Source organism: Bordetella genomosp. 13 (assembly GCF_002119665.1).
Classification (GTDB): Bacteria; Pseudomonadota; Gammaproteobacteria; order Burkholderiales; family Burkholderiaceae_B; genus Bordetella.
This window is the reverse complement of sequence record NZ_CP021111.1, coordinates 733,249-1,187,828: the sequence shown is the minus strand read 5'-3', so window position 1 is coordinate 1,187,828 and position 454,580 is coordinate 733,249. Positions and strand designations below refer to the sequence as shown.

The following is a 454,580-nucleotide window of genomic DNA, read 5'->3' as shown; positions in this document are numbered from 1 at the left end:
TGACCGCGGCGATCCGCGGGCTCGGCCTCTCTGCCTCGGCACAGCTGGCGGCCGTGTATGTCGTTCTGCAGATCGTGTCGGACCTGTCCGTGAGGCTGCTGAATGGTCCCATCATCCGCCACGTCGAACGCACCGCGCCCCCGTCGGTGGAAGAAGTGCTGGGCAAGCCGCAATACCTGAACGACCACGCGCTGGACGAACCGGAAAGCGCCCTGCTGCTGGTGGATCTCGAGCAGCAACGCCTGTTGGCGACGCTGCCCGGCTACCTGGATACGCTGCGTGCAGACGTACAGCAGCCCGGCCCGGCGCCGACGGTGCGCCATGCCGCCGAACGCGAAGTGCTGAAGCAGTGCGAGCACTTCATCACCGAGCTGGCCGACCGCAACCGATCGCGCACCGTGCTGGACCGCACCATCGTGCTGCGCGACCGCACCGAACTGCTGCTGGCCATGCAGGAGACGCTGGCCGAACTCAACACCGCGGTGGCGGGCGGCGGCAGCGAGGCCGGCGAGGTCAACCGGCTGACCGGCAATCTGGTCGAGGGTTTGCACATGATGCTGCAAACCCTTGCCGACGCCGCCGCGTCCGCCCATCCGGACGACCTGGCGCTGCTGCGCGCGCTGACGCACGACCGGTCCGAACTGATGGACGGCATCCGGCGCCGCCTGTTGCGCGACAACGCCGACCTGTCGCCGCAAGCGCAGCAGGCGGCGTTCGCCGCCACGGCGCTGTTCGAACGCGCGGTATGGCTGATGCGCCGCTACGTGCTGCTGCTGGACGCCGCCGACACCGCGGCCAGCGACGTGCATCCCTGACCGGCGGGCGCGGCGGCGGCGTGTGTGCTATGGTCTGGCCGCGCCGCTCCCGCGGCAGCGGTTTTCGCCATGGCTCTCGTTCTCGCCCGTTTCCTGTTCGGTTTCCTGCTGTCGCTGGCATGCGTGTCGCTGCTGGCCGTCGCCACCTGGATCAGCACCAGGGCGATAGCGCTGGCCATACGACGCTTTCCCACGCAGCGCTCGCAGGACGTGGCCGGCGGTCTGGGCGTTTCCGCGGTGGTCATCCTGACGATCGCCGCCATGTATGCCTGCGGCCACCTGCTGTATCGAACCCTGGGCGATTCGCCGCTGGCGGGATCCGCGCCGCATTGGCTCGCGGGCTCCGACAACCTGTCGGCCGCCGCGATACTGGGCGTGCTGGCGGGCCTTGGCGGCCTGGCGTATGCGCCGGCACTGTGGCGGCGCCTGCGCACCCCGCGCGCCGAACGCGCCGCCGAAGCGTCCGCCAAGGCCGGGCCAGCGGCCAGGTCGGAGAAGGCGGCGGTCAAGCCGGCCGCCAAACCGGCGGGCCGGTCCGACGCCAAGGCCCGGGCCAAGACGCCCCCTCCGCCCAAAGGGCCGCGCATTCCGCAACTGGGTTGGGCCGCCCTCTTTCTATTGGCGATCGGCGCGGCGCTGCTGGCTTTCGCGTTCATCATCGCGCCGCCTGCGGGCACGGCGGCCAATGCCCTGGCCCATGCCGCGCGCGCCCGGCCGGTCTATCTGGCGGCGGGCGGGCTGCTGGCCGCCGGCGCGCTGTGCCTGTTGACGTGGCTGCTGTGGCGGCGTCCCGCGCCCGAACCGCCGGCGCGCAAGTCGACCCGTGCCAGCGGCTGACGTCCATCCTCCATACGCGGTATGTACCGGCGTCCATCAGCAGTCCATGCGAAAATGCCGCCATCGACACTGATCGGCGCAGCACCGGGCGGCATCCTGCGCCGCGCGGTTGCCACATGCCACATTTCAGTACAGTGTCAGTTGCCCGCATCTGGCATGGTCTGTGCAAAAATTCCGGCTGATTAATTTCTTGCTTGCTTTCCTGCCTGAGGCTCCCTGACGTGTCCGTTTCCACCGCTGGCCGCTACCTGCGCCAACCGCTGCTGGGCTGTACGCTCGCCCTGACCACGCTACTGAACTGCGCCGCCGCCGCCGAAACCCCCGCGGGGTCCGCGCCGCCCGCACAGGCCCCCGCCGCGGCGGGCGGTGACAACGCGGCGGCGAAGGAGGCGACCCCGCCCGCGAAGGACGCTCCGGCCAAGGCGCCCGCCAAGGATCCAGCCGCCGCGAAGGAAGCTGCTGCCAAGGAAGCTGCTGCCAAAGAGGCCGCTGCCAAGAGCGCCGCCGCCAAGGAAGCCGCCGCCAAGGATGCCGCTGCCAAGGATGCCGCTGCCAAGGAAGCCGCTGCCAAGGATGCAGCCGCCAAGGATGCAGCTGCCAAGGATGCAGCCGCCAAGGATGCAGCCGCCAAGGATGCAGCCGCCAAGGACGCAGCCGCCAAGGACGCAGCCGCCAAGGACGCAGCCGCCAAGGAAGCCGCCGCCAAGCCCGCCGCTCCTCCGCCGCAGCCGTTCAGCTTCGCCGAGGTCGTGAAGCAGGCCCGCGAACTGGCCGGCCAGGGTTACCGCCCGCCCGTCTCCAACCTGCCCGACGAACTGCAGGAACTGAAATACGCCGGCTACCAGAACGTGCGCCTGCGAGACGACCGCCTGCACTGGCGCGACGCGGGTACGCCGTTCCGCCTGGGTTTCTATCACCAGGGCATGCACTTCAACACGCCCGTGCGCATCAACGAAGTCGACGACAAGGGCAACGTCCAGGAAGTGCCCTTTAATTCCGAAGAGTTCGACTACGGCCAGCTGGCGGTCAATCCCGACCTCGTCAAGGGCCTGGGCTTCGCCGGCTTCAAGCTCTTGTACCCGGTCAACACGCCGCTCAAGCCCAATGACGAACTCGCCTCGTTCCTGGGCGCCAGCTACTTCCGCGTGATCGGCCGTGGCCAGGCCTACGGCCTGTCCGCGCGCGGCCTGGCGATCGACACCGCGCTGCCGTCAGGCGAGGAATTCCCCGCTTTCCGCAAGTTCTGGATCGAACGCCCCACCGCATCCAGCGACCGCGTCGTGCTGTACGCGCTGCTGGATTCGCCGCGCGCCACCGGCGCCTACCGCTTCATCATCCGCCCGCAGACCGACACCATCGTCGACGTGAAGGCCAGCATCTTCCTGCGCGACAAGGTCGGCCGCCTGGGCCTGGCGCCGCTGACCAGCATGTTCCTGTACGGCTCCAACCAGCCGCCGGCGGTGCCCAACTACCGCCCCGAGATGCATGATTCCGACGGCCTGGCCATCCACAACGCCAACGGCGAATGGCTGTGGCGTCCGCTGAACAACCCGCGCCGCCTGGCGGTCAGCGCCTTCAGCGCCGAGAACCCGCGCGGCTTCGGACTGCTGCAGCGCGCCCGCGACTTCAGCCGCTACGAAGACCTGGACGACCGCTACGAGAAGCGGCCCAGCCTGTGGATCGAACCGGTGGGCAACTGGGGCAAGGGCAGTGTGCAGCTGGTCGAGATTCCCACGCCGGACGAGACCAACGACAACATCGTCGCCTTCTGGGTCCCCGAGAAACTGCCGGCGATCGGCACGCCGCTCGAGATCGAATACCGCATGACCTGGACGCTGGACGATCCGCGCCTGCACAACACGCCGCTCGCATGGGTCGAGCAGACGCGCCGTTCGCGTGAAGAGGTCAAGGGCCCCGACCTGATCCGCCGCGGCGACGGCAGCCATGCGCTGGTGGTCGACTTCGTCGGCCCCGCGCTTCAGAACCTGCCCGCCGACACCGTCATCACCGCCGACGCGTCGACCGACGGCAACGGCCAGATCGTGGAGAACACCGTGCGACCCAATCCGGTCACCGGCGGCCGCCGCCTGATGCTGCGCGTCAACATCAAGGACCCGGCCAAGCCCGTGGAGCTGCGCGCCAACCTCACCAACGGAAAGGTACCGCTGTCGGAGACCTGGTCCTATCAATTGCCTGCAAATGCTCCCGACGCCAAGTGATTCCGACAGCCTGGTCCACGACTATCTGCAACGGCTGCCGCTGCCTGAAATCCAGCGGCTGACGCTGGAACGCGAGGTCGCGGCGGCTGTCGCGCAAGGCGAGGATTCGTGGACCGCCCTGCACGAGACGCTGGGACAGCACGACGCCATCCGCGAGCCGTCCATGGCCTCGGAAGGCCAGCGCCTGGTGCTGGGCTATGGCGCCGACGCCACGGTGGCCGGCGTGATGCGCAGCGACGCCAGCGGCGCGGAACTGTCGGCCATGCCGCCGCACCAGCGCCGCTCGATGGCGCCCAAGCCCTGGCTGACCAATCCCTTCGTGCGCGCCTGGCGCCGCCTGAAAGCCGAAAAGCCGCAAGATCCGCCCGACACGCATGCCTCCCGCCAGGCCAACAGCGGCGAAGGCTGGCGCCTGGCCGGCAGCCGCCGGCGGCTGGCCCTGCTGGTGGGCGTCGGCGTGCAGACCACGGTGGCTACGTGGTACATGCGCGGGGTGTTGCCCTACCAGGGCGGCAATCCGCTCGAGATCGCCATCCTGGTGCTGTTCGCCCTGCTGTTCTGCTGGGTGTCGGCGGGCTTCTGGACGGCCATGATGGGCTTTCTGCAGCTGATGATCGGACGCGACCGCTACAGCGTGTCGGCGCGCGGACTCGGCGACCAGCCGCTGCCGTCCGACGCGCGCTGCGCGCTGGTCATGCCGATCTGCAACGAGGACGTACCCCGGGTGTTCGCGGGCCTGCGCGCCACCTACGAATCGCTGGCGCGCACCGATGCGCTGCAGCAGTTCGACATCTACATCCTCAGCGACAGCTACCAGGCCGACATCTGCGTGGCCGAGCAGCAGGCCTGGCTCGACCTGTGCAAGACGGTGAACGGCTTCGGCCGCATCTTCTATCGGCGCCGCCGCCGGCGCGTGAAGCGCAAGAGCGGCAACATCGACGACTTCTGCCGCCGCTGGGGCGCCAACTACCGCTACATGGTGGTGCTGGACGCCGACAGCGTGATGACCGGCACCTGCCTGAAGTCGCTGGTGCAGTTGATGGAGGCGCATCCCGAGGCCGGGATCATCCAGAGCGCTCCGCAGGCCAGCGGCATGCAGACGCTGTACGCGCGCATCCAGCAGTACGCCACCAGTGTCTATGGGCCGCTGTTCACCGCGGGCATGCACTTCTGGCAGCTGGGCGAATCGCACTACTGGGGGCACAACGCCATCATCCGGCTCGAGCCCTTCATGAAGCACTGCATCCTGGCGCCGCTGCCGGGCAAGGGCGCCTTCGCCGGCGCGATCCTGTCGCACGATTTCGTCGAGGCCGCGCTGATGCGCCGCGCCGGCTGGGGCGTGTGGATCGCCTACGACGTGCCGGGCAGCTATGAAGAGCTGCCGCCCAACCTGCTCGACGAACTCCAGCGCGACCAGCGCTGGTGCCACGGCAACCTGATGAACTTCAGGCTGTTCTTCATCGAGGGCTTCCACCCGGTGCACCGCGCGGTGTTCCTCACGGGCGTGATGTCCTATCTGTCGGCGCCGCTGTGGTTCCTGTTCCTGGCGCTGTCCACGGGCCTGCTGGCCGTGCACACGCTGACCGAACCGCAGTACTTCGTCGAGCCGCGGCAGCTGTTTCCGATCTGGCCGCAGTGGCACCCGGACAAGGCCATCGCGCTGTTCTCCACCACGTTCGTGCTGCTGTTCCTGCCCAAGGTGCTGGGCGTGCTGCGCGTGTGCGCGCGCTACCCGCGCGAGTACGGCGGGCGCGTGAAGGCGCTGTACAGCATGCTGCTGGAAGTGCTGTTCTCGATGCTGCTGGCGCCCGTGCGCATGATCTTCCACACCCGCTTCGTGGTGGCCGCGTTCCTGGGGCTGAAGGCCAAGTGGATCTCGCCGCAGCGCGACAACAACGACACGCCCTGGAGCGAAGCGCTGCGCCGCCACGGATCGCAGACGTTGCTGGGGCTGGCCTGGGCCGCCCTGGTGGCCTGGCTCAATCCGGTGTTCCTGTGGTGGATGCTGCCGATTCTGGCCGCGTGGCTGCTCATCGTGCCGATGTCCGTCTATTCCAGCCGCACCGAACTGGGCGTGCAGGCGGCGGCCGACGGACTGTTCCGCATCCCCGAGGAAACGCATCCGTCGCGCGAATTGACCGACACCCGCGCCTACACCGACGCGACCCGTGCGCTGCCCAAAGGCGCGCCGACGTTCCAGGATGCCATCGTCGATCCGATGGTCAACGCACTGGCCTGCGCCATGGGCACGGCGCGTCACCGGCCGGTGCCGGCCAACCTGGCGGCGCGTCAGGCGCTGGTCGACCTGGCCCTTGATGAAGACGCGCGCCTGACCGAACCGCAGCGCATCAAGCTGCTGGACGACCCAGTGGCCATGGCGCAGCTGCACCAGGGCGTGTGGACCGGGCGGACGGCCAGGCCGCCCGTCGCCGAAGAGCCGGCCGCCATGGCCGCTTGAGCTTCGCCGCCGCGCAAGCACATTTCGCGCGGCGGCGCCCCCGGGACATCCCTCATCCGCGGCTGTGGACATACAGCCGCAACATACTTCAAGATACCCTATTGTTTCAGACTGTATCCTGCGATATAAACGCACGGATGCGGTGAACGCTCACAGTCGGTCACGCCACCGGCCTGAGTACCCCTCCGGGCAACATTTGAGCGAGGACAACGCAATGGGGACACAAGGCGAAACACTGGACGGCGCGCCGGTTGAAAGCGCATTCGCCTTCGCACCCGAAGCGGAAGACTCCCTTGCCGAAGCACCCGCGCAAGCCCGGCCGCAGGCGCCCACCATCCTCACGGTCGACGACGACGAAGCCTTCCAGCGCTCGATCAAGCTGGCGCTGGCTTCGTTCCAGTACCAGGGCAAGCCGGTGCGGATCCTTTCCGCCAACTCTTCCACCGAAGCCGCCAAGATCCTGGCCAGCACGCCCGACGTGGCCGTCATCGTGCTGGACGTCGTCATGGAAACCGACGATGCCGGCCTGCGGCTGGTGCGCAGCGTGCGCGAGGTGCTCGGCAACGCCGAAGTGCGCATCGTGCTGGTCACCGGCCAGCCCGGCATGGCGCCGATGGCGGCCAGCCTGGGTACGCTCGACATCAGCGACTACTGGCTCAAGACCGATCTCAGCTTCGAACGCCTGCACGGCGTGCTTACCAGCAACCTGCGCACGTGGCAGCAGATCCGCGCGCTGGAACAGGCGCGCAAGGGATTGCAGGCCATCGTCGAGGCCAGCAACGGCCTGACCCGCGCGCGCAGCCTGCCCGACTTCTCGCAACGCACCATCCTCGAACTGTCGCGCCTGCTGGGCGTCGAGGCCGAGGGCCTGGTGTGCGTCCAGGAAGACCCGGAGGCGCCCGAGCCGCTGTCCGCGCGCATCGTGGGCGCCGCGGGCAGGCTCTCCCAGTCGGTCAATCGCGAACTGCGCTGCCTGGGCGAGAGTCCCATCCGCGACGTGCTGCAGCAGGCCCTCAGGAACCGCGCCAACGTCGAGAGCGACCACAGCCAGGTCCTGTTCTTTCCGGGCGCCGAGCACTGCCCGCATGCCGCCACCTATATCGCCACCGATCGGTCCCTGGACGAGACCGAGCGGGAGCTGCTGCGCGTATTCGCCACTCACATCAACTCGGGGCTGATCAACGTATCCCTGACCAGCCGCCTGGACCGCCTCGCCTACGAGGACAGCCTGCTAAGCATGCCCAATGCCAACGCGCTGCTGCGCAGCCTTACCGCCGTACTCGAATTGCCCGGTCCCCGCGATCGCAGCATGCTGCTGATCGAGCTGGACCAGTATTCCTCGACCTGCCTGTCGCTGGGCGTGGAACAGGGCGACATCATGCTGCAGCAGATGGCCCGCCGCCTGCGCGCCATCTTTCCCGCCCCCACCCTGGTGGCGCGCCTGCACGACGACACCTTCGCCATCCTGGGCCATACCTCGCTGCTGCAGCAGGACCGCATCGACGAACTGCAGTCGGTCGACATCTACGATCCCGATCATCCTTCCTTCATACGCGTGCGCTCCGCCCGCGTCGACCTCGACCACTATTCGGGCACGGCGCGCGGCGCGATGGCGATGGGCACGCTGCTGCTGCGCCGTGCCCAGTCGCGCGGCGCCACCGAAATCGTCGACTACCAGCCCGGCCTGGAACGCGAGATGCAGGAGCGCTTCACGCTGTCGCGCGAGCTGTACCGCGCCCTGCGCAGCGGCGAGATCAGCATCGAACTGCAGCCGCAGATCGACCTGCGCACCGGCCGCATCACCGGCGCCGAGGCGCTGGCGCGCTGGACGCGGCGCGACGGCACGCGCGTGCCGCCTTCCGAGTTCATCCCCGTGGCCGAGGCCAACGGCCTGATCGTGCCCATGGGCAAGCACGTGCTGGAGCTGGCCTGCCAGGCGCTGGCGCAACTGCGCGATGCCGGCTACCCCGACATCTCGGTATCGGTGAACGTCTCGCCGCTGCAGCTCGGGCGGCGCGACTTCATGCAGGAACTGATCGACATGACGCAGCAGTACGGCGTGCCGCCCGAGCGGCTCGAGATCGAGATCACGGAAACCGCGGCCATCGAAGACTACGAAGCCAACGGCCAGCTGCTGCGCGGGCTGCGCAACGCGGGCTTTCCCATCGCCATCGACGACTTCGGCACGGGCTATTCGTCGCTGGCGCACTTGAGCTCCATGCCCGCCACCACGCTCAAGGTCGATCGCCACTTCGTCAACGAGATCGACACCGCGCCCGGCCGGCACACCATCGCCGACATGATCATCGGCCTGGGCCGGCGGCTGAACATGCAGGTGCTGGCCGAAGGCGTCGAATCCGAGACGCAGGCCGACTGGCTGGTCGACCATGCCTGCTCGCGCGCCCAGGGCTTCTACTACGCCCGGCCCGAGCCGCTGTCGGCCTTCATGCAGCGCCTGGCGCAGCACTGAGGGCCGGCATGGCCTCGATCGCCGTCAGGCGCCATGCGCGACGGTTCGCCGCACTGCCCGCGACGGTGCGGCGGCGCTTCCTGGTCATGGTCACGCCGTGGCTGCTGGCGTGCCTCATCGGTTTCCCGGTGTTGTGGATGGAGATCGCCTCGCTCACGCAGGCGCCGCAGTGGCGCGCGCGCGAAGGCTTGCTGGAAGACTCCGCCGAGATCGTGCGCCGCACGCTCGACGGCCTGCTGCGCGACGTGGCCTTCCTCAGCGACCTGGCGGCCCAGGTGCCGCATGATGACGTCAGCCCCGACTCGCCGTTCGCCCGGCTGTTCCTCAGCTTCGCCAAGAGCTCGGGCGCCTTCGAGCAGGTGCGCTGGCTGGACCTGGACGGCAACGAGAGGCTGCGCGTCAGCATGCACCAGGGCATGCCCGAGGTCGTGCCGCCGGTGAACCTGCAGAACAATCGATCGCGGCCCTACTTCCGCGAAACCGTGGCGTTGTCGCCCGGGTCGGTGTACGTGTCGGAGTTCGAGCTGAACACCGAGTATGGCTATGTCGAACGCCCGCTCGAGCCGATCCTGTACGTGGCCACGCCGCTGTACGAGAACGGGCGGCCGCTCGGCATCGTCGCGATCGGCTATCGCGCTTCCCGCCTGCTGGACCGGCTCGCGGCGCTGGGGCATCGGCAGGGCATGGACATCCACCTGGTCAACGACGCGGGTTATTGGCTCGAGGGGCCGACGCCGCGCGAAAGCTGGGCTTGGCAGCTGGACCGGCCCGAGATGGCGCTGCCGCACACGAATCCCGGGCTGTGGCAGGCCTTGCAGGACGCCAGCGCCGGGCGCCACAGCGATGCCTCCGCCCATTGGGTGTTCCGGCGGCTGCAGTTCGACAGCACCGTGGTCGCGGACCAGGCCAGCACCATCAACCTGGTCAGCCGGGTCGGCGTGAGCGTGGTCGTGCACAGCAGCCGCGCCCAGGCCGAGGCGGCCGACTGGCGCTGGCAATTGACCCTGGGCGGCCTGATGCTGCTGGCGCTGCTGCTGGCCGGGCGCTATGGCTGGCAGATGGTGGACACGCTGGCCGACGAAGACCTCCAGACGCGCGAACTGCAGGCGGCCAACCGCGCGCTGGTCGAGGCCAACACCAACCTGCGCAACATGCAGGCGGAGCTGGAGCGCGCCGAACGGTTGTCCTCGCTGGGGCTGATGGTCGCGGGCGTGGCGCATGAACTGAATACGCCGCTGGGCAGCGCGTCGCTGTCGATGAGCACTATGCAGCAGTCCCTGGCCACCCTGCAGGAGCGCCTGGCCAGCGGCCTGAAGCGCTCGGACCTGGACAACTTCCTGCAGGACACGCAGGCCGCGCTGGACCTGGCCCGCACCGCCATACAGCGCGCGGCCGGCCTGCTGCAGCGCTTCAAGCAGGTGGCCGTGGACCGCAGCACCATGGAGCGCCGCCACTTCGATCTGGCCGAGGCCGTGCTCGACTCGCATCCCCACCTGCGCAGATGGGACTCGTCCAAGGGCATCGGGCTGCGCCTGGATCTGGCGCCCGGGCTGATGCTGGACAGCTACCCCGGCCCGCTGGAGCAGGTCGTTTCCAACCTCGTCAACAATGCGCTGATCCACGCCTTCCGCGGCCGCGAGGGCGGCAACATCACCATCCGCACGGCGTCCAGCGGCGCTTCGCATGTCGTGGTCCACGTGGCCGACGACGGCGTGGGCGTGGACAGCCGCAACCTCAAGCGCATCTTCGATCCCTTCTACACCACCAACCGTCACGGCGGCGGCACCGGACTGGGTCTGCACATCTGCAGCCAGATGGTGACCGAAGTGCTGGGCGGCACCCTGCGCGCGCAGAACCTGGCCACCTCGGGCTCGGGCATGGTTTTCACGCTGCGCCTGCCGCGCGTCGCCCCGCGTAAACCTTAGCAATGCGACGGCACATGGGCTGCGGCGCCGCGCGCCGCAGCCCATGTGCCGCGTGGCTTTCGCGGCACGCATGCGATGGTATTGGGTGATATACAATTAATTTGTATATCATCTAATTCGAGCCACCATCATGACCGATGCCACGCGAGCCGGGTTCGGCTCATTGCTGTCCCAGACCACGCGCTCATGGCGGCGCGCCGTCAATCGCCGCCTGCAGCCCTATGGTCTTACCGAGGCGACCTGGTTGCCCCTGCTGCACGTGTCGCGCGCCAGCGCTCCCATGCGGCAGAAGGACCTGGCCGCATCGCTGGGGCTGGACGGGTCTTCGGTGGTGCGCGTGCTGGATGCGCTGCAGGCCGCGGGGCTCGTCACGCGCCGCGAGGAAGACGCCGACCGCCGCGCCAAGGCCATTGTTCTCACTCCCTTGGGCCAGTCCACCGTCCAGCAGGTCGAGCAAGTGGCGATACAGGTGCGCGAGGCCGCCCTGGCGGGCATCGCCGACCGCGAGTTGCAGCGCGCCGTGCGCCTGCTGCAGGACATCTGCCAGCGCCTGGACGCCGAAGCGAACCCGGATACCGGGGAAGCGCCATGAACGACGCGACGGCGGCACACCCCGTCTCATCGGACGAACGCCCCGCGGCATCCGCGCAGCTGCCGCACGTGCCGCTGTGGCTGCTGGCGCTGTTCACGTTCAGCGGCACGCTGGCCATGCACATCTTCGTGCCCTCGCTGGGCATGGCGGGACGGGACCTGCAGGCCAGCACCAGCGCCATGCAGATGACGGTCAGTCTGTACATCCTCGGACTGGCCGCCGGTCAGCTGGTCTATGGGCCGTTGTCCGACCGATATGGCCGGCGCCCCGTCCTGATGGTCGGGCTCGGCCTGTACACCATCGCGGGACTGGGGGCCGCGCTCGCGCCGGATGCCTATGCGCTGATCGCGGCGCGGCTGTTCCAGGCGCTGGGGGGCTGCGCGGGCCTGGTGCTGGGCCGGGCCATCGTGCGCGACACGGCTTCGGCCGCGAACGCCGCGAAGCGCCTGGCGCTGATGAATCTGATGGTCACCGTCGCGCCCGCGCTGGCTCCCATCGCAGGCGGCGCGCTGGCAGGCGTGCTGGGCTGGCGCGCGGTATTGGGCAGCCTGTGCGTGCTGGGGCTGGCCAACCTGGTGCTGGCCTGGCGCCTGCTGCCCGAGACGGGCCCCGTCGCCGCCCAGGTCTCGGCAAGATCGCTGGCGCGCGACTACGTGCAGCTGCTCGGATCGCGGCGATTCCTGGGGCTGGCCATCGGCGGGGGCTGCGCCACCACGTCCATGTTCGCCTTCATCGCCAGCGCCCCCTTCATCTTCGTCGATCAGTTGCACCGCCCGCCGAGCGAGGTCGGCGTCTATCTGGCCGTGCTCGTGTCGGGAGTGTGGCTGGGCAGCGCCATCGCCACGCGCATCATCGGCCGCCTGCCCATCGATCGCGTGATGGTGGGCGGCAATCTGCTCAGCGTGATCAGCACGTTCGTCATGCTGGCGCTGGTGCTGGCCGGATGGGCCAGCGTGCCCGGCCTGGTGGGCCCGATGTTCCTGTTCACGCTGGGTGCGGGCATCGCCTCGCCGGCCGCGCTGACGCTCGCGGTCAGCGTCAACCCCAAGGTGATCGGGTCCGCCTCCGGCCTGTACGGCTGCGCCCAGATGGCGATGGGCGCGCTGTGCACCGCGCTGGCCGGCCTGGGCAGTTCGCCCACGGTGTCGGCGGCCGTGGTGATGGCCTCGGCCGGCGCGGTGTCGCAGCTGGCATTCTGGGTGGCGCTGCGCGACCGGCCACGCACCGCCGATCCGGCCTGAGGCCGGAAGCGCCCGCAAGCGCTACAGCAGCTTGTACATCAGCGTGGTGGCGTCGTAGCGCGCCGCGCCCGACGGGTCCCGCGCATAACCAGGGATCATGCCCGCCACCTGATATCCCAACCCCGCATACAACCTCTGAGCCGGATCGCCGGTGCGCGTGTCGAGCGTGAGCAGCGTGCGGCCGGCCTCGCGGGCCAGGCGCTCGACCTCCGTCATTAACGCGCGCGCCAGGCCGAGCCGGCGATGGTCCGGATGCACCAGCAGCTTGCACACGTCGGCCCGATGCGTCTGGTTGGGCATGGTGGCGCAGTCCAGTTGCACCGTGCCCGCGATGGCGTCGCCACGCCGCGCCACCAGCAACGTCAGACCGCCGTCGCGCAGGCCGGGCAGGACCCTGTCGCGCCAGTATGACTGCGCGTCGGCCAGCGAATACGGCAGCACGAATCCCACGCTGGCGCCGCCGTGTACGCAGGCATGCAGCACCGCGCCGAGTTCGGCGAGATGGCGCTCGGCCTGTTCGGTCGTCAGACTGGATATCGAGATAGATGCGGACATGTCGGCGGCCTCACACGAGAAACAGCAGATAACGGGCGCCGGTGCGCGGCGCGGCGATGAATTCGGTGGCGCCGTGCAGCTGGTAGCGCAGGCAGTCGCCGGGCGAGAGTTCGTACGCCTGCTGTTCGACCGTCAGGCGCAGGCCGCCCTCGAGCAGCACCAGGTGATGCTCCAGTCCCGGCCGGGGCGCCGCGTCGTAGGCGATGCGGGCGCCGGGCGCCAACTTGCACTCCAGTACTTCTCCCGACAACGAGTGCGCCGGCGGCGACACGGAACGCCGCTCGAAACCGGCTTGCGCGTCGGTCCACAAGGGCTGCTCGGCCCGGCGCATCAGCGGCGCGTGATCGTCCTCGATCATGCGCATCAGCCGCGACAGGGTAAGCCCATAGGCGGTGCACAGCCGGCCCAGCACGCTGGCGGTGGGGCTGACGTCGGCGTTTTCCAGACGGGACAGGGTCGACCGGCTGACCTGGCTGCGAGCGGCCAGGTCGTCCAGCGACCAGCCGCGGTCCGCTCGCAAGGCCTTCAGGCGGTGCGCGATCTGGCGGTCCACGTCTTGGAAGTCGATGGGAGTGTTTTCCATATCAGGGACTTTATCCCGAATACGAGAATTTCCGCACGACCCTTTTTCAGGGTCCCGCGCAAATGCCGGGGGTTTCGATCAATCGGCCCGGCCGACCATCCGGGCCATGCCGATCTCGTCGTAGTAGCGTTGCCCCACCCTCAAGGCCCTGGGCTCGCGCGCGTACTCGACGAAGCCCGCCGCGACGTACAGTCTGCGCGCGGCCTCGTTGTCCGCGGTGACCGTCAGGCGCAGCTCTTCCACATGGCCCGACGCCATGCGCAGCAATTCATCCAGCAGCGCGCGCGCCACGCCCGAGCCGCGCGCCTGGGGCCGCACATACATGCCCCACAGCACGCCCTTGTGGCGCTGTTTCGCCGCAGCCGGCACGTACATCCCCACCGCGCCGGCCAGCGCCCCGTCGGCAGCGCAGGCGCCCAGCACCAGCCCCTCTTCGAGGCGCGCCGCGAACCAGGGCGCGTCATGCGCCTGTTCTTCCTCCCACGACGCGCCGAACGCTTCGGGATGATGTTGCAGGCCTTCCAGCCGCAACGCGCGATAGGCGGCGGCGTCGCCGGCGTCCAGCCGGCGCACGACATAGGCATTGGTGTAGGGGTCGGGAGTGCGCATGTTATTTCGACGCCGTGGCGCCGCGGGCTTGGGCCACCTGTTCCATGACGCGTTCGAGGTCGCGCATGTCATAGGGCTTCAGCAGGTGGATGGCGTCGGCCAGCACGTCGCGGTCCTTGCCGGTGGGCAGCACGTCCATGCCCGAGGCGAACACCAGGTGCAGATCGGGCTGGATGCGGCGGGCCTGTGCCGCCAGGTCGACGCCAGAGACGCCGGGCAGGCCCACGTCGGTAATGAGCACCTGCGGGCGGCGCATGCGCAGCGCCGCCAGGGCCTCGTCCGCATTGGCCGCCTGGGTCACCGAGTGGCCCAGGCCGTCCAGCATGTCCGCCGTGTTGCCTCGGATCAGGTCGTCGTCCTCGACCAACAGCACATCCATCGCGACGGCGGGCGTGGCCGGACGGTCGGCCGGCTGCGCCGGCGGCGCCTCGGCGGCCTGCCGCGCGGCGTTGTGCTGCTGCTGGTTGCGCAGCACGTGGCGTATTTTGCGCGCCAGCGCCTCGCGCGTGTAGGGCTTGCTCAGCAGCTCGATGCCCTCGTCCAGTCGGCCGCCATGCACGATGGCATTGTCGGTATAGCCCGACGTGAACAGCACCGCGACGTTGGGCAGGCGCTCGCGCGCCTTGCGCGCCAGTTCGGGGCTGCGCAACGGGCCCGGCATGACCACGTCGGTGAACAGCAGGTCCACCGGCATGCCGCTCTCGATGATGGCCAGCGCGCTCTGCGCGTCGCGCGCGCGCAGCACGCGATAGCCCAGTTCGGAAAGCAGCTCCACCACCGTGGCGCGCACGTCTTCGTCGTCCTCTACCGCCAGGATGGTCTCGGTGCCGCCCGCGATGGGGCCTGCATCGATCTCGGTCTCGAGATCTTCCTCCTGCCGCACGCGGGGCAGGTACAGGCGCACCGTGGTGCCCTGGCCCGGCTCGCTGTATATCTTGACGTGCCCGCCGGACTGGCGCACGAAGCCATACACCATGCTCAGGCCCAGGCCGGTGCCCTGCCCTTCCGGCTTGGTGGTGAAGAAGGGCTCGAACACATGCTCCAGCACCTCGGCCGTGATGCCGGAACCGGTGTCAGTCACCGCCACCATCACGTACTGCCCGGGCGTCACGTCGACATGGCGCACGGCGTAGGCGTCGTCCAGCAGGGCATTGCCCGCTTCGATGGTCAGCCTGCCATGCCCCTGCATGGCATCGCGCGCGTTGATCGCCAGGTTGAGCAGCGCATTCTCCACCTGGTACGGGTCGACCAGGGTGTTCCACAGTCCGCCCGAGATCACCGTCTCGATCTCCACGCCGTCGCCCAGCGCGCGGCGCAGCATGTCATCCATGCCGCGGATGAAGCGGCCGAGGTTCACCACCTTGGGCGCCAGCGGCTGGCGGCGGCCGAAGGCCAGCAGCTGCGAAGCCAGCTGCGCGCCGCGCGCCACGCCGCCAAGGGCGTTGCGCACGCGCTGTTCGGCCTTGCCGCTGCCCGCCACGTCCTTGGCCAGCAGCTGCAGATTGCCGCCGATGACCTGCAGCAGGTTGTTGAAGTCGTGCGCCACGCCGCCCGTCAGCTTGCCGACCGCTTCCATCTTCTGCGCCATGCGCAGGGCGTCCTCGGCCTGGCGCAGCGCCTGGGCGGCGTCCAGGTCGGCGGTGACGTCGCGGCCGACGCCATGCAGCCACGGGCTGCCGGGGTCGGCATACAGCGCCCATGCGATGGTGCGCCAGCCGCCGTCGGCGGTGCGCACGCGGTTCTGGCATCGCACCGGACGGCCGGCGGTGCGCAATGTCTCGAGCTGTTCGAGCAGCGCGGGCAGGTCGTCGGGATGGATCAGATCGCCATATGGCTGGACCAGCAGGGTTTCGCGGGAGTGGCCCAGCACGCGGGTCCAGGCGGGGCTGAAGCGCAGCAGCCTGCCGGTGTAGTCGGCCACCACCAGCAGGTCCTCGCTCAGTTCCCACAGCCGATCGCGCTCGGCCAGCACCTCGGTCACGCGGCTTTCGAGCCCTTCGTTCAGCTGCGCCAGCGCGGTCTGCGCCTTGGTGCGCTCGGCGATCTCGACCTGCGCGGCCTGGTAGAGATGGGCGTTGTCGATGGCCACTGCCGCCTGCGCGGCGATGCCGATCAGCACGCGCTCGGAACGTTCGGTGAAGACGCCCGGCTGGTCATGTCCGAAGAACAGTCCGCCCAGCACCTTGCCCGTGCGAGACACCACGGGCGCGGCCAGGTAGCTGCGCACCGGCAGGTGGCCCGCCGGCATGCCCTTGTGGGGATGATTGCGGCCGTAGCGCGGATCCTGCGTGATGTCGTCGGAACGGACGATGCCCTCGCCGCGGAAGGTCGGGCCGAACACCGCGGTGTTGCGCGGCATGGGAAAGCCGTTGAAGGCGTCTTTCGATACGCCCGACAGCGTATACAGCATGTAGGACTCGCCGTCTTCGTCCAGCATGTTGTAGAAGAACGAGCCGAACGCCGCGCCGGTCAGTTCGGTGGCGGCGTCGGTCACGATCTGCACCGCCCGGCCGATGTCGAGTTCGGCGGCCACCGCCATGCCCACCTGGTTCAGCAGTTCCAGCATGCGCGTCTCTTCGCGCAGCCGCAGGGCCGTCTCCTGGCGCACGCGCGCCAGCTGCAGGTTGCTGGCCACGCGGGCCAGCAGTTCGCGGGCCGAGAACGGCTTGGTCAGGTAGTCGTCGGCGCCGGCATCCAACCCTTCGACGCGCGCCTCTTCGCCGGCCCGGGCCGACAGCAGCAGCACCGGAATGCCGCGCAATTCGGTATCGCCCCGCAGGGCCGCCAGCAGTCCGAAGCCGTCGAGGCGGGGCATCATCACGTCGGACAGCACCAGGTCGGGCGGCTCGGCGCGCACCTGGTCCAGCGCCGCCTCGCCGTCTACCGCCGTATCGACGCGATATCCGGCCGCGCGCAGGATGCGGCTCATGTAGTCGCGCAGGTCGGCATTGTCGTCCACCACCAGCACGCGCGGCGGCAGGCTGGCGCCAGCCGCGGTCTCCACGGACAGGGGCAGCGGCTCGTCGGGCGCCGCGCCGTCATCATCCGGCAGCCAGCGCAGCGTCGCGTCGACGTACGCGCGGGCATTCATACTGGTTGGACTGGAAGCGGCGCCGCCATGCGCCGGCAGTGCGTCCGCCTGCGGGCCGCCCCAGGGCAGCTCGATGGTGAACATCGTGCCCACCTGCGGTTCGCTGTCGACGCGTATGCTGCCGCCCTGCAGGCGCACCAGCTCCTGCACCAGCGCCAGGCCGATGCCGCTGCCCTCGATGCTGCGGCCCGTGGCGCCGGCAACGCGGTGGAAGCGGTCGAACACGCGCGGCAGTTCCTGCGGGGGAATGCCGATGCCGGTATCGCGTACCTCCACCCGCACCGCGCCGCCGTCGGGGCTGGGCCCGACCCGTATCGCCACCGAGCCTTCCATGGTGAACTTGAAGGCGTTGGACAGCAGGTTGAGAACGATCTTCTCCCACATCTCGCGGTCGATGTAGACGGGATGCGGCAGCGGCGGACAGTCGACGATGAGCTGCAGCCCGGCCTTGTCCATGGCCGAACGGAACAGCGAGGCCAGTTCGGCCGTCATCGCCGACAGGTCGGTGGGCTGGTAATTGATCTGCAGGCGCCGCGCCTCGATGCGCGAGAAATCCAGCAGCGTGTTCACCAGCGTCAGCAGGCGCAGGCCGTTGCGGTGCGTCACCTCGATCAGTTCGCGCGGACTGTCGGCGCCGTCCGGCAGGCGCGCCATCACCTCTTCGAGCGGACCGAGCATCAGGGTCAGCGGCGTGCGGAACTCATGGCTGATGTTCGAGAAGAACGTCGTCTTGGCGCGGTCCAGCTCGGCCAGCGCCTCGGCGCGCCGCCGTTCCTGCTCGTACGCATGGGCGGCGCCCACGGCCGCGCCGATCTGCGCCGCCGTCATGTTCAGAAAGTCGCGATAGCCCTCGTCGACCAGCCGGTAAGGATTCAGGCCGACGATGAGCAGCCCGGCCGGTCCGCTTTCGCCGGCGGACGGTATGGGAACGAGCGCCGCCTGGTCCGGCGGCTGCCGCCACGGCCCCGCGGGCAATGCGCCGCCATAGCGCTGACGCAGTCCGGAAACCAGCTGCGGGCCGCCCGCGCCGGCCAGGCCGTTCACGGGCCATGGGCCCGCGCCGCCGAGATCCAGCGTCTCGGGCGCGGCCGGATGTCCGGGCTCGATGCCGCAAGACCCGGCCAGCAATGCCTGCTCGCCTTGCGGCTCGATCAGGTACAGCAGCCCGAACGGCATGTCCTGGGGATTGACGGCCAACGCGCGGGCGCTAAGTTCGCATGCTTCGCGCCAGCTGCGCGCATTGGCCGTGCAGACGCCCAGTTCGCGCAGCAGGCTCAGCTGCCGCTCGCCCACCACGCGGCGGGTGTCGTCGCTGTTGGCGCAGATGATCCCGGCGGGACGGCCCGCGTCGTCCGGAATGGGGCTGTAAGAAAAGGTGTAGTAGGTTTCCTCGGGATACCCGTTGCGCTCCATCAGGAGGAATTTCTCCTCCACGTAGGTGCCCTCGGTGCCCTGCATGGCGGTATGCAGCAGCGGCCCGATGTCGTCCCAGATTTCCTGCCACACCACGTCCGTGGGGCGCCCGAGCGCGGTCGGGTGCTTGCCGCCGATGATGGACTTGTACGCGTCGTTGTAGAAGAAGATCAGCCTGGGACCCCAGCCGATCCATATCGGCTGCCGCGAGGTCAGCATGATGCGCACGGCGGTCTTCAGGCTTTGCGGCCAGTCCCGCGGCGGGCCCAGCTCGGTGGCCTCCCAGTCGTGGACGCGCATCAGCGCGCCCATCTCTCCGCCGCCGGCCAGAAAATACAGCGACGCGTTGGACTCGCCTGCGGCGTCGTCGAATTGATCCGCTGGTCTCACTTTTGCTCCTGGCAGTGGACGCTTGGAGCACACCCGCCAGGGCATGCGTGGGGAGATCGAAATCGTCGTGCGCGAAAAATATAGCATCCGACCCCGACATGCCCGCTTACGGGTATGCCTGCCCACCGCCGGCGTCGCGCAGCACCGGCAAGCTATCATGCCGGATCGGATGGTTTTCAAGACACTCTACGCACGCGCTGACACATGCCCGACGCCGGTCTTCCACCCACCAACCAGAAACACCTCATGCCCAGCGACCTGCCGTTCCCGGTGGTGGGCATAGGGGCGTCCGCGGGCGGGCTGGAAGCCCTGAAGGCCTTCTTCGAGAACGTGCCCCCGAATCCGGACATGGCGTTCGTGGTGGTGCTGCATCTGTCCCCCGACCACGACAGCGTGGCCCATCACATCCTGCAGCGCGTCACCGACCTGCCCGTCGTGCAGGTCACGCGCAGCATGCCGGTGCAGAAGAACCACGTCTACGTCATCCCGCCCGCCGCCAGCCTGTCCATGAACGACGGCTACCTGCGCCTGACCGCGCACGAGCGGCCGCCCGGCCAGCCCATCGCCATCGACGTCTTCTTCCGGGCGCTGGCCGACGTGCACAAGAGCCGCTCCATCGGCATCGTGCTCACCGGCGGCGGATCGGACGGGTCGGTGGGCCTGGCGCGCATCAAGGAACAGGGCGGCATCACCCTGGCCCAGCAGCCCGAGGACGCGCCGCACGAATCCATGCCGCGCGCGGCCATCTCCACCGGCATGGTCGACATCGTCCTGCCCGTGGCGCAGATGCCCGGCCGGCTGAAAGACCTGGTGCGGAACATGGCGCGCATCCACATGCCCGCGCCCGTCGGCGACCCGCTGGATCCCGACGGTCCCGAGAACGCCTCCGAGGAAAGCGCGGCCGACCGCACGGCGCTGCGCGACATCCTGACCGTGCTGCGCACCCGCACCGGCCACGATTTCCGGCACTACAAAAAGGCCACCGTGCTGCGCCGCATCGAGCGTCGCATGCAGGTCAACGGCGTGCCGGACATGCAGACATACGCCGCCATGCTGCACCAGACGCCCGAAGAGACGCCGAAGCTGCTGGGCGACATGCTGATCGGCGTGACGCAGTTCTTTCGCGACAAGGATGCCTACGAGGCGCTCGAGCGCCACGTGATCGCGCCGCTGTTCAATGGCGGCGAGGGGCCGCCGACCGTGGTTCGCGCGTGGACGGCGGGCTGCGCCACCGGCGAGGAAGCCTACTCCATGGCCATGGTGCTGAGCAGCTATGCCGACAAGCTGCCCTCTGCTCCGCGGGTGCAGGTGTTCGCCACCGACATCGACGAACCGTCGCTGTCCACGGCGCGGGCGGGCCTGTACTCGGCCGCCATCGAGACCGACGTGTCGGTGGCCATGCTGCACGGCTATTTCACCAGGGACGATGCCGGCTACCGCATCAAGAAGGAAATCCGCGAACGGGTGCTGTTCGCGCCGCACAACGTGCTGCGCGATCCGCCGTTCTCCAAGCTCGACCTGGTCACCTGCCGCAATCTGCTGATCTACCTGGATCGCGACGCGCAGATGGACGTGCTGCGCATGTTCCATTTCGCGCTCAAGCCCGGGGGCTACCTGTTCCTGGGCAGTTCCGAATCGGCCGATGCCTGCGGACACCTGTTCACCGTCGTAGACAAACGCCACCGGCTATACCAGGCCAGAGGTGCTGCCCACGCGCATCGCTCCATGCCCATGCCGGCCCCCGCCAGCTCCGACAAAACGGTGAGATCCATGCCGCCCCAAACCGCTGCGGGACGCGGCAAGACCGCCTACGCGGAAATCCATCAGCGCGCGCTCGAACAGTACGCGCCTCCCAGCGTGATCGTCGATCACGAGGCAAACATCGTCCACATGTCCGACCGCGCCGGCCGCTTCCTGCGGCACAGCGGCGGCGAGCCCTCGCGCAGCCTGCCCGCGCTGGTGCAGCGCGAGCTGCGCATGGAACTGCGCACCGCCATGTTCCAGGCCCTGCACTCGCGCAAGAGCGTCGAGGCGCGCCGGGTCGAGATGAACGTGAACGACCGGCGCGTGTACGTGAACATGGTGGTGCGCCCGTTCCGACACGAGGAAAGCGGCAGCGACTTCATGCTGGTCATCTTCGACGAAGTGGAGGCCGTGCTGAACGGAGACCGCGAGATCGAGCCGGCCAAAGCGGCCAACAGCGTGCTGGCGCAGCTCGAGGCGGAACTGCAGCAGGCCAAGGACCGGCTGCAGCTGACCGTCGAACAGTCGGAGACCTCCACCGAGGAACTGAAGGCCTCCAATGAAGAGCTGCAGGCCATCAACGAGGAACTGCGATCGGCCACCGAGGAACTGGAGACCGGCAAGGAAGAACTGCAATCGGTGAACGAGGAACTGATCACGGTCAATTCCGAGCTGAAGTCCAAGGTGGAGGAAACCGCCAAGATCAACGACGACCTGCAGAACCTCATCGCCTCCACCGACATCGCCACGGTGTTCGTCGACCGCGGCATGCGCATCAAGTGGTTCACGCCGCGCGCCACCGACATCTTCAGCGTCATCGCCAGCGACGCCGGCCGCTCGCTGCTGGACATCACGCATCGCCTCAACTATGCCGACCTGGCGCGCGATGCGGCCGGGGTGTTCGAGTCGCTGCGCACGGTCGAGCGCGAGGTCAGCAGCACCGATGACCGCTGGTACCTGGCGCGGCTGCTGCCCTACCGCAGCGCCGAACATCGGATCGAAGGCGCGGTGCTCACCTTCATCGACATCACCGACCGGCGCAAGGCCGAGGAACGCGTGCGCCGCGGCGAGGCCCACATGCGGCTGATGGCCCAGAGCACCAAAGACTTCGCCATCATCACCATCGACCAGAACGGCCTCATCGCCACCTGGAACTCGGGGGCGCACATCATCTTCGGCTACAGCGAGGCGGAAGCCGTCGGCAAGCCGCTGGACATCATCTTCACGCGCGAAGACGTGGAGGCCGGCGAACCGCGCAAGGAGATGGAGCGCGCACGCGCGCAAGGCTACTCCGCGGACGAGCGCTGGCTGCGCCGCAAGGACGGCACGCGCATCTTCTGCACCGGCAGCATCAACCCCATGCGCGACGAGGTGTTCGACGGCTATGCCAAGATCGCGCGCGACGTCACCGAACAGCGCCGCAAGGAAACCGAGCAGGAAAGCCGGCTGGAACTGACCCGCGCCGACAGCCACCTGAAGGACGAGTTCTTCGCGATCATGTCGCACGAGCTCAAGCACCCGCTGAACCTCATCCAGCTCAATGCCGACCTGCTGGCGCGCACGCCGGCGGTCAGCGGCTCGCCCAGCACCGCGCGCGCGGCCGAGACCATCCAGCACTCGGTGCGCAGCCAGGCCCGCATCATCGAAGACCTGCTGGACATGGCGCGCGTGCAGACCGGCAAGCTCAAGCTCAAGCTCGGCGTCGTCAGCCTGACCGACACCGTCGAGAGCATCCTCAGCGTGCTCAAGCACACCGCCGCGGCCGCCGGCGTGGACCTGCGCCACGACTACGACTCGGCCGACGCGCTGCACGTCGACGCCGATTCGGTGCGCGTCGAACAGATCATCTGGAACCTGCTGAACAACGGCATCAAGTTCACGCCCGACGGAGGGTCGGTCACCGTGGCGCTGCGACGCGACGGCGACATGGCGCGCCTGGACGTGATCGACACCGGCGAAGGCATCGAGCCCGCCTTCCTGGCCAAGGTATTCGAGATGTTCAGCCAGGCCGACATGCGCCATCGGGGCATCAACCGCGACGGGCTGGGCATCGGCCTGGCGGTCGTCAGCCAGCTGGTGCAGGCGCACGGCGGACGCGTCGAAGTCGATTCCGAGGGCAAGGGCCGCGGAGCGCGCTTCTCGGTATGGCTGCCGCTGGCCCGGCAGGCGCTCGGCGCCAGCGCACCCGCGGCGCCCGCCGACGACGGCCGGCTGTCCGGCCTGCGCATATTGGTGGTGGACGATTCGGAAGAGATACTCGATACCTTCCAGGCGCTGCTCGAACTGGAAGGCGCCCAGGTCACGGCCGCCGACGGCGGGGCTGCCGCCCTGCAACAGCTCGAGACGTCCGCCGACTACGATCTGATCATCTCCGACATCGGCATGCCGAACATGGACGGCTATGAATTCATGCGCCAGGTGCGCACGCGCTTCCCCGACCTGGACATCCCCGCCATCGCGCTGACCGGCTACGGCACCAAGGACCACGTCGACAAGGCCGCGCAGGCGGGCTTCACCACCCACCTGAACAAACCCATTTCCCTGGATGCGCTCATCGAGGCCGTCTCGCGCACCCTGGGACGATCCTGAAGGCGGGACGGCCCCCGGCCACGCGCCGCGCCCGCAGCAACACGGAGGAATCCATGCCTGACTTGCCCAGGAATGCGGAATCGGATCAGATCGTGCAGGACGCCGCGGTCATCCAGCAGGAGCTCGCGAGCGAGCTGAAATACCGCCTGGCCAAGGTGCCCGAACGCGCCACCGAAGACGACTGGCTGGTGGCGATATGCATGGTGGTGAGGCGCCGCATGGTGACCGCGCTGCTGGCCACCCAGCAGCGCCAGCGCGCCCAACCCGCCAAGAAGGTCTACTACCTGTCCATGGAGTTCCTGGTGGGCAGGTCGCTGGTCAGCAACCTGCTGTCGCTGGGCATGCTGGACGCCGCCCGCATGGCCATGAGCAACATGGGGCTGGACCTGGAACGCATCGCCGACCGCGAGCACGACGCCGCGCTGGGCAACGGCGGCCTGGGCCGCCTGGCCGCGTGCTTCGTCGAGTCGCTGTCCACGCTGGGGCTGCCCGGCATGGGATGCGGCATCAAGTACGACTACGGCCTGTTCCGGCAGGAGTTCGACGGCGCGTCGCAGGTCGAGCGCGCCGATTTCTGGGACGGCGACCACAGCCCCTGGGTGATCGAACGCGCCGACGAAAGCTGCATCGTGAACCTGTACGGACACGTCGAGGAACACCATGCGCTGGACGGCGCCTACCGGCCCACCTGGGTGCCGGGCGCCACACTGCTGGGCATCCCCAACGACATGCCCATCATCGGCTTCGGCGGCCGCACCGCGAACCTGCTGCGGCTGTACTCCGCGCGCGCCTCCGAAGTGCTGGACATGGGCGTCTTCAACGCCGGCGACTACGTGCGGGCCGTGCAGCACCAGATCAGCACCGAAACGATCTCGAAAGTGCTGTACCCCTCCGACGAGCCTTCGCAGGGCCGCGAGCTGCGCCTGATCCAGGAGTACTTCCTGACCGCCTGCGCCCTGCATGACATCCTGCGCGAGTTCTCGGACAGCGGCCTGCCCATCGAAGACCTGCCCAAGCGCGCGGCCATCCAGCTCAACGACACGCACCCCACCCTCGTGATCGCCGAGCTGATGCGGCTGCTGGTCGATCATTACCACCTGTTGTGGGACGTAGCCTGGTCGGTCACGCAGGCCACCTGCAGCTACACCAACCACACGCTCCTGCCCGAGGCGCTGGAGCGCTGGCCCGTGGAATTGCTGACCCGCGTGCTGCCTCGCCACATGCAGATCATCTACGAGATCAACTCGCGCATGCTCGAGGTGGCGCGCCAGCGATGGGGAGACGACGATGCGCGCGTCGCGGCCGTCTCGCTGATCGAGGAAGGCCCCACGCGCCACGTGCGCATGGCGCACCTGGCCATCGTCGGCAGCCACTCGATCAACGGCGTGGCGCAGCTGCATACCGAGCTGATCAAGCAGTCGCTGGTGCCCCACTTCTACGAGCTGATGCCCGAGCGCTTCAACAACAAGACCAACGGGATCACGCCGCGCCGCTGGCTGGCCCAGGCCAATCCCGAGCTGAGCGCCCTGTTCGACGAGACGCTGGGGCCGGAATGGGTCGTGGATCTGGAGCGCCTGCGCGGCCTGGCACGCCACGTGGACGACAGCGCGCTGGTGCAGCGCCTGGCGCGCATCAAGCGCGCCAACAAGGAGCGGCTGGCGCGCTACGTGCACGGCACCATGGGCCTGGTGATCGATCCCGCGTCGCTGTACGACGTCCAGATCAAGCGCATCCACGAGTACAAGCGGCAGCTGCTGCACATCCTGCACGTCATCCACCTGTACCTGCGCCTGGTCGACCACGGCCATGACATCGCGCCGCGCACGCACCTGTTCGCCGGCAAGGCCGCTCCGGGCTACGCGGCCGCCAAGCGCATCATCCACCTGATCCGCAGCGTGGCGCGCACCATCAACTCCGACCCGCGCTGCCGCGGCCGGCTGTCGGTGGTGTTCCTGCCCGACTACAAGGTGACGCTGGCCGAGCGCATCATCCCCGCCGCCGACGTGTCCGAGCAGATTTCCACTGCCGGCACCGAGGCCTCTGGCACCGGCAACATGAAGCTGGCGCTGAACGGCGCGCTGACGGTAGGCACGCTGGACGGCGCCAACATCGAGATCCGCGACTGCGTGGGCCCCGAGAACTTCTATGCCTTCGGCCTGCTGGCCGAGCAGGTGGGCGCCATGCGGCGCGACGGCAGCTACCGCCCGTCCGACTGCGTGGCGGCCAGCCCCGCGCTGCGCGAAGTGCTCGCCACGCTGGTGGACGGCCGCTTCGAATCCGATCGCGGCATGTACGTGCCGCTGCGCGACGAACTGCTGCATCGCGACCACTACTTCCATCTCGCCGACTTCGACGCCTACGCGGACGTGCATGGCGCCATCGCGGACGACTTCAAGGACGAGCGGACCTGGCACCGCAAGGCCCTGCACTGCATGACGCACCTGGGCCATTTCTCCAGCGACCGCACGGTACGCGAGTACGCGCGCGACATCTGGAAGCTGGCGCACGCCTGAGGCCCCCGCGCCCGCGCGGCGCCCGCCCTCAGGCGTCGCGCAGCAGGTCGTGCGAATTGAGCAGGGCGTAGGCGATGTCGGGGTTGCGTTCGAAGCAGCGGCGGATGGCGGCGGGAACCGCCTGGCGGGTCTTGCTGCACAGGCCCGGCCGCTCTTCGAGCCGGATGACGAAGCCTCGCATGGTGCGCACTTCGTTCTCGCTGGGCGCGATGGTGAGCGTGACGCCCAGCAGCTCGTGCATGCGGGCCTCCATGCGCCGCAGGTCTTCCAGGCTGGCCATGTTCTCGAGGCGATCGACCAGCTTCTTCTCTTCGGCCTTGGTCAGCCGCAGGATGCGCTTGTCCGCGTCGGGCGCTTCGCGCAGGGCATCGTGCCCACAGTCGCAGGCTCCGGGGGGACAGGGCTGGCGCAGCGGCGGAAAATCATTCATAGGTGGGGCATGGGGCGGGCCGCGGCACCGGCGGCGCCGGCCGCGAGAGATTCAACACGGAACGCAAACGCTATTTATACAGCGTCCCGCCGCCGCGGCGCAGCGCGGCGCTCCACGCGCTCGCCCAGCAGCGCGGACAACGCCTCGACTTCCATGGGGCGCGCGATGAAGAATCCCTGCACCTCGTCGCAGCCCCATTGCCGGGACAGGTCGCGTAGATGCTCCGTCTCGACGCCCTCGGCCACCACGCGGTGTCCCAGCTGCTTGGCCAGTCCGACGATGGCCTGCACGATGATGGCCGCCCGCTGGTTGGCCGTGACCGAGCGCACCAGCGCGTTGTCCAGCTTCAGCACGTGATAGCGCAGCTTGCTCAGTTGCGACAGGTTGCTGTATCCCGCGCCGAAATCGTCCACCGCGATCTCGATGCCGCAGCGCTCCAGGCCTTCCAGCATCTCGAGCGTGGCGGCGTCGGCCCGCACCAGCGAGCCTTCCGTCAATTCGAGCTCGAGGCAGCCGCTGCCGATCGCATGGGCCTGCATCGCCCGGCGCAGCGACGGACTGAAGTCCGGGCGCTTCAGATCGGACGCCGAGATATTGATCGACATCTTCAGCGTGGGCAGCGTCTCGCGCCAGATGCTCAATTGCCGAAGCGCGTTGTCCAGCACCCAGTCCGTCAGCAGCGGCATCAGCGTGGTGCCCTCGAGCAGCGGCACGAACTCGGCCGGCGAGATGTCGCCCAGCAGCGGATGCCGCCAGCGCACCAGGGCCTCCACCGACGTCCATACGCCGTCCGACAGGCGCTCGCGCGGCTGGTAGACCAGGCGCAGCTGTTCGAGCGCATTCACCGCGCCGCGGATGGAATTGATGATGAGCACGTGCCGGCGCTGGCGCTGCACCAGCTGCAGGTCGAACACGCCCACCGGCACGCCGCGCTCACGTGCCGACTCGGACACCGCGAACAGCGCGCTGATCAGTTGCGGCAGCTGGTCGCGCCGCACGGGCAGGACGCCCGCGTGCGCCGCCAGGTTCAGCGGCAGGTCGTCGTCCACCGTGATCGGGCTTTCGAACCGCGCGACGCAGCCGGCCGCCAGCCTGCGCACGTCTTCCTGCCCGCCCTCGCACACGAAGCCGAACCGAGCCAGGCCCAGCCGGTACGCCTTGCAATGCGGCGGCAGGGCCGCCATCACGCGCACGGCCATGCGCTCGATCGCCCGCTCCACCTGCGCCAGCCCCACGGCCACCACCAGGCGCGTGATGTTCTCCAGCGGGAACACGTCTATCATCGCCGCCCACAGTTCGGCGCCGGGCTCGCGCGGCCGCTCCAGCGCGATCCCGGCGTCGCGCACGAACTGGCCGCGGTTGCCCAGGCCCGTGAGGCGGTCCCGGTAATGAAAGTCGCGCAGGATCTCCATGCGATCGACGAGGTGCGCCGCGAGGTGCGCTAGCCGCATTTCATCGGACGGATCCAGAGCGCCGCGGTGCACCGCGTCGAACAGCATCAGGGCGCCCATCACGACGCCGTCCCTGTCCGTCAACGCGCGGCCCGCGAAGGCGCGCATCGGGGCGTCGTCGGCGTCGACGGGCAGACCTGCGAGCGGGGGCTGGTCCGCGGCGCGGACCAGCAGGCCGTGCTCGTCGATCCGGTAACCGGAGGCGGAGTAATGGCACGCGCCACCGTCCGTGTGCACGCCAGCGGGAATGGCGCGCGTCGATTCGTACGGGGTCGCCTCGGTGACGTGCGCCGCGATATGGATGACGGCGCAGGGAACGCGGAACAGCGCCGCGGCGAGCATGGCCGCCGACTCGTAATAGCCGCCCGCGGCGAAGTCGATCGGATGCGCGGAATCCGGGTCAATGAGGGTCGTCACGCTGTCATCCACTCGCAAGGCAGCACCAATAGCGGGCTGCCGGTAGCCGCCGTGGCAGGATGATAATCGCGGCCTTGGGGCCAAAGAGGCTGAGCAGCGGACAAGTGCGGGGCCATATCAGGGAAATGGGGCCACGCATGCGCCGGGCTCGCCGCGAGGCTAGGCGTCCCGCCGGTCGGCCGGCGCCGGCAGCCCCGTCGTGCGGCGCAACGCCTGCGGCAGGAACGCGCGCATGGTCTCGATGAACCGCCGCAGCCGCGCGGGATAGAACCGCGCCGGCGGATAGATCAGGTGCACGGGCAGCGCCTCGGCTTCCCACTGCGGCGCCAGATGCACGAGGTTTCCGGCGGCCAGATCCTCGGCCAGCAGCCATTCCGATCCGATGCCCGCCCCCAGTCCCTGCAGCGCGGCCGCGCGCACGGCGTGCAGGCTGTCGGTGGACAGGCGCGGCCGGATGCCGATCGTCCGGGCTTCCCCCGTGACCACGTGGGTCAGCGCCACTTCGGTGCGGTAGAACATGCGCAGCGCGATCCAGGGCAGCCGCGCCAGCTCTTCGGGTTCCTGGGGCACGCGGCCGCCGTCCAGTACGGACGGCGCGGCCACCGCGATCCGCGGCACGTCGCCCAGCCGCACCGCGATCATCGAGGGATCCAGCAGCGGACCGACGTCGATGGCGCAATCGATACCGCTGGCGATGAAGTCGGGCGGCCGGTCGAACAGCAGCCACTCCACCGTCATGCGCGGGTACTTCTTCAGGTAATTCACCAGCGGCTCGATGAACTGCTGCTGCCCGAACGCGTGGGGCGCCACCACGCGCAACGTGCCGGTGGGCTCGTCGCCGGCGCCGCGCATGTCGCTTTCGAAGGCCTGCCACTGCATGATCAGTTCCTTCGCACGCTCGTAGCAGCGCACGCCGTCTTCCGTCAGCTTCATGGCGTGGGTGGAACGCTGCAGCAGGCGCACGCCCAGCGCGCGCTCCAGCGCCTGCAGCCGGCGGCTGATGGTGGGCTGCGTGCCGCCCATCTGCTGGGCCGCGGCCGACAGGCTGCCGGCCTCGACGATGCGCACGAAGGTTTCCATCAACAGCAGGCGGTCGGCGCCGCCCGGCATCAGGGGTATGGGATTGTTCATGCGCCAGACGTATAGCAGATGTACCCGCCATGCGTCTACCACTGCCGCCTCCCCTGCAGGAGAATGCCTGCCTACGCCCCGGTCCGGGCCCTTCCGAGATTCTTTATTCCCATGACGCATACCAACCTGACGACCGACCCCGACGGCCTGTCCCGTCCGCTGTTGCTGCTGCTGTCGGCCAGCACCGGCCTGGCAGTGGCCTCCATCTATTACAGCCAGCCCATGCTGGGCATCCTGGGGGCCGAGCTGCAGGCCAGCGGCAGCGCGGTCGGCTGGATTCCCACGCTTACCCAGCTGGGGTACGCGCTGGGCATCCTGCTGCTCGCCCCGCTGGGCGACCGCTACGATCGCAAGCGCATCATCCTGCTCAAGGCGGCGGCGCTGTGCCTGGCCCTGCTGGCCAGCGCGCTGGCGCCGTCGATCTGGGTGCTGCTGGCCGCCAGCCTGGTCGTGGGCCTGACCGCCACCGTGGCGCAGGACATCGTGCCCGCCGCCGCCACACTGGCCAATCCCGCGCATCGCGGCAAGGTCGTCGGCACGGTCATGACAGGCCTGCTGCTGGGCATCCTGCTGTCGCGCGTGGTCAGCGGCTTCATCGCCGAACACTACGGCTGGCGCGCAATGTTCGTGGCGGCGTCGCTCAGCGTCGTCGCGCTGGGCGCCGCGCTGTGGCGCGGGCTGCCGTCCTTCCGGCCTTCGACGACGCTGCCCTACGGCGCGCTGTTGGGTTCGCTGGCCACGCTGTGGCGCGAACACGGCCTGCTGCGCCGCGCCGCGCTGGCGCAGGGCCTGCTGGCCGTGGGCTTCAGCGCCTTCTGGTCCACCCTGGCCGTGATGCTGCACGACGCGCCCTTTCACCTGGGCGCGGCGGCAGCGGGCGCGTTCGGCCTGGCCGGCGCCGCGGGCGCGCTGGCCGCGCCCCTGGCCGGCCGAGTGGCGGACAGCCGCGGCCCCGCGGTGGTCAGCCGCATCGGCGCGGGACTGACCGCCGCCTCGTTCGCCGTCATGGCGTTCTCGCAATGGCTGTCGCCGCAGGCGGCGCTGTGGCTGATCGCCGCCAGCGCCATCGGCTTCGACCTGGGCATCCAGGTGGCGCTGATCTCGCACCAGTCCATCGTCTATGGCATCGACCCCGCGGCACGCAGCCGGCTCAATGCCGTACTGATGACCAGCGTGTTCATCGGCATGTCGGTCGGCGGCGCGCTGGGCAGCTATGCCCTGGCGGCCTGGGGCTGGCAGGGCGTCACGGCGGTGGGCACGCTGGCGGCGCTGGGCGCCCTGGTGCTGCGGACGCTGCCGACAGGCGGGGCTGTGACTCAACAGCAGCGCCATCGCCCTGCGCCGCCCGCCCCGTAACCGTCCATGCGCGCCGCCCGGCGCGCATGGACGCATGGCATCAGGCCACCCAGCGGCTCCACGCGCCGTAGCGCCCGACGATCCTGCCGCGCGGCAGGGCCGCCACGATCAGCACCAATCCGGCCACCACGTTGGCGCCTATCTGCAGCGCGCCTTCTCCATAGATGGGCGTGGCCACCAGCAGGCCGCCGGCCAGCGGCACCAGCAGAAAACGCGCCAGCCGCGCCACTTCGGCCGCGGAGACGGCCACCACGGTCAGCACCAGGGCGCCTACCAGGTGATCGATGTCGGCCATTCCGCCGCTGGTGCCCAGCGTCAGGCGCGTGCACATCAGCCACGCGCCGACCGCCGCGGCCAGCCACAGGCCGGCCGACATGGACACGCCTCCCTTCACGATGTCGCGGATCACCGCTGCGGGCCGGCGGTCGAACTCGTCGCGCACGACGGAAGCGCCATCCGGGCCGCGCGAGGCGGCCGGGGCGTCGCTATGCGCATCGCTGCTCACGTCACTACGCACGTCGTCATCCGTATCGCCGAACAGGAAGACCCGCAGCAGGCTCTTGCCCGCCTTGTGGCGGCGCCGCAGAAACTGGCATGAGGCCAGCAGCTCGTCCAGCGAATACGGAATCTGCACCAGCATCGCCACCGCGCCGATCAACGCCAGCGTGCTCCACGTGCCGATGACGATGGGCTGGATGATCACGAAAGTGATGGACACGATGCCCAGCGGCGCGATCATCAGCCCGAACAGGATCACCAGCCACGGCATGGTGCGCCAGCGCGCGCGCGAACCCACCACGCCCGTCAGTATCTCCAGCATGTACGTGTAGGCGCCCACGGCCGCGTCCGGCACGGGCCAGGCCTGCGATACGCTGGACGTGATGATCTCTTCGGTGCCGTTGCGCGGGTCGCTGCGGTCGCCCTGGAAGAACGGTTCCCACACGTGGTCGATCTGCTCCATCTGGTAGGCCGCCAGATAGCGCGACACGTAAAGGCCCACCAGGGCCAGCACGATGATGGGCAGGCGCTGTGTCCACTCCGACGGGTTGTAGCTCCAACCCGGCGGCGTCTGGGGTCCCGTCAGCCGCGCCACTGGCGACGGGCCGGGCTCGGGCTTCAGGCCCACCGCCAGCCCGAACGCCAATCCGCCCACCAGCGTGTCGGAAAGATAGGCGGCCGCATTGGTGGTCCAGAACATGAACGGCGCGGCCATCACCAGCGCGCCGATGGCCGCGCAGCACCAGCGCGCGAAGGGCATGCGCCAGCTCAGCGACAGGAAGGCGAACACGATCAGCAGCGCGCCCAGCCCGATCTCGGCGCCGCGCAGCAGCGGCTCCTGCACGCCGACCAGCGGCGGCTGGAACACCAGCCACGTGCCCAGTCCGATGTTCACGAAGTGCGGCCAGCGGTTCTCGGCGTGCGCGGCGCGATAGGCCTGGACGTGCCGCTGGCGGAAGTCTTCGGTGTCGCGCGTGTGCTCGGCGCTGTCGCGCAGGCTTTGCGGCGGCGTCATGCCATGGGCCCGGTACCACCCCAGCGGATCGCGCTTGAGGCCTTCGATGATGGCGGGCAGGCTGCGCCGCAGCCGGTGGCGCGGCCGCCAGCCCAGCAATTGTTCGGCGCGCGCCGTGTCCAGCGCATAGTGCGCGTCGGACATGGCGATCATGTACGGCTTGATGAAGGGCTTCTCGCCCTGGTCCAACGCATCGGGCACCAGCGGCTCCAGCGTCGCGCGCACCCAAGTGCCGGCCTTGGCCACGGGCTTGGGCACGCGCAGCGTGGGCCAGTCCTGCACGCCATGGATCAGCTTGCCGATCTCGTCCTGCAGGGCGTCGTAGCCGGGCGCCTCGGTCTCGCCGATCAGCAGCTCGACCTCGGGCGGCAGTTCATTGCGCCGCTGCAGCGTCAGGCGCACGGCCTCGTGCAGGTCTTCCCGGTGCAGCATCGACTGCCCGACCTGGTTCGACGCCGAGTAGAAGTAGCTCTCGAAGTCGCGCTCGTAGATGCGCGAGATCTGCTGCGCCAGCGTAGGCACCACCGTCTGCTCGTCATACACGCCCGCCAGGCGCAGGATGGCATAGGGCATGGCGCCATGCTCGCGCCGGATGGCCTCTTCCGCCTCGAGCTTGGACTGCGGATAGACGTATTGCGGCCCGAACGGCTGCGTCTCGTCTATGAGGTCGCCCGGCTTGCCCGGCGCATGGACCAGCATCGTGCTGGCGTACACGAAGCGGTCCACGTGGAATCCGCTCTGCAGCGTCTTCAACAGCCGCACCGTGCCGTCCACGTTGACGCTGCGATACAGCGGACTGTCCTTGCCCGTGGCGTCGAAGTAGGCGACCAGGTGGATGACGGCGGCCAGGCTGCCGCCGTGCTCGCGCCGCACCTGCGCAAGCGCGGCGGCCACCGACTCGTCCGACGACAGGTCGATCTCGTACAGCGGGAAGTCCAGGTCCTTGCTGCCCTTGCGATCCAGGCCCACGATACGGTACTGATCCGAAAGGGACTGCGCCAGGCCGCGGCCCAGGTTGCCCGCGGCGCCCGTGATCAACACCAGCGGCAGATTCATCGACGTAGACGGCATGTCAGTGCAGCTTCTGCGTCGCCAGCTCCAGGCTGGTCACGTTGTCGGGCACGCCCTGCACTTGCATGCGGTCCAGTACCTCGAAAACGCCTTCCACCGCCATCACGGCATCGACCAGGCCGGGATGCTCCGACGCCGGCACACGGCCGCCCAGGCACACCGAGCCGTCGGTCACGGTCACCTCGATGGCGCCCGGCCGGCTGACCAGGCGGCCCAGGCGCGTGCGCACCCGTCCTTCGAGCTGCTGGTCGCTTTCGGGCTGCGGACTGCCCTTGATCTGAGCCGCCGCCCCGCGCAGGTGGTTGGCCAGATGGCGGCGCTGGGCGCGCACGTAGCGGCCCGCGTTGTGGTAATTGGCGCTGGTCTTGTCGCGCACCAGCGCCCTGCGGCGGCGCCCCATGTCCGGATCCAGGAAGTACATGGCGGCGGCCCCGGCCGCCAATGCCGCAACGCAATTCAGTAAGGCTTTCACGGGATGGATCTCCTCAGAGCTCATGAACAGGCCGGCAGTGCCGGGCCGGTGTGCGTGCAGCACGATCCGTACCTGCACGCGGCCCTTGGCGCACGCCCGGACGCGACACGACGGCATCAGGGTTTATCCCGATATTTACGTTGCGGCGCAATATACTGCCGCCCTCTTCCGCCTCGCCGGCTGCGCAGCAGTCCGCCCATCATCATGAGTTCCACGCCGTCTCCCACCCCGCTCAGCCGCGCAGGGCTGTTCCTGCTGCTGGCCGGACAGCTGCTGCCGCTGATCGACTTTTCCATCGTCAACGTGGCGCTCGAGGCCATGGCGCGCTCGCTGCACGCCAGCGAGGTCGACCTGGAACTGATCGTGGCGGTGTACGGCGTGGCCTTCGCGGTATGCCTGGCCATGGGCGGCCGCCTGGGCGACAACTACGGACGGCGCCGGCTTTTCTTCTGGGGCATCCTGCTGTTCACCGTCGCGTCGCTGCTGTGCGGCCTGGCCTGGTCGGTGTGGGTGCTGCTGCTGGCGCGCGCGCTGCAGGGCGCCGCGGCGGCGCTGGCGGTGCCGCAGATACTGGCCACCATCCACGTCACGCTGCGCGACCGCCAGCACTCGCGCGCGCTCAGCCTGTACGGCGCGATAGGCGGACTGGCCTTCGTGATGGGACAGGTGCTGGGTGGCCTGCTGGTGTCGGCGGACATCGCCGGCCTGGGCTGGCGGCTGGTGTTCCTCATCAACCTGCCCATCGGCATCGTGGTGCTGGCATACGCCCGCAAGAATATCCCCGAGACCCGCTCGCCCCATCCGGCCAGCGTCGACGCGCCGGGCACCGTGCTGCTGGCGCTGGTGATCCTGTGCCTGCTGCTGCCGCTCTCATTGGGCCCGGTGCAGCACTGGCCCTGGCCCTACCAGGCCATGCTGGCGGCGCTGCCCGTCCTGCTTTATGCGCTGTGGCGCACCGAGATCGTGCAGGAACGCCGCAACGCGCATCCCTTGTTGCCTCCCAGCCTGCTGCGGCTGTCCAGCATCCGCTTCGGCCTGTTGATCGCGGTGCTGTTCTTCGCGTGCTGGAGCGGCTTCATGTTCGCGATGGCATTGACGCTGCAGGCCGGCGCCGGCCTGACGGCCCTGCAATGCGGCAACAGCTTCGTCGCCATGGGGACGGCGTACTTCGTGGGGGCCATTCTCACGAATCGCGCAGCGGCGCGTTTTCGCAAGACCTCGATACTGGCGTTCGGCTGCGTGGTGCAGATGGCGGGCGTGGCGGGGTTGATCTACACCCTGCACCAGGTGTGGCCGCAGCCCAGCGTTGTGTCGCTGATCGCGGCCACCATTCCCATCGGGTTCGGGCAGGCATTCATCGTCGCCAGCTTCTTCCGCATAGGCCTGTCCGAGGTGCCGAGGGAGCAGGCCGGCGCAGGAAGCGCCACGCTGTCCACGGTGCAGCAGGCGTCGTTGGGCTTGGGGCCGGCGCTCGCGGGGGCCGTGCTGACGCATTTCCTGGGGCGGACCGATCGGGACTATCTCAGCGCGGCCACGGCAGTGCTGGTAGGCGAGATCGGGCTGGTGCTGGTGTTGACCTGCGTGGCGATCGTCGTGGGGCGGAGGGAGCTGCGGGCGTTGCGGGAGAAGGGGCGGGTCTGTACTCAGGGGAGTTGAGGCGTAGGCGCGGCGGGTCCAGGGCATGCGGTCTCAGCGTTGTCGCGTTGTCGCGTTCTGGCGGTGGGCTGCTGGGGTCGATGGGGCTTCTGGGTTCTTGAGGCGCCTGGGACATGACTGCGGATTCTCGTCCTCGCGCCGTGGGCGCTGCGGGCGCGAACCCTCCGCCATGTCCCAGGCTCAAGACAGCTCGATGCCTTGGTCGATTCTCGGGAGCGCGTGCGACATGTCGCAAGCGCCGTCCTCATCCCGGTCGAAGGCGGCGCTAGCGTTGCGGCGGGTCCTGGGTGTCGACGGCGAGGCCCGCGGTCAGGCCCAGCCCGGCTCCTGCGCCGGCCATGCCGGCGCCGCCTCCGCGGCCTGCCCGGCCGCCGCCTTCGCGGGCGCCGTCGGTCCTGACGCGCGCGGCGGATGAGGGGCGGGCGGGGCCCTGGCTGGGGATGTGGACGTTGGCCGGCACGGCCTCGAGGTTGAGGACGCCGCGGATGAAGTTGCGCAGCGAGACGACCAGTTCGGCGGTGTGGATGGGGCGGCCCGCGACCATGTCGGTGGCGGCGCGCGCCGCCAGGCGCACTTGCTCTTCGGTGCCCAGCAGGATGATGTCGGACAGCGCGGCTTCTACGGCGTCGCGCACGCGGCGGCGACGTTCGGAGGCGGGTAGGTCATCGGATTCCGAGCGGGACGCAGAGGTTTCGGGCAGGCCTTCCGATGCGCCCGGAACATCGGCGATGGACAGCGCGTCCTCGGCCGGCGGCGCATCCGGGTCGCGTGGAGCCTCGACGGGCATGCCCGCGCGGCGCAGGTCGCGCAGGTGCCGCGGGTCGACTTCCAGGTTGCCGGTGAACGAGCCTCCCAGGGTCTTGTAGGCCGCGATCAGGGTGCGCAGCCGTTCGTTGATCTGCCGGTTCTCGCGTTCGCGGCGCTGCTGCAGGGTCTGCATCACCACCAGCCGTATGCCGACGCCGATCAGCGTGATCAGGGCCAGGCCCAGCAGCGTCGACAACAGGCCTTGCCAGGAAGAAAAGTCCAGGTTTCGCATGCGGCCTCCCATGCCAGAGGCTTCATCTTGCCAGAAGTCGCGCGGGATCCGCCCGGGCGGTGCGGCGCCGTGTCGCGCATGGTCAGGCCTTCCCCCCGCCCTGCGTGTAAACTGCTGGGCTTTTGACCCTGGCGGCATGGAGCAGACGGCAAGGCGCGCAGGTTCCGGGGGCCCGGCATTCGTACGCCTGTTGGCCCGCCTGACCGACGCCACCCTACCCGATTCCGGACAATCCCTGTCGGACCGGCTAAGCCTATGGCTGGCCTGGACCGACGCCATTGCATTGTCCGCCGTGATCGAGGGCCAGCCGGTCGTGACGGCGGGCGGGGCTTCGGATGCCGCCGCGGCCGCGCGCGACTGCGCCCGGTTGCGCGCCGATCTCACCGGCGCCATCGTGCACGATGCCGTATTCTCGCCCCCCAAGGCGGCAGCGGGGCCGCGGCACGCCCGCGCCGCGGCGCCGGTGGAAGCCGACCCGGCCTACGGCACCTACCGCCAGCGCTATCTCGCCTTGCAGCAGACGATGGAAACGGGCATCGGCAATCTGCGCAGCCGGCTGCGCGGCATGCTGGCCGCCCGCACGCCGGGCCTGGGTCGGCTGGCCTTGATGGACGCCGTCATGGAGCGGTCGCTGGGCGCGCGCGAGCGCAGCCTGCTGGCGGCCGTGCCGCGGCTGATGGAAAGACACTTCGAACAACTGCGCCAGGCCGGCGAGGCCGATGCGGACCCTGCCACCGCCCCCCTCGCCACGCCGCCCTGGCTACACACGTTTCGCACGCACATGCAACACGTATTGCTCGCCGAACTGGATGTTCGCCTACAACCGGTCGAAGGGCTGCTGGCCGCCCTGCAAGACCGCTGACCGGTAAGCCATGACCCGATACCTCGCTCCCTTCGCCATCTTCCTGGCCGGGCTTGCGGCCGTGTGCTGGATCGCCGCCGGCTATGTCGGCACGAATCCGCTGGCCCTGTCCGTCACGCTGCTGATCGCCCTGGTCTACGTGGCAGGCGCCCTTGAACTGAGCCACTATCGCCGGGCCACGCGCACGCTGGAGCTGGCGGCGTCAGAGTCCGCCGAACCTGGTGCCGCCGCCAGCAGCTCCGGCCTGGATGGATGGCTGGCGCGCCTGCACCCCAGTCTGCGCAATCCGGTGCGCCTGCGCGTCGAGGGCGTGCGGGTGGGCCTGCCCTCTCCGTCGCTCACGCCCTACCTGGTGGGCCTGCTGGTGCTGCTGGGCATGCTGGGCACCTTCCTGGGCATGGTCGCCACCCTGCGCGGGACCGGCGCGGCACTGGAAAGCGCGACCGACCTGCAGGCCATGCGCGCCTCGCTGGCCGCACCCGTGCAGGGCCTGGGCTTCGCGTTCGGCACGTCGGTGGCCGGCGTGGCCGCCTCCGCCATGCTGGGACTGCTGGCCGCGCTGTGCCGGCGCGAACGCATCCGCGCCTCGCAGGCCCTGGACGCCCGCATCGCCACGGGCCTGCGCGCCTATTCTCCGGCGCATCAGCGCGAACAAGTGCTGGCTCTGCTGCAGCGGCAGGCGGGCGCGATGCCCACGATGATCGAACTGCTGCAGCGCCAGGCCGAGGCGATGCCTACGGTGGTCGGGCTGTTGCAGCGCCAGGCCGAGACCATGCCGGCCATGGTGGACCTGCTCCAGCGCCAGACCGCGGCAATGCCACAGATGGTGGACCTGCTCCAGCGCCAGACCGAGGCAATGCCCCAGATGGTCGGCCTGATGCAGCGCCAGACGGACGCCGTGCCCGCCATGATCGAGCGGCTTCAGGCCCTGGCCGCGGACATGGGCCAGCAGAACCGCAGCCTTCAGGAAGGCATCGCGGCGGGCCAGGAGAACGCCCAGGCCCGCGCCGACGCGGCCCACGAGCGCCTGGTGCAGGCCGTCGAACGCAGCTTGCAGGACAACACCGCCTCGGGCGAGCGGCTGGTGCAGACCATGGACCGCGCCCTGCAGCAGAACACCGCCGCCGGCGGCCAGTTGATCCAGGCGATGGACAAGGCCCTCCAGGAGAACGTCGCGGCCGGACACCAACTGGTGCAGACGATGGACCGCGCGCTGCAGGAGCACGCCGCCGCGGGGGCCCGCCTGGCCCAGTCGATGGACCAGGCCCTGCAGGACAACACCGCGGCGGGCGGCCGGCTCGCCCAGGCGCTCGAACAATCGCTGCAGGAGAACGTGGCCGCGGGCCAGCGGTTGGCCGCGACCATGGACCAGACCCTGCAGGCGCATGCGCAGGCGGGAGCACGCCTGGCGCAGGCCATGGAACAGGCCATGCAGGACAACGCCGCCGCCGCCGCGCGCGCCGCGGGCGAGGCCATCGCGCCCGCCGTCGAGCGCACGCTGGCCGGACTGGCGCGCGAGGCCGTAACGCTGCAAGAGACGGTGGGCCAGGCGGCGCAGCGCCAGGTGGAAGGCTTCGGCATGCGCCTGGACGGCGCCGCCGCCTTGATGGCCGACAAGTGGAACGACGCCCTGGCGCGCCATCAGCAGGCGGGCGATGCCCTGGCCGGCGGCCTGCGCGCCGCGCTGGACGGCTTCTCGGGCAGTTTCGAGGAACGCATGGCCAGCCTGCTGCGCGAGGTGAACCAGTCGCATGCCGCGCTGCAGTCCACCCTGGCCGAGCAGGACCAGCAGCGGCTGCAGGCCTGGCACGACAAGCTGGGCGCCATCGCGAACGACCTTCGCCAGGATTGGGAAACGGCCGGCCAGCGGGCCGAGCAGCAACACCAGAGCCTGGGCGAATCCCTGGCGCAGACCGCGCGCGAACTGGCCGAGCAGACGCAGGCGCACGCCCGCGACACCGTCGCCGAGGTCACCCGTCTGGTGGAAGCCGCCGCGCAGGCGCCCAAGGCGGCTGCGGAAGCCATCGACGAATTGCGCCGCAGCCTCACGCTGGCGACGGCGCGCGACAACGAAATGCTCGAGGAACGCAACCGCCTGCTCGAGACGCTGGACGCGCTGCTGGGCAATCTTACCCAGGCCGGCAACGAGCAGCGCGCGGCGGTCGATGCCCTGGTCGCACGCGCTGGCGAGATGCTGGAGCGCACCAGTTCACAGGTGGCCGGCCAGGTCGAGACCGAGTCGGGCAGGCTCTCCGACGCTGCCGCGCAGGTCACGGGCAGCGCCATCGAGATCGCGAGCCTGGGCGATGCCTTCGGCGCGGCCGTGCAGCTGTTCGGCCAGGCCAGCGAGCAGCTGGCCGAGCGCCTGCAGCGCATCGAGACCGCGCTGGACAAGTCCATGGCCCGCAGCGACGAACAGCTGGCCTATTACGTGGCGCAGGCGCGTGAGGTCGTCGATCTCAGCGTGCTGTCGCAGAAACAGATCATCGAAGACCTGCAGCAGCTTGCCGCCGGGCAGGCGGACGCGGGCGCCACGCCGCAATGAGAGACGACCTCGACGCCGACCTCGAGTCCTCGGCTCCGGCATGGGCCGTGTTCGGCGACCTGATGTCGGTGCTGCTGGGCGCCTTCGTGCTGATCCTGGTCGGCGTGGTGGGCATGCAGCTCGACCTCGCCACCCGCCTGGAAGAGGCGGTCAAGCAGGGACAGGCCGAGACCCAGCGCCGGCAGGCGCTGGAGCAGGCGCTGGCCGGACCGGTGGCCTCGGGCCGCGTCACGCTGGTCAACGGCCGCATCGGCATCAACGGCAACGTGCTGTTCGCGCTCAATTCGGACCGGCTGCAGCCCGACGGCCGCGAACTGATCAAGAGCCTGGCCGCGCCGCTTGCCGCGTATCTGCGCGACCGTGACGAGATGCTGATGGTCAGCGGCTTCACCGACGACCGGCCCGTGCGCGACACCAACCGGCGCTTCGCCGACAACTGGGAACTGTCCGCGCAGCGTGCCCTGACGGTGACGCGCGTGCTGATCGAGGAAGGCGTGCCTTCGTCGTCGGTCTTCTCGGCCGCCTTCGGGTCCGAGCAGCCGGCCGCGTCGAACGCCGACGAGGAAGGCCGGGCGAGGAACCGGCGCGTGGAGATCGCGCCCGTCCAGAAACCCCAGGCGCCCGCCGCCGCCGATGCGGCCACGTCCCATGGATGATCCGCGCGCCGCGCTGCGGGCATGGCAGGCGGCCGGCCACGACCGCCTGGATCCGGTGCGTTTCCGCTTCCTGGAATCGCTGGCGCGGCGTACCGAAGCGCTGGACGGCGCCGCTCGCAGGCGGGTGGATGCGCGGCTGGCCGACCTGGCGCAGGCCTATGCGCGCATGGTCGAGCAGGCCGCGCCCGGCGAGGTGGCGCAGGTGTCGGCGCCCTCGCCTCGCGTGGCGTCCGCCGCCCGCGCGGACGCGTCCTCGCCCCCGCAAAGCCTGGCCGGCCTGGCCGCCTATCTGGCTCAGCGGCCACGCGGCAGTGTGCGCAACGACGGCACGGTCCCGCCGCGCGACGTCTATCCCGAACTTGCAGCGCTGGATGAGTTCCGGGCGTTGTGGACCCGGCTCGGCGCCGACAAGCAGATGCAGCAGTCGCTGGAAAAGGTGCCCGAGAATGCCGGCCCGCTGAATTCGAACCACCTGGTGCACCGCTCGCTGTCGATGATGCGCTCGCTGTCGCCCGGGTACCTGCACCAGTTCCTGTCGTATGTGGACGCGCTGTCGGCGCTGGAACAGCTGTGCAATGTCAGCGATCCGGCGGGTCAGCTGCTGGCGCGCCTGGATGGCGCCAGGAAAAGCGGCCGCGGCAAGGCGCGCTAGGCGCGCGGGCCGCCGCGCATGCCTACGAGGCGCACTTGCCCGAGCTGTCGCGCCGGGCGGTGCCGCCCGGTTCGCAGGCCTTTTCCGTGGGCTGCGCCAGCCACTGGTCGGCGCCCGTCAGCGTATGGCGCAAATACAGCACCTGCCCGCTGTTGACCAGGCTCTCGAGCGTATCGTACAGATGGGCCGGCTGCGCGCCGGGCTCGTTCTTCGCGGCCACGGCGTGCGCCGCCCCGCATGGCGCGGCCTGCGCCGCTTCGGAAAACCCCGCGGCGCGCACGTCGCTCCACTCGGTATGGTCCGCCGTGCCCGCCTGCGCCAGGCATGCCACGCTGGCCATCATGGCCCCCACTATCGACACCGTCATCGTTCGCATTCATCACCTCCGGAAATAGCGAGCGCGTGGCCCGGCGAGCTTGCCCCGATTCTGGCGCATGCCCGGCCGAATAGCCAGCCGGACGTGATACCAGGTACGACTCGGTACAGCGCCATCGCATCCAGTCGCACGCCCCTTGCGCGAACTATTTCGCCTTCCGCGTCTCTACAACTCTCCAAGGGCATGGACCGCGCATTCGACGCCAGGACAACCCTGCCGCCATAAATGGGGATCAACACTTTGCCGCGCGACAATCTCAACGACCTGCTTGCCTTCATCGCGGTCGCCCGCGAACGCAGCTTCACACGCGCCGCGGCGCAAGTCGGCGTCTCGCAGTCGGCGCTCAGCCATACGATCAAGGGGCTGGAGGCCCGCCTGGGCGTGCGGCTGCTGACGCGCACTACCCGCAGCGTATCACCGACCGAGGCGGGAGAACGCCTGCTCGAGCGCATCAGTCCGCAGTTCGAACAGATCGAGGCCGAACTGCAGGAGCTCAGCCAGTTCCGCGAACATCCCGCGGGCAGCCTGCGCATCAGCGCCACCGACTACACCATCCAGACGGTGCTGTGGCCACGGCTCGTGCCCTTCCTGCGCCGCTATCCCGACATCCGTGTCGAACTGATCAATGACTACGGCCTGGCCGACATCGTCGCGCAGCGCTGCGACGCCGGCGTGCGCCTGGGCGAACAACTGGCGCGCGACATGATCGCGGTGCGCATCAGTCCCGACCTGCGCTTTGCGCTGGTCGGATCGAAAAGCTATTTCGCGAGGCGTCCGCCGCCGCAAGCGCCGCACGAACTGGTCGACCACCGGTGCATCAACCTGCGCCTGCCGACCAGCGGCGGCCTGTACGCGTGGGAGTTCGGCAAGGACGGGCAGGACATGCGTGTGCGCGTGGACGGGCAATTGGTATTCAACGACGTCTACCAGATCCTGCGCGCGGCCGTCGACGGCTTCGGCCTGGCGTACATCCCCGAAGGCATGGTGCAAGCCCATCTGGACGATGGCAGGCTGGTGCGCGTGCTGGAGGATTGGAGCCCGATGTGGACGGGCTATCACCTCTACTACCCCAACCGGCGGCAGCCGTCTCCCGCCATGCGGCTGCTGGTCGACGCGCTGCGTTATCCGCCGGATGGTGGGCCGGCAGCCGACCGACCCGCCTGCGTGAGGCACGCCGGCCTCGACACCGAGCCGGCCATAGCCGCGTCCTGAATCGCGGTCTCTTCCACGGACGGCCGCCGAGCGTCGCTAACCGCGCCTATTATCAACCGGCCGTAACCAAAGCCGTCAGACCGCAACCACGCCACGGCCGGCTGCCTCGCGCAGCCTCGCACCACACGCCTTGCGAAGCCGGCCATGCCGGTGCGGCGGCCGGCCATTGATGAACCGTTTCGATAACGGCATGCAACAAGACGGGCTTATTCACCGCCGGCGCCGCTCTTATCATCGAAGAGCGCCGCGCGGCCTGCTGCTGCCCTCATCGGCCCGCTCCCGCCGGTGAACCACGCCGGCGTCGCGGACGTGCCTGCATACGCGCAGCCGCTACGCGTGCTTCCCCACTATGTATGCCAAGACCAGGAGCCCTCATGGAATCCCCTCTTGATGCCAATCTGTCGCGCCGCGCGCTGCTCAAGGCCGGCGCGGCGTCGGCCGGCGCGATGGCGGTGCCCCTCGCCACCGCCGAGACGCTCAACGGCGGCTCGACCGCGCAGACGCTGACCACCACCATCACCATCGAAATCAATGGCCAACCGCGCAAGCTGGCCATCGACCCGCGCACCACGTTGCTGGACGCGCTGCGCGAGCACCTGCAGCTCACGGGCACCAAGAAGGGCTGCGACCATGGCCAGTGCGGCGCCTGTACGGTGCTGCTGGACGGCCGTCGCATCAACTCGTGCCTGACGCTGGCCGTGCTGCACGAAGGCGCGCGCGTGACCACCATCGAAGGACTGGGCACGCCCGAGGCCATGCATCCCTTGCAGGCCGCCTTCGTCAAGCACGACGGGTATCAATGCGGCTACTGCACGCCGGGACAGATATGCTCCGCCGTCGCCATGCTGGAAGAGGTTCGCCAAGGGCTGCCCAGCCACGTCAGCGCCAGCGTCACCGAACAACCCATGCTGTCCGCCGAAGAGATCCGCGAACGCATGAGCGGCAACATCTGCCGCTGCGGCGCCTACGCCAACATCGCCGACGCCATCGCGGAATATGCCCAGGAGCGCGCATGAAACCATTCACTTACGAGCGCGCGCGCGACCCGGCGCAGGCGGCCGCGGCGGTACAGGGTGTGCGCGGAGCCAAGTTCATCGCCGGCGGCACCAATCTGGTGGACCTGATGAAGCTCGAGGTCGAGGCGCCGACCCATCTGGTGGACGTCAACGGGCTCGGCCTGGACCAGATCGAAGCAACGCCCGAAGGCGGCCTGCGCATCGGGGCGCTGGTCCGCAACACGGACCTGGCCGCCGACCCGCGCGTGCGGCGCGACTACGCGGTGGTGGCGCGGGCCATCCTGGCTGGCGCTTCGGGGCAGATCCGCAATCGCGCCACCACGGCCGGCAATCTGCTGCAGCGCACGCGCTGCCCCTACTTTTACGACCCCAACCAGCCCTGCAACAAGCGCGTGCCGGGCAGCGGCTGCTCGGCCGTCCAGGGCTTCAGCCGCCAGCATGCCGTGCTGGGCACGTCGGAGCACTGCATCGCGGTGCATCCCAGCGACATGGCGGTGGCCATGCGCGCGCTGGACGCCACAATCGAGACCGTCCGTCCCGACGGCGCGCGCCGCGCCATTCCCATCGCGGACTTCTATCGCTTGCCCGGCACCACGCCGGAGGTCGAGACGGTGCTGGCCTCGGGCGAACTCATCACCGCGGTGACGCTGCCGCCGCCCGTGGGCGGCACGCACATCTACCGCAAGGTGCGCGACCGGGCGTCGTTCGCGTTCGCGCTGGTGTCCGTCTGCGCAGTGGTGCAGCGCGACGGCAGCGGCCGCGTGGCGCTGGGCGGCGTCGCGCCCATGCCCTGGCGCGTGCCGGCCGCGGACGCGGCATTGAGCCAAGGCGCCGGGCCCGCCGCGCAAGCCCTGCTGGCAGGGGCCCGGCCCACCCACGAGAACGAGTTCAAGGTGACGCTGGCGCAGCGCACCCTCGACGCCGTCCTGACCCAGGCAAGGAGCGCCGCATGAAATTCGACACCCCTGCCACCCAGAATCCCATCGACCGCCAGAAGTTCGTGGGCCAGGCCCTCGACCGCGTCGACGGCCCGCTGAAGGTTTGCGGCCTTGCGCCGTACGCCTATGAACAGCACGAGCCGCAGCGTCCGGCCTACGGCTATCCCGTCGCATCGGCCATCGGCAAGGGCCGCATCGTGTCGATGGACCTGCGGGCCGCGCGCCAGGCGCCCGGCGTCTTGGCCGTGCTTACCGCGCAGGACGCGGGCAAGCTCGGCCAGAGCGACCGCAATACCGCGCGGCTGCTTGGCGGTCCCGAGATCCAGCACTATCACCAGGCCATCGCCCTGGTGGTGGCCGAAACCTTCGAACAGGCGCGCGCGGCCGCCCGCCTGGTACGCGTGCAGTACGACACCGCGCGGGGCGCCTATCACCTCGAGTCGGCGCGCGGCGCGGCCAAGCCGCTCGAAGGTGAAAGGAACCGCAGCAGCACGGGCGACTTCGCGTCCGCCTACGCCGCCGCGCCGGTGCAACTGGACGCCACCTACACTACGCCGGACCAGGCTCACACCATGATGGAGCCGCACGCCACCATCGCGGCGTGGCAAGGCGACAGCGTGACGCTGTGGACCTCCAACCAGATGATCGACTGGGGCCGCACCGATCTGGCCGCCACGCTGGGCATCCCCAAGGAAAAGGTGCGCCTGATCTCGCCCTACGTGGGCGGCGGCTTCGGCGGCAAGCTCTTCCTGCGCGCCGATGCGCTGCTGGCGGCGCTGGGCGCGCGCGCCGTCGACCGGCCGGTCAAGGTCGCGCTGCCGCGGCCGATGATCTTCAACAACACCACCCACCGCCCCGCCACCATCCAGCGCATCCGCCTCGGCGCCACGCCCGACGGCACGCTGACCGCCATCGGCCACGAAAGCTGGTCCGGCGATCTGCCGGGCGGCGGCCCGGAGGACGCCACGCAGCAGACGCGCTACCTGTATGCCGGTCCCAACCGCCTGACCGCGCTGTACCTGGCGCAGCTGGACCTGCCCGAAGGCAACGCCATGCGCGCGCCCGGCGAAGCGCCCGGCCTGATGGCCCTGGAAATCGCCATGGACGAGATGGCGCAGAAGCTGGGCATGGACCCCGTGGAGTTCCGCATCCGCAACGACACGCAGGTGGACCCGGGCAACCCGCAGCGCAAGTTCTCCAGCCGCCGGCTGGTGGAATGCCTGCGCCAGGGCGCCGAGCAGTTCGGCTGGAAGGACCGTCCCGGCAGCCCGGGCGCGCGGCGCGACGGACGCTGGTGGATCGGCATGGGCGTCGCTTCGGGGTTTCGCAACAACCTGGTGATGACCTCCGCCGCGCGCGTGCGGCTGGACCGCGCGGGCAAGATCGTGGTCGAGACCGACATGACCGACATCGGTACCGGCAGCTACACGATCATCGCGCAGACCGCGGCCGAGATGCTGGGCGTGCCCATCGGCGACGTGCAGGTGCGGCTGGGGGACTCGTCCTTTCCGGTGTCGGCCGGCTCGGGCGGGCAATGGGGCGCCAACAGTTCCACCGCCGGCGTCTATGCCGCATGCGTGAAGCTGCGCGAGGCGATCGCGCAGCGTGCCGAGCTGGATGCCGCCACGGCGGAGTTCGTCGACGGCGGCGTGCGGCAGGGCGGCCGCCGCATCGCGCTGGCCGAGATCGCGGCACAGGGCGAGCTGTCGGCCGAGGACGTCATCGAGTTCGGCGACCTGCACAAGCGCTACCAGCAGTCCACCTTCGCCGCGCACTTCGTCGAGGTGGGCGTCGACCCGTACACCGGCGAGACGCGCGTGCGGCGCATGCTGGCCGTGTGCTCCGCGGGCCGCATCCTCAATCCCAAGACGGCGCGCAGCCAGGTGATCGGCGCGATGACCATGGGAGTGGGCGCGGCGCTGATGGAGGCGCTGGAGGTGGATCCGCGCGTGGGCTTCTTCGTCAACCACGACATGGCGAGCTACGAAGTACCGGTGCACGCCGACATCCCGCGGCAGGACGTCGTGTTCCTGGAAGAGACCGACCCCATGTCCTCGCCCATGAAGGCCAAGGGCGTGGGCGAACTCGGCCTGTGCGGCGTGGGCGCCGCCATCGCCAACGCCATCCACAACGCTACCGGCGTGCGCGTGCGCGACTACCCGGTCACGCTGGACAAGCTGCTGCCGCAGTTGCCGGCCTGACGCGGCGCGGCGCACCGGCCATCGCCTGCCCCGTAGGGCGGGCGGCGGCCGGCACGCGCCGCATGCGTCACAGCTGTTCGAACGCGGCCCGCACCAGGCGCTCGACCACGGGCGTCACGCGGGCCGCCTCGCCGTCGCGCCAGGCATAAGGATGGCGCTCTTCCATGTAGGTGGACTGGCACATCTCGAGCTGGATGGCGTGCACGTTCCGCTGCGGCGCGCCGTAATGCCGCGTGATGTACCCGCCCTTGAAGCGGCCGTTGACCGCCCAGGTGTAGTCGCAGGCTTCCAGCTCGCGGCGCACCGCGGCCTCCATGGCCGGGGCGCAGCTGGCGCCGCTGGACGTGCCGATGTTCAGGTCGGGCAGCTTGCCCTCGAACAGGCGCGGGATGAGGCTGGCGATCGAATGCGCCTCCCACAGCAGCACCTTGCCGTGGATGGCGCGCAGGCGCTCGATCTCGTCGCGCAGCTGGGCGTGATAGGGATCCCAGTAGGCCGCGCGGCGAGCATCGCGCTCGGCGTCGGGTATATGGTCCCGGCCATCGGCGTACAGCGGCTGGCCATCGAAAGTATGCGTGGGGCACAGCCCCGTCTTGGCCTGGCCGGGATACAGGCTTTCGTCGTTGGGCGGCCGGTTCAGGTCGACCACATAGCGCGAATAGCGCGCCCACAGGAAAGAGGCGCCCAGCTTCTCGGCAAAGGCATACAGCCGGTCCAGGTGCCAGTCGGTGTCGCCGGAACGCAGGCCGACTTCGGTCATCGACGGGCGCAGCTCATCGGGGACGATGCTGCCCAGGTGGGGGATGGAGATCAGCAGCGGCGCGCTGCCCGGTACGAAGTGAAAGATGTCGCTCATGGAATTCTGCAAAGCCGGGGCACCGCGCCCCCCCGGTATCTTCGCATGCGTGGCGCGTTGCAATTCCGCCACGTGGGGATCAGGTGGACCCCCACAGTGTTGACAGATCTGCGGAACAATCGGCAATAATAACAATTCGTATTAGCAAGAATACTTTTATATCCCGTTACACACCTCCGGCTGGTGCGCTGACGGGCTGTAGCAGAAGGCTTGAAACTTGACGACGCCGGCATCTACCTCCGCCCCCCTCCAAAGGCATACCCGCCTCCGCGGCGACCGGATCATCGATCCGGCACGCGCCCATTCCGGTCACGGCCGCGCAATCGCCTGCACCAGCAATCGCGTCTGTAGGCACGGCCGCATAAGCGGCCGCCACCAGACCGGGTGAGCCGCCCGCGGTCGACCTCCGCTTTTCCGCATCATCTCATCCGGCAGGCTCCGCACGCCGCCATGCCCCTGAAACAGGCGCGCGGAGTACATCTCGGACGACCTTCACGCTTAGCCATTCCACTCCAATAAAGGCCAGACCATGAATCACCTTCGGGCGCAGAAGCGCCAATCCCTACGCAACCTGCAGCGCGCGGCATCGGCCCGCCTGGCCGGCCGCGCAGCCATCAGCGCCCTGGCCGCCGCACCCAGCATCGCGCTGCCGCTGTCGGCCCACGCGGCCGAACCGAGCACCACGCAGCTGGCCCCGGTGGTCGTGACCGGCACGGCCGTGGAAGGCGAACTGCCCGCTCCGATGGCCGGCGGCCAGGCCGCGCGGGGCGGCGGCCTGGGCGTGCTGGGTACCTCGGACGTGATGGACACGCCGTTCAGCACGGTCAACTACACCTCGCAGTTGCTCGAAGACCAGCAGGCCCGTACGCTGGCCGACGTCGTCGTCAACGATTCGTCGGTACGCACGCTGACTTCCACCAACGCGTTCAGCGACGAATTCCAGATCCGTGGCTTCGGCGTGACCAGCAACGACGTGGGTCTCAACGGCCTGTACGGCCTCGCCTCGGGCAACCGCATGCCCGCCGCCGTCATGGAACGTGTCGAGGTGCTGAAGGGTCCGGGCACGCTGATGTACGGCATCAGCCCCAGTGGCGGCATCGGCGGCAGCATCAACATCGTCACGAAACGCGCGACCGACGATCCCCTGACGCGCGTGACTGCCACGTACGAAAGCAAGTCGCAGCTCGGCACTCAGCTGGACGTGGGCCGCCGCTTCGGCACCGACAATGCATGGGGCATCCGCTTCAACGGCGTGTACAAGAACGGCCAGACCAACCTGGACAGTGGGTACAGCAAGTTCGGCTTCGGCGCCCTGGCCCTGGACTACCGCTCGCCCAAGCTGCGCTGGTCGCTGGATACCTATGCGCAACGCGAGGACACGGACGGCTTCCGCTCGCAGTTCGGCTTCCGCCCCACCAATACCGGCATTCCGAAGGCTCCCGATGGCCACCGCATCGCCTATCCCGATGCTGCGCTGATGATCCGCGACTCCACCGTCGCCACGCGCCTGGAATACGACATTTCCGATCACGTGATGGTGTACGCCGCGGGCGGCTATCGCTACGGGCTGACCGAGCAGGACTTCCCGGCGGCACGCGGCGCGAACGCCCCCGACATGGACGGCAATTTCCGCGTCACCAATGCCTGGTACGACGCATACTCGCGCAACAAGAGCGGCGAGATCGGAACGCGCCTGAAATTCAACACCTTCGGCGTCAAGCACATGGTCACGGTGTCGGGCACGCGCCTAGACAGGGAAGAAGGCAACTTCTACCTGTCGGCCCCGGCCAGCGAGTCGGTTGCGTCCAACATCTACAACCCCGTGGCGCTGAACCCGATGAGCGGCGACCGTCATGGCCCACGCAAGGCCTCGGAGACCGAGCTGTCCAGCTTCGCCGTCACCGACACGGTCTCGTTCCTGAATGACCGCATCTTCCTGACCGGCGGCCTGCGTCACCAGAATGTGTCCGTGGACAACTTTAATACGGCCGGCGATGTCACCGGTTCGTATGACGAGAGCGCCAATTCGCCGGTGGCTGGCATCGTGGTCAAGCCGCTGCAGAACGTGTCGGTATACGGCAACTACACCGCCGGCCTGACCCGCGGCAATACCGCTCCGGCCACGGCCGCCAACGCCGGCGAAGTCTTCGCGCCCTACAAATCCAAGCAATACGAAGCAGGCGTGAAGGTCGACTGGAACCGCTCGCTGATGACGAGCATCGCGGTCTTCCAGATCGAACGTCCGAACGCGGTGACCGATCCGGTCAGCAACATCTACAGCATGAACGGCGAGCAGCGCAACCGCGGCCTGGAGCTGACAGCCATCGGAGAAGTGACGCGAGGCCTGCGCCTGATGGCCAGCGCCACCTTCTACGATGCCACGCTGCATGGCACCGCAGGCGGCTTGAACGACGGCAACGACGCCAACGGCGTGCCCAAGCGCGCCTTCAGCGCCGGCGTGGATTGGGACCTGCCGTGGGTGCCCGGCCTGGGCCTGAACGCCCGGGTCATCCACACCGCAGCCACGCCCTTCAACCCCGAGAACACACTGGAACTGCCGTCGTGGACCCGCTTCGACGTGGGCGCCCGCTACCGCACCGAAGTGCTGGGTCGCTCGGTCGTGTTCCGCGCCAACATCGAGAACGTGACCGGCCGCGACTACTGGCTGGCCAGCGGCACCTTCGCCCAGGCCGCCGCTCCCCGCACCGTCCTGCTGTCCGCCCAGATCGACTTCTAACATCCCGCACGGCCAACGGCCGCCCCGCTGCGCGATGCGCGGCCGGGCGGCCGCTTTCATTTGCGCCCTGCGCTCACCGCCCATTAGGCAGCAGCTAACGCCGCCTTTCCGCATTTCGAATACCGTCGTCCGCATCCAACCCCTACGCTACAGGCAGGCCCCAATGCAGGGCCGGCCACACCACGACATAGCGGAGACAAGATGCAACCCCTACGCAGCCTGGCTGCGCGCGCCGTCGGCGCGCTCGCAGCCTGTTCAGCCCTCGCCCTGGCGAGCCCCATAGCGCAAGCCGCCGATACGCCCGCCGCCTCCACCAACTGGCCGCAGAAGCCCGTCAGCCTGTACATCGGCTTTCCTCCGGGCACCTCCACCGACATGGTGGCCCGGCTGCTGGCCGAGCAGTTCAGCAAACGCTGGGGGCAGCCCGTCATCGTGGAGAACAAGCCCGGCGTGGGCGGCAGCCTGGGCGCGGCGGCCGCCTCGCGCATGCCGCCCGACGGCCACACGCTGCTGTTGAGCGCCTCGGGGCCCATGAGCATCAATCCCCACATGTACGCCGACGTGGGTTACGACAGCGCGCGCAGCTTCGCGCCCATCACGCAGACTACCTGGCTGCCGTACGCGCTGGTGGTTCGGCCCGACTTCAAGGCCCGGACGCTGCAGGAACTGATCGCGCAAGCCAAGGCCGAGCCCGGCAAGCTGACCTACGCCAGCACCGGCGTCGGCACCAACAGCCATCTCATCATGGCCATGCTGCAGGCCAAGACCGGCATGAAGCTGACGCACGTACCCTACAAGGGCAGTTCGCAGAGCCAGGCCGACGTGGTGGGCGGCAATGTCGACATGACGTTCGACACGCTCGCGTCGCAGCTGACCATGCTTCAGAGCCAGCGTCTGCGCGCGCTGGCGGTCAGCAAAGGACAGCGCACCGACCTGGCGCCCGACGTGCCCACGGTGGCCGAGCAGGGCTTCCCGGGCTTTGAGGTCGGGGCCTGGCTGGGCCTGTTCGCGCCCGCCGGCACGCCCGAGCCCGTCGTGCGCAAGGTGTTCGACACGACGCAGGCCGTGATGAACGACCCGCAGGTGCGCCAGAAAATGATCGCGCTGGGATCGGAAGTGCGCCTCAGCCAGAGCCCGGCCGCGTTCGCGACTATGATGAAAGACGACTACGCCATGTGGGGCCGGCTGGTCAAAGACTCCGGAGCGAAATCACAATGAACCAACCACATCCGCTGCCCGAACGCCCGCTGGGCATTCCCGATTCGGAATGGCAGCTGCGCGTCGACCTGGCCGCGTGCTACCGCCTGGTGGCGGCCTACGGCATGAGCGACCTGATCTACAACCACATCACGGCGCGCATCCCAAACACCGACGACGAACTGCTGATCAACCCGTACGGCATGCTGTACGAAGAGATCACCGCATCCAGCCTGGTGCGCATCGACATCGAAGGAAACGTGCTGCACAACCCGAATCCCGAATTCGGCATCAACCAGGCGGGCTACGTGATCCACAGCGCCGTGCACGGCGCGCGCCACGACGTGGGCTGTGTCATCCACACGCACACGCGCGCGGGCATGGCGGTGTCGGCCATGGAATGCGGCCTGCTACCGCTGACGCAGACCTCGATGCGCTTCGCCGACATCGCCTATCACGACTACGAGAGTGTCGCGATCGACCTGGACGAGCGCAGCCGGCTGGTGCGCGACCTGGGCGACAAGGAAGCGATGATCCTGCGCAACCACGGGCTGCTGGTGGCCTGCCCGACCATCGCGCAGGCGTTCAATAGCCTTTACTGGCTGGAGATGGCCTGCAAGGCGCAGGTCGACGCCATGGCCGGCGGAACGAAGTTGGTCACGCCGCCGCAGGCGGTCATCGACAAGACCTGCCACCTGTACAAGCCGACCACGCGCCGGCCCTTCGGCGAGATGGAGTGGCCGGCGATGCTGCGCTTCCTGGACCGCCGCGATCCCAGCTATCGCAGCTAGGCGTAGGCACAGGCGCGGGCGGCTCGCGTGCCGCCGCCCGCGGCGCAATCATCCGCGCGCGGGCGCGCCGGTATCCGGCTGCGCAGATGACGCCCCTTCGTCACGCGAGCGCTCCAACCACCCCTTGGCCCGTTCCACCAGCGGCTGGTCGATCATGCGGCCGTCCACCACCACCACGCCCTTGCCTTCCTGGCGCCCCGCCTGGGCGGCGGCGACTACCCGGGCCGCCCACTCCAGTTCCTCGGGCGTGGGCGCGAAGCCGCGATTGATCACGGGCACCTGGCGCGGATGAATGGCCACGCTGCCGCTGAACCCCAGGTTGCGCGCCTCGCGCACCGAGGCTTCGAAACGCGCCATGTCCGTCAGGTTGGCGATGCTGTCGGCCAGGCCCCAGCCGGCCAGCCCGAAGGCGCGCGCGTTGATGGCGACGTACTGCGCCGCCGTGCGCAGGTTGGCGGGCTCGGGCGTCACCGACATCGCGGCCGCATAGTCCTCGGCGCCGAAGCCCAGCGCGTACAGCCGCCGCGAGCTCTGCGCGATCTCGGTGGCGCGCACCACGCCCAGCGGCGACTCGATCAGCGCCGCGATGCGCACAGTCGCCTGCACGTCCTGCTGCCGCTCCAGCGCGGCCAGCGCATCGGCCAGTTCGATCACCTGCGCGGGCGCCTCGACTTTCGGCAGCATGATGGCCTGCACGCAGCGCAGGTCGACCTCCTTCAGGTCGGCTCGCCACGCCGCGGGGTCCGCGTTCACGCGCAGCAGCACCGGCAGGCCGCGTCCGGACAGCAGGCGCACCGCCTCGGCGGCCTGTCGTCGGGCCGCCTCTTTCTGCTCGGGCAGCACCGAATCCTCCAGGTCGACGATCACCGCATCCGCGCCGCGCTCGTGCGCGCGCTCGATGAAGGCCTGCGCCGTGGCAGGCAGGAACAGCAGGGATCGCAGGTCGCTCATCGGCATCGGATATGTCCTTGTTCGTGCAGGTCCTGTATCTCGGCCTGGCTCAGGCCCAGGTCCGTCAGGATGTCGCGGGTATGTTCGGCGTGTGCCGGCGCGCGACGGCGCAGCGTGCCCGGCGTCTCGCTGAACCGCGGCACCACTGCGTGCATGGCCACTGCCCGTTCATCATGTAGATCGTCGCTGGCCGCCACATAGACGCCGCGACCGCGCACGTGCGCATCGCGGTACACGCCGGCCGCGTCATAGACCGGGCCCACCGTGACGCCATGCCCGCGGAAATGCGCCAGGCAGGCGTCCAGATCCATCCGGCCGATGAAGGCCTGCACCATGGCGTCTATCTCTTCGTCGTGGGCCAGGCGGGCAGCGTTGCTGCGATACCGCTCGTCTTCGTACAGCCCAGCCTTGCCGATGGCCTGGAACACCTTGCGCGCCATGGCGTCGGTGGATCCGGACATGGCCACCCACTGCCCGTCCGCGCAACGGTACACGCCCCGTGGCGAGGCGATCTTCACCCCCGGCCGCGTGGTCACGCCGGTGTGCGCATAGTTCGTCACGTCGGGGCCCATGACGGCCAGCATGGGCTCGAGCAGCGACAGGTCTATCACCTGTCCGCGGCCCTTGTTCACTTCCACCTCGCGCAGCGCCGTCATCACCGCGAAGGCGCCCGTCATGCCCGCCACCATGTCCGCCAGCGCGATGCCCGGCAGCACCGGCCTGCCATCGCCGTCGCTGCCTTTCAAGGCATAGCCCGAGAAGCCTTCGATCAGGCTGCCGAAACCGGGATAGTCTTTGTACGGCCCCGTCTGGCCCCAGCCCGACAGCCGCACGATGATCAGATGGGCATTCTCGCCAAGCAGCTGCTGCGGATCCAGCCCCATGGCCTCGAGCGTGCCGGGGCGGAAACTCTCCACCAGCACGTCCGCCGTGGCGCACAGCCTGCGCAGCAGCGCGATGGCATCCGGGCTGCGCAGGTTCAGCGCGAGGCTGCGCTTGTTGCGCGCATACACCTGCCACCAGCCGTCGAAGCCGTCGGGATGGTCGGGGTGCGGCTGGCCCCACTGTCGCAGCGTGTCGCCCTCGGCAGCCGGCTCGACCTTGATGACGTCGGCGCCGAAGTCCGCCAACTGCAGCGTCAACATGTTGCCGGCCACCAGCCGGCTCAGGTCCAGCACCCGCACGCCGTCCAGCACGCCGCGCCCACGCGCGTCGAACGCCACGCGCGCCAGGCCTTCCAACGCGGACGTCATTGGCGCGACTCGGGTTCCAGCTGCGCGGCGGCGGCCACCCAGCGCGGTTCTTCCTTGGCCATCAGGGCCGCGAAGTCCTGCCGGGACACGTTCAGCGGTTCCGTTTCCAGCGTGGCGAAGCGTTGACGCACCTCGGGGTTGCGCATGACCGTCGCCATGGCCTCGGCCATGCCGTCGATGGCCGGCTGCGTCGCGTCCCTGGGCGCGAACAGGCCGCCGATCACCGCAATGCGCAGGCCGGCAAAGCCGGACTCTTCGAGCGTGGGCACGTCGGGCAGCGACTTCTCGCGCCGGGGCCCCGTCACCGCCAGCGGGCGCAGGCGGCCGCCCTTGATCAACGGCATGGAAGCAGTCAACGAGTCGGTGGAGAAGGACACCTGCTGGCCGATCAGGTCGTTCAGCGAGGCGCCGCTGCCCTTGTACGGCACGTGGGTGGCCTTCACGCCGGCGCTCTGCAGCAGCATCTGGCTGGCCAGGTGGGTCATGGTGCCGTAGCCCGCCGACGAATACGCCTGGGGCTTGGCCCGCAGGCTGGCGATCAGTTCCTTCAACGTCTTCGGCGCGGTTTCGGTATTGGGCACCAGCACGACGAACGGCGCCTGCATGACCGAGGCCACCGGCACGAAGTCCGCGTAGCGGTACACGGCCGCCTTGTTCAGCGCCGGCACCACGAACAGAGGCGCGGTCGAACTGAAGACGAAGGTGTGATTGTCGTGGCCGCGCAGCACGGCCTCGTGGCCGATCACGCCCCCGCCGCCCACCTTGTTCTCTACCACAACAGGCTGGCCCAATATCTGGCCCAGATACTGGCCCACCAGGCGCGCCAGCACGTCGCTGCCCGAACCGGGCCCTTGCGGGACAACGATCTTGACGGGCTGCGTCGGCCAGCCGGGCTGGGCACAGGCGGCGCGCATCGCCGCCGCTGCGGGCAGCGCCATCATGGCGGCCAGCATCCGCCGGCGCGTCCGGCCCTCTCTGTTCACTTGCATCCGCGTCTCCGGTATCGGTGTAATAGTGGCGGCATACTAAAACATAATTGGTTGCTATCGCAACAGTTGAAATCGAGATGACATGCAGAAACGAATCTCCGTAGAAGAGCTCATCACCTTCAAGACTTCGGTGCTCGCGCAGCTGCTGGGTCGCATGGTGGACGCCTCGGTCAGCAACGACCTGGGCCTGAGCAGCCGCCAATGGCGCACGATGATCACCGTGCACCGGCTCGGCCACTGCACCGCCTCGGACATCGCCCGCTTCTCGCATCTGGACAAGAGCCAGGTCAGCCGCGCCGTCTTCGAGACGGAGCAGCTCGGCCTGCTGACGCAGTCCACCGACGAGGCCGACCGCCGGCGCTCCATCGTGTCGCTGACCTCCGCGGGGATGAAGGTGATGGAGCGAGGACTGCGCGGCACGCAGCACCGGCAGAGGGCGCTGGAGGGTTGCCTGTCTCCCGACGATCGCGTGGCGCTGCACCGCATCCTGGACACCCTGACCGCCCAGGCACGGCACATGCTGGAGCAGGCCAAGGCGACCAAGGACCGTCCCAGCCCTCCATGACCTCTGTTGCAGTTTCAGCGGCCGCCGCCCGGCGCGCCACGCTCCCCACCATGGCGCAGTTCTTCATGAATGGCGCCACCTTCGCCACCTGGGGTGTACAGATCCCCGCCCTCAAGGCCGCCTTCGGCGCCACCGACGCCATGATGTCCGTGGCAATGCTGTGCGTGGCGGGCGGAGCCGTGATGGCGATGAAGCACGTCGGCCGCTGGGTGTCCCGGGTCGGCAGCGCCCGCGCCATGACGCTCGGCAGCCTCGTCTATGCCGCCACGCTGCTGGCCATTCCCTTTCCCGGCCGCTTCGCGGCCCTGCTTGCCGTGCTGATCGCCTTCGGCATGGCGATGGCGGCCTTCGACGTGGCCATGAACGTGCAGGCCGCGCACGTCGAAGCGCACGGCGAACGACCCATCATGTCGACCATGCATGGCGTCTTCAGCGTGGGAGGCATGGTGGGCGCGGCGTTGGGCGGCGCGGTGCTGTCGATGGGCTGGACACTGCAGGCCCACGCCGCCCTCGTGGCGGGGCTGCTGGCCGCCACCGCGATGGCGGCCTCGCCTCGCCTGGTTGCCGATCCCCCTGCCCCGCCGCGGCCCGAGGGCCACGCCGCATCCCGCCGCATACCGCGGGCCCTTTGGATACTGGGCGGCATCGCCTTCCTGGGGCTGGTGTGCGAAGGAGCGATGTACGACTGGGCCGCCATCTACATGCGCGACGTGGCCGGGGTGTCGCTGGAAGCCAGCGGCTACGGCTACGCCGCGTTCTCGGGCGGCATGGCGGCCGGCCGCTTCAGCGCCGACTTCCTGCGCCGCCGGCTGTCCGAGCACACGCTGCTGTCGGCCGGAGCATGGCTGGGTTTCGCTGGGATCGTGCTGGCCCTGGCAAGTCCCGCGCCCGCCACCAGCCTGCTGGGCTTCGCGCTGATGGGACTGGGCGTGGCGAACTTCATGCCGTTCTTCTTTCTTGCCGGGTCCAGGCTGCCCGGCATGAGCGCTGCCGCAGGGGTGGCGGGCGTGGCGCAGTTCGCCTACGCGGGCATGCTGTTCGGGCCGCCGGCCATCGGTGCGCTGACGCATGTGTCCACCCTGCAGGGCGGCCTGGCCTTCGTGGCGGCCATCATGGGCGGCATCGCGCTGTTCGGCATACGGCGGATCTACCGCGTGGCGGGCGGTAGATAGTGGCGCCGCGACCGCCAGCCACTACACTCGGGCCATCGGTCCGGTCTCATCAAAGGGGCTTTTCATGGCGAGCTTCTCCGTTCGGCATCAGATACTGGGCATGATCACCTGGCTGGCCATCAGCTTCCTGGCCTCGGTCATCGGAGCCGTGGCATCCGTCGACGCCAGCGAGTTCTACGCCGGGCTGGCACAGCCCGAATGGGCGCCCCCCGCGTCCGCCTTCGGCCCCGTCTGGACCGCCCTGTACGCGTTGATGGGCGTGGCCGCCTGGCTGGTGTGGCGCGAGGGCGGGTTCCGCGCGCACCGCGGCGTGCTGATCCTGTTCCTGGTGCAGTTGGCGGTGAACGCGCTGTGGAGCTGGCTCTTCTTCGTATGGCGCCTGGGCTTCTGGTCACTGGTCGACATCGTGGTGCTGTGGTTGCTGATCGCGGCCACGCTGGTGGGCTTCTGGCGAGTCAGGCCGCTGGCGGGCGTGCTGCTGCTGCCCTACCTCGCCTGGGTCAGCTTCGCCGCCGTGCTGTGCCATGCCATGTGGCGGCTCAACCCGGCGGTGCTGGGATAGCCCGCGCCCTCCGCTAGGCCCGGCGGCGCGCGCGCCACGCCACCGAGGCCAACGCGATGCCCAGGCCGAATGCGCCATATGCCAGCGCCATCGCGCCGCGCGACAGCCGGTGTTCGAAGCCGGGCGTGAAGCGCCGCGGCGTCAACTGATAGTCGGCCACACAGGCCACCAGCGCAGTTGCCATGCCCGCCAGGGCGAGCGGACCGGCGTCGCGCGGCGAAGACCATCCCGCGGTAGCGCGCGCATGCATCGTGGCCCAGAACACCGCCGCCGCATGGTGGATCAGGTAGCCATTGGCCGTGTGGCGCCACGACACTTCATCGGCCCGCAGCGCCGGATCGCCCCAGATCCAATGGCTGGTGGCATTGGTCGGCGCCACCGCGCTGCGCGCCTCGGCGCGGCCCATGCGCATCAGCACCAGCGTGGACAGCACGCTGGCGGCGGCGCCGCTGACCAGGCCTTCGCGGATGGCATCGCTCCAGCGTCCGGAAGCGGCCGGCTTGCGTGCGACATGACTTGCAGTATGGCGGATGGACATGATGTCGATTCCTCGATGGAACTGCGGTGGGACTGCATACGGGCGTACGTGCATTCAGACGCCCTGGCGGACCGCATGCCGGGCGCACCGTCACAGGCACGTGGCTTGCGGCACGACCGCCGCCGCCCTGGACCCTGGCGGGAGACCATGACTTGAAGATCCTCATCACCGGTGCAAGCGGTTTCATCGGCAGCAGAATCGCCGCCGCGCTGCTGGCGCAAGGCCACGATCTGGTCTGTCCGCTGCGCCCTGGCAGCCGGGGCGTGCTCCATCCCTGTGCAAGCGTCGTGCCCGTCGATTTCGCGAGCGCGCTGCGCGACGACGACTGGATGCCCAGCCTGGCTGGCGTCGACGTCGTCATCAACACCGTGGGCATCTTCCGCGAGCGTGAAACGCCGGGACAGGACTTCGCCACGGTACACGTGCGCGCGCCGGCGGCCCTGTTCCGCGCGGCTCGCATGGCGGGCGTGCGCGGCATCATCCAGTTCTCCGCGCTGGGCGCGGACGCGCGCGCCGCCACCGCCTATCACCGCAGCAAGCGCGAGGCGGACGACGCGTTGCGCGCTCTGGCCCTGCCGGCCGCCATCGTGCAGCCCTCGCTGGTCTACGGCCCGGGCGGGACCAGCGCGCGGCTGTTCAACGGCCTGGCGGCGTTGCCGCTGCTGGCGCTGCCGGGCGGCGGCACGCAGATGATCCAGCCCGTGCACGTGGACGACGTGGTCGAGGGCGTGGCGGCGCTGGTGCAGCGGCTGACGCAGGCTCCGCCGCCACAGGCGGTGACCATCGCATTCTGCGGGCCCGACGCGATCAGCCTCAAGGCTTACCTGGCCGCCCTGCGGGCGGGACTGGGCCTGGCTGGGGCCCAGTTCGTGCTGCCGCTGCCCCGGGGCGCCGCGAAGGCGGCGGCCACGGTCGCGGGCATGTTGCCCGGCAGCCTGCTGGACCCGGACAGCCTGGCCATGCTCGAGCGCGGCAACACCGCCGACCCCGGGCCTTTCACCGACCTGCTGGGGCACGCGCCGCGTCCCGCCGCACAGTTCATTCCCTCCACGGATGCGGCGGCTGCGCGCGCCCAGGTCACGCTGGGCATGACGCTGCCCCTGCTGCGCGGCGCCGTGGCGTTCGTCTGGCTATGGACGGCGGCGGTGTCCCTGGGCCTGTACCCCATCTCGAACAGCCTGGACCTGTTGCGGCGCACGGGCATGCCCGAGGCCCTGGCGCTGCCCGCACTATATGGCGCCGCCCTGCTCGACCTGTGCTTCGGCGTACTGACGCTGGCCTGGCGCGGGACGCGGCGCCGCTGGCTGTGGCTGGCGCAGATGGCCTTGATACTGGGCTACACGCTGATCATCACCGTGCGCCTGCCGGAATTCTGGCTCCACCCATACGGTCCGCTGTCCAAGAACGTGCCCATGCTGGCCGTGCTGGTGCTGCTGTACCTGTGCGAACCCTCAGGGAAAAAGGAACGGTAATGGAATACCTGGTGTTCAAGCTGCTGCACATCCTGAGCTCGACGCTGCTGTTCGGCACGGGCATCGGCTCGGCGTTCTATCTGCTGTGCGTGGCGCTGCGCCGCGACGCGCACGTGGTGGCCGCGGTGGCGCGCGTGGTGGTCATCGCCGATTGGCTGTTCACCGCCACGACAGCGGTGGTGCAGCCCCTCACGGGCCTGTATCTGGTCCACCTGATGCAATTGCCGATGTCCACCGGATGGATCGCATGGTCGCTGGGGCTGTATGCCGTGGCCATCGCATGCTGGCTGCCCGTGGTGCGGCTGCAGATACTGATGCGCGACAGCGCCGCGGCCGCTGCGGCGGCAGGCGCGCCGCTGCCGCCGCGCTTCTGGCGCCTGTTCAAGCTGTGGGTGGTGCTGGGCGTTCCCGCGCTGTTCGCCTTCCTGGCCATCTTCTACCTGATGGTGTTCAAACCGGCCTGAAGCGAATAAGGGTTTCCCCTAGTCAAGGACGTGTCGATTTCAACGACGCCCGGTCGTCGCAGCAGTACATCCACTCCTACTGAAAGGTGAACCACCATGGCTACTGGAACCGTCCGTCTTCATCGCGTACTGCGTGCCGCTCCCGAGCGCGTCTATCGCGCCTTCATCGACGCCGATGCGATGGCGAAGTGGCTGCCTCCCCACGGCTTCACGTGCAAGGTCGACCACCTCGAGCCCAAGGTGGGCGGCACGTTCAAGATGTCGTTCCGCAACTTCGGCTCGGGCAAGAGCCATTCCTTCGGCGGCGAGTACCTGGAGTTGGTGCCGCACGAGAAGATCCGCTACACGGACCGCTTCGACGATCCGAACCTGCCCGGCGAACTGAAGGTCACCATCACGCTGCGACAGGTGTCGTGCGGCACCGAGCTCGACGTGACCCAGGAAGGCATACCGGAAGTGATTCCGGTGGAGATGTGCTATCTCGGCTGGCAGGAATCGCTGCTGCAGCTGGCCGCGCTGGTCAAGCCGCAGATTCCGGACTGATCCCCGCGCCCGGCCGCGCTACGGCGTCCAGCCCGGCAGATGCGCAGCCTGCCGGATCCAGCTGGCGAGCAGGTCTTCGTCGATGGGGTCGTTCTCGCGGATGTCCAGGTAGCGCACCTCGGGGCTCTTGGACGCTCCGGGCGGCAGCGGCTGCAGCGAGGCGCCGCGAAAGAACGCCACCTTGATGTACTTGTTGAAGCAATGGAAGCTGAGGAACCATCCCTGGCCCTCGACGCCGAAGAACGGCGAGTTCCATTTCACGGCCTTGCGCACCCCAGGCACGGTGCGCACGATGAGCGCATCCAGGCGTTCGCCCGCCTGACGCTTCCATCCCGGCATGGCGGCGATGTAGGCCTGCACAGGCCCATCGCCGTCACCCTTTGCGATCTGCGGATTGCCGCCGGACAGCAGCCGGGGCTGGCCCGCGCTGCCGCCTTCTTCAGACTTCTTCGTCGACAGGGCCATTCCTACGCTCCGCGGCGTTGCCGTACAGAAGACCGAAAATACAGGCTATCGCCGCATCCCGGCGGCCGCGGGCCGACGCCCGCGGCGCGTGCATGGGCAATCAGCGGTTGCCGCCCATTCCCTTCAAGGCCTCCAGCAGGGCCTGGTGAAATCGCTGCGGGTCCTGGATCTGCGGCGAATGGCCCAGCTCCGGGAACGTGACCAGCTTGGCGTTCGGGATCGCCTTGGCCGTCCTGGGCCCCAGTTCGGCATAGTTGCCCAGGCGCTTGGCCACCTCGGGCGGCGCGGCGTCCTTGCCGGGCGCCGTGTTGTCCTCCTCGCCGATCAGCAGCGTGGTCGGGACCTCGATGTCGCCGAATTCGTGCACCACCGGCTGCGTGTAGATCATGTCGTAGGTCAGCGCCTGGTTCCATGCCACGCGCTCGCGTCCCTCGCCCTGCAGCATGCCCGCGGCCATCAGCACCCACTTGTCGTAGTCGGGGCGCCATTGGCCGGCGTAGTAAGTGCCCTGCTGGTACTTCTTCATGCCTTCGAAATTCGCCTTCAGTTCGCCCGCATACCACTGGTCGATGCTGCGATAGGGCACGCCTTCCTGTTTCCAGTCCTCCAGCCCGATGGGGTTGACCATCACCAGCCCATCGGTGTGCGCCGCGTGCATCAGCGCATAGCGCGAGGCCAGCATGCCGCCCATCGAATGGCCCACCACGGCGGCGCGTTCGATGCCCAGGTGCTTCAGCAGCGCATGGGTATTGAAGGCCAGTTGATGGAACGAAAACTGATAGGCCGCCGGCTTGTCCGACTTGCAGAAGCCGATCTGGTCGGGCACCACCACGCGATAGCCCTGCTCATTGAGCGCCTTGATCGTGCCCTCCCAGGTGGCTCCGCAGAAGTTCTTGCCGTGCATCAACACCACGGTCCTGCCATTGGGCTTGGCGGGCGCCACGTCCATATAGGCCATGCTCAGCTTCTGGCCCTGGCTGTCCAGGGCGAAGCGCTTCACTTCATGCGGATACTCGAACCGCTCGAGGCTGGGGCCATAGTCGGGCACCTCGGTGGCGGCGATGGCGCCGGCGGCTGCTACACACGTGCCCGCGCCCAGCACGGCCTGTCGAATTCGAAGGGGGATCGTCATGCATGCGACTCCTGTTGTGGCGCCAGCCCGCTGCTGGCGCTGCCCTATACCGACAGCGCCATCGTGCGCAGGTTCCGAAGCCTGGATGCGCTATCGTTCCGGGCATTCCATATCGCGAGACCCCGCATGCTGAACTACCGGCACCTGTACTACTTCTGGATGGTCGCCAAGGAAGGCGGCTTCGCCCGCGCCGCGGCCCGCCTGGACGTGGCGATCCAGACCATCAGCGCCCAGGTGCGCGAACTCGAACGCAACCTGGGCCACCAACTGCTCAAGCCCGCCGGGCGCGGCGTGGCGCTGACCGAGGCGGGCGAGGCCGCCTTCGCCCGCGCCGAGGAAATCTTCCAGATCGGCCAGGTGCTGCCGCAGGAAGTCCACACCGCGGCCACGCGCCCCAGCCAGCGGCTGGCCATCGGTCTGTGCGACGGCATATCCAAGCTGGCGGCCCATGCCCTGCTCGATCCCGTGCTCGATACGCCCAACCTGAACCTGGTGTGCCACGAAGGCGAGCTGGACCAGCTGCTGGGCGAACTGGCGCTGCATCAGCTGGACCTGGTGCTGGCAAGCCAGAGCGTGCCGCCCAACCCCAACCTCAGGCTCAGCAGCGACCGCCTGGTGTCGGCGCCGGTCGACTGGTACGGCCCCACGCGCATGGTCACGCGCGCCCGCGCCCAGGCCTTTCCCCGCTCGCTCGAAGAGCTGCCCGTCCTGCTGCCGACCGCCCACAGCGTCCTGCGCCACACGCTGGATCGCTGGTTCGCCGAGCAGGACATCCGGCCCAACGTCGTCGGCGAGTTCGAGGACAACGCGCTGATGTGCGTGTTCGCCGCCCGGGGGCTGGGCGTGTTCCCCATCAGCCGCCTGGGCGCCACCGACGTGGGCATGCTGCGCGGCCTGCGGCTGCTGGCCCGCGGCGACGGCGTCCGCGAGGACATCCATGCCATACGCAGCCGGCGCGGCCTGCATCATCCCTTGGTGAAACAGATCCTGGCCCAGGCAAAGACTTCGGATTTCTCGTAGCTGACGTCTTCGTAATGCTTGTTTTTCGGAAGCCAGAAAAGGCGTATCGTGGGACCTCCGCTTTTTTTTTCAGGATTCACCCTCGACATGAAGACGCTCATCTGGCTGGTTTTTGCCGTGTTGTCCGCCATCTGGACCGGCCTGGTCGTGCTGACACTGCAACTCTCGGACTGGCTGCTCGCCACCGTCGCCTCGTCGCAGGTACCCGGCACCTATGCCAATCCCGTACCCTGGACGCCGCCCGCGTGGGCCGAGCCTTGGGCGGACACGGCCATGCTCGAGTCGCTGCAGTCCACCGTGGCGTGGCTGACGCAACTGATCAACCAGGTTCTGCCCGCATTCGGCGGCCTCGGCACCGTGGTCTCGGTGGTGGGTTGGGTCATCTGGGGCATGGTCATGGCCGCCATGCTGGCCGTGGCGCTGGCGCTGCATTGGGCGGCCAGCCGCCGCAATGCGCGCGCATCCGCGCAGGGTCGGCTCGTCGAGTGATCGGCGGCGTCGCGTGCGCGGCGGCAGGCAGCCGGCCAGCCGCGCACGCGATGACTGAACACGGTGCGCTAGGGCCCGCTTCCCGCGCCGCGAGCCACGCCCAAACCGATCGGCACCACACCGCCCTGCACGCAGGCCGCCACCGCATCGCCCTGCTCGACGCCTACTTCGTAGCCGCCGGTGAATTCGGAAAATGCCGGCAGCACGGTCATCCCCTGGCGCAGCCAGAACACCGGCCAAGCCCGCGGCACGCCGGGCAAGTGCGTCTTGGGATGCACGTGGCCCGCGATCACATGGCGGCCCTGCGGGTCGGGGTGCGGCAGGTGCCGGAACAGGAACGGCCCGTCATCGCGGGCCTCTCCCAATTGCCGCATCCCCATCGATTCTCCATCCAGCGCGCGATCGTGATTGCCCACCAGCACGGCAACCTCCAGTGCGGCATGCTGCCGCCGCCACCGCGTCCACGCGTCGCGCCAGGCCGCCCGCGCCGCGGGCCCGTGCAGCACGTCGCCCACGATCCACAGCTCATGGGCGTCCGTCCGCGCCACCAGCCTCGTCAGCCGATCCAGGTCGTCCTGCGTGGCGCCGCTGGGGATGGCGATGCCAGCCTGGCGGAACACGTGGCTCTTGCCCAGGTGCAGGTCCGCGATGACCAGCCGGCGCCGCGCGGGCCACCACAACGCCCGGTCCGCCAGCAATTGCACGGGCTCGCCGGCCAGCTCCACGGACAGGGCGTCATCCGGTGATGCGGGCATAGCGTTTCTCCAGTTGCTCCGCGGCGCGCTTCACCCGCGCCTGCCAGGTTTCGGTGCTGAGCTGACCGCGCAGGCTCTCGGTCCACAACGGAAACGACAGCGGCGTCAGCGCATGCGGCTGGCGCAGCGCCAGCGTGCGCTCCGCGCAATCCTGCAGCGCCGCCTGCAGCCGCGGCGCTTCCAGCTGCAGTTCGAAGACTTCGCGTTCGGCCTGCGCCAGCAGCAAGTGATCGGGATCGTAGCGGCGCAGCACATCGTAGAGCAGCCCGCTGGACGCCTGCACCTGCCGCAGCGAACGCACCTCGCGGCCGGGCAGCGACGGCGTCAGCAGGCCCGCCACGCGCGCGATCTCGCGGAACTGCCTGCGCGCGAGCTCGCCCAGGTTCACGCCATCGCGCAGGTCCTCCGTCATGGCATCGGGCGCCAGCAGCCGGCGCAGCAGGATCTCGTCCAGCTCGACGGGTTCGGCCAGCGTCAGCATCAGGCCATAGTCGTTCACCGTGTACGAAAAGGTATTGGCATGCAGCCGCCCCCAGCGCAGCGCCATCATCGCGGCCATGCCCTCGTGGACGGCGCGGCCCGAGAACGGAAACAGGAACAGGTGCATGCCGCGCCGCGTGGCGATGCGCTCGGCCACCAGCCGCCCCGGCCCGGGCAGCGCGCTGGCCTGCTCCTGGATGCGCATCAGCGGCTCGACCGCGCGCATCTCGGGATGGGCGCCGGGTTGCGAATACAGGCTTTCCACTTCGCGTCCAAGCTGCGTGGACAGCGGCATGCGCCCGCCCAGCCATGTCGCCACCGGGCCATCGCCGCCCTTGGCGCGCCGCACATAGGCCGTCATGCCTTCCAGCCGCACCAGCTGCAGCGTGCGGCCGGCGAACTGGAACCGGTCGCCGGGCCGCAGGCGCGCCAGGAACCCTTCCTCCACCGAGCCCAGTCCGCCGCCCCGCAGATACTTCACCGACACGGCGCCATCTGAAGTGATGGTGCCGATGGACAGGCGGTGGCGCAGCGCGATGCGGCGGTCGTGCACGCGATAGCGGCCATCTTCGTCGCGCTCGACGCGGCGGAACTCGGGATAGTTGGAAAGGGCGCGGCCGCCCTGCACGATGAAGTCCAGCACCGCCTGCCAGGTGGCGGCGTCCAGCGCGGCATACGCATGGGTGCCCCGCACCTCTTCGTACAACTCGGCGGCCTCGAAGCCGCCGCCCAGCGCCAGCGTCACGGCATGCTGGGCCAGCACGTCCAGGCTGCCGCGCGGCGGCGGACGCGACTCGATCTCGCCGCGCGCGATGGCCTGGCGCGCTGCGGCGTACTCGATCAACTCCAGGGCCTGCGCCGGCACGCAAACGACGTGGCCGGACTCGCCGGGCCGGTGCTTCGCCCGGCCCGCGCGTTGCAGCAGGCGCGCCACGCCCTTGGGGCTGCCGATCTGCAGCACCTGGTCCACCGCGGGGAAATCCACGCCCAGATCCAGGCTGGACGTGGCCACCACGCAGCGCACGCTGCCGTCGCGCAGGCCCTGCTCCACCGTCGCGCGCAGCTTCGGATCCAGCGACCCATGATGCAGCGCCAGCGTGCCGGGGTCTTCGGGCCAGATCGATTCCAGCGCGCGATGCCACAGCTCGGCCTGCGCGCGCGTGTTGGTGAACAGCAGCGTGGCGCGCACGTCGAACAGGCGCCCGAACACGTTGGCCAGTTGCGACAGGCCCAGATAACCTGCCCACGGCAGGCCCCTGCCCCGCTCGGGCATCAGCGTCGACACCGTCACCTTGCGCGGCGGCGCGCCCGATACCAGCGCGCTGTCCGGCGCATGCGGCAGCAACACAGCACGCGCTTCGTCCAGATTGCCCAGCGTGGCGGACAGGCCCCAGGTGCGCAGTTCCGGCGACAGTCGCCGCAGCCTGGCCAGGCACAGCTGCAGCAGTACGCCGCGCTTGTTGCCCAGCAGTTCGTGCCACTCGTCCACCACCACGCAGCGCAGCGCGCGAAAGCGGGACGAGGCATCCGCGTACGACAACAACAGGGCCAGCGACTCGGGCGTGATCACCAGCACGTCGGCCTTGCCCTGGCGCGCCAGGCGCTTGTCGCGCGCGCTGGCGTCGCCCGTGCGCAGCGCCACGGTCCAGCTCAGCCTCAGGTCCTGGGTGGTCTGCGACAGCGCCCGGGCCGTATCGGCGGCCAGCGCGCGCAGCGGCGTGACCCACAGCACGCGCGGCCCGTCGCCCGACGCCGCGCGCGCCATCGCGGGATCGGCGAGCGCCTGCAGCAGAGGTCCGCCGAAGGCCGCCAGCGTCTTGCCGCTGCCGGTCGGGGTATGCAGCAGCCCGGACTCGCCATCCAGATACCGGCGCCAGGTCTCGCGCTGGAACGGCGCGGGCTTCCAGCCGCGCGCCGCGAACCATGCGGACAGCGGCGCATCCCGGCCGCGCGGGCGGCTCATTGGGCCAGGGCCTTCAGCGCATCCAGCTGGTCCGCCTCTGCGGCCGGCTTGTCGCGCCGCCAGCGCAGGATGCGCGGAAAGCGCACCGCCACGCCCGACTTGTGGCGCTTGGACAGGTTCACGGCCTCGAAGCCCAGCTCGAAGACCTGTACCGGATCGACGGACCGCACCGGCCCGAAGCGCTCGCGCGTATGGGCGCGCAGCCAGCGGTCCAGTTCCAGGATTTCCTTGTCGTCCAGGCCCGAATACGCCTTGGCGATGGGCACCAGCGCATCGCCCTGCCACAGTCCGAAGGTGTAGTCGGTGTACAGCGTGCTGCGCCGCCCGTGGCCCGCCTGCGCGTACAGCAGCACGGCGTCGATGGTCAGCGGGTCGATCTTCCACTTCCACCAGTCGCCGCGGCGCCGCCCGCTTTGATAAGGCGCGCTGGCGCGCTTGAGCATGAAGCCTTCCACGCCGCGTTCGCGGGACTCGTCGCGCAGCGCGGCGGCCGCTTCCCAGTCGGCGGCCTGCACCAGCGGCGACAGGCTGAGGTTCGCGTGCGGATGCTGCTGCAACAGCCCCTCCAGCCGCCGCCGCCGTTCGGACTGCGGAAGTTCGCGCAGGTCGGCGCCGTTCATTTCGAGCAGATCGTAGGCCAGCATCTTCACCGGGGCCTCGGCCAGCCATTTGGGACCGGGCTTGAGCCGCTGTATGCGCGTCTGCAGGGCAGCGAAGGGCATGGGTCCGGCAGCGCCGTCCTGCCACGCCAGCAACTCGCCGTCCAGCACGCAATCCACGCCCAGCGCCGCGGCGGCGGCCTCCACCTCGGGAAACCGGCCGTCCAGGCGCTCTTCGCCGCGCGACCACAATGCCACTTCGCCATGCCGCCGGATCAACTGCGCGCGTATGCCGTCCCACTTCCACTCCACCTGCCAATCCGAGACAGGGCCCAGGCTGGCGGGCTCGGCCTCGAGCGGCGAGGCCAGGAAGAACGGATAGGGCTGCTGGCGATCGCCCGGCAAGTCCTCGGCGCTGAGCAGGTCGCGCAGGAACGAGGGGCTCGGCGCCCACGCGCCCAGCATGCGCTGCGCGATGCGCGCGATCGGCACGCCCGACATCTCGGCCAGGGCCTGCTGCACCATGCGCTGCGACACGCCCACGCGCAACGCGCCGGTCAGCAGTTTGTTGAACACCAGCCGCTCGTCGAAGGGCAGGCCCAGCCAGGCCGACACGATGACCTCGCGGCGCTGCGCTTCGTCGCGGTTGGCCACGGGCACCAGCACTTCCTCGATCCAGTCGGCCAGGCCGCGTTCCGGCGCGGGACGCTGCGGATCCGGCACCAGCAGCGCCAGCGTCTCGGCCAGGTCGCCCACCTGGTCATAGCTGGCGTCGACCAGCCACGGCGGCGTGTCCGATGCGGCCGCGGCCCAGGCGCGCAACTCGCCCACGCCGGCGATCTTGCGCCGCGCGCTGGTGATCTTTCCGCCGGCCAGCAGGTACAGCGCCCACACGGCGTCGCGCGGCGGCGCCTCGCGGAAATACGCGACCAGCGCGGCGCGCTTGTCCAGAATGGCCGTGGAGCGGTCCAGCTCCTGGTACAACGCCGCGAATCGCTTCATGCCGAAGTCGTCTCCCGTTATTCTTCGTCGCCGTACTGCGTGGCCAGCGTCTCGGCGGTCACGCCGGCCTCGTTCAAGGTGCGCACCAGCGCCACCGTGTCGCCATGCGTGGCGATCACGCGGCTTGCGCCCGTCTCGCGTATCGTGCGCAGCAAGGCCGGCCAGTCGGCGTGGTCCGACACGACGAAGCCGCGGTCCATGTTGCGGCGGCGCCGGTTGCCGCGCAGGCGCATCCATCCCGACGCGAAGCCATGCTGAGCCTTGCGAAAGCGCCGCAGCCAGGGGCTGCCGGCGGCCGAGGGCGGGGCCATCACCAGTTCGCCGGCGAAGCCCGTGCCGGCGGCGCGGGCCTTGCCGTTCGCCTCTATCACCGGCAGGGTATCCGCCAACGCGACGCCCGCCTGCCGGTACACGTCCACGCCCGCGGCGATCGCGCCGTGCAGGTACACCGGGCGGTCGACGAACGGCTTCAGCTCTGCGAGCACCCGCTGCGCCTTGCCCAGCGCGTAGCAGTACAGAATGGCCGCCTCGCCCCTCGCCGCGCAATGGTCGCGCCACTGCACGATGTCGCGCGCCACGTCCGCGGCGCTGGGCCAGCGGTAGATCGGCAGGCCGAAGGTGGCCTCGGTGATGAAGGTATCGCAGGGCACCACCTCGAACGGCGTGCACGTGGGATCGGGCTGACGCTTGTAGTCGCCCGACACCACCCATACCTCTCCTTCCGCCTCGATGCGCACTTGCGCCGAGCCCAGCACGTGTCCCGCGGGATGCAGCGACACCCGGGCGCCTCCCAGCGTGAACGCCTCGCCGTAATCGTGCACGTGATACTGCTGCTGGCCCAGCCGCCATTCCAGGATGGGGAGACCCTCGGCGCTGGTGTGATAGCGGCCCATGCCCGGACGCGCATGATCGCCATGGCCGTGCGTCAACACCGCGACGTCCACGGGACGCCACGGATCGATGTAGAAGCGCCCGGCGGGGCAGTAGAGACCCTCAGGACGCAGTTGCACGATGTCGGCGATGACGGGCTCCTGGAAGAGTCGGCGCAAGGGCAGGTCGTCCTGTCGTGCCGCCTGCCGCCGTCTGCGATGCGGCAAAGCAAGGACGACAGCCGAGCAGCCCGGCCCTGCAGCAAGCGGCATGCCCGCATCCTGGCGCATATGTCCCGGGCCGCGCGTGCACGCCCCGGCACGAATCTTGCGCAGCGCCATCCGCTCTCTCCCACGCTCGCTACGCGATACGAGGATATCTTCCATGGACATGATCACAGACCTGTTTTCCCTTCAGTCCGGGCCCGCCGAAATGTTCCTGCGGGGCACGACGATCTACTGGACTTTGCTGATCCTGCTGCGCATCGCGGGCCGGCGCGACCTGGGCTCGATGGGGGCTGCCGACATCCTGGTGCTCGTGCTGGTGGCGGACGCCGCTGGCACCGCCATGTCCGGAGATTCGGACTCGCTGGGTGACGGCATGATCGTCGTGACCACCATAGTGGGATGGAGCTTCGTGCTCGATCGGGTGGCCTACTACGTCCCCTTCGTGCGCAAGCTCATGGAGCCCAGCCGCGTATGCCTGATCCGCGAAGGCCGCATCGACACGGCCGGCCTGCGGCGCGAACACCTGACGCGGCAGGAGCTGATGGAGCAGCTGCGGCTGAAAGGCGTGGCCACGCTGGACGAGGTTCGCCGCGCCTACATGGAATCCACGGGCGAATTCAGCGTGATCCGCTATCCCGACGCCAAGGGCGATGGCGAATCGACGCTCGGCGAGTCCTGACGCAGGCTTCACCGGCATGCCGCTTGCTCATCCCACCGGCCTCTCATCCGATCAAAGGAGCCACCATGCAGAACCTGCCCGTCCCCACCTCCGCCCCCTATCGCGTGCAAGAGCCGCAGTCGCTGGTCGGCCGCCTGAAGGAGATCGACGCCAAGCGCCCCGATTTCCCCGGCGAACATCTCATCGTGCTGGGCCTGGGCACGATGTTGATGATGCGGGGCATGCGCAACGGCAGCCTGCTGCGCCGCATGCTGCTCACGGCAGCGGGAACGGCGCTGGTCGGCCGGGCCGCCAGCGGCACCGGCGGCGTCGCCCGACTGGCCCGGATGGTCAAGCGGTTCGGCTAGGGCCTGTTAACAGGCCCTAGGCGGCCGCCGCGGACTTGCCGAGGCGTAGGGCGCTTACGCCCACACCCGCGACAGAAAGTCCCTCACCAGGCGCTGTGCCTGCTCGAAGTGCGTTTCGAGCAGCCAGTGCCCGGCGTCATGAAGCACATGCAGTTCGGCATCCGGCAGGTCCCTCAGATAGGCGCTGGCCGAAGGCTCGGGCATGTAGCCATCCTGCGGGCCCCACACGATCAATGTGGGCGGCGTGTGCTCCCGCAGGTACGCCTGATAGCGCGGAAACCACTGCAGGTTCGACTCGAGCTTCTCCATCAGGCCGACCGACACCGCCTTGCGGACAGGCGTGTCCATCAACGGCCAGTGCAGCTTCCAGAGATCCGGGGGAACCCGGGCGGCAACCTCGGGCGACACCTCGCCGACAAACTCGCTGCGGAAGCCTTCCTCGCTGACCGCCTCTTCCAGCGGACGATGATTCGCGGGCGACTTGTCCGCCCACCATGCCTGGATGGTCTCGTACTTCGGACCCAGCACGTCCTCGTAGATGTCGCCGTTCTGAATGACGAGCGCCGCGATCCTTTCGGGATGGGCAATGGCATGCCGCAGGCCGATCTGTGAACCGTAATCGTGCAGCCACAGTGCGTAGCGCCGCAGAACTAGGGCGTCGGCAAGCCGCGCCAGCACCTCGGCATAACCGTCGAAGTCGTAGATGAACTCCGCGGGATCCGGCGTGTCGCTGTAGCCGAACCCCGGCCAGTCGAACGCGACGGTGCGCCAGCGGTCGGCCAGCGCGGGCATGAGCCGGCGGAACTGGAAGGATGAGCAAGGGTAACCGTGGGGAAGCAGCAGCACCGGCGCTTCCGGCGGCCCGGCCTCGCGCACGAAGATGCGGCGGCCGTCGACCTCGACGTAGTGGTGTCGCGTGGCGTGCTCAGGCATGTCAGCTCCAACACGTGGATATCAGCCGACTATAGTTGTCCTGGGCCAGCCCGCTGCAACGCTTTGTACCAGGCGTTTTCCGTACAGGCAGACGCGCCGCGCCGGGCAGCGGTCTGCCGCGCCGCCCTCAGCCTTGCGCCATCAGCCAGTCGGCGAGCACATCCACCGCCAGCATGAAGTCGTCGATGTCCATGGCCTCGTGCGGATTGTGGCTGCCGTTGCGGTTGCGCACGAACAGCAACCCCATCGGCACCCCGGCCTCGTGGAAGACGGCCGCATCGTGCGAGGCGGGACTGGCGAGCGGCACGCACGGGATGCCGCGCGCCCGCGCCAGTTCGGCCAGGGTGGCCTGGATGTCGGGCGCGGCGGTCGCCACCGGCGCGTGCGTGCGGCGTCCCAGCTCGAACCGCACGCCGCACTCCTCCTGCAAGGCGGACACGATGGCGAGAACGTCGTCGTGAAGAGCAGTCACATCGCCCGCGTCATAGGCTCGCACGTCGAGACTGAACCGGGCCTCGCCCGCCACCTTCGTCATCGCGTCGTTCGCCGCGTCCGTGTGCAGCCGCCCCACGGTGAACGCCATGCTTCTGCCCTCATCCTCCCAGCGCTGCCAGAGCGCATCCATCCGCGCAACGAAGCGGGCGGCCGCCACCAGCGCGTCGCGGCGAAAACGGCGCGGCAGGCCCACATGTGCCGTGTCGCCGACGACCGTGATCTCGGGATAGCGGAAGTTGCCGGGAATGCCCGTGCCGATGCCCAGCGGCACCCCTGCCTCGACCAGGCTGGGGGCCTGCTCGATGTGTACTTCCATGAAGGCCCGGATGCGCGCCGGGTCTAGGAAAGGCGGGCCGGCCAGCAGCGCGTCCGGGTCGCCGCCCTGCTGGCGCATGTGGTCGGCCAGGCTGGTTCGCGTATCGACGCGCCGGCACTGCAGCGCCTCGGGCGCCAGCCGGCCCAGCGCCGCCCGGCTGCCGATGTAAGAAGTCTGGAACCAGGCGCTTTCCTCGGCGCGCACTCCCATCACGGTGACGTCGCCACGCAGCGCCACTCGTTGCCGCTGCAGCATGAACAGCGCGGCCAGGCCGGCCACCACGCCGGCGGCGCCGTCGAAATTGCCGCCCTGGGACACCGAATCCAGATGCGACCCGATCATGATCGCCGGCGCGTGCAAATCGCGGCCGGGCAGGCTCATGTAGCTGTTCAGCGCGGCATCCTGGGCAATGCCCAGGCCCAGCGCAGCCGCCTCCGCGCGCAGGAAGTCATGGGCGAACTGCTCGCCCGGTCCGTAAGAGGCGCGCGTGATGCCGGCAACGGGATCGGCGGTGCCACGCGCCAGCACGTCGAACCAGCGGACGACCAGGTCCCTGGCGGCCGCTCGCGTGGACGGGTCGATGGCGTGCCGCCGATCACTGCACATCGACGCCGGCCTCCTTGATGACCTTGCCCCACTTCGCGGTTTCCTTCACCGCATAGTCGGCCATGGCCTGCGGCGGTCCGCCGATCACCTCGTCCATGCCCATCTTCAGCAACTGGTCGCGGATGGCCGGGTCTTCGAGCAGGTCATTGAACATCTTCGTCAAGGTCTGCACGATCTCGGGCGGCGTGCCCGGCGGCGCGACCACCCCGCCCCATGCCACGCCCTCGAAGCCGGGCAGCTTGCTCTCGGCCACGGTGGGCAGGTCGGGGAAGCTGGGCGAGCGCTTCAGGCTCGTGACGGCCAGCGCACGCAGCTTGCCCGAACGGATGTGCGGGCTGATGCTGGTGGTGTTGTCGAACAGGGCATCCACCATTCCCGCCATGACGTCGTTGGTGGCCTGCGGGCTGCCGCGGTAAGGCACGTGCAGCAGCTTCACGCCCGAGCTGCTGGCCAGCAGTTCGCCGGTCAGATGGCCCGAGGTCCCCTGGCCGGGCGAGGCGAACGTGACCTTGCCGGGGTTCTCCCTGGCGTACGCCAGGAACTCGTCCAGGGTCTTCACCGGCAAGGAGGGATTCACCGCCAGCACGTTGGCGACCTTCATCACGTAGGCCACCGGCACCAGCGCCTGCGGGTCGTAGGGCAGTTCCTTGAAGGCGGTGCGATTGATGGCCAGCGTGACGTTGTTGGCATAACCCAGGGTATAGCCGTCGGGGTTCGCGCGATAGACCGCGTTGATGCCCGGAATGCCGGAGGCGCCCGGCCGGTTCTCGACGACGAAGGTCTGCTTGTAGCGTTCCTGGGCCTTCTGCGCCAGGAAGCGCATCAGCGTATCGGGCGTGCCGCCCGCGGCGGACGGTACGACGATCGTGATGGGCCGCTCGGGGAAGGCGGCCTGCGCCGATAGCGGAGCCAGCGCCAGCACGGCGCCGCAGACGGCGATACGGTGCAACATGCGTTGCAGGGTGGGATGAACCATGGCATTTCCCTTGAATGGTTGTTGTGTCTGTCCGGCCGACGTGCCACCGCGGGCATCAAGAATCAACCGGTTCGTTTTAAGATATCACACAACACTTGTTTCGGACCAAGACACCGCCATGACATTCGCACCGCCGCCTCAGCCCCCCCGCGTGGCCTTCGCCGCCTTCAACACCGAATCCGTCAGCTTCCTGCCGGTGCCCTGCACCCTGCAGGATTTCGAGAACGTTGCCCTGCGCGGGCAGGCCATCGTCGACCAACTGCGCGGCACGAACACGGTGGCGGGCGGCATCATCGAGGTCTGCGAATCGCGCGCGGTCCGGTTGGTGCCCATCGTGCACACCCTGCTGGGTGCGCTGGGCCCGGCCACCGACGAGGCCGTGGAGTTCTACACCGAAGAGATCTGCGCCGCGCTCGCTGCCCAGGCCGGCGAACTCGACGGCGTGCTGCTCTACCTGCACGGCGCATGCGCGGCGCCGTCCTATCCCGACGTCGAGCGCCACATCATCGAGCGCGCTCGCCAGGCCGTCGGGCCCGGCTTGCCCATCGTGGTGACGCTGGACTACCACGGCAACGTCGACGCGGGCACCCTGGCCCACGCCACGGCGGCATTCGCGTACCACAAGTCGCCGCACATCGACATGGGCGACACCGGCCGGCGCGCCGCGCTGTGCCTGTGCCGCACCATCGCCGGCGAGATCCGACCCCGCATGGCGGTGGCCAAGCCCGGCGTGCTGGTGCCCAGTATCTTCAGCGCCACCAGCCTGGAACCGCTGGCCGGCCTGATCGCACAGGCGCGGGAGCGCGAAGCCGCCCACCAGCGCTATCTGGACATCTCGATCATGGCGGGCTTCTCGTACGCCGACGCTCACAATACGGGCTTCGCCGTGCTCTGCGTGCTGGACGGCCCCATCGACGAGGCCAGCGAAATCGCGCAGCAGGTGGCCGACGGCATCCGCGCGCGACGCCGCGCGCTGTATCGCCCCATCCAGGTGTTGTCCGTGCAGCAGGCGATGGACCGGGTGGCTTCCGGCCCGCCCGCCGCATCGCGACCGTATGTGCTGCTGGAACACGCGGACCGCATGAACGACTCGACCTACGTGTTGGCCGCCGTGCTGGAACGCAGGATGCAGAAGGTCGCCGTGCCCTTCCTGCTGGACCCGGCGGCCGCACAGGCGGCCTTCGAAGCCGGCGAAGGCTCGACAGTGACCCTGCGCCTGGGCGCGCACAGCTCGCCGCAGGCCGGCCCGCCGCTCACCGTCACGGCGCAGGTGGAACGCGCCGGCCCCATTTCCTACCGCGTCACCGGCAACTACCAGCGCGGCATGCCGGTCGACCTGGGGATGACGGCACTGCTGCGCATCGACGGCGTGTGGATCAGCGTGGTCAGCCGCTTCGCCTTTGCGGTGGACGGCGACCCGTTCTACCTGTTCGGCCAGCGTCCCGAGGACTTCGACGTGATCGTGCTGCGGTCCAAGACGCACTTCCGCGACTTCTATGAGCCCATCGCCCGCGAGATCTTCATCGTGGACACGCCGGACCACGGGCCGGCCGACCTGACGCTGCTGGACTATCGGCGTCTCGACCGGCGCGGGGTGTACCCGTTCGAGGACACCGACCCGGCCTGACCGCCATGGCGGCCGTCCCTAGCGGCGCCGCGCGGTGACGTAAGCCCCCATGCGATGAAGCTGGCCTTCGGCAGCCTCCAGGGCCTTGACGGCGCCCTTGCCTTCGCGGGCCAGCAGCTGCTCGACCAGCGCCTCGGCCGCCGCGACGCCAGCGGTGATCGAAGGGAAGAACGACGGGCTCTCCACCGAGAACAGCACCGTGCAGTCGGCCTGAAGCGCAAGAGGCGACACCGAACTGTCGGTCAGCGCCACCACGCGGCAGCCGGCAGCGCCGGCGGCCTCGACCACCCGCAGCACCTCTTGCGAATAGGGCGCGAAGCTGATGACCAGCACGGCATCCTGCCGCTCGAAGGCGCGCAGCTCCATCTCGAGAGCGCCCGCGTCGGCGCGCACCAGATGCACAGACTTGCGGAACAGCCGATACAGATAGTGAAACGTGCACGCCACCGGAAAGCATGCCCGGAAGCCGGCCACATGTACGCTCTGCGCCTGGCCCAGCAATTCCGCAGCACTGGCCAGCCCGGCCTGGGCCTGGGCGCGCATGGCCTCCAGGTTCTGGTGCTGCGCCTGCACGATGTCGTCGAGCAGGCGCGACGATCCCCCTTTGCGCACGACTTTTCTGGCTCGCGATGCGTACGGCTGGTGCGAGCCCCGGAAGTCCTCCACGAACAGCGCTCGCAGCGACTGCCAGCCGTCGAAGCCCAGGTGCTGGGCCAGCCTGACCAGCGTGGCCGGCTGTACGCCGGCGCGGCCGGCTATCGCGCGCATCGACGAAATCGGCACCTCGTCCGGGTGATCCATGAGATAGCGCACGCCCTGCTGGTACTGCGTGCTGAGCTCGCCGAAATGCGAGCGGCAATACTCCTGGAATTGGGCCAGCGTACGGGGTGCGGCAGAGGAAGTGGCGGACATGGACGGAGGACTGAATCAATGGCGCAACGATTGTTGCACACCTCGAGGAAAGCCCGCAGCCTCGATCGTTTCATAAAAACATCATAAGAATCATTTGTTGCATAGACCGCCCCATTTACCTATACTTTTTCCACCGAGCGCCCTTGCTCTCTCTCCTTCCGGTAATCGACCATGTCACGCATCGTCCATCGCAACCCTCGCCAGCGCCCGCCCGTCGCCGTGGGCGGGCAAGGCATCGAGCTCATCGACAGCACAGGCAAGCGATACCTCGATGCGTCGGGCGGTGCGGCGGTGTCGTGCCTGGGCCATGGCCATCCGCGCGTGGTGGCGGCCATCCAGCAACAGGCCGCCACGCTGGCCTACGCGCATACGTCCTTCTTCACGACCGAGCCCGCCGAGTCGCTCGCCGACTTCCTCACCGATGCGGCGCCGGGCGATCTGAATCATGTGTACTTCGTGTCCGGGGGTTCCGAGGCGGTCGAGGCCGCGCTCAAGCTGGCGCGGCAATATTTCGTCGAGGTGGGGCAGCCGCAGCGGCGCCACTACATCGCGCGCCGCCAGAGCTACCACGGCAATACGCTGGGCGCATTGGCCATCGGCGGCAACGCCTGGCGTCGCGAGCCCTTCCTGCCCCTGCTGGTGCAGGCGCACCACGTCTCGCCGTGCTATGCCTACCGCGACCGGCTCGACGGCGAGTCCGACGCGCAGTACGCGCAACGCCTGGCCGACGAACTCGAGGCAAGAATCGTCTCTCTGGGTCCCGACACGGTCGCGGCCTTCGTCGCCGAGACGGTGGTGGGCGCCACGGCCGGCGCACTGCCTCCGGTGGGCGATTACCTCAAGCGCATCCGCGCCGTCTGCGACAAGTACGGCGTGCTGCTGATCCTGGACGAAGTCATGTCGGGCATGGGCCGCACCGGCTATCTGTACGCCTGCGAAGAGGACGACGTCGTTCCGGACATCATCACCATTGCGAAGGGACTGGGCGGGGGATACCAGCCCATCGGCGCCATGCTGACCACCGACCGCATCAACGCCGCCATCGAGGGCGGCAGCGGCTTCTTCCAGCACGGCCATACCTACATCGGCCATGCCACCGCCTGCGCGGCTGCGCTGGCGGTGCAGCACACGATCCGCGACGACAATCTGCTGGCCAACGTACGGGCGCGCGGCCTGCAGCTTCGCGAGCGGCTGCATGCGGCGCTCGGGGAACACCCCAACGTGGGCGACATCCGCGGACGCGGATTGTTCGTGGGCGTGGAGTTCGTGGCGGAAAGGGACAGCAAGGCGCCGCTCGATCCGGCCCGCCGCGTGCACGCGCAACTGAAGGCCGCCGCCATGCAGCGCGGACTGATGATCTACCCGTCCGGCGGCACCATAGACGGGGTGCGCGGCGACCACGCCTTGCTGGCCCCGCCGTTCATCTGCAACGCGGCCGACATCGACGCTATCGTCGAACGTTTCGCGGCGGCCGTGCGCGACGTGACGCCGGCGCGGCAGCCTCAGGCGGCCTGAAGCCTCGCCCGCGCGTAAAGCGCTTTCACCCCGGCGGCACCTGCCTTACTATGCCGATAGGCGCGCACCCATCCGCATACGCCCACGGCACGGCCACCGGAGGTGAGAATGACAACAGACAGCCTGCGCGATCGGCGCATACTGATCGTCGAGGACGAATACCTCATCGCTGAATACCTGCAGTCCGAACTCGAAGACGCGGGGGCCGTCGTGGCCGGCATGGCCGCCAACATCGACGACGCTCTCAGGCTGCTCGAAAACAACCCGACGCTGGATGCCGCCATACTCGATGTGAACCTGGGCGGCGAGATGGTCTTTCCGCTTGCCGACCAGTTGCTGGAACGCGGTGTGCCCTTCATCTTCACCACCGGTTACGACGCCTCGTCGATACCGGCCAGGTACGCGACGGCAGTTCGCTGCGAGAAGCCCTATAACACCGAGGCCATGCTGAACGCGATACGCCGCGTCATCGCGCGCCGGGCCTGAAGCCTGGCGCGGCCGCGCTCAGCCCGCATCCAGTGCGGTGGCCGAGACCGGCAGCGATATCTGGCAATGCACACCGTCGGACGTCAGGGCATACGAAGTCCGGGCGCTGAGCTGATACGGCAGCGCCCGCTCGATCAATTCCCGACCCTGCCCCGTGCCGCGCGGCGCCGCGTCCGGCGGCGGCATCTCCACGCCGGTCTCGCGCCAGTCGATGTGCAGCCACGGCTGTCCCTTCTCCCCTTCCGGCTCGAATGACCAGCCCACGACCAGCCGTCCCGAGGCCTGGCCCAGCGCACCGTACTTCACGGCGTTGGTCGCCAGTTCGTGCAGCGCCATCGCCAGCATCTGCACGGTGGACGACCGCAGCCGCACGCCGCGCGGGCCTTTGATCTGCACGCGGTCGGCCGTGCCGTTCACGGCCGCAATCTCGGCGCCGATCAATTCGTCGAAGGTCACGCGGTCGTGCTCGTTCAGCCGCGACAGCAGGCCCTGCACGCGCGCCAGCGCGTCCAGGCGATCGCGGAAACGGTGGCGGAAATCAACCAGGTTGGCGCTGGAACGCATGGTCTTGTCGGCGATGGACCGGACCACGCCCATCAGGTTGCGCGTACGGTGCTGCAGCTCCGCCACCAGCACACGCTGGCGGTCTTCCCACAGCCGCCGATCGGTGGTCTCGACCATCGCGCCTATCATGCGGACCGGCCGCAAGGCGGTGTCGTAGAAGAAACGGCCGCGTCCGTACAGCCAATGGACCGATCCGTCGGGATGGACGACGCGGAATTCCTGCACGTACTCGCGGCGGTCGTCCATGGCCTTGCGCAGGGCCACCTCGGTCGGCTCGCGATCCTCGGGATGGATGCGCGCAGCCCAGGCCTCGTAGCTGGGCCGCACCTCTCCGACCTCATAGCCTTCCATGCGGAAGTGCTGGTCGGACCAATGAATCTCGCCCGTCCTGATGTTCCAGTCCCACAAGCCCAGCCGCCCCACTTCGACCGCGCTGCGCAAGCGCTCTTCGCTCTCGCGCAATGCCACCTCGGCGCGCGCTCTTTCCACCGCGGCCCAGGTCCGTTCCGCCACGTCCTCGACCAACGCCACGTCCCCGGCGCTCCATTGGCGGGCGGCGCACTGATGCACGCCCAGGAACGCCACCAGCCTGCCGTCCTTGACGAGCGGCACCTTGACCAGCGCCGCGATGCCGAAGCCGGCGTACGCGCGAGTCTGCTCGGGGGTGAGCAATCTCCAGGCCGGCACGTCGTGGATCACCAGCGTGCCTCCCGCCCGCAACGCGTTGCCGGGCGCGGTGCCGAACTCGTCCAGGCGGAAGCGGCTCGGCACGGAATCCGTCTGCTCGCTGCGATACTCGGCGACGATCGTCACCATGCTGTGCGAGTCGACCTCGGCATAGAACGCCCGGTCCGCGCCCAGGTGAGCGCCCAACTGCCGCGCGGCCTCCTGCTGCACTGCCTGTGGCGCCGCCAGCGGGCGCAGCGCATCGGCCAGCTTGAGCAGGAACGCCTGCCGCTCCTCCCGCTCGCGCAACGCCTGCTGCAGGCGCTTCTGCTCGGTAACGTCGAGGTGCGCGCCGATCAGGCGCACCGGCCTGCCGTCGGCGTCGCGCTCGACGTCGGCGCGCGCGTGTATCCAGCGCACGGCCCCATCCGACGGACGCACGATGCGATATTCGCTGTCGTAGGACCTGCCCTGTCCGTACAGGGCGGCGAGCAGCGTGCTTTCCGCGCGCGCCCGGTCGTCCGGATGCACGCGGGCCACCCATTGTTGGTGCGTTTCCTCGCCCGCATCCTGCGGCAGGCCATGAAGCCGCCGGTACTCCGGCGAGCGCCAGCTTCGCATGCCCCCCGCCACGTCGATATTCAGCCCTCCGACTTCGCCGATGCGCTGCACCCGCGCCAGGTCGGCCTCCCGTTCGCGCAGCCGCGTCTCGACTTCCTTGCGCTCGCCGATATCGATGTTCATGCCCAGCCATTTCGCCACCGAGCCATCGTCGCGGCGTATCGGCACCGCGCGGGCGTTCGTCCAACGGTGCGTGCCGCTGGCGGCATGCCAAAGCCGGAACTCCACGTCGAGCTGGGTGCCGCCCGCCAGCGCCTCGCGCCATTGCCGTTCGACATCCGGGCGGTCCTCGGGGTGGATCGCCTCCAGCCAGCCGTTGCCCAGCCACTCCTCCAGGCGCTGCCCCGTATACGTGCGCCAGCTCAGGCTGTCCGTCACCGCCATCCCGGCGCCATCGATCTCCCACGTGGCCTGGGCGATCCCGTCGATAAGCCCGCTCACGCGAGCCTCGCGATCCAGGCGCCCGGCATGTCCTTCCTCGATCTCCTGCAACGCGCGCAGCAGCTGCTGGCTCGCCGAGCTCGCCGTGGGCGCGCCAGTTTCCAGCAGGATCTCGGCCAGATCGGGATGCCGCACCATGTAGGCGACCATGTCGGGCTCGTAATCGAGCTCGGGATGCATCTCCGCCCAATAGTGCGCGGTGCGCACGAAGGCGAGGAACCCGACGATGAGTTCGAAGCGCCGCTTGCCCAGGGCCTTGCGCACGGCTTCGCGCGCGCGTGCCGATCGCGCCGGCGCGACGAACATCAACGCCAGGGCGTCGAACAGCGCCCTCTCCTCGTCGGTATCGGGCAGCGGCAGTTCGTACGGGTCGTCGGACCTGGCCAGGCTCAGCAGCGCACGATCCAGCGCCGCGGCATCGGGTATGGGGCGCCGCAGCAGCTGCATCACCTGTGCCAGGTCCACGGGCTGCGCCGGCGCATCGCCGACCAGACGCCGCTGCGCGGCCAGGAAGCCGACGTGGCGCACGATGCAATACCGCACTTGGCAGAAGCGCGACAAATGGAGGAAGAGCCGCTCCTTGAACAGTGCCGGCAGCGGACTGTCCAGGTAGGCGGACTTCGCGAATGCCCCTAGCGGGTCGGTGAGGCCGGGCGCCGCCGAGGCGGAGCAAAACAAATCCGGCAGTACGCCGACGCGGCCGGCGACCTCTTCATGAAAGCCCTCGTCACGCAGTGGGGTGTCGCTCGCCGACATTCAGTTTGCCTCCAAGTCACCAAAAACGTGGGGCTCGATCCAAGGGCCTGTTCGGCTGCCCGCCCCGATTCTAAGAGGAAAAATCAACGTCTCCGGCGATCGGGGCACGCAACCTCCAGCCGTACCACCACCGGGCCACGGCCGATGCATACGATCAAGCAAGTCCCGTGCCGCGCGACGGCGACGATACGCGGCACGGCGGCACCGGCGTTCACAGCGGCGCGCGATATCGCAGCGCCTCGATGACCAGCGCCAGTGCCGGCGATACGTGGCGCCGGCTGGCGTAGTACAGGTGATATCCAGGAAACACCGGCCACCAGTCCTCGAGCACGGGCACCAGGCGACCCGCTGCGATGTGCGGCCGCACCAGATCGTACGGCACATACGCCAGGCCCATGCCGTCCAGCGCCGCCTGCAGCATGAGGAAGGTGTTGTTGAAGATGACCTGTCCGCCCACGCGCGCATTGAGGACCTGCCCGTCCTTCTCGAAGTCCCACGCGTACAGCCCGCCGTGGGTGGGCAGCCGCAGGTTCACGCAGCGATGCTTCGTCAGGTCCTGCGGGGCCAGCGGAACGGGCCGCCCCGACAGATATTCCGGCGAACCGGCCACGGCCATGCGCAGGTCGGGCGCGATACGCACCGCGACCATGTCCTTGTCCACGCGATCGCCCACGCGCACGCCCGCGTCGAAGCGGCCGGCGGCGATGTCAGTGAAGGCATAGTCCACGCTGAACTCGATGTTGACGTCCGGGTTCTCGCGCAACACGGGCAGCAGCCTGGGCCACAGCGCCGTGACGATGGCATGGTCATGCGCCGTGATGCGAACCGTGCCGGCGGGCCGCGCCCGCAGATCGCTCAGCGACTCGAGTTCCTGCGAGATCTCGTCCAGCCGCGGCGCAAGCGTATGCAGCAAGCGCGCACCCGCCTCGGTCGTGGAGACGCTGCGCGTCGTGCGCGTCAGCAGCCGCACGCCCAGCCGGGTTTCCAATGCCAGCATGGCGTGGCTCAGCGCCGACCGCGACAGCCCCAGCTGCGCGGCGGCGCGCGTGAAGCTGCGTTCACGCGCCACGACCACGAACGCACGCAGGTCGTTGAGGTTTTCCTTGATCATTGTTGAGCCGTATGCACAAGCGCATTCGAATTTTACGATCTTCTCGTCCAATGCCTGGGTCTTTACAGTTCCCCGTAAGCCAACTGCAGAGGAACTCATGAAGAAATCGCTACCGCAGGCAGTCCTGTGTGCGCTCGTCGCGCAATCGTCCATCGCCAGCGCGGCGGATGCCGTCGACGCCGGCAAGGGCGCACAGCAGATCACGCGCGCGGGCACGCAGCACTCCGTGGCCGGCCCGGACACCTTCTTCACCGGCCGCGCACGGATCGATCCCGTCTGGCCGGCCCGCGACCGCCTCAATGCATCGGGCGGCCTGGTCACCTTCGAGCCGGGATCCCGGTCCGCCTGGCACACCCATCCCGCGGGACAGCAGCTGGTCGTGGTGTCCGGCGTGGGGCTGACGCAGGAATGGGGCAAGCCCGTGCAGGAGATCCGGCCCGGCGACGTGATCTGGTGTCCGCCCGGCGTCAAGCATTGGCATGGCGCGGCGCCGCACACCGCGATGACCCACCTGGCCGTGACCGGCACGGTGGATGGCAAGAACGTCGAATGGATGGAGAAGGTCAGCGATGAGCAATACAACGCCCGTTAAATGGCCCGGCAGCGTCCTGCTGGCCGGTGCGCTGGCACTGGCCACGGGGTGGCTGCCCGCCGCCAGCCAGGCTTCCGACGCGCCGCCCGCACAAGGAAACAAGACCGGCTCCGCCTCGCCGCCTTCCGGCGTTTCCGACACCCTGACCGCACGCCAGCAGGCCATCGCGCCCATCGCGGCGTTCGCCGCGGCCGGCGACATGCCGCGGCTCAACGCGGCGCTGAAGCAAGGCCTGGACGCGGGGCTGACCATCAGCGATAGCCGGGAGATTCTCGTCCAGCTCTACGCCTACGCGGGATTCCCGCGCAGCCTGAATGCGCTGGGAGAACTGATGAAGGTGCTCGAGGCCCGCCGCCAGCGCGGGATACAGGACCCGCCGGGCCAGGCGCCCAGCCGCCCGATTCCGACCGGCGCCGCGCTGCTGCAGGCGGGCACCGCCAACCAGACCAGGCTGTCCGGCGCACCGGTCAAGGGCCCGCTGTTCGACTTCGCTCCGGCGGCGGACGAATACCTCAAGACGCACCTGTTCGGCGACATCTTCGAACGCGACAACCTGGATTGGCAGAGCCGCGAACTGGCCACGGTGGCCATGCTCTCGGCGCTTGCCGGCGTCGAGCCGCAATTGCAGGCGCACATGCGCATCAGCATGAACGTGGGCTTGACCGCCGCGCAGCTGCGGCAGTTCGGCCAGGTGCTGGCCGAGCGCGTCGGCGCCGACAGCGGCCAGCGCGCCCAGGCGGCCTTGGCCAGGCATCTGGACACGGTGTCGGGCGCGAAGCGGTGAGCCGGGCGGCGCTCCGCACCGGCCATCATGGCCGGTGCGCATGCCGGCCCAGCGGCGCGCGAGCGGATCAGCCGTCGGCCAGCGGCTGGATGCGGCCCTCGGGCAGCCAGTACACCGAACCGCCATCCGGGCCGTCGCGCTCTTCCACCTGAAGCGCGGTCAGGCGGCTGTTCCGGCACGCGCCGCCCGCGCACACGCCCGTGTCGGGATGGTAGGTCGCGCCGTGGCGCGAACACATGATGAGATCGCCGGCGCGAGTGAAGAACTGGCTCTCCCAGTCCATCTCCACCCCGACGTGGGTGCATCGGTTCAGGTAGCCGTAGACGCGGTCCTGGTAGCGCACGAAGAACACCGTCGTGCGTCCGTTGCCGTCGGTAACCGGCAACTTCACGCCCAGGCCGCCATTGACCAGGTCGCTGGACGCGCACACGCGCAAGGATTGTCGAGACATGGGTTGACTGCCGTCTTTCGTATGAAGACAGGCAGTATAGAGACTACTGCGGCGCGCGCGAGGCCGCGCCGCGAGGCCGCCTATTACGCCGGCGCGCCGCTACAGCGCGGCGGCTCGCGCGGCCAATCGGCGGTTGCCGTTGCTGGCGGGCTTCAGCGCCATGCGCTCCGCCGTCAGCACCTTGGCCAAGCCGCGCGCGCCATCGCGCAATGCCGCCTCCACCAGGGTCAGCGCCAGCACGTCGCGCTGCGCGTGGCTGCCGCCGAATCGATGCGCCACCAGGCGAACGTCGCGCAGCAGGTCCACGGTGCGGGCGTAGTCTTCGCTCATGAAGGCGGTCAGGGCATGCGCCACCGGCAGGCCCACGTCGCGCGTCATCATCGCGTTGGTACTGCGCCCCCGCGCAGCGGCCTCCATGGCCCCGGTCAACTCCTGCGCGGCGGCGCCGTCGCCCGCTCCCAGATAAGCCATCAAGGCATGCACGTCGTTGAAGGCGTAGTAGCCCATGCCGCCGCGCGCCTGCCACACCTGCGCCAACTCATGCCAGCGGTGTCCCACGTCCACGCCCCGCAACATCAGCCGCCACAGCATGGCAGAGGCATCGATCAGGTCCAGCACCTGCCCGGTGGACGTCTCGCGCAGGCTGTGGTCGTAGAGGTCCAGGACCTCGGCGGTCTCGTCCTGGTCGAGACGGAACAAGGCCAGGTGCCACCAGTTGTGCACCGCCAGCATGTTGTCCGATTCCCAGTCCTCGCGCCGGCCATTCAGCAGCGCGATGCCTTCTTCGACGCGCCCCTGCATCTCCATCACATGGGCGACCGCATGCATGGCCCAGGGGTCGCGCCGGTTCAGGTCCAGCGCGCGCCGGCCGTGCGCTTCCGCCTGCGCATACAGATTGGTCTCCTCCAGCCCGAAGGCGTACATGCCCAGCACGTAGCCGAAATCCGGCATGTCGCTGCTCCAGACCGGCAGGACGCCGGCCACGCGGTCGCGCAACATGGACGAGCGCCCCAGCAGGAAATCGCCGATGTGGCCCACCTGCAGCGCCAGGACGTCGTGCGGGTACTCGGCCAGGATGTCGGCGTATCGCCGCAGCGCGCCCGAGAAATCGCCATCCAGCCATGCGCGCGCCGCGGCAGTGTGCTGCCGTTCGCGGTCGTTCGCGATACCGGCCAGGCCTTCCGCGGCCTCGACGCTTTGGCGCAGCATGGCTTCGACGCACTGATCGCTGGCAGTAATCAGCATGCCGGCGCGCAGCAGGTGCCCCATGACGAAGGTAGGGTCTTCGGCGAGCGCCTGGTCGATGACGCCGACCGGATCGCCGTAATAGCCGTGGAACAGGGATATCGCGCGCTCATACGAGCCGAGCGCATCCTGGTTCCGGGTCGACACGGGATTGCCCCGTGCATCGGTCAGCGCCATGGTGTCCTCCCTACGACGGATGCCGCGCCTGGCTTTCGTGCCTCGACGCCGGCATGCCCGTGCGCTGCAGTGGCAACTGTCGACGGCCACGCCAGCCTGCGCGGCGGCCGTTTTGTCGGATGTAAGCACAGATCGGGGCGCCGGGCGAGTGTGCAAAAGGCTTAGCACCGTCGTCGGATGGCAGCCTGGCGGCAACGCCTGGACAGGCAGCCGCACACGTCCGATGATCCGCAGCACGCTCGCCCGGCCATGCGTCCGGCATAGGCTAACGCCTGCCTTCCACGGGCCTGGCCTGGACCGGCCGTTTCCCTCCGGACACCCGCATCGTCTCGATCGCGCGCGCGATGTCCGAACTCACCGTCGCCAGCGCGCGGCTGTGAGCCTGCACGAGAGCGTCGTACCCCTGTCCGTCGGTCGGCTCGTGAACCATGGACCTGCCGCTCACGGGTTCGCCCGACTTCAATGCGCGCACTGTCCAGAGGGCCGCGATGGAAGCCATGCTGCCGGGCGCGGACTCGAAGCTGAGTATGTCCACGGACACGTGATAGGTCTCGTCCGCCGCTTCCCATGCCAGGTTACCCGAGGCCAGCGCACCGGGCACCGATTGCGCCAGGTCCGCCGCAAGCACCCGCGTGATCTGCGCTTCTAGGGGGTCGGCCCACCGCGCGAACTCCTCGATGTTGACCTGCGTGGCGTCGACTCTCGTCACGATCTGCGGCCGGTCCACCAGGTCGGGCACGCTTACCGAATCGATCGAGATCCTGACGGATCCGGCCGCCTGCGGGCGCTCCTGCGGTTGGCGCGCGGCCAGGGTATAGAAGGTCGCCTGAGGCGACGATGCACAGGCGCTTGCCAGCAGGGCAAGCGCAGCAATCCATGGGAGGGCGTTCGTCATCGCTTGTAATCCACCTTGCCGCGCAACAGCGCCTCGGGATGGCGCTCGAGATAATCCGCCAGAGCGCGGAACGCCGCCGCCGTCCTGGCCACTTCGCGCATCGCGTCGTTCGCGCTCTGCGCGAGCCCTGCCGCGGGCTGCAATGTCTTGTTCGCCGATTCCATCGCGCTTCGGGCGGCCAGCAGCGCGGCGCGGGCCTCGGGCGCCACGCTCCTGCGCAGCACGGTCATCACGGCGGCCGCCTCCTGCAGCGTCTGGCGCAGATCGTTGCCGATGCCTTCGAAAGGCACCTTGTTCAGTTTCTCCGCCAGGCCGGTCAGCGATTCCTGCAGGGACTCGAGTCCGCCCGGCACGGTCGGCAGCTCGGGCGGATTCCTGTTCCAGTCCACCTCGACCTTGGGCGCGTCGGGAAAGAAATCCATCGCGACATACAGCTGGCCGGTCAGCAGGTTGCCCATCTTGAGCTGGGCACGGAGGCCGTTCGCGACCAGGGTCCGGCTCAGTCCGCGCGGGTCCTGGCTCAGCCTGCCGCCCCGGGCCCCGGAATCGAAGCGCGACGTGAATCGCTCGGGATAGATGCGCACCTCTACGGGTATGGTGAAAGCCATCCTGCCAGGGTCGTAGCGCGTGTGGATGGCGGTCACTTCGCCGATCACGATGCCGCGGAAATCGACCGGTGCACCGACCGTCAGGCCCCGCACCGACTCGTTGAAGACGAACACATAGGTGTCCGCGATGCGGTCGACGTGCTTCATCGCCTCGGCCCGGCTGTCGAAGAGCGCGAACTCCGTGCCCGCGTCGGCCATCGTCCGAGCCACCGCGTCCGGGGGAGTCTGGAACGCCACGCCGCCGATCAGGATCGACAAGATGGATTCGGTATCGATGCTGAGTCCGCTCGAATCGAGCGACACGTCGATGCCGCTGGCCTGCCAGAAGCGGGTGTCCGGGGTGACGTATTGGTCATAGGGGGCATTGATGAACACGCGCACGGTGACCGCCTGCCCGCCCGGGTCCAGGTCGTACGCCGTCACCTGTCCCACCTGCAGCCGGCGGAAGAATACCGGCGCGCCCACGTCGAGCGAGCCCATGGTCTCGCTCTTCAGGATGAATTCTCGGCCCGGCACGTCGCTGGCGAACACCGGCGGAGTGTCCAGGCCCACGAAGTCGCGCCGCTTCTCCGTCTGGGACCCCCGGTCCATGCCGATGTACGAACCGGAAAGCAGCGTACCGAGCCCCGTGACGGTGCCCCCGGTGATACGCGGGCTGACCACCCAGAAGCGCGTGTCCTTGACCAGCAGATTCGACGCGCTCTTGGCCAGCTCGGCGGTCGCGACCACGCTTTTGTAGTCCGGCGAAAGGTCGACCGTGTTGATGACCCCGATGTCCACGTTCTTGAACTTGACCTTGGTCTTGCCCGCCTCCAGCCCTTCCCCGCTGGCAAAGCTGATCGTGATCGTGGGCCCTTTCTCCAGCACCGCCTTCACCACCAGCCAGCCGCCGATCAGCACCGCGACCAGGGGCACGAGCCACACGGCCTGCATGCGCCACCGCGAGCGCGGCACCGCGACCGCCTCGGGCAGCGGCTGCGCGTCGGATCCATCGCGAGGGTCGGCGGGCTCAGCCATGGCGTTTCTCCGTGCCATCCCAGGTCAAGCGGGGATCGAATGACCGTGCGGCGATGATGGTCAGCACCACCACGGCGCCGAACGCGATGGCCGCGGGGCCGGCCTTGATCGTCGCCAGCGCGCTGAATTGCACCAGCGCGACCAGGACGGTGATGACATAGATGTCCAGCATCGACCAGCGGCCCACGAACTCCACCAGGCGATAGATGCGCGCCCGCTCGAGAAGCAGCGAGCGCGAATGCCGCTGCGCCGCCACGACGAGGTATGCCAGCGCCAGTATCTTCAGCATCGGCACCGCGATGCTGGCGATGAAGACCACGACCGCCAGCAGCCATGAACCGGAGGTCCACAGGTATACGACGCCGCTCATGATGGTGTCGCTCTGCGCCCCGAACAGCGAACTCGTGTCCATCACGGGCAGGACATTGGCCGGAACGTACAGCACCAGCGCCGCAACCAGGAATGCCCAGGTGCGCGGAATACTGCCGGGCGTGCGCACGTGCACCCGCGCCGCGCAGCGCGGACAGCGCGCATCCGGATCGTGGGCTGCCGCCTTCTGCAGCAGGCCGCATTCGTGACACACCATGAGGCCCGCGCGCGCGGCCGTGGGCATCGCGCCCGATATCCGCGGCTCCGTGGACTTCTCCGTACGCCTGGCCGCGATGTGCGACCACACTTCTGCCTGATCGAAGGCGGCCGCCGTGGCGGCCAGCAGCACCATCGTGGCGCCGAAGGTCCACAGCGCCATGCCGGGAATCACGATGGCCAGATGCGTCAGCTTCACCAGCGCGACGAGAATCCCGAGGATGAGAACCTCGGTCATCCCCCAGGTCCGCGCCAGATGCAGTCCGCGGAAGGCGACTTCCGGTCGAGGCGGCAGCCTGCGCAGCCGCAACGGCACCAGCAGATACAAGGTGGCGAGCATCTCTAGCAGCGGCATCACAATGGTGGTCACGAGCACCAGGCCCGCCAGGCTCCACATGCCGTCCCGGTAGAGAATCTGCACCGACCTTAACAGCGTGGCCTGGACGATCTCGCCGTTCACGTTCAACCCCACGATCGGAAATGCGTTCGCGGTCGCGAACAGCACCAGCGCAGCCAGCGCAAAGGCCAGGGCGCGATTCAGGCTGTCGGGCCGATCCCGGTACAGATGCGCCCCGCAGCGCGGGCAGCGGGCCGTGCCGCCGGGCGGCAGCGCCACCTCGCGCAGCAGCAGGTCGCACTCGTGGCAGGCAATTAGGCATCCCCGGCCCATGATGTCCTCGTCCCGCTGTCCGCCGATCGCGCCGCGAAGCCGTTGCCGGCTCAGTCATCACCCAGTTTGCGGATTCTCTGCCCCTGCAGTCCAAGCCCGGCCATCAGGCCTTCCTGGCCGAAGATGAACGCATACACGTCCGACTTCAATGTCGTCGTCGTCAGGGACTTGGCCACGCCGGCATCCACCACCACGATGCTCGGCCCCACGCCGACGGAGAGTCCGCCGGCGCTGGTAAGCTCGGTGATGGCAGTGTCCGTCATGAGGAACAGCGCCTGGGAATAGGCCTGCGCGCCCGCCTGCAGGCCATACGACACGCCGCGCACGCCGTAGTAGCCCGTCACCTTGCCGTTGCGATCGAACATGACGCCTCTGCCATCCTCGGCGCCGAAGATGAAGCCGGCTTTTACGACGCTGGGAAACACCAGCACTGCCTTTGCCTGGGAACGGACAGTGTGAGCGGCAGGCGTGGTGTCGAACAGATGCCTCAGCGCTTCTCGCGCTTTCGCATCCAGTTCGGGATCGCCGCCTGTGGCGACGCTCGGTCCGGACGAACAGCCCACTGCAAGCAGGAGCAGCGGAACGGCGAAGAGATTGCGCAGGAAGTTGATCATGATATGTGCTCTCAAGATGTCGTCGGGAACTGAGGCCGGATCAACCCGAAGCGGCCCGGGATTCATCGTTGCTCCATCCGGCCTCATCGGCCGGCCGGAGCGATGGCCGCGCGAACCGCCTCGATAAAGGCCACATCGTCGAACGGCTTTCGAAAATAGGCGACGGCACCCGCCTCCATGGCCCGTTCGCTTATATCTTCCCCCTCGTGGGCGGTGATGAATATCACCTGAGCTCTGCTCCCCGCCAGGCGCTGCTGCACTTCCAGCCCGTTCAGATCCGGCAGCTGTACGTCGAGCACGATGCACGCCGGGCGGTGAGACGGTGTCGAATCGAACATCCTGAGAAACTCCTTGCCGGTGGCGAAGGTCTGCGCCGCCAGCCCATTGGCACGCAGCAGCCGCTTGATGGCGCGCCCCACCGAATCATCGTCATCCACGACCGCGACATACGGCATCCACTGGTTCATGACGCATGTCTCGCTGGCGTAATCCGGGGCCCGACACATCGTTCGACGCTGAACCGAGGCTAGGGCAACGCCCGGCGTTTCGATATGGGACTATGGTCCAATGCGGAACGATCGCGGGCGAACCCTTCCCGCGCGCCGGCGTACCGCCGCGGATGCGGTCAGAGCGTGATTCCGGCCTTGTCGACGGCCCGCGCCAGCTCGACCAGCGAACGAGCCTCCATCTTCTCCATCACGCGGGCGCGATGAACCTTGACCGTCTTCTCGGCGATGCCCAGTTCGTACGCCGCCTGCTTGTTCAGTCGGCCTCGCACCAGCAACCCCAGCACCTCACGCTCGCGGCCCGTCAGGCGGGCCGCCAGATGCCGGGTCCGGTTGGCCTCCGTATCGAAGGCAAGCGCCTGCGCGGCGTTGCGCAACGCAGTGTCCACCGCGAGCAGCAAATCGTGGGCGTCCACAGGCTTGCCGAGGAAATCGGCCGCACCGGCCTTCATGGCGCGAACGACCGATGGGATGTCGCCATGCCCCGTGATGAAGATGATCGGCAATGACACGTTCGCCGCAATCAGCCTTCTCTGTAGATCCAGGCCGTCCATGCCGGGCAAATGCACATCCAGCACCAGACACGACGGAGAACCCAGGGAGGGCCGCAGTTCGAGGAACTCGATGGCCGAGTCGTAGCCCTGGACGCGATAGCCGGCAGAGCAGATCACGCGGGTCAAGGCACGGCGGGCAGCATCGTCGTCATCGACGACGAAGACAACGGGAATATCGTCTCTCATGGCTCTGGCCTGGATGGAGCGAGCGACGCCGCTTGCGCCGCTGGCAGGGTGAAGTAGAACGTCGCGCCCGGTCCCGCATTGTTCTCGGCCCAGATGCGGCCTCCGTGCATCTCCACGATGGAGCGGCTGATCGACAGCCCGAGGCCCAGCCCGTCCGGCTTCGAGGTGAAGTACGGCATGAACATCATCTCGGTGGTGTCCCTGGGCAAGCCGCGCCCACGGTCGCGCACGGCGACGCGGATCATCTCCGACCCGTCGGCCTGCGCGTCGATCTCCACCACGCGGTCTTCCGCGGGACATGCGTCCATCGCCTCGAAGGCGTTGAGCAGCACGTTCAGCATCACTTGCTGCAGCTGCACGTGGTCCCCATATACCGCGGGCAAGTCGGCGGCCGTGTCCCACTGAACCCTTATCCGGCGCGTGATGGCCTCGCTGCGGACCAGCAGCGTCGCGTCGCCCACCACCTGGGCCAGGTGGAGGGCCTTGGGCTGGAATTCGCTGCGTCTGGCCAGCACGCGTATCTTGCGCAGGACCGCAGTGGCACGATGATTGTCGTTCACCAGGTCGTCCATGATTTCGCGCAATTCCGCCAGGTCCACCGGCTCTTCGGCCAGGAAGCGCTGGGCCGCCTGCGTATTGCTCAGGATCGCCGTCAGCGGCTGGTTCAACTCGTGCGCCAGCGAGCCCGACAGATCGCCCAGCATGGAAATGCGCGTGAGGTGCGCAAGCTGCTCCCGGCTGCGACGCAGCGCATAATGCTCCGTGCGGTCGGTGATGACCATCAGCGTCTCGATTGCGCCGTCCCCAGGAAGCGGAATCACGGCAAGTTCGACAGGAAACTCCCGGCCATCCTTGCGACGCGCCGGCCTGTCTCTCGGACTGGTAAGCGCCAGCACCTTTCCCGGGCCCGACACACTCCGTGCGTCGGCGGCTTGCCTGTCCAGGTCCGGGAACAGCTTGTCCGCGTGCATGCCGACCAGTTCGTCGTCGGCATAGCCGAACAATGTTGCCGCCGCCCCATTGGCCAGCAGAATCCGATCATGGCGGTCGGCCACGACGAGGGCAACCGGCATCAGCTGCAACAGCTGCGCCGCGCCCGAGTCACGCGGATACGCCCGTTGCGGGAACTCCGGCTCTCGCGCGCGCCGCTTCGGAAGGACTGACAGGCTTGCCACGACGGCGTCTACCACACGCATTTTCACATCGGACTCCCACAAGGGTTCACTTTCAGCCAGGAACGCCGGTCAGCACGGGTCGACGACGGCTCGCGCCGGAGCGGCGCTCACGCCGTGCGTATGAACAGCGCCCTGAGCTTGCTCCAGAAGTCGCCCCCAAGGACAAAGAAGCTTGCGAGGAGCATGACGTCGCCCAGCACCTGGAGCTGCCATTTGTTCGGCCTGAGGCCGGGCCACATCTGGTCGATGTAGGGTTCGAGCAGCGACGTGAGGATCGGCACGAAGAACATGATCAGGCCGATGGTGTGGCGGGTCGGACCGACGGTCCGCGCGGGCGCGAGGCGCTTGGCATGGCCCAGGGCGATGCCCTTGAGCTGCTGGAATCCCTCCTTGCCCATGACGGCGATGCAGGTGATCAGCAGGATCTTGTTGGCAACGAAGATGGTGCCGGTCAGCGCCGCGATGCGCGATCCCGGAATGCCGAGCGCGGCGCCTATCGGAATCAGGAACCATAGCGCGAAGGCAAGAATGAAGAGACCGATGCCGCACTTGAAGCGCCAACCTCGCGATGGAGATGACTGCAATGTCGTGGTATCTGTGGTTTCCATGGCTAACTCCTCGTCGGTCGTTTGAAGGGATTTCGGCGTGACCGCCCGGCCGTGCGCGAGGGCCTGCTCTGCGGTTCGAGCCATTGCAGCATCAGGCATGCATAGAGCGAGACGGCGATGAACAGCCCCATGCGCACCGCAAAGGCTGTATGGACGTCCTTGCCGGCCAGGCTGTCCTGCACGGACTGGCCCAGCAGGATGACGAGCGTCACCAGGGCGTTCAGCCAGAAGCTGGGCGGGTGCGACGTGGGGCTCAGCCGATACAGCCTGCGACCGGCGACCAGGCCGAACAGCAGCATCCACAGGAAGAACATCCACAGGCTCACGAACAGGCTCAGCAGGCACCAGAAGAGAATCGCCAGCACCCCGCCCAGCAGGGTGGAACCAAGCAGTTCGCGGGCCGCGCCATGCGCGGCAGTGACACAGCTCTGGCGGCCCAGACTGACCGACTTCAGGATGATGGGCATGTAGCCCAGAGGATCGGTCAACGCCAGCAGGAACGCGGGAAGCACCACCAGCGCGGCGCGCAACGCGATACGGTCGGCCTCGCGCACAGGCGGAATCGGCGGCTTGGGAGGCGGCGGTGCGGCCGCCGGCTCGGGAAACAGCAGATGGCAGAACCCCAGCGCGGCGACCGCCACCAGGAGGCCCTTCGCCAGGGCCTCGACCGCCAGCGCGGCCAACGCGAAGTCGACGGTGCCCGCCGCCGAAATCATGGTCAGGCCGACGACAAGAAAAAGCGATACCAGACTGTTGCCGCCGCGCAGGCCGTAGCGAAACGCCGCGAACAGGCACACGCCGATCAGCAGCACACCGCTCAATGGGTAGTAGCGCAGCAGCGGACTGAGCAACAGGCCGCTGGCCGTGGTCAACATGACCACCAGCACCAGTCCCACGGCGGCTTTCAATGACAGGGGACTGTTCATCGACGCCAGCAACACCACCCCCAGTACCGGCGCGACCATGGGAATGGGCAGGGCCAGGCCGAAGCTGATGGCCAGGCACAGCGCCGTGCCGACCGCCAGGCGCAGCACTCGCCTGCAGCGGGGATCGGGAGTCGCAGTCATGGGCGGGTTCAGTAGGCATAGGAAAGCCAGCTCATGAAACGCATGTACACGCGGCCCAACAGATTGAGCGGATTGCCGGGACTGGGGTAAGCCATGACTTCCGCCTGGCCGCCCACGCGCACGCCGCGCAAGCTGAGCAGCTCGCCGGGATTGATTTCCACGATGACGGGAAAGCGCTGTGCGGGCCGCAGCCAGTCACGGCTGTTCGGGACGGTAGGCAGCGTGCCCGGCGCATTGCCCGGCTTCACCTCGACGCCATACCCCACGCTGCGCACCCTGCCCTCGAACACCCGGCCCGGCAGCGCATCGAGGATGATCTCCACTGGCGTGCCGGGCTCGACGTGGCCCAGGTTGTTCTCGGTCATCTCCGCGCTGATCCAGACGTCATGGATCGCGATGAGAGTCATGACAGGGTTGCCGGCCGCGGCGAACTGGCCGGTGTCGGTGCGCAGGTCGGTGATCAGCCCGGCCGAGCGCGCGCGTACCTGCGTGTTGGACAGGTCGAGCTCGGCCTTTTCCAATGCCGCGGCCGCGCTGCGCAGCTTGGCGTTGTCCTCGTCGCTGCCGCCCTCCTGCTCGCGGGCGCGTTGCACTTCGGCGCGGGCCGCCGCCACCTGGCTGACCGCCGTCGCCAGGCTCGCCCGTGCGACCTCCAGCCGGCGCAGCGAAATCGTGCCCGGATCCTCGCGATACAGGCGCTCGAGCCTGTTGCTGTCCTGGCGAGCCCTGATCTCGTTGGCTTGCGCTGCCCGCAGCGACGCCTGAGCGGAATCGATTCCCGCCGTGCCGGCGCCGATCTGCCGGCGCGTCGCCTCTAGGTCCGCGCGCGCGCGGTCCACGGCGATCCGATACTGCTCCGGGTCTACGGCGAACAGCACCGCGCCAGCCTGCACGTCCTGGTTATTCCTCACGTTGACTTGCGTCACGCGGCCGGAAACCTCGGGCGCCACGGGAACGACGTAGGCCTGCACCCGCGCCTGCTGCGTGTAGGGCGTGAGGCGGTCGGCAAACAGATACCAGGCCAGGCTCAGCACGATCGCCACGAAGACCCATCTGATTGCGGGCTTCGTGGAGTCCGCAGCTTGTGCCGCGGCCGGCGCGGCGCCGGTCGAGGCGGGCGCGGCGCCAGACGGTGCCGACGCGGCGGCCGAGGAGGATCGTGCATCACTCATCGGATCGCTCCTTTTTTCCGATAGGGATGGCGACCGAAGTCCGGGGGGCCTCCTCGGACAACAGGTCGCCCCAATCGGTGCGCTGCTGCATCTGGTCGCGGGTAGCCTCGTCGATGACAGGTTCGGCGCTGTGCCAACCGCCCCCCAGCGCCTTGTACAGGGCGATCAACTCGCTCACCGCCGTGCCGCGATTGACGACATAGATGTCCTGCTGCGAGGCCAGCGCGCGCTGCGCATCCAGTACGCGCTGGAAGTCGGTATAGCCCTCGCGGTATAGCGAATTCGCCAGCGAGAGCGACCGCTTGGCCGCCATTGCGGCGTCGTGCAGGATGCCATCCCGCTCCACGGCCTTCACCAGCCCGCTGGCCGCATCGTCGGCTTCGCGCGCGGCCTGGCGCACCGCATCCTGGTAGGACACGATCAGCTGCTGCAGCCGCGCGTCCTGGACGCGCACCTCGTTGTGGAACCGCCCCTGATCGAACACATTCCAGCTCAGCGCGGGGCCGCCCAGCAATGCAACGGTGCTCGACGTGCCCGCGAGCGACGTGGCCGACCACACGATGCTCCCCAGCACGGCCAGCGAGGGATAGAGGTTCGCTTCGGCCACGCCGACCAGTGCCGACTGCGCAGCGATGCGAAGTTCGGCGGCGCGCACGTCGGGGCGGCGCGACAGCAGCTCGGCTGGCACGTCCTGCAGGATCGCGCGGTCGATCAGCGGGATGAGCGCGGCCTTCTCCGTCATGTCGGGCAGGTCCGGCATCGGGTTGGGCGGACGTCCGATCAGCACAGCCAGCGCATTGCGCAGGCGGGTGATCTGGCCTTCGAGCTGCGGAAGCGTGCCCAGCGTGGCCAGGTACTGCGTCCGCGCCTGCTGCAGGTCAAGCTCATCGGATTCGCCGCTCTGGAACAGGCGCGTCGTGATCTCGAAGCTGCGCCGCTGGATGACGGCGTTGTCGCGCGCGATGCGCAGCCGCGCTTCGGTCGTGCGCAACGCGAAGTAGCTTTCGGCCACCTGCGCGTGCAGCAGCACCAGCACGTCCTGCCGATTGGCCTGCGCGGCGAAATACGCGGCGTCGGCCGACTCGATGGCTCGGCTGAAACGCCCCCAGAAGTCCAGCTCCCAGCCGACATCGAAACCCGCGCTGAACTGCCAGAAACTGCTGGGCCGCAGATTGCCTTCGGACGAATGCGACGATCGGTGCTGATACAGCGCATCCGCGCTGACGATACGACTCTGGGGGTAGCGCCCGCTTTGGGCGATGCCCAGCTGCGCGCGGGCCTCGAGGATCTGCAGGCCGGCGATGCGCACCCCCGCGTTGTAGGCATCGGCCTGGGCAATGAGATGTTCGAGGACGGGATCTTCGAAGACCGCCCACCATTGCCGGACATCGGGTTGCGACTGCCGCAGGCTTGCCTGTTGCAGCGGGGCCGAAGTCCAATCGTCGACCCACGCTTCGCGCTGTGGGGCGAAGTCGGGGCCGAGCTTCACGCAACCGCTGAGGCACAACACACCTGTCATCAGCAGCCGATTCGATCGATCCAGCAGCGACATGGGGTTCCAGTCCGGCCAGCAGCCTTACTGCAACGGCGCACGCCACCGCCAAATCCATCAGAGCGCAGCGTGAACACCAGGACCCGGTGTCGAGGCTATCCGGCTTCTTGTACCGGTCGCGCAAGCCCCCGGGCGGTCAAAATCGAAAGGTGCCTTTTTTTCACGAGCGGAATGCCGGGATTTCGAAAAATCGCGGACTTCGTATGCGTTTTTGATTCTATGGGCATTCGCCGCTTTCCGCCAGAAAAAAGCTCGCGCGAATCGACGGCATGGAGAGCGCCGATTCGCGCGAGCATACGCGGAAAACCCTATAAACAAGGGTTGCGCGACCCACCGGTCACAATGCGTCGAACGACAGATAGCGGTACGAACCTCCCGACTTCATCACTTTGCCTACGCCCGGAAAGTCCAGGTGCGCGCCTGCGACATAGGTGTCCGGCGCGGCGGCCAACGCCAGCATGCGCATGCGGGTCTCGCGCGCCTGGTCCTGGTTGCCGTCGAATTCCCATGTCAGTGCGGGATGATCGAACTGAATCGAAGGCACGTGCACGATGTCGCCCCAGATCAGCAACTTGCCCGCCGTGCTGCTTACCATGAAGCCGCTATGCCCAACTTCGTGGCCCGGAGCGTGAACGGACACCACGTTGTCGCTGACCGCGTGACCGTCCGCGAAGCCCTGCACGCGCGAGTGCAGGTTGGCCAGGCGCGCGCTGCCCTTGAAATGCGGCACTTCCTGCTCGGGTACCCATAGATGCTGAAGATTGGGAAGCAGATCGGAACCATCGTCGGCGACCAGGCCGGCCACGTGGTCCAGATGCGTATGCGTCAAGGCGAAGGTATCGATGCTGGCCACGTCCACGCCCGCTTCCTCCAGTGCGCGCGGCAGCAGACCCATGGTGGGATCCCACGCATTGCCCGCGCCGGCATCCACCAGAATGCGGCGCTGCCCGTCGAGAATGAGGAAGGCGTTGACCGACAAGCGCAGCTTGCCGTCCACCAATGCGACCTGCGGCGGCAGCTTTTCGAAAGGACGATCGCCGCGCTGCCGCAGTCGGCTGGGCGGCATGTCCACGTAACCGTCGCGCAAGGCCACGATGGTCAAGTCACCCAGGGCATAACGGACGAAGTTGGCGCCGGCGGCGGTTTTCTTCATGGCGGACTCCTGCGCCCGGACGGCGCGATTTGGCAAGAACGAGGCGGTGGCCGAGCAGGCGGCCAGTTTCAGCAGCTCTCGGCGACGACGGCAAGGACGTGTGTCGGAATAAGGCATGCGTGCTCTCCAAAGAAAAACTCTTGGGCGTCTGTCTTCGCCCCTGCCAAAGCCGTGGCAAGAGTCCCGGACCTGGAAGACGATATTCTTCTATAGAAGAACAAATAGCATCACGCGAGACCCGTCGCAACCCTTCAAGCGCGTCCGGTTGTGTCGAGTAGTATTTCGGCTGATCCACCCGCTCGCATCGAGAACCCCATGCCTTCGCCCCGCTCACCTTCCCCGGAAGCCGACGAACCCGCCGATGCCCTGGCCATGGAATTCGGCGCGCGGGTGCGGGCGCTGCGCGAGCAGGCCCGGCTGACGCTCGAGGCGTTGTCCGACCGATCGGGCGTCAGCAGGGCGATGCTTTCGAAGGTGGAACGGGGCGAGAAGAGCCCGACCATCGGCGTGGCCAAGCGCATCGCTTCGGCCCTGGGCGCTACGCTCAGCGACCTGATGGGCGGCAACGACAAGCGGCAGGCGACGGCGCTCGTGCGCCGCACGCAGCGCCTGGTCTTTCGCGATGGCGAAACGGGTTTCGAACGCCATCTGCTCTCGCCTTCGATGGCCGGCGCGGTGGTGGAGATTCTGCAACACTACCTGCCCGCCGGCGTCACCACCGGCATGCTCCCCGCCATGCCATCCGGCGTGGACAAGCACGTGATCGCATTGGAAGGCCGGGTCACGGTCGTGCTGCCGAGCGGACGCCTGGAACTGGCGGACGGCGACACCCTGTTCTTCGAGGCGGACGTGGAGCACGCGTTCGAGAACGCGTCACGCGAGCCCTGCACCTACTACTTAGTCATATCGAGACGGCCGCCGCATGCCTAGCCGCTTCAGGAGGCGTGATCACGCCTGCTCGTCGTCGGCAGGCTCGTAAGGCGTGCCCATCAGCGCGCGCAGCATCTCCATCAGTTGCGCCGCGCGCTCGTGGCCGAACGGCCGCAGCACCGCTTCCTGGTGCGCCAGCGCGTCCTCGCACAGTCGTCCCACCAGTGAGTGACCCTTCGACGTAATGCGCACGCGCGTCTGACGCCGGTCGCTGCGCACGCCGGTGCGCGCAAGCAGGCCCTCCGCCTCCAATCGCTGCACCACCTTGCTCAACGTCGGCTGCTTGGTCAACGCCAGCGCGGCCAGCGACCCGATGGTCTCGCCCGGGCTGCCTTCCAGGCTGGCCAGCACCCTCCACTCGGTAACGGACAGTCCCGCCGCCTTGGCCTGGCGATGGAACTCGGCCGAGATGCGATGGCTGGCCTGCGCAAGCAGATAGGCCAGATAGTTGTCGACGAAACGCGTCGAGGGCTCTGGCGGGCCGGCCGCGGACGCGGCGGCAATGACGGGGTTCTTCTTCATGGGTCCTTCATGCGTTGTGCCGATCATACGTCGGCCTGGAAGCGCCATGACGCGGTCATCCCGCCGTGTGGCCGACGGCCCGCGCACCGGCCCGGTGCCGCCATGTAGCGGCATGCACCAAAGCACGCCGCATTGCTGTCGCGCAGCATAGGGTTAGCCCTGACAACCAAGCGATATCGCACCAAACCCAGGCATGCGGACCGCGGGAATGCACAGGAGAACGAGTATATACATCCTTGTTTTAGCGTGATATTTTTTTGAATCAATGAAAATTCATATTTTTTGTTGACATCTAAAAAGTCGACTTCTAAAGTACTTTCGCGAGCTGACAAAAACGGGATGTGCGTGTTGCCGCGCAACATCCCACGACAGGCCGGCAGGCTTGCGATCAAGGGGTTTCTCGATGGCGGAAAGGTCGTTCAAGAACGAAGTCCAGCAGTTGCGCATCGGCGCGGGCGAAGAGTTCCGCGGCGAGGGCATTCTTGCCGTCACCAAGGCGCTGCTGCAGTCCGGGGTCGGCTATGTCGCCGGCTACCAGGGTTCCCCCATCTCGCATCTGATGGACGTGCTGGCGGACGCCAACGACATCCTGCAGGAACTGGGCGTGCACTTCGAAGCCAGCGCGTCGGAAGCCACCGCGGCGGCCACGCTGGCCGCCTCCGTCATGTATCCCATACGCGGCGCCGTCACCTGGAAGTCCACGGTGGGCACCAACGTTGCGTCGGACGCGCTGGCCAACCTGGCCTCGGGCGGCGTCACTGGCGGCGCACTGGTGATCGTGGGCGAAGACTACGGCGAGGGCTCGTCCATCATGCAGGAGCGCTCGCATGCCTTCGCGATGAAGTCACAGATCTGGCTGCTCGATCCCCGGCCCAATCTCGAGAGCATGGTGCAGGCCGTCGAGGACGGCTTCGCCCTGTCCGAAGCCAGCAAGACCCCGGTGATGCTGCAGCTGCGCATCCGCGGCTGCCACGTGCACGGTCGCTTCATCGCCAAGGACAACAAGCGGCCGGCCTACACCCTGACCCAGGCGCTCGAGGCGCCGCAGCGCGACACCTCCCGCATCGTGCTGCCGCCCGCCTCGTTCCTGCACGAGCAGGAGAAGATCAAGGAACGCTGGCCCGCGGCCATCTCGTTCATCAAGGAGCGCAAGCTCAATGAGCAATTCGACGGCGAGCGGCACGACGCCGGGCTGATCCTGCAGGGGGGCCTGTACAACGGCGTGATCCGCGCGCTGCAGCTGCAGGGGCTGGCCGACCATTTCGGCAACAGCCGCATCCCGCTGTACGTGATGAATGTCACGTACCCCGTGATCGAGGACGAGGTGCTGGACTTCTGCCGCGGCAAGCGCGCGGTGCTGCTGATCGAGGAAGGACAGCCCGACTATATCGAACAGAACCTGCACGCCGTGCTGCGCCGCGCGGGCGCTACGACGCACCTGTCCGGCAAGGATGTGCTGCCCATGGCGGGCGAGTACACCACGCAGGTCATGCGCGACGGCATCCGGCGCTTCCTGCTGCAACACGACGCCGAGGCCCTGGCCACCCATGCCGCCGCCGCCGCGGACGCGCAGGGACAGAATCAGCTTGAGATCACCGAGGTAACGCGCCCCCGCGCGCCCGCTGTCGAGAAACCGCTGACCTTCACGCGTCACGCCGCGGAGCTTGCCAGCGTGGTGCCTCCGCGGCCCGCGGGCTTCTGTACGGGCTGTCCCGAGCGTCCCATCTTCTCGGCCCTGACCCTGGCGCAGGAGAAACTGGGCCAGCACCACATTTCGTGCGACATCGGCTGCCATCTGTTCTCGATACTGCCGCCCTTCAACCTGGGCGCCACCACCATGGGCTACGGCCTGGGCGCATCGAGCGCGGCGGCATTCAACGTGCCGGCCGCCAAGCGGCCGATATCCATCATGGGCGACGGCGGCTTCTGGCACAACGGCCTCGCGTCGGGCATCGGCAACGCCGTATTCAACAAGTACGACGGCGTGATCGTCATCGTCGACAACTACTATTCCTCGGCCACCGGCGGGCAGGACATCCTGTCGTCGCGCGCCGAGAATCCGGACCGCTCCACGAACAACCCTATCGATGCCGCCGTGCGCGGCGTGGGCGTGAAATGGGTGCGCACGATAGACCGCACTTACGACGTCGCGCGCGTGCGCGCCGTGCTCGAAGAGGCGCTGACCACCGACGAGGGCGGACCGAAGGTCATCATCGCGCAGTCGGAATGCATGCTTAACAAGCAGCGGCGCATCAAGCCGCTGTTCAACCGGGCGGTGAAGGAAGGCAGGCGCGTGGTGAAGGAACGCTTCGGCGTCGACCCCGACGTCTGCACGGGCGACCACGCCTGTATCCGGCTCTCGGGTTGCCCTTCGCTGTCGGTGAAGGACAGCGGCGATCCCCTCAAGCCCGATCCCGTGGCGCACGTCGACAGCAGCTGCGTGGGCTGCGGCAATTGCGGGGAAGTGGCCGACGCGGCCGTGCTGTGCCCCTCGTTCTACCGGGCCGACATCGTGCACAACCCTACGACGGGCGACCGGCTGGTAGCTCGGCTTCGCAATGGGGTGATCGGTTTCCTGCAGCGCCGCCGGGCCGCCCGGCTCGACCGCCATGCCCTGTGAGCGCGCGATGAGCCGATCCGAACTTGCGCCCGCGCAGCCCATCAAGATCGCCATCCTGGCCATGGGAGGCCAGGGCGGCGGCGTGCTGGCCGACTGGATCGTCGATCTGGCCGAGCACGACGGATGGTGGGCGCAGACCACCTCGGTGCCCGGCGTGGCGCAGCGCACCGGCGCCACCATCTACTACCTCGAGCTGCTGCCCGAGACCGAGGTGGCGCGCGCTGGCCGCCAGCCCACGCTGGCGCTCATGCCCACGCCGGGCGACGTGGACCTGGTGGTGGCGGCCGAACTGATGGAAGGCGGACGCGCCATCACGCGCGGACTGGTCACGCCCGATCGCACGACCCTGATCAGTTCATCGCATCGCAGCTACGCGGTCAGCGAGAAATCGGCGCCCGGCAATGGCATCGCGGACCCGAACAAAGTACTGCAAGCCGGCCGCGACAGCGCGCGCCGCTTCCTGTGCTTCGACCTGCAAGAGCTTGCCGACCGCAACGGCAGCGTGATCAGCGCCAGTCTGTTCGGCGCGATCGCGGGCAGCGGCGCCCTGCCCTTTGCGCGCGAGGCCTTCGAGGCCACCATCGAACGCGCGGGCGTGGGCGTGCAGGCCAGCCTTCGGGCGTTCGCCGCCGGCCATGCGGCCGCCAGCCAGGCGCCGGCGCAGCCCGCTCCCATCGTCGCGCCCGACCATCTGACCCAGGTGCCGGAGCGCGCCGCATCCCCGGCGGCCCAGGCCTTGCTGGACCGCGTGCGGCGCGATTTTCCCATCGCCGCGCAGCCCATGATGGTGGCGGCGCTGCGCCGCCTGATCGACTACCAGGACCCCGCCTATGCCGGCGAGTACCTGGACCACATGGACAAGCTGGCGGCGCTGGACCGCGCGCACGGCGGCGAGGCCGCGGGCTGGGCCCTGACCCGTGCCGCCGCGCAGCACGTGGCGGTGGCCATGGCCTACGACGACGTGATCCGCGTGGCCGACCTGAAGACCCGCGGCAGCCGCGCCGCGCGCGTGCGCGCCGAGGTCGGCGCGAAGCCGGATCAGCTGGTCTACACCACCGAGTTCGTGCATCCCCGGCTGGAAGAGATATGCGGCACCCTGCCCGTGCGGCTGGGCAGATGGCTGGAGCACTCCGCCGCCTTCGGCGGCTTCGTGCAGAAGCGGCTGGTGCGGGGCAAGCGCATGCGGCTGGGCACGCTGGGCGGGTTCCTGGCGTTCTATGGCCTGGCGGGCATGCGGCGCTTTCGCCGCTCGCTGCTGCGCCACCAGGTCGAGGCGCAGGCGCTGCGTTCGTGGCTCGATCTGATCGCCCGCATCGCCCCTGTCGACTACGCGCTGGCGGTGGAAGTCACGCTGTGCCGGCGCCTGGTCAAGGGCTACAGCGACACCCATGCCCGCGGCGAAAGCAAGTACCGCACGCTGCTGGACGCGGCCGTGCGCCTGCTCGGCCAGCCGGACGCCGCCGCCCGCCTGCGTGAGCTGCGCGAACTGGCGCTGGCCGACGCCAGCTGCGCGCCGCTGGAACGCCGCGCCGCCGAACACCTACCCGCCTGACACCGGAATCGAGACATATCGTGGCCCCGCTGACTCTCGTCGTACGCGACATCCGCCAGGAATCTCCACAGATCCGCTCGGTAAGCCTGGAGCGGGCCGACGGCGGCGCATTGCCAGCCTTCGGTCCGGGCGCGCACCTGAAGGTCGCCATTCCCGGTCTGGCCGAACCGCGCTGCTACTCGCTGGTGGCCACCGAGGGGCAGGCCGGCGATTTTGCCGCCCCCGCCCGCTATCGCCTGGGCATCCGCCTGGAAGATGACAGCCAGGGCGGATCGCGCCACATGCATGCGCTTGTCGTGGGCGATGAGATCCAGGCCGAAGGCCCGAAGAATGATTTCCCGCTGCACGAAGCGCCGGCTGGCGAACCCCCGGTCGTGCTGCTGGCCGGCGGCATCGGCATCACCCCCATCGCCGCGATGGCGACCGCGCTGTCGGCCGCGGGCCGCGCCTACACGCTGCACTACACCGGCCGCAGCCGCACGCAGCTGGCGTTCGCCGACGAACTGGCGGCCCTGGCGGGCCCGTCGCTGCGGCTGTACGCCGACGACGAGCCCGGCTCGGCTTTCGACCTGGACGCCATGCTGGCCGCCAGCACGCCGCAACAGCACCTTTACGTATGCGGGCCCAAAGGCCTGATCGACGCGGCGATCGCGCGCGCCGCCGAGCGCGGCTGGCCGCCCGCCCACGTCCATTTCGAGTTGTTCACCACCGCGGCGCTGCAGGCCGGCGACCAGGCCTTCGAAGTGGAGCTGCGGCAGTCGGGACAGACATTCACGGTGCCCGCCGACAAGACGATTCTCGAGGTGCTCGAAGCAGCCGGCTGCGATCCGCTGTACGACTGCAAGCGCGGCGAGTGCGGCGTGTGCCAGGCGACGGTGCTCGAAGGCGAACCCGATCACCGCGACTACTACCTGTCGGACGCCGAAAAGGCCGCCGGCAACGTCATCCAGATATGCATCTCGCGGGCCAGGTCGCCCCGGCTGGTGCTGGACCTGTAGAGGCAGACATGGCCAATCCTCCCCATACCGCTTACCGCGACAACCCCGACGCCGTGCGCGCCCTGGTGCGCGAGACCGAGGTGCACAAAGACCTGTTCACCAGCCCGGAGCTGTTCGACCTGGAAATGGAGCATCTCTTCGCGGCCACCTGGATCTATGTGGGCCACGAGTCGCAGGTTCCGAATCCGGGCGACTACATCACCACCACCGTGGGGCTGCAGCCCGTGGTCATGGTGCGCCACACCGACAAGACCGTGCGCGTGCTGTACAACCGCTGTCCGCACAAGGGCACCATGGTGGCGGGCGACGCCTGCGGCAATACCGGCAAGTTCTTCCGCTGTCCCTACCATGCCTGGACCTTCAAGACCGACGGCAGCCTCCTGTCCATTCCGCTGAAGAAAGGCTACGACCCCGAGGTGCTGTCGTCGTGCGAGGCCAGCCGCGGCATGGCGGCGGTGGGCGCGGTCGAGAACTATCGCGGCTTCGTGTTCTGCCGCCTGAACGCCGAAGGCCAGGACTTCGCCGGCTTCTTCGGCGAGTCGCTGACCACGCTGGACAACATGGTGGACCGCTCGCCCGAAGGCAGGCTGGAAGTAGCGGGCGGCGTGTTCCGCTACGTGCATCGCTGCAACTGGAAGATGCTGGTCGACAACCAGACCGACACGTGCCACCCGATGGTGGCGCACGAGTCCTCGGCCGGCACCGCGGTGAAGGTATGGGAATCGGCCCCCGCGGGCACGCCCAAGCCCATGGCCGTGGAGCTGTTCGCGCCGTTCATCTCCCCCTACGAGTTCTTCGAGAACATGGGCATACGCGTATGGGAGAACGGCCACGGCCACACGGGCGTGTCCGATTCCATCCACGCGGCCTATTCCGCCATTCCGGGCTACTGGGACGCCATGGTGTCGGCCTACGGCGAAGAGCGGGCGCACGCCATCCTGGGCGAGGTGCGGCACAACACCGTGTACTTCCCCAACATCATGGTGAAGGGGCCCATCCAGACGCTGCGCGTCTTCAAGCCGCTGGCCGCGGACCGCACGCTGGTCGAGTCCTGGACCTTCCGCCTGGTGGGCGCACCCGACCTGCTGCTGGAACGCACTCTCATGTACAACCGGCTGATCAACGCGCCCACTTCGGTGGTGGGCCACGACGACCTCGAGATGTACGAGCGGGCGCAGCAGGGCCTGGCCGCGCGCGCGCGCGACTGGGTCAACGTGGCCAGGCTGTACGAGCCCGGCGAGGCCGGACAGCGCAACGTGGTGACCAACGGCACCAATGAGTGGCAGATGCGCAACCAGTATCGCGCGTGGGCGCGCTACCTGACCGACAGCATGGAGGCGCGCGCATGAACGCCTCGCTCGACCAACGCCTGATCGACTTTGTCTACGCCGAGGCGCGCATGCTGGACGAACAGCGCTTCGAGGATTGGCTTTCCCTGTACGCCGAGGACGGCCACTACTGGATGCCGCTGGCGCACGATCAGCAGGACGCCCGGCTGCATGCCTCGCTGATGTACGAAGACGTGTTGCTGCTGCGCGTGCGCGTCGAGCGTCTGCAGGGCAACCGCACCTACTCGCAGCAGCCGCGCAGTCGTTCCCACCATCTGCTGCAGGCGCCTGTCATCGAACGCAACCACCCCGAGCATGCGCCCGACCAGGGCCGCTACGTGGTGCGCACCGCCTTTCATTACGTGGAGGCGCGCCAGGACGAGCAGACGCTGTATGCCGGCTGGGCCACGCATCACCTGGTGGAGCAGGACGGCGCGCTGCGCATCCGGTTGAAGCGCGTGGACCTGGTGAACTGCGATGCCGCTTTCGGCAACATCCAATTGTTCATGTAAGGGACGCGGCATGAACTCCTTGCACACTTCCGCGGCCACCTCACACGGCAATGCTCCGCAAGACGCCACCTCGGACGAAACGGTATACCGCGCCTTCATGGAAAGCGCGCGGCGGTGGCCTCGCCACGCCTTCGTCAGCGTGCTGCCTGAAACCGCCGGCATCTATGGCATTGAAGCCGGCGACCTGACCTATGCCGATGCGGCCGCGCGCATCGAGGTCCTGCGCGCCTCGTACGCGGCGGCCGGCTACGGCCACGGCCATCGGGCCGGCCTGCTGCTGGAGAACCGGCCGGCCTTTTTCCTGCACTGGTTCGCGCTGAACGCGCTGGGCGTGTCGGTGGTGCCCATCAATCAGGACCTGCGCGCCGCGGAACTCGAGTACCTGACGGGCCATTCCGAGATCGTGCTGGCCGTGGCCCTGCCGCCTCGCCACGACGACTTGCGCGCCGCGGCGGCGCGCGCCGGCCGCGAGCTGGTGGTGATGGGCCCTGACGATGCCATCCCGCCCGCCCCCTCTGCGGCACCGCTTGCCGGCCAGCCGGTGGGCGAACTGTCGGAATGCGCGCTGCTGTACACCTCGGGCACGACCGGCAGGCCCAAAGGCTGCATCCTGCCCAACCGCTACTTCCTGCACGCCGGGCGCTGGTACGCGGGCGCGGGCGGCCTGGCCACGCTGCAGCCCGGCGCCGAACGCATGCTGACGCCGCTGCCGCTGGTGCACATGAACGCCATGGCCTATTCCGCCATGGCCATGGTGCTGACCGGCGGCTGCCTGATCACGCTGGACCGTTTCCATCCGCGCACGTGGTGGGACAGCGTGCGCGAATCGCGCGCCACCGTGCTGCACTATCTGGGCGTGATGCCGGCCATGTTGATGAAGGCCCCGGCCGTGGTCGCCGACCGCGAGCATGCTGTGCGCTTCGGCTTCGGCGCGGGCGTCGAGCGCGGGCTGCACCAGCCCTTCGAGGAACGCTTCGGCTTTCCGCTGCTCGAGGCCTGGGCCATGACCGAGACCGGCGCCGGCGCGGTGGTGATCGCCAACGAAGAACCGCGCCACATCGGCACGAACTGCTTCGGCCGCGAAAGGGATGACGTGCAGGTACGCATCGTCGCCGACGACGGCAGAGAGGCCGGCGCGGGCGAGCCCGGCGAACTGCTGGTGCGCCATGCCGGCGACGATCCGCGCTACGGCTTCTTCGCCGGCTACCTGAAGGACGCCGAGGCCACGGACGCGGCCTGGGCGGGCGGCTGGTTCCACACCGGCGACATCGTGCGGCGCGACGCCGACGGGGCACTGCGCTTCGTCGACCGCAAGAAGAACGTCATCCGGCGCAGCGGCGAGAACATCTCCGCCGTCGAGGTCGAGGCCGTGCTGCTGCGCCATCCCTTGGTGAAATCGGCCGCCGTGGCGGCCGTGCCGGACCCGGTGCGAGGCGACGAAGTGCTGGCCTGCGTGGTGGCCGAGTCCGAACCCGCCGACGCGGCCGGCCGGATAGCGGCCGCGCACGACATGATGCGCTGGTGCCTCGAGCAGCTGGCCTACTACAAGGCCCCCGGCTACGTCGCCTTCGTGGACGCGCTGCCGCTGACCGCCACCAACAAGATCCAGCGCGGCGAGATGAAGGCCTGGGCGCCGACCCTGCCCGGCAGCGACCGCTGCATCGACACCCGCGCCCTGAAAAAGCGTCAGGAGCCGGCGTGAGCGCGGCTGACCTTCCAAAGGGCGCATCCTCCCGCCGCGGCTACGAAGGCGTGGCGGCCACAGTTCCCGTGTCCATCCCCTATGTGCGCTACAGCACGCACGCGGCGCACTGGTGGCTGGGACGCGCGCTGGCGCAACTGATCCAGGCCGCAGGCCTGCGCAAGCACGACGTCGACGGCGTGTGCGTGTCCAGTTTCACGCTAGCGCCCGACACCGCCGTCGGCCTGATGCAGCACCTGGGCATGCAGCCGCGCTGGCTGGACCACATTCCCATGGGCGGCGCCAGCGGCGTGGTGGCGCTGCGCCGCGCGGCAAGGGCCGTGCAGGCGGGCGACGCCGATGTCGTGGCGTGTTTGGCCGGCGACACCAACCACGTGGACTCCTTTCGCAACACCGTCAGCCAGTTCTCGCGTTTCGCTCAGGACGGCGTATACCCCTATGGCGCGGGCGGCCCCAACGCCAGCTTCGCCATGCTGACCGACCACTACATGCGCGCCAGCGGCGCCACGCGCGCCGACTTCGGCAAGCTGTGCGTGGCCCAGCGCGACAACGCGCTGCGTTATCCGCACGCGTTGATGAAGAAGCCGCTGACGCTGGACCAATACCTGGATGCGCGCGAGATCGCCAGCCCCATCCACCTGTTCGACTGCGTGATGCCCTGCGCGGGCGCCGACGCCTTCCTGGTGATGAGCGAGGACCGCGCCCGCGCGCTGGACCTGCCGTATGCGCGCGTCCTGGGCGCCATCGAACGCCACAACGCGTGGAGCGAAGATCCCATCCAGACGCGCGGCGGCTGGACCCTGGACGCCGACGAGCTGTACGCCCAGGCCGGTCGCGGCCCCGCCGATGTGGACGTGATGCAGGCCTACGACGACTATCCGGTGATCAACCTGATGCAGATCGAGGACCTGGGTTTCTGCGCCAAGAACGAAGGACCCGCGTTCGTGCGGCGCCACACCTTCACGGTGGACGGCAGCTTTCCGTTCAACACCAATGGCGGCCAGCTGTCGGTGGGCCAGGCCGGCGCGGCAGGCGGGTACCTGGGCATGGTCGAGGCGCTGCGGCAGCTGGTGGGCCAGGCCGGCGGCACGCAGGTCGCCGGGGCGCGCACCGCTCTGGTCAGCGGTTTCGGCATGATCAACTACGACCGCGGCCTGTGCACCGGCGCGGCGCTGCTTGGAGGCGCGGCATGACCGAACCGCTCCAGCGTCCTCTCCGCAAGGACCCGGTGGCGCGCACGCGCCAGCCCACCCTGCCGCCCGGCGCGCGCAGCCGCGCCGCGCTGGGCCTGACCGCCGCCGCCGCCGTCGGCCGGTTCCGCCTGCAGGTCTGTGCCGCCTGCGGCACGGTGCAGTACCCGCCGCGCGAAGTCTGCGTCGACTGCCTGCATCACGAACTGCCGTGGCAAGAGGTCTCGCCGCGCGGCACCCTGATCGCCCGCACCATCCTGCAGCACAGCAACGACCTGTACTTCCGCGAACGCCTGCCCTGGCACGTCGGCACCGTAGTGATGGATGCCGGCCCCAGCGTGGTGGCCCACCTGCACCAGGACTGCCTGGACGGCGGGCCCGTGCGCCTGGCCCTGAAACTCGATCGCAGCGGCCAGGCCGTGATGATCGCCCTGCCGCCCGAGGATACGCCCCACATGGAAGACGACAAGACCCTGCGCGAAACCTCGTGCACGCCGAAGCTGCGCCGCGTGCTGGTCACCGACGGCAAGTCCGCCGTGGGCAGCGCGCTGGTGCCGGCGCTGCTGCAGGCGGGCGCCACGCACGTATTCGTGGGCGATCCCCAGGTGTGGCGCCATGACCCGGCCTTTCAACAGCTGTGCCGGGACGAGCGCGTCAGCGCGCTGCCGCTGGACGTGACCGACACCGACGCGGTGGAGCGCGCGGCCGCGTCGATCGGCGGCAAGGTCGACATCCTCGTCAACACCGCCGACTACGAGCGCGAAGGCGGCCTGCTGGGCACGCGCGACGTGAACCGCGCGCGCGACGCGCTGGACGTCAACTGCCTGGGCCTGATGCGCCTGGCGCAGTCCTTCGGCCCTGCCATGGCCGGCCGCGCCTCCGACGGCGTCAACAATGCCTGCGCCTGGGTCAACGTGCTCAGCATCTACGCGCAGATGAACCTGCCCGGGCGCGGCGTGTGGTCGGCCAGCAAGGCGGCCGCGCTGTCGCTGGCGCAATGCCTGCGCGCCGAGCTCCGGTCCGCCGGCGTGCGCGTGGTCAACGTGTTCCCGGGCCCCGTCGACCATGAATGGGAGCAGCGCACCCCGCCGCCGCTAGTCGCCCCCAAGGCCATCGCCGCGGCCATCGTGCGTGCGCTGCAAGCCGGCATCGAGGACGTGTACGTGGGCGACGTCGCCGAGGAGTTCCAGGCCCGGCTGGCCGACAACCCCAAGGGACTGGAGCGCGAGCTGGGCGCCTGAGCCCGCCGCGCATCGACAAGGAGCTGAGATTGAGCGCTGACACCCTCGCCCGTTTCGTCGCCGACCTGGCCGCCGGCCGCATCCGGATGGTCGACCTGACCGAAACGCTGACGCCCGAATTTCCCACCATCGTGCTGCCGCCCGAGTTCGGCCAGGCCTGGCCCTTCCGCATCGAAGAGATCTCGCGCTACGACGAGCGCGGCCCCGCCTGGTACTGGAACAACTTCTCGTGCTCGGAGCACACGGGCACGCACTTCGACGCGCCGGCCCACTGGATCAGCGGCAAAGACCAGCCCGACAACACCGTGGACACGATCCCGGTCGAGGCCTTCGTGGCCAATGCCTGCGTCATCGACTGTTCCGGCGAGGCCCGCGACAACCCCGACTTCCTGCTCACCATCGACTTCGTCAAGCGGTGGGAAGCGGAGCATGGCGAGATTCCGGCGCGCTCGTGGGTGCTGATGCGCACCGACTGGTCCAAGCGCGCCAAGCCGGCCGAATACCTGAACATGCAGGCCGACGGCGCGCATTCGCCGGGCCCGGATGCCGAGGTCGTGCCCTGGCTGATCAAGGAACGCGACGTGCATGGCTTCGGCACCGAGTCGGTGGGCACCGACGCCGGCCAGGCGGCGCATCTCGACCCGCCCTACCCGTGCCACTACTTCATGCACGGCAACAACCGCTACGGCCTGCAGTGCCTGACCAACCTGGACCAGCTGCCGCCCAAGGGCGCCGTGATCTTCTCGGCGCCGCTGAAGATCCGCAACGGCTCGGGCAGCCCGCTTCGGGTGCTGGCCATGGCGCCGGCCTGACGCGCGGCATGCAACAACGACACAAGGGAACGAGCATGCAACACGACAACGTGGCCATCGTCACCGGCGGCAGCGCCGGCATCGGCGCCGAGATCTGCCGCACCATGCTGGAGGCCGGCTACGAGGTGATCTCCCTGGCCCGCCGCAGCGGCGAACAGCAGCATCCGCGCCTGACGCACGTGCAGGTCGACCTGCTGGACGCCGATGCCACGGCCCGGGCGGCCGCCGAGATCGCGGCGCGCCATCCTGTCAGCCACGTGATCCACAACGCCGGCGTGATCTGGCCGAACCTGCTGCCCGACGTCCAGCAGGAAGAACTGCACGGCCTGACGCAGATCCACCTGGGCGCGGCCATCGCGCTGGTGCAGGCGGTACTGCCGGGCATGCAGCAGCGCCGCCATGGCCGCATCGTGCTGCTGTCCTCGCGCGGCGCGCTGGGCCTGCCCACGCGCACCGCCTACTCCGCCACCAAGGCCGGCATGATAGGCATGGCCCGCACCTGGGCGCTGGAGCTCGCGCCCAGCGGCATCACGGTCAACGTCGTGGCGCCCGGCCCCATCCAGACCGACATGTTCTACGAAGTGATCGAGCCCGGCAGCGAACGGGAACGCGCATTGGCCGACAACATCCCGGTCAGGCGCATCGGCCGCGCGGACGACGTCGCGCGCGCCGTCATGTTCTTCGCCGATCCCGCCAACAGCTTCGTCACGGGCCAGACGCTGTACGTCTGCGGCGGGGCCAGCGTGGGCTCGATCACGATCTGAACAACGCCACACCAGAAAAGCGCAGTGCCATGAAACGAGGCGGGCGTCACGCCACGCCGCAACCCGAGCAGCATCCACCCTCTCCCAAGCACGGAGGAATTGCCATGTTGTCGAAGAAGCTTTCCCTGGCGGCCGCGGCCGTCGCCGCCTTGCTGGCGCTGCCGGCCCTGGCCCAGGTCAAGGTCGGCGTGGTCACGTCATCCACCGGACCGACCGCGCTGGTCGGCATCCCGCAGAAGAACACCGTACCGCTGCTGCCCAAGAAGATCGGCGACCTGACGGTGGAATACATCTCGCTGGACGACGCGAGCGACTCGACGCAGTCGGTCACGGCCTTCAAGAAGCTGATCTCGGAACAGAACGTCGACGCGATCATCGGACCGTCAGGCTCGCCCAATGCCATGGGCGTCATTCAGTTCGCGGCCGAGGCCGGCGTGCCCATGCTGGCGCCGGTGGGCACGGCCGCCGTGGTGCTGCCCATGACCGACCAGAAGAAATGGGTGTTCAAGACCACGCAGAACGACGACATCATCGCGCGCGCGCTGGTCGAGCACATGGCCAAGACGGGCATCAAGACGGTGGGCTTCATCGGCCTGAACGATCCGTATGGCGAGAACTGGCACAAGGTGTTCTCGGGCCTGGCCGCCGAGAAAGGCATCAAGATCATCGCCAACGAACGCTACCTGCGCTTCGACAGCTCAGTGACCGGCCAGGCGCTGAAGATACTGGCCGCCAGGCCGGACGCCGTGCTGGTGGCGGCGCCGGGCGCGGCCAGCGTGCTGCCGCAGGCCACGCTGTTCGACCAGGGCTACAAGGGCAAGTTCTACCAGACCCACGGCGCGGCCCTGCCCGACTTCCTGAAGCTGGGCGGCAAGAAGGTCGAGGGCACCGTGCTGGCGGCCAGCCTGATGCTGGTGCTGCCCGAGATCCCCGACAGCAATCCGTCGAAGAAAGTGGCCTCCGACTACATCGCCGCCTACCAGAAGCTGCACGGCTCGGTGCCGGCCACGTTCGGGGCCAACGTGTACGACGCCGGACTGCTGCTGGAGAAGGCCGTGCCCCTGGCCGAGAAGGCCGGCAAGCCGGGCACCAAGGAGTTCCGCGCGGCGTTGCGGGACGCGTTGGAACAGACCAAGGAGCTGGTGGGCACGCAGGGGGTCTACAACATGAGCGCCGCCGACCACAGCGGCTTCGACGATCGCGGCCGCGAGCTGATCACGGTGCGTGACGGCAACTGGACCCTGGTCAAGTAAACGCGCAGCGCCGGAAGCACGACGCATGAATGCACAGATAGCCCTGATATTGGGGCAGGACGGCCTGACCAACGGCGCGGTCTACGCGCTGCTGGCCCTGGCCATCCTGCTGGTCTTCACCGTCACGCGGGTGCTGTTCATCCCGCAGGGCGAGTTCGTCGCATTCGGCGCGCTCACCATGGCCGCGCTGCAGGCCGGCAAGCCGGTGCTGCTGGTCTGGCTGGTGGCGGCATTCGCCGTGGCCGAGGCCGCGGCGGACCTGCTGGCGCAGCGGCGGCGTCATGGCCGACTCCGGCCCGGTTGGCGCTGGGTCGCCCGGCTGGCCTACCCCTTCGCCGTGGCCGGTGCCGTCTACGCGCTGCCGCTGGCCGAGCTGCCCATGGCGGCCCAGGCCGTGCTGACGCTGGCCATCGTCGTGCCGCTCGGTCCGCAGCTCTACCGCCTGTTCTACCAGCCGATCGCCGCCGCCTCCACGCTGGTGCTGCTGATCGTGTCGGTGGCGGTGCATCTGGCGCTGGTGGGCCTGGGCCTGCTGGCCTTCGGCGCCGAGGGCGCCCGCACGCGGCCCTTCTCCGACGCCCAGTTCGCGCTGGGCCCCATGAACGTCAACAGCCAGGCCCTGTGGGTCGTGGCCGTGTCGCTGGCGCTGATCGTGGTGCTGTACGTCTGCTTCGATCGCACGATGTACGGCAAGGCCCTGCGCGCCGCGGCATTCAACCGCGCCGGCGCGCGCCTGATGGGCATCTCGCCGGTATTCGCGGGCCGCATTACCTTCCTGCTGGCCGGCCTGATCGGCACGGTCTCGGGCATCCTGATCGCGCCGATCACCACCATGTACTTCGACTCGGGCTTCCTCGTCAGCCTGAAGGGCTTCGTCGGCGCCATCATCGGCGGCCTGGTCAGCTATCCCGTGGCCGCCGCGGGCGCGGTGCTGGTCGGCCTCATCGAGGCGTTCTCGGCCTTCTGGGCCAGCGCCTACAAGGAGATCATCGTCTTCACCCTGATCATTCCGGTGCTGCTGTGGCGCTCGCTGCACAGCCACACGGTCGAAGAAGAGGAGGACGAAGCATGACGCCCGGCCGCCTGCTCGCCGTATTCCTCGTGCTGCTGGCGCTGGCTCCGCTGGGGCTGCCGGCTTTCTACGTCACCCTGCTCAACTACATCGGCCTGTATGCGCTGGTGGCCATCGGCCTGGTGCTGTTGACCGGCGTCGGCGGCCTGACCAGCTTCGGCCAGGCCGCCTTCGTGGGCCTGGGCGCCTACACCACGGCCCTGCTGACCACGCGCGCCGACACGCTGCCGGCCGCGCTGGCGTGGCTGGGCGTCTCGCCCTGGCTGACGCTGCTGGCAGGCCTGGCGCTTACGCTGGTGGTGGCGTATCTGCTGGGTGCGCTGACGCTGCGGCTTTCCGGCCACTTCCTGCCGCTGGGCACGATCGCGTGGGGGCTGAGCCTGTATTTCGCCTTTGGTTCGGTCGAGGGGCTGGGCGGCCACACCGGCCTGCCCGACATTCCGTCCATCCCGGTATTCGGCCTGCGCCTCTCGCAGGGCGGACAGATCTACTACCTGATCTGGGTCTTTCTGCTGGTGGGCATCTGGACTACCCGCAACCTGCTCGATTCGCGCGAGGGCCGCGCGATCCGCGCCCTGAAGGGCGGCCGCGTGATGGCCGAGTCCATGGGCGTGAACACGGCGCGGGCGCGCATGGTGATCTTCATCATCGCCGCGCTGCAGGCCTGCGCATCGGGCTGGCTGTACGCCCACATGCAGCGCTTCGTGAATCCGAACCCGTTCGGCCTGCACATGGGCATCGAGTACCTGTTCATGACGGTGATCGGCGGCGCCGGCAGCGTATGGGGCGCGCTGGTGGGCGCCGGGGTATTCACGGTGCTGAAGCAGTGGCTGCAGGACCTGCTGCCGCGGGTGCTGGGCCAGACGGGCAACTTCGAGGTCATCGTGTTCGGCTTCGGCATGGTGTTGCTGCTGCACCGGTGGCGCGGCGGCATCTGGCCGGCGCTGGCGCGCCTGGTGCCCGTGCGCGCGGCCCCGCGACGCGTGAACATGCAGGCCGAGCCCCTGCCGCGGCGCCGGATGCCGCCGCGCGGCGCGACCGTGATGGTGGCGCGCGACGTCACCCGCAGGTTCGGCGGGCTGGTGGCCAACAACGCCATGAACCTGGAGATCCGCGCCGGAGAGATCCTGGCGCTGATCGGCCCCAACGGCGCCGGCAAGAGCACCATGTTCAACCAGCTGTCCGGCGTGGACACGCCCACCTCGGGCAGCGTCACGTTCCTGGGCCGCGAGGTCGCCGGCCTGGGCGCCCGCGCCATCGCCCGAATGGGCCTGTCGCGCACCTTCCAGCACGTGCGGTTGATGAAGCGCATGAGCGCGCTGGAGAACGTCGCCATCGGCGCGCACCTGCGCGGCCACAGCGGCGTGCTGCGCTCGGCCTGGCGCATGGACCGTGCCGAGGATGAACGGCTGCTGGCCGAGGCCGCGCGCCAGATCGAGCGCGTGGGCCTGGGCCGGCACCTGCTCGAGCCCGCCGGCTCGCTGGCGCTGGGCCAGCAGCGCCTGCTCGAGATCGCGCGCGCCCTGGCGGCCGATCCCTGCCTGCTGCTGCTGGACGAACCGGCCGCCGGCCTGCGCTACCGGGAAAAGCGGGAACTGGCCGCGCTGCTCGAACGCCTGCGCGGCGAAGGCATGGCCATCCTGCTGGTGGAGCACGACATGGAATTCGTCATGGGTCTGGCCGACCGCGTGGTGGTGATGGACTTCGGCCAGAAGATCGCGCAAGGCCTGCCGGCGGAGGTGCAGCGCGACCCGGCCGTGCTTGAAGCGTATCTGGGCGGCGTCGAGAACGGCATCGAGATCGAGGTGCAGGCATGAGCGCCGGCCCTCAACGACAGACGGAAGGCACACGCATGGATGGCACGCACGATCACCACGCTCTGCTGCAGGTACACGACCTGCACGTGGCCTACGACAAGATCGAGGCGGTCTGCGGCATCAACCTCGAAGTGGGCGACGGGCGCATCGTCACGGTGATCGGTCCGAACGGGGCCGGCAAGAGCACGCTGCTGGCGGCCATCATGGGCGTGCTGCCTTCGCGCGGCACGATCCGCTTCGACGGCGCCGAGCACGCCCATGCCGAAGTGGAGGACATGGTCGCGGCCGGGATGAACCTGGTGCCCGAGAAGCGCGAGCTGTTCGCCGAGATGAGCGTGGAAGACAACCTGCTGCTGGGCGGCTTCCATCGCTATCGCGCCGGGCTGCGCGACCAGCACGAATGCATGGCCGAGGTATACGACCTGTTTCCGCGCCTGCGCGAGCGACGGGCCCAGCTGGCCGGCACCTTGTCCGGCGGCGAGCGCCAGATGCTGGCGGTGGGCCGGGCGCTCATGGCCAAGCCCAGGCTGCTGATGCTGGACGAACCCAGCCTGGGCCTGGCGCCGCGCATCGTGCGCGAGGTGTTCCTGATCGTGGCGGAGCTGCGCCGCCGCGGCGTGTCCATCCTGCTGATCGAGCAGAACGCGCGCGCCGCGCTGCAGGTGGCGGACCATGCCTACGTGCTGGAGATGGGCAAGGTGACCCTGTCGGGGCCGGCCGCGGAGGTGGCGCGCGACCCGCGTGTCGTCGAGGTGTATCTGGGACTGGGACACGCTGCCGCCGCCTGAGCGCGGCGCGCGCCGAAGGCGTCCGCCTGGCTTTATGCCGCCAGCGCGCGCTGTATCCAAGCGCTGAACGCCTGCATGGCCGCGTTCGGCCGGCGGCTGGCAATGCGCGTCAGCCAGTAGCGCCCCGTCTCCACCTCCAGCGCGAACGGCCGCTGCAGTCGACCCGCCAGGAACTCGCGCTCGAACAGGCGCGTAGGCAGCAGGGCCACCCCCGCGCCCTGCGCGGCCGCGTCGGCCAGCACCAGCGAGGAATCGAACATCGATCCCTGCACGACCGGGGGCTCCAGGCCGGCAGCGGCAAACCATGCCGGCCACTCGTCCGGCCTGTACGAACGCAGCAGCGATTCGCGCAGCACGTCGCGCGGCGTACGCAGGCGCGTGGCCAGCGCGGGCGAACACACCGGCGACAGCGGCGCGGACAACAAGGGCTGCGCATCGATGCCGTGCCAGTTTCCATCGCCGAAACGTATCGCCAGGTCCAGGCCTTCGCCGGCCAGGTCGACGCGATTGTTGTTCGAGAAGACACGCAGGTCTACGTGCGGATGCAGTGCCTGGAAGTCGCGCAGGCGCGGCAGCAGCCATCCCACCGCGAACGTGCCCACGACGCCCACCGACAGCACCTGTCGCCGCACCTTGCCGCGGTAGCCCTGCAGCGCGCCGGCGATACGGTCGAAGGACTCGGAAAGCACCGGCACCAGCGCCAGGCCCTCGTCGGTCAGCACCAGGCCGCGCGGCACCCTGCGGAACAGCGCCACGCCCAGCCTGGCCTCCAGGTTTTTCACGTGCTGGCTGACGGCCGCTTGCGTCAGGTTCAGCTCTTGCGCGGCGCGCGTGAAGCTGAGGTGGCGGGCCGACACTTGAAACGCCCGCAGCGCATTGAGGGGTAGATCCATGCCGGCCTATAAGTTTTTCTATTGGGAAGCCACAATTATTCCCGTTTGTTCGCTCGCTCGTCCACCGCCTAGCATGTGCGCGTTCACTAAGGAGAGTGCCTTGATCGACAGAAGAACTTTCATGGCGGCGGCCGTGCTGGCCGGCGCGGCGCCTGCCTGGGCCTACAGCCAGACCAACAAGAAAAACCGTTGGACGACGGAGCAACTGACCGCGTTGGACCAGGCGCTGGCCGACCTGGAGAAGCAGAGCCGGGGACGGCTGGGCGTCGCGCTGACCGATACGGCCACCGGGCAGGTGGCCAGCTATCGCGGCGACGAACGTTTCCTGATGCTCAGCAGCTTCAAGACCCTGGCGGCGGCCTACGTCCTGGCGCGCGCGGATCGTGGCGAGGACCAGCTGACCCGGCGCATGCCCATCGCCGAGTCCGACCTCGTCGAGTACGCTCCCGTCACGAAGCAGCACGTCGGGCCGCGCGGCATGACCCTGGCCGAGCTGTGCCACGCCACCGTCACCACCAGCGACAACACCGCGGTAAACCTGATGCACCGCAGCTACGGCGGCCCGCAGGCGCTGACCCGCTTCATCCGCAGCCTGGGCGACACCGTCACGCGCCACGACCGCTACGAGCCCGAACTGAACGTGCCTCATCCCACGGAGCCGATGGACACCACCAGCCCGCACGCGATGAACCGCACGCTGGGCGCCCTGTTGTTCGGCAAGGCCTTGAAGCCCGAATCGCGGGAGCTGCTGCAGTCGTGGCTGCTGGCCAACACGACGGGCGGCAAGCGATTGCGGGCCGGCCTGCCCGCGGACTGGAAGGTGGGCGAGAAAACCGGCACCTACTCGCGGGTCGGATCCAACGACGCCGGCTTCGCGCGGGCGCCCGGCGGCTCGCCCATCATCGTTTCGGTCTATCTGGAAACCACGGCCATCCCGATGCCCGAGCGTGACCGCATCATCGCGGACGTAGGCAGGCAGGTGGCCCGGTTGGGATAGCCGATCACGTCACCGGAGCCGGGTTGAACAGCACCAGGGCGTTGTGCAGTCCCCAGCGTTCCGCCCAGGTCTTGCTGCGGCCGCTGGCCACTTCCAGCATCAGGTGGAAAAGATCCCAGCCCACCTGTTCGATGGTGGCCTCGCCGTCCGCGATCCTGCCCGCGTTCACGTCCATCAGGTCGTGCCAGCGCCGGGCCAGGTCGGTACGCGTGGCCACCTTGATCACCGGCACTTCCGCCAGGCCATAGGGCGTGCCGCGTCCCGTGGTGAACACGTGCATGTTCATGCCGGCCGCCACCTGCAGCGTGCCGCACACGAAGTCGCCCGACGGCGTGGCCGCGTACACCAGCCCCTCGCGTATGCCTTCCGAACGCAGCCGCTGCCCGGGGCCCAGCACGCCGGTGATGGGCGACGTGCCCGACTTGACGATGGAGCCCATCGCCTTTTCGACGATGTTCGAGATGCCGCCCTTCTTGTTGCCGGGCGAGGTATTGGCGCTGCGGTCGGACTTGCCGCGGGCCAGGTACGCGTCGTACCACGCCATCTCGCGCACCAGCGCCTGCGCCACTTCCGGCGTGGCGGCCCGCGAGGTGAGCTGGTCGATGCCGTCGCGCACCTCGGTGACTTCCGAGAACATCACCGTCGCGCCCGCGCGGACAAGCAGGTCCGTACAGAAGCCCACCGCCGGATTGGCGGTGGCGCCCGAGAACGCGTCGCTGCCGCCGCACTGCACGCCCACGACCAGGTCGGAGGCGGGACAGGGCTCGCGCCGGCGCTGGTCCAGGCGCCGCAGGTGCGTCTCGGCCTGGCGCAGGATGCTGTCTATCATCGACTGGAAGCCGACGTGCCGCTCGTCCTGCAGCGTCACCACGTCGACCGGCGGTTCCTCGTCGGCCGGCATGTCGGGATGGATAAGCGCCAGCGTGCCCGGCGGCATCAGCCGTTCGGGCTGCAGCTTCTCGCAGCCCAGGCTGACCACCATGACCTCGCCGCCGAAGTTGGGATTGAGGCTGATGTTGCGCACCGTGCGTATGGGGATGGCGGCATCCGGGGCGTCGATGGCCACGCCGCAGCCGTAGCCGTGTTCCAGCGCCACCACGCCGTCCACGTTGGGATAGCGCGGCAGCAGTTCGCGGCGGATGCGGTCCACCGCATGGTTCACGACGCCCGAGACGCATTGCACCGTCGTCGTGATGCCCAGCAGGTTGCGCGTGCCGACCGTGCCGTCCGCGTTGCGATAGCCGTCGAAGGTATAGCCTTCCAGCTTCTCGAGCACCGGCCTCGGGGCGGTCGACACGGGCAGGCCGTCCAGCGGCTGCGCGGCGGGCATGTCCAGCAGCCTTTCGTGCACCCAGCTTCCGGCGGGCAGGTCCTGCGTCACGCGGCCGATCACCACGTTGTAGCGTCTGACTTCCGCGCCGGCCGGCAGGTCGACCAGGGCGACCTTGTGCCCCTGCGGCACGCGTTCGCGCAGCACGGTGCCGTCGGCCAGCTCGCTGCCGGCCGGCAGGCCGCCGTCGTTGGCGACGATGGCCACGTTGTCCTCAGCGCGCATGCGGATGACGTGGGGAGCACGCGAGGTGGGAGTGGGCTGGTCCATGGCTCAGCGCCCCTTTTCCTTGCGCCAGGCGGCGAAGTCCGCCACCGTCTGGTCGTCCGTGGCGGGGTACAGCCCCAGGATAGAGCGGCCGGCACGGACCATCTCGGTCACGAAGTCCTCGAAGGCGGTCATCTCGACCGCCTCGTCCGCGATCTCGTCGGCCAGATGCGCGGGCACCACGATGACCCCGTCGTTGTCGCCGACGATCACGTCGCCCGGAAACACCGGCGCATCGCCGCAGCCGATCGGCTCGTTGATGGCGATGGCCTGGTGCAGCGTCAGGTTGGTCGGCGCGGATGGACGCTGGTGAAAGGCCGGGATGGCCAGCGTGGCGATCTCCGCCGAGTCGCGAAAACCGCCGTCCGTCACCACGCCCGCCACGCCGCGCTGCATCAGCCGGCCGACCAGGATGCCGCCCGCCGAGGCGGCGCGCGCATCCTTGCGGCTATCCATCACCAGCACCGCGCCGGGCGGGCATTCCTCGACCGCCTTGCGCTGGGGATGGGAGCGGTCGCGGAACACCGACAGTTCATTCAGGTCTTCGCGTGCGGGCATGTACCGCAGGGTATAGGCTTCGCCGACCATGCTCTCCTGCAAGGGATGCAGCGGCTGCACGTTCTGGATGAACTGCTGGCGAAACCCGCGCTTGTAAAGCGCGGTGGCCAGCGTCGCCGTGCTGACGGTCTTGAGCTTGGAGCGGGTTGCTTCCTTGAGTCGATTCATGATGGCAGAGCCGTTAGAGGTGATGGAAGAGGCGGGCCGTGCCCGCGCTCCGACGGATCTCCAGACGGCCAGCGCCGGAGCGTGGCGGACTGCGCGCCGCCCGCGCCCGGGCGATTGCCTCGGATGGCATATCGTACGCCCACGCCCGGCACGCGCAAGGCTACCGCGCCTTGCCTTGCGCGCACGCCAACATCGCCTCGCCGATCTTCACTCCGCCGCCGGCCAGCACCGCCCTGCCCGCCGACTCCAGATCGCGGCGATCCTTGTTCTGGCCGAGCTTGTACTTGCCGACGATGCGCGTCACATCCACCTGTATGCCCACGATCGCCTTCAGCATCGCATCGATGTACTCGGGCGCGCTGTCGGTCATCTTCCACGGCCGGGGCTGCGCGGCCTCGTGCGTACGCGTCAGGCGCGCGACGACGCCGCGCACATAGCGCTCGTCATCCCGTATCGCGATGGTTCCGTGGGCGTGGACCACCATGTAGTTCCAGGTCGGCACCTGCCTGTGCTGCTCGTGCTTGCTGGGATACCAGTTGGGCGAGATGTAGGCGTCCGCGGCGCGGAACACCACCAGCACCTCGTCGCCATTTCCGACGTCCTGCCACACCGGATTGCTGCGCGCGACGTGCGCATGCAGCACCGTCTTGCCGGAAGCGTCAGCCTCGAGTTCGAAGGGAATGTGGTTGGCGTCCAGGCCGCCGGCGCCATGAGTGACCAGCATGCCCATGGGATGGGCGCGGATCAGTTCATGCAGCGATCCGGTGTCCGGAACCGCGAAGTGCTCGGGTACATACATGGCAGGTCCTTGGAGGCGGGGCGACGGTGCGCAGAACCGTCATCATCGCGCGCAACTGGCCCGGCGCGAAGTGCCAGTTCCGGTTTAAACCGGCAAGCCAGTTAGGGACAGCGGCCGCGACCGGCGCCGCACGTCCGGCGCCGCGGCCCGCCTACTTGAAGGTACGTAGCGCGCGCGCCAGCCGACGCACCCCTTCTTCGATGCGTTCGGGCGACAGGCTGGCATAGCCGATCACGAAACCCGCACAGGCTCGCTGCCGCCGGGCGGCCCCCGCGGCGTAGAGCGGCGACAAGGGCCGTATGCCGACGCCCTGCGCACGAGCATGCGCGGCCAGGGCGGTCTCCTTCCTGCCGGCAACGCGCGGCAGCCAGACCACCACGTGCAGGCCCGCCGCCGCGCCATCGACGATGGCATCGTGCGGCAGGTAGCGCTCGAGGGCGAGCAGCAGCGCCCCGCGGCGCAGTTCGTTCATGCGGCGGCAGCGGCGCACGTGGCGTTCGTAGCTGCCGTCCTCGATCATCGCGGCCAGCACCAGTTGATCCTGGCGTGGCGCATGCCGGTCGGCCAGACGCTTGGCCTCGCGCAGTGCCGGCGCCAATGCGGAGGGCGCCACCATATAGCCCAGCCGCATCTGCGGCGACAGCGCCTTGGAGAACGTGCCCACGTAGACGACGCCGCCCGACTCGTCGATGGACTGCAGGGGATCGATGGGCCGCATGCCGTAACGGAACTCGCCGTCATAGTCGTCCTCGATGATCCACGCCTGCTGCCTGGTCGCCCAGTCCAGCAGCTCTTTGCGCCGGTTGATCGGTAATACGCCGCCCAGCGGGAACTGGTGCGATGGCGTGACGTAGGCCAGTTTGCAGCGCTGCTCGGGCAGGCCGGCGGTGCGCAGCCCCTGCTCGTCCACCGGGATCGGCATCACCTGCGCGCCCGCGGCCTCGAACACGCGCCGCGCCATGACATAGCAGGGCTCTTCCACGACCACGCGGTCCTTCGGATTCACCAGCAGCCGCGTGCACAGGTCGATGGCCTGCTGCGACCCATGGACGATGACGATCTGGTCGGCATCGCACCGCAGTCCCCGCGCCCTGCGCAGATAGCCCTGCAACGCCTCGCGCAGCGGCGCCTCGCCTTCGGGCGCCTCATAGTAAAGCTGCTTCTGCCGCCGCACGAGCACGCGGTTATAGGCCCTGCGCCAGGCCAGCAAGGGAAAATCCTCGGCCGCCAGCGCCCCGTACAGGAAATCGATGAAGGAATCGCCAGCCGCGTCCGGCGGCGTGGCGGCGGCAAAGCCCGCCACCCGTTCGCCGTAAGCCGACAGGCCTCGCGAAAGACGCGATTCGGGCTTCTCGCGCCCGCGCTTCATCGCGGAGGACGCCGCACCGGCGGAGACGCAGGCCCGCCTTCCCTGCCGGGTTTCCAGATAACCCTCGGCGGCCAGCTGCTCGTAGACCGCCGTGATCGTGGAACGGGACACGGCAAGGTCCGCCGCCAGCGTGCGCGTCGACGGCAGCATGACGCCCGGACGCAGGCTGCCATCGGCGATCTGGGACTTGATCGACTGGTAGATGCCCTGGCTCGTCCTGGCCGCGGCGGTGTAGGGAGACGGTGATCGCGCCAACTGGTATGCGAAGAAATGTGGAAACTGGCGGTTTTCATTGTGCCAGATGTGCGCGATAGTGCGGCGTCTGTGGTCGCCGCAGCGGTCAGCGCCTACGGCGACGGGCTGATCGAGCACCCTGCCAGCCATTGCCTGCCGCGGATCGCGACGCCTCGCCAACAATAAGGCCCGAAACATGTCATTCCTCGCCTTTCTACTGGCGGCAACGCTGCTGGCCATCACGCCCGGTCCGGGTATCGCCTATGTCGTGGCGCGCACCGTCAGCGGCGGCAGCGCCGAAGGCCTCGCCTCGTCGCTGGGCACGGCGCTGGGCGGCCTGGTGCATGTCGCGGCTTCAGCCCTTGGCCTGTCCCTGGTGATTGCGCAATCGGCGCTGGCGTTCAGCGTGGTCAAGTATATCGGCGCGGCTTACCTGGTGTACCTCGGCATCGGACTGCTGCGCCGATCCGGCGAACACATCGCCGTGCCGCGCATCGCCGCGCAGGGCGCCCGCCGGGCGTTCGCGGACGGCATTCTGGTCGAGGCGTTCAACGTCAAGACCGCCATGTTCTTCGTGGCGTTCCTGCCGCAGTTCATCTCGCCCGGCCACCAGATCGCGCCGCAGCTGGCGCTGATGGGCACCATCTGCGTGGCGCTGAACACCACCGTCGACGTCGTCGCGGTATTCGCGGCGGACCGCCTGCTGCGATCCGGCGCGGCGCGCGCCGCAAGGGCGCGGTTGATGAACCGTGTCTCGGGCTGCACGATGCTGGGTCTGGCGGCATACCTGGCCATGGCCCGGCGCAGCGCCTGACAGGCGCCGCGACGGCATGTACCATTTCCAGAGCATGGGCGGGGGCCTGTAGCGTCGGCACCGCGCATGCCAGCCAGCAAGCGCCGCTGGGCGCGACACGTCGCAACCATCAACGCCGAAGCCATGTCATTCCTAGCCTTCCTCTTTGCAGCGGTCCTGCTGGCCATCACTCCCGGTCCGGGTCTCGCTTACGTTGTCGCACGCACCGCCACCGGCGGCCGCCGGGAGGGGCTGGCCTCGCTGCTGGGTACGTCGCTGGGCGGCATGGTGCACGTGGCGGCGTCCGCACTGGGCCTGTCCCTGGTCATCGCGCAATCCGCGGTGGCATTCAGCGTGGTCAAGTATGTGGGCGCGGCTTATCTCGTATACCTCGGCATCGGCCTGTTGCGCCGGTCCGGCGAACACGTCCAGGCGCCGCGAGTGGCCGCGCGGGGCGCCCGCCGGGCGTTTCTCGACGGCATCCTGGTCGAGGCCATGAACGTCAAGACCGCGCTGTTCTTCCTGGCATTCCTGCCCCAGTTCATCGCGCCTGGCCACGCGTTGGCTCCCCAGCTGGCCGGGCTCGGCACGGTCTGCGTGGCGATGAACGCCACGTCCGCGGCCATCGCGGTGTTCGTCGCGGACCGCCTGCTGCGATCCAGCACAGTCCGGGCCGCGCGAGCACGTCTGATGAACCGTATCTCGGGCTGCACGATGCTGGGCCTGGCCGCGTATCTGGCGTTGACCAGGCGCACGGCCTGACGAACGGCTGCATCCGGGTCCGCGACGGCGCCGCCCTCACGCAGCCTAGGTTCCTGGCCCGTCCCCGATCACGCCATGGACCGCGACTCCGACACACGCCACCAGCCGGGCAGCAGCGCCCTCACCTTGCGCTGGCGGAACCGGTCGTCGATGAGATGCACCGTGCCGGTGTCGGTCTCGGTGCGTATCACCCGGCCGGCCGCCTGCACCACCTTCTGCAGGCCGGGATACAGATAGGTGTAGTCGTAGGCCATCTGCTGGCCGAAGCGCGCGCCCATGGCCGCCAGTATCTGCTCGTTCACCGGATTGACCTGCGGCAGCCCCAGCGTGGCGATGAAGGCGCCGATCAGGCGGCGCCCGGGCAGGTCCACGCCTTCGGCGAAGGCGCCGCCGAGCACGGCGAATCCCACGCCGCGGCCGTCCTCCGTGAAGCGCGCCAGAAAGCCTGCGCGCTCGTCGTCGTTCATGCGCGGCGCCTGCGTCCATACGGGGACGGCCGGATGGCTGCCGGCCATGTGCTGCGCCACCTGTTCCAGGTAAGCGAAACTGCTGAGGAACACGAGATAGTTGCCGGGCCGGGCCGCATACTGCGCGGCCACCAGGTCGGCGATGGGCGCCAGCGAACGCGTGCGATCGCGCCAGCGCGTGGATACGTTGCCCACCACGTTCACTCGCAGCTGCTCGGCGCAGAACGGCGCGGCAACGTCGACCCAGCCCGTGTTGGCGGGCAGCCCCAGCGTGTCCAGGTGGAACTCGCGCGGGCTCAACGTGCCCGAGAACAGCACCGTGCAGTGTGCGGCCGCATGCCTGTTGGCCAGGTATGGCGCGGGCACCACGTTGCGGATGCAGATCTCGGACTCGGGTCTGGCCTGCAAGCCTGCGCCCTCGTGTACCGCCAGATCGAACAGCGCATGGCTGCCGAAGCTGTCAGCCAGCCGGCCGAACTGCAGCAGCGTGAAATACAGGGCCAGCACGGGGTCGTCGGGCGACGAGGGCCCCTTGGCAAAATGCTCGGCAAGCGCCGCGCCGGCTTTCTGCGCGGCCTCGCGCAGGTTCTGCGGCACCATGTCATAGGCCGCATACGGCGTCTCCTGCTTTTTCTGCACGGCCCGCCACGAACGCAGCAGGCCGTCGAGCGGCTTGCGCAGAGGCGCCGGTGCTGCCGCGCGAGCCGCGCGCACGTCGGACATCGCCAGTGTCACGCTGTACATGCGCCGCGCACGCTCGAGCAGGTTGTGCGCCTCGTCCACCGCCACGGCCACCCGCCACTGATGTGCCAGCGTCAGCGCATACAGCATCGCGCTGCCGTCGAACCAGTAGTTGTAGTCGCCCACCACCACGTCGCTCCAGCGCGCCAGCTCCTGGCCCAGGTAGTACGGGCAGATGCGGTGGGCGTCCGCCACCTCGCGCACCGCCACGCGCGTCAGCGCGGCTTCGGGACGGGCCAGCGCCTGCTCGCGCGCCGCGGGCAGGCGGTCATAGAAACCTTTTGCGCGCGGGCAGGCCTCGCCGTGACGGGCCCGGTCCGGATGCGCGCAGGCCTTGTCGCGCGCCACCAGCTCCATCACGCGCAGCGGCAGGCCGCCTTCGCGAGTCGCCCGCAGCCGCGCCACCGCCTCCAGCGCCAGACCATGGCCCGGTCCCTTGGCGGAGAGAAAGTACACCTTGTCCAGTCCCTGCGTGGCGCAGGCCTTCAGCAAGGGAAACAGCGTGCCCAGCGTCTTGCCCACGCCTGTGGGGGCCTGGGCCATCAGGGGATGGCCGTCGCGCGCGGCGCGATACACCGCCACCGCCAGTTCGCGCTGGCCGGCACGCATCCGGCCATACGGAAACGCAAGGGTCTCCAGCGCCGCATCGCGCGCCTCGCGATGGGCGCGCTCTCGCCTGGCCCACTCGACGTAGCGCTCGCACAGATCATTGAAGAAGGCCGCCAACGCGGACGCGTCGAGCGTCTCGGCCACGGCGGTCTCCACCTCGGTGTCGAGGTTGAAATAGACGACCGCAACCGTTATATGGGCAAGCCCGCGCGACGCGCACAGCATGTGGCCATACACGCGGGCCTGCGCCCAATGCAGCGCACGCTGGTTGTCGCGCAATGCATCCAGTTCGCCGCGATAGGTCTTCACCTCTTCCACGCGGCATGCGCGCGGGTCGTAGCCATCGGCGCGGCCGCGCACGGTCAGGCCGGCATGTGTAGCCGCCAGCGCGATCTCGTGCTCGACATGTTCGCCGCGGCGCTGCGCGATCACAGCATGTCCCGCGATGCCTTCCAGCGCCGTGGGCGCTGGCGTGAAGCGCAGATCCAGGTCTCCCGTGCGCGCGGTGAAGTCGCACAGCGTGCGCACGGCCACGTGCATCATCGTCGCTGCGCCGCTGCCTGAAGGCTTCTCGTCGACAGGGCGAGGCGCTGGGCGTATGGACGCGCCTTCGCGCTCCGCGGCCCGGCATTCGCCCTCGGGCCGGCCAGTCAGGCTCATGCCGCTTGCTCCATGGCCGGCGTCGCCCAGCGCACATGGCACACCCGCACAGGCAGGCCATGCGCCACCGCATACTCCAGCCAGCGCACCTGGTTGTCCTGCAGGCGATCGCCCGGCCCCTTTACTTCGATGAGCTCGTAGCGGCGCTCTGCCGGCCAGAAGCACACCAGATCGGGCAGCCCCGAGCGGTTCGTCTTCAGGTCGTCCAGCAGGCGCTCGAACCACAGCGCCAGGTGTTCCCCCGGAATGCAGTCCAGCGCCATCTCCAGCAGTTCGCGCGTCAGCATGCCCCAGAACACGAACGGCGACTGTATGCCGGCCTTCTCTTCGAAGCGCGCCAGGATGCGCGCGCGATGTCCGCCATCGCGCAGCGTGGCGAGGCACGCGTCGAAGGCCCGTGCCCGGCGCGCCCGAAAGTCGGGTTCGTGCAGGTCGGCGGGCCCGCGCTGGAACGGATGGAAGAAGGCGCCGGCCAGCGGCTGGAAGATGGCGTCCCAGCAAAGCAGGCCGAACAGCGAATTGATGAGGCCGTTCTCCACCCAATGCACGCACGCCCCATCGCCAGCGAAGTGGTCGCGCGTCACCAGCTCCACCCTGGACGCGTCGTACGGCCGTTCGAGCGTCAGCACGGTAGGTTCGGGCGCCAGGCGCGCACGGCGCGCCGGCGCCGCATGACCGGCCTGCCGTGCCAGCCGCGGCAGCATGCGCGACACCAGTTGTCGCTCGGCTTCGCTTTCCGCACGGGCCAGCGCATCCGCGGCCAGCGCATGCGCTTCGGCATAGCGCTGCTGGCGCTCGAGCACGCGTATCAGCCGCTGGCGTGCGCCGGGATAGGCGCTGGCGCGATAGGCCAGCTCGGCCTCGGCCCAGACCGCGGCGCGTTCGCACCACTGCCCCAGGCGAAACCACACCTTGGCGTGGCGGCGCGCCAGCCACGGCGCCGCGGTCTCGCAGGCGGCCAGTTGCGCGCGCAGCGCCGGCGCCTCGTCCGGTTCGGCCTCGTCCAGCCGATCGCGCACGGCTTGCAGCGCCAGGTAGACATCCACGTCTTCCGCCCGCTGGAAGGCGCGGGTCGCGGCATCGATCTCGACCTTCTCGTACTGGAAGATGCCCAGGTCGGCCAGCACGAACTCGGCCCAACTCTGGTCGAGGTTGCCGAAGAACATCAGGCGCAGCCGCTGCACCAGCGGCGCCACCTCGACCGACCAGATGGCTTCTTCGGATGCGGCGCCCCAGCCGCTGCACGGCCGCGCTTCGGGCGGACCGAGAAAGGCCTCGAGCCCGGCAAGCAATTCCGCCTTGCGCGCCGAGGCGCGCAGCCCGGCCTGCGGATAGCGCCGCGCCAGCTCTTCCTTGGTGTGCAGGGCGGCCCACTGCGGCCAGTCCAGCACAGGGTCGGCGCGCAGCCAGCCCAGCGCAAGCAGGGGCTGCGCGGCTGCCTCGACCGGCCCGATCTCTTCGTAATGGAGGCGCTCGGCGCGGTGCACGGCCGAGCGCCGCATCAACAGCCGCACCAGCAGCGCCCGCGAAGGCGTGGGCAAAGCCGGGAAGGCGCCAAGAAACTCCTGCTCGGCCGCGGAAAGCACGTCGGCGTAACGCGCGGCCAGCCAGTCGAGCGCTTGTTGAAAGTTGTGCAGGTAGTAGTAGCGGTGCGGGGGATACATGCCGGACGGGGCGCGGGCGGCCTTGAAAACTGGATATATATCCAGTGGCAATCATAACCCCGCGGCCGCTTCCACGCCCGGGCGCTCGCCATGGCTATTCTGTCGTTCACCGCCCCGGCCAGGTTTCGCAGCCTCCGCCTGGCCGCACGCCGCATGCCGCCCGCCGCATGCCTCAGCGCCGCACTTTCTGCAGCGCCTCGATGAACGCCTTGCTGAATGCGGGAATGTCATCCGGTTTGCGGCTGGTGATCAGATTCCCGTCGATCACCACCTCCTGGTCCACCCACTCGGCGCCGGCATTGCGCAGATCGTCCTGCAGCGACGGCCAACTGGTCAGCTTGCGGCCGCGCGCCACGCCGGCCGAGACCAGCAGCCACGCGCCGTGGCAGATCACGGCCACCGGTTTGCCGGCCTCGATCATGGCGCTCACGATGGCCTGCGCCTTGGGCTGCATGCGAATCTCGTCGGAATTCATGACGCCGCCCGGCAACAGCAACGCGTCGAAGTTGCCCGTCTCGGTTTCCGCCTGATTGAACGTCAGGTCCACGTCGAAGCGGTCGCCCGGCTTGTCGTGGTGCATGCCCAGGATGGGATCGGTCTTGGCGGAAACCAGCACCGTACGCGCGCCCTGAGCCTTGAGTGCATCGCGCGGGCCCGTGAGTTCGACTTGCTCGAATCCATCGACGGCGAGAATCGCGACGGTCAGATCTTGAAGAGTTGCCATGTGTGCTCCTGGTGCGTGGCCCCGCTTACCGGGTACGACTGCGCGGCGCACCGGGGCCGCCCGCGCCGCCGTGCAAAGTGCAGCAAGGCGCATGCCCCTTGCAGGCACGCTGCTTGCTCAACGGGCGCACATGAACGCCCCCGACATATTGATCCCCTTGCCGTCGACGACGGGCGCCGGCCTCGTCTACGCCGACGACAGCCGCCCCGGCTTTCGCCGGCGGCGGGTGAACGGCAAGGCCTTCCATTACCTGGACACGCAGGGCAAGCGCATCACGGACCCCGGCGTGATCGCCCGCATCCAGGCCCTGGCGATCCCGCCCGCCTACACAGACGTATGGATCTGCCCCGACCCTCAGGGCCACATCCAGGCCACGGGCCGCGATGCGCGCGGCCGCAAGCAATACCGCTATCACGCTGACTGGACGGCGGTGCGCGACGCACAGAAGTACGGCCAGCTGGTGGAATTCGGCCTGTGCCTGCCTCGCATTCGCGCGCGCATCACGCGCGACATGGATCTGCCCGGCCTGTCCCGCGACAAGGTCGCGGCCACGCTGGTGCGCCTCCTGGAACTTACCCGGATCCGCATCGGCTCGCGCGAATACGCCCGCACCAATCAGTCGTTCGGACTGACCACCCTTACCCGCCGCCACGCGCAGGTGGGCAGCGACCGCATCCGCCTGCGCTTCGTGGGCAAGAGCGGCGTGCCGCACGACGTCACGGTGGCCGACCGGCGCATCGCGCGCCTGGTGCGCCGCTGCCTCGACCTGCCGGGGCAGCAGCTATTCCATTACCTGGACGAGTCGGGCGAACCGCGGGCCGTCGATTCCGATCTGGTCAACGACTATCTGCGCGAGGCCAGCGGCGCCGACTTCACCGCCAAGCACTACCGCACCTGGGCGGGTACGCTGTACGCCTACTCGGCGCTGAGGATGGAGCTGGGCCCGGCGGAAGGCGAATCGCGGTCGGTCACCGCGGCCCGCAAACAGCTGACGGAAGTCGTGAAGCGCGTGGCCCAGCGCCTGGCCAACACCCCGGCCGTCTGTCGCTCGTGCTACATCCATCCTGCCGTGATGGAGGCTTACCTGGAAGGCACGCTGGCCGCCGACGCCCGCGCGCCGGACACGCCGCGCGGGCTGACGGCCGAGGAAAGGCGGCTGCTGGCGTTCCTGCAGGCTCTCACGACCTGACCGCGCGGCGGCGCAGGCTCGCTTCACTCCGGCGCACCGGGCTGGCGTCCGATGGCCGCCGGCTTGATCAGTTTGATGCCGCGCGCGGCGTTGTACCCGTGGATCTCCTTGACGTCGAGCTTGCGCATGAACTGGATCGTGTCGGCGTCGATGACCTGCCCCGGGACCATGATGGGAAATCCGGGCGGATAGGGAATGACGAAGTTGGCGGAGACCAGTTCGGGACCATTCGACAGCCGATCGTCCAGCGCGGGGCTCGCCAGCGGCAGATACTCGCAGTCCGCCTCGTTGTATGCCGCAAAGAACGCGGTACGCATGTCGCCTTCCGACGTACTGCTGCCGGGGTCCTGGCGGTACCCGTCGTGAAAGCGGCTGAAGTTGGGCAGGTTCGGAACGTCCTCCATCAGGCTCTTCACCTTGGCCGCGAATGCCGCCTGCCCCGTTTCGCCTTCCTCTTTCAGCCTGGCTTCGATTCCTTGCGAAATCTCCAGCAGCACCTTGATCAGCGCGGCCACGTCGCTGCGGGTGTTGTTGATATTGCTTTGGAGCAGCACGCTGTTGCGCGAGGTCTTGTTCAGCTGGATGTTGTACTTGGATGCCAGCAGGTTCTTGAAGGCGGTTCCATCGTAGCCCGCGGTCCCGCAAACCAGCGTCAGCCGCGTGGGATCCAGGCAGAACTCGTCCTCTTTCAATGCCTTCACGGCGGTCAGCCAGTTCGCGCCCGCGGCCAGATAGTCCAGGAAACCGGACGTGCGAAACTCCGGGGGCACCATCTTGTCGGCGCCCAGCACGCTGAAGTACTTCGAGATGAGAGGATGCGAGGCCACTTCGCGCCGGATCGCCAGCGCGACCTCGATCGCGCGCATGACGAGTTCGTACCCTTCGAGCTCCATCTGCCGCCGGGCGACATCCAGCGACGCGATAATCTGCGCGTTCGGCGACGTGGACGCATGGATGAACACGGCCTCGTGGAAAGCCGAGAGATGATGGTCGTAGTCCTCGTCGCGCACGGCCACCAGAGACCCCTGGCGCAGGCTCGACATCGACTTGTGTACCGAGTCTGTCTCGTAGACGCGTATCCGCATTTTCTCCGGATTCGGCACCAGCTCCCGTTCCAGCAGCCGCGGATCCCGCGGATCCAGATCCTGTCCCAACTCATTGGCCTGGGCCTCCCACGCCTCCATGGCCGCCGGATCCGCTCGCCAGCTTTCCAATGCGGCGGCCGCGCCCATCGCCGTGCGTGGGCGCAGGAAGGGTGACCAGCGTGCGAAACCGAACCACGCCTCGTCCCACAGGAAGATCAGATCCGGCTTGATGGCCAGGCATTCCGCCATGACGCGGCGGGTGTTGTAGATATGGCCGTCGAACGTGCAGTTGGTCAGGGTCACCATGGACACCTTGTCCAGCCGCCCCTCCTGCTTCAGGTCCAGCAGCGCCTGTTTGATGGTGCGCAACGGAACGGCCCCATACATCGAATACTCGGTCATGGGAAAGGCTTCGACATACAGCGGCTGGGCGCCCGAGAGCACCATGCCGTAGTGATGCGACTTGTGGCAGTTCCGATCCACGATGACGATGTCGCCCGGCTTGGTCACGGCCTGATAGACCATCTTGTTGGATGTCGACGTGCCATTGGTCACGAAGAACACGTGATCGGCGCCCACGGCCCGCGCGAACTTCTCCTGCGCCACCTTGATGTTCCCCGTGGGCTCCAGCATGCTGTCCAGGCCGCCGGTGGTAGCCGAAGTCTCCGCCAGAAACAGGTTCAGGCCATAGAACTCGCCGAAGTCGCGGATCCAGTTCGACTTGATGATGGACTTGCCTCGCGCGATCGGCAGCGCGTGGAAAGTGCTGATGGGTCGCGCCGCGTATCGCTTGAGGTTGTCGAAATGGGGCGTCGCCTGCCGGTCGCGCACCCCTTCCAGAATGTTCAGGTGCACCTCCATGGGCTCCTCTGCCTCATAGAACACCCGGCGGATCGTCGCGGCGGTCGGGTCCCCCGCAAGCTGCTCCACCTTGCGGTCCGTCAGAAGATAGATGTCCAGTTCCGGGCGCACGTGCCCGATGAGACGCGCCAGCTTCACGCCCACCTGCCGCGTATCGTCGACGACGTCGCCCAGTTCCTGGTAGACCGCCAGGAACTCGTGCAGCAAAGGAGCATCGTGCACCGAGGCCACCGGTATACCGTCGTAAATGACCACGGCCTCGATCTTGCCGTTGAATATCGTCGCCAGCAGGGCGTCCTCCACGCTTCCCACCATGACCGGTTCATAGACCAGGCCGTCGTCCGGCCGGCGCAGCTGGCGGATCTCGCGGGATACGGCGGCCGAGCGTGCGGCCGACAGCGGAGTCACGAAGAGCGTCTCGAAGTATGGCGTCCGCGTCGCGTCGCCGCCCAGGCCTGGCGGCAGCCGGTCCAGGCTGTCCGAGGAAGCCTCTTCTGCAGCTTCCCAGTCGCCGCTGTCGTAGCGGTAGCTGCCGGAGAGCAATGCGTTGCTCATGCGCAGAATCAGGCGTGCAGTGCCGGCCGCATCGCTTTCCGCCAGACGCTCATCCAGGGCGCGCAGCAATTGAGCGCCGGGGTACGCGAAATAGCTTTCCATCGGACGGAGGTCGGCCAGGGCCTTGCGCACCGCCGCGCCGCTCGACCCGCCCTTGCCCGTCCGCATCTCCGACGCCCACGCCTGCGCCTTGGCATTCATGTCCCGCCACCGGTCCAGCCTCGCGGCGGAGTTCGAGAACAGGTGATCCAGATGCTGACTGCCATTCGATTCGCTCGTCATGGTATTCCCCTGCTTGCGGTGCTCGATATGGGATATTCAAGTTGCTGCGCCCGCAGGCACAGGTCGGCTAGGAGAGAATCATGATCACGAACATCCCCCAGATGGTCAGCAGCGTGTTGCCCACGGCGTACGTCACCGTGTAGCCAAGTCCGGGAACCTGGCTCTTTGCCGCCTCGCACACCATGCCCAACGCCGCGGTGGTCGTACGCGATCCCGCGCAGATGCCCAACAGCAATGCCGGGTGGAAGCGGAACACGTACTTGGCGATGAACATGCCGAGAATCAGCGGCAGGGCCGTCGCGAATATCCCCCACAGGAACAGGCTGATGCCCAGTTTCTGCAACCCCGCCACGAAGCCGGGCCCTGCGGATATGCCGACCACGGCAATGAACACATTCAGGCCCACCGAATTCATGAACCACAGCGCGGGCTCCGGTATTCTCCCGAAGGTTGGATGGACCGCACGGAACCAGCCGAACACGATGCCGGCGATGAGCGCGCCGCCCGCAGTGGAAACGGTCAGGGGAATGCCGCCGACCTCGAGCACGATGGCCCCGATCATGGCGCCAACCGTGATGGCGAGCGCCACGAATGCAACGTCGGTGACGTTCGTGGGTCGGTCCACGTAGCCCAGCTCCTTGGCGGCGGCGTTGATGTCCTGCGTGCGCCCGACCACCGTGATGACGTCGCCGCGATATAGCTGCGTCTTCGGCAGCACGGGTATCGGGGTCTCGGTAGGGCCCCGCCGTATCGCCTTCAGGAATACGCCGCGCGCGCCCGGCCAGCGTGCCAACTCTTCGAGCCGCTTGCCGTCCACCGTTTTGCTCGAAATGTAGATGTCGACGCCTTCCGTCTTGATATCCAGCAGTTCGGCGTCCTCGATCTCGCGCCCGCTCGGCCCCAGCCTGGCTATCAGCTGGTCGCGCTTGCCGCCGATGGCCACCGCGTCGCCCGCCTCGATGACAGTATTGCGGTCGGCGTCGATGATCTTGCCGTCGCGACGGATGCGCTCGACGAAGGCGCGCACGCCTTCCCGCGTGCCGGCCTCGATCTCCCCCACCGTCCTGCCGATGAAGGGGCTTTGCGGCGCCACGGAGTACGCGCGCAATTCGAAGTCGTGCCACTGGGGCGCGCCATCGGTGATGCGTCCCGCGCCCAGCATCTGCTCGTATTCCTTGCAGGCCGCGGGCAGATCGATGCGCAGCAACTTCGGACCGAGCTGCGCGAGGATGATCGCCGAGCCCACGGTGCCGAAGATGTACGTGACGGCGTAGGCGATGGGCATGCCGTTCAGCAGCGCCTGGGTCTCTTCGGGCGATCGTCCCAGGCGGTTGATGGCATCGGTTGCCAGCCCCATGGACGCCGATATGGTCTGCGAACCGGCGAACAGCCCCGCGGCCGATCCCAGGTCATAGCCCGCCAGCGTCGCGGCAAGGATCGCCGCCCCCAGCGACAGCAATGCCATGATCACCGCGAACAGGGCTTGCGGCAGGCCATCCTTGGCGATGCCGCGCACGAACTGCGGCCCGACGCCGTATCCCACCGCGAACAGGAACATCAGGAAGAAGACCGCCTTCACGTTCGCGGATATCTTCACGCCCAGAATCCCGATGACGATGGCCACCAGCAGGGTCGAGGTCACGGCCCCGAGACTGAACCCCTTGAAGCTCTTGCCGCCTATCCAGTAGCCGATGCCCAGCGCCAGGAAGATGGCGATCTCGGGATAAGCCTGAAGCGTAGAAACGAACCAGCTCATGGTCATCTCCTTGTCGTTGACCACGCAGAGGGGTATGCCGTCAGGGACTCACGGCGCTTCTAGCTCTTGGCGTCCTTGTCGTCCCCCATCTGCCGGTAGCGCTCCAGATACTCGTCGCGCAGCTTGCGCACGCATTGGCCGATCTTCACGTAGTCCTGCTCGTTCAGATTGGCCAGCGACACACGGCCGGAAGGATGGACCGTGCCGAAACCCTTGCCGGGCAGCAGCACCACGCCGGCCTCCTCCGCCAATCGGAACAACAGCTCGTGCGGCTTTATCGCGCCCAGCAGCCATTGGACGAACTCGGGCCCCGTCGCCCGGCTCATCTGCTCCACGTCGAGCAGCGTGTAGTAGTCGACCACGTTGTCGTCCACGGCCTCGGGCTCGGCGCCCATGCCGCGGTACAGCGCCGCCTTGCGTCCGCGGATCAACCGCTTCATGGCGCTCTTGTAGCTGCCGGCCGTGTCCATCAGCGAGAACAGCGAGAACAGAGCCATCTGGACCTGCTGCGGCGTGGACAGTCCCGCGGTGTGATTGAGCGCCACGGTCCGGCTGTCCGCGACAATGCGGTCGATGAAGGCCAATTTCTCCGGCTCGGTGGTGATCGACGAATAGCGCTTGTTCAGGCCCTCTCTTTCTTCCTCCGCAAGCTGCGCGATCTTTTCGTCGAAGATGTTCGACTTGTGGGCCGCGATCACCCCCAGGCGCCATCCCGTGGCGCCGAAGTACTTCGAATAGGAGTAGACCAGCAGCGTATTGCGCGGGCACATCGCGAACAGCGACACGAAGTTGTCGGCGAATGTGCCGTACACGTCGTCGGTCAGGATGATGAGGTCGGGCCGATCCTTGACGATGCCGGCCAGGTACTCGAGGCTCTTGTCGCTGACGCGCACCGACGGCGGATTGCTTGGGTTCACCAGGAAGAACGCCTTCACGTTGGGATCGCGCAGCTTGTCCAGTTCCTGGGTCGAGTACTGCCAGCCGGCCGCCGGGTCCGCATTGATGGACACCTCGGTCAGGCCGTATTCGGCCAGTTCCGGAATCTCGATATAGGGCGTGAAGATCGGCTTGCCCAACGCGATGGCATCGCCCGCCTTCAGCAAGTGATTGATCTTCATCGAGTTGAACAGGTACGTCATGGCCGCCGTGCCGCCTTCCACGGCGTACAGGTCGAAGTCGCCCACGAACGGATGGGTGCCGATCATTTCCTTGCGGACGTACTGCTTCACGATCTCTTCGGTCAGCTTCAGCATCCGGTCCGGCACGGGATAGCTGCAGGCGAGGATGCCCTGGCACATCTCATAGATGAAATCGCCGGCATCCAGCCCAAGCTGGTCCCGCACGAACGACACGGCGCTGGAAAGGAACTTCACGCCAGGCACGTCGCGGTGCACGCGTGCGAAAAGATCGAAACGTTCTTCGATGCCGGCACGGCGAGGGAACCCGCCCACCCCTTCGGCCAGATAGGAGAACGAGCGCTCGGATTCGATCATCGCGAACAGCCCGAGCTGCCAGAAACCATGGCGAGGAACCGTGGCCAGAAAATTCGGGTTGCCGCGCCCCGCGTTAAGCATCAATCTGTTGGTGACGCTGCCAGCCAGCTTGATCAGCTCGTCCTTGAGTTCGAACGGCGACAGGCTGCCGAGGTTCTCCGTGTTCCGTACGTTCATTGCACTTCTCCTTGGAGTAGAGGCAACGGCGCGTTGCCCCGCATGCCGGCCATCGGCCACATCTCGGGGCAAAGTGTTCGGGGACACGGTAAGGACCTTGGTGCGCGGCCCTGTACGGGTAGCCCCCCCCCGGATTACGACGTGCTCGTTGGTTCGCCGCAGCTTGTGCGCATGAATCTAGCGCCAGCCCGCCAGGCGCTCTATTGGCCCAAGTGCCTACCTGCACGTTTCTTCCATCCGAAGATGGTATGTGAACGACGGAACAGCGCAGGCGCCGCCATGCGGCTTCGATATCGCGGCGCGCCTATTAGTGCGAAGACACATAGTCCCCATCCGGCTGAGGCGGCAGCGCGAAGCTGCGCTTCATGCGTTCCACCTCCGCCTGCGGCGGCAGCCCGAACAGGCGCTTGAACTCGCGGCTGAACTGCGATGGGCTCTCGTAACCCACGGCCGCCGACGCGGCCGCCGCTGTCATGCCGTGCCGCAGCATCAGCAATCGCCCCTGGTGCAGTCGGGTGGACTTCAGATACTGCATGGGCGAGGCGTGCGTCACGTCCCGGAAGTGCTTGTGGAACGCCGCGTGGCCCAGCCCCGCCTCGCGCGCGAGCATTGCCACCGTCAGCGGGCGATGGTGGTCGCGATGGATGCGCTGGATCGCACGCCCGATCTGGCCGAAGCGGCCATGCGCGGCCAGCGCGGCACGCAGCGTATCCCCCTGCACGCCATTGAGCACGCGGAAATAGATCTCGCGCAGGATGCCCGGACCGAGCACCTCGGCATCCAGTGGATTACCCATGGAGCGAAGCAAGCGCAAGACGGCATCGGCAAGGCCGTCGTCCATCGGAGAGGACACCAGGCCCACCGGCCGCGCCGATTCGACCCGCGGCTTGTGCGCGGCGATCAGCATGGCCACTTCGGCGGCAAGCTGCATGTCCAGCCTCAGGTAGATGGCCAGCAGCGGACGCTTGGCGCTGGCCTCGGTCTGCATGGTGAAAGGCACGGGCACGGCCACCGCCAGCACTTGCTGTTCGTCGTAGACGAACTCCTGCTCGCCCAGCCAGCCGCGTTTGCGGCCCTGGCACACGATGACGATGCCGGGTTCGTAAAGCACGGGCGTGACGCCCAGCGGTCGGTTGCTGCGCAGCCAGCGCACCCCCGGCAACGGACTGAGCGTATAGCCCTCATCACGGGCCAGCCGCGAGAGCAGCGCGGCCATTTCGACTTGGCGATTGGCGATCATCATGGTGTAGGAATAGGCAATGCTGCCGTAGCTTAGGCCATTTCCGCGGACGTGGGCGCCACGTAGCATCGTCCCTGATGCATACCAAGGAGCCCATGCACATGAACCAGCACGAAACAAAGACCTTCTTCATCACCGGCGTCAGCAGCGGCTTCGGCCGCGCCCTGGCGCAGGCCGCTCTGGGCGCCGGCCATCGCGTCATCGGAACGGTGCGCAATGCCGAGGCGGCGGCCGCCTTCGAAGCGCTGCGCCCCGGGCTTTCCTTCGCGCGGCAGCTGGACGTGACCGACCACGCCGCGGCGCAGCGCGTGGCCGACGAAGTGGAACAGGCAATCGGCCCGGTCGACGTCGTGGTCAACAACGCCGGCTACGGGCACGAAGGCATCCTGGAGGAAAGCCCGCTGGACGAGCTGCGCCGGCAGTTCGACGTGAACGTATTCGGGGCGGTGGCCGTCATGAAGGCCTTCTTGCCCTACCTGCGGGCCCGGCGCAGCGGACGCATCTTCAACATCACCTCGATGGGCGGCTTCATCACCATGCCCGGCATCGCGTACTACTGCGGCAGCAAGTTCGCGCTCGAAGGCATCTCGGAGGCCCTAGGCAAAGAGGTGGCCGCGTTGGGCATAGACGTGACGGCCGTGGCGCCCGGCTCGTTCCGCACCGACTGGGCGGGACGATCGATGGCGCGCACGCCCCGCAGCATCGCCGACTACGATGCCGTGTTCGATCCGGTGCGGGCGCGCCGTCAAGCGGTAAGCGGCAGGCAACTGGGCGATCCGGCCAAGGCGGCCCAGGTCATGTTGCGCGTTGCCACCGCCGCCGAACGGCCGCCCACGCACCTGCTATTGGGCAGCGATGCCCTGCAGCTGGTACGCGACAAGCTCACCGCCATGCAGACGCGGCTGGATGAGTGGGAGCAAGTAACCCGTTCGACCGACGCGCCGGTCAGCTGAGAAAACGCTCGAACCAGGCCAGCGTCCGGTCCCAGGCCAGCCTGGCCGCGGCCTCGTCATAGCGTGGCGTCGTGTCGTTGTGGAACCCGTGGTTCGTGCCCGGATATACATGCGCTTCGTAGGTCTTGCCGGCCGACTTCAGCGCGGCCTCGTAGGCCGGCCATGTCGCATTCACATTCGGATCGGTCTCGGCGAAGTGCAGCAGCAGCGGCGCCTGGACGCGCGCCGCGTCCTCCGGCTTGGGCTGGCGCCCATAGAACGGCACCGCCGCGGCCAGCTCGGGATAGGCCACCGCCGCCGCGTTGGCCACGCCTCCGCCATAGCAGAAGCCGACGATGCCGACCTTGTCGGTGGTCCGCTCGCTGGCGCTCAGGTACTCCAGTGCGGCGAAGAAGTCGTTCATCAATTTGGCGGCATCGACCTGTTGCTGCAGCGCCCGGCCTTTGTCCTCGTCGCCGGGATAGCCGCCCACCGAACTGAGGCCGTCGGGCGCCAGCGCGACGTAGCCGGCCTTGGCCAGGCGCCGCGCCACATCCTCGATGTACGGATTCAGGCCCCGGTTCTCGTGTACCACCACGATGCCCGGCGCCGCCTCTTGCGCCTGGGCCGGGCGCGCCATGTACCCGCGCACCTCGCCGTGGCCGTTGGGCGAGGGGTAGACGATGTACTCGGCCACGATGTCCGTATCGGTGGGCGCCACCTGCTGCGCGAGCGCATAGTCCGGACTGAGCGAGGCGAGGATGGCCGACGCCGTCAGGCCGCCGACGGCGTACTTCGCCGCGCGGTCCAGGAAATCGCGACGGCTCAGTCGACCATGCACATAGCCGTCGTACAACTCCAGCAACTCGGGGTGAAAATCCTTCGCGGTAAGTCGAGCCATGTGGTCCTCCACTGGCGGTTGTGCGCTGGCGCCGATGCGCCAGCCGGGTGCGAAGCCCGCGACATCGACCGGGCCTCATCGAGGCTGACGGCCCTGCAGTTCAGCCCGGTTCATAACGGCTGATCTCGATGCCGCTGCCCACGGGCAGCAGCACACTGGTCATTCCCGGCAGGGCGCGGATCGCGCGGGCATAGGCGCGCACGCCTTCGCTTTCGGGCCGGATCATGTTGTCGGCCACGATGATGGCCCCCGGATTCAACCTGGGATAGAAGACCTCGAGGCAAGGCACGTACAGGTCCTTCCACAGGTCGACGAACACGAAATCCACCTTGCCCGGCAGCTCGCCTATCATCCGCACCGCGTCGCCGACTTTGAAATCGATGAACTCGGACAGCCCGGCCTTGGCGGCCATCTGCTGCGCATGGGCCGACTTGTAGCCGTGCATCTCCATGGTGATGAGCCGGCCCCCGCTGGCGCGCGCCGCCTCGGCCAGCCAAATGCCCGAGTAGCCGAAGGACGTGCCCAGCTCGAGGATGGTGGGCGCCTGCAGGCTCTTGACCAGGATGTTCATCAGCTGGCCGGTTTCGGGGCCGATGGCGCGCATGCGCTGGTCGTGCCCCCCGTCGCGCCCTCCGGGCGGCTCCACCTTGGGCGCATCGCGCTCTTCACGCATGCGTGCGTGATACAGCTCCATCACTTCGACTATGCGGGTATCCATGCGAGCGTCCTCCGTCGATACCCGTTCGATGATAGTTCGTTATGCGGCGCCTGGCGACGAACTAGAACTTATAGTTGACGTTGAGCATGACGTTACGCTCGGCGCCGTAGTAGCAGAACTCCAGCGAGTTGCACGCGGCCACGTATTTCTTGTCCATCACGTTCTGCACGTTCAGGCGCGTGCTCAGGCCGGGGATGCCCAGTTCTCCCAGGTCGTAGCCCACCGCAAGATCCACCAGGGTGTACGACGGCAAGGTGTGGGTGTTCGCGCGGTCGGATTGAATGCCGTCCGCATAGCGCACGCCCAGCGCGGTGGTCAGGCCTCGCAGGCGGCCCATGTGGCGATAGCTGACCCAGGCGCTGGCCATGTGCTTGGGTGCGTACACCGCACGGTTGCCCTGATTGCCGTCGTCGCTCCTGCTGTAGCGGATGTCGTTGTAGCTGTAGCTCGCCAGCAGGCTCAGCCGATCCGTCAGCCACGCATGGGCCTCCAGCTCGAACCCCTTGGACTCGATCTCGCCCACGGCGCGATACGGATCGGTGGGCTGGTTCTTGGTGGCCACGTTCTTTTGGGTGATGTGATACACCGCGGCCGAGTAGCTGCTGCGGGTGCCGGGCCGCTGGTACTTCACCCCCGCCTCCACCTGTTCGCCCTCCATGGGCTGCAGCAGATTGCCATCGGCATCCAGGAAGTTGGTGGGCGTGAACGCCGTCGAGTAGCTTGCATAAGGCGCGAAGCCGCTGTCGAACAGATAGAGCAGGCCCGCGCGGCTGCTGAACTGCGAATCGTCGATCTCGCTGGCGATGCCGCTGTCCTTGTTGACGCTGCGGATGTCGATACGGTCGTAGCGGCCGCCCAGCGACAGCCGCCAGCGGTTCCAGGCCATCAGGTCCTGCACGTAGACGCCCGTCTGCTTCAGCTTGTGATTCTCGCGCGTGGGCGGGTACATGGCGGTCGGCCCGGCGCCATACACCGGGTCGAAGGCATCGATGTTCGGGAAGGCGCCCGACGGCCAGCTGACGTCGTTCTCGCGCCACTGGTAGTCCACGCCGGTCAGCAGCGTGTGCCCCACCGTGCCCGTATCGAAGCGGAACTCCAGCTGGTTGTCCACGGTGAAGGCCGACAGGTCCTCGTCGCTGCCCGAGTAGTAGCGCACCAGCTCGGTGGGCGACACCCAGCCGAAGCCATAGACCTGGTCCAGCTTCACGTCCGATTCGAGGTACTGCAGGTTCTGGCGGAAACTGACCGTGTCGTTGAAATGGTGGCTCAGCGCATAGCCCACCATGTCCTCGTCGCGCCGGTATTTTTCGTAGTCCTTCTCGCCGCTGAAGAAGCCGCGCGACAGCTTGCGGCCGTTGTAGTCCACCACGGTGCCTTCGTACGGCAGGCCCGAGTGATAACCGCCTTCCGGGTCGCGATGCAGGTAGGCCATGGCCTCCAGCGTGGTGCTGGGACCGATCTTCCATGTCAGCGAAGGCATCAGCGCATAGCGCTCTTCCTCGACCTGGTCGACCTGGCTGTCGGCGCGGCGCACCTTGCCGCTCAGGCGCAGGGCCAGGCTGTCGCTGACAGGCTGGTTGAAGTCGAACGCCGCATAGGCCTGGTCGTTGTTGCCGAAGCCCGCCTCCACTTCGCGGCTGGCGCTGAAACCGGCCTTGCGCGTCTGCATAGCCACGATGCCGCCCGGCGACGACTGCCCATACAGCACCGACGCCGGGCCGCGGATCACTTCGATGTTATCCAGGAACCACGGGTCCACCACCAGCGAACTGTGCGAGTTAGTGTCGCCCAATAGCCGCAGGCCGTTCAGATAGGTATTGCCCAGGCTGCCGTCGGAGAAGCCGCGCAGCACCAGGTAGTCGAAGCGGTTAGAAGCGCCGGTCTGATTGTTGAACACGCCGGCGGTATAGCCCGTGGCCTGCTGCACGGTCATCGCGCCCTGTTCCTGCATCTGCTCGCGGCCGATCACCGTGACCGACTGCGGAGTCTCGACGATGGGGGTCAGCGATTTGGTCGCGCCCTGTTGAGCGGTGACCGAAATGGCTTGCAGCGTCTGGGCCGAGTCCATGGCGTCGGACTGGGCCTGCGCCTGCGCCAGGGCGCCGAAATGCGCCGCCACGAGCGTGACGGCCATGGCTGTGGGATGCTTCCGGAACATTGTCGCGGCCTTTGAACTTAAAAACCAGAATTATTCTCATTTAACTTTATAAAGAGATATTCTGCCTGACAAGTTCCGTATGAGGGCTGACAAATGTTCAGGCCACGCTGCGCGGCGCCTCCCCGTAGCGCTTGCGAAATGCCGTGGCGAAGTTCGTGGCGTGGCGATAGCCGCTGAGATGCGCGGCCTGTTGCACCGAGTGGCCCTGCAGCAGGTACTGCCGCGCCAGGGCAAGGCGGCGATCGCGCAGATAGTCGAAGACCGGCGCGCCCACCAGCTGGCGGAACTTGCTGCGGAAACTGCTGGTGCTCATGGCGGCCTGGCTGGCCAGCTGGTCCAGCGAATAATTCAGGTGGGGCGCGCGGTCCAGTTGCTGGCGCACCATCTCGAGCCGGCCACGCTCGCCCGGCGACAGGGCCGGCGCCTTGGCCGCGGCGCCCTCGCCCAGGCCATGCGCCAGCAACTGCAAGGCCAGCCCTTCCATCAGCAGGCGCCGCTGCAGCAGGCTCATGGATCCGTGATGCCGGACCTGCTGCAGCGATTGATACAGGGCGGGCGGCACGTTCCACAGGCGCGGCCGGCCGGCCTCGCGCCCGGGCCAGTCCGCCAGCATCCCCGGCAGCGAGTCGGGATCGGCGCCGGCCGGCGTGTCCAGCGCCAGGATCACGGTTTCCAGCTGCTGTCGATGTGGATGCATGGCGTGCAGCACGCTGTGTGCGCCCAGGCTGGCGGTCAGCGCGACGCCGGGGCGCAGCTCATAGTCCCGTCCCGCGAGATTCAGCCGCAGCTGGCCCTGCAGCACCACCAGCAGAAACAGCGCCGTGTCGCGCGTGGACAGCGACTCGTACGGCTGCAGCACCTCCAGGCACGAATGCGTGAGGTTCAGCGAGGACGGCAGCACCAGCTCGTCCACCGTGCCGCGCAGCACGGCGCGGCTGGACGACGAGCCCAGCTGAGGGAAGTGGTAGTCGATGCCGAAACGATCGCCGAAGCCGAGCAGATCGCTGGTGGACAGCTGCCGTACCGGTGACCGGGGGTCGAGGGAGCTCATCGAAGCGATTCAGTGTGACGCGCGGAGTGCCCGCGATTATCACTAGATCGGCGCCGCGCAGGCAAGCCGGTCCGGGCGGACGCCGTCCCTGGCGCCCGCGCCGAACCCGAACCATGCCCGGCTATTGCGCCGAGCCTTTGCCGGTCGCCGGGCCGCGCGAGCCCACCCCGTCGGCGAAGCGCAGGCGCCGATAGTGGCCGCGCGCCTGCGCGGCCAGGCCGCCGAAATTGGCCACCGTGTTCCGGAAATAAGCGAAGTCCGTGCCCGGCAGCTCGCCGACGTACCGATAGAGCAGCGTGCCGTCGTCCGGGTTCACCGCGAAGGCGCCCGTTGCCAATGCGGGCCGGGCATTCAGCGCCAGCACGCCTATCAACAGCTCGCGCGTGACCTCGGCGCCCAGGCTGTCGATTCGCGCCACCAGCACGAAGGTCTCGCCGCCGCCGGGCAGATGGACGAGATGGAACGGATCGGGAAAACTGGGAGACCACAGCGCGGCTATGCCCCACTCGTTCAGGCCGGGGCCGTCCTGCCCCGCCGACAGCTGGCGCACCCAGTCGTTCAGCAGGGCGCGGTAGTCTTGGTTCATCCAGGCTCCCCGGTCGTAGGCCGCGACGGTCGCGGCCGGTGCTCTCCGCTTCGCTTCCATCGCATCAGTAACGCGCCGACGGGGAAGGTTCCGAGCGGGCAGGAGGGCGGGATGCCGCCGCCCTGCTCCACCCGGCGAGCCGTCCTGTATACCGGTCAAGTACGCGCGGTCTCGCCCTCCTCGTCCGTCAAGGCATCCGCCAGCTTGTCGATCACGCGCTGTGTCGTGCCCTTGGCCTGCAGCGAGAACAGCAGCAGCGACCGCCCGGTGACCGTATACACGTCGCCGGATGCGAATTCGGGCAATTCCGTTCGAATCGGCGCATTGGTGTCGATCAGGCAGGTCCAGCGGTCGGGCCCGGGGATCTCGGGCAAGGTGAACTCGATGGCATCGTGATACGCGTTGAAGACGAGCAGCAGCGTCGCATCCGAGGCGGGACGGCGTATGCCGCTGACGCGGGCGCGTCCATCGATGACCAGTCCAAAGCACCGCATGGCGGTATCCGCCCATTGTTCGGGCGTCAGGTCCTGGCCTGCCGGACTCAGCCATCTGACGTCGGACACGCCGGTGCTTTCGTCGAAATCCCCGGTCAGGAAACGGCCGCGACGCAGTACCGGCAGCGTCTGGCGCAGCGTGATGAGTTTGCGCACGAACTCCGTCAGGGCCTGCCCGTCCTCTCCGACGTTCCAGTCCACCCAGCTGATTTCGTTGTCCTGGCAGTAGGCATTGTTGTTGCCCTGCTGGGTGCGCCCGAATTCGTCGCCCGCGACAATCATGGGCGTGCCCTGCGAGAACAGCAGCGTGGCCAGCATGTTCCGTTTCTGGCGCTCGCGCAGCTCGCGCACGCCTTCGTCGTCGGTGGGCCCCTCGACTCCGCAGTTCCACGACTGGTTATCCGAATGGCCATCGCGATTGCCCTCGCCGTTGGCCTCGTTGTGCTTGTCGTTGTACGACACCAGGTCGTGCAGCGTGAAACCGTCGTGCGCGGTCAGGAAGTTGACGCTGGCCCAGGGACGTCGGCCGCGGTGGTTGAAATCCTCGCCCGAGGCAGTGATGCGAGCCGCCAGGGCCGCGGCCTTGCCGTCGTCGCCCTTCCAGAAGCTGCGCGTGGTGTCCCGGTATCTGTCATTCCATTCGGCCCAGCCCGGCGGGAAATTGCCCACCTGGTAGCCGCCCGGCCCGCAGTCCCACGGCTCGGCAATGAGCTTGACGCTCGACAGGATGGGGTCCTGTTGGCAAGCCTTGAGAAAACCGCTGTTGTAGTCGAAGCCATCCGGTTCGCGCGCCAGCACCGTGGCCAGGTCGAAGCGGAAGCCGTCGACGTTCATCTCGGTCACCCAGTAGCGCAGGCTGTCCGTGACCATCTGCAGCACGCGCGGATGCGACAGGTTCAGCGTGTTGCCCGTGCCCGTGTCGTTGATGTAGTAGCGCCGCTGGTCGGGCAGCAGCCGGTAGTACGAGGCATTGTCGATGCCGCGGAACGACAGCGTGGGACCGAGCTCGCTGCCCTCGGCCGTATGGTTGTAGACCACGTCCAGGATGACCTCGAGATCGGCTTCGTGGAAGCGATCGATCATCTGCTTCAACTCGGTGATGGCGCCGGGCTGCCGCGAAAAATAACGCGGGTCCGGCGCGAAGAAGCCGATAGTGTTGTAGCCCCAGTAATTGGTCAGGCCCTGGTCCAGCAGATGGCTGTCGTTCACGAACGCGTGGATGGGCAGCAGCTCCACGGACGTGACGCCCAGGCTCTTGATATGGTCGATCACCGCGTCCTGCGCCAGGCCGGCGAAGCTGCCGCGCAGCGCTTCCGGCACGGCCGGATGCCGCTTCGTGTACCCGCGCACGTGCGTCTCGTAGAAGATGGTGCGTTCCCAGGGCACCCGCACCTTGGTGGCATGGGTCCAGGTGAACTCCTGGTCGACCACGCGGCACTTCGGCATGAAGGGCGCGCTGTCGCGCTCATCGAACGTGAGGTCGCCCTGCTCGTCGCCCATCACATAACCGAACACCGCGGGGTCCCACTTCAGTTCCCCGACGTACGACTTGGCATAAGGGTCGAGCAGCAGTTTGTTCGGATTGAAGCGATGCCCGTTCTCGGGATCGTACGGACCGTACACCCGGTACCCATACACCGCGCCTGCCTTCAGGCCGTCGACGTGAACGTGCCAGATCTCATCGGTGAACTCGGGCAAGGTGATGCACTGGATCTGTTTCTCGCCCGCTTCATCGAACAGGCACAAGTCGACCCGGGTGGCATTGGCGGAGAACAATGCAAAATTTACGCCGTCTCCTGTCAGGGTCGCGCCCAGGGGAAACGGCGAACCTTCAGTGATTCGTGGCTGGTTGGGCATGGGAATGGAAGTCCGAAGTGAACACGCCGAAACGCGGCGCGGGCGTCACTACAGCAAGATCCGTTCCCGGGCCGCGCCGGCGCTATGAGGCCCCGGCGCCGGGCTCCTCCTTGTAACCCGGCAGGTCCCTGGCCTCCGGTGACCGGGCCGCCGCGAAGGCTTCAGCCAGCATGAGAGCGAACCCGTCCACGGTCGGCGGCCGCCTGGGCACCCGCTGCCTGAGAAAGTCGGCCCACGCGAACTTCGCATTGAACTCTCCCAGATTCTCGAAGACCCCCGCCATCCGGACGAAAGCCGCGACGCTTTGGTAGACATCGTCAGGCATCGCCTCGATCGACCCAGGCAGTTCGGAAACCGGATACTCGCGGCCGTCCGGATCGAACGGATGGAACCAGCCGCGCTCGGTCATTTTCTGCATGAATTGAGTTTCGTCCAGGCCGCTGTAGTCTTCGGCGACGGTCACCGGCGCCTCGGGCATGCCCAGGTCGAACCAAGTACGCGCCCAATGATGGTGGTCGATCACATGCAACGCGGCCGAAGGTCCTCGAACGACTTTGATGGCTTGCTCTTCGATGAAAGCGCGCCGTTCATCCGGCGCCAACGCGAGATACTTTGCCGTCTTGGCTTGTACCTGCACGTAGCCGATCGCGCCCTGCGTAGGCCGCAGGCTGGTCCATTGCACCCAGAATGTCGACGCATCGCCCCCCGCAGGGCGTGTTTTTCTGTCATCCATGACCATCTCCGCGAATGAGCCGCTGGCGGACGCCGGCAAGCACGCGTCAGACGTAGCAAGCTTCGGGCCCGGCAAGCCTGTCCGGGGTCGTCGGGTACGGGCCGTGCTGCCACTGCCGGCGACACCCGTACTGGAGGAATGAAGCGATGGACAATTCCAACCGTATGCCAGACCGGCTCGACCGCAAGGCATACGCCGAGGCGAACTTCGCGATCTTTGCCGATCCCCTCATCAATGAGGCCATCGAACAGGCGTCCGCGCTCGCGCATGACGCGGATGCCGGGAAGCTCCATAAGCTGCGCGTGGCGCTGCGCCGCCTGCGCACCCTGCTATGGGCGTATCGGCCGATACTGGACGAGCAATTCGACGACGAGCAGCGGCAGCTGCTCAAGTCCCTCGCTTCTGCAGCCGGCGACACGCGCGCCTGGGACATACTGATCGGCCTGCTGGAAACGACAGGCGACCGAGACCTCCTGAACGCGTTGCAAGCCAATCGCGACAAGACGGCGGAGCAAAGCGCCGCCACCCTGCGCGAGTCGCATCTGGACGAGGCGCTGCGCGAATCGGTATACGCAGCCGCCCAGCAGTTGAGCGCCTCGCCTGCCCGGACGCCGATGCGCAGATTCGCGCAACGGCGCGTACAGGCAGCACAGAAGCAGCTGCACAAGCGCATGCGCCGCGCCTCGAAGGCCGGCCGCTCCGACTACGACGCCTATCACGATGTGCGCAAAGCCGGGAAAAAGCTGCGCTACCTCATCGAGTTCTTCGAACCGCTGCTGAAGAAGAAGCAGCGCAAAGGCCTCAAAGACTTGAAGCGCCTGCAGAAGCGCTACGGGGCTTTGAACGACGTGGTGGCAAGCCGCGATCTGCTGGCAACGCACCGCCAGGCGCTTCCGCAGAACGTGGATCCGACGCCAGCCTTGTCCGAGCTGAAGCGTGAACAGAAGCGCCGGATCAAGGCTGCGGCCAGACTGCTCTAGCGCGCTTGACCGCCAGCATACTTGCAGCCCGTGGGCGTGCCGGTAGAGTGAAATCGTTGCGGCACGCCGCCAGGGCCTCCACGCCGCCCCAACGTCACTTCAGGTTTTCGTCCAGAAACGCGCGGATCACCGGCACGATTTCCCTGCCGTGCGTTTCCAGGGCGAAATGCCCGGTGTCGTAGAAGCGGACATCGGCGTGAGGGATGTCCCGCTTCCATGCCTCGGCGCCGGCCGGCAGGAAGAACGGGTCGTTCCTGCCCCAGACCGCGAGCAGCGGCGGCCGATGCTCACGGAAGTACGCCTGGAACTCGGGATACTTCTGGACGTTGGACGCGTAGTTCAGCAGCAGGTCGAGCTGTATGTCGGCCATGCCCGGCCGCGAGATCTGCATGCCCTCCAGCGTGTACCCGTCCGGCGCCACGGCAGTGGCGTCCTTCACTCCCTCGAAGTACTGCCACTTGATCGACTCCGGAGTCGGAAAGTCGCTCAAGGCCTTGCGATTCTCCTCGCTGGGGTCCTGCCAGTACTTCCTGATGGGATCCCAGCCCTTGGCCAGGCCCTCTTCATACGCATTGCCGTTCTGCGAAATGATGGCCGTGATGCGCGAAGGATCCGCCGAGGCCAGGCGCCACCCCACCGGAGCGCCGTAGTCGTGCACCGCGATCGCGTAGCGGTCGAGCTTGAGCTGCCTGGTGAACTGGTCGATCGTCTTCGTGATGTTGGCGAAGGAATATTCGTATTGGTCCCGCGCGGGCGACTCGGTGAATCCGAATGCCGGCAGGTCGGGCGCGACCACGTGATAGCGATCGGCAAGCGCCGGAATCAGATCGCGCCACATGTACGAGGACGCCGCGAAGCCGTGCAGCAACAGGACCGTCGGGGCCGACGGGCTTCCCGCCTCGCGATAGAAGACCTTCACATTGCCGACCTGCTCGTAGCGGTAATGGACCTGCAGGTTTGCGGACTGGGAGGCATCGGCCGCCTGTGCGGCGCCGGACATCAAAGCCGCGGCGACACCGGCGGCGGCAAGCGATTTGGAGGAAGTCATGGGCCTTGTTCCTAATAACCATTAAATATGGAATTTGCAGGTTACGCCTGATCAGAGTAACCTGTCAACATTCAATTAACGGTTACTTTGAGATGTCTTCCAGTCCGGGCGGTTCTCCCCTGTTCGTCGCGAACAATCTCGCGCTCGACTTCATCAACACCGAATATGGCGTTGGCCATCGGCATTGCGACTGCTTCGAAGGCGACGGCAGCGTGGCGGAATGGCTGAAACTCGCCGGCGTGCTGCCCGCGAACTTCGCCGAAGTGCCGGCCGGGCTGGCCGCGTTGGCGCGAGAGCTTCGTGAGAATGCCCGGGCCGTCGTGTTGGCGGCAAAGACGGGAAGCCCTGCGGATGCCGCGGTGATCAACCGCGTGTTGGAGTCAGGTCGCCCAAGAAAAGAACTCGTATGGGATCCGGCGCAGAAGACGTTCAGAGTCGTGGAGCACAGACGCGACGCGGATGCCGCCAGCCTGCTCGAACCGGTTGCCCGCGCGCTTGCAAGCCTGCTGGCGGATGTGGATCTGCAACTGGTGCGAGAGTGCGAAGCCCATGATTGCACCTTGTTCTTCCACGACCAGACCAAGTCGCACCGGCGCCGCTGGTGCAGCATGGCCACCTGCGGGAACAGGATGAAAGCCGCCGCACATCGCGCCAGAAAGAGTGTCGACTGATCTTCGGCACGTCATCATCGCCGAAGGTGGGCGGCGCGGCGTTTGTGTTTCGCCCAGGCCCTGAACGTAAACGCCCGACTGCGCCAGCCAGGCGTCCAAGCCGGCACCTCCAAAGCTGAAGATCGGGCCTGACCATCCATGTGCCAGGCCCAATGCAGTCGGCATCCGGCGCATGGCTGAAGGCCATCACCGGACGCGGATCGGCGCCGAACTTCTACTTGTACTTATCCAGCTTGGTCTCGGGGCCGTCTTTCACCACAGCCTGGGCCTTACCGAAACTCTCGATCAAGCACTTGTACTCCGGAGACACGTGCTCGGCGAGGATTTCGGCAAAGCGGGATCCTTCCGGACGATTCCACGTGCGCATCAATTCCGCGACGATCGCGAACGTATCAGTCGGGATGGCGCCGGCCTGGGCGACGCGCGCGATGGTCGCGTCAGTGGCCAACTTGCTCCAGTTTCCGGAAGCATCCACAACGCAGTACACCTTGTAGCCTGCCTGGATTGCGCTGACTGCCGGAAATGCCATGCACACGCTGGTCAACGTACCCGCGATGATGAGTGTCTTTCGCCCGGTCTTCTCGATCGCTTCCACGAATGGCGGATTGTCCCAGGCATTGATTTGTCCGGTCCGGGGCACGTACACGGCGTGCGGCGCGTACTGGTGCACTTCCGGAATCAACGGGCCGTTGGGCCCGTCAGGCACGGATGCGGTAGTGATGACGGGGATGTTCAACAGCGTGGCCGTCTTGGCAATGGCTGTGACGTAATTGCGAAGATCGGGAATCGGCAGGTCCCGTACCGTATTGAAGAGGCCGCTCTGGTGGTCGATAAGCAGGATCACCGAATCGTCGGCATCCAGCATTCCATTGGTTGAAGCCATGTTTCTCACCTCTCTGTGGATCGACCCGGAGCACCTTCATCCCGGCGACGAGGGGGCCCGCGTCAAGAGCAAGATAGTTCGTGCTCGTCTGTATCGCAAGCACGTGGAGATACTGGCAGCTTCGCCGTGACGGCCCGGTAGCCTCACGGCGCGGCTGCCACGACGGCGAACTGGGGAACATTGTTGCCCCCAAGGCAACACCGTGATCCCCTTCTCATGCCTTCTGCGATCCCCCGCGCCGACCTACGATTTGGGCGTTGTCTGGCCCCGCGTGATGCCTGGCGTCACACCAGCGGGAACACACCTCTCCCCTTCGAAGGAATCACCATGAGTCAACGTCTGAACGCCTACGGGCAATCGCCCGAGCTTTTCAAGAAATTCGTCGAGTTCAGCATGCTGCTGAAATCGAGCGCGATCGAACAGTCGATCCTGGACCTGGTCGAGATCCGCGCCTCCCAGATCAACGGCTGCGGCTTCTGCCTCGATATGCACGTGAAGCAGGCCAAGATCCACGGCGAACGCGAGTTGCGCCTTCACCACTTGGCCATCTGGCGCGAGTCCGCCGAATTCTCGCCGCGCGAGCGCGCGTGCCTGGCCTGGACCGAAGCGCTGACGACGCTCGGCGCACATGGCGTGTCCGACGAGATCTACGAGCGCGTGCGCACCCAGCTCTCGGAAAAGGAGATCTCGGATCTGAGCTTCGCCGTGATGGCGATCAACGCATGGAACCGCCTCAACGTGGGCTTCCGGACGGAGCCCGGGTCGGCCGACAAGGCATACGGCCTGGACAAGGCCAAGTTCAACTGAGGAACGATCATGAAGATCCTCGTTATCGGCGGCACGGGGCTGATCGGCTCCAAACTCGTGAAACTGCTCGTCGAGCGTGGCCACGACGCCGCCGCCGGCTCTCCGGCGACCGGCGTGAATACGATCACGGGCGAAGGGCTGGACGCCGCCCTGGCGGGCGTGGACACGGTGGTGGACGTGGCGAACTCGCCCTCCTTCGAAGACAAGGCGGTCCTCGAGTTCTTCCAGACATCCGGCCGCAACCTGCTCGCGGCCGAAAGGCGCGCAGGCGTGCGCCATCATGTCGCCCTGTCGGTCGTGGGTACGCACCGCCTGGCCGAAAGCGGCTACTTCCGCGGCAAGATCGCGCAGGAGGCGCTGATCGAGGCGGGCGGCATTCCATACACCATCGTGCACAGCACCCAGTTCTTCGAGTTCCTGGGCGGCATCGTGCAGTCGGGCACGGTGGGCGACGAGATCCGCCTCTCGCCGGCCTATGTGCAGCCTATCGCTTCCGATGACGTGGCATTGGCCATGGCCGACGCGACGCTCGGCAAGCCCGTCAATGGCACGATAGAAATCGCGGGACCCGAGCGTGTTCGCCTGGCCGAGCTGGTAGAGCGCTACATGCGTAAAATCGGCGACGCACGCACCGTCCGTGCGGACGCGGCCGCACGCTATTTTGGCGCGCTGCTTCAGGACGACACGCTGGTGCCCGGACCCACTCCGCGCCTGGGCACGATCGACTTCGAAACGTGGTTCAGCCGCGCAGGTGCGCGAAACTAAAAGCGGCAACAAGGTGCCCCATGAGCCAACCGCAGCGGCCTCCCCAGTCCATCCTCGACAAGTATCGGGGCGATGATTTCCACCCGCTCTACACCACCAGCGTCACGGTGCGCGGCGGGGAGGCTGCGCATGGCCGCGCCTCAGGCATCGCCATGTCGGACGACGGGGAGCTGCATGCCGCGCTGCGTCTGCCCGTTGAGCTGGGTGGCTCGGGCGGCGGCACCAACCCCGAGCAGCTCTTTGCGGCAGGCTATGCGGCCTGCTTTCATGGGGCGCTGGTCTTGCTGGCCGAGCGCGCCGGCGTCGCGGCCACCGATGCCGCGGTGACCGCGACGGTCTCGTTCGGCCGAGACCCGGTCGACGGCCTGTTCGCGCTCACGGCCGAGATCAACATCCACCTTCCGGGCGTCGACAAGGCCCTGGCCGAAGAACTGGTCCGCAACACCGAACGCCTGTGCCCGTACTCCAAGATGGCGCAAGGCGGCATCCACAGCGTCGTGTCATTGACACTATAGGTTTCAAGCGCGCTTCTTGGCGAGCACGCTCTCGAAACTCTGCAGGTCGAGGGCGCGGATGTGTTCCGTCATGTAGTCGATGAACACGCGCATGCGCGCGGGCAGATGCTGGCGGCTCAAAAAGCACAGATAGTGTCCGCGATCATCGGGCGCGTGCTGAGGCAGGCAGGCAAGCAGGGTGCCGTCGCGCAGATGCTCGCACACTTGATAGCCGGCCATCTGCGCGATGCCCTGCCCGTCGAGCACGGCTTGCAGCACCAGGTCGGCGTCGTTGAACGACAGCATGGCCGGCGGCGCAAACTTGCGCAATTGACCGCCGACCTTGAACTCCCACTCGTAGATGCGGCCGGACGCCAGGCGAAAGTTCACGCAATGATGGCCCGGCAGCTCGTCCACGGTGGCCGGCAGACCGTGCCTGGCCGCGTAGGCAGGGGACGCGCACAGCATCATCTGCATAGGAATCACTTTCTTCGCGATCACCTGGCTGTCCTCCATGCGGCCATTGCGGAACGACACATCGACGCGGTCGGTGGTGAAATCGGTGGGCCCATCGTCCAGCAGAAGATCGACCGCAACATTGGGATGCGCCTCGCGGAAGCCCCGCAATAACGGCGCCACGACCTTGCGTCCGAAACCCACGGTCGAACACACCCGCAATTGGCCGGCAGGCGGCCCTTCGCGCAGGTCTCGCATGTTGTCGAGGGCCTGCACGATGCGCTCCACGCCGGGATGGCACTGCTCGTAGAACCGTTTGCCTTCGGCCGTCAGCGACGTGCTGCGCGTGGTGCGCACGAAAAGCCGGGTGCCTAGTTGGTCTTCGAGCTTCTGCACACTACGGCTCACTGCGGATCGGCCGATGCCCAGGCGATCGCCCGCCTTGGCAAAGTTGCCTTCGGCTGCAACGGCGATGAACGCCATCACACCGGCGTAGCTGGTGGCGAAACTGTCGGCCAGAGAATCCGGCCCTTGAGAGGCGGACGTGGCCGGGGAGGCGGGAGAGGGTGTCGTCATGGTGGCGGCGCCGCGAGTTGGTTGATCCTACCCGCTAAGACGCGCCGGCGGTCCACTTTGTGACATCCGCCTCGAAAAAAATGCCCTTTCCCCGGAGATGGAGCGGGCCGTACTGGCGGCGGCGGGCGAAAAAAAGCCCAGCCGCCACGGCATTCCGACCCTATTTGATCGGAATCAGCGCGGGCGCGCCCTGCTTTTTGATCAGCACGGCCAGGAACCTGGCCGGTTCGGTCTGGCTGGCATTGCGCCCGACAAGGTGCACGTCATCCGGGCCCTCGTAAAAGGTCTGGCCCGGCGTCAGCGTGACTTCCTTGCCGCCCTCGACCTGCATGACGATGCTTCCCTGCAGCACATACACGAAAGCCGAGGCGTCGTGGCGGTGGACCGGATCCGCGCCGCCGGGCGGGTAGTCGACGACGATCATTTCCCCTTCCTTGCCGGGGACGTCGGCCAGCGCCTGCGTCATCAGGGCGGTAACGACGGGATCGGGCGCTTTGCCCACCGAAGCGGCGTGATGAGGCGAGGCGGCATGGGCGCCGAGACTCGTTCCGAGCAACATCGCGGCCGCGACAAACGGCAGACCGTACTTTCTGGCTTTCGACATGAGCTGTCCTTGGTGGTGGAATGACAAGCCCATGGTAGAAATGCCGCCCGCCCCGCGGTAGATCCGCGCAAGGGACCATCATGTTGCCCGACGCGCAACAAACCGGACAGGCGCGGCGCTCAGCCCCGTCCCAGCGCCGCCGCGATGCCGGCCAGCTTGTCGGGATTGCGCTGCACGAGCACCCGCGTCAGGCGCTCGCCGTCGGTGTCATACGACTGCACCGACTCGAGCTCGCCATCGACGAAGCGCAGCAAGGTCCATTGGCCATTCACCTGTACGACTTCGGTATGCAGCGCTTCGCGGAAACGGCGCTTTCCCGCATAGAACAGCTGCGCCAGGCGCTTGCCGCCCACCAGGCTCGCAAAGCTGCTGACCTTGCCCCCACCGTCGCCGATAAGCTCGGCGTCGTCGCTCAACAGCGCATGCAATCCGTGGAAGTCGCTGCGCTGCATCGCCTCGGAAAACGCCAGCAGCAGACGCCGCAACGTCGCCCTGGGCACGGCCTCGCGCGGCTCGCCGCGGCGCAACTGCTGCCTGGCGCGGCTTACCAGCTGCCGCACGGCCGCCTCACTCTTGTCCAGCGTCTGCGCGATGTCTTCGTAGTCTGCGTCGAATACATCCCGCATCAGAAATGCCGCCCGGGCCTCGGGCGACAGGCGCTCCAGCATGAACAGGAACGCTATCGACACGTCGTCGGCCTGCTCGTGGATCTGTTCTGGCGTGGCAGGCGCTTCCATCAGCATGGGCTCGGGCAGCCATACCCCCACATACCGCTCGCGTTCGGCCTTGGCCGCGCGCAGCCGGTCTATCGCCAGACGGGTAGTCACGCGCACCAACCAGGCTTCCGGGTTGTCCACTGCCGCACGGTCGGCGTCATGCCAGCGCAACCATGCATCCTGCACCACGTCTTCGGCCTCGGCCACCGCGCCCAGCATGCGATACGCGATGCCGTAAAGGCGAGGACGGTGACAGTCGAAGAGATGGACGGAGTCTTCCATGGGGGACGGGCCAGCACCTGTCGGAGGGAGGAGGCGAAGGGCCAGCTATTTTGCCGCAGCGCTCGGGGGACAACAAGCCGCAATCCCCTAAGCAAGGGGACTACAGCACGATGGCGCCAGAGGATAGCGCCGGCAGGTCCGCGTGTCCCTGCATCTGCCGGAGATCGCGCTCGATCAGCGTACTCAGCCGGCTGATGGGAACATCGTTGGCGCTACCTTCGAACGGGTTTTCCGTTCCCTCCCCGACCTGCTCGAGCGACGTGTAGATCCACGAGATGATCACGCTGAAGGGCACCGTCAGCCAGACCATATGGCCGTGCATGGACCCTGTGAATTGCTGGCTGATCAGGTCGAATTGGGAGGCCAGGCCGAAGGGCAGCACGACACAGAACGAGCGCACGAACAGCGTATTGATGATGGCGTACTGGCGCGGGTACGGAAAGTTCTTGATGCGTTCCGCCTGCGCCTGCAGATCGAGCAGCTCGCGAATCCGGTTGTTGAACTCGGCGTACTCGGCCGTCGTGATCAGGCCCGCATCCAACAGTTGCCTGACCGCAATACCTTGTGCCGCCAGCAGTTGCGCAGCCTTGCCATCGGCGGGCAGCAGAGCATCCACTGCCTGTGACGGCAGATAACGGCGCAACGCCACTGCAAGCGGCTCGCACTGCTCTGGAATCACATAACGCCGCCGATACTCCGCATTGGCGCGCTTGTTCACGGTCTCCCAGGGCCGCGGTTCGCGCAGCTGGTAGCGCAGCGCCGTCAGCCAGGCCAGGTGACGCTTGATCAACGCGTCGGTCTGCGCAACATCACCGAGATAGGCATGGCTGATCACACCCCAGTAGCGGCTGACGCCGACGATGCTCATCCAGATCTTCTGGGCCTCGAGCGTGCGCGCGTACGTGTGCGCATTCTTGAATCCGACCACGAACGTCGTGGCAGTGCCCAATAGCGTAACCACCGACAGCGGCAAGGTCAGCCATCGGATGCCGGCCACTTCGTAGAGCAGCACGGGCAGCAGGCCGAGGATCAAGAGGCCGTAGATATTCCTGCGGCTCCAGACGACGAACTCGCACAGCCGATAAGACTTTCCCATATGCATGACACCGCTCCTTCGCCGTCACGCGGCGTTGGAACCCATGCTAGAGAGCGGTCATGCCAGACGGTAGGCGCAGCTTGGGACGCATGGTGTTGCCCGCATGACAACAATCCGCTGGGCCGGACCGCCTGTCACTGCGCGCGGAGCGCTGCAGAAAGCATTGGTGCGCGCCGCACAACAGCGTGCTTCCTGCTGCATGCCTACCACCTCCCCTTGCCCTTACCTACGATTCGGTCACCCCACCTCCGACACAGGAATTCCCATGAGCGACGCTCACAACTCCGCACGGCGCAGTCTTCTCGCCGGTAGTGCAGTCCTCGCAGCCGGCGCCCTTGCCGGCTGCGCCCACGCATCCCCGCAGCGCAAACCCACCACGCAACGGAGCTCCACCATGACGAGCAATACCATCACGACGCAAGACGGCACGCAGATCTACTTCAAGGACTGGGGTGAAGGCCCCGTCGTCACGTTCTCGCACGGCTGGCCGCTGAACGCGGACGCCTGGGACGGGCAGATGCATTTCCTAGCCAGCCACGGCTTCCGTGTGATCGCCCACGATCGCCGTGGCCATGGCCGCTCGTCGCAGCCCTCGTCAGGCAACGACATGAACGGCTACGCCGACGACCTCGCGCAGCTGATCGAGGCCCTCGACCTGAAGCAGATCACGATGGTGGGTCACTCCACCGGCGGCGGCGAAGTGGCGCGCTATATCGGCCGCCATGGCAATACGCGCGTCGCGCGCGCCGTGCTCATCGGCGCCGTGCCGCCCGTCATGCTGAAGTCGACCGCCAACCCCGAGGGTCTGCCGATCGAAGTGTTCGACGGCATCCGCGCCGGCGTGGCCGGTGACCGCTCGCAGTTCTACAAAGACCTGGCCGTGCCGTTCTATGGCGCGAACCGCCCCGGCGCCAAGGTGTCGCAAGGCCTGCTGGATCAGTTCTGGCTGTGGAGCATGCAGAGCGGCCAGAAGAATGCCTACGAATGCATCAAGGCCTTTTCCGAGACGGACTTCACCGAAGACCTGAAAAAGATCACCGTGCCCACGCTATTCATGCATGGCGAAGACGACCAGATCGTGCCCGTGCACGACTCGGCCAGGAAGGCGGCGAGGCTCGTGAAGAACGCCCGCGAGATCTATTACCCCGGCGCGTCCCACGGTCTCACGGCGACCCTGCAGGACCGCATCAACAACGACCTGCTGGCCTTCATCCGCGCTTCGGCCTGAGGCCAGCCGCGCCTCATTCCTCTGGAAGAGATCATCATGCTTATCGCAACCCAAGCCCAACCTGCTCCCGTCCTGTCTTCGGACGACCTCGTCCCTTCGCGCTACGCGCTCATGGTCGGCGAGATCGAGGCCATCGTCGTCAGTGACGGCGTGTTGCCCCTGCCGACCTCGACCATGGCAACCAACGCAGAGCCCGCGGACCTGGCGCAATGGCTCGACCATATGTTCATGCCGCCGGATGCGTTCGACTGGCCGCTGAACGTCATGGTCGTTCGCAGCGGCGACCAGACGATCCTGATCGACGCCGGCCTGGGCGGCCAGTTCTCGGGATTCCCTCGCGCAGGGCAGTTTCCGAAACGTCTCGAGTCGGCCGGCATCGCGCTCGACTCGGTGACCGACGTGATCATCACGCACATGCACATGGACCATGTGGGCGGTCTGCTGGTCGAAGGTGTGAAGCAAGGCCTGCGTCCCGATGTGCGCATCCACGTGAGCGCCACCGAAGTCGCGTTCTGGACCTCGCCCGACTTCACCCACACCGTCATGCCCAAGCCGGTACCCACCGTGCTTCGGTCCACCGCGACGAGCTTCTACAACGAGTATCGCGAGCGGCTCTGCCTATTCGAAGACCGGCACGAGGTCGCGCCCGGCGTAACCGTGCGCCTCACGGGCGGCCATACGCCCGGCCACGCCGTGGTCGATGTCGTGTCGAACGGCGAGCGCCTGACTTTTGCGGGCGATGCGGTATTCCCGGTCGCCTTCGACCATCCCGAGTGGCACAACGGCTTCGAGCACGACCCCGAAGAATCGGCCCGCGTGCGGTTCGACCTGTTCAACGAGCTTGTACAGAACCGCGGCCTGCTCGTCGCCGCCCACCTGCCCTTCCCCTCCGTCGGCCGCGTGGCCGTCGAGGGCAACGCGTACCGCTGGGTGCCTGTGATCTGGGACTACTGAAGCGATATTCCGTCGATGGGCCGCCAGTGGCATCGCTGGCGGCTGAAGGAGAACTGATCCACACCTGGTTGGCTCGAGCAGACGTCAGCGGTTGCGGGCTAGCGTTCGAGCAGCAACTTGCGCAGCCGCGTGTTCTCGGCCGGTGGGCGTTTTATCGTTTTTGTATCTACTGTTCCTTCAGCCCCAACGACTTCATCAACGGGGCGAACAATTTCTTTTCGTCCTGCACGCGGGCGGCATAGTCGGCCGGACGCAGCGGTAGCGCCTCGGCGCCGGCGTCCAGAAAGCGCGCCTGGATCTCCGGCCGCGCGAGTACCTTGTTGATTTCGGCGTTCATGCGATCGACCACATTATCGCGGGTGCCCGCGGCGGCATACATGCCAAACAGGCTGTCCGCGAAAACGCCGTCGATGCCGGCCTCGGAAAAAGTTCGTATGTCGGGCGCCACGGCCGCCCGTTGCCGGCTCGCCACCGCCAGCACTTTCAGTTTGCCCGCTTGCACCATGGGAAAGACGGTGGCCGGTCCAAACGCGAAGTCGATCTGGCCCGCGGCCAGGTCCTGAATCGCTGGCGCCACGCCGCGATATGGCGCATGGGTGGCCTGCATGCCGGTCGCCTGCTTGAGCAATTCGCCAGCCAGATGCGGCGTCGTGCCGTTGCCGGCCGAACCATAGTTGAGAGGATCGGGGCGCTTGCGCGCATAGTCGACGAACGCTTCGAGCGTATCGACGCCAAGCGAGGACCGGACGAACAGGAACAACTGGCTGTTGGCCAACAAGGCGACTGGCCGCAGGTCCCGCTGCGGATCGAACGGCATGCTGGCGAACATCAGCGGGTTGACCGATTCCGTCGTCGATGGATTGAACAAGAAGGTATGGTTGTCGTCACCGTTGCGCACGACCTCGGCTCCCGCCACGTTGCCGCCCGCGCCACCCCGATTCTCCACGATAACGGTCTGCTTCAAGGCCTCGGCCAAATGCGGCTGCACTGTGCGCGCCAGCACGTCGACCAGCCCGCCAGGAGCCAGCCCCACGACCAGGCGCACAGGCTTGACGGGCCAGGCCTGAGCCGGCGTTTGCGCATGGCTGCCCGTCGCCCAGCCAGTCAGCGTCAGCATCACCATGGCCAGACAACGTCCACGCAGCAGCATGCGATTCTCCGTGTGGGGCGCCACCGCGCGATCCTGCGTACGGTGCGTCAGGTGCGCACCCCGGTGAACCGCCTTGATGCCTCATCGCGGCGGCAGCCCTGCATTTGCCACTCATTCTTCACAACATTTTAAGCATAAAGAATCCCGGATAACCCTAGTTATCCTGCGACGACGAGCGCGGCTTATCGAGACCACTTTCGTTCGAAAAAAGCGGCGCTTGAACATGCGCCTCCCGCGCCGAGTCGTGGAAATGGACTAGAGCATGGGCGGTGGGGCATCTGTTGTCGGGTGCCGTCAAGCTCATCTCTACATGCTGAAGCGTAAGCTACCCCATTGCGTAGACACCAGCCAGTAGAATTTCGAAGCCTCCAAGAGTCGGAGACTCCCTTGAAGAAAAGCAGGTTTACAGAAAGCCAGATCGTTGCGGTGTTGAAGGAAGGCGAGACGGGAGTTCCTGTGGCCGAGTTGTGCCGCAAGCACGGCATCAGCAACGCCACGTATTACCAGTGGAAGAGCAAGTACTCGGGCGTGCAGGTGTCCGAGTTGCAACGGCTGCGTGAGCTGGAAGCGGAGAATGCCAAGCTCAAGCGCATGTACGCCGATCTCGCCCTGGAGAATTCGGCGATCAAGGACGTTCTGAACCGAAAATCCTGACGCCGTCGGCCAGGCGCGAGGTGGTCGAGTTGCTGGTGCAAGCCCGCTTGTCGATCACGCGCGCCTGTCGCATTGCAGGCCTGTCGCGGGCGGCGTACTACAAGCGGCCAGCCTCGGCATCTGAGCGAGATGCCGATGTGATCGAAGCGCTCAATGCCATCGTCAGCCGGCATGGGCGTCTTGAGTCGCCTGGTCGACTGCTACGGCGCGCCGGATGCCATACGGCTGGACAACGGGCCGAAGCTAGTCTCTCAAGCATTCACCGAATGGGCCGCAGCCAAAGGCATCGCGGTTCGATACATCCAGCCGGGCAAGCCCAATCAAAACGCCTTTATCGAGCGTTTCAACCGAGCGTACCGCACGGAAGTGCTCGATGCACACCTGTTCGCTAACCTGGAGCAGGTCCAGGCCATCACCGACCAATGGCTGGTCGATTACAACGAATACCGCCCCCATGAAGCGCTGGGTGGCGTCCCGCCGGTATTGTACATGCCCCGGCTACTAATGCTCCGAATCTCTATCGGCCGTTGTCTACTTGACAGGGGTGGCTACGAGGGCACTAGAACGCGCTCTGATCTCCCGCTTCGCGCGCTTGGCGCGGTGTCTGCCTCTTCCTGCTGCGATTCGATAAGGGTTGGTGTTCACCTCGCAACTGCGCCGCGTTGGCACGAGGTTCAGTACCTCTTATAAGTAATTTAAACCTGGCCCATTCCCGCCGTAGATAATAAGTCCACTATTGAAATACGGTAGGAAATGACCACAATCTTTCGATTCGCCCTACAGACCCCTGAACGTCGCCTTTCAGAAATCTGGTCTTTTTTTCGTAGCAAACGCGAGGCCTGCATCTACGCAACGCGCACCTCGTTCAAAGGTTGGTTAAAAGTAAGCTTTCACGAGTCCGGGGCCTGCCATCTGAAGACGTACCCAGAAGAATCGGGAGCATCTGGCACAAAGAATTTCTGCTGGAGCTATCCGAAACTCACAGAGACGGTGTCAACGCACGCGATGCGAGTCATCTACGACATCGGTCGACAAGGTGCAGCGTTTCCATTCAGTGATAAAGTGAAGGTCGTCTATGATGAACTGAAAGGACCAGGAAGCATTCTTATGGATATGCACTTCCTGATCTCTGATCAGCCAATCTTTGTGAATAAGGCAGAAGGAATTATTGCTGCATATCGCCTTCACAGCAACAGATGGGTATGCTTTTCTGTCAAAAGCGGACCTTCAGAGGTTAACTTACCCGAATCTGTTTCAGGCATGACCATGCATCTCGGAAATCGAGAAAACGATGCCAAAGGTTCTACTATCGCGCTTAATAACGCAACAGCAGTTTGGTATGTTGCACCGAAGTTGAGTGGGACTTTTCTCGCTTTTGAGGGATCGTGGAAAAGATTTTCTTTGGATCCCAGCGGGTTGTAGCCTCGTTGCGAGCGCAAGTACGAGACAACCAAAATCTCCTAGTGCATGGAATTCGCAGAATGCTCAGTACCGTTTGAGAACGACATCTCGACAAGCCAGTCGTTTTCCCAGCTCCAAAAGAATGATGTAACAACGGTCGACGCTGGCACGAGACGCGAGACGATTGCATGCGTCCCCGACGCTTACGCAAGGGTCCAAGCCATCAAATGAGCGTCCCGAGGTTTGTAAGGCAGTCAATTGGCACGGATTGCGTCGCTTCGCGACTGCCATTATCGAGCTCTATTGGTTCTGTTCCGCCATCTCATCCGCTAAAACACTGCAAGGACAAGACGATGCCGCAGGTTTAATTTGACTGCACGGAAAACAGGGGTCACACCACACCGCGACAGAACCAAGTGGATTTGCCTACCTCGTGCTGCGGGCTTTTGTGCCTTCTGCCCTTGTCGAACCAAGCACATGCGGGCTGGCGATTGCACGGGCGCCCGTTCCGTGAATGTGCCGTCGTGCAGTCGGCGGACAACCTTCAGGAAGGCGTGTGGGAGCCGCAGAGGTCAGCTCGCTCATGAACGCCGTCCAGCCCAAGCCCCGCCCAGGAAAATGTAACAACCCCCTTGAACCCCGCGCAACCACCCCTATAATTAGCACTCGTCGCAGGCGAGTGCTAACAGTCCCTGACCCGTCAGCCCCCTGCACGCCCTAGATTCCAACTGGCCTTTCTCTACAAACAGGAGTTCCTCATGGCCCTGCGTCCCCTGCACGATCGCGTGATCGTCAAACGCCTGGACAACGAGCGCAAGACCGCCTCGGGCATCGTTATCCCTGACAGCGCGGCTGAGAAGCCCGATCAAGGTGAAGTCGTGGCCGTCGGCCCCGGCAAGAAGACCGAAGACGGCAAGGTGCTGCCGGTCGACCTGAAGGCTGGCGACAAGGTGCTGTTCGGCAAGTATGCCGGCCAAAGCGTGAAGGTCGACGGCGAAGAGCTGCTCGTCATCCGCGAGGACGAAATCCTCGCCGTGATCCAGTAATAGCCTTAACCCCGAATCTACAAGGAAGCTGACAATGGCTGCCAAGCAAGTCCTGTTCGCCGACGACGCCCGCGTGCGCATCGTCCGTGGCGTGAACGTCCTCGCCAATGCCGTCAAGACCACCCTGGGCCCCAAGGGCCGTAACGTCGTGCTGGAGCGCTCGTTCGGCGCCCCCACCGTTACCAAGGACGGCGTCTCCGTCGCCAAGGAAATCGAACTGAAGGACAAGTTCGAGAACATCGGCGCCCAGCTGGTCAAGGACGTCGCGTCCAAGACCTCCGACAACGCCGGTGACGGCACCACCACCGCCACCGTGCTGGCCCAGGCCATCGTTCAGGAAGGCCTGAAGTACGTCGCCGCTGGCTTCAACCCCATCGACCTGAAGCGCGGCATCGACAAGGCTGTCGCCGCCGCCGTCGCCGAACTGCAAAAGGCCTCCAAGCCGGTCACGACCAGCAAGGAAATCGCCCAGGTCGGCTCCATCTCGGCCAACAGCGACGAATCGATCGGCAAGATCATCGCCGACGCGATGGACAAGGTCGGCAAGGAAGGCGTCATCACCGTCGAAGACGGCAAGTCGCTGGACAACGAGCTGGACGTCGTCGAAGGCATGCAATTCGACCGCGGCTACCTGTCGCCCTACTTCATCAACAACCCCGAGAAGCAAGTCGCTGCCCTGGACGATCCGTTCGTCCTGATCTACGACAAGAAGATCAGCAACATCCGCGACCTGCTGCCCGTGCTGGAACAAGTCGCCAAGTCGAGCCGTCCTCTGCTGATCATCGCTGAAGACGTCGAAGGCGAAGCCCTGGCCACGCTGGTCGTGAACAACATCCGTGGCATCCTGAAGACCACCGCCGTCAAGGCGCCTGGCTTCGGCGACCGCCGCAAGGCCATGCTGGAAGACATCGCCATCCTGACCGGCGGCACCGTCATCTCGGAAGAGACCGGCCTGTCGCTCGAGAAGGCGACCCTGGCCGAGCTGGGCCAGGCCAAGCGCATCGAAGTGGCCAAGGAAAACACCACGATCATCGACGGCGCCGGCGACGGCAAGTCGATCGAAGCGCGCGTCAAGCAGATCCGCGTCCAGATCGAAGAAGCGACCTCGGACTACGACCGTGAAAAGCTGCAAGAGCGCGTGGCCAAGCTGGCCGGCGGTGTTGCCGTGATCCGCGTCGGTGCTGCCACCGAAGTCGAAATGAAGGAAAAGAAGGCCCGCGTCGAAGACGCCCTGCACGCCACGCGTGCCGCGGTGGAAGAAGGCGTGGTGGCTGGTGGCGGCGTGGCCCTGCTGCGCGCCAAACAAGCCATCGCCGAACTGAAGGGTGACACCCCCGACCAGAACGCCGGCATCAAGCTGATCCTGCGCGCTGTCGAAGAGCCCCTGCGCACCATCGTCACCAACGCCGGCGAAGAAGCCAGCGTGGTGGTGAACAACGTGCTGGGCGGCAAGGGCAACTACGGCTACAACGCCGCCACCGGCGAGTACCAAGACCTGGTCGAACAAGGCGTGCTGGATCCCACCAAGGTGACCCGCACCGCCCTGCAGAACGCCGCTTCCGTCGCCAGCCTGCTGCTGACCGCCGAAGCCGCCGTGGTCGAACTGGCCGAAGACAAGCCCGCTGCCCCGGCCATGCCCGGCGGCATGGGCGGCATGGGCGGCATGGACTTCTAAGAAGTCTTGCCCCGGCGCGCCGGCCTGGCCGGCGCGTGCAGTGCCACACAAAAACCCCGAGGTTCACGCCTCGGGGTTTGTTATTTGGGCGTGCGGCACGTGGGGCGCCCGCAAGGTTTGAAACACGGCCCCTTTGCCGATAGCAGAGAGCGCACTTGGCGATGCGACAGCACGCCCTGCCCGCTCAAGCAGACGGCAGTCTCGCAACCAGCGCCGGTTGCCGATCGGCGGCCATTGCGATGGCTTGCTCGGTCAACCAGGCGAACAGCGGATCGGCCCATGGCGCGGGGCCCTCTTTCGCGGCGCGCGTCACGACGTAGAGCGTGCTTTTCAAGGGCGCCCCGTCGATGCGCAGGCCCGCCAGCCGGCCCGCCCGGACCTCATGCGCGATGCTGCCATAAGGCAGCACGCTGACCGCGTTGCCGCGCAGCAGCAGGTCGCGGATGCCCGCGATTGACTGCAGTTCGTAGCGCACCGCCAGGTCCTGCGGCGTCTTTCCTACCGCGCGCGCCAGCACCCTGCGCCCGATATCCTGGGCGGACCCCAACGCCAGGTTGCACGACAGAACGTACTCCAGGTCCACCGTGGACCTGTCGGGAGCGATGTCCGGGCGGCATGCGAACAGCATCTCCTCTTCCATGACCGGCGTCAGCACCAGGCCCGGTCGCGCGGCGATATCGTAGGCCAGCGCCACATCCAGCTCGCCGTTCTCGACGGCCGCGGCCAGCCTGAAACTGGGCTCTTCCCACACACGCAACTGGGCGCCGGGCGCATGCTCGCCATAGGCCAACTGCAGATCCGTGCCGATCAGCAGCGTGAGGCTGGGCGTCAGCCCGATCGTCATCGTCTGCACGGCATGCCTGCCATGCTCGGCGACTTCGCGTTCCGCCAGCGCGATCAGCTCGAAGATCTCGCAACTGCGCGCATACAGGCGTTCGCCGGCGGCCGTCGGGGTGACTCCGCGCGAGTGGCGCTCGAGCAAGGCGACGTTCAACTCGGCCTCCAGCGCCCGTATGTGCTGGCCCAAGGCCGGTTGAGCGACGTGCAGATGTTCGGCCGCGCGCGTGACGCTGCGCTGCTCTACCGCGGCGGCGAAATAACGGAGTTGTCGAAGGTTCATAGGCGGAAACGGCTTGGATACCGCGAGGCCGCGCGGGTGCAAGCTGGACATGATACGCCCGGCTCATCGACCGGGGCCCATGGAGCCAGACCGGCTTGCTATGGCTGCCAAATGAAAACAGTCTTGGACGGCGCGTGGCGGCGCGTTTCAAATACCGATGCCCATAGAAAACATCGACAGGAGTGTGCAATGCACTGGATCCGCGCAATCAAGGGGTGGGCCGTAGCAGCATCAGTCATGGGAACGTTGAACGTCGCGCATGCGCAGACGGCTTCGAGCCCTGCGGCCCAGGCTTCCTACCCCGACCATCCCGTCCGCATCATCGATGCCTTCCCGGCCGGAGGCAGCACCGACTACCTCGCCCGGCAGATCGCGACGCGGACAGGAGAGGAATGGAAGACGCCCATCGTGGTGGAAAACCGCGGCGGCGCCGCGGGGCAGATCGGCACGGCCCTCGTGGCCCGCGCCCCGGCGGACGGCTACACGCTGCTCGTCATCCCCAACGAACTGTGGTCGGTCGCGCCAGTGCTGTATGGCAGCCGCCTGCCGTACGACACGCACAAGCAGCTGGTGCCGGTGGCGCCGGTGGCCCAGGTGCCGATCGTGGTCGCGGTGCATCCTTCGCTGCCCGTCTCCAACATCCGCGAGTTCATCGCCTACCTGAAGAAGCATCCGGACAAGGCCACGTTCGGTTCGGCCGGCATCGGCAGCATCCATCATCTGGCCGCGGAACTGTTCGCCGCGAAGGCCGGCGTGCAGCTCATGCACGTTCCCTACCAGGGCACGGCGCCCGCGGTGAACGACCTGCTGGGCGGACAGATATCCGTGGTGTTTTCTCCGATCAGCGCCGTGCTGTCGCACATCCAGGCCGGCAAGCTGAAGGCGCTGGCCGTGGCGGGCACGACGCGCGCCCAGGCCTTGAAGGACGTGCCGACTGTCAGGGAATCGGGAGTTGCCGACTACCAGACGACGTTCCGGGTGAGCCTGCTCGCGCCGCGCGGCATTCCGGAAGAGGTCGGTAAAAAATGGTTCGACCAGGTCCGCAAGGTCACCACCAGCGAAGAGGTCCGCAAGGCGCTGGCCGTGCAGGGCATCGAGCCGGACGTCATCGACTATGACGCGTGGATGCAGCGTTTCGATGAGGACGCCAGACAATGGAAGACCGTCATCGAGCAGGCGAACATCCGCGTGGAATGATCCGCACCTTGCCCGCGACGTGCATGGCACGGGGCGCACCCTGCCATGATCGTCGCGCGGGCAGCGCGTGCACCCGCATTTGTTGAATCGAGGAGAGGGACCTGATGAGTGGTTTGGCCGACAGCCTGGATGCAGGCGATGCGAATTTCTTCAACGAGCGGGGGTTCGGCGGACGCCTTGGATTCGGCGGCCGGCCCGCGCTGATCGCCATCGACCTGAGCAATGGCTTCACGGATCCCTCGCAGCCGCTGGGCTCGGAGCTGGGCCCGCAGATCGATGCCACGAACCGGCTGGCACGGATCGCGCGCGCCAAAGGCGTACCGGTGATCTACAGCATGGTGCGCTACGAGGATGCGAACATGGGCGACGCGGGACTGTGGCATCGCAAGATGCGCGGCCAATCCACGTTGCGCATCGACGGCGAGGGATACAGGCTGGACAGCCGGCTGGATCGCGCCGACAACGATGTACTGCTGTACAAGAAGTATGCGTCCTGCTTCTTCGGATCGGACCTGCTGTCGCGCCTGGTCAATCTGGGCGTCGACACCCTCATCATGACGGGCACGTCGACCAGCGGCTGCGTGCGGGCGACGGCAGTCGATGCCGTGCAGCTGGGGTTCAGGCCCATGGTCGTGGCCGAGGGGGTCGGGGATCGTTCCGCCGCATCGCACAAGCAGAGCCTGTTCGATATCGACACAAAGTATGGCGACGTCGTGAGCCTTGCCGAGACTGAACAGTATCTGACGTCCATTGCCGCGCGATAAGGTCCTGCGCGCTTTACATTTGGACGCGCATGCGTACCGCATCTGCGTAGTGCTGGCGCACCGGACTTCCTAAAATGACATGGGATATCCATGCATCAGGACGCCCATGCAATTACTGTCGCGTTTCCGCATTCCCCGCCTCCGCGAGATCGGCCAGCTGATGGCCGACTGCGCCAGCGAATGGTCCCGGCACCGGGCGTCCAGCAAGGGCGCGGCGCTTGCCTTGTACATGGTGTTCTCGCTGGCGCCCATGCTGATCCTGGTGATCGCGGTGGCCGGCGCCTTCTTCGGCGAAGAGGCCGTGCGCTCGGAACTGGTGGCGCAGATGCGCGGCCTGATCGGCGAGCGCGGCGCCGAAGTCATCCAGACCGTACTGGCGAGTGCGCACGAATCCGGCAGCGGCTGGATCGCCGCCTTGATCTCCATCGTCGTGCTGCTGTTCAGCGCCACCACGGCTTTCGCGGAACTGAAGGCCAGCCTGGACGACCTGTGGGAGGTCGAGGAAAAGAGCGGACTGCAGGCCATGGTGAAGACCCGCCTGGCGTCGTTCGGGCTGGTGCTGGTGCTGGCGCTATTCCTGCTGGTGTCGCTGGTGGTGAACGCGGCGCTGGCGGCCGCCGAGTCGTACTACGGCGGCCTGTGGGCCGCGTCCACCTTTGCCGTGCTGGCCGACTGGCTGGCCACCATCTTTTCGTTCTGCGTGGTGACGGCGCTGTTTGCCGTGGTGTACAAGCTGCTGCCCAGCCAGCATATTCCGTGGCCGGACGTGGTGCCGGGCGCCATCGTCACCGCGGCGCTGTTCCTGGCGGGCAAATGGGCCATCGGCCTGTATCTCAGCGAAGGCTCCGCCGTATCGGCGTATGGGGCGGCGGGATCGCTGATCGCGCTGCTGCTGTGGATTTATTACTCGGCGCAGATCTTCTTCTTCGGCGCGGTGTTCACGCGGCAGTTCGCGGTGCGCTTCGGCAGCCTGCGGCATACGGCCGCCGCAAGGCCGCGCCCCGACGCGCCGAGCGCCACGGGCACGCCGCCCCGCGCGTAAGCGCTGCCGCGTCGCCCGGCGGCATTCGATTCAATGATCGATCAGTTCGGGATCCCACGCGTACACGCGCTGGCGCTGTTCGCCCAGGCCCGCCACGCTCAGCTTCATTTCGTCGCCCGGCTTCAGGTACACCGGCGCGGGCTTGCGTCCCATGCCCACGCCAGGCGGCGTGCCGGTGCTGATCAGGTCGCCCGGGTACAGCGTCATGAAGCGGCTGACGTAGCTGACCAGCTGCGCCACGCCGAACACCATGGTGCGCGTGTTGCCGTTCTGCACGCGATGGCCGTTCACGTCCAGCCAAAGGTCGAGCGACTGCGGGTCGGGCACCTCGTCGGCGGTCACCAGCCATGGCCCCACGGGGCCGAACGTGTCGCAGCCCTTGCCTTTGTCCCACGTACCGCCTCGCTCGATCTGGTATTCGCGCTCGGACACGTCGTTGACCACGCAGTAGCCGGCCACATGCCGCAGCGCATCGGCCTCCGGCACATAGCGGGCCCGCGTGCCGATGACCACGCCCAGCTCGACTTCCCAGTCGGTCTTGACGGAGTCCTGCGGCAGCACCACCGCGTCGTTGCAGCCCACCACGCACGAGGTCGGCTTCATGAAGATGACCGGTTCGGCCGGCACGGGCAGGTTGGCCTCGGCGGCGTGGTCGGCGTAGTTCAGGCCGATGCACACGAACTTGCCCATGCCGGTCCAGGGCGGAGCGATGCGACCGGGTTGCGGCACCATCGGCAGCGTGGAGGCGTCCAGCTGGCGCAGGCGCTGCAGCGCGTCCGGCTCGAGCGTCTGGGCGGTGATGTCGGGCAGCACGGACGACAGGTCGCGCACGCGGCCCTGTTCGTCGATCAGCGCGGGCTTTTCCGCGCCCTTGGCGCCGTAGCGCAGCAATTTCATGATGGCGGTTCCTTCCAGTGACGGATCGCAGGAGGCATGACGTCCCGCAGCCGGGTTCCGGGCCGCATGCTTGACGCGGACCAGGAGCAAAATGGTCAAACCTTAGAATGGCCCCGCGTGTTTGTAAACGGCGCTCCGCCGTGGGGCCGGCACGACAGTCGGCCGCCCGACGACCGCAAGCAACCCTGCTGTCGCCATGGTTGCACACATATCTGTTAAAAATCGGAGCCCGGCCAGACTTCCATCGAGCTTTATGTCGCCCACTCCCCCGCTCCACTCGCCCTACAAGAGCACAGGCGGACTGCGCCGCATCATCAACGCGCTGCGCTATTCCCTGCAAGGACTCAAGGCAGCGATCAAGTACGAGGCCGCGTTCCGGCAGGAACTCGCGCTGGCCATCCTGCTGGTGCCGGCCGCGTTCTTCCTGGGCCGCACCACCGACGAAGTGTTCTTCCTTATCGCGTCGGTCATCCTGGTGCTGGTGGTCGAGCTGCTGAACTCGGCCGTCGAGGCGCTGGCCGATGCGCTGTCGGTCGAGACGCATCCGCTGCTGGGTCGCGCCAAAGACCTGGGCAGCGCGGCCGTGATGCTGATGCTGTTCTTCACGGTGGCCGTCTGGGTCGCCGTGGCCGTCAGCCGCTTTCTGATGTGAAGCGCCAGTCGTAGAACTACGCTGGCCGCAAGCGGCCGGCCACTGCCCTGATGACAGCTGGCGCCCTCTATACTGGACGCCATGACGCACACACCCACATCCGAACCCAGCCGGCAGGTGGTCATCGTCGGCGGCGGCGCGGGCGGCCTGGAACTGGCAGCCCAACTGGGCCGCATCCATGGCCGGGACCGCATCACGCTGGTCGACAGCCGCCCCTTCCACATCTGGAAGCCCTCTCTGCACGAGGCGGCGGCGGGCACATTGGATATCCACCAGGAAGGCCTTTCCTACCTCATGCTGGCGCACCTGCGCGGCTTTGCCTTCGCCCAGGGCGAACTGCTCGAGGTCGACCGCGAACGCCGCAGCATACGCATCGGCGCGGTCACCGACGCCGACGGCCAGGTGGTGCTGCCCGAGCGCGAACTGCCCTACGGCACGCTGGTGCTGGCCATCGGCAGCATCTCGCATTTCTTCGGCACGCCCGGCGCGGCCGAACACGCGGTCACGCTCGACACCACCGAGGGCGCCGAGCGCTTCCGCCTCACCATGCTGAAGGCGATGGCCCTGGTCGACCAGGCCAAGGTGCGCAATCCCGCGGCGCGGCTGGACCTGGTCATCGTGGGCGGCGGAGCCACCGGCGTCGAACTCGCGGTGGAACTCATCGAGGCGGGCCACGTGGTCAGCGCCTATGGCCTGCCCAACTTCCGTCCCGAACGCGACCTGGCCATCACGCTGGTCGAAGGCGCGCCGCGCATTCTCTCGGCGCTGCCCGAAAAGCTGTCGCGCGCGGCGCACGCGCGCCTGGTCGAACTGGGCGTGCGCGTGGAAACCGGCTGCCGCGTGTCCGAGGTTCTGGCCGACGCGGTGCGCACCGACGACGGCCGCGAGTTTCCCGCCAACCTGTGCATGTGGGCCGCGGGCATCAAGGGGCCGGCGGTGCTGGCATCGCTGGGCCTGCCGCTGAACCGGACCGGCCAGCTGCAGCTCAACGAGCGCCTGGAAAGCCCCGATCCGAACATTCTGGCGCTGGGCGACTGCTGCGCGGTTCCATGGGGCGATGGCCGTACCGTGCCCGCCCGGGCGCAGGCCGCCCACCAGCAGGCCGACTACCTGGCGGCCAAGATCACCGCAAGATTGCGCGGCAACCCGGAGCCCACCGAGCCCTACCGCTATCAAGACCACGGCTCGCTGGTGTCGCTGGGGCAGGACGCCGGCGTGGGCAGCCTGATGGGCAAGCTGGCCGGACGAGGCCTCTTCGTAAGCGGTACACTGGCGCGCCTGATGTACATGAGTCTGCACCTGATGCATCACCGCGCGGTGCTGGGCATCTCCCGCACCGCCACGCTGGCCCTGGCGCGCCTGCTGATGCGCCGCACCCGCCCACGGGTGAAACTGCACTGACTGCCTCCATGACTTTCCTGAATCGACTCGAAAACGCCTGGACCGCCAGCGGCTCGCTGCTGCAGGTCGGCCTCGACCCCGACCCTCAGCGCTTCCCGCGCGACCTGCAGGGCCAGCCCGATGCGATCTTCCAGTTCTGCCGGGCCATCGTCGACGCCACCGCCGAATACGCCTGCAGCTTCAAGCCGCAGATCGCGTACTTCGCCGCGCATCGCGCCGAAGACCAGCTCGAGGCCCTGTGCCGCCATATCCGCGAGCACCATCCCGACCGCCCCATCGTGCTGGACGCCAAGCGCGGCGACATTGGCTCCACCGCCGAGAACTACGCGCGCGAAGCCTTCGAGCGCTATCAGGCCGACGCGCTCACGGTCAGCCCATACATGGGCCTGGACTCCATCGAGCCCTACCTGGCATGGAGCGACCGCGGCGTCATCGTGCTGTGCCGCACCTCCAACCCTGGCGGCTCCGACCTGCAGTTCCTGCAGATGGCCGACGGCCAGCCGCTGTACCTGCACGTGGCCGGCCTGGTGGCCGACAAGTGGAACGCCGGCGGACAGTGCGGCCTGGTGGTGGGCGCCACCTTCCCGAATGAATTGGCGGCGGTGCGCGCGCGCATCGGCGATGCGGTGCCGCTGCTGGTGCCGGGCATCGGCGCGCAAGGCGGCGACGTCACGGCCACCGTGCAGGCGGGCGCCAACAAGTCGGGTACGGGGATGATGATCAACTCGTCGCGCGCCATCCTGTATGCCAGCGGCGGCGACGATTGGCGCGAGGCCGCGGGCAAGGCTGCGCGCGGCCTGCGCGACGAGATCAACGCGGTGCGCTGATCTTCCGCGCTGCTCGCGGCTACGACCGGTTCACGGGCGAGCCCACGGTCTCCAGCAGGCCGCGCAGCGCGAATTCGACGGCGGCCTGGCGCACCTGCGCGCGATCGCCTTGAAAGACATGGGTGGCGGCGCGGGTGGCGATGCCTTCGCCCGCCCGGATGGCGAAGCCGAAGCACACCATGCCCACCGGTTTGCCCGGCGTGGCGCCGCCAGGGCCGGCGATGCCCGTGGTAGACACCGCGACGTGCGCGGACCCCACCGCCAGCAGCACGCCATTGGCCATCTCTTGCGCCACCGGCTCGCTCACCGCGCCGAAGTGATCCAGCGTGGCCTCGGACACTTCAAGCTCGCTGACCTTGGCAGCATTCGAGTACGTGACATAGCCGCGTTCGAACCATTCGCTGGAACCCGCCACCGAGGTGATGGCGCCGGCCAACAGGCCGCCGGTGCAGGACTCCGCGGTACCCACCATCCAGCCTTTCTCTACCAGCGCTTCGCCTACCATCTCGGCCAGGCCGCGTATGGTGGCCTCCGTCAACAATGCGGGGGCCAGACCTGCGCCCATGTCTTGTGCGCTCATCCAAAGACTCCTATACGTACGACGACGGCCATGATCAGCAAGGAATATGCCGCGGCCAGCAAGTCGTCCCACATTGCGCCGAAACCGCCCTTGAGATGGGCGTCGAAATAGCGGATGGGAGGCGGCTTGACGGTATCGAAGAAGCGGAACAGCACGAAGGCCGTGGCCTGGGCCTCGAGCGTCTGCGGCGTCAGCCACAGCACCAGCCAGAACGCCACCATCTCGTCCCACACCATGCCGACGTGGTCATCGACGCCCATTTCTCGGCCGACGCGCCCGCATGCCCAGCAGCCATAGGCAAAGGCGGCCAGCAGGAACAGCCCCAACGCGAGGTCGGGCGCCATCGGCGCGGCCACTGCCCACATCACCCACGCCAGCAAGGTTCCCCAGGTGCCCGACCCCGGCCGGATCAGCCCGCTGCCGAACCCGAACACCAGCAGCCGGCCGGGATCGGCGCGCACCCAACGCCAGGAGGGATAGGCGACGCGAGCGCGGGCCCGCATGCTGCGGTCGTCGGATTCGGCGGAAGGCTGGGTCATGAGGCGCGGCGCCCTGGTACGAGTGGAGTGAGAACCGCCGCCGCGGGCGTCATGGCCGCGCGGACGCCGGGAAATGATCGAAGCCCGCCGGCAGCTCGGCCATGGGGCGGCCCGCGGCGTCCAGCACGGCCAGCCCCGAGTCGGCCTGCACGCTGCCGACGCGCGTGACGCGCACCCCGGCGCCGTGGGCGGCCTGCTGCACGCGCTCGCGGTCTGACGGCGCGGCGGTAAAGCACAGTTCGTAGACATCGCCGCCGCCCAGCACGGCGCGGCGTCGCACGCCTTCATCCAACCCTTCCAGAGAGGCGGCCACGGGAAGGTCGGCATAGCGCACCTGTGCGCCCACCTTGCTGGCGGCCAGGATGTGGCCCAGGTCTTGCAGCAGTCCGTCGGAAATGTCGATGGCCGCGTGCGCCAGGCCCGCCAGCGCAAGCCCCAGTCCGACGCGCGGCTGCGGCCATTCCAGCGCGCGGCGCGTGGCTGCAAGGCGGACCGGATCGGCGGCCAGCTGGCCATCGAGCAGACGATAGGCGACGTCGGCCGCGCCCAGCTCGCCCGAGACCCAGATGTCGTCGCCGGGCATTGCGGCATCGCGCCGCAGCGCCTGGCCGGCCTGGACGGCGCCGAACACCGTGACGCTGATGGTGAGACCCAGCGCGCTGCCCGTGGTGTCGCCGCCGATCAACGGGCATTGCCACGTGTCGGCCAAGGCATGCCACCCCTGCGAGAACGGCGCCAGCCAGGCATCGTCGGCGCGCGGCAGCGCCAGGCCCAGCACGCAGCCTAGCGGCCGCGCGCCCATGGCGGCCAGGTCGGAAAGGTTGACGGCCAGCGACTTGTGACCCAGCGCGGCGGGATCGACGTCGGGATAGAAATGCCGCCCTTCGACCAGCAGGTCGGTGCTGGTGGCCACGTGGCTGCCGGACGGCACGGGAAACAGCGCGCAGTCGTCGCCCACGCCCAGCTGCCCCGGACCCGCCGGCCGGCTGAAGTAGCGCGCGATGAGCTCGAACTCGGACGGCATAGGGTTGGGCGCGGGCAGCCTGTTGCGCGGGCCCGGTCGACTAGGACGAACGGCGCTGCTGCGCCGCCTGCACTTCGGCCGAACGCACGTCGGCAGCCAGCTTGTCGAGCACGCCGTTGACGAACTTGAAGCCGTCGGTGCCGCCGAACGACTTGGCCAGCTCGACCGCCTCGTTGATGGCGACCTTGTACGGCACCTCGACGTGATGCACCAGCTCGTAGCTGCCGATCAGCAGGATGCCATGCTCGACGGGCGACAGTTCGGCCAACGGCCGGTCGACGTAGGGCACGAAACGCTCGCGCAGCGTGGGCGCCTCGCGCAGCACGCCGTGCAGCAAGGTCTTGAACCACTGCGCGTCGGCCTCGGAGAAATCCTCGGCATCGCGCAGGTGCGCGTCGATCTCGCCGGCGTCCTGCGTGCCCTCGCCGCCACGCAGCAGCCACGCATAGACGCCCTGCAGCGCGAACTCGCGCGCACGGCGGCGCGCGCTGCGCGCGTTGGCGCGGGCCTGGACGGCGCCCTGATCAGCGGCCGTCGTCGTCTTCTTCGTCGTCAAAATCTTCGTCCTCGTCGTCATCTTCCTCGGGTTCGAGCGCCGCCACCAGGTTGGCCATTTCGACCGCCACCTGCGCGCAGTCGCGGCCCTTGCCTGCCGCGCGCGCCTGGGCCTGCTCGTCGGTGTCGACGGTGAGCACGCCGTTGGCGACCGGGATGCCGGTCTCGAGGGAGATGCGGGAAATCGCGGTGGCCATCTCATTGCTGACCACTTCGAAGTGATAGGTTTCGCCGCGGATGACCGCGCCCAGCGCGATCAGTGCGTCGAATTCGAAACTCTCGGCCATGTGCGACAGCGCCACACCGAGTTCGAGAGCACCGGGCACGGTGGCGACCATGACGTCGCGCTCGTCCACGCCCAGATTGCCCAGCTCTTCGAGGCAGGCCTGCAACTCGGCCTGGCCGATCTCTTCGTTGAAACGGGCGCGCACGATGCCGATGTGCAGCCCTTCGCCGTTCAGGTCGGGGGTGAGAATGTAGGGATTCATGGTTCTGCCTTTGAGAGGGTGGCGGGAGAATCTGGGGGAGCGCAATCGTAACCCGTAATCGTCAACGCAAAGCCGGCCATGCTGGGCATCTTGCGCGGCCGTGCCAGCAGCCGCATCTGGCCCACGCGCAGGTCGCGCAGGATCTGCGCGCCGATGCCGTAGGTACGCAGGCCGAAGCGATCGGCGCTTTGCGGCGCGGCGGCCGCCGACGCGTCGGACCAGCCGGCCACCTGGCCGAACAGGTAGTCGGTGGACGACTGGCAATTCATCAGCACCAGCACGCCAGCGGACGAGGCCTTGATGGCCTGCAGCGCCTGGCCGATGGACCAGCTGTGCGCGCAGGTGCCGGTGTCGAGCACGTCGAGCACCGAGGCGGGCTCGTGCACGCGCACCAGCGTTTCGCGGGCGGGGTCGATGGCGCCGTGCACCAGCGCCAGGTGCGGCGAGCCCGTGGCGTCGTCGCGATACGCGATGCAGCGGAATTCACCCCACGGCGTGCGCATGGCGCGTTCGCCGACGCGCTGGATGATGGATTCGTGCTCGCTGCGGTATTGGATGAGGTCGGCGATGGTGCCGATCTTCAGGCCATGCTGGCGGGCGAACTGCACCAGGTCGGGCAGGCGCGCCATGGTGCCGTCGGGCTTCAGGATCTCGCAGATGACCGCGGCGGGCGTCAGGCCGGCCATGGCGGTGAGATCGCAGCCCGCCTCGGTGTGGCCCGCGCGCACCAGCACGCCCCCAGGGACGGCGCGCACCGGGAAGATGTGGCCGGGCTGCACCAGGTCGGAAGGCTTGGCGTCGCGCGCCACGGCAACCTGGATGGTGCGCGCACGGTCGGCCGCGGAAATGCCGGTTTCCACGCCTTCGGCGGCTTCGATGGACTGCGTGAAGTTGGTGCCGTAGCGCGTGCCGTTGCGGCTGGCCATCAGCGGCAGGTCGAGCTGGCGGCAGCGCTCTTCGGTGAGCGTGAGGCAGACCAGGCCGCGGCCGTGCGTGACCATGAAGTTGATGGCCTCGGGCGTGACGAACTCGGCGGCCATGACCAGGTCGCCCTCGTTCTCGCGGTCTTCTTCGTCGACCAGGATGACGATGCGGCCGGCGCGCAGCTCGGCGATGATCTCGGGGACCGGGGCGATGTCGAAGGTTTCCGGCGCGGATGGCGACGCGACAGGGGATATCTGGGCGGACATGGGACAGGCAGCCGCGGCTGCGGGCGGGAAAGTCTGGATTTTACCGCCCTGGGCGCCGTGCCGGCGTAAACTGCGCCGTGGAGACCCGCCCCGGATGTTTCAAGCAAGAGGACGACCCGCCACCATGCCCCCGACCAAGACGGCCGGCCCCAGCACCACCCCCAGCAATGCTTCCAACGATGGCCGCCGCAGCATCCAGTCGGTCGAAGTCGGCTTCCCGCTGCTGAAGGCACTGGTCGATGCCGCGCGTCCCCTGACGCTGCGCGATCTTTCCGCCGCCGCCGGCATGACCTCGGCCAAGGCGCACCCCTACCTGGTCAGCTTCATCCGCGTGGGCGTGGTGCAGCAGGACGCCGCCACGGGCCATTACGAACTCGGTCCCTTTGCCCTGCAGATGGGCCTGGTCAGCCTGCAACGGCTCGATCCCGTGCGCGTGGCGCTGCCGGAGCTGACCCAGTTGCAGGCCGACATCGGCCACACGGTCGGCGTCGCCGTGCTGGGCTCGCACGGGCCCACGATGATCCACATCACCGAGGCCAGCTATCCCGTGCATGTGAACATGCGCAAGGGCACGGTGATGTCCATGCTGCACACCGCCACCGGCCTGGTGTTCGCCGCGTGGCTGCCGCCCAAGGTGGCCGAGCACTACATCGCGCGCGAGGAAGGCGACAACGCCGTCATCGCCACCCTGCCGGTACAGCGCAAGAGCAGTCCCGCGCATCTGGACACCGTGCTGGCGGACGTGCGGGTGCACGGCATGGCGCGCGCGCTGGGCAATCCGCTGCCGGGTGTGGACGCATTGTCGGTGCCGGTGTTCGACCACACCGGGGCCATCGTCCTGGCATTGACGGCATTGGGCCCGGCCGGGCTTTTCGACGCGGCCTGGGACGGCGCCATCGCCAAACCCTTGCTGGCCTGCGCGCAAGAGATTTCCCGAAAACTCGGCTACAGAGGCTGAACCTCGCCGATCCGCCCGCTAATTCGCGACATTCGCTCGAATCCGCGCAAATTGCGTTGCGCCCGGACGACAGGCCCGCACAATGCAAACGTTTTCTAGTGAGGAAACGTGACGAGACGATGACGCGTCATCAAAATCCGTCGTCAATTTGGCTAACATGCCCTGCTTTAAGACTCAGCTGCCCAGGTCATGTCAGAACAAGAATTGAAGTTGCACGTCCCGCCAGCAGCCGGCGCCTCCATACAGCGCGAACTCAACAAGCGCCACGCCACACGCCTGCCGCTGCACGCTTTGTATTTCGACACCCCGGATCGCGAACTGGCGCGCGCGCGCATCGCGCTGCGGCTGCGCCGCGAGGGTCGCGAATGGGTACAGACATTGAAGATGCCTGGCGCCGACGTCATCACCCGCGTCGAAATGAACCATCCGCGTCCGGGCCCGGTGCTCGACCTGTCGGTGTATGCGGGCACGCCCGTCGAAGCGGCGCTGGCCGGCCTGCGCGGGCAGTTGGGACTGCGCTATGAAACCGACGTGCAGCGCCTGCTGTGCAAGGTGCGCAGCCGCTACGGCACGGTCGAGGTCGCGTACGACACCGGCAAGCTGCGCGCCGGCGAGCTGGAACTGCCGATCTCCGAAGTCGAGTTCGAATTGATGTCGGGCCGTCCTTCGGCCATTTTCGCCGTGGCGCGCACCTGGCTGCAGCGGCACAACCTCATCCTGGACACGCGCAGCAAGTCGCAGCGCGGCGATGCGCTGGCCACGCTGGCGCAGCGCCTGGCCGAGACGCCCGACGACGGCACCGAGGCCGCCGCCAAGACGCGTCGCAAGCTGGTGGCCGAGTTCTGGGGCACGCGCGGCGCGGGATCGATCCGCCTGAACGAAGACATGACGGCCCCGCAGGCGCTGGGCGCCGTGTCGGCCGACTGCCTCGAGCAGATCATCCACAACGCCGCCATGCTGGCCGAGGTGGACACCGCGGGCATCTACGCCGCGGGCCACTCCGAGCACGTGCACCAGTTGCGCGTGGGCATGCGCCGGCTGCGCTCGGCCTGGCGCCTGTTCGACGGCTGGACAGGCCCCGTGCCGGACGAGCTGGTCGAAGGCATCCGCACGCACTTCGCCGCGTTCGGCGCCAACCGCGACCAGGACGTGCTGGACGAGACCGTCGGGCCCATGCTGGAACGCGCCGGCATGCCGGTGATTCCGCACAAGCCCGCCGCGCCCGACCAGAACTCGTACACCATTGCATCCGGCGCCGCGTTCCAGGGCTGGCTGCTTAGCATGCTGGAATGGAGCATCGACGTGCCGCCCGCGCCGCAAGCGGATGCCGGTGCGCCGTTGACGCTGGCCTCGCCAACCGGCGCGGTCGCCGCCGACGGCGCTTCCACCGCGGCGTCGGCCGCGACCGATGCGCCCGCGCAGACCAACGGCGCGGACCAGTCCGAAGGCAGCGGCCAAGGCGAGCCGGCCGATGCACTGTCCGGCCCGATCGTGCCCACCATCATTCCGCTGCGCCAGCCCGAGCCGCCGGATGCGCCGCCGCCGCTGCGCAAGCTGCTGTCCGACCGCCTGCATCGCTGGCACAAGAAGGTCGTGTCCGAGGGCAAGCGCTTCACCCATCTTGAGATCGAGGCGCGCCACGACCTGCGCAAGCGCGCCAAGCGCCTGCGCTATGGCCTGACGTTCGCCGAATCCCTGCTGCCTGCCGCCAAGCTGCAGAGCTATCGCAAGCTGCTGTCGCAGGTGCAGGACCTGCTGGGCGAGTTCAACGACCTGGCGGTCGCGCGCGATCACTACGAAGCCTGCAAGACCGACTACCCGCAGGCCTGGTTCGCGCTGGGCTGGATCGGCGCGCGCCTGGACGCGCTGGCCGTGCAGTCGCAGCAAGCCTTCGACCAGTTGGCCGAGGCCAAGGCATTCTGGAAATAAGCCGGGGGCGCACGCCCGCCGAATGCAAACGGGGCGCCGTCACTTCGTGGTGACGGCGCCCCGATGCTTTAGCGCCCCGATGCTTTATGCGGCGGCTTGCCGCGTGGCGGCGCGGCCTCAGTCGGCCAGCAACGCCCCCGCGAATTCTTCCGCCACGAAGGGCTGCAGGTCTTCCATGCCTTCGCCCACGCCGATCCAGTACACCGGAATCGGGCGCACGCCCTGGCTGCCGGCGGCCACCGCGGCCAGCGTGCCGCCCTTGGCGGTACCGTCCAGCTTGGTGACGACCAGGCCCGTCAGGCCGATGGCCGCGTCGAAGGCGCGGATCTGCGCCAGCGCGTTCTGGCCGGTATTGCCGTCGACCACCAGCAGCACCTCGTGCGGCGCGGCCGCATCGGCCTTGCCGATGACCCGGCGGATCTTCTTGAGTTCTTCCATCAGGTGCAGCTGCGTCGGCAGGCGGCCCGCGGTATCGATCATGACCACGCCCATGTTGCGCGCGCGGCCGGCGTTGACGGCGTCGAACGCCACGGCGGCGGGGTCGCCGCCCTCCTGCGCGATGACGGACACGTTGTTGCGGCTGCCCCATTCGACCAGTTGCTCGCGCGCGGCGGCGCGGAACGTGTCGCCGGCGGCCAGCAGCACGCTGGCGCCCTGGCGCTGGAAGGTGTGGGCCAGCTTGCCGATGGAAGTGGTCTTGCCCGCGCCGTTGACGCCGGCGATCATCACGACCAGGGGACGGGCCTTGTTCAGTTCGAAGCCGCGCTCCAGCGGACGCAGATGCTCGGCCAGCAGTTCGCGCAGGGCCGTCTTCACCTGCGCCGGGTCTTCGATGCGGGCCTTCTTCACGCGGGCGCGCAGCGCGGTGATGAGCTTCTCGGTGGCCTCGATGCCGGCGTCGGCCATGATCAGGGCCGACTCCAGTTCGTCGAACAGGTTCTCGTCGACCTTGACGCCCACGAACAGGCCGCCCAGGCTCTGGCCCGTGCGAGACAGGCCCTGCTTCAGCCGGCTAAGCCACGACGCCTTGCGCACGGGTTCGGGCCCGGGAGCGGGCTCCGGCACAGGGGCGGCCTCGACAACCAGAGTGGATTCGGCCGCGGCGTCGGAGGTCGGCGCAGGTTCGGGGGCGGCGGCGGCCTCTACCGCCTCGGCGGGCGTGGTCAGGCTGGGTGCGGCGGGCTCGGGGCGCAACTCCGGTTCGGCGACGGGCGTGGGCTGCTGTGCCGCGCCGTCGCGAGCCGCTTCCGACTCGTCCGGCCGCTGCGGCTCGGGGGTCGGGGTGGGTTTTTTCTTGAAGAAGCTGAACATGGCGGAAGTATATTCCCAACCATGGGCACCACTTCCATCCGTATCGTCGCCGGGCAGTACCGGCGCACTCCCATTCCCGTGCCAGACGTGCCGGGCCTGCGCCCCACCCCCGACCGTGTGCGCGAAACCTTGTTCAACTGGCTGGCCCATCTGTGGGCCGGCGACTTCGACGGCAAGCGCGTCCTGGACCTGTTCGCGGGCAGCGGCGCGCTGGGCTTCGAGGCCGCCTCGCGCGGCGTGGCGCAGGTGCAGATGGTGGAGCGCGACCGCGCCGCCGTGTCCGCGCTACGGACGCTGCGCGACAAGCTGCGTGCCGACGCCGTGCGCATCCATTCGGGCGACGCGCTGGAGGCGCTGCAACGCATGGACGCGTCGCGCTATGACCTGATCCTGCTCGATCCGCCCTTCAACCAAGGCTGGCTGCCGCGCCTGTGGCCGCTGCTGCCGGCTGTGTTGACCGAGGACGGGCTGGTCTACGTCGAATCCGAAACCGCCTGCCAGCCGCCGGACGGCTTCGACGTGCTGCGCGAGGGCAAGGCCGGGGCTGTGCACTACTGCCTGCTGCAGTTTGCTGCATTGCGGAAAACGGTCAATAATCCGGATTCGGAGGATGGTGCAAGCCACTAACAACACACGGAGCCCCCATGATCACAGCTGTCTACCCCGGCACATTCGACCCGCTGACGCGGGGCCACGAAGACCTGGTGCGCCGAGCAGCCTCGCTTTTCGACAAAGTGGTGGTGGGCATCGCGCATAGCCGAAACAAGAAGCCGTTTTTCAGCATCGAAGAGCGCGTCGAGATTGCCCGCGAAGTCCTGGGCCACTACCCCAACGTTGAAGTGCTCAGCTTCGGCGGCCTGCTGAAGGACTTCGTGCGCGAGCAGAACGGCGGCGTCATCGTGCGCGGCCTGCGCGCGGTCTCCGATTTCGAGTACGAATTCCAGATGGCCGGCATGAACCGCCACCTGCTGCCCGACGTCGAGACGCTGTTCATGACGCCGTCCGACCAGTACCAGTTCATCTCGGGCACCATCGTGCGCGAGATCGCCCAACTGGGCGGCGACGTCAGCAAGTTCGTGTTCCCGTCGGTCGAGCGCTGGCTGCAGGAAAAAGCCCGCGAACGCCGCGAGCAGACCTGGCCCGGCACCTGATCGCGGCCCGCCATGGGGGCGGCGCTACAATGGGGGCATTCCCCTGCCCCGTGCCCCCATGGCCCTTCGAATCACCGACGAGTGCATCAATTGCGACGTTTGCGAGCCCCAGTGCCCGAACGATGCAATCTCCATGGGTGACGAGTTCTACGTCATCGACCCCGACCGCTGCACCGAATGCGTGGGCCACCATGACGAGCCCCAGTGCAAGGTGGTGTGCCCGGTGGAATGCATCGAGCTGCATCCCCAATGGCACGAAGGCCAGGAAGGCTTGATGGCCAAGTATCGCCGCCTCACCGGCCAGGCATGAGCAGCATCCCGGGCCCGACGGAAACCGCCGCCGACACGGACTCTCGCGTCGTCCCTGGCCGCCCCCGCCTCTCCGACATCTCCGTATCCGCCGTGGCCGCGGGCCTGGTGGCGGTGCTCGTCAGCTTCGGCGGCACCGCGGTGCTGATGGTGCAGGCTGGCCATGCGGGCGGCCTGGACGCCGCGCAGATCGGTTCGTGGCTCGGCTCCATCTGCCTGGCCCTGGGCCTGGGCGGGGCCTTCATCAGCCTGCGCAGCGGCATGCCGGTAGTGATGGCATGGTCCACGCCGGGCGCGGCTTTCCTCATCGCCGGCCTGGTCGGCGTGCCTTTCGAGCAGGCGGTGGGCGCGTTCATCGTGGCGTCCGCGCTCACGCTGGTGTGCGGCGTGTTCGGCTGGATCGATCCCATCGTACGCCGCATTCCCACCGAGATCGCGGGCGCCATGCTGGCCGGCGTGCTGTTGAATTTCGGCATGGGCATCTTTCGCAGCATCGGCGCGCAGCCAGCGCTGGTGCTGGCCATGTGCGCGGCCTACCTGCTGGGCAAGCGCTGGGTCCCGCGCTATGCCGTGCTGGCGGTGCTGGCCGTGGGCCTGATCGGCGCGGCAGCGGCCGGGCTGGTCAGCCTGGATGGCGTGGACTGGAGCTATACCGAATTCGTCTGGACCTCGCCGGTGTTCACCGTGCAGGCAGCCGTCAGCCTGGGCATCCCGCTGTTCGTGGTGGCGATGGCTTCGCAGAACCTGCCGGGCCTGGCCATCCTGCGGGCCGCCGGATATCAGCCGCCCGCTTCGCGGCTGGTGGCGGCCACCGGGCTGATGGGACTGCTGGCCGCGCCATTCGGCGCGCACGGCGTCACGCTGGGCGCCATCATCGCGGCCATCTGCGCGGGGCCGGAGGCGCATGCCGATCCCGCCAGGCGTTACGTGGCCGCTGCCACCTACGGGTTGGGCTATGTGGTGCTGAGCGTGGTGGCGGGCGCCGTGGCGATATTCTTCCAGGCGCTGCCCGCGGCCCTGATCGCCGCCCTGGCCGGGCTGGCGCTGCTGGGCCCCATCATGGCCGGCATGGCATCGGCCATGGCGAATCCGCAGCGCCGCGAGGCCGCGCTGGTTACGCTGCTGGCCACCGCATCGGGCGCCAGCTTCTGGGGCATAGGATCCGCGTTCTGGGGATTGGCGGCGGGGCTGGTTACCCACGCCGTGCTGGAAGTGCGGCGTTCGCGGGGCTGAGGCGGCCCCTGCGCGGGAGTCAATTCACTCCCAGCGCACCTCGACCACGTCCGGGTGCACCTTCATCACGCGGCACGGAATGCCGGTCACGTTGGAGATCCACGCGGCCGCCAGTTCGCCCTCGTCGATCACGTCCACCGCCTGTCCGCCCAGCATGATCTGATAGCGCACGCTGTCGTCATCCTCGATCACGTCCAGCGGAATGTCCATGCGCAACATGCCGGGCGCCTTCAGCACCAGGTAGCCCAGCCGCAGTTCGACCGACACATCGGCCAGGCGCGGGCACAGTGCGCGCGTCATCCATTGGCCCGCGTCGTTCACCACCAGCCAGCGCCGGTGATAAGCGGCGGCATCGCCCTGGGTGGTGTGGCCGCACTCGGCCACGGGCTGGAATGCGTTGTCGCTCATTTGCCGAACAGTCCTTTCAGGGCTTTGTCCACGGCCTCGGCGGGCTTGCCGCCGTTCTGGCCGCCTATCGCGTCCTTCAGGCGCTGCGCCACGCCCTGCTTCAGCAGGTCGCCGGCGATGTCCTGCCAACGCACGGTGTACACCGGCTTCTCGAACGGGCCCGAGACATGCACCGGCACATTCACGCCGCGCAGCCAGTCCAGTTCCTTGCCTTCGGGCGTGGCGGTGCCGCTGACGCGCGCGCGGGCGACGAAGTCCAGCGTGCTGCGCGCGAAGTCGATGTTGGCGGGATCGCCCTGGGTGATGCGCAGCAGGGGCGACGTCACGTCCAGGCGGGTGGCCTTGGCCACGCCTTTGGTCAGCGCGAGATCGGTCTCGAACGTCGTGAAATCCGTCTCGCGCGCCGGGTCGGACTCGGCCTGCGCATTCTGTATCTGCCCGCCCAGCAGCTTGCGGGCTTCGCGCAGCATCTGCGCCACGTTGATGCCCTTGATGGTGCCGTCGCGCAGCCGCAGCTGCGCGGTGCCGCCGAGGTTGTTGACAAGGGCATACGTGTTGGCGCCGGCCGTCTTCAGGTCCAGCGCCACGCTACCCGTGCCGGTAAGTATGTTCTTGCCGGCCAGATCCACCAGCAGCGGCTGCACCGCGATGCCGGCCAGCGTGATCTTGCCCGCCATCTGGTTGCCGTTGGCCGCGTCCACCGACATGAGGCCGCCCAGCTTGCCCTGGTACAGCGCCGCGACCATCGAGGTCACGTCCAGCTTGCCCTTGTTCAGCGTCAAGGCGACGGAGACGTCCGAGGCCTTGACCTTGCGCACCACGAGCTGCCCGATCTTGATCGTGCCGGTGGCCGAAGGTCCGATCAGCGCAGACAGGTCGACGCTGCCGTCGCTGGCGGGCGCCGCGGCCGGCGGCGCGCCGGCCGGCTTGGAGCCGTCCTGCTTGGCATCGCCCGACGGAGGCGCCGCGGGCTTGGCCACCACGGCAGCGGGCATCAGCTTGTCCAGGTCCAGCGTGTCCACCGCCAACGCGAACTTCACGTCGGGCGCCTGCGTCAGTTGCGTGACGTCGGCAGTCAGGTCGAACTTGCCGCCTTCCAGCACGGCGTTGATGCGCGCGCCCGCCTGGTCCTTGGACAGGTCGGCCGACATGCTGCCGATGACGGGAATCTGCAGGCTGCCCTTGGGCAACTGCGGGTCGGTGATGGCGACGTCGCCCTTCACGGCGGACAGCGCGCCCGAGCGCTGCAGCAGGTTCAGCGTGACCGGCGACACGAAGGCCGCCTTCACCACGCGGTCGCCCTGCTTCAGCGTGCCGTCCACCTTGGCCTGGTCGATGTCAAGTTCGCTGGCGTTGCCGCTGATGCCGGTCAGGCCGAAGCTGGTGTCCAGCGTCGGGGTGCGCACGCGGCCGGTCAGGCCTTGGCCGGTGGCCGAATCGGGCTTGACGTTGAGCGTGGGCGCGTCCACGGCGAACTCGAGCGGCCCGCCGTCGCGCGTGCCTTTCAAGCGCACGGCCAGCTTCTCCAGCAGCAGCTGGCTCTGGTTCGGATCGACGGCGAGCTTGGGCACGGCCACCGACGCCTCCACGCCGGTCATGGCCATGGAAGGTTCGGTGACGTCGCCGGCGAAGTTGAGTTCGAGCGCCGACACGTCCAGCGACGACGTACGCTGGTTGAAGGCCAGGTTGCCGCGCAGGGCCAGGCTCTTGGCCTGCGCGCCCGGCACGATGCCGTTCATGCGCAGGTCCAGCCGCTGCGCGCTGAGACGGCCGGAGGACGGGTCCAGCGTGATCTGCGCCTGGCCCGTCAAGCCCGCGTCCACACGCGGATGACCGCCCTCGACACGCGCCGACATCGACACGTCGAAAGCCTGGTTGAACGTCATGCGCCCCGTCGTGGCATTGAGCTGCGTGACCGCCACCGCCATGCCCGTCATGGCATCCTGCAGCTGCAGCTCGCCCGATTGCAGGTCCAGGCCCGCAATGTCGATCTGCATACTGGTGGGCGTGTTGGGCGTGCCGTTGACCAGGGCCTGCGCCGCGCCGCCGATGGCGCCGACGGCCGCCTGTCCGGCGTTGGCCGGCTGGGCGGCGCTGCTTGCCGACGCGGCGTCGCCGCGCATCAGGTCGGAGAAATTCAGGCGGCCTTCCTTGTCGCGCACCACGCGAGCCTTGAAGCCGTTGATGGTGACGTGATCGACCACGAAGCTGTTCGACAGCAGCGGCCACACCGCCACCGCCAGGCGCATGCTGTCGATCGACGCGAAGGTCTCGGCGCTGTTGGGCTCGGACAGGGCAACGCCCTGCACGTACAGGCCGATACGCGGGAACAGCGACAGCTCGATGTCGCCATCGATGGTCAGGGTACGGTCATAGCGCTCTTGCACCAGCTCTTCGAGCTTGTACTTGTATGCGTTCGGGTCGAACGTCAGCAGGAAGATGGCCAGGCCCACGACCGCCACGACGATCAGTACGACCAGACCTATCAGGATGCGTTTCAACCACGTCTTCATTGATGCACCGTCGCTACCTCGACTGCGAGAATTACTGGGTAGACAAGCGCGGCGCCTGGCGCCACGCACAGAAAATCGGCTGTCCCGCGCGACGCCGAGTGGCCCGGGCGGATAGAAACAGGGCCGCAACCGGCCGTGCCGCAACCGCCTTGGCTATGCCAATGGCAGACCATCGGAAAGTTGGGAAGTTCGTCTCGCGCGGAACAACTTGTGAAGTTCTATCGTAACAAATCGACGAAGGCGGCCGGCTCAGCATGCGGCGTGCCTGACGCGCATTTCTGCCCTGTCCGCGGCATCCGCGCATTTCGTAAGCCGAGCGCGCGCCTGGGGGCGAGCTGCAGAAGGCCGCGTGGACGCCTCAAAGCTGCTTGGCTACACTCGGCGACACCCTCATGGCACCTTTGGCCGCGGACGGCCCGGAGCAGCTTCATGTCTTTGCGATTCGCCGCGAACCTCAGCTTCCTGTATCAAGAGCTGCCCTTCCTGGACCGCATCGCCGCCGCCGCGCGCGATGGTTTCACGGGGGTCGAGTACGTGTCGCCGTTCGACTTCCCTGCCGCCGACATCCGCCGCCGCCTCGACGAGCACGGCGTGGAGCAGGTGCTGTTCAATACCGCCTTGGGCGATTGGGCAGTTGGCGAACGCGGGCTGGGCTCGCTGCCCGGCCGCCAGGCCGATTTTCGCGATGCCGTTGCCCGCGCGCTGGAATACGCGGGCGTGCTGGGCAACCGGCGCCTGCATGTGATGGCCGGCGTGCTGCCCGCTGGCGCAGACCGCGCCGAATACATCGACGTGTTCCAGGAAAACCTTGCGTGGGCCGCACCGCTGGCCGCCGCGCAAGACGTCACCCTGCTGCTCGAGCCCATCAACCAGCGCGACATGCCGGGGTACTTCCTCAGCTACCAGCACCAGGCGCTGGCCCTGCTGCAGGCCGTGGGCGCGCCCAACCTGGCGGTGCAGTTCGATTGCTACCACTGCCAGATCATGGAAGGCGACATCGCCACCAAGTTGCGCATCATGCGCGACCAGATCGGCCACGTGCAGATCGCAAGCGTGCCGGGACGCAACGAGCCGGATGGTGAAGAACTCAACTATCCCTTCGTGTTCAGCACACTGGAAGCGTTGGCGTACGACGGCTGGATCGGCTGCGAGTATCGGCCGCGCGCCGGCACGTCCGAAGGGTTGGGCTGGCTGCGCGCGTACCGCCAGTTGCGCTGAGCGCCTGGGCGCTTTTGTTTCCCCGCCGCGTCGGCGGCCGGGCCCGCCCTTCTAGGGCCATCGCACCGAATGGAGCCTGCATGCTGGACCTGCCGCACACATCGATGATCGAGGGCAACGCCGTCAGGTGGGGCAGGCAGGGCGACGGCCCGCCCCTGGTGGCGATCCATGGCACGCCGTTCTCATCGCAGGTATGGCGCCGCATCGTGCCGCAGCTGGCCGACCGGCGCACGGTGTACTTCTTCGACCTGGTGGGATACGGTCGATCCGACATGCGCGAGGGTCAGGACGTGTCGCTCGGCGTGCAGAACCGCGTGCTGGCGCACCTGTTCGAGGAGTGGCGCCTGGATCGGCCCGATGTGCTGGCCCACGATTTCGGCGGCGCCACGGCGCTGCGCGCCCATTACCTGAACGGCTTGAAGTACGCGTCGCTGACGATCTTCGACGCCGTCGCCCTGGCGCCGTGGGGATCGCCCTTCGTACAGCACGTGCGGCAGCACGAGGCAGCGTTCTCGGGCATGCCCGACTACATGCACCGGGCGCTGCTGAAGGCCTATCTGCAAACGGCCGCGCATCAGCCGCTGTCCGTAGAGGCGCTGGACGTCTACAGCGAACCGTGGCTGGGTCCAGTGGGCCAGCCCGCCTTCTATCGCCAGATCGCGCAGATGGACCAGAAGTACACCGACGAGATCCAGCGCATGTATCGCCAGATGGACTGCCCCGTGACGGTGCTGTGGGGTGAGCAGGACCAGTGGATACCTTGCGAGCAGGGCGAGGCGCTGGCCCAGCTGATCTCGGATCGTCCCTGTACGCTTGTGCCGGGCGCGGGCCATCTGATGCAGGAAGACCGGCCGGAGGTCATCGTGGCCGCGGTGCTGAAACAGACCGCCGCGCGGTGACGGCGGCGGTCATCTCTGGGTCATTGCGCGGCGCTCGACAGGCGCGCGGCGGCACGCTCGGTGACCTCGCGCCGCTGGCGCGTGAATGACTCGACCCGCTTGCGCGCGGCTTCGACGAATTCCGGCGGCGCGTTGCGCGGCGAACCCGTGGCGAACGGCGGCTCGGGGTCGTATTCCATCTGGAACTGGATGCCTTGCGCCACCTCGGCGCCGTAGTAATCGGCCACCACGTTCAGCGCGAAGTCGATGCCCGAGGTCACGCCCGCCCCCGTGATGCGATTGCGGTCGCGCACCACGCGCTCGGCCACCGGCGTGGCGCCCAGCAGCGACAGCTGATCCAACGCGGACCAGTGCGAGGTAGCGCGGTAACCCTGCAGCAGGCCCGCGGCGCCCAACACCAGCGAACCCGTGCACACCGACGTGACCAGCTTGGCCTCGGCCGCGACGCGGCGCAGGAAGGCCAGCGTTTCCTCGTCCTCCATCAACGCCACCTGGCCGGGTCCGCCGGGCACGCAGATCAGGTCCAGGGCCGGGCAGTCGGCGAAGGTGGTGGTGGGCAACATTCCCAGGCCGCGGTCGGACATCACCGGATCCAGGGACTTCCAGATCAGGTGGACGCGCGCGCCGGGAGCGCGCACGAAGACCTCATACGGACCCGTGAGATCGAGCTGGGTGAGTTGCGGGAACAGCAGCATGCCGATGGACAACGAGGGGGTGGTGGTCATGGTCAACGTCCTGGTGGAAAAGTCCGCCGCTGCGAGAATCGCTGAAGTCCCAAGTTGTACCCCAACGCGAGGTCGGAAGCCCAGATGCCGCACGACGATGCCCATGCCTCGCGTGCCGGGTTGCGCATGGACGGGGCACGCCACCGGGTCAGCGGCGCGGCCTACCCCGCTGACTCGCCCTTGATGCCGGCCTGGCGGATAACCGCGCTCCACTTGTCCATTTCGGCGGCAATGTAGCGGCCGAACTCGGCGGCGCCGGCAGGCCGCGGCTCCATACCCTGCGCCAGCAGCTTGTCCCGCATCGACGCATCCCGCAGCGCCACGTTGATCCCCGCATCCAGGCGCTCGATGATGGGCCGCGGCACGGCCGAGGGCGCCATGAAACCATACCAGCCTGCGGCCACCACATTGGGCTGCCCCTGCTCGACCAAGGTGGGCGCCTGCGGGTAGATCGCGCTGCGCGCGCTGGAGGCCACGCCCAATACCCGCAGCCTGCCGCTCTCCACATGCGGCAGCGCGGCCGTGATGGCCGTCAGCGTCGCGTCGAGCCGGCCGGCCAGCAGGTCGGTATAGGCCATGACATCGCCGCGGTACTGCACCGTCAGGCCTTTCACCCCGGTATCGCGCAGCCACAGCTCGGCCGCCAGATGCGGCAGCGAACCGGTACCCGGCGTGCCGAAGCTAAGGCCGGCCCGCTGGGACTTGCCATAGGCAACAAGTTCCTGCGCGGTGGTGGCCGGCGACTGCGCGTTGACCACCAGGAACAGAGGCACCGTCGCGGCCATGGCAACCGGCTGGAGGTCCTTGCGGGGGTCGTAGCCCAGGTCGCCGTAGAGCGCCTCCAGCGTGGCATACGGAGCCGCCCCGTACAGCAGCGTGTAGCCGTCGGCGGGCGCCTTGGCGACGTAGGCGTTGGCCAACCGCGTGCCCGCCCCTGCCCTGTTCTCCACCACCAGGGTCTGGCCCAGGCGCTGCCCGAGGAATTCGGCGAACAGCCTGGCCGACAGGTCGTTGGGGCCACCCACGCCATAGGGCGAGATGATCCTGATCGGGCGCGAGGGCCAGTCGCTTTGAGCGAAGGCGCGCGGGATCGCGCCGGTGCAGGCGGCTGCGGCCAGCCCGCCGAGCAGCGTGCGTCGAGTCATCTTCATATCGTCTCCTCGATCGTCGGAATAGGTATGGACATTCGCTTGCCACTGCGGCAAGGACGGGCGCGATCGTGAAGCGATGATAGAGGCGCGCATCTATCAGGACAATTTTCATTTTCTGTAGAACTTACAAGCTCAGGCTATAAATGACGCGTCGTCCTCCCACCCGAAGGAATCCGTCATGGCGATCGAAGTCACGCTCAGGCAGCTGCGCGCATTCCTGGCCGTCCTGCAGTGCAACAGTTTCTCGGAAGCTGCCAGCTCCATGCACCTGTCGCAGGCGGCCTTGAGCGGCCTGGTCAAGGAACTGGAGAACCGGCTGGGCGTGCGGCTGCTGGATCGCAACACGCGCAGCGTCAGCGCCTCGGTGGTGGGCAGCGCCTTCGAGCCGCTGGTGCGGCGGGTCCTGGCCGATCTCGACGAAGCGCTGCAGAGCGTGTCGAACCTGAAGGAATTGCGGCGCGGCGTGCTGCGCGTGGCCGCGCCCGAACCCTTGTCATGCACCCTGTTGCCCGCGCTGCTTGCGGGCTACGCGGCCCGCTACCCCGGCATCGACGTGCGGTTCGAGGACGTGCCGATCGAACAGGTGATGGCAAGCCTGCACAGCGGCGGCGCGGATGTCGGCTTCGGGCCCGCCGGGGTGCCGCCCGACGACATGCTGCAAGCCCACTCGGTCCACGCCGATCCGTTATGGGTGGCATTGCGCCCGGACGACCCGCTGGCCGACGGCAAGACGGTGAGCTGGAAGGCGCTGCGCGATCGGCCGCTGATCAACTACATGCCGAATCTCGCGCTGAACGTACTGGCTCATGTGCCGCCGCATCGCCACCCCATCGAGATCGTGCCGGTACACCGGGTCAACACCGCCCTTTCTCTGCTGCGGGTGAGGCCGGGCTATGTGATCTGCCCGGCCATGGCCCGGTCGCTGGTCGAGGGCTTTGGACTGGCCTTCCGCGAATTGCATCAGCCCACGGTGACCTGGCGCATCGCGATGTTCGCCCGGCCGCGCGCATTGCTTTCGCCGGCGGTGGAGCGCTTTCTGGACTTCGTACTGGAGGAAGGCCAGCGCCTGGGTGCCGGCAAGCCTCTGGACGGCCCTGTAGCGAACCGCCATGCGCGTCGACGTTCGGCCAATTAATAATAGATTCTTATAGAAGCTTCAGAAAATTCAGTTTGTCCGATAAGAAAGGCGCACAGTATCTTGGCGGGGCGGTTCGCGAGGCGCGCTCGTTGCGGCGGTTCGCGGCGCCGCAGACAGCAGAACCTCCACCCGCCATCGCCCATGATCCTGCCAGACCTCGACGCCTTTCTCTCGCCCCGCTCCATCGCCGTCGTCGGCGCCTCATCCCACCGCAGCAAGATCGGCGCCGTGCCGGTGCACTATCTGATCGAGCACGGCTACGCCGGGCCGATCTATCCCATCAACGCCGGCGCCGCAGAGATCGCGGGTCGGCGGGCCTACGCATCGCTGCGCGACGTCGGCCAACCCATCGACCTGGCGATCTTCGCCATTCCCGCCGCCGGGGCGGCCGCCGCGCTGGAAGATGCAATCGCCGCCAAGGTGCGCAACATCGTCATGTTCTCGGCCGGCTTCGCCGAAGCGGGCGTCCAGGGAGCGACGGCCCAGCAGGCCTTCGCCGAGCGCGCCCGAGACGCCGGCATCCTGATCCTGGGTCCGAACTGCCTGGGATTCATGAACGCGGCGCGCGCGGTCTACGCCACCTTCTCCCCGGTGCTCGCCACGGGCCTGGCCAAGCCGGGCAACATCGGCATCGTCAGCCAGAGCGGCGCATTCGGCGCGTATGCCTACGCCATGGCGCGCGACCGCGGCATCGGGCTCTCGTGCTGGGTGACGACCGGCAATGAAGCGGACATCGGCGTGGCCGACTGCATCGGATGGATGGCCCGCGATCCGGCCACTCGCGTCATCATGACGTATCTGGAAGGTTGCAACGATGGCGCCCGGCTGCGGCAGGCGCTTGAACTGGCACGCGCGCACGGCAAGCCGGTGGTCGTGGTGAAGGTCGGACGCACTGCTCTGGGCGCCATGACGGCGGCTTCGCACACCGCCGCACTGGCCGGCGACGACGCGGCGTTCGACGCGCTATTGCGCCAGCATGGCGCCTATCGGGCGCACACCATAGAAGCCTTCTTCGACATCGCCCACGGCCTGGCGGTTTGCGGCTTGCCGCGCAACACGCAGGTGGGCCTGCTTACCGTATCTGGCGGCGTGGGCGTGATGATGGCCGACGCCGCGGCCGAGGCAGGGTTGGACGTGACGGAACTGCCGCAGGCCGCCCAAGCCCGCATCCGTGCGCGCGTGCCCTTGGCCGCCACGCGCAATCCCGTGGACATCACCGGCCAGGTGACCGCCGAGCCGGAGCTGATCGAAGCCGCTGCCCGCATCATGCTGGAAGACGGCGGGTATGGCTGCCTGCTGGTCTTTCTGGCGGCCTTCGGCGCCACGCCGGCCGTGCAGGCGCTGCAGCAGCGGCTTGCCCAAGACCTGCGACGCGACTTTCCTGATCGGCTGGTGATATTCAGCACGCTGGCCGAACCTGCGCAGCAACAGGCCATCGAGGCAGCGGGCTGCCTGTGCTTTGCCGACCCCGCCCGCGCCGTGCGGGTGCTGGCGGCCGCGCATTTCTTCCTGGAGCAGGCCGGCCGTTCAGCACCGCCTGCCGTGCCTAACGCGAAGCTCGAACGACTGGCCCCAGGCCGCTACAACGAGGCGGATGCCATGGAATGGCTGGAACGCGCGGGGCTGCCGACCGTTTCCGTGCGCCGCGCCCCGTCCCGCGAGGAAGCCATCGCGGGCGCGCAGGCGCTGGGCTTTCCTGTAGCGATGAAGGTGCTGAGCGCCGACATCACACACAAAAGCGATGTGGGCGGAGTGATGCTGAATGTTCACGATGCCGAAGCCGCCGGCCACGCCTACGACCGCATCATGGCGTCGGTCGCGAAGGCCGCCCCCACCGCCCGCATCGACGGCGTGCTGCTCGCCCCCATGGTGCGCGGCACGGTGGAATGCATTCTGGGTGCGCGCCGCGATCCGTCGCTGGGCGTGGTGCTGATGCTGGGCGCGGGCGGCGTGAACGTCGAGCTGCTGGGCGACGTCAGCCTGCGCCTGGCGCCGGTGGACCGCCAACAGGCGCTGGACATGATCGACGAACTCAAGACCGCCCCGCGATTGCACGGCTACCGCGGCGCGCCTGTCGCCGACGTGCAGGCCCTGGCCGACGCGATCGTGCGGCTGTCCGACTTTGCGCTGGCCGCAGGCGACGAACTGGACTCCGTCGAGCTGAATCCGGTGGCCGTATTGCCCAAGGGACAGGGCGTGCGCGCGCTGGATGCGGTACTGCTTACGACCTCGGCGGCGGCACGCGACGCCGTGCTCGTCACTTTGCCCTTGTTCGAGATGGCGCGCATGCGGGCGGCGAACACGGCGCGCAAGCATCCCACTGAAGGCTATGCCGGCGACAGTCCCACGTCGAGGTTGCGCTGGGTCAATCAGTTCACCCATACCCGTCGCCTGCGCGGGCCGGAGGACAAGGAAGTCGTCACGCCCAACAACGACACGCTGTTCACCAATGCCTGGCTCGACCTTTCGCAGGGCCCGCTGATCATCAGCGTGCCCGAGATGGGACAGCGCTATTGGGTACTGGGGTTCCTGGATGCCTGGACCAATCCGTGGGCCTATGCCGGCCGCCGCACCACGGGCGGCCAGGCGCAGCAACTGTTCGTGCACGGACCCGGCTGGCGAGGCACGGTGCCCGCAGGTATGCATCGCATCGAGGCGCCAGGCGACGACGTATGGGTGATCGGCCGCATCCTGGTGGATCCGGATCCGCACGACCTCGCACAGGTGCATGCCCTGCAGGACCAGTTCTCGATCCGGCGCGCCGACGGCTCTTCCGCGCTCTCGCGGATAGACACCCTGGTCGAGGATCGCGGCGCCGGCGTGCCGCAAGCCGCTGAGTACCTGCGTGTGGTGCAGGCCATGCTGGCCGGCAATCCACCGGCGCTGCCGGTACCGCGCTGGCCGCCGTCGGCCGCGGTGCTGCAAGGCGCGCTGGAACACGTCTACACGGAACTGCGCGAAGTCGCCCAGCCTTCGGCGCTGGGCGGCGGGTGGACCACCGCGTTGTCCGTGCGCACGAGTTTCGGTGACGACGTCGCGACCCGCGCCCGCGTGGCGCGCAACTGGATTGGCACGCTCGGTATCGACGAAGCCATGTACGTCATGGCCGAAGTGGACGCGCAAGGCGAGCCGCTCACCGGCGCGAACCGTTATGTGCTGCGCTTCGCTCCGGACGCGCAGCCGCAAGTGGACGCATTCTGGTCCATCACGCTTTACCGCCGCAGCGACTGCCTGCTCGCCGCGAACCCGATCGGCCGGCATTCCATCGGTGACAGGACGCAGGGTCTGCACCGCGATGCCGATGGCGGCCTGAGCATCGCCATCCAGGCCGAGGACCCTGGGCTGGGGAAGAACTGGCTGCCCTCGCCGGCCGGCGCAGGCTTCTACCTGACCTTGCGGCTCTACCAGCCGCGGCAGCCGCATCTTGCCGGCACGTTCCCGTACCCCGCAGTACAGCGGCTGGACTGAAGGCCGGAGACCACCATGGACATGACACTGCAGCTGCACGAACGAACCGCCATCGTGACCGGCGCCGGCCAGGGCCTGGGCCGCGCCCATGCCCTGGCGCTGGCCCGCCATGGGGCGCGGGTGGTGCTCAACGACGTGGACGACAAGGCCGAACAGGTTGCCCGCGAGATTACGCAGGCGGGCGGCAAGGCCGTCGCGCGTGCCGGCGACGTGACTCGTGCCGCGGACATGGAAGAACTGGCCGAGCTGGCGGTGTCGGCGTTCGGACGCGTCGACATTCTGGTGAACAACGCCGGCATCCTGCGCGACCGCAGCTTTGCCAAGATGCCGCTGGAAGACTTCCAGCGGGTGCTGGACGTGCACGTGATGGGAGCCGTGAACGCGACGCGCGCGGTCTGGTCGCGGATGCGCGAACAGCATTACGGCCGCATCGTGCTGACCACGTCGTCGTCCGGCCTGTACGGCAACTTCGGACAGTCCAACTACAGCGCCGCCAAGATGGCACTGGTCGGGCTGATGCAGACGCTGGCGATGGAAGGCGCCAGCCGCAACGTCCGCGTCAATTGCCTGGCGCCCAGCGCCCTGACCGACATGACCGAAGGGCTGCTGGCCGCCGATGCGAACGAACTGCTGACCCCCGAGCGGGTAAGCCCCGGGGTGATCGCGCTGGTGGGAGAGGATGCGCCCACCCGCATGATCCTGCTGGCTGGAGGAGGCAGCTACGAATGCGCGCATATCACCATGACGCGGGGCATTCATATTGGAGATGTGGAGGATGCGGCCGCTTTGCTGTGCAAGCGGATGGAGGAGGTGCGCGATCCGGCGGGCCAGGTGATTCCGGAATCGGGGTGGGACCAGCCTCGGCATGAGGTGGCGAAGGCGGGGAAAGGGGTCGAGTGAAAGCGCCACCCTCACGTGGCGCCAATACTCGCAAGCCCGCGCGACAGCCGTCTCAGTATGGCAAGACATTCCTCATGAAGGATGGAACGTCTGCGCCCGTCGCAAAAGACGGCCAAGGAAAGCTTCAAAGCGGCCGGGTAGGGCCTGATGGGCGCGCGTATCGTGCCTTCCACCTGCAGGCTGCGCGACTGTACGGGCGCGAGCCCTACACCCAGGCCGGCAGCGACGAGCGAGCACTGGCTGTGCAGTCGTGTTGCGGTCTGGCTGACGTTCAGCGGGTACCCCGCCAACCGGCATTGGTCCCTGATGGCCGCGTATAGCGCCGGCCCCTGTTCTTCGGGAAACAGCACGAAGGGATGCGCGGCCAATTGGGAAAAGGACACCGAGGGTTCGCGGGCCAGAGCGTGACCGGATGGCAACAGCGCATCGAAGTGGTCATTGCACAGGACTTCATTGACGATGCGGCCGGGTCGGTCGACCGGCGGATGACCCAACCCGATGTCAATATCGCCGGCAGAAAGCAGGACCAGCTGCTCTTGCGTCGATGCTTCTCTCAACTCCACGTTCACGTCAGGATGCTTGGCGCGCAATTCGCGCAGCATGGCCGGCAGCAAGTAATACAGCGCGGCAGACACAAACGCGATGCGCAACACTTGCTTAGCTTGAGCCGACGCGGCATGAGCAAGCCGCTTGGCTCGCTGCTCTCCTTGCACTAGCTCCAGCGCTTCGAGGCGAAACACTTCTCCTGCGGGGGTGAGCTGTACCTTGCGGCTGGTACGAAGAAACAGTGGTGTGCCCAGTTCTGCTTCCAGCCGTGCGATCGCCCGGCTGAGATACGGCTGGGTCATGCCCAACTCTTCGGCCGCCTTGCCGAAGTGCAGTGTCCGAGCGACCGCCAGAAAATGGTGCAGCTGACTGAACTCCATCAATGCCTCTTCATGAATCGATCGATGCCTTTCAATGACATTGATGACATCACAATCCGGCCATAAGCTCAATCTCCCATTGTTCATGTTGAAAGGACAGCACATGAGACAGGTACTAGGCGCGGCATGCATCGGTCTTTTGCTGGCATTTCCCAGCATGGCGGAAACCCTTCGCCAAGACTGGACCGTCATCACCGAGGATGGCCTGAGGATATTCGTTCGCGAATTGCGGGACACCGCGGCAACATCTGATCGCGGCCCCATGCTGATGGTCAACGGCGGCCGCTCGGGTGTGCTCGCCAGCTGGGATGTGGATGCTCCCGGCACGTCGACAGCACAAGAGATAGCCAAGGCCGGGCACCGGGTATATCTGATGGACGTCCGAGGTTTTGGACGCTCGGAATTTCCCGCCGAGATGCAGGATAGGACCGATGCGCGCAACGGCCGGGTCGCCGTCAGATCGAACGAAGCCGTGCGCGATATCGCGGCGGTGGTGCGGGAAATCCGCCGCCGCCACCCTGGCGATCATCGACTGGCAGCCATAGGCTGGGCGACAGGTTCCCAGTGGCTGGGCCACTATGCCTCGCTGTATCCGGACGACATCTCCCACTTGATCTACTACAACGCGGCCTATGGCGGCCCCGCCGGCGGCTGGCCGCTTCAACAAGAGTTCGGGGACCCGCGGTCGCCCACGGACTTGGATCGCTCGCGATATGGCGCCTACCGTTTCGCAACGGCTGAGAGCCTGGTAGGACGCTGGCGCAGCGAGGGAATCAATACGGCGTTCCTGGCCCGCTACGCACAATTGTCGATGGAAGGCGATGCCTCCGCCAATACACGCGAGCCGCCAAGCTTCCGGTTCCCGTCAGGTCCTACGGCTGATACGCTCAAGCTTGTGAACGGGCGGCAACTCTTCGACGCGTCCTTCATCCGCTCGCACGTCTTGATACTGCGTTCGGAGCGCGACTTCTGGTCGCGGCCGGCCGATGTAGCGACACTGAAGTCGCACCTGACCGAAGCCGCGTCGGTGGAAGTCGTCCAGATCGCTGGCGCCTCGCATTACGTCCATTTGCAACCCACGGCGGATCGTCAGAAGTTTCTGGACGTGGTATTGGCCTTTACCGAATCGCTTGCGAAAAAGGACGCATGATCACACCAGTAAGTGTTCGACGAGTTGCAGGCGCGCGCCAGCCGGGAGTTATGCGTTGGTCGCCCTTGCGCAAGGTTGCAAGAGTCAGGCGAAGCCGCCATTCACCCGGACAACCTGTGAGTTGACCCATCCGCCGTGTTTCCCGACCAGGAAGGAAACCGCGTTGCAATGCCCGTCGGCTGGCTCAGACATTCCATTGGAGACATGTTCGCGGCCGCGAGCCGCAGCGCAATGTCCTTGCCAATACCGCGGGCACCACTTGTTAAAAGTTTCGTGTGTCATGGAGCGACCCCCGCTTCAGCTGCCCGTGCGGATCACGACTTTGCCGTGCGCGTGGCCTGTGGCCACTTTTTCCAGCGCAGCCCGGGCTTCTTCCAGCGGGAAGATCGAATCGGTGACGATCTGGAGTTGCCCGGCCTGAAACTGCTTGACCGCCTCCGGAAGACAGGGCGTGGCGCTCACGAAAAACACGGATTCGCCAACCATCCCGCTTCTGCCCTGGATGTCGAATGCAACCAAGCTCGCGATACGCCCACCCGGACGCAGCACAGACCATGACTTATCCAGCGTCTGGCCGCCCAAAGAGTCGAGCACCAGATCGATGTCGCGCAATGATGAGAAGTCTTGCGTCCGGTAGTCGATCACTTCGTCCGCACCCAGGCTTTTCACGAGATCGGCATTTGCACCCGATGCCGTGCCGATCACGTATGCGCCGGCCAGATGTGCCTGCTGAACTGCCATGCTGCCCACACCGCCCGCTGCGGCATGGATCAGCACGCGCTGTCCACGCTGCAAACGGCCGATATCGAAGAGTGACTGACGGGCCGTGCCGAACGCGGTCGGCAGGGCGGCCGCCTGCTCGAAACTCATGGCCGCCGGAACGACACACAGATCGGCTGCCGCGATTACGACGCGCTGCGCGAATGCACCGCCGGAATTGGGCGCACTGCGACCGAATACGCGGTCGCCCGGTTGCAGATGAGCAACCTGTGCGCCGACGACTTCGACCACGCCGCTGAAGTCGGTGCCGGGCACGTAGGGAAAATCGACCGGGAAAACCTGTTGCAGGTAGCCTGCAATGATTTTCACGTCCAGCGGATTGATGCCTGCCGCCTCGACGCGAACCGCAACCTCGTCCGGTTGCGGATCACGCGCATGCGCTTCGCCGATGCAGACGACGTCCAGGCCGCCGAAAGTCTTGATGAGTGCCGCTTTCATGATGAACCTCGCCTTCGAGATGGTCAGGATTGAGCCGGGAACTGGCCGAGCTGAAGGAACAGGCGGAACCAGTCCTCCAAGTGCCATGTCGTGGTGACGCGGCCACCGCTCAACGTATGGAATTCATGCAGCCGAAAGCCGACCTTCTTGCCGGTAGGCGCGATGCCGAAAAAGTCGCCCTGATGTGTACCGGTGATCTCGGCACGCACACCGATCTTGCCGGGCACCTGGATCATGTCGTGGATGGTGATATGCACATCGGGAAAAGCCTCGCCGAAGCCGCGGATGATCGGCTTGATGCCTTCCGGTCCGGGGCCTTGACCCGGCGCCAGCGGAATGTCGTCCCACTGCGGCGCCAGCACGGTATCGACGAGATCGGGATTCTTCTCACTGAAGGCGCGATACAGCGTTTCTATGGCCAGGCGCTCGATGCGCAGACGATCGGTTAGCTCGGAGCGGAGTGTGTTCATGATCGGCTTTCGTTGGGTTGCAGTTGCCTGCAAGCGGTGGGAAGTGACGAAAGTGTCCGCCTCGCCATAGAATCCGTCCAACAAATACACGATATGAATGATTATTTGATTTATGGATTTCCACGGCATTGATCTGAATCTACTCGCAGCTTTCGACGCGCTGATGAACGAGCGCAATGTGACGCGGGCCGCTACCCAGGTCGGCGTGAGTCAACCAGCCATGAGCGCTGCACTGTCAAGGCTGCGCAAGCTTCTTGGTGATCCCTTGTTTTTGCGTAGCGCCGATGGCCTGCTGCCGACGCCGCGCGCGCGGGAGCTGGCCGAACCCATTTCACAAGCACTGCGGCAGCTTGAAGCCACTCTGGTCAGGAAGCCGGATTTCGTGCCGAGTGAAGCGAAGTTGACGGTCAACTTGGGGCTGTCTGACTATCCGGCATTCGTGTTGTTGCCTGCGTTGCTGGAAGCGCTCGCGGAACAGGCACCCGGCATCTCGATCAATGTGCATGCCTTCAGCGACCGCGACCATGCGGTGGACCTGCTCGATGCCGGAGTGATCGACGCGGCCATTGGCGTGCCGCCGACACATCCCGAAGGGCGCATCCTGACGCGCCCGGTCCTGCGCGACGAATTCGTCACCATCATCGCGAGCAAGCATCCCGCCGCACGACGCGGCATGAACATGAAGACCTATCTATCGCTTCCCCATGCGCTCGCGTCGCCGGAGGGGCAGCGACATGGTCTCGTGGATCAGGCATTAGCGCAGCAGGGCCGTCAGCGCACGCTCGCGCTGACACTTCCTCAAATGTTCGCCCTACCAGCGGTCGTCGCACGCACTTGCATGACAGCAACCGTCATGAAGCGTGTTGCACTGAATTCACCGGCTGGACGAAAGCTCGCGTATTTCCCGCCGCCGGTTGCCTTGCCAGAGATCGTTTTCCATCTGATCTGGCATCGTCGAAGCGATGGCCATCCGGCGCAGCAATGGCTGCGGACATTGATAGAATCCGTTGCGTCGGTGCTGTGATAGTCAGCGCCGACTGAAAACTGACCCCTTTGTCGGCGCTCGCGCCGAAGTAAAAATTGACCCCTGGGATTGAAGCGTTATTGGGCAGCAGCCCTAGCCCGAGACGGGCTGTTGCCGGCCTTGCGCTTGTCCTTGAGCCGGTAGCTTTCGCCACTGATCCGGATGACGAGCAGGCGCGGGCCGAGCACGACGATGTTCTCGGCACAGTCGATAAATGTCAGGGCGGCCAGGTCCACCATGACCAATCGGCGTGACCCATCATCCGCATGGCCCGCCTGAATCACATCGATGCGCTTGGCCGTCTGCGGCAGGATGAACTCGACCGCCACGCCGACATCATCTGCATTGACGGGATCGCGCAATACCCGGGCAATGTAGCCCAGCGACTCCACCACGATCTTATCTCCGCCTGGGCGAGCTTGCGGCTGGTCGCCGCCTGGTACCCTGCAGGACTGACGTTTTCAATGTCGCGATCGTCGTAGTCGAGCAGGAACTCTTTCTTGTCGGCGTGGTAGACGATCATGACTTCGGCAGCTGGTCGTACTTGGTGCTGACTCCGCGCGATGCCTCGACGGGATACTTGGCGGCGTTGGAGGCCAGCTTGCTGGCGATCGCCTCATTCAGATCGACTTGCAGCACGTCAGCCAGCCGGATCAGGTACAGGGCAACGTCGGCGATCTCGTCGCGGACCGCCGCGGCGGTCTTGGGCGCCGAAGCGGCATTGTGCGAATCCGCCTCGGTCATCCACTGGAAAATCTCGGTCAGCTCGCCGACTTCACCCGAGAGGGCCATGACCAGGTTCTTGGGGGAGTGAAACTGTTGCCAGTCCCGCTCTTCGGCAAACTGCCTTAGCGCCTGCGCTGCACCGTCGACATTAACCAGACTCTTTTCCACGTTCCGCCCTCCCTTATAGGACGGATTGTAGCGACCCAGGCAGGTGAAACTAAGTGCCATGAGACGCTGGCCGGCACGAACTGAAGCTCACGATCGCCAGTTTCTACCTCTATGCCCTACCGACCGGTCCAAGCCCCGGCTCACTTTTCTGGCCCTCGGTGTGTCAACATTGCGGGAGCAAACCATCAAAAACGAGGAGACCTTCTTTGCCTAACGCCCCGGCCGCGTCAGAACAGCTGCATGACGCATTGCTTCCACTGCAGCAGCAACGCCAGAACATCGCGCGACTGACCATTGCGCAAGCGCTCGCAGGCGCAAACTCCGTGGTCGTTTTTGCGACGGGAGCCATCGTCGGCAATATGCTTGCGCCTGACAAAACGCTGGCAACGCTGCCCATTTCTGTCTTCGTGGTGGGCATGGCCGCGTGCATTCTTCCTGCCGGTGTAATTGCGCGTCTACATGGCCGCCGGGCCGCTTTCCTTGCCGGCACTGCCTGTGGCGTGCTGGTCGGCCTCCTGGCAGCCGCCGCAGTGGTCTTCAGTTCCTTCTGGCTGTTTTGCCTGGCCACATTCTTTGGCGGCGCCTATGCGGCAGTGGTGCTTTCCTTCCGTTTCGCCGCGGCGGACGGCGTGGCGCCGGAGCGGCGGGCTCGTGCGCTGTCGTTCGTCATGGGCGGCGGCGTGCTGGCTGGCGTGGTCGGGCCTCAGCTGGTCACCTACACCATGTACCTATGGCCGTCGCACATGTTCGCCGCGACATTCATCGTGCAGGCCATCGTCGCGGCCATTTCCGCCGTGGTGCTTCTCGGCGTACGACTGCCGCTGCCAGCCCCCACCCCGGCACAGGGCGGACGTTCGCTTCGGGATATCGCCAAGCAACCGAAGTTCATCTCTGCGGTGCTGTGCGGTGCCGTCTCATACATGCTGATGAACTTCCTGATGACGGCCGCACCCCTTGCCATGCATATATGCGGCCACTCGCAAGAGGATGCGAACTTGGGTCTTCAGTGGCATGTCATCGCCATGTATGCGCCCAGCTTCTTCACCGGAAGGCTGATTACGCGCTTTGGCGCAGGACGCGTCGTGGCAGCCGGATTGGCGCTGACCGCGCTTTCGGCCGCTGTCGGATTGACAGGCATAGACGTGGCACATTTCTGGATTACGCTGGTTCTACTTGGCCTGGGATGGAACTTCGGCTTCGTGGGTGCCTCCGCGCTTGTCCTCGAATGCCACCGTCCCGAAGAGAAGACACGCGTCCAGTCGCTCAACGACTTCATCGTTTTTGGAACGATGGCGGTCGGATCATTTGCTTCGGGCGGACTGCTCGCTGCTTACGGCTGGGATATCGTGCTGTGGGTGTCTTTCGCGCCTCTGGCCATTGCGGTAGCGGGCCTGATGAGCCGCTCCAGTTCTGGTGCGGCGCGGATATAGCATCCCGGAAAGGACCGTTTTATGTTCTTCCAGGCCGGTCGGCAGGCTAGGCCGGCTACGGCAGACAAAAGGCCCTTGAACGCTGGGTTTCGGGGCCCGTTCCGCCCCGTCTTTATGGGACGGATTGCAGGCATCCCTTTGCCCACCGCGCTCAAGCACGCGGGCGCCGCGCCAATCTCATCAAGCGCCGCTCGCTCCCAGCTTTTCGAGCAGGAAGGCGGCCCGATAATCCAGGTATTTCACTCCATCCAGCAGGAGCACCGTGGATCTGGAGTGCCGCGCACGCAGGGGAATCAGCTTGGCATACGCCTCGGAGTCGTACCAGCCGCGCGCATGCTCGATGGACGGGAAACCGATCACGACGCAATCGCCAGGGAACACGCCCTCTTTCACCTCGGGGCGCGTTCCATGCACGAGGAAAGCTCCTCCGTAGGGCTCCAGGGTGGCGTCGATGCGTTCCAGATAGGTGACGATGTCCGATCCAAAATCCAGATCGTCGAGCAATCCGATGGCGTAGGCGGTCATGACAAGTATCCCTTGAGTTCCCGAGCATCTCCTCGGTCGGAACTCACTTTAGGAAATACCGTAACGCCCGTCGATTACCTCTCAGGTAATGAAGCCAGCGAACGCAGGGCGCGTTCACTGTCCGCGTCGCAGGGATAGAACAACTCCACACACAGTTCCTGCAGGGTCACATCCTGCGGCGTCCCGAAGCTGGTCAACGTGGTGAACAACGACATGGTGGCCATCGGCAGGTCGAGCATGCATGGCACGAGCAGCCCATGCGCGTCCGGCACACGACGCGACGCCTCGCGCATCCCCGGATAGGCCAGGACCTCGGCTTCCAGCGCGACAAGCATCGGATCGCCGCTGCTGTCGATCGAGCGGCGTAGATTGGCCAGCAGGTGTGCGGCCCACTCCTGAAGATTACGGGTGTAGCGCGCGAGGCCCTCTGGATGCAGCGACGCGCGATAGATGTTCAGCGCAGGGGTACGCAGGAATTCCGGCACCAGGCTCGCCAAGCCCATCGCCGCGGCATTGGCGAGGACCACGTTCCAGTGCCTGTCCAGCACCAGGCCAGGGTAAGGCTGATGCGCATCCAGCAACCGCTTCAACGCCTCATGTACCGGCCGCATGTCAGGTTCATTCAGGCTGCGCTGGGCGTAGCGAGGCGCATACCCCGCGGCTAGCAGCATCGTGTTGCGTTCCCGCAGCGGCACGTCCAGCTGCTCGGACAACGCGATCAGCATTTCGGGACTGGGACGCGAGCGGCCCGTTTCGATGAAGCTCAGGTGCCGTGTCGAGAGTCCGGCACGCAGTGCCAGCTCCAACTGACTGAGCCGGCGGCGCTGGCGCCATTGGCGCACCAGATTGCCGACAGACGGGGCCGACTCGGAGGCGTCCACGTCGGTAGAGTCCATATGTCCGCTCAGCTACCAAACTGCCTAACAGCGATTACGGGTGATAAATCCTTCGAACAGCGAATCCAGGTCCGTGAAGTCCAACACCTCCTCGGGGCCGATGTCGATGCTTTGCATGATTTCTACCAGCGGTCTGCCGATATTTGCCATTGACAGTCGTAGACAAGAACGTCAGACGTTGAACAGGAAATTCATCACATCCCCATCCTGCACCACATATTCCTTCCCTTCCGCCCGCATCTTCCCGGCTTCCTTCGCCCCTTGCTCGCCTTTATAGGCCACGTAATCCTCATACGAAATCGTCTGCGCGCGAATGAACCCGCGCTCGAAATCCGTATGAATCACGCCCGCAGCCTGCGGCGCCGTCGCGCCGATCTTCACCGTCCACGCCCGCACTTCCTTCACCCCCGCGGTGAAGTAGGTCTGCAAGCCCAGCAGCTTGAACGCCGCGCGAATCAAGCGATTCAGCCCCGGCTCTTCCATGCCCATATCGGCCAGGAACGCCTGCCGATCTTCCTCGGGCAGGTCCGCGATCTCGGATTCGATCGACGCGCAGATGGCCACCACGGGGGCATTACGGGCCTTCGCAAACTCGGTCAGGCGATCCAGCAGCGGGTTATTGGTAAACCCATCGTCACTGACATTACCCACATACATGGCCGGCTTGGCGGTGATGAAGCACAGCGGGGCAATCAGCGCGCGCTCTTCGTCGGTCAGGTCCACCGAACGCACCGGCTTGGCCTGGTTCAGCACGGCGATGCACTTCTCCAGCGCGGCCACGATGCGTTGCGCTTCCTTGTCGCCCGAACGGGCGGTCTTGGTGTGGCGCTGCAGGGCCTTCTCGGCGGTCTGCAGGTCGGCCAGGGCCAGTTCGGTCTCGATGACTTCGATGTCGGCGATAGGGTCGACCTTGCCGGCCACGTGGATCACGTTGGGATCCTCGAAGCAGCGCACCACGTTGACGATGGCGTCGGTCTCGCGGATGTGGGACAGGAACTGGTTGCCCAGGCCTTCGCCCTGGCTGGCGCCGGCCACCAGGCCGGCGATGTCGACGAACTCGACCGTGGCGGGCAGGATGCGTTCGGGGTTGACGATGTCGGCCAGCTTCTGCAGGCGCGGATCCGGCACTTCGACCACGCCCACGTTGGGCTCGATCGTGCAGAAGGGATAGTTCTCGGCCGCGATGCCGGCCTTGGTCAGCGCGTTGAAGAGGGTCGATTTACCGACGTTGGGCAGGCCGACGATGCCGCATTGCAGAGCCATGGAAATCCTATAAATATCAATGCACCACCGGCCCGACGTGACGCGGCGGAAGGTGCCCGATCCGCGCGTATGCACGCTGGCGGGATCGCGTGGGCCGTAGACGAGAGCCGTGCGACAAGAGCGACCGCAAAAGCGATCCGCCGCGCGGCGGGTCCGGGAAATAGCGGATTTTAACCGGTCCCAGCCCCAGCCCCGCCGTGGGCGATCGGGCGCCGCGGCGCGCTTCACGCATATGACACTTCATTCGCTTATCCTGAGCTGTTCCTGGTCAGCTGACCGGGCAGTTGGCGGAAATCCGGGAGAACATCTTCGGCACGATGCCGAAGCGGTGGTTGCCCACAGCGGCTTCCCGAAGAAAAATCCAAACGAACGGAATATACGGATTCCCACCATGGGCCACACGCCGACAAAACAACAAGACGATACGCCCGGCCACGAAGGCCGCAACTGCTGGCGCACCGCCACGGCGCAGCGCTTCTCCCTCATCGTCGATGCGGACGACTACTTCAAGTCGGTGCGCAAGGCCATGCTGAATGCGCGCAAGAGCATTCTGCTGATCGGCTGGGATTTCGATTCGCGCATCGAGCTTCGACGCGGCGATGACCCGGGCCCCGAGGTGCTGGCCAGCTTCATACCGTGGCTGGCCGATCGCACACCCCAGCTGGAGATCCGCGTGCTGCGCTGGGATACCGGCGCCATCAAGTCTTTCTTCCGCGGCAGCACGTGGCTTACCATCCTGCGCTGGATGACGCATCGGCGCATCACGCTGAAGCTGGACGGTGCCCACCCGGTCGCGGCGTCACACCACCAGAAGATCGTGGTCATCGACGACAGGCTGGCATTCTGCGGCGGCATCGACATCACCGCCGAACGCTGGGACACGCGCGCCCACGCCGACCATGAACCCGCGCGCACGCGGCCCGGCGGCAAGCCGTACGGCCCCTGGCACGATGCCACCAGCGCCCTGGATGGAGAGGCCGCGCGCGCCTTGGGCGACCTGGCCCGCCAGCGCTGGCAGACTGCGACCGGCCAGCGGCTGGAGCCGGTCGAATGCGATGGCGACCCCTGGCCCGCGGGCCTCGAGCCGACGTTCGAGCAGGTGCGCGTCAGCATCGCCCGCACGATCCCCGCCATGAACGACGAGCCGGGCGTGCATGAAATCGAGCAGATGTACCTGGACCTGATCGCGGGCGCGAAGCGTTTCATCTACGCCGAAAGCCAGTATTTCGCCTCGCGCAAGATCGCCCGCGCCATCGCCCGGCGCCTGACCGAAGAAAACGGCCCCGAGATCGTCGTGATCAACCCCGAGTCCGCCTCGGGCTGGCTCGAACCCCTGGCCATGGATAGCGCCCGCGCGAAGCTGGTCGAGGCCCTGCGCCGCGTCGACCGGCACGGCCGGTTCCGGCTCTATCATCCGCAGACGGCCGGCGGCGCGCCCATCTATGTGCACGCCAAGGTGCTGGTCGTGGACGACCGCTGGCTGCGGGTCGGCTCCTCGAACTTCAACAATCGGTCGATGCGGCTGGACACCGAGTGCGATGTGGTGCTGCCGGTAGGCGGCGCCACCGATGCGGACCAGCGCGCCGCGATAGACGACATCCGCAACGGGCTGATCGCCGAGCATCTCGGTGCCGATCCCGTACAGGTGGCGGCCGCGCTGCAACGCACCGGGTCGCTCATCGCCGCCATTGAATCGCTGCGCAAGCCGGGCCGCACGCTGACGCCCTATCGGCTTCCCGAACTGAGCGACGGCGAAGAATGGCTGGCCGACAACGAGATCCTCGATCCCGAAGGTCCGGACCAGCTCTTCGAACCCTTGACCCGGCGCGGCCTGTTCAAGAACTGGCACTGGCCGTGGCGGCGCCGCTGATAGCCGTCTGAAGCCTCATGCGGGCTTGTGCGTCCAGGCGTCCGTCGCGGCCTCGGCATGCAGCCAGGCCAGGAACGCATCGACCGCCGGCCGCTTCCTGTGCCTGGCCGGATAGACGGCGAAGTGCCCCTTCACCAGGATCGCCATCTTCAGCCCGAACACGGGCTCGAGCTTGCGTTCGTCCAGGTGACGGCCGGCGATGGTCGCGCTTTCCAGCGCCACGCCCAGCCCTTGCGCCGCGCCGTCCAGCGACATCTGCGCCCGGTCGAAGCGGACGGTGAAATGATCGGGCGCGCGTCGCTCGGAATAGCGCTTGAACCAGTCCGCCCATTGCACGACGCTGACGTTGCTTTGGATCAGCGGCACGTCCAGCAGTTGGTCCACGCGCTTCAACCGGTGCTCGCGTATGAACGCCGGACTGGCCAGCGGCACGATCCGTTCCTCGAACAGCGGCTCGACCACCACGCCGCCCCAATGCGGCACGCCATAGCGGATGTCGATGTCGGACTGGCCCAGCTCGAAATCGCTGTGCGTGTGGGCCGCGGACAGGTTGAGGGCGATGTTCGGATGAGCCTGCGCGAAACGGCGCAGGCGCGGCATGAGCCACAGGCTGGCGATGCTGGGCGCGGAATGCACGTAGAGGCTGTTGCTGACGCCCTGCCGCATATCTTCCGTGGCGGCCGTGATGGCCGACAGCGCGCCGCTGATGCGCGACAGATACTGTTCGCCCGCGCTGCTCAGGCGCACGCCATGCGCGTTGCGCTCGAAGAGGCGTACACCGAGATCGCTTTCCAGGCGAGCCACCTGATGGCTGATGGCCGAAGCGGTGAGATGCAGTTCGGTTGCCGCCACCGCGAAACTGCGCCGGCGCGCGACCGCCTCGAATGCGACCAGGTTGGAGATGGGCGGGATGGCGGGCATCGGGTTGTCCCTCACCTAAGATGACGGATCGTCAGCTTAAGCTGACAACACATCGCTTGTCCTGATGTTATCGCCGTCGAATACTCCAGGAAAACAAGGACAACGGAGACTCGCGCACCGCCCGGCCCTTCGATGGGACGCGGTGGCGTCGTCGCGGAGATCCGCCGTTCCATTCCTATCTAACCGGAGGACGACGAGATGCTGCTGGAGAACAGGATTGCCGTGATCACCGGAGGCGCGGGCATCAATGGATTGGGCTTTGCGACGGCGCGCATGATGGCGAGCCATGGCGCGCGGGTGGCCATCCTGGACTTGCCGCACGCCGAGCCTACCGTGGCGGCCACGCGGCTGGGCGAAGGGCATCTGGGCCTGGTGGCCGACGTGACGGACAAGAGCGCCTGCGAGGCGGCGATCGGGGCGGTGCTCGAGGTCTATGGAACGGTGGACATACTGGTCAACAACGCCGGCATCACGCAGCCGATCAAGACGCTGGAAATCGGCGGCTCGGACTATGAGCGCGTGCTGGACGTCAGCCTGCGCGGCAGCCTGTATATGTCGCAGGCCGTGCTGCCCACCATGCGCGCCCGGCGTTCGGGTTCGATCATCTGCATTTCATCGGTGTCCGCGCAGCGCGGCGGCGGCATCTTCGGCGGCCCGCACTACTCGGCGGCCAAGGCTGGCGTGCTGGGCCTGGCGCGGGCCATGGCGCGCGAGTTCGGTCCCGAAGGCATACGCGTCAACTGCATCACGCCCGGGCTGATCGAAACCGACATCACGCAGGGCAAGCTGACGCCCCGGCACAAGGCGGAAATCGCCGAGGGGGTTCCGCTGGCCAGGCTCGGCAGGGCCGACGACGTGGCCGGCGCATGCGTCTTCCTGGCCAGCGATCTGTCCGCGTATTGCACCGGCATCACCCTCGATGTGAACGGAGGCATGTTGATCCACTGAACGGCAGTCCCATTACAAATAGAGGAGACATCACACCATGAAAAGCCTGTATATCCTGCGGGCGGCGTGCGCCTTTGCCGCGCTCGCGCTGCTGCCCCTGTCCGGCCATGCGCAGAACATGAAGCTGACGCTGGGCCACGGCGCCGCGGTGGGCAACTCCCGGCACGAGGCGGCCGTCAAGTTCGCCGAGGTGCTCAAGGCCAAGACCGGCGGCCGCATCGAAGTGCAGGTGGCGCCCGCCGCGCAACTGGGCGACGACGCGGCGATGGTGACCGCGCTGCGCACGGGCGCGCTCGACCTCAGCGCCAATTCCCAGGGGCCCGTGGCGGCCGCCGTGCCTGAGTATGCGGCCTTTGGCATGCCGTTCCTGTTCACCACTCCCGCCGAAGCCTTCAAGCTGCTGGACGGTCCGCTGGGCCGCGAGTTGGCCGACAAATCGGCCGACAAGGGGCTGATACTGCTGGGCACCTGGGACAACGGCATCCGCCAGATGACCAATAGCAAGCATCCCATCAACCGCGTAGAAGACATGAAGGGCCTGAAGATGCGGGTGCCGCCGGACGCGACGCTGGTCGACATCATGACCGCGCTGGGCGCCGAGTCGCAGCAGATCAAGTTCGCGGAACTGTACGTCGCGCTTCAGCAAGGCGTGGTCGACGGCCAGGAGAACCCGCTGGTCAACTTCTACGCCAGCAAGCTGTACGAAGTGCAGAAATACCTGGCGATGACGAACCACCAGTTCCAAATGACGCCCTTCCTGATGAGCAAGCGCACCTGGGATCGCCTGGGCGAGGCGGATCGCAAGGCGGTACAGGCGGCAGCCGATGAAGCCTCCGCCCTGCAGCGCCAGCTGTCACGCGACGCCGACGCCAAGCTGCTGGCCGAACTGAAGGCCAAGGGCGTGCAAGTGACCACGCCCGACACCTCGGCATTCGCCAAGGCGACGGCGTCGGTGGACCAGAAGTGGCTGTCCGGTCCCATCGGCCCCTATGTGAAGAAGGTGCTGGCGGCCGCCCGCGGCAAATGACCGCATGGCAGGCCCGTCCCGTTCCGCGTTCGCGCGGCCGCGGCGGGCCGTGAACCAGGCAGGAGACAACGATGCAAGCTGAACGACATGGGTGGCTGGAGTGGGTCGTCTGCGCCGTATGCCGCGTGGTGCTGTGGCTGTCCACCACGGTGATCTTCTTCATTCTGGTGGTCAACACCTTCCTGCGCTACGCCACGGGATCCAGCCTGCAGTGGGCCAATGAGGTACCCGAGCTGCTGTTTCCATGGCTGGTGATGGCCGGCGTGGTGCTGGCCGCGCAGCAGAACGCGCACATCGCCACGACCTTTCTCATGGACGCGCTGCCCGTGCGGACCCGCCGCGTGCTGGCAGGCGCCGCATGGCTGGTCGTGGCGGGGCTGTACGCCACGCTGTCGTGGGCCACCTACCGCATGATCGACATCGTGCATGACGAGAAGACGCCCATCCTGCAACTGCCGGGCTCCATCACCTACGCCTGCGTCATGGGCGGCATGGTGTTGCTGGCCATCCTGGCGTTGCGATCGGCGTGGACCGTGTGGCGGGCCCCGGCAGTGTCGGCGCCAGCGCTCGACCCGCGCACGCCGGCCGCCCACTGGTGACGCCGCATACCGAAAGGAACAACGATGAGCGCAATGATTCTGGTCGTGTTCATGGGCGCCGCCGTCATCGCGATGCCGATCGCGCACGCGCTGCTGGTGGCCGCCATGACCGCCGTGGCCAGCACGGACCGCGTGCCCCTGGACCTGGTGGTGCAGCAGATGGTGGCGCAGGTGCAGAGCTTCCCGCTGATCGCCATCCCCTTCTTCATGCTGACCGGCGCGCTGATGATGGGCGGCAAGCTGGGCGAGGCGCTGGTCGGCGTGCTGTCGACCCTGATCGGCCGCTACCATGGCGGTCCCGCACAGGTAGGGGTGCTGTCGTCCACCTTGTTCGGCGGTGTCTCGGGCTCGGCCGTGGCCGATGCCTCGGCGATAGGATCGCTGATGATCCCCTGGCACAAGCGCCTGGGCTATCCGCCGGCATTCTCGGCCGCCACGCTGGCGGCCGCGGCGACCATCGACATCCTGATTCCGCCGTCGATACCGCTGATTCTGTACGCCCTCGCATCCAATGCCTCGGTGGCCTCGCTGTTCATTGCCGGCGTGCTGCCCGGGCTGCTGCTGTGCGGCGGCTTCATGGCGGCCTGCTGGTGGGTCGGCAAGCGCCGCAACTTTCCCAAAGATACGGCGCGGTTCGACGCCGCGGCGTTTCGCCGCCACATGGCGTATGCCTCCCCCGCCGTTCTGCTGCCCGTGCTGATCCTGGTGTTCCTGCGGTTCGGCATCGCCACGCCGACGGAAGTCGCGGTGCTGTCAACGCTCTACGCCGGCCTGGTGTCCGCCGTGATGTACCGGGACCTGAGCTGGAAGCGCTTGAACGACGCGATCTTCCATGCGGGCCTGGCCACCGGCGTCGTCCTGCTGGTGATCATGGCCTCGTCGGCCATCGGCTGGCTGCTTACCTTCGACCAGACGCCGCAGAATATCGCGCACTGGGTGCAGCAGCACGTGCACGTCGACTGGCTGGTCATCCTGATGATGAACGCGATGATGCTGTTTCTCGGCATGTTCATCGACCTGCCGGCCGCGATCCTGCTGCTGGCCCCGGTGTTCGTGCCGCTCGCGCACAGCATAGGCATGGACCTGACTCAGCTGGGCATCATGATGGTGGTGAACCTCGCCATCGGCCTGTACACGCCGCCCGTGGGCACCACGCTGTTCATCACCAGCGCGCTGGCCAAGGTCAAGGTCGGCCAGACGGTGCGTGAGCTGGTGCCGTTCTACCTCGTGGCCTTTTTCGTGCTTGCGCTGGTCTCTTATGTGCCCGCGAGCATTCTGCACTGACGGAACTGTGAAGGAGTTGCCGATGACGCAGCAAACCGCATCATTGAACGAGCTGGCCATGGCCGCCTGGCGCATACGCCGCAACGCGGTGCGCATGGGCGAAGTGCAGGGACAGGGCTATATCGGCCAGGCCCTGGGATGGGCGGACGTGCTGGCGGTGGCCTATCGCCATGCCATCACCCTGCAGCCCGGCAATCCGGACTGGGAGGGACGCGACCGCTTTCTGCTGTCCCACGGTCACTATGCCATCGCCCATTACGCCGCGCTGATCGAGGCCGGCGTCATCGACGAGAACGAACTGGACACCTATGGCAGCGACGACAGCCGCCTGCCCATGTCGGGCATGGCGACGTACACGCCCGGCATGGAGATCTCAGGCGGATCCCTGGGCCAGGGGCTGTCGATCGGCGTGGGCATGGCGCTGGCCCTGAAGCACAAGGGCAATCCCGCGTTCGTCTACAACTCGATGTCGGACGGCGAACTCGACGAGGGCTCGACGTGGGAGGCGGCCATGGGCGCCGCGCACCATCGCCTGGACAACCTGATCTGCCTGGTCGACATCAACAATCAGCAGGCCGACGGCCCGTCGGGCAAGGTGCTGGGCTTCGAGCCGCTGCTGGACAAGTGGACGTCGTTCGGCTGGCATGCGCAGCGCGCGGCCGGCAACGACATCGCGGCGGTGCAGCGGGCCTTCGATGCAGCGAGAACGCTGCAGTCGCCCCAGCCGCGGGTCATCCTGTTCGACACGCTGATGGGCAAGGGCGTGCCGTTTCTCGAGCAGCGCGAGAAGAATCACTTCATCCGTGTCGATCCGCCCGAGTGGCAGCAGGCCCTGGACGTACTCGACCAGAACCGTCCGATCGAACAAGTCGAAGGAGCTTCCGCATGAACAGCGCAGTGCAAGAGAAGAAGCCGCGCCTGACCACCTCGGCGATGATCGCGTCGATCGCCTCGGAAGGGCAGCGTGTCCGCGCCGCGCCGTTCGGCAAGGCGCTGGTCGACTATGCCGCCAATCGGCCCGACATCGTCGGCATGACCGCGGATCTGGCCAAGTACACCGACCTTCATCTGTTCGCGCAGGCCTATCCCGAACGCTTCTACCAGATGGGCATGGCGGAGCAATTGCTGATGGGCGCGGCCGGCGGCATGGCGAAGGAAGGACTGGTGCCCTTCGCCACCACGTATGCCGTGTTCGGCACCCGCCGCGCCTATGACTTCGTCCACCAGGTGATTGCCGAAGAGAACCTGAACGTGAAAATCTGCTGCGCCCTGCCGGGACTGACGTCGGGCTATGGCCCCAGCCACCAGGCCACCGATGACCTGGCGATGATGCGGGGCATACCGGGACTGACCATCGTCGATCCGTGCGATGCGCTGGACATCGAGCAGGCGGTGCCGCAGATCGGCGAGCACAAAGGCCCGGTGTACATGCGGCTGCTGCGCGGCCAGGTGCCGCTGGTGCTGGACGAGATAGAGGGCTACCGCTTCGAGCTGGGCAAGGCCAAGCTGCTGCGCGAGGGCGCCGAGGTGCTGATCATCTCGAGCGGCATCATGACCATGAGGGCGCTGGAGGTGGCGCAGGACCTTGCCGACGACAAGATAGGCGTGGCCGTGATGCACTGCCCCACCATCAAGCCGCTGGACGAGACCGCGATCATCGAGGCGGTGCGCTACAAGCATCGGCTTATCGTCGTGGCCGAGAACCACTCGGTGATCGGGGGATTGGGCGAATCCGTGGCCAGCGCGCTGCTGCGCCACCGCGTGCAGCCGGCCGGCTTCCACCTGGCCGGGCTTCCGGATGCATTTCTGGATGCGGGCGCCTTGCCGACCCTGCACGAGCGCTATGGCATCAGCCGCAAGGCGCTGCGCTCGCGCATCCGCGACTGGCTGAATTGACGCAGGGCGGGCCGGGTCCGAGGCCGCCCCGCGTGCAGGCGCGAAAAGCGCTGCTACTGCTGCGGCATCGGAATCGGCAGGTTCTGCGTCAGCCCGGCCATCAGCATGATGAACAGCACAGGCCCGCCGTTGAACACGCCGTGCAGCAGGATGGCCGCGCCGATGCCGCGGCGCGTGCGCATCCAGCCGAGCACCATGCCGGTCATCCACTGCGGCAGCACCAGCAGCGGCAGCATGTACACCGCCATGCCCTGCAGCGTGAAGTTGTTCAGGTGCACGGCGGCGAAGGTGATGGACACCAGGTGAAAGACCATGCCGTAGCGGCGCACGTATTCGCGCCGCCATGCGGTGCGCCAGCCCTTCAGCTGCGCGCGGCCGCGCCGCAGCGGCAGGCACAGCACGATCATCAGGCACGCCACCCATGCCACGGTCCAGCCCATGGGCCCAAGCAGGATGGGCGGCAACAGCAGCGGGCACAGCCACAAGGCCTGCAGGGGGCGACGCAGGCCATGGCGGAACAGCAGCTCTTCCACCAGCGGCGCCCATAGCACGGCCGCCAGCCAGGGAATGTTCATGGGATCGAGGCGGTGCACGGCGCCGCCCGCGCCGGCGGCCATGACCGCGATGGGGCCGAGCGCGAACAGGTTGATCGCCCACAGCACGCCGGCCCAGGCCATCAGCCTGGCGAAGCCGATGTTGGGCGTCCAGTCTCCGGCCAGCCCGCCATGCGGATGCCGGCCCGGCAGGCGGCGCAGCGTGGGACGGCGCACGAAGCGCCAGAAATCGGCGAACTCTGCCCCGAAGCTCAGGCGGTCTGCCATGGCGTCAGGCGGGATTGTTGGCGTGCAGTTGGCGCGTGGCCAGCGCGAAGTCGCCCGACAGCATGGCGGGCACGACGGCGCGGCAGCGATCCAGCACCGCGTCGATGGCGGGCTGTTCCTCGCGGCGCGGCGGGTGCAATACGAAGTCGGCCACCTGCTGGGCCAGGTTCAGCGTGCGCGGATGGCCGATGCCGATGCGGATGCGCCAGAAGTTGGGACTGCCCAGCGCGGCCTGGATGTCCTTCAGGCCGTTGTGCCCGGCATGGCCGCCGCCCTGCTTCAGCTTGACCTGGCCGGGCAGCAGGTCCAGTTCGTCGTGCAGCACCAGCACCTGCTCCGGCGCCAGCTTGTAGAAGCGCGCCAGCGCGCCCACCGCCTGCCCCGAGCGGTTCATGTAGGTGGCGGGCTTGAGCAGCAGGACGTTCTCGCCATCCTTGCGCGTCTTGGCCACCTCGCCGAAGAAGGATTTCTCGAAGGCGAACGAGGTGCGCAGATCGCCGGCCAGCTGATCGGCCAGCCAGAAGCCGGCATTGTGGCGGGTGGTTTCATACTCGGGGCCGGGATTGCCCAGGCCCACGATCAGCCGGATGGGATCGGTCATGATGATGCACAGGTGAAAGGTTGCGCCGACATTGTGCCCGATATGACGGACCGAAGAGGAAGGCCCGTACGCCGGCTGGCGCGATGCCTCCTTCATGGGCCCCATCGGGCGCGTATCGGCGCGACGGAAATAAAAAACTCCGCGGTGCGGCGCACACGCGGAGTTTCGGGGATACCGCGCCGAGGCAGGCCCCGGCGCAGGCATCATCAGGCAGCGGGCGTTTCGCCTTCGGCTGCGGCTTCGGCGTCGTCGTTGCCGCCGCCCGCGCCGCCACCCTTGACCAGGGCCGAGGCCAGGACCGGGTTGGCGTCACCGCCGTGCGACAGGTAGGTCACGCCCTTGGGCAGCTTGATGTCGGCCAGGTGCACGGAAGCGCCGGCAACCAGGTTGGCCAGGTCGACTTCGATGAACTGGGGCAGAGCGGCCGGCAGGCAGGTGATTTCCAGTTCGTTCAGCACGTGGGTGATGACCGCGCTGCTCAGCTTGACGGCCGGCGAGTTCTCGGCGTTCAGGAAGTGCAGCGGCACCTTGGTGTGCAGGGCCTGCTTGGCATCGACGCGCTGGAAGTCCACGTGCATGACTTGCTGCTTGTAGGGGTGCCATTGAACGGCACGCAGCAGGACCTGCTCGCCCTTGCCGCCGTCCACTTCCATCGACAGGATGGAGGCGTGGAACTCTTCCTTGCGCAGGGCGTGGTAGATCTCGTTGTGATCCAGTTCGATGTTCAGCGGGGCACCCGTGCCGCCATAGACGATGGCGGGAACGCGGCCCGCGCGGCGCAGGCGGCGGCTCGCACTCGAACCCTGGACGCTACGCGCAGTGGCATTGAATTTCATGAAAAAACTCCGGAACGATTGAACGGCGCGATACTGCGGTACTGCTTGCGCCGGTTGGGTTTGCCTGGCGCGACATGCGCCCGGCATGTTTGCGCCCCGCCGCGACCAGCGGAGCGCAAATGCTTGAATACGGGGCTTAGTCGGCGAACAGCGAACTGACCGACTCGGCGTTGGAGATGCGCAGGATGGTCTCGCCCAGCAGCGCCGCGCAGGACAGCTGGCGGATCTTGCCGCAGGCCTGGCCCTGTTCGGACAGCGGGATGGTGTCGGTGACCACCAGTTCGTCCAGTTCGGACTGTTCGATGCGCTCGATGGCGCCGCCGGACAGGACGGGGTGCGTACAGTAGGCGTAGACCGCGCCGGCGCCGCGCTCTTTCAGGGCCTGGGCGGCCTTGCACAGCGTGCCGGCGGTGTCGACCATGTCGTCCATGATGATGCAGGTGCGGCCGTCGACTTCACCGATGATGTTCATCACCTCGGAGACGTTGGCGCGCGGACGACGCTTGTCGATGATGGCCAGGTCGGCCTCGAGCTGCTTGGCCAGCGCGCGGGCGCGCACCACGCCGCCGATGTCGGGCGACACCACCACCAGGTTCGGGAAATTGCGGCGCCAGATGTCGCCCAGCAGGATCGGACCGGCGTAGATGTTGTCGACCGGGATGTCGAAAAAGCCCTGGATCTGGTCGGCGTGCAGGTCCATGGTGAGGACGCGATCGACGCCGGCGACCTGCAGCATGTTGGCCACGACCTTGGCCGAGATGGCCACGCGCGCCGAACGCGGGCGGCGGTCTTGGCGGGCATAGCCGAAGTACGGGATGGCGGCGGTGATGCGGCCCGCGGAAGCACGGCGCAGGGCATCGACCATGACCATGATTTCCATCAGGTTGTCGTTGGTCGGCGCGCACGTGGGTTGCAGGACGAAGACATCCTTGCCGCGCACGTTCTCGTTGATCTCGACCATCACTTCACCATCCGAGAAGCGGCCGACGGTCATCTTGCCGAGGGACATGTCGAGATGATTGACTACGTCCACGGCCAGCCGGGTGTTGGCCGTTCCCGTGAAAATCATGAAGCTGTCGTTTGCCATGACCATGATGCGGAATGCGAAGGGCGTATGTTTCGGATCACGGCCAGTGCCGAGCGCGTGGACCCGATAAAAGCAAAAAAGCCGCTGAACCGTAGGTCGGAGCCTGAGTTCAACAGCTTTTTTATGTATTTGGGCTGGCTGGGGAGGAAGGATTCGAACCTTCGCATGCCGGAATCAAAATCCGGTGCCTTAACCAGCTTGGCGACTCCCCATCTATCTTGCAATCCAGTCCCGCAACGGATGTTCGACTAGACCGGCCGTGGCCTGGATCAACCGAAAATCCGGATGCGCTGGGCCGGTTGTTTTGCCGGCGACGCGCATTGTAGCGGTAATTTCCTGCTGCGCCAAAACGGCCTGCTGCAACTGCGCAAACTCGACATAAAGGCATGCGCCCGACCCCGACATGCGTACCGAAGGTGAAACTTCAGTGCTGCACGCCTGGCCTTGCAACCATGCTTTCAGCCGCGTTTTCAACTGCGGCGTTTTCAACCGCGTTTTCAACCATTCAGCGCTGTACTCGATTCGAGGATAGCGCCGAAAGACCGCAGGCTCCAGGTCATTCCTGCCAAAGGCAGAATTAGGCTGGGCAAGAAAGTCCGCTATTGTGATCGAATCGGAATCCCGTGTCAAATCGGGGGCGCCGAAGATTTCAGCGGTCGGCACGCTGGCGTCGGGTTGAGCCAACAGATACGCGGCCGGCGGCAGTTCGACGGCCGTCAGGTCTTCGCCCACCCCTTCGGCGAAAGCAGACTGGCCGAACACGAAGACCGGCACGTCCGCACCCAGCGGCAACGCTAGTGCCATGAGTTCGCGGCGCGACAGTCCGGTGCCCCACAGGCGGTTCAACGCGATCAGCGTGGTGGCGGCGTCGCTGGAGCCGCCGCCCAGCCCCCCACCCTGCGGAATGCGCTTGTGCAGCCCGATCTGCGCGCCGGCCTGCGTGCCGGTGGCGCGCTGCAGGGCGCGCGCGGCGCGCACCACCAGGTCTTGCTCGGCAGGCACGCCGGGCAAGTCGTAGCTGCGCCCGATCTGGCCGTCCGCGCGCGCGTCGAAATGCAGGGTGTCGCACAGGTCGACGAAGCGGAACACGGTCTGCAGCAAGTGATAGCCGTCCGCACGACGGCCCACCACGTGCAGGAACAGGTTGAGCTTGGCGGGCGCGGGAACGTCGTAGAGGGTCACTGCGTATCCACCACGAGCCGCACGACGATGCGCCGCCCGGCTTCCTGGCGCTCGAGCACGAGCAATTGCGGACCCTGCGCGTCGTAGCGCGACAGGCGTGCCTGCCAGCCGCGCTGCGAGAACGCGGTGGGGCGGCCCTGCGCGTCGTTCTGCAGGTCGGTGGGAGCCGGCTGCCCCGGGTTGCCGCGCAGCCAGTCGCGCAGGCCGCTGACGGGCACGGGACTGCCCAGCGCGTCCTCGGCCAGGGTGTCGGGATCGGCTGCCTGCAGGCTGGTGCCGTTGGCGCGGGTCAGCATGGCGGCGCCGGGCTGGCCTTCGACGCGGGCTTCGGTCGAGCCCAGCGGCGTGGTCAGGTCGAGCCGGTATCGGGTGCCGTCATCGCGCCAGATGAAGCCGCCCTGCACCGCCTGCTGCGCCCCATCGGCCTCGGTGGCCGTGATGGCGAAGCGGCCGCCGCGCGCGAACGCATCGGTCGCGATGTCTCCGGCAGGCTTGGGGATGGTGCTGCACGCGGCGACGGTCAGCAGTGCCATTCCCGCCGCGAGCCCGCGGCCGGCGCGTGCCCAGACGCGCAATGCGGCGCGCGCCGCGCTGCCCGCGGCGGACGAGGCGACAGACGTCATGGCTGGACCCCGAGACGCTTGATCGTGTCGAGCACGGTGGCGTTCTTCGCGTCCTTGCGATAGGCCGCGCGCAGCAGCTCGGCGGCGCGGTCGCGCTTGCCCTGGCTCCAGAGCACCTCGGCCAGGTGCGCGGCGATGTCAGCTTCGGGGCGCTTGGCATAAGCGCGGGACAGGTACTGCACGGCGGCGTCGGATTCGCCCAGGCGGAATTTCACCCAGCCCATGCTGTCCAGGATGAACGGATCCTCGGGCGACAGCGCCAGCGCCTTCTCGATGAGCTGCTGCGCCTCCGGCAGGCGCTTGTTGCGATCGGCCAGCGTGTAGCCGAGCGCGTTGTAGGCGTGAGCGTGATCGGGATCGAGCGCGATGACTTCGCGCAGCAGACGCTCGAGTTCGTCGACCCGGCCGCGGCGCTCGTTCAGCATGGCCAGTTCGTACTTGACCTCGACCGTATCGGGCATCTCCCCATCGGCGGCGCGCAAGGTCGCGATGGCCTGGTCGATGCGGTCGGCATCGCGCAGCACCTGCGACTTGGCCAGCACGCCCTGCAGGCGCTCTTCGTCGTCCTGCGGGTCGGCGGCGTCGATCATGGCCAGCGCATCGTCCACGCGCCCCTGGCGCGCGCGCAGCGCGGCCTGGCGCAGGTGCGCGGCATAGCGCATGCCGGGATCGTCGATGCGCGCCAGCTCGGCGATGGCGTCGTCGTAGCGGCCCTGGTCTTCGGCGATGCGCGACAGCAGCACACGCGCATCGGCGGCGGCCGCGCCGGCATCGGTGGCGCCCCGCGCGGTGGCCCGCTGGCGCTGGTCCTGCACGGCCAGGTACTGCTGCAGCAGCGTGCGTGCCTGGTCGAGACGGCCGACGCGATAGGCCAGCTGGGCCTGCATGAACATCAGGTCGAAGTCTTCGGGCGAACGGCGCGCCATGGCCTGCAACTCGGCCAGCGCCCCCTCGTTGTCGCCCCGCTCGGCCATCTGGCCGGCCAGCAGCAGGCGCAGCTTGCGCGCATCGGGGTTGCGTTCGATGAAGGCGCGCGCCTCGGCCTCGGCGGCGACAGGATCGGCCTTGGCGCCGTATTCGAGCACACGCTGGGCCGCCGCCTCGGACTTGGGCTCCGCCGCCAGTGCGGCCCGCGCCTCGGCCACTGCGCGCGCGTTGTCGCCGGCGGCGTTGGCCACGTCGGCCAGGGCCAGGCGCGCCGCGGGCAGCTTGCGGACCTTTTCGCTGAAGGCGTCGTCGAGGATGCGCAGCGCCATGCGGCGGTCGTTCATGCGACTCAGGATGCCCAGGGTCTGGGCGATGGCGACGGTCTTGTCGGGCGCCGCGTCGATGCGCTTGCGCAGGGCCTGGGACAGGCCCTGGGTCTGGCCATTGGCGGCGGCCAGGGCCAGTTCGGTGGAGGTAGCCTCGGCGTCGTAGGGAGCCAGGTTGGCCCACGTGCGGGCGGCCTCGAGCGCGCCCGGCAGGTTGCCGCCGGCCAGCTGGAACTCTAGCGCGCGATGGGCGATGCGCGGATCGCCGGTCTCGCGCGACAGGTTCACCAGCGTGGTGGCGGCGCTGCCGTACAAGCCGCGCTGCGCCGCGATCTCGGCGGCCAGCAGACGATACAGAATGTCGCCCGTGAGCGTGACGTAGGGCAGCTGGCCCGGCCGCAGGCGGATGATCTCGGTCTCGGGGCCGCGAGGCGCCATGAGCCGGGGCCCGGTGGCGTCCTTGGGACGCACTTCGGCGGCCTGCACCGGCGCACCGGTCTGGATGCCCGCCAGCGCCAGCGCCAGCGCGGCGATACCGACATTGATTGGTTTAAGCGACAACTTCACGCAGCCTGTCCGGTTGGTGGCACAATCGTCCGATTACTTTGTCTGATCTTACACTGGCTCATGCCGGAACTGCCTGAAGTCGAAACCACCCGCCGAGGAATCGACGCTGTCATCACAGGCCAGACGCTGCGGCGCCTGGTCGTGCGCGAATCGCGCATGCGCTGGCCCATCCCCGCCGATCTTCCCGACCTCGTTTCCGGCCGCGCCGTGCTCGAATGCGCGCGCCGCGGCAAGTATCTGCTGCTGCGCTTCGAGCACGGCACCCAGATCGTGCACCTGGGCATGTCAGGGTCGCTGCGCCGCGTGCCCGAGGCCGAACCGCCGCGCAAGCACGATCATGTCGAATGGATCTTCGACCACGCCATCCTGCGTCTGCATGACCCCCGGCGCTTCGGGGCGGTGCTGTGGCACGCCCATGCCGACGGCCCGCTCGAGGCCCATCCGCTGCTGGCCAGCCTGGGCATCGAACCCTTCGACCCGCGCTTCGACGGCCGCTGGCTGCACGAGCACTTCCGGGGCCGCCGCATCGCGGTCAAGCAGGCCCTGCTGTCGGGCTCGGCCGTGGTGGGCGTCGGCAATATCTACGCATCCGAAAGCCTGTTTCGCGCGGGCATCGATCCGCGCACGCCGGCGCAGCGCGTGTCGCGTCCGCGCTGCGAACGATTGGCCGACATGATCCGCGCCACCCTGGCCGACGCGCTGGCCTCGGGCGGCAGCACGCTGCGCGACTACGTGGGCGCGGGCGGCGAACCGGGCAGCTATTTCACCATCCATGCCGCGGTCTACGAGCGCCACGGCCAGCCTTGCCGGGTATGCGGTACGCCCATACGCCGCCTGGTACAGGGACAGCGCGCCACCTACTACTGTCCGGTGTGCCAGCGACGATGAATTAGTCATTAGCAAACGTATTGCACAAAAACGAACGCAGGACTATATTGGCTCCACTCGCACGTCTATAACTACAGTGGAAGGAGCCAGACATGAGCAAGCAGTTCGCCTCGCACGCCGACCTGGAAGACAAGGTCGTCTCATTCGAAAAGCTGTCCGACAACGCCTATGCCTACACGGCCGAGGGCGATCCCAACACCGGCGTCATCATCGGCGATGACGCGGTGATGGTGGTGGATACCCAGGCCACCCCGGTGATGGCGCAGGACGTCATCCGCCGCATCCGCGAAGTCACCGACAAGCCGATCAAATACATCCTGCTGTCGCACTATCACGCCGTGCGCGTGTTCGGGGCCTCGGCCTACCAAGCCCAGGAAATCCTCGCCAGCCGCGACACCTGGGACCTGATCGAGGAACGCGGCGAGCAGGACAAGGCCAGCGAGATCGGCCGCTTCCCGCGCCTGTTCCGCAACGTCGAATCGATCCCGCCCGGCCTGGTGTGGCCCACCATGACCTTCAAGGGCGAGATGACGGTGAACCTGGGCAACCTCGAGGTCAAGCTGCTGCAGATCGGCCGCGGCCACACCAAGGGCGACACCATCGCCTGGCTGCCGGAGCAGAAGATCCTGTTCGCGGGCGACCTGGTCGAGTACCAGTCCACGCCCTACTGCGGCGATGCCTATTTCCGCCAGTGGCCCGTCACGCTGGACGCCCTGGCCGGCTTCAAGGCCGAGAAGATGGTGCCGGGCCGCGGCCCGGCGCTGAAGAGCGCCGAGGAAGTGCGCCAGGGGCTGGCGGGCACGCGCGCCTTCCTGACCGACCTGTATGGCGTCGTCAACCGCGGCGTGGCCGACGGGCTCGACCTGAAGACCATCTATCGCCAGGCCTACGACTTCATGAAGCCGCGCTACAGCGACTGGGTCATCTTCGATCACTGCATGCCGTTCAACGTCTCGCGCGCCTACGACGAAGCCACCGGCCACGACGATCCGCGCATCTGGACGGACAAGCGCGACATCGAGATGTGGAAGCAGCTGGAAGGCTGATCCGCCAGGCGGCGCCCGCCGCCGACGTGACGTAGCTCGCCCCGCCTGTGCCGGCCCCAGCCGGCGCGGCGGCGGCACGCGGGCGCGCATAACAAGAACCTGCCGACGAGCGGGGGAGAGACACGTGGAAGACATCGATTTCCAGGCGATGGAGTTCGCCTATCGCCGCTGCGCGGACCAGGACGGGTCCGCGCCGGCTGCCCACCGCGCGGTCGTGGTGGGCGCGGGCCCGGTGGGCCTGAGCACCGCGCTGGACCTGGCGCGCCAGGGCGTGCGCGTGCTGCTGCTGGACGACGACTGCAGGCTGTCCACCGGGTCGCGCGCCATCTGCTTCTCCAAGCGCACGCTCGAAATCTGGGACCGCCTGGGCATCGGGCAGCGCATGGTCGACAAGGGCGTCTCGTGGAACGTGGGCAAGGTGTTCTTCCGCGACCAGCAGATCTGGAAGTTCGACCTGCTGCCCGAGGCGGGCCACGAGCGCCCCGCCTTCATCAACCTGCAGCAGTACTACGCCGAAGGCTATCTGCTGGAACGCGTGCGGGACGAACCGCTGATCGAACTGCGCTGGAAGAACAAGGTGACGGGCGCCGCGCAGGACGACGACGGCGTGACGCTGGCGGTGGAAACGCCCGACGGCGCCTACTCGCTGCGCGCCGAATGGCTGGTGGCCTGCGACGGCTCGCGGTCGCCCGTGCGCAAGCTGCTGGGTCTGGAGAGCCACGGCCGCATCTTCCGCGACCGCTTCCTCATCGCGGATGTGAAGATGAAAGCCGACTTCCCGGCCGAGCGCTGGTTCTGGTTCGACCCGCCCTTCCATCCCGAGCAGTCGGTGCTGCTGCACATGCAGCCCGACAATGTCTGGCGCATCGATTTCCAGCTGGGCTGGAACGCCGACCCGGTCGAAGCCGTGAAACCCGAGAACGTGCTGCCTCGCATCCGCGCGCTGCTGGGCCCGCAGGCGCAATTCGAACTGGAGTGGGTCAGCGTGTACACCTTCGCCTGCGAGCGCATGGACCGCTTCCGCCATGGCCGCGTGCTGTTCGCCGGAGACTCGGCCCACCGCGTGTCGCCCTTCGGCGCACGCGGCGCCAACAGCGGCGTGCAGGATGCCGAGAACCTGGCCTGGAAGCTGAGGCTGGTGCTGGCCGGCCACGCGCCCGCCACGCTGCTGGACACCTACTGCCAGGAACGCGAGTACGCGGCCGACGAGAACATCCGCAACTCGTCGCGCTCCACCGACTTCATCACGCCCAAGAGCGACGCCAGCCGCGTGCTGCGCAATGCCGTGCTGAACCTTGCGAAGCATCATCCGTTCGCGCGTACGCTGGTCAACAGCGGCCGGCTGTCGACGCCGGCCACTTATGTGGATTCGCCGCTGAACACGCCTGACAGCAACGAGTTCGCGGGCCGCATGCGGCCGGGCGCGGTGGCCGCCGACGCGCCGGTGCGCAGCAATGGCGCCGACGACTGGTGGCTGCGGCAGCTGGGCGACGAGTTCGTGCTGGCGCTGTTCTGCGGCGACAGCATGCCCGACGAGGCGACGCTGGCGGCGCTGTCCCGGCTGGAGCAAGGCCCGGTGCCCGTGCGCACCGTGCTGGTGGGCGGCGCGCAGTCGGCATCGCACGACGGCGCGGTGCAGGACGTGCAAGGGGTCCTGGCGCAGCGCTACGATGCCCGTCCGGGCACGTGCTACCTGATCCGCCCCGACCAGCACGTGGCCGCGCGCTGGAGAGCCTTCGATCCCGCCGCGGTCGGCGCGGCGCTGCGGCGCGCCCTGTGCCTGCCCCTGGGCGAACCCGCCTGACGCGCCCGCTTTGCGCACGAAAACGGAGCCCTGAACATGCCCTTGAACATCGGACCCAACCTGGCCGCGCCGGACGATTTCTACGAGATCCTCATCGACGCGCATCGCGACCTGAGTTCCGCGCAAAGCCAGGAGATGAACGCTGCCCTTGTCCTGCTGCTGGCCAACCACATCGGCGACATGGAGGTGGTGAAAGAGGCGCTGCAACGCGCGCGCGAGTCGGTGCTGTAGGCCAGCGCGGCCACGGGGCTATGCTTTTCCGGGTCCCATGTACTCCAGCGCCACGGTCCGGAATTCCTCGCGGAACCGCGCCACCTGTACGGGCTCGGGCCGGCCGGCGCGGGTGATGCAGTAGTAATCCAGCGGCACCGCCGGCGAGATCGGCACCAGCCGCACGCGCCAGCGCGAGCCGGCCACGGCCGCGAACGAGGGCACCACGGCGTGCCCCAGTCCGGCCTCCACCATGGCCAGCACGGTTTCCAGGTGCGTCACTACGCGCCGCGGGCCTCCGTCCTGCGGCGGGCTCACGTAGCGCTCCACCATTTTCTGGATGGCGTTGTCGGGCGGCAGCGAGATCAGTCTCTGCGGGTCGACGTCCCGCCAGCGCGCCGACGCCTTGCCCTTCCAGCCATCGCGGGCTACGGCCAGCACCAGCCGCGATGGGAACACCTCGCTGCGCCGTATGCCCGACACGCGCGAGAAGAAAGCGCCGAAACCGGCGTCCAGCTCGCCGTGCTCCACGCGCTGCTGGATCAGGCCGCGATCCAGGTCGGCCACGTCCACGCGGGTATGCGGGGCTCGCTTCCCGAAGCGGCGCAGGACTTCGGGCATGACGCTGCAGGCGATCAGCGGGGTCACGCCCACCTTGATGCGATCGGCCGGCGCCGACAGCGTACCCAGTTCGCCCAGGGTGCGGCCCAGCTCGTGCACCGCGCGGTCGGCCACCGGCAGCAGCCGCTGGCCGGCATCGGTCAGGCGTACCGCGCGCGTGGTGCGCTCGAACAGGCGGCAGTCGGCCTGCTCTTCCAGTTCCCGGATCATGGCGCTGAGCCCGGCCTGGGTGACGTGCATCTGCTCGGCGGCCTTGGTGAAGCTGCCGTGGCTGGCCACCGCGAGAAAGGCGCGCAATTGGCGGTAGGAGAAGTTCATGGGCGGGGTCGGGTGCAGTGGTCGGCGCGGGCGCTCGATGGAAGCTCGCGGGCCGCGTGAACCGGTGCATGCCGGTGGGCGCGGATGGACCATGGCGAGCGCATGCGCCGATATTAACAACCAATACTTATCAATCCATCAAATACTGTGCTTTTTCTTGTGCACGGGATTTGATGAAATGCGTAGACGCTTCGCCGCGATCCATACCAATTTTCAGAAAACCAGCTTGCGGCCGCCGCGACGCGACACGCGCACGCGGACGGACAAGCACAGGAGACTTTGCAATGACACACCGCATTTCGCCCATTCGTACGCGCCTGCGCCGCGCCGCCGCCTTCATGCTGGCCGGCACGCTGCTGGGAGCCGCCACCGTGGCGGCCGCCCAGGATTTTCCGACCCGGCCCATCACGCTGGTCGTGCCTTTCCCCGCCGGCGGCCCCACTGACAGCAGCGCCCGCCTGTTCGGCAAGGTCATGGCCGACAAGCTCGGCCAGCCCGTCGTAGTGGAGAACCGCGCCGGCGCGGGCGGCAGCGTGGGCACGGCCTATGTTGCACGCAGCCAGCCCGACGGCTACACGCTGCTGTGGGGCGGCACCAGCAGCATGGTGGTGTCGCCGGCCCTGTACACCAATCTGCAGTACGACCCGATCAAGTCCTTCACCCCCATCGGCATGGCGGTGCGCGGTCCGCTCATCCTGGTCAGCCGTGCCGACGCGCCTGCCAGGACGCTTGCCGAACTGCTGGAGCAGGCGCGCGCCAAGGAGATGACGGTGGCCAGCGCCGGCACCGGATCCGTCGGCCACCTGACCGCCGAACTGTTCAAAAGCACCACGAATGCGAAGCTGCTGCACATTCCCTATCGCGGCGGCGCGCCCGCGCTGACCGACGTGATCGGCGGCCAGGTGGATCTGCTGTTCGATACCGTCACGCTGCTGTATCCGCAGATCACCGCCGGCAAGGTGCGCGCATATGCCGTCACCGGCAACGCCCGCTATGCCCGCCTGCCCGATGTGCCTACCGTGGCCGAGGTGGCCGGCAAGCCCTTCGAGGCCTACTCCTGGTTCGGCCTGATGGCCCCGGCCGGCACGCCCGCCGACGTGGTGCGCAAGCTGACGGACGCGCTGGCCGCCGGCGCCCGCGACAGCGGCGTAACCAAGGAAATGGAATCGCTGGGCCTGGAGCCCGTGGGCGGCTCCGCCGAAGCCTTCGCGCAATCCATCCGCACCGACTTGGACAAGTGGACGCAGGTCGTCCGCCAGGCCAACGTGAAACCCGAATGACCGCATCGACCGCTACGCAATGACCTCTTCCGAACAAGCCACCGGCCGCCTGGCCGGCAACGCCAAGCCTTCCATCCTGATCGCGGGCGCCGGCCTGGGCGGCCTGACCGCCGCACTGGCGCTGCTGCGCCGCGGCTACCGCGTGCGCGTGCTGGAACAGGCCGCCGAACTGCGCGAGATCGGCGCCGGCATCCAGCTCAGCGCCAACGCCAACCGTGCGCTGTACCGGCTGGGCCTGGGCGATGCCCTGGCCTCGGTGGCGGGCAGCACGGCCGGCAAGCGCATCCGCCTGTGGAGCACCGGCCAGACCTGGCCGCTGTTCGACCTGGGCGGCGAATCGCTGCAACGCTACGGCTATCCGTACCACACCATCTACCGTGCGGACCTGCATCGCGTGCTGGCCGACGCCCTGCTGGCGGCCGACCCGCAGGCCGTCGTGCTGGGCGCGCGGGTCGAATCGCTGGAACAGGACGAATCGGGCGTTACCGTGCGCCTGACGGACGGCGCCAGCCACCGCGCCGACCTGCTGGTGGGGGCCGATGGCGTGCATTCCTGCGTGCGCAGCGCGCTGTTCGGCGCGGACCGCGCCACGTTCTCCGGCACGCTGGCCTGGCGCGGCGTCATCCCCGCGCACAAGCTGCCGGCCCACCTGCGCGAACCCTATGCGGTGAACTGGGTCGGCCCGGGCGCGCACGTCATCCACTATCCGCTGCGACGCGGCGAGCTGGTGAACTTCGTGGGCATCCTGGAGCGCGACGACTGGCAGGTCGAGTCCTGGACCGAGCGCGGCAGCGTGGCCGAATGCCAGGCCGACTTCGCCGGCTGGCACGAGGACGTGCAGACCCTGATCGGCGCGCTGGACGAGCCGTACAAGTGGGCCCTGATGCTGCGCGAACCGCTGCAGCAGTGGACCGTGGGCCGCGTCACGCTGCTGGGCGATGCCTGCCATCCCACCCTGCCCATGCTGGCCTCGGGCGCCGCCATGGCCATCGAGGACGGCTACGTGCTGGCGCGCGCGCTGGACGAAGTGGCCGACCCCCTGGAGGCGCTGCAGCGTTATGAGGCGGCCCGCAAAGAGCGCGCCACTCGCGTGGTGCGCGGCTCCGCCGAGAACGCCAAGCGGTTCCACAATCCCGCGCTGGCCCATGCCGAAGGCGCGGCGCAGTACGTGGACCGCGAGTGGAGCGAGGCGCGCGTGCGCGAGCGCTATGAATGGCTGTTCACGTACAACGTGGACGAAGCGGTCATTTGATCGAGGGCGGGCGGCACGCCTTCGCCGGCAAGGTGCGCCTTCGTGCGCCAGGCCGATCGATCCATTCCGGATCGGGCACTCGCGCAAAGCCAGGCGGCTAGCGCCTGCCCGGCCCGCCTGCCGCCTCGGCATACAGATCCACGATCAGCCCGCGCAGCCATTGACTGCCGCCGTCGCGCTGAAACCGTCGCTGCCAGTACAGGTTGGTCTGCAGGGGCGGCACGCGCAGCGGCGGCGCCAGCATGCCCAGGCCGAAGCGCGGCGCCGCGCTGGCCGCCAGCTTGGCAGGTACCGTGGCCAGCAGGTCGGTGGTGCTGACGATGTACGGCACAGCCGAGAAGTGCGGCACGCTGAAATGCGACTGCAGCGCGATGCCGGCCGCCTCGAGCGCCTGGTTGACCTGCCCATATGGCGCCGCGCGCGACACCGCCAGGTGCTTCTGCGCGCGGAACGCCTTCAGGCCCATGCCTTCGTGCGCCTGCGGATGCCCCTGGCGAAACAGCGTGACATACCCCTGGCGGAACAGCATGCGCTGCACGACGTCGCCGGCCAGGTCGTCGAAGGCGCCCACGGCCAGGTCGATACGGCCGGCCTCGAGTTCGCGCTGCAGCTCCGGTCCGCCGGAGCGCACCGAATCGATGCGCACGCCCGGGGCGCGTAAGGCGCAGATTTCCATCAGGCGCGGCATGAAGTGAATCTCGCCCACGTCGGACATGGCGATGCGGAACCGCCGCGTGCTGGCGGAGGGATCGAACACCTCGTCGGCCTCGAGCATGCGGGTCAGCAGGCCCAGGGCCTCGCCCACGGGCCCGGCCAGGCGTTCGGCGAACGGGGTGGGCAACATGCCCTGGCCCGTGCGCACGAAGAGGTCGTCGCCCAGCGTGTCGCGCAGCCGCCGCAGCGCATTGCTGACCGCGGGCTGCGTGAGGTCGAGCCGGCGCGCCACGGCGGACAGGCTGCGCAGTTCGAGCAGGTGCTGGAACACCACCAGAAGATTCAAGTCCAGGCGACGCAGGTCGGCAACAGGCACGGTGCGGCCTCCACTATTCACAAAATTTATAGGCTCTATTTTTGCATTCCCATAGCCATATGTCGTGGGATTGCCGACAATGGCGGCACAGACGGCGGACGCGCCATGGCTGGCCGGTGAAACGGCCGAGTTCCGCGATCCACCCTTCCACGGAGGAAACCATGTCACTGCGATATCAATCCGGCTTCGGCAACGATTGCGCCACGGAAGCCCTGCCCGGCGCCCTGCCCGAGGGCCGCAACTCTCCCCAGCAATGCCCGTATGGCCTGTACGCCGAGCAATTGTCGGGCACGGCCTTCACGGCGCCGCGCGCCGAAAACCGACGCTCGTGGTTGTATCGCATCCGGCCGGGCGTCACGCACCAGCCCTTCCAGCCCTTCGACCACGAGCCGCGCTGGATCAGCGACTTCGGCCGCGCCCCCGTGCCGCCCAACCAGCTGCGCTGGAGCCCGCTGCCGATGCCGGAGGAACCCACCGACTTCATCGAGGGCGTGTACACCTGGGGCGGCAATGGGTGCCCGGACGAGCAAGCCGGCGTGGGCATCCACCTGTACGCGGCCAACCGGTCGATGCAGGGCCGCTTCTTCTACGACGCGGATGGCGAGCTGATGATCGTGCCGCAGCAGGGTCGCCTGCGCCTGGCCACCGAGCTGGGCCTGATCGAGATCGAGCCGCAGGAGATCGCCGTGATCCCGCGCGGCGTGCGCTTTCGCGTGGAACTGCTGGACGGCGCCGCGCGCGGCTACATGCTCGAGAACTTCGGCGCGCCGCTGCGCCTGCCGGAACTGGGCCCCATCGGATCGAACTGCCTGGCCAACGCGCGCGATTTCCAGACGCCGCATGCCTGGTACGAAGACATCGAGGGCGACTTCGAGCTGATCGCCAAGTTCGCCGGCGGCTTCTGGCGCGCGGCCATCGACCACTCGCCGCTCGACGTAGTGGCCTGGCACGGCACGCACGCGCCGTACAAATACGACCTGCGGCGCTTCAACGCCATCGGGTCGATCAGCTACGACCATCCCGATCCGTCGATCTTCACGGTGCTTACCTCGCCGTCTGACACCCCGGGCACGGCCAACGTCGATTTCGCCATCTTCCCGCCGCGCGTGCTGGCCATGGAGGACACCTTCCGTCCGCCCTGGTTCCATCGCAACGTGGCCAGCGAATTCATGGGCCTGATCCATGGCGTGTACGACGCCAAGGCCGAGGGCTTCCTGCCCGGCGGCGCCAGCCTGCACAACTGCATGAGCGGCCACGGGCCCGACAGCGAGACCTTCGAGAAGGCCAGCCACGCCGACACCAGCAAGCCGCACTACATACGCGATACGATGGCCTTCATGTTCGAGACGCGGCGGGTGATCCGGCCCACCGCGCAGGCCCTGGCCTCGCCGCAGCTGCAAGGCACCTACCACGATTGCTGGCTGGGCCTGGCCAAGCACTTCGACCCGGCGCGCCGCTGAAGCAGCCAGGACACAACGAACCGACAACCGAGACATCCCTACATGAGCCAGTTGAACGAGACTCACGATCCCGCATTGAAAAGCTGGGTGGCCAGCGCCAACCAGGCCGACAGCGCCTTTCCCGTGCAGAACCTGCCGTATGCGGCCTTCCGGCGCCGCGGCACGCAGGAAGCCACCCGCCCCGGCGTGGCCATCGGCGACCAGATCGTCGACCTGGCCGCGCTGGCGGCCATCGCGCCCTTCGAAGGCGCGGCCGCGACCGCGCTGCAGGCCTGCACCGGCGAACGCCTCAACGAACTGATGGCGCTGGACAGCGCGCACTGGAGCGCGCTGCGCCTGGCCCTGTCGCGCGCGCTGCGCGAAGGCGCCGCACTGCGCGGCCGGATCGAACCGCTGCTGGTGCCGCAGGCCCAGGCCGAGTACGTCACGCCGGCCCGTATCGGCGACTACACCGACTTCTACATCTCGGTGCATCACGCCACCGCCATCGGCAAGCAGTTCCGGCCCGACAACCCACTGCTGCCCAACTACAAATGGGTGCCCATCGGCTATCACGGCCGCGCGTCCAGCATCGGCGTGGACCAGCGCTTCGCGCGCCCGGTCGGCCAGCAGCGCCCCGCCGCCGAAGGCGAGGCGCCGCAGTTCGGGCCCTGCAAGCGGCTCGACTACGAACTGGAACTGGGCGTGTTCGTGGGCAAGGGCAACGTCCAGGGCGAGCGCATCGCGCTGGCCGACGCCGAAGCGCACGTGTTCGGCCTGTGCATCCTGAACGACTGGTCGGCGCGCGACATCCAGGCCTGGGAATACCAGCCGCTGGGCCCGTTCCTGTCCAAGAACTTCGCCTCCACGATCTCGCCCTGGGTGGTCACGCTGGAAGCGCTGGCGCCCTTCCGCGCGGCCTGGAGCCGCGATGCCGCCGACCCGCAGCCGCTGCCCTATCTCGATTCGCCGCAGAACCGCGCCGAAGGCGCCTTCGACGTGCAGATGCAGGTGCTGATCAGTACCGAGCAGTCGCGCGCGCAGGGCAAGCCGGCGGCCCAGCTTTCGCGCAGCAATTTCCGCGACGCGTACTGGAACGTGGCGCAGCTGATCACCCACCACACGGTCAACGGCTGCAACCTGGTGCCGGGCGACATGCTGGGCACGGGCACGCTGTCGGGTCCGCGGCCTGAAGAAGCCGGCTCGCTGGTGGAACTGAGCCAGGGCGGCAAGACGCCGGTGTCGCTGCCCTGGGGCGAACAGCGCACCTTCCTGCAGGACGGCGACCAGATCATCATCCGCGCCGAGTGCACCAAGCCCGGCTATCCGCGCATCGGCTTCGGCGAATGCGTGGGCACGGTGCTGCCCGCGCGCTAGGCCGCCCGCACGGTGCGCGGCACGCGCACTACGACGCGAACGGCGGCGCTCAGCCGCCGTTCATCGTCTCTGCTTTATGCTTGCCTGCATACCATTCGAACAACGGAGGCAAGGACATGGGCACGAACCCCTCCCGCATCGGCATGATAGGCGTGGGCCTGATGGGCCACGGCATCGCCGCCAACATCGTCCGCAAGGGCGGCTATCCGCTGGTTCTGCTGCGCCACGCGGGCAACCAGCCGGTCGACGACCTGCTGGCTGCCGGGGCCACGCAATCCGACAGCGCGGCCGAGATCGCGCGCCTCTGCGACGTGGTCATCCTGTGCGTGACCGGCACGCCGCAAGTGGAAGACGTGTTGTTCAAGCCCGATGGCGTGCTGGCCGGCATCACCCCGGGCACCGTCATCATCGACTGTTCCACGGCCATCCCATCCTCCACGCTGAAAGTGGCCGACGCGGTGAACAAGGCGGGCGGCCTGTTCCTGGACGCGCCCATGACGCGCACGCCGAAAGAGGCCGCCGAAGGCCGACTGAACCTGATCGTCGGCGGCGAGCGTGAGCTGTTCGAACGCTGCAAGCCTCTGCTGCAGTGTTATGCCGAGAACATCGTCCATGCCGGCCCCGTCGGGTCGGGCCACCGCCTGAAGCTGCTGCACAACTTCGTGTCGCTGGGCTTCTCGGCCGTGCTGGCCGAAGCGGCCGCGTGCGCCGAACGCGCCCACGTCGACCCCGCGGTGCTCGTCGAGATCCTGGCCAAGGGCGGCGGCGACGGCGTGGTGCTGGGCCGACTGCGGCCCTACATCGAGGCTGGCGACGCTTCGGGCTTCCGCTTCTCGATCTCGAATGCGCTGAAGGACATGGGCTACTACACGGCCATGGCCGAGGATACCGGCGCGCCGCACCTGACCGCCGAGGCCGTGCGCCGCACCTACGAATCGGCCAGCCAGGCCGGCATGGACCAGGCGGCGGTGCCGGAGATCATTCCTTTCCTGGCGGGCAGGAACCCGGCGGGCTGATCGCGCGCATAGCGCGATCTTCCGGATCAGTCATCTCCTGCGGGCAACTGGCCACTGCGACCGACAGGCCGGCGTGCGCTATCGGCCCGTCCACGCCGCCGCCCGCTTGTCCTGGAAGGCTGCCAGGCCCTCGCGTGCGTCCTGCGTGCTCGCCATCGAAGGCACCATCACCTGCGCGTACTCCCAGCCTTCGTTCAGGCTCATGTCGCGCATGGCCTGGTATGCCTGCTTGCCCAGGCGGATGGCGGTGGGCGACTTGTCCACGATGCGGTCCAGCAGCCACTGCATCCTGTCGTCCAGCTCCGCCCGCGGCACCGCGTAGTTGAGAATGCCGAGCTCCAGCGCCTGCCGGGCCGTGTAGGGCTCGCCGGTGATGCACATCTCGAGCAGCTTGCGCTGCGGCACGACGCGCAGCATGTTGGGCAGGATCATCATGGGCACCAGTCCGATCTTGGTTTCGGGAGTGCCGAACAAGGCGTCATCCGCGGCCACCGCCATGTCGCACGCGCACAGCAGGCCGAACCCGCCCGCCATCACGTGCCCGTTGACGCGCGCAATGATGGGCAGGCGGCACTGCTGGAACGTGCGGAACAGCGCGACCAGGTAGTGGCGGGGCTGCGCATAATCGACCTCGAACGCGAAGCCCTCGGTGTGGCGCGCCAGGTCGGCGCCGGCGCAGAAGGCGCGGTCGCCCGCCCCCGTCAGCACGATGGCCCGGCATTCCGCATGGGACTCGGCGGTGCGTATCGCGTCCGCCAGCCGCTGCACCACGCCCGCATTCAGCGCATTGCGGCGTTCCGGGCGGTTGATGGTGATCCACAGCACGGGCCCGCGCAACTGCACCAGCAGATCTTGTTGCTGCTCGGACATGTCGCCTCCCTCAGTCGATCTTGGCGCCGGAGAAGGCCACCACCTCGCCCCATTTCTTGATCTCGGCCGCCATGTAGGTGGCGAACTCCTGCGGGCTGCCGCCCAGCGGCTTGTAGCCCATGTCCACCAGCTTGGCGCGGAAGGCCGGCGTGGCCAGCGCCTGATTGACCGCCTCGTTGACCTTGCGGACGATCTCGGGCGGCGTGCCCTTGGGCGCCAGCAGGCCCATCCAGGTGGCCGAGGCCAGTTCGGGATAGCCCAGCTCCGCGGTCGTGGGCACGCCCGGCAGCACGCTCGACCGCGCGTCGTCCATGACGGCCAGCGCGCGCACGCGGCCGTCCTGCACCAGCGGCGCCATGGCGGTCGAGCCGGGGAACACGACCTGCAGCCGGTTGCCGATGAGGTCGGAGAACACGCCCGACGGCGCGGTGTACGGGACGTGCACCATCGCCACGCCGAACCGCTTCTTGAACATCTCGCCGGACAGGTGCCACGAACTGCCGCTGCCGGTGGAGCCGAAGTTGAGCGTGTTCGGATGCTGCTGCGCGTAGTCGCGCAGGGCGTTGAAGTCCTTGATCGGCAGCTGCGCGTTCACGCCGATGACGTTCGGGATGGAACCCACCAGGACGATGGGTTCGAAGTCCTTCTGCGGGTCGAAGGGCTTGGAGTGGTACAGCGTGACCGCCGAGACCAGCGTGCCCGTCCACGAGAACAGCAAGGTATCGCCGTCCGGCGCGGCCTTGGCCGCGATGGAGGCGCCAACGTTGCCGTTGGCGCCGGGCTTGTTCTCGACCACGAAGCTGGCGTTCAGGCGCTTGCCCAGGTCTTCGGCCAGCAGGCGCGCCAGCGGATCGGAACTGCCTCCGGGGCCCGCCGGAATGATGATGCGCACGGGCCTCGAGGGCCATTGCGCCGCCGCGGCCACGCCGGCGTACGCGAACGCCGCCAGGGCCATCGATAGGGCTGCGGCACGGCGGCACGCCCGCGCGGACAGGCTATTGAATGCATGCATGGTTGTCTCCTTCCCACCTGATGTTTTGTGTTTTCCAGGAATCGGGATGCGCCAGGTCGATTCAGTATGACTTGGGCTGCCCGAGCACTCTTTCCGCGATGTACGACATGATCATCTCGCGGCTGACCGGCGCGATACGGGCGATCATGACCTCCCGCAGGTAGCGCTCGACGTGATACTCCTTCGCATAGCCGAAGCCGCCGTGCGTGAGGATGGCGCGCTCGCAGGCATGGAAGCCCGCCTCGGCCGCCAGGTACTTCGCGGCGTTCGCCTCGGCGCCGCAGTCCTTGCCGGCATCGTAGCGATGCGCCGCCTTCAGCATCATCAGGTTGGCCGCTTCCAGCTCCATCCAGTTCACCGCCAGCGGATGCTGGATGGACTGGTTCTTGCCGATGGGCCGGTCGAACACGACCCGCTCGCGGGCGTACTCGGATGCGCGTTCCAGCGCTGCGCGGCCGATCCCGATGGCCTCCGCCGCCAGCAGGATGCGCTCGGGATTCATGCCGTGCAGGATGTACTTGAAGCCTTCGCCTTCCTGGCCGATGCGTTCCTCTTCGGGTATCTCCAGCCCGTCGATGAACAGCTCGTTCGAATCGACGGCCTTGCGGCCCATCTTCTCGATCAGGCGCACGTCGACGCGGCTGCGGTCGAGGTCGGTGTAGAACAGCGTGAGGCCGTGGCTGTGGCGCTCGCACTCCTCCAGCGGCGTCGTCCGCGCCAGCAGCAGTATCTTCTGCGCCACCTGCGCCGTGGAGATCCACACCTTCTGGCCGTGCACCACGTAGCGGCCGCCCTCCTTGCGCGCGGAGGTTTTCAGCCGGGTCGTGTTGAGCCCGGTGTTGGGCTCGGTCACGCCGAAGCAGGCCTTGACCTCGCCGCGGATCATGGGCGGCAGGATGCGCTGCTTCTGCGCCTCGGTGCCGAACACGACCACGGGCATCAGGCCGAACAGGTTGATGTGGAAGGCGGCGCAGCCGGACATGCAGGCCCCGGTCTGCGCGACGGCCTGCGTCATCAGCGCCGCCTCGGTGACCCCCAGGCCCGATCCGCCATACTCCTGCGGAATGGCGATGCCCAGCCATCCGGCCTCGGCCATCGCCTGGTAGAAGTCATCGGGAAAGCCGCCCTGCGTGTCGCGCTGCAGCCAGTAATGCGCGTCGAAGCGCGAGCACGTGCGGCGCACGGCCTCGATGATGGCCTGCTGGTCGTCGGTCAGTTCAAAGTCCACCCTGGGTCTCCATGTCTGGTTGTGCGGCCATGGGAACCCGCAGGATTCCGTCGGCCACCAGGCGGTCTATCGCCGCCTCGTCGAATCCGGCCTCGCGCAGCACTTCGCGGCCGTGCTGGCCATGTTCGGGCGCAGGCCGGGTGCTGCGCGGCTGGGTGCGCGACCAGCGGCTGCCATGCCGCATGGTGCGCAGCGTACCGAGCGTGGGATGTGTCTCGGTGCCGAAGAAGCCGGTAGCCGCCAGGTGCGGATCGTCGAAGATGCTCTGCAGGTCGTGAACCGGCATGGCCGGGATGTCGGCCTGCTCGAACAGCGCCAGCCACTCCTGGGTGCCGCGCCGGGCCAGCGTGTCCTCGAGTTCGGCATACAGCGCATCGACGTGCTGGGTACGCGTGGCCAGGCTGGCCAGGCGCGGGTCGGCCGCCATGTCGGCCTCGCGCCCCAGCATGCGATAGAAGGCGCGCCAGTGCTTGTCGGTGTAGATGAGCGCGCACACGTATCCGTCGCGCGTGCGATACGGGCGCCGGCTGCGCGACAGCAGCCTGGCGTAGCCGCCCTGGTCCAGCGGAGGGTCGTAGGACAGGCCGGACAGGTGATCGGAGAGCACGAAGCCGACCATCGTCTCGAACATCGGCACGTCGATGCGCTGGCCCTGCCCGCTGCGCTGCCGTTCGATCACCGCGGCCAGGATCGCACTGACCGCGCTGAGTCCCGTGATGCGATCGACCATCGCCAGCGGCGCGTAGCGGGGCGCCGAGTCCTGGGCCCGCGCGGTGATGGCGGCCAGCGTGGAGGCGCCCTGGATCAGGTCGTCGTAGGCAGGCTTGGCGGCGTACGGACCGTCCTGCGCATAACCGAACACGCCCGCATAGATGATGCGCGGGTTGACGGCGTGCAGGGCCTCGTAGTCCAGGCCCAGGCGCGCCATGGCCTGCGGCCGGATGTTGTAGACGAACACGTCGCTGGCGCGCGCCAGCTCGAGCAGGGCCGCACGCCCCGCGGGCTGCTTCACGTCCAGGGCCACGCTGCGCTTGCTGCGATTGGTGTTGACGAAGACGGGGCCCATGCCGGGGTGCGGCGCCGGTCCGATCAGGCGGACGATGTCGCCGTCCGGCGACTCGACCTTGATCACGTCCGCTCCCATGTCGCCCAGCAGCTGCGTGGCGTATGGCCCCATCAGCACGGAGGTCATGTCCAGGATGCGCAAACCGTGCAAGGGAAGCGAGGCCGTGCCTGGCGGCGTGTGCTGCGGCTGGCTCATCCCAGCACCTCTTCTTTGGGCACCCAGCCTTGCTCGATCCACTGCGCGGGTATGCGCACGGGGCAATCCAGCAGTATTTCGGCGTGCGCCTTGCCCTGCGGGTCGTAGCGCAGCGACGCCACGCCGCCGCCGCCCAGGGCGCGATGCAGCAGGTAGTTGAAGCCGTCCAGCCCCGGCCAATCGTGCCGCTGCACGTCGCCTTCGACCAGATGCGCCATGTAGTCGCGCACGTGCCGCGCGGTAAGTTGCCGGCGGATGAGCTCGACGAACTCGGGCCGGCGGGCCAGCACGGCGATGTTCGAGATATCTCCCTTGTCCCCGCTGCGCGCGTGGGCCAGGGCGGCAAGCGGCACGGCTCGCATATCGGCCTGCGACTCTGTCGCGTCGACGCCCGCCTCGTGCGGGGCGCCCGAATTCATTACCCCGGCCGGCGTGTCGTCCGGCTTGCACGCCGCCGCGGCGTCGCCCCTCAGCGGCGGCCCCAGCGGACGCACCTCGTCGCCGACGACCAGGCTGACCTGCACCGTTTCCTGCGGCACCAGGAAAGAGAAGAGCCGCACGACGGGCTGCACCTTGGGCCGGCCGCCGAACACTCCCGCCACGCCCTGCACCGTGCTGGTCGACGTGGGAAAGATCTCGCGGGCAAACACCTCGAGGGCCGCCGCAACGTCATGCCTGGCCGCGACCTTTAACACGACCTCGCGCGTGTGGGCCGTACGCGCGTGCGGCCCGTAGCCGTCTTCCGCGCCGAGCACTTCGACGGAGGTCTCGCTGAAGGGCGCCATGCCCTGGCGCGCCAGCACTGCGGTACTGCGGCCCAGTATGGCCCTTGCCACCGCATGCGCTTTATCGACGGCGTCGCGGCCGCGCACCAGCACCGTGGCCAGGCAGCGATAACCGTCGGCATAGGTCGCGCTGACCTTGTAGCTGCGGGGCGCCGGGCCGCCGCGCGCGCCGCTGACCAGAACCTGGTCGGCCCCGGCCGCGCTGACGCGGACCTGGGACCAGTCGCAGCACACGTCGGGCAGACGATAGCAGCGCGGGTCGCCGGTTTCGTACGTGATCTGCTCGGCCACGGACTCGCAGGTGACGGCGCCGCCGGTGCCCGGCGGCTTGGTGACCACGAAACTGCCATCCGCATGGCAGATGGCCACCGGAAAGCCGATATCCGCCCACCCCGCCTGCGTGGCCTGCCAATCGGTGGCGAAGCCGCCGGTGCATTGCGGACCGCACTCGAGCACGTGGCCGGCCAGCGACCCCGCGGACAGCAGATCGGCTTGCGATCGCGTCCAGCCGAACTCATGGATCAGCGGCCCCAGCGCCAGGGCGCTGTCGACGCAGCGCCCGGTGATGACGATGTCGGCGCCATCGTCCAGCGCCGCCGCGATGGGAAAGGCCCCCAGATAGGCGTTGGCCGACACGAGCGTCTGCGGCAGCTCCGCGCCGCTGTACATCTCGCGCACGCCCTGCTGGCGCCAACCGGCCGTCTGCGGCAGCACGTCGTCGCCCTGCACCGCGGCCACTTTCAGCGCGACACCCTGACGCGCCAGCTCGTGCTCGACGGCCTGCCTGCATGCCAGCGGGTTGACCCCGCCCGCGTTGACCACCACCTTGATGCGCCGCTCGGCCAGCGCTCGCCCGTGCGCGGCGATCACCTGGGTGACGAAGTCGGTGGCGTAGCCGGCGGCCGGATCGCGCGCCTTCATCTTCGCCAGGATGGACATCGTCACCTCTGCCAGATAGTCGAGGATCAGATAGTCGATGTCGCCATAGGCGACCAGTTGGCGCGCGCCCTCCGGGGTGTCGCCCCAGAAGCCCGCGCCGCAGCCGATGCGTACAACGCTCTTGCCGGACATTGTCTACCTCCGTCTCCATTGCGTGGGTTCGCCCTGTCCCGGCGGCCCCCCCAATTTTTTCGTGTATTCTTATATCGGAATATGCATTTTTATATAAGAATTCTAGGCATGCATGCTAAATTCCGTCAACCCTGTGTTTCACCCCAGCCCATCCTTGCAATGGCATCGATAGAGAGCCCAGCCGGCGACGACGAACGCGTACCGCCGCCGCGCGCGCCGCTGCGCGTCATGCAGATCGTGAAGGAACTGGCGATCAGCCCCGATGGCTTGTCGCTGGTGCAATTGAGCGAACGCCTGCAACTGCCCAAGACCAGCCTGTTCAGCCTGCTGCGCTCGCTGGAGGCCGGCGGCTACGTCGAGTCGGCCAATGGCCACCATCGGCTGGGGCCCGCCTCGTACGAGCTGGCCGCGGTCATCCACGACCGCGACAGCTTCCCGGCGAATGTGCGCGCCCTGCTGGAGCAGCTGCATGGCGCCAGCGAAGAGACCGTCATGCTGGCGGTGCCGCAGCGCGACGGCGACGAGCTCATGTACGTGGCGGTCATCGAGTCGGACAGCTGGCTGCGCTTTCGCGCGAGCGTCGGCGCGCGCCGGCCGCTGCATGCGGCCTCCACGGGCCTGGTGATGCTGGCGTACTCCACACCCGCGCAACAGCAGGCCTATGCGGAAAGGGCCGTGCTGGAGCCGGTGACCGCGAACTCGCTGACCAGCCGCAAGGCGCTGCTGGACGAGTTGAAGAAGACTCGCGCGCAAGGCTATGTGATGCGCGTGAGCGGGTCGGTGGAAGGGGCCACCGGATTGGGCGCGCCGGTGTTCGGCCGCGATGGTCAGCTGGTGGCGGCCATCGGCCTGGCTGGGCTGACCGTGCGCCTGGAGCGCAATGCCGACCATCTGTTGTCGCTGATCCTGCAGACCGGCGAGCAGATGTCGCGCAAACTGGGCTACGGCGCGGAGTATCCGCCGGCCGTCGGCCGGCGCAAATCCGCCTGAACTACTTCACCCCTTCGGGCAGTTTGTAGCGTTCTTCGCGATACGCCCAGCTGGGCCACAGCGCGTGCGCCAGCGCTTCCTGGCTCAGCTGCGGATCGACGTCCGTAACGCCCTCGTAGCCGTCCTGCTGGTCGTACGGCCGACGCGTGTAGGCATACTGCCGGGGCGGCTTGCGCGGCTCGATGACCAGCAGCCGGTCGCCCTTCAGATACCCGAAGTTGTCGCCGAACTGCATGATGGCGCGGCCCGGATCGCGTTGCGTCAGGTCGGCGCCCAGCATGGGGTTGGTATTGTCCAGTCCGATCAGCGACAGCAGCGTGGGCGCCATGTCGATCTGGCTGACGATGCGGTCGTCGCTGCGCGGCGCGATGCTGCCGCCCAATATCAGCGCCGGAATCTGGAAATGCCGCACCGGCACGGGGTTCTCGCCCCAGGCGCGCGCATCGTGATCGGCGATCACCAGGAACACCGTGTTGTCCCAGTAAGGCGCCTTGCGGGCGCGTTCGAAGAAGTCGCCGATCGCCCAGTCGGCGTAGCGCACGGTGTTCTCGACGGACGCGGGCTCGCCCACGGGCTCGATGCGCCCCGCCGGGTACTCCCACGGCGAATGGTTGCTGACCGAGAACGCCAGCGTGAAGGTGGGCTTGTCGCCGTCCTCGCGCAGGCGCTTGTCCAGCTCATTGAACATGTCCTCGTCCGAGGCGCCCCAGGAGCCGACGAACACCGGATTGGCGAAGCTCCCGCGGTCCACCACCTCGTTGAAGCCATTGCCCAGGAAGAAGCTGCGCATGTTGTCGAAGTGCGCCTCGCCGCCGTAGATGAAGCGCGAGTGGTAGCCGTGCCGGCCCAGCAGGTCGGCCAGCGTGAAGAAACCCGTCTGCGAACGCGGCAGCTTCAGCACGGCCTCGGCCACCGTGGGCAGGAAGCCCGCCGTCACGGCCTCGAGGCCGCGCACCGAACGCGTGCCGGTGGCGTACGCGCGGTTGAACATCCAGCCCTCTTTGGCCAGCCGGTCCAGGTTGGGCGTGTAGCCGCGGCCGCCCAGGCTGCTGACGTACTGCGCCCCCAGGCTTTCCTGCAGCACGATCACCACGTTCAACGGCTTGTCGCGGCGCACGGTGGCCTGCTGCTTATGCAGGCTGGGATAGCGCGGGTCGAGCGGAGGATCGGCCAGGCCGGCCGTGGCGCGCACGATGCGGTTGATCTCGTCGGCCTCCATCTCGGGATAGACAGCCATGGACGAGCGCTCGTCACGCATGCGGTAGGCGGCGTCGAAGACGTTGTAGAGCGAGTTCAGCGCGAGCGTGTTCACCATGGCGTCGCTGCTGTAGGCCACGGTCGACGGGTTGATGGGCCGATGCTGCAGGGTGCCCCGTATGCCGAGCACCGCCACGGCCAACATCACCAGCGTCGCCAGCGGCCGCTTCCAGCCGGCCATCGGCGGATCCTGCAGGCGTGCGGGAAACAGCCTGGTCGACAGCCACGCCGCCAGCGCGAGCACCACGAAGGCGGCCAGCAGCACGCCCTTGTAGCCCTCCCACAGCATGGCGCTGACCTCGCGCGGGTTCACCAGGTACTCGAAGTACAGGCGGTTGGGCCGCGAGTCGTACTCGGAGATGAACTGCGGCGTGGAGACCTCGAGCAGGACGATCAGCATCCACCACACGCGGAACCACCATGCCGCCAGCCGCGCGCCGATGGGCCGATGCCCCAGCCACGGAGACAGCACGGCGGGCAGCACCACGGCCATGCCGATGAGGCAGACGTCGATGCGCAACCCGCCCAGCATCAGCGGCCCCAGGCCGCCGGAGCGCTCGACACGGTCCCACAGCCATAGCGCCAGCGCCAGCCGGCTCAGCGTCAACAGGGCCAGGACGGCGACGATGAAACGCAGGCTCAGGCGGCGCATGTTGCCTGCCCCGCCAGCCCTTCGGCTTGAAACATGGATACTGCCTTCGATGGAAAGGATCGAAGGCTAGACGGGAATGCGTCAAATTTTCGTCAAATTTCGGTCATGTCGAAAAAGGCGACGCATCCCGGCATGACGCCTCAGCCCTTCAGCGCTTCCGGTTCGACGGCGCGGATCAGGTCGGCCAGGATCTGCACTTCGGCGTCGTTCAGCTCGGTGAGCGGGCTGCGCACCGGGCCGGCGGTATGGCCGACCAGCGTGGCGCCCGCCTTGATCATGCTGACGGCGTAGCCGGCCTTGCGGTTGCGCAGGGCGATCAGCGGGAAGTAGAAGCGGTTCAGCAGATCCTTGATAGTGGCGGTGTCGCTGGCGCGGCAGGCTTCGTAGAAGCGCAGCGCGGTCTTGGGGATGAAGTTGAACACGGCCGACGAGTAGGTATTGACGCCCATGGCCAGGTAGGCCGGCGCAAAGATTTCGGCGGTGGGCAGGCCGCCCAGATACACCAGGCGATCGCCCAGGCGGTGGTAGATCGACATCATCAGTTCGATGTTGCCCACGCCGTCCTTGAAGCCGATGAGGTTCGGGCACCGCTCGACCAGGCGGGCCAGCGTATCGGCGTTCACCTGCGACTGCGCACGGTTGTAGACCACGACGCCCAGCTTGGTGGAGCGGCAGACGGCCTCGATGTGGGCGGCGATGCCGTCCTGGCTCGCCTCGGTAAGGTAGTGCGGCATCAGCAGGATGCCGCTGGCGCCGTTCTCTTCGGCGGCGCGCGCATAGCCGATGGCCGCGCGCGTACCCTGTCCCACGCCCGCCACGATGGGCGTTTCCTTGCGGCATTCGTCGGTGGCGGCGCGCACGACCTGCGCGTACTCATCCTGTTCGATCGAGAAGAACTCGCCGGTGCCGCCGGCCGCGAACAGCACCGAGGCGCCGAAAGGCTGCAGCCATTGCAGGCGGCCGCGATACGTGGCTTCGTTGAACGAGCCGTCGGCCTTGAAGTCGGTGACCGGGAAGGACAGCAGGCCGTTGCCCAGGCGGTGCTTGAGTTCTGCGTGATCGAAATACATGCGGGATTCTCCGTGGGGAAAGCGGCTGCAACCGTACGGTGCCCCAGCAGCACCGATTCATTGCAGCGTTATTTGTATGACATCGTACATCTTGACCCAACTTGGAGCAAGCCCTGTCCGGCCGGCGCGATCAAAGCGCAACCTGTCTGTTGCGCGGCGACCTCAGTCGCCCGCGCGGCGCAGCCGTTCGCGGCTGTTGCTGAGGTGCGTGCGCATGGCGGCGCGGGCGCCCTCGGCATCCTGCCGCCGGATGGCTTCGTAGATGTCTTCGTGCTCGAGATTGACGCGCGCCAGATATTGCTCGCGGTTCTCTTGCGCGAAGCGGGCGGAATTGATGCGGGTGCGCGGGATGATGGCCGAGCCCAGGTGCGACATCAGGTCGGCGAAGTAGCGGTTCTCGGTGGACTGCGCGATGAGGAAGTGAAAGCGGAAATCCGGCGTGATGGTGTCGGTGCCGGCATCCAGCGCGGTGCGGAACTCGTCCAGCGCACGACGCATTTCCGCCAACTGCTGTTCGGTGCGGCGCTGCGCCGCCAGCCCGGCGGCCTCGCTTTCGAGACAGATGCGCAGCTCGAGCAGCACCAGCACGTCGCGCACCGTGCCGATGTCGGCGGGGTCGACGCGAAAATCGGTGCCGCCACTGGGCTCCAGCGCATAGGTGCCCACGCCATGGTGGGTTTCGACCAGCCCGCTGGCCTGCAGGCGCGACAGGGCCTCGCGCACCACGGTGCGACTGACGCCGTACTGCCGCATGATTTCGGACTCGGTGGGCAGCTTCTGGCCCGGCGAGATCTGGCCGCCGCGGATGCGCTCGGAGAAGTCCTCGACCAGGCCCTGGGCGAGATTGCGCGGACGCCGCGGCGCGGCAGCGGGTACGGGTGCGGAGGGAGCACTCATCGAGGGATATCCCGGACGCGCGGGGCGCTTGACGTTGAAAATTCGACCTCATTATACTGCGCTCAGGTTGTACGACGACGTACTAGACGCTGATGAATACCCTGACTTCGGCGGACCTCGACAGGAACCATGCCCGCGCCGATTCCGCTCCCAAGGCGGAAGCCGGCGTACGCAGCACGAAGGTGTAGAGCCATGAGCCGCCCTCCTGAAGAACACATTCCGGCCGAGCGCATCGGACAGATGCGCTGCGGCGTGGGCGAAAGCCCGGTCTGGCATCCGGCCGAGCAGGCCCTGTACTGGACCGACATTCCCGGCCGTACGCTGTGGCGCTGGCGGCCGGCCGATGCGCAGGTCGCGCAATGGGCCCTGCCCGAACAGGCAGGCTGCATTGCCATACACCCCGACGGCTGGCTGCTGGCCATGGAAAACGGCATCCATCAGCTTCCCGCGCTGCAGGCCGGGCAGCCGGCTCCGGCGCCGCGGCAGCTGGCCGCCGTGCGCCACGCCGCCCCCGGCATGCGCTTCAACGACGGCCGCTGCGACCGCCAGGGCCGCTTCTGGGCCGGCACGATGGTGCAGGACATGGCGCTGGCCCAGCCGCATGGCCGCCTGTACCGCTACGCCGCGGGCCGCATCGACAGCCCCATCGACGACGACCTCATCGTCTCCAACGGCATGGCCTTCAGCCCGGACGGCGCCACCATGTACCTGTCCGACTCCCACGGCTCCCGCCAGGTGGTCTGGGCCTACGACTACGACACCGACGCAGGCCTGCCCAGCAATCGCCGCGTGTTCATCCCCGCCCTGCCCGCGGGACGCCCCGACGGCGCCGCCATCGACGCCGACGGCTGCTACTGGATCTGCGGCAACCAGGCCGGCAGGATCTATCGCTACACCCCCGACGGCCGCCTCGACCGCACGCTGTCGGTGCCCGTTCCGCGGGTCGCCATGTGCGCGTTCGGCGACACCGACCTGCGCACCCTGTTCGTCACCAGCATCCGCGCCCCGGACACCCCGGACGAGGCGCTGGATGGCGCCGTCTATGCGCTGCGGCCCGGCGTACGCGGCCTGGAGGAACCCGCTTACGCCGGCTAGCCGCCACCGTTTCCCGGCCGCCCGCAGAAGACGGCCGCATACATAAGAAAGAAACCGCAGCAAGCCCCCCAAGGAGACACCCATGTTGCGCACTACCTTCTTGCGCCCGGCCCTGGCCGGCGCGCTGCTGACCTCTGTCGCCCTGGCGACCGCCGCCCAGGCCGCCGAACTCAGATCGGCGGACATCCATCCCGACGACTATCCCACCGTCATGGCCGTGCGCCAGATGGCCGAGACGGTCAAGGAACGCAGCGGCGGCAAACTCACCATCCGCGTCTATTCCGGCAGCGCGCTGGGCAACGAGAACGACTCGATCGAACAGGTCAAGCTGGGCGCGCTGGCCATGGCCCGCGTCAGCAGCGCGGCCATGCACAACATCTGCGAGGTCACGCGCGTACCCTCGCTGCCCTTCCTGTTCCGCTCCAAGGAGCATCTGCACGCGGTCCTGGACGGCGACGTCGGCACCGAGATGCTCAGCGCCTGCGAGAAGGCGGGATTCGTCGGCCTGGCGTGGTACGACAGCGGCTCGCGCTCCATGTACACGCGCAACAAGCCCGTCAAGAGCGTGGCCGATACCAAGGGCATGAAGATCCGCGTGCAGCAATCCGACCTGTCGGTTGCCATGGTGGAGGCCATCGGCGGCAACGCCACGCCCATGCCCATGGGCGAGGTCTACACCGCGCTGAAGACGGGCCTGGTGGACGCCGCCGAAAACAATTTTCCCAGCTACGAAAGCGGGCACCACTACGAAGTGGCCAAGTACTACTCGCTGACCGAGCACACCATGACGCCCGAGATCCTGCTGTTTTCCAAGCGCCAGTGGGATCGCCTGTCCGCGGCGGACCAGAAGCTGCTGCGAGACGCCGCGCGCGAATCCGTGCCCTACATGCGCAAGCTGTGGGCCGAGCGCGAAGCCAAGTCGCGCGCGGTGGTCGAGAAGGCCGGTTCGCAGGTGGTCGAGGTCGACAAGGCCTCGTTCCAGGCGGCGGTGCAGCCGGTCTACAAGCGCTTCGTGACCACGCCGCAGATGCAGGACCTGGTCAAGCGCATCCAGGCCACCCAATAAAGGAACCGCCATGTCCGCTCCGCTTGCCCGCCCGCCGCATGCGGGCGGTATAGAGTCCGGCCATGCAGACACGGACCGCGCCGACGCGGCCCGGCCGCTGGACATGCTGACCCGCGGCTGCGCGCTGCTGGCGCGCTCGTGCATGTGGGTCAGCATCATGGGCCTGGTGCTGCTGATCGCCGCGGTGTCCCTGCAGATCTTCGGCCGGCACGTGCTCAACAGCACGCCCACGTGGGCCGAAAGCCTGTCGCTGCTGCTGGTGCTGTTCGTCACCATGCTGGGCGCGGCGGTGGGCGTGCGCGACGCCGGCCACATCGGCTTCGAGTCGCTGGTCGAGCTGCTGCCCGCGTCGGCCAGGCGCGCCGTGCAGCTGCTGATCCACGCGCTGGTGCTGCTGTTCGGCGCCATCATGTCGTGGAACTGCGCCATCCTGGCCGAGTCCGTGCATACCTACATGATCCCCAACCTGGGCATCTCCGAAGCCTGGAAGTACGCGCCGGCCACGCTGTCCGGCGCGCTGATCGCGGTGTTCTCGTTCGAGCACATCGTGGCCCTGTTGCGCAACCAGAAGGTGGTACCGGCATGGCGCTGACCCTGCTTTCCCTCTCGTTCATCGGCTTCCTGGTCATCGGCGTGCCGGTGGCCTTCGCCATCGGCCTGGCGTCCGTCGCCACCATCGCCTACGAAGACCTGCCGATCGCGGTGGCCTTCCAGCAGATGACCTCGGGCATGAACGCGTTCTCGTTCCTGGCGATCCCGTTCTTCATCTTCACCGGCGAGCTGATGCTGTACGGCGGCATCGCCGACCGCATCGTCAACTTCGCCAAGTCGCTGGTGGGGCACGTGCGCGGCGGCCTGGGCATGTCCAACGTCGTGGCGTGCACGCTGTTCGGCGGCGTGTCCGGCTCGCCGGTGGCCGACGTGTCGGCCATGGGCTCGGTGATGATCCCGATGATGAAGCGAGAGGGCTATCACGCCGACTACGCGGTCAACGTCACGACCCACGCGGCGCTGGTCGGCGCGCTCATGCCCACCAGCCACAACATCATCATCTACACGCTGGCGGCGGGCGGCAAGGTGTCGATCGCGGCCCTCATCGCGGCCGGCCTGCTGCCCGCGCTGATCCTCACGCTGTGCAACCTGGCGGCGGCCTACCTGGTGGCGCGCTCGCGCGGCTACCCGGCCGGCACATTCCCCGGCTGGAGCATCGTCGGCCGCACGCTGGCGGCCGCCCTGCCCGGCTTGTTCGTCGTGGTGGTGATCATCGCGGGCATACTCAGCGGCGTGTTCACCGCCACCGAGTCCGCCGCCGTGGCCGTACTGTACGCGCTGGCGCTTACCGTGTTCGTGTATCGCTCGCTGACGATGGACCAGTTCGTGCGCGCCGCCGCCAAGGCCGTCAAGACCACCGGCGTGGTGCTGCTGCTGATCGGCATCTCGGCCACTTTCGGCTACCTGATCGGCCTGTACGGCGTGGCGGAAAAGACCGGCGAACTCATGGCGAAGATATCCACCGAGCCGTGGGCCATCTTCCTGATGGTGAACGTGGCGCTGTTCCTGCTGGGCACGTTCCTGGACATGGCGGCGACCATCCTGATCTGCACGCCGATTTTCCTGCCCATCTGCATGCAGTACGGCATGGGACCGGTGCAGTTCGGCATCGTGCTGCTGCTGAACTGCGCGCTCGGCCTGAACACGCCGCCGGTGGGCACGACGCAGTTCATCGGGTGCGCCATCGGCAAGGTGTCGGTGGGCACCGTCATGCGCACCATCTGGCCGTTCTACGGCGCGCTGATCGCGGCGCTTGCGCTGGTCACCTACGTGCCCGCCTTCTCGCTGTGGCTGCCTTCGGTGCTGTTCAACTGAAGCGCGGCGCGACATGGCGTCCCGCCGGGCGCAAGCCCGGCTGGGCGTTCAGCAGAAGCGCACCGTGAAGCACGTGCCGCGGACGGGCCCCTCGACCGCGGAGGTGACGTCCAGTGTCCATCCATGCATGTCGCAGACCCGCTTGGCGATGGCCAGCCCCAGGCCGCGCGGCATGTCGTCCGCCGCGGCGCCGCCGGCATCACGCAGCCGACCGCTGTAATAGCGCTGGAACACGAAGGGCAGCTCGGCCGCCGGAATGCCGCGGCCGTTGTCGCGCAGCACCAGCGTGCCGTCCTCCAGCAACGTGGCGCGCAGGGTGGCGGGGGCCGCGTGTTCGATGGCATTGCGCACCAGGTTGCGCAGCACGATGAGCAGCGCATAGCGGTCCAGCTCTCGGTGCGCCGAGCGCGGAATGTCGTTGTGCATCGACAGGCCCGCGGCGGCCGCGGCGTCTTCCATGCCGCGCCAGGCGTCTTCCATGCAGGATGCCAGGTTCACCCGCTGTGCATCGCCGGGCCTTTCGCTGGCCATGGCCCGCGCGCTCTGCAGCGTGTCGGCGATCACGTCGACGTTCCGCGCGATGCGCGACAGGCGCATCAGCGTGCCCTCCTCCAGACCGGGCGCCAGCGACATCATCTCGCTGTCGGTGCGGATGGCGGCCAGCGGCGTACGCACCTCGTGGCTGAGATTGGCGGCGAACTCGCGCTCGCGGGCGATGTAGCGTTCCACCTGGCCCTGCACGCGGTTGAAGGCTTCCATCAGCTGCCCGGCCTCGTCGTTGCGGGCGGCAGCCGGCTGTCCCGGCTCGTCGGGCGCCCAGTTGCTCAGCCGGCGCGCCACCTCCAGCAGCGGGCCGACGGCCACGGCCGCCACCCGCCGCGACATGGCGTAGGCCGCAAGAATGCAGATGGCGCCCACGCCCAGCACGAACAGGCCGAAGGCGTGCACGCGCGCCTCGTTGTCGGTGGCGTCGTACAGCACGTACAGGCGGCCCTGCGGCGTATCGGTGACCGTGACGTGCCAGGTCTCCTGGTCGGGTTCCAGCATGTGCAGGCCGGGGCCCAGCCCGCGCAGCGGTTCGGGAAAGCCGTCGACCTCATCGCCCTGCGCCGGCGAGGGTCGCCCCGCCCAGGCGCGCATGGCCGGTCCCGTGTCGGCCAGCTGGTAGCGCGGCACATCCCCGGCATTGCCTGCGATGCGCTGCTGCAGACGCCGCGTTTCGTTGTTCAGGATGTCGTTGACCAGGTCATCTTCCATCTGGTCGAACGTCAGATAAGACAGCACGGCGAGCGCCGACACGAACACGGCGACCGTGCCCGTCAACGCCCACACCACGCGTTGCGTCAGGCTGGCGCGGCGATTCATGAATGCTGGGCCTGGTCCGACAGCCGCCAGCCGGTGCCGTGGACGGTCTCGATGCCGTCGAAGCCCGCCGCCGCCAGCGCGCGGCGCAGCAGGTGCATCTGGCTGCGCAGCGCGTAGGGCGATGGCGGTTCCTCGCCCCACAGCGCGTGTTCGAGTTCGGCGCGCTGCACCACGCGTCCCGGGTCGCGCAGCAGTATCTCGACTATGGCCACCGACTTGCGGGCCAGGTGCACCGCCACGCCGTTGACCGTCACCACGCGCGTGCGTCCGTCCAGCTGCAGCGGGCCGAACTTGCGCACGGCATTGACCACCCCGCCGCGGGCGCGCTGCACCAGCGCGAGCAGCCGCGCCTCGACCTCCGCGAGCGCGAAGGGCTTGGTCAGATAGTCGTCCGCGCCGTGGGCGAAGCCGGCCAGCTTGTCGTCCAGCCCGTCGCGCGCCGTCAGCATCAGCACGGGCACGTCGGACAGGTGGGTATTGCGCAAGGCATGCAGCACGGCATAGCCGTCCATGCCGGGCAGCCCGATGTCCAGCACCACCGCGTCGAAGTTCTGCTGGCCCAGCATGGCCAGCGCGGCGCGCCCGTCGTAGGCGGCATCGCTGACGAAGCCGCGCGCCTCGAGATACGCGTACAGATTGCCCGATATGGTGAGGTCGTCCTCGACGATGAGGACGCGGCAGTTGCGGGACGCGGATTCGGCCATGGCGCCGCCTTTCAGGTCTGCAGGACCTTGCCCGGATTGAACACGCCGTGGGGGTCGAGAGCCTGCTTGATGCGCTTCATCAGCGCCAGCTCGACCCCGCTCTTGTAGCGCGGCAGCTCGTCGCGCTTGAGCTGGCCCACGCCGTGCTCGGCGCTGATCGAACCCTCGTGCGCCATCACGCTGGCGTGCACCACGTCGTAGATGCGCGGCTGCAGCGCCAACAGTTCTTCCTCCGTCTGGCCGGGCGCCCGGGCGACGTTGTAGTGCAGATTGCCATCGCCCAGATGGCCGAAGATGACGTTGCGCACGTGCGGAAACTCGGCCTGCAGCAGCGCGTTGGTCTTGCCGACGAAGCCGGCGATGGCCGAAATAGGGATGGACACGTCGTGCTTGACCGCCTTGCCCAGCTCGGCCTCCGCCAGCGGAATGCTTTCGCGCAGGTGCCACAGCGCCTGGCTTTGCGCCAGATTGGCGGCGATGGCGGCGTCCGTCGCCAGGCCATCCTCGATGGCGGCCGACAACACGGCCTCGAAGCGTTCGCGCGCGTGAGCCTCGCTTTCGCTGTCCGACAGCTCGAGCAGCGCGAACCACGGCGACCGCGCGGACTCGCCCTCGAACGGCAGGCGCTGCTGCGGGAACAGCTTGACCACGCCCTGCAGGCAATCGCCGGCCATCAACTCGAAGCCGGTGAGCGAGGCGCCGAAGCCGGCGCGAGCGCGCGACAGCAGCTCGACGGCGTCGGCGACGCTGGCCAGCGTGAGCAGGGCCGTGCAGGTGGCCACCGGCCTGGGATAGAGCTTGAGCGTGGCCGCGGTGATGATGCCCAGCGTGCCCTCGCTGCCCACATACAGGTCGCGCAGGTCGTAGCCGGTGTTGTCCTTGCGCAGGCCGCGCAGGCCGTGCCAGATCTCGCCTTCCGCGGTGACCACTTCCAGGCCCAGCGTCAGGTCGCGCGCGTTGCCATAGCGCAGCACCTGCGTGCCGCCCGCGTTGGTGGCGAGGTTGCCCCCGATGGTGCAGCTGCCCTCGGCCGCCAGGCTGAGCGGAAACAGCCGGCCCGCCGCCTCGGCCGCTTCCTGCACCGCCTGCAGGACGCAGCCGGCCTCGACCGTGATGGTGTCGTTGTCGGTATCGACGGCGCGCACACGGTTCAGGCGCGCAGTGGAAAGCACCACCGCGCGGCCCGAGTCGTCGGGCGTGGCGCCTCCGCACAGACCTGTATTGCCGCCTTGCGGCACCAGAGGCGCGCCGTGGCGCAGGCATGCGCGCACCACGTCGGCCACGGCCTCGGTGCTGCCCGGCCGCACCACGGCCAGCGCCGTGCCGTGATAGCGGCGGCGCCAGTCCGTGAGATAAGGAGCGGCATCGGCGCCGGCCAGCACGTGGTCCGCGCCCAGCAGGGATTGGAGTTCGCTAAAGAGCGTCATGGCCGCACACTTTGATTCGGGACCCGGCAGCCGCCCGGCCCGATGGATTAGGGAACGCGGATTATTGTAGGGTCGATCCCCGCCAACCGGGCGAGACCGGCAGTGTAGACCGCGTTTCGCGACGACACGCCTGCAACGCTTGGTATCCGCCGCCGGCCGCCCATGCCGGGCCGAATCGTAGATAATCGACTTGTAACGGCCGCGGCGCGGCAGCGCGCCGCGGCCCGACATTCTCCAGAATCCAAAGAGGCCATTCGTGAGTGATCAGGCGCAATTTCCCGCTTCTGTCTTCAAGGCATACGACATCCGGGGCACCGTCCCCGACCTGATCGACCCCGCATTCGCGCGCAGCCTGGGCCTGGCCCTGGCCGCGCGTGCGCGCAACGCCGGCATCCAGGCCGTGGTGGTGGGCCGCGACGGCCGGCTCAGCAGCCCGTCGCTCGCCGAGGGCCTGATCGAGGGCCTGTGCGCCGGCGGCGTAGACGCCCTGGACATCGGCCAGGTACCCACCCCGCTGGTCTATTACGCGGCCCATACGCAGGGCACGGGCACGGGCGTGGCCATCACCGGCAGCCACAATCCGCCCAAGTACAACGGCTTCAAGATGATGCTGGGCGGCAAGGCGCTCTATGGCGACGAGGTGCAGAGCCTGCGCCAGGAAATGCAGCAGGCGCAGCCCGCCGCGCAGTGCGGCGCGCACCGCACGCTCGACCTGGTGCCCGAGTACATCGAGCGCATCGTGTCCGACGTCAAGCTCAGCCGACCCATGAAGATCGCGGTCGACTGCGGCAACGGCGTGGCCGGCGCGGTGGCGCCGCAGCTGCTGCGCGGGCTGGGCTGCGAGGTCGACGAGCTGTATTGCGAGGTCGACGGCAATTTCCCCAACCATCATCCCGATCCCGCGGACCCGCACAACCTCGAGGCGCTGATCAAGCACGTGGCCGAAACCGACTGCGAGATCGGCCTGGCGTTCGATGGCGACGGCGATCGCCTGGGCGTGGTCACCAAGTCCGGCCAGATCATCTGGCCCGATCGCCAATTGATCCTGCTGGCGCGCGACGTGCTCAAGCGCGTGCCGGGCGGCACCATCATCTATGACGTCAAGTGCAGCCGCCACGTGGGCCTGGCCGTCGAGGCCGCCGGCGGCCAGCCGCTGATGTGGCAGACCGGCCACTCGCTGGTCAAGGCCAAGCTTGCCGAAACGGGCGCCCCGCTGGCCGGCGAGATGAGCGGCCACATCTTCTTCAAGGAACGCTGGTTCGGTTTCGACGACGGCGTGTACACGGCGGCACGCCTGCTCGAAATCGTTTCGCGCTCCGCCGATCCGTCGCAGGAACTCGAAGCCCTGCCCCAGGCCCTGTCCACGCCCGAGCTGAAGATCGAGATGGAAGAAGGCCAGCCCCACGCGCTGATCCGCCAGCTGCAATCGCAGGGCAGCTTCGACGGCACGACGCGCGTGGTCACCATCGACGGCGTGCGCGCCGAGTACCCCGACGGCTTCGGCCTGGCGCGCGCGTCGAACACCACGCCGGTGGTGGTGCTGCGCTTCGAGGCCGACGACCAGGCCGCGCTGTCGCGCATCCAGGAAAACTTCCGCCGCGAATTGCTGAAGCTGGCCCCGCAGGCCCGGCTGCCCTTCTGACCGCAGTTGCCACATGCCTACTTCCCTGTCCACCAGCCCCGCGTGGCTGGACTTCACCCAAGCGGTGCGTGACGCCGCGCGAGACGGCAGCCAGTTGCGCATCCTGCAGGCCGGCGGCCTGCAGGTAGACCTGACGGCCCAGCCCCAGTCCGCCGAGCTCGACAAGGCGGGCGCCGCGCTGCTGGCGCAACAAGGCTTCGACGCCGCGCGCGCGGGCCTGTTCGATGGCGCCCACGTCAACTGGACCGAGGACCGCCCCGCCTGGCACACCGCCTTGCGCGCCGCCCAGCCGCCGGCGGCCGTGGCCGAGACGGTGGTGGCCGAGCGCGGCCGCCTGCGCGACTTCGTCGAACGGGCCGACGCCGACGGCGCGTATCGCCACGTGCTGCACCTGGGCATCGGCGGCAGCGACTGGGGCCCGCGCCTGGCCATCCAGGCGCTTCGCCACCGCGGCCTGAAGCGCGACGTGCGCTTCGCGTCGAACGTCGATACGCACGACATCGCCTCCATCCTGCCCACGCTGGATCCGCACCAGACGCTGGTCATCATCGCGTCGAAGTCCTTCACCACCACCGAGCCGCTGGCCAACCTGGCCGTGGCGCTCGAATGGCTGCGGCAGGCCGGCGTGGCCGAACCCATGCGGCAGGTGGCGGCCATTACCGCCAACGTCACGGCCGCCCGCGAGGCGGGCATCGCCGACGAGCACCTCTTCCCGTTCTGGGATTGGGTGGGCGGACGTTATTCGCTGTGGTCGTCCATCAGCCTGCCCGTGGCCCTGGGCCTCGGTTGCGACGCGGTCGAGCAACTGCTGGCCGGCGCCGAGGCCATGGACCGGCATTTCCGCACGGCGCCGCTGGCGGAGAACGCTCCTGTGCAGATGGCGCTGGCGGGCCTGGCCAGCCGCAACGTGCTGGGCTACGGGTCGCTGGCCATCCTGCCGTACGATTCGCGGCTGGGGCATCTGGTGCCCTGGGCCCAGCAGCTCGAGATGGAATCGCTGGGCAAGGTCGCCACGGCCGACGGCACGCCGGTCGGCGTCGACACGGGCCCTGTGGTGTGGGGCATGACGGGCACCGACTGCCAGCACACGTTCTTCCAGTGGCTGCACCAGGACGCGACGGGCGCGCCGGTGGACTTCGTGGTGTGCCAGACGCCCGACCACGATCATGTGCAGAACCACAGGATCCTGATGGCCAACTGCCTGGCGCAGCGCGCCGCCATGCTCGGCGGCAAGCCGTTCGACGAGGCCTTGCAGGAAACCCTGAGCGCGTGCGCCGACCCGCAGCAGGCCGCCGTGCTGGCTCGCCATCGCGTTCATCCGGGCGGCCGTCCCTCCACGCTGATCGTGCTGCCGCGCCTGGACGCGCACGCGCTGGGGTCGCTGCTGGCGCTGTACGAGCACAAGGTCTTCACGCAAGGCGTGCTGTGGGGCATCAATCCCTTCGACCAGTGGGGCGTCGAGTTCGGCAAGAAGCTGGCCCAGCGCATCGTGCGCGAGCTCGGCGACGAAGGCGGCGGGGCCGAAGGCTGGCAGGACGCCTCGACGCGACACTGGATCCGTATGCTGTCCGCGCCGGCCACGGGCAAGTAGGGCGCGCAGACACGGCCCCGGCGGCATCGCCGCCGGGCGCTGCATGCCGCTTTCAGGGCCGCCCTCGGGGCGGCCCTGTACATATCGACATGTCCGATTGATATTGGACGGGTACTTCACGCACCGCCCAGAATCCGCATCTCTGACTCCCTATCGAGATGCAGCATGTCCCAAGACAACCCGCCGGTTCCATCACGCCGCCGCCGCACGCTGCTGCAAGGCGCGCTGGGCCTGTCCGCGCTGTCCGGCGCCGGCCTGTCCGCCACGTCCTTCGGCGCCACGTCCGCCAAGCAGTTCCGCGTGGGCTGGCAAAAAGGTTCCAACCTCGCGATCCTGAAGGCCCGGGGCAATCTCGATGAACGCTTGAAGAAAGAAGGCGTCGCGGTGCGTTGGGTCGAGTTCACCGCCGGACCGCAGATGCTGGAAGCGCTGAACGTGGGCGGCATCGACTTCGCCTGCGTGGGCGAGACCCCGCCGGTGTTCGCCCAGGCCGCCGGTGCGGACCTGCGCTATGTGGCTTCCGAGCCACCCGCGCCGCGCGCGGAAAAGATCCTCGTGCAGAAGGACTCGCCCATCAAGTCGGTGGCCGAGCTCAAGGGCAAGCGGGTCGCGCTGAACCGCGGCTCGAACGTGCATTACTTCATCGTCAAGTCGCTCGAACGCGCCGGCCTGAAGTACGGCGACGTGGACGTCAAGCTGCTGCCGCCCGCCGAGGCGCGCGCCGCTTTCGAAAGCCATTCGATCGATGCCTGGGTAATCTGGGATCCGTTCGCGCAGGCCGCCATCGGCCAGATCGGCGCGCGCGTGCTGGAAACGGCAGAGGGCGTGGCGCTGAACTACAACTTCTACCTGTCCACGGGCAAGTACACCAGCGCGCATCCCGAAGTGATCCGCTGGTCCCTGGCAGAAATCAAGGCCACGGACGACTGGGTGGTGGCCAACTTCGACGCGGCCGCCGACATCCTGGCGCCGCAGATCGCGCTGCCCAGGGAGATCACCCGGGCCGCGCTGCAGAACTACGCATACGGCGTGCAGCCCATCTCGGCCGAGGCGATCAAGAACCAGCAGACCATCGCCGACACCTTCACCGAACTGAAGCTCATCCCGAAGAAGCTGGATGTGGCCTCGGTGGTGTGGCAAGACGGCTGAGCGCGGACGGACACGGCAATGGCCAAGCACACATCCATCGACCGTATCGGCAAGGCGCTGCTGCCCTGGGCGCTGCCCGCGGGCCTGTTGCTGTTGTGGCAGGCCGGCTCGCAGACCGGCTGGATATCCCATCGCGTCGCGCCGGCGCCCTCGGCCGTCTTCGCGGCCGCCTGGGAGCTGATACGCAGCGGCGAACTGTTCGTGCAGCTGTGGGCGAGCTTCGTGCGCGCCGGCATCGGCTTCCTGATCGGCGGCACGCTGGGGCTGGTCCTGGGCCTTGCCAGCGGCGGCTTCAAGACCTTCGAGACGCTGTTCGACACCACGGTGCAGATGGTGCGCAACGTGCCGCACCTGGCGATGATCCCGCTGGTCATCCTGTGGTTCGGCATCGACGAGGCGGGCAAGCTGTTCCTGGTGGCGCTGGGCACCTTCTTTCCCATCTACGTCAACACCTTCCACGGCATCCGCTCGGTCGAGGCGGGCCTGGTCGAGATGGGTCGCTCGTATGGCCTCACGCGCCGCGAGCTGTACACCAAGGTGATCCTGCCCGGCGCGCTGCCGAACATCCTGGTCGGCGTGCGGTACGCGCTGGGCTTCATGTGGCTGACGCTGATCGTGGCCGAAACCATCGCGGCGTCCAGCGGCATCGGCTACATGGCCAACAGCGCGCGGGAGTTCATGCAGACGGACATCGTGGTGGTGGCCATCCTGCTGTATGCCCTGCTCGGCAAGCTGGCCGACACGACCGCGCGCGCAATGGAACGTCGGCTGCTGCGTTGGAACACCGGCTACAAGCCGGCGTGATTCGAGAAAGGACTGGGACGACATGGCGCGAACAACGGTTTCTTCATCTGGCGGCGCGGCGGTGCGCGCGCAAGGCGTGACCAGGCGCTTCGGCGAGCGCGAAGTGTTGCGCGGCGTCGACCTGCACATCGCCGCCGGCGAGTTCGTGGCCCTGGTGGGCAAGAGCGGATGCGGCAAGAGCACGCTGCTGCGCCTGCTGTCGGGACTGGACCGGCCCGGCGGCGGCGCCATCACGTTGGATGGAACGGCTGTCGACGGCATCTCGGGCCAGACCCGCATCATGTACCAGGACGCGCGGCTGCTGCCCTGGCAGAAGGTCGTCGACAACGTCACGCTGGGGTTGCGCGGCGGCAGGGAGCAGGTGCGCGCGCAGGGCCTGGAGGCGCTGGCGCACGTGGGCCTGGCCGACCGCGCCGACGAATGGCCCGCCGTGCTCTCCGGCGGACAACGGCAGCGCGTGGCGCTGGCGCGCGCGCTGGTGCACCGCCCTCGCCTGCTGCTGCTGGACGAACCGCTGGGCGCGCTGGACGCGCTCACGCGCATCGACATGCAGAGCCTGATCGAAAGCCTGTGGCTCGAGCACGGATTCACCGCGCTGCTCGTCACGCACGACGTGGGCGAAGCCGTGGCGCTTGCCAACCGCGTCGTGGTGATAGACCAGGGCGCAGTCTCGCTTTCCGTATCCATCGGCCTGCCGCGGCCGCGCGAGCGCGGCGATGCGCGCTACGCCGCGCTGGAGGGCGAGATTCTCGACCGGCTGCTGCAACGCCATCCCGGCCGCGATGCCATGCGGGCCGTGGCCCGCGCGGCCGCCTGATCCCGACTTCACGCGCGCCCCGTCCAGGGGCGGGCCCCTCCACGCACGCACAAGAGAAGACCCATGTTGAAGACCCTGAAATTCATTGCCGCGACCGCCGCGTTGACGGCCGTCGTCGCCCTGCCCGCGCAAGCCGCCAAGCTGAGGATAGGCGTCGTCCCGGGCGCATACGCCAACTCCGTGGAAGTGGCCGCGCGCGAGGCGAAGGCCCAGGGCATCGACGTGCAGCTGGTCGAATTCACCGACTGGACCACGCCCAACGTCGCGGTCGACAACGGCGACCTGGACATCAACTACTTCCAGCACCAGCCCTTCCTGGACAACGCGATCAAGAAGAACGGCTACAAGCTCGCCAGCGCCGGCACGGGCCTGCTGGCCAACGTGGGCCTGTATTCGCTGAAGTACAAGGCGGCCGCCGACATTCCGGTGGGCGGCAAGGTAGGCATCGCCAACGATCCCGTCAACCAGGGGCGCGGCCTGCTGCTCCTGCAGAAGGTCGGCCTCGTCAAGCTCAAGCCCGGGGTGGGCTATCTGGGGTCCCTGGACGACATCGTCGACAACCCCAGGAAACTGAGCTTCGTCGAAGTCGAGGGCCCGCAGCTGGTGCGCATCACGCCCGATGTGGACCTCGCGATGGGCTATCCGCACTTCATCGTGGCGGCCAAGGCCTTCGATCCTTCCAGCGGCCTGGCCTATTCGGGCATCGAAGACAAGCAGTTCTCCATCCAGTTCGTCACCAAGGCCGACCGCGTCAACGATCCGGACGTCCAGAAGTTCGTGAAGATCTACCAGACGTCCGAGGCCGTGCGCGCCCAGGCGCTGAAGGACTTCGCCAACGACCAGCGGCTCTTCACGCTGTCGTGGGTGCAGCGATAGACATTTCTTCCATCCAGGAATCATCGGGCTAGCCGACAAGGAATTTCGCATGACATCTCAATCCGTCTTCGTATTCAGGATACTGGCCGCGTGGCTGGTAAGCGCCGCGGCGCTGGCCCCCGCGGGTCAAGCCGCGGAAGTGGTCAAGGTCGGCTCCACGCCCGGCGCCACCTCGGATGCGATCGAAGCGGTCAAGGCCGAGGCGCTCAAGCAAGGGCTGGACGTGCAGCTCGTCGAATTCACGGACTGGACGCTGCCCAACGAGGCACTGAACAACCGCGACATCGACCTGAATTTTTTCCAGCACCAGGCCTTCCTGAATAACGCGGTCAAGGAACGGGGCTACCGGATCGAGCTGATCGGCCTGGGCTTGCTGCAGAACATCGGCCTGTATTCGAACAAGATCAAGTCGCTGGGCGACGTCCCCGATGGCGCGCGGGTTTCCGTCCCGAACGACCCGGTCAACCAGGGGCGCGGCCTGCTGCTGCTGCAGAAGGCGGGGCTGGTCAAGCTGAAGAACGGCAACGACACCGGCGCGACGGTCCACGACGTGATCGAGAATCCGAAGCGCCTGCGCATCGTGGAAATCGAGGGGCCGCAGCTCATCCATTCGCTGCCCGACGTGGACCTGGCCGTGGTCTGGCCCAGCTACTTCGTCAGCGCGGGCAAGAAAGAACAGGCCAGCCAGGGACTGGTGTACTCGGGCATCGCCGACACTTTCTATGCGATGGGCTTTGCCGCGCGCTCGGACCGCAAGGACGAGCCCAAGCTGCGGCGGTTCGTCGAGGTCTTCCAGCAATCGCAGAAGGTGCGCGAGGTGATCGACGCGCGCTTCGACCATGACAAGAACCTTTACACGCTGCCTTGGCAGCGCTGACCGCCCTCCAGGAGGTTGCCATGTCTAGCTCGATCGCGCTGCGCCGCGGCCTGGATCCGTCATCCGAGGGGCCTTTCGACGACGCCCGGCCCGCGGCGGCGGCAGTCGCGGACGCCGCCGGCGCCACGCACGCCATCCCGCGTGCGGGATCGGTGTCGTTTCACCAGCTTGCGAAGGTATACCGGTCGCCCGCCGGCGATGTGCACGCGCTGCAGGACATCACGCTGGACATCCCCGCCGGCAGCGTCTTCGGCATCATCGGCCGCAGCGGCGCCGGCAAGTCCAGCCTGCTGCGCACCATCAACCGGCTCGAACGGCCCACGAGCGGCAAGGTCCTCGTCGACGGCGTGGACATCGCCGCGCTGGGCGAAAGCGAGCTGGTGCAGCTGCGCCGCCGCATCGGCATGATCTTCCAGCACTTCAACCTGCTGTCGGCCAAGACGGTGTTCGACAATGTGGCTCTGCCGCTGAAGGTGGCGGGGGCACGGCCGGCGGACATCGTCCGGCGCGTGACCGAGCTGCTGGCCCTGGTCGGCCTGCAGGACAAACACCATGTGCGCCCCGGACGCCTGTCCGGCGGGCAGAAGCAGCGCGTGGGCATCGCCCGGGCGCTGGCCACGCAGCCGGAAATCCTGTTGTGCGACGAGGCGACTTCGGCACTCGACCCGGAAACCACGCAATCCATCCTGCAACTGCTCAAGGACATCAACCGGCGGCTTGGCATCACCATCGTCCTGATCACGCATGAAATGAGCGTGATCCGCGAGATCGCGGACCAGGTGCTGGTACTGGAAGGCGGACGCATCGCCGAACTTGGCGAGGTGTGGAAGGTCTTCGGTGCGCCCGGACACGAGGCCACCCGGGCGCTGCTGGCGCCGCTGCAGCACGGGCTGCCCGACGACCTGCGGGGCCGGCTGGTGGCGCAGCCGCCCGGGCAAGCGCCTCATGACCGGATTCTGCAGCTTTCGTATACCGGAGAAGGCGGGCTGGAGCCCGACCTGGCCCGGATCGCCCAGGTCTTGCCCGGCGTGCGGCTAGTGCACGGAGGCGTGGACCGCATCCAGGGCCACGCCCATGGTCGCCTGCTGCTGGCGCTGGATGGCCGGGCGCCGCTCCCTCCCCTGCACACTTTGACGCATGGCTCCGCCGCCATCGCGCACCTGATCGAGACCATCGGCTATGTTCCTGAATCTGTCCATTCCGCTTGAACGCTATACCCAGGCATTCCTCGACACCCTGACGATGGTCGGCATATCGGGCGCCATCGCCTTCTTCGCCGGCATCCCGCTGGCGGTGCTGCTGATCGTCACCGCGTCGGGCGGCTTTCTGGAATCGCCCCGGATCAACCGCGTCGTGGGCAGCGTGGTCAACGGTTTTCGCGCCACGCCCTTCATCGTGATGCTGGTGGCGCTGATTCCTTTCACGCGGCTGGTGGCCGGCACCACCATCGGCGTATGGGCCGCCGTCGTGCCGCTGGCAATCAGCGCCACGCCGTTCTTCGCGCGCATCGCCGAAGTCAGCCTGCGCGAGGTCGACCCCGGACTGATCGAAGCGGCGCAGGCCATGGGCTGCAAGAAGTGGCACATCATCCGCCATGTCTATTTCCCCGAGGCGCTACCGGGCATCATCGGCGGCTTCACGATCACGCTGGTCGCGCTGATCAGTTCCTCGGCGATGGCCGGCGCCGTGGGCGCCGGCGGACTGGGCGACCTGGCCATCCGCTACGGCTACCAGCGCTTCGACACCCAGGTGATGCTGATCGTGATCGCGGTGCTGATCGCGCTGGTCACCGTCGTGCAGACCTCGGGCGACCGCTACGCGCGCTGGCTGCGCAACCGCTGAACAGACGTCATGCGCGTGAACGGCACGCGCTTCCAGTCCACCGGCGCGATTTTCGCGCGCTGGATTTCCTTTTGCGCGAACACGGAGCCCTGTGATGAGCAAACTCATCCACGTCAATGCATTCAACATGAATTGCGTCGGCCACATCCACCATGGGTTGTGGACGCACCCGCGCGACCGTTCCACCGAATACCACACGCTGAAGTACTGGACCGACATTGCCAGGATCCTGGAAAAAGGCCTGTTCGACGCGATCTTCATCGCCGACGTGATCGGCTATTACGACGTGTACCAGCAAAGCGTGGATCTGACGCTGCGCGAGGGCATCCAGTTGCCGGTCAACAATCCGTGGCTGCTGATTTCCGCCATGGCGGCGGCGACCGAGCACCTGGGCTTCGGCGTGACGGCCACCATCAACGCCGAGCACCCCTACACCTTCGCGCGCGACATCACCACGCTGGACCAGCTCAGCAACGGGCGCGTCGGCTGGAACATCGTCACCGGCTATGTGGACAGCGGCGCCCGCGGCCTGGGTCAGGATGGGCTGGCCGAGCACGACGCGCGCTATGACCGCGCCGACGACTTCCTGGAACTCAGCTACAAGCTGTGGGAAGGCAGTTGGGAGGACGGCGCGGTGATCGCCGACAAGGCCCGCCGTATCCATACCCTGCCGGACAAGGTGCATCCGGTGGTGCACGAGGGCCCGTACTACCGCGCCAATGCCATCCACATGAGCGCGCCCTCGCCGCAGCGCACGCCGCTGCTGTTCCAGGCCGGCACGTCCGAACGCGGCCGACGCTTCGCCGGCCGGCATGCCGAAGGCATTTTCATAGGCGCGCGCACGCCCGCGGCCGCGCGCGACGCGTCGCGGCAGTTGCGCCAGGCTGCCGTCGACGCCGGACGCAGGCCCGATGACGTCAAGATCTATACCGGCCTGGCGGTGGTCGTGGGCGATACCGAGGCAGAGGCGCGCGACAAGTACCAGGATTATCTGGCGCATGCCAGCGCGGAGGGCGGGCTGGCGCATTTCGCCGCCAGCACCGGCATCGACTTCGCGCAGTACGACCTGGACGAGCCCATTCCCTATGGCACGACCAATGCCATCCAGTCGGCTAGCCAGGGCGCGCAGCAGGCGGGCCTGACGACGCGCCGCCGGCTGCTGGAGCAATTCAGCCTGGGCAGCCGCTACAACACCATCGTCGGCGATCCCAGCCAGGTCGCCGATGAACTGGAACACTGGATAGACGAAGGCGAGATCGACGGCTTCAACCTTACGCGCATCGTCGTGCCCGAGACCTGGGAGGACTTTGCCGGACGGGTCGTGCCCGAACTGCAGAACCGCGGCCGCTACAAGACCGCCTATGGCGAAGGCTCGCTGCGCCAGCAATTGTTCGGCCGCGGCGATCGACTGCCAGCCAACCACCCCGGGACGCGCTGGCGGCGCAATGGCTGAAGGCGAGCGAGCCGCCACGGCGCCAATGAATCAGGGAAAACAGGAGAGATCCGTCATGCATGCGTCTTCCGTATGGAGAAAGGCCGGGCTGTTCGTGCTGGCGCTTGGACTGGCCGCCTTGCCGGCGGCGGAACCGGCGACCGCTGCGCCGCTGAAGATAGGCGTCACGCCCGGGGCGATCGCCGATTCCATCGAAACCGCCGCCGAAGAAGCCCGCAAGCAGGGCCTGGAAGTCGAGGTCGTGGAGTTTTCCGAATGGCGCGGCCCCAATACGGCCCTGGCGGCCGGCGACCTGGATGCCAACTACTTCCAGCATTTGCCGTTCCTGGCCAACGCGGTCAAGGAAGGCAATTACGCGTTTGTCCCGGTGGCCATCGGCCTGCTGCCCAACGTCGGCCTGTTCTCGCTGAAGTTCTCGAAGTTCGAAGAACTGCCCGAGGGCGCGCGCGTGGCGCTGGCCAGCGATCCCGCCAATCAGGGACGCGGCCTGCTGCTGCTCGCGCGGGCGGGGCTCGTCACGCTGGCGCCCGGCACGGACGGCAGGATTTCGCTGGACGTCGTGTCGAGCAACCCGAAGAAGCTGCGCTTCGTCGAAGTCGACGGTCCGCAACTGGTAAGGTCGCTGGACGACGTCGACCTGGCTTATGGCGTGACCTCGCACTACGTCGCCGCGGGCAAGGCGGACATCGCCGCCCGCCACGGCCTGTTGTATTCCGGCGTGGACGATGTGAAATGGGCCATTCACTTCGTCGCCCGCAAAGACAACCAGAACGACGCGCGCCTGCGCCGGTTCATCGACATCTATCACCATGCCCCGGCAGTGCGCGAGCGCATCCACGCTTCGTATGCGAACAACGCCAGGTTTTATTCGCTGCCCTGGGTAAAGGGAAACTGAACCCGGCGGTTGATCGACGCCCCCTTACCTGGCGGGCGACGGCAGCAGGATCTCGAACGTGACGCCGTCCGCGGAGTCGCCCGTCGTGCCGCGCTGCGAGCTGAAGTACAGTCGCGTGCCATCGGGCGACAGGGCCACGCCGGTGGTCTCGCTGTTCTCGTGTCCCACTAGCCGCGCGATGGCCTGCGACGTGCCGTCCAGGCGGACGACGCCGACTTCCAGGTTGCCGCCGTCTTCCACCGCGATGATCTCTCCCAGCGCCGTCACGGTGATGTTGTCGGGGCGGTTGATCGAGTAGTTGATGGAATCGACGCTGTTCTGATTGCCGTCGTAGATGACTTCCACGGTCTCGTTGGCCACGTCGTACGCCCAGATGCGATGGTTCGACTGGGTGGTGAAATACACGATGCCGTTGAAGAACCAGGTGCCCTCGCACTTGGGGAACTCGGTGCCGGGAGGCGTGCGTCCGGCCAGGCGTTCCATGACGCGCGTATAGCCCTGGCCCTGCTCTGGGCTGACCACGTCGAGCCATTGCACAGCGCACGGCGCGTTCAGGTCGACGCCATTCGCGGCGGCCGCGGCGACCACCTCGGCGTCGTGGGGCAGCGCGCTGATCTGCAGTACCTGCAGCTTGCCGCTCTGCATGCGCGGACGGTCGCGGTTGGCGGGCCAGTCCGAGGCGTCGCAGACGAAGCGGTAGAAGCGCCCGCCGCTGGCGTCCTCGGAGAGGTACAGGGTCCTGTTCTCGGCGTCCACGCACACGGCCTCGTGCGCGAACGCGCCCAGCGCAGGAAAGCTGCGGCCGACCTGGCCGTCGACCCACGGCGTGTGGGGATCGCATTCCCACACCAGCCCGGCCGCGCGACCGATCAGCGCCTCCTCGGGGCCGCCGGGCTCGAACTCGAACTCTTCACAGGACAGCCACGTGCCCCAGGGCGTGGGCCCGCCGGCGCAGTTGCCGCCGGTGCCCTTCAGGATGGGATAGCTGTCGACCAATTCGCCATTGCTGTCGAAGCGCAGCGCGCCCACGCCGCCCGCCGGACGGCCGTCCGCGCCCAGCGCCAGTTCGGCATTGCTGACATAGATCCAGCCGCCATCGGCGGTCGGATAACAGGCGCCGCCGTCCGGCGCGCCGTGCCAGGGCTCCGCGCCGGCCAACGGGGCCACGCCCGAGCGCGCCACGATGCGCGACGAAAAGCCGTCGGGCAGCATGACGCCGTTCTCGTCGGCCGCGCGCAGTTCGGACATCTGCGCGAAGGGACTGGTCGGGGCGGGCGGATCTACCGGCGGCGTTTCGCCAGGAGGCGGGGTCTCTGCCGGCGGCTCGTCCGCGGGGCGATCGTCATCGCCGTCGCTGCCACAGGCCGCCAGGAAGCTGCTGAGGGACACGGCGCCGGCGCTGGCCAGGGACAGCCGCAGGAAACGGCGGCGCTGGGACATGTCCAGCGGGACGATCGGGGATTGCGTCATGGCGTTTCACCTTGAGGGTCGAAATCGCCCGGATCATAGGGACCGCCCGTTGCAACGATGTGAAATCACCCGCGAACGCCGCGGACCCGGCCGAAGCTCAGCGTCCCGCGCGCCGCGCGCCAGCCAGCAGGGCTTCGTATACGGCGATGTGCCGCCGGCTGACGTCATCGACGTCGAACTCGCGCTCGGCAAGTGCCCGCGCGGCCCTGCCCATGCGTTGCCGCAGCGCATCGTCGGTGGCCAGCCGCGCGATCGCGTCCGCCAGGGCCGCCGCATTTCTCGCCGGCACCAGCAGGCCGGTCTCGCCGGGCGTGATCGCGTCGCGGCAGCCCGGCACGTCAGTCGTCACCACGGCCCGGCCGCAGGCGGCCGCCTCGACCAGCGACTTGGGCAGGCCTTCGCGATACGACGGCAGCACCGCGATATGGCAGGCCGCATTGAGCCCGGCCACGTCCGCGCGCTCGCCCAGCACCTCGACCGCGCCCTCCTCGCGCCACTGCCGCACGTCGTCCTCGGTGGCCGACGCGGGATTGCCGGGATCGATGCCGCCCGCCAGGCGCATGCGCACGGCCACGCCGCGTGCCCGCAGCAGGCGCGCCGCCTCGACGAACTCGGTCACGCCCTTGTCGCGCAGCAGGCGCGCCACCATCAGCGCCACCACGGGCCGCGACGGTTCGGGCAGCGCGGGCCACTCCCGCAGGTCGACGCCGGAACCGCGGATCATCACCACCTGCTCCTCGCGCACCGCTCCGAGGCGGCGCAGCATGTCGCGGTCGGCGGCGTTCTGGAAGATCACGCGGCTGTTGCGATGGCCCAGCGCCCAGCGGTACAGCACCGCCACCACCCGGCGTATCAACCGCACCTTCGGGCTGTCGGATAGAAAGATGAAGCCCAGGCCCGAGATGGCCGCCACCATGCCGGGCACGCCCGCCAGCCGCGCGGCGATGCCGCCGTACAGCACAGGCTTGATCGTGACCAGATGCACCACGTCGGGCTTCAGGCGGCCGAACAACCGGCGCAGCGCCAGCACCGAACGCAGTTCCTGCAGCGGCTGTTTGCCGCTGCGCGTCAGCGGAATGACGTGATGCGTCAGGCCATGCGCGACGACCTCGGCCACCGCGGGGCCGTCCATGGTGGCCACGTGCACGTCCCAACCCCGCGCCTGCGCGACCAGTGCCAGCGGCAGTCTGTGGGACATGAAGAACGCCGGATTGTTGACGACGAACAGCAGGCGGCGCGGAGCTTGCGCGGGGAACGAGGTGTCGTCGGAACGGCCAGGAAGCGCGGGGTTCATGGCTTTTTTCCTTCCGAGATGCGGCGCCAGACTCCGGCGTACGCATCGACCATGCGCCGCAGGTCGAACTGTTGCAGCACACGCTGGCGGCCGGCCTGTCCCACGGCCTCGCGGCCGTGCGCCGCCAGTTGCGCCAGCAAGGCGGCCATCGCGTCGGCCAGCGCCGCCGGCTGCTCGGGCGGCGCCACCGGCCCCGTGTCGTCCACGATGTAGGCCGCATCGCCGACGTCGGTCACGACGCAGGGCGTGCCGCAGGCCATGGCCTCGGCCACCACATTGGGAAAGCCCTCGGCGCAGCTGGACAGCACGTGCATGTCCAGCGCGTTCATCACGGCGGGCACGTCGTCGCTGGGACCGGCCAGCAGTATGCGGCCGCGCAGCCCCTCTGCGTCGATCAGCGCCGCCAGCTCGGCGTTGCCGGGCGACATGCCGCGGCCCACCAGCACGCATTGCAGTCCGCCGTCGCGGCCTTCGCGCACCAGCCGGCCCAGGGCCTGCAAGAGGTTGCGATGGTCTTTCAGCGGATCCCACCGTGCCACGCAGCCCGCCAGCGGCACCTCGGGCGCCACCCCCCACAGCGCGCGCATGCGGGCCCGAGCCTCGGGGTCGGGTGTGAAGCGCGCGAGGTCATAACCGTTCGAGATCACCACCATGCGATCGGCACGATAACCCAGTCGCCTGTGCCGCTCGGCGGAATCCTGGGCGGCGCACACGATGGCGGCCGGCACGCGGCCCGACAGCATGGCGCACAACCGCAGCACCAGCCGCGCGGATCGGCTGCTGCGCCGCAGGTGCGCGCCGGAATTGCGTACGCCCCACGCCACCGCGCGTATGCCGGCCAGCCGCGCCATCACGCCGCCGATCAGGTCCGAGTGGTACATCCAGGTCTGCACGGCATGCGGGCGCACCTCGCGCAGCAATGCATACAACGCATGCAGGCCCGACAGGCTGACGCGGCCCCGCGGCATGCCCAGCGCATGCACCGCCACGCCCGCGGCGCGCAGGCGCGTGCCGTAGATGCCCTCGTCGGTCAGCGACACGATGACGTGGCGCACCGCCTGCCCCGGGTATGTGGCCATGCGGAACAGCACCGCCTCGGCGCCGCCCTGGCCCAGCCCCGTGATCACGTGCAGAACGGTCAGCCGGCCAGCGGCGCTCATGCCGGCCCCCTGCGGCCCGGGCGCGGCGCGCGCGCGTCGCGAAGGCGGACCGGGCTCATCGGCGCACCTTCGCGGCATCCGCCTGCGCAAGGGTATCGCCCGTCACTGCCCGCCCTCGCACTGTGGCGATCAACCGGTCCCATTCGGCCAGCACGGCCGGCAGCGCGTAGCGGCTGCGCACGGATCGGGCGGCGCGCGCGCCCAGATCGACGCGCAGCGACGCGTCGCCCATCAGCCGCGCGATGGACTCGCGCAGTCCGGCGCGATCGCCCAGCGGCACCAGCAAGGCATCCTGCCCGTCACGCGTGATTTCGCGCGGTCCGCTGGGGCAGTCGAAGGTGACGCAAGGCAGGCCCAGCGCCATCGCCTCGAGCAGCACGTTGGGAAAACCTTCCACCGACGAACTCATCACGAAGGCCTGCGACCGCGCCAGCTCTTCCCACGGCGTCTCGGTGCGCCCCGGCATGAAGATGCGGCGCTCCAGGCCGGCCGCGCGCACCTGTGCCTGCAGCGCTTCGCGCTGCGGACCGTCGCCCCACAGGTGCAGGTCCCAGTCGGGATAGGTAGGGGCCAGTTCCGCGAAGGCGGCGATCAACTGGTCGAACTGCTTCTCGGGCACCATGCGGCCCATGCCGGCCAGCCGCTTGCGCCCGGCGCCCGCGTCCACATGCGTCAGTGGCGCGTCGGAGAGTTCGGCGGGCAAGGGATTGGGAATGACGGCCAGGCGCCGGATGCCGGGCACCTGCCGCGCGAAGGGCTCGACCGTCGCGTCCGCCTGCACGGTGACCATGTCCGCGAGCGGATACAGCAGGCGGCGCAGCCTGGCCAGCATGGGTCCAGCCACGTTGGCCACCACCGGATTCGTGCGTTCGCACACGATCAGGGGCACGCCCAGGCCGCGCGTGGCCAGGATGGCGGCCACGTTGACGTTGGTGAGAAAGGACACCACCACGTCGGGCGCCGTCTCGCGGATCAGTCGGCGCAGCGCATGCAGTCGCCGCACGCCCGCCAGCAGGCCGCCTTCGCGCGTGCCCGCGTGATCGGCCAGCCAGTGCAGCTGCACCTGGTCGGAAAGAGGATAGAAGCAGGTGCCCTTGGACGAGTAGGTCGGGACCAGGATGGCCGTGTCGCCGCGCGCGGCCCACGCGTTGACCAGGGTGGCCGCGACCCGTTCGGCGCCGCCGGCATGCATGGAACTCACCAGCAGCAGGATCCTCATCGCTCCAGGGTCTCCTTGAGTCGTTCGGTGGCCGACGGCGCGCCCTCGCCGCGGTGGCAGTCCAGCCACGCCTGCATCATCAGCACGCCCCACAGGTGGCTGCTCCAGTTGCGATGCCCGCTCTTGTGCTGGCTCCATTTGCGCAGGATGGGCTCGGGCTCGAACCAGCCTTCCTGGCGCAGCCGCGCCGGATCCAGCAGCGCCTCGGCCCAGTCGCGCAGCGGACCTCGCAGCCACGACGCCAGCGGCACGGCGAAGCCGCGCTTGGGCCGGTCCACCAGCGCCTGCGGCACGTGGCGGTAAAGCAGCTGCCGCAGCGCCCACTTGCCGGTGCTGCCGCGCACCTTGTAGCGAAACGGCAGGCGCCAGGCGAATTCATAGACGCGGTGATCCAGCAGCGGCACGCGCGTCTCCAGGCTGACCGCCATGGCGGCGCGATCGACCTTCACCAGGATGTCGTCGGGCAGGTAGGTCTGCGTGTCCAGCTTCATCATGGCCTCGAACACCGAGCCCTGCATGGGCTGCTGGAACAGCGACGGAATCTCGGCGCCGCCCTTCACCACCTCGGCGGGCCTGGGCCAGTACGACACGAACTCGCGATAGAACTCGGCCTGCAGGTCGACGCTGAGCAGTTCGCCCAGCTTGCCCACCTTGCCCCGCCATGCGCCCTTGCCCGGCAGGTGGGTGGATGCGCGCAGCAGGCCGCCGGCCGCATGGCGCAGCGGACGCGGCATGCGCTGGCATTGCGCGTACCAGTCGCGCACCCGGAAATAGCGCGTGTAGCCGCCGAACAACTCGTCTCCGCCATCGCCCGACAGCGCCACCGTGACGTGCCGGCGCGCCATCTGCGTGACCAGGAAGGAGGGAATCTGCGAGGAGTCGGCGAAGGGTTCGTCGTAGATCTCGGGCAGCTTCGGCACCACGGCCAGCGCATCGTCGGGCGTGACGTACAGCTCGGTGTGATCGGTGCCCAGGTACGAGGCGACCGCCTTGGCGTGTTCCGCCTCGTCGTAGGCCTTGTCATGGAAGCCGATGGAGAAGGTGCGCACTGGCTGCGAACTGCCGGCCTGCATCAGCGACACGATGGCCGATGAATCGATGCCGCCCGACAGGAACGCGCCCAGGCTCACGTCCGACAGCATCTGGCCGCGCACCGCGTTGCCCAGCACCTGCTCCAGCGCGTCCACGGCCTGCTCGTCGGTATCGAAGGCCAGCGGCGCGGCCAGGCCCTGGTCGGCCGCGGCCTGCGCCGACCAATAGACGCGCGGCTCGGGCAGTTCGCGCCGGCCGGCCGAGGCCGCATCGATCTCCAGCCACGCGCCCGGCGGCAGCTTGAAAATGCCGGCATAGATCGATTGCGGCGCGGGGATGTAGTTGTGGCGCATGTACGAGGCCAGGGCATTGCGGTTCAGTTCGGCCCCGAAGCCGGGTATGGGCCGCAGCGCCTTCAGTTCGGACGCGAACACCAGATTGCCGCCGCTGTAGCCGTAGTACAGCGGCTTCTCGCCCATGCGGTCGCGCGCCAGCGACAGGCGCCGCTCCTGCCGGTCCCACAGCGCCAGCGCGTACATGCCCACGGCCTCGCGCAGCGTGGCTTCGACGCCGTGCGCCGCGAAGCAGGCCAGCACGGTCTCGGTGTCCGAATGACCGCGCCACGCGGGCGCCTGGCCGGCATGCTCGAGCTGGCGGCGCAGGTCGAGGTGGTTGTAGATCTCGCCGTTGAGCACCAGCACGTAGCGGCCGCAGGGCGACACCATGGGCTGGTGGCCGGCCTCGGTCAGGTCGAGGATGGCCAGCCGCACGTGGGCCAGCGCCAGTCCGGCCGGCGCGTCTTCCCAATAGCCGTTGCTGTCGGGACCGCGATGGCGGATGCGCCGGCAGCTTTCCGCCAGCACGCCGCGCTTGTCCGCCAAGGGTCCCCAGATTCCCGCTATTCCACACATGTACAGGCTCTCGTAGTTATTTGGCCGACGGGAGCCGCGCATCGCGCGCGGACATCGCCTCGTCGAAAAGTTGCCGCCACATGGTCAGCATGCGCTGCGCCGAGAAACGCTCGCGCGCATCCGGGGCCTGCGCGGCCAGCGCGTGCCGTCTCTCGTCGTCGCCCATCAGCGCGTCCAGCTCGCGCGCCAGGGCCGCGGGGTCGCCGTTGGGGCGCACCAGCATGCCATCCACGCCCTCGCGCACGATCTCGCGCGGCCCCGTGTCGCAATCGAAGCTGACCGCCGGCAGGCCGCTGGCCAGCGCCTCGATCAAGGTGTTGGACAACCCCTCGAAGCGCGAGCTGAGCACGTATAGATCCGCATGGGCATACCATTCGCCCACGTTGCCGGCGCGGCCCGGCATGGCCACGCGGCCGTCCAGGCCCGCGGCGTCGATCTGTCGCTGCAGCGCCTGGCGCTGCTCGCCCTCGCCCAGGATGACCAGGTCCCATTGCGGGTGCCGCGGCGCGACCTGCGCATAGGCCTGCAGCAGCAGGTCGAAACCCTTGTCGGCATGCAGCCGCCCCACCGCCAGCAGGCGCCGGCGGCCGGGCGGCCGCTGGGCAGGAAGGCGCGGCTCGCCCTGCGGCAAAGGCCAGTGCACGGCGTTCGGGATCACCGCCAGCCGCGATCCCGGCACGTGCCGCTCTATCCATTGCGCCGTCCCGTGCGTCAGCGCCACCACGCGTGCGGCGCGCGGATAGGTCCAGCGCCGCAGCCGCTGCCACAAGCCGGACATGGCCTGCGACGGCGGATGCGCATGCTCGGTGGCAATGACGCGGCAAGGCAGTCCGCGCGCGGCCAGCACGGCCAGCACCGAGGCGGTCGTCATCATGCCCAGCACGATGTCGGGCGCGAACTCGCGCAGCACCGCGCGCAGCGCACGCACCCGGCGTACGTTGGCCCACAGGCCGCGCAGGCCTGCCGTGCCCAGCACACGCCGCTGCACGCGCGCGTCCAACGCATAAGCGTCGCCCTCGCTTCCGGTCTGCGTGAGCAGCATCACCTCGTGGCCGGCGCGCACCCACGCGGCGCCAAGATCGGCGGCCACGCGTTCGGCGCCGCCGCCCTGCAGCGAATGGATGAAGATCACGATGCGCAGCCGGCGGTCGTCGGCCCCATCGATCACGGCCGCGCCCGGCGACGTGCCTGCGTCATGCGCGCCGCGGGACAGGTTCGCAGCCTGGTCCGTCCGGATCATGCCGCCCCCTCCGCCTGCCGCGGCATCGCGGTGCCCGCCGCGGCTTCGCCATCGGCCTCGGCCTGCCGCGCGGAGTTGCCGCCCGGCGGCGCGGCCGGCGGACGGCGCAGCGCCACCGCCGTGTAGCAGACATAGGACAGCAGATACATCAGGCTGGTGGCAAGCATGATGCCTTCGGGCCCCATGCGCGGCGCGAGGTACAGCGTCATTCCGGCCTTCAGCGCGAAGTTGGCCACGGCGATGGCGGCCATGATGCGGTAGCGGCCCTGGCTGGCCAGCAACTGCACCAGGATCAACACGCCGAAGTAGAACGGCAGCTGCAACAGGCCCCAGCGCAGCACGCTGGAGACGGCCTCGGTGTTCTGCGCGGTAAAGGCGCCGCGTTCGAACAGCAGCGCCACGCCCCACGGCGCCAGCGCCCAGCCGATCAGGACGGCCGCCACGCCCGCGCCCACCATCAGCACCGACCATTTCAACGCCATGGCGCGAGCGCGCACGTTGTCGCCGCGGCTCTGCACGTCGGCAAGCACGGGCAGCGCCGCGCGGCCTACCGATGCCGCCCCCACGCCCAGCACCAGCGACAGCAGCCGCGCGGCATAACCCAGCGTCGAGTTGGCGTTGCTGCCCAGGTTGGCGGCCGCGTACTGGTCGATCGGACCCACGAAACTCATGGCCACCTGGCCGACGATCATCACCCCGGCCGCCGCCATGAGCCCATGCCAATGCGGCGAACGCAGCGACAGGCGCGGCGCGCCCCACAGGCCGCCATCGGCCCGCGCGGCCAGCCAGGCCAGCCACAGCGCCTGGATCACGAAGCCGACCAGCGTGCCCCACAGGAGCGGACCCACATCGTCGGAAGACGCCGCGGCCAGCATCACCCAGGCCAGCGTGGCCACGGCGGGCACGCTGTCCAACAAGGTATTCACGTGACGCTCTTGGGCGCGCAGGCGCGCGGCGCTGATGCCGGCGAACAGCAGCAGCGCCGAAACGGGCACGAACGCGACCAGCAGTTCTTGGGTCATGCCGGCGACGCGCTCGGACAGGCCCCCGCCCAGCCAGCGCAGCACCCATGGCCAGGCCAGCGCCGTCACGGCCGCCAGCATCAGGCCGGCCAGCAGCGTCATGCCCTGCAGTTCCTGCACGAAGCGCGCCCGCTCGTCGCCGGGCACGCGCCGCAGGCGCACCAGCACCGGGATCAGCACCACCGACAGCGCGCCCACCAGCGTGACGGGCAGCCAGTTGGTCATGGTGAGGGTGAACTGGTAGGCGTCCACCGCGTCACTGATGCCGTAGCGGTAGGCCACGGCCATTTCTTTCAGCGCTCCGGCGGCCTTGCCCAGGATCAGGAAGACCGCCACCCGGAACGCACCCCTGAAGATGCGCTGGTGGTCCGGATGGACGTTCTCGAATCGGCGGATGAGCGCTTTCAAGTCAGCGCAGGAACTGCGTGTACCAAGGCATCGCGGTTTCGAGGCCGCGCAGGATGTCGTAGGCCGGCTGGTAGCCCAGCAGCGTGCCGGCCTTGCCGATGTCGGCCTGCGAGTGGCGCACGTCGCCGGCCCGGAAGTCGGCGTACTGCGGCGCCTTGTCGTACTTGACGCCCTGCTGCGCCAGCGTGCTCTTCAGGTAGTCGAACAGCTGGTTCAGCGTGGTGCGTCCGCTGAAGGCCACGTTGTAGACCTGGTTCACGCCTTCGGGCTGCGCCAGCGAGGCCAGCAGGTTGGCCTGCACGGCGTTCTCGACGAAGCAGAAGTCGCGGCTGGTCTCGCCGTCGCCGTTGATGACCACGTCGTCGCCCCGGATCATTGCGGCGGTCCACTTGGGAATGACCGCCGCGTAGGCGCCATCCGGATCCTGCCGCTTGCCGAACACGTTGAAGTACCGCAGGCCGATGCTGCCGAAGCCGTACGAGCGCGCGAACACGTCGGCGTACAGTTCGTTGACGTACTTGGTGACGGCGTAGGGCGACAGCGGCTTGCCGATGCGGTCTTCCACCTTGGGCAGGCCGGGATGATCGCCGTAGGTCGAGCTGGAGGCGGCATACACGAACGACTGGACCTCGGCATCGCGCGCGGCGACCAGCATGTTCAGAAAGCCGCTGATGTTGACCTCGTTGGTCGTGATGGGGTCTTTCAGCGAACGCGGCACCGAGCCCAGCGCGGCCTGGTGCAGCACGTGCTGCACGCCCCGCGCGGCCTTTGCGCAGGTGTCCAGATCGCGGATGTCGCCCTCGATGAACGCGAAGCGGCTCCATTGCTCCGGCGACACGCTGCGCCGGACCTCGTCGAGATTGTGGCGGTGGCCGGTGGCGAAGTTGTCCAGGCCCACGACCTCCTGGTCGAGCAGCAGCAGGGTTTCCAGCAGATTCGATCCGATGAACCCCGCGCAGCCCGTCACCAGCCACTTGCGCGGCTGCTGGCGAAGTTGCTCTGTGACATGCTCATAGCGCGTACTCATACGCCCTCCTTATTCTGGGTTACAGGCGCAGGTCGGCTTCGTTGGGCGCCAGCACATACTTCAGGTCGTACAGCACGTGCGAAGACTTGCCGAAACTGCGGATGGCTTGCGCGCCCATCTCGACGAACTGGCGATGCGAGACGGCCAGGATGATGGCGTCGTAGGCGCCTTCCCTGGGCTGGGCCACCGGCTTGAAGCCGTACTCGTGCTCGGCCTCATCGGGATCGACCCAGGGATCGTAGACATCCACGGCCACGTCGTAGTCCGCCAGCTCGCGCACGATGTCCACCACACGGGTATTGCGCAGGTCGGGGCAGTTTTCCTTGAAGGTCAGCCCCATGACCAGCACGCGCGCACCCTGAACGTGGATGCGCTTCTTGGTCATGCACTTGACCAGTTGCGACACCACGTAGCTGCCCATCGAGTCGTTCAGGCGCCGGCCGGCCAGGATGATCTCGGGGTGATAGCCGATGGACTGCGCCTTGTGCGTCAGGTAGTACGGGTCCACGCCGATGCAGTGCCCGCCCACCAGGCCCGGCCGGAACGGCAGGAAGTTCCACTTGGTGCCGGCGGCCTGCAGGACAGCCTCGGTGTCGATGCCCATCTTGTTGAAGATCAGGGCCAGCTCGTTGATCAGCGCGATGTTGACGTCGCGTTGCGTGTTCTCGATGACCTTGGCGGCCTCGGCCACGCGGATGCTGGCCGCCTTGTGCGTGCCGGCGGTGATGATCTGGCCGTACAGCTCGTCCACCAAGTCGGCGACTTCGGGCGTCGAGCCCGAGGTGACCTTTTTGATGGTGTTGACGCGGTGCGCCTTGTCGCCCGGGTTGATCCGCTCGGGGCTGTAGCCGGCGTAGAAGTCCTGGTTGAACTTCAGGCCCGACACGCGTTCGAGCACGGGCACGCAGTCTTCCTCGGTGGCGCCGGGATAGACCGTGGATTCGTAGATGACGATGTCGCCGCGCTTGAGCACCGCGCCGATGGTTTCGCTGGCCTTGATCAGCGGCGTCAGGTCGGGGCTCTTGTATTCGTCGATGGGGGTGGGGACCGTGACGATGTACACGTTGGCCTGCTTCAGGTCGTCGCGCTGGGCCGTGTACGTCAGGTGCCTGGCCTCGGCAAGTTCTGCGTCCTCGACTTCCAGCGTGTGGTCATGGCCGGCCTTCAGGGCGTCGATGCGACGGGTGTTGATGTCGAAGCCGATGACGGGCCGCTTCTTGCCGAATTCGACGGCCAGCGGCAACCCGACGTAACCCAGCCCGACCACGGCCAGTTTCACATCCTGAATACGCAACATTAACTCTCCCTTACCGCAGATCAGTACCGCATTTTAGATTTCGAAGGAACAGGATGGCGCCGGCCGCGATGGCCTGGAGGCCCGAGGAGTCAGGCCACGCCGGCCTGCCGCTCAAGGGGTGCGCAGCACCGACGGCAACAGCAGCCACCCCGGACGCCGCCACGACACCAGCCGCATGTACAGCCACGTGTAGACGCCGGCGAACACGACCAGGCTGCCGCAGAGGAACCAGGCGTTGTCCCACCAGATGGTGGCGGGCACCAGGCCGATGAGGGCCAGCACCCACATGTACGGCGAGGCCATGGCATTGCACAGGGCCGGCACCGCGTGACGCCGGCCGCGGCTGAAGGTCACGCGCACCAGCCGGCGGAAGACCAGCTGGTGCAGGTGCAGCGCGTCCGGCTGATCGACCGGCACGCCGCGTTTGAAGCGGCGCCGCCAGATCGAGAAGCCAGTCTCGAAGACGGGATAGAACAACACAGCCAGCGCGTAGAACGGCGACACGGACGGATTGCGCACGACCAGCAGCACGGCCAGTTCAGCCAGCATGAAACCCAGGAAGTACGCCCCCCCATCGCCCAGGAACACGCGCCCGAACGGAAAGTTCCAGACCAGGAAGCCCAGCGTGGCCGAGGCCAGCGCGGCGGCGATCATGAAGATGGGCACGTCGCCCACCTGCAGCGCGACCAGGCTGATGGACACGGCCATCAGCGTGGCCACCATGCCGGCCAGCCCGTTCATGCCATCGACGATGTTCAGCGCATGGGTGCAGCCGCCCACGGCGAACATGGTGAATACCAGTGAGACCGGCCAATAGGAAAGCGCCCAGTCGGCCCACCAGATGCCGACCTTGCTGACGCCGCCCAGCAGCCACCATGCGATGGCGGCCGAGCCGAATGCCGCAAGCAGGCGCCGGCTGGCGCCGATGTCCTTGGTAATGTCCTCGAGCAGGCCCGCCACGAACACGGGCAGCGCGGACACGAACAGCGCCGGCCACAGCCAGGTCAGCGTCATGTTGCTGGGGCCGAGCACGAGCAGGCCCGCCAGCGTGCCCGCGAGCACGGCCAGGCCGCCCACCCGGGGCGTGGCCCGCGCATGCGAGGCTTGGGGTTTGTTGAAGTCGCTGTCGCCCGTCAGCGCGCCATGCCAGCGCTCGGACGCCACGATGAGTCCCCCCACCATGAATGCGACCACGCAGATATACAGCCAGGTCACTGAATCACCTTTGGATCGTCTAGTGAGACAGGGTTGCCATTATGGGCGGCAGGTGTAACGCCGGTATATGGCCACCCCAGCGAAGTGCAAGTCGCGGGTAAACAAAGTAACGAAGACCGAACGCAATGCCTGCGCCGCAAGCGCCGCCCCCGGGCGGCGTCCCTGTCTCGGAAAATTCATTGTAACGTCAGGGAAAACCAGAATACGGATCAAGCCGGTTTCAAATATTGGGGACGGGTTTCGGGAAGGTAAAAAAAAGCCCGAGATCTTGCGATCTCGGGCTAAATCCACCAAAGGAGGAGGGTGGAGGAGACAACCTTGGCATGCCGGGATTCGCTGGCCTTGGGCCTGGAACCGCTGCAACCGGGGCGCTTGGTTTTTGCGCCGCACCGTCTGCGTTTCGACATCCGATGTACGAATCGTACCTCAGCGTTTTGTGCGATGCAAGAATTTTTTTGAAGGCTACCGCAAAAATGTGCGGTGTTGCTGATCTGCATCAAGATCCAACAGCCGGTCGCAGCCATGCGCGCGGCTTCCCTGGGAAAGTGCGTCGTCTACCCTTGTAGCCAAAACGCTTTCCCTGGGCTAACCCTTAGACGCTAACCCTAGGCTTCCAAAAGGTGGCACTCGTGGCGGCCCGGCCCGGTAACCACAGATCGGCCCGTTTTTTGCGCAACGCACCATCCCCTGTCGCCAACAGGGACATTGGAAATCAGATCCAATAGGCAGTGCTCGTCATCACCTTGGACATCAGCCGCATGGCCCCGCGCACCGGCGCGGGCAAGTGGGTGCCGCCCAGGCGCTCGGCGCTGGCGCGATGCGCCGCCTCGTCGTCGCGCATCTGCCGCACGATCTGCCGCGAACGCTGGTCGGGCTCGGGCAGGCTGCGCAGATGGCGGTCGAGATGGGCCTCTACCTGCCGCTCGGTCTCGGCCATGAAACCCAGGTTGCGGCGCACGCCGGCGGCACTGGCGGCCATGCCCAGGGCGAACGCTCCCGCGTACCAGGCGGGGTTGAGCACGCTGGGGCGGCTGTTCAGTTCCTGCAGGCGCTGCGCGCACCAGGCCAGATGGTCCACCTCTTCGGCGGCAGCCGACCGCATCAGGGCACGCGCGGCGTCGTCGCGGCAGGCGGCGGCCTGTCCGCGGTAAAGCGCCTGGGCGCAGACTTCGCCCACGTGGTTCACCCGCATCAGGCCGGCGGAGTGGCGGCGCTGCCCGGCATCCAGCGTGTCGGCGGACTCGGGCGCGTCGGCCGGATAGGCGCGGCCGGCGGACGCGGTGCCGGACAGCACGCGCAGCGCCCGGTCGGCCTCGCCCAACAGCGCGTCCAGCAGTCCGGAGCGGCGCACGAACACGGGCGCGGGCGACATCGGTAGGTAAGGCGCGGACATGGCGGTACTCCTGTACGGAACGAACGTCCCGCCCATGGCGTCAGGCGGGGCTCTGAACCCCGATTGTAAGCGGCCGGGTATCATCGGTTTTTGATTTGCCTCCGGCCGGATGCCGGCCGGAGGCGTACCTGTTGATAACGACAATGCGGCGCATGGCGCCCGGCAAGGAATTCGAGATGGAATGCACGATCGACTGGGGCGGCCCCTCCGGCATGCTGTTCACCGCCAGCACGGGCAGCGGCCACGTGGCGGTGATGGACGGCGCGGTCGACGGCGGCGGCCACAATCTGGCCCCCCGGCCCATGGAAATGGTGCTGGCCGGCACCGGCGCGTGCACGGCCTACGATGTGGTGCTGATCCTCAAGCGCGGCCGCCACGCGGTCACGGGCTGCAGCGTGAAGCTCGAGGCCGATCGCGCCGAGACCGACCCCAAGGTTTTCACCCGCATCAACTTCGCCTTTACGGTCACGGGCCGCGCGCTGCCGCGCGAAGCCGTGCAACGCGCCGTGCAGCTGTCGCACGAGAAGTACTGTTCGGCCTCGGCCATGCTGGCCAAGACGGCCGAACTGAGTTTCTCGTTCGAGATCGTCGACACCCAGGCCCAGGCCTGAGACGCGGGCTGCAACGCCGAAGAGCGGCGGTACGCCGTGCGCCCCACGGCAGGAAAGGACCACCATGAAGCAATACCTGGCCCTCGTCAAAGAGGTCTTCGACAACGGCACCTGGCAGGAAAACCGCACGGGGATACGCACGCTCAGCATCCCCGGCGCCATGATGAAGTTCGACCTGCAGCAGGGCTTCCCCGCGGTCACCACCAAGAAACTCGCCTTCAAGTCGGCCATCGGCGAGATGGTCGGCTTCATGCGCGCATACCGCAACGCCGCCGATTTCAACCGGCTGGGCTGCAAGGTGTGGGACCAGAACGCGAACGAGAATGCGCAGTGGCTGGCGAACCCATACCGGCTCGAAGAAGGCGACCTCGGTTCGGTGTACGGCGTGCAATGGCGCCAATGGCCAGCGTACAAGACCATCGACCTGCAGCAGCCGCACAGCCAGGCGCAGATCGCCGACGCGCTGTCGCGCGGCTATCGGCAGGTCGGCGTCATCGACCAGGCGGACGGCAAGCCGGGCAGCGCGGTCCTCTACAAGGCGATCGACCAATTGCGCGCGTGCCTGGACACCATCGTCAACGATCCCGCCAGCCGCCGCATCCTGTTCCATGGCTGGAACTGGGCGCAGCTGGAAGAAATGGCGCTGCCGCCCTGCCACCTGCTCTACCAGTTCCTGGTCAGCCAGGCCACGCGCGAGATCTCGCTGTGCCTGTACATCCGCTCCAACGATCTGGGGCTGGGCACGCCGTTCAACCTGACGGAAGGCGCGGCGCTGCTGCACCTGATCGGCAGGCTGACGGGCTACACGCCGCGGTGGTTCACGTATTTCATCGGCGACGCGCACATCTATGAAAACCACGTGGACATGCTGCAACAGCAACTGCGCCGCGAGCCCTACGAGTCGCCGCGCCTGGTGATCTCCGACCGCATCCCCGACTACGCCCAGACCGGCAGGTACGAGCCGCAGTGGCTGGAGCAGGTCGAGCCCTCGGACTTCCGGCTAGAGGGCTATCGCCACCACCCGCCCCTCACCGCCCCGATGGCGGTCTGAGCCCTCTCCACGCGACTCCGCCTTATATGCCATCCCGTCTCACGCTCGTCGTGGCCTACGCCGACAACCGCGTCATCGGCCGCGACAACGCCCTGCCCTGGAAACTGCCCGGCGACCTGGCCCACTTCAAGCGCACCACGCTGGGCCACCCCATCATCATGGGCCGCAACACCTGGGAATCGCTGGGCCGTCCGCTGCCCGGCCGCACGAACATCGTCATCACGCGCAACCCGGACTACGCCGCGACGGGCGCCGTGGTAGTGCCCACCGTCGAGGCCGCGCTGGCGGCCTGCCCGGCCGACCGGGAAGCCTTCGTGATCGGCGGCGCCCAGATCTTCGCGCTGACGCTGCCGCAGGCCGACCGCATCATCGCGACCGAAGTGCACGCGGACGTAGAAGGGGATACGTTCTTCCCGGACCTGCAGGCGGGACAATGGCGCGAGGCGACGCGGGCCACGCAGCCCGAAGAGAACGGATACACGTACGATTTCGTGGTCTACGAGCGCGTGCGCTGACAAGCAGTGATGGGCCACTGTTGATCGTTGATCGTTGATCGGGACGTGTGTCGCTCGAAGGCGTCCTCGTTCCGGGTCGAGCGCGCGGTCCGGGCAAGTCAGTCGGCTCGGGCGCGCCATCAGGCGCCCTCGGCCCCCCTGCGGGGGGCTGCCCTCCTTCCAATTGCCCGTTCCACGCGCTCGACCCGGAACGAGGACTCATGCCAGTGACAAGCCGACGGCCCTGATTGCCGGCTGCGGTCGGCGCTCAAGGTTTGCGCGGCTGGGGCACGCGATAGGACGGCCGTGAAGATGATTCGATGCAGTCTCTGTCTGTCGGCCGGGGCCGTGACGGGCAATTGGAAGGAGGGAAGCCGCGCAGCGGCCGAGGGCGCCTCGTGGCGCGCCCGAGCCGACTGACTTGCCCGGCGCGGCCCCGGCCGACAGACAGAGACGGACTTCAGAACCCATCCCCTTCACCGCCTCGATCGATCGCCCGAGAAGCGTTCCGCAGAAACCGCCACAACGCGTCATCCCCCGAATACGCCACGTTGAAGCGCATCCAGGGCAGGTCCGCTTCACCCGCGTCGAAGTAAGACCCCGGCGCCAGCCAGATGCCATGGCCGAGCGCCTGCTGGGCCAGCGCATTCGCCCCGCCCTGCCCCGCCGGGCGCGCCCACAGGAACAGGCCTGCCTGCGGCCGCACCGCCACCTCGTACCCCAACTCGTCCAGGCGTTGCAGCACGTGTGCGTGCGCCTGCGCCAGCCGCTCGCGCGTGCGCAGGATATGCGCGCGATAGCGGCCTTCGCGGATTACCTGGTAGACCACGCGCTCCATGATCTCGGGCGAGGTCAGGCCCACCGCCATCTTCGTGCGCGCCAGCGCGCGTACCAGGTCGCGATGGGCGGCCACGTAGCCCACGCGCACCGAAGGGCTGATCACCTTCGAATAGCCGCCCAGGTAGATGACGCGCTGCGCGCCGTCCAACGCGGCCAGCAGCGGCGCGGTACCCGGCAGCAGTTCGCGCGAGATGTCGTCCTCGATCACCCACAGGTCGTGCCGCTGCGCCGCCTGCAGCAGCCGGAAAGCCTGCGCCATGCCCAGCGTGGCGCCGCTGGGATTCTGCAGCACGGGATTGACGAACAGCGCGCGCGGCTGGTGCAGCCGCGCCGCGGCGTCGAGCGCGTCGCAGTCCAGGCCGTCGGCACCGCGCGGCACGGACACCACCCGCAGCCCCGCCAACCGCAGCAGCGGCAGCAGGTTGGCATAGCAGGGATGCTCGACCAGCACGGTGTCGCCCGGTCGCAGCAAGGTACGGATGACCAGGTCGAGCCCGTGCGTCACGCCCTGCGTCAGCAGTACCTGGTCCGCCTCCAGCGGCAGCCCGTGCTGGCCCAGGCCGGCCGCGATGGCCTCGCGCAGCGGCGCATGCCCGCAGGGATGACCGTAGCCCGCGATGCGCAGCGCCGGCACGCGGCCCATGTGGCGCAGGGCCTGGTGCAGTCCTTCCTCGTTCAGCCACTCGCCCGGCAGCCAGCCGCAGCCGGCCTTGATGGGAATCGAATGGTCGGCATAGATGTCCGACAGCAGCCAGCCCGAGCCCACGCGCGGCGGCTGCCATGCGGCAGCCGCCCGGGGCGGGCGCGACGACGCGGCGGGCGCGGCCACGCGATAGCCGGAGCCGGGCCGCGCGGCCAGCCATCCCTGCGCCACCAGCCGGCCATACGCGCTGGCCACGGTGAAGGTGCTGATGCCGTACTGGCGCGCGAAGGCACGCACCGAGGGCACCGGCATGCCAGGCCGCAGAAACTGCTGGCCGATGGCCTGCGTGTAGGCCTGCACCACCTGGTCCACCAGGGAAGGCGCCTGCGCGCGGCCGCGCACGGGCTGGAAATCGAACATGCACGAACCTGTACGGTTGGCCGCACATCGACTGTACGGTTGGCGGCATTAAGCGCGATTGTATATTTCCAACCCGCGCGGCCGGGCTCAGAATCGAACGATTCCCAACCCCGGCCGGCCGCCCGCATGCGACGCCCGGCCGCCCCCTCCCCACGGAGTCCGCCATGAACGCCCCCGCCGCCGGCCTGCTCGATATGTCCCACCTGTGGATGCCCTTCACCGCCAACCGGCAGTTCAAGGCGCAGCCGCGCCTGCTGGCCTCGGCGGAAGGCATGTACTACACCTCGGCCGACGGCCGCCGCATTCTCGACGGCACGGCGGGCCTGTGGTGCGTGAACGCTGGGCATGCCCGCGCCGAGATCGTGCAGGCCATCGCGCGCCAGGCGGCCTCGCTGGATTACGCGCCCGGCTTCCAGCTGGCGCACCCGCAGGCCTTCGAGGCCGCCAGCGAGGTGGCCGGCCTGATGCCGCAGGGCCTGGACCGCATCTTCTTCACCAACTCGGGATCCGAATCGGTCGACACCGCGCTGAAGATCGCGCTGGCCTACCACCGTGCCCGCGGCGAGGGGCAGCGCACCCGCCTGATCGGCCGCGAGCGCGGCTATCACGGCGTGGGCTTCGGCGGCATCTCGGTGGGCGGCATCTCGCCCAACCGCAAGACCTTCTCGGGCGCGCTGCTGCCGTCGGTGGACCATCTGCCGCACACCCACAACCTGGAACAGAACGCCTGGTCCAAGGGCCAGCCGGCCTGGGGCGCGCACCTGGCCGACGAGCTCGAGCGGCTGGTGGCCCTGCACGATGCCTCGACCATCGCCGCGGTCATCGTCGAGCCCATGGCAGGCTCGACGGGTGTGCTGGTGCCGCCCAAGGGCTACCTGGAAAAGCTGCGCGAGATCACGTCCAGGCACGGCATCCTGCTGATCTTCGACGAGGTCATCACCGCCTACGGCCGCCTGGGCGCGGCCACCGCCAGCGAATTCTTCGGCGTCACGCCCGACCTGATCACCATGGCCAAGGGCGTGAGCAACGCCGCCGTGCCGGCCGGCGCGGTGGCCGTGCGCCGCGAGGTGCACGACGCCATCGTCAACGGCGTGCAGGGCGGCATCGAGTTCTTCCACGGCTACACCTATTCCGCGCATCCGCTGGCCACGGCCGCCATCCTGGCCACGCTGGACATCTACCGGCGCGAAGGGCTGTTCGAGCGCTCGCGCACGCTGGCGCCCGCCTTCGAGGCCGCCGCGCACGCGTTGAAAGGCGCGCCCAATGTGATCGACGTGCGCAACCTGGGCCTGGTGGCGGGCATCGAGCTGGCCCCGCGCGCGGGCGCCCCCGGGGCCCGCGCCGCCGAGGCCTTCCAGAAATGTTTCGACCAGGGGCTGCTGGTGAGATATACCGGCGATATCCTCGCGGTGTCGCCGCCGTTGATCATCGACGAGGCGCAGATCGGCGAAATCTTCGAACGCATCGGCAAGGTGCTGAAAGAGGTCGCCTGATGGGCCGCCTGGCCTGCAACCCTCAGGTTCCACCCAGTTCATGAAGCAACTCAGCCATTTCATCAATGGCTGCGCCCACGACGGGCGCAGCCAGCGCTACACCGAGGGCTTCGATCCCGCGACCGGCGAGGTCACGCGGTCGGTGCCGTTGGCGTCGTCCGCCGAGGTCGACGCGGCCGTGGCCGCGGCGCGCGAGGCCTTTCCGGCCTGGGCGGAAACGCCCGCCATCCGGCGCGCGCGCGTACTGTTCAACTTCAAGGCCCTGCTCGACCGGCACCAGGACGAGCTGGCCGAGCTGATCACACGCGAACACGGCAAGGTGTACGCCGACGCCAAGGGCGAAGTGGCCCGCGGCATCGAGGTGGCGGAATTCGCTTGCGGCATTCCGCAGTTGCTGAAGGGGCAGTACAGCGATCAGGTGGGCGGCGGCATCGACAACTGGAGCATGCGCCAGCCGCTGGGCGTGGTGGCGGGCATCACGCCCTTCAACTTTCCGATGATGGTGCCGTGCTGGATGTTTCCGCTGGCGCTCGCCTGCGGCAACACCTTCGTGCTCAAGCCGTCCGAGCGCGCTCCCTCGGCCTCGCTGCGCCTGGCGGAATTGCTGCATCAGGCGGGCCTGCCTCCGGGGGTCTTCAACGTGATCCATGGCGACAAGCAGGCAGTTGACGCGCTGGTGGCGCATCGCGATGTGCAGGCGGTTTCTTTCGTGGGCTCGACGCCCGTGGCCGAGTCCGTCTATGCCGACGGCACGCGGCGCGGCAAGCGCGTGCAGGCCCTGGGCGGCGCCAAGAATCACCTGGTGGTGATGCCCGACGCGGATCTCGACCAGGCAGTCGACGCGCTGATGGGCGCGGCCTACGGCTCGGCCGGCGAGCGCTGCATGGCGGTCTCGGTCGCCGTGGCGGTGGGCGACGTGGGCGACAGGCTGGTGGAGCGCCTGGCGCCGCGGGTGCGCGCCCTGGTGGTGAAGAACGGCATGGAGCGCGACTCCGAGATGGGCCCGCTGATCACGGCGCAGCACCGCGCGCGGGTGATGGGCTACATCGAGGACGGCGAGGCCGCGGGCGCCGCGCTGGTGGTGGACGGCCGCGGCGTGCGCGTGCCGGGCCACGAACGCGGCTTCTTCCTGGGCGGCACGTTGTTCGACCACGTGACGCCCCGGATGAACGTCTACCGCGAAGAGATCTTCGGGCCGGTGCTGTGCATCGTGCGCGTGCCGGACTTCGCAAGCGCGGTCGAACTCGTCAACGCCCACGAATTCGCCAACGGCGTGTCCTGCTATACGTCGGACGGCGGCATCGCCCGCGCCTTCGCGCGGCAGGCCAAGGTGGGAATGGTGGGCATCAACGTGCCCATTCCCGTGCCCATGGCCTGGCATTCGTTCGGCGGCTGGAAGCGCTCGCTGTTCGGCGACCACCACGCCTATGGCGAGGAAGGCGTACGCTTCTACACGCGCTACAAGAGCGTCATGCAGCGCTGGCCCGACAGCATCGCCAAGGGCGCGGAATTCACGATGCCGGTGGCCAGGTAGCGCGACCGGAGCCTCAGCGCCGGCCGCCACGTCTACGGGTATACCCGTACCCGCCAGGGCCGCGCCAGCCGTTCAAACGGGGCTCAGGCAATGGACAGCGCCGCGACACCGCATCAGAATGGCGCCTGAAGTGGTCCGGTCCGGCTGTCGGCGCGGGCCCCCACCCGATCCGCGCGCGCGCGGCCGGCGCCGTCCCCGCGGATGCGCCGGGCGCCGCGGCCCTCAATGGGGATATCCATGCTGAAGTCTTTCCGGACCCTCGCGCTGGCCGGCGCCGTGCTGCTGTCTACCGCGGCCGCGGGCGCGGCCCAGGCCGAGACCGTCATCAAGGCGGTGATGAACTCGCCGCTGCGCCTGACCGATCCGCACGCCACCACGGCCTACATCACGACGTGGCACGGCTACATGATCTACGACACGCTGCTGGCCACGGACGCCGACAACAGGATCCAGCCGCAGATGCTCGAGAAGTGGGAGGCCTCGCCCGACGGCAAGACCTACACCATGACGCTGCGCGCCGGCCTGAAGTGGCATGACGGCCAACCGGTCACGGCCGACGACTGCGTCGCGTCGATCCGACGCTGGGCCTCGGGCGACGGCATGGGCCGCACGCTGCTGAAGTTCACCGACAGGATCGAGACCGTCGATGCGCGCACCTTCCGCATCGTGATGAAGGAGCCCACCGACCTGGCGCTGCGCGCGCTGTCCAAGCCCACCGGCACCGCGGCCTTCATGATGCCCAGGCGCATCGCCGAAACCCCGCTGGGCAAGCCCATCACCGACATGACGGGCTCCGGCCCCTTCAAGGTGGCCGAGTTCAATCCGGGCGTGCGCACGGTGTACGTGAAGAACCCCGACTACGCGCCGCGGTCCGAGCCCGCCAGCGCCATGGCCGGCGGCAAGGTCGTGAAGGTGGACAAGGTCGTCTGGGAAGTGATGCCCGACGCGCTGACCGCGGCCAACGCGCTGCTGGGCGGCGAGATCGATTTCGTCGAGCAGTTCCCCTATGACCTGCTGCCGCTCGTGCAGGGCAACCCCGACCTGAAGGAAGAGACGCTCAGCCCGGTCAGCTACTACGTGATGTACCGGTTCAATTTCAAGCAGCCGCCCTTCGACAACAAGAAGATCCGCCAGGCGGCCATGTACGCCATCGGCCAGGAAGACGTGATGAAGGCGCTGGTGGGCAATCCCAAGTACTGGCACACCTGCGCCTCGCTGTGGGGCTGCGGCATGCCGTTCGAAAGCAGCGCGGGCAGCGAGATGGTGGTGCCCTCCAACATCGAGCGCGCCCGCGCGCTGCTGAAAGAGGCCGGCTACGACAACACGCCCGTGCTGGTCATGCAGGCCACCGACCTGGGCACGCTCAACCCTCAGCCGGTCGTGATGGCGCAGGCGCTGCGCGCAGCCGGCTTCAACGTCACGCTGGCCGCCATGGACTGGCAGACCGTGGCCACGCGCCGCGCCTCGAAGGCCGCGCCGGCCCAGGGCGGCTGGAACATCCACAACACCAATTGGTACGCCACCGACATCATGGACCCGGTGCGCTCCGCGCCCGCCGCGGCCAACGGGGACAACGCCTGGTTCGGCTGGCCCGACCTGCCGCAGGTCGAGGAACTGCGCACCCGCTTCGCGCTCAGCGCCGACCCCGCCGAACAGAAGCGCATCGCAGACGAGCTGCAGCGCATCGGCATCGACGAAGGCCTGTACGTGCCGCTGGGGCAGATGTCGGTGCCCACCGTGTACTCCACCAAACTCAGCGGGCTGCTGCGCGCGCCGGTGTTCGCCTTCTGGAACGTCACCAAGGCCCCCTGAGCCGTACCATGCTGTCCTTCATCCTGCGAAGGCTGCTGGCCACCGTCCCCGTGCTGGCGATGGTGGCGGTGCTCGTGTTCGCCATCCTGCGGCTCAGCCCTGGCGATCCCGCCATCGTCATGGCCGGCGATGCCGCCACGCCCGAGCGCGTCGCGCAGATCCGCCAGGCCATGGGGCTGGACCGCCCCCTGTTCCAGCAGTTCTTCATCTGGGGCGGCGGGCTGCTGCGCGGCGACGTGGGCACCTCGCTGATGTCGGGCGTGCCCGTGGCGCAGCTGATCGCCCGGCGGCTCGAACCCACACTGAGCCTGGGCGCGCTGACGCTGGCATTCACGCTGGCGGTCGCGATACCGCTGGGCGTGCTGGCCGCATGGCGGCAGGGCAGGCTGCTGGACCGCGCCGTCATGGGCTTCTCGGTGCTCGGCTTCTCGGTGCCCGTGTTCGTCACCGGGTATGCGCTGATCTGGCTGTTTGCCATCGAGCTGGACTGGTTCAACGTACAGGGCTACGCGCCCATGTCCGGCGGGCTCCGGTCCTGGCTGCACCGGCTGGTGCTGCCCGCGCTGGCGCTGTCCACCGTCTATGTGGCGCTGATCGCGCGCATCACGCGCACCAGCGTCATCGAGGTCATGGGCGAGGACTTCATCCGCACCGCACGCGCCAAGGGCCGCGGCGAGACCGGCGTGCTGCTGGGCCATGCGCTGCGCAATGCGGCGGTGCCCATCGCCACCGTGGTGGGACTGGGCATCGCGATGCTGATCAGCGGCGTGGTCGTCACCGAATCGGTCTTCAACATTCCGGGGCTGGGCCGGCTGGTCGTCGAGGCGGTGCTGGCGCGCGATTACCCCGTCATCCAGGGGCTGACGCTGTTCTTCGCGGCGGTGTACGTGCTGGTCAACCTTGCGGTCGATTGCGCCTACGCGGCCTTCGACCCGCGCATCCGGTACTGACGCGATGCCGCTGCGCGATACCGTGTCTCCCATGCCGTTGGCCGCCGGTCCGTCCGCAGCGGGCGCCTGGGCGCGGGTGCACCGCGAACTGCGCGGCGCGCCGGCCATGCTGGCGGTGGTGGTGCTGGCGTCGATGATCGTGATGGCGCTGGCGGCCCCCTGGCTGGGCACCGTGGATCCCACGGCCATCGCGCCCGGCTCGCGGCTGAAGCCGCCGTTCGGCGATTTCCTGCTGGGCACGGACGCCTTCGGCCGCGACCTGTGGTCGCGCGTGGCATACGGCGCGCGCGTGTCGCTGGTGGCGGGACTGGGCGCGTCGCTGGCCAGCGTGGCCGCGGGCCTGGTGCTGGGCCTGCTGGCCGGCTGGTTCCACTGGCTGGACGGCCTGATCATGCGCACCATGGACGCGCTGATGGCGATTCCGGGCATCCTGCTGGCCATCGCGCTGGTATCTGTGTCCGGCGCCAGCCTGACCACCGTGATGGTGGCCATTACGCTGCCGGAGATTCCGCGCGTGGTGCGCCTGGTGCGAGGGCAGATCCTCAGCGTGCGTACGGAACCCTATGTCGAGGCCGCGCTGGCGCTGGGCACGCCGCTGCCGCTGCTGGCGTGGCGCCATCTGCTGCCGGCCACGCTGGCGCCGCTGACGGTACAGGCCACCTACGTGTTCGCCTCGGCCATGCTGACCGAGGCCATCCTCAGTTTCCTGGGCGCGGGAATACCGCCCGAGATTCCATCGTGGGGCAACATCATGTCCGAGGGGCGCGTGTTCTTCCGCATCCTGCCCGGGCTCATCCTCTTTCCCGGCCTGTTCCTGTCGCTGACGGTGCTCAGCGTCAACATCCTGGGCGACGCGCTGCGCGACGCGCTCGATCCGCGCACGGAGCGACGGACATGAGCCCCGGCAACGGCACGCATGCGGACACGCAACCGGGCAAGGCCGAGCGCTCGCCCGTGCTGTCCCTGCGCGACCTCACGGTGCAGGTCTCGGCCACCGGTGAACGCGTGGTGCGCGGCATCGGGCTGGACGTCCACGCCGGCGAGACCGTCTGCGTCGTGGGCGAATCGGGTTCGGGCAAGTCGGTGACGGCGCTTGCGGTGATGGGCCTGCTGCCGCAAGGCGCGCTGCGCGCAAGCGGCGGCAGCGCAAGCCTGGACGGCGAGGACGTGCTGGCGGCCAACGCGCGGCGCCTGCGCGAACTGCGCGCCACGCGCATGGCCATGGTGTTCCAGGAACCCATGACCGCACTGAACCCCGTGCATCGCGTGGGCCGCCAGGTGGACGAGGTGCTGCGCCTGCATCGCCGCATGCCGCGCGCCGAGCGGCGCGCGCGCGTGCTCGAGATGTTCCGGTCCGTGCACCTGTCGGATGCGCAGCGCATCTACGACGCCTATCCGCACCAGTTGTCCGGCGGACAGCGCCAGCGCATCGTGATCGCCATGGCGCTGATCCTCGAGCCCGCGCTGCTGATCGCCGACGAGCCCACCACGGCGCTGGACGTCACCACGCAGCGGCAGATCCTGGCGCTGATCGGCGAACTGCAGCGCAGGCACGGCACGGCCGTGCTGTTCATCACGCACGACTTCGGCGTGGTGGCCGAGATCGCCGACCGCATCGCCGTGATGAATCGCGGCGAGCTGATCGAGACGGGCACGCGCGACGACATCCTGGCGCGCCCCCGGCACCACTACACGCGTCGCCTGGTGTCTTCCGTGCCCAGCCTGGTGCCGGCGCAGCGGCCCGCGCCGCAGGGCGACCCGGTGCTGCAGGTGCGCGGACTGGGCCGCAACTATGCCGAGCGCCGCCTTCCATGGCGCGGCGCGCGCGTCGTGGCCGCCGCCACCGACGTCGACCTGACGCTGCGCCGCGGCGAGATACTGGGGCTGGTGGGCGAGTCGGGTTCCGGCAAGTCCACCGTGGCGCGCTGCATCGTGCGGCTGATCGAACCGACCTCGGGCGCCATGCTGATGACTGGCACCGACATCGCGGGCCTGTCCGGTTCGGCGCTGAGGCCGCTGCGCAGACGCGTGCAGATCGTGTTCCAGGACCCGTATCGCTCGCTCAACCCGCGGCGCATCGTCGGCGAATCGCTGATCGAGGGCCTGCTGAACTTCGGCGTGCCCCGCGGCCAGGCGCAGGCGCGCGCCATCGAGATGCTGGGCGTGGTGGGCATGGGGCCGGACGCCCTGCGCCGCTATCCCCACCAGTTCTCCGGCGGCCAGCGCCAGCGCCTGTGCATCGCGCGGGCGCTGGTGATGGAACCCGAGGTGCTGGTGGCCGACGAGGCCGTGTCCGCGCTCGACGTGTCGGTGCAGGCCCAGGTCCTGGACTTGCTGCAAGCGGTGCGCCAGCGCACCGGCATCGCGGTGTTGTTCATCACGCACGATCTGCGCGTGGCGGCGCAGATCTGCGACTCCATCGCGGTGATGCTGCGCGGGCGCGTGGTCGAGGCCGGCCCGGCCGGCACCGTGCTGACCCGTCCCCGCCACGAGTACACGCGCGCCCTGCTAGAGGCGGCCCCGGGGCGCGGCTGGGATTTCCGCAATTTCCGGCCGCTGCCGCGCGCCGGATAATGGCTTGTGCCGCGGATGCGCGGCACGCCCGCGTACCCGCGGCCCCGACCGGCAGGCCGGCTGCGGCTTGCGGCGCGCGAGGGCGGGCGCATGTCCGCCACATCGCTCAGGAGAGATACGATGCGTTGGCTGTTGGCAATGATCAAGCACGAGACGAACACCTTCTCGCCGGTGTCCACGCCTCTTTCGCGGTTCTTCCGGGGCAATCCCGAGATCCTGTCCGGCGAGCGCGCCATCCGCGCCTACGAAGGCACCGACAGCGGCCTGGGGGGCTACATCGAGGTGGCGCGCCGCGAAGGCGCCGAGATCGTGGTGCCCGTGGCGGCCGAGTCCTGGCCCAGCGCGCCCACCGACCGCGCCACCTACGAGACGCTGTGCGGCCTGATGCTCGATGAAGCCCGCAAAGGCGGCTTCGACGCCATACTGCTCGACCTGCACGGCGCCATGGTGGCCGAGGGCGTGGAAGACGCCGAGGGCACGCTGCTGGCGCGCCTGCGCGAGATCGATCCTTCCACGCCCGTGGGCGTCACGCTGGACATGCACGCCAACGTGTACGACGAGATGGTGCGCCACGCCACGGTCATCACCGGCTTCCACACCTACCCGCACGTCGACATCCGCGAATCGGGCGTGCGCGCGGCCGACGCCATCGTTCGCACGCTGCGCGGCGAGATCCGGCCGGTGATGGCCTGGGGCAACAAGCCCATGCTGCCACACATCATGTGCCAGGGCACGCATGCCGATCCCAACAAGTCGCTGCAGGAACGCTGCAGGACTCTCGAGGCGCAGGGCATCATCGCCGCCTCGGTGTTCACCGGCTTCCCTCACGCCGACATACGCGAAGCCGGCCTCTCCGCCGTGGTCTGCACCGACGCCAATCTGCGCGAGGCGCAGCAATGCCGCGATGAACTGCTCGATGCCGCGTGGCGGCACCGCGACCAGTGGGTGTTCCACCCGGAGCCGCTGGAACCCGCCATCGCGCGCGCCAAGTCGCTGACGCAAGGCCCGGTCATCCTGCTGGACCACTACGACAACACCGGCTCGGGCGGCACGATGGACACCACGACGGTGCTGGCCGAGATACTGCGGCAGGAACTGGAGGACGTCGCGTTCTACGCCATCTGCGATCCGCAGGCCGCACAGCAGGCGGCGCAGGCAGGCGTCGGGCATACGGTGACGCTGCCGCTCGGCGGCAAAGTGCCCATGCCCGCGCTGCGCGAACACAGCGCACCGCTCACGGTGACCGGCCGCGTCAAGCTCGTCTTCGACGGCGTGTACCTCAATCGCGGGCCCATGTATCGCGGCGTGCGCAACGACACCGGCCTGACGGTGGTGCTGGACACCGGCCGCGTCGAGATCGTGATCGTGTCGCGCCACCAGGAACCCTTCGACGTCAACTGCCTGCTGTCGGCCGACATCGACCCGACGCAGAAGCGCTACGTGGCGCTGAAAAGCCGGGTGCATTGGCGAGCCGGCTTCGAGGACATGGCCACCGAGGTCATCCCGTGCACCGGGCTGGGAGTCACCACTTCGGACTACGGGCAGCTGCGCTTTCAGCACGTGCGCCGCCCCATCTATCCGCTGGACGACATGTAGGCGCTCGCGGCCGTTTGCATTTTGACAATGCTGGTAACTGCGGGCACGCTTTTGCGTGGAACCGCGCCGGTATACTCGCGGCGGGCTGAAGCCGCCCGGCAGCGCCAGCGGAGCGCCCACGAGAGGACCCGCGCGCCGCCTCATTCAAAACCGACTGAGCGTATATAACGATGAAGAAAGGTGTGGCGATCATCGCCGGCGTGGTTGTTGTGGCCGCGGGGGCCTGGCTGGGGGGCACCTGGTATACCGGCAAGCGCCTCGAGTCCGAAGAAGCGGCCCAGATCCAGGAACTGAACGCCAAGCTGGCCGAGGCCGTGCCCGGCTATCAGGCCAAGCTGCAGCGGGTCAGCTATGACCGCGGCTTCTTCACCACGCGCGCCCGCTATGGGCTGACCATGCAGGCGCCCCAGGCGGCGCCCGGCGAGGACCCCATCGTGCTGAAGCCCGGCATGGTCGAGATCGACACCCTCATCCAGCACGGCCCGTTCCCCGGCGGCGCCCTGGCCCGCGGCGACCTGCTGCCGCGTGCGGCCTTCGTCCATGCCGAACTGGTCCAGACCGAGGCGCTCAAGCCGCTGTTCGCCGCGACGCAGGGCAAGGCGCCCCTGTGGAGCGACTCGGTGGTGCACTACAACGGCGACAGCACCGGCACCGGCGGCCTGGCGGCCGCCAGGGTCGAGCACCAGGGCACGACGCTGGTCTTCGGCGGGGCCGCCATGGAAGGCGAGTACCGGCGCGCCGAGGAAGGCATCAAGGGCACGATGCGCATCGACTCGCTCAGCATCGAGAACCCCACCGACGAAGAACTGAACAAGATCGCCATCAACGGCGTGGACATGCACGTCGACACGCGACTGGGCAAGTTCGGCGTGTCCGTGGGCGACACGTCGATGAAGGTCAAGCGCCTCGACATCCAGGGCCCGGCCGACCAGGTATCGGCAGCGCTGGACGACCTGGCCTACACCCTGAAGATCGGCGAGAACGACACCACCATCAACGGCGAGGCCGTCTACTCGGTGGGCAAGCTCAGCGTGGGCTCCACCGACATGGGCAACGGACAGATCACGATCAAGCTCGCCAACCTGGAAGGCAATGCGACCCGAAAACTGGCCCGCACGTACACCGACCTGGTCAACGCGATGATGGCCCAGTCGACCGGAGGCGAGACCGACGACGCCGCGGCTGCCGAGCTGATGAAGCGTTCGGTTTCCGACGTGCGCGACCTGCTGGTCGCCGGCCCCACGCTGACGGTGGACCCCGTGCTGTGGAAGACCGACAAGGGCGAAAGCCGCCTGACCTACACGCTGGCGCTGCAGCCGCCCAAGGACGCCGACGCGCCGGTGCAAGAACTGGTGCGCCAGGCCATCAAGTCGATGCAGGCCCACGTGGTGGTCTCCAAGCCGATGGCGCAGGACCTGCTGGCGCGCGTGCTGGTGGCCACCCAGGGCGTCGCGCCCGACGAGGCCGCCACGCGCGCGGCCGACGAGATCCAGACCTCCACGGGCATGGCCGAGATGATGGGCATCGTGCGCAGCGATGGCGACAACATGCGCATCGACCTGGTGTACGACGGCGCCAAGGCCACGCTGAACGGCCAGGAGATCCCGGTGGACAGCCTGCTGTCCAGCATCGCCGGCCCCGAAGGCATGGACGGCGACGACGCCGACCTCGGCATGCCTGAATCCGCCTCGGGCGAGAGCGGCGGCGCCGACAGCTCGACGCTGCACATGCTGACCAACGACACCATCGGCGACCTGATCACCGCCGCGGGCTACGAGTACGAGGCCCGCACCGACGAATACGGCGAGCCCGAAATGGAGGTCAAGCCGGCCGACAGCGGCGCCACGGGCATCAACGTGTTCTTCACCAGCTGCGACGTGGACGACGGCTGCGAGAACGCGATGCTGCGCGCCGTGTACGAGCCGATCAAGCCCGAGCCGCTGAAGCTCATCAACGACTGGAACCGCGGCAACCGCTGGGCCCGCGCCTACATCGACGAGGACAACAGGCCCACGCTGGAGATGGATATCAACGCCTACGGCGGCATCGGCCGCGACGGCGTGGAAGCCTTCGTGCAGACGTTCTTCGACACCGTGCCTCAGTTCGCCGAGACGCTGAACACCGCGCGCAAGAGCAAGTAAAAAAACGCGGGGCCGGCGTCGAGCCGGCCCCGCGTTGCCGGACACGGGCCGCCCCACGGGGCGGTCCGCGTCATTTCAGTTGGCGTACGCCTCGATCGGCAGGCACGAGCACACCAGGTTGCGATCGCCGTAGGCATTGTCCACGCGCGCCACCGGCGGCCAGTACTTGCCGTCGCGCAGCGAGGCCAGCGGATAGGCGGCCTGCTGGCGCGGATAATCGTGGTGCCATTCCTCGGCCAGCAGCATCTGCGCGGTATGCGGCGCGTTCTTCAGCACGTTGTCGTCGCGGTCGCGTTCGCCGCGCTCGATCTGCGCGATCTCTTCGCGGATGGCAATCATCGCGTCGACGAAGCGGTCGAGCTCGGCCAGGCCCTCGGACTCGGTCGGCTCGATCATCAGCGTGCCGGCCACCGGGAAACTCATGGTAGGCGCGTGGAAGCCGTAGTCCATCAGTCGCTTGGCGATGTCCTCGGCCGACACGCCGCTGGTCTCCTTCAGCGGACGCACGTCCAGGATGCATTCGTGCGCGACGCGGCCGTTGCGGCCGGCGTACAGCACGGGATAGTGTCCCGCCAGGCGCGTGGCCACGTAGTTGGCGTTGAGGATGGCCACTTCCGTGGCGCGCTTCAGGCCGTCGGCGCCCATCAGCGCGATGTACACGTACGGAATGGGCAGGATGCCGGCCGAGCCGTACGGCGCGGCCGACACCGGGCCGACGTGCGCCTCGGCGGGCAGGCGCCCCTGCTCGTTCAGCACGCCGGGCAGGTACGGCGCCAGGTGCGCGCGCACCGCCACCGGCCCGACGCCCGGGCCGCCGCCGCCGTGCGGAATGCAGAAGGTCTTGTGCAGGTTCAGGTGCGAGACGTCGGAACCGAACTTGCCCGGCCGGGCCACGCCGACCATGGCGTTCATGTTGGCGCCGTCCAGGTACACCTGGCCGCCCGCGGCATGCACGATGTCGCAGATCTCGGTGACAGCCTCTTCGAACACGCCGTGCGTGGACGGATAAGTGATCATCAGGGCCGCCAGCTTGTCGCCCACCTTGGCCACCTTCGCGCGCAGGTCGTCGATGTCGACGTTGCCGTTGGCGTCGGACGCCACCACCACGACCTCCATGCCCGCCAGCTGCGCCGACGCGGGATTGGTGCCGTGCGCCGACGACGGGATCAGGCAGACGTTGCGCTGGCCTTGGTCGTTGGCCTGGTGATAGCCGCGGATCGCCAGCAGGCCGGCGTACTCGCCCTGCGCGCCCGAATTGGGCTGCAGGCTGATGTTGTCGTAGCCCGTGATCTCGCACAGCGCCTTGGACAGGCGCACGATGAGATCGTGGTAGCCCTCGGCCTGCGCGGCGGGAGCGTACGGATGCACCTGCGAGAACTCGGGCCAGGTGATGGGGATCATCTCGGCCGTGGCGTTGAGCTTCATCGTGCAGGAGCCCAGCGGGATCATGGTGCGGTCCAGCGCCAGGTCCTTGTCGGCCAGTTTGCGCAGATAGCGCAGCATGTCGGTCTCGGAACGCACGCTCGAGAACACTGGATGGACCAGGATGGCGCCCTGGCGCCGCAGCGCGGCCGGGATGCCGCCCGCGGCCTGCGCGTCCAGCGCGTCCACGTCGAGAGCCACGTCGTCCTGCTCGAGCCCCGCGGCGAACACGTTGACCAGGGCCTGCAGGTCTTGCGCGCTGACGGTCTCGTCCAGCGACACCGCCAGGCGCGCGCCATCGACGCGGCGCAGATTGATGTGCTCGCACGCGGCGGCCGTGACGATGGCCGGCGTGGCCGGCCCGGTTTCCAGCAGCAGCGTGTCGAAGAACGTATCGTTGGCCACCTTGATGCCGAGCTTGAGCAGTTCGCCGCGCAGGATGGCGGTGTAGCGCTGCACGCGGTTGGCGATGCGCGCGATGCCGGCGGGGCCGTGCCACACGGCGTACATGCCGGCCATCACGGCCAGCAGCACCTGGGCGGTGCAGATGTTCGAGGTGGCCTTCTCGCGGCGGATGTGCTGCTCGCGCGTCTGCAGCGCCAGGCGCAGCGCGGGGTTGCCCTGAGCGTCCTTGGACACGCCCACCAGTCGGCCGGCCATGTTGCGCTTGAAGGCATCCTTGCAGGCCATGAAGCCGGCGTGCGGGCCGCCGAAGCCGAACGGCACGCCGAAGCGCTGCGCCGAACCCACGGCGATGTCGGCGCCCCATTCTCCGGGCGGCGCCAGCACGGCCAGCGCCAGCAGGTCGGTCGCGCACGCCACGACGGCGCCCTGCGCGTGCGCCGCTTCAGCCAGCGCGCGGTAGTCGGCCAGCGAACCCAGGCTGTGCGGATACTGCAGCAGCACGCCGAAGCACTCGGGCAGGCCCTGCGCCTCGTCGCCCACCACCACTTCGATGTCCAGGCCGATGGCGCGCGTGCGCACGACCTCGATGGTTTGCGGATGGCAGTGCTGCGACACGAAGAACACCGGGCTTTGCGCCTTGGCGCCGCGGCGCGCCAGCGTCATGGCTTCGGCGGCGGCGGTGCCCTCGTCCAGCAGCGAGGCGTTGGAGATGTCCAGCCCGGTCAGGTCGGCGACCATGGTCTGGTAATTCAGCAGGGCCTCGAGACGGCCCTGCGAGATCTCGGGCTGGTAGGGCGTATAGGCCGTGTACCAGGCGGGGTTCTCGAGAATGTTGCGCAGCACGACGTTCGGCACGTGCGTGCCGTAGTAGCCCTGGCCGATGTAGTTGCGATAGACCTTGTTGCGGCCGGCGATGCGCTTGAGCTCGGCCAGCACGTCGGTCTCGCTGCGCGAGGCCGGCAGGTCCAGCGGTTCGCCGCTGCGGATGCGCGGCGGCACCACCTCGGCGATCAGGTCGTCCAGGCTGGCGCTGCCGACCACGGCAAGCATGCTGGCCTGGTCCTCGTCGGAGGGGCCGATGTGGCGGGGAATGAAATCGGTATGGGTGTCTAGGGCGCGCGACATGAAGCAATCTCGAAGAACGATGGCCCGCCGCGGCTGCGGCGTGCCGAAGACGGGCCGCGCGGCATGACGCCCGCGCGGCCGCGGACTCAGCCGTTGGAGGCCTCGTAGCCGGCGGCGTCCAGCAGGCCGTCGAGGTCTGTGGCGTTGTCCGGCTTGACCTTGAAGATCCAGGCCGAATAGGCGGACTCGTTGATCAGCGCGGGATTGGCGTCCAGCTCGTCGTTGAACGCGACGATCTCGCCGGACACCGGCGTGTAGATGTCGGAAGCGGCCTTGACGGACTCGACCACGCCGGCCTTGTCGCCGGCCTTGAGCTTGGCGCCGACTTCCACTTCGCCGACGAAGACCAGGTCGCCGAGCTGGTCCTGGGCGTTGTCGGTGATGCCGACGACGAACACGTCGCCTTCGGCTTTGACCCATTCATGGGACGCGGTGTACTTGCGATCGGTGGGCAGACTCATGGAAACTCCTGGGCTGGGTGCTGCGATACGGGAAAGGGATTGCGCGCCTTCCGGCCCCGGCGGGCCGGAAGCACGAGTTTACGAGTGTTCGACGGCTTTGCCGTGACGCACGAAGGGCAGCTTGCAGACCAGAGCGGGCACCCATTTGCCGCGGATGTCGACCTGCGCCTGGTCGCCCGGCTGCACGCCGGCGGGCAGGCGTGCGAAGCCCACGGAAACGCCCAGCGTGGGCGACATGGTGCCGCTGGTGATTTCTCCGTCGCCCTGCGCGGTGCGCACGGTCATGTGGGCACGCATCACGCCGCGTTCCTGCAGCTTCAGGCCCAGGAAGGCGGCCGGCGTGGCGTGCTGTTCCAGGGCATCGCGGCCGATGAAGCGGCGCGCCGGATCTTTCAGCGACACGGTCCACGACAGGCCAGCCTGGTCGGGCTGGATCAGCTCGTCCATGTCCTGGCCATACAGGTTCATGCCGGCCTCCAGGCGCAGCGTGTCGCGCGCGCCCAGGCCGCAGGGCCGCACGCCCTGCGCGGCCAGGTTGCGCCACAGCGCGACCACTTCGGCGGCCGGCAACACGATCTCGAAGCCGTCTTCGCCGGTGTAGCCCGTGCGGGCCACCAGCGTGTCGTCGCCCGGCAGGGCCGCGGAGAACGGGCCCAGCGGTTCGGAGGAGGCGCGCCAGTCGGGGCGCGCGGCCCATACCTTGGCTCGTGCCTCGGGGCCCTGCACCGCCACCATGGCCAGGTCGCGGCGCGGCGCGATGGTCACGTCGAACCTGCCCGACGTGGCAACGCGACGCATCCACGCGACGTCCTTGTCGGCGGTGCCGGCGTTGACCACGACGCGCCATTTGTCGGCGGCGAAGAAATAGACGATGAGGTCATCGATGACGCCGCCCTGCGGGTTCAGCATGCAGCTGTACAGCGCCTTGCCCGGCACGGTCAGCTTGGCCACGTCGTTGGCGACCAGGCGCTGCAGGAAGGCGCGCGCGTCGGGACCGGCGACGTCCACGTTCAGCATGTGCGAGACGTCGAACATGCCGGCGGCGCGGCGCACGGCGTGGTGCTCTTCGATCTGCGAGCCGTACGACAGCGGCATTTCCCAGCCGCCGAAATCGACCATGCGGGCGCCGGCGGCGAGGTGTTCGTCGTAGAGCGGGGTGCGTTGCAGAGGTGCGGACATGCGGAGAGACTCCAGCGGCAGCGGCGCCGCAAGGGATTGCGCGATGCCGATGCGAAGCGAAAGCCCCGGCGATCGGCCGATTCTTCCGCCCCTCTGTCCTTTTGCCTGAGAGTTGCCCCGCGGCGGCGGGTTTGCACCTTCGGCGCCTGGGTGGCCTGCCTGCGCGAAGCGCCGGGCGGGCACCAGGTCTCTCCAGAGTGCTGTTTCGGTGCGGCGCGATGGGCGCCGCGGACGATGCAGTTGCGGTATGGGTTACCTGAGCGATTCCGGGCGAATTGCGCCTTCGGCGGCCGACAAAGCGGCTCTCTCCCGCAACATGCGTGACAGCGCGGCAAGCATACCCCGAAAGCCGGGCGCCGCAAAGCGGGGACGTGGCGCCGCCGCCGCGGGCGCCACGGTAGGCCGTGGCTTCGCCTCGTGCCCGCGCGGAGTCCGGAGCACCGAGTCAGAACTCACGCGGCGTCAGCCTCGGGTGAGCCGCAGCCGCATCGGCGGCTTTATCCGAGCACGGTGTCCAGGATCATCATCAGCACGAAGCCGATCATCAGCCCGCAGGTGGCGGCGACCTCGTGACCCTTGCGGTGCGACTCGGGGATGATCTCGTGGCTGATCACGAACAGCATGGCGCCCGCGGCGAATCCGAGGCCCCATGGCAGCATGGCGGCCGACCAACCCGCGATGGCGGCGCCCAGCACCGCGCCCAGCGGCTCGACCAGGCCCGACAGCATGCCGATGGCCACGGCCGTCGCGCGCCCATAGCCGGCGGCCATCAGCGCCACCGCCACCACCAGGCCTTCGGGCACGTCCTGGATGGCGATGCCCGTGGCGAGCGCCGTGCCGCGCAACGCGTCGTTGCCGACGAAGCTCACCCCGATCGCCAACCCTTCGGGCACGTTGTGCAGGATGATGGCGAAGACGAACAGCCACGTCCGGCGCAGTTTCTTTGAGTCGGCGCGGTCGCGGCCGCCCTCTTTGCCCTTGATGAAATGCTCGTGCGGCAGCACGCGGTCGGCCAGCAGCAGCGCGGCTCCGCCCAGCAGCACCGCCACGCCCACGATGCCCGCCGACGTCCAGGCGCCGTGTCCCAGCGCTTCGGCGGCGGCCACGCCCGGCACCACGAGCGAGAAGGCACAGGCGGCAAGCATCACCCCCGCGCCGAAGCCGAACATGATGTCCTGCACCTTCTCGGAGAGCGTCTGCGAGAACACCACGGGCAGCGTGCCCAGCGCGGTGGCGGCGGCCGCCACCATTCCGCCCAGCAGCGCGTCGGACACGGCGGGCGTGCGCACCGCGAAGTACGCCCACAGCTGGTGCATGGCGAGACATGCGACGAGCACGGTAAGCGTCCAGATGCTGACGCTGGTGGCGGCGGGTCGTACGCGGTGGCGGCTGTGGGTGTTCATCGGCAATTCCTGGGTTGCCAAAGTCATACGCTTTATTGTTAATGATAGTCATTTTCAATAAAGCATACAACCGGTATGCCGCTTCTCAGCAAGCGGCGTGCCGCCCGCAGGTCCGGCACGCCGCAGCCGCTGCCGCTGCCGGCTATTGGTCGATGACGAAGCCGTCGAAATGCGGACGCATCGAGATCGGCTTGGACAGCGGCGGACGCCGTTGCTGCGCATCCGGTACCAGCGCCATCCCGAGGCCGGGACGACTGGGAATGTCGACGAACCCCTGGTCGGGCCGCGGCACCTCGTCGACGACGTCACTGCCCAGGTGCTCCGGCCGCGATTCGAAGATGCCGGCCTCGAAGCCCGTAGCGTATTCCTGAATGGCGAAGTTGGGAACCGCCGCCGCCAGTTGCAGGCAGGCGGCAAGCCCGATCGGCGACAACGGGTTGTGCGGCACGATCTGCACGTGATGAGCCTCGGCCATGGCGGCCACCTTGCGCCCGCCCGTGATGCCGCCGCACAGGCACAGGTCCACCCGCGCGAACTCGACGGCGTTGCGCGCCAGCAGCGCCTGGAACTCGTAGATGGTGGCGAAGCGTTCGCCGGTGGCGATGGGCACGTTGATCTTGTCGGCCACGCGAGCCATGGCGTCGGGCCCCTCGGGTCGGATGGGATCCTCGACGAACATGGGATGCGTGTCCTCGATCGCGTTGGTGAAGGTCACGGCTTCGGGCGGCGTCAGGCGGCGGTGCAATTCGATCAGCAGGTCCACGCGATCGCCCACCACCTCGCGTATGCGATGCACGTTGTCGATGGCGTCGCGCATCTTCTTGATATGGGTCTTGAACCACACCTGGTCGTTGCCCTCGTCCAGGAAAGGATTGAGATGGCCGAACGCGTTGAAGCCGGCATCCATCTTGGCCTGGCATTCGACCAGGATCTTCTCGATCGAGCTTTCGTAGACATGGCCATAGATGCGTGCCTTCTTGCGCACCGCGCCGCCCAGCAGTTCGTAGATCGGCACGCCGAGCGCCTGGCCCTTGATGTCCCACAGCGCGATGTCGATCGCCGAGATCGCCGCGTTGATCGCCAGCCCCTGGAAGTAGCTGAAGCGATGCATCACGTTCCAGTGATGCTCGATGTCGAAGGCCGGCTTGCCTTCCAGGTATTCGGCGAAGCGCTGGATGGCGGCGCCCGCGGCCTGCAGATGGCCCCAGGTGCCGGCCTCGCCGATGCCCACCAGGCCGGAATCGGTTTCGATCCGGGCATACATGAACTGGCCCACGTGCAGCGGGACGATACGCTTGATTTTCATTGCCTTCCTTTGTAGCTGCCACGGGTATGGCGATTCATCGGGCACGCCCGCCTCGGCCGCGCCCGCCCTGCGTTGTCGTCAGCGCTTGGCGCCCTGCGCGGCGTTGGCCTGCAGCATCGCGCTCCAGCGCCTGGTTTCCTGCGACACGTGCTCGCGGGCCGCGCTCGAGGTGCCGCCCAGCGGCACCGCGCCCGCGGTGTCCAGGCTGGCGAGGAAATCGCTGTCCTTCAAAGCCCGATTCACCCCCTGGGCGATGGCGTCCAGGACCGGCTGCGGCGTGTCCAGCGGCGCGGCCAGGCCGAACCAGTTGCTGATCTCGAAGCCTGCCAGGCCCGCTTCCTTGGCGGTCGGCACGTTGGGCAGGGCCTTGATGCGTTCATTGCGCGCTACCGCCAGGGCCCGCAGCCGGCCTTCGCTGATGAAGGGCGCCACGGTCGGCGCGGCGGTGATCAGCATCTGGATCTGGCCACCGAGCAGATCCTGCAGCGCGGGACCGGAGCCGCGATACGGCACGTGCAGGATGTCCGCGCCCGTCAGTTGCTTGAACAGCTCGCCGGCCAGGTGCGGGCCGCTGCCCACGCCGCCGGAGCCGTAGGTGATCTTGTCCGGATTGGCGCGCGCATATGCCACGAACTCGGTCAGGTTGCGTGCCGGCACGCTGCTGTTGATCACCAGCACGAACGGAGTCTCGGCCACCAGCACCGCCGGCTGCAGGGACTTGATGGGATCGAAGCTGAGGTTGGGCACGAGTTCGGACACCACCGTGGATGTGATCTCGTTCATGAACAGCGTGTGGCCGTCGGGCCGCGCGCGCACCACCGACGACATGGCGATGGTGCCGCTGGCGCCCGGCTTGTTCTCGACGATGAAGGTGCCCTTCATGGTGCCGGTCAGCTTGGTGCTGAGCAGCCTCGCGACCGCGTCGGTGGCGCCGCCCGGCGAGTAAGGCACGACGATGGATACGGGCCGGTCGCCGGGATAGGCGGACTGCGCCGCAACGGCCATGGGCAGCAACGCCAGCGCGCCCAGCATATGGCGGCAATGCCGCAACAGAGAGGTCAATGACATGGAGTCTCCTGGTTGTTCTCGATATATCCGGGCAATGCCGGTAGCCGCGCCTTGCTGACGGATCGTCTGCACTCTAAGCCCGCTAGAATGGCAACAAACACGCAGAAAGTTATTCCATTATTTCCATCTGGTTAATGATGAGCACGTCCCTGGCTCCTACCGACATGGCGTTCTTCAGCATCGTGGCGCGCTGCAGCAGCCTGGCGGCGGCCGCGCGCGAGATCGGCGTCAGCCCGCCCGCGGTTACCAAGCGGCTGGCACAGATGGAGGCGCGCCTTGGCGTGCGGCTGCTGACGCGCACCACGCGCCGCATGCACCTGACCGAAGAAGGCGAGATCTACCTGATGCATGCGCGGCGCATCCTGGCCGACATCGAGGACATGGAGCGCCATGTGTCCAGGGCGCCGCAGGAACCCAAGGGCCTTCTGCGCGTGAACGCCACGCTGGGATTCGGCCGCAACCACGTGGCCCCGCTGCTGTCAGCATTCCGCCACCGTTATCCGGGCGTGGACGTGCAGCTCCAGCTGACGGTGGCGCCGCCCGCGCTCACCGAGGATGCCTTCGACGTCTGCGTGCGCTTCGGCGAGCCGCCCGAAGCCCGCGTCATCGCCAGGCGCATTGCCGCGAACCGGAGGCTGCTGTGCGCCGCACCGTCTTATCTGGCGCGCCACGGCGAACCGCTGGTGCCCGAAGACCTCGCGCGGCACGCCTGCATCGACATCCGGCACGGCAGCGAAACGCATGGCGTCTGGCGCCTGCATCGAGGCAAGCGCACGCATACGGTGAAGGTGGGGGTGCATATGAGCACCAACGACGGGGCCATCGCCGTGAACTGGGCGCTGGACGGGCATGGCATCATCCTGCGCGCCGAGTGGGACATTGCGGCCCACCTGGCAACGGACCGGCTGCGCCAAGTGCTGGGCCGCTACCGCACACCACCGGCGGACATCTATGCGGTGTATCTGCCGCAACACCAGTATGCCGGGCGGGTCGTCGCGTTCGTGGATTTCCTGCGCGAGGCCTTTGCCCGGCCGCCCGATGCGCCGCCCGGGCTGCGGCCGCGGCAGGCCTCGCGGTCATGAACCAGGGCGGGCCGGCCGGCGCGCTCGCCCCGAACCCGCATCAAGCCGAGGCGGGCCGCAGCGCACCCTCGTAGCGACGCGCCACTTCCTTCCAATCGATCACGTTGTAGAAAGCGGCGATGTATTCGGGTCGGCGGTTCTGGTACTTCAGGTAGTAGGCGTGCTCCCAGACGTCCAGACCGAGCACGGGCATGTTGCCGTGCATCAGCGGGCTGTCCTGGTTGGCGGTGCTTTCCACCACCAGCCGGCCTTGCGGCGTCACGCTCAACCAGGCCCAGCCGCTGCCGAAGCGCGACAAGGCGGCCTTGGTGAAGGCGTCTCGGAAGGCATCCATGCCGCCCAGTTCGGCCTGGATGGCATCCGCCAGCTTGCCACTGGGCTCGCCGCCGCCGTCGGGCGACATCACTGTCCAGAACAGGCTGTGATTGGCGTGGCCGCCACCGTTGTTGCGGACGGCGCCTCGCGCCGATTCGGGCAGTTGCTCCAGGTCCGCGATGACGTCTTCCACCGGTCGATCGGACGAGATGCCCGCGCCTTCCAGCGCCGAGTTCAGGTTGTTGATGTACGTTTGGTGATGGCGCGTGTAGTGGATCTCCATCGTCATCGCGTCGATGTGGGGCTCGAGCGCGTCGTAGGCGTAAGGCAAGGGAGGTAGGGTATAGGCCATTGGAATCTCCGGTTGTCGGCCTTCGACAGGCCGCGGTTCAGGCTGGCACGCACGCAGCCGCGCGACGGGCGGTTCGCGCGTTCCGGGTCAACTCAGCATGGTTCGTGCCGGCCTGCCCGTCTCAGGGCGATAGGCTCGCGGCGCGGCGTGCGACCGCGTGATCGGGATGGCGCTGAAGGAAACGCGGCAGTTCGTCGCGGCAATGCCGCTACAGCGCCTTGCCGCAGGCCACGCCCGATGCCCAGGCCCACTGGAAGTTGTAGCCTCCCAGCCAGCCGGTGACGTCGACGGTTTCGCCGATGAAGTACAGCCCATGCACGCCGCGTGCCTGCATGGATTTCTGGTCCAGGCCGCGGGTGTCCACGCCACCGCGCATCACCTCGGCCTTCTTGTAGCCGGCCGTGCCGGTGGGCACCAGCCGCCATTGCTGGATGCGCGCGCCCAGTTCGCGCAGGGCGCGGTCGGGCAGGTCGGCCACGCGGCTGGCGGACAGATCCTGGCCGCCCGGCCCGGCCGCGCGCAGCCAGCGGTCGGCCAGGCGCTTGGGCCACATGCCGCCCAGCACGGTATGCAACTGCTGCCGGTTGCCAGGCTTCACCGCCAGCAGTTCGGCTGCCATGTCCCGGCCGGGCGCAAGGTCGAGGGTGATAGCCTCGCCGGGCCTCCAGTAGCTGGAGATCTGCAGGATGGCCGGGCCGGACAGCCCGCGATGGGTGAACAGCAGGTCTTCGAGAAACTCGCCGCGGGCGGCGCCCTGCCCCGTCTCCAATCCGACCTCGAGCGCCACGCCGGAGAGCTCGGCGAAAGGCTTCCATTCGGTGGCGTCGAAGGTCAGCGGCACCAGCGCCGGACGCGGCTCGACCACCTTGAGCCCGAACTGCCGCGCGATCTTCAGCCCGAAGTCGGTGGCGCCCAGTTGCGGGATGGCCATTCCACCCGTGGCCACCACCAGTTTGGCGGCCCGGATCTCGCCCTGGCTGGTGCGCAGCACATAGGCGTCGGCGTCGCGGGCCACTTCGGCCACGCGGCACGACATGCGCCAGGCCACGCCGCCCTGCTCGCATTCCGCGCGCAGCATCTGGATGATGGACTCGCTGGAGTCGTCGCAGAACAGCTGGCCGCGGTGCTTCTCGTGCCAGCCGATGCGATGCTTGCGCACCAGGCCGATGAAGTCCTGCGGCGTGTAGCCGGCCAGCGCCGAGCGGCAGAAGTGCGGGTTCTCGGAAAGAAAGTTGGCGGGGCCCGCACCGATGTTGGTGAAGTTGCAGCGCCCGCCGCCCGAGATGCGGATCTTCTCGGCCAGCTTGTCGGCATGGTCGACCAGCACCACGCGCAGGCCGCGCTGGCCCGCCACCGCGGCGCACATCATGCCCGCGGCGCCGGCGCCCAGGATCGCGACGTCGTACATCGGGACGCTGTCAGTCTTCCTTCAGGCAGTCCACGTAGTAGCGCTTGCTGCCATCCGGCGCGGTGTCCTCTGCCAGGCCGTGGATGTAAGTTTCGAAGCCGGGGAACCGCGAGTTGAACTCGCGCGCGAACTGCAGGTATTGCACGATGGTGCGGTTGAAGCGCTCGCCCGGAATCAGCAGCGGGATGCCGGGAGGATACGGCGTCAGCAGCACGCCCGTGACGCGGCCCTCGAGTTCGTCGATGGCCACGCGCTCGACCTCGCGGTGGGCCATGCGGGCGAATGCATCGGAGGGCTTCAGGGCCGGCACCATGTCGCTCAGGTACATTTCGGTGGTCAGGCGCGCCACGTCGCGATCGCGATAGGCCTCGTGGATCTGCTGGCACAGGTCGCGCAGGCCCATGCGCTCGTAGCGGCGATGGTCGCGACAGAACTCGGGCAGGATGCGCCACATCGGCTGGTTGCGGTCGTAGTCGTCCTTGAACTGCTGCAGCGCGGTCAGCAGCGTGTTCCAGCGGCCCTTGGTGATGCCGATGGTGAACAGGATGAAGAACGAATACAGGCCGGTCTTCTCGACCACCACGCCGTGCTCGGTCAGGTACTTGGACACCAGGGCGGCCGGAATGCCCGTTTCGCCGAAGCTGCCCGACATGTCCAGGCCCGGGGTGATGATCGTGGCCTTGATGGGATCGAGCATGTTGAAGCCGTCGGCCATTTCGCCGAAGCCGTGCCAATGGTCGTTGGCCTGCAGGATCCAGTCGTCGCGATAGCCGATGCCGTCGGCCGGCAGGCGGTTGGGGCCCCATACCTTGAACCACCAGTCGTTCTTGCCGAACTCGGACTCGACCTTGCGCATGGCGCGGCGGAAGTCCATGGCTTCGCGGATGCTCTCCTCGACCAGCGCGGTGCCGCCGGGCGGCTCCATCATGGCCGCGGCCACGTCGCACGACGCGATGATCGCGTACTGCGGCGAGGTCGAGGTGTGCATCAGGTAGGCCTCGTTGAAGATGTTGCGGTCGAGTTTGCGCGACTCGGACTCCTGCACGATGATTTGCGAGGCCTGCGAGATGCCGGCCAGCAGCTTGTGCGTCGAGTGCGTGGCGAACACCATGGCTTCCTTGCTGCGCGGCCGGTTCTGGCCGATGGCATGCATGTCCTGGTAGTACTCGTGGAAGGACGCGTGCGGCAGCCAAGCCTCGTCGAAGTGCAGCGTGTCGACGTAGCTGCCCAGCTTTTCCTTGATCATCTCGACGTTGTAGATGACGCCGTCGTAGGTGCTCTGCGTCAGCGTGAGGATGCGCGGCTTCTTGTTCAGCGCTTCGCGCGCGAACGGGTTCGCCTCGATCTTCTTGCGGATGCTTTCGGGCTCGAACTCTTCGAGGGGGATGGGCCCGATGATGCCCAGGTGGTTGCGGGTGGGCCGCAGGAACACCGGAATGGCGCCCGTCATCGTGATGGCGTGCAGGATCGACTTGTGGCAGTTGCGGTCGACCACCACCACGTCGCCCGCCGCCACGTTGGCATGCCACACCACCTTGTTCGAGGTGGAAGTGCCGTTGGTGACGAAGAAACAGTGGTCGGCGTGGAAGATGCGCGCCGCGTTGAGTTCGGACTCGGCCACCGGGCCGGTGTGGTCCAGCAGCTGGCCCAGTTCGTCGACCGCGTTGCACACGTCGGCGCGCAGCATGTTCTCGCCGAAGAACTGGTGGAACATCTGGCCCACCGGGCTCTTCAGGAACGCCACGCCGCCCGAATGGCCCGGGCAGTGCCAAGAGTACGAGCCTTCCTGCGCGTACTCGACCAGCTCGCGGAAGAACGGCGGGGCCAGCCCGTCGACGTAGCTGCGGGCTTCGCGGATGATGTGGCGCGCCACGAACTCGGGCGTGTCCTCGAACATGTGAATGAAGCCGTGCAGCTCGCGCAGGATGTCGTTGGGGATGTGCTCGGACGTGCGCGTCTCGCCGTACAGATAGATGGGGATGTCGGCGTTGCGAAAGCGCAGTTCGCCGATGAACGAGCGCAGGTTCTTGATGGCGCTGGCCACGTCCTCGGGCGACGAATCGTCGAACTCTTCATCGTCGATGGACAGGATGAAGGCGCTGGCGCGGCTTTGCTGCTGGGCGAACGAACTCAGGTCGCCGTAGCTCGTTACGCCGAGCACCTCGACACCCTCGGCCTCGATGGCGGCGGCCAGCGCGCGAATTCCCAGCCCCGAGGCGTTCTCGGAACGATAGTCTTCGTCAATGATGAAAATAGGGAACCGGAATTTCATGCGGGCGCTCCAGGGGCAAGGCGAATTGGCGCGAGGTGTGGGCCGTCGATCTGCCGCAGCCGCGCGGCGGGCGCGCGCTGCAGGTAAAACGGACGCGAGTGTACTGCTATCAGGGGACGTGCTGTTGACAAGACGCGACAAGCCGGACTCATGGTGTCCGAACCTGTGCGGATGGGAGGACTGCTGCGGAAACCCACGCTACTCGACCCTTTCATTATAGGTATCGAGGCAAGGGCCGCCAGCCATGCCGTGGGGGCGGGGCCGCCTTGCCAGGGCCGCACGCCCCGGCCATACTGAAGGCGGTTCGCAGCGGCGCGACGCCTGCCAGAAAAGCGCCCAAGCCCCCGTTGCATGGCCGCGTTGCGCATGCGCAACGCGTCACGCGGCGCCCGCTGCCTAACGCCCGGAAGGACAGCCTGTGGAGATACTGGTCAACATCGACGTCGACGATCTGCCGCGCGGCGAACGCTTCTATTGCGAGGCCTTCGGGCTGGCGCCGGGCCGCCGCTTCGGAGCCGACGGCGTTGAACTGACGGGCGCCAATGTGCGTCTGTACCTGCTGCGCAAGCCGGCCGGATCGCGCGCGGCCGGCGCCACGGACCAGATACGCGACTACGCCCGTCACTGGACGCCCGTGCACATGGACTTCGTGGTCGACAATGTCGATGCCGCCGTGGCGCGCGCGGTGGCGGCCGGCGCCCGGCTCGAAGACCCGGCCACCTCGCACGAGTGGGGCCGCATCGCGCATCTCGGCGACCCCTTCGGGCACGGCCTTTGCGTCCTGCAATTCACGGCCCGCGGCTACGACGCCATCGCGACGCCGGCTTCACCCCACGACCAGGAGGACAGACCATGATCACCGCGCCCAAGGACTACGCCCGCATCGTTCCGTGCCTGCGCTACCGCAATGCCGCGGCGGCCATCGATTGGCTGGAACAGGCCTTCGGCTTCGCGGCGCACCTGGTGGTGCCCGGCCCCGCCGACACCATCCTTCATGCGCAGCTGACGCTGGGCAACGGCATGATCATGCTGGGATCCGTGCGCGACACCGAGTTCGCGCAATACATGAAGCAGCCGGACGAAGTGGGCGGCTGCGAAACGCAGAGCGCCTACGTCATCGTGGACGATGCCGACGCGGTCTATGCTCGCGCGCAGGCCGCGGGCGCCCGCATCCTGGTCGAGATCGCCGATGCCGAATACGGCGGCCGCGGCTTCACCTGCAGCGATCCCGAAGGCCACATCTGGAGTTTCGGCACTTACGACCCGTGGCAGTCTTGATCGACACGGGGCGCGACGCGCGCCCTTCGAGCCCCCCGATGGACCACCCTGTCCTGCCTGACACCATGCAGTTCCTGCCCGTGGACGACCACGATTTCGACGCCATGGCCGAGCTTCGCGCGCTGGCCATGCGGCCCAGCCTCGAGCGTCTTGGCAGGTACGATCCCGAGCGATCTCGAAACCGGCTGCGCGCCACTTTCGTACCGGCCGACATGCGCTGGATCTGCCACGAAGGTGCGCGCGTCGGTTTCTACGCGGTATCTCGCGAGGCAGGCGCGATGCGCCTGGACCATCTGTACCTCCATCCCGACGCACAAGGACTGGGCCTGGGACGCATGGTCGTGCAGGCGGTCATCGCCCAGGCCCGCACGAACGGTCTGCCGCTGCGCGTCACGGCGCTGCGCGGCAGCGAGTCCAATGCCTTCTATCGACGCAACGGCTTCGTGCGGGCGGGCGAATCGGAATGGGACATCGAATACGAGCACGCGGCGCCCTGAGGCGCCGCGTGTCGCCAGTTGAAACGCGAGGGCCGGCGCAATGGCGCGCCGCCCTCGGAAGACCTCAGTCAGCCAGCTTCAGCGTGCCCTTCATAATGGCCCAATGGCCAGGGAACGAGCAGAAGAACATATAGTTCTGGCCGGCCGCCAGCTTGGACACGTCGAAAGTGACCGAGTCCGATTGCCCCCCGCCGATTACCTTGGTGTGCGCGATGACGCGAGCATCGTCCGGCTTGACGTAGTCCTTGTCCAGGCCGGCCGCCGTGCCGTCGGTGGCGGCGCCCTGCATGTCGACCTCGCGCGTCAAGACCCAGTTGTGCCCCATCGCATTGCGCGGCAGCTTGCCCGTGTGCTCCAGCTTCACGGTGAACTGCTTGCACGATTTGTCGACCTCGATGGCCTTCACGTCGAACTGCATGGCATCGTTGCCATGCACCGTCTGTTCGCATGTCTGCGCCCACACAGGGCCTGCCGCTGCGGCCAGCGCGGCCGCGATCATCCACTTGCGCATGAAGGTACTCCCGGGATCTTTGCATCTTGATCGAGCCTCGATTAGAACCCGCGGCGGCGATAGCCGATTTGCGCCAGATCAAACGGATGAGACGGCCGTGCCGGTCAGCGAACCAGCGACGCCCCGCCGCAGACAGTCAGGTCCTGCCCCGTGATCGCGGCGGCCTCGTCGGACAGCAGAAAGCTCACCATCGCCGCGATCTCCTGCGGACGTATCAGCCGTCCGATGGGCGGCAGACGCGGCGCGCTGGCCGCCCGCGCGGGATCGGCCAGCATGCCCGTCTGGGTCGCGGCAGGCGATACGACATTGACGGTGACGCCGCTGGCGGCCAGTTCCGCGCCCCAGCTGCGCGCCAGCGCGACCAGCGCCGCCTTCGACGCCGCGTAGAGGCTGCGGCCCGGCATGCCCTGCGCCACCCGGCTGCCCACCAGCACGATGCGGCCATTCCCGCCGGCGCTCAACGAGGGCAGCAGGCCCTGCGCCAGGCGCACTGCGGCGTCCACGTGCAGCGCCCACATGCGCATGCCGTCGGCGGGATCCAGCTCTTGCAGCGCGCCCACGCGCAACACCCCGGCCGCATGGACCAATGCACGGACATCGCCCAGCCCGGACAGCGCATGAGCGATGCCCGCGCCGTCGCAAAGGTCTGCCGCGACGTGCCGATAGCCCGGCGATTCGAGCGCCGGCGGGACTAGATCCAGTCCCGCCACGCGCCAGCCATCGGCCAGCAGGCGCTGGACGATGGCCAGGCCGATGCCGCCGGCGGCGCCTGTGACCACGGCCAGGCCGCGGCCGTCGGGCACGGCGGCGTCACTCGACACGGATGTGCTCCTCGTCGATGATGCGCTTGGCGCTGGCCATGTCCTCGCGCTGGAAGCGCGCGAAGTCCTCGACGCTGCCGGGCGTGAACAGCAATCCCAGCTTGGCATACTTGGCCTGGATGTCCGAGGCCAATGCCTTGTTGACCTCTGCATTGAGCTTCTGCACGACGCCGGCCGGCGTGCCCGCCGGCGCCCACAGGCCATACCAGCTGTAGTACTGGTAGCCCGGCAGCGTCTCGGCGACCGTGGGCACGTCGGGCAGATTCGGCAGGCGCTTGTCCGAGGTGACCGCCACGATGCGCAGCATGCCGCTGCGGTAGTACTCCATCGCGCCGAGCACGGGGTCGATGAAACCGTCGATGCGCCCGCCTATCAGGTCCTGGAACGCCGGCGCCGTGCCCTTGTAGGGAACCACCATGTAATCCAGGCCGCCCTGGCGCTTCAGCAGCGCGGTGGACAGATGGCCCGCCGAGCCGATCGAGCCCACCGCGAACGTCAGCTTGCCCGGGTTGGCCTTGGCGTACTTGAGCAGGCCCGGCAGGTCGGCTGCCGGCAGATCCTTGCGCACCGACACCGACAGCGGAGCCTTGGCAGCCATGGCGACCGGCACGAAGTCCTTCTCCACCGCGAACGGCACCGACGACATGGTCATGGGCGCGGTGACGAACGTGGAAGCGCTGAACAGCAGCGTATAGCCATCCGGCTTGGCGCGGGCCACCACATCCGCCCCGATGGTGCCGTTGCCGCCCGAGCGATTCTCCACCACCACGCCCTGGCCCATCTGGTCGCCCAGTTGCTTGGCCAGGTCGCGGCCCAGCGCGTCCAGCGTGCCGCCCGGCGGGAAAGGAATCACCATCCGTATCGAACGCTCGGGATAGTCGGCCGCATGGGCGGAAGCGGCGCCCAGCGCCGGCAGCGCGCACAGCGCGTACGAAAGCAGTCTTTTCAGCATGATTGTCTCCTGTCGTTATTGTGGATACGGCCCGGCGCTTCGCGCGGCGGGCCGACATGGCCACGCTCAGCGTTTCAACAGGTCCGCCTGCCGCAGCGCGGCCCGCAGCGCCCGCACTTCTTCTTCGCTGGGCGACTCGGTGGGCGGACGAACGGTGGCGTCGTCCAGCACGCCGGCCAGGTACATGCCCATCTTCATGCGGGCGTGCGCCTCGCCGGTCGGTTCGCCGGCGCCGTACACCGCGTCCTTCAGCGGTGTGATGATGGCCTGCACGGCCTGAGCGCGGTGCAGGTCCCCCGCCTTCACCGCCTCCCACAGATCGATGATCAGCTGCGGGATGAAGGTCGCGAAGCCCACCAGCGCGCCATCCACGCCCTGCACCATCGACGCCAGCAGATATTCGTCGTGGCAGGTCAGGATGGCCTTGTCCGGATCGGCATCGCGTATGGCCTGGATGTCGCGCGCATACTTGTTCATGTCGCGCTGGCCCACCTTGAAGGCCTGCAGATACGGCAGGCGCGCCAGGTCGGCCAGCAACTGCGACGAATACGCCGCCCGCGTCCAGGACGGATACACGTGGCACACCAGGTCGAGGTCGGGCGCCGCCTCGTGGATCGCCTGGAAATACTGCAGCGCGTGGCCCGACGTGAAGCCGAAGCGCAGCCAGTGATGGGGCGGCATGACGTCCAGCGCCGCCGCCCCGGCCTCGCGGGCCATGCGAGCATGGTCGGCGGCATCGGCCAGGCCTTCGCACACCAGCGACGAGATCACCGGCAGGCGCCCGCGCAGCTCGTCGGCCACGATGCGCGTGACCTGGGCGCGTTCGGTGGGCGTCAGCGAGAACACCTCGCCGGTGTGCCCATTGGTCATGACGGCGACCACGCCCTGATGCCCGGCCAGCCACGAGGCCAGCCTGCGCAGCGCCGGCTCGTCGATGCGATGGTCGGGCGTGAAGGGGCATGAAATGGCGGGGATGATGCCGCGATAGTTGGCGATGCAAGCCATGCTCTGTCTCCGGAATTGCGGTTGCTGTGGAAGCTATGATTGCGGAGGGCGTGGAGACCGTCCAATACTCCAATCGCATAGAACTATCTCCGTTGCGGAGCACAAGCATGGGGCCTGGCAATCGTCCATTGGACATGGAATGGCTGGAGGATTTCTGCGCGCTCGCGGAAACCGGCAGCTTCTCGCGCGCCGCCGAAGCGCGGGCCATTGCGCAGCCCGCCTTCAGCCGGCACATACGCGCGCTTGAAGAATGGGTCGGCGTCGACCTGTTCGACCGCAGCACGCATCCCACCGAACTGACCGCGGCGGGGCGCAAGTTCCGCCCCCTGCTTCAGCAGGTGCTGGCCGACCTGGAGGCCGCCCGCATCAAGGCGCGCGCCGCGCAGGCGCAGGGCGAGGCCAGCCTGCGTTTCGCGGCCACGCATTTTCTGTCGCTATCGTTCTTTCCCCGCTGGCTGGCCAGCCTCGAGGCCCAGGTGGCCATCGGGCCGATCCAGACCATGTCCGACAGCTTCCAGGCCTGCGCCGATCTCATGGTCCAGCGGCGCGTCCAGTTCCTGCTGTGCCACCGCCACGCGGGCGTGCCCAACCGCATGGACGAGCAGGCCTATCCGATGGCCAGGCTGGATGCGGACGTGCTGATGCCCGTGGGCGCGCCGGCCGACGAAGGCAAGCCACGGGGCCCGCGCTACACCGTGGAGCGCGAGACACCGGTGCCCCTGCTGGCCTACGGACCGGCGTCCGGCCTGGGGCGCATCGTCGACCACCATCTGCGACAGGCAGGCAAGACGGCCGACCGGTTCCGCGAGACCTTCGTGGCGCACCACGCCGCCCTGCTGCGCTCGATGGCGCTGCAGGGACGCGGCATCGCGTGGCTGCCCGGCGAACTGGTGCGCGAGGACCTGGAGCAGGGACGCCTGTGCCGGGCGGGCGGTCCCCAATGGGACATCCCGGTGGACATCTGCCTGTATCGGCAGCCCAGCGACATGGCGCCAGTGGCGGAAAAGCTGTGGGAAGTGGTGGCGGCGGCCGCGCGCTGACGCGCCGCCGCAGGTGACGCGGCGCCCTTTTTACGCGCGCCCTTTCGCGCGCGGCGCCGCGACGCCCGGCATCAGGTGCGCGGCAGGGTAACGCCGCGCTGGCCCTGGTACTTGCCGCCGCGGTCGCGGTACGAGGTCTCGCAGACCTCGTCGCTTTCCAGGAACAGCATCTGGGCGCAGCCCTCGCCGGCGTAGATCTTGGCCGGCAACGGCGTGGTGTTCGAGAACTCGAGCGTGACGTGGCCTTCCCATTCGGGCTCGAGCGGCGTCACGTTGACGATGATGCCGCAGCGCGCGTAAGTGCTTTTGCCCAGGCAGATGGTGAGCACGCTGCGCGGAATGCGGAAATATTCGACCGTGCGCGCCAGCGCGAACGAGTTGGGCGGAATGATGCAGACGTCGCCCTTGAAGTCGACGAACGACTTCTCGTCGAATGCCTTGGGATCGACGATGGTGGAGTTGATGTTGGTGAAGATCTTGAACTCGTCGGCACAGCGGACGTCGTAGCCGTAGCTGCTGGTGCCGTAGCTGACGATGCGCTGGCCGTCCGCGGTGCGGACCTGGCCGGCTTCGAACGGCTCGATCATGCCGGCCTCGGCGGCGCGGCGGATCCAACGGTCGCTTTTGATGCTCATGGTGTGACGCCTCGATTGAATGGCCGGTATTTTATCCGCTCGCCCGGATAGCCTGCCGCGCCACCGTGACATCGGCGGCGCGGCGGGGTTTCCGTCAATCGTCCCACAAGGTGCGGTACACCAGCGCCAAGCCGTTCACGCCGCCCCCCTTCAGGTCCAGCGACAGGCCGCGCGCCAGGCGATAGCTGAGACGGCCGACGGTTTCGCTGCCCGCCAGCGCCTGTTCGACGCTGAGGGTGATGCCGTTGGCGAAGCGCTTGCTGCCCACGATGAACTGCGTGGCAAGGTCGCTGTCGCTGTCGCGGTTGACGTCGCCGGCCACGGTGCGGTCGGGCAGCAGGCTGCCCGAACTGCCCAGCGAGCCGGTGCGCACGCTGACGTCGTCCAGGCCGAACTGCTTGTAGAACGGCTGGCCCCCGCCCAGCAGCGCCGTGCCCACCGACACGAGCAGCGCCGCATCGCTGCCGCCCTCGTCGGGACCGCGGCCCAGGACCAGCCACGATATCTTCTCCACGTCGCTGACGTCGGGGTACGAAATGAGGTCGATGCGCGGGCGCTGCGCGGTACCCGACACCCTCACGCCGGCCTCGACCTGTTCGCCGGTGCGCAGCGCCTCGATGTCGAGCAGCGGATTGTCCAGGCGTCCCTGGAAGGTCAACACGCCGCGGCGCAGCCGCAGCTTCTGGCCATAGGCCTCGATGCCGCCGCCGCGCGTGCGCAGCGCGCCCATGCCCGTCAGGCGGCCCTCGGCCATCTGCACGCGGATGTTGCCCAGCAGCCCGGCGTCCAGCCCCATGCCGGTGATGTAAAAGCGCGGACCCATGTCGAACTTGACGTCCATGCCGATCTGCATGGCGGAGCCGGACGGCTGCGCCTCTTCACCGGCGTGCACCACGCGCACGTCGTCGTCCAGCGTGGGCACGCCCTGCAGGATCTCCAGGCTGAACCAGCCGGCGTCGGCGACCAGGTCCCCGGTGAGGCTGATGCGCGGCAGCGCGGCGTCCAGCGTCATGGTGCCGGACACCATCGCGTAGCGGTCGGATCGCTGCAGCGCGGGGAAGCGATGCAGCTTCACCCGCACCTGGCCGCGCGATTCGGTCAGCAGCCATTGGCCGCTGGCCTCGACGTAGCCGTTCTTGGCATCCGGGTTGGTCGTGATCCATTCGCGCGTGCGCCACTCGGCCGGCATCACGCGCAGCGAGGCCGGAAAGCGCAGCGAGTTCAGGATGAAGCGGTCCCCATCCAGGCGCGCATCCAGCGTGCCGTCGACCAGGCGCACGCCGTCATCCACGCGCACCACACGCAGCTTCTGGCCGCGCACCGTGCCGCTGGCGGCCCATGCACCGCCCAGCGTGCCCTGCGCCTGCAGGCTGGCGTCGATCTCGCCGCCCACCTCCAGCGCATCGCCGGTGAACAGGCTGACCCACGCCAGATCGTCGATGTCGGCATCCAGGCTGGCGCGGATCGGCTGGCGCGGGTCCAGGGCCAGCGCGCCGCCCTGTGCGGCGGACAGCACGGCATTGGCCTGGCCTCGCACCGCCCCCATCTTCTCGGTCTGCAGGTCCAGCGTGGCGTTCAGCCGGCTGGCGGATGCGCCGGTGGGCGTGGCGTTGACGTCGAGCACCAGCCGGCGCAGGCCCAGCGGAATGGGCGGGTCGCCGGGAATGCGCAGGTCGCCGTCGCGGCGCGACACGCGCACGTTGCCCGCCAGCGCACCGGCGAACCGCAGGTTCCACGAGGCGTCCAGCGCGATGCGGCGCGGCCCCCCGGCGGCGGCGTTGACGCGGCCGGCCGCGCGCTCGGCGTCCAGGTCCTTGGCTTGCGGATTGAGGGCGTAGCGCAATTGGCGGACCATGCTGGCCGTGATGACCAGATTGTCGATCTGGCCGGCGGTTTCCCAACGACCCGCGCCCGCGCGCGAGCCAGCGTGCGCCAGCGCGATGCGCTGCTTGTCCGGAAACGTGAGCGCCAGCACCGTGGCGCCCACCTGCGTCTGCCAGGCCGGCGCCGCGGCGCCCGGCAGATACGCCAGCGTCATGGGCCGCTCGATGGCCACGCCGAAACCGGCGCTGGATGCGGTCATGCGGGTCAGCGTGCCGCGCCAGCCGGTCAGCGCGGCCTCGCCGGCAGGCTTGCCGTCGGTGGACGCCGCCGCGGCGCCCCAGCCGCCCTCCACGGCCAGGCGAGCCTCGGCCGGCGCACGGCCCAGCTGGCCCGCGCGGCTGTCCGCAGGCGTATAGGCGGCTTCGACCGTCGCGCGATGCCTGGACACCGTGCCGTCCACCTTGCCCTGCAGCTTCGCGCCGCCAGGCAGTCCCGGCCAGAATGCGGCCAGGCTGGGCGCTGCGGCGTCCAGTGACAGCGCTCCGTCGTCGGGGCCCATGCGGCCCTGCGCGCGCACGCGGTTGGGGCCCAGGCGCAGATCGACGTCCACGCCGTCGATGCGCCAGCCGGCGGGCAGGCCGGCCGGCTGAGCAGGTGCTGGCGCCGATACCGGTGCCGGTACGACATGAGGCCCTGCGGCGCCCTGTTCAGCCGCTGCGGACGGCGCCGCGTTGGGCGGCAGCGCGGGCGTCGCGGCTTCGGCGGCGGACGATGGACTTGCCGCAGGCGCCGAAGCAGCGGGGGCGGCGGCCCCCGTGGTGTCGATATCCAGCCGGCCGCTGGCCTTGCCGGACAGCGGCTGGCCGTTCCAGCGGCTTTCCGGATTGATGGTCAGTTCGACGTTCGCGCGGCGCAGCGTCGTCATGTTGGCGACCTCGGCATCCACGGCCGCGTGCGCGCTCAACAGCGCGCCCGGCATGTCGGGTCCCAGCAGGCCGCCCAACTCCATGCGGTCGGCCTGCAGGCGCGCCAGCACGCGTTCCACGCCCGGCTGGCCGGGCAGCGGCTGCCAATCCAGCGCGGCGGCCAGGGCCGGCTTGCCGTCGCGCTGCACGTCGACCGTGGCATTGCGCACCGGGAAAGGCGCGGACGGCGACAGCCAGGCCTGGGCCAGCAGCGCCACGCGCCCGCCGCTGCCTTGCACGACGGCATGAACCTGATCGAGCGAGCCGTAGGCTTCCGCTTGCAGTTGCACCGGGCACGCGGACGCGGCGGACGCCTGCGTCCCAGCCTGCGCCGCCGAGGGCTGGGCCGATGGCGACGCCGCAGCGGTTTCAGATGCAGACCTGGTCCTCGCCCCGGTCTTCTGCCCCGCCTTGCCGGACGCCGCCGAGCCCTTGCCAGGCCTCTTTTTGGCGGGCTCGGCCGGCGCCTCGCCCATGCCATTGCGCGCCAACATCTCATTCACGCACAGCGGCGAATCCGGTCCTGCTCCCAGCGCATCCACGACCAGCTGCGCGCGAAATGGCCAGGGCTCGGCCAGTTGCGTCACGTCCGCCGTGCCGCGCACGTCGGCCGTACCCAGCTCATGACCCACGCGCAAGCTATCGATGCGCAGCTGCGCGCCGCGCGCTCCGCCCGCCAGGCTGGCCTGCAGGTTGCCCAGCGATACCGGCAGCGGCTGTCCATCCTGAGTCAGGGAGAACGCGCCTACGGCAAGCCGGTCCAGCTCGATCTCCACGGGGACGGCCAGTTCGGTAAGCGGCTCTCCCGGCGGTTGCGGCTCTTCGGACTGCGTCGTCAGGGCCACGCGCACGGCGTCGGCGGCCAGTTCGCGCACGTGCACCTTGCGATGCGCCAGTTCGGGCCAGTCCATGTCCAGGCGCAGCGCGTGCAGCTCGACCTCGGTGCCCGGCAGGGCCACGCGCAGGCGCCCGACCTGCAGCCCTTTCATCAAGCTGCCCTGCACGCCCTCGATTTCGCCGTCCAGCTGGGCCACCGCGGTGGTCAGCAGCACCCTCGTGCCGCTGGGCGTGCCCAGCAGCCACAGCGCGAACCCCAAAGCCGCTACCAGCAGCATCAGCATGCCGGGCAACACCCAGACCAGGCAGTAGCGCAGGCAGGCGTACAACCTTCTCAAAACGCGATCCCCAACGAAAAATGCAGGCGCAGGTCGCGTTCGCGCTGCCCATAGGCCAGGTCGAGGAACAAGGGCCCGGCCGGCGTGCGCACGCGCGCGCCCACGCCGTAGCCCAGGGCGACTTCCATGTCGCCGAACGAGGGGGCCGCGTCGCCCGCGTCGACGAAGAAGCCGACGCCCCAGCGCTCGTCGAAGTAGTGGTCGTATTCCATGCTGGCGACGGCCAGCGTGGCCGCGCCCACGGTCGCGCCGTCACGGCGTTCGCCGATGCTCAGGTAGCGATAACCTCGGATGGACCGCGCGCCGCCCGTGCGAAAGCCGAAGTCGTCGGGAACGCGCACGTCGTCGCTGGACCAGATGCGGCCCACTTCGCCGCGCAGCGTCAGCACGTCGCGTTCGCCGACCGGCCACCATTTCTGGCCGCGCACACGCAGCCGCGTGTACGGCTCGCCCGTGTTCAGCACCACGCCCACGCCGCCGCCCACGGCGATCAGGTTGCCTTCGCGCGGATCGTACTTGCTGTCCACGTCGCGTCGCAGCCACTCGGCCGTCAGCGTGGCCGTGGGCAGGTCATAGGTGTCGCCGTCGTCGATGCGCACGTGGTCGTGCGCGAGCAGCGCGCCCCAGCGCGTTTCGTATTCGACGCGGCTGTCGCCCGCGCCCTTGCGCTGCTGCAGCCGCGTGGCGCCCAGCGCGAAACGCGTCACGTCCAGGCCTTCGATGTCGGAATGATCGGCCACCACGCCGACCGAATCCTTGCGGCCGCGCGCATCGGGCGGCAGCAGGAAATCCATGAAGGCGCGCTGGCGCAGCCGGTCGACGCCGAAGCCGGTCTCCATGGTAAGCGGCTGGCCGAACACGACATTCTGCCGATAGGTGGATTCGAGCCGCACGCCAGCCTCGTCGTCCACGCCCAGCGACACCGCCGCACGCTTGGCCGGAGCCTCGACCACGCGCACCTGCACAGGCAGCGTGACCTCACCGTCCGAGTCCGGACGCACGCCGCCTTCACCCGTCGGTTTGGGTCCGCCGGACACGGCGGGATCGCCGGCGGGCGCCGTGGCCGCGACCTCGGCATCGGCCGGACGGCGCAGTTCTTCCGGCGTGGCGTCCAGTGCTGTCGTGTCCAGCGACACGAAGGCGCCGCGGAAGAAGGCCGTGGACTGCAGCTCCTGCTGCCACTGGTCCAATTGTTCCTGGCGATAGGCCTGGCCTTCGCGGTAGTTCACGTAGCGTCCGATCAGGCGTTCCGGCACGCGCTCCAGTCCCTCGACCTTCAGCGGTCCCATGCGCACCAGCGGCCCGCTGTCGATCGACACGGACAGCCGCACGCGAGCGGTCTCGGCATCGACCTCGGCGGAGGAATCCGTCATGCGGGCCAGCAGGAAGTCGCGGTCCATGACGGACTGCAGCAGCTCGGACTTGGCCTTGTTCCAGTCGGCGTTGATGAAGGGCTGGCCCTTGTGCAGCGGCCAGGCCTTGCGCCAGTCGGCAATGCGCTCGGCATACTCGGGACGCAGCACGCGCCCCGTGAAACGCAGGTCGACGGATTCGACTTCGGCGCGCGGCCCCGGCTCGATGACGATGTCCCAGGTCTCGCCGGCCACGTCGGTGCCGGGCGTCAGCGTGACCGTGGGCGTGAAGTATCCCTGCGTGGCCAGCGCGGCCAGCGTGGCGTCGCGCGCGCGGCGCCGCAGCCGGCCCGCTTCGCCTCCATCCTGGTCCGCGGCGAGCCGTGTGATCGCGTCGACGGCAGTGGTGATGCTCTGCAGGGCCGCGGGCGGCACGCCGCCCGGATCGATGACCACCTCAGGCGTCGCCGCCCGCGCAGCGGCCGGTGGCGCGTCGTCGGAAGCCGTAGTGGCACATCCCCCGCAGACCGCTGCGATCACCGCCAACGCCAATGCGCGCACTACTCCGCGCATCGCTCAGGAGGGCTGCTGCACGACGATGGAGGGGAACTTGCCCGCCATGTCGCGCGGCAAAGCGGCCACGCCGGCGGCCAGTTTGCGCGCGATGCCGCGGTACAGGCCCGCCGCCTCGCTGTTCGGATCGGCCGCCACGGTCGGATTGCCCGAGTCGGCCTGCTCGCGGATGAGGCGCGTCAGGGGCAGGCTGCCCAGCCACGGCACCTCGTACTGTTCGGCCATGCGTTGGCCGCCGCCTTCGCCGAAGATGTGATCGGCGTGACCGCATTGCGTGCACACGTGGATGGCCATGTTCTCGACCACGCCCAGCACCGGCACGTCGACCTTCTGGAACATGCGCAGGCCCTTGCGCGCGTCCTGCAGCGCGATGTCCTGCGGAGTGGTGACGATGACGGCCCCGACGACGGGCACCTTCTGCGCCATCGTCAGCGCGATGTCGCCGGTGCCCGGCGGCATGTCGACGATGAGGTAGTCCAGGTCGTCCCAGTTGGTCTGGCGCAGCAGTTGTTCAAGCGCCTGCGTGACCATGGGACCGCGCCAGATGGCGGGCGAATCCGCGTCGATGAGGAAGCCGATGGAGTTGGCCTGCAGACCATGGCCGCGCAGCGGATTCATCGACTTGTTGTCGGGACTTTCGGGGCGGCCGCTGATGCCCAGCATGGTGGGCACGCTGGGGCCATAGATGTCGGCGTCCAGCACGCCCACGCGCGCGCCATCGGCGGCCAGCGCCAGCGCCAGGTTGACGGCCGTGGTGCTCTTGCCCACGCCGCCCTTGCCCGAAGCCACCGCGATGATGTTGCGCACGTTGGGCAACGGCTTCAGGCCGCGCTGCACCGCATGCGTGGCGACATTCCAGGCCACCTGGACCTTGGCTCGCTCGATGCCGGCGCGCGCGAGCGCGTCCTCGGCTTGCTGGCGCACCTGAGCGACGAACGGCACGGCCGGATACCCCAACTGGATGGCGATTGCGACTTCCTGGCCCAGGCGGACGTCACCATCTTTTACAAAAGCGTTGAGGTCTAGGCCGGTGACCGGGTCGCGCGCGGCGCGCAGCGCCCCGCGTATCTGCTCTATCGTCGCTATACTCATGAGACTGGGGTTCCTTGGCAGCGCGGGAATCCGCCCCACCGTCGATCCACAAGGATAGCGGATATGCGGGAACCTTCCGCTGTGTTTTACATCCTACCCACATGAACGATATTTTCTCCCGCTTCGTGCGCGCCGTCTTCTTCGCCGTCATTGGCCTCATCGGCATGGCCATGGCGCTGGTCTTCATGATCTCCACCGCGTTCGCGGTCGGCATCCTGTACGTCGTCGCCAAGGTCCGCGGCAAGCCGTTCGGCGTGCGCGCCTACTGGAGCCAACGCCAGGGCGTGCGGCCCGGCCCGTTCCCCGGCGGCCCCGCGCCCTATGCGCAGCCGGCCGGCGGCGAGATCATCGACGTCGAAGTCCGCGAGATCCGGTAGACGCCGCCTGCCGTCCTCCTGGCCCGGCCTGCCGTCGCGCGGCCGGCCGGATACCAACCGCCGGCGCCCCGCGCGCCACGCCGTGCGCATCCCCGCGCCCGCATTGCCGGCATCGCCCCCAAAGTGGTCTGTCCTGCGCCCCCATGGCGGCGCGGCCCGTCCCGGCTTCTCGCGCCCGGCCCATACGCCCACGGATAATCATCCTAAAATAGCGGGCCTCGATCACCCCCCACGCGCCGCCTACCCATGTCACGCACGCTTTTCGTCACCACTGCCCTGCCCTACGCCAATGGTTCGTTCCACATCGGCCACATCATGGAATACATCCAGGCCGACATCTGGGTGCGGGCGATGCGCATGGCGGGGCACACGGTGCACTTCGTGGGCGCTGACGACGCGCACGGCGCGCCCATCATGCTCAAGGCCGAAAAGGAAGGCATCACGCCGCAGCAGCTCGTGGCCCGCTATGCCGCGGAACGCCCGACCTACCTGAACGGCTTCCACGTCCGCTTCGACCATTGGCACTCCACCGACTCGGCCGAGAACGTGGCGCTGTCGCAGGACATCTACGTCGCACTGCGCGAACAGGGACTGATCGAGACGCGCACCATCGAGCAGTTCTACGACCCGGTCAAGGGCATGTTCCTGGCCGACCGCTACATCAAGGGCGAATGCCCCAAGTGCCACGCCAAGGACCAGTACGGCGACTCGTGCGAGGTGTGCGGCTCGGCCTACGCGCCCACCGACCTCATCAACCCGTACTCCGCACTCACCGGCGCCACGCCGGTGGTGAAGTCCTCTGACCACTTCTTCTTCAAGCTGTCGGATCCGCGCTGCGTAGCCTTCCTGCGCGAGTGGACCGCCGGCAGCAACGCCGCCGGCACGCCGCGCCTGCAGGCCGAGATGCTGGCCAAGACGCGCGAATGGCTGGGCGCCGACGACGGCGACGCCAAGCTGGGCGACTGGGACATCTCGCGCGACGCGCCTTATTTCGGCATCGAGATCCCCGACGCGCCTGGCAAGTACTTCTACGTGTGGCTGGACGCCCCGGTGGGCTACCTGGCCTCGCTGAAGTCGTACTGCGCGCAGAACAGCCTCGACTTCGACGCGCTGCTGGATCCCGCCGGCGACACCGAGCAGGTCCACTTCATCGGCAAGGACATCATCTATTTCCACGCCCTGTTCTGGCCCGCCATGTTGAAGTTCGCCGGCCGCAAGACGCCCGATGCGATCAACGTGCACGGCTTCATCACGGTCAGCGGCGAGAAGATGTCCAAGAGCCGCGGCACCGGCATCTCGCCGCTGCGCTATCTCGAACTGGGCATGAACGCGGAATGGCTGCGCTACTACATGGCGGCCAAGCTGAACGCGCGCGTCGAGGACCTGGACTTCAATCCCGAGGACTTCGTCGCGCGCGTCAACAGCGACTTGGTAGGCAAGTACGTCAACATCGCCAGCCGCGCGGCCAACTTCATCACGAAGTACTTCGACGGCGCGCTGGCCTATGCCGGCGATACCGCCGCGCTGTCGGCGGAATATGCGGCGCAGGCCGAAGCGATCCGCGCCGCCTTCGAAGCGCGTGAATACAACCGCGCCATCCGAGAAATCATGGCGCATGCCGACCGCATCAACCAGGCCTTCGACAGCGCCCAGCCGTGGGTGCTCGCCAAGGACTACGCGAATGCGGACGAGGCGCGCAAGGCCGCGCTGCAGGACATCTGCTCGCGCGCGCTGGCCGGCTTCAAGGCCCTGTCGGTGATGCTGGCCCCCGTGCTGCCCGCGCTGGCTGAGCGCGTGTCGCGCGAACTGTTCGGCGGCGCCGGCAGCTTCACGTGGGCCGACGCCGGGCAACTGCCCCAGCGCGTGGCGCCCTTCCAGCACCTGATGCAGCGTGTCGACCCCAAGATGCTGGACGCGCTGTTCGAGTCGCCGGCCGATGCTGTGCCGGCCACGGCCGCGCCTGCCGCGCAAGCGGAAGCCGCCGCCGTGCCGGGCGGCGAAGCGCTGGCCGACACCATCACCATCGACGATTTCGCCAAGATCGACCTGCGTATCGCGAAGATCGTGAATTGCGAAGAGGTCGAAGGCTCGACCAAGCTGCTGCGCCTGACGCTGGACGTGGGCGAGGGCCGGCACCGCAATGTGTTCTCGGGCATCAAGTCGGCCTACAAGCCGGCCGACCTGATCGGCAAGCTGACGGTGATGGTGGCCAACCTGGCGCCGCGCAAGATGAAGTTCGGCGTATCCGAAGGCATGGTGCTGGCGGGCAGCCACGCCGACGACAAGGTCAACGCCGGCATCTACGTGCTGGAACCCTGGCCGGGCGCCGAGCCCGGCATGCGCGTGCGCTGACGCGCGCTTATGGCTGCGCGGCCTCGTGCATCTGAGGGGCCAGCGCCGGATCCAGGGCCACGCGCTCGTCGAATACGAAGCAGTTGCCCTTGAAGCCCACGCCGCCCGTCTCTTCGAAGTACTTCAGGATGCCGCCCTCGAGCTGGTAGACGTGCGGCACGCCGACCTCGGCCATGTAGATGGCCGCCTTCTCGCACCGAATGCCGCCGGTGCAGAAGCTGACCACCGTTTTGTCGCGCAGCTCATCCAGGTGCGCCTGCACCGCCGCGGGAAACTGCGTGAAGCGCTCGATGCGCCAGTCGACCGCCTTCTCGAACGTGCCCACGTCGACCTCGAAGGCGTTGCGCGTGTCCAGCAGCAGCACTTCGCGCCCCGCGTCGTCTCGCCCCTGCCGCAGCCAGCGTGCCAGCGTGGGGCCGTCCACCGCCGGCGCGCGGCCTGCTTCGGGCCGTATGGCGGGATGATCCATGCGGATGATCTCGCGCTTGATCTTCACCAGCATCTTGCGAAACGGCACCGACTCGGACCAGCTGAGTTTGGCCTCGAGGTCGGCGAAGCGCGCATCGGCGCGCAGCCAGGTCAGGAAGCCATCGATGGCGTCGGCCGTGCCGGACAGGAACAGGTTGATGCCCTCCGGCGCCAGCAGCACCGTGCCCTTCAATCCATCGATGCGCGCCCGCTCGAGCACGCGTTCGCGCAGGGCGTGCAGATCGTCGAGCGTGACGAACTTGTAGGCCGCGACATTGGCGACGCGGCATTGCGCAGCCTGCATCATCCGCCCTGCACCCTTTGCTCGACCACGACGTCCAGCACCCAGCGCACGCCGGCGGCATCGGCCGGCGGATTGGGATCGCGCACCTCGACGACCCGCAGCCGATACTCGATGCCCGGCCGGAAGTCGAACCCCAGGATCTCGCCGTACCACAGCTGCCAGGGCTGCGAGGGGTTGTCGCGCACCTGATAGCACTGCATCTGACCCGCGCCCGCACTGCAGGGCACGCGCTGCGGCGCCACGTAGACCAGCTTCGACAGGCCCGCCTGTCCGCCGATGATGGGATCGAGGCGCCGGCCGAAATCCAGCACTTCGCCCGTGTCCAGCACCAGCGTCAACCGCTGCGGCTGCACGTCGCTGTCCAGGCGGCTGGCCGTGATGCGGGTCAGCGCCGCCAGGTAGTCCTGTTCGAGTCTGCTGCGCTCGGCATCGGCGCAGGCCATGCGCGTGGCCACGGGGGGATGCGGCACGACCAGCAGCCCGTTGGCCAGCACGTACTCGCCGGAATAGCGATTGCAGCCGGCGAAGCCGGACAGGCGAGGCACGCCCTGCTCACGCGTGAAGGCCAGCGTGATGGGCTGCTCGCGCGGACTGGCGTGCGGCACCGGCCGCAGCGGGGCGCCCGGCCGCGTCCAGCGGGCCAGTTCCCAGCTGGTCTGGACCAGCACGTCGGAGCGGGCGGCCGCGGCATACGTGCCGGAGCCGCCGGCGGGCGGCGCCGAAGCGCAGGCAGCCAGCGCCAGCGGCAGCGCGAGCGGCAGCAGGCGGCGTAGGAAGGACGGACGCATGGCGATCTCCAGTAAAACGCACGCCGGCCCGACGGCGGGTCGGCGCAGGCAGCATTGTAGGCCGGCGTGCGGCCGGTTCCGCAGCCGCCGCGCTCATGCCTGTTCGAGGTGCGGGATCGCTAGGGCGTGGGCGGATCGGCGCGGCGCACGTAGTCGAGCACATCGCCGTTCTGCAGCGTGAAACTCAGCCTGCGCGGCGCACCGCCGCTGTCCAGGCTGAACGTGTGTACCTGGCCCAATGCCTGCAGATACGCCGACTCGAAGGCGGCCAGCTCGGGCTGCGGGCACGCCATGCGCGTGGCTGCGGGCGCCTGGATGGTCAGCGCGCCGCCGCTGAGCAGATACGTGCCCGCATGTCGATTGCATCCCGCGAAACCCGTCACCCGGTATTGGCGCCCCTGGGCCAGGAACGTGAGCTGCACCGGTTCGCCGTTGGCGCCGCGCGGCACGGCTCGCGCCGGGCCGCCGTCCGACCTGGTCCAGCGTTCGAGCTCCCAGGAAGTCTGGGCAAGCGAATCGGCGCTGGTGGCGGCATTCGCGGCCCCGGGCCCTTGCGCGCGCGCCTGAACCTTCGGTTCGGACGGGGCGGGGGTTGCCGGCTTGCCGGCGCAGGCGGCCAGCAGGACGGCGAATCCCAAGGCGAGCAATGCCGGCGGGACGGCGCGGGTGTACGAGACGATGGACATCGGCAGGACTCCTGGAGCGACAGCAGCCCCTACTGTAAACCCTCGCCATGCCGGACGCGCTGGGCCGGCGTATCAGGTTGCAGCGAACGGCCCGCATGGACCTGGTTGCGCCCGCGGGCCTTGGCCACGTACAAGGCCTGATCCGCGCGCGCGACCAGGTCGTCCGCCTGGTACGGCGGCGCCGGCCACATCGATGCCACGCCGACGCTTACGGTCACCACGCCGCCGCCGTTGCGTACGTGCAGATGTTCCACCGCCTGGCGGATGTCCTCCGCGATACGCCAGGCCGCGCGCAGGTCGGTGTCCGGCAACAGCACCACGAACTCTTCGCCGCCGTAGCGCGCGGCCACGTCGGTGGGGCGCCGCGCGGTCTTGCGCGCCACCCGGCTCAGTTGCCGCAGCAGGTCGTCGCCTGCCTGGTGGCCGTGCACGTCGTTGAAGTGCTTGAAGTTGTCGGCATCGATGAACAGCAGCGCCAGCGGCCGGCCCAGCACCATCGCATCGTCCCAGGCCTTGCGCAGCGCCGCGTCGAAGGCACGGCGGTTCAGCAGCCCGGTCAGGCCGTCGGTCTGCGCAAGTTCGGTGAGCTGGGCGGTTTCCGATCTGCCTTGGCGCATCACGCGGCGGAAGAACACCATCAGCAACACCACGGCGATACAGAACGCCGTGGTGGACACCCCCGCAAACCAGGCCCGATGCACCCACGGTCGCATGATGCCCTCGGTGGACGTGGCAATGCTGACCGTCAGCGGCAGGCCGGTCACGCGCGCGAAACTGTAGTGGCGCTCGGTCCCACCCACGTCCGAGATGAAGCTGCCGGACACGTGCTCCGCGTACTGCGACAGCAATTGCGCCGGCACGACGCCTGCGGGCGCGTCTTCCTGGCCGGGCCTGCGGCGCAACACGAGACCGTCGTCGCGCGACAGGGTGATCGAGTCGCCGACGCCCAGCGCGATGCGGCCGAAACGGTCATCGAGATAGGCCAGGCGCAGCGCGCCCACCACGACCCCGCCGAACGAACCATCGGGCCTGGCCAGGCGCCGGCTGATGGCGATGCTGGGATCGCCGCCGCGCAGCCTGCTGCGATACGGACCGCTTACGTACAGGCCCGCATCCACGCTGGTCCGGTGTACCTGGAAATAGTCGCGGTCCGCGAAATTGCCTTTTTCGGCTATGACGGAACGCGAGTCATGGACAACGTTGCCTTTCGCGTCCAGCACGATGATCGAGCCCAGGTAATCGGCCATCGCCGCGCGCTCGAACAGCAATCGGTGCGCCACCTCGGGACTGAGCAGGCGAAACTGCGGCTGCGCCAGGCTGTCGATGACGCCCTGCAACGACAGATCGTAGACGCGCAGCGTGCGGGTGATGTCGGTTTCCAGAAACCGGGCCACGTTGTTCGAGGCGATCGTCGCGCGCTCCCAGGTGGTTCGGCGGTCGTAGCGCAGGAACGCCGCGGCCGCGGCCACGGCAAGCAGCACGATGACGGCCGTCACCGCCATGAGTATGCGCAGCGTGGCGCGCGATCCCATAGCGGAATGCACGCCGGGGCGCGCACTGGCGCGCTCCCGCGCCTTGTCGCCGTGCCGCATCGACGCCATTGGCCCTGGTCTTCCTTTTTCGGTTTCTACGACTTACTTTTCCGTACAAAACGGAAAAAAAGATAGTATGTACACGCGCAATCCGCAATCAAAAGCACAGGCAGCCAACGCGTCCAGAAGGCCAGGTTGTCTTTTCCCGACGCCCGGAAGGCACACATGTCCGCGCACGATCCGGAGTTCCTTACCACCAGGGCCGCCGCAGAACTGATCGGCGTATCCGTACGCACCGTGCAGTTATGGGTCGAGGCCGGCCTCTTGCAAGCCTGGAAGACAGAGGGCGGGCATCGCCGGATCCTCAGCGCCTCGGTGGACGACCTGCTGCGCCGGCGCGCGCAAGACACCGGCATGAGCGGTGTCGACGACGGCCCGCTGCGCGTGGTCGTCGTCGAGCACGACGCGCATGTGCAGTCGACATACGAACAGGCGCTCGGCAGCCTGCCCTTTCCGCTGCAGCTGAAGCTGGCCGGCGACGGCTTCACGGGCTTGGTGCGCGTTGGCGACTTTCGTCCGCACGTGATCATCGTCGACCTGAACCTGCCGGGGCTGGACGGTTTTCGCATGATCCGTGCGTTGAAAGAAGCGCCGGAATCGCGCGATGCCGAACTGTTGGTGATATCCGCGCTGACGCCCGAGGACATCCGGGACCGCGGCGGCCTGCCGGACGGCGTCGTCACGCTGGCCAAGCCCGTGCCGATGAGCACGCTCCAGGCCCTCATAGTGCAGGCGCATGCCCGGCTGACAGATTAGCCTGCCGCGCCCAGCGCGGGCGCGGGCGCGGGCCGCAGTGTAGCGCGAACGACAGCGGGGCGGCATTGCGCCCCATTTCTTTTTCCTAGTCGAAATTGTGCGAGACCGACGTGCTGCGACCGTCGGAAAGATCCAACGAAAGCTGGTAATCGGCGGCCGCCGGATTGCGTACGGTGATGGTGTGCCTGCCAGCCGGCAGCGTCAGCTGACGCAGCGGCGGACTGACGCCGCGCGGCTTGCCGTCGACCAGGACTTCGCCCCACGGACGGATGTTCAGAGTGACCGTGGCCGCCGCGGGCTTGGGCGGCGCCTCGGCGGCGGCTGCGGCCAGCGCATCGGTGGACGCCGTCGCCGCGGGCGGCAGGTCCGTGCCGCTGCCTGTAGCCGTCGGCGTGGAAGGCTGCACCGCACCGGGTACGCCGTCGACGGCGGGCGCCGCGATACCGGACTGGGCCGTGCCCACGGATCCGGCGGGCGTGGATACCGAATCGTCCGCCAACGACGCGCCAGGAGAGGCGGACTGGCCGGGAGTGGATCCCGGACCGGATGCGGAGCTGACGTCCGCCAGGCTCGCGCCTGGCGCGAGTGGGGCGCCGCCGGGAGCCTCCGGCGTGGCCGTCGGGAGTGGCGGCGGCAATTGCGATGCCGAACCGGAGGGGGCCGAAGGATCGGCGGGCGTGGCGTTGCTCAGCGGCGGCGGCGCGGGCTGCACCGAACCGGGTGCGCCGGCGGAGGATCCCGCGGACGGTACGGCGGGCGCGCCACCGCGGTCCGCGACGACCGGCGCCTCGTCGCCTTGCATGCGCATCCAGAAGAACACGGCGCAGCCGATCACCACGAGAACCAGCAGCACCATCGGGATCGAGACCTGGGCCGGCTTTGCCGGCTTCGCCACGGGTGCGGCCGCGCGCTCACCACGGTCCTCGTCGTCGTCACGGGCGGGACGGACGGACGCAGGCACCGGAGCGGGTTCGGGGATGGGCTCGGGAAAGGAGTTCGCGATCGGCGCGGGGATAGGTTCGGGCGTGGCCGGCGGAGGCGGCGGCGGAGCGGGAGCCGCAGCGGGCGGCGGCACGAACGCGGCAGGGGGAGGCGGCGCCACCGGTGCGGGGGCCGCCACAGGAGCAGGCGTGGGAACGGACTCGCGCACGGCCCTGTCCGCTTGCACGGGCGGCACCGCGGCACCGGGCATCACGCCGCTCTCTGTCGCCGACGCCGCCGACGCCGCCGACGCCGCGGCGGCGACTCTTTGCAGCAGCGCGTCCAGCGTGGCGGGCCGTGTGCGGTGGTCCATCGACAGGCCCGCATCCACCGCCTGCGCGAAGCCGGCGGCCGCGGGGTCCTGCAGACGCTGCGCCAGCGGCACCTGATCGTCGCGCACGCAGCGCAGCAGCGCGGGGACGGGAGCCTCTCCCGTCGCCAGCGCGTACGCCAGCGCGCTCAGCCCGTATACGTCCGTCCACGGACCGCAAGGATGCTGCGGGTCGTCCGTGTACTGCTCGAACGCGGCGTAGCCGGCGGCGCGCTCGAAGCTCTCCGCATCGGCCGCGGGAGACGCTGGGCCCGCCAGCAGATGCGCGCGGCCGCTCTCGTCCATGCCGACGGTATCCAGCGACAGCGCGCCGTGCACGCGCCAGCCCGCATGCAGCGGCGTCAGCTCGGCCACCAGGTCGGCCAGCACGCGCGCGATGCGCGCCGGCGGCATGCCGCCGTGCGCCGCCTCGGGCATGTCGCGAAGGGGCCGCAGCGTGCCAGGCGCCGCGTCGATATCGCGCCCGTGGGCGCCGGCTTGGGATGGGTTCATAAGGGGCTCCGGACAGCGTGACCTCACAGGCGCCACGACGACGGCGACGAGAACAGTCGCAGGAACAGCGTGGCGTTCAGCGCGCCGCCGTGCACGTAGGTCTGCAGGGCGGCGCCGTCGGATTGATTGGTCCACCAGTAGCTCGTGTGCGAACTGGGGTTGAAGCAGAACGGCAAGTCGGGCCAGGCCGCCAGCCCGAGCGAATTGATCGGCTCGGGGGTCGCGGCGGGTGTGACGGGCGCGGGCGCGATGCCCGCGTTGAGGATCTCCAGGATGTCGCTACCCGCGGTCGAGGCCGCGGCGGGAGCGGCGGGCACGGGCGCGGGCGCCTGGGGCGCCATCGCCTGCGGCAGCCTGACGTCCAGCAGCGTACGGTCCAGCTGGTCCGCGGCGCAGCCGTGGCGCACCGCGCTCAGCAGGCCCGCGCCGATCTGGCGGTAGTAGTCGCCGGCCTCTTCCAGCAGTTCTCGCCGGAACGAATCGGCGGGAACGGCCAGCATGGCGCACAGGGGATAAGCGCGGCCCACGCGGTCGCGGCTGGGGGCGATACTGCCCAACTGCACCACGCCGGCGCCCGGCCCCGCGGGGATGGCGAAATTCCAGATCGGCGCCGCGGCATAGGCGCGTTCGGCCCCGTCGTCGATGGATTGGCGCAATGCCGCCAAGCCATACTGCAGCCATTTGTCCCACCACGCGATCAGGTTGCGCGGCAGGCGCCGATGCACGAAGTCGCCCGCCGCGGGCATCTTGCCGTACCAGCCTACGCTGTCTCCGCTGTCTGCGTTGCGCATCGTCCGCCCCCCGTTCACGAGCGGCCGGGGCACGAGAACCCCTGCATCTCGGGAAGGTGGAACGGGCTCTTCACGCTGCCTGCTCGGATCTCCAGGACGATCTTGCGTCCGCCGATATTGAAAGTGGCCATGGTGATCTCCGGTGACGAGCCGCGCCGGAGGCTTGCCTTGTCCAGCATCCGGTTCAGGGCCCAGGGGCCGGTGCTGACCAGCCCGGCGGTGCCTACCTGCGGCGCCAGCTCGATGCGAACCTGATTCGAGCCGCGCGGGCCGGGCCACTGCACCGTGGTGGCCACTTGCGGCCCGTGCGCGTAGCGCACGGTCTGCCCGTCGACGTCCATCAGGAACTGCGTGATGGCGGGGTCCATCTCGACCGGTCGGATCGACACGCGAAAGGACGGCATCTGATTGCCCGCCATGAAGTACGCGTCGCGGATGGCCGCGCCGCGCTGGAACGCATCCAGGAACGCCGAGTTCTTGCCGGGCGAGCCGTCGATGCCCGGCTTGAAGCGCCAGCGCGAACCCGAGACGTCGATCTCGCTCACCAGGTTCTTCTGGAAGAATTCGTCCATCATGCCGTTGGGCGCGAACAGGCGGGCCATGTCATTGGGCGCGACGTCGCGCTCGGACCCCGACGCGAACGGATAACGGCCCGCGATGGCCTGGCGGCAGAACAGCCCGATGGTGGCATACAGGTTCTCGCCCAGCCGCTCGCGCGTGACGCCCGAGACCTCGTTGGCCGCGCCCGTCGACAGGTCGTCCAGCACGGTGCGCAACGGGCCGGGCATGCGGCCGGCCTCGGCGCGCATCTTGGTGACCACGTCGGAAGCCGGGGCCGGGCTGGCGCTGCGCAGCGCGGCGTCGGCGGCGGTGAGGTAGGTGTACAGCTCGTTGATCAGGCTGGTCGTGGCCGCGATGGGCGCCTGCGTGCCCTGCCCCTCGCTGTGGGCCAGGCGGCGCCACGATTCGAAGTGCTGGTCGACGATGCGCTCGAGCTTGCCGTCGCCCGCGTCGTCGCGCACCGCCGAACTCGGCCCCGTGGGACCGAACATCTGCTCCAGCGCCTCGCGGGTGCTGCTGACGCGTTCGCGCGCCTGGTCCGCCAGCGTGCGCTCCTTGTTGGTGTCGCGCAGCAGCGTGGTCTCGCGCGCCACGCTGTGCACCAGCTGCACCATCGGCGAATCCGGCGCGGACAGCGTGCGCGCCATCTGGATGCTCTGCAGCAGCGTGGTGCGCGGCGCCAGGGTCAGGTCATTCAGGTAGCCGTCCCATTGCGCCACGTAGTCGTTCAGGTACAGGCGCTTGATGTCGGTGATCAGCTGCTGCTGCGCGGCCTGGTCCATCACGCCCGGCGGCGCCACGTCCAGTACCCAGGCATCGTCCTTGCGCAGCAGTTCGGCCACGCGGGTCACGCGGGGATTGAACACGTCCCAGTAGCCGCGGTAGGTGAACAGCGAAGGAATGCCCTGGTTCAACGGCTTGCCGCTCTTGCGCGTGAACACCGAATTGGCCTGCGGTCCGCCCAGCGTGACGGCCGTGGTGTCGGGCGCGGACTCGCCGCCGGCCAGCATGCGGCGCAGCCGGCTGTAGGCGCGCTGCGCCAGCGTATAGCGGGCCAGCTGCTCGCGCGCCTGCTTCACCAGCTCCTCGTCGCGCGGAAACGGCGAGGCCAGCACGCGGCCCTGCACCAGATTGCGGATGTGCAGCGACAGCAGGTCGTACTGACGGCGCGTGTAGCCCTCGGGCAGCGTGCGCTGCATGTCGGACAGCAGCCAGGCATGCATGAACTCGGCGTCGTAGTGGTCGGCTTCGTACAGCATCAGATAGGCGCGCAGCGCTTCGTAGCTGTACTCCAGATCGTCCGGCTTGGCGGCCCGCAGCGCGGCCTCGATGCGGCGCGCCACCTGCGGCAGCAGCACGCTGTCCAGCGCATCGCGGTAAACGCCCTGCACCGCCGCGTTCATCTTGGCGCCCTGGTACAGGCCGAAGCGGTAGCTCCAGGGCGGCGAGTCCAGCTCGAAGGACTCGTGGCGCGGCAGATACCACAGGCTGTCCAGGAATGGCATCAGGCCCAGCACGTCGCCCGCCCGCGTGATCTTGATCTCGCGGCCCAGCTTCTCCACCACGGGCACGCGGCGGTCCACCTCGTCCAGATAGCGCGAGTTGTTGCCGTAGCTGATCAGCCATCCCGCGCTCAGGCCCACGAAGGCCACCGCGATCGCGGCATAGCCCGCCCAGTGCAGGCGTCGGTAGCGCCGCTCCCAGCGCAGGTTGCGGCCGGCCAGGCCCGCTTCGCGGAAGATCACTTCCTGCAGCAGGCTCTTCAGGAAGAAGCTGCGTCCCTCTTCCGGATTCGGCTGCGAGGCCGCCAGGCCGCCCTCGATGCGCAGATAGCGCTTGAGATGACCCGTGACCTGGTCGAAGGTCTCGCCGCCCTGCGTGCCGCTGGTGAAGTACACGCCGCGCGGCACGAGCCGCGCCTCGAAGCGCGAAGTGGCGAACACGTCGCTGAGGAAATGGCCCAGCACCGACTGCAGCCCGGCGAACTGCTGGGGCAGCAGATAGGCCAGCGCGCGGCGTGCCTCTTCCGGTTCGGCGGCCAGCACCTCGGGCAGCGCGTCGTCCAGGCGGCGCTGCAGCAGGCGGTACTCGGCATGGAAGGCCTCGTACAGGTCGAAGTCCGGTTCCTGGCTGCGCGCGTAGGGCAGCGTGAAGCCCCACACCTGCTCCAGGTCTTCGCGGCTGAACGACGCGAAGTACTGTTCGAAGCCCGACAGCAGGTCGACCTTGGTGACCAGCACGTACACCGGGAAGCGGATACCCAGCTGTTCCCGCAGTTCCTGCAGCCGCCGGCGCAGCACGGCGGCGTGCTGCGCGCGCTCGGCCTCGGAGGCGGCCAGCAGGTCTTCGACGCTGATGGTCAGCATCGCGCCGTTGATGGGCTGGCGGCCGCGGAAGCGCGTCAACAGGCCCAGGAAGCCCTTCCACTCTTCCTCGTCGCCGGTGGGGTCGCTTTCGTGCGTGGTGTAGCGGCCGGCGGTATCCAGCAGCACCGCGTCGTCGGTGAACCACCAGTCGCAGTTGCGCGTGCCGCCCACGCCGCGCAGCGCGGTCTTGCCGAAGCGGTCGGCCAGCGGGAAGTTCAGTCCCGAGTTGACCAGCGCCGTGGTCTTGCCCGAACCGGGCGCGCCGATGATGACGTACCAGGGCAACTGGTACAGATACTGCCGCGAATAGCGCTCGAAGGGCCAGCGGCGCTTCTGCCCGTCGAAGCGGGTCTTGCGCAGCAGTTCCACCGCTTCGTCAAAGCGTGTTTCCAGTTCGCGGATGTCGGATTGCGGGGCCTGCGCTTCCGCCTCGGCCTTTTCTTTCGGACGGCGCAGCTGGCCCAGCAGCTGCGCGTTCAGGCGGCCCTCACGCCACTTGCGCCACAACAGGCGCAGCAGCCAGATGCCGGACAGGATGGCGATGACGATGATGCGGGCCGTCTCGCTTTCGAGCGGGCGGCTCGCGCCGATGGCCAACAGCGGACCGGCGACCCACACCAGCACCGCCAGCGCCACCACGCCCAGGAAATTCCACAAGCCGCGGCTGAACAGAAAGCCGAAGATGCTGTACATCATTGCCGGACTCCCTCCGCCGTTTCTCCGTGCGGCACCGGAGGCACCATCAGCGTGATCTCCACTCGCCGGTTGGCCGAGCGGCCGGCCGGCGTGTCATTGGGCGCGATCGGATCGGCGTCGCCGCGCCCTTCGGCGCGCACCCGGCCCTGCTGGCCCAGGCGCTCTTCCAGAATCTCCTTGACCACGTCGGCGCGCGCCTGCGACAGATGCCAGTTCGACGGATAGCGCGCCGTGCGGATCGGCACGTTGTCGCTGTAGCCGCGGATGAGGATGTTGCCCTGCGTCTGCCGCAGCGCATCGGCCACGCGCGCCAGCACCGGCACGTAGCGGTCACGCACCACCGCCGCGCCCGACTCGAACAGGCCATCGCCGCGCAGCACCACTACGCTGCGATCCACTTCGTCGCGCACGGCGACCAGCTGGTCGCGGATCTCGGGCTCGAGGAACACGGCCAGGCGCGGCGACGGCGCAGGGCGACGCGGCGGCGCCTGCGCGATCTGCAGCGACGGCGGCTTCAACTGCGTGACCGAGGCGAACACTTCATCGGACCGCCCGCCCAGCGCCCAGTTCAGGCCCCAGAACACGATCAGCGCCAGCAGCGCGGCCAGCGCGCCGAACACCCACAGGGGCACCGGCAGGCGGCGCAGCGCCTCCTGCGCCGGCGCGTCGCGCCAGTGCGGCGACAGCGCGCGCGCATACTCGCCGCGCGCGCTGCGCAGAATGCGCAGCAGGCGCTGGCGCAGCGTCTCGAGCTGCGTGCGGCCGTTGTCGACCACGCGGTAGCGGCCCTCGAAACCCAGCAGCAGGCAGTAGTACAGCAGCTCCAGCAGGTCCAGGTGATGGCCGGGGTTCTGCGACAGCTTGGCCAGCAGCTGGAAGAACTTCTCGCCGCCCCAGGTCTCGTTGTGGAAAGTGACCAGCAGGCTGTGCGCCGACCACACGCCGCCCCCGCCCCAGGGCGTCAGCGCGGCGGCCTCGTCCAGCGCCGTGCACAGGCAATAGCGTGCGCCCAGGATGGTTTCGTTGGGAATGCCTGCCTGCTGCGCGCGCAGCTCGAACTGGCGCACTTCGTCGACCAGGTGTTCGCGCAGCATCGCGGGCGACGGGTGCGAGGTGGTGGCGCGGATCTGCGGGATCAGATCCAGCAGGGGGTTCGCCGCAGCCACCAGTGGGTTCGAGCCGCTGATGACGTACTCGTGCGGCCGCAGCCGGCTGGCGGCGCCGCCAGGCGCGGCGCCTTCGTCCAGCAGGCCGGGGAAGGGAGGATCGGAAGCATGCATGCGTGGAATCTCCTGCCGGGCTTAGTCGCGGACCGCCCAGAACTCCATTGCCAGGCCGGGGAATTCGCCCGCCAGGTGCAGCGCCAGCGCGCCGGTGCGCTCGAGCTGCCGCCAGAAGTCGCCGCTCTTGTCGAGTTCGAAGTACACGTAGCCGGCGCTGTACGGAATCTGGCGCGGCGCCACCGGCAGCGCGCGCACGGTCACGCCGGGCAGCTGCAGATGCACCAGGTCGCGGATGCGGTCCACCGGGCCGATCTTGACCTGCGCCGGGAAGCGCGAGCGCACCGTCTCGGCGGGAATGTCCGCATGCACGGCAAGCACGAAGCCGGCGGTACGCAGCAGCTCCGCATCGGCGATCTGCGCGGTGCGCACGCCCTGCCCGCGATCGTGCAGCGGAATCTGCAGCGCGTGCTGTTCCAGCACGGCCGACAGCGAACGGCGCAGTTCCACCATCAGCGGTTCGAAGCTGGCCTGCAGATCGTCATGCTCATAGGTCGGCAGGACTTCGGGACGGCGCTGCACGCTGGTGTAGGTGGCCAGGTCGCTGGCCAGCATCAGCCAGTCGTGGAAGAGGCGCTCGGGATGCATGGCCGGCACCTGGCGCGCGTGCCACAGCGCGCCCACGTAGCGGTTGACGGTCTCGAGCAGCATGAAGTCGGCCACCTCGGACACGCCGCCGCGGCCCGGCTGGGTCAGGCGCTGCGCCAGTGTCTCGCTGCGCGCTTCCAGCAGGCCATAGAGTTCATTGGAAAAGCCGCGCAGCACGGGATGCGCGCCCGCCTCGAGCCACGGCGCGATGTAGCGCTCGTCCAGCAGCACTCGGTTGTCCGCCCGGCGCTCCGTCACGCGCGCCACGCCCAGGCCGATCCACTCGTCGCCCAGGTCGGTCTCGAGCATCAGGCGCAGCCGCAGCCGGCCCAGCTGCACCAGCGCGGGCTCCATACCCACCGCGCCGGAATCCTCCACCTCGCCCTCGTGCACCTGGTAGCGGGCCAGCGTGTCCTGCGCATCTTCATAGACGACCTCGCAGGCGCCCGGACGGCGGCGCGGCAGCGCCAGCATCACCCGCACGTCGCGCGCATCGGGATCGATGTCCAGCGCGGCGGGCGCCTCCTGCGTGCGGTCGAATTCGAACGGCGTGCCGTCGGGCAGCACGCCGCCGCCCTGCAGCAGCGCGACCTTGCCCAGCGCCAGCGCGTCGCGGTCGATCTCCAGCGTGGAGAAGCCCCAGAAAAAGCCTTGCAGGGCCTGCGTGCGCCGGCGCAGCAGCGCCTCGACGTGTCGCTCGAACTGCTGGAAATGCTGCGGCCGCAGGAACATGCCCTCCGACCAGACGACCTTGTTGTCCAGTGCCATATTCGCGTTATGTGATTGTTGAAATGCCCGGCTGGCCCGGCCCGGGTCGGCGTGTTTCGGCAAGCCGCGGCGCGGCGCCGCTGTCCTGCATCAGAACGGCCACCAGGACCTCTCCCGGTCGACGAACTGCAGACCCTTGCTGTGGACGGCGATGCCGACCGTCTCTTCATTGGGCGAGAACTGCCAGAACTTGTAGATGTTGGTGTTCTGCGGCTCGGGCAGCGGCACGGTCAGCCGCCACTGGCTGTTCTCGAGGTCGCGATAGGCGGCCACGATGCCGACGACGCGGGCCTCGGTGCTGCCGGCGTGCGTGACCTTCCTGGTCTCGCCGGGCTGCAGGATGACCTGGTCGCTGTCCAGCAGCGTCTTGCCCAGCGCGGCCTGCGCGTCGCCCTGCAGTGTGAAGAAGTCGCGCGCCTCGAACTCGCTGGCCGAGCGCAGCTCGAATATGGTCACCTGGATAGGCGAAGGCCGACCGTTCGCATCCAGGTTCACGCGCGGATCGGCGCGCAATTCGATGGCATAGGGGACGGCCCGTTTGCTGGCCGTGGATGAGCATCCCGCGGCCACGGTCAGAAGGAGGGCAACGGGTACCGCCTTCAGTAGCCGCCCAATGAATGATCCCCGCATCGCCATAGCGCTGTCCGCATCCCGTGGTTTACGAAAGCCGGTATCTTCATGGCATGCGCACGGCATTTTTATGACGAAATGTAGATAGTTACTCCTGTTACGGACGTGCCAATAGCCAATGCGATTGGACATATTTGGTTTACGACCCGAATCAATTCCGTCGCGACTCGCCGCTATCATCGCTGCACGTCCGCGCATTTGTGTAACCGACCATACCGGTACCGGGACGCCGCGCGGGTCCACTTACGTACGCTAACGACACCTATGACAATGCGAGTCCGATTCGCCCTGATGTCCGCCGTGGTAATGCTGGCGGGATGCGCCACCAACACGACGCCCCCCTCCCCTCCGCGGGTCGCCACGCAAGAGGCGCGGGACCAGCTGCAGCAGGTGCGTGACGCGTACAACGCCGGCCGGTACGGCGATGTGATCCGCCAGGTGGCGACCTCCGACGCACTGCATCAGTCGACCGACGAGATCCGCATCGAATCGCTGAAGCTGCAGGCCTTCAGCTACTGCCTCAGCAACTACCGCCAGCTGTGCGAGGACGGCTTTCACCGCATCCTGCAGCTGCAGCCCGGCTTCACGCTCTCGCCCAGCGAGGCGGGTCATCCGCAATGGGGTCCGGTCTTCCGTCAGGCGAAGGCATCGCACAACGGCTGAGCCGTGCCATGACGCTTACTCTGATCCAACGCAATACGCAGGGCTCGGCCGCGCCGCGCCGCGCCGAGTTTCGCGCTCCGGGCGGCACGCTGGGCCGCGGCGCCGAAAACCATCTGGTGCTGCCCGAGGAACCGGGCCGCCTTTGCCGCGTGCAGGCCGCCCTGCGCATCGATCCGTACGCGTGCCGCCTGCGCAACCTCAGCTCGATGAGCGTCGTCAGCATCAACGACGTGCCGCTGGCCGCGGGACAGGAGCTGGCCGTCGCGCCGGGCGACACGGTGCGCATCGGCTCTTATGTATTGGGCGTGGAAGTCGGACGTGAAGCGGCCGCCGCGCAGGCCGCGCCGACGTCGGCGACCGTGGCGCCCGCCGCGGCTGCGCCGATGGCCATGGCGGCCGCAGCGCCTGCCGTCGCCCCGGCTTCCGCGGCACAGCAGCCACCGCCTGCGGCGGCAGCGCCGCAACCGCAGCCTGCATACCAGCAGCCGCGTCAGGCCACGCCGTCCGCCCAGGACGATACGCTGGACGCCCGGCCTTTCGACAGTCTGGCCCCGCTGGCCGCCTCTCCTTTCGCCGAAACCGATCCGCTCTTGGCCACGCCGTCATCGGCGCCCGCCGAAGGCGAACCTCCACCCCCGCCTCCCGAAGACGTGTTCAGCGGCCTGTTCGGTCCCGGCACGCTGCCGGTGGGCACGGTCTCAGACGTCTCGGCCCATCCGTTCGAGATGGATTCCGCCCAGTCCCGCAACGCGGCCGATCCGCTGTCGCACCTTCCGCGCGGCGACGCGTCGGTCTCGCGCCCCCAGCGCGACCCGTTGTCGATGTTCGATGCCCCGCATGGCGGCCAGGACGTCTTCGCGGACAGCACGCCCACCACGCTGCCGCCGCGCGACCCGCTGGCGCCGATGCGCGCCGATCCGGTGCGCGACACGCTGCAGCGTCCGCGCGACGCCGAAGGCTCGATGCCCGCGCGCGACAACGCGCACGTCTCAGGGTCTTTCCTGCGCCCCGCGACGGCGCGAGGCGCGTCCGCAGGCAACGATCGCGAAAGCATTGATCGCAATCGCGGCGAGCGTGCGCAAGACGACCGTGGTCACGGCGACCGTGTTCACGGCGACCGTCTTCACGGCGACCGTCTTCACGACCGCCGCAATAACACCGACCGTTGAGGCGTCACGCGGCAAGGCCTCTGCCCTCGCCGCCCCTCAGATCCCCCTTCACACACTCGTCAGGGCCGGCCGCCAGCCGGCCCCTGCTCTTTTCACGCGTAGTCGTAGGCGAATTCGCCATCGCGGGCCGACACGCGGATGCGGGTCCACGACTGGCCGCCCAGCGAAGCGCCCAGCAGCTCTCGGCTGATGTGCGGCAACACGCGGTGGGTAAGGATGGCGTCCACCATGCGAGCGCCCGACTCGACCTCGGTGCAGCGCTCGACGACCAGCGCCTCGGCGGCGGGATCCACCTCGAGCGTGATGCCGTGGTTTTCCTGCAGGCGGCGCGCCACGCGGTCGAACTGCAGCGCGACGATGCGCTTGAGCACCTCGTCGGCCAGCGGCAGATAGGGCACGGCCACCAGCCGGCCGAGCAGCGCGGCGGGAAACACTTCCAGCAATGGCGCGCGCAGCGCCGTGGCCAGGCCTTCGGGCTCGGGCATCAGCGTGGGATCCGCGCACAGCCGCGCGATCAATTCGGAACCGACATTCGCGGTAAGAATGATGACCGTGTTGCGGAAATCGATGTAGCGGCCCTCGCCGTCCTCCATCCAGCCCTTGTCGAAGACCTGGAAGAAGATCTCGTGCACGTCGGCGTGCGCCTTCTCGACTTCGTCCAGCAGCACCACGCTGTGCGGACGGCGCCGCACCGCCTCGGTCAACACCCCGCCCTCGCCATAGCCCACGTAGCCCGGCGGCGCGCCCTTCAGCGTCGACACGGTGTGCGACTCCTGGAACTCGCTCATGTTGATCGTGATCAGGTTCTGTTCGCCGCCGTACAGGGCCTCGGCCAACGACAGCGCCGTTTCGGTCTTGCCCACGCCGCTGGGGCCGCACAGCAGGAACACGCCCACCGGCTTCTCGGGATCGGTAAGACGCGCGCGCGAGGTCTGGATGCGCTGCGCGATGGTCTCCAGCGCGTGGCGCTGCCCGATCACGCGGCGCTCGAGCGTATCGGCCAGGGTCAGCACGGCCTGCGCTTCGTCGCGCACCATGCGGCCTACCGGAATGCCGGTCCAATCCGCCACCACGGCGGCCACGGCGGCCGCGTCCACGGCGGGATGGATGAGCGGCGACTCGCCCTGGCTGCCGACCAGTTCCGCATTGGCCTGGCGCAGCTCGTCGCGCAGGCCTTGCGCGGCGGTGTCGTCCAGGCCGGCGGCCGTGGCGGAGGCAAGGACCGTCTCTGCGCCTCCGTTCGCATCGCCTTCCCGCACCGACGGCTCACGAGACGCGGCCACCTCGGGATCCAGCCGCTGGCGCAGCTCGAAAACATGCCGGGCCAGTCCGGCCTCGCGATCCCAGCGTGCCGCCAGCTCGGCTTCCTCGGCGCGCGCGGCCTGCAGCGCGGCTTCCAATCCCGGCACGCGGTCGGCCTCGCCGATGCCCAGGCGCGCCTCGCGCTCGGCAATGGCCAGCTCCACGTCCAGGGCCTCGATGCGGCGCCGCGCGTCTTCCAGCGCGGCCGGCACGGCCTGCTGGCTGACGGCCACGCGGGCGCACGCGGTATCCAGCAGCGCCACGGCCTTGTCAGGCAGCTGACGAGCGGGAATGTAGCGATGCGACAGGCGCACGGCAGCCTCGATGGCCTCGTCCAGCAGCAGCACGCCATGGTGCGCCTGCAGCGCCTTGGCCAGGCCGCGCAACATCAGCACGGCGCGGCCCTCGTCCGGCTCGTGTACCTGGATGACCTGGAAGCGGCGGGTCAGCGCCGGATCCTTCTCGATGTATTTCTTGTACTCGGACCACGTGGTGGCCCCGATGGTGCGCAGCTGGCCGCGCGCCAGAGCGGGCTTCAGCAGATTGGCCGCGTCGCCGGTGCCGGCCGCGCCGCCCGCGCCGATCAGCGTGTGGATCTCGTCGATGAACAGCACGATGGGCCGCTCGCTCGCCTGCACCTCGTCGATCACCTGTCGCAGGCGCTGCTCGAACTCACCCTTCACACCGGCGCCGGCCTGCAGCAGCCCAATGTCCAGCAGATACAGCGACACGTCGCGCAGCGGCGCCGGCACGTCGCCAGCGGCCAGCCGCAGCGCCAGCCCCTCGACCACGGCGGTCTTGCCCACACCGGCCTCGCCGGCCAGCAGCGGGTTGTTCTGGCGGCGACGCATCAGCACGTCGATCATCTGGCGGATCTCTTCGTCGCGTCCCGACACCGGATCCAGCTTGCCGGCGCGCGCCTGCGCCGTCAGGTCCACGGCGAAGCGGGCCAGGCCCGAGCCGCCTTCGGTCGGCCCGCCCGCCGCCGCAGGCGCATCGTCGCCCGCAGGCATCGCGCCCGCGTCCTCGGGCGAACCCTGCACCAGCTCGGCGTAGCGCTCCATCAGCACGTCGGGCACGATGCGATTGAACTGCGCCGACATGCCGGTCAGCACGTTGCGCAGGCTGTAGGTGCGGGCCAGCGCCAGCAGCAGGTGGCCGCTGCGGATGCGGGCCGCGCCATAGCGCAGCGAGGCCAGCACCCACGCGCGCTCCACGGCGGAATCGACATGCTCGGAAAGGTCGGACACCGAGCTCGCGCCGCGCGGCAACTGGTCCAGCGCGGTGGCGAGATCCTGCTGCAGGCGGCCGAAGTCCAGCTCGAAGGCGCGCGCGATGCGATGCAGGTCGCTGTCCTGCAGCTGCGCCAGCGTGTGGATCCAGTGCACCAGCTCCACATAGGGATTGCCGCGCAACTTGCAGAACGCCGTGGCGTTTTCCAGCGCCTTGTACAGCAGCGGATCGAGTTTGCCGAACAGTTCGGCACGGCCGATATCGGACATGATGCTCCGTCAGTGGAAGTGAAAGTGTTGGGTTTCCCGCTTCATCGCTTCATGCGGCATGGCGCGCCGCCACGCATCGTGCCTTCCCATCACGCGGCCTGCTCCTCGACCTCGGGTTGCACGGCATTTGCGCGCGCCAGGCGCTCGCGGCTTTCGTAGTCCAGCAGCAGTTCTCCCGCGTCGCCCTGTGCTTCCTGGCGCTGCCCCAGCCACGAGGCCAAGCCCAGCGGCGCGGCCTCGCCCAGCCGCACGCCGCGCACTTCGCTCCGGCGCAACACCGGGCGTACGTCCCAGGCGAACTCCACGCCGATGTAGTCGCGCACCCAGTGCATGACCTGGCTGGCGCGCCTGCCGCCAGGCAGGAAGGACGCATAGTCGTCGCGGTCCAGCGGCCCGATCTCCAGGCGAAACTTGTGCTGGGCGTCGCGCACCGCCACGCCCAGCACGGTGTCGCGGCCCAGTCCGGCCTGTCCACCGAGACTCAAGCGCTGCTTGGGCTCCAGGCGGATCCACTGCGGCACGAACTCGCACACGCGCACGGGCAGCCCGAAGAACGTCTCGAGGATATGGCGCAGCCCTTCGGGATTGCGCGTCTGCCGCAGCAGGTGGCCGGCCATGTAGTACTTGGCGTGGTCCATCACGCTGTCGCGCCGCGCCAGCGACGGCACGCCCATGTGCATCAGGCTGGCGACGTAGCGGGTGAAACGTTCCTCGCCGCGGTCCAGGCTGACCGTGCTCTGCGCGTCGGCCCAGGCGCGATAGAACAGCAGGATGAGGCGGTGATGGAACAGGTCGGCGAACGCGTTCAGCGTGCGGTCGCCGTGGTGGTAGATGCGCTCGCGCGCATGTTCCGTCAGGTGCAGCGGCAGCGGGCCGTTGGGGCCGAACAGGCCGAAGCTATAGATGGACAACTCCGGCGGCCCGCCGTCCGTCGCCAGGCGCGCCGAGGCCAGCGTGGCCGGCGCGAAGGCCAGCGAGGGTTCCTGGCGCAGCCGCACCGGCTCGTTGCGCGGCGAGGCATCGCGCCCCAGGGGCGCGCGGGCGCCGGCGCGCGCATCGATCCAGCGCAGCACATGGAACAGGTCGTGCGCATACGGCGCCCGCTCGAGTTCCTGCCAGAAGCCGTCGGGCAGGCCGCTGCCGCGCACGCCCGCGCCCGGTGTCGCCTCGGGCGGCGCGGACTCGTCCGGCTGCGGGACGGCCTGCGGCATCGGATCCACCGTGGTCGACGCCGACATGCTTACCCCAGGCGCATCGGCGGGGTGCCGGAGCGGCGGTTCGGTGCGGCTTGCGCAGGCATCTGATCGTCCTCGTCAGTCGTCTTATTGTGTTTCGCTGTCTACACCGCGGGCCGGGTGCCCATGCGCGGCTTCCACCGGGCCATCTCGCCGCGCTGCAGCGTGGACAGCACCAGTTCGGACATCATGTTGATGGACACGTGGCGCGCAAAGAACTGCTCCAGCACGGCGCCGAACAGATACGGGCTGATGCCGGAGAACGCGGCCTCGTCGACCTGCAGGTCGATGCGCACGCCGCGTCCGTACACCATGGGCCCCGGCACCGGCAGGCGATGGTGCATGGGCGTGGCCCGCACGTGCCGCACGCCCGAGATGTGCTTGCGCACCACCGGATCCGCCAGGTTGCCATACAGGTTCAACAGCTCGCGCAGCGTCTGCGCGCCCTGGTCCGCGTCGAGATCGGTCAGGCTGAGATAGTGCAGCCCCAGGTGGCTGATCAACTGCCATGCCGCGGCGTTGTCGGCCAGTGCCGTGGCCGGGCGAGTGGGGCCATGCAGCACCTTCACCGCCTTCACCGGCGCCGATACGCGCAGCGAGAAGTCGCTTTCCCCGCCCAGCGGCAACAGCATCGGCAGGTCACGGTTGGTGCACAGCGTCTCCAGCGTCAGGTGCCGCAGCTCGCCCGAGAACGGCGCCTCCTGCCTGTCGACCAGCGACAGGAACACCTCGCTGCCGGTATAGCTGGTGCGCGTGCCTTGGCGCCGGGCGGTGTCGGATGCCAGCCGCGGCTCGCGCCGCATCGAGTAATAGGCGCCGTAGTCGTCCGCATCCGAGCCGAACGACCCGTAGAAGGGCCGGAACTCCTGCTCGGGCCGCTGCGCCGAGATGTGGCCCAGCACGCGCGTCAGGCTGTAGACCTCGAAGTCCATGGGCCGCGTGCGGTCCACCACCACGTGGTATTCGTATGTGCGCGGCGTCACGGCCACACGGTCGGCGCGGCGCGGGAATAGATTGATCACGGGCGCGCAGTGCAGCGCCAGGTTCTCGGCGCTGATGGTGCCCTCGAGTTCGGGCGCGGCGGCCGACAGCAGCAGCGTCAGGTCGAAGCTGCGCGTATCGGGCGTGCCGCCCCTGGCGCTGCCGGCCCGCGCGGTGCGCAGCCCGCGCTTCAGGCCGTTCACGCTGAAGAACAGATAGCGGCGCGGGCACGCGAAGTATTCCTGCAGCAGCCGATAGCCCTGGAACACGCGGGTCTCGGTCGGCAGCAGCGCCTGGTCGTCGGCGAAGCCCTCGTGACGCAGCGCGTCCGCGGGCAGCCGATTGATCCATGCCGCGGGACGGGCGCTGTCGTGCGCCAGCACCGCGACCGTGTGGCCCATCACCAGCTCGAGCAGGCGCTGCATGGGCACGTCCTGGCCGTTCAGGTAGAACACCAGCTGGTCCAAGTCCAGGTCTTCCAGGCGCACGCCCCCGCATACCTCGATGCGGATGCGCAGCGCGCTGACCACGCCGGCGTTGCGTCCGCCCAGTCCCATCCGCGACAAGGGCAGGTCGGGAGGAGGACCGGTGAACTCGGCCTCGGTGACGCGCAGCGGCCACAGCCGCACTTCGTGCCCCGTCATGAACTCGCAGGGCGTCTGCTCGTTGCGCGCCAGCCGGCCGCGCAGCATCGTGCCGCGCGGCAGCGTGAAGCCGCCGGCCAGCGAGCCTTCGTTCATGCTGGGCGAGAACTGCACCACGCCCATCGCCGGCGTGGGCGCCAGGTAATGAGGGTGTACGACCTCGAGCAGCCGCTGCGTGAAGCGCGGAAACTCGGCATCCATCTTGAGGTGGATGCGCGCCGCCAGGAAGCTGAAGCCTTCCAGCATGCGCTCGACATAGGGGTCCGCCACCTCGGTGCCGTGCATGCCCAGGCGGCCGGCGACCTTGGGAAACTGGCGCGCGAATTCCGCGCCCATCTCGCGCATGTAGACCAGTTCGCGGTTGTAGTACTCGAGCAGGCGCGCGTCCATCAGGCGATGCCTCCGATGTCGCGCAGGTCCATGTGGCCGCTTTCCAGGTCGATGTCGGTACGGAACAGGAATTCCATGGGATGCGGCACGCACCACAGCATGCCGCGGATCTCCAGGCTGAGCACGTTGTGGTGCTCCAGCGTGCCGGTGTCGCTGACACAGCGGACCTCGACCGACGACTCGAGTATGCGCGGCTCGAAAGTCGCGATGGCGTTGCGGATGGACGTCTCGACGTCGACCCAGTCGATGTCCGACATGCGCCGGCCCGCCATGGCGCGCACGCCGAAATTCACGCAGGAACTCGGCACGTCCTGGTAAGGCGTCAGGTCGTGCGTGGTTTCCAGGTTGACGGTGTTCAGCAGCCAGCGCAGGTCGCGCAGCACGGCGGCGCGCAGCTCGGCGTGCGTCAGCGTGGCCGCCTCGTGCGCTTCGACGCGCCGCTGCGGCTCGTTGTCCAACAGGCGGTCCAGCAGCGAAGGCTGCAGGCGATCCCGCGCGACGCGGCCGTCGCGCGGCGGATTCGAGCGGTCCGGCAATGCGCCGGGATCGCGGTGCCCCATCAATCGGCCTCCTGCCGCAGACCGCGCACGTCCAGCAGGGCATATTCGCCCGCGTCCGTGACCCACATCTTCTGCCCTTCTCCTGCATACGTGCCGTCCGCCAACTCACGCCAGCGCGTCTCGCGGCCCAGGCGCAGCGCGTCATCCTGGTCCGCCAGGCGCTCGCCCGCGATGGCGGGATAGCGGGCCGGCACCAGGCCGTGCAGCGTGCGGCCGTCGTTCAGCAGGATCTCGGCGCGCGCCCACACCACGTCGGACAGGCCCTCGGGCGCCAGCAGGCTCAGCTGGCTCACGTCCTCGAAGGGCAGCCAGCCGTACTGGCCGGCGGAAATCAGTTCGCAGACCGGCCCCAGCCGGCTGTCGCCGTCGCCGATCCAGGCGTAGGGCTCGGGTTCGGCCTCGCGGGCGCCCACGATCGCGCCGGCACGGGCGGGGGCCGCCTCCATCGCCTGGGCGCGCAACGCGGCAGCGCGGGTGGGGTCGCTCGCATCGGCGCGCAGCGCCTGCACCAGCAGGTCGCACCATTCGGGGCGCACGCCGGAAAGAAAGACCGGATCCTCCGTACCCGCCAGCACGGCCTCGCGCCTGCGCTCGCCGGCGATGGCCTGCGCATACAGCGCCGCCATGGGGCGCGACTGCGGATTGAACTGCGCGCACAGGCGCAGCTGCTCGGCCGCGCGCGTCCAGTCGCCCTGCACCGCCGCCAGCTGGAACAGCTGCGCGCGCAGGTCGGCGTCGCCTGGCGCGCGCCGTATGCGCGCCTCGACCGTCTGCAGGTGCTGCGACAGGCTGCCGTCGCGCAAGGACGTGGCGGTGTTCTGCATGGATGATCCCGGGCTATCGAAGAATTCTGTAGAAACGACTCGGCGGGGTCGCGAGGGCCTGCTCAGCCCGACCGCGCCCCGCGTTGCTTGCCGGGAAACGGATTAACCGATTTCCTTGTTCTGCTTGATGTCCCACGCGACCAGGTTCTCGGCGCCCTTGCCGCCGGACTCGGTCTGTTCCCAGTACTGCTGGCGCACGCGGCCGGCCTGGAAGGCATAGTTCACCAGCACGGATTCGGAACCGTTGTCGGCGGCGACCTGCACCGACGTCACCAGCACTTCTTCCAGGGTGATCTTGGTGTACTCGACCTGCTGGCCGCCGGCCTTGCAGACCGACAGCTCGATCTTGCTCAGGTGCTTGCCGCTGGCGCAGTGCTTCATGACAGCGGGGGCAGCCTTGTCGATGCGGGCAACGACGTGCAGATCGTTGAAGCTGGCCTTGCCGGCACCTTGGCCGCCACCGGTGGCCATGGTGGCGGGCTGGGTGGCGCCCCACGAGAAGGACACGATGTCGGTCCAGTCCTTGTGGTTCGAGTCCTTCGACTCGCCGCTCGCGCCTTCGATCTTCATGAACATGTCAACAGCCACTTACTTTCTCCCTTAAAGTCGCAGTGCATACCAGGCGGGCGCCTGGCTCGGAGGAATGTGCCCTCAACCCTCGTTCTGCTTGAGCGAAGGCAGTTTGGACACGAGTCGCAGCGATACCGTCAGCCCTTCGAGCTGATAGTGCGGCCGCAGGAAAAACTTCGCGGAGTAGTAGCCGGGGTTGTCCTCGATCTCCTGGACCTGGACCTCGGCGGCCGCCAGCGGCTTGCGGGCCTTCGTCTCCTGGGACGAATTGGCCGGGTCGCCATCCACGTAATTCATGATCCAGTCGTTCAGCCAGCGCTCCATGTCGTCGCGCTCGCGGAAGGAACCGATCTTGTCCCGCACGATGCATTTCAGGTAGTGCGCGAAACGGCAGCACGCGAACAGGTACGGCAGCCGCGCGGCCAGCTTGGCGTTGGCGCTGGCGTCGGCGTCGTGGTACTCCTGCGGCTTCTGCAGCGACTGGGCGCCGATGAAGGCGGCGAAGTCGGAGTTCTTGCGATGCACCAGCGGCATGAAGCCGTTCTTGGCCAGCTCGGCCTCGCGCCGGTCGCTCACGGCGATCTCGGTCGGGCACTTCATGTCCACGCCGCCGTCGTCGGTCGGGAAGGTGTGGCACGGCAGGTTCTCCACCGCGCCGCCCGACTCGACTCCGCGAATCGAGGTGCACCAGCCATACAGCTTGAACGAGCGGTTGATGTTGGCCGCCATCGCGTACGCCGAGTTGGCCCAGGCGTAGCGGTCGTGGTTGGCGCCGTCCGTGTCTTCCTCGAAGTCGAACTCGTCCACCGGGTTGGTGCGCGCGCCGTACGGCAGCCGCGCCAGGAAGCGCGGCATGGCCAGGCCGATGTAGCGCGAGTCTTCCGATTCGCGCAGGCTGCGCCACGCGGCGTACTCGGTGTTGGTGAAGATCTTGGTCAGGTCGCGCGGGTTCGACAGTTCCTGCCACGACTCCATCTGCATCACGCTGGGCGAAGCGCCCGAGATGAAGGGGCAGTGCGCGGCCGCGGAAATGCGCGACATCTCGCCCAGCAGCTCAACATCGGGCGGGCTGTGGTCGAAGTAGTAGTCGCCCACCAGGCAGCCGATGGGCTCGCCGCCGAACTGGCCGTATTCTTCCTCGTACACGCGCTTGAAGATCGGGCTCTGGTCCCAGCCCACGCCCTTGTAGCGCTTGAGCGTGCGGCCCAGCTCCTGCTTGGACATGCACATGAAGCGGATCTTCAGCAGTTCGTCGGTCTCGGTGTTGGTCACCAGGTAGTGCAGGCCGCGCCATGCGCCCTCGAGCTGCTGGAACTCGGCGTTGTGCATGATCAGGTTGATCTGCTCGGACATCTTGCGGTCGATCTCGGCGATGATGGCCTGGATCGTGCGATAGGCGTCCGACGTCAGCCCCACGCCGCTGTTCTGCAGCGCCTGGTGCGCCAGCGTGCGCACGGCGTGCTCCACCGCTTCGCGCGCCTGCTCGGTCTTGGGCTTGAATTCTTTCTTCAACAGGGACGACAGGTCGTCCGCTTCGAGGGTTTGCGCGGTCTTGTCGGAATTGGCGCGGTTGGTGGCCACTGCTGTCATGGCGTTCTCCGTATCCGTCGGGTTCAGTTGTTGTCCTGGGCCGGACGGGCTTCGTCCGGTTCGGCGGGCGCGGCGTTGTTGGGCGCGGCGGCCAGCGCGTTCAGCAGCGCCGGGTTCTTCAGCACCTGGCCGATCAACTCTTCGGCGCCGGTCTTGCCATCCATGTAGGTCAGCAGATTGGCCAGCTGGGTGCGGGCCTGCAGCATCTCGTTCAGCACGTCCACTTTGCGCGCCACCGTGGCCGGCGAGAAGTCTTCGAGGCTTTCGAACGTGATGTCCACGTTCAGTTGGCCGTCGCCCGTCAAAGTGTTGGGCACCTGGAAGGCGGCGCGCGGACGGATCGACTTCATGCGGTCATCGAAGTTGTCGATGTCGATGTCCAGGAACTTGCGCTCGCCGACTTCGGGCTGGGGCGTATCGGACTTGCCCGCCAGGTCGGCCAGCACGCCCATGACGAACGGCAGCTGGATCTTGCGCTCGGCGCCATAGATTTCCACGTCGTACTCGATCTGCACGCGCGGGGCGCGGTTTCTGGCGATGAACTTCTGTCCGCTGCCTTTCAGAGTAGTTGCCATGAGTGTGATCTCCCGAAGAAGTGTTTTTGGTAGAGACGCGTCACGAGCCAGGGCGGCCTTCCGCGTCGCGCGGGATCCAGGCTTCGAACTGATCCAGACCCTGCGGCGCCAGGTTGCGCAGGATCTCGTGGAAACTGAGGGGAATCAGCTGCTGCACCCGCCGGATCAGGACGGGCGCGGGATGGCTGGGCTCGTGCGTCTCGAAATACGCACATACCTTGGCAAGCATGGCCGCCGCTTCCTCGCGGCTGGTGATCTGCGCCTCCTGCCAGCGCACGACCGTCGGGGCCGCGGCGGGAGCGCGATCGGGCGCCATTGCGGCGGCGTCTGACTGGTCCGGCGCAGCGGCGTGGGCCACGGCCTCCTGTACGGTGCCGGTGCCGGAATCCATGTCGCTCCAGACGCGCTGGATGGTGTCCAGGCTGCGCAGCACGCCGGTGTAGTCCGGGGACCATGCCGCGCCCAGACGCGTGGTCACGTGTTCCTGGATGCGGCGCAAGGCCGCCGCCGCATCGCTGACCGCCAGCACCGCCGGTTCGGGCAGCAGCCACGCCTGGCGCAGGCCCTCGGTCAGGCGCGGACGGCCGCCGGGATAATCGGTTTCGGTCTTGCTGCCTTCGAGCAGCGATTCGGCGTCGCGCAGCGACAGCCTGCCGTGCATGTCGTCCAGCAGGCAGGCCGACCGGGCGCTGCGCGCGCAGCCTTGCGGGTCGCCCAGCGAAGCCAGCGCATTCATGCGCGGCATCGGGTCCTCTTCGCCATACACGTCCAGGCGCGGATGCACGTCGTCCCAATAGTGTTCCAGCGTGCTGGCCGCCAGGCTTATCCCTTCGGCGTAGCCGGGCAGGCCGCGCATCTCGGTCCAGGCCTGCGACAGGTAAGCAATTACACGCAGGTCGCGCGTGCGCTCCAGCAGGCCCAGCGCCAGCTTCTCGACATTGCGCCAGTCGGGCGGCTGGGCGGGAATGATGGTTGCCCCGAACTGCTGCTCGCTCTTGCCCACCGCGGCCTGCTGCAATTGCAGGAACTCGGGGTCGTACTCCAGGTCCTCCCCGCAGGGCAGACTGGGGGCCAGCGTCTTCAGCAGATCGGCGAATTCCATGTTGGTCATCGGGCGGCAGCGGTAGAAAAACCGGGCCTTCCCGCAGGCGGCCCCTGGATCGTGCGAATTCTATGCACGCCCCCAGGGGCTACCTATGACATCTAACATGTCCTGTTTCTTCTTACTTTTTGATAACACCCTACAAGAAAATCGAACGTTTCCGTTTATTGATGATGCAATGATTGTCACATCAATGTGTTATAAGCGCGCCCGCAATGACGCCGGCGCGCGAACCAGCGTCGATTTTCCGAACAGGCTTTCCACCAGCTCCACCGCCACCGTGGCCGTCTTGTTGCGCACGTCCAGCGCGGGGTTCAACTCGACGATGTCCAGCGAGCGCATCAGGCCGGTGTCGGCGATCATCTCCATGCACAACTGCGCCTCTCGGTAGGTCGGCCCGCCGGGCACGGTGGTTCCGGCGCCCGGCGCGATCTCCGGATCGAGAAAGTCCACGTCGAAACTGACGTGCAGGTGGGTATCGGCGTCCAGCCCCGCCAGCGCCGACTCCATCACGGCCCGCATCCCCATCTCGTCCACGTATCGCATGTCGTAGACTTCCAGGCCCGCCTGGTGGACCAGATGACGCTCGCCTTCGTCCACGCTGCGTATCCCGATCTGCCGTATCCAGGCGGGTTGAAGCGCCGGCCGGCTGCCGGACAGGCTGGTCAGTGCCTCGGGGCCGTCGCCGCAAAGGCATGCCACCGGCATGCCGTGCAGGTTGCCGGTGGGCGTCAATAGATTGGTGTTGAAGTCGGCGTGGGCGTCCAGCCACAGCACGCGCAACTTGCGGCCGGCCTGCCGGCAATGGCGCGCCACCGCGCTGATCGAACCGATGCCCAGGCTGTGATCACCGCCCAGCAGCACGGGCAGGTGGTCCGCGGCCAGGGCGTCACCTACCGCGTCGCGCACCAAGAGATTCCACGCCACCACCTCGTCCAGGTGCCGATAGCCCCCTGCCGGCGTCAGCCAGGGGTTCGTGGGTCCCTGGAGATTGCCGGCATCCTCGGTATGCAGTCCGCGCCTGGCCAGCATTTCGGCGATGCCGGCCACGCGCAGCGCCTCGGGCCCCATGGACGCGCCCCGCACGCTCGCGCCCACGTCCGTGGGGGCGCCTATCAGGCGGACGGTCAGGTCAGAAGGAAAAGCAGTCATGCAAGCCTCCCAGACAGACGCGGCGACGCCGCCGACGTTCCTCCTATTAGAGTGTATGAAGGGGCCCGCGATCCTACTTTCCCCGGGAAATCGGCCGCCACGAAACATTTGTTTGCAATTTAGCGGCGCTTTTTCCACGGGTTCCCGAAAAAAGTCTTGCTAGCCTATCTAGTAGTAGGTAATATTCAAGCCATGGACGACGCATCAACAGACAGCAGCGTCCAGACGGCCTCACCGGCTTTTTTATTTACCCGCTTGTCTACCTAGTAATAGATAAGTATCCAAGCAAACGTCGACCTACTCTCTTTTCAAAGGAACACACCATGAAGACCTTCGCCTCCAGCCTGATCATCGCCGCCACCCTGATGGGCGCCAACGCCTATGCCGCCGACAACATCGAACCCAACAACGTTCCGTTCCAAGGCGTCTACGGCCAGCAAGAGCAGATCGGCAAGACCCGAGCTCAAGTGCAAGCCGAACTGCAAGCCGCCAAGGCCGCCGGCCTGGTCACCTTCGGCGAATCCGAACAGCCCGCCAACACTGCGGCCGCCAGCACGCTGACCCGCGAGGAAGTGCAAGCCGACTTGGCCAACTCCCGCGACAACGGCCTGGACCGCCTGTACTCGAACGCCGGCTGATCCTTTATCGACCTCACCTTTTCAACACCCACTGAACCCAACGCCAATTCCAGGAGCTTCACCATGAAATCCATCGCCACCCTGATCGTCGCCGCCACCGCCGCCCTGAGCGCCAGCGCCTATGCCGCCGACAACATCGAGCCGAACAACGTTCCCTTCCAGGGCGTGTACGGCCAGCAGGATCCCAACGGCAAGACCCGCGAACAGGTTCGCGCCGAACTCGCCGAAGCCAAGGCGCAAGGCCTGGTGGTCTACGGCGAAAACGAACAGCCCCCGGCGTACGCGCAAGGTGGCAGCACACTGACCCGCGCCCAGGTGCAGGCCGACCTCGCCCATGCCCGCACCAGCGGCCTGGAAGCCCAGTTCCCGAATGGCGCCTGAGTCACTTACTACATTTGCCCATAAACCTATCTACTGATAGATCACTTTCAATCAAACCGCTTACAAGGAGCACATCATGAAGATCTTCGCCGCCACCCTTTTGATGTTCGTCGGCGTCAGCGCCTACGCCGCCGACAACATCGAACCGAACAACGTTCCCTTCCAGGGCGTGCATGGCCAGCAGCAGGATCAGGGCAAGACCCGCGCCCAGGTCGAGGCCGAACTCGCCCAGGCCAAGGCCCAAGGCCGCGTCTCGTTCGGCGAGCAGGAAGAACCCGACTACGCAAAGTCGCCGGCTGCTCCCACCCGCGCCGAGGTGCAGCGCGATCTGTCGCAAGCCCGCAGCAACGGCACGGTGACCTTCGGCGACCTGGAATACCAGGCCGGCTGATGATCCCGAACCGCGCACCGGACGCCCGGTTTCCGTGCCTAGCTGACTCTCGCCCGCCAGGGTGTGACGGCAGAGCCGTCCTCCCGGGCGGGCACGGGCAAGACCGAGCGTCCGTCACGCCAACTATCCCAGTCCCATAGGAGCATTTCCACTCTCGAGTTTTCGATCGGAATCGACATCATGGATACCGCAACCACCCGCAACCAGCTCGTCGCCCATGCCCAGCGCCTGATCCAGGAGCGCGGCTACAACGGCTTCAGCTACCGCGACCTCGCTGCGCTGGTGGGCATCAAGACCGCAAGCATCCACTACCACTTCCCGCAAAAGGAAGACCTGCTGCTCGCAGCCGTAGAGGCCTACCAGGCGCAATGGCGCGCCGCCATACGGACCATCCCGCCGGATCTGCCGGCGAACGCAAAACTGCAGCAGTACGTCGCCTTGCACAAGACTACATTCGGCGGCACGGACCGTGTCTGCCTGGGCGGAGCCCTGGCCGCCGACCTGGGATCGCTTCCCGATCCGGTGCGTCCCGCACTGCAGGCCTTTTATCGCGCCAACGAAGAATGGCTGGCCGACGTCCTGGTCCAGGGCGGCCGCGACGGGTCACTGCCGCCGCAGGCCGATCCGCAAGCCGGCGCGCGCGCCTTCTTCGCCGCCCTGCAGGGCAGCCTGTGCTCGTCGCGCCTGTTCGGCAACAGCGAACGCGTGCGCGACATCCTGCCCGTGCTGACGAACCCCGACTCAGCGGGACGACGCGCAGAAGGCGAAACCGTCAGCGCCTAGCTTCCGCGGCCGTCATGGAAACGGCCGATGAAAAACGCGGGCCAGCCGACAGATCGGCTGGCCCGCGTTGCACTTCAGGCGCCCGCTATGCGGATCGCGAGGCAGGCTTGACTGTGCAGTGCACCGACGCGAAGACGTCAAGCACGCGGCTGGGCGACTTGAACAGGCGCGACGACAACAGCGCGCCCTGCAGCGCGGCGAACAGCGCGCGGGCATCGGTGTGCTCGTTGCCCGAGCACTTCAGCGTGCCGTCGCGCGCGCCTTCGGCGATCGCCTTGGCCAGCCAGTTCTCATGCTGCTGGAAGAAGGCCTGCAAAGCCTTGCGCACAGACTCGGGCATGGAATTGAAATCGGCGGTGAGCATGCCGCACATACAGACCTGGTCGGGAGCCTGCTGCGTGAACAGCTGGCCGTACCGCGCCAGGCGTTCATGCGCCGGCAGCGTTTCGTCGATGCCGCGGACGGCCGCCCATGCGCGCTGCATGTAGTCTTCCACGGCGGCCAGCAGCAAGTCTTCTTTCTGCGGGAAGTGATAGTGGATGCTCGCGGTCTTGACGCCGACATGGTCGGCCAGGTCGCGATAGCTGAAGCCGTTGTAGCCCCTCTCGCGTATCAGCGTCTGGGCATGGGCGATGAGTTGGTCCCGCGTGTTGGAAGGGCCTGGGGGACGACCCGCGGTGGCGGGCGGTTTGCCGGCGAGGGCGGCCTGGGGCATCGTGGTGGTGGCGCTCATATGAATCGATACTATCTATCAGTAGATTTGAAGTCAACGCTGTCGGAATGGGTTTTGGCGCGCTTGCTTACTGGGACTTTCCATTACGACAGCCCTGTCCTGATATCGTGACGTGCCTCATGCCTACCGCATCACGTCCGCCAGCGTCGGCTTGCCGACCGCCAGCTCCAGGACCGACACAGGACCATTCATGCGCCCTGCCCCTGCCCTGCGGAGCAAACTCCGTACCCATTCCAGCGCCGTAGCGATCGCCGCCTGCGTGCCCGCCGCCGCCGTGGCGCAGCAGCCCGCCGCCCCGGCCACGCTGGCCCCCGTCGTGGTCACCGGCACGCGCGTCGACACGTCCGTGCTCGATACCCCCGCCTCGGTCGACGTCGTGGACGGCGCCACCCTGCGTGCCCGACGGCCGGGCATCAACCTGTCCGAAGGGCTGGCCAGCGTGCCGGGCCTGCAGATACAAAACCGCCAGAACTACGCGCAGGATCTGCAGATATCGATCCGCGGGTTCGGCGCCAGATCCACCTTCGGCGTGCGCGGGGTGCGGCTGTATGTGGACGGCATCCCGGGCACCATGCCCGACGGGCAGGGGCAGACCTCGAACATCGACATCGCGTCGATCGATCGCGTCGAAGTGCTGCGCGGCCCCTATTCCGCGCTGTACGGCAATTCGTCGGGCGGCGTCATCCAGGTCTTCACCGAAGATGGGACGCGGCCGCCGAGCGTATCGGCCGACCTGTCGGTGGGCAGCGACCGCACCATCCGCTACGGCGCGAAGGCCAACGGCATCACCGGCACGGGCATCGGCGAACTGGATTACGCGATCAGCCTGGGCCGTTTCACCACGGATGGCTACCGCGATCACAGCGCCGCGCGCAAGACACTGGGCAACATGAAGCTGGGACTGCAGCTGGACGAGTCGAGCCGGCTGACCCTGGTGGCCAACAGTGTGAACCTGTCCGCGCAGGACCCGCTGGGCCTGAGGCGAGAGCAGTTCGAAGACGATCCGCGCAGCGTGGACGATCCCGCGCTGCGGTTCGACACGCGCAAGACCGTGCGCCAAAGCCAGGGTGGCCTGACATATGAGCGCGACATAGGCGGCGGCAACACGCTGCGCGCGATGGTGTATTACGGGCAGCGCCACACCGTGCAGTATCAGTCGATACCGGTGGCAGTGCAGTCCAACCCGGGGCAGGCTGGCGGCGTGATCGACCTGGAGCGCGAATACGGCGGCGCGGACGTGCGCTGGACCGCGCGGCGCACCTTGGCCGGCCAGCCGCTTACCCTGATCGGCGGCCTGGCCTACGACACCATGGCCGAGCGCCGCAGGGGCTACAACAACTACACGGGCACGGCGGCCGCCCCCACGCTGGGCGTGCGCGGCGACTTGCGGCGCGACGAGAACAACGACGTGTACAACGTGGACCCGTACGCCCAGGCATCCTGGCAGTTCGATCCGCGTTGGACGCTGGACGCCGGCCTGCGATACAGCACCGTCCGCTTCGATTCCGACGATCGCTACATCACGCCCGAGAACGGCGACGACAGCGGCGACGCGCGCTATCGCAAGGCCTTGCCGGTGGCCGCGCTGCGCTTTGCGCCGACGCCGGCGTCGAGCGTGTACGTGTCGTATGGAAGGGGCTTCGAAACGCCCACGCTGAACGAACTGTCGTATCGTCCCGACGCCCAGCCCGGCCTGAATTTCGCGCTGGCGCCTTCGGTCAGCACCAATGTCGAGGCGGGCGCCAAGCTGCAATTGCCCACCGGCCTGCTGACCGCGGCCGTGTTCCAGAGCAACACCGATGACGAAATCGTGCCGGCCGCCAACATAGACGGCCGCAGCACCTTCCGCAACGCCGGGCGCACGCGGCGCAACGGCTTCGAGCTGGAATGGCGGCATGACTTCGCGCAGCATGCTCGCGTGCAGATGGCCTATTCATGGCTGGACGCGCGCTATCGCGACTCGGTCTCCGATGCGATACGCGCGGGCAACCGCATCCCGGGCACTGCCCGGAATGCGTTCTACGCGGCCTTGGCGTGGCAGCCGCCCGAGGGCTGGCAGGCGGGAGTCGAAGGACGCTACCTGAACCGGATCTACACGAACGACGCCAACACCGAGGCGGCGCCCAGCTACTTCATTGCCGCGGCAAGCGCCGGCTACGCATGGCGCGTCGCCGAATGGCGCATCGACGCCTACGCACGCGTCGACAACCTGTTCGACCGCGAATATGCCGGTTCGGTGATCGTCAACGAAAGCAACGGGCGGTACTACGAGCCCGCGCCGGGCCGCTCGTGGACGGCCGGCCTGGGCGCTACGTACACCTTCTAGGCCGTCGACGTTCAGGCAGCGCCGTGGCGCTGCGCCGCTTGCGGCTGTGCCCGGAGCAAGCCTGGCTCGTGATCGACGATGCCGGCACGCGAGGTCCAGCGCACGCCGTCCGTCCGCGCGCCATGCAGTTGCGTGCCCCGGAAGCGCGCATCGCGCAGGTCCGCATCGCGCAGGTCCGCGCATGAGAAATCGGCATGGGCCAGCTCCGCACCCTCGAATCGCGCACGCGACGCGCTGATCCGCGGCAAGACCGCATGCGCCAGGTCGGCGCCGCTGAACACGGCCCCGTCCACACAGGCATCCGCCCATGCGCTATGCGGCAGGCGCGCTCCCGCGCAGTTGGCGCCCGCCAGATTGGCCTGCTCGAACGTGGCGCCCGGACCGAGCGCGCCGGCCAGTCGCGCGCGGCGCATCGATGCGCCGGTGAAGTTGCTGTCGTGCAGCTGTGCGTTGCGCAGATCGCAGTCGTCCATGCGCGCGCCGATGAACTGGCTGCCCGACAGGGACTGGCCGGCCAGACGCTGGCCGGTCAGGTCGGCCTCTTCGAACACCACGCGTTCGAGGCGCACGCCCGACAGATCGGTGTGGCGCAGGTCGGCACGGTAAAAGCGCATCTGCCGCAGCGCGGCCCCCGCGAAACTGGCGTCGGCCAGGCCGCATTCCGAGAAGCTGCCCTCATGTTGCTCCACACCGTCGAAGCGCGCGCGCAGCAGCGCCGTTCTTACAAAGCGGCAGCCGTTCAGCGGCGTGCGGCTGAAGTCGGCCGCCATCGCGCGGCATTCGGAGAACGAGGCATCGTGGAACAGTGCGCCCTGGAAGCAGGCCTCGCCCAGCTCGCAGCGGTAGAACGTGCACTTCTTCAGATTGGCGCCGCGCAGATCCGATTGCGGCAAGAGACATTCGTTGAAGCGGCACCCGCGCAGGTCGGCGCCGGCCAGCGATGCGCCGCGCAGGTCGCAGCGCTGCAGCAAGGCGCCGCTGAGATCCAGGCCTTCGAGCGAGGCGCCTTGCAGGTCCAGTCCGGTCAGTGCTTCGCCATGCTCGATGCGCTGGCGCAGGATGTCGGGCGTCATGCGGTCCCCTAGGTGCGATCCAGGCGCGGCCATACCCGGGCCACGATGCATGCACGGAGCATGCGCGATCAGTCTGCTTGGAACTTGCGGGCGGCCCGTCGAACGATGCGCCTGTCGGCCGGCTCCGTCGGATCCTAGGCGTCAGGAATGACTGTAATGCTTCAGTGAAACGTGACGGTAACGGCTCGCTCTCGGACGCGGGTTACAGAACTTGCCGGTACATACAAATTTTGGGGTAATTGCGCCCGCGCGTCAGCTCGCGCCGCGGATTTGCGGGGCACGGCGTGGGGATACGCGGACGGCGGCGCGGCGCTGCGCTGCCCGGCCATCGGGACAGCAGGACAGGAACGCGCGCAGGATCGGCGAGGTGTCGTCCTTGCGCCAAGCAATGGCGATGTCGGCGGCCGCGTAGTCTTCTTTTATGGGCCGGTACGCCACCTTGCGGCCATGCAGGTGCTCCATCGACTCGGGGACCAGTGCCACGCCCGCGCCGGCCGCCACCATGCCAAGCACCGACTCCATGGGCTCGGCCTCTTGCACCACATGAGGCACGAAGCCCGAACGCCGGCAGACCTGCATGGCCAGCCTGCCGAAGCCGCGGCCTTTGGTCCAGGGCACCATCACGAACGCCTGGTCGGACAGGTCGCGCAGCGACAGCTTGCGGCGCGCGGCCAGCGGATGATCGGCCGGCAAGGCCGCCAGCAGGCGCATGCGCGTCAGCAGGCGCGTCTCGAGTTCGTCTTCGTCGACCGGCAGTACGACCAGGCCCACGTCGATGCGGCCGTCGAGCAGCGCCGCCTGATGGTAGGCGAGATTGAGGGGATTGAGGACGAGCTCGACCTCGGGATGGCGCCTGCGGAACAGCGCCAATGCATCGGGAAAGACATAGGCCGCCGTGCCACCCAGGCCCAGCGCGATCTTGCCCACCTGGCCCGCCGCCACGCGCCGCGTGGACACGACCGCGGCCTGCGCGGTTGCGACCAGCGCGCGGGCCTGCTCGTAGAAGTGCTGGCCCGCGGCGGTAAGCCGCACGTACTGCTTGGAGCGTTCGAACAGGGGCGTGCCGATCTCGGCCTCGAGCAGCATGATCTGGCGGCTGACCGGCGGCTGCGACACGTGCAGCAACGCGGCGGCGCGGGTGAAGCTGAGTTCTTCCGCCACGGCCAGGAAATACCGCAACTGGCGCAGTTCCATGTAATACCTTTTCAGCATTACGCTGGTTCCAATTATATATTGGACGACTTACGGCAACGATTCGTAATCTGGCCTCGACTCGACACAGGATCGATCGACATGACCCAGCCAGACGCGCAGTCCGCCCGTACGCACAACGCCCACGCCATGCCGGAGGGGGCATGGATCGAAGCCGCCGGCGTGCCCACCCGCTACTTCGAGGCCGGCCACGGCGACCCCGTGGTGTTCATCTACGGCGGCAACTTCGGCATGGCCGACGGCGCATCCAGCGCCTATACCTGGAACCTCAATCTGCAACCCCTGGCCGACGCGGGATATCGGGCCATTGCGTTCGACAAGCTGGGGCAGGGCGAAAGCGGCAATCCGCTGCGCGACGAGGACTACACCATGCAGGCGGTGGTGGATCATGCCGCGGCCTTCCTGCGCGCCATGGACCTGCCGCCGGTCCACCTGGTGGGCCATTCGCGCGGCGGCTATGCGGCCACGCGCCTGACGCTGCAGCACCACGACCTGGTGCGCTCGCTGACCATCGTCAACAGCGGCACGCTCAGCCCCGGCGTGGGGACCAACGAGGTCGTGCTGTGCAACCCGCCGCACCCGCGCGGCAGCCGCGAGGCCGTGCGCTGGGTGTATGAGAACTACAGCCACAATCCGGCCGTGGTCACCGACGAATGGGTGGACGCCGTAATGCGCATCCTGTCGCTGGAGAAGTACCGGCGCACGGTTGAGAAGATGTCGGCCGAGGGCCTGGCGGAACGTGTGTTCCTGCCCGAACTGGCAAGGCAGAAGGGCCAGACCCTGCGCTGGCTGGACGAGGGCCGGCTGCAGCGCCCCGTGCAAGTCATCTGGGGCTACAACGATCGCACCGCGGTGCTGGACCGGGGCATGGAGCTGTTCCGCATGGTGTCTCGCCATCAGCGCGACGCGCAGTTCCACCTGATCAACGAGTCCGGGCACTTTCCTTTCCGCGAGCATCCGGCGCAGTTCAACGCGCTGCTCGCACGCTTCTTCGCCCTGCAGCGCACGGCATAACGGTGAACCCCATGACGACACTCACCCTGCAGTCCCGCACGCTCGACATCAACGGCCTGCCCGCGCGTGTCGCGCTGACGCCCAACGTGGAGTCCGGCGCCGCCACCGTATTCGTGCATGGCGGCGCGCCCGGCCTGACGCCGTATTGCGGCGGCGCGCACATCTGGGGCGATGGACTGCTGCGGCGTTTCGCGCAGGACGGCGCCGTGCTGGCGCTGGACCTGCCCGGCCTCGGCGGCAGCAAGATGTCCGCGGCGCCCTGCAGCATGGACACCTTCATCGACCACATCGACGCGGCGGTGCGCACCGCAGGCATACGGCGCTGCCATCTGGTGGCGCACGACAGCGCGGGCCTGGCGGCGCTGCTGCTGGCCTGCAGGCAGCCGGACTATATCGCGTCCGTCAGCGTGGTGTCGTCGGTGGCCGCCGCCCCCACCGGCGACGGCGTCGAGAACGTCGCGCTGGCCCATCCGCCGCGTCCGCTGTGGTCGCGCGAATCGCAGAAGTGGGCGCTGGAGCGCCTGTCGTACTCGCACCATCACGTGCCGGACCTCCTCGACGATTGCGTCGCCGCGGCGCGGCAAGCCCCGCACCAGGCCGCCGTCGCGCGGATGGCCGACGCGGACACGCTGCACACCTGGAACTGGTCGGTGGCGCGCGCCAAGGCGCGCCTGTTCGAACTGTGCCGAGGCCCCGGCGTGCCCGTGCCGGTGCAGGTCGTATGGGGCACGCACGATCCCCTGGGCACGGTCGACCAGGGACTCTGGCTCTACCGCATCCTGGCGCAGCGCCAGCCCATCGCAAGCTTTCACCTGATCAACCGCAGCGGCGCCCTGCCCTTCCGCGAGGAACCCGACGCCTTCCATGCCACTGTTTCCGCGTTCTCGGACGCGATCGCTTGACCGGCGGCAATCGCCGCACACAAGGGGAAAACCATGAAGCGATTACTCGGAGCCTGCCTGGCCCTGTCCGCCCTGCTGTTCGCCTCGCCGGGCGCAGCGGCGGAGTTTCCCGACCGGCCGATACGGCTGGTCATGCCCTTCAGCCCCGGCGGGCCCACCGACATGGTGGCGCGTGTGCTCGCCCAGCATGCGGGCCAGCGCCTGGGGCAGAGCATCGTGGTGGAGAATCGCGCCGGCGCGAACGGCATCATCGGCAGCGGGGCCGTGGCCAGCGCGCCGCCGGACGGCTACATGCTGCTGCTGGCGCCCACGTCCCACACGATCAATCCCAGCCTGTACAAGAAGCTGCCCTACGACACGGTGCGCGACTTCGCATCGGTGATCTACGTGGGCAACTCGCCGGGCCTGGTGCTGGTGGTGGGCAACCAGGTGCAGGCCGAGTCGGTGAAAGAGCTGGTCGACCTGAGCAACAAGCCGGGCAGTTCGATCGCGTACGGGTCGGCCGGCAATGGCAACCTGCTGCACCTGGCCGGCGAATACTTCAACCGGGCCACCGGATCGCGCATGCTGCACGTGCCGTACAAGGGCGCCGGCGCCATCATCGCGGGGCTGTACTCGGGCGAGATCCAGGCAGCCTTCCTTGGCCCTCCGCAGGCGGCCGAACTGATCCAGGGCGGCAAGCTGCGCGGCCTGGCGGTGACCAGTCCCAAGCGCATTCCGCAATTGCCCGACCTGCCTACCGTGGCCGAGTCGGGATACTCCGGTTACGACTTCGATGGCGGCATCCAGGCCGCGGTCTATGCACCGGCCGGCACGCCCGCCCCCGTCATCGCCAAGCTGAACGAGGCCTTCAACGCGGTGCTGAAAGAACCGGAGATCCGCGACCGCTTCGCCACGCTGGCGCTGGACATCGCCGGCGGACCGCCCGCCGAGCTGGACAAGCAGGTGGCGCGGCGCATGGATCTGTACTCCGGGCTGGTCAAGCAGGCAGGCATCGAACCCGAATGAAGCGGCGCCCGATGCGCCATTGAAGGATGGCGCCTGCGTTGCCGCGCCAATACGCCATCGAACACCGGCACAGGATCCTCCATGAACACGACTTCTCCTCGTTACCCCCGTGAGTGGCAATGGCCCGGCGGCCAGCACGTCGCGGTCTCCGTCACGCTGGCCTTCGAGTCTTTCGTCAACCACAGCCAGATCACGCTGGAAAAGACGGCCAACAAGACTGACCACTTTTCGCTCAGCTATGCCGAGTACGGCGCGAAGGCCGGCATCTGGCGCCTGATGGACCTGCTGGACGAGTTCGGCATCAAGAGCAACGTGTCGACCAACGGCCTGGCCGCCGAGCGCCATCCGCACGTGATCCGCGCGCTGGTCGACGCGGGCCACGAGATCGCCGGCCATGCCTGGGCCAACGACGTGCTGATGCGCGACGACGACCCGGTTGCCGAACTGGAAGAGATACGCCGCTGCACGCGCGTGCTGACGGAGGTGGCCGGCAAGCCGCCGCTGGGCTGGACCAGCCCCGGCAGCGCAGCCTCGGCCAATACCCTGGGCTTTCTGAAGCAGGAAGGCTATCTGTGGAATGCCGACGACGCCAGCGACGACCTGCCCTTCATCCGCCCCACCGCGCATGGCCCCATCGTCATCATGCCGCGCACCAACTTGCCGCATAACGACTTGTGGATGTGGGTGTGGGGCCGCAATCCGCCCGGCATCATCTGGGACGGCTTCAGGGACACGTTCGACGAGCTGTACCGCGAGGGCAGGGCGGGACGGCGCAAGTGGACGGAGATCACGCTGCACGCCCACATGGCGGGCCGGCCGACCTTGATACCCACGCTGCGGCGCTGCCTGGAATATGCGCGCCAGCATGAGGGCGTGTGGTGGGCGACGAAGTCGGAGATCGCCGCCTGGACGCAGCAGCGGGAAGGCGCCGGCAAAGACTGAGGCAATCAGGCACGGACCGGCGCGGCGACACTGCGCCGCGGCGGGCGAGGACCTCCGCGCCCGCGGCCGTGTTTCTCTCGATAAGCTCGTCTAGATCTGTCGCCACATTCACCGCTCTGCGAAATCTCAACATCGTCCTGAAAATATCCGTTCAGTGCAGTCGCAACGGCACAGTGGCCATGGCCTCGCATTCGCGGCGGCGGTCGTCGCCTACCCCGTTGTGCTGCAGGCACGCGTCTTCGTATGCGATGTCTTCGCCGTCCGAGATCGAGTCGAGATAGGCATCGATGGCTGCGAAATCGACCTCCGGGGGGATATCGGCTGTGAACAACGACAGCCCCTTGGTGATGCCGCACGACGCGCCAAGCTCGGACAGGCGCTGGAGAATGGACTGGCGGAAATCCGAGGCTTCGGCGAATACGCGCAACGTACTATGGCCGCCACGCTGCACGACCGCCACCGCACGCAGTTCGCCGTCGTCGTGGCGCGTGGCGACGACATCGCCCTTGCTGACGCCGTAGATGCCCCAGCAACTCCAGCCGGTAGGGCAAAAGAGAATACGGCGGGACGACTCCGGCTCCCCAACGCTGGGATTTCGCATGCTCGGCCACACTCTCGATAAACGATCCATACGAGCCGGCCTTCTCTCGCATCAGTTCTTTAAGGGACTCTTTGTCCATTACATACCATGCTTTAACGCGATCATCTGGCCAAGGGAAACGTCTTGCCAGCGTCCAGTTCACCATAGATCCTGTCGCACATATGAAAACCCGCCACGGCGATCCCGCAGCGTCAGCCAAGCTCAGGTTCCATACGCACATGAAATACCGAAACACTGATGATCTGCCAGAATATCAAGCTGTAATGCACATGGAAGAAATAGTTGTCGGCCCTGCAGGTAAAGCGTCCGTTCGCCTCGAAGCCAGCCTGTTGCGCCGTAACGGGCAGTTTGGCTCGGATGGCGTCCGGGCCGTCGGCGAAGACAAGGCCAAACGGCAGTTTTCCTGAATAGCCCTTTGACCCATATACGCCTGCGCGGGCCATCTTGAAGCCCGCAAAGCATTTCTGGTTGCCTACGCCCCCCAGTTCGGCCGCTGGTAGGGCATAGAATGACAGTCCGGATTGCAGATGGAACTGCGTGTTTTCGTGGCCGGACAGGTCGAGCGGGGTCACGGGGGCTGCGGCAAAGGCCGAAGCAAGCTGCAATACCATCGGGTCGGCAACGGGCCTGCCTATCGCTTGCGCCAAGGGCTCCCAGTCGAGCTCGCTGACGGGGGCCTCTTCCTTTTCATAGATGTTCTTTAGCCGAAACGAGAAAAAATCGATACCGCTCTCGTTGTCAGGCGAATGGCACACATCAAGCACGTACGCATCGACCAGGAATTGATCGACCCTGGGCCCATAGGGCGCCCGCGTGGCGCGAGGGCGCCCCAGCTTTCTTTCCAGATCGGCAGCCCCCATGCCGAACGACAGCCCGTAAGGCAAGGGCTGCTTCCATCCGGCATGCCCGCCTACACCCGCCGAATAGAACAGCACGGCCGATACGGCGAGCGGCCCTTGGATTCCCGACACACCGAGCAGGCGCTCCTGCGCCTGCGTATCGTCGAATTCCAGGGTGAAGCCGTATCGCCAGTATTCTTCGACTGTGGCGCCGAGCCTATCGTCATCCGGGTCCGGCCAGTTGAACAAGGACGCCTGGGCGAAGCGCCGAAGCAGATCTGGGTCTTCTATGCCGCGTCCCAACGCCGACATCACCAACTGCGCATCGATGAGGCATGCGGAGTCGCTCACCGAAGCTCCATCGCGGAAAAGCGGATGAAAGTGATCTCACGCGTCTTTTTGTCCAGGCGGAAAATCAGGTCTATACCGGGCAGCACAGCATCGTAGTTAAGGAAATGCGCGCCCAGGAACTCACCTTGGCTGGAGGGCTGGCCCATGGCCCGGACGATATCGGCTTCTTTCATATCCAGGCGCAAGCCGTAGGGCAGCGTTCCCGTAAAAGCGCCGACGTCCTCTTCGTACTTTCCATTCTGCACGGTCACGTCTTCCAGGAACAGAAAGCCCTCGCCGCGCGCCGGGCCATGGGTTTCTTCGTAGGAATCGGTGAACTGCATCTGTACCGCTTCGCTGTCCAGCCCGACGGTGGCCAGAGGACGGTCCTTGCTCGTGAGGCGCTTCTTCTGGCCCGACTGCTGCAGGAAGTCGTCAAGATCCGGAGCGCTGCAAGGCAATCCAATGAAAGAAACAGCCTTTTCGATGTCGATCGGCATGGTCAGAAACCTCTAATCGTGATGTTGATGATGTCTTGCAAATGCTTGTCCGGGTCGATCCGCTGCATCGCGCGCCGCGCGGCAGAATATTGCTTGCGGCAAGGATGGTCCGAGTTTTTCATCGCTTCCTCGAGGGCGTCCATGTCGCGCATCATGGCCTCGCGCAGGTTGCCAGCGTCGGGACCGTAGCGTGGCTTGTTGCGGCTGCCCCAGGTAAGGCTGCTGTTCTTGTGCACGTCTGCCGGAATATTGATGGTATAGGCCTCGTTGCGCGCAGCATTCAACACCTTCTTGCGCTGCGCCGCCGTCAAGGAACTCCACATGGACTTGTTGCCTTGCCCAGGCATGGCTTTGAGCTTGTTCTCGGCAGCCTGTTCCAGCGCGCGCCCCGACGGCACGTGATCCCAATTGGTGTCGGTATTGTCGAAGTCCTTCTTGTTCTTGTAAACGCCGATCCGGCCGCAATCGGGCTTCTTCTTGCCCTGGCTTTTGCCACCGTCGTCTTCGTCCTTCTTTGGGCGTTCCTTGGGAGGAGGCGTTTCCTTGGCGCCCTTTTTTGCAGCGGCCTCAGCCGTAGTCTCGACGGCATGCAGGCCCTTGCGCCCCACCTTGGCGGTCGTCGCGCCCCAGCCGACAAAAGGAATTGCAGCGGCCAGGGACAGGCCGGCACCGACAAAATCGCCTCGCAGCGCGCTGACGCCGGCATTGGCCAAGTCTGCAAACTCGCCCACGCCTGGAATGAGGCCCACCGCATCCAGCCCGAGCTGCAAGCCATCCAGCACCTTCTCGCCGGTGACCCCTTCATTGTCGGACTCCGGCTCGACCGGCGGGTTGGATTGCGCCGCCGGCTTGCCGCTGCCGCCGGCCTGGCCGACAACCCGGCCCACAGTATTGCCATTGGCATTCGTGCCCGGCTGCCTGACCTTGGGGGGCTGCCAGTCTGGCAGGTTCAGTTCGGGGTTGTCCTTGCGCAGCTTGGCGTACTCGTCATAACTGAGCATGCCGCTGGCGAGTTCGGTCTGGTTGTCCGGCGACCAGACGTTCAGCCTGACTCCGTCGGCTCTCTGAAACAGCGTCAGGTTGTTGCCATTGGGCGCAACACGTGCGGCCATGGAGCCGCCAATATCAACCTCGAGCGCCATAGGCCACCTTGTTCCTGGATGCTGCGCGCTTGCGACACTGCAGCGCCGATCGGTGCCCCCTCACTTTCCGTTCATCCAGAACATGTCGCCGTGGCGCACCAGCAGCTTGCCTTCCGCACGGACCGTGCCGCTATGTTCGATCGGATAGCACCTGCCCTCCACAGTGCCGCTCTGGATGCCGTAGGCACGGCCGGCCGCATCGCCGATCGTGGTGGGCGTAAGGCTCATGTCGTACACCACGAGCGGATGGCCGTTCGTGCGCACCGTCCTGGTCACGCCCTGTGCCGACACCAGCTGTGCCGTCACCGGGTAAGGCACCGGCGGTATCGAACTGCCCATCGGCGTCTTGCAGACGTCGGGAGCAATACTCACCACTTTCCATTTCGTCTGCTTGCGGGCCATGTAGTCCTGGGCCATGTCATGCCTCCTGCAAGGCCGAGGGTCTGGACGGCGCGCGCTTGAGCAGCGGCGCTGCCGGATCGACTTCGAAACGCGCCTCCAGCGCGCGAATGGCAGGCGTGCCTGCCGGGAGCCAGGCACGGTGCGTCAGTGTCAAGGTCATGGCTTCGGTATCCAGAATGGCGGTATCCGTGATCATGGGCAGAGGCAGCATCACGCCGCTTGCCATCCGCATCAGCAAGAACGGCCGATGGCCAGGCATGACCACGCGCACATAGCCGCCCGTCGTGGCGTGTGGCGTCAAGTTCCAGGCTTCCAGGCAGAAATCGGGCGGCAGATAAGGCACTTGCTGGTCGGCCGGGGCGCCATTCCAATAATGGAAGTCGATATCGCGCGGCAACCCCGGATGGCGCGATTGCAGCCAGGCATCGTCGTATGTGCCGGCCTGGGCCAGGCGTGGCGCCCAGGCGCGGCCCAACGGCCCATAGCCGGCAGGCATTGCGCCGTAAGCCTGGGCCAGCTCGGCCATCCGCATGGCATCGCAAGGCCCTTCGGGATGTGCGGCAACGATGGGCGCAGGCAACGGCTCGCCGGGCGGCACGATCTGGGGCGCCGCGATCTCGCACCCATCCTGCTGCCGCGCATTGCGCGAGGCACGCGGGTCGCGCTTCTCCATCCAACCACAACCCAGCGGATTGCTGAAACACACTTCGTTGAGCAGCGGCCCGGCGTCGGGATCCGCTGCGTCACGTACGATGCTCGTTCCACCAAACGCATGCTCCCATCGCAGGGGCAATTCAGTGATGGGCTGCGCAGGCGTACGTTTCCAACCCGGCGCCAACAGGTGGCGGCGAAACGCATGCGGCGCAAGTATCCACAAACGCTTGTCCAACAGCACTTTTTCTTCTTTGTCCTGCAGCGCCTTCGCTGTGGTGCGCATCGCCTCCGGCCGGTTCACGTACCGCTGCCGACCAGGCTGCCATTGCGCTTTCGGCTCGTAGTAGACGCTCGCGGGCGGCCGCGCCTGAAGGACAGAAACCCTCAGTCTTGTCTCCCACTGCGCGGCAGCACGCCCACCGGGTGCATAAGCCTGGCCAATGACCAGGACATCGCACTTTGGCTTGAACGGCGCCAGGTCGCTCTCCTGCCGCACGCTGGACTCGCCGGGCTCCGCCCAGAACTCATCCCCCACACACAACGGCACCGGATCGTCGTCGATGACCTGCGCCTGCCACGAACCGCCAGCCTGGCGTGCAAGCCGATAGCCGACTTTCATGGCGATGACCTGATGCTCATCGTCATTGGGATCGAGTGCGCCATAACACAGCGTGTCGAACGGCGTGAGGTTGCAAAATTCCATGATCAATCCTGCTGCCGGAGGCGGCCGCCAAGATGCACGCCAACATGGTGGAACGATGGTCGCGGCATCATCGTCATCCGTCAGTTGATATCGACGTTCTTGCCATTGAGCTGGACAGGGCCGCTGGCTGTGAAATTGAAATTGGAACCGTTGATCAGCACAGTCCCGTCCGATTTCATCAGCAGGCTGGCCTTGCCCACCACGATCTCCAGTTCGTCGCCGGCACGAATGGTGTACTTCTTGCCCACGTCCGTATGCTTGGACATGCCGATCTGCTGGGACTGGCTCAATGCCACCGTCGTGTTCATGGCCGCACCCACGGTGACCTGATAGGCCAGGCCCGTGGTCAGCGCCTTGGCCAGGCCGATGGTCTCCGCCTTGGCCAGCGCCACGGTCTCGAATTTGTTGCCGCCAATCGTCACGCTACGGTTCTGGCCGATCGAGATCGTCTCGTTGTTGCCCACGTCTTCGCTACGGTCCACGCCGATCGACACGTTCTCGTTCAGGTCGACCCGTTCCTTGCGATTCTGGTGAATGGTGATGGTCTCGTCCTTGTCCACCGTCTCGGTGCGCTGGCCGTGCACGGTGATGGTCTCGTCGCGATCCACCGTCTCGGTGCGGTCGCGCTTGACGTTGACGGTCTCGTCGCGATCGATGGTCTTCTTGCGGTCCTGCCCCACCCAGTGGGTTTCGTCCTTCTCGACCTCGATATCCTGGTTGCGCTCGGCGTGGATCCACAACTGCTCCGCGCCCATCTTGTCTTCGAAGCGGATGGCGTTGGCGTTGTTCGGATCGCCTTGCGGCGTGGAACGCGACATCAGGCCCATCTGCGTGGCGTTGCCCGGCAGTTCCCATGGCGGCATGTTTGACGCGTTGTAGACACGGCCGGTGATCAAGGGAAAGTCGGGATCGCCGTTGAGGAAATCCACCACCACCTCGTCGCCGATGCGGGGCACCTGGATGCCGCCGAAGCCCGAGCTGGCCCAGGGATTGGACACGCGGATCCAGCAAGAGCTGTTCTCGTCGCGCGGGCCCGTGCGGTCCCAGTGGAAGTGCACCTTGACGCGGCCGTATCGGTCTGTCCAGATCTCTTCGCCGGCCGGGCCGGTGACCACGGCGGTCTGAGGGCCCAGCGTGCGCGGTTTGCGCGTCACGCGTGGCGGGCGATAGGGCAGCGTGGCAGGCTGGATGATCAGGTCGAAGTCGCAGACGGTGCCCTGGTCGGCGTTCTGCGTCGCGGCGTCGCCGAGCGCCGCCACGCTCGTCGGCAGGAACCCGCCTCCAGACTGCGAGTAATAACCGCCCTCGCGCAGCGCATAGCGCGTGCCGACCACCATGTACTTGCGGTTCTCGGCATCGCGCGGGCAATTGCGCAGCGTGAACGTCGAAGCCGTGGCCAGGCCGCGCACGTTGCTGCGCAGTTCGGCCTGCTCGCGCTGCTGGTGCAACTCTTCCATGCGCACACGCGCATACACCTGGCCCTGGTCAGGGTCGGTATAGTCGCCGGGCCATTGGTACACCTGATGCGCGGCCTCGTCATGACCGGCGGGATTGCGCTGGGTCGAAACCAGCGCGGCCTTCGGATTCTCGAAGTTGTAGTCGTCGGTGACGTACTCGCCCGAGCGCACTTCCTCGCCCACGCGCAGGTCGGTCACGTACGACTCGTCGGGCACGCTCTGGCGGTCGCTGGCGTAGTACGGCAACGATTCGCAGCCGGGCGAGGCCTCGTGCGCCGACATGTCGTCGGCCAGCACCAGATCGTGGCGGCCCTGCGAGTGCTTGAACCAGTAATAGATGCCCTCGTGCTCCAGCAGCCGACTGACGAAGTCGAAGTCGCTTTCGCCGTACTGCACGCAATACGTCCACGGCCGATATGAATCGGACAGTTTGCGCGCGATGGCGTGTCCGTAAGGCTTGAGCACTTCCTCGACGATGTCGGGAACGCTCTTCTCCTGGAAGATGCGGAAGTCTTCGCGCCGCGACGCGGACCACAGCCATGGCCGCACGGTGGCGCGGTAAAGGTAATAGCGCTGTGTCGACGTTTCCTTGCCGGCCAGCATGAAGCGTGTGATCTGGCCGTTCAGATAGCGGGTGCCGCCGAGCTCGTCGGTGTCGATCTCGAGCGTCAGCGATTTGCCCAGCAAGCTGCGCAGGTCCAGGCCCATGCCGTCATAGAGCACGTCGACCTGGAACTCGAACAGCTGCGAGAGCTGCTCATGTCCCTGCATCGCGCGAAAGAGTATGCCTGGAGGCGCGCCGGCAATCCGCACGCGCACGGTGTGATTGGCGGCCGATGCCGCTGAGGATATGTCCATTGCGGGGATCTGCTTTCCAGAAAACGTCGGCATGGGCTGCCGACGTACCGCGACGATGCTAGAAAGCAGGTGTGACGAAAATGCTTCGCAACGTTGAAGCCGTAACACCCTTCCCCCAGGGGAGCGTTACATCATTTGCTTCGACACACAAATTACAGGTATTTTCCGCCCCGGCGTCGCGTGCCTGTTATCAATGGCGACGAATGGGGCAATAACCGGGTTCGACCGTGGATCGCCCAAAATAAAAGCCTCGACCAGAACTCTGGCGAGGCTTTTACATGGAACTTGTCGGGGCCAACGCGCTACTGATCAGGCCAGCTTTTGCAACGCCTGTTCGCGCGTGTCGGTGACCGTAAGAATGGCCAGGAAGCCGCTGATGTCGAACACTTCGCGCACCTGGGGCTGGATGTTGCACAGCACCAGGGAACCGGACAACTGCTTCAGTTTCTTGGCAAGCACCAGCACCACGCGCAGGCCGGCGCTGGAGATGTAGTCGAGCCGGCCCAGGTCCAGCACGACTTTTTGCGCGCCCTTGTCGATCTGCGCCATCAGGTCGGCTTCGATACCGGCGGCATTGGCGCTGTTGATCTGACCTTCCGGCATGACCAGAAGCACCTCTCCGATTTTGTCGGTCGCGAGATTCATGGGTGTTTTCCCAAGGTTGGAGTTCGTGGCTAGTGGCGGGCGTCGCGGCCCGCGCTTTGGCAAGATGATACGCGAGGCACGGTGGCAATGGCTTTACGATGAAAAACTGTATAGGCGCAAGGCTGCATTCGTGCATACTTGTTACCTGCACTGCGAACACTGACACCAAGGCACTTATGCCCCCTCAGCCCGATACGCTAGAACTGACTCCGGACGCCCAGGCGGTAACGCTGGCCACCCAGTGGCTGGAAGGCATTGCAGAACGCGAAGGTTGGCCAGCCAAGACGGTATTCGGGCTTACGCTCAGCCTGGACGAAGCACTCACCAACATCGTCTCGTACGCGTTCCAGGCGCGGCAGGTCGACGGCTCCGCCCCCTCGGTCAGGCTGGCCTGCAGGCGCGATGGGGAACGCATCCTGCTGGACGTGGCCGACAATGGAATGGCCTACGATCCCACCCAGGCCGCCGTGCCGGACCTGGCCCTTACCCTGGACGACGCCGCGATCGGCGGCCACGGCACCCGGTTGATGCGTCATTACCTGCACGAACTGGCCTACCAGCGCGACGGCGACTGGAACCGCCTCACCATGATCATGCAGACCTGATCTCTCCGCGGCGGAACTTTTTCCGCGCGGGTGTCACTTAGGTGCAAGTTACGCGAACTTTGCAACCAAAGGACACGAGAACGGTATGATGGCGCCCCTTCATCCGAATTCCGGAGCCCGCATGCGTCCCAGCCCCGGCCCCAACGCCGGTCGTCGCCCGGCCAGCCCGGTGTGGCGATGAACGCACGCTGGCTCCCGTCCTTCGTGGCCGGCACGCGCATACAGGCCAGCGTCGACGCCGACGCCATCGCCCATAACCTGGCAGTCATACGCGCCCACGCCGGCGCCGCTTCGCCCGCGCCCCGCATCTGGGCCACGGCCAAGGCCGATGCCTATGGGCACGGCCTGTCGCTGGCCATGCCCGGCCTCGGCCAAGCGGACGGCATCGCGGTACAGCAACTGCCCGAAGCGCACGCCTGCCGCGCCGCAGGATGGCAAGGCCCCATCCTGGTGTACGGCGGCCTGCTGGCCGAAGAAGACATTGCACAGCTCGACCTGGCCGATCTGCACCTGGTCATCTCGCACGAAGCACAGCTCGATTGGCTGGCAAGCTGCCCACCCCGCCCCGATGCGCCGGCCGTGTGGCTGCGCTATGACGGCGATATCCGCCTTGCCGGTTTCAGCGACGAGGCCTATGCGCGCGCCTATGCCCGCTGCACCGCGCTGGCGGCCCAGCACCGCATCGGCGCCATCGGCCATCTCAGCCATTACGCGCGTGCCGAGGACGAAGACGGCGTGGCCGAAGCGGACGCGCGTTTCCGGCAGGTGATCGCCGGCCTGCCGGGGCTGGTGTCCACCTGCAATTCGGCGGCGCTGCTGCGCCATCCCGGTCATGTATGCGCCACCGACTGGGTCCGTCCGGGCATCGCGCTGTATGGCGTCAGTCCGCTGGCGGGCATAGACGGACCCGCCCTGGGCCTGCGTCCCGCGATGACGCTTACCGCGCGCCTGTTCGCGGTGCAGACCCTGCCGGCCGGCGCCAGCATCGGCTACCGCGCGGCCTTCGTGGCATCGCGGGACATGCGTGTAGGTTTGGTCAGCTGCGGCTACGGCGATGGCTACCCGCGACATGCGGGCACGGGCACGCCGGTGCTGGCAGGCGGACGACGCACGCGGCTGCTGGGCCGCGTCACCATGGACGTGATGATCATCGACCTGGACGGCATCGACCATGCGGCCCCCGGCATGCCGGTGGTGCTGTGGGGCACGCCGGACCTGCCCGTGGAGACCGTGGCAGCGTCGGCGGGCACCATCGCGGCGGAACTGCTTACCGGCCTGACGGCGCGCGTGCCGTTTACGGCCCGCGACTGAGCCGCGCGTTCTTCCTGAGGGCTCATGCCGCGCCATGCGGCGCGGCACGTGGTCGCGACGCCGCTCAGGCCGTCGTGGCGGCGCCGGCCGTCTGCTGGCGCGCACGCGCCGGCGCAAAGGCCAGGAACAGCAAGGTCGCCAGCAGATAGATCACGCCGGTGATGGCCAGGCCGGCGCCCATGCCGGCCGCGCCGAACATGGCTCCCACCACCAGCGGACCCGCCATCTGGCCCAGCTTGTCCGCGGCGCGCAGCACGCTGGTGGCGCCGGCCGCGCCATAGCGCTGCACGTCGGGCAGGGCCAGCATGTACGGCGACTGCGACGCGCCCGAGAAGCAACTGGCCAGCGCCAGCATCAGCACGGCGCACGAAGCGGCCAGCAACCCGCTGTTGAAGTACAGGCCCAGCATGCCGGCGCTGCCGACCACGCCGCCGATCACGATCCAGTACTTCTTGGCGCTGTTGGAACGATCGACCATGCGGCCCATCAGCGGCCCCAGGTAGATGACGCACACGCCGTAGATCATCAGCACGCGGCCGATGCTGGACGCGGCCACGCCCTCGGCCTCGAGATACAGGGGCAGCGCGAAGGACAGCAGGCCGACCTGGGCGATCGAGAACGGGATCACGCTGCCGAGCAACAGCAGACCGAAGTCGCGCGTGCACAGCAGGCTGAGCGTTTCGGACAGCCGCGCACGCGCGCGCGGCACCGATGCGCGAGCCCTGGCCGCCGCGCGTTCCATGTAAGGCCGCATCAGCACCAGCACGCCCAGCAGCGGCATCACCAGCATCACCGCGCCCACCACGAACACCGCCCGGAAACCGAGCTGCTCCATCAGCATGGCGCCCACCGCGGCGCCCGACAGGTGGCCCGCGAACAGGCCGGCGATGACGCCCGTCATGTTGCGGCCGCGGTACTGCGCGGGACTGCTGGTGACCACGAAGCCCTGCAGGCCCATCCAGGTCAGGCCATAGCCCAGCCCGACCAGGCCGCGCGCGGCGGAAAACCACGGCAGGCTGGGTGCGGCGGCGCAGGCCACCAGGCCCAGGAACGACACACCCAGGCCCCCCAGCACCGGCACGTGCCAGCCCCTGCGATCGGTGAGGCCGCCGGCCAGCAGCGCGGTCAGCAGGCCGCAGCCCATCTCTACGGAAATGGGCAGCGCCATCATGAGGTTGGCCGGCAGGTCGAGACCGCCGGTGGACAGGCTGCGCGCATACAGCGGCAGGAAGCCCAGCGGCAGCGCCCACGCGAACAGGAAGCCGAACATCACGGGGCGCGCGATGCGCCCGATCTCGGACACGTCGTCCGGGCCGACGTGCTTGCCTTCGGGATTGAAGCCGCGCGCCGAGAACGCGCGGTTCATCAGCAGCGACAGCAGCAGCAGCATCTCGACAGCGGCCACCAGCGCCACCAGCACCACGGTGGCGGCGTCGATCACCCGGCCGCGCACGCCGGCGGCGATCACGTCCTCGGAGAGGTGCAGGACGAGACTGCCCCGGATGGTGGAGGCCCCGAACTGCCCCGACAGCGGCAGCACCAGCGTCAGGTCGTCGGCGACTTCGGCGGCGCGCGGCAGGCCCTTGGCGGGCAGCGCGCCGTTGGCGTCGGCGCGGTTCAGCACGCGGCCGTCCTGCACAAGATCGATGGTGCTGATGGCCGGGAAAGTGCCGGCCAGACGCGCGAACTGCTTTTCGATGCCGCGCATGCGGTCCAGGGGAATGCCGTAGCCGATGACGCGGTTGAGGTCGCGCTGCAGGCCTTCGGCAAGCGCGGTGATGTTGCCGCGCGCCACGTCCAGCGAAGCGCTGCGGAAGGTGGAGATGGTGTAGCCGGCATACACGCCCTGCGCCACCAGCAGCGCGGCCAGAGGCACCAGGAACCGCGCACGCCCGCCCGTGGCCAGCGTGGTCAGCGGGATGGCGTATTTGAAGGCCGCGGCAAGGCCCAGCCCCACGACCGCCGTGACCAGCAGCAGCACCTTGATGTTGTCCAGCAGCAATTGCCGGGTGGCCGCCACGTCGGGCGCCACGGACAGCATGACCGCGCCCGCGAGCTGGCCGGTGCCATCGATGAGCGGCACCGCCACGGTGACCATGCCTTCGGCATTGGAGACAAGGGTGCCGCTGCCGCGCCGTGCGACACCTTCCGGCAGGGGCGCGCCCGCCGGCGCACGCAACGCGCGCGCAAGCGCATCCAGCGCGGCGACGGGGCGGCCCTGGGCCGCCACCGGCCGGCCATCCGCCACGACGACCACCGCGCCATGCACGTCGCGCGCGGCGCCGACGCCTTCGCGCAACTGATTGCTGAGGCCGAAGAACTGACCCAGCGGCTTGCCCAGCCGCAGGCCGTTCTGTATGCCGCCCGCCACCTGACGGGTGGCCACTTCGACGCGATCGGCGGTGGTATCCGCCACGAGTCGATTCAACGCGGAGAGACTGAGCGCCCCGATGAGGGCCTGGGCCAGCAGCAGCACCGCGAGGCACGCCAGTGTGACTTCCAGTACAGGACGGCGCCGCAGGCCTTCCAGCACCATCTGCATGGGTTCGTTACGCATGTTGGTTATAGACCGCAAGAATTCACACGAAAGCGTAGCCGACATTTTACAATTGATGTATTTTGCTTCCACTTTGCATCGTCGTTGCGGCCCGCGCGGCGGCATCCGCGCAACACCGAAGCAAATCCGTAGCACCGAATCTGCAACACCGAATCCGCAACACTGAAGTAACCCCGCAACACTTCCCCACTCCCACCATGTTGATGCGCTCCTTACGCGGCAAGATCTTCCTGCTTGTCGTCGCGATCCTGCTGGTGCTGGCAGCCTTCGTCATGCTGCTCACGCAGCGCGATGTCACGCGCACCGTCGAAGCCGGCGAGCGGCACGCGGTCGACAACGTGCTGAACCTGGTGATGCGCGACACCGAGGCGCGCTGGAGCGCGCTGCTGGACGACAAGATCAGCAGCGTGCGCACCGGGCGCCGGCAGCTGGTTCAGGCGGGCGCCACCATCTCGACGGTACTGGCCGGCTATGCCGACATGGCCGAGCGCGGCGTGATGACGCAGGGCGCGGCCAAAGGCATGGCGCGGGCGTGGATCAACCGCCTCAAGCTCGACGACCGGCGCTACGCCTTCGTCTATGACGCCAGCTATTCGGTCCTGGCCACCGGCAACAACGCCATGACCGACCTCGACCTGGGGCCCGCGCGCGACATCAAGGGCCGTCCGCTGGCAGAGGCCCTGTACGAAGAAACCCGGCGGCTGGGCTACGGTTTCGCCATCTACCGCTGGCCGCTGCCGGGCATCGAGGGCGAGCCCGAAACGCGCTATGCCTACTTCGGCTATTTCCGGCAATGGGACTGGGTGTTCGTCGTCACCGACAGCGCGCAGGACATCATCGAGCAGGTGCAGGGGCGCCGCGCGCAGATGGAATCGGCCATGCGCAGCACGCTGTCGCAGCTGACGCTGGCGCACTCGGGCTTCGTCTTCATCATGGACGACAACGGGCGCATGGTGGTGCCGCCGCCCGCGCAGAAGATGGGTCTGCTGGACGCCATCGAGCGGCCCTCCGGCCAGTCGCTGCGCCAGCTGCTGGCGCAGGCAGGCAGGAGCGGGCCGCAGGCGCTGCGCGTCACCGATGGCAAGGCGCCCTGGCAGATACAGGCCGTGCGCAACAAGCCGCTGGGCTGGACGGTGGTGGCCGCCGTGCCCGAAAGCGATTTCACCGCGCCGGCCACACAGCTGCTGAACCGCCTGGCCGTCATCTTCGCCATCACGCTGCTGCTGGCGCTGGTGTTCGCCTGGCTGCTGGCCACGCGCATCGCGCGGCCGCTGGATACGCTGACGCAATACGCGCGCCAGCTGCCCGAACAAGACCTCACCACCGACGTATCCGTGCCCTCGCACATCGCCACGCTGCCGCAGCACCACCACGACGAGGTGGGCCGGCTGGCGGCGTCGTTCCTGTTCATGCAGCGCAAGCTGGGCGAGAACGTGCAGCGCCTGATGCACGAAACGTCCTCGCGCGAGCGCTTCGAAAGCGAACTGAACATCGCGCGCGCCATCCAGCTGGGGCTGCTGCCGGTGCCACTGGGCAGCGACGTGCGCCAGCACGTCGACCTGCACGCCACCATGCTGCCCGCCAAGCAGGTGGGCGGCGACCTGTACGACTACTTCATGATGCCCGACGGCAGGCTGTGCCTGGCCATCGGCGACGTGTCCGACAAGGGCGTGCCCGCCGCGCTGTTCATGGCGGTCACGCGCACGCTCATCCGCGCCACGGCCGAGGACGAGACGGACCCGGCGCAGATCATGCAGAAGATCAACAACCGCCTCGCCGAGAACAATCCGAACATGATGTTCGTCACGCTGCTGCTGGGCGTGCTCGACCTGGACACTGGCGAACTGTCCTGGGCCAATGCCGGCCATCTCAAGCCCATCGTGATCGGCGCCGACGGCACGCTGCGCATGCTCGAGGGCCGCAGCGGCCCGGCCTGCGGCGTGCAGGAGGACATGGTCTATCAGCCGCTGTACGCCCACGTGGGGCCTGGCGAGGTGCTGGTAGGCTATACCGACGGGGTCACCGAGGCCGTCAATAGCCAGGGCGGCCAGTATGGCGATCCCCGCATGCTGAGCCTGCTGTCCGCCCCGCCCGGCAACGCCACCGACATTGCCCGCCGCCTGCTCGAGGACGTCCAGGCCTTCGCGGCCGGCGCCGAACAATCCGATGACATCACGTTGATCGTGGTCCGACGCGAATGACCAAACTGCTCCGCACCCTTTTCGTTTCGCTGGCCGTGCTGGCCCCCGCTGCGCAGGCGCAGCAGACCGAACCTGCCCAGCCGCAGGTCGCGACGCCCGAACCCAGCGCCGTGTTTCCCACCACGCCGATGGCCAAGCCGGGCGGCGGCAAGTGGCGGCTGGGCTATTTCGAAAGCGGCGACTACAGCGAATATCCGCGCACGCTGCGCGTCATCGTGGCGGGCCTGCAGCAGCTGGGCTGGCTGACGGTGCCCGCCATTCCAGACGGCCTGAACGGCCGCGACATGTGGACCTTTCTGGCCAAGAACGCCAAAAGCGACACGCTGCAGTTCGTCGACGATGCGTGGTGGCAACCCGGCAACTTCGACGCCGCGCGCCGCCCCGCCGTGCGGCAGGCCATCACGCAGCGCCTGTCCGAGCGCCGCGACGTCGATCTGATCATCGCCATGGGCACGCTGGCCGGCCAGGACATGGCCATGCTGGGCGCACCCGTGCCCACGGTGGTGGCATCGACCAGCGACGCTGTCGGCGCGCGCATCGTCAAGAGCGTGGAAGACAGCGGCCTGGACAACCTGCATGCGCGCGTGCAGCCCGAACGCTACCAGCGCCAGGTGCGGCTGTTCCGCGAGATCGTGCCGTTCAAGACGCTCGGCCTGGTCTATGAGAACAGCCCCGAGGGCCGCACCTATGCCGCGGTGCCCGCGGTGGAACAGGTTGCCAAGGAAATCGGCTTCGAGGTCAGGTCGTGCGACGCGGCGTCCAACGGCATCCCGGTGGAAGAAGCCACGAAGAACGCCGTCGATTGCTACCGCAAGCTCAGCAGCCAGGTCGACGCCATGTACGTCACGGTGCACCGCGGCATCACGCCCGCCACCGTGGGCCAGGTGGCCGACGTGCTGCGCATCGCGCAGGTTCCGAGCTTCGCCATGCTGGGTTCCGAGCAAGTGCGCGACGGGCTGCTGATGAGCCTGGCGCAGGCCGATTATTCGTACGTGGGCCTGTTCCACGCCGAAACCATCGCCCGCATCTTCAACGGCGCCAAGCCGCGCCAGCTCAGCCAGATCTGGATCGACCCGGCCAAGATCGCGCTGAATCTGGACACCGCGCGCAGCATCGGGTTCGATCCCCCGGTGGACATTCTGCTGGCCGCGGACGAGGTCTACGAGAACAAGAGAACCGGGCAGTAAGAAGCGCGGGCGTGCGCCGCATGCCGCCAGCGCACGCGTTCTCAACCCACCACTTCGCGATGCGCGCACAGGCGCGCCAGTCGCTCGGCCGCCCCGCCCGTTCCGGCGTTCCATAGTTCGAGCATGCGGTCGGCTCCGGTACGCCGCGTACGCAGCACGTAGTCGGCATAGCCCAGCCAGCGGCGTTCGCCCTCCGGCAAACCGGCCCGTGCGACGTCCAGCACGTCGCGCGCCAAAGCGTGCACCTCGTCGTCGTCCATGGCGTGCCGGATGGCATCGGCCCGCATGCGGCGCAGACGCAGCCAGCCCCACTCGCGCCACAGCCGCTCGGCCTGGTCCAGGTTGCGCATCAAGCCCCATTGCACGGCAGACGGGGCCAGTGCGGCCGTGCTCGCCACCTGCGCACCCGCTTCGCCCACCAACTGCTCATCGGCGAACACGGCGCCGCAGGCGCGCCCTTCGATGTAGCCGTCGGCGCCATGACGCCCATGCAGCTCTTCGATGCCCCCGGGCCGCTTCCACGCGGCCAGCAGCTCGTCCAGGGGCACGGGGGTGGCCAGGCGATAGCGCCAGCGCGCATCCAGGAAATGCGCAAACTGCGAGTATTCGAAATAGCCGCTGTGAGGACGCAGCACGATGGTCTCACCGGTATCGCTGCGCCGGCCCGGCCAATGCGTCGATTCCAGGAACCGCCGCAGGGGCGGATCGCCGGCCAGATACACCGACGCCGCGGACTTATACCCCTGGCTGGGCACCAGCGGCAAGGCGCGCGTCGCCGTGGCGGCGCCGAACATCCAGCGGAAATAATCCCCCAGGTCGTCGAACGGTCGCTCGGGCAATTGCTGCAGCATGTGGTCGCCGGCGAAGCGCGCGTAGCGGAACATGCGGTCCCACAGGGTCAGCCGGTTCTCTTTCAGTCCGGTGATGCGGCCGGCCTGCAGCGGACTGTTGGCGAACAGCGCGATGCAGGCCGGGGCCAATGCCAGCACGGCGTTCAGGGCTCGGGCCGCCTGTCCGATTTCCACCGCGGTGCACGGTCCGTTCTGCGCCTTGGCGTCGATGCCGGCCCGATGCAGCCAGCCGCGGTGGCCGACCAGTTCCCGATAGATGGGACGATCTGCGCGCACGGCGGCGTACCAGTCGGGATCCAGTGTGCAGTCCGGATGTTCGGACGCGTTGAGCAGCATGGCGTCTTCATCTGCCAGCGCCCGGCGCACGTCGCCCAGTTCGCGGGCCACCTTCTCGGCCAGTCGGTCCAGTCCGCCCTCACCGCCTCTTACCGGAGAAAAAGCGGTCTCCAATAGGTTGAGTCCGTTGTCCAGGCCGCTGTCGCCGTCCGGGCCGGCGACCCCACCGGCCCGGTCGCCCAGCGCGTACACCGAGGCATCCTCGCCGCGCGCCTGCTTGATCGCCGCAAGGGTTTCGAAGTAATGCCGCACCGGATGGCTGCGTCCGCTGCCCCGGCGCACGACCACCATTTCCATCTCCAGGCCAAGCTTGCGGCCCGCCGGGTTCTTCACGATTGCTTGCTCCTTGGGCGCGCCGCGTGGGGTCCCAGATGATCTAATATGCGAAAAATCGTTCGGCTCAAAAACATTCAGGGAACCAATCCGTCCTTGCTGTTACGTACTTGGACCGGCGTCTTACCAGACGCCGCCTCCCAACAAGGCTGCCGGACATAACCGCCCGCATGACAATCGATTCCGTCTCCCGTCCATCGCCCGGATCTCCGCAACTCGACGCCTTTACCCAGGCGGCGCAGGCCGGCGGCGACGTCTATATCAGCGTCGCGGGCGAACAGCTGCAGGTGTTGGGCACGGGCACCACGCCCGGCGGCCGCAGCGTGGCATGGGTGGCGCCCGACGTGGACACCGTGTCCATGTTCTCCGAAGCGCTGGCGCGCACTTACGGAAACGGCATCGCAAGCGCGGTCTCGCGCGAACTCGGCCTCAGCGCCAGCCCCGGCAAGCCGCTCTCGGCCCGCACCATCGAACTCGCCGTGGACATGGCGCAGACCTCGCGCCACGCACTCGACGGGGTGGACTTCGCCACCCGCCTCGCGTGTTCGGCCAGCACGGGATCGGCGGTATTCCTGTCCGCCTGCTCGCAGGCCGGCATCGACCCTGCCAGCGTGGACGCGCAGAAGCGGCAGGTCATAGACGTTGCCATGCAACAACGTTTCGACCAGGCCGCCAGCGCCGGGCAAAGCCCCGTTTCGCTGGACACCGCGCGCGCCTGGCTGTCCGCGGTGCTGGCGCAAACCCTGCACTAACGCTGGTCTCCCCCGGCCCACCGTATCGTCCCCGTTAGTCCGGACGACCTGCGGCAGCGGACGTCTTTTTCGCAAAATGCCCATTCCGTGATGACGGTAATTGCGAATTACACAAGTGATGTAGTACTTTGTAGCCGCTTTCTGCCTAATTCTTTCCGCCTCGACTTCATGCCCGACCCCCTGGACCTCGCCGATGCTTCGCAGGAAGCGATACCGCAGCCTCCCTGCGGCGGCTCGTCCTGGAGCTCCCAAGACGATCGCCTGCTGCGCGACTTGATACGCGAGCACAGCGGACGGCTGCAGCGCTTCATCATCAAGCACATCGGCAACACCACCGAAGCGGAAGACCTCGCACAACAGGCATTCGTCGAAGCCGCCCGCTCGTACCAGACCTTCCGCGGCGAATCGCAGCTGTCGACGTGGCTGTACGGCATCGCGCTGAACCTGGTGCGCAACTATCTCTCGCGAGCCCCCGAACGCCGCTACGACTTCGTGGGCGAAGACAGCCTGGCCGCGCACGCCGCCTCCGAGGCCACGCCCGAGGAAGCCCTGTCGCAAGCCCAGACCATGCGACTGCTGCAGGAAGCGCTGGACGAACTGCCCGAGAACATGCGCGACATCCTGCTGATGATCGGCCTGGACAACATGTCCTACGAAGACGCGGCGGCGCTGCTTACCGTGCCCATCGGCACGGTGCGCAGCCGCTTGTCGCGCGCGCGTACCGCGCTGCGCGACAAGCTGCTGCAGAAAGGCCTGCCGCTCAACGACTGAGCGGCCCGTCGGCCTCAACGCTCGCGGCCCGTGCCCGGCATGGCGGGCGTCTCGACCCGGATCACCGTCGAACCGGGCTGCGCCACCGGCGCGGCCTGGCCCGGTCCCATCGGCACGGACTCGATGTAGCTGCCCGACGGGCGCACCGGCCCATTGGGGTCCGGCACTTCCACCGATTCGAAGCGCACGCGGGTCTGCTGGCCCTGCATCAGGTCCAGGTATTGGCCGGCGGTCAGCTTCTCGCCAGGCTGGGCCCAGGTGGCATCCATCGCGCGGCCCGCGCGGGACTGGCCCCGCGGCATGGCAACTACCTCGCCGCTGATGGAAACCACGCGCGGACGCAGCAGGAACAGGCGTTCGCGCCGCAGCACGCTCTTGGACCGGTCGGAGAACAGCAGCCCCAGGCCGGGGATGTCGCCCAGCAGCGGAATCTTGTTGACCTCTTCGGAATCCTGCGTGCTGTTGTAGCCGCCCACCAGCAGGGTCTGGCCATCGCCCACCACGGCCAGCGTGCTGATGTTGCTGCGGCGTACGGTGGGCAGGTCGCCGATCTGGCGCTCGTCCTGGATGCGGCCGTCCTCGATGTCCACGGTCAGCTCCACCTCGCGGCGCGACCTGCCCTCGATGTAGCGCGGCGTCACGCGCAGCGAGGTGCCGACGGTGATGGGCGTGACGGTGGCCACGCGTTCGCCCGTCGTCTGGATATAGAAGGTATCCGACAGGTCGATGAGCGCGCCGAGGTTGTCGGCGGTGAGGATGGACGGCTGCGACAGGATGTTCGCCTGGCCTCGCGTCTGCAGCAGGCGCAGACGCGCCGCCAGGGTGTCGCCGATGCTGAGGCCCAGGGTGCCCGGGGCCAGCCCGGCGCCGCCGTCGATGGGCAGGCCCCCGCTAGTACGCAGGTCGAAGTTGCTGTAGCCGAACGTGGCGGTGCCCGCGCGGGCGCCCCACTGCACGCCCAGTTCGTTGACCAGGTCCGAGTTCACGTCCACGATCATGGCCTCGATCTCGATCAGCGTGCTCGGCACGTCGAGCTGTTCGATCAGCTGGCGATAGATGGGAATGCGGTCGGGGATGTCCTGCACGATGATGGAGTTCAGGCGCGGATCGGCCTGCACGGTGGGCTCGCGAAACCGCAGGCCGCTGGCGGCGCGGCGCGTACGCACAGCATCGCTGGCCGCCGCGCCGGCCGCCGCGCCGGCCACGGCGGCCGGACCGCCCGCGATGGCGCCGCCCGCGCCTTCGAGCGCGCCCGCCACGCCCGGGAACGCCGGCGGGTTGTCGCGCAGCGGCGCGGCGATGGCCGACAGCGACTCGTTGTTGGCGCCGCCCCCGTTGCCGAGGATCAGGTTGCGCAGCACGGTGGCCATGCCGGGCGTGACCACCGCCTGGTCGCGATAGCTGACGGTGCGGTCATTGACGGAAGCGTGCTTCAGGCGGAACACCGCGACCTGCTGCCCGCCCGCGCCCAGGGGCAGCGCCGCCACGGTACGCTCGACCAGCGCCACATAGGCCGGCGGACCGGACACCAGTGCAATGCCCTGGTCGGGCAGCTCGCCCCAGCCGAAGCGCGGATCCAGCACGCCCAGCTGCAGCAGCGCATCGCGCAGCGCGCTGATCGAGCTGCCCATGGCGCTGATCGAACGCGTGGCCATGTCGTTGGTGCGGCTGACGAACAGCGTGCCCGAATAGACGAACCAGTTGAATCCGTACACGCCGCCCAGCCGGTCCATGAACTCGGTGGGGGTGTTGGCGTTGAAATTGCCGTTGACCACGCCGGTGATCTCGGGCCCCATCTGCAATGACAGGCTGAAGCCGCCGGCGAACTCGCGCAGCACGCTCTGCAGGCTTTCGTTCTTGGCGTAGTAACTGTAGGGGGCGTTCGGCCACGTGGGCGCGGCGCTTGCCGTGCCCAGCATGGCCAGGGACATGACGCCCGCCAGGATGATCCGCTTCAACTGAGTTTCTCCTCGATGCATTCGGGTGCGGCAGCTGCGCTCAGGCCGCTCTTCTGACCGCGCCGGTCCAGAACGACAGCGCATTGGCGAACTGCCCCACTGCCTCGTCCACCTCGACGTCGCTGCTGTCGGGCCGCACCATCTGCTGCAGCCACAGGGCCTCTTCGGCCGGGTCGATCACGCAGGACGAGGCGTGGCCGCTGAGCATGCCGGCCGCCTGCCTGCCCAGTCCCGCCACGAAATCCTCGCGGGCCAGGCCCGCCGGCGGCAGGCCACACAACCGCGCGGTCAGCGCCAGCCAGCCATTGCGCGCACCTTGCAGGTGCAGCCGGTACTTGTCGTCGATGACCAGGGTCGCACGGCCGTCGCGCCGCAGCGCCTCGGGAATGGCGTGGCGCGCCAGATAGCGCTCGATCAGGGGATGTGTCGTGGCTGACATGGGGTCATTCCTCGGAGGCGGCCAGTTTGCGCACCAGGCGCAGCACCTCGGCCACCGGTTCGATCAGTTCGCTGGGGATGTACTGGTCGGGCTGGGCATCGGCCCACAGCGCCCGCGCCAGCGGGATGTTCTGCATGACGGGCACGCCCGCCTCGCGCGCCGCCTTCATCATCTCTTCGGCCAGGTAGCCTTCGCCCTTGGCCAGCACCACCGGCAGCGGAGTCTCGTCGGGTTCGTAGTACAGCGCGATGGCCAGGTGGGTCGGGTTGGTGACCACCACCGAGGCCTTGCGTGCGCTGTTGACGGCGCCGTTCATCACCATTTCCTGGTGCAGATGCTTGCGCTTGTGCTTGATGTGCGGATCGCCTTCGCTTTCCTTGTATTCCTGCTTGACCTCTTCCTTGCTCATCATCAGGTTCTTGCGGTACTGCATGCGCTGCCACACGAAGTCGGCCAGCGAGATGATGACGTAGGCGACGGCCACGTTGACGATCAGCGTGCGCAGCATGCCGCCCACGCCGGTCTGCAGGCCGGCCAGGCCGCTGTGCGGCACCGACATCAGCTCGGGCAGCGCATCGCGCACGACGATGACGACGAGCGCCGAGAGGAAGACGATCTTGATGACGGACTTCAGCAGCTCGACCAGGTTCTTCTTCGAGAACATGTTCTTCAGGTTGCTCATCACGTTGAGCTTCTGGCCCGAGGGCTTGAGCTTCTCGAAGGCCAGCACGATGCCCACCTGCAGGAACTCGGAGAACATGCCGACCAGCAGCACGATCAGCACGAAGGGCAGCACCAGCGAAATGCCCTCGCGCAGCGACGCGTCCAGCGCGGTCTTCAGCGCGGTCTCGAAGGGCATGCCGGTCAGCGTGGCGGGCACCAGCATCAGCCGGCCCAGCGACTCGATGATGTTCTTGGCGTTGCCCAGCATGTAGCCGAACAGGGCCAGCACCAGGAGCGTCTGGGTGAAGTCCTTGCTGTGCGCGACGTCGCCCTTCTGGCGCGCGTCGCGCAGTTTCTTGTGACTTGGCTGTTCGGTCTTTTCGCCGCTCATGGCGCCCGCCACTGGTTGTCGAGGAACGGCAGGATGCCGGAGATGCCGCGCGTGGCTTCGCCTGCGTAGTCGAACAGCGGGCTCATGTAGAGCACCAGCACCAGGAAGGCCAGCGCGCTCTTGATGGGCATGGCGAGGAAGAACACCTGCAGCTGCGGCGCGAAGCGGCTGACCAGCGCCAGGCCCAGTTCGGCCAGGAACATGGCGACGATGGCCGGGGCGGCGAACAGGAACACCATGCGCGCCATGCGGCTGAGCTGGTCGAGCATCAGCGGGATGCTCTCGCGCTGCAGCGCGGGCGTCCAGTGCCACAGATCCCACAGGCGGAAGCTGTCGTACAGCATCGTCAGCATCAGGGCGAAGCCCCCTCCGACCAAGAAGAACACCATGAACGCCTGGTTGAACAGGATCCCCAGCGGCGACGAGTCATTGCCCGTTCCGGGGTTGATCACGGCCCCCAGGCTCGCCCCGCGCTGGTTGTCGATGACGAAGCCCACGGCCTCGAAGATCCAGAACGGGATCGCCACCAGGAAGCCCAGCACCAGTCCCACGAACACTTCCTTGACCACCAGCAGGATGATGTCGATCCAGGTGAAATCGGCGGCGGCATAGCCGGGCGCCAGCGCGGGCACGAGGATGAGGCCCATGGCGGCGCCCACGGCATAGCGCAGCAGCCCGGGCAACAGCTGGCGGTTGAACAGCGGCAGCATGGCGCACAGCGCCAGGATGCGCGGCTGCGTCAGCGCCAGCGTGGCCAGGAAAGTGTTCGCTTCCGCGTAGGTAACGCCCGAGGTCATTTCGTTCCGCGCGCGGCCTAGTGGATTTTGTAAAAGAGGTCGAAGACCGAGATGGTGTAGTTGTAGAGTTCGCCGCTGATCCAGCGCGCCGAGAGCAGCAGCGTGGCGAACACGGCGATCAGCTTCACGGCGAAGGACAGCGTCTGCTCCTGGATCTGCGTCAGGGCCTGGAACAGCGAGAACAGCGTGCCCACGATCGAGGCCACCGCGATGGGCGGCAGCGACAGCCACAGCACCAGGTACAGCGCCTGGGTCATGTACGAAACGATGTCGACGGTCTGCATGGCGTTCTCTATGTGTAGGACAGCACCAGGCCCTGTATCAGCCTCGTCCAGCCATCCACCATGACGAACAGGAACAGCTTCAGCGGCAGCGAGATGGTGACCGGGGAGACCATCATCATGCCCATGGCGAGCAGGATGTTGGACACGATCAGGTCGATCACCACGAAGGGCAGGTACAGCAGGAAGCCAATCTGGAACGCCGCGGACAGCTCCGACACCAGGAAGGCCGGTATCAGCACCAGCAGGTTGTCGTCTTTCAGCTCGCGCGCCTGCTCTTCGCCCCACAGATGGCGGGCCGTACGCACGAAGAAGTCGCGCTGCTCGGGACGACTGTTGCGCTGCATGAATTCGCGCAGCGGCTCGGCGCCGCGCGTGACGGCTTCCATGATGCTGTTCATGCGATCGGGAGGCGGCACGCCGGGCATCGTCTGGGCGGGCGCCTGCTGGGCCACGGCCTTCAGTTCGCCGCCCACCTGCATCACCACGGGCCCCATCACGTAGACCGACAGGATCAGCGCCAACCCATACAGCGCGATGTTGGGCGGCACCTGCTGCACGCCGATGGCATTGCGCACCAGGGACAGCACGATGGCGATCTTCAGGAATGAAGTCGTCATCACCGCAGCCAGCGGCACCAGCGCCAGCAGCGCCAGGACGACGGCGAGGCTGATGGGATCGAAGCCGCTCATCGCAGCGCCCCGAGGTTCCCGAGTGCCCGGGTCATGCCTGCTCCTTGCCCAGCGTCGCGATGGTGACGCCGACGCGGCCATCGACCTCGACCAACGCGCCGGTGCCCAGCAGCGCGCCGTTGGCGCGGATCATGACCGGGCCGTCGGCCAGGGGCCGCTGCAGGTCGAAGGTTTCGCCAGGCTGCAGGCGGCGCAGTTCGGCCAGCGTCAGGCTGCGTTCGCCCAGGTCGAAGGTGAGACGCACGGGGATGGCGTCGAGATCGAGCGGTTCGGCAGCGGCCTGGCCTTCGCCGGCGGGGGTGGGAGTCTGGGTCATGAGCGAGGTCCAGCCTTGGGTGACGATGTAGGTAGATTGTTCGGCGCGCACGCGCAGCGCCTGGCCCTGGGGGATGGCGAGCCACAGCTCGCCCTGCGGGCTGACCAGGTACTCGTCCAGCAGCACCACGTCGCGCGGACGCAGGGTGCGCAGTTCGGCGGCGGTCAGCACGGCGGCGCCCAGCGTGGCGCGCAGCGTCACCGGCAGCGCGTCCGTGGCCACGTCATTGCCCGAGGGGGTCGCCTTGCCGATCAGGCCCGCCAGCAGCATCAGGCCCAGGCCGTCGGCCTCGAGCACGGCATAGCAGACCTCGCCGCTGGCGGCGGAACGCAGGGTCAGGGTCCAGACGTGCGGCAGGCGGACGGACTCGCCGTCCTCCAGCGCACGCACGTGGACCGGGCCGCCGGGCGAGACGCGCGTCAGGGCCGCGACGATCTCCTGCAGCAGGGTTTCCAGGGCGGCGGCGCGCAGCGGATCGGGCAGCGGACCGGGCGCGAAGCCGGGCAGGCGCGCGGCCAGCCAGGCATCCGGAGCGTTGCGCGGCAGCGCCAGGCGCAGCGTGGCGCCGGCCCATTCGAGCCCGGCCTGCCAATCGGCGGACTGGCGCAGCGCCTCCACGGCACCGGCGGTGAAGCCGACGCGCCATGTGGACGGTACGGCGTCGGCGCCCGCGCCTTCGGCCGGCGGCAGCTCCACCGTGAAGTCGGCGCCATGGCGGGCGATCAGCGTCAACGCCCGCGCCTCGTTGGCGGTCAGGCGAGGCAAGGCCACGGGCGGGGCCGAAACGGGGATCATGGGGTCCATCTGTGTGGCAATCCTCAGGGCGCGGCGTCGGCCGCCGCCTCGAACAGGCAGGGATCTTCGGGGTCGTCGGTGGTCACGCGCACCAGGCTGGGCCGGCCCAGCGACTGCGCCAGTTCGGCGGCCAGCGACGCGGCGCCGGCGCACAGCTTCTCGCGCGAGGCCTCGCTGGCGCACGCGAAGGCGGCGACCACGCGGCCGCCCTCTTCGTACACGCCCACGGTCACGCCGGGCAGGACGTCGTCCTTCAGTTCGACGCGGACTTCGCGCCGGCCGTCGCTGCCGTCGGCGACCATCAGGCGGTCGGCGGCTTCGGCCAGGTCCTGGCCCAGGCCGGAGGGCGTGCCGGAGGCCGAAGCGGCCGCAGCGGTGCCGGAAGCGTTCAAGCCCGCCGCGCCGAACAGCCCGAACGGGCGTGGGATGGCGTCGGCCGCCTGCTGGGCGTCCTGCTTGCCTGGCTCGTCGGCGTCCTGCGCGCCGGGCTGGGCCAGCGCCCGCTCGAAGGCCTGGCGGTCGCTCTCCGCGGCCTGGCGGCGCTGTCCCGAGCCCGATTGCGCGAGTTCCTGCGACAGCTCGTCGGGCAGATTGCGCGCCAGCGAGGTGTTCAGGTCGATGCGGCGGTCGATGCTCATGCCGGCTCGTACTCCTCGTGCTGTTCCCAGTCGTCGCGGTCGCGCGCCACCGAGGCGGCCTCTTCCATCTCGAGGTCTTCCTTGCGCTCCAGCTCTTTCAGGTGCGCGTCCAGGTGCAGCTGGGCCAGCTCGACGAACTTCTCGGTCATCTTGCTCGCATCGCGATGGTCCTTGCGGCGCGCGACCAGGGCCTCGGCCTCGCGCTCGAGCTGCTTGCGGGCCTGGTCCACCTGGTCCGCCTCGCGCTGCTCTCCCTGGCGCAGGTCGGACACGCCCAGCAGCACGTCCTCGATCTCGCGTACCCGCACCGTGCGGCTGCACAGGTCCTGGTACATGTCTGTCTCGCGCTGCTGCGCCCACTGGCGGTATTGCCGCAGCGACTGCTCGGCGCGCTCGCGCGCGGCTTCGGCATCGGCATGCAGCTGGCGCTGCCGCGAGACGGCCAGTTCGGCCTGTCCCTCTCGGAAGCGCTTGATCGCCAGCAGCTCCTTGAATACGGACATCAGCGCACTCCCACGATGGCCGCCATGCGCTCGAGCGCCTGCGGCAGGGTCGTGCGCTCGTCGGTGCGCTGTTTCAGGAAGGTGTTGATGGCCTCGATCTTGTCGATGGCCTCGTCGGTGACGGCGTCGCCGCCGCGCTTGTATTCGCCGATCTTCACCAGCAGCTCGACTTCCTGGTACTTGGCCATCAGTTCACGGATGCGCCCCGCCAGCTTCTTGTGCTCGGGCGTGATCACCGCGTTCATCACGCGGCTGGCCGAGGCCAGCACGTCGATGGCGGGATAGTGATTGGCTGCGCCCAGGCGGCGCGACAGCACGATGTGGCCGTCCAGGATCGAGCGGGTCTCGTCGGCGATGGGTTCCGTCATGTCGTCGCCCTCGACCAGCACGGTGTACAGCGCCGTGATGGAGCCGTGCTGGTTCATGCCGACCCGCTCCATCAGCTTGGGCAGCGTGGCGAACACCGACGGCGGGTAGCCGCGCCGCGTGGGCGGCTCGCCGGCGGCCAGGCCGATCTCGCGCTGCGCGCGGGCGAAACGGGTGACCGAATCCATCAGGAACAGGACGCGCTTGCCTTGGTCGCGGAAGTATTCGGCGATGGCGGTGGCCACGTAGGCGGCCTTGGCGCGCTCCATCGAGGACTTGTCGCTGGTGGCGCACACGATCACGCTCTTGCGGCGCCCCTCGGGACCGAGCTCGTGCTCCAGGAACTCGCGCACCTCGCGGCCGCGTTCGCCGATCAGCGCCACCACGGTGACGTCGACGGCGGCGCCCTTCACCAGCATGCCCATCAGAGTGGACTTGCCGCCGCCGGCGGCCGCGAAGATGCCCATGCGCTGGCCCTCGCCGCAGGTCAGCACGCCGTCCAGCGCGCGCACGCCCAGTTCGAGCGGGTCTTTGATGATGCGGCGCGTCAGCGGGTCCGGCGCCTCGGCGAACACGGGGTAGAACTTGTTGGCCTCCAGCGGCCCCAGCTCGGCCTCGTCCAGCGGGCGGCCCAGGCCGTCCAGCACGCGGCCCAGCAGGCCGTTGCCCACCGGCACCATGTGGGCGCGGCCCGTGGGGATGACTTCGGTGGCCGACGAGATGCCGTACATGTCGCCGATGGGGGTGAGCAGGGCCGCGTCGCGCGCGAAGCCCACGACCTCGCCCTTCATCTCGAAGTCCTCGCCGGGATTGCGCAGGATGCAGACCTCGCCCACCTTCACGGTGGGCACCACCGCCTTGATGATGGTGCCCACGACTTGCGTGACACGCCCCTTGATGCGCAAGGTCGACGTGTCCTGCAACGCCATTTCCATCATTTCGGTGATGTAGTCGAATTGCCGCATGGCCTGTTCGCGCCTCCGCCTACACCCGGCTGCCCAGCGTGCGCTGGAACGCGCCGCGCAGGGCCTCGAGCTGGCCTTCCAGGCTCGCCTCGACCATGCCGATCTCGCTCTCGAGGATGCAGGCGCCGCGCACCAGGCGGCCGTCGCCCAGGATATCCAGGTAGCCCACGCCGGGATAGGCGGCCAGCAGGTCGTTGATGCGCTCGCGCACCGCGTCCACATCCTGGGGGTGCAGGCGCAGCGTCATCTGCTTCTGGTTGCGCACCACGGCCAGCGCGTTGCGCACCACGATCATCACTTTCTCGCGGTCGTCGAAACCGTCGACCACCTTGCGCACCGCGAGCATCACCAGGTCGACCATCTCGTTCTCGACGCCGGCGAAGTACTCCACCGTGCGGCTGACCGTCTCGATCATCTTCTCGGCCTGGTCCAGCAGCGCCTGTTCCTTGCCGTCGGCATAGCCGCGCTGGCGTTCGGCCTCGAAGGCCTCTTGCGCGCCGGCCAGGATGGCCGCGGCCTGCGCGTGGGCGTTGTCCAGCAGCGCCTGCGCCTCGGTCAGGACGGCGTGCTCCTGCGCGCGCACGATGCGGGCGGCGGGATCGACGCTGGCCGCCAGGCGGCGCGGTGTCAGTGGATCGCGGGGAAGGAGGAATGCCATGTGGGTTCGGTGATCTTCAATACGTCCAGCGCCAGCGCGAGGGATTCGCGGGCCGGCAGCGGCGCATCGCCGGTCGGGCCGGCGGGCAGTTTCAATTCGGCGCGCCGGGCCAGTTCGGGGCCGCCGCCGCGCAGCGCTTCCATCAGCGTGGCGCGCCCCAGGCGCGCCACGGCGGCGACCGTGTCGTCGGCGCTGAATGACACGCAGCCGGCGATGCCGGGATGCAGCGTCGTGGCGGACTGGCGCGCGAACGCCATGGCGTCGGCCCCGAGGCCGTCGAGCAGGCGGCGCACGTCGGCGCCCGCGATGGCGCGGCGCAGGCGCGGGCCGCACAGGGCCACGCCCAGCCATTGCGCGCAGCGCGCCAGCGGTTCGGGGGGCAGCAGCGCCAAGGCCAGTTCGGGACGTTGCGCATCGCGCACGGGCTGGTCATGCAGGCCCAGGCGCCGCAGGATCTGCCGCGACCATTGACGATGCCAGGCCGCCTCGAGCGACACGGGCAGCGGCCCGGCGGCCGGCTGCGGCGCCTCGAACTCGGCGTGCCGGGTAGGATGCAGCGTGCGGCTGGGCAGCAGGTTGAACTCGGTCAACCTTGCCCCGAACAGCGCACCGGAATGGCTCATGCCGACTGGCCCTCGACGCTATTGGGCTCGCGGCGCTGGCGCGGCTGCGCTTGGCGCGGGCCGAAAGGAAGCCCGTTGAGCCACACCAGCCAGCCCACCGCGGCCGCCAGCAGCACGACCAGCAGGATGAGGAAGCCCAGCAGCACCGACAGCGCGGTGGCCGAGCCGCTGTCGACCTGCAGGCCCAGCACGCTGGCCAGCGTGGGGCCGGCCTGGCCGGCATTGGCCGAGGGCTGCGCGGACACCAGCGCGATGGATACGCGGTCTTCCGTCAGGCCCGGAATGGCGTGGGTGACCAGCTTGCGGATCTGCGGCTGCAGCGTGTCCAGGTTGTAGCCGGTCTGGTGCTTGATGAACACCGCGGCGGTGGAAGGCGTGGTGACTTCGCCCACGCCGCCGCGCTCGGGCAGCACGACGTGCACGCGGGCCGCCAGGACGCCGTCCATCTGCGACAGCGTGTTGGTCAGTTCCTGCGACAGCGCATAGATGTAGCGCGCGCGTTCCTCGAGCGGCGAGGACACCAGGCCTTCCTTGCGGAAGATCTGCCCCATGCCGTCGAAGCGCTCGCGCGGCAGGCCCTTGGCGCGCAGGATGTCCAGGGCGCGCGCCACCTGGGCGCCGTCGACCGAGATGGACACGCCCTCTTTGGTCGTGGCCTTCTCTGCGTGGATGCCGGCATCGAGCAGCGTGGACAGCAGTTCGTTGGCCTCGCTTTCGGTGGAGGCGGAGAACAGCGTGACGCGCGATCCGCAGGCCGCCAGCAGCGCGATCAACAGGGCCGCCAGCGCCAGCCGCAGCGTGCGCCACGAAGGCAGGAAGGAGGTTCCCATCGGGATATGGAACGACAAGGCGTGCATCACGACATCCTGACCAGCGTATCGATGTTCTGCGTGGTGCGAGACACGGCCTTGCCCACCAGTTCGTACTGCACCGAGACCTGCAGCATCTCGCTCTGCACGCGCAGCATGTCGCCGATGTTGGGCGCGGTGGCCATCTGGTCCAGGCCGGACGCGATGCCCTGCCAGCGCTGCGAGAAATCGGTCGCCGTGGACTGCAGGCTGGACAGGATCTGGCCGCCCAGCGAAGGCAGGCTGGGCGCGCTTTCGACGGCGAATGCCGATTGCAGCGCGGCCTGCACGCCGGTCAGCTCGGGCACGGCCGCCGGCATCGCCGCGGCCTCGGGTGCGTTCATCAGCGCATTGAACCGCTCGGTGGCAAGCGGCGACGGCGCGGCGGGCGGCGTGGCGGCCGGAAGCGACGCCGCCAGTGCGGCGGATAGCGCGGCGATTTCCATGGTTTCCCCTATTCCTTCACGGTAGATGCGAGGCCGGCGGGCATTCTAGCCGCGTCCTCGTCCAGTCCCAACAAACTGCGCGCCAACGCGCCGCCCTCGTCGGGCTGCGTGGCGGCTTCGTGCAACACCTTGCGGCTTTCGGCCGCGCGGCCGGCCAGTTGCAGCGCCAGGCCGCGCCAGGCCTGCGCCTGGGCCCGCTCGGCCGCGTCGTCGATCGCCGCGCGCTCGAGCAGCTGCGCGGCCTCGGCGGCCTGACCCGCGGCGATGCGCGCCAGGGCCAGGCCGATGTACGGATAGGCGCGCCCGGGCCGCAGCTCGCGCAGCGCGTTGAAGATGGCGTCGGCCCGCGCCACGTCGCCGCGGCGGGCCGCCAGCATGCCGACTTCGGCAAGAAAGCGCGCCTCGTCCGCATCAAGCACAAAAGCCGTCTCGGCAGAGACGGCCTGTTGCGCCCGGGCCGGAGCCCGCAGGGCGCTATCGAACATGCGCAGCCGCCATCAGACGACGGCCTCGCGGCGTGCCAGGTCGGACAGCGCCTGCGCCCGCGCCCGCGCCTCGGGGTACTGCCCCGATTCGGCGATGTAGCGCTGGACCATCTCCAGCTCTTCGGCCGCCTCGGCCGTCAGGCCCAAGGCCAGCAGGCACTCGGCCACGCCCAGCGAGGCCTCGGGGCCTTCGGGGAACAGCGTGCCCACCGCCGAGTAGATGCGGATGGCTTCTTCGTAGCGCGCGCACATCTGCAGGCACAGGGCCAGGCCCATCATGTAGTGCTTGCGGGTCGGGCCGTACACGGCCAGGATCGAGAACATGGGCAGCGCTTCGGCGTACTTGCCCTGCGTGACCTGGGCGTAGGCCAGCGCGTAGATCACCTCGAGCTGTTCGGCGGTGAAGCGCCGGCTGGAGGGCAGCGCCTCCAGGCCCTGGTAGAGCTGTTCGCCGAATTCGCTGCGCACGGCGGTAGCGGTCTGGGACATGTGAATCTCCTGTGGGCGCCGGCCTTATACCGCCGCGCGCTTTCCGATGTTCGAAGTGACCTGGCTCATGCTGTCGGCGGCGCCAGCCAGCATCTTGGTCACCATCTGCAGGCCTTCCTCGATCTGCTGGATCACCTTCTTGAGTTCCTCGCGGCCCTCTTCCATCTGCTTCTGCAGCTTGACCATGGCGGCCTCGAGCTCTTTTTTCTCGGCGATCGCATTTTCGGCATCGCGCTTGTCGATGGCCGTGGCGATGCCGATGCCGCCCGTGGCGACCGAGGTGGCGCCCTGCACGATCTGGGCGCTCGCGCCGACCAGCGCGCTGGCGATCTTGGTGGCCGACGTGCCGACGCTGCTGCCGCCGCTGATCACCGCCATGGCGATGCCCGCGGTGATGGCCGCGGCCAGGCCGACCGCCATGCCGATGTACCCGGCCGTCTGCTCGTCCGCGCCGGCCAGCAGCGCGATGTTCTGCGCCATGCCGCCCAGCAGCTGCGGCTCGACCAGCAGCATCACCGGCATGGCGATGGCCATCACGCCGCCCATGACGCGGCCGATGCGCTCGGCGGTTTCGGGCGGCACGCCGCACGCCTCGAGGAACTTGCCGACCACGGTCTGGATGAGGTTGCCGATGCTGATCTCGGGTCCGCCGAACTCCTGCGATATCTGGTCGGCCAACGCCATCGTCGCGCCGATGGCGCCGATGACGGCCATGGCCAGGAACGGCGCCGCGGCGCCCCCGGTGGCCACCGTGGCCACGGCCGCGACCGCGACGGCCGCCAGCGCCGCCAGGGCGGCGAAGATCTTGCCGATCCAGCCGAAGATCTTGCCGAGCAGGCCGCCTTTATCGGCCTCCTTGCACTTTTCAATCCACTCCTTGACCTTCTCCATCTGGTTCTCGTTGTTCTTCTCGGCGGCGATGCGGGCCGACTCGACGCCGGTGGCCGCGGCCTTCAGCTGGGCGTCCTGGCTCTTGCCGCGCAGGCTGCGCAGCAGGTCGACCATGTCGCTGGCGTTGAACGACTTGGAGGGCTCTGCGATGGCCGGCGCGCCGCGCTCATTGGTCGGCGCGCTGACGCCAGGCGCCCCTTTGCCGCCCTCGAGCTGGGCGACCATGTTCTGCAGTTCGGCCAGCAGCTTCAGGCCTTCGATCTGCGCGCCCGGCGGGGTGGCATTTGGCTGCAGGGCGGAATCCGGCAGCGGCAGGGCGGCGCCGTACGGGCTATTCGGTTGAATGGTGGTCATGGTGTCTTCCTGTGGCGTCCGCGCGGCGTCAGATGTTGCGTGCGATACCGCGGTTGGTTTCCATGCGCGACTGGTCGATGGAGCTCAGCTTGTCGCGGATGTCGCGGATCACGTCCATCATCTGCTGCATCAATTCGTTGGCTTGCTGGTAGCCCGCCTCTTGCACCTTGGCCTGGGCTTCGAGCTCGGAGCGCTTGGCGTCGTGCTCGGCGGCCTTGCGTTCCTGCGTGGCGTTGACGATGCTGCCGATGCCGCCCATGATCTGGCCCGACGCCATGCCGGCGGCATTGAGGACCTGCGACCGGTTGCTCGGCGCGGCCGCCTTGGCCTCGAACATCTTCGCGTCGGCCGCGAACTTGTCGGCTTCATTGAGCAGCACGCCCTGCTGGCGGGTGGAAACGCCGTCTTCCGTCGAGGCATCCTTCAGCATGGCTGAGACCTTGCCCGCCTCGGCTCCCTTCATCTGCATGTTGGCCGCTTTCATGCCCTGGATCCCGGACGCCACGCCCGCGCCCATCTGCATCAGGCCGCCGGCGATCTGGAAAGAGGCCTGCACGATGGCCCCGACCATGCGCTCCTGGGCCGCATTGCGGATCTCCTGCGCGGCGTTCTTGAGCGTCTGCACCTGCGCCGCCAGGCTGGCGTCGCGCACCTGGCGGGCGGCATCGCGCTGCTCTTGGGCGCATTTCTGGAACAGCGCCATCACCGCATAGATGTCGGTGCTGATCGCCTGCTCGTTCAGCTGCGACAGCGCCATGGAGGCAGAGCTGCGAACGTTGGCGGTATCGGGCGGGGGCGGCGGCAGGCCGCGCAGACGGCCGGCTTCGGGATCGTTCTTGATCCACTCGCCGCTGGCGTCGATCTGCTGGTAGGCCTGCGGGCCCTTCACGCCATTCAGGTTCTGGACGTCGCCGACATCGCCGGTCGGGGGCAGGCTGCCCACGCCGCCGGCGCCATTGGGGTTGAACGTAATCGTCATGATCGCTCCTGTAGACCGGCCGCGGCCGCGCCGCGATGCCGTCGCTCTGGGTTCTTTTGTTTATTGCATCCTGGCCCGGACGGCCTGCAGCATGGCCGAGGCGCGCGCCTTGACGGCGGCGTGCTCGGGGCGCCGGCACAGGTCGACGGCCATGGCCAGCGACTCGGCGGCTTCGGGTACGCGGCCCAACGCCAGCAGGCACTCCGCGCTGTGATAGACGGGCGCCGGATCGTCCAGGCTCATCACCGTGACGATCGCGTACTGCCGCAGCGCGTCCTCGTAGCGGCCCAGCATCTGGGCCGCGCCGCCGAACGCCATCTGGTAGCGCGACTCCATGTGGTTGTACGCCGTCGCTTGCGCGAACATCTTCATGGCGTCGGCGTACTTGCCCTGCTGGTACAGGGCATGACCATACGCGTACAGGGCTTCGCATTCCTCTTCGGAAATGTTCATGGCCTGGCCCAAAGTACCGCCGTTGCGCCACAGGGCGCCGAGATCCTGGACCATCTTGGCCGCGTCTTCAGGAGTCAGGTCGGCATCGGTATCTTGGTGTGCGCTCATGTCGTTGGCCTTGTGCGATCGGGTTGCGGAAAGAAGGAAGGCGTCAAACCATCGGACGCGCACGGCGTACGCCGCTGCCGGCGCGCGCCGCGTTGGCGAAGCTGGCGCGCGCCAGTTCCTCAGCCACCTCGCGGTCGATGTCTTCCAGGTCCTTGCGAAACAGCGCTTCGGCTTCGGCGGTCTCTTTGGCGCCGATCTGGCTGGCCAGCACCGCGCGCGCCTTTTCCGGATCGAGGCCCTGCGAGCGGAAGAACTCGGTGCTGGCGTTCAGCGTGCGCTCGGCCTCGGCCACCAGTGCCTGGGCTTCGCTGATGATCTGTTCGGGGGTCTTCTGCGACATGATTTTCCTGGATGTCTGGGAGTGAGATGAAAACCGAAGGGGACCGGCGGGCCCGCTCAGCGCATGTTGCCGATGATGCTGGAGCGGCTGTCCTGCATCTTCTTGATGAAGTTGGTCATCACGTCGAAGGCCTCGTTGCGCTTGTTCGACATGCTTTGCAGGCGCAGCATGTCCATCTGCTGCGAATTGCTCTGGTTGTCGATCAGGCCCTTGATGTTGGTGATGGCCGTTTCGATCTCGCCCTTGGTGGTGCCGCCGGAGAAAACCGCCTTGCCCGTGATGAGCTTGCCTTCCTTGCCGTCCTTGGTTTCGCCATTGAGCGTGTCGGGCGTGCGCTGGCCGGTGCGGCTTTCGAAACCGATGTCCGACAGGCCGGCCGAGCGGATGGCGTCGTTCAGGGGAATCTCGATGCTGTTGATCTTTCCGGGGCCCCAGTCGTCGATGGTGTCGCCCGCCTTGGCATCGGATCCGAAGGCCGCCGACGCCGCGTTCAGCGCGGTCAGCACGTTGTTCAGCTTGGCGATCTGATCGTTGCGCGCCTGGACTGCCTTGATCTGGTCCGCAAGCTGGGCGTCAAGCAATCGGGTACGCTCGCCCTGCACGGCAAGCAGGGCCGTCTCGATGTCCATGCTCGAGATATCGACGTTCGAAACCAACATGTTGGCGTTGACACCGCTAGTGCTCATGGCTTGATCTCTCTTTCAACGTTGTGTGGACTGCGTTCTGCGCAGGTATTTGTAACGACGGGGCCGTCTGACTTCTCTGGCTGCCCCTGGACTATCCGGTAAGTAACGCCGAGGACCGTCAGGTTCCCTCGAAACGATGCGATTTCGTCACCGCAACAGCGTCATCACGCCGTTCAGCCCAAGATTGGCGGTCCGCAGCGCCTCGAGCGCGTGCTGTTGCTGGGTTTGCAGGGCGCCGCCGGACGTGGCCCCGCCGCCCGCCGGCGTTCCGCCATTGCCGAACAGCATCCCCGCCGACCCTCCCGACGTTGCGTGGCCGCCTTGCACCGCCTGCAACGCCGCGCTGATCTTTTCCAGCTCGGCCACGGCCTGCTGGACGTTGGCCACGCGTGCGGACAGCTCCTGCTCGGCCAGTTGCCCATAGGCGAACCGGACTTTCTCGGAGGAACTGGGCGAGGCGCCGATGTTCCAGTACGCCGCGCCGTCGACGGCGCTGTTGGGCTTCTTGCCGGTCGACGCCCTCTCGCTGGTTTCGTCCAGGCGGGCGTTGACGCCGCGCAGGGTGTCCAATGCGACAGAGGCGCTGTTGTTGGCGACTATGGAGGCCATGGTGTTGACTCCAGCGGAAACGAAACTCGATGGGTGAACGGGTTGAAGGCGGCATCCGGCTCACGCGGCTCGCGGGCGTTGCTGCCGGACCGGCGGCGCGGAACGCGGCCGGCCAGCCGCGTCAGCGCATGTTGCCGATGATGCTGGAGCGGCTGTCCTGCATCTTCTTGATGAAGTTCGTCATCACGTCGAACGCCTCGTTCGCCTTGTTGTTCAGGCCTTGCAGGCGCAGCATGTCCATCTGCTGCGAATTGCTCAGGGCGTCGATGTCGCGCTTCATGGCGTCCACGCCGTCGCGCAGGGTCTTCACCTTGGCCGCGTTCTCGTCGATGGTCTTGCCGGTGGTCTCGATCTTCGTCTTCAGCGTGGTCACCTGGTCGGCCAGCTGCTGCTTCTCGGCCATGGCCTCGTTGATCTTGCCGCCGATCTCGTTGATCCACTGCTGCACCACCTTGCCCTTGGCGTCCATGGTGTGGTTGCCGTCGACGTTGCGGGGCGCATCCGCGCCGGTCGGGATGGTCAGGCCAAGGGCCTTCACCTGTTCCAGCGTCTGGTAGGACAGCGGGCCGTTGTCGCCCTGGCCCCAGGCCAGTCCGTAGAAGCCTTCCGGGTCCGGACACTTGCTGGCCGCCAGGCGGTTCTGCAGCTCTTTCATGCCGGCGATCTTCGCGTCCAGCTCCGCCGACTTGGCGCCGACCGTCGATTCCAGTCCGGTCAGCGCGGCCTCGTCCGCCGCCTTCTGCTCGGCCAGCTTGAGGTTCTGGCCTTCCAGGCTCGTGGCGGCGCTCTGGTCGGCGGTGATCTTGTTGTTCATCTCGGCCATCTGCTTGTTCTTGGCGTCCACGCCTTCCAGTTGCGTGCGCAGGGAGCTTTGCAGCAGCTGGCTGCGCTGGGTCTGCACCGCCAGCAGCGCGGTCTCGATGTCGACGGACGACAGATTGACAGAACCCAGGGGACCGGCACCGCCTACGGCGAAATTGCTCATTTTGGAATTCCTTTGCGTGCAATTAGGAGAAGTTCGGATTGGTGGAGGCGCCGGTCCGGCCTGACGACCCCGCGGTCGCCGGCTGCTGGGCAGCGCATGACCCGTAAGTAACGCCCCCGGGGCGTCGGTTCCATGCCGATCGCCGGGCGGCGAAAAAATCTTCTTCGCCAAAAGACGGAACCTTTCCGCGCGGGGCGTTACTACCGCAGGACCGGGCATTTCGCCCCTCGCCGTATCGCACACATGAATCGCATCGACGGATCGCTGCCCCAGGGCTTTTCCTCGCTGACCTCGCAGGCCGACGCCGGCCACGCGCAGTCGCGCGCGGGGACACTGATGGGCGAGAAGACCGTGGCGCTGCAGGGCGAGATCTCGCTGGGCGACGCCGCCGAGGAACTCAGCCTGCACATGGCCGAGAAGACCGAGGACAAGCATCACGCCGAGCGCAAGGTCAAGGCCGACAAGCCGCCCGAGCTGCTGGACACCAGCGAGATCGTCGACGCGCTGGCCCATGGCAAGGACGGCGACGCGCAGGAAAAACTCGAGGAGCTGCTCAAGAAGCTGATGAGCGGCCAGGGCTCGCCGCGCCAGCTGGCGGGCCAGGCGTTCGGCGACATTTCGCAGCAGTACCTGGGATTGCAGTACGCCCTGCGGCAGGGCGAACGCGACGGCGCCGACCCCGAACTGCTCGAGGCCATCCGCGACGCGCTGGCCGACATGGAGATCGAGAGCGGCCCCGAGATCCGCGCCGGACTGAACAGCCTCGAGACCGCCGGCCAGTTCGCGGACGACGCGGCTGGGGTGGCGCGCTTCCAGGGCGCCTACCGCGACCTGGTGCTGGGCGAGCAGTCGCTGGGCAAGACGCTGGACATGGCCCTGGAACGCTTCGGCAGCGAAGACGTCGCGCGCGGCCTGGCCCAGCTGACCGCCGCGCTGGGACACGACCTGGCCGCCGCCCGTCCGTCCACCGATGCCAACCGGCTGCAGGCGCTGGTCTCCGACCTGTACCAGCTCGAAGTGGCCGCGACGGTGCTGGAAAACTGCAACGAACTGGCCGACAAGGTGCAGAAGGCCACGGGCAACCGCCCTGACGCCACCCGCCTGATGCGCGACCTGGTGGCCGTGAGCGGCGAGAAGTGGGTGTCCGAGTCGCGCTTTTCCGGCATCGCCGCGCAGCACGGCGTGGTGTCCCTCGAAGGCCGCATCGTCTTCCTGACCGGCATCAAGAGCATGCTGCGCGAGATGCCGGTGCAGATCTTTCCCGATCCCGACACCCGACTATCCATCATCAATGCCTCGCAGGAAGCGCTGGACATTGCCATCGACGAGGAAGACCAGCAATGAGCAGCCCGGAACTCACCCTGCGCCAGTTCGGCGTAGAAGCCGGCTTCGAGGACCTGGCCTTCGACTCGCGCGGCCAGGCCCTGCTGCAGCTCGAATCCGGGCGCCAGCTCGGCCTGGAACGCACCGCCGACCGCAAGGTGCTGGTCTACGTGGCGCACCCGCTGGATTATGATGCCGGCGCCTGGCTGCTGCGGGCCTGGAAGCGCGCCCATCACAGCCGCCTGGAAGACTGGGCGGTGCAGCCCGCGCTGCGCGAAACACCCGACGGCCGGCGCTGGCTGGTGGCGCTGGTGCGCGTGACCGACGACGAGTTCAGCCCGCTGCGCCTGCGCCAGGCGCTGGACTACCTGATGCGCTGGCAGGACGCCGTGCGCAACGACGCCTACTGACCGACCCACGAGGAATGACCATGTCCGACCTGCGCATCAGCGGCCTGACCTTCGATCGCGGCATCGAAGATATCGTCTACGCCGGCAAAGATACCGGCGCCAACCAGCTGCCCGACCGCCAGGACCTGCCGCCGGCGGCAGACGGCATGAAGGCCCAGCTCAGCCAGCTGCTGGAAAAGCCCAACACCGACCGGTTCCTCGACGAGATGCTGAAGCCGGCCATCGGCAATCGCGACCTGCTCATCCCGGCCAACTTCTCTCAGGCGCTGTCCGGGGCGCTGCATGCGCTGTCCAATGCCGCCGAACAGGCGCAGCAGAGCGGCGACGAGAGCGGCAAGGCGCTCAACCGCGCCGTGCGGCTGCTGAAAGAAGAAACCGGCCTGCGCGACCTGGTCGCCATGTATCGCAGCGCGTTGTACCAGGGATGAAGCACCAGGCATGAACGCCGCCACGACACTGAGCGCCGACAGCGCCGAATTGCTCGGCCTGCTGGCGTACATCTATCTGGAAAACGACCGCCCCGAGAAGGCGGCCGTGCTGCTGTCCGCCCTCGACGCCCTGGGTGCGGCCGAACCGCGCCAGCAGGTCACGCTGGCCCTGGCGCAACTGCGCGCCGGCAAGCCCGAAACCGCGCTGGCCACGCTCGAGCGCGTGGCACTGCGCGGCGCCATGGATGCCGCCTTTCACCAGGTGCGCGCGCAGGCCCTGCTGGCGCTGGACCGCCGGCCCGAGGCCGCCGCCGCCATGCGCGCCTACGTGGCGATGCGCGCGTCCGGCGCGCCGCCCGTCTCCGAACCCCACACTCCACGCTGAAGGCATCGATGCAAGCCCTCAACCGCGCCGTCGCGCTAGTCACCAGCCGCAACGACATCGTCCTGGCCGTCCTGATCGTGGCGATCATCTTCATGATGATCCTGCCGCTGCCCACCGCGCTGGTGGACGTGCTGATCGGCGCCAACATGACCATCTCGGCCATCCTGCTGATGGTCGCCATGTACCTGCCCTCGCCGCTGGCCTTCTCGTCGTTCCCGTCGGTGCTGCTCGTCACCACCCTGTTCCGCCTGGGCATCTCCATCGCCACCACTCGCCTGATCCTGCTGCAGGGCGACGCGGGCCACATCATCGAGACCTTCGGCAACTTCGTGGTGGGCGGCAACCTCATCGTCGGCCTGGTGGTGTTCCTCATCCTCACCATCGTGCAGTTCGTGGTCATCACCAAGGGCGCCGAGCGCGTGGCGGAAGTGGCGGCGCGCTTTTCGCTGGACGCCATGCCCGGCAAGCAGATGTCGATCGACGCCGACCTGCGCGCCGGCACCATCGACATGGACGAGGCCCGCAAGCGGCGCGGCATCGTCGAAAAGGAAAGCCAGCTGTACGGCGCCATGGACGGCGCCATGAAGTTCGTCAAGGGCGACGCCATCGCCGGCCTGATCATCGTGGCGGTGAACCTGCTGGGCGGCATCCTGATCGGCACCATGCAGCGCGGCATGACAGCCGGCGAGGCGGTGCAGGTGTACTCCATCCTGACCATCGGCGACGGCCTGATCGCGCAGATCCCGGCCCTGTTCATCGCCATCTGCGCGGGCATCATCGTCACGCGCGTGCAGACCGGCGACGGTCCCTCCAACGTCGGCAAGGACATCGGCTCGCAGATCCTGGCGCAGCCGCGCGCGCTGCTGATCGCCGCCGCCATCGCCGTCGGCATGGGCCTCATCCCGGGCATGCCCACCCTTACTTTCGTGGCGCTGGCCGCAGTGGTGGGCTCCATCGGCTTCGTGCTGATGCGGGGCACCCGCAAGGTCGTGGACGAGAAGACCGGCGAGATCACCGAGATCCCCGCGCTGCAGGCGGACGGCCAGCCGCCGCCGGCCAAGCCCAAGACCGATGGCAGCGCCGAGTTCGCGCCCACGCTGCCGCTGATGATCGACGTGGCCGCCGGACTGCAGCGCCACTTCGACGCCGGCGAACTCAACGAAGAACTGCTGAAGATCCGCCGGGCCCTGTACTTCGACCTGGGCGTGCCCTTCCCCGGCATCCAGCTGCGCTTCAACGAGTCGCTGCCGGAAAGCAGCTATCACATCCTGCTGTCCGAGGTGCCCGTGTCGCAGGGCAAGCTGCGTCCGGGCAGCGTGCTGGTGCGCGACACCGAGCAGAACCTGCAGGCCCTGCAGGTTCCCTACGAAACCGACCAGCGCTTCCTGCCGGGCGTGCCCACCATCTGGGCCGATGCGCGCCTGGCGCCCACGCTGGCCGGGGCCGGCATTCCGTACCTCGACGCCCACCAGATCCTGACCTGGCACCTGGCGTTCGTGCTGAAGAAGTACTCGTCGGACTTCATCGGGATCCAGGAAACGCGCTTCCTGCTGTCGGCCATGGAAGACCGCTATCCCGACCTGGTGAAGGAAGCGCTGCGCGTGATGCCGGTGCAGAAGATCGCGGAGATCATGCAGCGCCTGGTGTCCGAGGACATCTCGGTGCGCAATCTGCGCGCCGTGCTGGAATCGCTGATCGAGTGGGGCCAGAAGGAAAAGGATTCCGTGCTGCTGACCGAGTACGTGCGCGTCTCGCTCAAGCGGCACATCAGCTACAAGTATTCCAGCGGGCAGAACATCCTGCCCGCCTATCTGCTGGCGCCCAACGTCGAAGAGACCGTGCGAGGCGCCATCCGCCAGACGTCCGCCGGCAGCTATCTGGCGCTCGACCCGGCGGCCACCAAGCGGCTGGTCGAGAACATCAAGCGCGCGGTGGGCGACCTGTCCAGCACCACGCGCAAGCCGGTGTTGCTGACGTCCATGGACATCCGCCGCTACCTGCGCAAGATGATCGAGCAGGACCTGTACGAGCTTCCGGTCCTGTCCTATCAGGAACTGACGCAGGAGATCAACGTGCAGCCGCTGTCGCGGGTGGACCTGTGAGGACGGCCGCATGAGCGAAGCGCTGGAACTACGGGTGCTGTCGGGCCTGCACCGCGAAGCGAGCTGCCTGGCCGAGGACGGCGCCGTGCTGGGCGCGGATCCCGGCTGCGATGTGGTGCTGGCCGACGACGGCCTGGGCGCGCGCGCCGCGCGGCTGCGCATCGGTCCACAGGGCTGGGATCTCGGTCCCGACCAGGACGCGGCCGCGGGCTCGGCCGAGCCGGCCACGCCCTTCAACCAGCCCATGCCGCTGGGTCCGGTGTGGATCACCGTGGCACGCCGGTCGGATCCCTGGACGGCGGCGCCGGTGGCCGCCAACGACGGCGATGCGGGCGCGGCCGCGCCCGCGGTTGCCGCCGCAGCGGCAGCGGCTCCGGCGCAGGCGGCGCCACACGTTTCCGAGGCGACGGCGGTCGAGTCCGCCGCCCCGATCACGGCGCCCGACTCGCGCCCTGCCATGCCCGCCATGCCCGCCCCCGCCGCGCCGCGCAAGCGCGACGCCTGGCCCATGATGCTGGGGCTGGCCGCGGTGGCGCTGACCATCCTGGTGGTGATCGCCATGGCGTGGCTGCTGCCCTCCACGCCCAAGCCGGTCGAGCGTCCCGATCCGCGCGTGGTCGCCGAGCGCTCCATCGGGCAGATCACTGCCGCGCTCGAACGCCTGGGCCTGGCCTCGCGCCTGCACGTGGCCATGTCGCGCGACGGCACCGTGATGGTAAGCGGCTGGGTGCGCAACGCGGCCGAGCAGGACCGCGTCGCGCAGGCGCTGTCGCAGATCTGGCCCATGCCCGCCATGCGGGTCAGCGCCGAGGACGCGGCCGTGAACAGCGCCGCCGGCACCCTCAAGGCATTCAGCGTGCGCTACGCGCCTCGCTATGACGGCGACGGCCGCATGACCATCCTGGGCATCGCCTCCAGCGCCCGCGAACGAGCCTCGGCGCTGGACGCCGTGCGCGCGCAGCTGCCCGGCATGACAGTACTGGGCAACGACATCGTGCTGGCGCCGGACGTGGCCGATGCGCTGTCGGCGCAATTGGCCGAGGCCGGCCTGTCCGGCGTGGCGCTGGCATGGAAGAGCGACCGCCTCGAGGCCAGCAGCGCCGGCCTGGACGACGAACAGCTGACGCGGCTGCAGGCCGTGGTGGCGCGCTTCAACACCACCCATCTGGACGTGGTCGCGCTGGCACAGCCGGCCGCGGCCGACCGCCAATTCGCCGACACCGTGCCGTTCGGCATACGCAGCGTGGTGGGCGGCCCGCAGCCTTTCGTGGTGCTCGAGGACGGCAGCAAACTGCTGGTCGGCGGCACCTACAAGCAGTATCGTCTCACCGCCGTGGAACCCAGGCGCCTCGTGTTCGAGGGCCCGCGGCCCGCCATCGTGCTGCGCTGATCCCGGCAACCAGGCCCAGAACCATGTCCCAGCCCGCTCTCACCGATCTCGAAGCCCGCTTGGCCGCTCCCGATGGGCCGGCCGTGCGCGACGCGCTGCAGGCCCGTGCCGGCGCGCTCGAGTCGCGGCTGCGCGCGGCCATCGCCGCGGGCCTGCCCCGCAACGAATTCCCGGCCTGGCAGGCCGCCGCCGATGCCGCGGCGGCCGCCCGTCAGGTGCTTGCTTCCCAGCCGCCGGCGCAAGGCGGAACGGCGCGGTCCGCGTCGCCGTTCGCGCCGGCATTTCCTTCCATCCCACCCCGATAAGGAGCCGTCCATGGCGCTCAACGGTCTTTCCGGCTCGGCCGGCCTCAACTTCAACAACCTCAACAACACCGTCTACGAAAGCATCCGCTCGCGGGAAACCGAGCTGCGCAACACGCTGTCGACGATCAGCTCGAACGGCGACGGCGCCGTTTCGCAGGCCGACATGCTGGCCATGCAGCAGCAGATCAGCCAGTGGACGATGATGGTCGAGGTGCAGAGCACCATCAGCAAGTCCATCTCGGATTCGCTAAAGAGCGTGATCCAGAAGTCTTCCTGATGGATGCAAGGCGGTCCGTCCGGCGCGCCTGCGTCGGGCGCCGCCACCGCAGCCCGGGCCCTGCGCGCGCAGGACAGCCGCATCGCGCAGGCTGCATGCCACCGCGCGTGTGACGCGTTACGCGGATTGCAGGAACATCGGCGGGCGATACGCCCCGGCGGTGGACGTGGGCGCGCCTTCGCGCGCCAGGCGGTCGGTCCAGGCATCGGCCTGGTTCAGCAGCGCTTCCACGGCGCCCATCAGGTTGACGGCGCCGCACTCGGACAAAGGCAGCGCGGCCTGCATGTGCGCCTTGCCGTCAGGACCGATACAAGCCACCGCCCCGCGGCCCGCCTGCATGAAATTGGCCTTGGCCATGATTTCGGCGCAGGCCGCAGCGTTGCGCGCCTCGGGCAGGGCGCACGACAACAGCACCTGGCCCCGCGCCCCCATGAACACCAACTGCACCACGTGCCGCCCATCGAAGACGAGCTGGCAGATCCCCGCGGCGGTCGGCGCCAGGCCGGCGATGCCCAGGGACTGGCCGAATTCGGAGACTATCCGCTCGAAGGTCGGATCTGACACGGGGGGCTCGAAAAGCGGAAGGAAGTAAGCGACGGATTTTAGAGTCCAAGGCGAAATATTGCATGTATTTGTTTCATCTTGGTACGTTTCGGCGCGTCATACAATCGTCCGACGCCAACGCATCGCTCCCATGTCAGACACACGCTCCCTCATTCTTTCCCAGGTGCTGCACGGCCTGGCCCTGAATCGCGAACCCGGCTGGAACTTCCCGGGCAATTTCCTCGAACTGTCTTTCGATGAACTGCACACGGATGGCGCCCGCGTGTCGATCGAAACCGGTCCGCATTGCACGGACGCCGACGGGCAGGCCAGCATGGCCGCAGTCTGCATCCTGGCCGACGTCGCGCTGGCCGTGGTCATGCGCGCCCACGCCGGCTACGCCATGCGCATGGCCACCGTGACGCTGGCGCTGCAGTTCACCGGCGCGTCGCGAGACGGCAGGCTCGAAGCCGTCAGCCGCTTCGACGGGCTGCATGACGGCCTGGCGCGCCGGCAGGGTCTGGCGCGCGCCGAGCTGACGGCGGGCGGCAAGCCGCTATGCACCGTGCATGGCACATTCCAGATGATGGACGACCGGCCCGACCTGCAGCCCATCCCGCTGCGCCGCCGGGGCGCCCATCCTGCTCCGGCCGCGCTCTCGCCGCAGATGCTCGACGAGGCCGAACGCGAAACCTATGCGCGCGCCCTGCAGGCGCTGGAGTCCGGCACGGAGAATTTCCTGCAGCGTTTCTGGCAGTTGCAGCCGCAACGCCACGATGGCGGCGCCACCGGCCGCCTGCAGAACGGCCCGCACATGGGCAACCGCGTGGGCCACACGCAGGGCGGCCTGACCTTCGCCCTGGCGGCGCTGACCGCGCAGGCCGCGCTGGGTGAAGACTGGAGCATGGTGGGCATATCGACGTGGTACGTGCGGCCCGGCACCGGGCCGGGCTTGCGCGCCGAGGCCGTCATCGCGCACCAGGGCGGCACTACTGCCGTGGTGAAAGTCGACGTGCTGGATGAAAACGGCCGCCTGGTGTTGGCGGCCGTGGCGAATCTGTCGCGCAGGGAACAGGCTTAGCGCAGACGTGGCCGGGCGGCGCACTGCGCCGCGCCGGCCGAAGGCGCCGGGATCAGGCGCCCAGGTAGGCTTCGAGCACCCGAGGATGATCCAGCAGCTCGCGGCCGCTGCCCGACAGGGCCATCGCGCCGTTCTCGAGCACGTAACCGCGCTGCGCGATCTTCAGTGCCTGCCGCACGTTCTGCTCGACCAGGAACAGCGTCAGGCCGTCGGCGTTGATGGAGCGCAGCGACCGGAAGATCTCCTGCACGACGATGGGCGCCAGACCCATCGACGGTTCGTCCAGCAGAAGCAGGCGCGGCTTGGCCATGAGCGCGCGGCCGATGGCCAGCATCTGCTGCTCGCCGCCGGACAGGTTGCCCGCCACGCCGCTCAACCGTTCCTGCAGGCGCGGGAACAGATTCAGCACGTACTCGAGTTCGGCGGACGCGGCTTTCAGGCCGCGGCGATAGGCGCCCAGCTCGAGGTTCTCGCGCACCGTCATGGTGGTCAGGATGGCGCGGCCCTCGGGTACCTGCACGATGCCACGGGCCACCACCTGGTGCGGCGCCAGGTTGGTGATGTCCTCGCCCTCGAAGCGGATGCGGCCGGCCCGCTTGGGCAGCAGGCCGGACATCGCCAGCAGGGTGGTGGACTTGCCGGCGCCGTTGGCGCCCACCAACGCCGTGATGCCGCCGGCATCCAGGGTAAGGTCGATGCCGCGCACGGCTTCGATGTGCCCGTAGTGAACTTCCAGGCCGCTGACTTCCAACATGCTGCTCATCGCGCCACCTCTTCCATCGCCGCGTGGCCAGCCTCGTGGTCGTCGTCTTCGCGACCCAGGTAGGCCTCGATCACCTGTTCGTTGTTGCGGATCTCGTCGGGTCCGCCGCACGCGATGATCTTGCCGAAGTTCAGCACGGCGATGCGCTCGCACAGCCCCATCACGAAACGCATGTCGTGCTCGATCATCAGAATGGTGTAGCCGCGGTCGCGTATGGCCAGGATCTCGCGCATCAGTTCCGCGCGTTCCCCGGTGTTCATCCCGGCCACGGGCTCGTCCAGCAGCAGCAGGCGGGGTTCGGTGGCCAGCGCGCGCGCCAGCTCGAGGCGGCGCTGCTCGCCATACGACAGGTTGTCCGCCAGGTCGTGCGCCTTGTGGTCCAGCTTCATCCACGACAGCAGTTCGAGCGCGCGTTCGCGCGCGCGCTTTTCATGCTCGCGGTACTTGGGTAGCCCCAGCAGCAGGCTGGGGAAGCCATAAGCCATGTGCCGGTACGAACCCACCACCACGTTCTCCAGCAGGGTCATCTCCTTGAACAGGCGGATGTTCTGGAACGTGCGGGCGATGCCCATGCGGGTGATCTGGTGCGGCTTGCGGCGCAGCAGGTTGGCGCCCTCGAAGGTGATGGCGCCGTTGGTCGGCGCCAGCAGGCCGGTGACCAGGTTGAACACCGTGGTCTTGCCGGCGCCGTTGGGGCCGATCAGGCCGAAGATCGCGCCTTGCGGCACGCTGAGGTTGACGTCATGCAGCACGTGCAGGCCGCCGAAGCTCTTGGAAATGGACGACAGCTCAAGCATGGCGGCCTCCCTTGCGAAGCCAGCGCGAGTAGCGTGCCGGGTCCCAGATGCCCTGCGGCAGGAACAGCACGATCAGCACCAGGATGAGGCCGTTGGCCACCAGGCGGAAATCGGCGAAGCCGCGCAGCATCTCGGGCAGCATGGTGATGATGAAGGCGCCGAGGACCGGACCGGCCAGGCCGCCGATGCCGCCCAGGATGGCCATGGTCAGGATCTCGACGCCGCGATCGAAGCCGTACTCGGCGGGGCCGATGAAGAACGTGAGGTGCGCGTTCAGCGCGCCGGCCAGGCCCGCGATGACGGCGCCGGCCACGAACGCCAGCATCTTGCTCGAGCGGATGTCGATGCCCATCAGCGAGGCGGCGGTCTCGTCGCCGCGGATGGCGTCGAACGCGCGGCCGATCTTCGACGAACGCACGCGCCACAGCACGAAGAGCACCACCACCACGGCCAGCAGCACATGCCACCATTGCGTCAGCTGCGGAATGCCGTTGAGGCCCAGGGCGCCGCCCGTGAGCGACTCGGTGTTCAGGATCGTCACCCGCACCACTTCGCCGAAACCTAGAGTCGCCATGGCGAGATACACGCCAGACAGCCGCAGGGTGGGCAGTCCGATCAGCGCGGCCACCAGGGCCGGCGCCAGCATGCCGCCGGCCAGCGCCACCGGGAACGACGCCTCGTAGTTCATGGTGAGCAGCGCCGCCGTGTACGCCCCGATGCCCATGAAGGCCGCATTGGCCATGGCCAGCATGCCGCAGGCCAGCGTCAGCCAGATCGACAGCGCCAGCAGCGAATTGGTGCCCAGCGTGAGCACCAGGTTGCCGTAGATGGCCCAGAAGTTTTCGAATCCACTCATCTCGATCTCACGCCTTCCGTTGCGCGACTTTGCCGAACAGGCCTTGCGGGCGGACCAGCAGGATGAGGAACAGCAGGCCGAAGGCCACCGCGTCGCGCATCGTGGATCCGACGTAGGCCACCGACAGCACTTCGGCAAAGCCCAGGAACAGGCCGCCCAGCATGGCGCCGCGGATGTCTCCCATGCCGCCCAGGATGATGACCGCGATGCCCTTGTGCAGCATCGGCTGGCCCATCAGCGGGAACAGCGCGTTCGAGTACAGGCCGATCAGCAGGCCGGCCAGCCCGCCCAGGGCCGCTGCCGCGAACGACGTGATCAGGAACAGGCGCTCGACGTCGATGCCCAGCAGCCAGGCCGCCTTGGGCGACTCAGCCACGGCGCGCATGGCGCGGCCGAACTGCGTGCGGCGCATGGTGACCATCAGCACGGCCATCAGCGCGAACGAGATGAAGATGATGCCCAGTTCGATCGCCGTGACGTGCAGCCCGCCGATTTCCATGGCCGTCTCGGGCACGGTGCCCATCGGGAAGCGCAGGTTGCTGGCCCCGAAGATGGCCTGTGCGCCGTTGTTCAGGATGATCGCCACGCCGATGGTGGCGATCATGGGAATGAGGTGGGGCGCGTTGCGCTTGCGCAGCGGCTTCAGGACCAGGAAGTCGATGGCCGCGCCGAACAGGCCGGCCACGATCACGGCCGTGATCAGCGCCGCCCACAGCGGCAACCCGGCGTGGGTGATGACGGCAAGCGCGGCATACGCGCCCACCATGAACACGGCGCCGTGCGCGAGATTGATGACGCCCAGCACGCCGAAGACCAGCGTGAAACCGAGCGCGAACAGCGCGTACACGCAGCCCAACGACAGGGCGTTGACGAATTGTTGTTCAAGCATGGGAGTTCCGGATCAAAAGCAGCCTTGATATCGGCCTTGGCGCAGCGCCCCCGCGAAGGAGCCGTATTGCCCAGCCACGAGCCTACAGGCCAAAAATGCCTTGAGGGCGACGCTGCCGCCGCCCTCAAGTTCTGCCCGCCCGCTGTCCGGCAGCGGGCGGCCATGTTAACGCGTTACTTCTCGATGGCGTACTTGCCGTCCTTGGTCACGCTGACGATGGGCGCCTGCTGGGCGTCGTAGCCGGCCGGCTTCTTGCCCGTGCGGTCCATGGCCTGGCGGAACTGGAACGCGCCGGTGGCGCCGGTCCATTTCACGTCGGGCAGCGCGTCGCGCAGCGCGGTGCGGTCCTTGGCCAGGTCGCCGGTCAGCTTGACCTTCTTCAGGCCCTCGCTGACGATGTACATGGCGTCGTAGGCCTGCGCCGAGAACTGGTCGGGCGCCGCACCGTACTTCTTGGTGTAGGCCTCGATGAACTTGGTGTTCTCGGGGGTCTTGTTCTCGATGGACCAGGGGCTGCCGATCCACAGGTTGTTGGAAGCGCCGCCCGGGGCCAGGTCGAAGATCTTGACCGAGTTCATGCCGTTGCCGCCGATGACCGGGATGTTCATGCCCAGTTGGCGGGCCTGCACCATGATCGGGCCGCCTTCGGCCAGCAGCGCCGACAGCACCAGGGCGTCGGGGTTGGTGCCCTTGATCTTGGTCAGCTGGGCCTTGAAGTCGACGTCGCCCTTGGCGAAGGTTTCGGTGGTGGTCACCGGCACCTTCTGGTCTTCGAGCGCCTTCTTGAAGTTGTCGTAGCCGCTCTTGGTGAAGACGTCGTCGTTGCCGTACAGCACCGCCACGTTCTTCATGCCGGTCTTGTTGCGAACGGTCTGGATGGTGGCCGGCAGCACGTCGGCTTCAGTGACCGAGTTGCGGAAGACGTAGTTGCCGATGGACGTGATGCCGTCGGCGGTGTTGGACGTACCGAACGCCACGGTCTTGGCGGCCTGCGCGACCGGGTGGGCCGCCTGCGCCGAGTTCGACAGCGTGGGGCCGAACACCATCAGGACCTTGTCCTGGAAGATCAGTTTCTTGAAGACGTTGATGGCTTCTTCTTTCTTGCCCTGCTCGTCTTCGACCACCAGGACCAGCTTGTTGCCGTTGATGCCGCCGGCGGCGTTGAGTTCTTCTGCGGCCAGTTGGAAGCCGTTGCGGATCGACGCGCCGTACTGCGCGGCGCCGCCGGACAGGGCCTCGGCCACACCCAGCTTGATGTCGGCAGCCTGGGCGGCGCTAGCGGCGCCAAACGCCATCAGGGCCAGGGCGAGTTTGGTCATGGATCTCATGGAAGCGTCCTTCGGATAATGGGTGTCTCGGTGTCTAGTCGCCTGCCATGCGACCCGGCGGCGCTGCAGCGTCCGGTCCTTGGATCCGGGCTGCGGGAGGGGTGATATTACTCTCCTTTTGTAGCGGACCGAAACAAGACCACCCCGCAAACCGTTGTAGGAAGCCACTTTCCGCCCCTATAGTCATTGCGATGCGGCTTCGCGGGCGCATGCCGGCGCCCCTCCGCAGCACAGGAAAACCCCATGAAAACCCTTATCTCGATGGCAAGCGCCGCACTGGCGGCGACCGTGGTGTCGACCAGCGCGTGGGCGCACCATGGCTGGAGTTCTTACGACGCCAACAAGGCGGTCAAGATCGAGGCGCCCGTGGCCGAGGTCCGTTGGCGCAATCCGCATGCGGAGATCGACATCAGCTATCAGGGCGAGACCTGGGACGTGGTCCTGGCCCCGCTGGGCCGCCTGGAATCGCGGGGCCTGCCCGAGCAGGCTCTCACCAAGGGCAAGACGGTCACCGTCGAGGGGTATCCGCGTCAGGACGGCACGCGCGAGATCCGCGCCGAACGCATCACCGTCGACGGCAAGACCATCGAGCTGCGCTGAATGGACGTCGCCGCGCTGGCCGCCGCGCTCGAGGCCTCGCCGCTGGGCGCATGGATGCGCGGCTCTCCGTGGGGCTACCCAGCCGTCAACCTGCTGCATCTGCTGGGACTGACCTTGCTGATCGGGCCCATGCTGCTGCTCGACCTGCGCCTGCTCGGTGCAGGCCGCCGCTTTCCGCTGGCCGACGTGTCGGGCGTGTTGACGCCCTGCGCGGCGGCGGGCCTGCTGCTGCTGATCGGCAGCGGCGCATTGCTGTTCTCTGCGGACGCCGCGCCCCTGGTGGCAAATCCGCTGCTGCAGTTCAAGGCGGCATGCATCGCGCTGGGCCTGGCCAATGCGTTGGCATTCCGCGCGTTGTGGGCGCGCCGGCTGCCCGCCTGGGACGACGCGCCGCCGGCCCTGGGACGACTGCAGGCGGCGCTGTCGCTGGCGATATGGCTTGCCGCGGCGACGGCCGGCCGGCTCCTGGCCTATCTTTGACGCGGCCTGGATGGCGGCTTACATCGACGATGCCCGCGCCATGTCGATGAATGCGCGCAACGCCGGCGGCATGCGCGAGTGCCCGGGGTAATACAACATGAAGCCAGGCAGCAGCGGACACCAGTCTTCCAGCAGCCGCACCAGCCGGCCTTCGTCCAGCAGCGGCCGCACGTAGTCCTCCAGGACGAACGCCACGCCCGAGCCCGCCAGCGCCATGCGCGCCACGGTGTACATGTCGTCCAGCGTCACGCGGCCCGGCACGTCCACTTCCAGCCGGGTATCGCCGCGCGCGAATTCCCATTTGGGGACTCGCCCGTTGGGAAAGCGATAGCGGATGCACTCGTGCTTCATGAGGTCCCGCGGGTGCTTCAGCGCCATGCCGCCGCGCAGGTAGGTCGGCGCCGCCACGGCCACCAGACGCTGGCTGCGGTTGATGGAGACCGCCATCATGTCATCCGGCACGTCGCCCTCCAGGCGTATGCCCGCGTCGAAGCCCGCCGCGACGATGTCCACCGGTCCTTCTTCGTGCACGATCTCGACGTGGATGTCGGGATAGGCGGCGAGAAAATGCGGCAGCAGCGGCGCCACCAGCAGATACGCCGCCGCGCGCGAGGTATTGATGCGCAGCGTGCCGCTGCGCGTGGCCTGGAAGGCATCCATCTGGTCCAGGGCCTCGCTGACGTCGCGCAGCGCGGGCCGTATGCGTTCCAGCAGGTAGCGGCCGGCGACGGTCAGCGACACGCTGCGCGTGGTGCGATTGAACAGGCTGACGCCCAATCTTTTCTCGAGCCCACGCACGGCATAGCTGACGGCCGAGGGAGACAGGCCCAGCTCGGCGCTGGCCTGGCGGAAACTGCTGTGGCGCGCGACGCACGCGAAAGCCACCAGATGCGAAAGACTGTCGGTCTGCATGATTGTGCAGGGCTTCTCATCAAAGCATGCGGAATTTCAATCTTGTACTCGGCGAAAGGGGGGTGGACTATTGTCCCGGCTATCCAGGCAAAAAGCACTCGGTTTCTGCATACCAATTGTGGGCGGGCGATTGACGCGGGCCTGACGGACTACGCATTCCGAGGCACGGAATCAAGGCAGCGGCCCGGCTCCGTACTGGTCCTGTCCGCACGTGTAACACGGCGCGATGCGCCGCGGCTCATCGGCGTCTGCACCTGGAATCCCGAGGTGGAGGGCGCGGGCGAGTTCGTGGCCGCCCAGATCGACAGGATGATCCGCGACGAGACCTAGCCCACCGAGACACAGATGTGGGGGCCGACCGGCGAGGCGTTGAAGAACCGCACGGTGGCCAGCTTTCGAAGCTCGGCCAGGCGCGGCGGTGCACATGAGGGTGCGTTGCGCGGCCCGCCGCGCGAACACGGCCTCAGGCCACAGGGATCGGTTTTTGTTCCAGCGACTCGTTGAACTGGTTCACCAATGCGCGCTCGCCGGAACCCGGACGGCCCGCATCGGCAGTACCGCGTCGACCACCGCCTCGGTCCCGGCGTCGTCCAGCCTGTCCATGGCCCGGCGGGCGAGGTATCACCGGGCGGCGTGGTAGCGCGGCGCGACGGTATTGCTGGACAGGTTCTGCGACATGGCGCGGCGGGCGGCCTCGTAGGCGTCCCACTGTTCCACCGCGTGCAGCGACGGGATGGTGACCGGCTCGCCGCGGTCGAAGCCGAGCAGCGCCGCATCGCCCAGGTCTTCGGCCCGCATCACGATGCGTGCATCCAGGTTCTCCACGGGCAGGCCGCCCGTGGCCCAGAAATCCGTGGCGGTGGCGCCCGGCAGCACGGCCTGCACCTGCACGCCCTTGCCCTCCAGTTCGCGATGCAGCGACTGGCTGAAGGCCGTCACGAAAGCCTTGGTGCCGCCATACACGCCGTTGAGCACCTCGGGCGCCAGGCTGACGATGGAGGAAATGTTGATCAGCGCGCCGCGGCCGCGGGCGACGAAGCCGGGCACGGCCGCGTAGGCAAGCCGCATGGGCGCGGTCACGTTCAGCGCGATCATCCGCGTCATCCTTTCCACGTCGCTCTCCAGCAGCGGCGTGTGGGTGCCGACGCCGGCGTTGTTCACCAGCAGGGTCACGCTGGCATCGTCCCGCAGCTTCCGCTCGACGGCGGCCAGCGAGTCCGCGTCGCCCAGGTCGGCCGGGCACACTTCCACGCCGCGGCCGGTGCGCGTGGCGATGTCGTTGGCCAGCGCGTTGAGGCGATCGCGATTGCGCGCCACCAGGATCAGGTCGTAGCCGCGGCGGGCCAGGCGATCGGCATAGATGGCGCCGATTCCGGAAGACGCGCCGGTGATTAGCGCGGTGCCGAGTGAGGTCTGTTCTTGCGTCATGAAATGCTCCTTTCGGTGGTTGTCGATGAGTCGATGGAAGGCATTCTGGGCTGGATTGCCGATGTCTCAAATGACGTATAGAGTCATGATTCAAGACATCACTTGCGGACACCGGACATGCATCGCATCGGCTACGTACTGTCGGACGGCTTTCAGGTCATGGCACTGGGCAGCCAGGCCGCGTTCGAATTCGCCAACCTGGTGGTGGGCGAACCGTTCTACGGCATCGAAAACTACTCGGTCGACGGCGGCGAGGTACGCGGCTCATGGGGCCTGGCGGTGGGCACTCGCGCTCTGTCCGCCCGCAGCAACGCGGACACCTGGATGGTGGCGGGCGCCATAGAGCCGCTGGCCACGCCGCCGCAGCCCGAGTTGCTCAGGCTGCTGCGCAAGCTCAGTGCGCGCGCGCGCCGCACGGCAGGGCTGTGCACCGGCGGCTTCGTGCTGGCAGAGGCCGGCCTGCTCGGCGGCCGGCGCGCCACCACGCACTGGGCGCACGCCGAGGCCATGCAGCGGCGTCATCCCGACATCCAGGTCGAGCCAGACCGCATCTTCATCGTCGACGGACCCATCTGGACTTCGGCCGGCATGACCGCGGGCCTGGACCTGGCGTTGGGGATGGTCGAGAAAGACCTGGGCGCAGACACGGCGCGATCGGTGGCGCACCGCCTGGTGATGCACCACAGGCGCTCGGGCGGCCAATCGCAGCACTCCGAGATGCTCAGCCTGGCGCCCAGATCGGATCGCATCCAGGACGCCCTGGCCTATGCCCGCAAGAACCTGTCGCGTCCCCTCAGCGTCGAAGAACTGGCCCAGGTCGCTCACCTGAGCCCCAGGCAGTTCAGCCGCGTGTTCGCGGCCGAGACGGGCCAGTCGCCGGCCAAGGCCGTCGAAGGCCTGCGCCTGGAAGCGGCGCGCCTGATGATCGAGCAAAGCCGGCACTCGCTCGAAGTGGTGGCGCGCGAATCGGGTTTCCGCGATCGCCGCCACATGCGCGAGGCCTTCATCCGCGGCTTCGGCATCCCGCCGCAGGCGGTGCGGCGCGACAGCCGCGGCGCGCCGGGCATGCCGGCGGCCGTGCTAGATTAGGCCGCCGGCCCCTGACGGTGGCGACAAATGTGGCGGTTTTCCCATGGACCTGGACATCGATGCCGCGGCTCGCGCGCTGGCCGCTGGTGATCCGCTGCGGGCGCTCAATGGCATCGCCTTGCGCGACGACGCGCCGGCGCTGGCGCTGCGCGGCATCGCGATGGCGCAGCTGGGCGACCTGGACCGCGCCCGCGCCCTGGTGCGCGCCGCGGCGCGCGGCTTCGGGGCCGCGCAGCCCGTGGCCAGGGCTCGCTGCGTCGTGGCCGAGGCCGAGATCGCGCTGGCCTCGCGCGACTTGCGATGGCCCGGGCACGCGCTCGATACGGCGCGCGCCATGCTACACGCGCTCGGCGACCCCATCAACGCGGCCTACGCCGCGCACCTCGCGATCCGCCACCTGTTGTTGACCGGGCGTCTCGACGAGGCGGAACAGCGCCTGGCCGACTTCGACGTACTCCCTTTGCTGCCCGCGGCGCGCGCCGCGCACGAGCTGGCGCTGGCCGGCATCGCCATGCGGCGCCGGCAGGCACGCGCCGCGCATGAAGCGCTGGCGCGTGCCTCGCGGGCGGCGGCCCGCGCCCGCATTCCGGCCGTGCATGCCGAAGTGGAACAGGCCAGGCAGGCGCTTGCGGCGCCGGCGGCGCGCCTGGTCTCGCATGGCGCCACGCGCGTCCTGCTGCTGGATCAGGTGGAAACGGTGCTGCACTCCCCCGCACTCGTGGTGGACGCGTGCCGTCACGTCGTCAGCCAGGCCGAGGCGACCATATCGCTGGCGCGGCGACCCGTGTTGTTCTCGCTGGCACAGGCCCTGGCCGTGGCCTGGCCGCGCGACGTGCCGCGCCAGGCCCTGGTGCAGCACACCTTCCGCACACGGTATTTCGACGAGTCGCACCGTGCCCGCCTGCGCGTGGAGATCGGCCGCCTGCGCACCGCCCTGCGCCCGCTGGCCGACATCCGCGCGACGTCCGCCGGCTTCGTGCTGGCGCCGCACCGGGCCAGCGAGGTGGCCGTGCTCGAGCGACCGGTGGACGAGCCGCATGCCGCCGTGCAGGCCTGCCTGGCTGACGGCGAAGCGTGGTCCAGCTCGGCGCTGGCCCTGGCGTTGGGCATCAGCCAGCGCACCGTGCAGCGCGCGCTCGATGCGCTGGCCTCGGCCGGGCACGCGCGGCCGTTCGGCCGGGGCCGCGCGCGGCGCTGGACCGCGGCCTCGCTGCCGCGAATCGCGACGCCATTGTTACTCGCGGTGCCGCTGACACCCGACTAGCATTTGCCCATGGACACACACACTGCCGAAGTCATCCGCGAGTACGGCCCCTTCGCGGATGCGGCCACTGTACATGGGGTCTCTTACGATGGCCGCCGGGTCTGGTACGCCACGGGCGAGAGGATGGTCGCCCTGGATCCGCACAGCGGCCAGCTGGTGCACGCACTGGACGTGGCCGGCGACGCCGGCACGGCTTTCGATGGCCGGCATCTTTACCAGATCGTGGGCAACCGCATCCACAAGCTCGATCCGGACAGCGGGCGCGTGCTGGCGGACATCCCGGCGCCGGAAGGCCTCAATTCGGGCATGGCATGGGCCGAGGGCTCGTTATGGGTGGGCCAGTATCGCGCACGTCGCATCCACCAGGTCGACCCTGCCACGGGCAACATCCTGCGCACCATCCCGTCGAACCGCCACGTCACCGGCATCACCTGGGTCGATGGCGAACTGTGGCACGGCACCTGGGAAGACGATGCCAGCGAGCTGCTGCGCATCGATCCCGCAACGGGCTCGGTGCTGATGACGCTGCAGATGCCAAAGGGCATGACCATATCCGGCGTCGAATCGGACGGCGCGGAACTCATCTATTGCGGCGGCGGCGGCAGCGGGAAGGTGCGGGCCGTACGGCGGCCCAGGCGAGCCGGGAGCACCGAAGACCGCGACAAGCGCTGACGCGTGAAGACCCCGCGGGCCAGCGGCACGGCTCCGTCACGCCGGCGCGGCCGCCTCGTCCAACAGGAACTCGACCAGCGCCGGCAGCGCGGCATCGTGCGGCCGGTTGGGCCGCATGCGGATCACGTAGCCCCACGATCCGGGCAGACGCAGCCGCGGCACCAGAGGCACCAGCCTGCCGCGCGCGATCTCTTCATCCACCAGCGGCATGCGCCCCAGCGCGATGCCCACGCCCGCCACCGCGGCCGAGACCACGGTGCTCAGGCCGCTGAGCACCAGCGGCGGCTGCCAGTCGGCTTCGGGCAGCCCCATGCGCTCGTGCCAGGTGCGCCAGCTGGTCTCCGGGCTGGCGACGTGTTTCTCCTCCAGCCAGCGATGGCGCGCGAAGACCGAGGGGTCGTCTCGCATCCCCGGCTCGATCAGCGTGGGACTGCACACCGGCACGACGCTTTCGGTCATCAGCCAGATGTCGCTGGGCTGCGGCTGGTGCGGCCCGTTCTTGCGCTGGTGCAGGAAGGCCAGGTCGAGATCCTGCTCGTTCCAGGCGGGGTCCTGACTGGGATGCAGGTAGACCTGCACGTCGATGTCGGGATGCGCCTCGATGAACCGGCCGATGCGCGGCGCCAGCCACAATGCGGCGAGCGACGGATTGACCGACACGTTCAGGCGGAAGCGCTGCCGTCCCGCTGCCCGTATGTTGCCGCAGGCGGCCGACAGCAGGGTCAAGGCCTGCTGTACCGAGACCAGCAGTTCGGCGCCCGCCTCGGTGGGCTGCGCACGGCGCGTCGTGCCGCCACGGCGCAGCAGCGACACGCCCAGGTCGGCCTCGAGCGAGCGCAGCTGGTGGCTGACCGCGCTCTTGGTCACGCTGAGTTCCGCCGCGGCGCGGCTGAGGCTGCCCAGGCGTGCCACGGCTTCGAACGCGCGCAGCGCGGCCAGGGGCGGAGTACGGGACGAGGAATATGCCATGGGTGGAATTTATCTCAACCCTGGATCGAAAAACTATCGCTCCCTAATGGGCCGCAATGGCGGCCACAATGGCGGGCATCGAATATCCAGGATCAGCACATGTACTTCGACTATCGGCTGTGGCAACTCACGCAGGGCATGCGCCTGGGCATGGCCGGCGGCATTCTGCTGGGGCTGCTGGCGCTGGCCGCCGGCATCGCCCGCTATGTCTTCCTGGGCCAGATGCTGGCCGTTGTGTTCAGGGGTGAACCGTGGCAGGCCTGGGCAGCGCCCGCGGCCTGGGCGGTGGCCATGGTGCTGCTGCGCGCCGGCCTGGACCATCTGCGTACGCTGCAGGCCAACCGGTGCGCGGCCACGGTGCAGCAGGTGCTGCGCGGCCGCCTGTACGATCGCATCGTGGCGTTGGGGCCGGCGTGGTTCGCCAACCAGCGCACCGGCGGCGTCATGCTGACGGTGGTCGATGGCGTCGAGCAGTTGCAGACTTTCTTCGGCCAATACTTGCCGCAGGTCGCCATTGCGGCGGCCGCGCCTTTCGCGATCTTCGCTGTGATCGCATTCTGGGACGTGCCGACGGCGCTGGTGCTGCTGGCCGCGGCGCTTTTCGCGCTGTTCGGCCCGATGGCCGTGCACATGCTGGACCGGCGCGCCAGCCTGGCCCGGTCCCAGTCGCTGAAGGACTTCGGCGAAGAGTTCCTGGACGCGGTGCAGGGCCTGCCCACGCTGAAGTCCTTCGGGCAGGGCAAGTCGTGGGGCCGGCGCCTGGCCGAGCGGGCCCGCCGCCTGTCCGACGGCACGATGTGGGTGCTGTCCGTCAGCCTGCTGACGCGCGGCATCAGCGACCTGGGCGTGGCCATGGGCGCGGCGCTGGCGCTGACGCTGGGCGCGTGGCGCGTCAGCAGCGGGCAGATGAGCGTCGAGGCCCTGTTGATCGTGCTGATGGCGGGCACGGAAATATTCCGGCCGCTGCGCGACCTGCGCGCCGTGCTGCATCGGGGCATGCTGGGCCAGTCCGCCGCCACCGGCATCCATGCGCTGATGGATGCCGAATCGAGCGCGTCAGCCCTGGCCGCGCAGACGCCGGGCCGCTCCCCGGCGGAACTCGTACCGACCATCGAGTTCGATGACGTGCGCTTCGCGTACACGAGCGATCGTCCGGCTCACCAGGGCCTGCGGTTTCGCATCGAGGCGGGCGAGCGCGTGGGCGTGGTCGGCCCCAGCGGCGCGGGCAAGTCCACCATCGTGCGCCTGCTGCTGAAGGAGGCCCTGGCGCAGTCCGGCAGCGTGCGCATCGGCGGCCACGACGTGCGCGAGCTGGATGCGCAGGCGCTGCTGTCGCGCATCGCCGTGGTCAGCCAGGACATCACGCTGTTCCATGGCTCGCTGGACGAGAACCTGCGGCTGGGCAGGCCCGACGCCACGCACGAGCAGGTGCGGGCGGCGGCGCGCGCCGCCAACATCGACGACTTCATCATGGCCTTGCCCGAGGGCTATGCCACGCGCATCGGCGAACGCGGCCTGCAGCTGTCGGGCGGGCAGCGCCAGCGCGTGGCGATCGCGCGGGCGCTGCTGCGCGACGCGCCCATCCTGGTGCTGGACGAAGCGTTGTCGTCCGTCGACACCGAGAACGAGGCGCTGATCCAGCAGGCGCTGGACCGGCTGATGGCCGGCCGCACCACCCTGATCCTGGCGCACCGGCTGGCCAGCGTCGTGGGCGCGGATCGCTGCCTGGTGCTCGACCACGGACGCGTGGTCGAGGAAGGCACGCATGCCGCGCTGATGCAGCGCCGCGGCCTGTACTACCGGCTGATGCACGAGCAGGACGCGGCGCGCGGGCAGGCCGCACGGTCCGACGGCCCATCGCCGGCCGCGTCCGCGCAACGGCGGCAGGACGACGACAGCCGGCGCGGCGGCCCGGCGCCTCGTACGCTGGACCAAGACGCTGACCAAGTCGGCTGGCGGCAGACGCTGGCCACGCTGCTGGGCGTGGTGCGGCCCTGGCGCGGCACCCTGTTGACCACGATCGTGCTGGGCGTGGCGCGCGTCACCGCGTACATCGGCGTAGGCGTGCTGAGCGCGCTGGTGGTGGCGGCAATCCGCGACGGCGCGCCCTTCGGCGGCCTGCTCGCCGCACTGCTGGTGGCCGCCCCGCTGGCCGCGCTGTTCCATTGGCTGGAATCCTGGCTGGCGCACGCCATGGCCTATCGGCTGCTGGGCGACCTGCGCGTGAAGCTGTACGACAAGCTCGAACGCCTGGCGCCCGCCTATCTGCTGCAGCGGCGGTCCGGCGACCTGGTGTCGCTGGCCACGCAGGACGTGGAGATGGTCGAGTACTTCTACGCCCACACCATCGGCCCGGCGATCGTGTCGGTGCTGGTGCCGCTGACGGTGCTGGGTTTCCTGGCGGCCTACAGCTGGCCGGTGGCGCTGGCGCTGCTGCCGTTCCTGGCCTATGCCCTGCTCTCGCCCATCCGCGGCCGGCGGCGCATCGACGCGCTGGGCGACAAAGCGCGCCAGGCGCTGGGCGAGATGAGCGCGCATACCACCGACACCATCCAGGGCCTGGCCGAACTGACGGCCTTCCAGGCCACCGGCCGCCGCCGCGCACGGTTCCTGGAACTGGCCGCGCAGTACGGCCGCCGCAGGCTGGATATGCTGCGCGACCTGTCCGCGCAGACCGCCTGGTTCGAAGCCACCATGGGCCTGGGCGGCCTGGCCGTGGCGGTCGTGGGCGCGCTGCAGGTCTCGGCGGGTACGCTGTCCGCGGGCATGCTGCCGCTGCTGATCCTGATCGCGCTGGCCACCTTCCTGCCGGTATCCGAGATCTCGCAGGTCAGCAGGCAACTGGCCGACACCATCGCGGCCACGCGCCGCCTGCACGTGGTGTCGAACGAACCGGAACCCGTCACGGACGGGCCTCGCGGCGCGCCGCACGCGCCGCAGGGACTGTCCGTGGAATTCGACGACGTCAGCTTCGCCTATCCCGGGCAGAGCAGCGACTCGTTGAAGCGCCTGCGCTTCACGGTGCCGGCCGGCGCGACCGCCGCGCTGGTGGGCGCCTCGGGCGCGGGCAAGAGCACCGTGGCCAGCCTGCTGCTGCGCTTCTGGGATCCGCGCGAAGGCGCCATCCGCGTCGGCGGCGTGGACGTGCGCGAGATGCGGCTGGACGCCCTGCGCGACTGCGTGGCGCTGGTCACGCAGGATACCTACCTGTTCAACGACACGCTGGCAGCCAACATCCGCCTGGCGAAGCCGGATGCCACCGAGAGCGAGCTGCGGCGCGCGGTCGAACAGGCCGCGCTGTCGGACTTCGTGCGCACGCTGCCCGATGGCCTGGACACGCGGGTCGGCGAACGCGGCATGCAACTGTCGGGCGGGCAGCGCCAGCGCATCTCCATCGCGCGCGCCTTCCTGAAGAACGCGCCCTTGCTGATCCTGGACGAGGCCACGTCGCACCTGGACACGCTGTCGGAACTGCAGGTGCGCGCCGCGCTGGAGGTGCTGATGCAGCACCGCACCACGCTGGTCATCGCGCACCGCCTGTCCACCATTCAGGATGCCGACCTGATCCTGGTGCTGGAGGACGGACGGCTGGCGCAGGCCGGCACCCACGCCGAACTGCTGGGGCAGCAGGGATTCTATGCGCGGGCCAGTGCGCACTGAACGACGAGGCCGCGCGCCGCGACATGGCGCGCGAACCGGTGCTATGCCCCCAGCGCGGCCTTGACCCTGTCGGGCGTGAAAGGCATGTGGCGCAGCCGTGCGCCCGTCAGCGCGTGCACGGCATTGGCGACGGCAGCGCCCGTCATGGGCACGCCGATTTCGCCGGCGCCCGAGGGCGCCGCGCCGGATTCGACGATGCGCACCTCGACCTCCGGGCTCTCGTGGATGCGCAGCGGCTCGTAGTCGTGGAAATTGCCCTGCTGCACCTGGCCATCGACAATGGTGATGCGCTCCTTCAGCAGGCCCGACAGGCCGTACATGATGCCCCCCTCGGTCTGCGACACCACGCCGTCCGGATGAATGGCGAAGCCTGGATCCACGGCGGCCCAGAACCGATGCACGCGGATCTGCCCGGACCCGCGGTCCACCGACACCTCGGCCACGCCGGCGCCCAGCGTCGTCTTGTACCCGGCGAACGACAGGCCGTGGGCGCGTCCCGCCGGCGGATTGCCGAAGCCGGACATCGCCACGACCGCGTCCAGCACCGCCAGCCCGCGCGGGCTGTCCGCCAGCAGGCGGCGCCTGAAGGCTGCCGGGTCCTCGCCTGCCGCGGCGGCAAGCTCGTCGACGAAGCACTCGCGCGCGTAGCAGTTCGAGCCCCAGCCTATGCCTCGCCACGCCGAGACGCGGGCCTGGCGCTCGACCATGACATGTTCGGCAAGCAGGTTCGGCACCGCATAATCGCTGCTCTCCGTGCCTTCCATGACCAACAGGTCCTTGCCGGCGGCGGTTTCCCAGCGCTGCGGCGCCGCGTATGCCAGGATGGACGGCGCCGCGACCCGATGACGCAGCGCCTCGACCGCATGCCTGTCATCGAGCACGGCGTCCAGCCTGTGCACGGTCAACGGACGAAACCAGCCATTGCGCACGTCGTCCTCGCGCGTCCACACCAGCTTCACCGGCCGCCGCACCTGGCGCGAGATGAGCACCGCGTCGCGCAGGATGTCGCGTGCGAAGAAGGTGCGTCGGCCGAAGCCGCCTCCCATCTGCATGGCATGGAAACGGATGCGGTCCGGCGTGGTGCCCAGCGCCTGCGCCGCGGCCGCAATGGACAGGGTCTGGCTCTGGGTGCCCAGCCACACCTCGGCGCCCATGCCATCCTCGTCCACCGAGGCCACCGCGGCCAGCGGCTCCATCTGCGCGTGATAGGTGTAGTCGGTGACGTACTCGGCCGACACCACGCGTGCCCCTGCGCGCCCCAAGGCGCCGGCCGCATCGCCCCGGCTGGACCATGCGACCGCGGGGCGGGCCATATCGTCGGCCGCCTGCCGGGTCGAGGCCAGCGTGTCGTCGCTGCCCGCGCGACGAAAGCGCGACGTCGCGGACCACTCCACCCGCAGCTGCTGCCGCGCCGCCACCGCGATCTCCCATTGCGTCGCCACCACGGCCACCGCGCCGGGCACCGTCACCACGTCGATCACGCCTGGGATCGCCCGGGTCGCGCCATCGTCGATGCTGGTCGGCGTCTCGCCTTCCACGGGCGCCAGCAGCGCGGCGGCATACACCATGCCGGGCACGCGCACGTCGATCGAGTAGACCGTGCCGCCGCGCGTCTTGTCGGGGATGTCCCGGCGACCGGGATCGGAGCCGATCAGGCGGTAGCGTGAGCGCGGCTTGAGATCGGCGTCGCCGACCGGCGGCACGTCGGTGACCAGACTGTTCGACGCCACCACCTGCGCGTACGACATGTGGCGCCCGCTGCGCGCGTGCATGACCCATCCCGCATCGGTATCCAGCTCGGCGACGGGCACCGACCACGCCGCCGCGGCCGTATGCAGCAGTACCCTGCGCGCGCTCGCGCCGGCGCGGCGCATCACGTCGAAGTAGCCTTCGACCGACGACGATCCCGCGGTGAACAGAATGCCGCCGGTATTCGGATTGCCATAGACCTTGAGCGGTCCCTGGTCCACCTGCAACACCTGCACCGAGGACCAGTCGGCGTCCAGTTCCTCGGCCAGGATCATGGGCAGCGACGTCATCACGCCCTGCCCCATCTCGGTCGACCCGAACCGGATCACCACCTGTCCGCTGCGCAGCACGGCTACCCATGCGTTGATGGGCACGGCCTCTGCGGGCTGCCCGGCCGCGGAGCCATACAGGACGTCCACGACGCCATTGGCCATCACCGCGAACCCGAGCAGCGTGGCGGATCGCATGAAACTGCGCCGGGAGGCGCTCTTGACGGGCATTTCCATCGTCAGGCCTCCTTGGCGACGCGCTGGATCGCGCGCACGATGCGCTGATAGGTCCCGCACCGGCACAGATTGGGCGCCATGCCGTCGACGATCTCGTCGCGGCTGGGATTCGGCTGCTGGCGCAACAGCGCCGCCGCACGCATGATCTGCCCCGACTGGCAGTAGCCGCACTGTGGCACCTGTTCGGCAATCCAGGCCCGCTGCAGCGGATGATCGCCATTGGCGGACAAACCTTCGATCGTAGTGACTTCCTGGCCGGCAACGGCCTCCAGCGGCATCTGGCACGCGAAGACGGCGTCTCCGTTCAGATGGACCGTGCAGGCGCCGCAAGCGCCCGCGCCACAGCCGTACTTGGTACCCGTCAGGCCCAGGTGGTCCCGCAGCAGCCACAGCAGCGGGGTCTGCGGATCGGCATCGACTTCGACCGCCTTGCCGTTCAACGTGAATGTCGTCATCGCGTGTTGCTCCGTGTCGGGCTAGAGAGACTTCAGATAGTCCAGGATCGCAGCGCGCTGCGCGGCATCGGGCACGCCGACGCCCATCGTCGTGCCGGGAAACGCCTGGGCAGGCCGAGCCAGGTAGCGATCCAGCAAGGCCTCGTCCCAGTCGGTGTTCGCGGCACGCAATGCGGCGGAGTAGCGGGCGTCCGGCACCGACGCCACGGGACGACCCACGATGCCGGCCAGGTGCGGCCCGAGGCGATTCTGGCCGGGCTGCACCGAATGGCAGCTGGCGCAGCGCTGCTGGAACAGCCGCTGGCCCGCCGCAAGGTCTTGCCCCGACACGGGAGTACAGGCGGCAATGGCCGGCAGCGCCATCGCCAGCATGCGCAGCGCCGTCCGGACGCGCAGAGGCCGCGACCGGCCTCGGTGGAAGGTATAGCGGTTCAATGCCATCATCGGTCCTCTGTCTTGTGTCCCGGCGCGCCCCGCGCGGCCTTCGTCATGGAACTCGGTGGTGCCGCTATAGTCTCACCGGGCCGATGCCAGACAAACGCCGCCGCATTGGAATCACAATCCAGCGGCGCACAACAATGGGCCAGCCATGGACCGCTTCGACGAACTGCAACTCTTCAACCGCATCGTGGAGCTGGGCAGCTTCACGCAGGCGGCGCACGAACTGGACATTCCTCGCGCAACGGCCTCGCATGCGGTGAAGGCGCTCGAGCGCAGGCTGGGCACGCGGCTGCTGGACCGCACCACCCGGCAGGTCACGCCTACCCTGGACGGGCGGACGTTCTACGAGCGCAGCAAGCGCGTGCTGGCGGAGCTCGAAGGGGCCGAAACCTGCCTCAGCAACCACGTCGTCAACCCGCACGGCACGCTGCGCCTGGACGTGCACGGCAAGCACGCCACGCGCATCATCCTGCCCCGTATCTCCGAATTTCATGATCGCTATCCGCAGATCGACCTGGTGATCAGCAGCGGCGACCGCCTGGTCGACCTCGTGAGGGAAGGCATAGACTGCGTGGTGCGCGCCGGCACGCCGCGCGACTCGTCGCTGGTCGTCCGTCGCCTGGCCGACATGCCCGAAGTCATCTGCGCCAGTCCGGAATACCTGCAGAAGCACGGCGTGCCTCACCATCCGGACGAACTGGAAGACCACTGCGGAGTCGGCTTCTTCACGCGCGGCAACGAGTACCGCTATCCGTTCACCGTCGTCGTCGACGGCGAGGTTCGCGAGATCGAGGCCAGCGGCTGGATGTCGGTCAGCGATGCCGAGAGCTATCTCGCCGCGGCGCTGGCCGGTTGCGGGCTCATCCAGGCGCCCGAGTTCGGCCTGCGCGAGCACCTGCAGTCCGGCAGGCTGGTGCGGGTACTGGCCGACTGGCGCTGCCCCACCCTGCCGGTATCCGTGCTGTACGCCTCGCACGAGCAGTTGTCGCCCCGCGTGCGCGTGTTCATCGACTGGGCGCGCGAAATCTACGCCGAATACTTCGGCGGCCGCTGATTTCTACCCCCACCCAAATTCCCGGCCGTCGATGGAACCAACGCGCCGCGGCCGTTACTCATGCCCTGGTACGGGCGCCGGAAAGCGCTCCCAGGAGATCCAGGCCATGTCACTCGAACTGCACAATTTCCGCTCACTGGGCACCGGAGCCGGCGGCATTGACCGCGAGATCGCGATCCAGCGCAATGCCCAGGGCGACGAGAAGGCGGTCCACGGCGAATCCCGCCTGGCTGGCCGCCTGCAGAAGTGGACCACCGAGAAGACCGGCGGCACCATCGACCGCCAGGCGCTGATCGATGCGCGCGTGCCGGTGAAGACCGCCTTCCTGAACGCCCTGGCCAAGGCCGAGGGCGGCGACGCCGCCATGCGCGCACTGCGGGCCGCCGGGCTGTCGGATGACTGGCTGACCAACGACCGGCCGCTGACTTCACGCATCATCAACAAGGTGCTGGACCACGCCCAGCAATTCCGCACCGCGGCCGTGAAGCACAACGAAGGCGCGCTGCAGGCTTACCTGCCGTCCGCCAACGATCCCACGCGCCGCGACGAGCGAGCGGCCATCATCTCGGCCGTGCGGGCCCATCCGCAGTTCGCCCAGCAGAACATGAGCGACCAGACGTTGCAGGGCATCGTTCAGCAGGCGCGCACACAGGTCCGCGACAACGAAAAGGCGGCGTGCGAAAGCCGCTTCCCGGGTCTCTCCGAACTGGCCACCGCCCGCAACACGCCCGACCGCATGCATGCCCTGACCCTGGTCGACCACGTCGAAGACCACATGCTGCAGTCCGTGCCGCGCGACAGCGTCATCCGCGGCGGCCTGGACGCGTTGCAGGAGACCACGCCGCTTCTGGGCAAGTCGGCCTGGGACCAGGCCTCGATGCGGCAGCTCGATGCCGAACTGACCGCACACCACCGCACACTGGGCGACCTGCATGCCGACGTGATCAGCGACCTGGGCACGCTGCAGCAGAAGCGCGACGAGGTGGCCAACGGCCTGGAAAGCGCCAGCGTGATGCTGCGCGCGCGCGTCGACGCCGGCATGTCGCGGCAGCTGGTCGACGAAGCCCGCACGGCGGTGGGCTCGTACGAGACCCAGCTGAAAGACCTGGACAACCAGCTGGGCCTGCTGAACGCCCTGGCCAAAGACCTGCCGCGCCAGCAGGAACTGGTGGCCAGCAAGCAGGCCTACCTGCAGGAGGTTCGCACCAACGACCCGCTGTCCGAACGGGCGGTGGCGCACAACAACCTGATCTGGGCGCAGGCGGGCCAGCACATCGTCGACAAGGTGGCGCAAGGAGTACAGGACGGCAGCATCCGGCTGGCCAACGGCGCGCCCGGCACGGTGGCGCTGCAGCAGGCCTGGAACAACGTCATCGGCCAGAAGCAGCAGGACTACGTCGCCACCGAGCACAACAACAACTCGATCGACGCGCCGGCCAAGAAAAGCAAGCTCTCGTTCGCCGACCCGAACGCCAACCACCCGGTGAAGCAGGGCCAGAAGGCGGTGATCGACGCCCTGAAGACCGAACTGCGCAATGCCGGCGTCTCGGAGGCGGACATCAAGAAACTGACCGGCAATGGCAGCATGCGCGAGGCGCAGCGCCAGGCGCTGTCCGAGTCCACGCTGTGGCAGCCCGTGTCGCGCACCATGCTGGTCATGCGCGACGGCGCCGTCAACGAGTACACCAGCCGCATCACGCCCGCGCAGCACTGGAACCCCGACTTCACCGACCGCTACACCAACGCCAGCGGGCGCCTGCAGGGCGTCACCGCCGGCGAGACCGACAACCTCGAGCATGCGCGCAACCTCAAGGTCAGCGAGCTGCTCGACGGCGGCGGGAAGTCGCTGGCCACGGTCGTCGGCCACGGCGTGCTGGACATGTGGGCCATCGAGGACAAGGACGCGCGGCAGAGAGCCAACGAGGCCGGCGCCAAGGAAGTGCTCGAACTGGCCGCGTCCAGCAACCCTCGCATCGAAGCCCGCCTGAACGCCGGCCAGCCCATGCGCATGACGCACGTCAGCGTCAACCTGATCTCGCCCGATACGCTGCGCAGCACCTCGCTGGCGAACGCGATCAAGCCCGAGTTCGCCGAGAAGGACTTCACCGAGGCCCAGTTCCAGGCCTTCCAGGCCAATTCGGGCGACAACGTCTCGATGCGCATGTACGACGCCAACAGCGGCCAAGTGCGCAACGTCAACGCGAACGTCGACACCATCACTTTCTCGTTCGGCATCAACTCGATCTCGACCTCGCCGCGCACCACCGCGCTGCTGGGCGGCGTGTGGCACAACGTGCACGCGCACAACACCGGGAACATGATCAAGCTGGTGGGCGACCTGGGCTCGGGCCGCGACGGATCGGTGGGCACCCGGCCCGGCGGATTCATCGGCCAGGTGTACGACGAAATGGAAAAGGGACTGCGCAGCGAGCGCGCCAAGGCGCAGCCCGACCAGGCCGTCATCCGCGAGCTGGAAGGCCAGCTGCACAAGCTCCAGGTGCAGACCGACCTGGTGAAGACCATGTTCACCACCGAAGCCTTCGCGACGGGCAAGGGGGACACGGCCAAGATGGGCCGCGAGATCCTGGCCCTGCAGACCCTGGCCGAGCAGAGCCTGTCCACGCTGGACTCCCACGGCCTGGGCGGCGGCGACATGGCGGCTACCATGTCCAAGGGCTGCAAGAGCGACAAGGACCGCGGCGGCGTCACCGACGTCGAACTGAAGTCCAAGCTGATCATGCAGGACATGGGCGGCGACATGGACCCGGACGCCACGCTGATGGGCGACGACCAGCAGCTGTACTACACGGTCAGCGCCGGCTCGGGCCAGATCGAGAACCAACGCTGGAACACCGGGTTGGGCGGCAGCAAGGAAGCCGGCCACCTCAAGGATCGCTATACCGACGAGCGGGTCCGGCAGAACATGTCCGGGCTCGGCACGTTCGCCAAGGCCTGACGCCTCCACGCCGACGCCCCCATACGCAACAGGAGCAATCGATGTCCCTTTCTCACTTCCAGGCTCTGGTGCAGCAGCTGGGCGCGCGCCTGGGCGCGCCGGACATGCACACCGACGACAGCGGCTACATCGCACTGACCATCGACGAGCTCGACGTACATTTCCAGTACGAGCCCGATGACGACCGGGTCGTGCTGTTCACGCGCCTGCCCGTGGTCGACCTGGACCGCGCCACCGAGATCTACGGCCTGCTGCTGTCGGCCAATCTGTTCTGGCAGGGCACGCGCGGCGCCACGTTCAGCATCGACTTCCACACCGGCCAGGTATTCCTCGCCGACCGCCGCGGCGTGGACGGCCTGATCGAACAAGAACTGGAAGACTGGCTCGAGGGCTTCGTCAACACCGCGCTGCATTGGCAGCAGCGGCTGGAAGCGGCCAACGAGGGCGGGCCGTTGTTCCCGGATACGGCGGACGGCGGCGACAACGGCGGCGGAACCGGCGGCGGCTCGGGCGGCGGAGGGTTGGGCGGCGGCGGAACCGGCGGAGGGTTCGGCGGCGGCTTCCCTGGTATCCGGGTATAGAACTTGCCGCGGGAGCTCCTGAGGCGCGCCGCGCCATCTCTCAAGGAGCAACCCATGGCATTGAAAAAACTACTCCCCGGCGAGCTCGGCTTCGGCACCGCGCCGCTGGGCAACATGTTCCGCGACATCCCCGAGGAGGAAGCGCAGGCCACCGTGGATGCCGCCTGGAACGACGGCATCCGCTACTACGACACGGCGCCCCTGTATGGCGCCGGACTGGCCGAGCTGCGCATCGGCGAGGCGCTGGCCAGGAGGCCTCGCCGGGACTACGTCATCAGCACCAAGGTCGGCCGCCTCATCCTGGACGAGGTCGAGGACAAGGGCGAAGGCGGAATCTTCCAGCATGGCCGTCCGAACCGCGTCGTGAACGACTACTCGGCGGATGCGACCCTGCGGTCCATCGACGACAGCCTGCGGCGCCTGAACACCGATCACGTCGAGATCGTGTGGGTGCACGACGTGGCGCAGGACGCCTACGGCGACGAATGGCTGGGCATATTCGAAAGCGCGCGCAAAGGCGCCTTCAAGACCTTGGACCGCCTGCGCGACGAGGGCGTGATCAAGGCATGGGGCCTGGGCGTGAACCGCGTCGAACCCATCGAACTGCTGTTGGAGCTCGAAGAGCCGCAACCCGACGGCTTCCTGCTGGCAGGCCGATACACGCTGCTGGACCACGATCGCGCGCTGCAACGCGTGATGCCGCAGGTCAGCGCGCGCGGCCTGGGCATCGTGGTGGGCGGGCCGTACAGTTCGGGCGCGCTGGTGGGCGGCCCCAACTTCGAATATGCGCCCGCCCCGCGCGAGATCCTCGACAAGGTGGCGCGCATCAAAGAGATCGCGGACCGCCACGGCATCAGCATGAAGGCGGCCGGCCTGCACTTCTCGCTGGCCAATCCGGCGGTGGCGGCCGTCATTCCCGGTGCCAGCCGGCCCGGCCGCATCGCGGAAGACCGCGCTGCGCTGCAAGAGACCGTTCCCGCCGACTTCTGGCGCGACCTGCGCCAGGCCGGCCTGGTGCATCCCGACGCGCCGCTGCCCGGCGGGATCTGAACGCGCGCGCACGGCACGCGCCGCGGGCGGCGACGAGGCACAATACGGCTACCCTTGTCCTGCCGCCAATCCCGCCCCGATGGTCCGTTCCGCTCCCAACGACATCGTCGTCCAGCTTCGTGCCGCGCGCGCCGTCATCGAGCGCCGCCTGGCGGGCACGCTGCGCGCCATGCACCTGTTCGGTTCCGCGGTCGACGGCGGGCTCAAGCCCTACAGCGATATCGACCTGCTGGTGACGGTCGACGCACCGCTGCCCGACGCGACCCGGCGCGCGTTGTGCACCGATCTGCTGCCGATCTCGGCCTGGCCTGGCGCCAGCGATTCGCTGCGCGCGCTCGAAGTCACGGTGCTCGTGCATGGCGACGTGACTCCATGGCGCTATCCACCAAGGCGCGAGTTGCAGTTCGGCGAATGGCTACGCAACGACTTGCGGGCCGGCGTGTACGAAGGGCCCGTGGAAGACCCTGACCTCGCCATCATGCTGACCAAGGCCAGGCAGCACAGCGTCTGCCTGTACGGGCCTCCCGCGTCCGAGTTGTTCCCCGCCGTTCCTCGCGAGGACTTCACCCGCGCATTGCGCGACACCGTGGCCCAGTGGAACGGCCCGGATGACTGGAAGGGCGACGAGCGGCACATCGCGCTGGCGCTGGCGCGCATCTGGTACAGCGCCGCGACGGGGCGGATCGCGCCCAAGGACGCGGCGGCGGCATGGGCGCTGCCACGGCTGCCGCAAGAGCATCGGGCCATACTGGACCATGCCCGGTCGGCCTACCTGGGCCTAGCCGCGGAAGACACCGACATGCTGGCCAGGAACATGGCTTCCTATGTGCAACACCTGAAGGCGCAGATCGGCGGTACGCAAGCCGGTCAGCGCCTTGCCTAGACATCGGCGGCCCCGACATCAGATTCGCTTCATCTTCATTTCTCAATATCCGCCCATGCGCATCCTCCTGATCGAAGACGATCCTTCCCTGGGCAGCTCTTTGCAGTCCTGGCTGCGCATGGACGGCTATGCGGTGGACTGGCTGCAGCGCGGCGATCAGGCGGCCGGCGCCCTGGCCCTGCATGACTATCACTGCGTGCTGCTGGACCGCGGGCTGCCCGGCCTGGACGGCGATGCCGTGCTGCAAGCGCTGCGCAGCGCCGGCAGCGAGCAGGCCCGCCTGCCCGTCATCGTCATCACCGCACGGGACACCGTGTCCGACCGCGTGCGAGGCCTGGACCTCGGCGCCGACGACTACCTGGTCAAGCCCTTCGACCTGGAAGAGCTGTCGGCCCGCGTGCGCGCGGCACTGCGGCGCGGCGCGGCCAGCCAGTCGCCGGAACTGCGCCATGGTCCCGTCACGCTGGACCCCGCGGCCAAGCGCGTGACGCTGGACGGCGCGCCCATCGCCTTGACCGCGCGAGAGTTCGCCGTGCTGCAGGCGCTGATGCGCCGCCCGACGCACATCCTCGGTCGCGCCCAGCTCGAAGAAGCGTTGTACGGCTGGGGCAAGGAAGTCGAAAGCAACGCCATCGAGGCCCACGTCTACAACCTGCGCAAGAAGCTGGGCAGCGGATTCATCGTCACCGTGCGCAACCAGGGCTACGGGCTGGCGCCGGCATGAGCGCACGTTCGTGGCGGCCTTGGCGCCGGGCATCGGCTGTCGGCGCTCCCACGAGGCCGCAAGGCTGGTCGCTGCGCCGGCGCCTGTTGCTGGCCGTCATGGGCACCAGCATCGGCCTGTGGCTGGTCAGCCTGGGCATCGTGATCGGCGTTGCCTGGTTCGCCGCCAGCGACGTACTGGACGAGGCCCTGGACGAAGGCACGCGCCTGGTGCTGCGGCTGGGCAGCCAGGCGGACGACGACGAGGTCGATCCCGGCGAACTGTCCGACGATGACGACGGCCCGCTGAAGCTGCGCATGCACTACCAGCTCGTCGGCGCGGATGGGCGCGTGCTGCTGCGCGGCGAGGACACGCCCCAGACCGCCTTCGTGCCCGACGGCGGCCGCAAGCGCGGTTTTTCCACCGTGCACGTGGACGGCAGGTTCTGGCGGGTACACGTGCGCCGCGGCGACAACGGCGTCACGGCCCAGGTGGCGCAGCCCCTCGACGACCGGCTGGAGATGCTGGAAGACATGGCCGAAAATCTGGCCTGGCCGGCGCTGGCATTGCTGGCGCTGCTGGGCGGGCTGAGCTGGTTGTTGATAAGACGCCTGCTGCGCCCGCTGGAGGACACGGCCGCGCACATCTCCGCCAAGTCGCCGCAAGACCTCTCGCCCGTCCAGGCGACGGACCTGCCGCGCGAATTGCAACCCATGCTGGGCGCGATCAACGCGCTGCTGGCTCGCCTGGACAACGCCCTGCACAGCGAGCGCCGCTTCACCGCCGACGCGGCCCACGAACTGCGCACGCCGTTGGCGGCGCTGCGCATGCGCGTGCAGTTGATCGAGCGCGAGCTGGCGCTGCCCGACGCCCACCTGCGCCAATTGCGGGCCGACGCGGACCGCTGCACGGCGCTCGTGGAAAGCCTGCTCGCATTGGCCCGGCTCGAGGCCGAGCCGCCGGCTCGCGAGACAGTGGACCTGCACGAGCTGGTGGACGCGCTGGACCTGTCGGCGGCCGAGGCGCGCGGCATGCGGGTCGAACGCGCACTGGCCGCATCGCGACTGCATGCCGCGCCCGCCCTGCTGGCCAGTGTGCTGCGCAACCTGGTCGACAACGCAGTACGCTATGGCCATGACGGCGGCCGGGTGCGCATCGAGTCGGCCGTGCTGCCCGGCGGCGTCCGTCTGGCCGTGCGCGACGACGGGCCCGGGGTCGAGCCTGCCGAACGGACCCGCCTGGGAGAGCGCTTCTTCCGCGTGTTGGGTACTGGGCAAAGCGGCAATGGGCTGGGCCTGTCCATCGTGGCCCGCATCGCTGCCCTACACGGCGCCGCGCTGCGCTTCGAAGACGGGCTGGAGGACCGCGGCCTGAGCGTGGTGCTGGACTTTCCCGACGCGTAACCGGGCCCGCGGCGGCCGTACCCGTACCGCATGGCGCCCGGGATCCGCGGCGCCACGCATGCAGGGCGAGGCGTTCCCTCGTGCATCAGATTCTCTTCAGCTTCCGTTGCTTCAATGCAGATGGGCGGTGACTCAAACACCGATCACCGCGTCTTTCTCACAAGGAGCCATGCCATGCGCAAGATCTGCACCACCGTCGTCGCCGCCACGCTGCTCGCCGCGGGCGCCGCCGCCTCGGCACAACCCGCCGGGTACACGGGCCCCAGCAGTACGGGCAAGCCCGCCGCCTACAGCGGTCCCAGCAGTGTTCCGCTGATGACCGTGAAACAGCTGCTCGACACGGGCACCGACGATCAACACGCACGCCTGCAAGGCCGCATCGTCAGCCACGACGGCGGCGACCGCTACACGTTCGAAGACGACAGCGGCCGCATCAGCGTCGAGATCGACGATGACGATTTCCCGCAAGGCCAGCCCATCAGCGCGCAGACCCGTGTGGAACTGCTGGGCGAGTTCGACAAGGGTCGGCGAGGCAGCGAACTCGAAGTGGACAAGATCACTTTGCTGCCCTGACCAGGCAAGCTGGCCGCGCGGCGGCGGCGCCCCACTTCGCGGGCCCGCCGCCTTTCACATAGAGCCGGCAAGGCTCTGGTTTTCGCCCACGCGTCCACCGGCGTGCGGCGACTCCTGTCGCGTGCGGTCAAGACATGTGCGCGCTCTGGCAAGGCAATCGGGACGGCAGCCCCTAACAATAGCGGCACCGATCCACGCGCTCGCGCCCCCCGGGAGTCAACATGGAAGCGATCCCCAATCCGGCCGCCATCGCGGTCCCCGCCCACAAGCCCAATCTGTTCCGGGTGTCCGTGGCCACGGTCGTGGGCACGGCGGTAGAGGCCTTTGATTTCCTGGCCTATGGCACCGCCGCGGCGCTGGTGTTCAACAAGCTCTTCTTCCCCCAGTTCGATCCGCTTACCGGCACACTGGCAGCGTTCGCGGCCTTCGCCAGCGGCATGCTGGCACGGCCCATCGGGGGCATTCTCTTCGGCCATTTCGGCGACCGCATCGGACGCAAGTCCATGCTGACGCTGAGCCTGCTGATGATGGGCATCTGTACGGTGCTGATCGGGTTGCTGCCCACCTACGGCCAGATCGGCGTATGGGCGCCGATACTGCTGGTGGTGCTGCGCATCGGCCAGGGCCTGTCGTTCGGCGGCGAGATGGGCGGAGCGATGCTCATGGCGGTGGAACACGCCCCTGCGCGCTGGAAAGCCCTGTTCGGCAGCCTGCCGCTGGTCGGCGCTCCGCTGGGCATCCTGCTGTCGGTGGGCGCCTTCGCGCTCGTGACGCGGCTGCCGGAAGCGGACTTCCTGTCGTGGGGCTGGCGCCTGCCGTTCCTGGCCAGCGCTGTCCTCATCGTCGTGGGGCTCGTGATTCGTCGCGGCATCGATGAGTCGCCGGAGTTTTCCCGCGTCAAATCGCAGCGTGCCCAGGTGAAGCTTCCCGTGGCCGAGCTGCTGCGCAAACATGGCAAGGCCCTGCTGCTATGCATCGGCTGCAAACTGGCCGAAGTGACGCTGATCTATACCTTCCTCGTGTTCTCCGTGTCGTATGCGGTCTCCACGCTGGGATTCAGCCGCGGCGATGCGCTGCATGCCCTGCTGTACGGCGCGGCGGTGCTGACCTTCACCATTCCGCTGTTCGGCCTGCTGGGCGACCGCTACGGCGCGCGCCGCGTATGCGGCTGGGGCGGAATGTTGCTGGCGGTGATGGCCGTTCCCATCTTCATGGCGGTTGGCAGCGGTTCGCTGCTGGCATACAGCATCGCCGTGTTCATCGCCATGGCGCTGAACTACGCCATGATGATCGCACCGCAGTCGAGCCTGTACGCGGCGCAGTTTCCCGCGGAGCTGCGCTACTCGGGGTTGTCGATCGGCGTGCAGTTCTCGGCCGCCATCGGCGGCGGCCTGGCGCCCATGGTCTCGGCCATGCTGGTGGCGCGCTTCGGCAGCATCGTGCCGGTGGGCGGCTACTTGGCCGTGATGGGCCTGATCGCCGGCGCGTCGGCATTCCTGATGAAGCCTGCCGGCCGGGACCAGCGCGCCGGCTGACCCGGCCGGGCCTAGCCCTATACGGCAGGCAGGGCCTTTGCGCGGTACTGGTTCGGCGGACAGCCGAAGCGCTGTTGGAAACGGCGGCTGAAATGGCTGGCGTCCTGGAACCCGCAGGACAGCGCGATATCCTTCACCGGCAGATGGCCCTTGCCTGGGTCTTCCAGCGCTCTGCGCGCCAGTTGCAGCCGCCGCTCGCGCACGTACTGGTTGTACTGCGTGCCCTGCATCTGGAACAGTCGATGCACCCAGCGGCTGGACGCGCGCAAGGCTCGCGCCACCGCGGCCACGGACAGGTCGGTGTCGGCGATATGCGCGTCCAGGTAGCTGGTAAGCGCCTGCCAGCTTTCGATGGGGCCGCGCCGCGAATCGGGAATCTGCTCGAGCGCCTGGCTGGTATAGATGGCCGCCAGCAGCGAGATGAGCGCCTGCTCGGCGAACATCGCCGAGCTCGGGCTGGTTTCTTCCTGATCGAAAAACACGTGCTCAAGACAGCGGTGCGCCGTGCGCACCATGGGCAGCGTCGAGGCCGCCCGCTGCGCGGTGAACTGCGAGCCGTCCTGCAGGTGCATGCCCAGCAGGTGCAGCAGCGAGCCCTTGATCACCACCAGGCGCGAATCCGTCAGCATGCGCACCTCTGAAGGAAGCGCGGTGGTACGGAACATGATGTCGCCAGCCTCCACCGGCAGGCTGGCGCCGTTCTGCGTGATCACGCCGCGCCCTTCGACGATGAAGCTGGCCAGGAACTCGGCTCGCAGGGCATCTACAGTATGTTCGGCACGATGCTGTACCGAGATGGGCGTGGACTCGAGATTCACGGCCAGGCCGCCGGCGCGCAGCCGACAGGCCTGCAGATGCAGGCGCGGCCGCATCGTCAGCGCGCGGAAGTCACCCGGCAGCACGAGCTTGTCCAGCTGCGCCTTGTAGCCGGACAGTTCGGCCTCGTAGAACGGCCGGAAACGCGGCGCGAAGTTGAGGTCCGGCTCAGGCTGAGGCGTGGCGGGCGATGTCGGAAAATGGGCGTGCATTGCGCAAAGAGGCTGGCCTGCGGGGCGGATGCGGTGCCGCCGATTCATTGCATCGACCTCGCTTTGGCGCACATCTGCCGTTTACCCTAGGTCGTGTCACTCGTGGACAAGGCTGGTGCGCCTGTGGTCAATCGCCTGGTTCACGACGCGCGGTGTAATGGCACATGGACCTCTATCAGGAGACAGGTGTGGACGACAAGCAGATGCAGTCCGAGGCGTTCTTCCAGCGCTCGGCCAACAAACTGGATTTCGGCAACTGGAGCATGCACGAGAAGATCGCGCTGAGCTGCCGCATCCTGGCCAGCGAGGGGCATTCCGAAACCCTGGCGGGGCAGATCACGGTTCGCAACGATGACGGCACCTACTTCACGACCGCGCTGGCCCAGGCATTCGACGAGATCCGGCCGGATGCGCTGCTGCGCATCAATGCGAACATGGAAGTGCTGCAAGGCGAAGGGACGCCTAATCCGGCCGTACGCTTTCACTTCTGGGTTTACCGCCAACGCCCAGACGTGCGTTGCATCATCCACACTCACCCGCCCTATGTATCGACGCTTGCCATGACGGGTCGTCCGCTGGTGGTCTCGCACATGGACGCCACGCCATTCCACAACGATTGCGCCCACCTGAAAGAGTGGCCGGGCCTGCCCATCGCCGACCAGGAGGGCGAGATCATCTCCGCCGCTCTGGGCCAGAAGCGCTGTGTGCTGCTGGCCAACCATGGCTTTCTTGCCGCCACCTCATCGGTGGAAGAGACGCTGTACCTCTCAGTGCTGGTCGAGCGGGCCGCTCGCAACCAATTGCTGGCGGCCGCCGCCTATGGCGAGGTGCGTCCGGTGGCCGATGCGCTGGCAGCCGAATCGCACGACTTCCTGCTCAAGCCCAGCATCGTACGCGCGAGCTTCGCCATGTTCGCGCGGCGCATCGAGCGCCAAGAGGCCGCGCGGCGCTGATGAAGCCAAGGCCGCACGCTTTCCTCATTGCGCGCTGAGATTCATCTTCCGCGCCAGGTCTCCCCAGGCCGCCGCATCTGCCGCAACCGTTTCGGCGAAGGCCGGCCTGCTGGCCGGCACCGGCATATCGCCTTGCGTCCTGAACGCGGCGGCCACATCGGGTTCGCCCAGTATCTGGTTGATCTCCTTGTTCAGCTTGTCCGCGATGTCAGCGGGCAGGCCGGGCGGGCCGAAGATGCCGACGTAATGGCGCACCGAGAAATCCTTGATGCCGCTCTCCGACACCGTCGGCACCGCCTGCAGCAGCGGGAAGCGCTCGGGCCCCGTCGTGGCCAGCGGCTTGATCCGGCCATTGGCGAAGTGCGGAGACACCGTCGAGATGTTCGCCACGCTGAACAGCACGTCGCCCGAGATCAATGCGACGGCCACTTCCGAGCCGGCCGCATAAGGCACGTGCTCGGCCTTGCCGCCGAACTGGTCCAGCAGCAGCTGGCCGGCCAGGTGGACGAGCGTGCCGTTGCCGGTCGACGCATAGTTGTACTTGCCCGGGTTGGCCTTGATCTGCTCGACCAGGCCGCCCAGCGTGTCGCCCTTGAAACCGGCGCCGGTCGCGATGACGAAGGGCACTCGCATCAGCTGCGCGATGGGCGTCAGGCTCTCGGATTTGTACGAAAGGTTCTTGTACAGCACCGGCGCAATCGACATGGTGCCGGTCGCCGACACCAGCAACGAGTACCCGTCTGGCTTCTGCGCGGCCACGTGCGCGGATCCTATGGTGCCGCCCGCCCCGGGCTTGAACTCGACGACGAAGGGCTGGCCCAGGCGCGTGGAGAGCTTCTCCGCCACGATGCGCGCGACGCTGCCTATCGATGCGCCCGCGCCGAAGGGAACGGTGATGGTCACCGGCCGGGACGGATAGGTGTCCGCGGCTTGCGCGGTAAACGGCAGAACGGCGCAAAGCGCCGCGGCAAGCAGAAGCTTCCTCACGGTGTGTCTCCTCGTTGGACTAGTCTGTCGATGCGCCGGCTAGGGCATGAAGTAGCCGCCGTTGATGTCGAAGATGGCGCCCGTGACAAAGCTGGTGTCTTCGCCCGCCAGGTACGCCACCATCCCGGCCACCTCGTGCGCCTCGCCGATGCGGCCGACAGGGATGTTCTTCTTGTAGTTCTCGGTCATCTGCGGATCGAGCTGCCCGCCGAGACCGGCATTGATGGTTCCCGGCGCGATGCAGTTCACCGTGATGCCGTCCTGCGCGACGCGCGACGCGAAAAACCGCGAGAAGCCGATCAGGCCGGCCTTGGAGGCGGAGTAATGCGCGCCCGAGACCATGGATCGCGTACGCCCGGCCACCGAGGCCATGTTGATGATCCTGCCCCACCGCTTCTTTCGCATGCGCGGCGCGGCGTGGCGGCACAGCATGAATGGCGCGGTCAGGTTCACGTCCAGCACGGCCTGCCATTCGGACATCGGTATCTCTTCCGGCGGCAGGCTCTTGCCTTGCTTCTTCGGCGAGATGGCGGCGTTGTTCACGAGGATGTCCACGCACACGCCGTCCGCATCGAACTGTTCGAACAGCGTCTCGACGGCCGCTTCGTCGGTGATGTCGCACACGCGAGCGTCGACGCGATGGCCCTGCTCGGCAAGGCCGCGCGCCAGTGCGTGCACGCGCTCGTCGATATCGAGCAGCACCACCGCGTATCCGGCCTCGCACAGGCGCGAGACGATGGCCTGCCCCAGTCCGCCGCAGGCGCCCGTCACCAGCGCCGTCCTGTTCTTTGTATTCGTTTCCATACCGCCCCTACGCATTGACAGATGACGAAACGCCTCTGGCTCCAACACCGTTCCAAGCCATGCACACGGCGCTGAAGACGGCAACGCAAATTCTAGGGACGCGCGCAGGCTACGCCTATTGATAAATTATTAATTGGGTTTTTTAAGTTGGTTATCGTGCGGGCGAAGTCATGCGCGCGACGCATGCGCGGCGCCGCGCCTCATTCCGAGAACGCGTCCTTCACCGCCTTGAAGGCCGCCGCGATCGCCGATTCGTCCTTGCGGCTGGCCTGCGCGATGAAGTACAGGTTCGACGGCAAAGGCAGGTCTTCGAGATAGACCAGCCCGTGCGCCTCCGCCTCGCGCAGCGCCACGGGCTGACGCGCCAGGGACAGTCCCATGCCACATCGCACCATATCCAGCATGGACGCCTCCACGTCGGCCTCGGCGACGATGTTCGGTATCAATCCATGGGCCTTGAACCTGGCCGACAGCAGCCGGTTGTAGACCGAATTGGGATAGGGCCATATCCATGGCAGGCGCGCCAGTTCCGCCCAGCTCTTGCCCAGCACGCGCGAGCGCCAGCCCTGCGGCGCGATGATGAAGTGCGTGAACACGGTGAGCGATTCGGCGTACAGCTCGGGCGGCAGGACTTCTTCGGGACCGGCCACGTAATAGCCCGCATCGAGCGTGCCCTTCAGGGTCTCGCTCTTGATCATGCCCGTCATGCCGTGATGCAGCTTCGTCCGGATGCGCGGATACTGCGTGGTCAGGTTGCGCAGAAACGGCCCCAGCCGGGTGATCTCGGGATTCATCGTCGTGCCGATCGACAGCTCGCCGCCCAGGCTGCCATGCATGTGCGCGGCGCGTTCCTGCAGGTCTGCCACCGACGCCAGCACGCGCTCGGCCAACGGCAGAATCTCTTCTCCGTCGGTGGTCAGCATCAGGCCCTTGTTGCTGCGGACCAGCAGGGTCAGATCCAGGTCCTGCTGGAAGTTCTTCAGCTGGATGCTGACGGCGGGCTGGGTAAGGTGCAGGCGCTCGGCGGCGCGCGTGAGATTGCCTTCCCGCGCCACCGCCACGAAGGCCCTGATATGTTGAAGGTCCATAGCCCCAGGATGCTACGACTTCTATTCGATTCTGGGTATCCCGGCCTCTTTGATGATCGCGCCCGTCGTCTCGCGTTCTTTGAGCAGGTACTGCGTATACGACTTGCCGTCCATGAACTGCGGATCGGCGCCGATCTGGCGGATCTTGGCCTGCACGTCCTCGCGCTCGAGCGCGCTCCGGATGCTGCTCTGCAGCCTGTCCACCACCGCCTGCGGCGTACCCGCCGGCACGGCCACGCTTGCCCAGGCCTCGACGGACACGTCATAGCCCGACTCTTTCAGCGTAGGCACGTCGGGATACTCGGGCCAGCGCTCGGAGCTGCCCGAAGCCAGCAGGCGCAGCTTGCCCGCCTTCAGATGGCTCATCACGTCCGGGGGATTGGCGGCGATCACCGCCACCTGCCCGCCCAGCAAGGCAAGCGACGCCTCGGGGCCCGCCTTGTACGCGATCAGTTCGAACTTGCCGCCGGTCTTGCGGCCCAGGTCGAAGAAGATGAGGCTGTTGGGCGTGGACGGCGACCCGAAGAACACCGACTGCTTGCCCTTGGCGGCCTGCACCAGGTCGGAAACCTGCTTGTACGGCGCATCATCGCGCACCACGATGCCGTAGCGGTTCTTGCCGAACCCCGCGACGTGCACCAGGTCTTCGGGCTTCACCGAGACGTTCATCAGATGCGGGGTCGTGGTGACCACCGAGGCCGATACGATGCCCAGCACATAACCGTCAGCCGGCTCTTTGGCGACGTAGGCCGGGCCCAGCGTGCCCAAGGCGCCTGGCCTGTTCTGCACCACGATGGGCTGCCCCAGGTCCTTCTCCATGCCCGAGGCCAGCGCGCGCGCCATCAGGTCGGTTACCCCGCCCGGCCCGAAGTTGACCACCATCGTGATGGGCTTCTCCGGATAGGCGGCCTGCGCCATCGGCGCCATCGCCACCGCCGCCAACGCGGCAAGCAGTTTACGGAAACCCTTGAGCCTATTCGCCGTTCGCATGTCTGTCTCCTTGCGTTCTTATCGCGCGTGTCGCGCTGTGTCCGCATAGTCTAGAGAAAGAACGGCGCGTCGGTCTTTGCATTTTTCAAAACCGGTTATTAGCGCGCTTTAAGCCGCACCAGCGCGATGCGGCCGCATTTAAGCGGCTTATAAACGAGTTCAAAATTCGCAAATTGCCAGTCCATGTCGCGGCCCGCAGAATTGTCCGGGAACCAGCCGTACGCGCGCGGACAGCCGCTCGCGTCACTGCCGCCATCGAGAAGAACCCATACAGGATCCCGCATGACTACCGCACCGCTACTGAAGGCGCCCTGCGCCGCCGCCCATGCCGTCGTCCAGGTGTTGAAGGAAGCCGGCATCGACACCGTCTTCGGCATCGCCGGCGGGCACTCGGGCCACATCTGGGCCGCGCTCGAACACTTCCAGGACTCCATCCGTACCGTGCTGGTGCGCGAGGAATCACTGGGCAGCGCGATGGCCGAGGTCTACGGCCGTCTTACCGGCAAGCCTGGCGTGCTGGTCGGGCAAGGCCCGTGGGTGCTGGGCAACGGGCTGCTCGGCACGATCGAGGCGCACCTGTCGAGTTCGCCCCTGCTGCTGCTTACCGACTTCAGCGACACGCCCGACCTGTCGCTGCACGGTCCCTACCAAAGCGGCCGCGGCGATTACGGCGGCTGGGATGCACGACTCAGTTTCAAGGGGGTGACCAAGCAAGTGTTCGAGGCCCATCATCCCGCCGGCGCCGTGCACGCCACGCAGCTGGCGATCAAGCACGCCACCACCGGCCAGCCGGGCCCCGTCGCGGTGTTGTTCAGCATCTCCGCCTTCAACGGCAACACGCAGTCCGACGCCGCACCGCGCCTGTACAACACACAGGCCTACCTGCACCGCAAGCCGGCAAGCGTCGACGCCGCGTCGGTACGGCAGGCGGCGCAGGCGCTGCGGCAGGCCCGGCGTCCCGTCATCATCGCCGGCAACGGCGTGCGCATCGGCCAGGCCTATTCCGCCCTGTACGCCTTCGCCGAGGGCCTGGACATTCCCGTGGTCACGTCCCCTTCGGGCAAGGGCGTGTTTCCGGAGGTGCATGCGCTGTCGCTGGGCCTGTACGGCACCTTCGGGCATGCGGCCGCCAATGCGTGCGTCAGCGAAGCCGACCTCATCGTCGCCGTGGGCACCAAGCTGACCGCGTCGGATACCGCGTACGAGAATCCGGCGCTCATCGACCCGTGCCGCCAGACGATCATCCAGCTCGACATCGAATCGCTGAACGCATCCTGGAGCTTCCCTGCCGACCACGTGGTGATCGGCGAAGCCGGGGTGGCGCTGGAAGCCATGCTCGCCGCCGCGCGCGGCTACAACGGGCAAGGCGCCGCCCGCGTGAAGACCTATCGCGCGCCCCATCTGGAAACAGAAGCGGCCGCCGCCTCGGACGAGGCCGTGCCCATGTCCCCGCCCAGGCTGATCGCCGAACTGCAGCACGTGCTGCCCTCCAACGCGATCGTGTGCTGCGATGCCGGCGAGAACCGCATCTTCATGATGCGCTTCTACAAGACGCGCGAGGCGGGCGGGTTCCTGCAGGCCGCCGGCGCCGGCCCCATGGGCTATGCGATTCCCGGAGCCATGGGCGCCAAACTCGTGCACCCCGATCGGCCCGTGGTCGCGGTGTGCGGCGACGGCGGTTTCTCGATGTCGATGAACGGGCTCATGACGGCCATCGAGGCCCGCCTGCCTATCATCACGCTCATCCTCAACAACCAGATGCTGGGCTGGTCCACGCACATCCGCGGCCCCTTCGCCGCCCAGTTCCACGACTTCGACCACGCCGCCATCGCGCGCGCCATGGGCTGCCACGGCATGAAGGTCGAGACGCCCACCGAACTGGCCGCCGCGCTGCGCGAAGCCCTGATGGCCGACGTACCCACGGTGATCGACGCGCGCATCTCGACGGACCTGTCGTACAAGGCGCTGATCGCGTCGTTCGAACCCAAGGCGGATGCCGCGCAGGCACCGCGACAGACAACCGCGGGAGTCGCGGGATGACCGGCAACGGACGATCCGCCCTCATCACCGGCGGGGCAGGCGGCATAGGCCAGGCCATCGCCGCGTGCCTGTCGCGGCAGGGCTATCGCGTCTATCTGCTGGATGTGAACCCTGAGGTATCGCGCGTTGCCGACACGATGAGCACCTGGGCGCGGCAGGTGCAGGGCCGCGTCGTGGACATCGCCGACGAATCGCCGTTGGTGGACGCGGCTCGCTGGTGCCTGGCGCAGGAAGGCCGGGCCTGCGATGTGCTGGTGAATTGCGCGGGCATTTCCCCGAAAGGAAACGGCGGTCCGATCGCCCTGCCGGACATCAGCACGGAACAATGGGACCGGGTCCATCGCGTGAACGTGACGGCGCCCTTCATCCTGTGCCGAGAACTGATACCGCCCATGGCCGAGCAGGGGTATGGGCGAGTGGTGAACATCGTGTCGCGCGCGGCGCGCATGTATGTGCCGGTTTCGGGTGTGGACTATCACAGCTCGAAGACCGCGCTGATGGGACTGACGCGGGCGCTGGCCGGGACGTATGGCAGCCGCGGCGTGACCGTCAACAGCGTGGCGCCCGGGCGGATCGAAACGGCCATGGCCACCGCCACGGATCCCCAACTGTTGGCCGAGACGATGAAGATGATTCCCGCGGGCAGGTTCGGCAAACCGGCGGAGATCGGGGCGCTGGTGGCCTTCCTGGCCAGCGAGGCCGCGGGATATGTGAATGGGGCCTGCCTGGATATCAACGGCGGGATCTACATGACCTAGGCCGAAGGCGGCGGGCTCGCTGAGACGCGGCCATCCAGCGCGGTGTCGCCGCGCGGGCCCGCGGACAAGGGCGTCATTTATCCGAAATAGTCTATACAATAAACTTGTTCATTCATTTTTATCTATAGACGAACATGACGCCCCCAATCCTGCACACCCTGGAAGCCCTTTACCGCGACAAGGCCACTCGCCGCTACGGCCTGGCCGATGTATCCCAACTGCAGCATGCGCTGCAATCGGCCACACTGGCAGAGCGCAACCGCGAGCCCGGCAACGTGATCGCCGCCGCCCTGCTGCACGACGTGGGCCACATGATCCACGGGCTGGGCGAGAATCCCGCGGCACAGCAGATCGACGACACGCATGAAGCACGCGCGGCCGCGTGGCTCGACGCGCATTTCGCGGCCGACGTGGTCGAGCCCATCCGGCTGCATGTGGCAGCCAAGCGCTATCTGTGTGCGGTGGACGACACGTATTTCGGCAAACTGGCCAGCGATTCGGTACGCTCACTGGCCCTGCAGGGCGGGCCGATGTCCCGGGAAGAGGTGGCGCGGTTCGAGCGCCTGCCGTACTTCGCCGAGGCGGTACGCCTGCGGCGCTACGACGACCAGGCGAAAGACCCGGCCATGCAGACGCCGCCTTTCGCACACTTTCTCACGTACGTGGCAGGCGCGTTGAACCACGCCTAGCCGGGTGCGTCATCCCGCCGCGCGCGCGCCCACCTTGGCGTGCACGGCATGTTCGAGCAAGGCGTTGATGGCGGGGATATCGGCGCCTTCCTTCAACGTCACCGCATACACCCCGCCCACTATCGAAGTGCCGGCCAGCATCATCTGGTGCAGGCGGGTGTCGCTGCGGACTTCGCCCTCCAGCAGGATGCCGGAGCCCAGGCCCGCGGCCACCGCTTCGATGACGGCTTCACGACTGCCTACTTCCAGGCGGACTCGGGGCGCCAGGCCCTTTTCCCGCATGGCCGTCTCCAGCAGCTTGCGCGTCATGGAGCCCTGTTCGCGCATCACCAACGGATGCCCCGCCAATTCCGCGATATGGATTTCCGTGCGCGCCGCGGTATCAGCGCCGACCGGCACGCAGGCCATCAAACGCTGGGGGAACAGCAAGGTGCAGCGCATGTTCGGCACCGGTTCCTGCAGGGTCATGACCGCGACGTCGATGCGGCACTGCGCCAGGTCGTCGATCAGTTCGGATGTGTTGCCTATGGTGGTGCGGATGGCGATGGCGGGCTGGGCGACCATGAAGCTTGACAGCAACGGCATGGCGAACGCCGGCGTGGACGTGCCGACGGCAAGGCTGCCGCGCTCGAGGTGCTGCATGTCCCGCGCATAGGCTTCGAGGCCATCCAGCCGACTGAGGATCTGCCGCGCGCGCAGGAACACCTCGCACCCCGCCTCGGTCAGCTTGACCCGCGGCCGCCGGTGCAGCAGCAGCACGCCGCAGCTCTGTTCCAGATTCGTCAGCTGTATGGATACGGTCGGCTGGGCCACGCCCAGTTGCGCGGCTGCCTGCGAAAAGCTTCCGGTTTCCGCAATGGCGACGAAGGCGCGCAACAGCCCGGGAGTGATGCTGCCTTCGCGCTTCGCGCCCGTCTTGTCGGCAGCGGCTTCTAGATCGTCTTTCATGCCCACGCGTTCATCTGCCTGTCACAAAATCCCAGCATCATTTATTCGGTTTTATAAATACTTGATGATTACGTATAGATAAAATCATTAGCCCGCACAGGGGCGCCTGCAACGGCCCCGATGTTACTCCATCGCCACTACAGACCAGACCCGACATCATGCAGCGACGCACCTTTCTCGCCGTTATCCCCGCCGCCGTGGCGGGCACCGCCTTTCGTGTGCCCGCGATGGCGGAAGAAGTCCTTCCCGTCTACAACCTGGTGGGCACGTTCATGAACTGGAACGTGATCGTCGACGCCTATGCCCGCAAGACGGGCGTACGGCCCACGCTGGGCTTGCGCAGCGGCTCCAGCCCGGCATTGGTGGCCTTGAAACTGGAGACCCGGCATCCCCAGGCGAGCGCGGCCTACTGGTCGCTGGACATCGCGGTGGACGCCAAGAAAGAAGGCGTGACGGTCCCGTACTTTCCGCAGGGAATCGACGTCGTGCCGACCAATCTGAAGGACAAGGACGGACACTGGTGGGCCATTGCGTCCACCAACGTCATCATCGGGGTCAATGACAAGGTGCTGGCCGAACGCGGCGTCAAGCCGCCCGCCAGCTTCGCGGATCTGCTCAAGCCGGAATACAAAGGCCTGGCGGCATGCATGGACCCCACTTGGTCCGGCACGGCGTCGGTCTTCATGTATGGCATCAACTTCGTGCTGGGCGGCACCAAGACGGATTTCCGTCCCGGAATGCGGTGGCTGAAGGCGTTCGCCGCCAACGGACAGCAGTTCCGCAGCGAGCTGGTGTCGCCGCGGCTGGCGTTGGGCGATGCCGCCATCACGGTGGACGCGGAAGGCGGCATCCTGACGCCGCGCGCCAAAGGGGCGCCCGTCAGCGCCGTGGTGCCGGCCGAGGGCGTGGTCAGCGCGGCGCTCGGCATGTCGCTGGCCAAGGGCGGCCCCAAACGCGCCGAGGCCGAGGCCTTCATGGACTGGCTGCTAGGCGCCGAAGCGCAGCGGCTGATCGCGGAAGGGTATTTCCGCCCGGTTCGTGAAGATGCCATTCCCGCGCAGGTGGCCCAGGGACTGCCCAGGATCGACAACCTGGTCAGCCTGGACATTCCTCACCAGGCCACGACGGTTGCCACGCTGAAGCGGGCGTTCGTCGAGATCGTGATGCGGGACGGCGACGTCGACCGCGTACTGGGCCGCCACGGCCTGGCCGGTTGAGTTGGACAAGGCGAGCGTCCAGGGACACGGCATGACCATGCTTCCCATTTTGCTGCTGCTGATCGTGGGCTGTCTCACGCTGGTCCCGCTGGGCTATCTGCTGTCGGCCAGCCTGCGGGCGGGCGACAGCGGATGGACGCTCGCCAATTACGCCGACGTCCTGCACAGCAGCTACATGCTGCAGGCGCTGGCGGGCACGGTGGCCTTCTGCACTGTCACTGCGGCCGCGGCGACATTGATGTCGCTCCCGGCGGCCTGGTGGATGGCGCGGCAGCGTCGCGGCGCGCGCGTCCTGCGCATGATGTGCCAGGTCAACTTCGCGTTCAGCGGAGTGGTGTACGGCATGCTCATCGTGACGCTGTTGGGCAACGCAGGAGTGCTGGCGCTGCTTGAGCAGGCAGTATTCGGCACCAGCCTGACACGTGGCTATGTGTACTCCCTGGGCGGCCTGGCGGTTGGCTATCTCGGTTTCCAGATTCCCAGGGCCGCGCTGATCGTGGCGCAGAGCATCGAGAAACTCGACCCCGCCGCGCTGTCCGCGGCCAAGGTGCTGGGCGCATCGCCCGCGCAGGTGGCTTGCCTGGTGGTGCTGCCGCAGTTGTACCGCCCCATGGGCACGGCGTTCTTTGCCATTCTCATGATGTCCATGGCTTCGTTCGGCACGGCGCTGTTGATCGCGCGCAGCATCGAGATCTTCCCCGTGCTCATCTTCCGTGAATTCACCGCGTTCGGCGACGTCAACCGCGCAGCCGCCATGGGCGTGCTGCTGGCCGGCGCGACCCTGGCCCTGGATATGGCGGCCAGGAGGCTGACGGCCGAGCGCACGCTACGCAAGGATCCTGCATGAACGTCGAACTCTGCGGCATCACCAAACGCTACGGCAGCACCACCGTGCTGACCGAAACGAACCTGGTCTTTCGGGCGGGTGAGATCACGTCCTTGCTGGGGCCCTCCGGTTCAGGCAAGACGACGCTGCTGAACATCATCGCGGGGCTCGTCGAGCCCAGCAGCGGCGTTGTCCGCGTAGGGGAGGACGACGTCACCGGCCTGCCGGCCGAGCTTCGCCGCGTGGGCTATGTCTTCCAGTCCCATGCCCTGTTCCCGCATCTGGACGTGGCGGGCAACATAGGCTTCGCCTTGCGTGTGAGGGGCGCGCCGAGGCATCGCATACGGGCGCGCGTGGACGAGCTGCTGACGCTGATCGAGCTGGAGGCTTTCGGACGCCGGCCGGTGGCCACGCTGTCAGGCGGCCAGCGCCAGCGCGTGGCCATTGCGCGTGCGCTGGCCGCCGACCCCGCCATCCTGCTGCTGGACGAACCGCTCTCGGCGCTCGACCCCGACCTGCGCGCCCGCCTGCGCCAGGAACTGAAGGCCCTGCTGGACCGCCTG

Annotated in this window: 402 protein-coding genes, 1 tRNA gene, 3 pseudogenes and 2 riboswitches (2 of these 408 only partly in view); of the genes and pseudogenes, 189 read left to right on the top strand and 217 right to left on the bottom strand. The window is 67.9% G+C overall.

Annotated elements, in window-relative coordinates; all coding sequences use genetic code 11:
• The 8 genes from CAL15_RS05435 to CAL15_RS05400 form a co-directional block, all read left to right on the top strand.
• Window positions 1-815 carry the 3' portion of a Na/Pi symporter gene (locus tag CAL15_RS05435; protein ID WP_157666604.1) on the top strand. 808 nt of this gene lie to the left of the window's left edge, so 815 of the gene's 1,623 nt are visible here — the last part of the coding sequence; its start codon lies off the left edge, out of view; the stop codon is at window positions 813-815.
• A gap of 69 nt (window positions 816-884) precedes the next feature.
• Window positions 885-1,652 carry a hypothetical protein gene (locus CAL15_RS05430; RefSeq protein WP_086077648.1) on the top strand — a complete coding sequence of 256 codons (768 nt, stop codon included), beginning with the start codon at window positions 885-887 and terminating at the stop codon, window positions 1,650-1,652.
• A 221-nt stretch (window positions 1,653-1,873) separates the two neighbouring features.
• Window positions 1,874-3,871, top strand: a complete 1,998-nt coding sequence (locus CAL15_RS05425; protein ID WP_420042536.1) for a glucan biosynthesis protein G — start codon at window positions 1,874-1,876, stop codon at window positions 3,869-3,871.
• The gene (gene mdoH / locus CAL15_RS05420; protein WP_086077647.1) at window positions 3,852-6,329 is read left to right on the top strand and encodes a glucans biosynthesis glucosyltransferase MdoH; all 2,478 of its coding nucleotides are present in this window, start codon (window positions 3,852-3,854) and stop codon (window positions 6,327-6,329) included. Before CAL15_RS05425 ends, mdoH begins: the two co-directional genes overlap by 20 nt.
• 214 nt (window positions 6,330-6,543) lie before the next feature.
• Window positions 6,544-8,799: an EAL domain-containing protein gene (locus CAL15_RS05415; RefSeq protein ID WP_086077646.1), complete on the top strand. Its 2,256-nt coding sequence runs from the start codon at window positions 6,544-6,546 to the stop codon at window positions 8,797-8,799.
• Window positions 8,800-8,807: 8 nt separating this feature from the next.
• A complete protein-coding gene (locus CAL15_RS05410; protein ID WP_086077645.1) occupies window positions 8,808-10,724 on the top strand; it encodes a sensor histidine kinase in 1,917 nt (638 codons plus the stop codon).
• A 130-nt stretch (window positions 10,725-10,854) separates the two neighbouring features.
• Entirely contained in the window at window positions 10,855-11,316 is a 462-nt protein-coding gene (locus CAL15_RS05405; RefSeq protein WP_086077644.1) for a MarR family winged helix-turn-helix transcriptional regulator, read from the top strand.
• Entirely contained in the window at window positions 11,313-12,557 is a 1,245-nt protein-coding gene (locus CAL15_RS05400) for a multidrug effflux MFS transporter (RefSeq protein ID WP_086077643.1), read from the top strand. Before CAL15_RS05405 ends, CAL15_RS05400 begins: the two co-directional genes overlap by 4 nt.
• Before the next feature lie 21 nt (window positions 12,558-12,578).
• Here CAL15_RS05400 and CAL15_RS05395 read toward each other — a convergent pair whose 3' ends face one another.
• The 4 genes from CAL15_RS05395 to CAL15_RS05380 form a co-directional block, all read right to left on the bottom strand.
• Complete coding sequence (locus CAL15_RS05395; RefSeq protein WP_086077642.1) at window positions 12,579-13,112, bottom strand: GNAT family N-acetyltransferase; 534 nt, start codon at window positions 13,110-13,112, stop codon at window positions 12,579-12,581.
• Between the two features lie 10 nt (window positions 13,113-13,122).
• A complete protein-coding gene (locus CAL15_RS05390) occupies window positions 13,123-13,695 on the bottom strand; it encodes a helix-turn-helix domain-containing protein (RefSeq protein ID WP_086077641.1) in 573 nt (190 codons plus the stop codon).
• Between the two features lie 78 nt (window positions 13,696-13,773).
• A complete protein-coding gene (locus CAL15_RS05385) occupies window positions 13,774-14,304 on the bottom strand; it encodes a GNAT family N-acetyltransferase (protein WP_086077640.1) in 531 nt (176 codons plus the stop codon).
• Between the two features lies 1 nt (window position 14,305).
• Window positions 14,306-19,120 (bottom strand): response regulator, encoded by a 4,815-nt coding sequence (locus CAL15_RS05380; protein WP_232468204.1) that lies wholly within the window; start codon window positions 19,118-19,120, stop codon window positions 14,306-14,308.
• 324 nt (window positions 19,121-19,444) lie between these two features.
• Here CAL15_RS05380 and CAL15_RS05375 point away from each other — a divergent pair, with 324 nt between their 5' ends.
• Both CAL15_RS05375 and CAL15_RS05370 read left to right on the top strand, forming a co-directional pair.
• Complete coding sequence (locus CAL15_RS05375; RefSeq protein ID WP_232468124.1) at window positions 19,445-23,530, top strand: CheR family methyltransferase; 4,086 nt, start codon at window positions 19,445-19,447, stop codon at window positions 23,528-23,530.
• Window positions 23,531-23,583: 53 nt separating this feature from the next.
• Window positions 23,584-26,043, top strand: a complete 2,460-nt coding sequence (locus CAL15_RS05370; protein WP_086077637.1) for a glycogen/starch/alpha-glucan phosphorylase — start codon at window positions 23,584-23,586, stop codon at window positions 26,041-26,043.
• A gap of 28 nt (window positions 26,044-26,071) precedes the next feature.
• Here the strand turns inward: CAL15_RS05370 and CAL15_RS05365 are convergent, their stop codons facing one another.
• The 3 genes from CAL15_RS05365 to CAL15_RS05355 all read right to left on the bottom strand — a co-directional run bounded on the left by CAL15_RS05365 (window position 26,072) and on the right by CAL15_RS05355 (window position 29,472).
• Entirely contained in the window at window positions 26,072-26,473 is a 402-nt protein-coding gene (locus CAL15_RS05365; protein ID WP_086077636.1) for a hypothetical protein, read from the bottom strand.
• Window positions 26,474-26,547: 74 nt separating this feature from the next.
• Complete coding sequence (locus CAL15_RS05360) at window positions 26,548-28,341, bottom strand: bifunctional diguanylate cyclase/phosphodiesterase (RefSeq protein WP_157666603.1); 1,794 nt, start codon at window positions 28,339-28,341, stop codon at window positions 26,548-26,550.
• A 159-nt stretch (window positions 28,342-28,500) separates the two neighbouring features.
• Window positions 28,501-29,472 carry a LysR family transcriptional regulator gene (locus CAL15_RS05355; RefSeq protein WP_086077634.1) on the bottom strand — a complete coding sequence of 324 codons (972 nt, stop codon included), beginning with the start codon at window positions 29,470-29,472 and terminating at the stop codon, window positions 28,501-28,503.
• A gap of 111 nt (window positions 29,473-29,583) precedes the next feature.
• On the opposite strand from CAL15_RS05355, the gene CAL15_RS05350 reads away from it, so the two are divergent.
• Window positions 29,584-30,828, top strand: coding sequence for an MFS transporter (locus tag CAL15_RS05350; protein WP_086077633.1), 1,245 nt, complete (start codon window positions 29,584-29,586; stop codon window positions 30,826-30,828).
• Between the two features lie 40 nt (window positions 30,829-30,868).
• Here the strand turns inward: CAL15_RS05350 and CAL15_RS05345 are convergent, their stop codons facing one another.
• A complete protein-coding gene (locus CAL15_RS05345; RefSeq protein ID WP_198299152.1) occupies window positions 30,869-33,412 on the bottom strand; it encodes a vitamin K epoxide reductase family protein in 2,544 nt (847 codons plus the stop codon).
• Between the two features lies 1 nt (window position 33,413).
• Window positions 33,414-33,884 (bottom strand): BON domain-containing protein, encoded by a 471-nt coding sequence (locus tag CAL15_RS05340; RefSeq protein ID WP_157666602.1) that lies wholly within the window; start codon window positions 33,882-33,884, stop codon window positions 33,414-33,416.
• A 204-nt stretch (window positions 33,885-34,088) separates the two neighbouring features.
• Here CAL15_RS05340 and CAL15_RS05335 point away from each other — a divergent pair, with 204 nt between their 5' ends.
• The gene (locus CAL15_RS05335) at window positions 34,089-35,540 is read left to right on the top strand and encodes an MFS transporter (protein ID WP_086077630.1); all 1,452 of its coding nucleotides are present in this window, start codon (window positions 34,089-34,091) and stop codon (window positions 35,538-35,540) included.
• Between the two features lie 265 nt (window positions 35,541-35,805).
• On the opposite strand, the gene CAL15_RS05330 is transcribed toward CAL15_RS05335, so the two are convergent.
• The gene (locus tag CAL15_RS05330) at window positions 35,806-36,579 is read right to left on the bottom strand and encodes a hypothetical protein (protein WP_086080938.1); all 774 of its coding nucleotides are present in this window, start codon (window positions 36,577-36,579) and stop codon (window positions 35,806-35,808) included.
• A 136-nt stretch (window positions 36,580-36,715) separates the two neighbouring features.
• On the opposite strand from CAL15_RS05330, the gene CAL15_RS05325 reads away from it, so the two are divergent.
• Genes CAL15_RS05325 through CAL15_RS05310 form a run of 4 tightly spaced genes read left to right on the top strand, consistent with a single transcriptional unit; the run spans window position 36,716 to window position 41,294 of the window.
• Window positions 36,716-37,441, top strand: coding sequence for a DUF3348 domain-containing protein (locus tag CAL15_RS05325; protein WP_086077629.1), 726 nt, complete (start codon window positions 36,716-36,718; stop codon window positions 37,439-37,441).
• Between the two features lie 10 nt (window positions 37,442-37,451).
• Entirely contained in the window at window positions 37,452-39,986 is a 2,535-nt protein-coding gene (locus CAL15_RS05320) for a DUF802 domain-containing protein (RefSeq protein WP_086077628.1), read from the top strand.
• On the top strand, window positions 39,983-40,642 hold the full coding sequence (locus tag CAL15_RS05315; protein ID WP_086077627.1) for an OmpA family protein: 660 nt from the start codon (window positions 39,983-39,985) through the stop codon (window positions 40,640-40,642). Before CAL15_RS05320 ends, CAL15_RS05315 begins: the two co-directional genes overlap by 4 nt.
• Window positions 40,635-41,294 (top strand): DUF2894 domain-containing protein, encoded by a 660-nt coding sequence (locus tag CAL15_RS05310; protein WP_232468123.1) that lies wholly within the window; start codon window positions 40,635-40,637, stop codon window positions 41,292-41,294. Before CAL15_RS05315 ends, CAL15_RS05310 begins: the two co-directional genes overlap by 8 nt.
• Window positions 41,295-41,316: 22 nt before the next feature.
• Here the strand turns inward: CAL15_RS05310 and CAL15_RS05305 are convergent, their stop codons facing one another.
• Window positions 41,317-41,670 (bottom strand): hypothetical protein, encoded by a 354-nt coding sequence (locus CAL15_RS05305; RefSeq protein WP_157666601.1) that lies wholly within the window; start codon window positions 41,668-41,670, stop codon window positions 41,317-41,319.
• 240 nt (window positions 41,671-41,910) lie between these two features.
• On the opposite strand from CAL15_RS05305, the gene CAL15_RS05300 reads away from it, so the two are divergent.
• From CAL15_RS05300 to paoC, 4 genes are all read left to right on the top strand, one after another.
• On the top strand, window positions 41,911-42,882 hold the full coding sequence (locus tag CAL15_RS05300) for a LysR family transcriptional regulator (protein ID WP_086080937.1): 972 nt from the start codon (window positions 41,911-41,913) through the stop codon (window positions 42,880-42,882).
• A gap of 374 nt (window positions 42,883-43,256) precedes the next feature.
• Window positions 43,257-43,898 (top strand): aldehyde dehydrogenase iron-sulfur subunit PaoA, encoded by a 642-nt coding sequence (gene paoA / locus CAL15_RS05295; protein ID WP_086077624.1) that lies wholly within the window; start codon window positions 43,257-43,259, stop codon window positions 43,896-43,898.
• Window positions 43,895-44,851: an FAD binding domain-containing protein gene (locus CAL15_RS05290; protein ID WP_086077623.1), complete on the top strand. Its 957-nt coding sequence runs from the start codon at window positions 43,895-43,897 to the stop codon at window positions 44,849-44,851. Before paoA ends, CAL15_RS05290 begins: the two co-directional genes overlap by 4 nt.
• Window positions 44,848-47,037 carry an aldehyde oxidoreductase molybdenum-binding subunit PaoC gene (gene paoC, locus CAL15_RS05285; protein ID WP_086077622.1) on the top strand — a complete coding sequence of 730 codons (2,190 nt, stop codon included), beginning with the start codon at window positions 44,848-44,850 and terminating at the stop codon, window positions 47,035-47,037. The genes CAL15_RS05290 and paoC overlap by 4 nt, the downstream gene beginning before the upstream one ends.
• A gap of 67 nt (window positions 47,038-47,104) precedes the next feature.
• Here the strand turns inward: paoC and hutG are convergent, their stop codons facing one another.
• A complete protein-coding gene (gene hutG / locus CAL15_RS05280) occupies window positions 47,105-47,893 on the bottom strand; it encodes an N-formylglutamate deformylase (RefSeq protein ID WP_086077621.1) in 789 nt (262 codons plus the stop codon).
• Window positions 47,894-48,422: 529 nt separating this feature from the next.
• On the opposite strand from hutG, the gene CAL15_RS05275 reads away from it, so the two are divergent.
• The 3 genes from CAL15_RS05275 (at window position 48,423) to CAL15_RS05265 (ending at window position 52,618) form a co-directional block, all read left to right on the top strand.
• Window positions 48,423-50,630 (top strand): TonB-dependent receptor, encoded by a 2,208-nt coding sequence (locus tag CAL15_RS05275; protein WP_086077620.1) that lies wholly within the window; start codon window positions 48,423-48,425, stop codon window positions 50,628-50,630.
• A 201-nt stretch (window positions 50,631-50,831) separates the two neighbouring features.
• Entirely contained in the window at window positions 50,832-51,848 is a 1,017-nt protein-coding gene (locus CAL15_RS05270) for a Bug family tripartite tricarboxylate transporter substrate binding protein (protein WP_086077619.1), read from the top strand.
• Window positions 51,845-52,618 (top strand): class II aldolase/adducin family protein, encoded by a 774-nt coding sequence (locus CAL15_RS05265; protein ID WP_086077618.1) that lies wholly within the window; start codon window positions 51,845-51,847, stop codon window positions 52,616-52,618. Before CAL15_RS05270 ends, CAL15_RS05265 begins: the two co-directional genes overlap by 4 nt.
• Window positions 52,619-52,666: 48 nt before the next feature.
• On the opposite strand, the gene CAL15_RS05260 is transcribed toward CAL15_RS05265, so the two are convergent.
• The 3 genes from CAL15_RS05260 to CAL15_RS05250 are packed head-to-tail and all read right to left on the bottom strand — an operon-like array spanning window position 52,667 to window position 55,811.
• Complete coding sequence (locus CAL15_RS05260; protein WP_157666600.1) at window positions 52,667-53,569, bottom strand: HpcH/HpaI aldolase/citrate lyase family protein; 903 nt, start codon at window positions 53,567-53,569, stop codon at window positions 52,667-52,669.
• Complete coding sequence (locus CAL15_RS05255) at window positions 53,566-54,822, bottom strand: CaiB/BaiF CoA transferase family protein (protein WP_086077616.1); 1,257 nt, start codon at window positions 54,820-54,822, stop codon at window positions 53,566-53,568. Before CAL15_RS05255 ends, CAL15_RS05260 begins: the two co-directional genes overlap by 4 nt.
• Window positions 54,819-55,811: a tripartite tricarboxylate transporter substrate binding protein gene (locus tag CAL15_RS05250; RefSeq protein WP_086077615.1), complete on the bottom strand. Its 993-nt coding sequence runs from the start codon at window positions 55,809-55,811 to the stop codon at window positions 54,819-54,821. The genes CAL15_RS05255 and CAL15_RS05250 overlap by 4 nt, the downstream gene beginning before the upstream one ends.
• An 82-nt stretch (window positions 55,812-55,893) precedes the next feature.
• Here CAL15_RS05250 and CAL15_RS05245 point away from each other — a divergent pair, with 82 nt between their 5' ends.
• The 3 genes from CAL15_RS05245 (at window position 55,894) to CAL15_RS05235 (ending at window position 58,110) form a co-directional block, all read left to right on the top strand.
• Window positions 55,894-56,376: a MarR family winged helix-turn-helix transcriptional regulator gene (locus tag CAL15_RS05245; RefSeq protein WP_086077614.1), complete on the top strand. Its 483-nt coding sequence runs from the start codon at window positions 55,894-55,896 to the stop codon at window positions 56,374-56,376.
• Window positions 56,373-57,548, top strand: a complete 1,176-nt coding sequence (locus tag CAL15_RS05240) for an MFS transporter (RefSeq protein WP_086077613.1) — start codon at window positions 56,373-56,375, stop codon at window positions 57,546-57,548. The genes CAL15_RS05245 and CAL15_RS05240 overlap by 4 nt, the downstream gene beginning before the upstream one ends.
• A gap of 64 nt (window positions 57,549-57,612) precedes the next feature.
• Complete coding sequence (locus tag CAL15_RS05235) at window positions 57,613-58,110, top strand: TspO/MBR family protein (protein ID WP_086077612.1); 498 nt, start codon at window positions 57,613-57,615, stop codon at window positions 58,108-58,110.
• Window positions 58,111-58,123: 13 nt separating this feature from the next.
• On the opposite strand, the gene CAL15_RS05230 is transcribed toward CAL15_RS05235, so the two are convergent.
• Window positions 58,124-58,648: a hypothetical protein gene (locus tag CAL15_RS05230; protein WP_232468122.1), complete on the bottom strand. Its 525-nt coding sequence runs from the start codon at window positions 58,646-58,648 to the stop codon at window positions 58,124-58,126.
• 152 nt (window positions 58,649-58,800) lie between these two features.
• Between CAL15_RS05230 and CAL15_RS05225 the strand changes: the two genes are divergently transcribed.
• The 3 genes from CAL15_RS05225 to CAL15_RS05215 all read left to right on the top strand — a co-directional run bounded on the left by CAL15_RS05225 (window position 58,801) and on the right by CAL15_RS05215 (window position 61,127).
• On the top strand, window positions 58,801-60,120 hold the full coding sequence (locus tag CAL15_RS05225; RefSeq protein WP_086077611.1) for an SDR family oxidoreductase: 1,320 nt from the start codon (window positions 58,801-58,803) through the stop codon (window positions 60,118-60,120).
• Window positions 60,120-60,584, top strand: coding sequence for a DUF2269 family protein (locus CAL15_RS05220; RefSeq protein WP_086077610.1), 465 nt, complete (start codon window positions 60,120-60,122; stop codon window positions 60,582-60,584). The genes CAL15_RS05225 and CAL15_RS05220 overlap by 1 nt, the downstream gene beginning before the upstream one ends.
• Window positions 60,585-60,680: 96 nt before the next feature.
• Window positions 60,681-61,127 (top strand): SRPBCC family protein, encoded by a 447-nt coding sequence (locus tag CAL15_RS05215; RefSeq protein WP_086077609.1) that lies wholly within the window; start codon window positions 60,681-60,683, stop codon window positions 61,125-61,127.
• An 18-nt stretch (window positions 61,128-61,145) separates the two neighbouring features.
• Here CAL15_RS05215 and CAL15_RS05210 read toward each other — a convergent pair whose 3' ends face one another.
• Window positions 61,146-61,592: a DUF1801 domain-containing protein gene (locus CAL15_RS05210; protein WP_086077608.1), complete on the bottom strand. Its 447-nt coding sequence runs from the start codon at window positions 61,590-61,592 to the stop codon at window positions 61,146-61,148.
• Between the two features lie 100 nt (window positions 61,593-61,692).
• Complete coding sequence (locus tag CAL15_RS05205; RefSeq protein ID WP_086077607.1) at window positions 61,693-62,724, bottom strand: alpha/beta fold hydrolase; 1,032 nt, start codon at window positions 62,722-62,724, stop codon at window positions 61,693-61,695.
• A gap of 126 nt (window positions 62,725-62,850) precedes the next feature.
• Here CAL15_RS05205 and CAL15_RS05200 point away from each other — a divergent pair, with 126 nt between their 5' ends.
• Together CAL15_RS05200 and CAL15_RS05195 are read left to right on the top strand one after the other, a co-directional pair.
• Window positions 62,851-63,744 (top strand): LysR family transcriptional regulator, encoded by an 894-nt coding sequence (locus CAL15_RS05200; protein WP_086077606.1) that lies wholly within the window; start codon window positions 62,851-62,853, stop codon window positions 63,742-63,744.
• An 87-nt stretch (window positions 63,745-63,831) separates the two neighbouring features.
• A complete protein-coding gene (locus CAL15_RS05195; protein ID WP_086077605.1) occupies window positions 63,832-64,233 on the top strand; it encodes a hypothetical protein in 402 nt (133 codons plus the stop codon).
• A gap of 68 nt (window positions 64,234-64,301) precedes the next feature.
• Here the strand turns inward: CAL15_RS05195 and pdeM are convergent, their stop codons facing one another.
• The 4 genes from pdeM to CAL15_RS05175 are packed head-to-tail and all read right to left on the bottom strand — an operon-like array spanning window position 64,302 to window position 70,054.
• On the bottom strand, window positions 64,302-64,988 hold the full coding sequence (gene pdeM / locus CAL15_RS05190) for a ligase-associated DNA damage response endonuclease PdeM (protein WP_086077604.1): 687 nt from the start codon (window positions 64,986-64,988) through the stop codon (window positions 64,302-64,304).
• Window positions 64,969-67,431 carry a ligase-associated DNA damage response DEXH box helicase gene (locus CAL15_RS05185; RefSeq protein WP_086077603.1) on the bottom strand — a complete coding sequence of 821 codons (2,463 nt, stop codon included), beginning with the start codon at window positions 67,429-67,431 and terminating at the stop codon, window positions 64,969-64,971. The genes pdeM and CAL15_RS05185 overlap by 20 nt, the downstream gene beginning before the upstream one ends.
• A complete protein-coding gene (locus CAL15_RS05180; protein ID WP_086077602.1) occupies window positions 67,428-69,032 on the bottom strand; it encodes an ATP-dependent DNA ligase in 1,605 nt (534 codons plus the stop codon). Before CAL15_RS05180 ends, CAL15_RS05185 begins: the two co-directional genes overlap by 4 nt.
• Before the next feature lie 17 nt (window positions 69,033-69,049).
• The gene (locus tag CAL15_RS05175; protein WP_198299232.1) at window positions 69,050-70,054 is read right to left on the bottom strand and encodes a ligase-associated DNA damage response exonuclease; all 1,005 of its coding nucleotides are present in this window, start codon (window positions 70,052-70,054) and stop codon (window positions 69,050-69,052) included.
• Window positions 70,055-70,286: 232 nt separating this feature from the next.
• Here CAL15_RS05175 and CAL15_RS05170 point away from each other — a divergent pair, with 232 nt between their 5' ends.
• Entirely contained in the window at window positions 70,287-70,808 is a 522-nt protein-coding gene (locus tag CAL15_RS05170; protein WP_086077601.1) for a DUF421 domain-containing protein, read from the top strand.
• Window positions 70,809-70,873: 65 nt separating this feature from the next.
• On the top strand, window positions 70,874-71,155 hold the full coding sequence (locus tag CAL15_RS05165; RefSeq protein ID WP_232468121.1) for a hypothetical protein: 282 nt from the start codon (window positions 70,874-70,876) through the stop codon (window positions 71,153-71,155).
• Between the two features lie 54 nt (window positions 71,156-71,209).
• Here CAL15_RS05165 and CAL15_RS05160 read toward each other — a convergent pair whose 3' ends face one another.
• The 3 genes from CAL15_RS05160 to CAL15_RS05150 form a co-directional block, all read right to left on the bottom strand.
• Entirely contained in the window at window positions 71,210-72,088 is an 879-nt protein-coding gene (locus CAL15_RS05160; protein WP_086077600.1) for an alpha/beta fold hydrolase, read from the bottom strand.
• A gap of 127 nt (window positions 72,089-72,215) precedes the next feature.
• The gene (locus CAL15_RS05155) at window positions 72,216-73,505 is read right to left on the bottom strand and encodes a hydantoinase/carbamoylase family amidase (protein ID WP_086077599.1); all 1,290 of its coding nucleotides are present in this window, start codon (window positions 73,503-73,505) and stop codon (window positions 72,216-72,218) included.
• Window positions 73,495-74,481 (bottom strand): Bug family tripartite tricarboxylate transporter substrate binding protein, encoded by a 987-nt coding sequence (locus CAL15_RS05150; protein ID WP_086077598.1) that lies wholly within the window; start codon window positions 74,479-74,481, stop codon window positions 73,495-73,497. Before CAL15_RS05150 ends, CAL15_RS05155 begins: the two co-directional genes overlap by 11 nt.
• A gap of 118 nt (window positions 74,482-74,599) precedes the next feature.
• Between CAL15_RS05150 and CAL15_RS05145 the strand changes: the two genes are divergently transcribed.
• The gene (locus CAL15_RS05145) at window positions 74,600-76,108 is read left to right on the top strand and encodes a M81 family metallopeptidase (RefSeq protein WP_086077597.1); all 1,509 of its coding nucleotides are present in this window, start codon (window positions 74,600-74,602) and stop codon (window positions 76,106-76,108) included.
• A gap of 18 nt (window positions 76,109-76,126) precedes the next feature.
• Here CAL15_RS05145 and CAL15_RS05140 read toward each other — a convergent pair whose 3' ends face one another.
• Window positions 76,127-77,020, bottom strand: coding sequence for a MurR/RpiR family transcriptional regulator (locus CAL15_RS05140; RefSeq protein WP_086077596.1), 894 nt, complete (start codon window positions 77,018-77,020; stop codon window positions 76,127-76,129).
• A 171-nt stretch (window positions 77,021-77,191) separates the two neighbouring features.
• Here CAL15_RS05140 and CAL15_RS05135 point away from each other — a divergent pair, with 171 nt between their 5' ends.
• Both CAL15_RS05135 and CAL15_RS05130 read left to right on the top strand, forming a co-directional pair.
• Complete coding sequence (locus CAL15_RS05135) at window positions 77,192-78,535, top strand: aspartate aminotransferase family protein (protein WP_086077595.1); 1,344 nt, start codon at window positions 77,192-77,194, stop codon at window positions 78,533-78,535.
• 108 nt (window positions 78,536-78,643) lie between these two features.
• The gene (locus CAL15_RS05130) at window positions 78,644-79,021 is read left to right on the top strand and encodes a response regulator (protein WP_086077594.1); all 378 of its coding nucleotides are present in this window, start codon (window positions 78,644-78,646) and stop codon (window positions 79,019-79,021) included.
• A gap of 18 nt (window positions 79,022-79,039) precedes the next feature.
• Here CAL15_RS05130 and CAL15_RS05125 read toward each other — a convergent pair whose 3' ends face one another.
• On the bottom strand, window positions 79,040-82,069 hold the full coding sequence (locus CAL15_RS05125; protein ID WP_086077593.1) for a PAS domain-containing sensor histidine kinase: 3,030 nt from the start codon (window positions 82,067-82,069) through the stop codon (window positions 79,040-79,042).
• A gap of 211 nt (window positions 82,070-82,280) precedes the next feature.
• Window positions 82,281-83,180 (bottom strand): LysR family transcriptional regulator, encoded by a 900-nt coding sequence (locus CAL15_RS05120; RefSeq protein ID WP_086077592.1) that lies wholly within the window; start codon window positions 83,178-83,180, stop codon window positions 82,281-82,283.
• A gap of 97 nt (window positions 83,181-83,277) precedes the next feature.
• Here CAL15_RS05120 and CAL15_RS05115 point away from each other — a divergent pair, with 97 nt between their 5' ends.
• Window positions 83,278-83,772 carry a (R)-mandelonitrile lyase gene (locus tag CAL15_RS05115; RefSeq protein ID WP_086077591.1) on the top strand — a complete coding sequence of 165 codons (495 nt, stop codon included), beginning with the start codon at window positions 83,278-83,280 and terminating at the stop codon, window positions 83,770-83,772.
• Window positions 83,750-84,556, top strand: coding sequence for a carboxymuconolactone decarboxylase family protein (locus CAL15_RS05110; protein WP_086077590.1), 807 nt, complete (start codon window positions 83,750-83,752; stop codon window positions 84,554-84,556). Before CAL15_RS05115 ends, CAL15_RS05110 begins: the two co-directional genes overlap by 23 nt.
• Before the next feature lie 67 nt (window positions 84,557-84,623).
• Here CAL15_RS05110 and CAL15_RS05105 read toward each other — a convergent pair whose 3' ends face one another.
• The 14 genes from CAL15_RS05105 to CAL15_RS05040 all read right to left on the bottom strand — a co-directional run bounded on the left by CAL15_RS05105 (window position 84,624) and on the right by CAL15_RS05040 (window position 98,791).
• Window positions 84,624-85,007 carry a Rieske (2Fe-2S) protein gene (locus CAL15_RS05105; protein ID WP_086077589.1) on the bottom strand — a complete coding sequence of 128 codons (384 nt, stop codon included), beginning with the start codon at window positions 85,005-85,007 and terminating at the stop codon, window positions 84,624-84,626.
• A gap of 99 nt (window positions 85,008-85,106) precedes the next feature.
• Window positions 85,107-86,429 (bottom strand): tetratricopeptide repeat protein, encoded by a 1,323-nt coding sequence (locus CAL15_RS05100; protein WP_086077588.1) that lies wholly within the window; start codon window positions 86,427-86,429, stop codon window positions 85,107-85,109.
• Window positions 86,430-86,694: 265 nt separating this feature from the next.
• Window positions 86,695-87,324, bottom strand: a complete 630-nt coding sequence (locus tag CAL15_RS05095) for a PqiC family protein (RefSeq protein ID WP_086077587.1) — start codon at window positions 87,322-87,324, stop codon at window positions 86,695-86,697.
• Window positions 87,321-88,949 (bottom strand): PqiB family protein, encoded by a 1,629-nt coding sequence (locus CAL15_RS05090; protein WP_086077586.1) that lies wholly within the window; start codon window positions 88,947-88,949, stop codon window positions 87,321-87,323. Before CAL15_RS05090 ends, CAL15_RS05095 begins: the two co-directional genes overlap by 4 nt.
• Window positions 88,942-90,204 (bottom strand): paraquat-inducible protein A, encoded by a 1,263-nt coding sequence (locus tag CAL15_RS05085; RefSeq protein WP_086077585.1) that lies wholly within the window; start codon window positions 90,202-90,204, stop codon window positions 88,942-88,944. The genes CAL15_RS05090 and CAL15_RS05085 overlap by 8 nt, the downstream gene beginning before the upstream one ends.
• Before the next feature lie 50 nt (window positions 90,205-90,254).
• Entirely contained in the window at window positions 90,255-90,818 is a 564-nt protein-coding gene (locus CAL15_RS05080) for a YSC84-related protein (RefSeq protein ID WP_086077584.1), read from the bottom strand.
• Window positions 90,819-90,901: 83 nt separating this feature from the next.
• The gene (locus CAL15_RS05075; RefSeq protein ID WP_086077583.1) at window positions 90,902-91,285 is read right to left on the bottom strand and encodes a response regulator transcription factor; all 384 of its coding nucleotides are present in this window, start codon (window positions 91,283-91,285) and stop codon (window positions 90,902-90,904) included.
• Window positions 91,286-91,443: 158 nt separating this feature from the next.
• A complete protein-coding gene (locus CAL15_RS05070; RefSeq protein ID WP_086077582.1) occupies window positions 91,444-92,064 on the bottom strand; it encodes a response regulator transcription factor in 621 nt (206 codons plus the stop codon).
• Complete coding sequence (locus tag CAL15_RS05065) at window positions 92,061-93,260, bottom strand: two-component system sensor histidine kinase NtrB (protein WP_086077581.1); 1,200 nt, start codon at window positions 93,258-93,260, stop codon at window positions 92,061-92,063. Before CAL15_RS05065 ends, CAL15_RS05070 begins: the two co-directional genes overlap by 4 nt.
• Window positions 93,261-93,346: 86 nt before the next feature.
• Window positions 93,347-93,847 (bottom strand): transporter suffix domain-containing protein, encoded by a 501-nt coding sequence (locus CAL15_RS05060; protein ID WP_086077580.1) that lies wholly within the window; start codon window positions 93,845-93,847, stop codon window positions 93,347-93,349.
• Window positions 93,848-93,849: 2 nt separating this feature from the next.
• Complete coding sequence (locus CAL15_RS05055; protein WP_086077579.1) at window positions 93,850-94,914, bottom strand: DUF2955 domain-containing protein; 1,065 nt, start codon at window positions 94,912-94,914, stop codon at window positions 93,850-93,852.
• 8 nt (window positions 94,915-94,922) lie between these two features.
• The gene (locus CAL15_RS05050; protein ID WP_086077578.1) at window positions 94,923-96,086 is read right to left on the bottom strand and encodes an HlyD family secretion protein; all 1,164 of its coding nucleotides are present in this window, start codon (window positions 96,084-96,086) and stop codon (window positions 94,923-94,925) included.
• A complete protein-coding gene (locus tag CAL15_RS05045; RefSeq protein WP_086077577.1) occupies window positions 96,079-97,638 on the bottom strand; it encodes an efflux transporter outer membrane subunit in 1,560 nt (519 codons plus the stop codon). The genes CAL15_RS05050 and CAL15_RS05045 overlap by 8 nt, the downstream gene beginning before the upstream one ends.
• A 337-nt stretch (window positions 97,639-97,975) precedes the next feature.
• Window positions 97,976-98,791, bottom strand: coding sequence for an MBL fold metallo-hydrolase (locus CAL15_RS05040; RefSeq protein ID WP_086077576.1), 816 nt, complete (start codon window positions 98,789-98,791; stop codon window positions 97,976-97,978).
• A gap of 315 nt (window positions 98,792-99,106) precedes the next feature.
• Between CAL15_RS05040 and CAL15_RS05035 the strand changes: the two genes are divergently transcribed.
• Window positions 99,107-99,721 (top strand): helix-turn-helix domain-containing protein, encoded by a 615-nt coding sequence (locus CAL15_RS05035; protein ID WP_086077575.1) that lies wholly within the window; start codon window positions 99,107-99,109, stop codon window positions 99,719-99,721.
• 18 nt (window positions 99,722-99,739) lie between these two features.
• On the opposite strand, the gene CAL15_RS05030 is transcribed toward CAL15_RS05035, so the two are convergent.
• Together CAL15_RS05030 and CAL15_RS24345 are read right to left on the bottom strand one after the other, a co-directional pair.
• Window positions 99,740-100,243 carry a MarR family winged helix-turn-helix transcriptional regulator gene (locus tag CAL15_RS05030; protein ID WP_086077574.1) on the bottom strand — a complete coding sequence of 168 codons (504 nt, stop codon included), beginning with the start codon at window positions 100,241-100,243 and terminating at the stop codon, window positions 99,740-99,742.
• 23 nt (window positions 100,244-100,266) lie between these two features.
• Window positions 100,267-100,635 (bottom strand): hypothetical protein, encoded by a 369-nt coding sequence (locus tag CAL15_RS24345; protein ID WP_157666599.1) that lies wholly within the window; start codon window positions 100,633-100,635, stop codon window positions 100,267-100,269.
• 11 nt (window positions 100,636-100,646) lie between these two features.
• On the opposite strand from CAL15_RS24345, the gene CAL15_RS05025 reads away from it, so the two are divergent.
• The 14 genes from CAL15_RS05025 (at window position 100,647) to CAL15_RS04960 (ending at window position 117,892) form a co-directional block, all read left to right on the top strand.
• Window positions 100,647-102,863 carry an indolepyruvate ferredoxin oxidoreductase subunit alpha gene (locus CAL15_RS05025; RefSeq protein ID WP_086077573.1) on the top strand — a complete coding sequence of 739 codons (2,217 nt, stop codon included), beginning with the start codon at window positions 100,647-100,649 and terminating at the stop codon, window positions 102,861-102,863.
• Window positions 102,864-102,870: 7 nt separating this feature from the next.
• Entirely contained in the window at window positions 102,871-104,415 is a 1,545-nt protein-coding gene (locus CAL15_RS05020; protein ID WP_086077572.1) for an indolepyruvate oxidoreductase subunit beta family protein, read from the top strand.
• Between the two features lie 20 nt (window positions 104,416-104,435).
• A complete protein-coding gene (locus CAL15_RS05015) occupies window positions 104,436-105,413 on the top strand; it encodes a PDR/VanB family oxidoreductase (RefSeq protein WP_086077571.1) in 978 nt (325 codons plus the stop codon).
• 8 nt (window positions 105,414-105,421) lie between these two features.
• On the top strand, window positions 105,422-106,762 hold the full coding sequence (locus CAL15_RS05010; RefSeq protein WP_086077570.1) for an aromatic ring-hydroxylating dioxygenase subunit alpha: 1,341 nt from the start codon (window positions 105,422-105,424) through the stop codon (window positions 106,760-106,762).
• A complete protein-coding gene (locus CAL15_RS05005; protein WP_086077569.1) occupies window positions 106,759-107,253 on the top strand; it encodes an aromatic-ring-hydroxylating dioxygenase subunit beta in 495 nt (164 codons plus the stop codon). Before CAL15_RS05010 ends, CAL15_RS05005 begins: the two co-directional genes overlap by 4 nt.
• Window positions 107,254-107,350: 97 nt before the next feature.
• Window positions 107,351-108,955, top strand: a complete 1,605-nt coding sequence (locus CAL15_RS05000; protein WP_232468203.1) for an AMP-binding protein — start codon at window positions 107,351-107,353, stop codon at window positions 108,953-108,955.
• Complete coding sequence (locus CAL15_RS04995) at window positions 108,952-110,148, top strand: thiolase family protein (protein ID WP_086077567.1); 1,197 nt, start codon at window positions 108,952-108,954, stop codon at window positions 110,146-110,148. Before CAL15_RS05000 ends, CAL15_RS04995 begins: the two co-directional genes overlap by 4 nt.
• Window positions 110,145-111,386: an SDR family NAD(P)-dependent oxidoreductase gene (locus CAL15_RS04990; RefSeq protein WP_086077566.1), complete on the top strand. Its 1,242-nt coding sequence runs from the start codon at window positions 110,145-110,147 to the stop codon at window positions 111,384-111,386. Before CAL15_RS04995 ends, CAL15_RS04990 begins: the two co-directional genes overlap by 4 nt.
• A 29-nt stretch (window positions 111,387-111,415) precedes the next feature.
• Window positions 111,416-112,198: a cyclase family protein gene (locus CAL15_RS04985; RefSeq protein ID WP_086077565.1), complete on the top strand. Its 783-nt coding sequence runs from the start codon at window positions 111,416-111,418 to the stop codon at window positions 112,196-112,198.
• Window positions 112,199-112,233: 35 nt separating this feature from the next.
• Window positions 112,234-112,962, top strand: a complete 729-nt coding sequence (locus tag CAL15_RS04980) for an SDR family NAD(P)-dependent oxidoreductase (protein WP_086077564.1) — start codon at window positions 112,234-112,236, stop codon at window positions 112,960-112,962.
• Window positions 112,963-113,066: 104 nt separating this feature from the next.
• Window positions 113,067-114,215 (top strand): ABC transporter substrate-binding protein, encoded by a 1,149-nt coding sequence (locus CAL15_RS04975; RefSeq protein WP_086077563.1) that lies wholly within the window; start codon window positions 113,067-113,069, stop codon window positions 114,213-114,215.
• 25 nt (window positions 114,216-114,240) lie between these two features.
• A complete protein-coding gene (locus CAL15_RS04970; protein ID WP_086077562.1) occupies window positions 114,241-115,287 on the top strand; it encodes a branched-chain amino acid ABC transporter permease in 1,047 nt (348 codons plus the stop codon).
• Window positions 115,284-117,104, top strand: coding sequence for a branched-chain amino acid ABC transporter ATP-binding protein/permease (locus tag CAL15_RS04965; RefSeq protein ID WP_086077561.1), 1,821 nt, complete (start codon window positions 115,284-115,286; stop codon window positions 117,102-117,104). Before CAL15_RS04970 ends, CAL15_RS04965 begins: the two co-directional genes overlap by 4 nt.
• Before the next feature lie 35 nt (window positions 117,105-117,139).
• The gene (locus CAL15_RS04960; protein ID WP_086077560.1) at window positions 117,140-117,892 is read left to right on the top strand and encodes an ABC transporter ATP-binding protein; all 753 of its coding nucleotides are present in this window, start codon (window positions 117,140-117,142) and stop codon (window positions 117,890-117,892) included.
• Between the two features lie 32 nt (window positions 117,893-117,924).
• Here CAL15_RS04960 and axcR read toward each other — a convergent pair whose 3' ends face one another.
• Window positions 117,925-118,785 carry a putative beta-lactamase transcriptional repressor AxcR gene (gene axcR / locus CAL15_RS04955; protein ID WP_086077559.1) on the bottom strand — a complete coding sequence of 287 codons (861 nt, stop codon included), beginning with the start codon at window positions 118,783-118,785 and terminating at the stop codon, window positions 117,925-117,927.
• A gap of 100 nt (window positions 118,786-118,885) precedes the next feature.
• Between axcR and bla the strand changes: the two genes are divergently transcribed.
• Window positions 118,886-119,782 (top strand): class A beta-lactamase, encoded by an 897-nt coding sequence (gene bla / locus CAL15_RS04950; RefSeq protein WP_086077558.1) that lies wholly within the window; start codon window positions 118,886-118,888, stop codon window positions 119,780-119,782.
• Window positions 119,783-119,786: 4 nt separating this feature from the next.
• Here the strand turns inward: bla and garD are convergent, their stop codons facing one another.
• From garD to pdxR, 4 genes are all read right to left on the bottom strand, one after another.
• Entirely contained in the window at window positions 119,787-121,382 is a 1,596-nt protein-coding gene (garD, locus tag CAL15_RS04945; protein WP_086077557.1) for a galactarate dehydratase, read from the bottom strand.
• A 3-nt stretch (window positions 121,383-121,385) separates the two neighbouring features.
• Complete coding sequence (locus CAL15_RS04940; protein ID WP_086077556.1) at window positions 121,386-122,105, bottom strand: ribonuclease activity regulator RraA; 720 nt, start codon at window positions 122,103-122,105, stop codon at window positions 121,386-121,388.
• Between the two features lie 160 nt (window positions 122,106-122,265).
• Entirely contained in the window at window positions 122,266-122,904 is a 639-nt protein-coding gene (locus CAL15_RS04935) for an FMN-binding negative transcriptional regulator (RefSeq protein ID WP_086077555.1), read from the bottom strand.
• 151 nt (window positions 122,905-123,055) lie between these two features.
• On the bottom strand, window positions 123,056-124,528 hold the full coding sequence (gene pdxR / locus CAL15_RS04930; protein ID WP_232468120.1) for a MocR-like pyridoxine biosynthesis transcription factor PdxR: 1,473 nt from the start codon (window positions 124,526-124,528) through the stop codon (window positions 123,056-123,058).
• Window positions 124,529-124,703: 175 nt separating this feature from the next.
• On the opposite strand from pdxR, the gene CAL15_RS04925 reads away from it, so the two are divergent.
• Both CAL15_RS04925 and CAL15_RS04920 read left to right on the top strand, forming a co-directional pair.
• Complete coding sequence (locus CAL15_RS04925) at window positions 124,704-125,321, top strand: LysE family translocator (protein ID WP_086077553.1); 618 nt, start codon at window positions 124,704-124,706, stop codon at window positions 125,319-125,321.
• Window positions 125,322-125,444: 123 nt separating this feature from the next.
• The gene (locus CAL15_RS04920) at window positions 125,445-126,062 is read left to right on the top strand and encodes a LysE family translocator (protein WP_086080933.1); all 618 of its coding nucleotides are present in this window, start codon (window positions 125,445-125,447) and stop codon (window positions 126,060-126,062) included.
• A 68-nt stretch (window positions 126,063-126,130) separates the two neighbouring features.
• Here the strand turns inward: CAL15_RS04920 and CAL15_RS04915 are convergent, their stop codons facing one another.
• The 3 genes from CAL15_RS04915 to CAL15_RS04905 all read right to left on the bottom strand — a co-directional run bounded on the left by CAL15_RS04915 (window position 126,131) and on the right by CAL15_RS04905 (window position 130,927).
• Entirely contained in the window at window positions 126,131-128,422 is a 2,292-nt protein-coding gene (locus tag CAL15_RS04915; protein WP_086077552.1) for an ATP-dependent DNA helicase, read from the bottom strand.
• Between the two features lie 113 nt (window positions 128,423-128,535).
• A complete protein-coding gene (locus CAL15_RS04910) occupies window positions 128,536-130,203 on the bottom strand; it encodes a VRR-NUC domain-containing protein (RefSeq protein ID WP_086077551.1) in 1,668 nt (555 codons plus the stop codon).
• Window positions 130,204-130,375: 172 nt separating this feature from the next.
• Entirely contained in the window at window positions 130,376-130,927 is a 552-nt protein-coding gene (locus tag CAL15_RS04905; protein WP_086077550.1) for a type 1 glutamine amidotransferase domain-containing protein, read from the bottom strand.
• Between the two features lie 130 nt (window positions 130,928-131,057).
• On the opposite strand from CAL15_RS04905, the gene CAL15_RS04900 reads away from it, so the two are divergent.
• Window positions 131,058-132,116 carry a DNA topoisomerase IB gene (locus tag CAL15_RS04900; RefSeq protein ID WP_086077549.1) on the top strand — a complete coding sequence of 353 codons (1,059 nt, stop codon included), beginning with the start codon at window positions 131,058-131,060 and terminating at the stop codon, window positions 132,114-132,116.
• A gap of 23 nt (window positions 132,117-132,139) precedes the next feature.
• Here CAL15_RS04900 and CAL15_RS04895 read toward each other — a convergent pair whose 3' ends face one another.
• From CAL15_RS04895 to CAL15_RS04880, 4 genes are all read right to left on the bottom strand, one after another.
• Complete coding sequence (locus CAL15_RS04895; RefSeq protein WP_086077548.1) at window positions 132,140-134,899, bottom strand: beta-eliminating lyase-related protein; 2,760 nt, start codon at window positions 134,897-134,899, stop codon at window positions 132,140-132,142.
• Between the two features lie 67 nt (window positions 134,900-134,966).
• On the bottom strand, window positions 134,967-136,655 hold the full coding sequence (aspT, locus tag CAL15_RS04890) for an aspartate-alanine antiporter (RefSeq protein WP_086077547.1): 1,689 nt from the start codon (window positions 136,653-136,655) through the stop codon (window positions 134,967-134,969).
• A gap of 59 nt (window positions 136,656-136,714) precedes the next feature.
• Complete coding sequence (locus CAL15_RS04885; protein ID WP_086077546.1) at window positions 136,715-138,325, bottom strand: bifunctional aspartate transaminase/aspartate 4-decarboxylase; 1,611 nt, start codon at window positions 138,323-138,325, stop codon at window positions 136,715-136,717.
• A gap of 307 nt (window positions 138,326-138,632) precedes the next feature.
• A complete protein-coding gene (locus CAL15_RS04880; RefSeq protein WP_232468119.1) occupies window positions 138,633-139,568 on the bottom strand; it encodes an AraC family transcriptional regulator in 936 nt (311 codons plus the stop codon).
• Window positions 139,569-139,666: 98 nt separating this feature from the next.
• Here CAL15_RS04880 and CAL15_RS04875 point away from each other — a divergent pair, with 98 nt between their 5' ends.
• The gene (locus CAL15_RS04875) at window positions 139,667-140,518 is read left to right on the top strand and encodes an oxidoreductase (protein ID WP_086077545.1); all 852 of its coding nucleotides are present in this window, start codon (window positions 139,667-139,669) and stop codon (window positions 140,516-140,518) included.
• On the opposite strand, the gene yghX is transcribed toward CAL15_RS04875, so the two are convergent.
• The 7 genes from yghX to CAL15_RS04840 all read right to left on the bottom strand — a co-directional run bounded on the left by yghX (window position 140,511) and on the right by CAL15_RS04840 (window position 148,995).
• Window positions 140,511-141,398 (bottom strand): YghX family hydrolase, encoded by an 888-nt coding sequence (gene yghX / locus CAL15_RS04870; protein WP_086077544.1) that lies wholly within the window; start codon window positions 141,396-141,398, stop codon window positions 140,511-140,513. The two genes, CAL15_RS04875 and yghX, sit on opposite strands and share 8 nt — an antisense overlap.
• Window positions 141,399-141,498: 100 nt before the next feature.
• The gene (locus CAL15_RS04865; protein ID WP_086077543.1) at window positions 141,499-142,116 is read right to left on the bottom strand and encodes an O-methyltransferase; all 618 of its coding nucleotides are present in this window, start codon (window positions 142,114-142,116) and stop codon (window positions 141,499-141,501) included.
• A gap of 61 nt (window positions 142,117-142,177) precedes the next feature.
• Window positions 142,178-144,250: a TonB-dependent siderophore receptor gene (locus CAL15_RS04860; protein WP_269768313.1), complete on the bottom strand. Its 2,073-nt coding sequence runs from the start codon at window positions 144,248-144,250 to the stop codon at window positions 142,178-142,180.
• A gap of 121 nt (window positions 144,251-144,371) precedes the next feature.
• Window positions 144,372-145,325 carry a helix-turn-helix transcriptional regulator gene (locus CAL15_RS04855; protein ID WP_086077541.1) on the bottom strand — a complete coding sequence of 318 codons (954 nt, stop codon included), beginning with the start codon at window positions 145,323-145,325 and terminating at the stop codon, window positions 144,372-144,374.
• 121 nt (window positions 145,326-145,446) lie between these two features.
• Entirely contained in the window at window positions 145,447-145,911 is a 465-nt protein-coding gene (locus CAL15_RS04850; RefSeq protein ID WP_086077540.1) for a hypothetical protein, read from the bottom strand.
• A gap of 155 nt (window positions 145,912-146,066) precedes the next feature.
• A complete protein-coding gene (glgX, locus tag CAL15_RS04845; RefSeq protein ID WP_086077539.1) occupies window positions 146,067-148,262 on the bottom strand; it encodes a glycogen debranching protein GlgX in 2,196 nt (731 codons plus the stop codon).
• Between the two features lie 82 nt (window positions 148,263-148,344).
• Window positions 148,345-148,995: a ParB/Srx family N-terminal domain-containing protein gene (locus CAL15_RS04840; protein ID WP_157666598.1), complete on the bottom strand. Its 651-nt coding sequence runs from the start codon at window positions 148,993-148,995 to the stop codon at window positions 148,345-148,347.
• 146 nt (window positions 148,996-149,141) lie between these two features.
• Between CAL15_RS04840 and CAL15_RS04835 the strand changes: the two genes are divergently transcribed.
• On the top strand, window positions 149,142-149,975 hold the full coding sequence (locus CAL15_RS04835; protein ID WP_232468118.1) for a CHAD domain-containing protein: 834 nt from the start codon (window positions 149,142-149,144) through the stop codon (window positions 149,973-149,975).
• A gap of 94 nt (window positions 149,976-150,069) precedes the next feature.
• On the opposite strand, the gene CAL15_RS04830 is transcribed toward CAL15_RS04835, so the two are convergent.
• The gene (locus CAL15_RS04830; protein ID WP_086080931.1) at window positions 150,070-150,975 is read right to left on the bottom strand and encodes an alpha/beta fold hydrolase; all 906 of its coding nucleotides are present in this window, start codon (window positions 150,973-150,975) and stop codon (window positions 150,070-150,072) included.
• A 140-nt stretch (window positions 150,976-151,115) separates the two neighbouring features.
• Between CAL15_RS04830 and CAL15_RS04825 the strand changes: the two genes are divergently transcribed.
• Complete coding sequence (locus CAL15_RS04825) at window positions 151,116-151,694, top strand: CGNR zinc finger domain-containing protein (RefSeq protein ID WP_086077536.1); 579 nt, start codon at window positions 151,116-151,118, stop codon at window positions 151,692-151,694.
• 214 nt (window positions 151,695-151,908) lie between these two features.
• Here CAL15_RS04825 and CAL15_RS04820 read toward each other — a convergent pair whose 3' ends face one another.
• Window positions 151,909-152,577: an isochorismatase family protein gene (locus CAL15_RS04820; RefSeq protein WP_086077535.1), complete on the bottom strand. Its 669-nt coding sequence runs from the start codon at window positions 152,575-152,577 to the stop codon at window positions 151,909-151,911.
• Here CAL15_RS04820 and CAL15_RS24755 point away from each other — a divergent pair.
• From CAL15_RS24755 to CAL15_RS04805, 4 genes are all read left to right on the top strand, one after another.
• Complete coding sequence (locus CAL15_RS24755) at window positions 152,576-152,707, top strand: hypothetical protein (RefSeq protein ID WP_269768330.1); 132 nt, start codon at window positions 152,576-152,578, stop codon at window positions 152,705-152,707. The genes CAL15_RS04820 and CAL15_RS24755 overlap by 2 nt on opposite strands.
• A gap of 197 nt (window positions 152,708-152,904) precedes the next feature.
• Window positions 152,905-153,384 carry a carboxymuconolactone decarboxylase family protein gene (locus CAL15_RS04815; RefSeq protein ID WP_086077534.1) on the top strand — a complete coding sequence of 160 codons (480 nt, stop codon included), beginning with the start codon at window positions 152,905-152,907 and terminating at the stop codon, window positions 153,382-153,384.
• A 9-nt stretch (window positions 153,385-153,393) separates the two neighbouring features.
• A complete protein-coding gene (locus tag CAL15_RS04810; RefSeq protein WP_086077533.1) occupies window positions 153,394-154,149 on the top strand; it encodes an SDR family oxidoreductase in 756 nt (251 codons plus the stop codon).
• A gap of 20 nt (window positions 154,150-154,169) precedes the next feature.
• Window positions 154,170-154,664 (top strand): Ohr family peroxiredoxin, encoded by a 495-nt coding sequence (locus tag CAL15_RS04805; protein WP_086077532.1) that lies wholly within the window; start codon window positions 154,170-154,172, stop codon window positions 154,662-154,664.
• A gap of 3 nt (window positions 154,665-154,667) precedes the next feature.
• On the opposite strand, the gene CAL15_RS04800 is transcribed toward CAL15_RS04805, so the two are convergent.
• From CAL15_RS04800 to CAL15_RS04785, 4 genes are all read right to left on the bottom strand, one after another.
• On the bottom strand, window positions 154,668-155,675 hold the full coding sequence (locus CAL15_RS04800; protein ID WP_086077531.1) for a LysR family transcriptional regulator: 1,008 nt from the start codon (window positions 155,673-155,675) through the stop codon (window positions 154,668-154,670).
• A gap of 160 nt (window positions 155,676-155,835) precedes the next feature.
• Window positions 155,836-156,279: a cupin domain-containing protein gene (locus tag CAL15_RS04795; RefSeq protein ID WP_086077530.1), complete on the bottom strand. Its 444-nt coding sequence runs from the start codon at window positions 156,277-156,279 to the stop codon at window positions 155,836-155,838.
• Window positions 156,280-156,398: 119 nt separating this feature from the next.
• Entirely contained in the window at window positions 156,399-157,277 is an 879-nt protein-coding gene (locus tag CAL15_RS04790) for an RNA polymerase sigma-70 factor (protein WP_086077529.1), read from the bottom strand.
• A gap of 100 nt (window positions 157,278-157,377) precedes the next feature.
• Entirely contained in the window at window positions 157,378-158,379 is a 1,002-nt protein-coding gene (locus CAL15_RS04785; RefSeq protein WP_086077528.1) for a bestrophin family protein, read from the bottom strand.
• A gap of 259 nt (window positions 158,380-158,638) precedes the next feature.
• Here CAL15_RS04785 and CAL15_RS04780 point away from each other — a divergent pair, with 259 nt between their 5' ends.
• Together CAL15_RS04780 and CAL15_RS04775 are read left to right on the top strand one after the other, a co-directional pair.
• A complete protein-coding gene (locus CAL15_RS04780) occupies window positions 158,639-159,601 on the top strand; it encodes an alpha/beta fold hydrolase (protein ID WP_086077527.1) in 963 nt (320 codons plus the stop codon).
• A 36-nt stretch (window positions 159,602-159,637) separates the two neighbouring features.
• A complete protein-coding gene (locus tag CAL15_RS04775) occupies window positions 159,638-160,555 on the top strand; it encodes an MBL fold metallo-hydrolase (protein WP_086077526.1) in 918 nt (305 codons plus the stop codon).
• A 166-nt stretch (window positions 160,556-160,721) separates the two neighbouring features.
• Here CAL15_RS04775 and CAL15_RS04770 read toward each other — a convergent pair whose 3' ends face one another.
• Window positions 160,722-161,705 (bottom strand): Bug family tripartite tricarboxylate transporter substrate binding protein, encoded by a 984-nt coding sequence (locus CAL15_RS04770; RefSeq protein WP_086077525.1) that lies wholly within the window; start codon window positions 161,703-161,705, stop codon window positions 160,722-160,724.
• A 387-nt stretch (window positions 161,706-162,092) separates the two neighbouring features.
• On the opposite strand from CAL15_RS04770, the pseudogene CAL15_RS24835 reads away from it, so the two are divergent.
• From CAL15_RS24835 to groL, 4 genes and pseudogenes are all read left to right on the top strand, one after another.
• Window positions 162,093-162,851: pseudogene (locus tag CAL15_RS24835) on the top strand (integrase core domain-containing protein); the annotation flags it as partial.
• A gap of 261 nt (window positions 162,852-163,112) precedes the next feature.
• Window positions 163,113-163,781, top strand: coding sequence for a hypothetical protein (locus CAL15_RS24340; protein ID WP_157666597.1), 669 nt, complete (start codon window positions 163,113-163,115; stop codon window positions 163,779-163,781).
• A 737-nt stretch (window positions 163,782-164,518) separates the two neighbouring features.
• Window positions 164,519-164,806 (top strand): co-chaperone GroES, encoded by a 288-nt coding sequence (gene groES, locus CAL15_RS04760; RefSeq protein ID WP_066127625.1) that lies wholly within the window; start codon window positions 164,519-164,521, stop codon window positions 164,804-164,806.
• A gap of 34 nt (window positions 164,807-164,840) precedes the next feature.
• Complete coding sequence (groL, locus tag CAL15_RS04755; protein WP_086077524.1) at window positions 164,841-166,481, top strand: chaperonin GroEL; 1,641 nt, start codon at window positions 164,841-164,843, stop codon at window positions 166,479-166,481.
• A 184-nt stretch (window positions 166,482-166,665) separates the two neighbouring features.
• Here groL and CAL15_RS04750 read toward each other — a convergent pair whose 3' ends face one another.
• Window positions 166,666-167,601, bottom strand: a complete 936-nt coding sequence (locus CAL15_RS04750) for a LysR family transcriptional regulator (RefSeq protein ID WP_198299149.1) — start codon at window positions 167,599-167,601, stop codon at window positions 166,666-166,668.
• A 237-nt stretch (window positions 167,602-167,838) separates the two neighbouring features.
• Between CAL15_RS04750 and CAL15_RS24335 the strand changes: the two genes are divergently transcribed.
• The 3 genes from CAL15_RS24335 (at window position 167,839) to CAL15_RS04735 (ending at window position 170,604) form a co-directional block, all read left to right on the top strand.
• Window positions 167,839-168,798 carry a Bug family tripartite tricarboxylate transporter substrate binding protein gene (locus tag CAL15_RS24335; protein WP_157666595.1) on the top strand — a complete coding sequence of 320 codons (960 nt, stop codon included), beginning with the start codon at window positions 167,839-167,841 and terminating at the stop codon, window positions 168,796-168,798.
• A gap of 104 nt (window positions 168,799-168,902) precedes the next feature.
• Window positions 168,903-169,562 carry an isochorismatase family protein gene (locus CAL15_RS04740; protein WP_086077522.1) on the top strand — a complete coding sequence of 220 codons (660 nt, stop codon included), beginning with the start codon at window positions 168,903-168,905 and terminating at the stop codon, window positions 169,560-169,562.
• Between the two features lie 106 nt (window positions 169,563-169,668).
• Window positions 169,669-170,604, top strand: a complete 936-nt coding sequence (locus CAL15_RS04735; protein WP_086077521.1) for a YihY/virulence factor BrkB family protein — start codon at window positions 169,669-169,671, stop codon at window positions 170,602-170,604.
• 30 nt (window positions 170,605-170,634) lie between these two features.
• Here the strand turns inward: CAL15_RS04735 and CAL15_RS04730 are convergent, their stop codons facing one another.
• Window positions 170,635-171,501 carry a fumarylacetoacetate hydrolase family protein gene (locus CAL15_RS04730; RefSeq protein WP_086077520.1) on the bottom strand — a complete coding sequence of 289 codons (867 nt, stop codon included), beginning with the start codon at window positions 171,499-171,501 and terminating at the stop codon, window positions 170,635-170,637.
• Window positions 171,502-171,754: 253 nt separating this feature from the next.
• Here CAL15_RS04730 and CAL15_RS04725 point away from each other — a divergent pair, with 253 nt between their 5' ends.
• The 3 genes from CAL15_RS04725 (at window position 171,755) to pyrF (ending at window position 174,381) form a co-directional block, all read left to right on the top strand.
• A complete protein-coding gene (locus CAL15_RS04725) occupies window positions 171,755-172,153 on the top strand; it encodes a diacylglycerol kinase (protein WP_086077519.1) in 399 nt (132 codons plus the stop codon).
• Between the two features lie 81 nt (window positions 172,154-172,234).
• Window positions 172,235-173,554, top strand: a complete 1,320-nt coding sequence (locus tag CAL15_RS04720) for an NAD(P)/FAD-dependent oxidoreductase (RefSeq protein ID WP_086077518.1) — start codon at window positions 172,235-172,237, stop codon at window positions 173,552-173,554.
• Between the two features lie 8 nt (window positions 173,555-173,562).
• Complete coding sequence (gene pyrF, locus CAL15_RS04715; protein WP_086077517.1) at window positions 173,563-174,381, top strand: orotidine-5'-phosphate decarboxylase; 819 nt, start codon at window positions 173,563-173,565, stop codon at window positions 174,379-174,381.
• Between the two features lie 19 nt (window positions 174,382-174,400).
• Here pyrF and CAL15_RS04710 read toward each other — a convergent pair whose 3' ends face one another.
• The 6 genes from CAL15_RS04710 to ribBA form a co-directional block, all read right to left on the bottom strand.
• The gene (locus CAL15_RS04710) at window positions 174,401-174,961 is read right to left on the bottom strand and encodes a CinA family protein (protein ID WP_086077516.1); all 561 of its coding nucleotides are present in this window, start codon (window positions 174,959-174,961) and stop codon (window positions 174,401-174,403) included.
• A complete protein-coding gene (locus CAL15_RS04705) occupies window positions 174,958-175,464 on the bottom strand; it encodes a phosphatidylglycerophosphatase A family protein (RefSeq protein WP_086080929.1) in 507 nt (168 codons plus the stop codon). Before CAL15_RS04705 ends, CAL15_RS04710 begins: the two co-directional genes overlap by 4 nt.
• 85 nt (window positions 175,465-175,549) lie before the next feature.
• On the bottom strand, window positions 175,550-176,524 hold the full coding sequence (gene thiL / locus CAL15_RS04700; RefSeq protein WP_086077515.1) for a thiamine-phosphate kinase: 975 nt from the start codon (window positions 176,522-176,524) through the stop codon (window positions 175,550-175,552).
• A 40-nt stretch (window positions 176,525-176,564) separates the two neighbouring features.
• Entirely contained in the window at window positions 176,565-177,080 is a 516-nt protein-coding gene (gene nusB / locus CAL15_RS04695) for a transcription antitermination factor NusB (RefSeq protein ID WP_086077514.1), read from the bottom strand.
• The gene (gene ribH, locus CAL15_RS04690) at window positions 177,049-177,567 is read right to left on the bottom strand and encodes a 6,7-dimethyl-8-ribityllumazine synthase (protein ID WP_086077513.1); all 519 of its coding nucleotides are present in this window, start codon (window positions 177,565-177,567) and stop codon (window positions 177,049-177,051) included. Before ribH ends, nusB begins: the two co-directional genes overlap by 32 nt.
• On the bottom strand, window positions 177,564-178,757 hold the full coding sequence (ribBA, locus tag CAL15_RS04685) for a bifunctional 3,4-dihydroxy-2-butanone-4-phosphate synthase/GTP cyclohydrolase II (RefSeq protein ID WP_086077512.1): 1,194 nt from the start codon (window positions 178,755-178,757) through the stop codon (window positions 177,564-177,566). Before ribBA ends, ribH begins: the two co-directional genes overlap by 4 nt.
• A 124-nt stretch (window positions 178,758-178,881) precedes the next feature.
• On the opposite strand from ribBA, the gene CAL15_RS04680 reads away from it, so the two are divergent.
• Together CAL15_RS04680 and CAL15_RS04675 are read left to right on the top strand one after the other, a co-directional pair.
• On the top strand, window positions 178,882-179,715 hold the full coding sequence (locus CAL15_RS04680) for an IclR family transcriptional regulator (RefSeq protein ID WP_086077511.1): 834 nt from the start codon (window positions 178,882-178,884) through the stop codon (window positions 179,713-179,715).
• A gap of 189 nt (window positions 179,716-179,904) precedes the next feature.
• On the top strand, window positions 179,905-181,644 hold the full coding sequence (locus CAL15_RS04675; protein ID WP_086077510.1) for a CYTH and CHAD domain-containing protein: 1,740 nt from the start codon (window positions 179,905-179,907) through the stop codon (window positions 181,642-181,644).
• 117 nt (window positions 181,645-181,761) lie between these two features.
• On the opposite strand, the gene ftsY is transcribed toward CAL15_RS04675, so the two are convergent.
• Complete coding sequence (ftsY, locus tag CAL15_RS04670) at window positions 181,762-182,955, bottom strand: signal recognition particle-docking protein FtsY (protein WP_086077509.1); 1,194 nt, start codon at window positions 182,953-182,955, stop codon at window positions 181,762-181,764.
• A gap of 21 nt (window positions 182,956-182,976) precedes the next feature.
• Here ftsY and rsmD point away from each other — a divergent pair, with 21 nt between their 5' ends.
• Genes rsmD through CAL15_RS04650 form a run of 4 tightly spaced genes read left to right on the top strand, consistent with a single transcriptional unit; the run spans window position 182,977 to window position 185,648 of the window.
• Window positions 182,977-183,582 (top strand): 16S rRNA (guanine(966)-N(2))-methyltransferase RsmD, encoded by a 606-nt coding sequence (gene rsmD / locus CAL15_RS04665; RefSeq protein WP_420042535.1) that lies wholly within the window; start codon window positions 182,977-182,979, stop codon window positions 183,580-183,582.
• A 17-nt stretch (window positions 183,583-183,599) separates the two neighbouring features.
• Entirely contained in the window at window positions 183,600-184,106 is a 507-nt protein-coding gene (coaD, locus tag CAL15_RS04660; protein ID WP_086077508.1) for a pantetheine-phosphate adenylyltransferase, read from the top strand.
• A gap of 58 nt (window positions 184,107-184,164) precedes the next feature.
• Window positions 184,165-184,416 (top strand): YfhL family 4Fe-4S dicluster ferredoxin, encoded by a 252-nt coding sequence (locus tag CAL15_RS04655; RefSeq protein WP_086077507.1) that lies wholly within the window; start codon window positions 184,165-184,167, stop codon window positions 184,414-184,416.
• Complete coding sequence (locus tag CAL15_RS04650) at window positions 184,413-185,648, top strand: benzoate/H(+) symporter BenE family transporter (RefSeq protein WP_086077506.1); 1,236 nt, start codon at window positions 184,413-184,415, stop codon at window positions 185,646-185,648. Before CAL15_RS04655 ends, CAL15_RS04650 begins: the two co-directional genes overlap by 4 nt.
• Window positions 185,649-185,672: 24 nt before the next feature.
• Here the strand turns inward: CAL15_RS04650 and CAL15_RS04645 are convergent, their stop codons facing one another.
• Both CAL15_RS04645 and CAL15_RS04640 read right to left on the bottom strand, forming a co-directional pair.
• Window positions 185,673-186,056 (bottom strand): MOSC N-terminal beta barrel domain-containing protein, encoded by a 384-nt coding sequence (locus CAL15_RS04645; RefSeq protein ID WP_086077505.1) that lies wholly within the window; start codon window positions 186,054-186,056, stop codon window positions 185,673-185,675.
• Window positions 186,053-188,569, bottom strand: coding sequence for an AsmA family protein (locus CAL15_RS04640; RefSeq protein WP_086077504.1), 2,517 nt, complete (start codon window positions 188,567-188,569; stop codon window positions 186,053-186,055). The genes CAL15_RS04645 and CAL15_RS04640 overlap by 4 nt, the downstream gene beginning before the upstream one ends.
• Before the next feature lie 429 nt (window positions 188,570-188,998).
• Here CAL15_RS04640 and otnI point away from each other — a divergent pair, with 429 nt between their 5' ends.
• Both otnI and CAL15_RS04630 read left to right on the top strand, forming a co-directional pair.
• Window positions 188,999-189,787: a 2-oxo-tetronate isomerase gene (gene otnI / locus CAL15_RS04635; RefSeq protein WP_086077503.1), complete on the top strand. Its 789-nt coding sequence runs from the start codon at window positions 188,999-189,001 to the stop codon at window positions 189,785-189,787.
• 80 nt (window positions 189,788-189,867) lie between these two features.
• Entirely contained in the window at window positions 189,868-190,686 is an 819-nt protein-coding gene (locus CAL15_RS04630; protein ID WP_086077502.1) for an alpha/beta fold hydrolase, read from the top strand.
• Between the two features lie 20 nt (window positions 190,687-190,706).
• On the opposite strand, the gene CAL15_RS04625 is transcribed toward CAL15_RS04630, so the two are convergent.
• Window positions 190,707-191,411, bottom strand: a complete 705-nt coding sequence (locus tag CAL15_RS04625) for a DJ-1/PfpI family protein (RefSeq protein WP_086077501.1) — start codon at window positions 191,409-191,411, stop codon at window positions 190,707-190,709.
• Between the two features lie 161 nt (window positions 191,412-191,572).
• Window positions 191,573-192,562: a Bug family tripartite tricarboxylate transporter substrate binding protein gene (locus CAL15_RS04620; RefSeq protein ID WP_086077500.1), complete on the bottom strand. Its 990-nt coding sequence runs from the start codon at window positions 192,560-192,562 to the stop codon at window positions 191,573-191,575.
• Window positions 192,563-192,740: 178 nt separating this feature from the next.
• Between CAL15_RS04620 and CAL15_RS04615 the strand changes: the two genes are divergently transcribed.
• The 3 genes from CAL15_RS04615 to CAL15_RS04605 all read left to right on the top strand — a co-directional run bounded on the left by CAL15_RS04615 (window position 192,741) and on the right by CAL15_RS04605 (window position 198,068).
• Window positions 192,741-193,697, top strand: a complete 957-nt coding sequence (locus tag CAL15_RS04615; protein WP_086077499.1) for a LysR family transcriptional regulator — start codon at window positions 192,741-192,743, stop codon at window positions 193,695-193,697.
• A gap of 144 nt (window positions 193,698-193,841) precedes the next feature.
• Window positions 193,842-197,168: an acetate--CoA ligase family protein gene (locus tag CAL15_RS04610; protein WP_086077498.1), complete on the top strand. Its 3,327-nt coding sequence runs from the start codon at window positions 193,842-193,844 to the stop codon at window positions 197,166-197,168.
• A 21-nt stretch (window positions 197,169-197,189) separates the two neighbouring features.
• Window positions 197,190-198,068: an SDR family NAD(P)-dependent oxidoreductase gene (locus CAL15_RS04605; protein WP_086080927.1), complete on the top strand. Its 879-nt coding sequence runs from the start codon at window positions 197,190-197,192 to the stop codon at window positions 198,066-198,068.
• Between the two features lie 11 nt (window positions 198,069-198,079).
• On the opposite strand, the gene CAL15_RS24330 is transcribed toward CAL15_RS04605, so the two are convergent.
• Window positions 198,080-199,081: a LysR family transcriptional regulator gene (locus CAL15_RS24330; protein ID WP_198299148.1), complete on the bottom strand. Its 1,002-nt coding sequence runs from the start codon at window positions 199,079-199,081 to the stop codon at window positions 198,080-198,082.
• Between the two features lie 16 nt (window positions 199,082-199,097).
• Here CAL15_RS24330 and CAL15_RS04590 point away from each other — a divergent pair, with 16 nt between their 5' ends.
• The gene (locus tag CAL15_RS04590; RefSeq protein WP_086077496.1) at window positions 199,098-200,144 is read left to right on the top strand and encodes an alpha/beta hydrolase; all 1,047 of its coding nucleotides are present in this window, start codon (window positions 199,098-199,100) and stop codon (window positions 200,142-200,144) included.
• Between the two features lie 297 nt (window positions 200,145-200,441).
• Here CAL15_RS04590 and CAL15_RS04585 read toward each other — a convergent pair whose 3' ends face one another.
• Both CAL15_RS04585 and CAL15_RS04580 read right to left on the bottom strand, forming a co-directional pair.
• A complete protein-coding gene (locus CAL15_RS04585; RefSeq protein ID WP_086077495.1) occupies window positions 200,442-201,362 on the bottom strand; it encodes an NADP-dependent oxidoreductase in 921 nt (306 codons plus the stop codon).
• A gap of 23 nt (window positions 201,363-201,385) precedes the next feature.
• The gene (locus CAL15_RS04580; protein ID WP_086077494.1) at window positions 201,386-201,832 is read right to left on the bottom strand and encodes an ester cyclase; all 447 of its coding nucleotides are present in this window, start codon (window positions 201,830-201,832) and stop codon (window positions 201,386-201,388) included.
• 112 nt (window positions 201,833-201,944) lie between these two features.
• Between CAL15_RS04580 and CAL15_RS04575 the strand changes: the two genes are divergently transcribed.
• A complete protein-coding gene (locus tag CAL15_RS04575) occupies window positions 201,945-202,856 on the top strand; it encodes a LysR family transcriptional regulator (protein WP_086077493.1) in 912 nt (303 codons plus the stop codon).
• A 77-nt stretch (window positions 202,857-202,933) separates the two neighbouring features.
• Here the strand turns inward: CAL15_RS04575 and CAL15_RS24750 are convergent, their stop codons facing one another.
• Window positions 202,934-203,251, bottom strand: a complete 318-nt coding sequence (locus CAL15_RS24750; RefSeq protein WP_269768312.1) for a hypothetical protein — start codon at window positions 203,249-203,251, stop codon at window positions 202,934-202,936.
• A gap of 124 nt (window positions 203,252-203,375) precedes the next feature.
• The gene (locus CAL15_RS04565) at window positions 203,376-203,750 is read right to left on the bottom strand and encodes a nucleotide pyrophosphohydrolase (protein WP_086080926.1); all 375 of its coding nucleotides are present in this window, start codon (window positions 203,748-203,750) and stop codon (window positions 203,376-203,378) included.
• Between the two features lie 206 nt (window positions 203,751-203,956).
• Here CAL15_RS04565 and CAL15_RS04560 point away from each other — a divergent pair, with 206 nt between their 5' ends.
• Window positions 203,957-205,180 carry an MFS transporter gene (locus CAL15_RS04560; protein WP_086077492.1) on the top strand — a complete coding sequence of 408 codons (1,224 nt, stop codon included), beginning with the start codon at window positions 203,957-203,959 and terminating at the stop codon, window positions 205,178-205,180.
• 180 nt (window positions 205,181-205,360) lie between these two features.
• On the opposite strand, the gene CAL15_RS04555 is transcribed toward CAL15_RS04560, so the two are convergent.
• The 3 genes from CAL15_RS04555 to ychF form a co-directional block, all read right to left on the bottom strand.
• Complete coding sequence (locus CAL15_RS04555) at window positions 205,361-205,705, bottom strand: DUF1330 domain-containing protein (protein ID WP_086077491.1); 345 nt, start codon at window positions 205,703-205,705, stop codon at window positions 205,361-205,363.
• A 74-nt stretch (window positions 205,706-205,779) separates the two neighbouring features.
• A complete protein-coding gene (locus CAL15_RS04550; protein ID WP_086077490.1) occupies window positions 205,780-206,601 on the bottom strand; it encodes a helix-turn-helix domain-containing protein in 822 nt (273 codons plus the stop codon).
• Between the two features lie 171 nt (window positions 206,602-206,772).
• Complete coding sequence (gene ychF / locus CAL15_RS04545) at window positions 206,773-207,864, bottom strand: redox-regulated ATPase YchF (protein WP_086077489.1); 1,092 nt, start codon at window positions 207,862-207,864, stop codon at window positions 206,773-206,775.
• 391 nt (window positions 207,865-208,255) lie between these two features.
• On the opposite strand from ychF, the gene CAL15_RS04540 reads away from it, so the two are divergent.
• On the top strand, window positions 208,256-209,734 hold the full coding sequence (locus CAL15_RS04540; protein ID WP_086077488.1) for a phospholipase D-like domain-containing protein: 1,479 nt from the start codon (window positions 208,256-208,258) through the stop codon (window positions 209,732-209,734).
• 15 nt (window positions 209,735-209,749) lie between these two features.
• Here the strand turns inward: CAL15_RS04540 and CAL15_RS04535 are convergent, their stop codons facing one another.
• Window positions 209,750-210,655, bottom strand: coding sequence for a LysR substrate-binding domain-containing protein (locus CAL15_RS04535; RefSeq protein ID WP_086077487.1), 906 nt, complete (start codon window positions 210,653-210,655; stop codon window positions 209,750-209,752).
• A 198-nt stretch (window positions 210,656-210,853) separates the two neighbouring features.
• Between CAL15_RS04535 and CAL15_RS04530 the strand changes: the two genes are divergently transcribed.
• The 6 genes from CAL15_RS04530 to CAL15_RS04505 all read left to right on the top strand — a co-directional run bounded on the left by CAL15_RS04530 (window position 210,854) and on the right by CAL15_RS04505 (window position 216,409).
• Window positions 210,854-211,603, top strand: coding sequence for an SDR family NAD(P)-dependent oxidoreductase (locus tag CAL15_RS04530; RefSeq protein WP_086077486.1), 750 nt, complete (start codon window positions 210,854-210,856; stop codon window positions 211,601-211,603).
• A 37-nt stretch (window positions 211,604-211,640) separates the two neighbouring features.
• Window positions 211,641-212,630: a TRAP transporter substrate-binding protein gene (locus tag CAL15_RS04525; RefSeq protein WP_086077485.1), complete on the top strand. Its 990-nt coding sequence runs from the start codon at window positions 211,641-211,643 to the stop codon at window positions 212,628-212,630.
• A 71-nt stretch (window positions 212,631-212,701) separates the two neighbouring features.
• Window positions 212,702-213,229 (top strand): TRAP transporter small permease, encoded by a 528-nt coding sequence (locus tag CAL15_RS04520; protein ID WP_086077484.1) that lies wholly within the window; start codon window positions 212,702-212,704, stop codon window positions 213,227-213,229.
• Window positions 213,230-213,253: 24 nt separating this feature from the next.
• On the top strand, window positions 213,254-214,513 hold the full coding sequence (locus tag CAL15_RS04515; protein ID WP_086077483.1) for a TRAP transporter large permease: 1,260 nt from the start codon (window positions 213,254-213,256) through the stop codon (window positions 214,511-214,513).
• A 22-nt stretch (window positions 214,514-214,535) separates the two neighbouring features.
• Entirely contained in the window at window positions 214,536-215,402 is an 867-nt protein-coding gene (locus tag CAL15_RS04510) for a transketolase (protein ID WP_086077482.1), read from the top strand.
• Window positions 215,399-216,409 (top strand): transketolase family protein, encoded by a 1,011-nt coding sequence (locus tag CAL15_RS04505; RefSeq protein ID WP_086077481.1) that lies wholly within the window; start codon window positions 215,399-215,401, stop codon window positions 216,407-216,409. The genes CAL15_RS04510 and CAL15_RS04505 overlap by 4 nt, the downstream gene beginning before the upstream one ends.
• A 53-nt stretch (window positions 216,410-216,462) precedes the next feature.
• Here the strand turns inward: CAL15_RS04505 and CAL15_RS04500 are convergent, their stop codons facing one another.
• From CAL15_RS04500 to CAL15_RS04465, 8 genes and pseudogenes are all read right to left on the bottom strand, one after another.
• Window positions 216,463-217,230, bottom strand: a complete 768-nt coding sequence (locus CAL15_RS04500) for a CPBP family glutamic-type intramembrane protease (RefSeq protein WP_086077480.1) — start codon at window positions 217,228-217,230, stop codon at window positions 216,463-216,465.
• Between the two features lie 4 nt (window positions 217,231-217,234).
• Window positions 217,235-217,831 carry an aminoacyl-tRNA hydrolase gene (gene pth, locus CAL15_RS04495; protein ID WP_086080925.1) on the bottom strand — a complete coding sequence of 199 codons (597 nt, stop codon included), beginning with the start codon at window positions 217,829-217,831 and terminating at the stop codon, window positions 217,235-217,237.
• Between the two features lie 206 nt (window positions 217,832-218,037).
• Window positions 218,038-218,667 carry a 50S ribosomal protein L25/general stress protein Ctc gene (locus CAL15_RS04490; protein WP_086077479.1) on the bottom strand — a complete coding sequence of 210 codons (630 nt, stop codon included), beginning with the start codon at window positions 218,665-218,667 and terminating at the stop codon, window positions 218,038-218,040.
• Window positions 218,668-218,803: 136 nt separating this feature from the next.
• Window positions 218,804-219,754 (bottom strand): ribose-phosphate pyrophosphokinase, encoded by a 951-nt coding sequence (locus CAL15_RS04485; protein WP_198299146.1) that lies wholly within the window; start codon window positions 219,752-219,754, stop codon window positions 218,804-218,806.
• 135 nt (window positions 219,755-219,889) lie between these two features.
• Window positions 219,890-219,966, bottom strand: a tRNA-Gln gene (locus tag CAL15_RS04480).
• Between the two features lies 1 nt (window position 219,967).
• Window positions 219,968-220,936, bottom strand: coding sequence for a 4-(cytidine 5'-diphospho)-2-C-methyl-D-erythritol kinase (ispE, locus tag CAL15_RS04475; RefSeq protein ID WP_086077478.1), 969 nt, complete (start codon window positions 220,934-220,936; stop codon window positions 219,968-219,970).
• The gene (gene lolB / locus CAL15_RS04470; RefSeq protein ID WP_420042534.1) at window positions 220,933-221,559 is read right to left on the bottom strand and encodes a lipoprotein insertase outer membrane protein LolB; all 627 of its coding nucleotides are present in this window, start codon (window positions 221,557-221,559) and stop codon (window positions 220,933-220,935) included. The genes ispE and lolB overlap by 4 nt, the downstream gene beginning before the upstream one ends.
• A pseudogene (locus CAL15_RS04465) lies at window positions 221,556-223,441 on the bottom strand (tetratricopeptide repeat protein). The gene lolB and the pseudogene CAL15_RS04465 overlap by 4 nt, the downstream one beginning before the upstream one ends.
• Here CAL15_RS04465 and mutM point away from each other — a divergent pair.
• From mutM to CAL15_RS04445, 4 genes are all read left to right on the top strand, one after another.
• Window positions 223,440-224,267 carry a bifunctional DNA-formamidopyrimidine glycosylase/DNA-(apurinic or apyrimidinic site) lyase gene (mutM, locus tag CAL15_RS04460; RefSeq protein ID WP_086077477.1) on the top strand — a complete coding sequence of 276 codons (828 nt, stop codon included), beginning with the start codon at window positions 223,440-223,442 and terminating at the stop codon, window positions 224,265-224,267. The pseudogene CAL15_RS04465 and the gene mutM overlap by 2 nt on opposite strands.
• Window positions 224,268-224,359: 92 nt before the next feature.
• The gene (locus CAL15_RS04455; protein ID WP_086077476.1) at window positions 224,360-225,313 is read left to right on the top strand and encodes an MBL fold metallo-hydrolase; all 954 of its coding nucleotides are present in this window, start codon (window positions 224,360-224,362) and stop codon (window positions 225,311-225,313) included.
• 124 nt (window positions 225,314-225,437) lie between these two features.
• Window positions 225,438-227,117, top strand: coding sequence for an FAD-dependent oxidoreductase (locus CAL15_RS04450; RefSeq protein WP_086077475.1), 1,680 nt, complete (start codon window positions 225,438-225,440; stop codon window positions 227,115-227,117).
• A 36-nt stretch (window positions 227,118-227,153) separates the two neighbouring features.
• Window positions 227,154-227,348 carry a DUF2783 domain-containing protein gene (locus CAL15_RS04445; RefSeq protein WP_086077474.1) on the top strand — a complete coding sequence of 65 codons (195 nt, stop codon included), beginning with the start codon at window positions 227,154-227,156 and terminating at the stop codon, window positions 227,346-227,348.
• An 18-nt stretch (window positions 227,349-227,366) separates the two neighbouring features.
• On the opposite strand, the gene CAL15_RS04440 is transcribed toward CAL15_RS04445, so the two are convergent.
• On the bottom strand, window positions 227,367-228,266 hold the full coding sequence (locus CAL15_RS04440; RefSeq protein WP_086077473.1) for a LysR family transcriptional regulator: 900 nt from the start codon (window positions 228,264-228,266) through the stop codon (window positions 227,367-227,369).
• Between the two features lie 284 nt (window positions 228,267-228,550).
• Here CAL15_RS04440 and CAL15_RS04435 point away from each other — a divergent pair, with 284 nt between their 5' ends.
• The gene (locus CAL15_RS04435; protein ID WP_086077472.1) at window positions 228,551-229,546 is read left to right on the top strand and encodes a Bug family tripartite tricarboxylate transporter substrate binding protein; all 996 of its coding nucleotides are present in this window, start codon (window positions 228,551-228,553) and stop codon (window positions 229,544-229,546) included.
• Window positions 229,547-229,595: 49 nt separating this feature from the next.
• The gene (locus CAL15_RS04430; protein WP_420042550.1) at window positions 229,596-230,798 is read left to right on the top strand and encodes an FAD-dependent monooxygenase; all 1,203 of its coding nucleotides are present in this window, start codon (window positions 229,596-229,598) and stop codon (window positions 230,796-230,798) included.
• A gap of 97 nt (window positions 230,799-230,895) precedes the next feature.
• Here CAL15_RS04430 and CAL15_RS04425 read toward each other — a convergent pair whose 3' ends face one another.
• Complete coding sequence (locus CAL15_RS04425) at window positions 230,896-231,828, bottom strand: LysR family transcriptional regulator (RefSeq protein ID WP_086077470.1); 933 nt, start codon at window positions 231,826-231,828, stop codon at window positions 230,896-230,898.
• Window positions 231,829-231,989: 161 nt separating this feature from the next.
• Here CAL15_RS04425 and hmgA point away from each other — a divergent pair, with 161 nt between their 5' ends.
• The 3 genes from hmgA (at window position 231,990) to CAL15_RS04410 (ending at window position 235,660) form a co-directional block, all read left to right on the top strand.
• Window positions 231,990-233,288 carry a homogentisate 1,2-dioxygenase gene (hmgA, locus tag CAL15_RS04420; RefSeq protein ID WP_086077469.1) on the top strand — a complete coding sequence of 433 codons (1,299 nt, stop codon included), beginning with the start codon at window positions 231,990-231,992 and terminating at the stop codon, window positions 233,286-233,288.
• Between the two features lie 42 nt (window positions 233,289-233,330).
• Entirely contained in the window at window positions 233,331-234,644 is a 1,314-nt protein-coding gene (fahA, locus tag CAL15_RS04415; RefSeq protein WP_086077468.1) for a fumarylacetoacetase, read from the top strand.
• A gap of 116 nt (window positions 234,645-234,760) precedes the next feature.
• The gene (locus tag CAL15_RS04410) at window positions 234,761-235,660 is read left to right on the top strand and encodes an NAD(P)-dependent oxidoreductase (protein WP_086077467.1); all 900 of its coding nucleotides are present in this window, start codon (window positions 234,761-234,763) and stop codon (window positions 235,658-235,660) included.
• Window positions 235,661-235,738: 78 nt separating this feature from the next.
• Here the strand turns inward: CAL15_RS04410 and CAL15_RS04405 are convergent, their stop codons facing one another.
• The 5 genes from CAL15_RS04405 to CAL15_RS04385 all read right to left on the bottom strand — a co-directional run bounded on the left by CAL15_RS04405 (window position 235,739) and on the right by CAL15_RS04385 (window position 241,887).
• Window positions 235,739-236,530 (bottom strand): enoyl-CoA hydratase-related protein, encoded by a 792-nt coding sequence (locus tag CAL15_RS04405; RefSeq protein ID WP_086077466.1) that lies wholly within the window; start codon window positions 236,528-236,530, stop codon window positions 235,739-235,741.
• 10 nt (window positions 236,531-236,540) lie between these two features.
• Window positions 236,541-237,542: a Bug family tripartite tricarboxylate transporter substrate binding protein gene (locus CAL15_RS04400; RefSeq protein WP_086077465.1), complete on the bottom strand. Its 1,002-nt coding sequence runs from the start codon at window positions 237,540-237,542 to the stop codon at window positions 236,541-236,543.
• 61 nt (window positions 237,543-237,603) lie between these two features.
• Window positions 237,604-238,770, bottom strand: coding sequence for an acyl-CoA dehydrogenase family protein (locus tag CAL15_RS04395; RefSeq protein ID WP_086077464.1), 1,167 nt, complete (start codon window positions 238,768-238,770; stop codon window positions 237,604-237,606).
• Window positions 238,760-240,031: a CaiB/BaiF CoA transferase family protein gene (locus CAL15_RS04390; protein ID WP_086077463.1), complete on the bottom strand. Its 1,272-nt coding sequence runs from the start codon at window positions 240,029-240,031 to the stop codon at window positions 238,760-238,762. The genes CAL15_RS04395 and CAL15_RS04390 overlap by 11 nt, the downstream gene beginning before the upstream one ends.
• Window positions 240,028-241,887, bottom strand: a complete 1,860-nt coding sequence (locus CAL15_RS04385) for an acyclic terpene utilization AtuA family protein (protein WP_086077462.1) — start codon at window positions 241,885-241,887, stop codon at window positions 240,028-240,030. The genes CAL15_RS04390 and CAL15_RS04385 overlap by 4 nt, the downstream gene beginning before the upstream one ends.
• Window positions 241,888-242,046: 159 nt before the next feature.
• Here CAL15_RS04385 and CAL15_RS04380 point away from each other — a divergent pair, with 159 nt between their 5' ends.
• Window positions 242,047-242,877: an IclR family transcriptional regulator gene (locus CAL15_RS04380; protein ID WP_198299144.1), complete on the top strand. Its 831-nt coding sequence runs from the start codon at window positions 242,047-242,049 to the stop codon at window positions 242,875-242,877.
• A gap of 1 nt (window position 242,878) precedes the next feature.
• On the opposite strand, the gene CAL15_RS04375 is transcribed toward CAL15_RS04380, so the two are convergent.
• The 3 genes from CAL15_RS04375 to CAL15_RS04365 all read right to left on the bottom strand — a co-directional run bounded on the left by CAL15_RS04375 (window position 242,879) and on the right by CAL15_RS04365 (window position 246,753).
• Complete coding sequence (locus CAL15_RS04375; protein ID WP_086077460.1) at window positions 242,879-244,786, bottom strand: LTA synthase family protein; 1,908 nt, start codon at window positions 244,784-244,786, stop codon at window positions 242,879-242,881.
• A gap of 140 nt (window positions 244,787-244,926) precedes the next feature.
• Entirely contained in the window at window positions 244,927-245,856 is a 930-nt protein-coding gene (gene kdgD, locus CAL15_RS04370; protein WP_086077459.1) for a 5-dehydro-4-deoxyglucarate dehydratase, read from the bottom strand.
• A gap of 162 nt (window positions 245,857-246,018) precedes the next feature.
• Window positions 246,019-246,753: a FadR/GntR family transcriptional regulator gene (locus CAL15_RS04365; protein ID WP_086077458.1), complete on the bottom strand. Its 735-nt coding sequence runs from the start codon at window positions 246,751-246,753 to the stop codon at window positions 246,019-246,021.
• 192 nt (window positions 246,754-246,945) lie between these two features.
• Here CAL15_RS04365 and CAL15_RS04360 point away from each other — a divergent pair, with 192 nt between their 5' ends.
• The 4 genes from CAL15_RS04360 to CAL15_RS04345 all read left to right on the top strand — a co-directional run bounded on the left by CAL15_RS04360 (window position 246,946) and on the right by CAL15_RS04345 (window position 250,780).
• Window positions 246,946-247,848 carry an SMP-30/gluconolactonase/LRE family protein gene (locus CAL15_RS04360; protein WP_232468115.1) on the top strand — a complete coding sequence of 301 codons (903 nt, stop codon included), beginning with the start codon at window positions 246,946-246,948 and terminating at the stop codon, window positions 247,846-247,848.
• Between the two features lie 82 nt (window positions 247,849-247,930).
• Window positions 247,931-248,914, top strand: a complete 984-nt coding sequence (locus CAL15_RS04355) for a TRAP transporter substrate-binding protein (RefSeq protein WP_086077457.1) — start codon at window positions 247,931-247,933, stop codon at window positions 248,912-248,914.
• A 103-nt stretch (window positions 248,915-249,017) separates the two neighbouring features.
• Window positions 249,018-249,506 carry a TRAP transporter small permease gene (locus CAL15_RS04350; protein WP_086080921.1) on the top strand — a complete coding sequence of 163 codons (489 nt, stop codon included), beginning with the start codon at window positions 249,018-249,020 and terminating at the stop codon, window positions 249,504-249,506.
• Window positions 249,497-250,780: a TRAP transporter large permease gene (locus CAL15_RS04345; RefSeq protein WP_086077456.1), complete on the top strand. Its 1,284-nt coding sequence runs from the start codon at window positions 249,497-249,499 to the stop codon at window positions 250,778-250,780. Before CAL15_RS04350 ends, CAL15_RS04345 begins: the two co-directional genes overlap by 10 nt.
• A gap of 48 nt (window positions 250,781-250,828) precedes the next feature.
• Here the strand turns inward: CAL15_RS04345 and CAL15_RS04340 are convergent, their stop codons facing one another.
• From CAL15_RS04340 to CAL15_RS04330, 3 genes are read right to left on the bottom strand one after another with little or no spacing between them, the layout of a single operon-like run.
• Entirely contained in the window at window positions 250,829-252,145 is a 1,317-nt protein-coding gene (locus tag CAL15_RS04340; RefSeq protein ID WP_086077455.1) for a sensor histidine kinase, read from the bottom strand.
• Window positions 252,142-252,849, bottom strand: coding sequence for a response regulator transcription factor (locus tag CAL15_RS04335; RefSeq protein ID WP_086077454.1), 708 nt, complete (start codon window positions 252,847-252,849; stop codon window positions 252,142-252,144). Before CAL15_RS04335 ends, CAL15_RS04340 begins: the two co-directional genes overlap by 4 nt.
• An 11-nt stretch (window positions 252,850-252,860) precedes the next feature.
• Window positions 252,861-254,276, bottom strand: coding sequence for an FAD-binding oxidoreductase (locus CAL15_RS04330; protein WP_086077453.1), 1,416 nt, complete (start codon window positions 254,274-254,276; stop codon window positions 252,861-252,863).
• A 256-nt stretch (window positions 254,277-254,532) separates the two neighbouring features.
• Between CAL15_RS04330 and CAL15_RS04325 the strand changes: the two genes are divergently transcribed.
• The 11 genes from CAL15_RS04325 (at window position 254,533) to CAL15_RS04275 (ending at window position 266,222) form a co-directional block, all read left to right on the top strand.
• The gene (locus tag CAL15_RS04325; protein ID WP_086077452.1) at window positions 254,533-255,918 is read left to right on the top strand and encodes a phosphomannomutase/phosphoglucomutase; all 1,386 of its coding nucleotides are present in this window, start codon (window positions 254,533-254,535) and stop codon (window positions 255,916-255,918) included.
• Between the two features lie 13 nt (window positions 255,919-255,931).
• Window positions 255,932-257,509 (top strand): glucose-6-phosphate isomerase, encoded by a 1,578-nt coding sequence (gene pgi / locus CAL15_RS04320; RefSeq protein ID WP_086077451.1) that lies wholly within the window; start codon window positions 255,932-255,934, stop codon window positions 257,507-257,509.
• Between the two features lie 165 nt (window positions 257,510-257,674).
• Window positions 257,675-258,658, top strand: coding sequence for a sulfonate ABC transporter substrate-binding protein (locus tag CAL15_RS04315; RefSeq protein WP_086077450.1), 984 nt, complete (start codon window positions 257,675-257,677; stop codon window positions 258,656-258,658).
• Between the two features lie 18 nt (window positions 258,659-258,676).
• On the top strand, window positions 258,677-259,462 hold the full coding sequence (gene ssuC / locus CAL15_RS04310) for an aliphatic sulfonate ABC transporter permease SsuC (RefSeq protein ID WP_086077449.1): 786 nt from the start codon (window positions 258,677-258,679) through the stop codon (window positions 259,460-259,462).
• A gap of 22 nt (window positions 259,463-259,484) precedes the next feature.
• Window positions 259,485-260,279 (top strand): ATP-binding cassette domain-containing protein, encoded by a 795-nt coding sequence (locus tag CAL15_RS04305; protein ID WP_157666593.1) that lies wholly within the window; start codon window positions 259,485-259,487, stop codon window positions 260,277-260,279.
• Window positions 260,280-260,342: 63 nt separating this feature from the next.
• On the top strand, window positions 260,343-261,155 hold the full coding sequence (locus CAL15_RS04300) for a MetQ/NlpA family ABC transporter substrate-binding protein (protein WP_086077448.1): 813 nt from the start codon (window positions 260,343-260,345) through the stop codon (window positions 261,153-261,155).
• 49 nt (window positions 261,156-261,204) lie between these two features.
• Complete coding sequence (locus tag CAL15_RS04295) at window positions 261,205-262,032, top strand: MetQ/NlpA family ABC transporter substrate-binding protein (protein ID WP_086077447.1); 828 nt, start codon at window positions 261,205-261,207, stop codon at window positions 262,030-262,032.
• Between the two features lie 20 nt (window positions 262,033-262,052).
• The gene (locus tag CAL15_RS04290; RefSeq protein ID WP_086077446.1) at window positions 262,053-263,240 is read left to right on the top strand and encodes a methionine ABC transporter ATP-binding protein; all 1,188 of its coding nucleotides are present in this window, start codon (window positions 262,053-262,055) and stop codon (window positions 263,238-263,240) included.
• The gene (locus CAL15_RS04285; protein WP_086077445.1) at window positions 263,212-263,874 is read left to right on the top strand and encodes a methionine ABC transporter permease; all 663 of its coding nucleotides are present in this window, start codon (window positions 263,212-263,214) and stop codon (window positions 263,872-263,874) included. Before CAL15_RS04290 ends, CAL15_RS04285 begins: the two co-directional genes overlap by 29 nt.
• Before the next feature lie 94 nt (window positions 263,875-263,968).
• On the top strand, window positions 263,969-265,327 hold the full coding sequence (locus CAL15_RS04280) for an LLM class flavin-dependent oxidoreductase (RefSeq protein WP_086077444.1): 1,359 nt from the start codon (window positions 263,969-263,971) through the stop codon (window positions 265,325-265,327).
• 55 nt (window positions 265,328-265,382) lie between these two features.
• Window positions 265,383-266,222, top strand: coding sequence for a MetQ/NlpA family ABC transporter substrate-binding protein (locus CAL15_RS04275; RefSeq protein WP_086077443.1), 840 nt, complete (start codon window positions 265,383-265,385; stop codon window positions 266,220-266,222).
• Between the two features lie 24 nt (window positions 266,223-266,246).
• On the opposite strand, the gene CAL15_RS04270 is transcribed toward CAL15_RS04275, so the two are convergent.
• From CAL15_RS04270 to coq7, 11 genes and pseudogenes are all read right to left on the bottom strand, one after another.
• Complete coding sequence (locus CAL15_RS04270) at window positions 266,247-267,692, bottom strand: alkaline phosphatase PhoX (RefSeq protein WP_086077442.1); 1,446 nt, start codon at window positions 267,690-267,692, stop codon at window positions 266,247-266,249.
• Window positions 267,693-267,789: 97 nt separating this feature from the next.
• Window positions 267,790-268,986, bottom strand: a complete 1,197-nt coding sequence (locus CAL15_RS04265; protein WP_086077441.1) for a glycosyltransferase family 4 protein — start codon at window positions 268,984-268,986, stop codon at window positions 267,790-267,792.
• Complete coding sequence (locus CAL15_RS04260) at window positions 268,983-270,146, bottom strand: glycosyltransferase (protein WP_086077440.1); 1,164 nt, start codon at window positions 270,144-270,146, stop codon at window positions 268,983-268,985. The genes CAL15_RS04265 and CAL15_RS04260 overlap by 4 nt, the downstream gene beginning before the upstream one ends.
• 55 nt (window positions 270,147-270,201) lie before the next feature.
• The gene (locus tag CAL15_RS04255) at window positions 270,202-271,365 is read right to left on the bottom strand and encodes a glycosyltransferase family 4 protein (protein WP_086077439.1); all 1,164 of its coding nucleotides are present in this window, start codon (window positions 271,363-271,365) and stop codon (window positions 270,202-270,204) included.
• A complete protein-coding gene (gene asnB / locus CAL15_RS04250) occupies window positions 271,362-273,308 on the bottom strand; it encodes an asparagine synthase (glutamine-hydrolyzing) (protein ID WP_086077438.1) in 1,947 nt (648 codons plus the stop codon). Before asnB ends, CAL15_RS04255 begins: the two co-directional genes overlap by 4 nt.
• Window positions 273,309-273,324: 16 nt before the next feature.
• Window positions 273,325-274,473, bottom strand: a complete 1,149-nt coding sequence (locus CAL15_RS04245; RefSeq protein WP_086080920.1) for a glycosyltransferase family 4 protein — start codon at window positions 274,471-274,473, stop codon at window positions 273,325-273,327.
• A 137-nt stretch (window positions 274,474-274,610) separates the two neighbouring features.
• Window positions 274,611-275,978 (bottom strand): annotated as a pseudogene (gene murJ, locus CAL15_RS04240) (murein biosynthesis integral membrane protein MurJ); the annotation flags it as partial.
• 1 nt (window position 275,979) lies between these two features.
• Window positions 275,980-277,005 (bottom strand): SDR family oxidoreductase, encoded by a 1,026-nt coding sequence (locus CAL15_RS04235; protein ID WP_086077436.1) that lies wholly within the window; start codon window positions 277,003-277,005, stop codon window positions 275,980-275,982.
• A gap of 19 nt (window positions 277,006-277,024) precedes the next feature.
• Window positions 277,025-278,302 (bottom strand): Vi polysaccharide biosynthesis UDP-N-acetylglucosamine C-6 dehydrogenase TviB, encoded by a 1,278-nt coding sequence (gene tviB, locus CAL15_RS04230; RefSeq protein WP_086077435.1) that lies wholly within the window; start codon window positions 278,300-278,302, stop codon window positions 277,025-277,027.
• A gap of 111 nt (window positions 278,303-278,413) precedes the next feature.
• Window positions 278,414-279,517, bottom strand: coding sequence for an MraY family glycosyltransferase (locus tag CAL15_RS04225; protein WP_086077434.1), 1,104 nt, complete (start codon window positions 279,515-279,517; stop codon window positions 278,414-278,416).
• Window positions 279,518-280,229: 712 nt separating this feature from the next.
• Window positions 280,230-280,910, bottom strand: a complete 681-nt coding sequence (gene coq7 / locus CAL15_RS04220) for a 2-polyprenyl-3-methyl-6-methoxy-1,4-benzoquinone monooxygenase (RefSeq protein ID WP_420042533.1) — start codon at window positions 280,908-280,910, stop codon at window positions 280,230-280,232.
• 176 nt (window positions 280,911-281,086) lie between these two features.
• On the opposite strand from coq7, the gene CAL15_RS04215 reads away from it, so the two are divergent.
• The 3 genes from CAL15_RS04215 (at window position 281,087) to CAL15_RS04205 (ending at window position 283,087) form a co-directional block, all read left to right on the top strand.
• Window positions 281,087-281,521, top strand: a complete 435-nt coding sequence (locus CAL15_RS04215; RefSeq protein WP_086080919.1) for an OsmC family protein — start codon at window positions 281,087-281,089, stop codon at window positions 281,519-281,521.
• 64 nt (window positions 281,522-281,585) lie between these two features.
• Window positions 281,586-282,572: a thymidylate synthase gene (locus CAL15_RS04210; RefSeq protein ID WP_086077432.1), complete on the top strand. Its 987-nt coding sequence runs from the start codon at window positions 281,586-281,588 to the stop codon at window positions 282,570-282,572.
• Window positions 282,573-282,598: 26 nt separating this feature from the next.
• A complete protein-coding gene (locus tag CAL15_RS04205; protein ID WP_086077431.1) occupies window positions 282,599-283,087 on the top strand; it encodes a dihydrofolate reductase in 489 nt (162 codons plus the stop codon).
• A 439-nt stretch (window positions 283,088-283,526) separates the two neighbouring features.
• On the opposite strand, the gene CAL15_RS04200 is transcribed toward CAL15_RS04205, so the two are convergent.
• Window positions 283,527-284,969 carry an aminotransferase-like domain-containing protein gene (locus tag CAL15_RS04200; protein WP_086077430.1) on the bottom strand — a complete coding sequence of 481 codons (1,443 nt, stop codon included), beginning with the start codon at window positions 284,967-284,969 and terminating at the stop codon, window positions 283,527-283,529.
• Between the two features lie 164 nt (window positions 284,970-285,133).
• Between CAL15_RS04200 and CAL15_RS04195 the strand changes: the two genes are divergently transcribed.
• The 8 genes from CAL15_RS04195 (at window position 285,134) to CAL15_RS04160 (ending at window position 297,069) form a co-directional block, all read left to right on the top strand.
• Window positions 285,134-286,462 (top strand): aspartate aminotransferase family protein, encoded by a 1,329-nt coding sequence (locus CAL15_RS04195; protein ID WP_198299143.1) that lies wholly within the window; start codon window positions 285,134-285,136, stop codon window positions 286,460-286,462.
• Window positions 286,463-286,502: 40 nt separating this feature from the next.
• Window positions 286,503-287,996, top strand: coding sequence for a CoA-acylating methylmalonate-semialdehyde dehydrogenase (locus CAL15_RS04190; protein ID WP_086077429.1), 1,494 nt, complete (start codon window positions 286,503-286,505; stop codon window positions 287,994-287,996).
• A 237-nt stretch (window positions 287,997-288,233) separates the two neighbouring features.
• Complete coding sequence (locus CAL15_RS04185) at window positions 288,234-289,808, top strand: ABC transporter substrate-binding protein (RefSeq protein ID WP_086077428.1); 1,575 nt, start codon at window positions 288,234-288,236, stop codon at window positions 289,806-289,808.
• An 8-nt stretch (window positions 289,809-289,816) separates the two neighbouring features.
• A complete protein-coding gene (locus CAL15_RS04180; RefSeq protein ID WP_086077427.1) occupies window positions 289,817-290,758 on the top strand; it encodes an ABC transporter permease in 942 nt (313 codons plus the stop codon).
• Between the two features lie 4 nt (window positions 290,759-290,762).
• A complete protein-coding gene (locus CAL15_RS04175; protein WP_086077426.1) occupies window positions 290,763-291,656 on the top strand; it encodes an ABC transporter permease in 894 nt (297 codons plus the stop codon).
• Window positions 291,653-293,332 carry an ABC transporter ATP-binding protein gene (locus CAL15_RS04170; RefSeq protein WP_086077425.1) on the top strand — a complete coding sequence of 560 codons (1,680 nt, stop codon included), beginning with the start codon at window positions 291,653-291,655 and terminating at the stop codon, window positions 293,330-293,332. Before CAL15_RS04175 ends, CAL15_RS04170 begins: the two co-directional genes overlap by 4 nt.
• A gap of 120 nt (window positions 293,333-293,452) precedes the next feature.
• Window positions 293,453-294,928, top strand: coding sequence for a M81 family metallopeptidase (locus tag CAL15_RS04165; RefSeq protein ID WP_086077424.1), 1,476 nt, complete (start codon window positions 293,453-293,455; stop codon window positions 294,926-294,928).
• A gap of 170 nt (window positions 294,929-295,098) precedes the next feature.
• The gene (locus CAL15_RS04160) at window positions 295,099-297,069 is read left to right on the top strand and encodes a DUF945 family protein (RefSeq protein ID WP_086077423.1); all 1,971 of its coding nucleotides are present in this window, start codon (window positions 295,099-295,101) and stop codon (window positions 297,067-297,069) included.
• 75 nt (window positions 297,070-297,144) lie between these two features.
• Here the strand turns inward: CAL15_RS04160 and gcvP are convergent, their stop codons facing one another.
• The 6 genes from gcvP to CAL15_RS04130 form a co-directional block, all read right to left on the bottom strand.
• Complete coding sequence (gene gcvP, locus CAL15_RS04155; RefSeq protein ID WP_086077422.1) at window positions 297,145-300,021, bottom strand: aminomethyl-transferring glycine dehydrogenase; 2,877 nt, start codon at window positions 300,019-300,021, stop codon at window positions 297,145-297,147.
• 86 nt (window positions 300,022-300,107) lie between these two features.
• Complete coding sequence (gene gcvH, locus CAL15_RS04150; protein WP_086077421.1) at window positions 300,108-300,482, bottom strand: glycine cleavage system protein GcvH; 375 nt, start codon at window positions 300,480-300,482, stop codon at window positions 300,108-300,110.
• 78 nt (window positions 300,483-300,560) lie between these two features.
• Window positions 300,561-301,661, bottom strand: coding sequence for a glycine cleavage system aminomethyltransferase GcvT (gene gcvT, locus CAL15_RS04145; protein ID WP_086077420.1), 1,101 nt, complete (start codon window positions 301,659-301,661; stop codon window positions 300,561-300,563).
• 83 nt (window positions 301,662-301,744) lie between these two features.
• A riboswitch (glycine riboswitch) is annotated at window positions 301,745-301,867 on the bottom strand.
• A gap of 27 nt (window positions 301,868-301,894) precedes the next feature.
• Window positions 301,895-301,983: riboswitch (glycine riboswitch) on the bottom strand.
• 175 nt (window positions 301,984-302,158) lie between these two features.
• Window positions 302,159-303,064: a ZIP family metal transporter gene (locus CAL15_RS04140; RefSeq protein WP_086077419.1), complete on the bottom strand. Its 906-nt coding sequence runs from the start codon at window positions 303,062-303,064 to the stop codon at window positions 302,159-302,161.
• Between the two features lie 142 nt (window positions 303,065-303,206).
• Window positions 303,207-304,370, bottom strand: coding sequence for a mandelate racemase/muconate lactonizing enzyme family protein (locus tag CAL15_RS04135; RefSeq protein ID WP_086077418.1), 1,164 nt, complete (start codon window positions 304,368-304,370; stop codon window positions 303,207-303,209).
• 78 nt (window positions 304,371-304,448) lie between these two features.
• Window positions 304,449-305,438 carry a Bug family tripartite tricarboxylate transporter substrate binding protein gene (locus tag CAL15_RS04130; RefSeq protein ID WP_086077417.1) on the bottom strand — a complete coding sequence of 330 codons (990 nt, stop codon included), beginning with the start codon at window positions 305,436-305,438 and terminating at the stop codon, window positions 304,449-304,451.
• A gap of 134 nt (window positions 305,439-305,572) precedes the next feature.
• Here CAL15_RS04130 and CAL15_RS04125 point away from each other — a divergent pair, with 134 nt between their 5' ends.
• Window positions 305,573-306,520 (top strand): LysR family transcriptional regulator, encoded by a 948-nt coding sequence (locus CAL15_RS04125; protein WP_086077416.1) that lies wholly within the window; start codon window positions 305,573-305,575, stop codon window positions 306,518-306,520.
• 40 nt (window positions 306,521-306,560) lie between these two features.
• On the opposite strand, the gene CAL15_RS04120 is transcribed toward CAL15_RS04125, so the two are convergent.
• The 3 genes from CAL15_RS04120 to CAL15_RS04110 form a co-directional block, all read right to left on the bottom strand.
• Window positions 306,561-307,187 carry a superoxide dismutase gene (locus tag CAL15_RS04120; protein ID WP_086077415.1) on the bottom strand — a complete coding sequence of 209 codons (627 nt, stop codon included), beginning with the start codon at window positions 307,185-307,187 and terminating at the stop codon, window positions 306,561-306,563.
• A 208-nt stretch (window positions 307,188-307,395) separates the two neighbouring features.
• A complete protein-coding gene (locus CAL15_RS04115) occupies window positions 307,396-308,595 on the bottom strand; it encodes an NAD(P)/FAD-dependent oxidoreductase (RefSeq protein ID WP_086077414.1) in 1,200 nt (399 codons plus the stop codon).
• A gap of 10 nt (window positions 308,596-308,605) precedes the next feature.
• Complete coding sequence (locus CAL15_RS04110; protein ID WP_086077413.1) at window positions 308,606-310,867, bottom strand: arginine/lysine/ornithine decarboxylase; 2,262 nt, start codon at window positions 310,865-310,867, stop codon at window positions 308,606-308,608.
• A gap of 418 nt (window positions 310,868-311,285) precedes the next feature.
• On the opposite strand from CAL15_RS04110, the gene CAL15_RS04105 reads away from it, so the two are divergent.
• Genes CAL15_RS04105 through CAL15_RS04095 form a run of 3 tightly spaced genes read left to right on the top strand, consistent with a single transcriptional unit; the run spans window position 311,286 to window position 312,642 of the window.
• Window positions 311,286-311,723 (top strand): VOC family protein, encoded by a 438-nt coding sequence (locus CAL15_RS04105; RefSeq protein ID WP_086077412.1) that lies wholly within the window; start codon window positions 311,286-311,288, stop codon window positions 311,721-311,723.
• A complete protein-coding gene (locus CAL15_RS04100) occupies window positions 311,720-312,145 on the top strand; it encodes a VOC family protein (RefSeq protein WP_086077411.1) in 426 nt (141 codons plus the stop codon). The genes CAL15_RS04105 and CAL15_RS04100 overlap by 4 nt, the downstream gene beginning before the upstream one ends.
• 38 nt (window positions 312,146-312,183) lie before the next feature.
• Window positions 312,184-312,642 (top strand): GNAT family N-acetyltransferase, encoded by a 459-nt coding sequence (locus tag CAL15_RS04095; RefSeq protein ID WP_232468114.1) that lies wholly within the window; start codon window positions 312,184-312,186, stop codon window positions 312,640-312,642.
• Window positions 312,643-312,706: 64 nt separating this feature from the next.
• Here CAL15_RS04095 and azu read toward each other — a convergent pair whose 3' ends face one another.
• From azu to CAL15_RS04075, 4 genes are all read right to left on the bottom strand, one after another.
• A complete protein-coding gene (gene azu, locus CAL15_RS04090) occupies window positions 312,707-313,153 on the bottom strand; it encodes an azurin (protein ID WP_086077410.1) in 447 nt (148 codons plus the stop codon).
• 104 nt (window positions 313,154-313,257) lie between these two features.
• Complete coding sequence (locus CAL15_RS04085; RefSeq protein WP_232468113.1) at window positions 313,258-313,974, bottom strand: SDR family NAD(P)-dependent oxidoreductase; 717 nt, start codon at window positions 313,972-313,974, stop codon at window positions 313,258-313,260.
• Window positions 313,964-314,926: a Bug family tripartite tricarboxylate transporter substrate binding protein gene (locus CAL15_RS04080; protein WP_086077409.1), complete on the bottom strand. Its 963-nt coding sequence runs from the start codon at window positions 314,924-314,926 to the stop codon at window positions 313,964-313,966. The genes CAL15_RS04085 and CAL15_RS04080 overlap by 11 nt, the downstream gene beginning before the upstream one ends.
• A 66-nt stretch (window positions 314,927-314,992) precedes the next feature.
• Complete coding sequence (locus tag CAL15_RS04075) at window positions 314,993-315,931, bottom strand: dihydrodipicolinate synthase family protein (protein ID WP_086077408.1); 939 nt, start codon at window positions 315,929-315,931, stop codon at window positions 314,993-314,995.
• A 107-nt stretch (window positions 315,932-316,038) separates the two neighbouring features.
• Here CAL15_RS04075 and CAL15_RS04070 point away from each other — a divergent pair, with 107 nt between their 5' ends.
• Entirely contained in the window at window positions 316,039-316,971 is a 933-nt protein-coding gene (locus CAL15_RS04070) for a LysR family transcriptional regulator (protein WP_086077407.1), read from the top strand.
• Between the two features lie 71 nt (window positions 316,972-317,042).
• Here CAL15_RS04070 and dcd read toward each other — a convergent pair whose 3' ends face one another.
• The 4 genes from dcd to apbC form a co-directional block, all read right to left on the bottom strand.
• Window positions 317,043-317,606 (bottom strand): dCTP deaminase, encoded by a 564-nt coding sequence (gene dcd / locus CAL15_RS04065; protein WP_086077406.1) that lies wholly within the window; start codon window positions 317,604-317,606, stop codon window positions 317,043-317,045.
• A 94-nt stretch (window positions 317,607-317,700) separates the two neighbouring features.
• A complete protein-coding gene (locus CAL15_RS04060) occupies window positions 317,701-321,570 on the bottom strand; it encodes a translocation/assembly module TamB domain-containing protein (RefSeq protein WP_232468112.1) in 3,870 nt (1,289 codons plus the stop codon).
• Entirely contained in the window at window positions 321,567-323,495 is a 1,929-nt protein-coding gene (locus tag CAL15_RS04055; RefSeq protein ID WP_086077405.1) for an autotransporter assembly complex protein TamA, read from the bottom strand. The genes CAL15_RS04060 and CAL15_RS04055 overlap by 4 nt, the downstream gene beginning before the upstream one ends.
• A gap of 3 nt (window positions 323,496-323,498) precedes the next feature.
• Window positions 323,499-324,587, bottom strand: coding sequence for an iron-sulfur cluster carrier protein ApbC (apbC, locus tag CAL15_RS04050; protein WP_086077404.1), 1,089 nt, complete (start codon window positions 324,585-324,587; stop codon window positions 323,499-323,501).
• 101 nt (window positions 324,588-324,688) lie between these two features.
• On the opposite strand from apbC, the gene CAL15_RS04045 reads away from it, so the two are divergent.
• On the top strand, window positions 324,689-324,964 hold the full coding sequence (locus CAL15_RS04045; RefSeq protein WP_086077403.1) for a hypothetical protein: 276 nt from the start codon (window positions 324,689-324,691) through the stop codon (window positions 324,962-324,964).
• Window positions 324,965-325,210: 246 nt separating this feature from the next.
• Window positions 325,211-327,316, top strand: a complete 2,106-nt coding sequence (gene metG, locus CAL15_RS04040; RefSeq protein WP_086077402.1) for a methionine--tRNA ligase — start codon at window positions 325,211-325,213, stop codon at window positions 327,314-327,316.
• Window positions 327,317-327,323: 7 nt separating this feature from the next.
• On the opposite strand, the gene CAL15_RS04035 is transcribed toward metG, so the two are convergent.
• The 4 genes from CAL15_RS04035 to CAL15_RS04020 form a co-directional block, all read right to left on the bottom strand.
• Window positions 327,324-328,088, bottom strand: a complete 765-nt coding sequence (locus CAL15_RS04035) for a sulfurtransferase (RefSeq protein WP_086080914.1) — start codon at window positions 328,086-328,088, stop codon at window positions 327,324-327,326.
• Complete coding sequence (locus tag CAL15_RS04030) at window positions 328,088-328,876, bottom strand: META and DUF4377 domain-containing protein (protein ID WP_086077401.1); 789 nt, start codon at window positions 328,874-328,876, stop codon at window positions 328,088-328,090. The genes CAL15_RS04035 and CAL15_RS04030 overlap by 1 nt, the downstream gene beginning before the upstream one ends.
• A 119-nt stretch (window positions 328,877-328,995) precedes the next feature.
• Window positions 328,996-329,562: an META domain-containing protein gene (locus tag CAL15_RS04025; RefSeq protein WP_086077400.1), complete on the bottom strand. Its 567-nt coding sequence runs from the start codon at window positions 329,560-329,562 to the stop codon at window positions 328,996-328,998.
• 29 nt (window positions 329,563-329,591) lie between these two features.
• Window positions 329,592-331,163, bottom strand: a complete 1,572-nt coding sequence (locus CAL15_RS04020) for a GGDEF domain-containing protein (protein ID WP_232468111.1) — start codon at window positions 331,161-331,163, stop codon at window positions 329,592-329,594.
• A 156-nt stretch (window positions 331,164-331,319) separates the two neighbouring features.
• On the opposite strand from CAL15_RS04020, the gene CAL15_RS04015 reads away from it, so the two are divergent.
• Window positions 331,320-331,910 (top strand): helix-turn-helix domain-containing protein, encoded by a 591-nt coding sequence (locus CAL15_RS04015; RefSeq protein ID WP_086077399.1) that lies wholly within the window; start codon window positions 331,320-331,322, stop codon window positions 331,908-331,910.
• Between the two features lie 85 nt (window positions 331,911-331,995).
• Here CAL15_RS04015 and CAL15_RS04010 read toward each other — a convergent pair whose 3' ends face one another.
• From CAL15_RS04010 to tssJ, 6 genes are all read right to left on the bottom strand, one after another.
• Window positions 331,996-333,714: a hypothetical protein gene (locus CAL15_RS04010; protein WP_086077398.1), complete on the bottom strand. Its 1,719-nt coding sequence runs from the start codon at window positions 333,712-333,714 to the stop codon at window positions 331,996-331,998.
• A 23-nt stretch (window positions 333,715-333,737) separates the two neighbouring features.
• Window positions 333,738-334,523, bottom strand: coding sequence for a type VI secretion system-associated protein TagF (tagF, locus tag CAL15_RS04005; RefSeq protein ID WP_086080912.1), 786 nt, complete (start codon window positions 334,521-334,523; stop codon window positions 333,738-333,740).
• Window positions 334,520-338,128 carry a type VI secretion system membrane subunit TssM gene (gene tssM / locus CAL15_RS04000; protein WP_086077397.1) on the bottom strand — a complete coding sequence of 1,203 codons (3,609 nt, stop codon included), beginning with the start codon at window positions 338,126-338,128 and terminating at the stop codon, window positions 334,520-334,522. Before tssM ends, tagF begins: the two co-directional genes overlap by 4 nt.
• Window positions 338,125-339,408 (bottom strand): DotU family type VI secretion system protein, encoded by a 1,284-nt coding sequence (locus CAL15_RS03995; protein WP_086077396.1) that lies wholly within the window; start codon window positions 339,406-339,408, stop codon window positions 338,125-338,127. The genes tssM and CAL15_RS03995 overlap by 4 nt, the downstream gene beginning before the upstream one ends.
• A gap of 21 nt (window positions 339,409-339,429) precedes the next feature.
• Window positions 339,430-340,764, bottom strand: coding sequence for a type VI secretion system baseplate subunit TssK (gene tssK, locus CAL15_RS03990; RefSeq protein ID WP_086077395.1), 1,335 nt, complete (start codon window positions 340,762-340,764; stop codon window positions 339,430-339,432).
• Window positions 340,765-340,854: 90 nt separating this feature from the next.
• Entirely contained in the window at window positions 340,855-341,394 is a 540-nt protein-coding gene (gene tssJ, locus CAL15_RS03985) for a type VI secretion system lipoprotein TssJ (RefSeq protein WP_086080911.1), read from the bottom strand.
• A 264-nt stretch (window positions 341,395-341,658) separates the two neighbouring features.
• On the opposite strand from tssJ, the gene CAL15_RS03980 reads away from it, so the two are divergent.
• Together CAL15_RS03980 and CAL15_RS03975 are read left to right on the top strand one after the other, a co-directional pair.
• Entirely contained in the window at window positions 341,659-342,057 is a 399-nt protein-coding gene (locus CAL15_RS03980) for a TssQ family T6SS-associated lipoprotein (RefSeq protein WP_086077394.1), read from the top strand.
• Window positions 342,058-342,065: 8 nt separating this feature from the next.
• On the top strand, window positions 342,066-343,226 hold the full coding sequence (locus tag CAL15_RS03975; protein WP_086077393.1) for an FHA domain-containing protein: 1,161 nt from the start codon (window positions 342,066-342,068) through the stop codon (window positions 343,224-343,226).
• Window positions 343,227-343,318: 92 nt separating this feature from the next.
• Here the strand turns inward: CAL15_RS03975 and tssH are convergent, their stop codons facing one another.
• The 10 genes from tssH to rocF form a co-directional block, all read right to left on the bottom strand.
• Window positions 343,319-346,030 carry a type VI secretion system ATPase TssH gene (gene tssH, locus CAL15_RS03970; protein ID WP_086077392.1) on the bottom strand — a complete coding sequence of 904 codons (2,712 nt, stop codon included), beginning with the start codon at window positions 346,028-346,030 and terminating at the stop codon, window positions 343,319-343,321.
• Between the two features lie 89 nt (window positions 346,031-346,119).
• On the bottom strand, window positions 346,120-347,268 hold the full coding sequence (gene tssG, locus CAL15_RS03965; protein ID WP_232468110.1) for a type VI secretion system baseplate subunit TssG: 1,149 nt from the start codon (window positions 347,266-347,268) through the stop codon (window positions 346,120-346,122).
• A gap of 101 nt (window positions 347,269-347,369) precedes the next feature.
• Window positions 347,370-349,280 carry a type VI secretion system baseplate subunit TssF gene (gene tssF / locus CAL15_RS03960; protein WP_086077391.1) on the bottom strand — a complete coding sequence of 637 codons (1,911 nt, stop codon included), beginning with the start codon at window positions 349,278-349,280 and terminating at the stop codon, window positions 347,370-347,372.
• Window positions 349,280-349,840: a type VI secretion system baseplate subunit TssE gene (gene tssE / locus CAL15_RS03955; protein ID WP_086077390.1), complete on the bottom strand. Its 561-nt coding sequence runs from the start codon at window positions 349,838-349,840 to the stop codon at window positions 349,280-349,282. The genes tssF and tssE overlap by 1 nt, the downstream gene beginning before the upstream one ends.
• The gene (locus CAL15_RS03950; protein WP_086077389.1) at window positions 349,840-350,664 is read right to left on the bottom strand and encodes a type VI secretion system accessory protein TagJ; all 825 of its coding nucleotides are present in this window, start codon (window positions 350,662-350,664) and stop codon (window positions 349,840-349,842) included. The genes tssE and CAL15_RS03950 overlap by 1 nt, the downstream gene beginning before the upstream one ends.
• Before the next feature lie 102 nt (window positions 350,665-350,766).
• Complete coding sequence (locus CAL15_RS03945; protein WP_086080909.1) at window positions 350,767-351,234, bottom strand: Hcp family type VI secretion system effector; 468 nt, start codon at window positions 351,232-351,234, stop codon at window positions 350,767-350,769.
• A gap of 81 nt (window positions 351,235-351,315) precedes the next feature.
• Entirely contained in the window at window positions 351,316-352,824 is a 1,509-nt protein-coding gene (gene tssC / locus CAL15_RS03940; RefSeq protein ID WP_086077388.1) for a type VI secretion system contractile sheath large subunit, read from the bottom strand.
• A gap of 23 nt (window positions 352,825-352,847) precedes the next feature.
• Window positions 352,848-353,399 carry a type VI secretion system contractile sheath small subunit gene (gene tssB / locus CAL15_RS03935; RefSeq protein WP_086077387.1) on the bottom strand — a complete coding sequence of 184 codons (552 nt, stop codon included), beginning with the start codon at window positions 353,397-353,399 and terminating at the stop codon, window positions 352,848-352,850.
• Between the two features lie 40 nt (window positions 353,400-353,439).
• Window positions 353,440-354,501: a type VI secretion system protein TssA gene (gene tssA / locus CAL15_RS03930; RefSeq protein WP_086080908.1), complete on the bottom strand. Its 1,062-nt coding sequence runs from the start codon at window positions 354,499-354,501 to the stop codon at window positions 353,440-353,442.
• Between the two features lie 198 nt (window positions 354,502-354,699).
• The gene (gene rocF / locus CAL15_RS03925; protein ID WP_086077386.1) at window positions 354,700-355,653 is read right to left on the bottom strand and encodes an arginase; all 954 of its coding nucleotides are present in this window, start codon (window positions 355,651-355,653) and stop codon (window positions 354,700-354,702) included.
• Between the two features lie 323 nt (window positions 355,654-355,976).
• Between rocF and CAL15_RS03920 the strand changes: the two genes are divergently transcribed.
• The 4 genes from CAL15_RS03920 to CAL15_RS03905 all read left to right on the top strand — a co-directional run bounded on the left by CAL15_RS03920 (window position 355,977) and on the right by CAL15_RS03905 (window position 357,846).
• Window positions 355,977-356,291, top strand: coding sequence for a DUF4148 domain-containing protein (locus tag CAL15_RS03920; protein ID WP_086077385.1), 315 nt, complete (start codon window positions 355,977-355,979; stop codon window positions 356,289-356,291).
• Between the two features lie 63 nt (window positions 356,292-356,354).
• Window positions 356,355-356,672, top strand: coding sequence for a DUF4148 domain-containing protein (locus CAL15_RS03915; RefSeq protein ID WP_086077384.1), 318 nt, complete (start codon window positions 356,355-356,357; stop codon window positions 356,670-356,672).
• 76 nt (window positions 356,673-356,748) lie between these two features.
• Window positions 356,749-357,063, top strand: a complete 315-nt coding sequence (locus tag CAL15_RS03910) for a DUF4148 domain-containing protein (RefSeq protein ID WP_086077383.1) — start codon at window positions 356,749-356,751, stop codon at window positions 357,061-357,063.
• A gap of 180 nt (window positions 357,064-357,243) precedes the next feature.
• Entirely contained in the window at window positions 357,244-357,846 is a 603-nt protein-coding gene (locus tag CAL15_RS03905; RefSeq protein ID WP_086077382.1) for a TetR/AcrR family transcriptional regulator, read from the top strand.
• 85 nt (window positions 357,847-357,931) lie between these two features.
• Here the strand turns inward: CAL15_RS03905 and CAL15_RS03900 are convergent, their stop codons facing one another.
• Window positions 357,932-358,561, bottom strand: a complete 630-nt coding sequence (locus tag CAL15_RS03900; protein ID WP_086080907.1) for a TetR/AcrR family transcriptional regulator — start codon at window positions 358,559-358,561, stop codon at window positions 357,932-357,934.
• A gap of 208 nt (window positions 358,562-358,769) precedes the next feature.
• Between CAL15_RS03900 and CAL15_RS03895 the strand changes: the two genes are divergently transcribed.
• Complete coding sequence (locus CAL15_RS03895) at window positions 358,770-360,905, top strand: TonB-dependent receptor family protein (RefSeq protein WP_086077381.1); 2,136 nt, start codon at window positions 358,770-358,772, stop codon at window positions 360,903-360,905.
• An 11-nt stretch (window positions 360,906-360,916) separates the two neighbouring features.
• Here the strand turns inward: CAL15_RS03895 and CAL15_RS03890 are convergent, their stop codons facing one another.
• Window positions 360,917-361,978 carry a pentapeptide repeat-containing protein gene (locus tag CAL15_RS03890; RefSeq protein WP_086077380.1) on the bottom strand — a complete coding sequence of 354 codons (1,062 nt, stop codon included), beginning with the start codon at window positions 361,976-361,978 and terminating at the stop codon, window positions 360,917-360,919.
• A gap of 252 nt (window positions 361,979-362,230) precedes the next feature.
• Window positions 362,231-363,190 (bottom strand): LysR substrate-binding domain-containing protein, encoded by a 960-nt coding sequence (locus tag CAL15_RS03885; RefSeq protein WP_086077379.1) that lies wholly within the window; start codon window positions 363,188-363,190, stop codon window positions 362,231-362,233.
• A gap of 81 nt (window positions 363,191-363,271) precedes the next feature.
• Between CAL15_RS03885 and CAL15_RS03880 the strand changes: the two genes are divergently transcribed.
• From CAL15_RS03880 to CAL15_RS03865, 4 genes are all read left to right on the top strand, one after another.
• Complete coding sequence (locus CAL15_RS03880) at window positions 363,272-364,204, top strand: alpha/beta fold hydrolase (protein ID WP_086077378.1); 933 nt, start codon at window positions 363,272-363,274, stop codon at window positions 364,202-364,204.
• Window positions 364,205-364,215: 11 nt separating this feature from the next.
• Complete coding sequence (locus tag CAL15_RS03875; protein WP_157666591.1) at window positions 364,216-365,106, top strand: alpha/beta fold hydrolase; 891 nt, start codon at window positions 364,216-364,218, stop codon at window positions 365,104-365,106.
• A 33-nt stretch (window positions 365,107-365,139) separates the two neighbouring features.
• On the top strand, window positions 365,140-366,114 hold the full coding sequence (locus tag CAL15_RS03870; protein WP_086077376.1) for a Bug family tripartite tricarboxylate transporter substrate binding protein: 975 nt from the start codon (window positions 365,140-365,142) through the stop codon (window positions 366,112-366,114).
• An 81-nt stretch (window positions 366,115-366,195) separates the two neighbouring features.
• Window positions 366,196-367,056 (top strand): polysaccharide deacetylase family protein, encoded by an 861-nt coding sequence (locus CAL15_RS03865; RefSeq protein WP_086077375.1) that lies wholly within the window; start codon window positions 366,196-366,198, stop codon window positions 367,054-367,056.
• A gap of 151 nt (window positions 367,057-367,207) precedes the next feature.
• Here the strand turns inward: CAL15_RS03865 and CAL15_RS03860 are convergent, their stop codons facing one another.
• The 8 genes from CAL15_RS03860 to CAL15_RS03825 form a co-directional block, all read right to left on the bottom strand.
• Window positions 367,208-367,657: a DUF4265 domain-containing protein gene (locus CAL15_RS03860; protein WP_157666590.1), complete on the bottom strand. Its 450-nt coding sequence runs from the start codon at window positions 367,655-367,657 to the stop codon at window positions 367,208-367,210.
• Window positions 367,658-367,848: 191 nt separating this feature from the next.
• Window positions 367,849-368,847 carry a hypothetical protein gene (locus CAL15_RS03855; protein WP_086077373.1) on the bottom strand — a complete coding sequence of 333 codons (999 nt, stop codon included), beginning with the start codon at window positions 368,845-368,847 and terminating at the stop codon, window positions 367,849-367,851.
• Window positions 368,844-369,326 carry a hypothetical protein gene (locus CAL15_RS03850; protein WP_086077372.1) on the bottom strand — a complete coding sequence of 161 codons (483 nt, stop codon included), beginning with the start codon at window positions 369,324-369,326 and terminating at the stop codon, window positions 368,844-368,846. The genes CAL15_RS03855 and CAL15_RS03850 overlap by 4 nt, the downstream gene beginning before the upstream one ends.
• A 2-nt stretch (window positions 369,327-369,328) precedes the next feature.
• Window positions 369,329-370,468 carry a hypothetical protein gene (locus tag CAL15_RS03845; protein ID WP_086077371.1) on the bottom strand — a complete coding sequence of 380 codons (1,140 nt, stop codon included), beginning with the start codon at window positions 370,466-370,468 and terminating at the stop codon, window positions 369,329-369,331.
• 60 nt (window positions 370,469-370,528) lie between these two features.
• Window positions 370,529-370,885, bottom strand: coding sequence for a DUF4150 domain-containing protein (locus CAL15_RS03840; RefSeq protein WP_086077370.1), 357 nt, complete (start codon window positions 370,883-370,885; stop codon window positions 370,529-370,531).
• A gap of 1 nt (window position 370,886) precedes the next feature.
• Window positions 370,887-372,227, bottom strand: a complete 1,341-nt coding sequence (locus CAL15_RS03835; RefSeq protein WP_086077369.1) for a DUF2169 family type VI secretion system accessory protein — start codon at window positions 372,225-372,227, stop codon at window positions 370,887-370,889.
• Window positions 372,228-372,307: 80 nt separating this feature from the next.
• Window positions 372,308-374,542: a type VI secretion system Vgr family protein gene (locus CAL15_RS03830; protein WP_086077368.1), complete on the bottom strand. Its 2,235-nt coding sequence runs from the start codon at window positions 374,540-374,542 to the stop codon at window positions 372,308-372,310.
• A 309-nt stretch (window positions 374,543-374,851) separates the two neighbouring features.
• Complete coding sequence (locus CAL15_RS03825) at window positions 374,852-375,187, bottom strand: STAS domain-containing protein (protein WP_086077367.1); 336 nt, start codon at window positions 375,185-375,187, stop codon at window positions 374,852-374,854.
• Window positions 375,188-375,363: 176 nt separating this feature from the next.
• On the opposite strand from CAL15_RS03825, the gene CAL15_RS03820 reads away from it, so the two are divergent.
• Together CAL15_RS03820 and alr are read left to right on the top strand one after the other, a co-directional pair.
• Window positions 375,364-375,792 (top strand): ATP-binding protein, encoded by a 429-nt coding sequence (locus CAL15_RS03820; protein WP_086077366.1) that lies wholly within the window; start codon window positions 375,364-375,366, stop codon window positions 375,790-375,792.
• Between the two features lie 177 nt (window positions 375,793-375,969).
• On the top strand, window positions 375,970-377,103 hold the full coding sequence (alr, locus tag CAL15_RS03815; protein ID WP_086077365.1) for an alanine racemase: 1,134 nt from the start codon (window positions 375,970-375,972) through the stop codon (window positions 377,101-377,103).
• A 64-nt stretch (window positions 377,104-377,167) separates the two neighbouring features.
• Here the strand turns inward: alr and CAL15_RS03810 are convergent, their stop codons facing one another.
• Window positions 377,168-379,660, bottom strand: coding sequence for an MFS transporter (locus CAL15_RS03810; RefSeq protein ID WP_198299142.1), 2,493 nt, complete (start codon window positions 379,658-379,660; stop codon window positions 377,168-377,170).
• 197 nt (window positions 379,661-379,857) lie between these two features.
• Here CAL15_RS03810 and CAL15_RS03805 point away from each other — a divergent pair, with 197 nt between their 5' ends.
• A complete protein-coding gene (locus CAL15_RS03805) occupies window positions 379,858-381,861 on the top strand; it encodes a SpoIIE family protein phosphatase (protein WP_086077364.1) in 2,004 nt (667 codons plus the stop codon).
• On the top strand, window positions 381,858-383,048 hold the full coding sequence (locus tag CAL15_RS03800; RefSeq protein ID WP_086077363.1) for an ABC transporter substrate-binding protein: 1,191 nt from the start codon (window positions 381,858-381,860) through the stop codon (window positions 383,046-383,048). Before CAL15_RS03805 ends, CAL15_RS03800 begins: the two co-directional genes overlap by 4 nt.
• A 41-nt stretch (window positions 383,049-383,089) precedes the next feature.
• Here the strand turns inward: CAL15_RS03800 and CAL15_RS03795 are convergent, their stop codons facing one another.
• Window positions 383,090-384,532: a glutamate-cysteine ligase family protein gene (locus CAL15_RS03795; RefSeq protein ID WP_420042548.1), complete on the bottom strand. Its 1,443-nt coding sequence runs from the start codon at window positions 384,530-384,532 to the stop codon at window positions 383,090-383,092.
• A gap of 206 nt (window positions 384,533-384,738) precedes the next feature.
• On the opposite strand from CAL15_RS03795, the gene CAL15_RS03790 reads away from it, so the two are divergent.
• Together CAL15_RS03790 and CAL15_RS03785 are read left to right on the top strand one after the other, a co-directional pair.
• Window positions 384,739-385,320: a hypothetical protein gene (locus CAL15_RS03790; RefSeq protein ID WP_086077361.1), complete on the top strand. Its 582-nt coding sequence runs from the start codon at window positions 384,739-384,741 to the stop codon at window positions 385,318-385,320.
• Window positions 385,321-385,488: 168 nt separating this feature from the next.
• Window positions 385,489-386,091 (top strand): RNA polymerase sigma factor, encoded by a 603-nt coding sequence (locus CAL15_RS03785; protein ID WP_086077360.1) that lies wholly within the window; start codon window positions 385,489-385,491, stop codon window positions 386,089-386,091.
• Window positions 386,092-386,105: 14 nt separating this feature from the next.
• Here the strand turns inward: CAL15_RS03785 and sctC are convergent, their stop codons facing one another.
• From sctC to CAL15_RS03670, 23 genes are all read right to left on the bottom strand, one after another.
• Entirely contained in the window at window positions 386,106-388,070 is a 1,965-nt protein-coding gene (gene sctC / locus CAL15_RS03780; protein ID WP_086077359.1) for a type III secretion system outer membrane ring subunit SctC, read from the bottom strand.
• A gap of 19 nt (window positions 388,071-388,089) precedes the next feature.
• Window positions 388,090-388,488, bottom strand: a complete 399-nt coding sequence (locus CAL15_RS03775) for a type III secretion system chaperone (protein ID WP_086077358.1) — start codon at window positions 388,486-388,488, stop codon at window positions 388,090-388,092.
• A 4-nt stretch (window positions 388,489-388,492) separates the two neighbouring features.
• Window positions 388,493-389,542, bottom strand: a complete 1,050-nt coding sequence (gene sctU, locus CAL15_RS03770) for a type III secretion system export apparatus subunit SctU (protein WP_198299141.1) — start codon at window positions 389,540-389,542, stop codon at window positions 388,493-388,495.
• Window positions 389,539-390,339 (bottom strand): type III secretion system export apparatus subunit SctT, encoded by an 801-nt coding sequence (sctT, locus tag CAL15_RS03765; RefSeq protein ID WP_086077356.1) that lies wholly within the window; start codon window positions 390,337-390,339, stop codon window positions 389,539-389,541. The genes sctU and sctT overlap by 4 nt, the downstream gene beginning before the upstream one ends.
• Before the next feature lie 17 nt (window positions 390,340-390,356).
• Complete coding sequence (sctS, locus tag CAL15_RS03760; protein ID WP_086077355.1) at window positions 390,357-390,623, bottom strand: type III secretion system export apparatus subunit SctS; 267 nt, start codon at window positions 390,621-390,623, stop codon at window positions 390,357-390,359.
• Window positions 390,624-390,631: 8 nt separating this feature from the next.
• A complete protein-coding gene (gene sctR, locus CAL15_RS03755) occupies window positions 390,632-391,312 on the bottom strand; it encodes a type III secretion system export apparatus subunit SctR (RefSeq protein WP_086077354.1) in 681 nt (226 codons plus the stop codon).
• Between the two features lie 31 nt (window positions 391,313-391,343).
• A complete protein-coding gene (gene sctQ / locus CAL15_RS03750; protein WP_086077353.1) occupies window positions 391,344-392,432 on the bottom strand; it encodes a type III secretion system cytoplasmic ring protein SctQ in 1,089 nt (362 codons plus the stop codon).
• A gap of 14 nt (window positions 392,433-392,446) precedes the next feature.
• Window positions 392,447-393,061, bottom strand: a complete 615-nt coding sequence (locus CAL15_RS03745) for a hypothetical protein (RefSeq protein ID WP_086077352.1) — start codon at window positions 393,059-393,061, stop codon at window positions 392,447-392,449.
• Window positions 393,058-393,564, bottom strand: coding sequence for a type III secretion protein (locus CAL15_RS03740; protein WP_086077351.1), 507 nt, complete (start codon window positions 393,562-393,564; stop codon window positions 393,058-393,060). The genes CAL15_RS03745 and CAL15_RS03740 overlap by 4 nt, the downstream gene beginning before the upstream one ends.
• Entirely contained in the window at window positions 393,564-394,895 is a 1,332-nt protein-coding gene (gene sctN, locus CAL15_RS03735; RefSeq protein ID WP_086077350.1) for a type III secretion system ATPase SctN, read from the bottom strand. The genes CAL15_RS03740 and sctN overlap by 1 nt, the downstream gene beginning before the upstream one ends.
• A 19-nt stretch (window positions 394,896-394,914) precedes the next feature.
• Complete coding sequence (locus CAL15_RS03730; protein ID WP_086077349.1) at window positions 394,915-395,553, bottom strand: HrpE/YscL family type III secretion apparatus protein; 639 nt, start codon at window positions 395,551-395,553, stop codon at window positions 394,915-394,917.
• The gene (locus tag CAL15_RS03725; RefSeq protein ID WP_086077348.1) at window positions 395,523-396,176 is read right to left on the bottom strand and encodes a SctK family type III secretion system sorting platform protein; all 654 of its coding nucleotides are present in this window, start codon (window positions 396,174-396,176) and stop codon (window positions 395,523-395,525) included. Before CAL15_RS03725 ends, CAL15_RS03730 begins: the two co-directional genes overlap by 31 nt.
• The gene (gene sctJ / locus CAL15_RS03720; RefSeq protein ID WP_086080905.1) at window positions 396,173-397,006 is read right to left on the bottom strand and encodes a type III secretion system inner membrane ring lipoprotein SctJ; all 834 of its coding nucleotides are present in this window, start codon (window positions 397,004-397,006) and stop codon (window positions 396,173-396,175) included. The genes CAL15_RS03725 and sctJ overlap by 4 nt, the downstream gene beginning before the upstream one ends.
• Before the next feature lie 26 nt (window positions 397,007-397,032).
• Window positions 397,033-397,470 carry a type III secretion system inner rod subunit SctI gene (gene sctI, locus CAL15_RS03715; RefSeq protein WP_086077347.1) on the bottom strand — a complete coding sequence of 146 codons (438 nt, stop codon included), beginning with the start codon at window positions 397,468-397,470 and terminating at the stop codon, window positions 397,033-397,035.
• Window positions 397,471-397,478: 8 nt separating this feature from the next.
• On the bottom strand, window positions 397,479-397,955 hold the full coding sequence (locus tag CAL15_RS03710; RefSeq protein ID WP_198299140.1) for a hypothetical protein: 477 nt from the start codon (window positions 397,953-397,955) through the stop codon (window positions 397,479-397,481).
• A gap of 12 nt (window positions 397,956-397,967) precedes the next feature.
• Window positions 397,968-398,444: a SycD/LcrH family type III secretion system chaperone gene (locus CAL15_RS03705; protein ID WP_086077346.1), complete on the bottom strand. Its 477-nt coding sequence runs from the start codon at window positions 398,442-398,444 to the stop codon at window positions 397,968-397,970.
• Window positions 398,445-398,468: 24 nt separating this feature from the next.
• The gene (sctE, locus tag CAL15_RS03700) at window positions 398,469-399,689 is read right to left on the bottom strand and encodes a type III secretion system translocon subunit SctE (RefSeq protein ID WP_086077345.1); all 1,221 of its coding nucleotides are present in this window, start codon (window positions 399,687-399,689) and stop codon (window positions 398,469-398,471) included.
• Between the two features lie 28 nt (window positions 399,690-399,717).
• Entirely contained in the window at window positions 399,718-400,668 is a 951-nt protein-coding gene (sctB, locus tag CAL15_RS03695) for a type III secretion system translocon subunit SctB (RefSeq protein WP_086077344.1), read from the bottom strand.
• Between the two features lie 60 nt (window positions 400,669-400,728).
• Window positions 400,729-401,229, bottom strand: coding sequence for a SycD/LcrH family type III secretion system chaperone (locus CAL15_RS03690; protein ID WP_086077343.1), 501 nt, complete (start codon window positions 401,227-401,229; stop codon window positions 400,729-400,731).
• Window positions 401,230-401,272: 43 nt separating this feature from the next.
• Window positions 401,273-401,569, bottom strand: a complete 297-nt coding sequence (btc22, locus tag CAL15_RS03685; protein ID WP_086077342.1) for a Btc22 family type III secretion system chaperone — start codon at window positions 401,567-401,569, stop codon at window positions 401,273-401,275.
• Between the two features lie 56 nt (window positions 401,570-401,625).
• Window positions 401,626-402,255: a hypothetical protein gene (locus CAL15_RS03680; protein WP_086077341.1), complete on the bottom strand. Its 630-nt coding sequence runs from the start codon at window positions 402,253-402,255 to the stop codon at window positions 401,626-401,628.
• 147 nt (window positions 402,256-402,402) lie between these two features.
• On the bottom strand, window positions 402,403-402,864 hold the full coding sequence (locus tag CAL15_RS03675; RefSeq protein ID WP_086077340.1) for a hypothetical protein: 462 nt from the start codon (window positions 402,862-402,864) through the stop codon (window positions 402,403-402,405).
• Between the two features lie 121 nt (window positions 402,865-402,985).
• Window positions 402,986-403,849: a hypothetical protein gene (locus tag CAL15_RS03670; protein ID WP_086077339.1), complete on the bottom strand. Its 864-nt coding sequence runs from the start codon at window positions 403,847-403,849 to the stop codon at window positions 402,986-402,988.
• A 243-nt stretch (window positions 403,850-404,092) separates the two neighbouring features.
• Between CAL15_RS03670 and sctW the strand changes: the two genes are divergently transcribed.
• Genes sctW through CAL15_RS03630 form a run of 8 tightly spaced genes read left to right on the top strand, consistent with a single transcriptional unit; the run spans window position 404,093 to window position 410,469 of the window.
• Entirely contained in the window at window positions 404,093-405,193 is a 1,101-nt protein-coding gene (sctW, locus tag CAL15_RS03665) for a type III secretion system gatekeeper subunit SctW (protein WP_086077338.1), read from the top strand.
• Window positions 405,190-405,582 (top strand): hypothetical protein, encoded by a 393-nt coding sequence (locus CAL15_RS03660; protein WP_086077337.1) that lies wholly within the window; start codon window positions 405,190-405,192, stop codon window positions 405,580-405,582. The genes sctW and CAL15_RS03660 overlap by 4 nt, the downstream gene beginning before the upstream one ends.
• Window positions 405,583-405,602: 20 nt before the next feature.
• Window positions 405,603-406,010 (top strand): hypothetical protein, encoded by a 408-nt coding sequence (locus tag CAL15_RS03655; protein ID WP_086077336.1) that lies wholly within the window; start codon window positions 405,603-405,605, stop codon window positions 406,008-406,010.
• Between the two features lie 10 nt (window positions 406,011-406,020).
• Window positions 406,021-406,395 carry a tetratricopeptide repeat protein gene (locus tag CAL15_RS03650; RefSeq protein ID WP_086077335.1) on the top strand — a complete coding sequence of 125 codons (375 nt, stop codon included), beginning with the start codon at window positions 406,021-406,023 and terminating at the stop codon, window positions 406,393-406,395.
• Between the two features lie 8 nt (window positions 406,396-406,403).
• Window positions 406,404-408,497 carry a type III secretion system export apparatus subunit SctV gene (gene sctV, locus CAL15_RS03645; protein ID WP_086077334.1) on the top strand — a complete coding sequence of 698 codons (2,094 nt, stop codon included), beginning with the start codon at window positions 406,404-406,406 and terminating at the stop codon, window positions 408,495-408,497.
• Window positions 408,498-408,507: 10 nt separating this feature from the next.
• Window positions 408,508-409,887, top strand: coding sequence for a type III secretion system inner membrane ring subunit SctD (gene sctD, locus CAL15_RS03640; protein ID WP_086077333.1), 1,380 nt, complete (start codon window positions 408,508-408,510; stop codon window positions 409,885-409,887).
• A gap of 23 nt (window positions 409,888-409,910) precedes the next feature.
• Window positions 409,911-410,192, top strand: a complete 282-nt coding sequence (locus CAL15_RS03635) for a hypothetical protein (protein WP_086077332.1) — start codon at window positions 409,911-409,913, stop codon at window positions 410,190-410,192.
• A 10-nt stretch (window positions 410,193-410,202) separates the two neighbouring features.
• Window positions 410,203-410,469: an EscF/YscF/HrpA family type III secretion system needle major subunit gene (locus CAL15_RS03630; protein ID WP_086077331.1), complete on the top strand. Its 267-nt coding sequence runs from the start codon at window positions 410,203-410,205 to the stop codon at window positions 410,467-410,469.
• Window positions 410,470-410,586: 117 nt separating this feature from the next.
• Here the strand turns inward: CAL15_RS03630 and CAL15_RS03625 are convergent, their stop codons facing one another.
• Complete coding sequence (locus CAL15_RS03625; RefSeq protein WP_232468108.1) at window positions 410,587-411,033, bottom strand: type III secretion system chaperone; 447 nt, start codon at window positions 411,031-411,033, stop codon at window positions 410,587-410,589.
• Between the two features lie 130 nt (window positions 411,034-411,163).
• Here CAL15_RS03625 and CAL15_RS03620 point away from each other — a divergent pair, with 130 nt between their 5' ends.
• On the top strand, window positions 411,164-412,093 hold the full coding sequence (locus CAL15_RS03620; protein ID WP_086077330.1) for a PaaI family thioesterase: 930 nt from the start codon (window positions 411,164-411,166) through the stop codon (window positions 412,091-412,093).
• 52 nt (window positions 412,094-412,145) lie between these two features.
• On the opposite strand, the gene CAL15_RS03615 is transcribed toward CAL15_RS03620, so the two are convergent.
• From CAL15_RS03615 to CAL15_RS03595, 5 genes are all read right to left on the bottom strand, one after another.
• The gene (locus CAL15_RS03615; protein WP_086077329.1) at window positions 412,146-412,856 is read right to left on the bottom strand and encodes an ABC transporter ATP-binding protein; all 711 of its coding nucleotides are present in this window, start codon (window positions 412,854-412,856) and stop codon (window positions 412,146-412,148) included.
• Window positions 412,853-413,653, bottom strand: coding sequence for an ABC transporter ATP-binding protein (locus CAL15_RS03610; protein ID WP_086077328.1), 801 nt, complete (start codon window positions 413,651-413,653; stop codon window positions 412,853-412,855). The genes CAL15_RS03615 and CAL15_RS03610 overlap by 4 nt, the downstream gene beginning before the upstream one ends.
• Window positions 413,646-414,509 carry a branched-chain amino acid ABC transporter permease gene (locus CAL15_RS03605; protein WP_086077327.1) on the bottom strand — a complete coding sequence of 288 codons (864 nt, stop codon included), beginning with the start codon at window positions 414,507-414,509 and terminating at the stop codon, window positions 413,646-413,648. The genes CAL15_RS03610 and CAL15_RS03605 overlap by 8 nt, the downstream gene beginning before the upstream one ends.
• 7 nt (window positions 414,510-414,516) lie before the next feature.
• Window positions 414,517-415,398 carry a branched-chain amino acid ABC transporter permease gene (locus CAL15_RS03600; protein WP_086077326.1) on the bottom strand — a complete coding sequence of 294 codons (882 nt, stop codon included), beginning with the start codon at window positions 415,396-415,398 and terminating at the stop codon, window positions 414,517-414,519.
• 173 nt (window positions 415,399-415,571) lie between these two features.
• Window positions 415,572-416,726 carry an ABC transporter substrate-binding protein gene (locus tag CAL15_RS03595; protein WP_086077325.1) on the bottom strand — a complete coding sequence of 385 codons (1,155 nt, stop codon included), beginning with the start codon at window positions 416,724-416,726 and terminating at the stop codon, window positions 415,572-415,574.
• 243 nt (window positions 416,727-416,969) lie between these two features.
• Between CAL15_RS03595 and CAL15_RS03590 the strand changes: the two genes are divergently transcribed.
• Together CAL15_RS03590 and CAL15_RS03585 are read left to right on the top strand one after the other, a co-directional pair.
• Window positions 416,970-417,326: a DUF6152 family protein gene (locus tag CAL15_RS03590; protein ID WP_086077324.1), complete on the top strand. Its 357-nt coding sequence runs from the start codon at window positions 416,970-416,972 to the stop codon at window positions 417,324-417,326.
• Window positions 417,327-417,806: a hypothetical protein gene (locus CAL15_RS03585; RefSeq protein WP_198299139.1), complete on the top strand. Its 480-nt coding sequence runs from the start codon at window positions 417,327-417,329 to the stop codon at window positions 417,804-417,806.
• An 18-nt stretch (window positions 417,807-417,824) separates the two neighbouring features.
• Here CAL15_RS03585 and CAL15_RS03580 read toward each other — a convergent pair whose 3' ends face one another.
• Together CAL15_RS03580 and CAL15_RS03570 are read right to left on the bottom strand one after the other, a co-directional pair.
• Window positions 417,825-418,718, bottom strand: a complete 894-nt coding sequence (locus CAL15_RS03580; RefSeq protein WP_086077323.1) for a LysR family transcriptional regulator — start codon at window positions 418,716-418,718, stop codon at window positions 417,825-417,827.
• A 621-nt stretch (window positions 418,719-419,339) separates the two neighbouring features.
• A complete protein-coding gene (locus tag CAL15_RS03570; RefSeq protein WP_086077321.1) occupies window positions 419,340-420,146 on the bottom strand; it encodes an SDR family NAD(P)-dependent oxidoreductase in 807 nt (268 codons plus the stop codon).
• Window positions 420,147-420,263: 117 nt separating this feature from the next.
• On the opposite strand from CAL15_RS03570, the gene CAL15_RS03565 reads away from it, so the two are divergent.
• The 3 genes from CAL15_RS03565 to CAL15_RS03555 are packed head-to-tail and all read left to right on the top strand — an operon-like array spanning window position 420,264 to window position 423,171.
• The gene (locus CAL15_RS03565) at window positions 420,264-421,235 is read left to right on the top strand and encodes a GlxA family transcriptional regulator (RefSeq protein WP_086077320.1); all 972 of its coding nucleotides are present in this window, start codon (window positions 420,264-420,266) and stop codon (window positions 421,233-421,235) included.
• 43 nt (window positions 421,236-421,278) lie between these two features.
• Window positions 421,279-422,499 (top strand): helix-turn-helix domain-containing protein, encoded by a 1,221-nt coding sequence (locus CAL15_RS03560; RefSeq protein ID WP_086077319.1) that lies wholly within the window; start codon window positions 421,279-421,281, stop codon window positions 422,497-422,499.
• Between the two features lie 9 nt (window positions 422,500-422,508).
• A complete protein-coding gene (locus CAL15_RS03555) occupies window positions 422,509-423,171 on the top strand; it encodes a Vgb family protein (RefSeq protein ID WP_086077318.1) in 663 nt (220 codons plus the stop codon).
• 36 nt (window positions 423,172-423,207) lie between these two features.
• Here the strand turns inward: CAL15_RS03555 and CAL15_RS03550 are convergent, their stop codons facing one another.
• Complete coding sequence (locus tag CAL15_RS03550) at window positions 423,208-424,140, bottom strand: LysR substrate-binding domain-containing protein (protein ID WP_086077317.1); 933 nt, start codon at window positions 424,138-424,140, stop codon at window positions 423,208-423,210.
• Window positions 424,141-424,239: 99 nt separating this feature from the next.
• On the opposite strand from CAL15_RS03550, the gene CAL15_RS03545 reads away from it, so the two are divergent.
• Window positions 424,240-427,800 (top strand): ABC transporter ATP-binding protein/permease, encoded by a 3,561-nt coding sequence (locus tag CAL15_RS03545; RefSeq protein WP_086077316.1) that lies wholly within the window; start codon window positions 424,240-424,242, stop codon window positions 427,798-427,800.
• Window positions 427,801-427,841: 41 nt separating this feature from the next.
• On the opposite strand, the gene CAL15_RS03540 is transcribed toward CAL15_RS03545, so the two are convergent.
• Genes CAL15_RS03540 through CAL15_RS03530 form a run of 3 tightly spaced genes read right to left on the bottom strand, consistent with a single transcriptional unit; the run spans window position 427,842 to window position 430,954 of the window.
• Entirely contained in the window at window positions 427,842-430,055 is a 2,214-nt protein-coding gene (locus CAL15_RS03540) for a xanthine dehydrogenase family protein molybdopterin-binding subunit (RefSeq protein WP_086077315.1), read from the bottom strand.
• Window positions 430,056-430,057: 2 nt separating this feature from the next.
• Window positions 430,058-430,510 carry a (2Fe-2S)-binding protein gene (locus CAL15_RS03535; RefSeq protein WP_086077314.1) on the bottom strand — a complete coding sequence of 151 codons (453 nt, stop codon included), beginning with the start codon at window positions 430,508-430,510 and terminating at the stop codon, window positions 430,058-430,060.
• Window positions 430,511-430,531: 21 nt separating this feature from the next.
• Window positions 430,532-430,954 (bottom strand): c-type cytochrome, encoded by a 423-nt coding sequence (locus tag CAL15_RS03530; RefSeq protein ID WP_198299138.1) that lies wholly within the window; start codon window positions 430,952-430,954, stop codon window positions 430,532-430,534.
• Window positions 430,955-431,099: 145 nt separating this feature from the next.
• Between CAL15_RS03530 and CAL15_RS03525 the strand changes: the two genes are divergently transcribed.
• The 9 genes from CAL15_RS03525 (at window position 431,100) to CAL15_RS03485 (ending at window position 441,689) form a co-directional block, all read left to right on the top strand.
• Window positions 431,100-432,005, top strand: coding sequence for a LysR family transcriptional regulator (locus CAL15_RS03525; RefSeq protein ID WP_086077313.1), 906 nt, complete (start codon window positions 431,100-431,102; stop codon window positions 432,003-432,005).
• 106 nt (window positions 432,006-432,111) lie between these two features.
• Complete coding sequence (locus tag CAL15_RS03520) at window positions 432,112-434,961, top strand: inositol phosphate phosphatase SopB (RefSeq protein WP_086077312.1); 2,850 nt, start codon at window positions 432,112-432,114, stop codon at window positions 434,959-434,961.
• A 41-nt stretch (window positions 434,962-435,002) separates the two neighbouring features.
• A complete protein-coding gene (locus CAL15_RS03515; RefSeq protein WP_086077311.1) occupies window positions 435,003-435,542 on the top strand; it encodes a type III secretion system chaperone in 540 nt (179 codons plus the stop codon).
• Window positions 435,543-435,596: 54 nt separating this feature from the next.
• Window positions 435,597-436,592, top strand: a complete 996-nt coding sequence (locus tag CAL15_RS03510) for an aldo/keto reductase (RefSeq protein ID WP_086077310.1) — start codon at window positions 435,597-435,599, stop codon at window positions 436,590-436,592.
• A 79-nt stretch (window positions 436,593-436,671) separates the two neighbouring features.
• A complete protein-coding gene (locus tag CAL15_RS03505; RefSeq protein WP_086077309.1) occupies window positions 436,672-437,475 on the top strand; it encodes an aminoglycoside adenylyltransferase family protein in 804 nt (267 codons plus the stop codon).
• 55 nt (window positions 437,476-437,530) lie between these two features.
• Complete coding sequence (locus tag CAL15_RS03500) at window positions 437,531-438,199, top strand: response regulator transcription factor (protein WP_086077308.1); 669 nt, start codon at window positions 437,531-437,533, stop codon at window positions 438,197-438,199.
• Window positions 438,196-439,581: a sensor histidine kinase gene (locus CAL15_RS03495; RefSeq protein ID WP_198299137.1), complete on the top strand. Its 1,386-nt coding sequence runs from the start codon at window positions 438,196-438,198 to the stop codon at window positions 439,579-439,581. Before CAL15_RS03500 ends, CAL15_RS03495 begins: the two co-directional genes overlap by 4 nt.
• Before the next feature lie 174 nt (window positions 439,582-439,755).
• Entirely contained in the window at window positions 439,756-440,154 is a 399-nt protein-coding gene (locus CAL15_RS03490; RefSeq protein WP_086077307.1) for a YgiW/YdeI family stress tolerance OB fold protein, read from the top strand.
• Between the two features lie 221 nt (window positions 440,155-440,375).
• Window positions 440,376-441,689, top strand: a complete 1,314-nt coding sequence (locus CAL15_RS03485; protein WP_086077306.1) for an MFS transporter — start codon at window positions 440,376-440,378, stop codon at window positions 441,687-441,689.
• Between the two features lie 17 nt (window positions 441,690-441,706).
• On the opposite strand, the gene CAL15_RS03480 is transcribed toward CAL15_RS03485, so the two are convergent.
• A complete protein-coding gene (locus tag CAL15_RS03480) occupies window positions 441,707-442,717 on the bottom strand; it encodes a helix-turn-helix domain-containing protein (RefSeq protein WP_086077305.1) in 1,011 nt (336 codons plus the stop codon).
• A 164-nt stretch (window positions 442,718-442,881) separates the two neighbouring features.
• Between CAL15_RS03480 and CAL15_RS03475 the strand changes: the two genes are divergently transcribed.
• Window positions 442,882-443,670, top strand: a complete 789-nt coding sequence (locus tag CAL15_RS03475) for an aldolase (RefSeq protein ID WP_232468107.1) — start codon at window positions 442,882-442,884, stop codon at window positions 443,668-443,670.
• 24 nt (window positions 443,671-443,694) lie between these two features.
• On the opposite strand, the gene CAL15_RS03470 is transcribed toward CAL15_RS03475, so the two are convergent.
• From CAL15_RS03470 to CAL15_RS24500, 5 genes are all read right to left on the bottom strand, one after another.
• The gene (locus CAL15_RS03470; protein ID WP_086077304.1) at window positions 443,695-444,657 is read right to left on the bottom strand and encodes a Bug family tripartite tricarboxylate transporter substrate binding protein; all 963 of its coding nucleotides are present in this window, start codon (window positions 444,655-444,657) and stop codon (window positions 443,695-443,697) included.
• Window positions 444,658-444,696: 39 nt separating this feature from the next.
• On the bottom strand, window positions 444,697-445,461 hold the full coding sequence (locus tag CAL15_RS03465) for an SDR family NAD(P)-dependent oxidoreductase (RefSeq protein WP_157666589.1): 765 nt from the start codon (window positions 445,459-445,461) through the stop codon (window positions 444,697-444,699).
• Between the two features lie 200 nt (window positions 445,462-445,661).
• Window positions 445,662-446,549 carry a LysR family transcriptional regulator gene (locus CAL15_RS03460; protein WP_086077302.1) on the bottom strand — a complete coding sequence of 296 codons (888 nt, stop codon included), beginning with the start codon at window positions 446,547-446,549 and terminating at the stop codon, window positions 445,662-445,664.
• A gap of 21 nt (window positions 446,550-446,570) precedes the next feature.
• A complete protein-coding gene (locus CAL15_RS03455; protein WP_086077301.1) occupies window positions 446,571-447,539 on the bottom strand; it encodes a tripartite tricarboxylate transporter substrate binding protein in 969 nt (322 codons plus the stop codon).
• 98 nt (window positions 447,540-447,637) lie between these two features.
• A complete protein-coding gene (locus tag CAL15_RS24500; protein ID WP_198299136.1) occupies window positions 447,638-447,823 on the bottom strand; it encodes a hypothetical protein in 186 nt (61 codons plus the stop codon).
• Here CAL15_RS24500 and CAL15_RS03450 point away from each other — a divergent pair.
• The 3 genes from CAL15_RS03450 to CAL15_RS03440 all read left to right on the top strand — a co-directional run bounded on the left by CAL15_RS03450 (window position 447,822) and on the right by CAL15_RS03440 (window position 451,026).
• Window positions 447,822-449,579: a thiamine pyrophosphate-binding protein gene (locus tag CAL15_RS03450; protein WP_198299135.1), complete on the top strand. Its 1,758-nt coding sequence runs from the start codon at window positions 447,822-447,824 to the stop codon at window positions 449,577-449,579. The genes CAL15_RS24500 and CAL15_RS03450 overlap by 2 nt on opposite strands.
• Complete coding sequence (locus CAL15_RS03445) at window positions 449,576-450,337, top strand: SDR family NAD(P)-dependent oxidoreductase (protein WP_086077299.1); 762 nt, start codon at window positions 449,576-449,578, stop codon at window positions 450,335-450,337. The genes CAL15_RS03450 and CAL15_RS03445 overlap by 4 nt, the downstream gene beginning before the upstream one ends.
• Before the next feature lie 134 nt (window positions 450,338-450,471).
• The gene (locus CAL15_RS03440) at window positions 450,472-451,026 is read left to right on the top strand and encodes an HD domain-containing protein (protein ID WP_086077298.1); all 555 of its coding nucleotides are present in this window, start codon (window positions 450,472-450,474) and stop codon (window positions 451,024-451,026) included.
• A 9-nt stretch (window positions 451,027-451,035) separates the two neighbouring features.
• Here CAL15_RS03440 and CAL15_RS03435 read toward each other — a convergent pair whose 3' ends face one another.
• A complete protein-coding gene (locus tag CAL15_RS03435) occupies window positions 451,036-451,974 on the bottom strand; it encodes a LysR substrate-binding domain-containing protein (protein ID WP_086077297.1) in 939 nt (312 codons plus the stop codon).
• A gap of 158 nt (window positions 451,975-452,132) precedes the next feature.
• On the opposite strand from CAL15_RS03435, the gene CAL15_RS03430 reads away from it, so the two are divergent.
• The 3 genes in view from CAL15_RS03430 to CAL15_RS03420 are tightly spaced (at most 37 nt apart) and all read left to right on the top strand, a layout consistent with a single transcriptional unit that may run on beyond the window.
• Window positions 452,133-453,191 carry an extracellular solute-binding protein gene (locus tag CAL15_RS03430; protein WP_086077296.1) on the top strand — a complete coding sequence of 353 codons (1,059 nt, stop codon included), beginning with the start codon at window positions 452,133-452,135 and terminating at the stop codon, window positions 453,189-453,191.
• 37 nt (window positions 453,192-453,228) lie between these two features.
• Window positions 453,229-454,038 carry an ABC transporter permease gene (locus tag CAL15_RS03425; protein ID WP_157666588.1) on the top strand — a complete coding sequence of 270 codons (810 nt, stop codon included), beginning with the start codon at window positions 453,229-453,231 and terminating at the stop codon, window positions 454,036-454,038.
• On the top strand, window positions 454,035-454,580 hold the 5' portion of the coding sequence (locus tag CAL15_RS03420) for an ABC transporter ATP-binding protein (RefSeq protein ID WP_086077294.1). It continues 423 nt past the right edge of the window; only the first 546 of its 969 coding nucleotides appear in the window; its start codon is at window positions 454,035-454,037; its stop codon lies off the right edge, out of view. The genes CAL15_RS03425 and CAL15_RS03420 overlap by 4 nt, the downstream gene beginning before the upstream one ends.

Excerpts from the sequence above, each read along its gene's own strand:
- CAL15_RS05430 (WP_086077648.1), top strand. The coding sequence starts at position 885 with ATGGCTCTCGTTCTCGCCCGTTTCCTGTTCGGTTTCCTGCTGTCGCTG.
- mdoH (WP_086077647.1), top strand. The coding sequence starts at position 3,852 with ATGCTCCCGACGCCAAGTGATTCCGACAGCCTGGTCCACGACTATCTG.
- CAL15_RS05415 (WP_086077646.1), top strand. The coding sequence starts at position 6,544 with ATGGGGACACAAGGCGAAACACTGGACGGCGCGCCGGTTGAAAGCGCA.
- CAL15_RS05410 (WP_086077645.1), top strand. The coding sequence starts at position 8,808 with ATGGCCTCGATCGCCGTCAGGCGCCATGCGCGACGGTTCGCCGCACTG.
- CAL15_RS05405 (WP_086077644.1), top strand. The coding sequence starts at position 10,855 with ATGACCGATGCCACGCGAGCCGGGTTCGGCTCATTGCTGTCCCAGACC.
- CAL15_RS05400 (WP_086077643.1), top strand. The coding sequence starts at position 11,313 with ATGAACGACGCGACGGCGGCACACCCCGTCTCATCGGACGAACGCCCC.
- CAL15_RS05395 (WP_086077642.1), bottom strand. The coding sequence starts at position 13,112 with ATGTCCGCATCTATCTCGATATCCAGTCTGACGACCGAACAGGCCGAG.
- CAL15_RS05390 (WP_086077641.1), bottom strand. The coding sequence starts at position 13,695 with ATGGAAAACACTCCCATCGACTTCCAAGACGTGGACCGCCAGATCGCG.
- CAL15_RS05385 (WP_086077640.1), bottom strand. The coding sequence starts at position 14,304 with ATGCGCACTCCCGACCCCTACACCAATGCCTATGTCGTGCGCCGGCTG.
- CAL15_RS05380 (WP_232468204.1), bottom strand. The coding sequence starts at position 19,120 with ATGGGCGCGCTGATGCGCGTCCACGACTGGGAGGCCACCGAGCTGGGC.
- CAL15_RS05375 (WP_232468124.1), top strand. The coding sequence starts at position 19,445 with ATGCCCAGCGACCTGCCGTTCCCGGTGGTGGGCATAGGGGCGTCCGCG.
- CAL15_RS05370 (WP_086077637.1), top strand. The coding sequence starts at position 23,584 with ATGCCTGACTTGCCCAGGAATGCGGAATCGGATCAGATCGTGCAGGAC.
- CAL15_RS05365 (WP_086077636.1), bottom strand. The coding sequence starts at position 26,473 with ATGAATGATTTTCCGCCGCTGCGCCAGCCCTGTCCCCCCGGAGCCTGC.
- CAL15_RS05355 (WP_086077634.1), bottom strand. The coding sequence starts at position 29,472 with ATGAACAATCCCATACCCCTGATGCCGGGCGGCGCCGACCGCCTGCTG.
- CAL15_RS05350 (WP_086077633.1), top strand. The coding sequence starts at position 29,584 with ATGACGCATACCAACCTGACGACCGACCCCGACGGCCTGTCCCGTCCG.
- CAL15_RS05345 (WP_198299152.1), bottom strand. The coding sequence starts at position 33,412 with ATGCCGTCTACGTCGATGAATCTGCCGCTGGTGTTGATCACGGGCGCC.
- CAL15_RS05335 (WP_086077630.1), top strand. The coding sequence starts at position 34,089 with ATGAGTTCCACGCCGTCTCCCACCCCGCTCAGCCGCGCAGGGCTGTTC.
- CAL15_RS05330 (WP_086080938.1), bottom strand. The coding sequence starts at position 36,579 with ATGCGAAACCTGGACTTTTCTTCCTGGCAAGGCCTGTTGTCGACGCTG.
- CAL15_RS05325 (WP_086077629.1), top strand. The coding sequence starts at position 36,716 with ATGGAGCAGACGGCAAGGCGCGCAGGTTCCGGGGGCCCGGCATTCGTA.
- CAL15_RS05320 (WP_086077628.1), top strand. The coding sequence starts at position 37,452 with ATGACCCGATACCTCGCTCCCTTCGCCATCTTCCTGGCCGGGCTTGCG.
- CAL15_RS05315 (WP_086077627.1), top strand. The coding sequence starts at position 39,983 with ATGAGAGACGACCTCGACGCCGACCTCGAGTCCTCGGCTCCGGCATGG.
- CAL15_RS05310 (WP_232468123.1), top strand. The coding sequence starts at position 40,635 with ATGGATGATCCGCGCGCCGCGCTGCGGGCATGGCAGGCGGCCGGCCAC.
- CAL15_RS05305 (WP_157666601.1), bottom strand. The coding sequence starts at position 41,670 with ATGCGAACGATGACGGTGTCGATAGTGGGGGCCATGATGGCCAGCGTG.
- paoA (WP_086077624.1), top strand. The coding sequence starts at position 43,257 with ATGGAATCCCCTCTTGATGCCAATCTGTCGCGCCGCGCGCTGCTCAAG.
- CAL15_RS05290 (WP_086077623.1), top strand. The coding sequence starts at position 43,895 with ATGAAACCATTCACTTACGAGCGCGCGCGCGACCCGGCGCAGGCGGCC.
- paoC (WP_086077622.1), top strand. The coding sequence starts at position 44,848 with ATGAAATTCGACACCCCTGCCACCCAGAATCCCATCGACCGCCAGAAG.
- hutG (WP_086077621.1), bottom strand. The coding sequence starts at position 47,893 with ATGAGCGACATCTTTCACTTCGTACCGGGCAGCGCGCCGCTGCTGATC.
- CAL15_RS05275 (WP_086077620.1), top strand. The coding sequence starts at position 48,423 with ATGAATCACCTTCGGGCGCAGAAGCGCCAATCCCTACGCAACCTGCAG.
- CAL15_RS05270 (WP_086077619.1), top strand. The coding sequence starts at position 50,832 with ATGCAACCCCTACGCAGCCTGGCTGCGCGCGCCGTCGGCGCGCTCGCA.
- CAL15_RS05265 (WP_086077618.1), top strand. The coding sequence starts at position 51,845 with ATGAACCAACCACATCCGCTGCCCGAACGCCCGCTGGGCATTCCCGAT.
- CAL15_RS05260 (WP_157666600.1), bottom strand. The coding sequence starts at position 53,569 with ATGAGCGACCTGCGATCCCTGCTGTTCCTGCCTGCCACGGCGCAGGCC.
- CAL15_RS05255 (WP_086077616.1), bottom strand. The coding sequence starts at position 54,822 with ATGACGTCCGCGTTGGAAGGCCTGGCGCGCGTGGCGTTCGACGCGCGT.
- CAL15_RS05250 (WP_086077615.1), bottom strand. The coding sequence starts at position 55,811 with ATGCAAGTGAACAGAGAGGGCCGGACGCGCCGGCGGATGCTGGCCGCC.
- CAL15_RS05245 (WP_086077614.1), top strand. The coding sequence starts at position 55,894 with ATGCAGAAACGAATCTCCGTAGAAGAGCTCATCACCTTCAAGACTTCG.
- CAL15_RS05240 (WP_086077613.1), top strand. The coding sequence starts at position 56,373 with ATGACCTCTGTTGCAGTTTCAGCGGCCGCCGCCCGGCGCGCCACGCTC.
- CAL15_RS05235 (WP_086077612.1), top strand. The coding sequence starts at position 57,613 with ATGGCGAGCTTCTCCGTTCGGCATCAGATACTGGGCATGATCACCTGG.
- CAL15_RS05230 (WP_232468122.1), bottom strand. The coding sequence starts at position 58,648 with ATGTCCATCCGCCATACTGCAAGTCATGTCGCACGCAAGCCGGCCGCT.
- CAL15_RS05220 (WP_086077610.1), top strand. The coding sequence starts at position 60,120 with ATGGAATACCTGGTGTTCAAGCTGCTGCACATCCTGAGCTCGACGCTG.
- CAL15_RS05215 (WP_086077609.1), top strand. The coding sequence starts at position 60,681 with ATGGCTACTGGAACCGTCCGTCTTCATCGCGTACTGCGTGCCGCTCCC.
- CAL15_RS05210 (WP_086077608.1), bottom strand. The coding sequence starts at position 61,592 with ATGGCCCTGTCGACGAAGAAGTCTGAAGAAGGCGGCAGCGCGGGCCAG.
- CAL15_RS05205 (WP_086077607.1), bottom strand. The coding sequence starts at position 62,724 with ATGACGATCCCCCTTCGAATTCGACAGGCCGTGCTGGGCGCGGGCACG.
- CAL15_RS05200 (WP_086077606.1), top strand. The coding sequence starts at position 62,851 with ATGCTGAACTACCGGCACCTGTACTACTTCTGGATGGTCGCCAAGGAA.
- CAL15_RS05195 (WP_086077605.1), top strand. The coding sequence starts at position 63,832 with ATGAAGACGCTCATCTGGCTGGTTTTTGCCGTGTTGTCCGCCATCTGG.
- pdeM (WP_086077604.1), bottom strand. The coding sequence starts at position 64,988 with ATGCCCGCATCACCGGATGACGCCCTGTCCGTGGAGCTGGCCGGCGAG.
- CAL15_RS05185 (WP_086077603.1), bottom strand. The coding sequence starts at position 67,431 with ATGAGCCGCCCGCGCGGCCGGGATGCGCCGCTGTCCGCATGGTTCGCG.
- CAL15_RS05180 (WP_086077602.1), bottom strand. The coding sequence starts at position 69,032 with ATGAAGCGATTCGCGGCGTTGTACCAGGAGCTGGACCGCTCCACGGCC.
- CAL15_RS05170 (WP_086077601.1), top strand. The coding sequence starts at position 70,287 with ATGGACATGATCACAGACCTGTTTTCCCTTCAGTCCGGGCCCGCCGAA.
- CAL15_RS05165 (WP_232468121.1), top strand. The coding sequence starts at position 70,874 with ATGCAGAACCTGCCCGTCCCCACCTCCGCCCCCTATCGCGTGCAAGAG.
- CAL15_RS05160 (WP_086077600.1), bottom strand. The coding sequence starts at position 72,088 with ATGCCTGAGCACGCCACGCGACACCACTACGTCGAGGTCGACGGCCGC.
- CAL15_RS05155 (WP_086077599.1), bottom strand. The coding sequence starts at position 73,505 with ATGTGCAGTGATCGGCGGCACGCCATCGACCCGTCCACGCGAGCGGCC.
- CAL15_RS05150 (WP_086077598.1), bottom strand. The coding sequence starts at position 74,481 with ATGGTTCATCCCACCCTGCAACGCATGTTGCACCGTATCGCCGTCTGC.
- CAL15_RS05145 (WP_086077597.1), top strand. The coding sequence starts at position 74,600 with ATGACATTCGCACCGCCGCCTCAGCCCCCCCGCGTGGCCTTCGCCGCC.
- CAL15_RS05140 (WP_086077596.1), bottom strand. The coding sequence starts at position 77,020 with ATGTCCGCCACTTCCTCTGCCGCACCCCGTACGCTGGCCCAATTCCAG.
- CAL15_RS05135 (WP_086077595.1), top strand. The coding sequence starts at position 77,192 with ATGTCACGCATCGTCCATCGCAACCCTCGCCAGCGCCCGCCCGTCGCC.
- CAL15_RS05130 (WP_086077594.1), top strand. The coding sequence starts at position 78,644 with ATGACAACAGACAGCCTGCGCGATCGGCGCATACTGATCGTCGAGGAC.
- CAL15_RS05125 (WP_086077593.1), bottom strand. The coding sequence starts at position 82,069 with ATGTCGGCGAGCGACACCCCACTGCGTGACGAGGGCTTTCATGAAGAG.
- CAL15_RS05120 (WP_086077592.1), bottom strand. The coding sequence starts at position 83,180 with ATGATCAAGGAAAACCTCAACGACCTGCGTGCGTTCGTGGTCGTGGCG.
- CAL15_RS05115 (WP_086077591.1), top strand. The coding sequence starts at position 83,278 with ATGAAGAAATCGCTACCGCAGGCAGTCCTGTGTGCGCTCGTCGCGCAA.
- CAL15_RS05110 (WP_086077590.1), top strand. The coding sequence starts at position 83,750 with ATGAGCAATACAACGCCCGTTAAATGGCCCGGCAGCGTCCTGCTGGCC.
- CAL15_RS05105 (WP_086077589.1), bottom strand. The coding sequence starts at position 85,007 with ATGTCTCGACAATCCTTGCGCGTGTGCGCGTCCAGCGACCTGGTCAAT.
- CAL15_RS05100 (WP_086077588.1), bottom strand. The coding sequence starts at position 86,429 with ATGGCGCTGACCGATGCACGGGGCAATCCCGTGTCGACCCGGAACCAG.
- CAL15_RS05095 (WP_086077587.1), bottom strand. The coding sequence starts at position 87,324 with ATGACGAACGCCCTCCCATGGATTGCTGCGCTTGCCCTGCTGGCAAGC.
- CAL15_RS05090 (WP_086077586.1), bottom strand. The coding sequence starts at position 88,949 with ATGGCTGAGCCCGCCGACCCTCGCGATGGATCCGACGCGCAGCCGCTG.
- CAL15_RS05085 (WP_086077585.1), bottom strand. The coding sequence starts at position 90,204 with ATGGGCCGGGGATGCCTAATTGCCTGCCACGAGTGCGACCTGCTGCTG.
- CAL15_RS05080 (WP_086077584.1), bottom strand. The coding sequence starts at position 90,818 with ATGATCAACTTCCTGCGCAATCTCTTCGCCGTTCCGCTGCTCCTGCTT.
- CAL15_RS05075 (WP_086077583.1), bottom strand. The coding sequence starts at position 91,285 with ATGAACCAGTGGATGCCGTATGTCGCGGTCGTGGATGACGATGATTCG.
- CAL15_RS05070 (WP_086077582.1), bottom strand. The coding sequence starts at position 92,064 with ATGAGAGACGATATTCCCGTTGTCTTCGTCGTCGATGACGACGATGCT.
- CAL15_RS05065 (WP_086077581.1), bottom strand. The coding sequence starts at position 93,260 with ATGCGTGTGGTAGACGCCGTCGTGGCAAGCCTGTCAGTCCTTCCGAAG.
- CAL15_RS05060 (WP_086077580.1), bottom strand. The coding sequence starts at position 93,847 with ATGGAAACCACAGATACCACGACATTGCAGTCATCTCCATCGCGAGGT.
- CAL15_RS05055 (WP_086077579.1), bottom strand. The coding sequence starts at position 94,914 with ATGACTGCGACTCCCGATCCCCGCTGCAGGCGAGTGCTGCGCCTGGCG.
- CAL15_RS05050 (WP_086077578.1), bottom strand. The coding sequence starts at position 96,086 with ATGAGTGATGCACGATCCTCCTCGGCCGCCGCGTCGGCACCGTCTGGC.
- CAL15_RS05045 (WP_086077577.1), bottom strand. The coding sequence starts at position 97,638 with ATGTCGCTGCTGGATCGATCGAATCGGCTGCTGATGACAGGTGTGTTG.
- CAL15_RS05040 (WP_086077576.1), bottom strand. The coding sequence starts at position 98,791 with ATGAAGAAAACCGCCGCCGGCGCCAACTTCGTCCGTTATGCCCTGGGT.
- CAL15_RS05035 (WP_086077575.1), top strand. The coding sequence starts at position 99,107 with ATGCCTTCGCCCCGCTCACCTTCCCCGGAAGCCGACGAACCCGCCGAT.
- CAL15_RS05030 (WP_086077574.1), bottom strand. The coding sequence starts at position 100,243 with ATGAAGAAGAACCCCGTCATTGCCGCCGCGTCCGCGGCCGGCCCGCCA.
- CAL15_RS05025 (WP_086077573.1), top strand. The coding sequence starts at position 100,647 with ATGGCGGAAAGGTCGTTCAAGAACGAAGTCCAGCAGTTGCGCATCGGC.
- CAL15_RS05020 (WP_086077572.1), top strand. The coding sequence starts at position 102,871 with ATGAGCCGATCCGAACTTGCGCCCGCGCAGCCCATCAAGATCGCCATC.
- CAL15_RS05010 (WP_086077570.1), top strand. The coding sequence starts at position 105,422 with ATGGCCAATCCTCCCCATACCGCTTACCGCGACAACCCCGACGCCGTG.
- CAL15_RS05005 (WP_086077569.1), top strand. The coding sequence starts at position 106,759 with ATGAACGCCTCGCTCGACCAACGCCTGATCGACTTTGTCTACGCCGAG.
- CAL15_RS05000 (WP_232468203.1), top strand. The coding sequence starts at position 107,351 with ATGGAAAGCGCGCGGCGGTGGCCTCGCCACGCCTTCGTCAGCGTGCTG.
- CAL15_RS04990 (WP_086077566.1), top strand. The coding sequence starts at position 110,145 with ATGACCGAACCGCTCCAGCGTCCTCTCCGCAAGGACCCGGTGGCGCGC.
- CAL15_RS04980 (WP_086077564.1), top strand. The coding sequence starts at position 112,234 with ATGCAACACGACAACGTGGCCATCGTCACCGGCGGCAGCGCCGGCATC.
- CAL15_RS04975 (WP_086077563.1), top strand. The coding sequence starts at position 113,067 with ATGTTGTCGAAGAAGCTTTCCCTGGCGGCCGCGGCCGTCGCCGCCTTG.
- CAL15_RS04970 (WP_086077562.1), top strand. The coding sequence starts at position 114,241 with ATGAATGCACAGATAGCCCTGATATTGGGGCAGGACGGCCTGACCAAC.
- CAL15_RS04965 (WP_086077561.1), top strand. The coding sequence starts at position 115,284 with ATGACGCCCGGCCGCCTGCTCGCCGTATTCCTCGTGCTGCTGGCGCTG.
- CAL15_RS04960 (WP_086077560.1), top strand. The coding sequence starts at position 117,140 with ATGGATGGCACGCACGATCACCACGCTCTGCTGCAGGTACACGACCTG.
- axcR (WP_086077559.1), bottom strand. The coding sequence starts at position 118,785 with ATGGATCTACCCCTCAATGCGCTGCGGGCGTTTCAAGTGTCGGCCCGC.
- garD (WP_086077557.1), bottom strand. The coding sequence starts at position 121,382 with ATGGACCAGCCCACTCCCACCTCGCGTGCTCCCCACGTCATCCGCATG.
- CAL15_RS04940 (WP_086077556.1), bottom strand. The coding sequence starts at position 122,105 with ATGAATCGACTCAAGGAAGCAACCCGCTCCAAGCTCAAGACCGTCAGC.
- CAL15_RS04935 (WP_086077555.1), bottom strand. The coding sequence starts at position 122,904 with ATGTATGTACCCGAGCACTTCGCGGTTCCGGACACCGGATCGCTGCAT.
- CAL15_RS04925 (WP_086077553.1), top strand. The coding sequence starts at position 124,704 with ATGTCATTCCTCGCCTTTCTACTGGCGGCAACGCTGCTGGCCATCACG.
- CAL15_RS04920 (WP_086080933.1), top strand. The coding sequence starts at position 125,445 with ATGTCATTCCTAGCCTTCCTCTTTGCAGCGGTCCTGCTGGCCATCACT.
- CAL15_RS04915 (WP_086077552.1), bottom strand. The coding sequence starts at position 128,422 with ATGATGCACGTGGCCGTGCGCACGCTGTGCGACTTCACCGCGCGCACG.
- CAL15_RS04910 (WP_086077551.1), bottom strand. The coding sequence starts at position 130,203 with ATGTATCCCCCGCACCGCTACTACTACCTGCACAACTTTCAACAAGCG.
- CAL15_RS04905 (WP_086077550.1), bottom strand. The coding sequence starts at position 130,927 with ATGGCAACTCTTCAAGATCTGACCGTCGCGATTCTCGCCGTCGATGGA.
- CAL15_RS04900 (WP_086077549.1), top strand. The coding sequence starts at position 131,058 with ATGAACGCCCCCGACATATTGATCCCCTTGCCGTCGACGACGGGCGCC.
- CAL15_RS04895 (WP_086077548.1), bottom strand. The coding sequence starts at position 134,899 with ATGACGAGCGAATCGAATGGCAGTCAGCATCTGGATCACCTGTTCTCG.
- aspT (WP_086077547.1), bottom strand. The coding sequence starts at position 136,655 with ATGAGCTGGTTCGTTTCTACGCTTCAGGCTTATCCCGAGATCGCCATC.
- CAL15_RS04885 (WP_086077546.1), bottom strand. The coding sequence starts at position 138,325 with ATGAACGTACGGAACACGGAGAACCTCGGCAGCCTGTCGCCGTTCGAA.
- CAL15_RS04880 (WP_232468119.1), bottom strand. The coding sequence starts at position 139,568 with ATGATGATCGCCAATCGCCAAGTCGAAATGGCCGCGCTGCTCTCGCGG.
- CAL15_RS04875 (WP_086077545.1), top strand. The coding sequence starts at position 139,667 with ATGAACCAGCACGAAACAAAGACCTTCTTCATCACCGGCGTCAGCAGC.
- yghX (WP_086077544.1), bottom strand. The coding sequence starts at position 141,398 with ATGGCTCGACTTACCGCGAAGGATTTTCACCCCGAGTTGCTGGAGTTG.
- CAL15_RS04865 (WP_086077543.1), bottom strand. The coding sequence starts at position 142,116 with ATGGATACCCGCATAGTCGAAGTGATGGAGCTGTATCACGCACGCATG.
- CAL15_RS04860 (WP_269768313.1), bottom strand. The coding sequence starts at position 144,250 with ATGGCCGTCACGCTCGTGGCGGCGCATTTCGGCGCCCTGGCGCAGGCG.
- CAL15_RS04855 (WP_086077541.1), bottom strand. The coding sequence starts at position 145,325 with ATGAGCTCCCTCGACCCCCGGTCACCGGTACGGCAGCTGTCCACCAGC.
- CAL15_RS04850 (WP_086077540.1), bottom strand. The coding sequence starts at position 145,911 with ATGAACCAAGACTACCGCGCCCTGCTGAACGACTGGGTGCGCCAGCTG.
- glgX (WP_086077539.1), bottom strand. The coding sequence starts at position 148,262 with ATGCCCAACCAGCCACGAATCACTGAAGGTTCGCCGTTTCCCCTGGGC.
- CAL15_RS04840 (WP_157666598.1), bottom strand. The coding sequence starts at position 148,995 with ATGGATGACAGAAAAACACGCCCTGCGGGGGGCGATGCGTCGACATTC.
- CAL15_RS04835 (WP_232468118.1), top strand. The coding sequence starts at position 149,142 with ATGGACAATTCCAACCGTATGCCAGACCGGCTCGACCGCAAGGCATAC.
- CAL15_RS04830 (WP_086080931.1), bottom strand. The coding sequence starts at position 150,975 with ATGTCCGGCGCCGCACAGGCGGCCGATGCCTCCCAGTCCGCAAACCTG.
- CAL15_RS04825 (WP_086077536.1), top strand. The coding sequence starts at position 151,116 with ATGTCTTCCAGTCCGGGCGGTTCTCCCCTGTTCGTCGCGAACAATCTC.
- CAL15_RS24755 (WP_269768330.1), top strand. The coding sequence starts at position 152,576 with ATGTTTCTCACCTCTCTGTGGATCGACCCGGAGCACCTTCATCCCGGC.
- CAL15_RS04820 (WP_086077535.1), bottom strand. The coding sequence starts at position 152,577 with ATGGCTTCAACCAATGGAATGCTGGATGCCGACGATTCGGTGATCCTG.
- CAL15_RS04815 (WP_086077534.1), top strand. The coding sequence starts at position 152,905 with ATGAGTCAACGTCTGAACGCCTACGGGCAATCGCCCGAGCTTTTCAAG.
- CAL15_RS04810 (WP_086077533.1), top strand. The coding sequence starts at position 153,394 with ATGAAGATCCTCGTTATCGGCGGCACGGGGCTGATCGGCTCCAAACTC.
- CAL15_RS04805 (WP_086077532.1), top strand. The coding sequence starts at position 154,170 with ATGAGCCAACCGCAGCGGCCTCCCCAGTCCATCCTCGACAAGTATCGG.
- CAL15_RS04800 (WP_086077531.1), bottom strand. The coding sequence starts at position 155,675 with ATGACGACACCCTCTCCCGCCTCCCCGGCCACGTCCGCCTCTCAAGGG.
- CAL15_RS04795 (WP_086077530.1), bottom strand. The coding sequence starts at position 156,279 with ATGTCGAAAGCCAGAAAGTACGGTCTGCCGTTTGTCGCGGCCGCGATG.
- CAL15_RS04790 (WP_086077529.1), bottom strand. The coding sequence starts at position 157,277 with ATGGAAGACTCCGTCCATCTCTTCGACTGTCACCGTCCTCGCCTTTAC.
- CAL15_RS04785 (WP_086077528.1), bottom strand. The coding sequence starts at position 158,379 with ATGCATATGGGAAAGTCTTATCGGCTGTGCGAGTTCGTCGTCTGGAGC.
- CAL15_RS04780 (WP_086077527.1), top strand. The coding sequence starts at position 158,639 with ATGAGCGACGCTCACAACTCCGCACGGCGCAGTCTTCTCGCCGGTAGT.
- CAL15_RS04775 (WP_086077526.1), top strand. The coding sequence starts at position 159,638 with ATGCTTATCGCAACCCAAGCCCAACCTGCTCCCGTCCTGTCTTCGGAC.
- CAL15_RS04770 (WP_086077525.1), bottom strand. The coding sequence starts at position 161,705 with ATGCTGCTGCGTGGACGTTGTCTGGCCATGGTGATGCTGACGCTGACT.
- CAL15_RS24340 (WP_157666597.1), top strand. The coding sequence starts at position 163,113 with ATGACCACAATCTTTCGATTCGCCCTACAGACCCCTGAACGTCGCCTT.
- groES (WP_066127625.1), top strand. The coding sequence starts at position 164,519 with ATGGCCCTGCGTCCCCTGCACGATCGCGTGATCGTCAAACGCCTGGAC.
- groL (WP_086077524.1), top strand. The coding sequence starts at position 164,841 with ATGGCTGCCAAGCAAGTCCTGTTCGCCGACGACGCCCGCGTGCGCATC.
- CAL15_RS04750 (WP_198299149.1), bottom strand. The coding sequence starts at position 167,601 with ATGAACCTTCGACAACTCCGTTATTTCGCCGCCGCGGTAGAGCAGCGC.
- CAL15_RS24335 (WP_157666595.1), top strand. The coding sequence starts at position 167,839 with ATGGGAACGTTGAACGTCGCGCATGCGCAGACGGCTTCGAGCCCTGCG.
- CAL15_RS04740 (WP_086077522.1), top strand. The coding sequence starts at position 168,903 with ATGAGTGGTTTGGCCGACAGCCTGGATGCAGGCGATGCGAATTTCTTC.
- CAL15_RS04735 (WP_086077521.1), top strand. The coding sequence starts at position 169,669 with ATGCAATTACTGTCGCGTTTCCGCATTCCCCGCCTCCGCGAGATCGGC.
- CAL15_RS04730 (WP_086077520.1), bottom strand. The coding sequence starts at position 171,501 with ATGAAATTGCTGCGCTACGGCGCCAAGGGCGCGGAAAAGCCCGCGCTG.
- CAL15_RS04725 (WP_086077519.1), top strand. The coding sequence starts at position 171,755 with ATGTCGCCCACTCCCCCGCTCCACTCGCCCTACAAGAGCACAGGCGGA.
- CAL15_RS04720 (WP_086077518.1), top strand. The coding sequence starts at position 172,235 with ATGACGCACACACCCACATCCGAACCCAGCCGGCAGGTGGTCATCGTC.
- pyrF (WP_086077517.1), top strand. The coding sequence starts at position 173,563 with ATGACTTTCCTGAATCGACTCGAAAACGCCTGGACCGCCAGCGGCTCG.
- CAL15_RS04710 (WP_086077516.1), bottom strand. The coding sequence starts at position 174,961 with ATGAGCGCACAAGACATGGGCGCAGGTCTGGCCCCCGCATTGTTGACG.
- CAL15_RS04705 (WP_086080929.1), bottom strand. The coding sequence starts at position 175,464 with ATGCGGGCCCGCGCTCGCGTCGCCTATCCCTCCTGGCGTTGGGTGCGC.
- thiL (WP_086077515.1), bottom strand. The coding sequence starts at position 176,524 with ATGCCGTCCGAGTTCGAGCTCATCGCGCGCTACTTCAGCCGGCCGGCG.
- ribH (WP_086077513.1), bottom strand. The coding sequence starts at position 177,567 with ATGAATCCCTACATTCTCACCCCCGACCTGAACGGCGAAGGGCTGCAC.
- ribBA (WP_086077512.1), bottom strand. The coding sequence starts at position 178,757 with ATGTCCGCCCAGATATCCCCTGTCGCGTCGCCATCCGCGCCGGAAACC.
- CAL15_RS04680 (WP_086077511.1), top strand. The coding sequence starts at position 178,882 with ATGCCCCCGACCAAGACGGCCGGCCCCAGCACCACCCCCAGCAATGCT.
- CAL15_RS04675 (WP_086077510.1), top strand. The coding sequence starts at position 179,905 with ATGTCAGAACAAGAATTGAAGTTGCACGTCCCGCCAGCAGCCGGCGCC.
- ftsY (WP_086077509.1), bottom strand. The coding sequence starts at position 182,955 with ATGTTCAGCTTCTTCAAGAAAAAACCCACCCCGACCCCCGAGCCGCAG.
- rsmD (WP_420042535.1), top strand. The coding sequence starts at position 182,977 with ATGGGCACCACTTCCATCCGTATCGTCGCCGGGCAGTACCGGCGCACT.
- coaD (WP_086077508.1), top strand. The coding sequence starts at position 183,600 with ATGATCACAGCTGTCTACCCCGGCACATTCGACCCGCTGACGCGGGGC.
- CAL15_RS04655 (WP_086077507.1), top strand. The coding sequence starts at position 184,165 with ATGGCCCTTCGAATCACCGACGAGTGCATCAATTGCGACGTTTGCGAG.
- CAL15_RS04650 (WP_086077506.1), top strand. The coding sequence starts at position 184,413 with ATGAGCAGCATCCCGGGCCCGACGGAAACCGCCGCCGACACGGACTCT.
- CAL15_RS04645 (WP_086077505.1), bottom strand. The coding sequence starts at position 186,056 with ATGAGCGACAACGCATTCCAGCCCGTGGCCGAGTGCGGCCACACCACC.
- CAL15_RS04640 (WP_086077504.1), bottom strand. The coding sequence starts at position 188,569 with ATGAAGACGTGGTTGAAACGCATCCTGATAGGTCTGGTCGTACTGATC.
- otnI (WP_086077503.1), top strand. The coding sequence starts at position 188,999 with ATGTCTTTGCGATTCGCCGCGAACCTCAGCTTCCTGTATCAAGAGCTG.
- CAL15_RS04630 (WP_086077502.1), top strand. The coding sequence starts at position 189,868 with ATGCTGGACCTGCCGCACACATCGATGATCGAGGGCAACGCCGTCAGG.
- CAL15_RS04625 (WP_086077501.1), bottom strand. The coding sequence starts at position 191,411 with ATGACCACCACCCCCTCGTTGTCCATCGGCATGCTGCTGTTCCCGCAA.
- CAL15_RS04620 (WP_086077500.1), bottom strand. The coding sequence starts at position 192,562 with ATGAAGATGACTCGACGCACGCTGCTCGGCGGGCTGGCCGCAGCCGCC.
- CAL15_RS04615 (WP_086077499.1), top strand. The coding sequence starts at position 192,741 with ATGGCGATCGAAGTCACGCTCAGGCAGCTGCGCGCATTCCTGGCCGTC.
- CAL15_RS04610 (WP_086077498.1), top strand. The coding sequence starts at position 193,842 with ATGATCCTGCCAGACCTCGACGCCTTTCTCTCGCCCCGCTCCATCGCC.
- CAL15_RS04605 (WP_086080927.1), top strand. The coding sequence starts at position 197,190 with ATGACACTGCAGCTGCACGAACGAACCGCCATCGTGACCGGCGCCGGC.
- CAL15_RS24330 (WP_198299148.1), bottom strand. The coding sequence starts at position 199,081 with ATGAACAATGGGAGATTGAGCTTATGGCCGGATTGTGATGTCATCAAT.
- CAL15_RS04590 (WP_086077496.1), top strand. The coding sequence starts at position 199,098 with ATGAGACAGGTACTAGGCGCGGCATGCATCGGTCTTTTGCTGGCATTT.
- CAL15_RS04585 (WP_086077495.1), bottom strand. The coding sequence starts at position 201,362 with ATGAAAGCGGCACTCATCAAGACTTTCGGCGGCCTGGACGTCGTCTGC.
- CAL15_RS04580 (WP_086077494.1), bottom strand. The coding sequence starts at position 201,832 with ATGAACACACTCCGCTCCGAGCTAACCGATCGTCTGCGCATCGAGCGC.
- CAL15_RS04575 (WP_086077493.1), top strand. The coding sequence starts at position 201,945 with ATGGATTTCCACGGCATTGATCTGAATCTACTCGCAGCTTTCGACGCG.
- CAL15_RS04555 (WP_086077491.1), bottom strand. The coding sequence starts at position 205,705 with ATGACCGCCTACGCCATCGGATTGCTCGACGATCTGGATTTTGGATCG.
- CAL15_RS04550 (WP_086077490.1), bottom strand. The coding sequence starts at position 206,601 with ATGGACTCTACCGACGTGGACGCCTCCGAGTCGGCCCCGTCTGTCGGC.
- ychF (WP_086077489.1), bottom strand. The coding sequence starts at position 207,864 with ATGGCTCTGCAATGCGGCATCGTCGGCCTGCCCAACGTCGGTAAATCG.
- CAL15_RS04540 (WP_086077488.1), top strand. The coding sequence starts at position 208,256 with ATGGGCCACACGCCGACAAAACAACAAGACGATACGCCCGGCCACGAA.
- CAL15_RS04535 (WP_086077487.1), bottom strand. The coding sequence starts at position 210,655 with ATGCCCGCCATCCCGCCCATCTCCAACCTGGTCGCATTCGAGGCGGTC.
- CAL15_RS04530 (WP_086077486.1), top strand. The coding sequence starts at position 210,854 with ATGCTGCTGGAGAACAGGATTGCCGTGATCACCGGAGGCGCGGGCATC.
- CAL15_RS04525 (WP_086077485.1), top strand. The coding sequence starts at position 211,641 with ATGAAAAGCCTGTATATCCTGCGGGCGGCGTGCGCCTTTGCCGCGCTC.
- CAL15_RS04520 (WP_086077484.1), top strand. The coding sequence starts at position 212,702 with ATGCAAGCTGAACGACATGGGTGGCTGGAGTGGGTCGTCTGCGCCGTA.
- CAL15_RS04515 (WP_086077483.1), top strand. The coding sequence starts at position 213,254 with ATGAGCGCAATGATTCTGGTCGTGTTCATGGGCGCCGCCGTCATCGCG.
- CAL15_RS04510 (WP_086077482.1), top strand. The coding sequence starts at position 214,536 with ATGACGCAGCAAACCGCATCATTGAACGAGCTGGCCATGGCCGCCTGG.
- CAL15_RS04505 (WP_086077481.1), top strand. The coding sequence starts at position 215,399 with ATGAACAGCGCAGTGCAAGAGAAGAAGCCGCGCCTGACCACCTCGGCG.
- CAL15_RS04500 (WP_086077480.1), bottom strand. The coding sequence starts at position 217,230 with ATGGCAGACCGCCTGAGCTTCGGGGCAGAGTTCGCCGATTTCTGGCGC.
- pth (WP_086080925.1), bottom strand. The coding sequence starts at position 217,831 with ATGACCGATCCCATCCGGCTGATCGTGGGCCTGGGCAATCCCGGCCCC.
- CAL15_RS04490 (WP_086077479.1), bottom strand. The coding sequence starts at position 218,667 with ATGAAATTCAATGCCACTGCGCGTAGCGTCCAGGGTTCGAGTGCGAGC.
- CAL15_RS04485 (WP_198299146.1), bottom strand. The coding sequence starts at position 219,754 with ATGGCAAACGACAGCTTCATGATTTTCACGGGAACGGCCAACACCCGG.
- lolB (WP_420042534.1), bottom strand. The coding sequence starts at position 221,559 with ATGACGTCTGTCGCCTCGTCCGCCGCGGGCAGCGCGGCGCGCGCCGCA.
- mutM (WP_086077477.1), top strand. The coding sequence starts at position 223,440 with ATGCCGGAACTGCCTGAAGTCGAAACCACCCGCCGAGGAATCGACGCT.
- CAL15_RS04455 (WP_086077476.1), top strand. The coding sequence starts at position 224,360 with ATGAGCAAGCAGTTCGCCTCGCACGCCGACCTGGAAGACAAGGTCGTC.
- CAL15_RS04445 (WP_086077474.1), top strand. The coding sequence starts at position 227,154 with ATGCCCTTGAACATCGGACCCAACCTGGCCGCGCCGGACGATTTCTAC.
- CAL15_RS04440 (WP_086077473.1), bottom strand. The coding sequence starts at position 228,266 with ATGAACTTCTCCTACCGCCAATTGCGCGCCTTTCTCGCGGTGGCCAGC.
- CAL15_RS04435 (WP_086077472.1), top strand. The coding sequence starts at position 228,551 with ATGACACACCGCATTTCGCCCATTCGTACGCGCCTGCGCCGCGCCGCC.
- hmgA (WP_086077469.1), top strand. The coding sequence starts at position 231,990 with ATGTCACTGCGATATCAATCCGGCTTCGGCAACGATTGCGCCACGGAA.
- fahA (WP_086077468.1), top strand. The coding sequence starts at position 233,331 with ATGAGCCAGTTGAACGAGACTCACGATCCCGCATTGAAAAGCTGGGTG.
- CAL15_RS04410 (WP_086077467.1), top strand. The coding sequence starts at position 234,761 with ATGGGCACGAACCCCTCCCGCATCGGCATGATAGGCGTGGGCCTGATG.
- CAL15_RS04405 (WP_086077466.1), bottom strand. The coding sequence starts at position 236,530 with ATGTCCGAGCAGCAACAAGATCTGCTGGTGCAGTTGCGCGGGCCCGTG.
- CAL15_RS04400 (WP_086077465.1), bottom strand. The coding sequence starts at position 237,542 with ATGCATGCATTCAATAGCCTGTCCGCGCGGGCGTGCCGCCGTGCCGCA.
- CAL15_RS04390 (WP_086077463.1), bottom strand. The coding sequence starts at position 240,031 with ATGAGCCAGCCGCAGCACACGCCGCCAGGCACGGCCTCGCTTCCCTTG.
- CAL15_RS04385 (WP_086077462.1), bottom strand. The coding sequence starts at position 241,887 with ATGTCCGGCAAGAGCGTTGTACGCATCGGCTGCGGCGCGGGCTTCTGG.
- CAL15_RS04380 (WP_198299144.1), top strand. The coding sequence starts at position 242,047 with ATGGCATCGATAGAGAGCCCAGCCGGCGACGACGAACGCGTACCGCCG.
- CAL15_RS04375 (WP_086077460.1), bottom strand. The coding sequence starts at position 244,786 with ATGCGCCGCCTGAGCCTGCGTTTCATCGTCGCCGTCCTGGCCCTGTTG.
- kdgD (WP_086077459.1), bottom strand. The coding sequence starts at position 245,856 with ATGTATTTCGATCACGCAGAACTCAAGCACCGCCTGGGCAACGGCCTG.
- CAL15_RS04365 (WP_086077458.1), bottom strand. The coding sequence starts at position 246,753 with ATGAGTGCTCCCTCCGCACCCGTACCCGCTGCCGCGCCGCGGCGTCCG.
- CAL15_RS04360 (WP_232468115.1), top strand. The coding sequence starts at position 246,946 with ATGAGCCGCCCTCCTGAAGAACACATTCCGGCCGAGCGCATCGGACAG.
- CAL15_RS04355 (WP_086077457.1), top strand. The coding sequence starts at position 247,931 with ATGTTGCGCACTACCTTCTTGCGCCCGGCCCTGGCCGGCGCGCTGCTG.
- CAL15_RS04350 (WP_086080921.1), top strand. The coding sequence starts at position 249,018 with ATGCTGACCCGCGGCTGCGCGCTGCTGGCGCGCTCGTGCATGTGGGTC.
- CAL15_RS04345 (WP_086077456.1), top strand. The coding sequence starts at position 249,497 with ATGGCGCTGACCCTGCTTTCCCTCTCGTTCATCGGCTTCCTGGTCATC.
- CAL15_RS04340 (WP_086077455.1), bottom strand. The coding sequence starts at position 252,145 with ATGAATCGCCGCGCCAGCCTGACGCAACGCGTGGTGTGGGCGTTGACG.
- CAL15_RS04335 (WP_086077454.1), bottom strand. The coding sequence starts at position 252,849 with ATGGCCGAATCCGCGTCCCGCAACTGCCGCGTCCTCATCGTCGAGGAC.
- CAL15_RS04330 (WP_086077453.1), bottom strand. The coding sequence starts at position 254,276 with ATGACGCTCTTTAGCGAACTCCAATCCCTGCTGGGCGCGGACCACGTG.
- pgi (WP_086077451.1), top strand. The coding sequence starts at position 255,932 with ATGCCTACTTCCCTGTCCACCAGCCCCGCGTGGCTGGACTTCACCCAA.
- CAL15_RS04315 (WP_086077450.1), top strand. The coding sequence starts at position 257,675 with ATGTCCCAAGACAACCCGCCGGTTCCATCACGCCGCCGCCGCACGCTG.
- ssuC (WP_086077449.1), top strand. The coding sequence starts at position 258,677 with ATGGCCAAGCACACATCCATCGACCGTATCGGCAAGGCGCTGCTGCCC.
- CAL15_RS04305 (WP_157666593.1), top strand. The coding sequence starts at position 259,485 with ATGGCGCGAACAACGGTTTCTTCATCTGGCGGCGCGGCGGTGCGCGCG.
- CAL15_RS04300 (WP_086077448.1), top strand. The coding sequence starts at position 260,343 with ATGTTGAAGACCCTGAAATTCATTGCCGCGACCGCCGCGTTGACGGCC.
- CAL15_RS04295 (WP_086077447.1), top strand. The coding sequence starts at position 261,205 with ATGACATCTCAATCCGTCTTCGTATTCAGGATACTGGCCGCGTGGCTG.
- CAL15_RS04290 (WP_086077446.1), top strand. The coding sequence starts at position 262,053 with ATGTCTAGCTCGATCGCGCTGCGCCGCGGCCTGGATCCGTCATCCGAG.
- CAL15_RS04285 (WP_086077445.1), top strand. The coding sequence starts at position 263,212 with ATGTTCCTGAATCTGTCCATTCCGCTTGAACGCTATACCCAGGCATTC.
- CAL15_RS04280 (WP_086077444.1), top strand. The coding sequence starts at position 263,969 with ATGAGCAAACTCATCCACGTCAATGCATTCAACATGAATTGCGTCGGC.
- CAL15_RS04275 (WP_086077443.1), top strand. The coding sequence starts at position 265,383 with ATGCATGCGTCTTCCGTATGGAGAAAGGCCGGGCTGTTCGTGCTGGCG.
- CAL15_RS04270 (WP_086077442.1), bottom strand. The coding sequence starts at position 267,692 with ATGACGCAATCCCCGATCGTCCCGCTGGACATGTCCCAGCGCCGCCGT.
- CAL15_RS04265 (WP_086077441.1), bottom strand. The coding sequence starts at position 268,986 with ATGAACCCCGCGCTTCCTGGCCGTTCCGACGACACCTCGTTCCCCGCG.
- CAL15_RS04260 (WP_086077440.1), bottom strand. The coding sequence starts at position 270,146 with ATGAGCGCCGCTGGCCGGCTGACCGTTCTGCACGTGATCACGGGGCTG.
- CAL15_RS04255 (WP_086077439.1), bottom strand. The coding sequence starts at position 271,365 with ATGAGGATCCTGCTGCTGGTGAGTTCCATGCATGCCGGCGGCGCCGAA.
- asnB (WP_086077438.1), bottom strand. The coding sequence starts at position 273,308 with ATGTGTGGAATAGCGGGAATCTGGGGACCCTTGGCGGACAAGCGCGGC.
- CAL15_RS04235 (WP_086077436.1), bottom strand. The coding sequence starts at position 277,005 with ATGAGTACGCGCTATGAGCATGTCACAGAGCAACTTCGCCAGCAGCCG.
- tviB (WP_086077435.1), bottom strand. The coding sequence starts at position 278,302 with ATGTTGCGTATTCAGGATGTGAAACTGGCCGTGGTCGGGCTGGGTTAC.
- coq7 (WP_420042533.1), bottom strand. The coding sequence starts at position 280,910 with ATGTCCGCGCCTTACCTACCGATGTCGCCCGCGCCCGTGTTCGTGCGC.
- CAL15_RS04215 (WP_086080919.1), top strand. The coding sequence starts at position 281,087 with ATGGAATGCACGATCGACTGGGGCGGCCCCTCCGGCATGCTGTTCACC.
- CAL15_RS04210 (WP_086077432.1), top strand. The coding sequence starts at position 281,586 with ATGAAGCAATACCTGGCCCTCGTCAAAGAGGTCTTCGACAACGGCACC.
- CAL15_RS04205 (WP_086077431.1), top strand. The coding sequence starts at position 282,599 with ATGCCATCCCGTCTCACGCTCGTCGTGGCCTACGCCGACAACCGCGTC.
- CAL15_RS04200 (WP_086077430.1), bottom strand. The coding sequence starts at position 284,969 with ATGTTCGATTTCCAGCCCGTGCGCGGCCGCGCGCAGGCGCCTTCCCTG.
- CAL15_RS04195 (WP_198299143.1), top strand. The coding sequence starts at position 285,134 with ATGAACGCCCCCGCCGCCGGCCTGCTCGATATGTCCCACCTGTGGATG.
- CAL15_RS04190 (WP_086077429.1), top strand. The coding sequence starts at position 286,503 with ATGAAGCAACTCAGCCATTTCATCAATGGCTGCGCCCACGACGGGCGC.
- CAL15_RS04185 (WP_086077428.1), top strand. The coding sequence starts at position 288,234 with ATGCTGAAGTCTTTCCGGACCCTCGCGCTGGCCGGCGCCGTGCTGCTG.
- CAL15_RS04180 (WP_086077427.1), top strand. The coding sequence starts at position 289,817 with ATGCTGTCCTTCATCCTGCGAAGGCTGCTGGCCACCGTCCCCGTGCTG.
- CAL15_RS04175 (WP_086077426.1), top strand. The coding sequence starts at position 290,763 with ATGCCGCTGCGCGATACCGTGTCTCCCATGCCGTTGGCCGCCGGTCCG.
- CAL15_RS04170 (WP_086077425.1), top strand. The coding sequence starts at position 291,653 with ATGAGCCCCGGCAACGGCACGCATGCGGACACGCAACCGGGCAAGGCC.
- CAL15_RS04165 (WP_086077424.1), top strand. The coding sequence starts at position 293,453 with ATGCGTTGGCTGTTGGCAATGATCAAGCACGAGACGAACACCTTCTCG.
- CAL15_RS04160 (WP_086077423.1), top strand. The coding sequence starts at position 295,099 with ATGAAGAAAGGTGTGGCGATCATCGCCGGCGTGGTTGTTGTGGCCGCG.
- gcvP (WP_086077422.1), bottom strand. The coding sequence starts at position 300,021 with ATGTCGCGCGCCCTAGACACCCATACCGATTTCATTCCCCGCCACATC.
- gcvH (WP_086077421.1), bottom strand. The coding sequence starts at position 300,482 with ATGAGTCTGCCCACCGATCGCAAGTACACCGCGTCCCATGAATGGGTC.
- gcvT (WP_086077420.1), bottom strand. The coding sequence starts at position 301,661 with ATGTCCGCACCTCTGCAACGCACCCCGCTCTACGACGAACACCTCGCC.
- CAL15_RS04140 (WP_086077419.1), bottom strand. The coding sequence starts at position 303,064 with ATGAACACCCACAGCCGCCACCGCGTACGACCCGCCGCCACCAGCGTC.
- CAL15_RS04135 (WP_086077418.1), bottom strand. The coding sequence starts at position 304,370 with ATGAAAATCAAGCGTATCGTCCCGCTGCACGTGGGCCAGTTCATGTAT.
- CAL15_RS04130 (WP_086077417.1), bottom strand. The coding sequence starts at position 305,438 with ATGTCATTGACCTCTCTGTTGCGGCATTGCCGCCATATGCTGGGCGCG.
- CAL15_RS04125 (WP_086077416.1), top strand. The coding sequence starts at position 305,573 with ATGATGAGCACGTCCCTGGCTCCTACCGACATGGCGTTCTTCAGCATC.
- CAL15_RS04120 (WP_086077415.1), bottom strand. The coding sequence starts at position 307,187 with ATGGCCTATACCCTACCTCCCTTGCCTTACGCCTACGACGCGCTCGAG.
- CAL15_RS04115 (WP_086077414.1), bottom strand. The coding sequence starts at position 308,595 with ATGTACGACGTCGCGATCCTGGGCGCCGGCGCCGCGGGCATGATGTGC.
- CAL15_RS04110 (WP_086077413.1), bottom strand. The coding sequence starts at position 310,867 with ATGAAATTCCGGTTCCCTATTTTCATCATTGACGAAGACTATCGTTCC.
- CAL15_RS04100 (WP_086077411.1), top strand. The coding sequence starts at position 311,720 with ATGATCACCGCGCCCAAGGACTACGCCCGCATCGTTCCGTGCCTGCGC.
- CAL15_RS04095 (WP_232468114.1), top strand. The coding sequence starts at position 312,184 with ATGGACCACCCTGTCCTGCCTGACACCATGCAGTTCCTGCCCGTGGAC.
- azu (WP_086077410.1), bottom strand. The coding sequence starts at position 313,153 with ATGCGCAAGTGGATGATCGCGGCCGCGCTGGCCGCAGCGGCAGGCCCT.
- CAL15_RS04080 (WP_086077409.1), bottom strand. The coding sequence starts at position 314,926 with ATGCTGAAAAGACTGCTTTCGTACGCGCTGTGCGCGCTGCCGGCGCTG.
- CAL15_RS04075 (WP_086077408.1), bottom strand. The coding sequence starts at position 315,931 with ATGGCTTGCATCGCCAACTATCGCGGCATCATCCCCGCCATTTCATGC.
- CAL15_RS04070 (WP_086077407.1), top strand. The coding sequence starts at position 316,039 with ATGGGGCCTGGCAATCGTCCATTGGACATGGAATGGCTGGAGGATTTC.
- dcd (WP_086077406.1), bottom strand. The coding sequence starts at position 317,606 with ATGAGCATCAAAAGCGACCGTTGGATCCGCCGCGCCGCCGAGGCCGGC.
- CAL15_RS04055 (WP_086077405.1), bottom strand. The coding sequence starts at position 323,495 with ATGCGCGGAGTAGTGCGCGCATTGGCGTTGGCGGTGATCGCAGCGGTC.
- apbC (WP_086077404.1), bottom strand. The coding sequence starts at position 324,587 with ATGAGTATAGCGACGATAGAGCAGATACGCGGGGCGCTGCGCGCCGCG.
- CAL15_RS04045 (WP_086077403.1), top strand. The coding sequence starts at position 324,689 with ATGAACGATATTTTCTCCCGCTTCGTGCGCGCCGTCTTCTTCGCCGTC.
- metG (WP_086077402.1), top strand. The coding sequence starts at position 325,211 with ATGTCACGCACGCTTTTCGTCACCACTGCCCTGCCCTACGCCAATGGT.
- CAL15_RS04035 (WP_086080914.1), bottom strand. The coding sequence starts at position 328,088 with ATGCAGGCTGCGCAATGCCGCGTCGCCAATGTCGCGGCCTACAAGTTC.
- CAL15_RS04030 (WP_086077401.1), bottom strand. The coding sequence starts at position 328,876 with ATGCGTCCGTCCTTCCTACGCCGCCTGCTGCCGCTCGCGCTGCCGCTG.
- CAL15_RS04025 (WP_086077400.1), bottom strand. The coding sequence starts at position 329,562 with ATGTCCATCGTCTCGTACACCCGCGCCGTCCCGCCGGCATTGCTCGCC.
- CAL15_RS04020 (WP_232468111.1), bottom strand. The coding sequence starts at position 331,163 with ATGGCGTCGATGCGGCACGGCGACAAGGCGCGGGAGCGCGCCAGTGCG.
- CAL15_RS04015 (WP_086077399.1), top strand. The coding sequence starts at position 331,320 with ATGTCCGCGCACGATCCGGAGTTCCTTACCACCAGGGCCGCCGCAGAA.
- CAL15_RS04010 (WP_086077398.1), bottom strand. The coding sequence starts at position 333,714 with ATGAACCCATCCCAAGCCGGCGCCCACGGGCGCGATATCGACGCGGCG.
- tssM (WP_086077397.1), bottom strand. The coding sequence starts at position 338,128 with ATGATGTACAGCATCTTCGGCTTTCTGTTCAGCCGCGGCTTGTGGAAT.
- CAL15_RS03995 (WP_086077396.1), bottom strand. The coding sequence starts at position 339,408 with ATGCATGCTTCCGATCCTCCCTTCCCCGGCCTGCTGGACGAAGGCGCC.
- tssK (WP_086077395.1), bottom strand. The coding sequence starts at position 340,764 with ATGGCACTGGACAACAAGGTCGTCTGGTCGGAGGGCATGTTCCTGCGG.
- tssJ (WP_086080911.1), bottom strand. The coding sequence starts at position 341,394 with ATGCGGGGATCATTCATTGGGCGGCTACTGAAGGCGGTACCCGTTGCC.
- CAL15_RS03980 (WP_086077394.1), top strand. The coding sequence starts at position 341,659 with ATGACAATGCGAGTCCGATTCGCCCTGATGTCCGCCGTGGTAATGCTG.
- CAL15_RS03975 (WP_086077393.1), top strand. The coding sequence starts at position 342,066 with ATGACGCTTACTCTGATCCAACGCAATACGCAGGGCTCGGCCGCGCCG.
- tssH (WP_086077392.1), bottom strand. The coding sequence starts at position 346,030 with ATGTCCGATATCGGCCGTGCCGAACTGTTCGGCAAACTCGATCCGCTG.
- tssG (WP_232468110.1), bottom strand. The coding sequence starts at position 347,268 with ATGTCGGCGTCGACCACGGTGGATCCGATGCCGCAGGCCGTCCCGCAG.
- tssF (WP_086077391.1), bottom strand. The coding sequence starts at position 349,280 with ATGGACGCGCGCCTGCTCGAGTACTACAACCGCGAACTGGTCTACATG.
- tssE (WP_086077390.1), bottom strand. The coding sequence starts at position 349,840 with ATGGGGCACCGCGATCCCGGCGCATTGCCGGACCGCTCGAATCCGCCG.
- CAL15_RS03950 (WP_086077389.1), bottom strand. The coding sequence starts at position 350,664 with ATGCAGAACACCGCCACGTCCTTGCGCGACGGCAGCCTGTCGCAGCAC.
- CAL15_RS03945 (WP_086080909.1), bottom strand. The coding sequence starts at position 351,234 with ATGAAGATCGAAGGCGCGAGCGGCGAGTCGAAGGACTCGAACCACAAG.
- tssC (WP_086077388.1), bottom strand. The coding sequence starts at position 352,824 with ATGACAGCAGTGGCCACCAACCGCGCCAATTCCGACAAGACCGCGCAA.
- tssB (WP_086077387.1), bottom strand. The coding sequence starts at position 353,399 with ATGGCAACTACTCTGAAAGGCAGCGGACAGAAGTTCATCGCCAGAAAC.
- tssA (WP_086080908.1), bottom strand. The coding sequence starts at position 354,501 with ATGGAATTCGCCGATCTGCTGAAGACGCTGGCCCCCAGTCTGCCCTGC.
- rocF (WP_086077386.1), bottom strand. The coding sequence starts at position 355,653 with ATGACTGCTTTTCCTTCTGACCTGACCGTCCGCCTGATAGGCGCCCCC.
- CAL15_RS03920 (WP_086077385.1), top strand. The coding sequence starts at position 355,977 with ATGAAGACCTTCGCCTCCAGCCTGATCATCGCCGCCACCCTGATGGGC.
- CAL15_RS03915 (WP_086077384.1), top strand. The coding sequence starts at position 356,355 with ATGAAATCCATCGCCACCCTGATCGTCGCCGCCACCGCCGCCCTGAGC.
- CAL15_RS03910 (WP_086077383.1), top strand. The coding sequence starts at position 356,749 with ATGAAGATCTTCGCCGCCACCCTTTTGATGTTCGTCGGCGTCAGCGCC.
- CAL15_RS03905 (WP_086077382.1), top strand. The coding sequence starts at position 357,244 with ATGGATACCGCAACCACCCGCAACCAGCTCGTCGCCCATGCCCAGCGC.
- CAL15_RS03900 (WP_086080907.1), bottom strand. The coding sequence starts at position 358,561 with ATGCCCCAGGCCGCCCTCGCCGGCAAACCGCCCGCCACCGCGGGTCGT.
- CAL15_RS03895 (WP_086077381.1), top strand. The coding sequence starts at position 358,770 with ATGCGCCCTGCCCCTGCCCTGCGGAGCAAACTCCGTACCCATTCCAGC.
- CAL15_RS03890 (WP_086077380.1), bottom strand. The coding sequence starts at position 361,978 with ATGACGCCCGACATCCTGCGCCAGCGCATCGAGCATGGCGAAGCACTG.
- CAL15_RS03885 (WP_086077379.1), bottom strand. The coding sequence starts at position 363,190 with ATGCTGAAAAGGTATTACATGGAACTGCGCCAGTTGCGGTATTTCCTG.
- CAL15_RS03880 (WP_086077378.1), top strand. The coding sequence starts at position 363,272 with ATGACCCAGCCAGACGCGCAGTCCGCCCGTACGCACAACGCCCACGCC.
- CAL15_RS03875 (WP_157666591.1), top strand. The coding sequence starts at position 364,216 with ATGACGACACTCACCCTGCAGTCCCGCACGCTCGACATCAACGGCCTG.
- CAL15_RS03870 (WP_086077376.1), top strand. The coding sequence starts at position 365,140 with ATGAAGCGATTACTCGGAGCCTGCCTGGCCCTGTCCGCCCTGCTGTTC.
- CAL15_RS03865 (WP_086077375.1), top strand. The coding sequence starts at position 366,196 with ATGAACACGACTTCTCCTCGTTACCCCCGTGAGTGGCAATGGCCCGGC.
- CAL15_RS03860 (WP_157666590.1), bottom strand. The coding sequence starts at position 367,657 with ATGCGAAATCCCAGCGTTGGGGAGCCGGAGTCGTCCCGCCGTATTCTC.
- CAL15_RS03850 (WP_086077372.1), bottom strand. The coding sequence starts at position 369,326 with ATGCCGATCGACATCGAAAAGGCTGTTTCTTTCATTGGATTGCCTTGC.
- CAL15_RS03845 (WP_086077371.1), bottom strand. The coding sequence starts at position 370,468 with ATGGCGCTCGAGGTTGATATTGGCGGCTCCATGGCCGCACGTGTTGCG.
- CAL15_RS03840 (WP_086077370.1), bottom strand. The coding sequence starts at position 370,885 with ATGGCCCAGGACTACATGGCCCGCAAGCAGACGAAATGGAAAGTGGTG.
- CAL15_RS03835 (WP_086077369.1), bottom strand. The coding sequence starts at position 372,227 with ATGGAATTTTGCAACCTCACGCCGTTCGACACGCTGTGTTATGGCGCA.
- CAL15_RS03830 (WP_086077368.1), bottom strand. The coding sequence starts at position 374,542 with ATGGACATATCCTCAGCGGCATCGGCCGCCAATCACACCGTGCGCGTG.
- CAL15_RS03825 (WP_086077367.1), bottom strand. The coding sequence starts at position 375,187 with ATGAATCTCGCGACCGACAAAATCGGAGAGGTGCTTCTGGTCATGCCG.
- CAL15_RS03820 (WP_086077366.1), top strand. The coding sequence starts at position 375,364 with ATGCCCCCTCAGCCCGATACGCTAGAACTGACTCCGGACGCCCAGGCG.
- alr (WP_086077365.1), top strand. The coding sequence starts at position 375,970 with ATGAACGCACGCTGGCTCCCGTCCTTCGTGGCCGGCACGCGCATACAG.
- CAL15_RS03810 (WP_198299142.1), bottom strand. The coding sequence starts at position 379,660 with ATGCGTAACGAACCCATGCAGATGGTGCTGGAAGGCCTGCGGCGCCGT.
- CAL15_RS03805 (WP_086077364.1), top strand. The coding sequence starts at position 379,858 with ATGTTGATGCGCTCCTTACGCGGCAAGATCTTCCTGCTTGTCGTCGCG.
- CAL15_RS03800 (WP_086077363.1), top strand. The coding sequence starts at position 381,858 with ATGACCAAACTGCTCCGCACCCTTTTCGTTTCGCTGGCCGTGCTGGCC.
- CAL15_RS03795 (WP_420042548.1), bottom strand. The coding sequence starts at position 384,532 with ATGGAAATGGTGGTCGTGCGCCGGGGCAGCGGACGCAGCCATCCGGTG.
- CAL15_RS03790 (WP_086077361.1), top strand. The coding sequence starts at position 384,739 with ATGACAATCGATTCCGTCTCCCGTCCATCGCCCGGATCTCCGCAACTC.
- CAL15_RS03785 (WP_086077360.1), top strand. The coding sequence starts at position 385,489 with ATGCCCGACCCCCTGGACCTCGCCGATGCTTCGCAGGAAGCGATACCG.
- sctC (WP_086077359.1), bottom strand. The coding sequence starts at position 388,070 with ATGCATCGAGGAGAAACTCAGTTGAAGCGGATCATCCTGGCGGGCGTC.
- CAL15_RS03775 (WP_086077358.1), bottom strand. The coding sequence starts at position 388,488 with ATGTCAGCCACGACACATCCCCTGATCGAGCGCTATCTGGCGCGCCAC.
- sctU (WP_198299141.1), bottom strand. The coding sequence starts at position 389,542 with ATGAGCGGCGAAAAGACCGAACAGCCAAGTCACAAGAAACTGCGCGAC.
- sctT (WP_086077356.1), bottom strand. The coding sequence starts at position 390,339 with ATGACCTCGGGCGTTACCTACGCGGAAGCGAACACTTTCCTGGCCACG.
- sctS (WP_086077355.1), bottom strand. The coding sequence starts at position 390,623 with ATGCAGACCGTCGACATCGTTTCGTACATGACCCAGGCGCTGTACCTG.
- sctR (WP_086077354.1), bottom strand. The coding sequence starts at position 391,312 with ATGAGCGGCTTCGATCCCATCAGCCTCGCCGTCGTCCTGGCGCTGCTG.
- sctQ (WP_086077353.1), bottom strand. The coding sequence starts at position 392,432 with ATGGACCCCATGATCCCCGTTTCGGCCCCGCCCGTGGCCTTGCCTCGC.
- CAL15_RS03745 (WP_086077352.1), bottom strand. The coding sequence starts at position 393,061 with ATGAGCATCGACCGCCGCATCGACCTGAACACCTCGCTGGCGCGCAAT.
- CAL15_RS03740 (WP_086077351.1), bottom strand. The coding sequence starts at position 393,564 with ATGTCCGTATTCAAGGAGCTGCTGGCGATCAAGCGCTTCCGAGAGGGA.
- sctN (WP_086077350.1), bottom strand. The coding sequence starts at position 394,895 with ATGCGGCAATTCGACTACATCACCGAAATGATGGAAATGGCGTTGCAG.
- CAL15_RS03730 (WP_086077349.1), bottom strand. The coding sequence starts at position 395,553 with ATGGCATTCCTCCTTCCCCGCGATCCACTGACACCGCGCCGCCTGGCG.
- CAL15_RS03725 (WP_086077348.1), bottom strand. The coding sequence starts at position 396,176 with ATGAGCCATTCCGGTGCGCTGTTCGGGGCAAGGTTGACCGAGTTCAAC.
- sctJ (WP_086080905.1), bottom strand. The coding sequence starts at position 397,006 with ATGGGAACCTCCTTCCTGCCTTCGTGGCGCACGCTGCGGCTGGCGCTG.
- sctI (WP_086077347.1), bottom strand. The coding sequence starts at position 397,470 with ATGGAAATCGCCGCGCTATCCGCCGCACTGGCGGCGTCGCTTCCGGCC.
- CAL15_RS03710 (WP_198299140.1), bottom strand. The coding sequence starts at position 397,955 with ATGTTCGATAGCGCCCTGCGGGCTCCGGCCCGGGCGCAACAGGCCGTC.
- CAL15_RS03705 (WP_086077346.1), bottom strand. The coding sequence starts at position 398,444 with ATGTCCCAGACCGCTACCGCCGTGCGCAGCGAATTCGGCGAACAGCTC.
- sctE (WP_086077345.1), bottom strand. The coding sequence starts at position 399,689 with ATGACCACCATTCAACCGAATAGCCCGTACGGCGCCGCCCTGCCGCTG.
- sctB (WP_086077344.1), bottom strand. The coding sequence starts at position 400,668 with ATGACGATTACGTTCAACCCCAATGGCGCCGGCGGCGTGGGCAGCCTG.
- CAL15_RS03690 (WP_086077343.1), bottom strand. The coding sequence starts at position 401,229 with ATGAGCGCACACCAAGATACCGATGCCGACCTGACTCCTGAAGACGCG.
- btc22 (WP_086077342.1), bottom strand. The coding sequence starts at position 401,569 with ATGTCGCAGAAGACCCCCGAACAGATCATCAGCGAAGCCCAGGCACTG.
- CAL15_RS03680 (WP_086077341.1), bottom strand. The coding sequence starts at position 402,255 with ATGAGCACTAGCGGTGTCAACGCCAACATGTTGGTTTCGAACGTCGAT.
- CAL15_RS03675 (WP_086077340.1), bottom strand. The coding sequence starts at position 402,864 with ATGGCCTCCATAGTCGCCAACAACAGCGCCTCTGTCGCATTGGACACC.
- CAL15_RS03670 (WP_086077339.1), bottom strand. The coding sequence starts at position 403,849 with ATGAGCAATTTCGCCGTAGGCGGTGCCGGTCCCCTGGGTTCTGTCAAT.
- sctW (WP_086077338.1), top strand. The coding sequence starts at position 404,093 with ATGAATCGCATCGACGGATCGCTGCCCCAGGGCTTTTCCTCGCTGACC.
- CAL15_RS03660 (WP_086077337.1), top strand. The coding sequence starts at position 405,190 with ATGAGCAGCCCGGAACTCACCCTGCGCCAGTTCGGCGTAGAAGCCGGC.
- CAL15_RS03655 (WP_086077336.1), top strand. The coding sequence starts at position 405,603 with ATGTCCGACCTGCGCATCAGCGGCCTGACCTTCGATCGCGGCATCGAA.
- CAL15_RS03650 (WP_086077335.1), top strand. The coding sequence starts at position 406,021 with ATGAACGCCGCCACGACACTGAGCGCCGACAGCGCCGAATTGCTCGGC.
- sctV (WP_086077334.1), top strand. The coding sequence starts at position 406,404 with ATGCAAGCCCTCAACCGCGCCGTCGCGCTAGTCACCAGCCGCAACGAC.
- sctD (WP_086077333.1), top strand. The coding sequence starts at position 408,508 with ATGAGCGAAGCGCTGGAACTACGGGTGCTGTCGGGCCTGCACCGCGAA.
- CAL15_RS03635 (WP_086077332.1), top strand. The coding sequence starts at position 409,911 with ATGTCCCAGCCCGCTCTCACCGATCTCGAAGCCCGCTTGGCCGCTCCC.
- CAL15_RS03630 (WP_086077331.1), top strand. The coding sequence starts at position 410,203 with ATGGCGCTCAACGGTCTTTCCGGCTCGGCCGGCCTCAACTTCAACAAC.
- CAL15_RS03620 (WP_086077330.1), top strand. The coding sequence starts at position 411,164 with ATGTCAGACACACGCTCCCTCATTCTTTCCCAGGTGCTGCACGGCCTG.
- CAL15_RS03615 (WP_086077329.1), bottom strand. The coding sequence starts at position 412,856 with ATGAGCAGCATGTTGGAAGTCAGCGGCCTGGAAGTTCACTACGGGCAC.
- CAL15_RS03610 (WP_086077328.1), bottom strand. The coding sequence starts at position 413,653 with ATGCTTGAGCTGTCGTCCATTTCCAAGAGCTTCGGCGGCCTGCACGTG.
- CAL15_RS03605 (WP_086077327.1), bottom strand. The coding sequence starts at position 414,509 with ATGAGTGGATTCGAAAACTTCTGGGCCATCTACGGCAACCTGGTGCTC.
- CAL15_RS03600 (WP_086077326.1), bottom strand. The coding sequence starts at position 415,398 with ATGCTTGAACAACAATTCGTCAACGCCCTGTCGTTGGGCTGCGTGTAC.
- CAL15_RS03595 (WP_086077325.1), bottom strand. The coding sequence starts at position 416,726 with ATGAGATCCATGACCAAACTCGCCCTGGCCCTGATGGCGTTTGGCGCC.
- CAL15_RS03590 (WP_086077324.1), top strand. The coding sequence starts at position 416,970 with ATGAAAACCCTTATCTCGATGGCAAGCGCCGCACTGGCGGCGACCGTG.
- CAL15_RS03585 (WP_198299139.1), top strand. The coding sequence starts at position 417,327 with ATGGACGTCGCCGCGCTGGCCGCCGCGCTCGAGGCCTCGCCGCTGGGC.
- CAL15_RS03580 (WP_086077323.1), bottom strand. The coding sequence starts at position 418,718 with ATGCAGACCGACAGTCTTTCGCATCTGGTGGCTTTCGCGTGCGTCGCG.
- CAL15_RS03570 (WP_086077321.1), bottom strand. The coding sequence starts at position 420,146 with ATGACGCAAGAACAGACCTCACTCGGCACCGCGCTAATCACCGGCGCG.
- CAL15_RS03565 (WP_086077320.1), top strand. The coding sequence starts at position 420,264 with ATGCATCGCATCGGCTACGTACTGTCGGACGGCTTTCAGGTCATGGCA.
- CAL15_RS03560 (WP_086077319.1), top strand. The coding sequence starts at position 421,279 with ATGGACCTGGACATCGATGCCGCGGCTCGCGCGCTGGCCGCTGGTGAT.
- CAL15_RS03555 (WP_086077318.1), top strand. The coding sequence starts at position 422,509 with ATGGACACACACACTGCCGAAGTCATCCGCGAGTACGGCCCCTTCGCG.
- CAL15_RS03550 (WP_086077317.1), bottom strand. The coding sequence starts at position 424,140 with ATGGCATATTCCTCGTCCCGTACTCCGCCCCTGGCCGCGCTGCGCGCG.
- CAL15_RS03545 (WP_086077316.1), top strand. The coding sequence starts at position 424,240 with ATGTACTTCGACTATCGGCTGTGGCAACTCACGCAGGGCATGCGCCTG.
- CAL15_RS03540 (WP_086077315.1), bottom strand. The coding sequence starts at position 430,055 with ATGGAAATGCCCGTCAAGAGCGCCTCCCGGCGCAGTTTCATGCGATCC.
- CAL15_RS03535 (WP_086077314.1), bottom strand. The coding sequence starts at position 430,510 with ATGACGACATTCACGTTGAACGGCAAGGCGGTCGAAGTCGATGCCGAT.
- CAL15_RS03530 (WP_198299138.1), bottom strand. The coding sequence starts at position 430,954 with ATGATGGCATTGAACCGCTATACCTTCCACCGAGGCCGGTCGCGGCCT.
- CAL15_RS03525 (WP_086077313.1), top strand. The coding sequence starts at position 431,100 with ATGGACCGCTTCGACGAACTGCAACTCTTCAACCGCATCGTGGAGCTG.
- CAL15_RS03520 (WP_086077312.1), top strand. The coding sequence starts at position 432,112 with ATGTCACTCGAACTGCACAATTTCCGCTCACTGGGCACCGGAGCCGGC.
- CAL15_RS03515 (WP_086077311.1), top strand. The coding sequence starts at position 435,003 with ATGTCCCTTTCTCACTTCCAGGCTCTGGTGCAGCAGCTGGGCGCGCGC.
- CAL15_RS03510 (WP_086077310.1), top strand. The coding sequence starts at position 435,597 with ATGGCATTGAAAAAACTACTCCCCGGCGAGCTCGGCTTCGGCACCGCG.
- CAL15_RS03505 (WP_086077309.1), top strand. The coding sequence starts at position 436,672 with ATGGTCCGTTCCGCTCCCAACGACATCGTCGTCCAGCTTCGTGCCGCG.
- CAL15_RS03500 (WP_086077308.1), top strand. The coding sequence starts at position 437,531 with ATGCGCATCCTCCTGATCGAAGACGATCCTTCCCTGGGCAGCTCTTTG.
- CAL15_RS03495 (WP_198299137.1), top strand. The coding sequence starts at position 438,196 with ATGAGCGCACGTTCGTGGCGGCCTTGGCGCCGGGCATCGGCTGTCGGC.
- CAL15_RS03490 (WP_086077307.1), top strand. The coding sequence starts at position 439,756 with ATGCGCAAGATCTGCACCACCGTCGTCGCCGCCACGCTGCTCGCCGCG.
- CAL15_RS03485 (WP_086077306.1), top strand. The coding sequence starts at position 440,376 with ATGGAAGCGATCCCCAATCCGGCCGCCATCGCGGTCCCCGCCCACAAG.
- CAL15_RS03480 (WP_086077305.1), bottom strand. The coding sequence starts at position 442,717 with ATGCACGCCCATTTTCCGACATCGCCCGCCACGCCTCAGCCTGAGCCG.
- CAL15_RS03475 (WP_232468107.1), top strand. The coding sequence starts at position 442,882 with ATGGACCTCTATCAGGAGACAGGTGTGGACGACAAGCAGATGCAGTCC.
- CAL15_RS03465 (WP_157666589.1), bottom strand. The coding sequence starts at position 445,461 with ATGGAAACGAATACAAAGAACAGGACGGCGCTGGTGACGGGCGCCTGC.
- CAL15_RS03460 (WP_086077302.1), bottom strand. The coding sequence starts at position 446,549 with ATGGACCTTCAACATATCAGGGCCTTCGTGGCGGTGGCGCGGGAAGGC.
- CAL15_RS03455 (WP_086077301.1), bottom strand. The coding sequence starts at position 447,539 with ATGCGAACGGCGAATAGGCTCAAGGGTTTCCGTAAACTGCTTGCCGCG.
- CAL15_RS03450 (WP_198299135.1), top strand. The coding sequence starts at position 447,822 with ATGACTACCGCACCGCTACTGAAGGCGCCCTGCGCCGCCGCCCATGCC.
- CAL15_RS24500 (WP_198299136.1), bottom strand. The coding sequence starts at position 447,823 with ATGCGGGATCCTGTATGGGTTCTTCTCGATGGCGGCAGTGACGCGAGC.
- CAL15_RS03445 (WP_086077299.1), top strand. The coding sequence starts at position 449,576 with ATGACCGGCAACGGACGATCCGCCCTCATCACCGGCGGGGCAGGCGGC.
- CAL15_RS03440 (WP_086077298.1), top strand. The coding sequence starts at position 450,472 with ATGACGCCCCCAATCCTGCACACCCTGGAAGCCCTTTACCGCGACAAG.
- CAL15_RS03435 (WP_086077297.1), bottom strand. The coding sequence starts at position 451,974 with ATGAAAGACGATCTAGAAGCCGCTGCCGACAAGACGGGCGCGAAGCGC.
- CAL15_RS03430 (WP_086077296.1), top strand. The coding sequence starts at position 452,133 with ATGCAGCGACGCACCTTTCTCGCCGTTATCCCCGCCGCCGTGGCGGGC.
- CAL15_RS03425 (WP_157666588.1), top strand. The coding sequence starts at position 453,229 with ATGCTTCCCATTTTGCTGCTGCTGATCGTGGGCTGTCTCACGCTGGTC.